Here is a 443,854-nt window from a genome sequence, read left to right on the forward strand (position 1 = left end):
CCAGCGTGGTGCTGCGCCGGGCCTTGCAGGACCACGCCGAGCTGGCCATCGCCAACCGTTTCGGCACGTTGGAATCAGAAGGCGGCGGCATGGCCGATGAGCTGCTGGCATTGATGCTGGCCGGCATTCCTTTGTTGACGGCGGTGAAGCTGCCCTACCTCGATGCGTGGCGCCAGTTCACCGGCGGCATGGCCATCGAACTGCCCGCCGAAGACGCAGCGTTGCAGGCCTGGTGGGATGCCTGCCGCAACGCGCCGGAGGCCGCTGCATGAGGCGGCGCGCCCTGCTGCAGGCATTCGCGCTGGCACCATTGCTGGTCGCCAGTGCCGAGTTGCTGGCGATGCCGACGCAGCGCGTGCTGCGGTTGGGTGCGCCCAAGGCCACGCCCAAGCGCGTGTTCGCGGCCGGTCCGCCGGCTGCGGTGCTGCTCGCCGCCGTGGCACCCGAACGCCTGCTCGGTTGGCCGATGAAGGTATCGCCCGAGGCACTGGCGCAGCTGCCGGCGTCGCTGCGCACGCTGCCGGTGGTCGGTCGCCTGGCCGGGCGCGGCAGCACGGTCAGCCTCGAGCGCCTGCTGGCGATGCAGCCGGACCTGGTGCTGGATGCCGGTGATTTCGATGCCAATTACCGCGACTCGGCCGAGCGGGTCTGGAAGCAGACCGCGATTCCGTTCGAACTGATTGCCGGCCGCCTGCCCGATCATCCGGCACAGCTGCGCCACGTGGGCCGGCTGCTGGGTGCCGCCGCACGCGGCGAGGCGCTGGCGCAGGCCGCCGAGGCACAGCTGGCACTGGTGCGCGAGGTGCTGGCGACGCGGCCTGCAGAAACGCGGCCCACGGTGTACTACGGGCGTGGCAGCGATGGCCTGGAAAGCGGCCTGTCCGGCTCGATCAACACCGAAGTCATCGAGTTCTGTGGCGGCCGCAATGTGGCCGCCAGTGCCGGTGCCGGTGGCCTCGCGCGCGTGTCATTCGAACAACTGCTGGCCTGGGATCCGGACGTGATCCTGACCCAGGATGCCGGGTTCGCCGCGCATGCGGCACAGGATCCGCGCTGGCGCGCCCTGCGTGCCGTACGCGAGCGTCGCCTGCACTGCGCACCGGTACTGCCGTTCGGATGGCTGGATGGACCGCCTGGCGTCAATCGCCTTCCCGGCCTGCCGTGGCTGCTGTCCAGGCTGCATCCGGGTGCAGTGCCCGCATTGGCGCCTGCCGCGCTGCGCGGCCGCATCGGCGCGCTGCATCAGCTGCTGTGGGGCCAACCATTGCCCGCCGCGCTGGCACGCAGCCTGGATGCGAACGTCTGAGCATGCGCACGCTTCCACGTTTGGCCTGGCATGCCGGTGGCTGGAGCCTGCTGCTGGCGATGTTGTTGCTGGCGTTCTCGGTCGGCCAGTTTCCGGTACGTCCGGCGGCGCTGCTGCATGCCATCGGCTGGCAGCTGTTCGGCATCGGCGAACCCAGCCCGCCTGCCGTGCAGGCCGCGCTCTGGCATATCCGCCTGCCACGCGTGCTGGCCGCCGTTTTGATTGGCGCTGTGTTGTCGGCGGCCGGTGCCGCCTATCAGGCCATGTTCCGCAATCCGCTGGTGTCGCCGGACATTCTGGGCGTCTCCACCGGTGCCGGCCTGGGTGCTTCGCTGGGCCTGTTCCTCGGCCTGCCGATGCTGCTGGTGCAGGGCATCGCATTTGCCGGAGGGCTCGGTGCGGTTGGCCTGGTCTGCCTGGTGGCCGCACTGGTGCGCCGGCACGACCCAGTGCTGGTACTGGTGCTGGCCGGCGTTGCCGTATCGGCACTGCTGGGCGCCGGCATCTCGCTGCTGAAGCTGCTGGCCGATCCGTACACCCAATTGCCGTCCATCACCTTCTGGCTGCTGGGCGGCTTGAACGCGGTGGTCATCGACGACCTCAAGGTCACCGCGCCACTGCTGCTGATCGGGCTGGTGCCGCTGGTGCTGCTGCGCTGGCGGGTGAACCTGCTCGGCCTGGGTGACGAGGAGGCCAGCGCGCTGGGTGTGGCGGTCACTCCGCTGCGCTGGACGTTGATTGCCGCAGCCACCCTGTGCACCGCTGCAGCGGTGTCGCTGGCCGGCATCATCGGCTGGGTCGGCCTGGTGGTTCCCCACATCGCGCGACTGCTGGTCGGCGCCGACTTCCGCCGGTTGTTGCCGGCCAGCCTGCTGCTCGGCGCCAGCTTCCTGCTTGCCGCCGATACGCTGGCGCGCACCCTGGCGCCGATCGAACTGCCACTCGGCATCCTCACCGCCTTCGTTGGCGTGCCGTGTTTCCTGCTGGTGCTGGCGCGCAGCGAGCGTCGCCCATGAGCACCGCCACACCACTACTGGAAGCACGCGGGTTGGCCATCGGCCATGCCGGCGTGGCACTGGGCGCACCGTTCGCACTGTCAGTGCAGCCCGGTGATGTGCTGTGCCTGCTTGGCCCGAACGGTTGTGGCAAGACCACCCTGTTCCGCACCCTGCTCGGCCTGCTGCCTGCGGTACGAGGCGAAGTGGACCTGCAGGGCACGCCGCTGCGCGCGCACGATCGCGCCGCCCGCGCCCGCCGTATGGGCTATGTGCCGCAGGCTGCGCCGCTGCCCTTCGCCTGGCGCGTGCGTGAGGTGGTGGCGATGGGCCGCGCCGCACACCTGGGCCTGCTCGCGGCACCCGGTCGCGCTGATGAAGCCATCGCCGATGACTGCCTGCGCGAACTGGGCCTGCAATCTTTAGCCGATCGCACCGTCACCACGCTCAGCGGTGGTGAGCGCCAGCTGGTACTGATCGCCCGTGCACTGGCCCAGCAGGCACCGCTGCTGGTGATGGACGAACCCACCGCCAGCCTCGATTTCGGCAACCAGCTGCGCATCCTCGATACCGTGCGCCGCCTGGCCGATCGTGGCATCGGCGTGCTGCTGTCCACCCATCAACCGCAGCACGCGCTGCAGGTGGCTGACCGTATCGCCCTGATGTCGGCCGGCAGCCTGCAGGCACTCGGCCCTGCCCACCAGATCGCCACGCCCGAATGCCTGGCTACGCTCTACGGCGTCGACGCCGCACGCGTGGCGGCCGCCCTGCCCGTCTTTGGAACTTCGACATGAGCACATCGCTACCGACTCCGATCGACCACGCCGCACGCTACCGCCAACAACTGCAGGCCTGTGGCTTCCAGGCAAAGCCGGCCAGTGCCTGGGATGCGCGTGCCGCACAGTCCAGCTGGAAGCGCCGCCACGATGACTACAGCGAGGCATTCCTCAACCGGCTTGATCTCAGTGGCGTGGCCACGGTGCTGGATGTTGGCTGCGGCCCCGGCCTGCTCAGCCTGCCAATCGCCACGCAGGTCGGCCACGTACACGCACTCGATTACAGCAACGGCATGCTCGACGGTCTGCGCACTGCGATCACGCGCGATGGCGTCGGCAACATTACACCGTGGGCGCTGTCGTGGACCGATGACTGGCACGACGTGCCGCGTTGCGATCTGGCGATTGCCTCCCGCTCATTGATGGTGCCGGATCTGGAGGAAGCCCTGCGCAAGCTGGATGCGCACGCGCGCCAGCGTGCCTGCATCACGTTTGCCACCGGCCCACGTGCCGGTGTCACGGAACTGGCCGAGCTGCTTGGCCGCGAGTGGGTACCGATGCCCGACCACCGCTACCCGATCAACATGCTGCTGGACATGGGCCGCGAGCCACAGGTCGACTACCTGCCCGAATCAGTGCGCGACGTCGCGCAGGATGCCGATGGCCTGGTGCGCCAGGCAGTAGAGCTGTTTGGTGCGTTGGATGCGGATGAGGAAGCACGCGTGCGTGCATGGCATGCATGCTCACCGCAGCATCGTTTCGGCATGGCGCCGACGCGACGCTGGGCGTTCATCCAGTGGGTGACGAACGGTTGAACCGGTAGAGCCGGCCGCTGGCCGGCTGCTCCGGAATCCGTGGTTGCCGGCCAGCGGCCGGCACTACCATCAGCTGTAGACAACCATCGCCCGTGCGTCCATCACGGATCAATCGCCGACGATGCGGCCGTCGACGACGCGTGCCACCTGCTGGCCGAACATGGCCACATCCTGCGGGTCGTGGCTGATCAACAGCAACGGGATGCCGGTCTTGTCCAGCACGGTCTCCAGCTCCTGGCGCAGGTGCTGGCGCAGGTCATGGTCCAGCGCGGAGAACGGCTCATCCAGCAGCAGTGCCTGCGGCTGCGTCACCAGGGCTCGTGCCAAGGCGGTACGCTGACGTTGCCCGCCGGAGACCTGCGAGGGCAGCAGATCGCCCACTGTGTCGATGCGGAATGCGTGCAACCATTGCTCCACTGCATCAAAGCGCTGCCCGGTGCGTGGATTGAGCCAGCCCTTCTGCAGACCGAACGCCACGTTCTGGCGCACGCTCAGGTTTGGGAACAACGCATAGTCCTGGAAGACATAGCCCAGCCGGCGGCGCTGCGGTGGCAGGTCCACGCCGGCCGCCGCGTCAAACAAGGTCTGCCCCTGCAGGCGCACGTGGCCCTGGCCCGGCCTCAGCAGCCCGGCCACTGCCTTCAGGGTCAGGCTCTTGCCCGCGCCCGAGGGCCCGAACAGCACCACCTGCCGCTGCGTGCACTGCAAAGCTACGTCCAGCACGAAACTCTGGCCGGCCGCCTGCAGTCGGCGCTGCACCTGCAGATCAAGCCACATCGCGCAGCTCCCGGCGACGCCCGCCCACCAGCCGTGCGGCCAGCAGCAGGATCACGATGCACACCACCGAGGTCAGGATCACCAGCGCATTGGCCTTGCCGTCCTGACCGGCCTGCACCGCTTCGTAGATGGCGATCGACAGCGTCTGCGTGCGGCCCGGAATGCTGCCGGCCACCATCAGGGTGGCGCCGAACTCGCCCATCGCACGTGCAAATGCCAGCAGCAGGCCGGCGAGGATGCCACGCCAGGCCAGCGGCAGCGTGATGCGGAAGAACACCGCCGCTTCGGACACACCGAGCGTGCGTGCGGCCTGCTCCAGCTGTCCGTCCACTTCCTCGAACGCCGCGCGTGCCGGCTTGAACACCAGCGGCAGCGAGGCCACCGCCGCAGCGATCACCGCCGCCTGCCAGGTGAACACCAGGTTGATGCCGAACCACGACTGCAGCCACGCGCCGATCGGTCCGTTACGGCCGATCAGCACCAGCAGGTAATAGCCCAACACGGTCGGTGGCAACACCATCGGCAAGGTCAACAACGAATCCAGCAGCTCGCGGCCGGGAAAGCGCCGCCGCGCCAGTAGTGCGCCCAGTGCAACGCCCGCTACAAGATTGATCGCGGTAGCCCAGCCGGCCACCTTCAGCGACAACCCCAGCGCGCTCCAGTCGAGATCCATGCCTCAGGGCTTGCCGAATCCGTGCTTGGCCAGGATCGCCTGGCCCTGCGCCGAACGCACGAAGGTGGCAAACCGCTGGGCCTCCGCCGGCTGCGCGCTGGCCTTGGTCACCGCCAGCGGATAGGCGATGCGCCCGGCCACCGGCACCGCGAAGGCACGACGCACGCGGTCGGGCATCGCCTGCGCATCGGTGGCATAGACGAAGCCGGCATCCACTTCACCGCGCGCCACGTAGTCCAGCGACTGGCGCACGTTCTGGGTGGTGATGACCCTGCCCTGCACCGACGGCCACAGGCCCGCCGCATCCAGCGCGCCCTTGGCGTAGCGGCCGACCGGCACGCTCTCCGGGTTGCCCAGTGCGATGCGCTGCACGCCGGCACCGGCCAGGTCCTTCAAGCTACGCGGCGCGACCTTGGCCTGCGGCGGCACCACCACCCACAGCGCGTTCACCGCGAACACCTCGCGGGTGCCCGCCGCCAACAGGCCCTGCTGCTGTGCCTGGTCCATCGTGGTTTCATCGGCGGAGGCGAACACGTCCACTGGCGCGCCGCGGATGATCTGCTGCAGCAGCACGCCAGAGGCGGCGAAGTTGAAATCGACCTTGGTTCCCGGGTGCGTCTTTTCGTAGGCGATGCCCAGCTCACGGAAGCTCTCGGTCAGGCTCGATGCCGCCGACACCGTCAGCTCGGCCGCCCAGGCCGGCACCGTGGCCAGCAGTCCCAGCAACAACAGTCCAGCGCGCTTCATCGTCGGCTCCCGGCCAGGTTCAGTTCGGATCGGATTCGTCGGCCACCGCCAGCGCCGCCAGGCGCTCGGGCTGCAGCAGCAGGATCTCACGCTGTTTCACCGCGATGATCCCATCATCGCTCAGGCGACGCAGCACGCGGCTGGCGGTTTCCGGCGCCATCCGCAGGTAATTGGCGATCTCGGTGCGTGCCATCGTCAGGTTGAAGCGCGTGGCAGAAAAACCACGCCGCGCGTAACGCTCGGACATGTCCAGCAGGAACGCGGCCATGCGCTCTTCGGTACGGTGGTTGGCGGCCAGCGTGGCGACCTTGCCGATCTCCGCACTGAGCAGGCTGAACAGCTTGGCCTGCAGCCCCGGCATGCGGGTGGCCAGCAGGCTCAGCTTGGGGAACGAGATGCGGCACAGGTGCACGGTGTCCAGCGCCACCGCATTGCAGGGGAAGCGCGAACCGTGGATCGCATTCAGGCCGATCACTTCGCCCGGCAGGCTGAAGCCCAGCACCTGCTCGTTGCCCTGGCTGTCATCGACGAAGGTCTTGACCATGCCAGCGCGCACCGCAGCGATCGAATCGAACGACTCACCGGCGCGGAAGATGTAGTCACCCGCATGGAACGGACCGACGTGGTCGACCAGCACGTGCAGGTCGCCCAGCGCGGTCTTGTCATAGCCCTGCGACATGCAGGCATCGGAAAATGCACAGGTGCTGCAGAAGTGCAGCGCGTCGCCGTCATCGGCGGCGGCGGGGTTCGGCGTGGCCCGGCCGAGACGGCCCTGGGAAGGCGGATTCGAAGACATCGAGGCAGGACTCAAGCGATGGCGGCCGCCGGCCGGAAGCATGCGGCCATCATACGCCACAGCAGCCGACCTTCTTCAGCCAGGCGCAGCACGCGCGCATCCCAGTGCGCCCAGCCGCGCGCCAGCAGCGGCGACAGCGCCGGCAACAGTTCAGCGAAACATTCATCGAAGGGAACATCGTTGCGCCACTCGAAAGCCGCTGCATCCAGCGCATGATCGCAGGCGATGCTCTGTGCCACCTCGGCCGCAAGCCGCTCGTCCTCGGACAGGATCAGGCCCGCGGCCACGCCCATGTGACCGGACTGCAGGCGCGTCCGCCATTCACCCAGCTCGTCCTCCAGCCGGTAGAACACTTCGCCAATCTGGCTGCAGGCGGACAGGCCAAGCCCGATGAAATCACTGCGATCACGGCGCGGCACGCCGGCCAGGTCGCAGTGGCGCTGGCCATCGCCGGGCCCATGCGGATTGGGCAGGTCACCACGCTGGTAGTGGTCACCGCCGATGGGTTCATAACCGGCATCGCGCAGCAGGCGCCAGGCCTGCAGCCAATGCGCTGCCGACGGACGCTGCGGTAGCGCGCACGGTGCCGGCAGCAGGATGCGCTCGGGTGCTTCTGCCAGCACCTCATGCACCCGTTCAATGAAGCCGGTGTCCTCGCTACCGGGCACCCGCAGCTGGTAGTAGCGCGCGGTGAAGCCGACCTGCCGCGCCTGTGCCAGCAGGGTCGGCCCCGGTGCATCGGCACGGTCGATCACGTTCAGGCGGGTGCAGCCCACCGCGCGCAGCTGTGCCGGCGACAGCGCACTACCCGCGTCCAGCCGCACCTCCACCTGCGGGCGCGCCACGGTGCGCAGGTGCTGCGGCACCGCATCCAGCAGCTGGCCCAGCTGGGATGGCGGCAAGGTCTCGGCCAAGCCCAGCTGCAGCACCATCGCCACTACTTCGCGGTCCTCGGCCAGGGCATCGGCCTGCAGCTGCAGGGCCAGCAGCAAGGTGTCCAGATACGCCTGTGGCGGCACATCGCGTCCGCCGCGACCGGCCTGGAAGCCGAGCGTCAAGCCACGCGGGATCAGGTGCTCATTGCTGGCGCGCACGGCGGCGCGCCAGCCGCTTTCGCCAAATCCGGTGCTGAACTGGTCCGCAGGCGGGAACAGCACATGCCGGGGCTGCCGCAGCAATGCTGCCTGCAGCGCAGTGTCCTCACTCTCATCGACGTGGAAGCTCATGGCACACATCTTCGGGCGTTCCTCTTCGCGTGGCCCTGATTGAAATCAAGCGTGGCGCATCGGTAGGTTCATGCCGGCCAGCGGCCGGCACTACCCTTTCGCCCGCTACCCGGTAGTGCCGGCCGCTGGCCGGCAACCTCGTTCACCTGCCGCGCACCGTTCCGGTAGTGCCGGCCGCTGGCCGGCAACCCCGTTCAACCGCCACGCACCCGCTCGGCGGCGGCCGCATCAATGGCTTCGGGCAGGTCGGTCTCGCGGTCGATCTGCGGGAAGTGACGGCGCTCCATGCGGCGAATAGCAAAATGCATCCACGCCAGTGCAGCCGCCACCAGCACGAACAGCAACATGAAACAGCTGCTCCAGATGCCCAGGGCATCATTCAAGGCCCCGAACACGATCGGCAGGATGAAGCCACCAAGTCCGCCGATCATGCCGACCACACCACCCACCGCACCCACGTGCTGCGGGTAATACACCGGAATGTGCTTGTACACCGCGGCCTTGCCCAGTGACATGAAGAAGCCCAGCACGAACACCAGCACGGTGAACATCACCACGCCGATGGCCAGATGGAAGTGGATCGGGCCGTGGATGCCCTTCACCACGTACTCGGTATCCGGATAGGCCAGCAGGAAAGTGCAGATAGCCGACACACCGAAGGTCCAGTACATCACCCGGCGCGCGCCCATGCGGTCCGACATCCAGCCACCCACCACGCGGAACAGGCTCGCCGGGATCGAATAGCACGCCGCCAGCATGCCGGCGTGGCCCACGTCCATGCCGTAGGCGCCCACCAGGTAGTGCGGCAGCCACAGCGCCAGCGCCACGAACCCACCGAACACGAAGAAGTAGTACAGCGAGAACCGCCAGACCTGCAGGTTCTTCAGCGGCGCCATCTGCTCGGAAAACGGCACCGGCTTGACGCCATCACGGCGGCGCTGTTCCAGCGACGGATCCTCCTTGCTGAACAGGAAGAACAGCACCGCAGTGATCGCCAGCGCGACCGCCCACACCTTGGCCACCATCATCCAGCCCGCCGCCACCATCACCATCGGTGCCAGCAGCTTGGTCACTGCCGAACCAATGTTGCCGGCGCCGAAAATGCCCAGCGCGGTGCCCTGCTTGCTGGCCGGGAAGAACTTGGACACGTAGGCCACGCCCACCGAGAAATTGCCACCGGCAATACCCACGCACAGCGCGGCAAACAGGAACTGCGGGTAGGTGTGCGCATAGGTCAGCATCCAGGTGGCCACCGCGCCACACAGCATCACCAGCGCCATCACCTTGCGGCCGCCGAACTGGTCGGACCAGATGCCAAGGAACACGCGGCTGACCGAGCCGGTCAGTACCGGCGTGGCGATCAACAGCCCGAACTGGGTGTCGCTCAATCCGAGCTGTTCGCTGATCTGGATGCCGATGATCGAGAAGATCATCCACACCGCAAAGCACACGGTGAAGGCGAACGTGCTCAGCCACAGCGCACGCTGCTGCCCGGCACTGGCGGGGGCAAGGGCCTGGTTCATGGGGTCTCCTCGTTCAATGGGGTTCAGCCGATATCCGCTTCGGCGTCGATCTCGTCCAGCCCGCGCACCGGGTAGCGCTCCTGCAGCTGCAGCAGGTAGGCCTGCACTTCGCGCTGCCGTACCTGCAGCTCCAGGTAATCACGCAGCTGTGGCAGCACCGCCTCGAACGGCTGCGGCTGGCCTTCCTCGCGGGCATCGACGCAGACCACGTGGTAGCCCCAGCGCGATTCCACCGGGAAACCGGCCAGGCCCTCGCGCAGGCGGAACACCTGGCGGTCGAACTCCGGCGTGGTCTGCCCGCGCTGCAGCCAGCCCAGGTCGCCGCCCTCGCTGCTGGACGGGCAGCGCGAATGGCGCAGGGCGAAATCGGCGAACAGGTGCGGCGACTCCTTCAGCAGTCCGACCAGTCGCTCGCCTTCGGTGCGTGCGGCGAAGCGCCCGGCCACGTCGTCGGCCGGCGCAGCCAGCAGGATATGGCGCAGGCGCACGCGGTCAGGCGAGCGGAAGCGCTCCGGGTTCTGCTCGAAGTAGCGGCGACAGTCCTCATCGGTCGGCACGCGGTCTTCGATCGCGTCTTCCAGCAGTTGCTGGATCAGCACTTCCTCGTCGCTGACCCGGCCCTCCGGTGCCTGCAGGCCCAGCCGCTGCGCTTCCAGGCGCAGCAGCTCGCGCACCACCAGTGCACGTGCCGCCTCGGCACGTGACTGTTCCGGGCGCATCGCCCGGTGGTGCTGCATCTCGCGGGCGATATCGGCCTCGCTGATCGCGGTCTCGTCCACGAACAACCGGCACGGTGCCGGCTGCCCGAGCGAGCGCGGTCCCTGCTCCGCCGCGTCGTGATGGTGCGAATGGGCCTCGGCCGGAACCGGGGCATTGGAGTCGATCACGGTGATCGGCAGGAATTTCGGCAGGCTGCCCATGGCTTACTCCCGCGGACCGTAGCGCAGCGTGGCCTGGCGGCGGCGCACCACCTGGTAGGGCCGCCACAGGTAGCTGACAGGAATGCTCCACACGTGCACCAGGCGGGTGAACGGCGCGATCAGGAACAGGGTCAGGCCCAGGAAAATGTGCATCTTGTAGACCCAGCTGACGCCCTCGATATAGTCGGCGGCACCGGCGCGGAAGGTCACGATGTGCTGCGCCCACTCGGCCAGCTGCACCATCACCCCACCGTCCAGGTGGCCGGACGAGACGCGGATGCTGTACAGGCCCAGGCACAGCTGGGCGAACAGCAGCACCAGCACCAGGGTGTCGCCAAAGCTGCCAGTGGCACGCACGCGCGCATTGAACAGGCGGCGAACCAGCAGGATGCCGATGCCGATGAAGCACAGTGCGCCGAACACACCACCAACCACCATCGCCAGCATCTGCTTCTGCGACGACGTGATGAAGTGCTCGTACACCGCGTGCGGGGTCAGCAGACCGACCAGATGGCCACCGAGGATGGCCAGGATGCCGATGTGGAAGCAGTTGCTGCCGATCCGCATGCCCTTGTCTGACAGCATCTGGCTGGAGCCGGTGCGCCAGGTGTACATGGCCTTGTCGTAGCGCGCCCAGCTGCCGATCAGCAGCACCGCCACGGCGATGTACGGGTAGTACTGGAAGGCGAATTGATGCAGGGAGTAACTCATGGCTGGACCTCTCGATGCGAAGGACGGGCCGGCGAACGCACGGGCGGCTTGCAGTCCTCGGCAGGGGCTTCGGCGCCGAAGCGCACCGCCTCCTCCTCCCACAAGCGGTCCATGGCCTCGGCGGTATCGTCGCGGACTTCCTCGCTGGCACGCTGGCGCAGCGCCTGCAGATCGGCCTTGCCGTCGCCGGCTTCGACCAGGATCTCGAACAGCACCCGGTGCGGCAGCTCACGCTCGGCGGCACGCGCCGCCAGCATCCCGGCGATATGGCCGATGTGGTGCAGCCACTCGCGGGCCTCGCTGCCAGGGCGATGGGCCAGGAACTCCAGCAGCAGCGGCAGGTAGTCCGGCAGCTCGCGCGCATCCAGTTCGAAGCCGTTGCGGCGGTAGGTCTCGACCAGATCGACCATGGCCTGGCCGCGGTCGCGCGACTCGCCATGGATGTGTTCGAACAGCAGCAGGCTCATCGAGCGGCCGCGGTCGAAACTGGCCAGCCACGCCGCCTGCGCATCCAGCGCATCGGTAGCCAGCAGCTGCTGCACGAAGCTGCGCAGCTGCTGGCGGCGGGCGGCGCCCAGCGCCGGGTCGTCGCAGGCGGCGAGGAGTTCCTCGCCGTGCTGCCATAGTTCTTCACGGGGGTAATCCAGCAACACCCCGACCAGCTTGAGCACGCTCATCACACCACCTCCTTGCGGCGATGATTGGGGCCGTTGTCCACCACGAACGTTGTGCTCTTGCGCTGGCCGAACAGATCGGCCGGGCTGTCACCGTTGCAGCCGTTGCCGAAGGTGAAGCCGCAGCCGCCGCGCTCGCCGAAGGCATCGTTGGCGTACTCGCGGTGGCCAGTGGGAATCACGAAACGGTCCTCGTAATTGGCGATGGCCAGGTAGCGATACATCTCTTCGACCTGGGCAATGCTCAGCCCGGTCTGCTCCAGCACTGCGGTGTCTTCCACGCCGTCTACGTTCTTGGCCCGGCGCCAGGCACGCATCGCCATCAGCCGCTCCAGCGCGCGCACCACCGGCGCCTCGTCACCCGCCGTCAGCAGGTTGGCCAGGTAGCGCATCGGGATGCGCAGCGAGGCCACGTCCGGCAACTCACCGCTCATGCCCACGCGGCCACGCTCGGCAGCGGACTGGATCGGAGACAGCGGCGGTACGTACCAGACCATCGGCAACGTGCGGTATTCCGGGTGCAGCGGGAGCGCCAGCTTCCAGTCGATCGCCAGCTTGTACACCGGCGACTGCTTGGCTGCATCCAGCCAGCTGTCCGGGATGCCCTCCTTGCGCGCGGCGGCGATCACCGCCGGGTCGTTCGGGTCCAGGAAGATGTCCAGGTGGGCCTGGTACAGGTCCTTCTCGGCGGCCACCGAAGCCGCCTCGGCAATGCGGTCGGCGTCGTACAGCATCACCCCCAGGTAGCGGATGCGACCCACACAGGTTTCCGAGCACACGGTTGGCTCGCCCATCTCGATGCGCGGGTAGCAGAAGATGCACTTCTCCGACTTGCCGCTCTTCCAGTTGTAGTAGATCTTCTTGTACGGGCACGCCGACACGCACATGCGCCAGCCGCGGCACTTGTCCTGATCAATCAGCACGATGCCATCTTCCTCGCGCTTGTAGATCGCGCCCGAGGGGCACGCCGACACGCACGCCGGGTTCAGGCAGTGCTCGCACAGGCGCGGCAGGTACATCATGAAGGTCTTCTCGAAGGCGCCGTAGATCTCCTTCTGCACCTGGTCGAAGTTGTAGTCGCGCGAGCGCTTGCTGAACTCCGAACCCAGGATTTCCTCCCAGTTCGGGCCCCACTCGATCTTCTGCATGCGCTCGCCACTGATCAGCGAACGCGGCCGCGCGGTGGGCTGGTGCTGGCTGTCCTTGGCGGTGTGCAGGTTCTGGTAGTCGAAATCAAACGGCTCGTAGTAGTCGTCGATCTGTGGCAGGTCCGGGTTGGCGAAGATCTTGGCCAGCATGCGCCAGCGGCCACCGGCACGCGGCACCAGCTTGCCGGCGCGGGTGCGTACCCAGCCGCCGTTCCACTTGTCCTGGTTCTCCCATTCCTTGGGGTAGCCGATGCCTGGCTTGGTTTCCACGTTGTTGAACCAGGCGTACTCGACGCCCTCGCGCGAAGTCCAGACGTTCTTGCAGGTGATCGAGCAGGTATGGCAGCCGATGCACTTGTCCAGGTTCAGCACCATCGCGATCTGTGCACGGACCTTCATCACACCACCTCCTTGGCGGCGGCCGGTACGGCCTCGCCATCTAGCCAATCCACCTTGTCCATCTTGCGCACGATCACGAACTCGTCGCGGTTGGTGCCGCAGGTGCCGTAGTAGTTGAAACCGTAGGCCAGCTGCGCGTAGCCGCCGATCATGTGGGTGGGCTTGAGCACGATGCGGGTCACCGAGTTGTGGATGCCGCCGCGGGTCCCGGAAATCTCCGAGCCCGGCACGTTGATGATGCGTTCCTGGGCGTGGTACATCATCGCCATGCCCGGCATCACGCGCTGGCTGACCACCGCACGCGCGGCGATCGCACCGTTGACGTTGAACAGCTCGATCCAGTCGTTGTCGACGATGCCGGCGCTGCGTGCGTCGTCCTCGCTGATCCACACGATCGGGCCACCGCGCGACAGCGTCTGCATGATCAGGTTGTCGCTGTAGGTGCTATGGATGCCCCACTTCTGGTGCGGGGTGATCCAGTTCAGCACGATCTCCTTGTTGCCGTTCGGGCGCTGGTTCAGCAGCGGCTCCACCGTGCGCGTATTGACCGGCGGCCGGTAGCCCATGAAGGCCTCGCCGAAGTCGATCATCCACTCATGGTCCTGGTAGAACTGCTGGCGACCGGTCACCGTGCGCCACGGAATCAGCTCGTGCACGTTGGTATAGCCGGCGTTGTAGCTGACGTTGTCGTCTTCCAGGCCCGACCAGATCGGCGAGGAGATGATCTTGCGCGGCTGCGCCTGGATGTCACGGAAGCGGATCGCCTCGTGCTCCTTGCCCACCGCCAGATGAGTGTGCTCGCGACCCGTGAAGGTGCCCAGCGATTCCCAGGCCTTCACCGCCACATGGCCGTTGGTCTCCGGTGCCAGGTGCAGGATCACCTCGGCCGCGTCGATCGCGGTCGAGATGGCCGGACGGCCCTGGCTCACGCCCTCGTCGTGCACGGTGTGGTTGAGTTTGCCGAGGAATTCGACTTCGTGCTTCGTGTCCCAGCTCATGCCCTTGCCGCCGTTGCCCAGCTTGTCCAGCAGCGGGCCCAGCGAGGTGAACTTGCGGTACAGGTTGGGGTAGTCGCGCTCCACCACCGTCATCGACGGCATGGTCTGGCCCGGAATGGCCTCGCACTCGCCCTTCTTCCAATCAGCCACGCCGAACGGCATGCCCAGCTCGTTGGGGGTGTCATGCAGGGTCGGCACCAGCACCAGGTCCTTCTCCACGCCCAGCACACCGGGCGCCATCTCGCTCACGGTGCGGGCAACCTCCTTGAAGATGTCCCAGTCGCTGCGCGATTCCCAGGCCGGATCCACCGCTTTCGACAGCGGGTGGATGAACGGGTGCATGTCCGACGTGTTGAGGTCGTCCTTCTCGTACCAGGTGGCCGTAGGCAGCACGATGTCCGAGTACAGCGCGGTGGTGCACATGCGGAAGTCCAGCGTCACCAGCAGGTCGAGCTTTCCTTCCGGCGCTTCGTCACGCCACTTCACCTCCTCCGGCTTGACCGCGCCCATCTCGCCCAGGTCCTTGCCCTGCAGGCCATGGCGCGTCCCCAGCAGGTGCCGCAGCATGTATTCGTGGCCCTTGCCCGAGGAACCGAGCAGGTTCGAGCGCCAGATGAACATCATCCGCGGATGGTTCTGCTGTGCATCGGGATCCGCAAAGGCGAAGTCCAGCGAACCGTCATTGAACTTGCCCAGCGCGTAGTCGGCCGGGGCCACGCCGGCCGCTTCGGCCTCCCGTACCAGCTGCAGCGGGTTGCGGTCCAGCTGCGGCGCACACGGCAGCCAGCCCATGCGCACCGCGCGCAGGTTCAGGTCGGCCAGGCTGCCGCTGTACTTGCTCGCATCCGCCAGCGGCGACAGCAGCTCGTCCACCTGCAGCTTCTCGTAGCGCCATTGCCCGGTGTTGAAGTAGAAGAACGAGGTGCCGTTCATGTGGCGCGGCGGGCGGCTCCAGTCCAGGCCGAAGGCCAGCGGCTGCCAGCCGGTCTGCGGGCGCAGCTTTTCCTGGCCCACGTAATGCGCCCAGCCGCCACCGGTTTGGCCCACGCAACCGCACATGATCAGCATGTTGATCAGGCCGCGGTAGTTCATATCGTTGTGGAACCAATGGTTCATCCCGGCGCCGACGATGATCATCGAACGGCCATGGGTCTTGTCGGCGGTGCGCGCGAACTCGCGGGCGATCTCGATCACCTCGGCGCGCGACACGCCGGTGATGCGCTCCTGCCACGCCGGTGTGCCCGGCACCATGTCATCGAAGCTCGATGCCACGTTGCCGCCGCCAAAGCCACGGTCCACGCCGTACTGGGCCAGCAGCAGGTCGTAGACCGTGGCCACCAGGGTCTCGCCACCGTCGGCCAGCGCCAGGCGACGCACCGGGATGTTGCGTTCCAGTACCTCGTCGGCCGGCGCGGCGGTCCAACCTTCCGACTCGATGCCACCGAAGTACGGGAAGCTGACCGCCTCGATGCCCTCATGGGCGTCGGCCAGGCTCAGGCGCAGGCGCGTATCGGCGCCATTGCTTTCCTTCTCCTCGATGTTCCACTTGCCCTTCTCGCCCCAGCGGAAACCGATCGAACCGTTGGGCACCACGATCTGGCCGCTGGTCTCGTCCAAAGCCAGGGTCTTCCAGTCCGGATTATTGGCTTCACCCAGGCCACCCAGCTCGCTCGCACGCAGGAACCGGCCCGCCACCAGACGGCCATCGTCGCGGCGCTCCAGTCGCACCAGCATCGGCATGTCCGAGTACTGTCGGCAGTAGTCCTGGAAGTACTGCGAGGGCGAATCGACGTGGAACTCGCGCAGGATCACATGGCCGAAGGCGAATGCCAGCGCCGCATCGGTGCCCTGCTTGGGGTGCAGCCAGTGATCGGTCAGCTTGGCCAGCTCGGAATAGTCCGGGCAGATCGCCACCGTCTTGGTGCCGTTGTAGCGCGCCTCGGTGAAGAAATGCGCATCGGGCGTGCGCGTCTGCGGCACGTTCGAGCCCCAGGCGATGATGTAACGGCTGTTGTACCAGTCGGCCGATTCGGGCACGTCGGTCTGCTCGCCCCAGATCTGCGGCGAGGCCGGCGGCAGGTCGCAGTACCAGTCATAGAAGGACAGGCACGCGCCGCCCAGCAGCGACAGGTAGCGCGCGCCGGCGGCGTAGGACACCATCGACATCGCCGGAATCGGCGAGAAGCCGACCACGCGGTCCGGGCCGTACTGCTTGACCGTGTACAGGTTGGAGGCGGCGATGATCTCGTTGGCCTCTTCCCACTGCAGGCGCACGAAGCCACCCATGCCACGGCGGGTCTTGTACGAACGCGCCTTCTCCTTGTCCTCCACGATGCTGGCCCAGGCATCGACCGGGCCCTTGCTCTTGCGCGCCTCGCGCCACAGGCGCAGCAAAGTGCCGCGGATCAGCGGGTACTTCAGCCGGTTGGCGCTGTACAGGTACCAGGAATAGCTGGCGCCACGCGGGCAGCCACGCGGTTCATGGTTGGGCAGGTCCGGGCGCGTGCGCGGGTAGTCGGTCTGCTGGGTTTCCCAGGTGACCAGGCCGTTCTTGACGTAGATCTTCCAGCTGCAGGAGCCGGTGCAGTTCACGCCGTGGGTGGAGCGTACGATCTTGTCGTACTGCCAGCGGGCGCGGTAGCTGTTTTCCCAGTCACGGCCTTCGCTCTTGGCGAATCCGTGGCCATCGGCAAAGGTCTGGGGGTCACGCTTGAAGAATTGCAAGCGATCGAGGAAATAACTCATCGGGGGTCTCCCTTTGCGGACATCGGCATCGTGGCTGTGTGTGTCATCTGGCTGCGGTGCGTTTTCATGTCGTCAGCAGGGTGTCTCGGCACCGCGCCGGTAGTACCACCACCAGGTCACGGCCAGGCAGGTGACGTAGAAAACAACGAATCCGTACAGCGCCATGTCGGGGCTGCCGGTCAAGGTGATGGACGAGCCGTAGCTCTTGGGAATGAAGAAACCGCCATAGGCACCGATCGCACCGGAGAAGCCGACCACCGCCGCCGATTCGATGCTGGCCTGGTGTGCGGCCGAGGCCTTGCCTTCGGCGTTGTCCTTGGCCGACCAGCGCTCATGCAGGGTGCGGAAGATCACCGGGATCATGCGGAAGGTGGTGCCGTTGCCGATGCCACTGAGCACGAACAGCGCCATGAAGCTGAGCAGGAAGCCGTAGAAGTTGCCGCCCTGGCCGTGACTGGGCAGGAAGTGCAGCACACCGAACACGGCGGCGATCATCAGCGCGAACACCCAGAAAGTCAGGCGTGCGCCGCCCCAGCGGTCCGCCATGCTGCCGCCCACCGAACGCATCAATGCACCCAGCAGCGGGCCGATGAAGGCGTAGGCCAGCGGGTTCACGTCCGGGAACTGGCTTTTCACCAGCATCGGAAAGCCGGCCGAGAAGCCGATGTAGGAACCGAAGGTGCCGATGTACAACCAGCACATCAGCCAGTTGTGCTTGCGGCGGAAGATCACCGCCTGCTCGGAGAACGACGAACGCGCACTGGTCAGGTCGTTCATGCCGAACCAGGCCGCGATGGCGCACAGCGCGATGGCCGGCACCCATATGAAGCCTGCGTTCTGCAGGAACAGTGGTGCCCCACCCTCCACCGCGGGCTGCGGTGCACCACCCAGCGCACCGAACACGCCCACGGTGATGACCAGCGGAATCACCGCCTGCGCCACCGACACGCCGACGTTGCCGAGGCCGGCGTTCAGGCCCAGCGCAAGGCCCTGCTTCTGCTTGGGGTAGAAGAAGGAGATGTTGGACATCGACGAGGAGAAGTTCGCGCCACCGAACCCACACAGGATCGCAATGGCCACGAACACCCAGTACGGCGTGGCCGGGTTCTGTACCGCAAAGCCGAGCCAGAGCGTCGGCGCCAGCAGCGAGGCCGTGGACAGCGCGGTCCAGCGGCGGCCACCGAAGATCGGAATCACGAATGAATAGAAGATGCGCAGCGTGGCGCCGGACAGACTGGGCAGCGCCACCAGCCAGAACAGCTGGTCGGTGCTGAAGTTGAAGCCGATCTTCGGCAGGCTGATCGACACCGCCGAGAACAGCACCCAGACCGAGAAGGCGAGCAGCAGCGAGGGGATCGAGATGACCAGGTTGCGGGTGGCGACCCGCTTGCCGGTGCGCTCCCAATAGCCGGGGTCCTCCGGCGTCCAGTCGCTGATGACGCGACCTGGACTGGCAGTGCTGCGGACAACAGGATCGCTACCGACGGTCATACATGGCTCCAAGGCTGTGGAATGACGTGGGTACTGCTTTCAAGTTGTGACCCGTCGTCATGCAGCCATTAGGCCGTGCAGCAACAACGACGGGGTTGATCTGGATCAATCAGGGGGCGGTTTCCACCCTGCCCCTGACAAATGTCAAACCGAAGGCGCGGTGGTGCGGCGGGTCACCCCGCGCTGGCGTACGCTGTCGCGCACGTCCACATCGAACTGCAGCTGAAGCTGGCCGCCATCTTCCAGGGCAATGTCGAACGGCAGGCCGTCACGGCAAGGCAGCCGTGCAGCCAAGGCCTCAACGGCCGGGCGCGGCAACACCAGGCGGCAGAAGGTGCCTCCGTCCAGCAACACGGGCTGCTCGCCGCCATGCAGCGATACCGCCATGCCCCAACCTTCAATACCGCCGAAGCGGGTCATGTTCTCGACCGATTCACCGGCCAGCAGGCGCGCCAGTTCGGCCTCGTCCAGGCGAAGCCGTATCGATTGGTCCTGCAACTGCACTTTCATGACGCAACATCCTCCCATTGTTCGGGGGTATTGCAGTTGACCAGCCCGGCCTCGTCAACCGGCGCCAGCGCGATCGTGTTCACGCCAAGACGACGCTGCAGCGCCTGCAGCGAGCGCGGACCGTGCGGATCGTCCAGCATCGATCCCAGCGCGCTACGACAAGCATCGTCTATCTCCAGCAGCATGGGCAGGGGGTGACCGGAAAAGATCGTGCACGGACCGCGATGGCCGTCACGCAATTGCTGCAGCAATCGTGGCGGCAGCAGTGGTATGTCCACCGGCACCACCCAGGCCGGTCCATCGGGCATGCACTTCGCCACGCTGTAGAGCCCGCCAAGCGGGCCGCAACGGGCTACCCGATCGGGGATGCCAGCGAACGCTGGATAGTTGCCGCTCACCCACACCCGTTGGGCGCCGGCCTGCAGCAGCAGGCCGCGCATGTGTTCCAGCAGGGTTCGCCCCTGCCACGGCAGCAGCGCCTTGTCGCGCCCCATCCGGCTGGACAGGCCGCCGGCCAGCACGATGCCGTCGATGGTTCCGCTCATTGCAGTAGAGCCACGCCATGCGTGGCTGCACCGGCATCAATGCGGGTGGTCGTGCACGTGGTCATGGGCATGTGCGGGTTCGTTGTCTGCATGGCACAGGCTGCAACCCTCGCTCCACTCGCTGTCGCCGTCCTCGTAATGCTCCTGCTTCCAGATCGGGCACTGGTGCTTCACCACCTCGATCAACTGCCGGCAGGCCCGGAACGCCTCGTCACGGTGCGGGCTGCCCGCAGCCACCACCACCGCCACATCGCCGATGCCCAACCGGCCCTTGGCATGGGCTACATACAGCTTCAACTTCGGCCCGAACGTGGCCTCGACCTCTGCTGCCAACCGCTTGAACTCGTTCAGCACCAGCGGCTCGAACAGGTCGTAGGTGATCCCGTTCACCGGCCGGCCGATATTCACGTCGCGCACCTTGCCGATGAACACATCGATGCCACCGAAACCCGGATCGGACACCGCAGCGATGCCCTCGGCCGGATCGATCACCGCCTGCGCGCGGTCCACCACCTTGGCGATGATCTTCTCGCTCATCGCTCAGCCCCCGCTCACCGGCGGCAGGATCGCCACCCGGCCATCGTCGGGCAGCGCCTCGTGGTCACGCAGCACGCGTTGCTGGTCGGCAAATGCCGAGTAATCCAGCAATCCGGCGCGGAAGCCCGGCCAACGCACCGGCAGCAACTCGCGCAACGCCTGTCGCAGGTCGGCCACGGTGCCTCCGGCCACCTCCACCGCGATCTCGCGGCTGGCATCCAGATCGGAAAACGCACCGAACAGCTGCAGATTCACCTGTTTCATCATGACTCCTGGCTCACCAGCTGCACCGGGTCATGGTGACCCCAGCCCTGTACCCGCACCGGCGTGCCAGCGGCGGCCAGGTCGCCCTCAGCCTCCAGCACCACCCAGGCGTTGGCCTGCAGCATGGACATCAAACGGAACGACTCCTGCCCGGACAGCACGCGCGCACTCAGGCGCCCCTGACCGTCCACTTCCACCCGCGCACGCGCGTGGAAGCGCAGGCCCGGCGGCTTGCGCACATCGGCCTGCAGCGGCAGCTGCAACACGGTTTCCGGTGCCAGCCCCAGCAGGCGCCGCAGCACCGGCTCCACGAAGAAGCGCTGGCCCACGGCGGCCGAGACCGGGTTGCCGGGCAGGCCGAAATACAGCGCGCCATTGGGCAGCACCGCAAACAGCAGCGGCTTGCCCGGGCGGATCGCCACCTTGTGGAACACGATGCGCGCACCACGGCCACGAAGTGCATCGGGAACGAAATCGTAGCGGCCGGCCGACACCGCGCCGGTGCTGATCAGCAGCTGCGCGCCTGCGGCCAGCGCTTCGTCGAGCACCGCGTTGAACGCGGCCACGTCATCACCCACCGTGCCCTGCCACACCACCTCGGCACCGGCGGCCTGCAGGCGGCCGACCAGGTACGGCCGGTTGCTGTCACGAATCTGACCGGATTCCAGCGTCTGCGCCGCCTCGGTCACCAGCTCCTTGCCGGTGGCGATCACCGCCGCCTTCGGCCGCGCCACCACCGCCACCTCGCCCACGCCGATGGCATGCAGTAGGGTGCGCGCATTGATGTCCAGCACCTGGCCGGCCTGCAGCACACGTTCGCCGTCGCTAACATCCTGGCCGCGCAGGCGCACGTTCTGGCCCGGCTTCACCGTGCTCTTCAGGGCGATGCGGGTCGGGCGTCCATCCTCGCTGGCGAGGACGTCCACGTTCTCGACCGGTACCACCGTATCCAGCCCAACCGGCATGCGCGCACCGGTCATGATTTCCCAGGCACCCTCGCCGCCTTCGGCACCGGCATCGCCGGCGGCCTGCCAGCCCTGCACCGCGAATTCGGTACCGGCTTCGAACGTCGCGCCGTTGGCGCGCAGCGCGAAGCCGTCCATTGCCGAATTGTCGAACGGCGGCAGCGACTGCCCACTGATGATGTCACTGGCCAGAGTGCGGCCAGCGGCCTCATGCAGCGGCAGGCGCTCGGCCGGCAGCGGCGTGGCCGCGTCCAGCAGGTGCTGCAAGGCCTCGCTATAGGCAATCATGCGTGGCCACCACCGTCGACCATGGCCAAGGCGTGGCCCAGCACCGGCGCCAGAATATCCAGGCACTGCGCCGCTGCCTTCGGGCTGCCCGGCAGTGCGAACACCAGCATGCCGCCCAGCTGCACTACTTCGGCGCGGCTCAGCCAGGCCATCGGCGTGTGCTGTGCACTCAGTGCCCGCACCATCTGCGCCAGGCCATGCACCGGCCGCGCGTTCAAGGAACGCAGCGCCTCCGGGGTCAGGTCACGTGGGCCCAGCCCGGTACCGCCAGTGCACAGGCACAGGCGCACACCGTCGGCGGCCAGCGCCTGCAGCCGACCCGCCAACGGCTCGATGCCATCGGGCAACACCTCGGCCGCCACAACCTCGCCGCCCAGCTTTTTCACGCCGGTCACCAGGGTCGGACCAGAAATGTCTTCATAGGTGCCGTCGCTGGCGCGATCACTCAGCGTGATCACCGCGCAGGCCGCGCCCTCCAGGCCCTTCGGCGCACGCGGCTTGAAGCGCGCGCGCTCGGCATCGTCCATGCCATCCGGGTGCAGCCACACGCCGCGCTTGCCACCTTCCTTGAACAGCAGGCGGATGCCTTCAATGCGCAGGGCCGGTTCCACCGGCTTGCTCAGGTCGTACAGGGTCAGCAGCGCCGCGTTGACGCCGGCCAGTGCCTCCATCTCCACGCCGGTGCGCGCCTCGCTGGCGCACTCGCACCACACGCGGATCGCCTGCCGTTCCGGCACCGCCGCGCAGAACACCTGCACCAGCTCCAGCGGCAGCGGGTGGCACAGCGGCATAAGCATCGAGGCCATCTTGGCACCCTGCAGGCCGGCAATCTCGGCCATCACCAGCGCATCGCCCTTGGGCAGGCGGCGCTCGACGATCAGCGGATAGGCCACCGGACCGGCATGCAGCTCGCCCACCGCCACCGCACGGCGGCGGGTGATGCGCTTGTCGCGGACATCGGCCATATGGAAGGCCGCATTCAATTCCCCACTCATCGTGTTGCTCATCCTCCGATGGAGGCCAGGTGCGGGGTCAGCCCGGTCTGGCCCTGGTGCAGTCCATGCCCGGCCGCTTTCAGGCCAAGCTGTGTGGTGATGCGTGCCAGCAGCGCGTCGTGGTCGTCGTCGCGCTGCAGCAGCGGGCGCAGCGGTACGCCGAACTCGCCGAACAGGCACAGCCGCAGGTCGCCCTTGGCGGTCACCCGCAGGCGGTTGCAGCCCTTGCAGAAGTCACGCGAATACGGGGCGATGATGCCGATGCTGCCGCGATGGTCGGGGTGGCCGAACTCACGCGCCGGGCCGGCATCGGCCGCGCGTGGACGCTCGTGCCAGCCTGCGGCAAGCAGCTGCTCGATCACCACGTCGGCACGCAGGTGGTGGCGCTGGAAATAGGCTTCGTTGTCGCCGGTGCGCATCAGCTCGATGAAGCGCACGCTGAAAGGACGGTCACGCAGGTAGTCCATCCACTGCGGCAGCTCGTCGTCATTCAAGCCGCGCAGCAGCACCGCGTTGAGCTTGATCGCCGGCAGGCCCAACGCCTGCGCCAGGGCCAGGCCCTGTTCGATCTCCGGCAGGCGGTCATGCCCGGTGATGGTCCTGAAGCGTTCGCGCTGCAGGCTGTCCATGCTCACGTTCAGCGCGGTCAGGCCGGCGCGGTGCCAGCCCGGCAGGCGACGCGGCAGCAACGTGCCATTGGTGGTGATGGCCACCTTGCGGATGCCCGGCGCCGCCGCCACGGTGGCGATGATCTCGTCCAGATCCTTGCGCAGGCTGGGCTCGCCACCGGTCAGGCGGATCTTGCTCATGCCCAGCGCGGCGAACGCGCGCACCAGGCGCGCGATTTCATCCACCTGCAGGAAGCGCGGGCGGCCATCGACCTGGTAACCGTCGGGCAGGCAGTAGCTGCAACGGAAGTTGCAGGCTTCGGTCAACGACAGGCGCAGGTACGGAAAGCTGCGTCCGAAACCGTCGGTGAGTTGGCTCATGGCTGGTCCACCTTGTTGCTCCACCGTCTTGCCTGTACCCGGAACGGCCCGGAAACCCTCGTCTGCTGGAACGATTGCCAGAGTACGCGGCAGTCAGCTCCATGGGCATGACTTAAATCAATCGTCTTCGGCCCCGCGCGGCAGGCGTTGTGGCAGCATGCGGCTTTCCGTGCAGCGGGCGTGTGACAACCCTCATGATGATGAACGATTTCCAGCAGCTGCTGCACGCCGCAGGCCAGCAGGCTGAACCGCAGCGCTTGCTGTTCGTATTCGTGCGCGCCGAGCTGCCCGAATCGCCCACCGACGACCAGCGCGACCGGCATGACCGCCGTGAGGGCGGCACCCTGTCGCCGGTGCTGTGCGTGGACAAGCTGCCAGCCGAGGTGCCCAGCTTCAAGGCGCTGGCCACCGAATCCACCACCACCGGCATCGACTGGGACCTGGTGTTCGTGGCGGCGCTGGACGGTCGCGCCGGTTTCGCTCCCAACAGCGATGAGGCCGCCCGCCCGCTGAAGCTGATGGTCAACGCCATCCATGACGGTCAGATCGGCCGCTTCGCCGCCTTCGACCGGGGCGGCGAGCCTGTTCAGTTCTATTGAGCCACCAGCTGCAGGGTCAGGAAGAAGATCACCAGCACGGTGTTCAGCCCCCAGGCCACGGTCAGCCCGCGCGCGGCCACGCCCAGGTTGGGGTTGTGCGCAGTAGGCGCCGCCCGCCACACCGCCGGGATGATCCAGCCGGTATAGAGCAGCAGTACGGCAAATACCCCCAGCAGCAGCGGGGTGCGCTGGTTGGCCAGCGCCCAGAGGGCTACCGCCCACAGAATGTTGCTGGGAATGACGCCCTGCAGCCAGAACACGCTCCAGAGCCGGGAACGACCCTGCGCGTCAGGTGCCGGGTGCAGGGAAGCAGTGGCGGTCATAAGTCTCCTTCAGTTTAGGAAACGTGCCGGACCAGCCTGCGCTTGGTGGCTGGGAACGTCAACCCGCGTCGCACGTCACGCTTTGGCGTCGGCGGGTCCCCGCCATGCTCGACTCAGGCCCCCGCGGAGCCTGTCGCCATCACCCCTTCCCACCCGCTTCCCTCCCTCGCCCAACCTCGACACCTGTCGCAGATTGCACGGTTCGGGCGGATCACCACGCCAGCCAGCGCTGGCAGTGCTTAACAGCGTGGGAGAATGCCGAAAGCGTCTCCAATCGAGCGATGTTTGCAACTCTTCTGATTGGCATTGCACAGCGCCAGGGGCTCAGATGGCGTGCCACCGGAAAAGGGTGGCCGGGCTTCGAACACCCGAGTTGATGTTGATGTATGCGCTTGCCAGCCGGCGTCACCTCAGCGTGGCGCCGGCTGGCAATCCGTCTGCCGGCTATGGCGGGCGGTGCGTGGGGGCTTCCGGGCCCGCCGGACTGACATCAACCCGGTGTTCGAACCACGTACCGCCCGCCACTTTTATGGGTGGCGGCTACCGATTGCCCTGCACGGAGCCTTGCCATGAACGAATCGGACTTCCCGCATCTGCACGCCTATCGCAGCACCGCCCACGACGACGGTTCGCCACAGGCTGTGCCCGCAGTGGACAGGAACACCTTCATTGCCAACCTCCATCGCATCGGCGTCGGTGCGGCGGCCGATGGCCAACCCTGGCCGGAGCGGCATCAGCTGCCCGGGCGCTGCCTGGCCCTGGCCGATGCCGATTGCGCGTTGAGCGGGTTGCGGGTAGTGCTGGAAATGCTGCTGGCGGCGGAGCGCACCCGGCAGAACGGCGAACCGGAGCAGTACGTGGGCGACCGGGTGATGGAGGGGTTGGTCATGGCTTGCCAGTCGTTGTGCGCGCAGGCGGAGGGGCGGTTGCAGCCCGAAGGGTGAACGCCAGGCGCAACGGCCTTCAGCGAGGAACGCTTTCAACAGACGTCAATGCTCGCTGAAAGCGCTTCTCAGATCGACGCCGATGATCGGAGAGAAGTCCACCTTGCACAGCTCCAGCTCGAAGAGTTGATCGTGATTATCCAGGCACAGGGTGACTCTCACCGGCACGCCGTCGGCATCGGCAAGCATGGCAGTGGCAATATCACTGCCGAAAAGCTGGGTCGTGCTGGACAGGAACACCACGCCCCCGAATCCGACGACCTCCACGTCCTCCACCTGGGCGAGCGCCAGATCCTTCAACAACCGTTCGGACAGTTCGGTCGTCTCAGGCAGCAGCCTGTGGATGAGAGAGACCTCGTCGGGGGTGAGGAATCTGGGCACGGGATGTCCTTCAGGGCACTGCACCCGCCATCGGCAGATGCTCGATCCGCCATGTCCTGGCGTAGATGAGAATGACGCTTCCGGTCGAGCTGGTCTCGAGACGGAAACACTTCAGGCCGGACAGCGGATAGCCGACCGCCTTCCAACGATCAAGAAGATCAGCAAGTCCCGGCTCGTTATCGTCAACCCTGGCGAACTCAATTCGCTCTTCACCCAGTAAAACTGGCAGAGCGTTCTGCGCGAGCAGACATCCTGTGCAGCATGAGCCGGATAGGAAACAGCCATGACAACGCATCGATGGAGAAGTTCTTCCAGCGACAGTAGCGGGAACATACAAAGCAGAGGATCTAAAGCAATCACGACGAGACACGCGCAAACGTCGCCCTGCACATCGAGATGTTCTAGAACCCAAGACAGCGCCACGGCTCCAGCGACGAGCCGCCCCAATAAAGTTCGAGACGCAGCAGGCACTTGGCGGCTGATGGCTACCCGGGAAACACTGGACGATTAACCTTTGGATCAGGCCCCGCCCAGCTTCTTAACATTCTTCTCCTTCACCACGTCCAGCATCGATTTGACCGCCTCAATTCCATGATTCAGGGCCACTATTAGAGAATCGCAAAGTTTCAGATCATGATCATCCAACGCCGGGACTAGTTCCTTCAGCAACTTCAGCGCTAGATCCGTCTTCCCCAATAGCGCCAATGCAGTTGCATGATTGATATGAGCGTGAGCACCTCTCAAGCCCCGCGTCTCAAGAAATGATGCAAATTCCATCAAGGTCATTGAAGACTTCGCTTCAATAACGTTTCGCAGCTCGATCGATGAAAGAATGCTCTCAACCACATCATCGTCTGCCATTTGATCCCTTCCGATAAACGGCCGATCCGCGATTCGGCTGCTGTAGGAAAGATGCGGCCCAAAGGAGTCAAACAATGGAAATACAAAATTCCATACATAGAGCCCCCTTGGGACGAACTCCAGAACAATTCCTTGTGCCACATAGTCATAGTCACTTCGGAAAAAATATCCGCTTGACCCGCCGATCAGGCCGGACCTTTTCCGCAGAAGGCTGCAAATGTATCGCTTGTTCATCTTATCAACGGCCTTCAGGCTTAAGTTCCACCACGAGAGTTCCCTCGGGGAGATTCTTGACGTACTTATTGTACTGATCCCAGGAGATGTAAGCCCAACCAGTCTTCAGATCGAAGATGGCTTGAGGTGCATCAACTGGGCCGTACACAGCGTCCGCCCGTGAGGACCCCGGGTACCCATACCTAACAACCCTACGGCCAGCGTAGCTCACCTCAGTCGCATACTGAGACGTCGGGCATGTGGTATCCACCAGGCGCTTGAACTCACTATGGATGAGCGTTCCGCGTATCCAAGGCAGTGAGCAACGCCATCCACAGGTGGCGTCAATGGTGGACGCTGCTTGGTTTGCCAGCCTCTGGAGCCGATTTCCGACCGCCTGCAACTCCGGTGAAACAGGTACGGCCTGAGGTATGTATTTTTTATCGGCCAAGCCTAGCGGATCGACACGGCCAGTGGGATCTCCGCTTCCATACGCGAACGAGTTCAGTCCACCCATCAACCCAATCGGATCGCTCTGGGTATACCGCCCCACTGCCGGGTCGTATTCCCTCCGATAGTTGTAGAACAGCCCACTCGCATCCGTCGCCTGTTGGCCCGGGAATCGCAGCGCCAACTCGAATGCCACGCCATCGCCGTCCGGGTCGGTACTCGGAATCTGGTTGCCGAACACCTCGCTCTTGTTGCTCCACTCCCAGATCGCCACATCGCGCGCCGGGTCGATCACCACGCGCGGCGTACCCAGATGGTCCGGCTGGATGTAGGCCAACTCCGGCACACCTGCGCTTGGCACGCTGATCAGCGCCACCGGGTAGTTGTCCAGCCAGATGGCCTGCTGCTGCGCCTGGCCCGTGGCCGAGTAGTTGCCCAGCCACTGCCCTGCTTCGTTATACAGGGTGATCTGTGCAGCGCCACCAGCCGGGGTGCGCAGCACGCGCTCGCCGCGATGGTTGTAGGCGTAGCTTTCCAGTACGGCGTTGCCTTGCTTCACCGCGTTCATGCGGTTGGCATCGTTGTAGATGAACGTCTTGCCGCCGATGCTGGTGGTGTTGCCCACCGCGTCATGGTTGCGCGCTTCACCATCCACCGCAGTCAGGCGATGACTGGTTGCGGGATAGGTGTAGCTGGCAGTGCCCGCCGAAGTGGTCAGCGCGGTGCGATTGCCGGTGGCGTCGTAGGCATAGGTTTCAATCGGCGTGCCGGTCGCACCGTCCTGGGTCTGGGTCAGGCGACCCAGCGCGTCGTAGGCGTACTTGGCCAGTACCGTCGAGCCAGTGCCGTTCTTCAGCTCGGTGATCGAACCGACCGGATCATAGCCGTAGCCCAGCGACAGGCCATCTGCGGCCGGGTCATGTACCGCCTGCGGGCGGTAGTCCAGATCCAGCGGACGCTGCAGCTGGCGGCCATTGCCGTAGGTCCAGCCGGTCGCCGGACCGAAGGCTGCATAGCTCACGTTGTTCACCACGATCTGGCGCGCCTGGCCGGGCCGGGTCAGGCCGATCTGGCTGATGCGGCCCTGGATATCACGCACGTAGTCGGCCACGCTGCCGTCGGGGTAGGTCAACGCAGTCAGACGGCCCGACTTGCTGTAGGCGTAGCGCAGCGTGCTGGCCACACCATTGACGGTCTGCACCTTGCGGGTGACCTGACCGAAGCGGTCATGGCAGTACTGGGTGCTGCCGTTGGCATGCAGCACCTGCCCCAGCCGCCCCTTGGCGAAGCGCTCGTCGGCGGCGCAGGCCGCTGGCGCCACGTCATAGCTGTAGCCTACGTCCAGATTGGGGTCCGGATAGGCGACTCCGATCAAACGGTTCAGCGCATCGTAGTGATAGGTGGCGGTGACGCCGCGCGCGTCGGTAGCGGCCTTGCGATTGCCTGCCGCGTCCACGGTGTAGCTGCTGGCGCCACTGTCCGGGCTGACCTGTCCGGTCAGATCACCGAAGCCGTTGTAGGCGTAGGTGGTGTGCAGGCCCTTCGGATCAGTGACCTGGGTGACCTGGTCCAGCGCGTTGTACTGGCTGCGGATCTCCGCCGCCACGCCGCCGGCATCCTGCAGGGTCTGGGCCAGGCGGTTCAGCGGGTCGTACTGCTGGCTGGTCACGCGCTGCAGGGCGTCGGTGATCGTCTGGGGGTTGCCGTTGGCATCGTAGGCAAAGCCGGTAGCATGATTGCCGGCGTCCTTCAGCGCGGTCAGCTGACCGAGCGTGTTGAACGTCCGTGCCAGGGTACGGCGCAGGGTACCGCCTGCATCGAGCGTCTCTTCCTTGAGGCGATTGCCGGCATTGTCCAGCGTGTAGTGAATCGTGTTGCCCGCGTTGTCCTCGATATCGGTCAAGCGCAGCGCCGCATCGTAGACATAGGAAACGCTGCTGCCGTCGGGCTCGGTGATCTGTTGCACCTGGCCGGTCGGCCAGTAGCTGATCTGGGTGACCCGATTCTCGGCAGTGGTCGCGCCGCGCACGGTGATGGAGGTCGGCCAGCCGCGGGGATGGTAGGTGTAATCAGTCACCACGCCGTTGGCGTCCTTGACCGACAACGGCCGCCCGAACGCGTCGTAGGCCGAGGTCTCGACCGTCTGGCCCAGCGCATTGGTCACGCTGCGCAGGTCGCCCTTGCGATAGGTGCAGGCACCTCCGGTCGCGCACCCTGCATCATCCGCCGAGTAATAGGCATAGGTAACGTCATCGGCCACATCCGTGCGCGGGCCATCCACATTCTTCAGCAGCCCCTCCACCGGGCAGCTGCCTGCCGCTGCCACATCAGCGGCTTCGCAGTACGTGTAGCTGGTGATGCGCGTCTGACCGGAAGCGGTGTCGGTCACCGTGTTGGTTGTCGGCTGACGCCGGGTATTGAAGGACGTTCGGGTTTCACGATTGCCGATGCGGGTGGTCAGTACCGCATTGGTTTCGACGTCGCGCGCGGTGGTCACCACCCGCTGTTCGGGCAGGCCGACCGCTTCGGTCACGGTATGGATGCTGACGGCACGACCGCTCACCGGGTCGGTGCCCTGCGCATAGGTGCGCTTGGTCTGGATGCCGCGACGATCAGTGTAGGTATCCAGACGCCGGCGGAAGTCGACACTCTGGTCGTAGTAGGTTCGGCTGACGGTTCCCTGCGAATCGGTCAGGCCGGTCACCTTGCGCGACGGCGCGGTGTCGCCGCCGGGTGTCAGGGTGTAGTCGGTCTGCCGCCCAAGCGCGTCAGTCACGACCGCACCGCCGTTGGGGCTGTAGGCGAGCGTCACACCATCGGCACCGCCGGCGTGCTGACTGGAAATGACGCGACCGTCGGAATCATAGGTAAAAGTGCTGTAGCGACGCCCGTCTTCCGCGGTGATACCCGTCAGGTGCTGGGGGAAATCCTGATTCTCGTAGTGATACGTGCGCACACCGCCACCCGCATAGGTCACCGTGGCAACCTGGTTCTGCGGCGTGTAGGTATAGGTGACGAGCGCAATGCCTTCGACCAGTACCGAACTGATCAGCGCCTCATAGTCGTTGGACTGGTAGACGAACTCCAGCGTGCGGCCACTGCTGTGGGTGACGGCCGCAAGGCGGTCGCTGTCATCGTAGATATAGGTCAGCGACGTGCCATCCGGGAAGCGCTTGGTGATCAGACGCCCGTCCGCGCCGAAGGTCGAGATGGAACCCGCCGAATACAGCGTCCAGTTACCGTTCTGGACGAGACGATCACCACTGTCGTCGTCCGCCTCATAGGCTTGGCCGATCTTCTTGAATGCCCGTTGGAAACCGGTGCTTTCAATGATGCCCACACTGTCAGCGCCATCCAGTGCCAGGTGGGCGCCCAGCGAATGGGTCCAGCCATAACCGAAGCCACCGGAGGACGTGGAAATGCCGGAGTGATAGAAACGCGTCAGTGCGATCCAGCCAAGATCGAAGTCCGGCGCAATCTCATACTTCTCGCCCGTTTTAACATCACATGGGTTGCCGACATTGCCGTCGCAGGTACCGCCGTTGGAGGCCGGGTCATTGTCGGGAATCGGACTCATGTTCGCCGCTGTTTCGTTGCGGGACATGGGGCAGCTACCGTTGCCGCCGTCCTCGTCGCACTTCTGCGACTTCGAGGTGATGGTCGCAACGAATTCTTCGCTGACGCAGGCGTTGTGCTTGTTGGACCACTGCGTGAAGGGGATCGGGCAGTTCAAGCGTCGCATGCGAGCAAGCCCTGTCGTTCCTGCGTCGAAGGGCACGCACGGAGACTCCGCCGAATTGCTGCCCAGCATGCCGGTGACCCGGTACTCCCTGACCTCCGAAATTCCGTCCATCCCTGGAGCAGTTGGGCCCCATTCTCCTTCCGGCACAGCAGTTTCCCCAGGACACTGGGGATTGATGTCCTGCAAGTCTGCAATGAGCGCTTCCAGCACTTCCTCTTCGGACAGGAAGCCACCATCACCCGCGCCGTAGTAGGTCCAGTCAGGGTCGGATGGCTGCGTCTTTCCCATCCAGTAGGTAATCGACGTGTTTCCGTTCAAGTCCACGACTTTCGACTTGATCTTGTCGACGTACTGCCAGCCGAACTGGAACTCCGGCGGGAAGGGGCTGGGCGCCGGCAGGTTCTTGATGGCGGCCACCGCCGCCTGCTGGGTCTTGTACTGGGTCGCATCGCCACCGGGCTGCGAAATACGCCAGGTGATCTTGCTTTCCTGCGCCTGTACAACAGCCGGCGCAATGCAGCCAACGGCAACGATCGCCAGCACGGCACACAAAATGGTCTTCAGTCGTTCCAACATCCCTGTTCTCCTTCCTGGACGAACACAGCGCCGGCGGGAACGAGAACGCGGGGGTAGAGCCCCATCACGTCATGCTTCGGATCGTCCCTGGTCCGGAATGCGGCAGTGCCACATGCCGCCTTTATCGTTGAAGACGGTGACATATTCAAGTCAAGGCCCGCGACATCCGTCACATTTCCACCCGCGCGGATTCCAGATCCAGCCGATTACCGCGACAGCTTTCGGAGCAGCCTGCGGGCAGGAAACACCTGCAACCGCCTGCATCCCTCACGCATCAGAAGATCCATGGACACCCATGGAACAGGATCATGAGGCGCATTCCCCCGCATCGCCGTACCGCACTCGGCACTCGCCGTTGGCGCAGCACTGCCATCGCCATCCTCACTCTGCTGACGCTTCCCGTGGCCACCCTCGCCTCACCCGTGGCGGATAGCACCTGTACCCTCCCCGCCCGCCCGGGCGAGCGCATCATCGACGTTCCCTTTGACGTCATCGACGGGCGCATCCATGTGCAGGTGCAGGTCAACGGCAGCGGCCCGTACCGCTTCGCCATCGATACCGGCGCCAGCGGCATGGCCCGCGCGGACAGCCGTCTGGTGCGGAAACTGGCGCTACCCGCGGACGCCAGCACCCGCCACTCCGACGGCGTGCAGACAGCGCAGGCCGACACAGTGCGCATCGACGCCCTGGCGCTCGACGGGCTGCGCCACAGCGACGTGACCGCGCTCACCCGCGACTACAACGCACGGCAATCCAAAGACGCAGTGTTCGACGGCATCCTTGCGCGCGGATTCTTCGCTGATGGCGTGCTGATCATCGACTACCCGCAACGGCGCCTGCAGTTCCGCCGCGACATCGATCTCCTGCCCGCGCAACCAGACACGCTGGCCTATGCACGCGCCTTCCGCATCCCGGTGAAGATTGGAGCAGTCAGCACGGAGGCGCAGCTGGACACCGGCGCCAACGTCGCGATGGTGCTGCCCACTGCACTCTTCCGGCAGGCCGCCGGTACCGCAGTGACCACCGGGGATCGACTGACCCTCAGTCACGGCGAGGTCGATGGCGGACGCGCACGGCTGGATGCCACCGTATTGATTGGCGGCCTGGCACTGCAGGGGCTGCACGTACGGGTGTCCGACCGCTATCCCGAAGCGGTGGTGGGCGCCCATGCGCTGCAGGAAGCGGTGGTGCTGATCGATCAGCGCAGCCAACAGGTGGCGATCTGCCCAAGCAGGCACCACCGCAACTGAGTCACTGTCGGCGTGCTGCCCGCCATGCCGGCCACGCTTCAGCGATCACGCCCACTGCCGACCTCAGGAACAACAGGGCGATCACTGCACCGACGACAATGTCCGGCCAGCCGCGCCCGGTCATAGCCACGCCACCTGCGGCCACCAGCACGCCCAGGTTCGCGGCCACGTCATTGAGCGAGCACTCGAACGTGCTCTTCATGTTGATGTTCAACCTGCGGAAACGCCATAGCAGCGCCAGGCAGGTGAGGTTCGCCACCAGGGCAATGCCACCGAACACCAGCATCAGTGTGCTGGACGGTGGCACGCCGTTGACCAGCTTTCCGGCCACTTCGAACACGATGAACACGAAGAAGGCCAGGATCAGCAGGCCCTTGGCCAGCGCCGCGCCCGCTTCCCAGCGCGCGCCCCGGTTTACCGCCCACAGGCTCAGGCCATAGACGATGGCATCGCCCAGCATGTCGACCGCATCGGCCTGCAGGGCACTGGATCGCGCGGCAAGGCCCGCGCCGAACTCGATGAAGAACATCGCCAGGTTGATCGCCAGCACCGCCACCAGCACCCGCCGCTGGGCGCTGTGCAGCGCTATCGATGCCAGCTCCTGGCGTTTGTGGCCGCAGCACTGGTCCATGGGGGCGCTCCGCCGGGCGTGCCCGGGCTTGAAATGAAAGGGAGCTGCCTTTATCAACCTTGTAGCCCCTACAAGGTCAAGCCCATGACAGCCCCACTCACCATCGGCCAGTTGGCCCGCCAGACAGGCACCAAGGCAGAGACCATCCGCTATTACGAAAAGATCGGCCTGCTGCAGCCGCCGCTGCGTTCGCAGGGCAACTACCGCTGCTACGACGCACAGGACCAACGGCGGCTGGCATTCGTGCTCCGTGCGCGCGAGCTGGGGTTCGCCATCGAGCGGATCCGCGAACTGATCGCCTTCGGCGAGCAACGCGAGCACCAGTGCAGTTCGGTGGATGACGTGGTGAAGGCACACATTGCCGACATCGCGCGCAGGATTGCCGACCTGCAAGCGCTGCAGGGTGAACTGCAGCGGATGATCGGCAACTGTCCCGGCGGGCGCGTGGCCGATTGCCGGGTGCTGGAAGCCCTGCAGCCTGCGCCGGCTACCTGAACTGGAATCGTGCGCGATTCGGCATCTCCCTCAGACGCCGGTCGCTCCCGCCGCCCGCGCCAGCTCCACCGCCAACGCATCGCCCTTGCGCTCGCTGTAACGGTCCACGAGGTAGTCGGCGCGGCCGCGGGTGAGCAGCGTGAACTTCACCAGTTCTTCGACCACATCCACCACACGATCGTAGTAGGGCGAGGGCTTCATCCGTCCGTCTTCGTCGAACTCCTGCCAGGCCTTGGCCACCGACGACTGGTTGGGAATGGTCAGCATGCGCATCCAGCGGCCCAGCACCCGCAGCGTATTGACCGTGTTGAACGACTGCGAACCGCCGCAGACCTGCATCACCGCCAGCGTCCTGCCCTGGGTCGGCCGCACGCTGCCGTCTTCCAATGGCAGCCAGTCGATCTGGTTCTTGAACACGCCGGTGACCGTGCCATGCCGCTCCGGGCTGACCCACACCTGCCCTTCCGACCACTGCGACCATTCGCGCAGCCGCTGCACTTCCGGATGCCCCTTGTCCACGCTGTCCAGCAGCGGCAAGGCATGCGGATCGAACACACGCGTTTCACAGCCCAGATGCTGCAGCAGGCGTTCGGCCTCCAGTGCCAGCTTGCGGCTGAACGATTGCGGTCGCAGTGAGCCGTACAGCAGCAGGATGCGTGGCGGTCCCTGGCGTTCGGCCGCCAACCTCTGGTGATCAGGCTGGGGAAGCGAGGCTTCCCTCAGATGGGGCAACGAAGGACTTGTGATCGGCTTATTCATTCGACTATTCTAGAAATATGGAAACATCAAATGCAATCGTCGCGCTCACCGCACTCGGCCACGCCACCCGCTTGGCAGCCTTCCGCCTGCTGGTCGAAGCCGGCCCGGCCGGTCGCATGGCGGGCGACATCGCCGCAGCCCTCCAGGTCCCACCTGCGACCCTGAGCTTCCACCTGAAGGAGCTGGTACAGGCCAGCCTGGTCGAGAGCGAGAGCCAGGGCCGCCACGTCTGCTACCGCGCCAACTTCAACGCAATAACCGGCCTGATCGAGTACCTCACGCACAACTGCTGCGCCGGTTCGCCCAGCGAACAGTGCACGCCGTCGGGCAATCCCTGCAGCTGCTGATTCGGAGACGCCATCATGTCCCGCTCCATCCTGTTTCTCTGCACCGGCAACAGCGCCCGCAGTGTGCTGGCCGAAGCCACCCTGCGCGCATGGGGCGGCGGCCGCTTCACGGCCTACAGTGCCGGCAGCCACCCGACCGGCCAGGTCAATCCGTTCGCGCTTGCACAGCTGCGCGCGGAAGGCATTCCGGTGGCGGGACTGCGCAGCAAATCCTGGGATGAGTTCGCCGACGCGGCTCCGATGGATCTGGTGATCACCGTCTGCGATGCGGCGGCAGCGGAAGCCTGCCCGGTGGTGTTCGGTGATTTCATCCGCAGCCATTGGGGTCTGCCGGACCCGGCCGCGGTAGAGGGCAGCGATGCCGACAAGGCTGCCGCCTTCGCCCACGCGCATGCCATCGTGAAGGCACGCGTGCAGGCCCTGCTGGCGCTGCCCGGGCACGTGTGGCAGGACCGCGGAATGCTGCAGCAGGCGCTGGACCAGATCGGCCATCTGCTGCCGGCAGCGCGCACGCCATGAGCACAGCGGCACCCATGGGCCTGTTCGAGCGCCACCTGACGCTCTGGGTCGCGCTGTGCATCATCGTCGGCACGCTGCTCGGGCACTTCCTGCCAGGTGCTTTCGCCTCCCTGGCGGCGGCTGAAGTGGCCAAGGTCAACCTGCCGGTGGCGGTGCTGATCTGGCTGATGATCATCCCGATGCTGCTGAGGGTGGATTTCGGTGCGATGCGCCAGCTGGGCCAGCACTGGAAAGGCATCGGGGTGACGCTGTTCATCAACTGGGCGGTGAAGCCATTCTCGATGGCGCTGCTGGGCTGGCTCTTCCTGCGCCACGTCTTTGCGGACTGGCTGCCCGCCGGCCAGATCGACAGTTACATCGCCGGCCTGATCCTGCTGGCCGCCGCGCCGTGCACGGCCATGGTGTTCGTATGGAGCAACCTGTGCCGCGGCGATGCCAACTTCACACTGAGCCAGGTGGCACTGAACGACGCGATCATGGTGGTGGCCTATGCGCCGGTGGTGGCGCTGCTGCTGGGGCTGTCGGCCATCACCGTACCGTGGGATACGTTGCTGCTGTCGGTCGGCCTGTACATCGTGGCGCCGGTGCTGGTGGCCGCGATGCTGCGGCGCTGGATCCTGTCGCGCCATGGCGAATCCGGGCTGCAGACGGCGCTGCGCCAGCTGGGGCCACTGTCACTGTCGGCGCTGCTGCTGACGCTGGTGCTGCTGTTCGGGTTCCAGGGCCGGCAGATCGTGCAGCAGCCGCTGGTGATTGCGTTGATCGCGGTCCCGATCCTGATCCAGGTCTATTTCACCTCCGGCCTGGCCTACCTGCTCAACCGGCGCTTGGGTGTGGCGCATTGTGTGGCCGGGCCGTCGGCACTGATCGGCGCCAGCAACTTCTTCGAACTGGCGGTTGCGACGGCCGTGGGCCTCTTTGGTGTGCATTCGGGGGCGGCACTCGCCACGGTCGTCGGCGTCCTGATCGAGGTGCCGGTGATGCTCTCTGTAGTGCGTATGGTGAACCGTACGGAATCCTGGTACGGAAAGCGCGACCTGCACCGATAACGCAATCTGTCCCGCAGGGCGACGTCTGCGGCAAGTGGACCCACTCGGACACTACGCGCCATGATCACCCCAATCGCTGCAGGAGCGTTGCCGCAAGCACGCACCACAGCACAACCCATACTGCAGAAATCCTGAGCGCGGCAAGCATTGCGAATCCGGCGGCGACAATCGCGAAATCGACCGGGCCACGTATGCCTTGCGTCCATACCGGATCATGCAATGCGGCCGCCAGCAGACCGACCACCGACGCCCCGATGCCAGCCATCGCACGCGCCGCCGATGGCCGCTGTGCCCACTGGTTCCAGAACGGCAGTACTGCCAGCAGCAACAGGAACCCCGGCAGGAACATGGACAGCAGCGCGAGCAGCGCAGCGGCCGCACATGGTGCGCTCACCGGCACTTCCGCCCCCAGGTACGCGGCCAGCGAGAACATCGGGCCCGGCATGGCCTGCGCGGCGCCATAGCCGGCCAGGAACCGATCCTGGCTGACCCAGCCCGGCTCAACCATTGCCTGCTGCAGCAGCGGAAGCACTACGTGGCCGCCCCCGAAAACCAGTGCCCCGGATTCATAGAATGCCGCAGCGATGCCCGGCAACGTCGGTGCACCGGACCGTGGCAGCAGCCAGCTCGTACCCAGACCAAGCGCGAACAGCACCAGCGCGATCGACGCGCCGCGCACGCCGTAACGCAGCGGGAACGTCACCGCTGGCGGCAGCTGCACGCGTTGGCCCAGGCCCAGGCCGAGCACGCTGCCGAGAGCGATCGCAGCCAGTTGTCCCCAGGCCCTGCCGGTGAGCAGGATCACGCCCAACGCACCGCAGGCAATCAACGCACGCGGCAGGTCCGGCGTCAGCTGCCGGATCATGCCCAGCAGTCCGTGCGCGACCACGGCAACTGCCACCAGCTTCAGGCCGTGCACGAGGGCGGCGCCGACACCGCCGTCCAGGCGTAGCGCGATCGCGCCAAAGCCCAGCATCAGCAGCGCCGATGGCAGCGTGAACCCGATGAATGCGGCCATTGCGCCGCGCCAGCCCGCACGGAGCAGACCCAATGCAAAACCCAGCTGGCTGCTGGCTGGACCGGGCAGGAACTGGCAGACAGCCAGCAGCTGCGCGAACTGTCGATCGTCCAACCAGTGTCGGCGCTGTACGAATTCGCTACGGAAGTAGCCCAGGTGGGCGACAGGGCCGCCGAACGAAGTCAGGCCAAGGCCAAGAAAGGCACGGAACACCTCAACGGCGCTACCTGTCAGACGGAGGCTCGATGCTGGATTGCGGTGTGGCATGGCAGTGGCTTCCGTTCAGCAGGGAATGCAGTACACGCGGCGGGCAAACTCATGACAATCACGGACCGGTGCCTCGGTGGCCAGGCTCCGCGCGGCCAGCACGCTCATGCCGCAATGGTACTGAACAGCATGCGCGCGGCGTGACAGACCCGATCCCATTGCGCGCGCCCCGCAGACCGCATGCACCGGCATCGGCCGACCCTCAGCTCTTCGCTGCCGACGGCGGTTGCCCGCCCGGGCGCGCAGCGAAGTACCGCGGCTGCCGCCAGCGCCCGAACGACAACCCCGTTTCCCGCTCGATCAAGCGCGTCAGCGTGCGTTCGCCCAATGCCAATCGCGCAGCCCACTGCCGGATGGTGCTGCGATCTCCCGGATCGGCCGCCAGCGCCTCGGCCAGCGCCTGCACCTTCGGATGACGGCTGACCGGCAGATACAGCTGTTCGGCCGGCATCTGCACAAGCTCGTCCAGCAGCACACGCGCTTGCTGCGGCGCCCAGCGTGTCACTGGCTTTCGCATCAAACCGGGATGCCGCCTACGGCCCGGCACAGCCACTGGACCGCTGGTGGCAGCTGTGACCCGCAGCTTGACGACTATGTCCGTGAGGCGTTGGCCGCCAACAGCGACCTGCGCGCCGCAGATACCAACCTCCGGCGTGCCAGCGCAGCGGTGCTTGAATACCGCGCGCGGGGTTCGGTGCAGTGAAGTGGAGGGCTCGGGCACGCTCACCCATGCCGGCGGGTACACCCAACCATCAACGCCCCCATACGTATGTGCCGGGGATCCGACTGCCCTACCCGCTCGACCTCGCAGGCGGCATCCGGCGCGGCATCGAGGCCACCCGCGCCGATGCCGAAACCGTGGCCGCTGCGAGCGATCAGGTGCGCGTGGTCGTTGTCGCAGCGGTCACCCGCGCCTACATGAGCACATGTTCAAGCAACCACCCTTGCAGCGACGCAACAGGTGCTGGCAACCCAGCGCGCAACCCTCGACGCCACCCGCCGTCTGGCCGCTGGCGGCCTCGGGACGGACTTCGATGTCAGCCTCGCGGCGGCCGCCGTCAATCGCAGCGCTGGCAGATGCCGCGTCAACGCTGGCCGCCTCGCGCGCAACGGGTTGAGCGCCAGGTCGATCTCTTCCTGTCCCTGGGCGGTGGCTGGGTGCAGAACGACAAAACAGCGCAGGCGACCCGATGAGGGCCGCCACCGCTGGCCGTGCCCGGGTGTGCCGGCTTCCATTCATGAATGCGGGCCCGGCATGCCGTATTCATTCACATGGCCTGCCCTATATTCCGGCTCACAGCGCCGCGTGCTGCGGCCGGTTGGAGACACGTCATGAAAGCCGCACGTTTACCCGTCATCGCATTGACCACGGCTGCCGCGCTGGCCGCGGCACCCGCCTTCGCCGATCCGCCGCACCATGCGCGCGGCAACGGGCCACCGCCGCACGCCGGTGGCCCGCACAACCGTGATGCACCGCCGCCGGGCTGGCAGAAGAAGGCCTGGCGTCGCGGTGAGCGCCTGCCATGGGCGGAAGTGGACCGCCGTTACTGGGTGGATGACTATGCGCGCTACCACCTGCGCGAGCCGGGCCGCGACCAGCGTTGGGTCCGGCAGTCCGATAGCGAGTACCTGCTGGTGGAGATTGCTACTGGGTTGATCATCGACGCGCTGCATCGTTGAATGAGGGGATGCGCCGGGGCGCTGATGTAACGAAATGCCCCGGCAGCATCCCCTTGTCCCCGGAAGCTGCAGATGCAGACATCAAGAGCACCACTCGCCCTCCTCGCGCTTCTGCTGTCAGCGTCGCCAGGCCATGCCGGCAACAACAGTCCAGCCCACAGTCCAGCCGATGGAAAAGCCATCGAACAGGTGGTCGAATCGTTCCGCACCTCGCTGATCAACAAGGACAAGCCGACCTACATGGGCCTGTTCTTCTCGGACAAGGCGGAAGACATCGGCTGGCAGGTCGTTTCCGAGGATGTGCGCCTGCAGGACATCCGCAAGGCCAAGCCCGATGCGATCAAGGCACGGCAGATTCCTGCCAACAACTTCATTGCGCTGATCGACGGGGCCGTTGCCTCACCGAAACCGACGGAGGAGAAATTCTCCAACACGAAGATCGAGACCGATGGCGATGTGGCCTCGGTGTCGTTTGACTACAGTTTCCACGACGATGGTGTGAAGACGAACTGGGGCAAGGAAATGTGGCAGCTGGTCCGCACCGAGCGGGGTTGGAAGATCTTCTCGGTGATCTACTCCATGCGCGATTCACGCAGCCCGGCCGGATGAGTGATCTGTCAGACTGGTGCCTGTCGTTCCTCCAGACCCGTCAGACCCGATGACCCAGATCGCCGATCTCAGCGCCGACCAGCTCGCCCACCACGCGCTCAACATCTTCATCGCCCAGGGCCGTCACGTGGAAGGCGCACGGGTGATCTACCGGGCCTTGCAACTGGATCCACACCATCCCGGCGCGCTGCGCTGCCTGAGCGATTTCCTTGCCCACGAGGGCACCGAACCGTTCGCAGCAGCCACGCTTGAGCACGCTCTGTCCGGCGCAGTTCCGCTGTCAGACGACGCGCGCCGGATGTTGGATGACCTGCGCTTCCTCGACATCTGGTCGTGGGGATTCTCCCGGCACGTCTCCGGCGAAGCCAACCTCAACGGCGATGCCTTCCAGCAGCGCGAGGACTTCGTCTTCGATGGCCCGGCCTATGCGGCCTTCCTCAACACGGTCACTGAGCCGGCCGGATCGCTGCAGGGCGCCTTCCAGGCGGCCGTCCGCATCTGCGGACTGATGTCCGGCCTGCTGCGCCATGCGGTGAAGGATAATCCGGCGTTCGATGACGTGCTGCGATCTTCCGCCTTCGTCGAGACCGAGGCGTACCCGGCATGGCTGGCCTCGCCGACTGATGAACTGGACACCCTCGACCAGGCCATCCAGGCGCAGCGCGAGGGCGGCTGAAGGAAAATCCAACGGGCGTCCGACGCTTTCCCGACGCGCGCCTGCACATGCTGCCAAGAGATCACTTCATGGCAGGACCGGCATGCAGCCACCTTCCCCCAGGAACAGCGGCAAATACCCGCATGGCAAGACCGGCCTGCGCCGCATCTTCCACACGCTGATCCATTCGCGCGACGGCTTCATCGCCACCTTCCGTGGCGAAGCGGCCTTCCGGCAGCTGTTGCTGCTGCACGCACTACTGATGACCGCGGCCTTCGTGCTGGACATCAGCACGATCGAACGGGCCGTGGTGCTGGCCGTCTGCTTCATCAGCCTGCTGGTGGAACTGCTCAACTCGGCCATCGAAGCGGTGGTCGACCGCATCTCGCTGGAGCACCACCCGCTATCCAAGAACGCCAAGGACATGGGCAGCGCCGCCCAGACCACCGCGCTGCTGATGGTCGGCACGGTGTGGGGCGTGATCCTGCTGGGCTAGCTCCCGCCCAATCCGCCGGGTATGACCCGGCGCTACCCTGCGCTGATGCGTTACTGCGTGGCCAGGGCGAAATCCAGACCCGCGCATACCGCCGCCACCTGGGCGTCGTTGCATTCCTGCGGGTTGGTGCGCGGGCTGTCAGGGTAGACCTCGGTGGTGGTGGCAAAGCGCGCGTCGGTGAAGCCGGCGCAGGCACCGATCGAGCGCGATTCGCCCCAGACCACGCCCGGCGACTGCAGCGGCAGACCGACCAGGTTGCCTTCGGCGTCGGCCGGGGCGATGTGAGTGACCGGGGCGACGGCGGTGATCAATGCCTTCTGGAACTCGGCCTGCGGATCTTCGCTGTTGCCGATCACGTAGAAACCATCCGGAATGGTGTCGCGCTCGAACGGCTTGCCGTCGCGGGCACAGCGCGCCGGATCGAACTCGTGCAGGTCGCTGTCGGTGGTCTCGTGCAGGTCCAGGTGCACCAGCAGGTTCGGCTTGCGCTCGGCCACCCAGCGCATCAACGCGGCGGCCTCTTCGATCTGGCCGCCGTCACGGAAGCTGCGGTTGGGGTCGATCGCATCCGGGTTCCAGCGCTGGATGCGCTCGTAGCCCCACGGGCTGACGCACGGCGCCACGATCAGATTCAGCCGGCCCAGGTAACGCTCGGCCTGCTGTTCCAGGAACTGCAGCGCGCCGTGCACGCCGCTGGTCTCGTAGCCATGCACGCCACCGGTGATCAGCGCGGTCGGCAGCGCCGGGTTCCAGTCGTGGTTGACCACGGCGAACAGCGGGTAATGGTCAGGTGCATAGTCCAGCTGACCGTACTGGATTACATCGAAGCTGTCGTCCAGGCGTTCAAGGGCGGCCACCACGTCGTCGTGGTAGCTGCGCTGACGCTGCTGGCGGGCCCGCCACTGTGCGCGTTCCGCGTCGCCCCAGGGCTGTCCGGGGGTGCCGATCGGGTAGAACTGCGCAACAGTCATTGGGTACTCCAAGGGTCGAACGGGATGGGTGCAGCCGGTCATTCTAAGCCTTGTCGCGCCTGCGGGTCCCCTCCCCCGGCCCCGCCTTCATCCAGCCAAGGTCATCTGGTTGTAAAATCAACGGTTTTTGGCCCCTCACCCCTTGATGGCGAAAGCAGTGCAGCCGGTCCTGGGTGGACCGGAATTCCTCCGCCTGCTCGCCCGTCTCAGCGACGGCGCGATGCCGGCCAACAGTCCCGCCCTGACCGATCGCCTCGGCCAGTGGGTGGACTGGAGCCGTGCCGTGGCCTTGTCCGGGGCCCTCGGCGGACGCCTGCCCGAGCCCGGCGAAGCCGCCGAAGCGGCCGAGGATGTGCTGGCCGACTGCGCCCAGGCCCATGCCAGCCTGCGGGCCTCGATCAGCGAGGATGCGGAGGCCGAGCGCCTGCTGGACCTGGCCGAAGCCGCTGCAGCACCCAACTTCGCCTCGCTGCGCCAACGCTACCGGGTGCTGCAGCAGGCCATCCAGACCGCCACCGGGGGCCTGCGCGGGCGCCTGCGCGATCAGCTGGTGCAGGCTTCACCCGAGCTGGCACGGCTGGCCGAGGTCGATGCGGTGATGGAACAGACCCTCACCCCGCGCGAGCACAGCCTGCTGGCCACCGCGCCGGCAGTGCTCGGCGCCCGTTTTGAACGCGTGCACGGCCAGCCCGGCTGGCGCGCGGCCTTCCGCCATGACATGCGCACCCTGCTGCTTGCCGAACTGCAGCTGCGCTTCCACCCGATCGAAGGGCTGCAAGACGCCCTGCGCTCCCACTGACCGGAACACCATGTCCAGAACTGCTTTCCATGTCGTTGTTTTCCTTGTCGGCCTGCTGGCCGTGTGCTGGATCGGCATTGGCTACGTTTCGGTGCATCCGCTGGGTGCAGCGGTGGCGGCAATCATCGCGGCCTGCTACATCGCCGGTGGCGTCGAGCTCTACCGCTACCGCCAGGCCAGCAACGGCCTGCGCAGCGCACTGAGTGACCTGTCCAGCGCCAAGGAGAGCCTGTCGCCGTGGCTGGAGCGCGTACCGGTGGGCCTGCGCAACGCCGTGCGCCTGCGCGTGGAAGGCGAGCGCACCGCCCTGCCCGCGCCGGTGCTGACCCCCTATCTGGTTGGCCTGCTGGTGCTGCTGGGCATGCTCGGCACCCTGTTGGGCATGATGGACACGCTGCGTGGCACCGGCCTGGCCCTGCAGAGCGCGACCGACATGGCCGCCATCCGCGGCTCGCTGGCGTCGCCGGTCCAAGGCCTGGCGGTGGCATTCGGTACCTCGATCGCCGGTGTGGCCAGCTCGGCCATGCTCGGCCTGCTGGCGGCGCTGCTGCGCCGTGACCGCCTGCAGGCCGTGCAGCAGCTGGACCGTGCCATTGCCGGCGACCTGCATCCGTACTCGCAGGCCTGGCAGCGCGCCGAATCGCTGCGCCTGCTGCAGGCACAGTCCGCCGCGCTGCCGGCGCTGGTCGACCGCCTGCAGGCGATGACCAGCACCTTCGAACAGCACAGTGCGGCCGCCAATGAGCGCCTGCTGGCCGGCCAGGCCGAGTTCCTGACCCAAAGCCAGGCGCTGCAGGAACGCCTGGCCGTCTCGCTGCAGCAGTCGCTGCGCGAAGGTGCCGAGGCCAGCGCCGCTGCCATCGGTGGCGCGCTGCAGCCGATGGCCGAGACCACGCTGGCCGGACTGGCCCACCATGGTGAGGCGCTGCATGCCCGTGTCGAACAGGCGGTGCAGCAGCAGTTGTCTGGCCTGAGCGAAGGATTCGAGCGCAGCCGCGTCGCCACCGAAGCCAGCTGGGCCAAGGTGGTGAGCGAGCAGACCCAGGCACAACAGACGCTGGTGAGCGATCTTCGCCAGCACCTGCAGGCCTTCAGCGATGGCCAGGGCACGCATGCCGAAGCACTGGTCGCGCGCATCGGCGAGCGCCTGCAGGCCGATGCCAGCGGCAATGCCGAGGCCTGGCGCGCCGCCGCCGAGCAGCAGCAGGCACTGAACAGCGCGCTGGTCGAACGCCAGCAGCAGGCGTTGCTGGCCGCCAGCGAGCATCTGGACGCGCGTGCACAGGCGCTGCTGCAGGCACTGGAACAGCACCACAGCACCAGCCAGGCGCTGCTGCAGGATCACGAACTGCAGCGTTCGCAGCAGTGGCAGTCCGCACAGGCCGCCGCCGCGACCGCGCACGCCGAACTGCAGGCCAGCCTGGACAGCCGCGAGCAGCAGCGCCAGGCGCGCTGGGATGCGGTCAGTGCCGAACTGCAGCAGGCCCACGCGGCACTGCAGGCCCAGCTGCAAGCCGGCGACGAACAGCGCCTGCAGCGCTGGAGCGATGCCTTGCAGCATGTTTCCACCGACCTGGCCGAGCGCCTGCAGGCCAACGGCGAACGCCTGGCCGCGCAGCAGCAGCAGGTCTGCGACACGCTGGCCGAGACCGCACAGCAGATTGGCGAGAACGGTCGCGCACAGGCCAGCGCCACGCTGGCCGAAGTGTCTACCCTGCTGCAGACCGCCGCCGCCGCGCCCAAGGCTGCTGCCGACGTCATCAACGAGCTGCGCAGCACGCTGTCCGAGAGTCTTGTGCGTGACAACGCGATGCTGGAAGAACGCGGTCGCCTGCTGGCCACCGTGCAGACCCTGCTGGATGCAATCAACCACGCCTCGCACGAACAGCGCACGGCGGTGGACGCGCTGGTCGGCGGTTCGGCCGAGCTGCTGGAACGCGTCGGCAACCGCTTCACCGACCATATCGCCGCCGAGACCGGCAAGCTGGATGGCATTGCCGCGGCGCTCAATGGCAGCGCCGGTGAAGTGGGCCAGTTGGCCGGCACCTTCGGCGACGCGGTCGCGCAGTTCGGCAATGCCTCCACCGAGCTGTCCGGCCGCCTGGAACAGATCGGCGGTGCGCTGGATGCCTCGCTGGCGCGCAGCGACGAGCAGCTGGCCTACTACGTGGCGCAGGCGCGCGAGGTGGTCGACCTCAGCCTGCTGTCGCAGAAGCAGGTGATGGAAGAACTGCAGCAGCTGGCCACGCGCCGCGGCAAGGCCGGTAGCGCATGAGCGACGAGCTGGAGGTCGATGGCGGCTCGCACGCCCCGATCTGGGCCGCCTTCGGCGACCTGATGTCGGTACTGCTGGGTGCGTTCGTGCTGATCCTGGTCGGCGTGGTTGCCGTGCAGCTGGAACTGTCGCAGCGGCTGGACCAGGAAGTGAAGCAGCGCCAGGCCGAAGCCAAGCGACTGCAGACGCTGGAACAGGCGCTGGCGGGCCCGCTGGCCGCCGGTCGCGTGACGCTGGTGGATGGCCGTATCGGCATCAGCGGCAGCGTGCTGTTCGCGCTGAACTCCGACCAGCTGCAGCCGGAAGGCCAGGAGCTGCTGCGCAGCCTGGCCGCACCGCTGGCCGCTTACCTGGGCACGCGCGAAGAGATCCTGATGGTCAGCGGCTTCACCGATGACGCGCCGGTGCGCGAAGGCAACCGCCGCTTTGCCGACAACTGGGAGCTGTCGGCGCAGCGATCGCTGACCGTGACCCGCACCCTGATCGCCGATGGCGTCCCAGCCGATGCGGTGTTTGCCGCCGCGTTTGGCAGCGAGCAGCCGGTCAGCTCCAATGCCGATGAAGCCGGCCGCGCGCGCAACCGCCGCGTGGAGATCGCACCGATCCCCAAGCCCAAGGCCGCGGATGCCAAGTAAGCCGCCCGCACTGGATGGCCTGCGCGCACTGGTGCGCGACCTCGATGCGGGGTCGCGCTCGCTGCCGCATTACCCGCAGGTGCCGATGCTGCAGCAGGTGCAGCGCGAGTGGTCGGAACTGCGCAGCGAACTGCAGGTGCGCCGTTCGCTGCGCACCGAGGCCCCGGCCGATGGCGGTCCGCTGAATTCGGCGGTGCTGGTGCAGCGCATGCTGGACACCATGCAGGCCACCAGCCCCGGTTATCTGCGCCACTTCATTGACTACGTGGATACTTTGTCCTGGCTGCAGGCGCTGCAGGATGGTGCCGCCAGCGGCGGTGATACGCCGAAGCCGAAACGCACGCGCAAGCCGCGCAACGCTGGGTAAGCATTTTGTAGCTGCCAACCTCGGTTGGCGCTCCTTCACCATGATGCTGCGCATGCCAACCAAGGTTGGCATCTACCGTGATCCTGAAGCGTTTGTAGAGCCGAGCCCATGCTCGGCTCCGGGAACAAGCAGCCGAGCATGGGCTCGGCTCTACATGCCTGCGCCTCACAACTGATGAACATGTCACCAGACAGTCATCTGTCTAGCGCACCATTTTCACGTTGATCCACGGCGCCTGCAGCGCCACCGGTCGCATCGGTTGTCCCACCTTTCGAACTCCATGAGCTCCGCGCCCGTGCGGTGGCTCGTGCCTGCCTGAGTGTCCGTAACATGACGAAGACTTTGTTGGCCGCTGCGCTGTCGATCGCGCTCGCTCCCGCGGCTTGGGCGCAGGATGCTGCCCCGACCTCCACTGGCACGTCCGCCACCGATCTCGATGCGGTTTCGGTGATCGGCAGCGGGGAAGCGCGCCAGGTGCAGCGCATCACCCGCGAGAACCTCGACATCCTTCCGCCGGGCACCAGCCTGCAGAAGACGCTGAACCTGCTTCCGGGTGTCAACGCGCAGTCGGCCGATGCGCTGGGCACCAACGAGCAGTCGATGACCCTCAGCCTGCGCGGCTTCAACTCCACCCGCCTCGGCTACACGCTCGACGGCGTGCCGCTGGGCGATGGCGCGTACAACAACTACAACGGTCTGACCATCAACCGTGCGCTGATCAGCGAGAACATGGCCGGCGCCGAACTGGCGGTGGGCATCGGCAGCCTCGGTACGCCATCCACCAGCAACCTCGGCGGCACCATTTCCTATACCTCCGACCGCCCGGCCCAGGAACTCGGTGGCCGCGTGGTGCAGACCTTCGGCAGCGATGCCAACCGCCGCACCTTCGTGCGCGTGGACAGCGGCGAGTACAACGGCTTCTCCGGCTACGTTTCCGGCATGAACGCGGTATCGGACCTCTGGAACGACCAGACCGCCTACAACAAGTCCACCACCAAGCAGTTCAATGCCAAGGGCGTGTGGAACTTCGGCCGCGGCCAGATCACCGGCTTCGTCGATACCTCGCGCACCACCCAGGCGGACTACTTCTACCTGTCCAAGGACGAGATGTCGCGCGGGCTGGGCTGGGACTGGGGCGGCTACGCGCCGGACTGGAACAAGGCGGTGGCCAAGGCCTACTGCAATACCGCCAGCCTCAACGCGAAGAAGTGCGACAACAGCGGCCCGGACAAGGACGCCGATGGCGCCTTCACTGCCGGTCAGATCCTGCGTGACGACAACCTGTACTACCTGGCCGGCGACTTCTTCCTGGCCGATGGTTTCAGCCTGCGTGCGCTGGCCTACCACCACGACGACCGTGGCGAAGGCCACAACTGGAACAGCGGCGCGTGGTCGAACAAGGGCACCGCGCAGGAGATTCCGATCATCTTCCGCAATACCATCTACACCATCGACCGCGACGGCGGCACGCTGTCGTTCGACTGGGAGCTGGGTGCACATCGCATCGAAGGCGGCGTCTGGTACGAACGCAACACCAGCAGCGCCGAACGCTACCAGACCGCCGTGGATGGGCCGCGCGACCTGAGTGGCATGAACACCCTGCCCTCCGACGTCGGCGTGTTCGCCCAGCGCACGCGCTGGAAGACCCATCAGTTCTTCCTGAAGGACACCTGGCGCCTGCTTGATGACCGCCTGACCCTGGAGTTCGGTGCCAAGAGCCCGCACGCCACCTCCGATGCACAGGCACTGCCGGGCGACGCGAAGACGCCGATCTCGCCGACCTCCAACAACCAGTTCGCCACCGGTTCGTTGAAGGCCAGCAAGAATTTCCTGCCCAGCATCGGCGCCAACTTCCGCCTGACCGAGCACCACGAAATCTTCGCCAGCTACGCCGAGAACATCGCCATGTTCCAGGGTGGGTTCAAGCTGGGCCCGCAAGCGGTCAGCCAGGCGACCTGGAACGCTCAGGGCAATCTGAAGCCGGAGGAATCGCGCTCATTCGAAGCCGGCTACCGCTTCGTCACCGATACCCTGCAGGCCTCGATTGCGGCCTACAGCGTGCGCTTCGACAACCGCCTGCTGCAGTACAACCCCTGTGATTCGCGCCAGCCGGTGGGTCCGACCTGCGGCAACCGCTTCTACAACGTAGGCGGCGTCGACAGCCGCGGCGCCGAGCTGACCGTGCTGTGGACCCCGAACAAGCACTTCAGCTGGTACACCTCGGCCTCGCTGAACCGTTCGACCTACGCCTCCAACTACGTGCAGGCCGGTGTCGAGCAGCAGATCAAGGGCAAGATCCAGACCGACACGCCCAAGCAGCTGCTGGCCACCGAGATCACCTGGCGTGACAACGGCTGGTTCGCCAGCCTGCGTGGCAAGTACACGGGCGAACGCTTCTACACCTACACCAACGACCAGGGTTTCGGCGGCTTCACCGTGTTCGATCTGGCCGGCGGCTACGACTTCGGCCAGGTCGGATTCGCCAAGGGCATGCGCCTGTCGTTCAACGTGACCAACCTGACCGACAAGCGCTACGCCAGCAACCTGGATTCGAGCGTGTTCGCACCCAGCGACCCGGCCGGCAAGCTGTACGTGTTCCATGCCTCGGCACCGCGCCAGGTGTTCGGTACGATCGACCTTCGCTTCTGATCTTCCGCCCGGAGTCCACTGATGTTCGCGACCGCCCTGCTGCTGGCCACCCTCTCCGCCAGCGGATACTCCGCTCCGCATGAGGCAACGGGTGCACCACCGCGCACCCTGCAGCTGGGCGGTCGTACCTACGTGGATAAAGGCCTGATCGCTGCCGGGCGGTTGCCCGCGGGCACGGTGGATTTCCTCGGCGACACACTGGGCTCGTTCTCGTCGCTGGCGGTGCAGCCCGGCACCTGGAAGCGCACCGCCAGCGGCTACGAAGGCGTGCTGTGGACCCTGCCCGACCGCGGTCGTAATGATCCCGAGGCCGGCCTGTTCTACGACTACGCCGGTCGCGTGGAGCGCATGCAGCTGCGCATCGACGTTGCCCCGGACAAGCCTGCGCTTGGCACGCTGAGCATGGTGCCCGACAAGGGCGTGGTACTTAAGGATTTCAACGGCCAGCCCTTCACCGGTGCCGACCCGGGCGACCACACGATCACCCAGCGCGAGGTGGTGTTGCCCTCGCCGGCCAGCGGCGCAGGCGCGGGCAAGGTCTCGCTGGATGCGGAGTCTCTGCAGTTCACCGCCGATGGCCATTTCTACATCGGCGATGAGTACACCGCCAACGTCTACTACTTCGATGCGCAGGGCCAGCTGCAGGGCGTGATCATGGCGCCGCCGGCGATCCGTCCGCAGCGCGATGGCAAGCCCGCCTTCGGTTCGCTGGCGGCGCCGCAGACTGGGCGCCGCAACAACCAGGGCGTGGAAGGCATGGGCCTGTCCCCCGACGGTACCCGCCTGTTCGTGGCCCTGCAGAGCGCGACGCTGCAGGACAGCGCAAAAGGCAACGCGGCCGGGCGCATCAACACCCGCGTGCTGGTCTATGACGTGACGGCCTCGCCGACGCCACAGCAACCTATCGGCCATTACGTGATGGCCCTACCCGCCTACGCGCACGACGGCAAGGGCAAGCTGGACCGCACTGCCGCGCAGAGCGAGCTGCGCGCACTGGACGCGCACCGTTTCCTGCTGCTGGCCCGTGATGGCAATGGCCTGGGCAAGGACGGCGACGATCCGATCGTCTACAAGTCGGTGCTGCTGGTGGATGTGGCCGATGCCAGCAATCTGGCTGGCAGCACCTACGAAACCGGCACGACCTCGGTACTGGCTGATCCCATCGGTACCACGTTGAAGGCAGGCATCGTGCCCGCACGCAGCGACGAACTGCTGAACCTGCTCGACCGCCCCCAACTTGCGCGTGCCGGGCTGGACCTGGACACGAAGCGCGGCCCACATGCCGGGTTGCTCTCGGAAAAGTGGGAGGCCATGGACGTGCTGCCAGCGCTGGACCCGCAGCATCCGAACGACGTGCTGTTGCTGATCGGCAACGACAACGACTTCATCGCCCGCCGCTGCCGCATGCAGGGCCAATCCTGCGACAGTCCGTACGACAACGACAACCGGGTGCTGGTCTACCGACTGACCCTGCCCTGACGGAGAACAGACGTCACGCTCTCTGTAGAGCCGAGCCCATGCTCGGCTGAGGCAGAAAGCAGCCGAGCATGGGCTCGGCTCTACAACCCCCGATCCATTTCATCGCAGATAGGGTGCTATCACCCGCGCAAGGTGGCGCCGCCGTCCACGTACAGGTCGCTCATCGCCACGTGCCCGGCCTGCTCGGAGAGCAGGAACATCACCGAGTGGGCGATGTCTTCCGGGGTGGCCAGCTTGCGCAGCGGGATGCCGGCCTTGTACGTCTCCAGGTTGCCGGCAATCACCCGCTCTGCGCCATGCTCGTCCTGCCACATGCCGGTCTGCATCGGGGTCAGCGTTGAACCCGGGGCGACGATATTGCAGCGGATGCCCAGCGGCGCCAGTTCCAACCCGAGGCAGCGGGTGAACATCGTGGCGGCGGCCTTGGACGCGGCATAGGCGGCCATGCCGTGCCGCGGCACGCCGGCGGCATTCGAACTGACGGCGACGATCGCGCCCTGTCGCCGTGGTGACATCACCCGCGCCAGCGCACGCCCAACATGGAACACGCCATCGGCGTTGACTGCGAACACCCGGCGCCAATCGGCATCCGCGGTCTCCGCAACAGCTCCCACATGCAGAACACCCGCCACACTGGCGGCAAGGCCAATGGCCCCGATGCTGGCTTCCACGCGATCCACCAAGGCGTCCACCGCTGCGCTGTCGGTCACATCGAGGGCAAACGCCTGCACACGTGCATCCGCGACCACGGGCGCCTCGCGATCGGTTGCCACCACCGTGCAGCCGGCCTCGGCCAACAGCCGTACCAGGGCCTCGCCGATGCCGCCGGCGGCGCCGGTCACCAGTGCCACGCGACCTTCAAAGCCGGTCAACTGCATGTTGCGATCTCCTGTTGCTCATCCCAGTGGCGCAGGCGCGCCGACAACCACGGTGCCAGCTGCGCCACCGCATCGCGTCCCGTCAGCTCGGCATGCAGGAACGGCAGTTCCAGCGCCTGCACCTTGCGCGCGTGCGTGCGCCACAGCGCCGACTGCAGCTGCGGCCGCGTCTGATGATCCCGGCCAGCGCGCACGTGCACCAGCGTGCCGTCGAACGGTTGGTGGATGTGTTCGCGGATCAAGCGATTGGTGCCGGTCACCGCACGCACCACGCCATCGAGCACTACATCCGGCAGGCTGCCGAGCGCACTACCACCGCGACGCAGGAAGGCAAGAATGCGTTCACGGCTGTCCAGCTCCGGATGCGCCTCCGGGTCATGGCCGGCAATCGCCAGCAGCGCACGCAGTGCGGCGATGGCATCCGGTTCCGGCTCGGCCCGCCAGCATTCGCTGGGATAGGCGTCGAGCAGCACCAGTTCACCGACTTCACGCCCGATTTCATGCAGGCGCACCGCCATCGCCTGGGCGAGGATGCCCCCCACCGACCAGCCCAGCAGATGCACCGGTCCCTTCGGCTGCAACGTGACCACCCGCTGCACATAGTTATTGGCCATGGCTTCGATGCTGGACGGCAACGGCTGCTTCGGATCCAGCGCGGGCGACTGCAGGCCATATACCGGGCGTGCCGGCTGCAGGGCGCGCGCCAGCGTCCGGTAGTTCCAGGCGATGCCACCGGCCGGGTGCAGCACGAACAACGGAGTGGGCCCATCAGCGTCAGTCGCAGCCAGCGAGATCACCGGGCCCAATGCGTGGTCGGCCAGCGCCGGCGGTTCGGCAATGCGCGTCGCCAATGCGGCCACGGTCGGCTGCGCGAACAAGGCACCGAGGCCGAGGTCACAGCGCCAGCGTTGTTCGATGGCCAGCAGCAGGTGCACCGCGGACAGCGAGTCGCCGCCGAGACTGAAGAAGTCCGCATCCACTGCCACCGCTGCCTCGCGGCCCAGCGCCTGTGCGAACAGCATTGCCAGTTCCTGCTCCAGCGGCGTGCGCGGCGCCAGTCCGGCAATCTCGCTCTGCGGCGGCTTCGGCAAGGCGTTGCGGTCGAGCTTGCCGTTGGCAGTCACCGGCCACTGATCCACGCCAACGAACGCCGACGGCACCATGTAGTCCGGCACGTGCGCGGCCAGGTGGCTGCGCAGCATCACGGCATCGGCAAGCGCCGCTGGCACATAGGCCACCAGCCGGGCATCACCGGGTGCATCCTGGCGCAGCAGCACCTCCACCCGCTCCATGCCCGGCAGCATACGCAGTGCCGCCTCGATCTCGCCCAGCTCGATGCGCAGGCCGCGCAGCTTCACCTGGTGGTCGCTGCGGCCCAGGTATTCGACTGCGCCGTCACTGCGCCAGCGCGCCACGTCGCCAGTGCGGTAGATGCGCTCCCCTGGCAGGAAGGGATCGGCCAGGAAGCGTTCGGCGGTCAGGTCATCGCGGCCGAGATAGCCGCGTGCCAGCTGCACGCCGCCAAGGTACAGGTCACCAGCCACGCCCACCGGCAGCGGCTGCATCCGCGCGTCCAGCACGTACAGGCGGGTGTTCCAGACCGGGAAGCCGATCGGTACCGGCCGTGAGCGGTCCTGCGCAGAGGCCGGCCAGTAGCTGACGTCCACGGCCGCTTCGGTCGGGCCATACAGGTTGTGCAGTTCGGCCTGCACGCGCCCATGGAAACGATCACGCAGCGATGCGTCCAGCGCTTCGCCACTGGTGAACACGCGGCGCAGCTGCAGGTCTTCGGAGGCCGGCGCGGCAAGGAACGCGTCGAGCATCGACGGCACGAAATGCGCGGTGGTGATGGCATGCGCACGGATCAGCCGCGCCAGCTCGGTCGGATCGCGATGCGCGTCCGGGCCCGCCACCACCAGCGCCGCTCCGCACAGCAGCGGCAGGAAGAACTCCCAGACCGAGACGTCGAACGTGGCTGGGGTCTTCTGCAGAACACGGTCATCGGAACGGATGCCGTAGTGCTCGCGCATCCACAGCAGGCGGTTGACGATGGCGCGGTGCTCGATGACCACGCCCTTCGGCTCGCCGGTCGAACCGGAGGTATAGATCACATAGGCTGCATCGCTGGGCGCCGGATCGGCCCACGGTGCTGCGAAACTCAGCGCGGTCCATTGATGGGGGGCAAGCACCGGCACGCCGTTCGTGCGCGCCGATACCTCTGCCGCAGCCAGTACGCACGCCGGCTGCGCCGAGGAGAGAATGCGCGCGAGGCGCTCATCGGGATGGGCAAGGTCCAGCGGCAGGTAGGCGGCACCCGCACGCAGCACCGCCACCAGCGCGATCACCAGTTCCAGCGAACGCGGCAGCGCCACCGCCACCACGCTGCCCGCACCGACCGCCATCGCCCGCAGCTGTGCCGCCAGCGCGAAACTGCGGGCCTCCAGCGTGGCGTGGTCCAGCGCGACGTCACCGAAAACCAGCGCAGGTGCGTGCGAATCACGGTCCATGCCCTGCTGCAGCAGTTCAACCAACGTGGTCGGTGGCAGCGCATGCGCGGTGGCATTGAAACCATGCACCACCTGCTGCGCCTCTTCGACGGTGGCCAGCGGCACGGCCTCGATCTCTTCAGCCTCCAGCGCCGCCGACACGAAATGAAGCAACCGCGCCGCGTGCGCCTCGACATCCTCGCGACTGTACAGCGCGGGATTGCCCTCGATCTCCAGATCCAGCAGGTACTGGCCGTCACCACGGAAGCCAAGCGTCAGATCATCCACCGGCCCGGTGCACAGCACCTCCAGCGTCGCCTGCACGCCGGTCAGTGCCAGTGGCTTGTAGAACGGCTGCACATTCACCAGCGGACCGTGCAGGCGCTGCTGCGCGCCGACCAGGCCCAGGTCCCGGCGCAACTGCTCACCGCGGTAACGGCCGTGCTTGCGGCCCTGGCTGAGCTGCCGGCCCAGGCCGCGGGTAAAGGCCTCGACGCTGCCCTCACCGGCCGCCACACGCAGCGGCAACACATTCATCACCATCGCCGGCACCCGCGCCGATGCTTTGCCGAGCCGCCCCATGTAGGGCACCCCCAGCACCACTTCATCGGCAGCGCTCATCCGCCGCAGGTACTCGGCCGACAACGCGGCCAGCACATCCGGCCAGGGCTGCAGCCAACGTACCGATACCTGCAGCAACTGCTCACGGAATGCCGCATCGAGCGGCTGCACCCAGCGCAGCGCGTCGTCACTGGCCGCGAGCGTACCGGCCAGGCCCGCGCCCGCCGGCGCGCCCTGCAGCTGCCCGCGCCACCACTGCCCGGCCTGCGCGCGGCGCGGATCGGCACGATAAGCGGCATCATCGGCCAGCACGCCCGCCAGCCCCGGCAGTGCCTCACCCGCACGACCGGCATACAAGGCGCACACGCGATCAGTAAACAGCGCCATGCCGTAACCATCCGCGGCCAGATGATGGACGCGCAGGTACCAGGCCCAGCGCTGCCCACCCAGATCGAACAGCACTTGCTGGCTGATCCTGTCGCGGGTTGGATCGACCGCGCTGAGCCGGTCGGCCTGCATCAGGGCACGCGCCGCCGATGCCGGGTCGGTCTCGCCGGATAGATCGCGCACCGACAGCAGCGGCACGTGCGACGGGTCATGCCACTGCAGCGGCTGGCCGTCGGCCCCCTCGGCAAAGCGCAGCGCGAAGGCCTCGGCTTCAACCGCCGCCCGGTGGGCAGCCGCCATGAACGCGACCACGTCCAGCGGACCGTCGATCCACACCGCATGTGCGGTATTGAATGACGGATTGTCCGGTGCCAGCCGCTGCGCGAACCACAGTCCGGCCTGAGCCTCGGTCAGTGCCACCGGCGTGGCCAGCACAGCGACGTTCATGCGTTCTGCGCGGCCTGCAGCTTCTGCACCACACCCCACCACTGGCGCAGCGTGGTGTGCTCGGCCAACTGCGAGAATTCCAGCGGCAGGCCGGTATTGCCCCAGGCCAGGACCAGCCCGAGCATGCGCATCGAATCCAGGTCCAGGTCGATCAGGTTGTCGTCGTCACCGATCTCGGCCGGCGTGCACTCCAGCACACGCGCCACATCGGAGCGCATCCGCTCCAGATCCAGCACTTCACTCGTGGCGGTCATCGCAGCACCTCCAGCAGCTGATCGGTGGTCATCGGCACGCCACAGGTGCGTGCGATCCAGTGCAGCGCCTGATCGTGATCGGCACGCGAGAAGTCCGCCACCGCATCAGCCGCGATGAAGGCCTCGATATCGCGCTGGAAGGCCTCGACCGCGGTCGCGGTGCAGCCGATATGCGCGTACACGCCGGTGACCAGCAGCTGGTCGCGGCCACGTACCCGCATCAGCGTCTCCAGGTTGCTGCGCTGGAACGCGCTGTAGCGGTGCTTCACCAGCACATGCTCGCCCGGCTGCGGTGCCAGCGCCTCGATGATCGGCTCATGATCGGCACTGCGGCTCATACCCGGGCCCCACAGGTCGGCCTGCAGGCCACGGTCACGGCGGTCCTGGTCGCCATGCTGGGCGGTGTAGAACACCGGAATGCCCTGTGCGCGGCAATGCGCCAGCAGGCGCACGATATTGTCCACCGCCGGCCGCAGCGGCGTACTACCGGCGTCGAATGCCGCCAGGAAGTAGCGCTGCATGTCATGCACCAGCAGCGCAATACGATCACGCTGCGGGCGCCAGGGGCCACGCGCCTGCGGCAGTTCGGCGGCGGTCGGCAAGGGGTAATCGGTGATACGGGGCAGCGCCATCAGCGCGTTCCTCCTGTCTGTTGCAGATGACGCGCACGCAGCTGCGCGCGCAGTTCGCGGCGGCTGATCTTGCCGACCGCGGTGGTATCGAAACTGTCGACGAACACGACCTGGTCCGGCACCTTGAACGCCGCCAGGCCGCGCGTACGCATCCAGGCCTTCAGTGCCGGCGCCTTGATCGGCTCCCCCTGCTGGATCACGAACGCGCAGCTGCGCTCACCGAGATACTCGTCGGGAATGGAGACCACGGCCGCGTCGAACACACCAGGGTGGGCCAGCAGGTGATCTTCAATCTCCTCGGCGGAGATTTTCTCGCCCGCCCGGTTGATGTGGTCACCGGCACGGCCCTGCACCACCAGATAGCCACCGGCCAGCTGCTGCACGCGGTCACCGGTTCGGTAGAAACCGTCGTCGGTGAACGAGCGCGCGTTGGCCACCGCATCGTTGTGATAGCCACGGATGGTGTACGGGCCGCGGGTCAGCAGATGGCCCACTTCGCCTTCGGCCACCGGCTGGTCGTGGTCATCGACCACGCGCACTTCGTCGTCCGGGCTGATCGGCCGGCCCTGGCAGGCCACGATCAGTTCCTCCGGATCATCCAGCCGGGTGTAGTTGACCAGGCCTTCGGCCATGCCAAACACCTGCTGCAGGGTGCAGCCCAGGCTGTCGATCACGCGCCGCGCAGCTTCCGGCACAAGCTTGGCGCCGCCCACCTGCAGTACCTGCAGGCTGGACAAGTCATGCTTGCTGCTGGCGGCCGCCTGTGCCCACAGCAGCGCCAGCGGCGGCACCAGGCCACAGCAGGTCACGCGCTCGCGGGCGATCAACGGGAACGCCGCATCCGGGCCGGGGCCGGGGCTGAGCACTACGCGGGCGCCTGCATACAGCGCGCCGAAGAAGCCGGGCGAGCTCATCGGGAAATTGTGCGCGGCCGGCAGCGCGACCAGATACACGCTGTCGCGGTCGATGCCGCAGATGTCATTGCTGGCGCGGAACGAATAGATGTAGTCGTCGTGGGTACGCGGAATCAGCTTGGACAACCCGGTACTGCCACCGGAGATCTGCAGGAACGCCACCGACTGCGGATCCGGATCGGCCGGCAGCTGGCTGCGGTCGCCCTGCAGCGACTCCAGCGCGGTGAACTCCGCTGCATCGCCATCGATGACCACGTGGCGCAGCGCCGGCACCTCGGCCTGCAGCGCCCGCGCCAGCCCGCGATGATCAAAGCCGTCGTGCAGGTCGGCAGTGATGTAGGCACTGGCCTCGGCCTTGTTCGCGAAGTGCACCAGCTCGGTGATGCGGTGCGCAGGCAGCGCGTACACCGGCACCAGTCCGGCCCGGAACAGGCCACAGATCGTAGTGATGAAGCCGGCGGTGTTGCCCAGCTGCACCAGCACCCGCTCACCGGGCTGCAGGCCGAGTGCCAGCAGGCCCGCGCCGATGCGTCCGGCCTCATGCCACAGCTGCGCGTAGCTCAGGCGGACATCACCGGCGACCACCGCGATGTCATCCGCATAGCGTTCCGCACGCTCATGCAGGAATGCCGGGAAGGTCTCGCCGCGCCAGTGACCGGCCTCGCGATAGCGCGCCGCCAGCGCATCGGGCCATACCTGCTTCAGTGGCAGGCGGGAGGAATCAATGGAGGTATTCATGCGGCAGGCTCAATGGCGGGCGCGGATTCATGGACACCCAGCGCGTTCAACAGGGCAGCGAACTTCGCCGCGGTTTCGGCCACCTCGGCCTCGGGTTCCGATTCGGCGACGATGCCGGCACCGGCATACAGGCGCAGCTGCGTGCCCTGCAGGCGTGCGCAGCGGATCGCCACGTACCAGTCGCCGTCACCCTGCGCATCCAGCCAGCCCACGGCGCCGGCGTAGAAGCCGCGCGGCACCGGTTCCAGTTCGCGGATGCGCTGCAGTGCCGCCAGCCGCGGCGTACCGCAGACCGCCGGCGTGGGGTGCAGCTGTGCCAGCAGTTCGGCGGCAGACGTCTGCGGATCCTTCAGGGTGGCGTGGATGCGGGTTCCCAGATGCCACATGCTGGCGGTGGCATGCAGCACCGGCCGTGGCTGTGCATCGATGTGGCTGCAGTACGGTGCCAGGCCCTCGACGATGGCGTCCACCACATGGCGATGCTCGTCATGGTCCTTGGTCGAGGCCAGCAGCGCCTGCGCGGCACGCTCGTCCTCGGCGGCATCGGCGCTGCGGCGTGCTGAACCGGCGAGCGGATGCGACAACAGTTCGGCACCGCGCTTGCGCAGCAGCAGTTCCGGGGTTGCCCCCACCAGCCACGCCGGCGCCTGGCCCAGCTCCACCGGCAACGGCACCGCGTAGGTCGCCACCGACGGATCCGCGCCCAGGCGTGCCAGCAGCACGTCCGGCGACAGCGCCTGGCGGGTGCGTGCCAACAGGCTGCGCGCCAGCACCACCTTGTGCAGGTTCTGCTCGGGCGCACGCAGGACCTGCACCGCCGCGGCAACCGCTGACGCATAGTCCTGCGGCACAGGCTCGGCCCGCAGGTCGCCGTCCAGCGGCGGTGCGGCCTGAGGTTGCAGTGCCAGCGCCGGCAGCAGGCGCTCGGGCTGGTACAACGCATCGTCCGCACGCGGTTCGAACGGCACCGCGCCAACCAACAGGCCCGGACCGCCGCGCTGCTGGGCAAAGAACTCCGAAACGCGCTCTGCCAGCGTCGCCAGTGCACCGGTCGGCAGCGCGGCGCGGCACCCGCGTGCGTGCACGTGTTGGCCCGCATGCTGCAGCAGGAACAGCGACGCGTCGTCGGTGTTCTCCTGCGGCGCAGGCGCAGCCTCCGGCCACACGCCCTGCATCAGGGAATCGTTCATGAGGTCTCCTTCATCCGATACGCGGCGGCCAGCGCGCACAGCAACAGCAGCAGCGCGCCGACCAGCAGGTAAGGCAGGCTGGGCCCACCGCGATACAACAACGTGCCAAGCATCGGTCCGGCCACCATGCCCAGCCCCTGCGCGGCAGCAACGGTGCCGGCGGCAGCGCCCTGCTCATGCGCTTCCACCGCATCGGCGGCCAGCGCCTGGAACGAGGGGAATACGAAACCCATGCCGAACGCGGCCAGCGCATACGCCGCCGGCAACTGCCAGGCCTGCTGCACGCCAGCCACCGAAGCGAAACCGATGCCGGAAATCAACGCACCCAGGATGATCCAGCGCCGCGGATGCACCTCCAGCTTCATCACCAGCGCCTGCGCCAGGATCAGGCCGACGCCAACCGCTGTGAGTGCAATGCCGGCCATGCGCGCGCCCGCAGCTGCATCCAGGCCGAGGCGGTCGATCGCGAAGAAGCCGACCGTGACCTGCGCGATGGTCACCGAGACCATGGCGATGAACGCCGCCAGCTGTGGCAGGCGCAGGCGCGGGTCGAGACGGCTCATCGGCTGGCGGCGTTGCGCAGAAGCGCTCTCCACCGGCGGTGTGGCCGGCAACCGCCACGCCAGCAATGCCAGAGCAAGCAGCGGCAACAATGCGGCCACATACAGCGCCAGCGACAGATTCGTATAGGCCAGCCAGCCAGCGGCGGCCGGGCCAAGCACCATGCCCAGTGCGTTGGCGCTGCCCAGGCGAGCGAGGAATTTCGCACGCTGCCCGGTCGGTGCCTTGTCGGCAATCAGCGCGGCAGCGGTAGGAGGCACCGCGGCGTAGAACAGGCCGATCAGGCCACGCGCACCGACCAGCACCAGCACCGATACCAACACAGGCGGCACCGCCTGCAGGGCCACGTCGATGAACACCGCCAGCGCGATGTAGACCACGGTGTAGGCACTCATCGCCAGCATCAGCACGCGCTTGCGGCCGATGCGGTCGCTGAGCTGGCCCCACGGGCGCGCGGCCAGCATCCACAACACACCGGCGGCGGTGACCGAGAGGCCGGCATGCCACTCGGACAAACCGAGCATGCGGACCACCGGGCCGATCACGGCGACGAAGGACATCATCGCCATGGTGCCGATCAGGGCAGCCAACACCAGCGCCGGCAAGCCGGGAACGACGGGACGTGCGTGCATGAAACACCAGCCGTAACAGGAAAGGATGGCCGGGCGCGTCTGTACGCCCCCGCCCGGCATCAGTCCTGCTCAGGGCCCGATGCCATCTTTAAATGATAACGGCTCGTATTTGCATTTGATACCCATTCTCTTGAATGGGCATGCAACAGTGGGTTCAGCGCATTGCACGCAGGCCCAGCAGACCACGGCGCTTGAACCACCACTCCAGCGGCAGCGTCACCAGCGGCGGGATCGCTGCCAGCAGGGCCAGGGCACTGGCCCACCACGGCCAGCGCAGCCGCACCGCCGCGAACAGGGTGACCGCCACGTAGACCAGGAAGGCCACGCCATGCAGCGGCCCGAACAGCTTCACCAGTGCAACGTTGGCCATGGGGCCGTACTTCATCCACATGCCGATGAGCAGGCCGGCCCAGGTCACGGCCTCGATGAAAGCGACCGCGGCGAACAGGCGTCCAGTCGGGTGCATGGGGGAACGTTGGGTCACAGAGTGCTCCGGCGTCGGGATATCAAATGCGAATGATACGCAGATGCGAACGTTCCGGACACCGGCGGGTAGCGCCGGGCCATGCCCGGCGAGCGCAGCGGGGCAGCGATATGGCGTGTCCACCAAGGTGGACACCTACCGGAGCACATCCGGCAGGACCTGCTCGCCGATCTCGCGCAGCACCACGTCCATCGGCCGTCCGTTGTCCACCAGATTGAACATCACATGCGCCACGCCCTGCGCATGCACGCGCCGCAGATAGTCGCGCAGCCCGTCGCGGCCGACCTTCAGGCCCAGCGGCAATGGCTCGGCTGGCGCCTGCGGATCCGTCTGCAGGTCCAGCAGCATCGACTGTACGAACGGCTTGCCCGGCCCGCCGCGCTGCACCAGCGCCTGCTGCCACAGGCCGATGCGTCCTTCCTGCGCCACCTCCTCGCGGTGATAGGTGGCCCAGCCTTCGCTTTCACGCGCGATCCATTGCAGGCTCTGCCGCGCAGTACCCACCACCAGCATCGGAATCCGCGTTGCCGGCGCCGGCAACACGTCGAAACCACCGGTCGCCTGCAGTACGGCGGTCCGTTCATCGGCCTCTGGTGACAACGCTGCGCGCAACAACTTCCAGCGCTCACGGAACGCCGCCGCCCTGCCCTCCAGATCCTCACCGAACGCGGCAAATTCTTCCGGGCGGTCACCCGAACCCAGGCCCAGCACGAAGCGCCCGCCACTGATCCGGTCCAGGCTCAAGGCCGACTTCGCCACCTGCAGCGGCTGGCGCAATGGCAGCACGATGGCTGCGCTGCCGACCACGATGCGCTCGGTCGCGGCAGCCAGCATGCCCAGCCACAGGAACGGGTCATCCAGCGCACTCGCTGTTGCATCCGGGCCCTGCGGCACCATCAATGGCACGTCGCGCGTCCATAGCGCGGCGAAGCCAAGATCATCGGCCAGCCGTGCGATGCGCCGCGCCTCGTCCGGGTCGGCCAGTCCATGCGCCGCAACCGGCGTCATCAGGCCCAGGCTCAGTCCTTGTTGAGGAAACAACGAAGCATGGGCGGGATTGAATTCACTCATGACGCCAGCTTAGCCTGCAGGTCTGCGGCAACGATGATGCGCCGCCCACTACAGGAAGAACACTGCATGCCAAGGATCCGCCCTGCCCACGCCGATGACCTGCCTGCGATCAGCGCGGTATGCCTGGCCGCGTTCAACGAGGCAGTGGCGCCGTCTCTCAGCGCGGCCGGCATCGCCACCTTCGGCAGTGTCGCTGCAGCCGATGCGTTTGGTGCACGCCTGCAGGGTGACAACCACATCCTGGTGGCCGAGCAGGATGCGCGCGTAATCGGCATGGTCGAACTGAAGGAGGGCCGGCACCTGGCAATGCTGTTCGTCGATCCCGCCTGCCAGGGCCAAGGCATCGGCCATGCCTTGTTCGAAGCCGTGCTGCCGCAGGTACGCGAGCCGGTACTGACGGTGCGCGCCTCGCTCAATGCAGTGCCTACCTACCTGCGCTATGGCTTTGTGCTGGATGGCGAGGTCGGCGAGATCAACGGGCTGGTGTACCAGCAGATGGTGCGGGCAGCGGCCTGAAGGCATCCGCCCGGCAATGCCCGGTGGGCGTCATGCCCTGCGGCACGCCTGTCATAAGCAAACTGAATCAGCAGGCTCCCCGGCGGTTCCTACAATGGCCTGTCACCCTGCCCTTCGAGATGCTGCCGATGCGCGTCGCGCTTTCCGTGTTGCTGCTGGCTTCGGCGCTGAGCGCCTGCACCCCGGCCCCGGTATCCACCGCCAACTCTGCCGAGGCACCCGCGCCGGCATCCACCATCGCCTGGCGCCAGGGCGATGTGGACGATGCCTTCGCCGAAGCCGCCGACAGCGGCAAGCCGGTGCTGCTGTACTGGGGTGCGGTCTGGTGCCCGCCGTGCAACCAGCTCAAGGCGGGCCTGTTCAAGGACCCGGCCTTCATCGCGCTGACCAGCAAATTCGTTCCGGTCTACCTGGATGGCGACGAGGAAGGTGCGCAGGCCTGGGGCGAACGCTTCGGCGTACGCGGCTATCCGACCCTGATCGTGCTGGACCCACAGCGCAACGAAATCACCCGCGTGGCCGGTGGCAATGACGCCGCCGAACTGACCCGGGCACTGACCGTCGCCGCCGGCCGCCGCAGTGCTGTTGCGGCCACCTTGGCCACCGCGCTGGCAACGCCGGACCGACTGGCCGCCGAAGACTGGCAGGTGCTGGGCGACTATGGCTGGGAAGTGGACGCCAACCGCCTGGCCGGCGAGCGCAGGAGCCAGGACGTGCTGCGCCAGTTGTCCAAGGCGGCACCCGACGCCGCCCTGCAGCGCCGTTTCGCCCTGCTGGCTCTGGCCACAGCCGAAAAGCCCGATGCCTCGCCCACCGAAGTGCGCGAGCTGCTGCAGGCCGTACTGGCACAACCGGCGGAAGTGCGCCGCAACCGTGAATTGCTCGGCTATGCAGGCGTGCAGCTGGTCAAGCAGGCCAGTGCCGGGCCGGCCACCAGCAACACGCTCGGACAGCAGCTGCTGGTCGCACTGGAGCGTGCAGACGCCGAGCGCGGTGATCGCGCCGACGACGCGTTGTCGCGTGCGCTGACCGAAGTATCGCTGGCCCGCCAGCAGCAGCCCAAGGGCGCGCTGCCCGCGGCGCTGGTCGAGCGGGTCAAGCAGCGCGTGGCCGCTGCCGATGCCGCCGCCACCGATGCGCATGCACGCCAGGCCACGATCAGCAGCGCGGTGTACGCATTGCGCGAGGTAGGTGACGACGCGGGTGCCGAGGCGCTGTTGCTGGCCGAGCTGAAGCGCAGCGAGCAGCCGTACTACTACATGCCCGAACTGGCCGAACTGGCCGAGCAGCGCGGCGACACCGCCGGTGCGCTGGAGTGGCTGAAGCGCGCCTACGATGGTGCGCAGGGCCCGGCCACCCGCGTGCAATGGGGCGTGCTGTACGTGGAAGGCCTGCTGAAGCTGGCGCCGGACGATGCACCGCGCATCGAGCAGGCGACCGCGTCGCTGATCGCCGAGCTGGAGGCACAGCCGTCGGGTTACCACCAGCGTACCCGCCAGCGTTTCGAGCGCCTGGCCGGGCAGTTGAAGGCGTGGAGCGGCAAGCACCAGGGCGCCGAAACACTGGCGCGACTGCAGCAGCGGATGCAGCAGGCGTGCGGCGAGCAGGTGGATGGCGCCTGTAAGGACTGGTTGAGCTGAGTTGATGAAAGCGCTGGCGGCTGGTTCGCCGGCCGGCGCTTTTGTTGATATCGGTTGTGGCGGGGGGAGGGGCTGGCCGGGACACGCCGTGAACCCATCCTTGGGGGCTCGATGGCGCCATCCATGGCGCCAACGGTCCCGGCCAGCCCCTCCCCCCCGCCACCGGACAGTTTCCTGCGAGCGCGGGCAGCGCATCAGCGCGCCGGTGAGGGTTCGGAAAGCGGGTTCTGGTAGTGCCGGCCGCTGGCCGGCAACCCGACCTTCGCTGAATGCCGGCCAGCGGCCGGCACTACCACGCCTCCGTCTTGACCTCTTGATCTCTTGACCTCAACCAATGTTGAGGTGCGATAACAATCTCCCCACGGCCAGCCCCTCTGGCCTTCCCCACGGAGATTGCTTCGATGTCGTACTCGCTTCCCCCGCTCCCCTATGCCTATGACGCCCTCGAGCCGCACTTCGATGCGCGCACGATGGAAATCCACCACAGCAAGCACCATCAGACCTACGTCAACAACCTCAATGCCGCGATCGAGCAGGCCGGCCTTGCCGAACAGCCGGTCGAGGCGCTGATCGCCAACCTCGATGCCGTGCCGGAGGCGCAGCGTGGCGCAGTCCGCAACAACGGCGGTGGCCACGCCAACCACAGCCTGTTCTGGACCGTACTCAGTGCCAACGGCGGTGCACCCGATGATGAACTGGCCGCCGCCATCGACCGCGACCTCGGCGGTTTCGATGCCTTCAAGGAGGCCTTCACCAAGGCTGCGCAGACCCGCTTCGGCAGTGGCTGGGCCTGGCTGACCAGCGATCGCGATGGCCGCCTGCAAGTCGAAAGCAGCGCCAACCAGGACAGCCCGCTGATGGGTGCAACGGTCGGCCTGTCCGGCAATACCCCGATCCTGGCGCTGGACGTCTGGGAACACGCCTACTACCTGCACTACCAGAACCGCCGCCCGGACTACATCGGTGCGTTCTTCAACATCATCAACTGGGCCGAGGTCGGCCGGCGCTACCGCCAGGCCCGGGCCTCATGAGCGGCGAGACACTGCCGTACGCCGGGCCGTGGGCGGGGGTCTTCCCCGCCCCGGCCCCGGTGCCGTCGGTCGAGATGCCGCCGCGTGCCCTACGGCGGCTGCTCGGCCATTTCCCCACCGGCGTGGCCATCGTCTGCGCGCGCGATGCGCAGGGCAAGCCCATCGGCCTAACCATCAATTCGTTCGTGCCAGTGTCATTGCAGCCGCCACTGGTGCTCTGGAACCTGGCGTTGCACGCGCAGAGCCTGTCCACCTTCCAGCGCGCCACCCGCTTTGCGATCAGCGTGCTGGCGGCCGACCAGGAAGCACTGGCCCGGCGCTTTGCCGATCCGCAGGTACGCAACCGCTTCGACGGCCTCGCATTGCTGGATGACGACGAGGACGCCCCGCCACGCATCGCCGGCGCGGTAGCGCATCTCACCTGTACCCGCCACGCACAGTGGCCGGTGGGCGATCACCTGTTGCTGGCCGGCCGCATCATCGAAGTGCACGAGAACGGAGGCGCGCCGCTGCTGTTCCATCGCGGCCGCTTCCAGCCCGGACCGGCCGAGCTGCTGGTGGAGGTGCGATGATGAACATCGAGGCTCTGGAATGCATGCTGGCCAGCGGCAAGGACGGCGCGCTGCTGCGCTTCGGCCTGGGCAAGGGCTGGCTGGATGCCGGCAACCCGGTGCGCGCAGCGACCCATCTGGGCCGTTGCGTGGTCCTTGATCCGCAGTATTCGGCAGCGTGGAAGCTGCTGGGCAAGGCCTGGCTGGCCAGTGGCCAGCCGCAGGCGGCGCGCGAGGCGTGGCAACGCGGTTTGAGCGTGGCCGGCAGCAAGGGCGACCAGCAGGCACGCAAGGAAATGCAGGTATTCCTGCGCCGCCTGGACCGCGAGCAGGCGGACCTGGCGAAGGCGGGCTGAGTCGATCAGCCCGCGTTGGCCGATGCCGGTGCGGACATGATGTCCGACATCGGCAGGCGGCGCGGCTTGCTCGGGAACGCGTGGCGCAGGATGCGCCAGACCACCTGGCCGAACTGGCGCGGCAGCGAGCCGTTGTTGTAGTGCTGGCCGTAGCGACGGCAGATGTCCTTCACTTCCTTGGCGATGGCCGCATAGCGGTTGGCCGGCAGGTCCGGGTAGAAGTGGTGCTCGATCTGGTGGCTGAGGTTGCCCGACAGCACGTTGATCAGGAAGCCGCCGCTGATGTTGGACGAACCGCGCAGCTGGCGCAGGTACCAATGGCCGCGCGACTCATTGCGCAGGCATTCCTTCGGGAAGGTTTCCGATTCGGCGGTGAAGTGGCCGCAGAAGATGATCACGTAGGTCCAGATGTTGCGCAGGCCGTTGGCTACCATGTTGCCCAGCATCACGGTGAGGAAGAACGGGCCGGCCAGCAGCGGAAAGAACACGTAGTCCTTCAGCACCTGACGGGCCATTTTTCGCGCCACCGGGCGGGTCTGCATCCACATCGCACGGCCACTGATGCGGCCCTTCAGCCAACGGCCCAGGCGCAGGTCCTGCGCGGCCACGCCCCACTGGAACAGCAGCGCGAAGATCGGCGCGATGATCGGCTGCAGCAGGTAGAACGGCTTCCAGCGCTGTTCCGGGAAGATGCGCAGCAGGCCGTAGCCGATGTCATCGTCCATGCCACGCACGTTGGTGTAGGTGTGGTGGCGGAAATTGTGGGTCTTGCGCCAGTTGTCGGCGGTGGCAACGATGTCCCACTCGTAGGTGTTGCCATTGAGCTTGGGGTCGCCGGTCCAGTCGAACTGGCCGTGCATGACGTTGTGGCCCAGCTCCATGTTCTCCAGGATCTTCGACAGCGCCAGCAGCAGCGTGCCGGTGATCGCGGCCGGCCACAGCAGCGGCATCCAGAACAACGGCGAGAACGCCGCCACGAACAGCAGGCCACGGCCACCCACGCCGAACCAGCGCACGGCGGCGGCCACGCGGCGGATGTAGCGGGTATCGGAAGCGCCAAGGCTGCCGATCACGCGGTCGCGGATCGCATCGAGTTCCTGGCCGAAGGCTTGCATCTCGGTGGTGCTCAGAGCACGGTCGGTAGCGCGGGTCATGGCAACGGGTCCTCAGAGATCCAGGGTCAGGTCGGTGGTCGGCGCGCTCACGCAGATCCGCACCGGCTGCGCCGATTCGGACTGCAGGTCGCCGGTGCGCAGGTGGCGGGTGGCACCACTGACGCGATCACAACTACAACTGTTACAGATACCCATGCGGCAGCCATGCTTGGGCTTGATGCCATGGGCTTCGAGGCTTTCCAGCAGTGAGCGACCACGCGGCACGCTCAATTGGCGGCCACTGCGCGCAAGCGTCAGCGACACCTCACCTTCGCTGCTGGCATCGCGCAGCGGCGCCGGCGGTGTGAAGGCTTCGGCCTGGAAACCGGCCACCTGGTGCGCCAGACGCTCGCGCGCGGCGGCAACGAATCCATCCGGGCCGCAGGCCAGCACATGGCGCTGCGCCAGAGGCGTGTCATCGCCGGGCACCAGCAGATCATGGGTATCGATACGCGCGGCCGGCGCCTCACCCTCGCGGGTGGTCAGCAGATGCACGCGCAGGTTCGGATGCGCTGCGGCCAGCGCCTGCAGTTCATCACGGAACTGCAGATGGGCAGCGGTGCGCTCCCAGTAGAACAGGTCCACGGGCGCGGCCAGCGGGCGCTGGCAGGCCTCGCGCAACAGGCTGCGCATCGGCGTGATGCCACTGCCGGCCGCCAGCAGCAGCACCGGCGCCGCGGCCGGCAACTGGAATTCGCCGAAGGCGGCATCGAGGCGGAACAGTTCGCCCGGCTGCGCATGATTGACCAGATGCTGGCTGACCCGGCCGCCGTCGATCGCCTTGACGGTGATCGCCAGCTCGCGCCGACCGAGTGCGGTGGGGCTGTAGCTGCGCTGCCACAGGCGCCCTTCAATCTCGACGCCGAGGGTGACGTGCTGGCCAGCGCGCATGCCGGCCCAGTGCCGGTTGGTGCGCAGGACCAAGGTCGCCGCGCCCTCGCCGGCCGGCTCGCGCCGGACCAGGCGGGCCACCGGCTCGCGCAGGGTCCACAGGGGATTGAGCTGGCCCGCCCAGAAATCGAACAGCGACGGCGAGACCCAGCGGTACGGAGAGAACAGGGACGGACGGACGACAGCGCTCATGAGCGAACTATACGGGCGCACATACACCTGTGTATACATGTGTATATTGAACCGGATTGGGTATGATTCAGCCTCGCCCCACCGGAACCCCCATGGCCGCCGCCACCGCCTTGTCGACGCCCGAAGATGCCAACAGCCCGGCCCGCCGTACGGTGAGCCGCGAGGATCTGCTGGCTGCTGCCCTGAAACTGATCGGGCCGCACCGCAGCCTGTCCACGCTCAGCCTGCGCGAAGTGGCGCGTGAGGCCGGCATCGCGCCGAACAGCTTCTACCGGCAGTTCCGCGACATGGACGAACTGGCCGTGGCGCTGATCGATGCGGCCGGCCGCTCGCTGCGCACCATCATCGGCGAGGCTCGCCAGCGCGCCACCTCCACCGCCACCAGCGTGGTGCGGGTCTCGGTGGAGACCTTCATGGAACAGCTGCGCGCCGACGACAAGCTGCTGCACGTGCTGCTGCGCGAGGGCGCAGTCGGCTCGGACGACTTCAAGCACGCGGTCGAACGCGAGCTGCACTATTTCGAGGAAGAGCTGCAGCACGACCTGGTGCGCCTGGCCGCACTGGATGGCGCCGTACTGCATGCCCCGGAACTGGTGGCCAAGGCCATCACCCGGCTGGTGTTCGCGATGGGTGCCACCGCCATGGACCTGCCACCGGAGAAGGATCCGGAGCTGGTTGAACAGATCTCCACAATGATCCGCATGATCATCGTGGGCGCCCGTACCCCCGCCGCGTTCCGCCGCGGCTGATCGAGGCCCCTGAGTCGGATCCCTTTCCAGAGGAAAGGGCCCTGACCCGCCCCAGCTCCATGAAGCCCGCCACGCAGCGCCACGGCGCCGATGAACCGTGGCCGCTGTCACGGATTTAGATTGCAGATGCGCAGCTTGAGCATCCTGCACGCGCCATTCACTGCGCTCTCACGCACGCTGAATTATTCAGACCACGCGCTCCATTCAGCTTGGTGAGTTATTGAACGGGGTTTGAATCCGGCAAGTGCCGCTGCAGTCGTTTCAGATTAATTGCATGGCCCAGGCAAGACCCGATCCGCACAGTGCCGCCTCCGGTCCTGCGGATGCGGGTCCACCCCAATGAGCTTCAAGGAGAAACACCCATGCGCATGATGCAGTTCACGCCGAAGTTTCCTTCCACGCTTGTCCGTTCGCGGTTGGGTCTGGCCGTAGCCAGCTCATTGATGCTCGCCGCCATGGGCACCGCAAATGCTGTCGACGTCGGCCCCGGCCAGACCGTCACCATCACCCCAGGAAGTGCTTTCGAGGGACAGAATCTCTCCGTCCATGGAGGAACCGCCAATGTTCTCGGCGCCCGCATGGGCGCACTGGACTCGTTCTCTGCAGGCGGCACACAACAGACAATCATCAACGCAGATGGTGCTGGCTTCACGTCAACCACAGGCAATTTCGTACGGAGCTCAACAGCGGTCTTCCGCAATTCGGTGCTGAGCGCCACAACCGGCCCGGCCCTTGGTTTGGCACGATCAGGCGCTGTCGATGGCAATGGACGCCCCTACCCCAGAGTGTCGTTGATCGACAGCTCACTCACTTCCACACGCATCGGACTGCAGGTGCTCGCCGGCGGCTACGCTGATGTAGACGGTTCGACCATTTCCGGCGGTACGTATGGGGTCTCTGTCGGTGCGGGCTCCGTTTCGCTGCGCAATGGCTCGACGGTCAACGGAGTCACAGCTGGAATCCTGATCCTCTCGAGCCCAACCATCGAAGAGAATCTCGCCGACTGGGGCGTGATGGTCGATGGTTCACACATCGAAGCAAGCAACGGCAGCGCCATTCTGTTCGGCGCTCATCTGCCTTCTGTATCCCGTCCGGATACGCTGTTGATACAGAATGGTGCGACTCTGGTGGGGAGCAATGGCGTCATCATCTCCACCCGCGACAACGCCCACTTCGACGTCACCGCCCGCACCTCCACACTCAAGGGCGACATCACCATTGCCGATACCGCCACCGGCACGCTGCGCTTCCTTGACGGCCTCGACCTCACCGGCCGCATCCTCGGCCCGGCCGACGTCATCGTCGACCAGGGCGGCCGCTGGACACTGTCCGGCGACAGCAACACCGGCAACCTCACCCTGGGTGCAGGCAGCAATATCTTCCTCGGTGCTGCGGGTACGGCGGCCTATCCGCAACTGACCGTCAACGGCAACTACGCCGGCAATGGCGGCACCCTGCACTTCAACACGGTGCTGGCCGGCGACGACGCAGCAAGCTCGCGCGTGCATGTCACCGGCAATACCAGCGGCACCACCCAGGTCACCGTCAACAACATTGCCGGCGCTGGTGCACAGACCGTCAACGGCATTCCGTTGATGCAGGTGGACGGTGCCAGCAATGGTCACCTCGCGCTGCAGGGCCGCGCCATCGGCGGCATGTACGAGTATTTCCTGCGCAAGGGCACTCCGGGCGCGACCAACGGCAACTGGTACCTGACCTCGGCCTACACCGGCAATCCGTGCGACATCAATCCGGCGCTGCCGGAGTGCCAGGGCACTGGTCCGGCGGATCCGGTCGATCCTGTTGACCCGGTCGATCCGGTCGATCCGGTGGACCCGGTCAATCCCGTCGATCCGGTCCCCGTGCTGCGTCCGGAGCCGGGCGCGTACCTGGCCAACCAGGCCGCGGCCGTGCAGATGTTCCAGCTGCGCCGCCACGACCGCGGCGAGCCCGGCTTCGACCGCGCCCGCATCGGCACCTGGGTGCGCGCCGGGCGTGACCAGCTGCAGGCGAACGTGGCTGGGCAGGTCGATGCCCGTACCCACATCAACACCCTGCAGCTGGGCAGCGATGTCTGGCGCTGGGGCGATGGCCGTGGCCAGGTCGGCGTGATGCTCGGCACTGGCGAGGCGACCACGCAGGCGGAGTCGACGCTGAGCGGTTATGGCACGCGTGGCAAGGTCAAGGGCAAGTCGGCCGGTGTCTACCTGGGTTGGGTGCAGGATGCACAGAGCAGTGCCGGCCTGTATGTGGACGGCTGGCTGCAGGCGGCGCGCTTCGACAACGAGGTGCAGGGCGAAGGCATCGCCCGCGAGACCTACGATTCCAGGACCCGCAGTGCGTCGCTGGAAGCCGGTTATGCGTGGGCCATTCGCAGCAGTGAGGCCAGCACGCTGTACCTGCAGCCGCAGGCGCAGCTGACCTGGACCGACTACGACGGTGACAGCCTGATCGAAAACAATGGCACCACGGTCGAGGATGGTCGCGGCGGCGGCCTCAACAGCCGCCTCGGCGTACGCCTGTTTGGCCAGGGCACGCTGCAGGGCAACCGCGTGCAGCCGTTCCTGGCGGCGAACTGGCTGCGTGGCCAGCGCGATGAGGCCATGCGTTTCAACAGTGAGTCGTTGAGCGCGAAGACGCCGGAGAACCGCTACGAAGTGCAGGCCGGTGCCCAGCTGCAGCTGGGCCAGCGCTGGAGCGCATGGGGTGACCTGCGTGTGCAGCGTGGCGACAGCGGCTATCGCAACCACGGTGCCCAGGTGGGCCTGCGCGCCGCCTGGTAAGCCCCTCGCCGCCCCGGGGCCAGACCGGGGCGGCGTTCCTCGATTTCCCTCGCACCCTGCCGGGCATGACATCCGGCAGGGTTCTGGCGTTGATTTGTAATGTTATAACACTGTCGTCCGCGATGTTCTGATCCTGCTTTCGGCTTCGTGATTGCACGGACTTATTTATATAGCCATTGCTATATCTATAACCCTCTGCTTTCATACGCGTCAGCCAGGTCGCCCTCGCCGCCTTTCCTCTCCCAAGGACGACGCCCTCATGCCCGTTTCCAGACCCCTTTCCCGCCGGCTGCCTCTGGCTGCCGCCATCGCCCTGACCCTGCCGCTGCCTGCGCTGGCAGGCACACCGAAGCCGACCGAGCTGGACCGTGTGCAGGTCAAGGTCAGCACTGCCACCCGCAGCGAACGCCTGCTGTCCGATGTCCCGATCCGCACCGAAGTGCTGCGCAAGGAAGACATCGCGCTGCGCGCGGCCACTGACTTCTCGCGTGCCGCAGAGCTGATCAACGGCCTGCGCGTGGAAAGCAACTGCCAGAACTGCAACACCAGCGAAGTGCAGCTGCTGGGCCTGCCCGGTGCCTACAACCAGCTGCTGTTCGATGGCATTCCGCTGCTGTCCACGCTGGGCAGCGTGTACGGGCTGGAACAGATTCCGGCCGGCTTCGTCGACCGCATCGAAGTGGTCAAGGGCGGCGGCTCGGCACTCTATGGGCCGGGCGCGGTGGCCGGTGTGATCAACCTGATTCCCCCGCTGCCGGCGCGCAGCGGTGGCCATGTGCAGGCCGGTGTGGACGTGCTGAAGGGCACACCGCAGAAGAATGCCGACGTGCGCCTAGACCTGGTGGCGAAGGACGCCGATGCCGGGCTGTCGGTGATTGCCCAGCGCAACTGGAACAGCGGCATCGACTACAACGGTGACGGCTACACCGAAATCACCCGCAAGAACCTCAAGGTCGGCGGACTGCAGGCCTGGTATGCGCCCACACCGGGCACACGGCTGCGCCTGGACCTGCAACTGACCGATGAAACCCGCCGCGGCGGCAACCGCCTGGACCAGCCCGAGTACCTGGCCAACATCGCCGAATCGCTGGATACGAAGTACCGCCGAGGCAGCGTGTCGTGGGATCAGGAGATCAATGCCGACGTCGATTTCCGCCTGGCCTATGCCTTCGCCGACATCGACCGTGACAGCTTCTATGGCGGCCTGGGCGACGTGGTCACCGATCCGTCTGCGCCCGGCTATGACCCGTCGCAGCTGGACCCGAACGTGGCCGGCAGCGCGGCCTCGCGTTCGTGGCGCCAGTACGGCCGCACCCACAACCCGCTGCACTACATCGACAGCCAGTTGAACTGGCGGTTGGGGGCGCACGCGCTGGCCTTCGGCGTGCAGTACAAGCACGAGGCGCTGCGCGACGACAACCGCACCGGTGACGGGCATCGCCTGGCGGTGCTGGAGGATGCCACTTTCCACAACCTGGGCGCCTTCATCCAGGACGAATGGAGCCTGCGCGACAACGTTGACCTGGTGCTGGGTGCGCGCGTGGACAAGAGCTCGGAGCTGGACAGCGCGGTGTTCTCGCCGCGCATCGCGTTGGCCTGGCAGGCCACGCCCAACCTGAAGTGGCGCGCCGGCATTGCCACCGGCTTCCGTGCCCCAGAGATCTTCGTTGAGGATGTGCATGTCGATACGCTGGGTGGCGAACAGGTGCGCGTGCGCAACACCGACGGCCTGAAGGAAGAGCGCGCGTTGACCACCCTGTTCGGCTTCGACTGGCGTTCTGACCCGGCCAATCCGGTCTGGAGCTGGGATGCCACCGCCTCGTACGCCCGTATCCGCGACACCTTCGCACTGGGCGAGATCCAGCGCGGCGATGACGGCCAGCTCAGCCAGCTGCGCTACAACGCGTCCGGCTCCAATGTGCTGGGCGCGGAAACCAACCTCGGCTGGCAGCCGTCGCCACAGTGGCGCCTGACCGCGGGTGCCTCGTGGTACCGCTCGCGCTTCCGCGAACCGCAGCGCATCTTCGACGACACCGGCGACGGCGGCGACACCGTCATTGAAAGCCGCGACTACCTGAAGACCCCACGCTGGACCGGCCTGGCCCAGCTCAGCTGGATGCCGGCCGAGCCGTGGGAGACCTTCGTCGCGCTGCGCCACACCGGCCCGATGTCGGTGCTGAACAACCGGCTAGGCGAACTGCACCGCACGCGTTCATTCCTGGTGACCGATCTGGGTGCGCGCTGGCACCGTCACCTGGGCGCGCAGGCGCAGCAGGAAGTGTCGGTGGCCGCAGGCGTCAAGAACGTATTCGACCAGCGCCAGAAGGATCTGGAAGTGGGCGCGCTGCGGGACAGCGACTATGTCTATGGGCCGCGCTTCGCGCGCTCGTGGTACGTCAACCTGCGTTATGCGTTCTAAGCCACTACGAGCGTTGTTGCTGGCCTGTGCCGTGTTGCTGGCCGCACCGGCGATGGCTGCGGACCTGCACGCGCAGGTCTCGGCCTCGCTGATGCGGCCGGAACAGCGCTCGCTGCGGCCGATGCAATGGTCATCGCCACCCAAGCTGGTGGCGCTGTACTTCGGCGCCGACTGGTGTGCACCGTGCCATGCCTTCGTACCCACGCTGCGCAGCGTGCGCGACGCATTGCGCGAAGCCGGGGCCGATACCGAAGTGGTGTACGTCAGCCTGGATGAGAGCGAGGCCGCGCTGCGCCGCTACATGCATGCGCAGGAGATGCCGTGGCCGGTGCTGGACCCGCGCCGCGCCGCGCGCATGCCGGCACTACAGGCGTTGGCTGGGCTGGCACCGCCGAATCTGGTGCTGATCGATGCAGACGGCAGGGTGCTGGCCAATGGCTGGCAAGGCCGGCGTTACGAAGGCCTGCAACCCGTGTTGAAGGAATGGACGAAACGGGCGTGCGCGCAGCAGCAGGCCCATTGTCCGCCCGATCTGTAGAGTCGAGCCACGCTCGACTCATTCCATCACCGCGCGAACAGCCGCCGGGCATGGCCCGGCGCTACCGTTACGGCGCCTCGCCCTCGGCCTTGCGCACGAACGCCTCGAACAACGCCAACGTCTGCTCGCTTACATGGTGCTCGATACCCTCGGCATCGCGCCGTGCCGTATCCGGGTCCACGCCCAGCGCCAGCAGGAAACGCTCCACGGTCTGATGACGCTGGCGGCTGGCATGGGCCAGCGCCTCGCCTTCCGGGGTCAGGAACACGCCACGATATGGACGCTGCACCACCCAACCGTCGCGGGCCAGCCGCCGCAGCATCTTCGCCACGGTGGGCTGGGCTACGCCCAGGCGGGTGGCGATGTCGACCTGGCGGGCCTCGCCGCCGTCAGCCAGCAGATCCGAGATCAGCTCGACATAGTCCTCCACCAGCTCCATCCGGTGCGCCTCGCGCACTTGCCGGAAGCTCTCGACCTGGCGCTCGGCCTCGATCAAGGGGGTGCTTTTCAGCGATGTCGAATCGTCGGTCTTGCCCACGCCTGCGCCTGTCCTTCCGGGGTGATCCGGTGTTGAACCTGAATTCTGGACCAGTAACGCGATAAAGACGATTGTTTCACATTGCTAATGACTATAGCAGGAGCTATATTCGGACCCATGAACACCCTGGCACCCCGCGACCCTTCGGCCTCCACTCCGGCCAGCCTGGGCGCGCTCAACGCCTCGGTGGCGGTGCCCGACAAGGGCCATTGGTGGTTCCGCCTGCTGGCCTTCCTCGGCCCGGGCTACATGATCTCGGTCGGCTACATGGACCCGGGCAACTGGGCCACCGACCTCGCCGGCGGTTCGCGCTTCGGTTACCTGCTGCTGTCGGTCATTCTCATCTCCAACCTGATGGCAGTGATCCTGCAGGCGCTGTCGGCGCGGCTCGGCATCGCCACCGGCATGGATCTGGCCCAGGCCTGCCGCGCGCGTTACCCGAAGCCGGTGAACCTGGCGCTGTGGGCGCTGTGCGAGGCGGCGATCATCGCCTGCGACCTGGCCGAGGTGATCGGCACCGCGATCGCGCTGAAGCTGCTGTTCGACCTGCCGTTGCTGTGGGGCGCGGTGATCACCGCCCTGGACACGCTGCTGGTGCTGCTGCTGATGAACCGCGGTTTCCGTGCGCTGGAAGCCTTCGTGATCGCATTGCTGATGGTGATCTTCGCCTGCTTCATGGTGCAGATCGCGCTGGCCGCACCGCCGGTGATGGAAGTGCTGGGCGGGTTCATTCCGCGCGCGCAGGTGGTAACTGATCCGCACGCGCTGTACATCGCCATCGGCATCATTGGTGCCACGGTGATGCCGCACAATCTCTATCTGCACTCGTCCATCGTGCAGACCCGTGCCTACCCGCGCACCGATGAAGGCCGGCGCAGCGCCCTGCGCTGGGCAGTGACCGACAGCACCCTTGCACTGACCCTGGCACTGTTCATCAACGCCAGCATCCTGATCCTGGCGGCGGCGGTGTTCCATGCCAATGGCCGATTTGATGTGGAAGACATCGAACAGGCGCACCAGCTGCTGGCACCAATGCTGGGCGTGGGCGCGGCGGCGACGCTGTTTGCGATTGCGCTGCTGGCCTCCGGCCTGAACTCGACAGTGACCGCCACGCTGGCCGGCCAGATCGTGATGGAAGGCTTCCTGCACCTGCGCCTGCCACCGTGGCTGCGTCGGCTGATCACGCGGGCGCTGGCGATCATTCCGGTGGTGGTGGTGATCATGCTGTTCGGCGACCAGGGTGCGGTAAAGCTGCTGGTGCTGAGCCAGGTGGTGCTGTCGATGCAGCTGCCGTTCGCGATCATCCCGCTGGTGCGGATCGTGACCGACAAGGTGACGATGGGCGCGCTGGTGGCCCCGCGCTGGCTGGGAGCGATCGCCTGGGTGATCGCGCTGGTGATCGTGGTGTTGAACGTGAAGCTGCTGGTGGATACCTTCGCCGGCGGGTGACGCCAATGCCGGGGTCGGATCCCTTGCCGGAGGCAAGGGCTCTGACCCAGGTAGTTCCACGCCATGCATGGATGCCCTTGTCACGGTATGGGGGTCAGAGCCCTTGCCTCCGGCAAGGGATCCGACCCCGCCATCTCTGCGTCATAGATGCAGCGCAATGGCGGCTTCAATCTGTTGCGGCGACTGGAACCCGGCCAGGCGAGTGCGTTCGTCGCCGTCACGGAACAGCAAGAGCGTCGGCGTCTGCCGCAACCCCAGCTCACGGAAGAATGCCTCCCCCAGCACTTCCAACTGCACGCGCAGCAGGGTCGTGCCCTGCCCCGCCACGCTGTTGGCCACGCGGTGCAGCGACATCTCCAGCATCCGGCACCCCGGGCACTGGTCCTTGTGGAAATCCACCAGCACCCGCGGGTGTTCGGCCAGCAGCTGCTGGAACTGCTCAGGCGTGGTGGCGTCGATGATCTGCATCGGTACTGCTCCAGTAATGGGCCAGAACCGCATCGGTCCAGGCCTCGATGGACCCGGCATGGCGTTCGCCATGCGGCATCTGTTCAATCTCCAGCGGCGGGTAGTCGCTGCGGAAGTAGCGGATCAGCCGGTGCACGGCGCCGCAGTAGTACTCCTGTCCCCACTGCGTCTCGCCGGTACCGAACACCGCCAGCTGCCGTGGCCGCTCGCCGCGCTCGGCGATGCCGGCCACCCAGGCTTTCATCTCCGACGGCGTGCGGCCGGCGTTGTCGGTCCAGCAGCCCAGCAACACCAGGTCGGCCTCATCGACGGCCAGAGGCGGTGCCTGGCGCGGGTCGTCGGCCTCCTGCCAGTGCACCGCATGGCCCGCTGCGCGGCAACGCTCCGCAATCTGCCGAGCGAGCTCGCGGGTGTTGCCGCTCAACGAGGCGACCACCAGCAGGATGCTCAGCGCTTCGCTGGGCTCAGAGGTCGTCGAAGCCGTTATCGACGTTGGTCTTCTTGTAACTTGCATTGCGCATCTCGAAGAAGTCGGTCTTGGTCTCGGTAAAGTTGTCGGCGTAGGCCTTGATCCACGGCATCACGTTGTCGGTGGTGTCGCTGTACAGGCGCTCGATGCCGAGCATGCCGGCCATCTTGTTGGCGCGATACTTCACGTAGCGCACCATCTCGTCCACGTCGATGCCGTCGATACCGTCCAGCACCTCCGACGACCACTGCGTCTCCAGCTCGATCGCATGCTCGAACGATTGGTGCACGTAGGCGGTCAGCTCGTTGGTCTGCAGCTCAGGGTTCTCGCCGATGATGGCGCGGATCAGCTCGCTGATGAACTTGGTATGCGCCAGCTCGTCACGGTTGATGAAGCTGATGATCTTGCCCGTACCGTTCATGCGGTTCTGCCGCACCATGTTGTAGAAGTACGCAAACCCGGAATAGAAGTTGATGCCTTCCAGGATCGAGGACTGGATCAGCGACTTCAGCAGCGTTTCGGCGGTCTTCTCGCGCATGAAGTCGTCGTACGCACCCATGATCGGTGCGTTGCGCTTGATGATGGTCGGGTGGGTGCGGGCGATCTCGAAAATGCGGTTCTGGTTCGGCAGGTCGGTGATCGAGGCCAGCACGTAGCTGTAGCTCTCGTTGTGGATCACTTCCTGCTGACCGATGATCGCCGCATTGGCATGCGCCGCTGGGTCGGTAATGTACTCGGCCACGTTGTAGATGAAGCGGGTCTGCGGTGAGTCGAGCGTGGCGAGCAGGCCGATGATCGAGTCGTAGGCGTTCTTTTCGCGTGCGTTGAGCTCGCCGTACTGGCGGGCGTCCAGCTTCATGTCGACCTCATCGGGAATCCAGAAGTTGGTCGACAGCTCCTTGTAGGCCCGATAGAACGACGGGTACGGGATGTCGTTCCAGTTGAGGATGCCGCTGGTGCGGCCGTTGATGATGCCGGTGCTGCGGTTGGGATGGCGCGGTTCGAGGATCTTGATGCGGTCGAGGGGGGTTGCCATGGTCTTACCTGCAGGGGTAGCGCCGGGCCATGCCCGGCGGAATATACGATTCCCGCGCGGTGCGCTCGCCGGGCATGGCCCGGCGCTACCGTGCGGTGCGCGCGCCGATCAGCTGGAGCACCACTCGCATTCGCTGATGTCGATGTCGTTGGAGCGCACGTAGTAGGTGGTCTTCAGGCCTTCGCGCCATGCGCTCAGGTGCAGTTCCAGCAGCGTGCTGGCGCGGATCGTGCTGGGCACGTACAGGTTGAAGCTGATCGACTGGTCGACGTGGCGCTGGCGGCGCGCGTTCTGGCGCACGCTGGCGAACTGGTCGACCTTGTAAGCCCCTTTCTCGTAGTACGGCCAGGTCTCCAGCGACAAACCCGGAGCGGCCACCGGACGCCGGAAATCCTTCTTTTCCTCGTAGTAGAACGCGCTGTAGATCGGGTCGATGGAGGCGGTGGAACCGGCAATCTGCGCGGTGCTCATGTTCGGCGCCACCGCCAGCAGCCAGCCGTTGCGCAGGCCGTGCGTGGCGACCTCGCGGGCCAGGCTGTCCCAGGCCGCGCCGCTGTAGTCGCGGTCACTGAAGTAGCGGCCGTTGTGCCAGTCGCTGCCGGTGAACATCGGGTAGCTGCCCTTTTCCTTCGCCAGCTGCGCGCTGGCCTGGATGGTCAGGAAGTTGATGCGCTCGTAGAGGCGGTCGGCCAGCTGTTCGGCATCCGGCGATTCCCACTGGATCGCCTGCTGCGCCAGCAGGTGGTGCCAGCCGAAGGTGCCGAGGCCGATGGCGCGGTACTTGCGGTTGGTGATCGTGGCCTGCGGTACCGGCAATGCGTTGAGGTCGATCACGTTGTCGAGCATGCGCACCTGGATCGGGATCAGGCGTTCCAGCACGTCGGTGGCCAACAGGTCATCCGGCGCACTGATCGCCCGACCGAGGTTGATCGAGGACAGGTTGCAGACCACGAAGTCACCGGCGCGGCGCGTGGTGACGATCTGGTCGCCGCTGACGATCTCCTGGATCATCCGCGTCGGGCTCATGTTCTGCAGGATCTCGGTGCACAGGTTGCTGGAATAGATCATGCCCGCGTGCTTGTTCGGGTTCCGGCGGTTGACCTCGTCGCGGTAGAACAGGAACGGGTTGCCGGTCTCCAGCTGGCTCAGCATGATCCGCTTGAACAGATCGATGGCCTTCACCGTGCGGCGGCTGATGCGCTCATCGGCCACCAGTTCGGCGTAGCGGTCACGGAAGCTGCCCGCGCCGCGCTTCTCGTCGTAGAAGTCCTGCAGGTACCAGCCCTTGGCCTGCTTCACCTCGTGCGGATCGAACAGGTACCAGTCGGCGCGACGTTCGACCGCTTCCATGAACAGGTCCGGCACGCAGACCGAAGTGAACACATCGTGCGCGCGCAGGCGCTGGTCGCCGTTGTTGAGGCGCAGGTCCATGAAGGCTTCGATATCGCGGTGCCAGATGTCCAGGTACACCGCCACCGCGCCCTTGCGCTGGCCGAGCTGATCAACCGACACCGCAGTGTTGTTGAGCTGCTTGATCCACGGCACCACGCCACCGGAGGAATTGGCCACGCCACGGATCGGCGCGCCGCTGCTGCGCACATAGCCCAGATAGGCACCAACGCCGCCGCCGTGTTTCGAAACACGGGCGATATCGGTGTTGGAGTCATAGATGCCCTGCAGGCTGTCGTCCACCGTGTCGATGAAGCAGCTCGACAGCTGCCCGCCCACCTTGCCGGCATTGGCCAGGGTCGGTGTGGCCACCGTCATGTACAGGTTGGACAGCGCCCAGTACGCCTCTCCGACCAGCTGCATGCGCCGCTCGCGCGGCTTTTCCTCCTGCATCAGGTACAGCGCGATGGTCAGCCAGCGCTCCTGCGGCAGTTCATAGACCTCACGGCTGCGGTCGCTGGCCAGGTAGCGCGTGGCCAGCAGGTACAGGCCGTTGTAGGCGAACAGGCGGTCGCGTTCCGGGTCGATCATCTCGCCGGCCTGCTGCAGCTCTTCCTTGGAATAGCAGCGCAGGATGTCGTTGCTGTAGATGCCGCGGTCGGCCAGGCTTTCCTGCAGGCCCACGTAGGAACCGTACTTCAGTCCAACGTCGTAGAAGCGGTTGCGGCTGGCGCGCTTGTACAGGCGGCGCAGGTAGATGCGCGCGGCAAACTGTTCCCACTCCGGCGCGACCAGGTCCACCCGCGACTCAGCCTCGCGGATCAGCAGATCGACCAGATCATCGGCGCTGATGCTGGGCTTACGCTCGACCATCGCCTGCACCACGCGGCGGTAGTCGCTCACATCCAGCTGCGGGAACTCGGCATGCACGGCATCGATGCTGCGCTGCAGCCGCTCGGCCTCGAACGGCAGGCGACGGTTGCCGGCCTCCTTGGTGATCCAGGTCGGCACGCGCTCGCCACCGGCGCGCAAGGCGTCGCCAGCGCCGGCCAGATCGGCCACGCGGAAGGTACTGTCGGTCATGGTGGTGAAACTCCAGGCTCGCACGCGCGTTGGCGGTCGATGCCATGGCGGCCCTGCACGCGATACCGGCGCACGGGGCGAACGGGTGGATTGCCAAGGCACGGGAACGTAGGTCGTCGGCATCTGCCTGCGCCTGCGGCCGGTATCCGGGCCGTGGGGGCGACCTGCGTCCGCACGGTGGCGGCCGCGTCGACACGGCAAGCCTTCAGGGGCGGGCCGCGGGACGTTTGCTGCATGTCCGGCGGCGGCGGCTGACCGGGAGTGACGGCCACAACATAGTGGGGATATCCGAACCCGTCAACACAAGATGCGGTAATCAACACATGTCGCGACGATCAGTCGCAGGATGCCGTGTTGCACCTGCGGCGCCTTGTCGACAACGCCTGCGTCCCCAGTTCGGTACAACATCAACTTTCCCCGGAACACCGCCCATGCGCGCTGCCCAGTACCCCTCCTTCGGCGACCCGGCCGACGTCCTTGCCATTGCCGATGCCGCCCTGCCCGAGCCCGGCCCCGGCGAGGTGCGCATCCGCACCGTGCTGGCCTCGATCCACAACCACGACCTGCTGACCGTGCGCGGTCTCTACGGCTACAAGCCGACGCTGCCGGCGATCGCTGGCAGTGAAGCACTGGGCGTGGTCGATGCAGTCGGTGACGGCGTCGAAGGCCTGCAGATCGGCCAGCGGGTTGCTGCCGCCTCGGTGCACGGCACCTGGGCTGAGGCCTTCATCGCACCGGCACGCATGGTGATTCCGATGCCAGAGGCGATCCCCGACGAAATGGCCGCACAGCTGATCGCGATGCCGCTGAGCGCGCTGATGCTGCTGGAGTTCCTGCACGTCGAGGCGGGCCAGTGGGTGGTGCAGAACACTGCCAACGGCGCGGTGGGCAAATCGCTGGCGATGCTGGCGCGGGCGCGTGGCGTGCATGTGGCCAACCTGGTGCGCAATGCCGATGCGGTCGCACAGTTGCAGGCATTGGGCATCGATCATGTGTTCGACACCTCGGTGGACGGCTGGAAGGATCGCGTGCGTGAGGCGACCGGCGAAGCGCAGGCCGCGGCCGCGGTGGATTCCATTGGCGGCGACGCCAGCGGCGATCTGGTCGACCTGCTCGGCCACCACGGCACGCTGGTGTCGTTCGGTGTGATGAGCGGCGAACCCATGCGCATTCCCGCCGGCGGCCTGATCTACAAGGAAGCCACGGTGAAGGGCTTCTGGGGCAGCAAGGTCAGCCAGGCGATGGCGGTGGAGGACAAGCGCCGGCTGGTTGGCGAACTGCTGAAGTGCGCGGCGAGCGGCGAACTGACCCTGCCGGTGGAGCAGATCTTCGCGCTGGACGACATCGCCCAGGCAGCAAAGGCCGGTGCGGGTTCGGGCCGCAACGGCAAGGTGCTGCTGCGGCCTTGATGGCCGGTCAACCGGGGTAGGATCCCTTTCCGTTGGAAAGGGATCTGACCCGCAGGAGGAGTGCGGACCAACGGTCCGCACCCACCGGAGCACAGACCGCCCCACCGAGGCCACAGACTTTCGTTAAGAACCTGTGATGTATAACTGAATGCGCTTTCGTCATTGGAAGGCGCATGTACCTGCGTGCGGTACTGACGGCTCCTCCCCGTTCGGCGTTGTCGCTTCCATGTACCGCACCACCCTGAACCTGCTTGCCGGCGCGATCGCGCTGGGCCTCACCGCCGGCGCTGCCGGCGCCGCTGAAACCGCCGACACCGGCAAGGACAGCACCACCCTCGGCACCGTGCTGGTGACCGGCTCCAACATCAAGCGCAGCGATACCGCCGGGCCCAACCCGGTGCAGATCGTCAGCCGCGAACAGATCGAACAGACCGGTCGCTCCACCCTTACCGATGTGCTGCGCAACCTGTCGGCCAATGCCGGCAACAGCTTCGACGAGCAGTACACCGGCAGCTTCGCCGCCGGTTCTGCATCAATCGGCCTGCGCGGCCTGTCGCCGAAGAACACGCTGGTGCTGGTCAACGGCTATCGGGTGTCCAACTTCGGCTTCGCACTCAATACCCAGGACACCTTCGTCGACCTCAACGCACTGCCGATCAGTGCGGTCGAGCGCATCGAAGTACTGAAGGATGGAGCCTCGGCGGTGTACGGCTCCGACGCCATCGCTGGCGTCATCAACATCATCCTGCGCAAGAACTTCCAGGGCGTGGAAGTCGGCGGCGGCTTCGGCACCGCCACCCAGGGCGGCCTGAACGAACGCAAGGCCAACCTGCTGGCCGGCTTCGGTGATCTGGAACAGCAGGGCTGGAACGTGCTGTTCGGGTTGGACCTGCTCAAGCGCGACCGCCTCGATGGCGATGATCGTGCCTATACCCGCAGCGGCGATTTCCGCGACAAGCCCGGTGGTCGCCTTGCCGGCTGGTCCACTGCCGGTGGCAACTGGCTGAGCAACCCGCGTGCGCCGCAACCGTTCGCCAACTGCCCCGACGGCAGCCAGCTGCGCCCGTACAGCGACTTCGGCAGCACCCTGCCCGGCCAGGCCTGCGCCTTCAATGCGCAGCCGTTCAAGACCCTGCAGCCCGGCGCCGAGCGCCTGCAGGCGTCGTTGAGTGCGACCTACCGCTTCAATGACAGCGTCGAGGCCTTCGCCGATGTGCTGTACAGCCACAACAAGGCCGACCAGATCTTCAGCGCGCCGCTGACCGTCGGCCCCGGCCTGCGTGCCTACAACCCGGTCACCGGCACCCTGATCGATGTGCCGGCGGTGCTGCCGGTCGGTCACCCGAACAACCCGGGTAGCACGCCGCTGCCGTTCGAGTACACCTTCTTCGATCTCGGCCCGCGCCTGAAGGACAACACCCAGGTGTTCTACCGTGCACTGGCCGGGGTGCGCGGCAGTGGCGAGCGCTGGGACTGGGAAGTGGCTGCGCTGACCTCGCAGAGTGCACAGCGCGAGTACGTCGACAACTTCGTCAACCGCTACGCCTTCGAGCAGATCCTGCACGATGGCAGCTACAACTTCCTCAACCCGTCCAGCACGCCGGGGGCGCTGGATGCACTGCGCCTGCAGACCAAGCGTCCGGGCTGGTACAAGCTGCACGCGTTGAACGTAAAGGCGTCGACCACGCTGTGGGAGCTGCCGGCCGGTGCAGTCGGCTTCGCCTGGGGCGCCGAGTTCCGCAAGGAATCACTGGATGCGCGCACCAGCGCACAGGTGCTGTCGGGTACCGAGCTGCGCCCGGCCATCAACGTGGTCAACGGCGAGCGCCAGGTCAGTGCCGCCTACGCCGAACTGAGCGTGCCGCTGCACCGCACTCTGGAGCTGCAGGTGGCCGGTCGTGGCGATCACTATGACGACTTCGGCAAGGCGTTCTCGCCGAAGGTGGCGCTGCGCTGGCAGCCGCTGGACAGCCTGCTGCTGCGCGGCTCGTTCTCGCGCGGCTTCCGTGCACCGTCGCTGCCCGAAATCGCGCCGGGCCAGACCGTCAGCTACGGCTCGGTGATCGATCCCTTCGACCCACTGCAACCGGGCGGCAGCCGCGGCGTGACCAACATCCGCACCGGCAATCCGGACCTGAAGGCCGAGCGCTCGCGCAACTTCAACGTCGGTGCAGTGTGGTCGCCGGATGGCGATACCAGCATTGGCCTGGACTGGTACCGCATCGAGCAGGACAACCTGGTCAAGCCGGACAGTGCGCAGTTCATCGTCGACAACCCGACCCTGTTCCCGGGCCGCGTACAACGCGAGAACGGACGCATCCAGTTCATCACCAACCAGTATGCCAATCAGGGCGAACTGACCACCTCGGGGCTGGACCTGGACGCCAGCCGCACCTTCCGCACCGACGGTTGGGGCAAATTCACCGTCGCCGGCAGCTGGACCCACCTGCTCAGCTTCAAGCAGCCGCTGGTGGCCGGGCAGGCGCCGTATGAGGGGGCCGGCAACAACCGCCACGGCGCACTGCCGCGCACCCGCGGCACCACTTCCTTGAACTGGGCGGTGGGCGACTGGAGCAGCACGCTGAGCCTGCAGTACGTGAGTGGCTACGACCAGCGTGTGGCGACGGCCACCAGCAATCCGGGGCTGCGCGACCGCATCAAGCCGTATCACCAGCTGGATCTTTACGTGGCCTACGAAGGTATTCCCAACACCACGCTGTCGCTGTCGGTGCTGAACCTGACCGACAGGGACCCGCCGTTCGACCCGGCCGGTGGCTCCAATGGTTTCGACATCAGCCAGTACAACCTGCGCGGGCAGTTCGTCTCGCTGGGGGCGCGCTACCGGTTCTGATGGGGCAAAGGGGTGTGCGGACCAACGGTCCGCACCCACCGAATCAGCGGCTCAGGTGCAGGAACTGCAGGTGCCGTTCGTACTGGCTGATGATGTCGTTGATGATCTGCTTGCGGCTGTAGCCGACCAGGTCGTAGTCCTGGCTGCCTTCGTACAGATGCACTTCGGCGCGGTAGTAGCGCTGGTTGCGCAGCTGCTGTGCGGCGAACGACGGGGTCAGGTAGCCACTGAGGATTACCCGGTACTGGAAATCCTGCTGCTCGCCGTGATTCACCGACAGCTCCATGTCACCGGCCTCGAAGCGCGTGGCCACATCCCAACCCTGCCCTCGCAGCTGCTCGGCTACCGCCTCCATCGCCGGCTTCACGGTGTCGTCCATGAAGCGGTAGACCTGGTCGCGCACCGGGAAGTGCATGGCCTGGCTCAGGCGCTGGCGCCAGCCCTGGTGGTGGCGGTCGTCACCGATCAGCGGCGAGGGACGGTACTGCAGCGCGCGCTTGCGGTGCGATTCGTCACTGAAGGCGCGAGTCAGGCCCCACATCATCAGCAACAACACCGCCGAGAACGGCAGCGACGCCAGCACCACTGCCGATTTCAGCGCATCGATGCTGCCGGCCAGCAGCAACCCGGCGGTCAGCACCGCGATGACCGTGCCCCAGAACACGCGCAGCCAGCGCGGACCATCATCCTCCGGCGCCCCGCCATGCGAGGACAACGTGGACAGCACCACCGCGCCGGAGTCGGCCGATGTCACGAAGAAAATGAAACTGACGAACACCGTCACCGCGATCACTGCCTTGCTCCACGGGTAGCCGTCCAGCAGCGCGTACAGCACAGTGGGCGGATCATCCACCGCCAGTTGCGCCAGTTGCTGTTGGCCATGGTGCAGCACCTGGTCCAGTGCACTGTTGCCGAAGATCGACAGCCACGCCAGGGTGAAGCCGAGCGGGATCAGCAGCACGCCGAACACGAATTCGCGGATGGTGCGGCCACGCGAGATGCGGGCGATGAACAGGCCAACGAACGGCGCCCAGCCGATCCACCAGGCCCAGTAGAACACCGTCCAGCCGCCCAGCCATTCCGGTCGGCCGCCATAGGCGTACACATCGAAACTCTTGCCGACCACGCTGCCGAGGTAGTCGCCCAGGTTCTGCATCAGCGTGCTGAGCAGATACTGGGTGGGGCCGGCGCACAGCATGAACAGCACCAGCGCGATCGCCAGCAGCATGTTGATGTTGGCCATCCAGCGCACGCCCTTCTCCACGCCTGAAACGGCCACGGCCACCGCCGCGCCCATCATGCTGACCACCAGGATGATCTGCACCAGGTTGGAGTGCGGGATGTTGAACAGGTGCGACAGGCCTGCATTGAGGTGCAGCACGCCGAAGCCCATGTCGGCGCCGATGCCGAACACGGTGGCGACAATGCCCAGCGCGTCCACGGTGTAGCCGATCGGGCCATTGATGCGCTTGCCGATCAGCGGGTACAGCGCCGAACGCAGGGCCAGCGGCAGGTTGTGGCGGTAGGCGAAGTAGGCCATCGCCATCGCCGCGAGTGCGAACACGCCCCAACCGTGCAGGCCCCAGTGCAGGAACAGCAGCTGCATGGCCTGGCGCGCGCCGGCCTCACCGGCCGCCGGATCGCCCTGTGGCGGCTGCAGGTAATGGGTCAGCGGCTCGGAGACGCAGAAGAAGAACAGGGTGATGCTGATGCCGGCGGCGAACAGCATACCGGCCCAGGAGAGATAGCTGAACTCCGGCTCGTCATGGTCGGCACCGAGCTTGATGCCACCGTACTTGGACAGCGCCACGCCAACCACGAACACCAGGTACAGAGTCATCGCCAGCAGGTAGTACCAGCCGACATTGAGGGCGGCCCAGTCCTGCGCCTTGACCAGAAGGCGGCCCGCACCGAGCGGGAACAGGCTGACGAACAGCGCGAACGCCACGACAACGATCGCCGCGAAGGCGAACACAGGTCGAAGAGTGCGCACCGGGGATTGTTGCGGCTCCAGTACTTCCATGGGGCGGCGTTCTCCGGTAGATCAAAGGGTTAGCCGACCGATTCTGGCTGAACCGCAGTGGACAGAGCATGAAGTTGCGGCCTGCGGTCACAGGCCCGGTCCACCATTCCGTGTTATCACGCGCGCGCCGAAGCGCACCTGCGAGCGCGGCCGCGCGCGGACCGCGTGCATCGCGGCCACGCGCGTACTGTCCAATCACGACATCACATGCACCGCGCACAGCTTGTTGCCATCCGGATCGCGCAGGTAGGCCAGGAACAGCTGCCGCCCGGCCATGTTGCGGATGCCGGCCGGGTCTTCGATGGCGGTGCCACCGTGGCTTACGCCTGCGTCCTGCCAGCCACGCACGGCATCGGCGCTGTCCAGGGTGAAGCCGATGGTGCCGCCATTGGCATGGCAGGCCGGCTCGCCATCGATCGGTGCGGTGACGATGAACATGCGACCGTCCTTGAAATACACCAGGCGCCCCTTGTCATCGAAGACACCCGGACGGGCGCCCAATGCGGTGAACAGGGCATCGTAGAAGCGATGGGCGACGTCCATGTCGTTGGTTCCAACGGTGATGTGGCTGAACACGCGGGCACTCCCTGCTGAAAGACCGCAGTGTCGGCGAGCCCGGCGGGCATCGCAAACGCCCTGGCCATTGCCCCCTGCGCAAGGTTTGTCGTACACCGCTCGATCGCACTATAATGGGAATCATTCTCATTAATGATCGATGCCAATGGCCGTGCCCGCCGCCTCCAGCACTGCGCTGGCGGGGTTCTACCGCGAACACCATGGCTGGCTGCTGGGCTGGCTGCGCCGCCGCACCCACAACGCCGACTGCGCCGCCGACCTGACCCAGGACACCTTCGTGCGCCTGCTCAGCCGTCGTGTCGATCCGTCCGAACTGCGCCTGCCGCGTGCCTATCTCAGCACCATCGCGCACGCGCTGCTGGTCAATCACTGGCAGCGCGCGGATCTGGAGCGCGCCTACCTGACGGCCTTGGCCGCGCAGCCGGAGCCGGTGCATCCATCGGCGGAGGAGCGCACGCAGGCGCTGCAGCTGCTGCATGCCATCGCCGACATGCTGTCCGGCCTGGCCGAACGCCCACGCCGTGCGTTCCTGCTGGCACGACTGTCTGGCCTGGGCTATGCGGAGATCGGCCAGCAACTGGGCGTGTCCGAGCGCATGGTCAAGAAGTACATGGCGCAGGCGATGCTGCATTGCCTGCGCCTGTCCGGCGACGCCACGGCATGAATGCCGCACTGGCCAGCCCGGCGCTGGAGCAGGCGGCAGAGTGGTTCGCGCTGCGCCAGCAGGGCTGGAGTGACAGCGACCAGCAGCGATGGCACGCATGGCTGCATGCCGATGCTGGCCACGCCGACGCGTGGCGCCGGGTCGAGACGGTCTGGCAGTCCTTTGCTCCACTGTCGGCACCGGCTGCTGCCACGGCACTCGATGCTGCCGGACGTCGCCGCCGTCGCGCGCTTCGCAGCCTCGGTGGCGCCCTCGGCATCGGTGCGGTCTCCCTGCTCGGCCTGCTCGGCCTGCACGGGCTGCGCGAACAACGCGGCCTGCAGACACAGCGCACCGCTGCCGGGCATACCGGGCAGTGGACGCTGACCGACGGCAGCCAGCTGTGGCTCAACGCCGACAGTGAAGTCACGATCGACATCGGCAGCGACCGCCGCGCCCTGCATCTGCTGCGTGGCGAACTGCTGCTGCAGACCGGCCACCACCCTGCATTCACCGGCCTGCCGCTGACCGTGCATGTGCCGGGCGCACGCCTGCAGCCGATCGGCACCCGCTTCGCGGTCGGTCGTGAGGCGCAGGACAGCCGGCTGGATGTATTCGAGGGCGTGGTGCGCTGCCTGCCGATGTTCGGTGCGGCGCTGGATGTGGCTGCGGGAGACGCGGTGCGGATCGGCCCGATGGGCGGACTCTCCCCGGTGGTTGCGGATCCGTTGCGCGGTGACTGGCAGGACGGACGCCTGCAGGTACAGGACACGCCTTTGATCCGCGTCATCGATGAGCTGGCCCGCCACCATCAGGGCTATCTGGGTTGTGATCCGGCGCTCGCCGCATTGAAGGTCACGGCGGTACTGCCACGCCTGGACAGCACCCAGGCGCTGCATCTGCTGGCCCGCGCCCTGCCGATCCGTGTCGAGCAGCGCTGGCCGTGGTGGACCGTCGTGCGTCCGCTTTGAAATCGCGGTTCCCTTTCTGTGCGCTCACCGGGCACTACAAGGGAACCCATTGCGGATGTTGCCGCCCCCATGAAACTGCCCTGCCCCTCCCCTCGTCCCCTGGCCATCGCGCTGTGCCTGGCCCTGGCCTCCCCGTGCCTGCTGCCGGCCGCCGCCCATGCACAGGACACTGCGGCCGCCATTCGCTGGCAGATCCCGGCTGGCCCGCTCGACCAGGCCCTGACCGCGTTCGGCCAGCAGTCGGGCCTGTCCATCGCTGCCGATGCGCGCCTGACCCGCGGCCGCCACAGCAGCGGTGTGCAGGCCACGCTCGGTACTGACGCCGCATTGGCCCAGCTGCTGGCCGGCACCGGCCTGGCCTTCCAGCGTGATGCCAGCGGCGTGGTGCTGCAGGCGGCACCCACCGCTGAAGCCGGGGTACGCCAGATCGGCACCCTGCGCGTGGCTGGCCAGGCCGGCGAAGGCGCTTCGCCGTGGGGGCTCGCCGATGCCGATGCGGTCTACCGTGACAGCGGCTCGCGCGTGCACCTGGACCGCCAGCAACTGGAACGCTTCCGCGGCCAGTCGATCGGCGACGTGCTGGCCGGTGCGGTGGGTGTGCACACCGCTGACGTTCGCAACGGCGGTGCGCTGGACGTCAACATCCGCGGCCTGCAGGGCCAGAACCGGGTGCCAGTGATCATCGATGGTGGCCAGCAGGCCATCGACGTGTACCGCGGCTATGCCGGCGTGCAGCAGCGCAGCTATCTCGACCCGGATCTGATCAGCGCGATCAGCATCGAGAAGGGACCGAGCCTGGCCGCCAACGCCGCCAGCGCGATCGGCGGCGTGGTCTACATGGAAACGCTGAACGTCGATGACATCCTCGATGATGGCCAGGCCTGGGGCCTGCGCGTGCGCGGCGGCGTGGCCGACAACAGCATCGACCGCACCCGCACCTTCAAGCAGATCGCGCGCGGCAGCGACAACCGCAACAGCCTGCGCGACCCGCGTGACTGGAATGGCAGCGTGGCCTTCGCCCAGCGCGGCGAGGACTGGCAGCTGGTCGCGGCCTATGCGCGGCGCCGCCAGGGCAACTTCTTCGCCGGCAGCAACGGTGCGCATCGCTATGACAACCAGCACCTGTCCTGCGGCGGTACGGGCATGTCCAGCCAGGCGGTCTCGGACATGTACCACCCCGGCGATGAGGTGCTCAACACGCATACCGACAACGAATCGGCATTGCTGAAATTCACCTGGACGCCCAATCCGGACCAGCGGCTGGAGCTGAGCCACCGCTACTTCAATTCCAGTTTCGGCGAGATCATGCCGTCGGCGATCGGCCGCGTGGGTGAGTCCAACGAATGGGTGACCTACGTGGACGAGGCCAACACCATGTTCCAGTTCGAGCCGGGGAAAATGCGGGTCAACGCCACCTCGCTGCGCCATCGCTACCGGCCCGAGGCGCATCCGTGGCTGGACCTGAGCAGCACGCTGTGGTTCACCACCGCCACCAGCCGCATGTTCAACAGCAACATCGCCAACACGCCGCTGTTCAAGGACGTGCCCAACGACCAGATGCCGGACACGCTGGGCGAAACCTATGGCCCGGGACTGCAGTCGGACGTGAAGACCCAGCGCTGGGGCGTGGACAGCAGCAACACCACGCGCTTCAGCAATGATCTGGGCGACTGGACGCTGCGCTATGGCGCCTCCTTCCAGCACGAGGACACCGCGCCCAACTCACCGGTGCTGCCGGTGGATTTCAACAACAACCGCTACCTGCGCTCGGGCACGCGCCGCGAAGCCAGCGTCGTCGCCTCGCTGCAGTGGCAGCCGTGGGACTGGCTGTCGCTGACTGCCGGCGGCCGCTTCACCGATTACCGCACCCGCGACCGCAACCGCGTCGCCTTCGTCAGTGAATCGCGCGACCTGCGCTACACCTTCGCGCGCCTGAGCAAGGGCGGCCAGCTGCTGCCGGGCTGGTACAAGGAGTGGTACCCGGATGCACAGGGCAACTACACCTACGACTCGCTGCGCGCCACGCCCTATGGCGACAGCACGCTGGGCCAGGCCTACGATTTCGACGGCTTCATTCCTGATCCGCGCGGTGCCAACGGTTTCTATACCAAGCAGATTCCCACCGCCTGGGGCTACAAGCCGGCGATCCGGCGCTCCGGCCACGGCTTCGCGCCGTATGCAGAGGCGCGCTTCAACCTCGACCAGGACATGTTCTTCTACGTGAAATACGCGCAGGGCTGGAAGATGCCCAGCCTGTTCGAGTCGACGCTGGGCAACAGCACCTCGGCACCGGTGGCCGACCTGAAGCCGGAGAAGAACCGCTCGTGGGACATCGGCTTCAGCCTGCTCAAGCAGGACCTGTGGCGCGACGGTGACCGCCTGGCGTTCAAGGTGGCGTGGTTCAAGAACGATATCGACAACGCCATCACCCGCCGCTTCGATTCCAGCAACTGGGCGTTCTACGTCGACAACGTCGACAACTACACGGTGTCCGGTTACGAGCTGCAGTCCGGCTATGACGCCGGCATCGCCTACCTGGACCTGTCGGCCAGCTACTACCAGCGCGCGCGCACCTGCGATGCGGCCACCGCCAAGCGCCTGCGCGAAGATCCGTATGCGAAGTGGAGCAAGCTGGACACCACCCCGGACTGCGTGGACGGCGGCTTCGGCACCTCGTTCGTCAACGCGCAGAACCCGCCGAAGTACTCGATCCACAGCACGCTCGGCTTCCGCCTGTTCGACAAGCGGCTGGATACCGGCATCCGCCGTACCTACAACAGCGGCCCCACCCATGAACTGGACAAGCCCTGGAACACCACCGGTTCGACCGGCCTGCAGAACATCTACCTGCCGACCGCGATCTATGACTTCTACGCACGCTGGCAGTTCACGCCGCGCAGCGAAGTGGAGCTGGTGGTCAGCAATCTGCGCAACACCTACTACATGGACACGCTGGCGATGAGCCTGATGCCGGGCCCGGGCCGCACCACGCGGCTGAACTTCACCGCACGCTTCTGAGTGCTTCAGAAACAGCAACGCCCCGGGGAGATCATCCCCGGGGCGCTTGCTTGCGGCGGCTCACGCTCTGGCAGGTGCCAACCTTGGTTGGCACAGCGACGCGTTACTTCGCGGTACTCAGCAACAGCACCGCAACAGTGACCAGACCGATGCCGACCCAGCCGATCGGACGCAGGCGGTTGCCGAACAACAGGCGGCCGCAGGTGGCAGTACCGATCACGCCGATCGCACCCCACATCGCATAGGCGGTGGCCAGATCCATGTAACGCACGGCCTGGCCCAGCAGGGCAAAGGCGATCCAGACCAGGACGATCGCAGCGACGCCCCAGCGCCAGCGGCGGAAACCTTCCGACTTGGCCACCATCATGTTGGCGGCGACGTCGATCAGCGCAGAACAGATCACGAAAAACAGGGCCAGGGTATTCATCAGTGCGCCTCCCCGAGGGTGACACAGACGATGCCGACCACTGCCAGCACCAGGCCGGCCAGCTGCTGCAGCGACAGGCTCTCGCCGAAGACGGTGAGGCCGACCACGGTCAGCAGGGTCAGGCCGAGCCCCTCCCACACCGCATAGGCCACGCCAACCGCGATACGGCGCACCGACTGCGCCAGGAAGAAGTAGGACAGCGCCAGCGCGCCGGCCATGATCAGGTAACCGGTCCAGCCACCATCGCGGGCGGCATGAGCCATGAACGAGGTGCCGACCACCTCGGCGACGATCGCCACGGTCAGGCAGGCCCAGGCGACCAGCGCGCCACGGGCGGGAACAGTACGGGACATGTGAAACTCCTTGCAGGGCGGGGACCGCGCCGCCTTTTCAATAGATCCACGCCGTGCGTGGAGGGTCCGGAACGCCCCGCAGACAGGGGCGACGGCGGCCAGTATCATCGTCTTTTACGGTGGGATCAAAATGGGTCCCATCGAAAGGAGCAATGGATCAATGCCCTACTCCCCTGAATCCCTGCAGGCCTTCGTGGAAGCTGCGGCGCTCGGCTCGTTCTCGGCGGCGGCGCGACGCCTGCGCAAGACCCAGTCGACGGTCAGCACCGCCATCGCCCACCTGGAGGCCGATCTGGGCGTGAGCCTGTTCGACCGCAGCGGGCGCTACCCGCAGCTGACCGAGGCCGGGCGCCAGGTGCTGGGGCACGCGCAGGAAATCCTTGCCGCCGATACCCGCCTGCAGCAGTTGAGCGTGCGCCTGGCCGCACCGGTCGAACCGCGCCTGACCGTGGCGTTCTCCGACGTCTACCAACTGGACCCGGAACAACGGGTGCTGCAACGCTTCGCCGAGGCGTTCCCGGAGATCGAGCTGGAATGGCTGGATGCCGAGGGCGAGGACGTGCTGGAACTGGTAAGCAACGGACGCGCCGCGCTGGGTCTGCTGCCACGGCAGGAGCACTATCCGGACGGACTGGTGGCACGGCCGCTGGCGCACCACAGCGAACTGTCAGTGTACGTGGCGCGCGAGCATCCGCTGGCCAGCGCTGGCCGTCGCGCCGCCGCGCAGCTGGCGCGGCACCGGCAGGTGCGCCTGAGCGCGGAAGTCGATCAATCCCGCGTGGTCACCGGCCTGGCCTGGACCGCCACCGACTACCTGATGGTGATGGAGATGGCCGAGGACGGCCTCGGCTGGGCCGAGCTGCCGCGGGCGCTGGTGCAGCGCTATGACCGTGGCCGGCTGGTGGAACTGGTGCTGCCCGGCTGGCCGCGGCGCATCCACAGCGACCTGCTGTGGCGCCGTGATACGCCGCCGGGACCGGCCGCACTCTGGTGGGCCGACGCATTGGGGTGAACCGAAAAAGGGGACGGAGGGGATTAAGTCGTTTGTGGCACAAACGACTTAATCCCCTCCGTCCCCTTTTTCAGTTGCCGGCCAGAGGCCGGCACTACCGATCAACGATGGGCGAGCGCGTAATCCAGCGCCGAGCACACGGCTGCCACCTGCGCGTCATTGCACTGCTGCGGGGTCGCCCGCGGGCTGTCTGGGTAGACCTCGGTGGTGGTGGTGTACTTTGCGCCAGTGATGCCTGCACACAACGCCAGCTTCACCAGCGGGTACTCGATCACGCCATGCGCCACCACCGCTGAACCGATGATCTCGCCCTTGTCGTCGGCCGGCGCGATGTGGGTGACCTTTTCCACCGCGGCGATCACCGCCTGCTGGAACGCCGCCTGCGGGTTCTCGCTGTCGTCCACCAGGTAGAAGCCATCGGGAATCAAGCCCGGCTCGAACGGCTTGCCGTCACGCGCGGCCAGCGCCGGGCGGAACTCGCTCTCGTCGCTGTCGGTGGTCTCGTGCAGGTCAATGTGCAGCACGAACTGGCCCTTGATTGGTGCAACCAGCTCGATCAGCGCGGTCGATTCGCGGGCCGGGCCATCGGCGCGGAAGTTGCGATTCGGGTCGATCGCATCGAAGTTCCAGCGGTTGATGCGCTCGAAGCCCCACGGATTCACGCACGGCGCCACCAGCAGGTTGGCCTTGCCGGCGTAATCGGCTGCGTGCTTTTCGAGGAACTCCAGCGCCCCCATCACGCCGCTGGTCTCGTAGCCGTGCACGCCACCGGTGACCAGGGCAGCCGGCAGTGCCGGGTTCCAGTCGCGGCTGCGCAGGGCGAACAGGGTGTAGGTCTCGCCAGCGTAGTCCAGTTGGCCATAGGCCACCTTGTTGAAGCGCGAGGCCAGTGCCTCGATGCGCGGCAGCACCTCCTCGTCATAGCGACGCAGGCGCTGCTGGCGGCCACGCCACGCCTCCCGTTCCGCCGCTCCCCACGGCTGGCCAGGGGTTCCGACGGGGTAGAAAGCGGCTTGGGACATGGCAGATCTCAGCGAGTCAGGAAGCAATCGCCCACTTTACCACCGGCCCACCGGCATGAACCGGAGACGCATTCCATTGGCGAATGGAATCAGCAATAATTCTCATTTACGCCCATCCACGACCTGCATCGATGCCCATCCACGCCCCGCAAACGGCCCGCCTGCCGCTGGCCGCCGCCCTCGCCCTGTGCCTGCTTCCGGCTGCCAACACCTTCGCCCAGGACGGTGCCACCACGCTGGACAGCATCCAGGTTTCCGGCAGCTGGCTGGGCACCGGCCTGCATGACAGCGTCAAGAGCTTCGCCGGCGCGCGCACGGTGGTCGACCGCCAGCGCATCGAGGCCAGCGGCGCGGCCAGCATCGGCGATGCCATGCGCCGCATCCCCGGCGTGCAGGTCACCGACAACTCCGGCACCGCCGGCAGCTCGGTCTCGCTGAACATCGGCGTGCGCGGCCTGACCGGGCGCTACTCGCCGCGCTCGACCGTACTGCTGGATGGTGTACCGCTGGCGGTGGCGCCGTATGGCCAGCCGCAGCTGTCGTTCGCACCGACCAGCCTGTCCAACATCGAGTCGATCGACGTGGTGCGTGGCGGCGGCGCGGTGCGCTACGGGCCGCAGAACGTGGGCGGCATCATCAACTTCAGCACCCGCGCCATTCCCACCGAGGCCGGCCTGCACAGCGAAGCGGGCGTGCGCTACACCGCCTACGACCATGGCGGCGGTGACAGCACCCAGTACAACGCCTTCCTCGGCGGCACCGGCGACAACGGCCTGGGCGCGGCCCTGCTGTACTCCGGCCAGGATGGCCGCGGCTGGCGCCAGGGCAGCGATGACCGTTTCAACGACCTCGCGCTGAAGTTCGCCTATGCCATCGACGAACAGCAGGAACTGCGCGCCAAGCTGTCCTACTACGATGTGCGCTCGCTGACGCCGGGCGGCCTGACCCGCGCCCAGTACGAGGCCGACCCGTTCCAGAACACGCGCCCCACCGATTTCTGGAAAGGCCACCGCACCGGCATCGACCTGGGTTACACCAACACGCTGTCGGCCAACAGCGAGTTCGAGGTAGTGGCCTATTACAACGAAAGCAGCCGTGCCAGCTCGCTGATCAACGCCGCCAATACCCAGCTGACCGTGCAGCCGCGCGACTACCGTGTGCTCGGCATCGAGCCGCGCTACACCCAGCGCCTGCACTGGGGCGCCAGCGTGCACGACATCACCGCCGGCTACCGCTTCCTGCGCGAGCGCGGCAACGACCGCAGCTACACCGTCACCCGCCGTACCGGTGTGGCCAGCGCCACCAACCGCTTCGACAACGCCACCGACGCACATGCCTTCTACATTGACGACCGCATCGCGATCGGCCAGTGGCGGATCACCCCGGGCGTGCGCATGGAGTGGATCGACATGGACCGCCGCCAGGCCGGAGGCGCGGCGACCTTCAGCAGCCGCAACGACAAGGCGCTGCCCTCGCTCAACATCGCCTACCTGCTGACCCCGCAGCTGACCGTGTTCGGCAACTACACCACCTCGTTCGGGCCGGTGCAGAACATCCAGCTGAATTCGCAGACCGCCAGCAACCCGCTGAATCCGGAAATCGCCAGGACCACCGAGCTGGGCGCGCGCTGGCAGGACGGCGCACTGCGCGCGGAAGTGACCGTGTTCAAGATGCGCTTCGACAACCAGATCCTGCAGGTGCCGGGGATCACCCCGCCGACCTTCCAGAACATCGGTGCCACCGACCACAAGGGCGTGGAAAGCGCGCTGGAGTACCGCTTCGCCGAGGACAGCGCACTGGCCGGGCTGGAGCTGTACGCCAACTACACCTGGACCAAGGCGATCCAGCAGTCCGGCGACAACCGTGGCCTGGACGTGCCGTTCTACTCGCGCGACACCGACAGCGTCGGCGCCCGTTACGCACTGGCCGGCTGGACCTTCAATATCTCCAGCACCCACCAGAGCGGCCAGTTCTCCGATGCCGCCAACACCTGGGCCGAGAGCGCCGATGCGCGCGTGGGCCGCGTGCCCGGCGTGCGCCTGTGGAATGCCCAGGTGGCCTGGCAGGTGCCGGGACTGGGTGACAGCGAGATCGCGCTGGGCGTGAACAACCTGGCCGACAAGCGCTGGTACACCCGCAACGTCGATGGCAACGCCGGTCGCATGGTGGCCGCGCCGCGCACCTTCTACGTGCAGGGCCGCTACCGCTTCTAAGCCGGTAACCACCCGATGCAGTGACGGCGGCGATCACGGTGGCGGCGTATCATGCCGCCACCATGTCACTGCCTGTTTTGCCATCGCGCCTGCATGCGGCCTTCCAGGGCCTGCGCCTGCGACTGCGCGGCAGTGACCTGTGGTTCATTGCGCTTGCCCTGCTGGTGGGCCTGATCGCCGGCTACCTGACCCTGCTGCAGTCCGGCATCGCGCGCTGGCTGCAGGGCACCCTGTACGGGCTGGACGAAGGCATGCGCCTGAGCTCCCTGCCCTCGCTGACCTGGACCGCGCTGTTGGTGCTGCCGCTCGGTGGCCTGCTGGTCGGGCTGGTCAGCCTGGCCGCGACCCGGCTCAAGCGGCCCCTGCTGGATGCGGTGGAAGCCAACGCCCTGCATGGCGGCCGCATGTCGATGCGCGACAACCTGATCGTGCTGACCCAGACCCTGCTGTCCAACGGCTGTGGCGCCTCGGTCGGGCTGGAGGCCTCCTATACCCAGATGGGTGCCGGCAGCGGCTCGCAGCTGGGCCGGGTGATGCGCCTGCGCCGCAATGATGTGCGCATCCTGGTCGGCGCCGGTGCCGCCGGTGCCATCGCCGCCGCCTTTGGTGCGCCGCTGGCCGGCGCGTTCTACGCCTTCGAGATCGTCATCGGCGCCTACACCCCGGCCGCACTGGCGCCGGTGGCGGTCGCCGCGCTGGCCGGTGCATTCGTGGCCGACCAGGCCGGCATCGAGGCCTATCTGCTGCCCGCTGCCTCGACGATTGATGTGCGCGCCGCCGACTACGCCATCTACGGCCTACTGGGGTGCTGCTGCGCGATGGTCGGCATCGCGGTGATGCGGCTGATTGCCTCGATCGAGGGCACGGTCAAGCGCAGTCCGTTGCCGCTGTGGGGCCGGCCGGTGGTCGGTGGCCTGCTGCTGATCCCGCTGGCGCTGGCCAGCCCACAGGTGCTGTCGTCCGGCCATGGCGCCCTGCACCTGGACCTGACCACGCACCTGCCACTGATCTGGATCGGTGGCCTGCTGACCCTGAAGTGCCTGGCCTCCGGCATCTCGCTCGGGTTTGGTTTCCGTGGCGGCCTGTTCTTCGCCTCGTTGTTCATGGGCACCCTGGTCGGCGCCCTGTTCGCCGGCCTGCTGGCGATGGCCACCGGCGTGCCGGTGATCGACGCCACCTCGGCCGCACTGGCCGGGATGGCAGCGCTGGCCGCGGCGGTGGTCGGCGCACCGATGACCATGGCCATGCTGGTACTGGAAGGCACCCACGACTTCCTGCTGACCAGCGTGGTGATGAGCGCGGTGCTGGTCTCCAGCACGCTGGTGCGGCAGTGGTTCGGTTATTCGTTCTCGACCTGGCGCATGCACCTGCGCGGCGAGACCATCAAGAGCGCGCGCGACGTGGGCTGGGTGCAGAACCTCAACGCTGGCCGGCTGATGCGCAAGGGCGTGGCCACCGCGCCGGCCGACCTCGACGCCGCCGCCTTCCGCCAGCGCTTCCCGCTGGGCTCGGGCAGCCGGGTGATCCTGATCGACAGCGAAGGCCACTACGCCGGCATCGTGCAGATTCCGCGCGTGTACGGCGACGGCGTGAAGCCGGAAACCGCCATTGGCGAACTGGCCGAGAACCGCGACGTGTCGCTGCTGCCAGGCGCGGACGTGGTTACGGTGATGCAGCGCTTTGACCAGACCCAGGCCGACGAACTGGCCGTGGTCGCCGCCGACGGCCAGGTGCTGGGCGTGGTCTCCGAAGCCTTCGTGCGCAAGCGCTACGCCGAGGAACTGGACAAGCGCCAGCGCGAACTGATGGGCGAGCGGGTCGAGGACACCGACTGACCCCGCAAAAAAGGGGACGGAGGGGATTAAGTCGTTTCTGGCCGCCTCGAAATCCACGCATGGCGTGGATCTACTGTCACCTCGACCGGGTAGACTCCGGCCATGCGCTTCATTGAAACCTTCCAGGCCGGTCCCTTCGCCGACACCGTGGTCAGCCTGCTGGCCGCCTTCGTGCTGGGCACGCTGATCGGCGCCGAGCGCCAGTACCGCCAACGCACCGCCGGCCTGCGCACCAACGTGCTGGTCGCCGTCGGCGCCGCTGCCTTCGTCGACCTGGGCATGCGCATCGCCGGCAGCGCCGAGGCGGTGCGGGTGATCTCCTACGTGGTCTCCGGCGTCGGCTTCCTCGGTGCCGGCGTGATCATGAAGGAAGGCATGAACGTGCGCGGGCTGAACACCGCCGCCACGTTGTGGTGCTCGGCCGCGGTCGGCAGCTGCACCGGCGGGGACATGTTGGCCGAAGGCGTGCTGCTGACGGTCTTGATCATCGCCGGCAACACCCTGCTGCGGCCGCTGGTGAATGCGATCAACCGCATCCCGATCAACGAGACTGCCACCGAGGCCACCTACGAGGTGCGCCTGAGTGTGGATGCCGAAGCGGTGCCACGTGTACGCGAACGCCTGGTCGATGCGCTGGAAGCGGCGCAGTATCCGGTCGGTGATGTGCAGGTGGTCGAGCATGCCGATGCGCCCACCGATGTGATCGCGGTGCTGGTCAGTACCGCCGTGAGTGCCGATGAGCTGGACGTTGTGCTGGCGCGGATGGAACACGTGCCGGGCGTGCTGCATGCCACCTGGGAAATCAGTACCCGCGATTGACGGGGCTGCGCGGGTTCACCCACCCGCCAGGCGCTGCTGGGCCCGCAACAACTTGCGGAACGAACCGCACTGGCGCGCATCCTGCGCTTCCGGGCAGGCAGCCGCGCGCTGTAGATGGCGGCGCACCCGCTGCAGCTGGGTGATCTGCTGCTGCAGCACATCGGCCTGTGCCAACAGGGCCTCCCGGTCCAGCGAGATGCACCCACGCTGTGGCGGCAGCGATGCACCGATCTGCTGCAACGACAGTCCCGCCGCCTGGCCGAGACCGATCAGCGCCAGACGCTCCAGCACCTGCTCGTCGTACTGCCGGCGCAGGCCGCGCCGCCCCAGCACCTGCAGCAGGCCCAACTGTTCGTAATAACGCAGGGTCGAGGCCGGCACGCCACTGCGCTTGACTACCTCGCCGATATCCAGTTCACGCATGAGCTTGACCTCAAGTCGCCTTCAAGCATCAACCTATGGGCAACTTCCCGGCAGGACAAGGCCATGGCCAGTACATCCCCCGTTGATCAGAATGCGCTCTGGAATGGCCCTGGCGGCCAGATCTGGGTCGCCCAGCAGGCCATCCTCGACGGTCTGTTCCAGCCGATGGCCGACCTGCTGGTGGCCGAGCTTCCGCAAACCGTCACGCAACTGCTCGATATCGGCTGTGGCACCGGCGCCAGCCTGCTGGCATCAGCCGCCGCTCGCCCGGCGGCACACAGCACCGGCCTGGACATCTCCGCGCCGATGCTGGCACTTGCCCGTCAGCGCGCCGAGGCGGCAGGACTGGACGCGGACTTGATCGTGGCAGACGCGCAACAGCACCCGTTGCCCTCGACGCACTTCGACTGGATCCAGTCGCGGCTGGGTGTGATGTTCTTCGAAGATACCGAGGCCGCCTTCGCCAACCTGCATCGTGCCGCAACGCCAGGCGCTGGGCTGCGTTTCATCGCCTGGCGCAGCGCAGAGGAGAACCCATTCATGACGACGGCCGAGCGTGCCATTGGCGATGAACTCGATCTACCCCCACGCGCGCCAGGAGCACCCGGCCAATTTGCCTTTGCCGATGGCCAGCGCGTGCAGCGTCTGTTGCAGGCCGCCGGCTGGAAGGATGTGGAGATGGTCGCGGTCGACCTGCCGTGCTCGATCGCCCGCGATGAACTGCCGACCTACGTCGGCCAGCTGGGCCCGTTGGGACTGGCGCTGCGGAACCTGCCCGAAGAACGAGCCACCTCGCTCCGGAACAAGGCTGTGGCGGCATTCACCCCGTTCATCGAGCGCAACCGTGTGCGCGTCGATGCCGCCTGCTGGCTGATCCGCGCCCGCGCCTGATACAAAAAAGGGGACGGAGGGGATTAAGTCGTTTCCGGCACAGCCGGGGCAAGAACGACTTAATCCCCTCCGTCCCCTTTTTCTTCTACAGCGCCTCGCCGGCATCGGCCAGGCGCGATTCAATCAGCGCATACCACTGCTGCAGCACGTCGATCAGCATGTCCAGCTCGGCGTCGGTGCGCTGTGCGCGCCCACTGCGCAGGCAGGCCTGGGCTTCCTGCAGCTGGGCGAGGAAGCCGGCCACGGTATCGGCCTGCAGGATCAACCCCGGCAGGCGCCGCCCGGGAATGCGCACCACGGCATGGTTGCCGAGCTGGCCGTACACACTCAGTGTGGTTTCCGTCTTCATGGAAAGAGGCAGGAATTGGGCGTTCATCGCGTGCACCATGGAAAACCTGAGCCGCCGGCAGGCGTGGACAACGGGGGAGACGTGGCCACGTCCTGCCGGCGGTCAGGGGGGACTCGGGATGCCGGGCACTTGCCCCGGCGCAGGATTCTCAGCGTGGCTGTGCCACACCCGCGATCTGCACGCGGCGGTTCGGGGCCAGGCACGCGATCAGCTCGCGACGATTGCGCTGGTCGCACTGCACGACCGGCTCCGCCGCACCACGTCCTTCGGCACTGATGCTGGCAGCCGGCACTCCACCCTGCACAAGTGCCATGCGCACCGCTTCGGCACGTCGCTGCGACAGCGTCTGGTTGTAACTGGCACTGCCGATACGGTCGGTATACCCGGTCACCCGGATTGACTGCACCCGGCTGGCCTCGCGCACCTGTGCCAGCACGCCCTGCACTGCTTGCTGCCCCTCGGCGCTGAGCACCGCGCTGTCGAAACCGAACAACGCGTCGGCGGACAGGCGCAGCGGCTGCTCCGGCAACGGCGCCGGAGCGGGCGGGGCCGGAGGCCGCGGCGGGTCCAGCACCGCCGCACATGATTCAGGCTTCCAATAGCCGCCCTGGGCGATGCCCTTGCTGTCGAATCGCACCTGGAACTGGCAGGTGAAGTACTCCGCGCCCTGCGCAGTGCGGAAGTTGAACAGGTAATTCCACTCACGTACGCCCCACATGCCTTCGTTGAAGTGCGGCGTACCCAGCAGCGTATACAGCTGGCGCTTGCTCATGCCCGGCGCGAAGCGGCGCAGGTCGGCGACGTCGGGATAGATACCTTCCTTCAGCGAGGCCTTCGAGGCCTCCGGGAAGTGCACGGCGGTGGCTTCGGCAGGACCCTCGGCGGCCGGCGCATGGCTGCGGCAGGCGGCCAGCAGGCTCATCCCCAGAATCAGGCCCAGCGTGGCGGCCAGCTGGCCGGCGCGGGCGATGCGATGCTGTTTCATGTCATTCCCCCTATGGACGTTTCCGCAATGCCGGGCCCCGGTTGCGGCCCGGCGGCGGGGATCACCACTGGATGCCGGCACCGACGGCCACACCGGCCTCGCCACGGCTGTTGGTCGAGCCGCTGAACTTGTAGATCCAGCGGCCACCTTCCGAGACACCGGAGATGCCGACCGCAACGCCGGATTCGCCGTTGTAGCTGCCGGCGGCGACCGAGGCCATGCTGCGGCCCGCTTCGCTGGGCTGCGGCAGTGCTGCGGTGGCCATTGCCGAGGCGATGCCGGCCGAGGCGCGGTTGTCGGTCTTGCGCAGGTCGCGCTCGAAGCCGCCCATGCGCTCGTCGGTGTAGGCCTTCGACCAGTCCAGGGTCTGCGCCATGCCCGACTTCAACTGGTCGACGTTGACTGCGTCGGTACCGGCGGTACCGGCGGCGACGTTGCGCACCGTGGTCGGGCCGCTGCTGGTGCTGCCCAGCGTGACACTGTTGTAGTTGGTCGCGCCGTTCACCGTAGTGTCGTAGCGGATCGTGCCCTGCTGCGAGGCCTGCAGCTGGCGCACGTTGACCGCATCGGTGGCCTGCGAGCCATCGGCCACGTTGACCACCTGGCGTTCGGCACCGCTGGCACCCACCGAAACCGTGTTGGCCCGGTTCGCCACCGAACCCGCGCCCAGTGCCACCGAGTTGTCGGCCTGTGCCTGCGAACCATTGCCGAGCGCGGTAGAGTTGGCACCGGCGGCGGTGGAGCCCGCACCACCGGCAGCCGAGTTGGCACCGCTGGCGGACGGATCGGCCAGGTTGTTGGTGTTGTTGGCGCGGAAGCTGCCGGCCACGTTGGTGATGTTCTGGATCTTCTGGTCGGTGTACTTCTTCGATTCGTCGATGGCGTAGTTCACGCCGTTCTTGAGCTGGCCGACGTTGGTTGCGTCGTACGTATCGGAACCGTCGGCGACATGGGTGATCTTGCGCTCGCTGCCGGTGCTGCCGACCGAAACCTCACCGGCCGAGTTGCTGGCGCCCGTCTGGCCGTAGGCACCGGTGTAGCCGCTCTGTGCACCAACGCTGGCCACCGAACCGGCACCCAGGGCGACGCTGTTGCCGGCACTGGCGCTGGCACCGTTGCCGACCGCTACGCTGTTGGCGCCCGCTGCACTGGCCTGCGGGCCGACCGCCACCGCTTCCGCACCCGCTGCCGTAGCGGCCGCTGCGGTCGAGTTCACTGCCAGGTAGGCGCTACCGCCGCCGTTGGTGATGCGCTGGTTGAGGACCTTCAGCGAGCCGTCCACCGCGGTGAAAGCGGCGGTGACATTGTTGTAGTCGCCGCTGGTAAAGGTGCCGTCGGTGGCGATGCTGGAGATGCTGAACTTCGGCGCGGTCCACACGTTGGTGGTGCCGTTGTACGCGGTGGTGCCACCGAAGTAGTTGGCGACGGTGCTGTTGGTGCTGAACAGCTGGTCGCCGGTGATGGCATCACTGCTGCCGGCCAGGATGCTGCCGGCGGCGACGTTGGTGATCTTCACCGCGCCGGTGCCGGTACCCGTCAGCGTCACGCTGTTGAGCACGTTGCCACTGCCATCTACGTCGTACTTCACGGCCAGCTTGTCGATCTCATCGGTCTGGTCGGCGACGTTGGCCAGCGAGTTGCTGACCGCGTCGAAGGCGGTGCCGACATCGTTGTAGCTGCCCTTGGTCACGGTGCCGTTGGCGGCGACGTTGTTGATCGAGTAGGTCGGTGCGGTCAGCACGCCGCTGGCGTTGACCGCTGCGCCACCACCGAGATGAGTGGCCACGGCCTGGTTGGCCGCAAACAGCTGGGCACCGTTGATGGCCTCGCTGCTGGTGGCACTGACCTGACCCGGGCCGAGATTACGCAGCGTGGTGGCGGTGCCGGTCTGGCCGAGCGTGGCACTGGCGTAGTTGACGCTGCCGTCGCCATTGAGGTCATAGCGCAGTGCCCCCTGTTCCGACGCCTGCAGCTGACCGACGTTGACCGCATCGGTCGCTGCGGTACCCGCGGCCAGGTTGGTGACCTGACGCTCGGCTCCGGCCGCACCGATCGACACCGAGTTGGCACGGTCGGCCAGGCTGCCGGCGCCCACCGCGATGCTGTTGGCGGCGGTGGCGCGGGCATTGGTGCCGACGGCGATCGAGTCCGTGCCACTGGCCAGGGCTTCGGTGCCGGTCGAGTTCACCCGCAGGTACTTGGTCCCGCCGTTGCGGATGTCGGTGATCTGCGTGTTGAGGTTGACCAGCGAACCATCGACCGCGGCGAAGGCATCGGTGGCGTTCTCATACAGACCCTTGGCGATCGCACCGCCGGTGGAGATGGTGCTGATCTCGAACAGTGGTGCAGTGAAGGCACCGCTGGCCGGATCGAAGGCCGCGCGACCACCGAAGAAGCCGGCGATGGCGGCGTTGGTCGTCGCCAGCTGGCCGCCATTGACCGCTTCCAGGCTACCGGCACTGACCGCACCAGCGGCCAGGTTGCCGATGGTGGTGGTGCCGGTGCCCGCACCGAGCGTTACCCGGCGATAGTTCGGATTGCCGGCGCCATCCAGGTCGTAGGTCACTGCGGCATCGGCCACGCCGTTGATCAGGCTGATCGCGCCCTTCAACTGCGCCACGTTGACCGCGTCCGTGTTGACGCTACCAGCAGCGACGTTGGTGATCTGGCGTTCGCCGCCGCCTGCGGTGCCCACCGACACTTCACCGGCAGAGACCTGCGGTGCAGTGAGGCCATAGGCGCTGTAGCTGGCCTGGGCGCCGCGCAGCGCGGCCGAGCGGTAGCCCAGGGCGACCGAGTTGGCCTGGTTCGACGTCGCCTCGGCACCGAGCAGGGTCTGCCCATTGGCGGTACCGACGGCGCTGTCGCCGACGATCACCGAATGACCCATGCGGGCGGCATAGTCCGCAGTCGGGACACCGGTCGGGTTGCTCGGATCATTGGTGCCGGCACCCGGGAAGGCGACGTTGGCATCGACCTTCGGCAGCTCGTGGCGGGCATTGGCGCCGATCACCACTTCCTTCGAACCGTTGGCAAAGGCGCCGTCACCCATCAGCACCTGGTAGTCCTGCGCGGCGTTGACGGCCCAGCAGGAGATGTCGGCCAGGGCGATGTCCAGGCACTTGGCCGCCCACGCCGGCGAATCCTTCGGCAGCAGCAGCCCGAGCAGGCCGCCCGGATTGCCGTTGTTGATGTTGTAGATGTAGCTGTCGGAGGTGACACCACCGATCAGGGTCAGGTGCGAGCTACCGCCGGTGACGGCGCCACCCAGGCCGTTGAGAGTGCTGCCGACCGGCGACAGGTTGACCACGGGCAGGCCCAGCACATTGACCGTCGAGTAGGTCTGCATCACGTTGGCGTTGCTGAGCTTGAGGTTGCCGTTGCTCAGGTAGCCGTTGCCGCCAAACAGGCTGGTGGTGGTCGGGCCAATCAGCTGCCCGACGTTGCCAACCAGGCCGCCGGTGCCGATGATCAGGCCCGCGTTCGGATCGGCCGGAGCCGGCGCCTTCGGGCTGGTCGGCGGAATCGCCGAGGGCTTGGTCAGGCCGAGGCCGCTCAGCGTGCCACCGACCAGGCCACCCACGGCACTGCCGAGATTGCCGATGGTGCCATTGAGGTTGCCGTTGAGCAGGTTGCCCACGGCACCACCGACGTTGCCCAGGGTGTTGCCCAGCAGGCCGCCGAGGCCACCGCTGCTGCCGCCGGTCGCGCCGTTGAGCACACCGCCAACGGTGCTGCCCACCGCGCCAACCGTGTTGTTGAGCGTACCGCCCACCGCGCTGCCGACGTTACCGACAGTACCGTTCAGTGCGCCGCCCACGGCACCACCGACTGCACCGACGGTGCCGACCGCTCCGTTGAGCGTGCCGCCCACCGCACTGCCAACAGTACCCACGGTGCCGTTGAGCGCACCGCCAACTGCACCACCGACGGATCCAACGGTGCCGTTCAGTGCGCCACCCACCGCACTACCCGCAGAGCCCACCACGCCGCCCACCAGGCCGCCCACACCCAACGCACTGTTCTGTGCCGCGACCGTTGCCTGGCCGGCGAGTTTCAGATTGCGGTCGGCCACCACTTCCTGCCCATCCGGCGCCTGCAGGCGCACGTTGCCGGCGACGCCGGTATCGAAAGCTGCAGTGATCGCACGGTCGTGGGTTTCGCCCGGCAGTTCTTCCTTGGCCGGAAGCGTGACCGCTGCCGTCGCTTTGACCTGGCCCTGGCCATTGATCTGGTGCCCAGCCAGCTTCAGCTGCGAATCGACCTTGCCATCGACCGAGGTCTTCAGCCCAGGCAACGAACCCGCCGAGGTACTGCTGATGCCGGCCGCCGCCGTGGCGCCGGTATCGATCGAGGCCACCTGCGCACCGGCGACGCCAACGTTGGCTTTCGCCCGCGCATCCGCAGCCACGCCGAGCGGTGCATGCGCGGACGGCGCAACCTGTGCCGCCAGCGATGCATCAACCTTCGTTGCATTGGACGCTGCATGACCCAGCCCGACGTTGGCGCGGACATCGGCGGCCAGTGCCGGAACGGCAACCTGCTTCGGTGTGGCGTTGGCGGCCAGCTTCACCTGCACGCTGGCCGGCAACACGTCGCGCACCACTGGCAGCGAGGCGGTGCTCAGCTGCAGGCCGACACGTGCGTCGGCGCTGATCGCCGGGCTGCTCTGCGCCTGGCGCGAGGCGGCGGCCAATGCCACTTCGGCATCGACCTTGACGGGCATCGGCTGCGCATACTTGGCGGCCAAAGCCTGCAGGTCGCGCAGCGATTGATTGGCTTCTGATGCTCCTGCGTGGCCGCTGGCCAGCGCACACAGCAGGGCCAGCGCCAGCACCGTGGGCATCAGCAGGACACTGCGCGGATCGCGCGCGGCACCGCCGCCGCTATCGCCGGTGGCCAGTTCCGAGGCCACAACCAGAGCATTGAGCTGGCGGTTCCATACACGCCGGTAGATGCGGTTCATGAGCATTTCCCCCGTAGGCGAACAACTGGAATGTCAGTGGACTTGCCGTTAGGCAGGTGACTGACATTTCAGCGCTTGCAACGGTGGCTGCGCACTTCATTCCGGCACGGCAATCGCGCATTCCGGCAAATCCACGGTCGGAATCGGCAGCCGGTTATGCAGAAGCGGCAACCATATCGGCAAGCGGATATGCAATTCCGGCAGAAACGACGGGGAAGCCCTTGTGCCGCTAAGGTCAGGCCGGCTGGCCGATCTGCGCCGGCGCGCGCATCAAGGTATCGCGCGGCAATTCGCCGAAGACCTTGCGGTAATTGTCGGCGAAGCGCGACAGGTCCCACAGGCCGCAGCTGAGCGCGATGGCCTTCACCGAGCGACGGCTGGAATCGGCCATCGACAGGCTGCGGCAGGCCGCGCACAGACGCAGCATCGACAGGTAGCGGTTGGGAGAGGTGCCGAACAGGTCCTCGAAGGCGTAGCGCAGGCCGCGCTCGCTGACGCCAGCGGCATCACAGATTTCATTCATGTAGATATTGCGGCGCAGGTTGAGCCGCATGAAGTTCTCCGCACGCTGCGCGATCAGATAATGCGTCCGGCGTGCGCGACTGCATCCCGGGCGGTCTGCTGCACCGGCGCCGAGCAGCGCCTGCACGTGCCCATGCAGAAGGCGTTCGGTTTCATCCGGCTGCAGGGCGATGCCCTGCCCCAGCTGCTGGTGCAGTTGCTGGTAGTGCCCCGCCAATGTCGCAGAATCACTGGCTAGATTGAACAAGGACAGCGCCTGGCCTGCGGGCGGCGTGCTGCGCAGGCTCAGTTCGGTCAGCTTGCGCTGCACGCGCGCCACCGGTACCAGCATCAGGGTCATATGGGTGCCGGGGCTCAGCGTGAACTCACTGATACCCTCGGGCATGACGATCAACGCCATTCCTGGCGTGAGTGGCACTCCGTGACACCAGCTCAGCGTTTCATCGGTGGCGTGGATATACCCCAGCATCGCCCAGTCCGGCGGCAGCATGAAGCGCCCACGGCAATGGAAACCACAGCTGATGCTGCAGAACAGGGCCTCCTCGTGCACGCGCGAAGCGAAGGCCGCCCGTGGCCCGTTGCCATCGAGCAGAAGCAATTCGACATCACACACACGAAGCACGCCGCTCAGCGTCGCCAGGTCGATCGACCGCAGGCCGCTGTCGTCGCTGTCTCCTACCCCACCATCGACCATGACAGTGTCGTCCCCCCGTTGATCCGTCATGCGATGCGGCCCCCACTGCCTGACAGGACGCACACCGTTCCAGGAACCGCTGCCGTTGCCGGGATGGGAACGATCAATGCCGCTCAGCCACCCGGGAAAACTCCATAGCTTGAATGCGAGTATGCCCGATAATATTCGCGGGTAAACCCACGGAATGGATTGAATAAAATCGATACACAGGTGAAGGGCTTGTTGTCGTGTTTGGCACGGTTTTCGCATGCGATCACTTCAAGGGATCACATTATCTGCACGTCGATGAACGATTTTGCCGGCGAACGGATTCTCGTCACAAAAACAATCTGAAAGTTTAAGGTCCGAGTGTTTTCTGCCGAATTTGCATATAGGTTCCGGTTGCAGCGGGCCGCCATTCAGGCAAAGTCGATATCACGGTGATCCGGCCCTTCAAGAGTGGCCGCATCCAGGGGGAACGCATGAACATGCACGCATCGCACGATACTTCGACCACCGGCCCGGCGCCGTGCGGTCGCAGTCGCGCGGCCGGCGTCCTTCCTGGAAACGATCACCCTGCTTGAGCACAGCGGGCCCGTCCCGCCGTGCCTCCTCCGCCAGGATGGGCGGAGGTCCACGGACGATCCCGGCGGAGCCGGGCCACCGCCCAACGCAGGTGTCCTGTTGCAGACAGGTAGAGGGAGACAAGCATCATGAACGCATCGATCCGCAGGTTCCTGAAGGAAGAAGATGGCGTTACCGCACTCGAGTACGGCCTGCTGGCTGCTGTGATTGCGGGTGTCCTGATCGCACTGGGCAGCACGCAGATCAAGGATTTCTTCGAAACGCTCTTTGAGAATCTCACCAAGCTTGCCGACAAGGCATCGGGCACCCCGCCGGCCTGAGCCGCGTCCCAGGCTGATCAGGGACAGCAACTGCTGACCGTCCACTGACGGACAATGGAGGGTGCGATGACACTGCTGGGACTGTTGGCCATCGGCGTGTGCCTGCGGATCGCGATCAGCGACCTGTACGCCCGCCGGGTACCCAACACCTGGCTGTTGTCGGCGTGCGTGATCGCGGTTGTCCTGATCGTCGCTGGCCAGTTCAGCGCGCCGCGCCTGCCGTGGGGACCCCACGTCGCCGGCGCGGCGCTGGGCCTGGTCGCGCTGCTGCCATTCCATGCACTCCGCTGGATGGGCGCTGGCGACGTCAAGTTCTTCTCGGTGCTGGGGCTGATGTTGGGCTGGCAGGCATTGCTGCCGATCTGGATCGCGGCCAGTCTCGCTGCCGGCGCCCATGCGGCGATCGTCCTGGTATCGCGTCGGCTGGGCGCATTGTTGCCGTTCGGGCTGCAGGCCCAGGTAGACCGCGCCAGTTCGCACTGGCAATCACATCCTGCACTCCGTGACATGCAAAGCGCCCGGCAGGGACGCCACGGCATTCCCTATGCAGCCTACCTGGCGATTTCCGCCATCGGCTGGATCCTCATCAGCGCCTACGGAGGTGTGTCATGAACTCCCGCAGCCCCCGCCGGCAGCGTGGCGTCGCCAGCATCGAGTTCGCGTTGATGCTGATGTTTGGACTGTTGCCGCTGCTGATGTTCACCTTTTCCGGCGTGATGATCATGGCTGCGCAGCAGACCCTGGCCACCGCCTCGGCCGAGGGTGCGCGCGCATCGTTGCGCTATGGCAATGCCAATGAGCGCCGTACAGCGGCATGCGTCGCGGCGCGCAACTCGATGCAATGGCTGTTGAAGTTTTCAGCACAGACCGTCGACTGCAGCAATGGCGGCAGCAACGCCGTCGTGGTGTCGCCGCAGGCGCCCTGCGCGGGCTTGGCCACGGCCCAGTGCATGACCGTGACAGTCAGCTACGACTACGCCAGCCATCCCTTCCTGCCCGGCACCGCCACGCTCTACAAGTGGGTGATGCAGGCCCCCATCCGCAGCGTCGCGGTCGCCCAGCTCGACCTCGGCAGCGGCAACTGACGATCGGTACAGGAGACGGTTCCATGCTCAAGTTGACCCGCATCGCCGCCGTTGCCCTGATCGGGCTGGCCGTGCTGCTGGCCCTGGTCGCCTTCATGATCGGGCGTAAGCCGAACGCACCGGCCACAGTGGCTCCGGTCGCGCAGAGCGAGGCCCAGGCGATCACGGTGGTGGAATCGGTAGCGCGCCTGCCGGCCGGCGAACCAATCACCGCCAACGGGCTGCGCCTGGCGCAGCGCACCGCGCCGGTCGCCGGTGCCGCCACCAGCATCGCTTCCGTCGTCGGCAAGGTGCCGGTGCAGGATATCGCCGAAGGCACCGCCATCAGCAGCAGCGCACTGGCGCAGGGATTCTCGCTGCAGCTGCGCCCGGGCGAGCGCGCCCTTGCGGTGCCGGTCGATGAACTGGTCGGCGCTGGCAACCGCATCCTGCCCGGCGACTTCGTCGACGTCTTCCTCAACCTGCGCAACGCCCAGCCCAACGCCAGCGGCCCGGGCGAGGCTGCACAGACGCGCCTGCTGCTGTCCCGCCTGCGCGTGCTCAGCTATGGCCAGCAGGATATCGCCCCGGCTACCAGCGACGCTGTTGCCAGCAACGAAGGCGACAACCGCAACGACCCGCGTGCCGCCGACATCACCGGAAGCGGCAGCAGCCACACCACGAGCAGCGAAACCACCCAACCGGCACGCAGTGCGGTGCTGGCGGTCCCGGTGGCCGATGCCAATCGCCTGCTGCTGGGGGCGCAGCAGGGCAAGCTGTTCCTGGCCCTGCGCAATCCGGCTGATACCGGCCTGCCCGACCTCGCCCTGTTCCCGCAGTCACGCGGGGTGATCGATCCGTTGCGCGGCCTGGATGCGGAACAGCAGCTTGCCCTGCAGCGACCGGAGAACCATGCCTTCGCCGGTATCGACGACGATGCGCTGGCTGGCCGCGGGACCTCCCCGGCACGTGCCAACCCGCAGACGCCGGCACGTGTACCTGCGGTGCGTCACAGTGCGCCGCGCGCCCCTGGCATCGAAATCATCCGCGGGGACAGCTCTGCTCCCCGTGGTTCCCTTTGACCTGCATCGAGCGCATCCATGACCGAACGTCGCCGCAGTCCACGCCTCTCCCCCCGCCAGCGCTGGCTGGCCCTGCTGCTGGTGCTGCTGGCACCGGCAACAAGCGTGGCGGCCGACGACCTGGTGCTGCAGGCACGTGAGCAGCGGCCGTGGACGCTGCCAGCCGACCTGGAGCGGGTCGCCATCGCCGACCCCGGCGTGGCCGACATCGTGATGCTGCGTGGCCAGCGCCAAGCCCTGCTGGTCGGCAAGGCACCGGGCACCACCACGCTTCTGCTCTGGCACCGCAAGCAGGCCGAACCGCAGCGCATGCAGGTGCGGGTGCAGAGTGCCGTGCAGGGTGCGGCCGACACGGGCTCGGGCGGGCTGGTGTTCACCCAGCAGGACAACCAGGGCCTGCTGCAGGGAAGCACCGACAGCGTGCTCTCGCACATGCAGGAACAACGCACCGCGGCGATGGCGTTGGGCAAGGACGGCACGCTTGCTGACACATCGACGATCAGCAGCGGCGGCGTGGTCCAGGTCGAGGTCAAGGTGGTCGAGTTCAACAAGACCGCACTGAAGCAGATCGGCATCAGCTTCCAGAACCGCAATGGCAACTTCGCCTACGGCTTCGCCCGCCCTGGCGGCCAGTTGCCGGGCAACACCGGCATCCTTCCCGGGATGAAGGAAGGCAACTCCGGCAATGAAGCCGAGTCGCCCATTTCCTCCGCATTCCGCCTGGTGTTCGGCTCGACCAAGGGCCTGTGGAACGCCGATGTCGACCTGCTGCAGAGCAACGGCATGGCGCGTGTGTTGGCCGAACCGACACTGGTCGCGCTGTCCGGCCAGAGTGCCAGCTTCCTTGCCGGTGGCGAACTGCCGATCCTGGAACCGCAGGGGCTGGGTACCACCACCATTACCTACAAGCCATTCGGCATCGGCCTGACCGTGACGCCGACGGTACTGGCGCCGAACCGCATCGCCCTGAAAGTCGCACCGGAAGCCAGCGACCTGGACTACAGCAACGCCATCGCGCTCAACGGCGTGCAGATTCCCTCAATCACTACCCGGCGCGCAGACACCACGGTCGAGCTCGGCGACGGCGAGAGCTTCGTGATCGGTGGCCTGGTCAGCTCCAACGTGGTTTCCAGCGTCGGCAAGATTCCGCTGCTGGGTGACCTGCCGATCATCGGCTCGTTCTTCCGCAACTTCGACTACAAGCGCCAGGACAAGGAACTGGTGATCATCGTCACGCCGCGGCTGGTGAAGCCGCTGGCGCGCAACACCGAACTGCCGTTGCCCGGCGACCGCGAAGCCAAGCCGCACATGCCCGAATGGGGCGCCTGGCTGCTGGGTCCGATCAGCCAGGACCCGGTGCCCGGCTTCTCGCGCTGATTCCATGATGCCTGTGATACCACGACCATGCCCTACGCCACCGCCCAGCCGCTGCATCCACAAGGACCACCGATGAACCTGGTCCTGTACGGCATGGATCGCGAACTGCTGCCCCGGCTGGCGGCCAAACTGCCGCCGACCACGACCCTGCATTGGCAGGACAGCAGCATGCCGACCTCCGCGCAGGACCTGCAGCGCGGCCCGGAAAGCCTGGTGCTTCTCGATTTCCGTCCCGAGCACGCGGCCGCCTCCAGCGTGCTTGCACAGCAACTTCAGCAGACCGAGCCGGACCTGATGCTGGTCGCGGTCGGAGCCACCAGTGCCGGCCAGGTGGAAGGCGTGGTGATGGCGCTGCGCGTGGGCCTGCGTGACGTGCTGGACCTGGACAGCGACAACACCGGCATCGAAGCCGCACTGCGCCGCGCATTGTCGCCACGACCGGCTCCCTCGGCACAGCTGGCACACAAGGCACGCCTGATCGTGCTGCTGGGGGTGCGCGCCGGCGTCGGCACCAGCACCCTTGCAGCGCATCTGTCGGTGCTGGCGCAGCAGACCCGTGCGCTGGCCCAGGGCGAGGCACTGCAGCAGGACGGCCTGCTGCTGGAACTGGCGCAACCCTCGGGCGACCTCGCGCTGTACCTCAATCTCGACAGCCGCTTCCACTACGAGGATGCGCTGCGCAATGCCAGCCGCATCGACGCTACCCTGGCCCGCACCGCGATGGCGCGTCATGAGTCCGGGCTGGTGCTGCTGGACCGTGCAGGTGGCAGCGATGCGGTGCCGCCCTCGGACCCGGGCGCGTTGCTGCAACGGCTGCGCGGCGTGTTCGCCAGCGTTCTGTGCGATGCCGGTGGCTGCCCTTTGCGTCAGCTGCCGCCGCTGCTGCTGGACCAGGCCGACCAGATCTGGCTGGTCACCGACGCCTCGATCGCCACACTGGTGTCACTGGACCAGGCACTGAAGCACCTCGCCGGCCAGCGTGAACGCGAGAAGCGCCTGCAGCTGGTGATCAATCGCCACGACGACAGCAGCGGCATGAGCCCCGAGCAGATCGCGCGCCGCTTCGAGGTGCCGCTGCTGGCTACGTTGCCCGAACGACCGCGCGTACGCCTGGCAGCCAGCCAAGGCCACCTGCTGCTGCAGGATGCACCGCGCGACCCCTACCTGCGTGCCCTCGCCCCGCTCGTCCCGCGACTGGATCCGGCCGCGTGCCCGGTCCAGGCGCAGGGCCTGCGGGAAAGACTCTCCCTTGCCCTGGGTGGATCGCAATGGAAGACAAGGTAACCCCGTTCCCGCATGCCGTTGCCCGTCCGGTGCTGCCCGAGAGCGCGGCGGGCCATCTGCCGTTCGCGCAGACCGAGCAGTACCAGAAGGTGCTGTCGGCCGCGCATGAGCACCTGCTCAACAGCATCGAGGACGAGCGCATCGACATCGATTCCTGGGCCCCGGACACCATCGCCCGCTGGGTGCAGGTGCAGACGGTGAGCTTCATCCAGGAGTGGCGCATCCCGATCAACGAAGAGGAAATGCAGGTGGTCGCCGATGGCCTGGTCAAGGAGCTGACCGGCTTCGGCCCGCTCGATGACCTGCTGCACGACCCGTCCATCGAAGACATCCTGATCAACGGTTTCAAGGATGTGCACGTCTCGCAGGGCGGCCAGCTCAAGCGCGCCACCCAGCGCTTCACCGACGATACCCACCTGCTGCGCATCCTGCGCCGCATCCTCGCTCCGCTGGGGCGCCGCCTGGATGATTCCAACCCGATGGTCGATGCGCGCCTGCCCAACGGCGGTCGCCTCAACGCGATCATCTCGCCGCTGGCGGTGGACGGACCGATGGTGTCCATCCGCAAGTTCCGCAAGGATCCGTTCACCCCCGATGAACTGCTGGCCAAGGGCACCTTTGATGCACCGATGCAGGCCTTGCTGAAGGCGATGGTGCTGGGCCGCTGCAACATCCTGGTGTCCGGCGGCACCAGCTCGGGCAAAACCTCGCTGCTGAACGCCCTGGCCAGCTACGTGCCGGCCAACGAACGCGTGATCACGGTGGAGGACACCGCCGAACTGTCACTCAACCATCCGCACGTGGTGCGCCTGGAAAGCCGCATCGGTGGCGCCGAGGGCCAGGGCGCGGTCAGCATCCGCGACCTGGTGCGCAACAGCCTTCGCATGCGCCCCGATCGCATCGTCGTCGGCGAGGTGCGTGGCGCCGAGGTGCTGGAAATGCTGCAGGCAATGAATACTGGCCACGACGGTTCGATGGCGACCATCCATGCCAACTCGCCGCGTGACTGCCTGTACCGCATCGAGATGCTGGCCGGCTTTGCCGGCTTCCAGGGCAGCGAGGACAGCCTGCGCCGGCAGATCGCCAGTGCGATCGACTTCATCGTGCAGATCTCGCGCCTTGGCAGCGGCCGCCGCGTGCTGGTCTCGATCACCGAGATCACCGGCGTCAGCGACAACCTGATCACCACCCAGGAAATGTTCCGCCACGAGCTGCAGATCGACGGCAACGGCAAGGAGATCGATCGCTGGATCGGGCTGGGCTTCCATCCGCACTCGCACAAGCTGGAGCCGTTCCGCCTGCAGCTGCGCGAATCGCTCTACGGAGACTTCTGAGCATGGGAACCGGCGCGCTGCTGGGCGTTTTGAGCGTCATCTCGGTGCTGCTGGCACTGGCGGTCTGGCTGTGGGGCACAGCCAGCAGCCGCGAGCAGCGCCAGGCGTCGATGCAGCACGCCGAACAGCGCCTGGCGCGTGGCAACGCCAGTGCCGGAGCCCCTGCAGGCGCCTCGGTCGCGGCAGCCAACGACCCGCCGCGACCGGCCAGCAGCGGGCGCCGCGTGCTGCCCCTGGACGGCCTGCTACAGCGCGCCGGCCTGCAGACGGGCTGGAAGCTTCCCATCATGCTGCTGGTGCCGGGGCTGGTGCTTTCGGTGGTGGCGATGCTGCGGCTCGGCACCGTGTGGATGTTCCCGCTGACCCTGCTGTTGTACCTGCTGGGCTGCTGGCTGTGGGTGATGCGGCGGACATCGAAGCTGCGCGCGCAGCTGCTGCATCAGTTGCCGGACTTCCTCGACAACCTGGTGCGCCTGACCGCGCTGGGCAACAGCCTGCAGGCGGCATTCCAGGTGGCATCGATGCAGACCAGCGCACCACTGCGGGGCCTGCTGGACACCACGGTGCGCTATGCGCGGAGCGGCATGGACCTGGACCGTGCACTCGCACTGGCGGCGCAACCGTATCGCATGGATGTGCTGAAGGTGCTGTCGGTAGTGATCGGGGTCAGCGTGCGCATTGGTGGCCGCTCCGACCAGATCCTGCAGCGCATGGGTGATTTCATGCGCGACCTGGAACAGGCGCAGCAGGAGCTGGCCGCGACCACATCGGAGACTCGCATGTCGGCGTGGGTGCTGGGGCTGCTGCCACCGGCCTGCGCCGTGCTGATGGCAATCTCCAGCCCCGAATTTTTCCAGCCTGTCCTGCACGATCCACTCGGCCACAAGATCCTGCTGATCGCACTGGGGCTGGAGCTGTTCGGAGCGTTCCTGCTGTATCGCCTGGCCAAATCACTATGAACCGCCGCAGGCACCCCGGAGATGCCCGATGAGCGCCAGCGCCTGGTTCGCCCTCTCCCTGCTCGTGCTGGCCGCCGGTATCGCCCTGCTCGGTATCGGCGGCTGGGTGCGCAGCCATCGCGAACACCGTACCTCGGCCACGTTGAAGACCGCCCTGCAACCGCGCGAAGAGGCGCGTGACAACGAGACCACACAACGCGATTCACTGGGCTGGCTGGAGCGATTCGGCCGCGCGCTCAGTGGCGGTCGCCTGGAAGCGGCGCTGCTGGCCAATGAGGATCGCCTGCTGCTGGACCTGGCCGGCTGGAACACGCGTCGCGGCACTGCGATCTATCTGGGCCTGCGCTTGCTGCTGGCACTGCTTGTACTGGCATTGGCACTGGCTGTCAGCGATGCCACGGGGCTGGCGAAGATCATGGTGGTGATCGGTGCGCTGGCCGCCGGCCTGCTGCTGCCCAAGTTCGTTCTATCTTCCTGGGTGAAGCGGCGCCGGCGCGCCGTCGACAAGGAGTTGCCTCTGCTGATCGACCTGCTGCGTCTGCTGCAAGGCGTGGGCTTCAGCATGGACCAGAGCCTGCAGACGCTCGGCGACAAGCTGCGTGACGCGCTGCCGGTACTCGGTGGCGAACTGCAGGAAGCCAACGTGGCCTACACCCACGGCCGCACCCGCGCACAGTCACTGCGTCGCTTGAGCGAGGTCTATGCCGACGACGACCTGAGCAGCCTGATGCAACTGATCCTGCAGGTGCATGCGCACGGCGGTGCGGTGCAGGAGCCGTTGCGGCAGTTCAGCATCCGCCTGCGCGAACAGCGCCGCAATACCTTGAAAGAAAAGGTCGGCAAGCTCTCGGTGAAGATGACCGTGGTGATGATGCTGACCCTGCTGCCAGCGCTGATGCTGGTCCTTGCCGGCCCCGCGCTGGTCGCGCTGGCCACCACCATGTCCAAGATGGGATCGCCCTGATGCCTGCCCTGCGCAACGCCTGCCTGCTGATTGCTCTCGTCGCCGTCGCCGGCGGCTGCTCATCGACCACGCCGAAGTATCTGCGTGCCCCCAGCCTGGCGGCACCAGAACCGGCACCGCAGGACAGCCGCAACGCTTACCTGGAGCTGATCGAGCGCATGCAGCAGCAAGGCGCATGGTATGCCTCGCTCGCCCACGTCGACGCCTTCCGCCAGCGCTACGGCGATCCGCCGGCGTTGCGCCTGCTGCAGGCCGATGCATTGCGCGAGACGGGACAGGCCGACGCGGCGATCGCCCTGTACCGCGAACTGTCCAGCGGTCCGCAGGCGGCTGCAGCGGCGCATGGTCTTGGCCTGATCGCCGCGCGCCGCGATGACGATGCCGGCAGCGAACAAGCGCTGGCGCAGGCCACCCAGCTGCAGCCATTGAATACCAGTTACCTGGGCGACCTTGGCTATGCACGGCTTCGCGCCGGCCGCTTCGAACAGGCGCGCGAACCGCTGGCCAAGGCCTTGGAGTTGTCACCAGGCAACGCCAAGGCCACCGCCAACCTGGCGCTGTGGGCGGTGCTGCGTGGCGATACAGCCACCGCCGAGCGTCTTGCCCAGCAGGCCAATCTCAACGAAGAAACCCGTAACAGCATCCAACAGCAGGCCGCACAGATCCGTGCCCGCCTGCAGCAACGTCATGCCGCTGCCGCTGCCGCAACGGTCGCGCCGACACCAGCCCCAGCGACGGCGACGGCCACGGCCACGGCCAGCAGCAATACAACAGGCAGCACACGCCTGGCAGCCGAGCCGCGCCGCGATGCCCGTGATGCGCGCGATCCGCAGCGCCTGCCGCCCTCGATGCTGGAACGCTTCAGCGCCTCCGACCGCCCGAACGGGAACACACCATGACCGCGACGCCCCCGACCCGACGCCTGCTGCCCGTGTTGACCTGCCTGCTGGTTGCAGGAGCCGCGCAGGCGCAGCAACAGCCGTTGACCGGGCAGATGCTCGGCGGCAGCACGCCTGCAGCGCCTGCTTCGCAGCCGCTGCAGTCCGAGCCACTGCCTACGGTCGACCTGGCAGCACCCGCCACGCCGACGCCGGTAACAGCTCCCACGGCGGTTGTCGCCGCCGACGGCATCGCTCCAGCAACGCGCCCGGTACGCAGCCAGATCGGCGATACCGCACGCAACCTGTTCCGCCTGCAGGCATCAGGGCAGCAGGCCGGCCAGCATCTTCCGATCCTCGGCGACCAGGCCACCCTGAGCTATGCCCGCTACATCAAGAGCTTTGAACACGAGATCCCGGACTTCTTTGAAACCGATGTCGCCAAGTCCAAGGGAACATCCTCATCCGGACGCTGAGGTAGGCCATGAAACGCCCACGCCAGTTCAGTTTCAGCCGCCCGCGTGGCGGCATGTCGATCACCATGATGCTGGTCATGCTGGCATTGCTGGCGATGCTGGGTCTGATCGAAATCGGCTATCTGTTCTGGGCCAAGCGTGATGCGCAGAAGGTCGCCGACCTGGCCGCACTGGCCGGCGCGCAACGACTGGAGCTGTGCACCTCGGACAACAGCGACAACAGTGCGGCGCGGCAGAGCGCGCTGACCCAGAACAAGTTTGCGGGCAGCCTGCAGATCCGCTGCGGTAACTGGAGCGCCAGCCGTGGCACGGCGAACCGATTCGTCACCACGATCGACGCCAGCAACCCCCGCAACGCGGTCCAGGTGGTTGCCGAGCGCAGCGTGCTGCCGTTCTTCGGGCAGAACACCAGCCTGCCGACCGTCAGCGTGCAGGCCGTTGCCCGCCGCTCGGAGCCCACCGCCGTATTTGCGGTCGGCTCGCAGCTGTTGCGGACCCGGGGCGACTCACTGCTGATGTCGACCCTGCGCCTGATCGGCCTGGATGTCACCAATGCTACGGTGCTTTCCTATGACGGCCTGGCGCAGGCCAACATCACTCCATCGGGCCTGTTGAAGGCGCTCAACATCCCGGTCAGCGCCAACCTGAGCGTGGCCGACTTCAACCGGCTGCTGGCGGTCAACAAGATCTCGCTGGCGCAACTGGTTGATGCCACGGCCACCGTGGTCGGCCGCAACACCACCGTCGGCGTGCAGCTGCGTGCCCTGTCGGACCTGGTCGCCACCCGGCTGGACATCACCAAGCTCAACATTGCACTGGGCAGCGAGTCCGGCGGCGGTGGGCTGTTCGCCGAGGTCATTTCTCCAGACGGTACCGCCGGCAGCGCACTCGAGTCGAAGATCAGCGTGCTCAACCTGATCAGCACAGCCATCTCCATCGCCAATGAGGGCAATGGCATCGCGGTCGAAGGCTTGAACCTGCTCGGCATCAACGTACAGGCGGGCGTGGTCGAACCGCCGTCGATCGCCATCGGCGGCGTAGGCTCACGTGCCTACAACGCGCAGGTCCGGCTGATGGTGGACGTGGACAGCAACAACCTGTTCGCGCTGGGCCCCCTGCTGCAACTGCTGGGGACGCAGCTGCACCTGCCGCTGCATGTCGATGTCGCCAACGCGATGGGCACCCTGACCGGCATCCAATGTGGCGCCAGTCCGCCCAAGGCGACCATCCAGGTCGACTCCTCGGTGCTGCGCGCCTGCGTGGGCAAGGTCGATCCTGCGCAACGCTTCTCCAAGAACAATGTCTGTGACAACACCCTGCAGAACGAGCAGCTGCTGAAGCTGCTGGGCAAGCCCCTGATCACCAACAAGATCGCCCTGCCCGCCCTGACCAGCTCACAGAACCTGACCCTGGCAGCCGGCGAGAGTGGCTCCACGCAGATCAATCCACTGGCGCTGGGCAACGCCGTTTCCGATCTGGTCAGCGAGCTGCTGCGCGTGCTGGCGGGCATGCTCAGTTCACCGCAGCAGGGCATGAGTGCGAACGACACTGCCAAGGCGCTCGCCGACCGCTACCTGCAGGCGACCTTCCCACCCAACACGCGCTATGACGTGAACAAGCTGATCCCGTTGCTGCGCGATGGCGACCCCAGCCGGCAGCTGGCCCCGCTCAACAGCTGGACCGTACCCGATGGCCTTCCCTATGCCTGTGGCCTGCTGAACCTTGCCACCTGCCACAAGGATGGCCAGGTCTGGGATGCGTTCAAGGTCACCGTCACCGGCCAGGGCCTGGGCGTGCTCGATGGCCTGCTCGGCTCGCTGGTCGGCGGCCTGCTGATCAACCGCTGCGACAGCCTGCTCGGCAACCTGCTGGACTACAACGGCTGTGTTCGCAACAACCTGGCCTCGTACATCCAGACCGCGCCGGCCGGTTTCCTCGACGGCACCGGCGGCAGCGGCGTCACCAACCCCGATGGCAGCGTCAGCTGCAGCGGCCTGCTGTGCACGCTGCTGAAGCCGATCCTGGCCGCACTGCGGCCGGTCCTCAACAGCGTCGGCTCGCTGCTGACCAACCTGCTGGCCAGCGTGCTGGGGCTGGAGCTGGGCCGTACCGACGTCAACGTGCAGTCGATCCAGTGCAGCGCGGCGCAGCTGGTCTATTGACCCGTGACGGGCGCCCTTGGCGGCGCCCGCGCCCATGCTAGACTCCCGGCGGGGAACCACCTTCATCTCAACCCACACTCATCCGTGGATGGTCTAGACATGCGAGAAACTTCAGGGGGCGCGGTCTTCGCCCGGCACGCGCGCAGCGCGGCAATGCTGGCCGTGGCCATGATGCTGGTCGCACCGGCGGCGATGGCTGCACGAGGGGACCGCGAAGCTGCCGCAGAGCCGGCCGCGCGTACTGCACCGGTGGTACGCAACACCGTTGACGAACTCAAGCAGCTGATGGATGCGCGCCAGCTGACCGAGCTGCGCACCACCTACAACGGCAACTACGGCGCCAGCCTGCTGTTCAATGCCAGTACCCTGACCTACTACGTCGCCCTGTTCCAGGAAAAGAACTTCTGGCGGGTGATCAAGACCGATGCCGTCGACAACGCCGAGCGTGTCTACCGCACCTTCGCGCAGCAGTCCGAGCAGCTGGCACAGGTCTATATCGACACCACCCGCCTGGAAGCCGGCAAGCGCTATACCGAGCGCCTGGTGGCCTACAACGAGGAACGCCTGCGCACCCTGCAGCAGGAAATGGAACAACAGCAGGCGCAGTCGGCCCAGGTCAGCGCTGCCCTGCAGCAGGCCCAGCAGCAGGCGGTCAGCCTGAGCACCGACGTGCAGAGCACCAACAGCCAGCTGGATTCCCTGCAGCGCCGCATCCAGATCCTGCAGGCCGAACAGGGCAACCCGGAGCTGAGCCTGCCCAAGCCGGACAGCGTGCCCTCGCCTGCACCGGCTGCAGCCAGCGACGGTCGCTGAGGTCCAAGCGTCCATCAGCCCACACGACGGCGCCGCAGGGCGCCGTTGTCGTTTCCGGCACTTGTTGCCAGCGTTCAACGGCAGGCGTCGTACACCGCGTCATCCAGCTGCCGGCGTTGTACGAAGTCCAGCCGTGTGCGCTTCGCCAGTGCCTTCTCGCGCTGTTGCCGTGCACGGTCGCAGGCTGCAGGGTCGCTGCGGATGGAAATCAGCGCCGCGCGCGCAGCTGATGGGCGCACCGCACGCGGCTTCGATGTGACCGGTGCCGCCTTGGCTTCCACACCCCGCGACAACGACCGCTCCACCGGAACCTCCCAGCGCCATTCCGCACGCCCCTGGCACGGCGTCTGCTGGTAGACCGGATGCGGACCGTCCACGCACTTGTAGACATTTGTCTGCGCGTGCGTCGTGGCGGCCAGCAGCAGGCACAGCATCAGGGACCATTGCGCTTTCTGCATGCTGCCGGTTTCCCGAAGAAGGAGCCGCCATCGTCGACATGCCGACCACGCTGCGCCAGAGCGATATGCGTCACAGCCCGGGCAATCCAGCACAGCCGTGCAAGCCGCCCGGCGTGCGCTGCGCTGTACTGCCGAAGGCACCGGCACACCTGCCGCTGCCTTCCCTCCCTTCCGCCAAGGAACCTGCAATGAGCAACTACGTCACCGTCGCCGATGGCACCCGCATCTTCTACAAGGACTGGGGCAGCGGCCAGCCGATCGTGTTCGCCCACGGCTGGCCGCTGTCGTCCGATGCCTGGGACCCGCAGATGCTGTTCATGGGCCAGAACGGCTACCGCGTGATCGCCCATGACCGCCGCAGCCACGGTCGTTCCAGCCAGACCTGGGACGGCAACAACATGGACACCTATGCCGATGACCTGGCGGCGGTGATCGAGACGCTGGACCTGAAGGACGCGATCCTGGTCGGCCACTCCACCGGGGGTGGCGAAGTGGCCCACTACATCGGTCGTCACGGCAGCAAGCGCGTGGCCAAGGTCGTACTGGTCGGTGCGGTACCGCCGCTGATGCTGAAGACCGACGCCAACCCGGCTGGTACCCCGTTGGAGGTCTTCGACGGCATCCGCAAGGGCACCGGTGGCGACCGTTCGCAGTTCTTCCAGGATCTGGCAACGCCGTTCTTCGGGGCAAACCGCGATGGCAACGCCGTCACCCAGGGCATGCGCGATTCGTTCTGGCTGCAGGGCATGCTCGGGGCCGTCAAGGGCCAGTACGACTGCATCCACGAATTCTCGGAGGTGGACTACACCGAGGACCTGAAGAAGATCGATGTGCCGGCGCTGGTGGTGCATGGCGACGACGACCAGATCGTGCCATTCGATGCCTCGGCCAAGCTGTCCTCGCAGATCATCAAGGACGCCGAGTTGAAGGTGTATGCCGGTGCCCCGCACGGCCTGACCGTCACCCACGCCGCCCGGTTCAATGCCGACCTGCTGGCGTTCGCGCGTAAATGATGTACCGCGGCGGCGCCATGACGGTGCCGCCGCTTCTTCGGTCGCAAAAAGGGGACGGAGGGGATTAAGTCGTTTGTGCACAAACGACTTAATCCCCTCCGTCCCCTTTTTGGGTCAGATGTCGCTGTGGTGGTGCGGGACCCCGGTCTTCGGCAGCGGGTCATGGCCGCCGACGAAATGGCGCACCACTGGTGCACGCTCACCGCGATGCAGCCCGCGCAGCACTTCCTGGATCGCCTTGTCATCGGCGGTGATGCGCTCGTGCTGGCGCAGGTGCTCCAGCCACGATGGGGTCACGAAATACTCCAGGTGGATGCCTGGACTGGCCACGTCCTCCACTACGCCCCAGACCACCGCGCCATCGCGGCGGCGGATCGTGCCCAGCGCGCGCATCTGCGCCTGGAACGCGGCCCGGTCAGCCTCGTCGATGCGGTACTCGAGGGTGACCAGTACCGGGCCACGATCATTCGATACCGGCACCGACAGTTCCGGTGCGGGCCAATGCCCGGCCGGGCTGAGGTTCAGGTCTTCCGCCCCGGCGATGCGCACGCGCCAGACCAGCAGGCCACCGATCACCGCGCCGGCAGCCGCCACCAGCAACGCGAGCTCCGGCGACGTACGCTGCGCCAGCGCGCCCCAGCTCAGGCCACCGGCAGCCATGCCCGCGGAGAACACCATGATGTACAGCGCCAGCGCCCTTGCACGCACCCACGCCGGTACCGCCGTCTGTGCCGCAATCTGCAGCGACGACAGCACCGTGATCCAGGCGAAGCCATTGATCAGCATCACCAGCGGCAGCACGTACCAGCTGCGACTCAGCGCCAGCCCGACCAGGCTCAACGCCAGCGACAGCGTGGCCAGCAGCACCAGCAGGTCACGATCCATCTGCGCACGCAGCTTCGGCAGCAACAGCGCACCGCCCACCGCGCCGATACCGATGCAGCCCAACAGAATGCCGTACTGCCCCGCCCCGCCGTGCATCTGCCCGCGTACCACCACCGGCAGCATTGCGTTCATCGCTGCAGCGAAGAAGAAGAAGCCGACCGACTTGATCAGCACCGCCTGCAGGCGCCCGGCGCGACTGGCGTAGCGCAGGCCCGCCTTCAATCCAGCACCGAAGCCTTCCGGCGGCAGGCTGGACTGCTTCGGGTCACGCTTCCAGCCCCATACCACGAACAGCATCGCGGCAAAGGTGATGGCGTTGAAACCGAAGGCCCAGACCGCACCGAGCTGGGCCACGATTACGCCACCGATGGCCGGGCCGATCGAGCGTGCGATGTTGATGCCGATCGAGTTCAGCGCCACCGCCGAGGCCAGCATCGGCTGCGGCACCAGTTCGGAAACGATCGCCGCCTGTGCCGGCATCGCCATCGCCGCACCGCAGCCCATGCAGAAGGTCAGCAGCACCAGCAGCTGCGGCGTCAGCATGTCCATCGCGGTCAGCGCCGCCATCACTGCGGCGACCAGCAGCATCCAGCCCTGGGTGGCCAGCAGGTACTTGCGGCGGTCGACGATGTCGGCCAGGGTGCCGGCGGCCAGCGCCAGCAGCACGATCGGCACCGTGGTGGCCGACTGCACCAGCGCCACCATCAATGGTGAGCCGGTGCGCTCGGCCATCACCCAGGCGGCGGCGACATCATTGACCCAGGTGCCGATGTTGCTGGCCAGGATCGCCAGCCAGATCGAGCGGAACATCCGGATCTTCAGCGGGGACCAGGCACCTGCAGCCTGTGCGGGGGGTTGCGACGCGGTTGCGTTCACCATTGCCATGCTCCAACGATCGAGGCGAACAGCGTGTCCTGGCCACCGGCCTGCTTCAGTGCAGGACCTGCGTCGACCCAGGCCAGCTGCAGCTGCCATTGCCAGTGTTCGCTGGCCTGCCAGCGGGTTTCGGATTTGTATTGATTGCCAATGCGGCGCGCGCCACCAGCGCTGCCCGGCAGTGCCACCAGGGGTGCCGGCGTGGTGTAGACCGCATCGGCGCGCCGATGCTTCCAGGCCATCTGTACGCCCAGCTCTGTCGTCAGCGTGTCACGCAGCCGCAGGGACAGCGTAGGCTGGACGTCCATCAGATTGGCTGGGGCCAGCAGGCTGGCTTCGCTGAAATAGGCCGACTTCGGGAACAGGGCATTGAACGTGCCCAGGCGGCCATCACGTACGTTGCCATCACCACTGGCGATGTCGGCCTTCAGCCCCAGGCGCGGCTGTAGCGGAAGATCCCGCCAGCGCCAACCGGTATCGGTGGCCAGCGTCCAGGCACGGATGTCGAGGTTGCCTTCGGTGGTACGCAATTCACCGCCCTGCGCCACCAGCTCATTGTTCCAGTCCAGCGCCCCGGCCTGGCCGAACCAGCGCGCGCCCAGGGTCTGCCGACGTTCGGTGCCCGAGCCCGCCGCGAACCGCGCGCCCTCGCGGCGGTAGTCCAGCAGATACAGGTCCCATTGCCCTGGGCTGCGGTCACGCGCGGTGGTCGCATATGCTCCCCACAGATGCGCGCCCGGTTCGCCGCGATCATCGAACGCCCCCGGCCGGTTCTGCACCGGTTGCAGCGCCATCAGGTCCAGCGTGCCGAGGCGGCCCTTCCATCCTGCACGTGCTCCGTCGAACGCCAAGCGGATGTTCGGCCCGTCGCGTACCGACAACAGCCGTGAGCTGCCGTATCCCGCCTCCTGCCGGCCCAGCTGCAGATGGAAGCCACGGTACTGCCAGCGCCAGTACACCTGCTGCACATCCAGCGCGCTGCGGTCAGTACGGCCCGGACCGCCGGCCTTGCCGCTCTCCCCGTGAACACCCAGCTGCAGCTTTGCCTGCCAGGTGTCTTCCACATAGGTGGCCGATGCCAAGGCGCGCAGCAGGCCATAGTCATCTTCGCTGCCGCCAATGCCGAACCGGGTCGGATCGTAGTACAGGCCACGCGCCCGCAGCGATGCATCCCATTGCAGCTGGCCGTCCCCAGCCGCGCTGCAATGACCGCCGTCGCAGGCCTGCACCAGCGACGGTGCGGCCAGCAATGCCAGGCTCAGAACGCGAAGCACGAGCATCCCATCGCGCCCCAGAACGCGGTCAGGTCGTCAGTGGGTGCAGCATGCCGGGCAGCATGGCCATGCGCGCCGTGGGTACTGCAGGCCGCACCATGATGATGGCGGTGCGCGGCCGCCAGACCGGTTGCGGCGCCGCCGACGTGGTAGCCACCGAACCGGTTGACCGGCGACCAGTCCGGCATCGCCGGCGGCAGCTGCGGCGCCAGCCCTGCATAGTCGGCATCTGCATGCACGATGCGTCCGCCGACCACGGTCAGCACGCTGGTGATGTCGGCGATCTGCGCGTCATCCACGCGGAAGAAGTCGGCCGAGAGCAGGATGAAATCAGCCAGCTGACCGGCTTTCAGCGTGCCCTTCACCGCTTCGTCGCCGGAGAACCAGGCGCTGCCCTGGGTCCACAGGCGCAGCGCCTGCTCGCGTTCGAGCAGGTTCTCATCGCCATACAGGGCCAGACCGCCCACGGTGCGCCCGGTCACCAGCCAGGACAACGCCACCCACGGGTTGTAGCTGGCCACGCGGGTGGCGTCGGTACCGGCACCGACCGGTACGCCTTCGGCCAGCATGCGCTTGACCGGCGGTGTATGCCGCGCGGCCTGCACGCCATAGCGCTCGACGAAGGCTTCGCCCTGGTAGGCCATGCGGTGCTGCACGGCAATGCCGCCACCCAGCGCACGGATGCGTTCGATGTTGCGCGGGGTGATGGTCTCGGCGTGATCGATGAACCAGTGCAGGCCATCGAACGGCACCTCGCGGTTGACCTGCTCGTACACGTCCAGGATGCGGGTGATGCTCTCGTCGTAGGTGGCATGGATGCGGAACGGCCAGCGCTTCTCGACCAGCAGCTTCACCACATCGTGCAATTCCGGCTCCAGCTCCGGCGGCAGTTCCGGACGCGGTTCGTTGAACAACTCGAAGTCGGCGGCGGAGAACACCAGCATCTCACCGGCACCATTGTGGCGCAGCAGGTCATCGCCCTGGCGTGGCTGCAGCATCTCGCTCCAGCCTCGGAAGTCGTTGACCTCGTTGCCCTTGTTCTGGGTGAACAGGTTATAGGCGATGCGCACCGTTAGCTGGTCATCGCGGTGCAGCTGCTCGATGACCTGGTAGTCCTCGGGGTAGTTCTGGAAACCACCGCCGGCGTCGATCACCGAGGTGATGCCGAGACGGTTCAACTCACGCATGAAATGACGGGTGGAGTTGGCCTGGTACTCGATCGGCAGCTTCGGGCCCTTGGCCAGGGTCGCGTACAGGATCAGCGCATTGGGCTTGGCCAGCAGCAGCCCGGTCGGATTGCCGAGCGAGTCACGCACGATCTGGCCGCCCGGCGGATCCGGGGTGTCCTTGGTATAGCCACAGGCACGCAGTGCGGCGCGGTTGAGCAGCGCACGGTCGTACAGGTGCAGCAGGAACACCGGCGTATCCGGCGCGATGTCGTTGAGCTCCTGCAGTGTCGGCAGGCGCTTCTCGTTGAACTGGGTGGCGGTGAATCCACCGACCACACGCACCCACTGCGGTGCAGGCGTGCGGTCGACCTGCGCCTTCAGCATGTCCAGCGCGTCCCCCAGCGAACGCAGGCCGTCCCAGCGCAGTTCAAGGTTGTAGTTCAACCCACCGCGGATCAGATGGGTATGGCTGTCGTTGAGGCCGGGCAACAGGCGCCGCCCCTGCGCATCGATCAGGGTCGCTTCGTTGCCCCAGCCGCGCATGATCTCCTCGTCACTGCCGACGGCGACGATGCGCCCTTCCTGCACGGCCAAGGCCTGCGCATGCGGCTGTTGCGGGTCCAACGTAGTGATGCGGGCATTGCGGATGACCAGCGTGCTCATGCGACGCTCCTTGGAAGTGGAATCGAGTGCAGCACCGGCGCGGCCGGCCAAACCAAGTGCAACGGCGGCGCCGCTGGCCAGCACCACGTTGCGGCGACCGTGGTCGAGTGGATCGTGACTCATGCGATGTCTCCCTGAAGACGATGGCCATCCAGCGCCCAGGCACCGGGGCCGGCCAGCGCGAGGGCCAGCAGTACCGTGGTCCACATCAACGGGTACTCACTGCCACCGCGCATCCAGAACCAGCCCCTGGGCAGGGCCAGAAGTACGGTGAAACCGATGAAGGCAGCCGCGGCAAGCGCCGCGACGCGAGTCTGCCAGCCCAGCAGCACAGCCAGCCCGGACAGCACCTGCAGAAGGGCCAGCAGCAGCGGCAACGGTGCTGTTGCCGGCAATCCGAAACCGCGCAGCTCGCCGGCGAAACCGGCCAGCCCAGAACCGCCAAACCAGCCGAACAGCTTGCCCAACGCGTGTGGCAGCAGGAATCCTCCCGCTGCCACACGCAGGATCAACAGGGCCAGGTCGAGGCCATGGCCAGCCAGCATGCTCAGTGCCCGCCTTCCTGCGCGCCGAACATGCGCTTGGCGTACTGGATGCCGATGCCGTAGCCGCCGGCGTGGTCGCGGGCGATGCCGGTAGTCAGGTCGTAGGTTTCGCCACGCGCCCAGTCACGCTGCAGCTCAAGCAGGTACTGCACGCTGGTCATCGGCACCGCACCGGCCTGCACCATGCGGGTGATCGCGCGCTCGTGCGCTTCTTCGCTGACATCGCCGCAGGCATCGGTAATCACGTAGACCTCGAAGCCCTGCGCCAGCGCCGACAGCGCCGGGCCGACGATGCAGACGCTGGTCCACAGGCCGGCAACAACCAGGCGACGCTTGCCGATGCGGTTGATCTCATCGATCACCGGCTGGTCTTCCCAGGTGTTCATCGAGGTGCGGTCGAACACCGGCTGGCCCGGGAAGATCTCCGGCAGTTCCGGGAACATCGGGCCGGAGAACGACGCTTCGGCAACGGTGGTCAGCAGTACCGGCACGTTGAAGCCCTTGGCACCCTTGCTGATCAGCGACACGTTGTTGCGCAGCGCAGAGATGTCGATGGTGTGGGTGGCGAATGCCATCTGCGACTGGAAGTCGATCAGCACCAGGGCATGGTCGGTGGGCGACAGCAGGGCCGGGGCGGGCGTGGCGGTGGCAAGGCTCATGGTTGGACTCCGTTGGAAACACGATCAGGGGGAAGCAACAGGGCCGCATCGCCGGCCAGATACTGGCCGGGGCTGCAGCCGGTCTCCGCGCGGAAGCTGCGGACGAAATGACTCTGGTCGAAGAAACCCAGCTGCTGCGCCAGGCAGGACATCGGCAACTGCGCGACCGGCAGCAGCTGGCGTGCACGTTCGATGCGGCGACGGCGGACGTAGCGCAACGGGCTTGCGCCGGTGCCACTGCGGAACAGGCGCACCAGATGGAAGCGGCTGACACAGGCCGCGTCGGCCAGGTCGGTCACGCGCAGCGGTTGGGACAGGTGCTCATCGACGTAGCGCAGGGCACGCTGCAATGCCGCCGCCTGGTGCGGGGCCAGCGATGCAGCGGACGAATCCGGCAGGGAAGCAGTGGCCATGGGGGGCGCCGCGAGGGGGTGGCCCATGGTGCGGGTGCGCCGGGCGATGCCCTACCCCCGTCGGTCGAGGCCAGCACCTACCCGAATGGGGGAGGCCGATGTCCAAATACACGCCGGCCAAACAGCCGTGCATCCAGTGAATAGGCACCCGGACCCAGTACCAGCAGGGCCAGCGGCAACACCACCAGCGGCCACGGCAGTGCCTGTGCATGGAGTTCCAGCATTGCCACCACCACTGCCACGGGCATCAGCACACCCAGCGCGAGCATCGCCACCGCCAACAGGCAAAGTGCCGACAGCCAGCCACCATGCCCTCCCGGCATGCACAGGGCAGCGGCAACGCACAGCCGCAGCCACAGCAGGCCGACGCCCGGACCGCGGTCGGGGAACATCAGGAACAGACGCTGCATGGCCGGGCTCCACAGGGCATGCCTGCGTGATAACCGACTGCCTCGCAGTTCGCCTACCCCGTTCGGGTCACCCTGGGCTGCCCCGCACCTGCCAGAATGCGTGCCATGCATGGCCGCCCCTTCCCGTTCCTGCGTCGCCTGCCGACGCTGCTGACGTGCCTGCTGTTGTGGACCGCCCTGCCCGCCTTCGCCGTGCAGCGGCCAGCCGTGAACAGTGGATTGACCGGCTACGAGCACACCGCGTGGCGGGTCGGCCAGGGCGCACCCGGTGACATCTGGGACATCAGCCAGGACCGCGACGGTCTGTTGTGGCTGGCTACCGGTTCGGGCCTGTACCGTTTCGATGGACGCCGCTTCGAACGGCAGGCGCCCCCCGTTGGCGGCCAGTTCCCGTCCACCAACATGGTCACGCTGGCGCATGCCGCCGACGGTGCCCTGTGGATCGGTTACTTCCAGGCAGGCATCAGCCAGTTCGCGCGCGGCCAGCTGCACAACTACGGCCGCGACCAGGGCGTGCCGGTCGGCGTGGTCCCACACTTCAGCCAGGACCGCGACGGCCGACTGTGGGCGGCCATCAATGGTGGGCTACGCTGGTTTGACGGCCAGCGCTGGCAGCGGCTGCCCACTGGCACGGGGGTGCCGGAACACCGCGTGCAATGGGCGCTGCATGACAGCCACGGCACTTTCTGGGTGCTGGCCGACCTGAAAATCTGGAAGCGTGCCGCCGGCGCCACACGCTTCGAGGACACCGGCATTGCGGTCTCGCAGATGGCGACGCTGGCCGAGAGCCCGCAGGGCGACGTCTGGCTGGCCGATCGCGTACGCGGTGCTTCGCCGCTGGCCAACGCGCAGGGCCTGCTGCCGGACAGCGAACGCGAAGCGCGACGCCTCCCAGACCTGGTCGCCGCACGCCTGCAGTTCACTGCCGACGGCGCGCTGTGGGCCACGATGAGCCCGCATGGCGGTGTGGCCCGGATCACGTTCGACGGCGATCGCGCCGTGCGCATGGAGCGTTTCGATTCGCCGCACGGGCTGACCGCCACCTCGGCGGTGCCGATCATCGTCGACCGCGAAGGCAATCTCTGGGTCGGCACCAACCTGGGCCTCAACCGCTTCCGTGCGCGCAGCGTGCACACGCTGGCGGTGGGGCCCAGTGATCCCTACCGCTCGCTGGTGCGGGCCAGCGATGGGCGTGTGTACGGCTATGGCGAGGACCTCAAGCCGTACGATCTGCGCCGGCCGTTGCTGGAAGGCAGTGCCGCACAACTGCAGGTGGCCGCGCGCCGGGCACCCACGCCAATCTGGCAGTTCGACTGGGTCAATCTTGCGCGCACGGTCGCCGGCCACACCTCGTTGATCCCGCTGCCGGCCCCGTTCACCGGGCAACCGCTGCACGCCCTGCTGTTCCCCGACGACGCGCAGGCCTGGGTATGCACGGGTGAACGCGGCGTCCTGCACTACCTGCATGGCCAATGGCAGCGCGAGGTCCGCCTGCCCGAGCAGGCCTGCTCATCGCTGGCGCTGGATGCCCATGGCCAGCTGCTGCTCGGCTATGCCGACGGCCGCCTGCGCCGGATGAGCGCGGGCCACATCGAGAGCTTCGATGCCAGCCAGGGCCTGTCGGTCGGGCCGATCACCGCAATGCTGCATCACCAGGACCTGCTGCTGGTCGCCGGCGAAGCCGGTCTGGCTGCGCGCGTTGGCAACGGTCGTTTCGTTCCGGTGCGAACCGACATGGCCGGTGTACTGGAAGGCATCACCGGCATGGTGGCCGATCCGAACGGACACCTCTGGTTCAATGGCAGCCGTGGCCTGGTCCGGCTGGGGAGCGATGAGCTGCGACGGACGCTGCGGACCGGGCTGCCGGTGACGCCACGCCTGTTCGATGCGGTGGATGGCATGCCGGGCATCGCCCTGCAGAGCGGACCGATCGCCACCGCTGCACTGGCCGATGACGGACTGCTGTGGCTGGCCACCAATCAGGGCCTGGCCTGGCTGGACACCACCCGCTCGCACGTCAACACCATGGCACCCAGCGTACGCATCGGCGAGGTGTTGTACGGCAACGCACATGAGCCCCTGCGCGATGGCATGCGCCTTCCGGCCGGCACCAGCCAGCTGCAGATCGACTACGTGGCGCTGTCGCTGGCGCGTCCGGAGCGCAACCGCTACCGCTATCGCCTGTCCGGGGTCGACGACGGGTGGCAGGATGCCGGCAGCAGCACGCGGGCGTACTACACCAACCTCGCCCCCGGAAGTTATCGCTTCGAGGTGGAGGCCGCCAACGAAGACGGCATCTGGAGCACCACGCCTGCCAGCCGCAGCTTCCGCATCGCCCCCACCTTCATGCAGACCGTGTGGTTCAAGCTGCTGTGTGCGGCCGTGATACTCGCGCTGCTGGTGATGGCGGTGCGCATCCGCAGCGGACAGCTGGCGGCCCTGTTCCGCGCGCGCTTGCAGGAACGCAACGGCGAACGCGAACGCATTGCGCGTGACCTGCACGACACCCTGCTGCAGGGCAGCCAGGGCCTGATCCTGCGCCTGCATGCGATCAGCCAGTCGCCACAGACATCCGAAACGGTGCGCGGCCAGCTGGAATCGGCGATGCAACTGGCCGAACGCAACCTGGCCGAGGGCCGCGAGCGGGTCAATGCCCTGCGTGAGGGACCGTTCGCTGGCCGCGACCTCGCATCGGCACTGGCCGATGTGCACGCCGAGTACGCCGGACACGGCACAAACCCACTGCGCCTGACCGTGGAAGGCGCGACGCCACCACTACAGGCCGACGCGGCTGAAGAAGTATTCCTGATCGGACGCGAGGCGATCCGCAATGCGTTGCGTCATGCCAACGCCAGCGCAATCGAAGTGGAGCTTTCGTACGGCACGCGGTGCTTCCTGCTGCACGTGCGCGACGATGGCGTCGGCATCGCCGACCACAATGCCGGCCATGGTCATTGGGGCCTGCAGGGCATGCGTGAGCGCGCGCAGCGCCTCGGCGCGGACCTGCAGTTGTGGACCCGCCCCGGTCTGGGCACCGAGGTGGCGTTGTCGGTTCCCGCGCGGCGCTTGTATCACCGCCGCCCATCGCGTTGGCGCTGGCCTTGGAGTAAACCAAACCATGACTGAGTCCCCTGCCCCGATCGGCGTGCTGGTGGTCGATGACCATCCACTGCTGCGTGACGGCCTGGCCGCCCTGCTGGGCGCACAACCCGATCTGCGCCTGCTCGGCGAAGCCGCCGATGGCGAGGAAGCCATCGCCTGCTACCAGCGGCTGCAGCCCGACGTGGTGCTGATGGACCTGCAGATGCCACGGCTGGATGGCGTCGAAGCGATCGTGCGGATCCGCGCGATGGACCCGCGCGCGCGCATCATCGTGCTGACCACCTACCGTGGTGACGTACGCGCGGTCCGCGCGCTGCAGGCCGGCGCCAGCGCCTATCTGCTGAAGGACATGCTGCGCCATGAGCTGGTCGATACGATCCGCATGGTCGCTGGCGGCCGCCGCGCACCGATTCCCCCGGCGGTGGCGGCCAGCATCGCCGCGCATGTGGTGGAAGACCGGTTGTCGCCGCGCGAAACCGAGGTACTGAGGCATGTAGCCGGCGGCCTGTCGAACAAGCGTATCGGCGAGCGCATGCAGATTTCCGAGCAGACGGTGAAGGCGCACATGAAGAGCCTGATGGACAAGCTGGGCGTGGGTGATCGCACGCATGCGGTGACCCAGGCGCTGCGGCGCGGGATCATCAGCCTGGACGACAGCGGTCACGATTAGGGGGTTGTTCGGCAGGGCTTGCAGCCCTGCACCTGCGGTAGTGCCGGCCGCTGGCCGGCAACCTCAACAGCAACGGCGAAAGCGGGGTTTCCGTGGGATGGCGGGGCGGTGTTGGTAGGTGTCGACCTTGGTCGACACGGTAGATCCAGGCCATGCGTGGATGAAGCTCAATCGGATCGGAATCGAACATCTGGAAGGAAGAACAGGGGTCAGCACTTTCGGCTACAGCGCCTCGGCAAGGAACTCCAGCACCGCTGGCCCTACCTCTCGGTCCGCGCGGGCATGACCTTCGGCCGTGCCCCCCACTTCAATGTACGGGCCTACATCATGGCGATGGGTGGTCGGCTGCAGAAACGGGGTGATCAGATGCCCCGCATCTGAGTAGTACAGGAAACGGTCACGGTCACCACGCCCTGCGGCTGCAAGCCGACGCTGCGCAACAGCCAGCATCGTGCCTGAGTCACCCAGCCGATCGTCACCACCTCCGATCCACAACGTGCGTGCAGCAATGTCCTCGATGGGCAGCATCGCGGTACGCAATGCCGGTTCCCACTGCGGCCCCGGTCTGCCCCAGTCAACCTCCTCGCGATACGGCAGCCACGGCAGGGGTTCGCCCTGCCAGCTCAAGGGGGAACGGTCCACCGCTCGGAAATCGGCCGGGGCCACGTCACGGGCGATGCCACGAAACGGGGCTGGACTGCCTACCCAGGACACAGCGACGCGGAGCTCAGGCAGATGCACCGCCGTGGCCATGGTCACGATGCCGCCCCAGGAGCCTCCCATCAGCCCTACCCGCTGTGGATCCACCCGGGGATGGCGCTGCAGCCAGTGCACTGCGTCGCGTACGGTTTCCAACGGAACCTCGATCAGATCCTTGGGCACGCCCGGCCCGCGATACCACGCCACCGACACCGCGACATAGCCGTTGCTGGCCAGCCAGGCGGCATAGAGGTCGCCACCGTCGAATCCGCCTTCGGCACCGCCCAGCGTCACCAATGCTGGCGCCCGTGCATCAGCCTGCTGGCCCGATGGCAGGTACAGATGTGCTTCGCGGCCACCGATTTCGACCTGTTGCACCTGCACGCCCGGCAACATCAGATGGCGCTTCAGGGTCCGCCGTGCGACCACCGATCCTGCACGCTCCACCTCCAGTTCGAAGGCCTGTGACTGGAACCCCAAGCCGTCATCGGCGCGCTGCCACTGCACGGGAAGTGCGCTGGCTCTCCCTTCCTGTGGTTGCATCGACCAGATCAGCCCGCTCGCATCGACGCCTCGATAGCTGCCCTGCTCCGAGCCGCTGCGTGCGGTGTCGACCGTCCCCTGCGGGTCCGCGCGCAGTGCAGCCTGTGACTGCCAGCGCCGGCCCCGGCTGTCCCGCATCGACAACCGTAGTTGCACCACCTCGGCCGCCGCCAGTCCCTCAACCCTAATGGCTGGAATACGATCAGCGCGCCCCTGATGGTCATCGAAAATGACCCGCACATCAGCCAACGCAGGCAGCGCCAGCACGCCCAGCAACACACCCAAGCACCACCGCATCCGCGTGCTCCACCCTGATCTGGAAAGGCGCAGGGTGCACTGGCCGCAACGACCGGATTGCGTACTTCGGCGACGATGGCACCAACCGTGCCGCTGCAGGCACCAGCCGTGTGTCAGGCGCGTGCCGCCAAGGCCGCCTCCAGCACCGGCCGGTAGCTGCGGCTCACCGGCAGCTGCACGCCATCGGCCAGTTCAAGCAGCGCATCACCGTTGTGGCGCTCGATCAGTGATCGCACCCGCAGCGGGTTGACCAGCGCCGAGCGGTGCACGCGCAACAGTCCTCCATCCGCCAGCCGTTCGGCCAGCTGCGCCAGCGGCTCACGCAGCAGGTGCAGTCGCTGCCCCACGTGCACGCATGCGTAATGACCGGCCATGTCGATGTAGTCGATCTCCGCCAGCGGTACATACTGGACACCACCACTACCAGGCACCGCCAGGGTCTGCGCACCATCCTCCGTACGCGGTGCCAGGCCTGCCAGGCGGCGCACGCGCTCGATCGCTTCACGCAACCGCTGCGCTGCCACCGGCTTGAGCAGATAGTCTGCGACGCCCAGTTCGAACGCGCGCAGCGCATGCTGCGGCAGCGCGGTCACGAAGATGGTGTGCGCGGCCAGCGCCGGCTGCTGCTGGGGCAACTCCCAGCCACGACCGTCGGGCAGGACCAGATCCAGCAGCAGCAGATCGAAACGGCGCCCCTGAAGCTGCTCGCGTGCCTGCGCGAGGGTGGCGGCTTCAGCATCGACCCTGACCTGCGGAATGCCCGCCAGCAACTGGCGCAGGCGGTCACGTGCCAGCGCCACGTCATCCACCAGCAGCACGCTCAGCGGACGCGTCACGCGATGCACTCCGGCAAGGTCACGCGTGCACGATAGCCGCCGCCCTCGCTGGCGGTCTGCAACCGGCCTCCCATCATCGCCAGGCGCCGCTGCAGTGCAGCCTGGCCAGTGCCCAGTCCATCGTTCGTGCCGGGACGCAGGCAGGGGTTGAACAGCACCACATCAAGCAGGCCGTCTTCCACTCCGGCCCATAGCTCGATCCGCAATGGCCCGTCCCCCGGCTGCCAGCCACTGTGCAACACCGCATTCTCGATCAACGGCTGCAGCAACAGACCGGGGACCGTACAGGCCAATGCAGCCGCGGTGGCCTGCAGATGCAGATGCACCTCCTGATCGTGCAGCAGCGACTGCAGCGCGACATAGTCCTGTGCTGCGCCCAGTTCATCGGCAAAGCAGCGCTGCGACGGGCATTGCAGGGTATCGCGCAGCAGCGAGGACAGCTGCGCCAGTGCGGCATCCGCCGCGCGTGGACGTTGCAGTGCCAAACCGCCGATGGCGTTGAGCGCATTGAACAGGAAGTGGTGCTGCAGATGCTGGCGCAGCGCTGTTTCACGAGCCTGCTGCAGCACCTCTGACTGCGCCCTCAACCGCTGCAGTCCGGCCAGGCCATGGCCCACGCCCGCCACCGCAATGAAGGTCGGCAACGCAAACAGCGCGGTAATACCAATCGCGCGCAACACCTGCTGCAGTGCTGGCCAGGGTTGCCCCTGCCACAGCTGCAGCAGCACATGGCCCAGGGTCCATCCCAATGCCGTCAACAGCGGAGTCAGCAGCAGGCACAGCGCCAACCATCCGGCCAGATGCCGGCGTCCAGACAGTGGCCAGCGCCGGCACGCATCCCACAACAATGGCGTCGCCAGCATCCAGGGCAGCTCGGCGCCAAGGATGAACAACGCTGCCGGAATCAGACCGCCAGGCTGTTGGCTCAGGTGCACCGCCGGCACGGCGGTGGCGATCAACACCCCCCACAGGGCCAGCATCACCCAGTGTGGGCGTGGCAGCGGAAGCGGCGCCTCATGGGCTGGCAGCAGCAAGGCAGGCGAAACAGGCATGCACGGATTCGAACGGGAAACGGGCACCATGCTAGATGCCCGCACCGAATCATTCCCGTGCCGGAAGCAAGGGGCTGTCCACTGCCACGGATCCGCATCGTGCCTGGATTCCGTTCGACGCTGGGGTCAGAGCCCTTCCCGGTCGGAAGGGATCCGACCCCGCCGATCATTGCGCCTTCGCCGCCTCGGCATTCCACGCTGCGACCCTGGCCTTGGTGTCGGCCAGCATCTTGTCCAGCGCGGCGCGGTCATACATGTTGCCGCGCAGGATCACGCTGTCGATCTTTTCGGTGGCAGCAATGTCCTGCAGTGGGTTGGCGGTCAGCAGTACCAGATCGGCGGCCTTGCCCTGTGCGACACCACCGTAGCGGTCCATCTGGCCGAACCAGGCCGGGCCGGAACGGGTTGCGGCCGACAGCGCCTGCGGTGCGCTCAGGCCTTCCTTCACGAACAGCTGCAATTCCTGGTGCAGGGCGATGCCCGGGAAGTTGAACGAGTTGAGGAAGCCCGCATCGGTGCCCGCAATGATCGTCACACCGGCTTCCTGCAGCATCGGCAGCACCGCGGCCACCTGGTGGTACTGCGCGTGGCGCGCTTCGATCTGTGCCGGCGTAGCCTTCGCCGCGCGGTCCACGCGCCACTGGTAGGTCGCGCGCAGGCCCGGGCCGATGTAGGCCAGGTACGGATCGTTGGCGTGGTCATCCTGGTCAAGGAAATCGAGGATGCGGCCACCATTGAGGGTCGGGGTCACGAACACGCCGCGCTTGGCGAAATCGCGGTAGGCGTGCATCGCCGTGTCACGATCGAAGCTGGCGTCGAGGCGGCGGTTGGCTTCGGCGCGGTCGATGCGGCCGGCACCGAAGTCGGCGGCGATCTGCGCTTCATCCTTGCTGCCGGCCTTGAATGCGTAGTCCAGATGCTCGATCGAGGCCAGGCCTGCATCGACCGCCTGTTCCACGGTCAGCGCCATCGGAATGTGACCCGAGGCCTTGAACCCGGCCTTGTGCGCAGCACTGGCCGAGTACAGGAACAGCTCCGGCTTCAGCGTGCTGTCGGTGATCTTCACGAAATCAACCTTGTCGTGCTGCAGGCGGGCGATCGCCTTGTCGGCGTCGGCCTCGCTTCCCACTTCGATCGTACCCTTCCAGACCGGCTTGATGCCTTCGATCTTCGCGCCCGAACTGAGCAGGCGCGGACCAAACAGCGTGCCCTTGGCGATCTCGCCGCGCCACTGCAGCACCTGCTCGGGCAGGTCACCGGAACAGTCGCGCACGGTGGTGATGCCGTGCGCGATATATAGCGGCAGCAGCGCCTTGTTCTCTTCGATCAGCGCCGGGCCACCACCGAAGTGCACGTGCATGTCCCACAGCCCCGGAATCAGGTACTTGCCCTTGGCATCGATCTGGCGGGCCGCGCTCCACTGGCTGCGCAGCTGCGCGTCCGGGCCGACGGCGACGATGTCCTCGCCACGGATCACCACGCTCTGTCCGGCCAGGGTGCTGGCGTGCTCGACATCGACCACGGTGGCATTGCGGATCAGCAGGTCGGCGCGCTCGGCCGCAGACGCCGACAGCGGGGCCACTGCAAGGAGGATGGCAAGGGACAACGGACGGGAACGGAACATGGACAGCATCCTGATGGGCACGCCCAGCGTGCGGGTGGAAGGGGACGGTCTTCAGCGTGCCGCGCCATGCTGGCGCAGCAGGGTCTCGATTTCGGTGTAGCCGCGCTTGCGCGCGTGCGCCAGCGGCGTCACGCCGTCGCCGTCGGCCAGCTCGGGGTCGGCGCCGGCATCCAGCAGCAGCTGCACGATCTGCACGTGGCGCGCGCCGCCGTCGCCGAGCAGGATGGCCTCCAGCAGCGCGGTCCAGTGCAGGCGGTTGACATGGTCCACTGCGACGCCGGCACGCAGCAGCGTGCGCACGGTGGCGACGTGGCCGCGCTCGGCGGCGGGAATCAAGGCGGTGCCGCCGTAGCGGTTGGTGCTGCGCAGGTCGGCGCCATGCGCCAGGGTCATCGCCAGGATCTCGTCCAGTCCACGCGCGCCGGCGTACAGGTAGGCGCTGTCCTGCATGGCGTCCTTGGCATTGACGTCGGCGCCGGCTTCGATCAGTTCACGCGCGGCGTCTACATTGTTGCCATGCGTGGCCAGCAGCAGCGCGGTACGGCCCTGGCCATCACGCGCCTCCAGCGTGGCGCCATCCTCGATCGCCTGTCGCAGCGCATCGGCATCGCCACGGCTGGCAGCATCGCGCAGGCGGCCATCGACGTCGGCTTTGGACGTTGCGGTGCAGGCCGGGGAGACCATGGCCAGCAGGAATAACAGCAGCACGCGCGCTAACGGCGCAGGCCAGCCAGGGGAACGATGGACGCGCATGACGGTGTCTCCTCATGACCGTCGCCACGGAACGCCGTGCGACGGTAGCAACAGCCGGGCATTGCCGGCCCCTGCCCTGCATGGTAGAAGTCGGCCTGGGTATCCAGAAGTGAAATGTTCAAATGCAAGACAGTGCCAAATCGAATAGAACCCTGTTCGAACTGGACCTGCTGCGTGCGCTGGTGATGGTGGCCGACTGCGGCAGCTTCACCACTGCGGCCACGCGCCTGCATTCGACCCAGTCCACCGTCAGCCAGAAGGTGCGCCGGCTGGAGGAACTGGCCGGGCATCGCCTGCTCGAACGCGGCCACCGCGACGTACACCCCACCGATGCCGGCCACACCCTGCTCGGCTACGCGCGGCGCATGCTCGACCTGAACGAGGAAATGGCACAGGCGCTGGCCGGCGCCACCGTGGAAACCGCGGTGCGCATCGGTGTCCCCGAGGACTTCGTCAACGCGCAGACCACACGCATGCTGGCCGCTTTCAGCCGCCGCCACCCGCAGGTGAAGCTGGAGATCAGCAGCGGCCTCAGCCGTGACCTCGCGCAGGGCTTCGACCACGGCGAGCTGGACCTGGTGCTGGTCAAGCAACGCCGCAACAGCCGCCAGGCGGTGCATTGCCGGCGCGAGCCGATGCACTGGATCGACAGCCTGCGCAGCAGCTGCCTGCAGCAGGACCCGCTGCCGCTGGTCACCTTCCCGCCACGCGGGCTGTACCGCGACGAGATGATCCACGCCGTGGAGGCGCTGGGCCTGCGCTGGCGCATCGCCTTCACCAGTTCTTCGCTGAGTGGCATCCAGGGCGCGGTGGCCGATGGCATCGGCATCAGCCTGCTGCCGCGCCGCGCGGTCACCCGCGATCACCGCATCATCGATGGCGAACGCGAGCTGCCGGTGATCGACAACTACGAGATCGGCCTGCTGCATCGCTCCGATGCCGATGATGCCGTGCGAGCGCTGGCCAGCGAACTGTGGCGCCAGGTGCAGCGCGAACCGGATTGACCGCGGTAGAACCACGTCATGCGTGGATGGAAACGACCGTCCGGCATCCGAAAGGGCGCTGAAGCGTCAGCGAGTACGCGCCTGTCGCAAAAGGCCCACTGATCGCGAGCCGGATTGACCACAGTAGATCCACGCCATGCGTAGATGGAAACGACCGCCCAGTATTCGAAATCGCGGTGAAGCGCCAGCAGGTACACGCTTGTCGTAAAAGGCCGACTGATGGCGTACCCAATGCCTGGGCGATAGGGTAGCGAACGCCCTTCTCCGAATTACCTCACCCATGACCAACACGTACCAGGTTACTTTGACCCCTGCTCCGAAGGACGAAGCCGACATCCGGTTCGATCCTCTGCCACCTGCGCTCATCGCCCACATGCAGCAGCAGCGTGCACAGGTTGCTGCCCTCGTCGCATCTGCGTTCCCTACCGTGCCTGTTCAATGGCCGCTGCTGCCGAGCACGCTGCAACGCGTAGTCGATGCAGAACTGATCGATCACGATGATTGTGACGGTTGGGAAGCACTGGGGGTCGCATTTGGTGATTGTCTGGCACAGCGTGTACCGGAACTTGCCTGGGCCCAGGTAACCGATGCCTGGGGCGTCGATGCGGTTCTCCGCTATGGCGACGCCAATATCATGGTCAGCGCCGGCACCCTGTTGATCAAACGCGTCGAAGAAGGCAAGACCATCGAGATCAACCATCTGCTTGAAGCTCTGGAGGAGTTCGTCATCCAGCAAGCGCGCAAGTCCGGCTGAGCCCATGAGAGAACGATTGAATCGCGCAGAATGACGTATTCGCACATTGATGCTGCGCATGCGGAAGCAATCACAGTTCGCGCACTGATCATCGATATCTGATCAGACCTGCCGCACCAAGGCACTACATCGCAGGCTACAGTCGCCCTAGTTTCCGTGCCCCACGGCGCCTCGCCATGTCCGATGAAATCCCCACCCGCTTCGATCCCCTGCCCGCTGCACTGCAGACGCATCTGCAGCACCAGCGCTTGCTGATCGCTGCGCGCGTGGCCGCCGGCTTTCCGACGTTGCCGGTGCAGTGGCCGCTGGCGGCCACCACGCTGCAGCGCGTGGTCGATGCCGAGCTGATCGACCGCGACGACTGCGATGGCTGGGAAGCACTGGGCGTGGCGTTCGGTGACACCCTGGCCCAGCGCGTGCCGGGCCTGGCCTGGATGCAGGTCACCGATGCCTGGGGCATCGACGCGGTGCTGCGCTATGCCGACAGCAGCCTGCAGATCGGCGCCAGCACGCTGCTGCTCAAGCGCGTCGAGCAGGGCGAGATCATCGACATCGCCCACCTGCTGGCGTGGCTTGAGGAATTCGTCGTCACCCGTGCCGACGATTACGTCTGAAAGGCCGCCGAGCATGGCTCGGCACTACACGGGGTTGCGCGGCGTGAATCTACAGCCAGCGGCCGTCGACCACCACGCTGCGCTCCACCGGCACTGCGGCCACAGCGGCCGGGCCGTGGTCGGCACGCACCGCCACGAATGTGGCCGGATGTCCTTCTGCAAGGCCGTACTGTGGCAGCCCGATCACCTGCGCGGCATGGGTGGTCACCATGTCCAGCGCCAGCATCAGGTCGGCATCGGTATTGAAGCCGGAGCGGTAGCCCAGCAGCATCGCCCGCTGCAGCAGGTCGCCGTTGCCATACGGCCACCAGCAGTCACGAATGTTGTCGTTGCCCGCGAACACGTGCACACCGGCATCATGCAGCGCGCGCAGCGGCGGGAATGGATGATCGCCCGGCGCGTTGCTCATGATCGCCACGCCCGCCGTCGCCAGCGCCTCGCCCACCTGCAGCGCGCGTGCCAGCGGCACCTCGCCCAGCGAATAAGCATGACTGACCGCCACCCTTCCCTGCAGGCCGGCGGCCCGGGTCCGCGCGGCGATACGCAGCAGCTGGGCCAGGCCGGTTTCGCCGGGCTCATGCAGGTGGATGTCCAGCTGCACGCCATAGCGCTCGGCCAGGCCGAACAACAGTGCCAGCTGGCCCTCGGCATCGCCATCGAGTGTGGTCGGATCGATGCCGCCCAGCACGTCCACACCCGCTGCAAGGGCCTGCTCAAGCACCGCTGCGGTACCAGCGCAGGACATCACGCCGGCCTGCGGGAACGCCACCAGCTGGATGCGCATGATGCCGGCGCAGCGCAGCGCGGCCTCGCGCACCGCTTCCAGGTGACGCAGGCCGGTGCCGCCATCGATATCGACATGGCAGCGCATTGCCACTGTGCCGAAGCCGCTGCATTGGCGGATCAGCGCCTCGGCGCGATCAACCATCGGCGCCGCAGCCTCCATCGCCGCCTTTTCCACCGCCAACCGCTCACGCAGGCTGTTCACCGGCTGATGCGGGTGCCAACGGTCGCCGACGAAGCTCTTGTCCAGGTGGATGTGGCCATCCACCAACCCCGGCAGCACCGCAAAGCCCTGCAGATCGACGCTTTCCGCCCCTTCAGCCGGGCCGGTATGGCCGTTGAGCCCGCTGATGCGGCCATCACGGATGTGGAAGTGCAGTGGTGCACCGTCGCGGTCGACACCGCCGTGGATGAACTGCAGGGTCATCGGGAATTCCCGGAAAGCCAAGACTGGCGCCATCCTGCGCCTCGATAGCGCCATCGGCCAACGAAATATCTGGATGGCACGCATTCACCAGAACGATGATTCCCCCTGCGACAACCGGTCGCAGCCACGCCGTGCACACCCCTGAACGGGTAACATGGGCGCCTGTTTCCGCTGTGATGCCGCATGGGCCCGTCCGACCGCCACGATCGTCTCCGCCGCTGGCAGGCCGCGTCCCTGCTTGCCGCCGCTCCGATCGCCAGCCTGTCCGCCACTGATGCTGCGGCCGCTGCGCCGCTGCAGTCGCCGCCGGGCCAGCAGCGGATCGCCCCGGGTGCGCTGGTCGAGCGCCTGCACCAGCGCGTGCTGTCCGGGCAGAGCGCGACCGCGACCCTGGAACACTGGTGCGCCGAACACGGCTTGGCCGAGCAGGCACGGGTGCGCGCGGTGCGCGTACGCGGCCAGGGCAAGCCGGCGCCGACCGACGTGCTGCAGGCGCTGGGCGTAAAGCCAGGCACCGACCTGCGCTATCGCCGCGTGCAGCTGGTGTGCGGCAGCCGCGTGCTGTCCGAGGCCGACAACTGGTATCTGCCGGAGCATCTCAGCCCGGCCATGAACCAGGTGCTGGACAGCACCGACGAACCGTTCGGTCGCGTGGTCGGCCCGCTCGGTTTCCAGCGCCAGACCCTGGCTGACCAGACTTTCTGGCCGCCGCGGGGCGAAGGCGATCACGGCGTGATCCTGGAAGTGCGTGCCCTGCTGCGCGACCGCCAGCAGCAGCCTTTCAGCTACGTCATCGAGTCGTACCTGCTGCAGGCGCTGCCTTGATCGAGGCAGCGCCGGCCGACGTGCGGGCGCTACCTGACCTGCAGGCCTATTGGCTGGTGATCATCGATCGGGCGGCAGGATCGGTAGAAAAAACGAACCTTCCCTCGTAGTTCCGCTGGTCGAGCTTCTTGCTCAGGCCCGAGAAACTGTAGGTGGGCGCAGCGGCGTCCAATCCGAATTTTTCAGTCCACGCCTCGTACTCTTCAGCAGAGCCGGTACGTACTGAACCAATACACAGGCTGTATCCACACGCGAACTCACCCAGGGATTCATTCTTGCCGAGGCTGCGCGCAATCGCCTGCTTGTAGTGCGCGGTCAGGTCCTGCGCTTCAGGGCGTTTTCCGGCATCGTCAGCAAACGCTTGGACTGTCTTTTCGAAAGCCTTATCCGAAACGAGGATGGCATCGCTTTGCTCCACAGACAGCGCACCGTCCTGCATCATTGCACTTTCTGCAGCCAGGTAAGGCGAATCCCCGGCGGACATGGCTCCGCCAGGAGATGACGGAATCGTTCCGCGCGCGCTCGTATCCGTTGCAGGCGTCACCTCCTGGCCACTGCCCGCGCTCCGTACGGCGGCAGATGACGACCCGGCGTTCGCCTGTGCGGCTCCACCCGCTGCCACGTCATCCTGTGCGCACCCCGCTACCAATACCGCTGCCATCGTGATCAAAAACGCACGTGCATCCATGTTCCGTTTCTCCATCATGCTCGTTGTCCGGCCCCCGTAGAGGCCGGATTCAAACGGGTACTGCCTGGCGAGCAGGCTGCAATCACTCCTCAGGCGGCGGCGTACGTATCACGCGAGTTACGCGCCCACCACAACAATCCGTCACGGTGTAGCCACCGTTGGCACTGGTCTGCACAACGCAGCTTGACGTGCAGGTATAGCGCGCGCCATTGACGGTTACCGTATCTCCCGCCGATGCCGTTCCACTGGCCATGGCGAGTCCACCCAACAGGATCGGACTTACGATGAGGCTTGCCTTCATTGATCTCTCCTTGACTCTGGCAGTTTGTATCGCTGGTTCACTCCAGCAGCCGAAAACTAGCAGCGGTTAATGCACCGGTCAATTACTTAAACGCCAATCAGCAATCACCGTGAAAATGCAAAGAGAACTCAACTTGACTCTTTCGATTTCACCAGGCCCGATATCGAAACATACTGCCGGATAATCCTTTCGATAGCTGCATTTCCAATGCGCTTCAAACGTCGTGCATGATGTCGAGCATTCGTACTTCCTCGCCCGACCAACCCAAGTGAACTGAAGATGGATCTTCCCGCCAGCCTGTTTGTTCAGATACCCAGTTATCGCGATCCGCAACTGATTCCAACGCTCGTCGATCTCGTGCGGCGCGCAGCTGCGCCAGCGGCACTTCACGTGGTGGTGTGCTGGCAACATGGTGATGAAGCAAATCTCCAGGATTTTCTGGCTGCGGGCTTCCAGCTGGAATCGAGCTGCATCGGCGATCAGCATCCGATTCATCGCCTGCGCTTGAACGGGGCCGAAGTTGAACTGATCGAGGTGGGCTTCATGCACGCCCGCGGCTGTGGGTGGGCACGAAGGCTGGCGCAGGAGCGCTATCGCGACGAGCGCTACAACCTGCAGATCGACTCTCACCACCGCTTCTCGGACGCGTGGGACGGGTTGCTGGTGGAGATGCTCGAATCCCTGCGCACACGCTCATGCAAACCGCTGCTGACCGGGTACCCGCCCGCGTTCCAGCCCGAGAGCTATCCTGAAACCCGGCAGAACCATGTCGGCCAGATGCTCGTCCGCGGCTTCAACAGCGTAGGCGTGGTCAGCTACAAAGCGGTACGCATGCCCCAGGTTCCAGTACGCAGCAAACCGATGCGCGCTCGATTCATCAGTGGCGGGTTCCTGTTCTCCGACGGCGAGTTCGTGAGGGAAGTCATGAACGATGCAGACCATTTCTTCTCGACCGAAGAAATCGTCATGGCGGTCAGGGCCTATACGCATGGTTATGACTTCTTCCACCCCCATCGACCGCTGCTGTGGCACCAGTACAACTCGGACGCAAACCGAGTGTGGGATGATCACTCCGATGAGTGCCGCTCGCGTGGTGAAATCGAAGCCAGTGCCTTCGATCGATCGCTGAAGGCGTCAGGCAAGGCAGTGAACATGCTCGCAGCAGCCGCATCAGGAGATGCGTTCGCACTTGCCAGGCACGGGCTCGGCGGCAAGCGCACGCTGCAACAGTACGAGCGCTACGCCGGGTTGAGCTTTGCTCACCGGGGCGTGCACGAGGACGCGACGCGTGCAACCGAACCTGACAATGCTCATTTCGCGACGGATGAGCAGCACTGGCTGGACAAACTGATCTGTCGACGTGTCTTTCAGGTGCAGGTCAAGCGGTTGGACGCAGAAATCGCCGCTGCCGCTGATCTCGAGTCGTTGGTCCTGACCGCCCAAGCCGGGGACGGTACCATCGTCGGCCGACGCGAGTTGTCACCGGAAGATCTCCAACAGCTGATCACCCGGGGTGAATATGTCTGCATCGACCATTTCAGCAGCTGTCCGTCGCGTCTTCCAACGTGCTACCAGATGCAGATTGGCGGCAATTCCCAGGATGATGCCAACCGGTTTCAGGTGGTTGTAAGAGAGATCGAGGAAGACCTGATGGCCTGAGCGCTGAGCTCCAGACGAAAAGCCCGGCGATGCCGGGCCCTTCGTTCGCCTGCCTGATCAGCGGAACCGGTAGTCCAACTGCACCCAGTACTGGCGGCCATACGGGTCGTAGTTGCCGACCGGATAAAACGGCCAGCCGCCACCGTTCTTGTCCGCCGGCGGGCGGCTGTCACGCAGGTTGTTGACGATCACACCCACCGACAGGTTTTCGCCGAACTGGCGGAACACGCTCGCGTTGTACGTCATGTACGGCGCGATGCGGCCACTGCCATCGGTCTTCGGCAGCGAGCCGAAGCGGTTGCCGTACAGCGTGGTGGTCCAGTCACCCTGGTTCCAGGTGATGCTGCCGTTGGCCTTGCTGCGCCACTGGTAGTCATCCAGCGAATTGCGGATGTCACGCTCCGGATCATCGGAGAACTGTCGGTATTTGTGCTCCAGCACCACGGTGTAGGCCAGGCGCGTGGTGAAGCGGCCGTAGCGGCCGGCATCGAAGCGCCAGTTGCCCTTCAGGTCCAGGCCGCGAACCGATTCGGAGGCCGCGTTGATCGGATTGATCAGCACGCGGGTCACCTGGTCTGGCTGCACGGTTGCATTGGACGGATTGCGGATCACCCGCGACAGCGCGTCCTGGCACAGAGGCGAACCGATATCGCGCGCTTCGCCACCCAGCGTGCGGCCCAGGCGGCAATCGGCCTCATCACGCAGGATGCGGCTGGTATCGAGGCTGGTCACTTCGTTGTCGATGCGGATGTCGTAGTAGTCAGCGCTGAAATCCAGGCCGGACAGTGGCGACCAGACCACGCCGAAGCCATATGACTTGGCCGATTCCGGCTGCAACTGCGCATTGGCGCGGTTGCTGTAATCAATCGACAGGCCGTTGTAGTCGCAGTTGTCGTACGACTGGCCCGCCGTGCGGCAGCGCCAGTAGTCGGTCATGCCCGGGTTGTAGCCGCGGGTTTCGGTGGCGAACACGTAGTTCATGTCCGGCGCCCGGAAACTGGTCGCCGCCGAACCACGGATCAACAGGCTCTCGATCGGGCGGAACTCGACGCCGAAACTCCAGGTAGCCTTGCCGATGTGCTCGCCACCTGCGCGGTACTGGTCATAGCGACCGGCCAGGGTGGTGGTCAGCGACTGCAGCAACGGCAGCTGCAGTTCCACGCCGGCCGCATAGCGGTCACGCTCGCCACCGGCACCGATGCCGGCGCTGGTGTTCCAGAATTCACCGCTGCCCAGCCGCGGGTCCGGGCGATTGCGGTAGCCCTGGCTGCCGGCCTCGACCACCGCCGCCAATGCAGCGTCGCCACCGGGCAGCGCGAACAGGCGGCCATTGACGCTGGCGCTGAAGGTCTGCAGCCATGCCGCGTTACGGCTTTCCTGGTAGTCGGACAGCCCCTCGTATTCGTTCGGGGTCAACGGCTGGAACAGGCGCGCCGGGTCCGGCGCATAGACCTCAACGCCGTTGCGCACGCCCAGCTTCGGGCCGAGCAGGTATTCGTTTATGCCGGCCAGCAACACCGGGCGACGGGTGCTGTTCTCGTAACGCGAGCGGCTGTAGACCGCTTCATAGTCCCAGCCGCTGTCGCCGATCTGGCCACGCGCGCCGACGTTGAACGACCACGAGTTTTCCAGGAAGCGGTTGGCGTTGCGCGGCAGGCCACCGATTTCTTCCGGCGCGAAACGGCGGTACCAGCTTTCCAGGTTGCCGGTGGTCTGGTTGTAGAAGTAGTTGCGGGCCGAGGTCCAGGTCGGCGCACGCGTGTTGTTGTAGATCCGCGCGCTGCCTACGGCGACATCGGCGAACAGGTCAGTGGTGTCGTTGACGTGGAAGGTCAGCAGGCCATAGCCATTGAGGTTGCGCTTCTGGGTCTGCACGGTCCAGTAGCTTGCCGCCGCCTCGTTGCTGCCGCAGTACCAACCCTGGCGCGGGTTGTTGGCACGGAACACGCTGCCGCCATAGATGTCAGACGCACCGTCGCAGCCATTGACGCCCGGATCGATGTTGCGGCCGGTGGCGGCATTGCGGCGATAGGCGATCGCGGTCGCCTGCGGTGCCTTGCCAGCCGGATCATCGTCCAGCGAATCCATGAAGTCGCGCTGGCGCGCGTGGATCGCCTTGCGCACATCGAACTCGAAGCCGAACAGCGCATCCCAACGCTCGCCGGAACTCCCGCCGACCACCTGCGCGCGCTGGTTGTCGCCACCGCCCTGCTGGGTGCCACCGGCGCGCACGTTCACGTCCACGCCCTGGAAGCGGTCCTTGAGGATGATGTTGACCACGCCAGCGATGGCGTCGGAGCCGTATACCGCCGATGCACCAGCGGCCAGCACCTCGATGCGCTCGATCAGCGCACTGGGAATGTTGGCCAGGTTGACCACGTTCACCGAGCCCTCGTAGGCCAGCGGGTAGTCGGCCTGGCGGCGGCCGTTGACCAGCACCAGAGTGCGGTTCGGGCCCAGCCCGCGCAGGTTGATGGTGTTGGCGGCCGGGGTGAAGGTGTTGCCGAAGTCCTCGCCCTGTACGTTGCCGGTGTTCTCGGTCAGCGCGCTCAGAGCATCGAAGGCATTGCGGTAGCCCTGCGCATCGATCTGCTCGCGGCTGATCACCGTCACCGGCGACGGGCCCTCGACACTGGCGCGTGGAATGCGCGAGCCGGTGACCTTCACTTCCTGCAATGTGGTGGGTGCGCTTTCCTGCGCGAAGGCCGGCAGCGAGACCAGCATCAGGGACGACAGTGCGAGCACCAGCGGACGCGGGCGCAGCGCCTTGTGGGAGGCGGACATGGGCTTCCTGGGGAGTTGGGCGGGTGGTGGTACGGGGGCAGCGGCCTGTGCGGCGCATAACGATCCCGTAACGAAAGTGTCCTGAATGGGTGGTTTCAACGGAAATGACCAGCCCTGATGGCCTTATGCCTGAACCGAATCAGACCCGCCCCGGACAACCACCGCGTTTTTGCAATGTTTTGAATGGTCTGGCGGTGCGGGCACGGCCATCGTTTCGGGGATGATGACCCCATACCCCGCTTCCACCCTCCCCCCGCTGCGCCCGGTGCTGCGCCGCCATCTGCTGCAACTGCAGGTGGCACCGGTCACCCTGCGCCCGTTCCAACGCACCGATCTGCCACGCTGGCGCCTGTTCGATGACCGCCGCCGGCGCGGCCGCCGCGATCCGTCCGTTATCGATGAGGAAGCGCGCTTCCTCGCCCACATGCATCGCTCACGCCTGGAACAGGACAACGACCAGCTGCTGCTGGGGGTATTCGATGACGAGCACGGCAACGTGCTGGACCAGCTGCACGTCCGCCTGCAATCACTGCACGCGCGTTGCGCAGAACTGCTGTCGCTGCAGCATTGGCACCCGCATGCCGACGCGGCGCTGCAGGCGCTGTGTCCTTTCCTGTTCGAGGACGTCGGCCTGCATCGCCTGTTCGTGATGCTGCCACCGGACTGCAGTGATCCGTTCGCCACCGCGCTGCGGGCCTTCGGCTTTGAGCAGGAAGGCCTGCTGCGCGACCATCATCTGGATCTGGAAGGCTGGCAGGATCGCCAGCTGCTGGCGCTGACCGCACCCATGTGGCGGAGCAAGCACAGGATGCTGGACTAGCGCACCCGCTCCAGCGCGTTGCCGGCACCGGTCAGCACCGAGCAGGCGTGGTCCTGCAGCTCTTCGGCGCTGGCCTCGTTGCCGGTGCCCGCGTCCACACGGGTGGCCAGCAGGATGAAGCCCGGGACGCCCTGCACGGCGTCCCGGCCCGCCACAACCAGGCTCCACTGGCCGACGTCGTCCACGCCTGCGAGGTCGTAGGCCAGCAGATTGAGCGGATTGGCGGTCAGTTCTGCGCCCGGCAGCAGGCGTGCCTGGTACTGATGGCCGCGCAGCAGCCCCGGCAGCGGTGCCCACTGGCTGCCCAGGGCGACAGCATGCGTGTCCAGCGCCTGCAGCACGTCGGCACGCAGGCAATCCACATGAATATGCAGCTGGTGCTGCGAGCGGCCGTGCGGCGAGTTCAACGCCAGGCTGGCGACGTTGCGCGGCAGCGGTTGCCGCAAGGCCTGTTCGGTGTGGCTGCGCGCCTGCCAGGCTGCAGCGAAGTAGTTCGGTGCACCACGCTGGTACAGGCTGCGGCTCTCGATGCCGCTGACCTTGTCCAGCGGCATCAGCAGGAACTGGTAATCACCGTGCGCGTCCTTGACCAGCACATCGCGCCGGTCTGCTGCCGTCTCCACCCGCAGGCAGTCGCCGCGCGGGGCTTCGGTGCCACGGCAGTCACGCTCGATCAACCGCCACAGCGCATCGGAGTGGGCCGGTGGCGGCGGAGGCACACTGGCACAGGCGGACAACAGCAACAGGGACGACAGCAGGAAGGGGCGCAAGGACACGGCAACGACTCACGGAGCAGGCGCGGCAGATGGCGCCGCGCTGCATTCTAGCCAGTGCAGTGCTGCAATCAGTAGGTGCCGAACGGCACTTCAACCACGAACGGGGCCGCGCCCTCGCCCGCCTGCAGGCTGTAGCGGTCCAACGCGCCATCGTCATCGGCGTGCGGCTGGCGCTGGAAATGCAGCGGGTAGCGGCTGTCCCCCAGGCGCACGGCGCTGCCGTCGGCCTCCAGCGCGGCACCTTCCGGAATCAGCAGACCGCCCAGGTCGCTGTAGGCGCCAGGTACATCGGCGAAGCTGTAGTCGGCCAGCTCGTCCACCCGCTGCATCGCATAGACGTGCGGCACATAGGGTCGTGCAGGGCTACGGCCATTGCTCAGATCCGTCACCCAGGCCTGTGGCAAATGGTACTCCCCGCGCAGCGCAGCTACGCCCAGCGAGGGGCTGGCCACCTGCAGGCAGCACACCGCCCGCTTGCCCTCGCGGTCGAGGATGGCGAAACGGTCGCCGCGGGTCGCGGCCTGCGGCAGCATGGCGAAGGCCAGGTTGCGCTGGGCCGGCGCGTAGCCGGATTCGGTCTGCAGGTTGCGCCAGGCGCCGAATACCGGGGATTGGACCTGCTCGGGTTCCGGATCGGCAGCGGAGGCGGCAAACGCCACGCCCAGCAACGACAACATCAGGGCCGTCATTGTCTTGTCCTTGCCGCGGAAACTGCCTGCCGTCATACCGTATCCAACACCTGCGCCGGAAAGGCCCGGCCTGCCCGCTGGCGTACTGCCAGCTATTCCTCCCACTATGCAATGACCACGCTGTGCCGGCAATGACCGGGGCGCTGACGCCTTTCGCACGCTCGGTGCTATCGTTCCTGCCATCGTCCCCTGCGCAGGAGCGCTCACATGTCTGCATTCCGTCTGTCCCTGTTGCTGCCGGCCTCCGCCCTGCTGCTGTCGGCCTGTGTCAGCACCCCTGGCCCGGAAGTCAAAGGCAGTGGCCGCTGCGACACCAGCCAGCTGGGCTGGGCGATCGGCCAGCCGGCCAACGAGCCCAACATCCGCCGCCTGTCCCGCGAGAGCGGTGCCGGTCTGGTCAACCCGATCGGCCCCAGCACCATCACCACCAAGGACATCCGCCCGGACCGCCTGCGCGTGTTCGTGGACAAGGACAACATCATCACGTCCACGCGCTGCGAGTAAGCGCCGCGGCAGGCTTTTGTAGAGTCGAGCCATGCTCGACTGGTTTTCGGATGGGTCGCGCGGAAAACCAGTCGAGCATGGCTCGACTCTACATTTCAGGGTTCGGTATACCCCGCACAATCCGGCAGCGCCTGGTCGGGGTGGAATACCCCATCCCTGAAACGGAACAGCCGCGTGTAGGTGCACGCAGGGTCCTGCTCGGTGCGCAGATCCTGCTTCTTCAACGGCCCCTTGGCCAGCGAATCCTCGAAGCGCGAAACACCGGCCGGGAACCGGGTTGCCACCGTCTGGTAGCGCAGCACCGGCATGCCCGCTGCAACCGTATCCAGCGCCAGCTTCGCCGAGAAGCCGTATTCGTCGTGGCAGGCACCTGCGCGCTGTTTCATGTCCTGCTCGCTGAAACAGGCGCGGATCATCGCATTGCCCAGCCATGGCACGGTCAGCACGTCGTCGTCCACCTGGATGTCGTCCTGCAGGTGGCGCACGCGTGCCAGTTGCAACGTGGATGCATCGGCACCGCCGCCGGAATACATGCTGCTGAACGAGACGATGCCGCCCACCAGCACGTTCTGGCGGTCGCGCTGCTGCGGGTCGGTCACCGGTTCATCGCTACCCACGCCAGGTGCCAGCCGCACGATCCACGGCCACAGCGACAGCTCGCTTTCCTGCGGCACGTCGATGCTGACGTGGTAGGTGTGTGGCGTGCCCTGGCCCGGTGCCTTCTCAAGCACTTCCAGCACGGTCGGCCGGTCACCATCTTTGGCAACCGGCTGCACGCGCACGCACCAGTTGCCGTCCCGCGTGCATTCGTAGAGCCCCACCGGCCCCGTCTCATTGGCGATCAGCACCTGCCCCAGCGGCTCCATCACGTTGCCCGCAGCGTCACGCTGCTGCGGCAGGATCGAGCCTTGGGCGAGCACCAGCAGCGGGGTCGCCAGCAGTGCAACGCACACGGTCGTGCGGGCAACGATGGAGGGCATGGGCGGCTCCTGCGGTTGGGATTCCGATGGTAACCGTTGCCCGGGCAGAGTCGAGCCATGCCCGACTTCGTCTTTGTAGAGTCGAGCCATGCTCGACTGCTGTCTGTCGGGAAGTGCAGCCGAGCATAGGCTCGGCTCTACAGTAAAGCCACGTTGTATCCGTCAATGCCCACTACAGTCGCAGCTACCCCACCCTTTTTCCTTCGAGGTCTGGCCGATACCGGGGTTGAAGGTGTTGCTCGGGTCCAGCTGCTTGTAGAACCCCGCCAGCGCCGGCTTGGCCGGATACAGGTGGCCAACGTTGTGCTCGGCCGGATACTCGGCGCCACGCTGGTCCAGCAGCGCCCACATCGCATGCTCGATCGCCATCGGGTCTTCGCCTTTGCGCGCGATGTAGTCCTGATGGAACACGTGGCACAGGAAGTGCCCGTAATACAGCTTGTGCAGCAGGCGGCCGTCGATATCCACCGGCAACTGCTCGAACCAGTCGGCATCATCGCGGCGCAGGGCGATGTCCAGCGCCACGATGTCCTGCACCTGGTCGCGATGCACCTCGCGGTAACGCACCGCCGCACCGGCCACGGCGAAGCGATGCAGGAAGGCCTTGCGCCCCTCATCGGCCGTGCAGTGGAAGTAACCGCCCTCATGGTCGGCGAAGAAGCCGCGCAGCCAGGCCTCGGTTTCCGCTGCGTCCTGCGAGGAGACCTTCAGCAGCAGATGATGCTCGTAGCGCTGGCGGAATTCGCCCATGCGCCTGGGCAGGTGCGAGGGCAGCAGGCCGGTCAGCACCTGCATCACCCAGTCGGTCACCCCGCGCAGCCCCAGCCGCTCGAACCAGCCATCAACCCGGCTCTTCAATGCGAACGCGGCCGGCACACGCGCGGTGCCCAGGCAGTCGATCAGCAGGAAACTGTCCTTGCCGTAGCGTTCGCCGATGTCATAGGCATCGCGGTGGATGTACTCGCCGGCAATCGGCAGGCGTTCGAAGCCGGTCAGCAGCTGGCGCCGGATCGCGGTGAGGCTGTCGGTGCGGTTGCTGCCGATATAGAAGACCTCGGCGGCCTCCTTCTCGAAGGTATCCAGGCGCACCGCGAATACTGCCAGCTTGCCGGCAGAGCCCGCTGCCTCGAAGTGACGGCTGGGGTCGGCATTGAAGCGTGCCGGCGTATCGGCATCCACCCGGCGCACTTCGTCGGCGTAGCGTGGATCGGAGGCGGCGCGGCCGTCGCCGTCACCTACGTCGGCAGCAGCGTAGTCGCCAGCCTGCAGCCGCTGCAGGATCTGCTCGGGTGTATCACCCAGCGCGATGCCCAGATGATTGACCAGCTGCAGCTGGCCCTGCGTATCGACCTGCGCATACAGCGCCAGCTCGGTGTAGGCCGGGCCGCGACGCACCAGCGCACCGCCGGAGTTGTTGCAGATGCCACCCAGCACAGAGGCGCCGATGCAGGACGAGCCGATCACCGAATGCGGTTCGCGCCCCAGTGGCGCCAGCGTCTGCTCCAAGCGATCCAGCGTCGCGCCGGGCAGGCACAGCACTTGGCGGCCTTCGTTCAACAGCTGGATGCCGGTCAGGCGCAGTGTGCTGATCAGCACGATCGGACGCCCATAGTCGTTGCCATCCGGGGTCGAGCCACCGGTCAGGCCGGTGTTGGCCGCCTGCAGGATGATCGCTGCCCCACCCTGCACCGCCGCCTGCAGCACACGCCACAGCTCCAGCAGCGTACCCGGGCGCACCACCGCCAACACCGGGCCGTCGCCGAAGCGATAGCCACGGCGGAAGCGGCGCGTGGCCTTGTCGCCGGTCAGTACATGGCGGTTGCCGACCGCATCGCGTAACTGCGCCAGCACGGCATCGTGGCCACTCACGGCAGGCTGACCAGCGAATCGCGGCCGATGTCGGCGATGCGGCGCGCGCCGGTCAGTGTCATCGCCACGCGCATTTCCTTGGCGATCAGGTCCAGCAGGTTGGCCACGCCGGCCTCGCCCTGCGCTGCAAGTGCATAGACGAAGGCACGGCCCAGCAGCACGGTATCGGCCCCCAGCGCCAGCATGCGCACCACGTCCAGGCCGGTGCGGATGCCCGAATCGGCGAGGATCTTCAGGTCGCCCTGTACCGCATCGGCAATCGCCGGCAATGCACGCGCGGTGGACAGCACGCCATCGAGCTGGCGGCCGCCGTGGTTGGAGACCACGATGCCATCGGCGCCGAACTTGATCGCATCACGCGCGTCATCCGGATCAAGGATGCCCTTGATCACCATCGGGCCCTTCCAGAATTCGCGGATCCACTCCAGGTCCTTCCACGAAATGGAGGGATCGAAGTTGCTGCCCAGCCAACCGATGTAATCCTCCAGCCCGGTCGGGTTGCCGCGGTAGGTGGAGATGTTGCCCAGATCATGCGGGCGACCGAACAGGCCCACGTCCCAAGCCCAGTGCGGATGGGTGATGGCCTGGCCGATACGGCGCAGCGAGGCATTCGGTCCACTCATGCCCGAGTGGGCATCGCGGTAGCGCGCACCCGGCACCGGCATGTCCACGGTGAATACCAGGGTGGTCACGCCCGCAGCCTGCGCGCGCTCCAGCGCATTGCGCATGAAGCCACGATCGCGCAGCACATACAGCTGGAACCACATCGGCCGCTGGATGGCCGGTGCCACTTCCTCGATCGGGCACACCGATACGGTGGACAGGGTGAACGGGATGCCACGGCTGTCGGCCGCGCGCGCCGCCTGTACTTCACCGCGCCGGGCATACATGCCGGTCAGGCCGACCGGCGCCAGCGCCACCGGCATTGCCAGCGTTTCGCCGAACAGCTCGGTTTCCAGGCTCAGGTCGGACATGTTGCGCAGGACGCGCTGGCGCAGCGCGATGTCGGACAGGTCGGAAACGTTGCGCTTCAGCGTGTGCTCGGCATACGCGCCGCCATCGATGTAGTGGAACAGGAACGGCGGCAGCCGGCGTTGCGCTGCGGCACGGTAATCGGTGGAGGCGGAGATGATCATGGGGTCAACCGTGTGGGGAAGGTAGACGCGAGGCCCGCGCACGCCGGGCTTCGTTGTCATCGAGGGTGCGCAGCGTGGTGTGCACGAACTCGAGGTGGGCATGCGCGGCGGCGCGCGCGCGTTCGGGGTCGCCGGCCAGCACCGCGTCCATCATCTCGCGGTGCTGGTCGGACAACGGCGAGAAGGTCCTCGCCGAGGTGTAGAGCTTTTCGCGGCTCTGCGAGATGTTGGTCTGCAGCAGTTCGAACAGCCCGCGCATCACCTGCAGCAGCACGAGGTTGTGCGAGGCCTCGGCGATGGACAGGTGGAAGGCCGCGTCGGCCTCAGCTTCGCCGGTGGGGTCATCCTTGCCGTGCGCGTCCATCATGGTCTGGAACGCTTGCGCGATGCGCGCGCGGTCCTCATCGGTGGCGCGCAGCGCAGCATGCCAGGCGGTGGCACCTTCCAGCGCGTGACGGATTTCCAGCACGTCGAAGCGATACTCCGGGTCGCCCTGGAACAGCGGCAGGTACGGCGCCAGCGGTTCATCCAGCGCCTGCCGTGCGCGTGCGGCCGGTTCGGCCACGTAGGTGCCGCCACCGACCCGTGCGGTCAGCAGGCCCTGGCTGGCCAACTGCGCGATGGCTTCACGCAGCGCGGTGCGCGAGACCCCCAGCTGCACCGCCAGGGTGCGTTCGGCCGGCAGACGGTCACCCGGCTGCAGCCGCTGTTCCTGCACCAGGCCGCGCAGCTGCGCGGCCACCTTGTCCGAAATACGTTGCGTGCTCATGGCGCCATTGTGGCCCGAAGCGCGCAGCGGGTGGTCGGCTGACGGTGCATGGCTCAGGGAATCATCCAGGTCAGCCAGTAGGCCTGGGCCAGGGTGATCAGGCCGACCATCGTGGTGAAGATCAGGCTGTGCTTGACCGTGAAACGGAACAGGTCCGATTCCTTGCCGGCCAGGCCGACCGCCGCGCAGGCAATGGCGATCGACTGCGGCGAGATCATCTTGCCGGTGACACCGCCGGTGGTGTTGGCCGCCACCAGCAGCACGTCGGACACGCCGATCTGCTGCGCGGTGGTCGCCTGCAGCGCCGAGAACAGCGCGTTGGACGAGGTGTCCGAGCCGGTCAGGAACACGCCCAGCCAGCCCAGGAACGGCGAGAAGAACGGGAACGCATCACCGGTGTGCGCCAGTGCCAGTGCCAGCGTTGCCGACAGACCCGAATAGTTGGCAATGAAGGCGAAGGCCAGCACCATGCCGATCGAGTAGATCGGCATGCGCAGCTCACGCACGGTCTCGCCGAAGGTCTGCAGCGCCGAACGGGCCGGCATGCGCAGCGCGATGATAGCGATCACTGCGGCAAGGATGATCGAGGTGCCGGTGGCCGAGAACCAGTCGAACTTGTAGATCGCCTCATAGTTGAGCGGCGCGTCCACGATCGGCGGCATCTTCTGCACCATCTGGTCCAGGCCCGGCACCGGGAGCTTCAACACCCAGCTTTCCAGCGGGCCACCCGCCGCGAACAGCGACTTGAACGGCTTGATGCTCCACAGCGTGACCATCGCAGTGAGGATCAGGAACGGCGACCACGCCTTGGCAATCTGGCCGACGTTGTAGCGCGGCGCTTCCAGTGCCTGTGCAGCTGCCTCGGCGCTGGTTTCGGTGTCGAAGCGGAAGATCCGCACTGGCTTCCAGCGGCGCAGGAACAGGGTCAGGCAGACCAGCGACGCCAGCGACGCGGTGATGTCCGGCAGTTCCGGGCCGATGAAGTTGGAGGTCAGGTACTGCGCGATGGCGAACGAGCCACCGGCCACCAGCACCGCCGGCCAGGTTTCCTTGATGCCGCGCCAGCCATCCATGATCGCCATGATCCAGAACAGCACGATGATGGTCAGGAACGGCAGCTGGCGCCCGGCCATCTGGCCGATCTCGAATGGATCCAGGCCGGTGACCTGCCCGGCCACGATGATTGGAATGCCCATTGCGCCGAACGCCACCGGCGCGGTGTTGACGATCAGGCACAGGCCGGCCGCATACAGCGGCTTGAAGCCCAGCCCGACCAGCAGTGCCGCGGTGATCGCCACCGGCGCGCCGAAACCCGCCGCACCTTCCAGGAAGGCACCGAAGGCGAAGCCGACCATCAGCATCTGCAGGCGCTGGTCCTCGGTGACCGACAGGATCGAGGCGCGGATGATGTCGAACTGACCGGTCTTGACCGAGACTTTGTAGAGGAACACCGCGCCGATGATGATCCAGGCGATCGGCCACAGGCCGTAGACGAAGCCGAAACCGGCCGCGCCCAGCGCCTGGCTCAGCGGCATGCGGTAGAACAGCAGGGCCACGCCCAGCGCGATGGCCACGGTGATCGTGCCGGCCAGCCAGCCCTTCATCCGCAGCACCGCCAGGGCGACGAAGAAGAACGCGATCGGCAGCAGCGCGATCAGGCTGGACAACCACAGGTTGCCGGCGGGGTCGTACAGGTGTTGCCAGGGCTGCATGGGGGCTCTCGACTGGGGCGGGATGTGCTCCACCGCAGGCGGTGGGTCGCCATGGCCGTCGATCATTGGTATTACCAACAATAATTTCGATCAGACCACTTGCAGCGGATTTAACCGCCGCTCCGACGAAGCACCTATTAGACCATAGGTCTAGATGCCATATTGGTCCGACCATTTAGGTCCAGTGGTAGTGCCGGCCGCTGGCCGGCAACTCGAGATTCCCTACGAAATCCGCTTCTCCAACCGCCGCATCACCGCCAGCACCAGCACGCACAGCACGCTCACCCCGATGGCAATCACGTACTTGCCGATGCCCACGGCGATGCCGATGGCCGCCGCCATGATCAGCGAACTGGCCGTGGTCAGGCCGCTGACCTGATCCTCGCGTGACCCACGCAGAATGGTGCCGGCGGCAACGAAGCCGACGCAGGCGACCACGGCTTCGATCAGGCGCACCGGGTCGACCTGCAGCAGGTCGCGGTAACGCTCCTGCTGGAAATGCTCTGCCACTGAATCGCCGAGTCCAACAATCAGCGCAGCAGCACCGGCAATCAGCATGTGGGTGCGCAGGCCCGCAGCGTGCTTGCCCATCTCGCGCTCGACACCGAGCACGCCGCCGAACAGCATTGCTGCGGCCACGCGCAGCAGGATCGAGACATCCTGGGTGAGTTCCATGGGCAGGCTCCGGGTGTTTCCCGGAGCGTTGCGCAGCAGCCGTGGCACAACGGTGAAGGCCACACCACAGCCCTTTCACCCGGTAGCGCCGGGCCATGCCCGGCGTCACCGTCGCCTGCGATCACCGCATCATTGCGCCAGATAGCCGCCATCGATGGCGTAGTACGCGCCGGTCGCGAACGAAGCATCGTCGCTGGCCAGCCAGGCAACCAGCGCCGCCACTTCCTCGGCCGTGCCCAGCCGTTTCAACGCATGGCGCCCTTCCAGCGTCGCACGCACCTTGGCATCCATCTTGTCCAGCAGCGGCGTGCTGATGAAACCCGGGCCGACCGCGTTGACACGGATGCCGCCGGCGGCATGTTCCCAGGCAGCGGTCTGGGTCAGCCCCACCACGCCGTGCTTGGCCGCCACATACGCGGTGGAACCGGCATAACCCACCTGGCCAAGGATCGACGCCATGTTGATGATGCTGCCACCGGAACCTGCCGCACGCATGGCCTGGATCTGCGCACGCTGGCACAGGAATACGCTGGTCAGGTTGACGTCGATCACGCGCTGCCATCCCTCCACGGGATAATCACCACTGCTGGCAGCCGGCCCACTGATGCCCGCATTGTTGACCGCGATATGCACACCGCCCAGTTCCTTCACCGTGCGCCGCACCGCCGCTTCGACGGCCGCATCATCGGTCACGTCCAGCGCGATGCCGATCGCCTGCACGCCGCTGCCCTGCAATTGCGCCACCGTGGCATCAACTGCCTCCTGCTTCAGGTCCCATACCGAAATACGCGCACCGGATGCGGCAAGGGTCTGCGCGACCGCCAGACCGATGCCGGACACACCGCCGGTCACGATCGCGGTCTTGCCGGTGAGCTGGTAATCAATCATCTGTGTTCTCCGTCTGTGGGGGTATTGGCGCGGCCTGTCGCGGTTAACCCCCCACGCTACGCCTCCGCCTGTGATGGCCCAGCAGACAGCGTGTCCGCAGGCGATCGTTCCATCGATAAAACCTCAACCCAAGTTGATGTATGGAATTACGTACGGATATGCAGGCAAAACGCCGCCGTATGTTCTACGGAGCATTCAACTTGGCCGTATTGATCAATGGTTTTGACCATCTCGAAATCAAATGTGGGTGAATCGCGGCGACAATGGGAAACGCTTCCAGTTTCTTTGACACATTCATTCCAATCTGGCGTTTCCCCAGCCCTTCCAGATACCGCCTCCGACGCGCCGCAGCGTGTCCACGCAGGTATCTATCGGAAATGCATCTGCATTGCAGAGCGCATGGGTCAGGTGCTGCCAGTGTCCACCTCCAATGCAAGTGCCGAGCAATGTCCCGATACTTCACCTTTGCCGATTACCGCCGCTTCGGCCACCGCCACGGCTTCGACTACCGCGCCGATCCGGAACACCTGCGTGATGACCAGTGGGCCGGCCACGGCGAGGTCAACGAACAGTTCCTGCGCGGTGGCATGAGCCTGATCGCCTCCGACGTCCATAATCGCTTCCCGTATGTGGCCACCGCCCAGCAGAGTCCCGGCCTGGCCATCCGCGTGATGCTGCAGGGCCAGGTCGATGTACGTGTTCCGCGCCGTCCCGGATTTACCCTGCGCGCCGGCACCGCGATGACCGCCCACCACCGCGAGCAGGTCGAAATGACCGGCGCGCACCCCGGCGAAACGCACATGCGTGGGGTCAGCGTGATGGTGCCGGCCAAGATCGATCCGGACGTGTTCCAGCTGCCGCAGTTGGAGACCGCGCTCAATACCCATCTGGAATGCCGTCACTGGGCGATTCCGCACACCCTGCTGCCGGTGCTGGGGCAGCTGTTCGACAGCCCCTGGCAGGACGGCATCGATGCGTTGTGGCGCGAAGGCGTGGCCCTGCAGCTGCTGGCCGTTGGCCTGCAAGCCGAAGATCTGCAGACCGACCAGGTGCGCGCATTGCGCGCGGGCCAACGCGAGCGGCTGGAACGCGTACGCGCCTACCTGCATGACGATCCGAGCCACACCCACAGCCTTGTCGAACTGGCCCAGCTGGCCTGCATGAGCCCGAGCTCGCTGCGCCGTCACTTTGCCCAGCAATACGGCTGCTCGGTATTCGACTACCTGCACGAGCAGCGCATGCGCCATGCCGAACAGGGCCTGCGCGAGGATGGCTGGACGGTTGAACAGGCCGCCGCCGCCAGCGGCTACCGGCACCCCAGCAACTTCGCCGCCGCGTTCCGCAAGCGTTTCGGCCTGGTGCCCAGCCGCTGGCGTACCGGTCCCTCGAAAGTGGGATGAGCCGCCAGGAGCGACGCCGGGCATTGCCGCACGGCGTCGCGGCGGCTAACGGCCTCCGCGGTCCTGCAATGCCTGCATCACCGCGTCCGGCAGTCGGCAAGGCTGCTTTGGGTCGCTGTCCACGCGCCAGCCCCGGCCCAGCAGCACGCCCTTTCCATCGCCCTGCGCACCCTCCTGCGGCCTGCAGTGCACCGCACTGGCGACTACATGGCCGTCCCGATCCAGCCACTGCTGCAGTCGATAGGTATGGCCTTCAACATTGGCGTGCTCGAAGCTGACTTCAACGATGCCGGGAACACCCTCGCCTCCGTCTCCCGCAGGCACCCGGCTTACCCCGCCGGATTCGAAGAGGCGCTGCGCAAGCACGTTCTGGCTGCCATCGATCAGCGCGCCCCGGGTCTTCCACGCGCCATCGTGCCCGACATCCTGCCGTACCCAGATGCGCTCGGCCGACAACGGAAGGATCTGGGCGTGGATCGGCGGCAGCACTTCGCGGCCGTCGGCCCGCATCATTCCGTAGCGGCCATCGCGCAGGAAGATCAGGTGATCGGCTGCAAGCACCTCGACGGATCCGAAGGCAGGCGCCACCACGCTGCCCAGTGCGGTGTTGTAGAGGTGCGAGTTGCCTTCCACATCATCCAGTACCAATAGCGGCGGCGCGATGTGGTCTTCCCGAAGCCGCAGGCCAGGCGGCATCAGGTGTGGTGTCAGACCGGCGTCCAGCCATAGGCGCGGGTCCTGCTCACCTGCCAGCGTTCCCATCACACCGGCCGCAGCCGCCCGGTAGCTGGCCACATCGGCCTGTTCGAACAGCACCTTGCCATCACAATCGAGGACGGCTGCGCCGACGCCGGCATAGGCGTTGCGCAGTCGCCATGGAAGCACCGGGTGGACATTGAAACTCAACGACCGTGCCTGCCCGACCACACGGCCCTGCACGTCAACGATCACCTCGTCCTCGCCCTCGTCCTTGCTGCGCAGCAACCAGCGTCCCGGACAGTAGTCCACGATCATGCCGCTGGCGGACGCGGGCAGCAGCACAAAGCGCCCGTCCTGCAGCAGCCAGCCACGTTCGGGCGTATCGCTGTCGAGGCCGTTGGCATACCGCCTGACCTCCAGCGGAGCACCTGCGTCGTCGTCGGCGCCGGCGCCGGCGCTGTTGCGATGGTGTGGCCACAGTGCGGCGCCCTGGTACAGCGCCTGGTCGACGCGCGCACCCGCTGCATCGACCCGCATCCAGGTATCCAGCCGGCGCAGCCACCAGCCGTTGCCACCTGCGGGCCGCGCCTCGTCGAAGTCGCCGCTCAGCACTACGGTGCCGGATTCATCCTGCACGCGGCAGGTTGCCGTCTCACGGTCAGCGCAGATCACATAGGCCTGCCGACCCGGGAACGGTCCTCCCACCCATATCGCCGGCGCGTCGATGCGCAGCACCTCGCGACCGTCCAGGCTGAAGAATTGCGTGCTGCCGTTGCGGCCCTGCCAGACGATTCGATCACGCGACAGCCGCCGCCAGTCGCCGGCCTCGCCCGTCGGTGCGAAATGCACCCTGCCCTGGGCATCGGCCAGGCCGGTACCCAGGTAGCGCTCCTGCGCATCACTGATGTCGACGCGCCAGAGCGTATCGCTCCCCTGCAGGCGATCGTCATAGCGGATGCGGCCGGCGAACTCATGCAGCAGGCGGCCTTCATCATCGAACCACTGCGAGCGCGGTGACCGACCGTGGCCTGACTGCTTGTACCAGTCGCTGCGATACCAGCGGTCCGGCCCCAGCAGCATGAGGCTTGTACCGTCAGGCGCTACCAGCAGGCGGCCTTCGGCACTGACCAACGCCTCCCCCTGGAACCCGCCAGCCCGAACGGCGAAGGCACCTGTGGCTGCCATCGCCGGCCCCGTCACCAGCATCGCGCAGCAGAGCAACATCCTTTTCATCGTGCATACCATCCAAAGCAGGGATGCACGCTATGCGATGACGATGGTCGATGCAATGCGACTGCGGCCCGCGCACACGGCGGGCCGCATGTCGTCGCCCTTACCTCAGTACACCGGCAGATCGATGTAGCTGGCCTGCGCCGCGCTGTGCCAGACCCGCTGCGTGGCCTTCTGGTAATCGCCCGGTTTGGCCAGGTAGATGTTCGGCACGTAGGTCTGCGGGTTGCGGTCGTATAGCGGGAACAGGCTGGACTGCACCTGCACCATCACCCGGTGCCCCTTCTGGAAGGTGTGGTTGGCGTTGGGCAGGTCGAAGCGGTACGGCAGCACTTCGTTGGCGGCCAGCGGCTTCGGATCGCTGAAGCTCTCGCGATAGCGGCCGCGGAAGATCGCCAGCGACACCGGCAGCTCGTAACCACCCATCTCCGGCGTCGACGCTTCCTGGTCCGGATACACGTCGATCAGCTTCACCACCCAGTCGCTGTCGGTACCACTGGTCGAGGCTTGCAGATGCACCACCGGCGCGCCGCCGATGCGCAGCGGCGCGGTCAGCGGTTCGGTGATGAAGGTCAGCACGTCCGGGCGGCCATCAACGAAGCGCTGATCCTTGACCAGCCAGGTGGTCCACATGTCACGGTCACCGAAACGCACCGGACGCGGCACGAACGGCACCGGCTTGGCCGGGTCGGACACGTATTCCTCGAAGTCACCCTCGCCCGCCGCCGGCGCCTGGAACGCCAGCTTGCCGCCGGCGCGCAGGTACAGCGGCTTGCTGCTGGCGGTGCAACCCTTGTCGCAGCTGCGCGGCCAACCCTTCAAGCGGTCCCAGTGGTTCTCGCCAGTGTTGTAGATCAGCACCGGCGGCGTATCGGCCTTTGGCGCGCCGTCCACCAGGTACTGGTCGAAGAACGGCTTGAGCACATCGCGGCGGAACTGCAGCGCGGTATCGCCATCGAACTTCAGCGCGCCCAGCTCGCTGCCACTGTAGTTCACCTGACTGTGCCGCCACGGCCCCATCACCAGGTAGTTGCGGTTGTTGCCGCTGTCGCGCCCTTCCATTGCCTGGTAGGCGTGGTTGGCACCCCACATGTCCTCCTGGTCCCACAGGCCCTGCAGCCACATGGTCGGCACCTTCAACGGTGTCTTCGCCATCACCGCGTCCAGCGCCTGGCCCTGCCAGAAGCCGTCATAGGCCGGGTGCTCGACCAGCTTCTTCCACCAGGTCAGCTGGTCCACGCCGGTGAAACGCGCGTAGTCGCCGGCCGAACCGATGCGCAGGAAGGTGCTGTAGTCGTCGTAGCCGAGGCTGGGCAACGGCGTGCCCTTGCCGCGCTTCTCGGTCTGCATTGCGAAATAGTTGAAATTGACCTGGCGGAACGCACCGTAGTTGAGCCAGTCGTCACCCATCCAGCCATCGACCATCGGGCTCTGCGGCGCGGCCACCTTCAGCGCCGGGTGCGGGTCGGTCAGCGCCATCACCACGGTGAAGCCCTCGTACGACGAGCCGAGCATGCCGACCTTGCCGTTGCTCTCCGGCACGTTCTTCACCAGCCAGTCGATGGTGTCCCAGGCGTCGGTGGAGTGGTCCACCTTGGTGTTGTTCAACGGCCCGCGCAGCGGTCGGGTCATCACGTAATCGCCTTCGGATCCGTACTTGCCACGGATGTCCTGGAACACGCGGATGTAACCGCCGTCGACAAACACTTCGTCACCCTGCGGCAGCAGGTCGCGCATGCGCGGCGAATCACTGCGGCTGGCGCGACCGGCAGCGTCGTAGGGCGTGCGGGTGAGCAGGATCGGCGCATTGCGCGCACCCTTGGGCACCACGATCACCGTATACAGCTTGGTGCCATCACGCATCGGCACCATCACCACGCGCTTGTCGTAGTCACGACCGACATCGGGGGCAACGAAGGGCTTGCCGCTGATGTCCGGGGTCATCGGCGGGGTTTCGGCGGCCAGCACGGTGCTGGACAGGCAAAGGGCAATGGCTACAGCGACGGCACGCACACGCATGGACAACCCCTCCCGGCAGGAAAGCATCAAGCCTACTCCTGCCTTGAGCCGTGAAGTGTGGGCGGGCTTTGCATTCTGCGGCGGATGCAGGCAGGACTGATGGCACATGTGCACCTCACTGCCGCTGCGCTCGCCGGGCATGGCCCGGCGCCACCGGTCGCGCAGGTCATAGGGTAGCGCCGGGCCATGCCCGGCGGATCCATCAACCCGCTTGAACCTCATGCAGCGCCAGCCAGCGCCAGCGCCCTGCTTCCTGCCGCAGCACCGCCAGCGATTCCCGCCATGCAGGCTCGCCGCCATCGATCGAATGCCCCTCGCGATAGCGCAGCACGGCCAGCGGTGAAGGCGCTTCCACCGCCTGCACGGCTTCGATGGAAATCTGCAGCCCTGGACGCGCGCCATGGACGCCCGCGAACAGAGCCTGCACGGCCTTCCGATCCAGCCTTTGGCCCGAGATACCGACCATGCTGAAATCGGCGCAGAAATGCGCCGTCAGATCGTCCAGCGCGTCGGCGCCCATCTCGGCGCGGAACCAGGCCTGCAGCTTGTCGTGCAGGAGGTGGACTTCATGTTCTGCGGTGGTATCCATCAAGTGTTCTCCGGTTGTGAAAGGGTGAGCAACTGCGGCCGGCGCAGCAGCGCCATCGGCAACAGTGTCAGTACGGCGGCCAGACCCAGCGCCGCGCCGGTGGCGCGGGCAGGCAGCCACTGCATGGCCAAGGCCAGCAGTAACGCAATGGCGGCGGTACCCAGGCAGAAACTGAGCTGGCGGTTGAGGTTCCAGAGTGCGCTGGCATCGCCCAATGCTTCGCCCTCGACCCCATGGAAGGCCAGCGTCTGCGCGGTGCTGCTGCACAGGCTGCCGCCGGCGCCCATCAAGGCAAACAGCCATGCTGCAATGGCAAAGACCGGGTGTGGCAGCAGCGCCATCAACAGCAGGCCGCCGGCTTGCAGCAGCATGCCGGCGCGCAACACCGTGGCCGGGCCGAAGCGAGCCAGCAGGCGCTTGCTGGCCGTGATCGCCATGGCCGAGGCCAGCGCCCACGGCAGCATCAACGCGCCGATGCGCGCCGCGCTGTAACCGGCCTGGTACAACTGCAGGGTACTGACCAGCTGACTGCCGATGAACACACCGGGTACGGCCAGATAGATCAGCATCGCCAGGCGCAGCCCGCGATGGGACAGCAGCGACCAGCGCAGCAGTGGCTGCTCCTGCTGCCGTGCATGCCGCAGGTGGGCCGCCGCCAGCAGCATTGCGATCAACAGCAGTACGGCACCGGCGGTCCGATGGCCGGGTTCGCCCACCCAGGTCAACGCCAGCAGCAGCGCGCCCAGCGCCAGCATCGCGGTGGACAGCGCATAGGCCTGCAGGCGCGGCGCACTGCGCGCGCCGTCGGCCGGCATCCACGCCAGCACCAGTCCAATCGCCACCACTGCCAGCGGCAGGCTGGCCCAGAGCACACCGCGCCAGGACAACCACTGCACCAGCAGCCCACCGAGCGCAGGCGCCAGTGCCGGCACCAGCAGCGCCACCAGCAGGATGCGGCGGGTCAGCGCGCCACGCTGGTCGGGCGTGCACTGTCGGTACGCTGCCGCCTGTGCCACCGGAATCAGCAGGCCACCAGCAAGCCCCTGAAGCAGCCGCCAACCCAGCAGCCAGCCGATACCTGGTGCCGCACCGGCCAGCACAGCGGCAACCGCGAACAGCAGCAACGCCACCAGCAGCAGGCGACGCTCACCACAGCGCGCGGCCAGCCAGGGCGCCAGCGGAATCACCACGCTCAGGCCCAGCATGTAGGCGGTGCCGACCCAGGCCAAGGTAGCGACGTCGGCATGCAGTTCCGCCGCCAATGCCGGATAGGCCACCGTGGCGATGAACATGTTGACCAGATCCAGGGCGAACACCAGCAGGAAGATCGCCTCATGGCGCAGGCGGGGGGACGGCATCGGCGGCGCTCCAGCGGGGAAGCGGCCAGCATGCCGCCCGGATCTTGTTGGAAAAACACGACGGCAGCTGCAACACTGTCAAACCTGTTTTGACAATGGATCATCATGGTCAGCCTCGATCGCTTCGATATCTTCCGCGCCGTGGTCGAGGCCGGCAGCCTGACCGCCGCCGCCGATCGCCTGGGCCTGAGCCGCGCGGTGGTCAGCTTCAACCTGAAGCGGCTGGAACAGGAGCTGGGCGTGACCCTGCTGCTGCGCAGTACCCGCCACCTGGCCCTGACCGGCGCCGGCGAGCAGTTCCTGCAGCACTGCGTGCAAGCGCTGGATGCAGCGCAGGCGGCGATCGATGCCGCCCGCCGCGACCAGCAACACCTGCAGGGCGTGCTGCGCCTGACCACCACCCCGGAGTACGCACAGCTGCGCCTGATTCCTGCATTGGAGGCGTTCCGTGCGCGGCATCTGGCCCTGCAGCTGCACCTGTCGACGTCACCCGCGCCGGCGGACCTGATTCCCGAACGTTTCGACCTGGCGATCCGCCTCGGCCGCCTGCCAGACTCGGGCCTGCACGCCAATGAACTGGAGCGCCACCCGCTGTGCGCGGTGGCGGCTCCGTCCCTGCTGGCACGCCTGCCCTCTGCCGATGCTGCCGACGACCCCGTGCAGCTGGGCACCCTGCCCCGCCTGGGCTACCCGCGCCTTGCCGATGTGCCGGTGATTGCGCCTGATGGCAGCGACGCCCTGTTTGCCACCAACCCGGGCAATGCAGTGGTGCGCGTGGATGGTGCCAGCAGCCTGCGCGCCTTCGCCGTGGCCGGCGCCGGGGTCACCGTGCTGCCACGCTGGCTGATCGAGGACGACCTGGCCCAGGACCGGCTGCGCCCGGTGCTGCGCCAGCACCGGTTCCCGCAGCAGAGCGTGTACGCGGTCTACCCGCACAGCACGCAGCCCTCACCGAAGGTGCGGCAGCTGATTGATTTCCTGCGCGGGTGGTTTGTCACCTGAAAAGGGGACGGAGGGGATTAAGTCGTTTATGCATAAACGACTTAATCCCCTCCGTCCCTTTTTTTGCATGGCCCCTTGCGGGGCCATGCCTTCAAGCCTCAGCGCAGCACCTGCTCCACCAGCTGCACGTCCACGCTCTGCAGCGGCTCGGCCGCGTTGCGCGACAGCTGCACCTGGTAGGTGCCGCCATCGATCTTCCACTGACGGGCCTGCGCATCGTAGTGGGCCAGGGTCTTCGGCTCGGCTTCGATGCGGATGCGGCGCTGTTCGCCCGGCTGCAGGGTCACCTTGTCGTAGCCGATCAGGCGGATCGGCGTGGTGCTGCCGGCCGGCAGCTTCAGGTACAGCTGGGCCACATCGGCACCGGCGCGCTTGCCGGTGTTGCGGATGTCGACGCTGGCGACCAGGCGCGATCCTTCCACGCTCACCTTCAGGTTTTCATAGGCGAACGTGGTGTACGACAGGCCATGGCCGAAGGCGAAGGTCGGGGTCAGGCCCTTGGCCGCCATCCACTTGTAGCCGACGTTGGCGCCTTCGATATCGAAATCGAACACATCGCCGAACGGCTTGGCCGGCTTGAAGCCGAGGCCGTCGATGTGCGGGCGCGGCAGCTGCGATTCATCCACTACCCAGGTCACCGGCAGGCGCCCGGACGGATTGACCTGGCCGGTCAGCAGTGCGGCAATGCCTTCGCCACCGCGGATGCCCGGGTACCAGGCCTGCAGCATCGCCGGCACCTGCGCCAGCCACGGCGTGCGCACCGGGCCGTTGGTTTCCAGCACCAGCACGGTCTTCGGGTTGGCCTTGGCCACCGCCGAGATCAGTGCGTCCTGCTTGTCCGGCAGCTGCATGTCCGGCAGGTCCACCGATTCGGCGGCCCACTGGGTGGCGAACACGATGGCCACATCGGCCTGCGCGGCGGCCTTGGCCGCAGCGGCGGCATTGGTGCCGTCCACATACTCGATGGTCGCATCCGGACGCGCCGCACGCAGCGACTCCAGCGGCGAGGACGGGTGGAAGATCACCGGGCCCGGCCAGGTGGTGGGCAGCACGCCCGGCACCGCGTTGGTGCCCTTGGCGGTCACGCCCACCATCGACGAACCACCGCCACCGATCACGCCCTTGTCGGCGTGGCCGCCGATGATGACGATGCGCTTCACGCTGTCGGCCAGCGGCAGCAGGTTGCCTTCATTGCGCAGCAGCACGCTGCCTTCTTCCACCGTGCGCTGGGCGACGGCGAAGCCAGCCTCGGCGTCCACCTTCTGGTGCTGCGGCGGGTTGTCGAAATTGCCGTGCAGGAACATCGTGCGCAGGATGCGCGCCACCATGTCGTTCAGGCGCACCTGCGGCACCACGCCGCCGTGCACGGCCAGGCGCAGCGGCTCATCGAAGAACACGGCCGCGTCGAACACTTCACCGGCCGACTGCTGGTCCAGGCCGGCCAGCGCCGCCTTCGAACCGCTGTGTACGCCGCCCCAGTCGGACATCACGAAACCGGGGAACTTCCATTCCTGCTTCAGCACCTGGTTCATCAGGTAGCCGTTCTCGCAGCCGTAGGTGCCGTTGATCTTGTTGTACGAGCACATCGCCACGCCCGGTCGCCCGGCGTCCAGCGCGATCTCGAAGGCCAGCAGGTCCGACTCGTGCATGGCTTGTTCGCCGATGCGCACGTCGTGGAAGTTGCGGCGGGTCTCCATGTCGTTCAGCGCGAAATGCTTCATCGAGGAGATCACGTGCTGGCTCTGCACGCCCTGGATCAGCGCGCCGACCATCGAACCGGCCAGCAGCGGATCTTCACCGGCATATTCGAAGTTACGGCCGTTGCGAGGGTCGCGCTGCAGGTTGACGCTGCCGGACAGCAGGATGTTGAAGCGCTGCTGCCACGCTTCGCGGCCCATGGTCGCGCCGCCGGCAAAGGCGACCGCACGGTTCCAGGTGGAGGCGGTGGACGGGCCCGACGGCATTGCCGTGGCGAAATCACCCGGGCGGATGCCACCCGGATTGGTCACGCCGACGCCGGCATCGGCCGACTGCTGCGACGGAATGCCCAGGCGCGCGACTTCCGGCACGAAGCCGGCCGAACCCACCGCACCTTCCGGCAGCTTGCCGCCATCCTTGCCCAGCCCGAAGTAGCTGTGCAGCATCTGGAACTTCTCGTCTTCGGTCATCGCCTTCAGCAGCAGCGCAGCGCGCGCGTCGGCGGTGAGCGTGGTGTCCATCCATGGCCGTTCACCACCCTTGTCGGCGGCATAGGCCAGGGTCAGCAGGGTTGCCCGCAGGCTGCTGCCTTCTACCTTGAACGGCGCGCTGCTGGCGGCCTGGAAACCATCGCTGAAGTAGCTGGCATCGGCTTCCAGGGCAACGCGTGCCGGGTCGAAGCCGGCCGCTTTGGCCGATTCACCGGCCACCGCGCCAAGCAGTACCGCCGGCGCGCCCAGTCGCGAACGCGACACCAGGGCCGGCAGCTGCGAGGCACCGGCACCGGCGTCGGTGTAGACGGCCACGGCATGGCGACCGTCATCCAGGCGCAGGTAGTTCAGGCCCGGCTGGTCCGGACCGGATTCGGCCGCGATCGGCAGCCGGGTCAGTACCGCCTGCCCCTGCTGGGTCTGGCCGTCATCCTTGCCGGTGGAAATGAAGCGGTACTCATAGCCCAGCCCATCGGCCAGCAGCTGCAGCGGATCGACCTGGCCGATGCCACGCTGCACCTGGCGCACGCTCACCGCATCCACCTGCAGGGTCTTCAGCTGGGCGGCCAGGGCCGGCATCGCCTCGGCGGTCGGGGCCTGTTCCAGGGTCAGCACAGTGAACGCAGCTGTGTCGGCCCAGGCCGGGGCGGCCAGTGCGGCAGACAGGGCCAGGGACAGTGCAAGCGGTTTTGTAAACGTTTTCATCGGCAGGCGTAATTCCGTTGCCAAGGCAATCGGTCCAGGGAAAGTGCCGCCGAAGGGTGCAGCGTTCATGCCGCGCAGGGGTTGCCAGGCAACGTCCCGCAGGCCGAAGGACGGGCCGGTCTGCGCCTGGGACCCTCCTCCCGGCGTGACAACCTGCCTGTCCGGGCCGCGCAGGGCGACCCAATCATGTGAAGATTGTGCGAGGGCGTTCACACCTGTCAACAGGACCTAAGTCACAGGCCGACCCCAGCCACTGGTTATCAGGCCATCACCGGCGGTCATCAGCGCGCCGCGCGAGGCTGCTGATAATGGAGATCCCTGGCCACGAATCGAGCCCATGACCGTACACCGCGACTTCGATCATCTCTGGCGCGACCGCTGTGATACCTCCAGCCAGCGCGCGCCGCGCGTGCTGATCCGGGTGTTCGTGGCCCCCGGTGAGCTGGAGCGCAGCGTGGCGTTCTACGAGCAGTTGCAGGGCGTGGTGGCCGATGCCGGGTTCCCGTTTCCGGAGGCCGGCCTGCGTCTGGCGATGGTCGGTGCGTTCCTGTTGATCGAGGGCAGCAAGGCGGCGCTGGCGCCGTTCACTTCGACCACGGGGACGCTGCTGGTCGATGACGTTCGGCCCTATCACGACAAGCTGGTGGCGGCTGGCGCTGAAATCATCTTCCCGCTGCAGGTGGTACCGACCGGGGCGGCGTTCAATGCGGTGCATCCCGATGGCACCGTGGTCGAGTACGTGCATCATCGGCCGGATCCGCACGGGCGATGAGAGTGCGCGCGGCCGGGCTGCGCCCGGCACCCGCAGAGGCAACGGCCAACGCTACAGCAGAATCAAATGCCGCATTCCGTGGGATGGCGGGGCACTGTGGGTCTGCGGGGACGGCGCAAGTACGTCCATGTAGCCTTGGTCGCCGCATCCATGCGGCTCACACCCCGCAAACCCACAGTGCCCCGCCTTCGACAGCTGGCTGGTGGCCAGTAGATCCACGCCATGCGTGGATGCTTTTCAAATCAACACGAGATATTCGATTCCGGTGGAGGTCCATCCACGCATGGCGTGGATCTACAATTCCTCCATGTCCTCTCCCGCCCTGCCCTGGAATGGCACGCTGCTGCTGGATGCTCACGTGGCCGTGCTGCAGGGCCACGCCGGTGGCAGCGATACGCACGCGCACTACGCACATCAGCTGCTGCTGAGCGACGGCGCGCTCTGGCAGGTCGAGGTCGCTGGCGTACGGCAGCAGGGCCAACGGCTGTGGCTGCCGTCATTCCAGCCGCACGCAATCCTGTCGGCGCCGGAAGCGGGCTGTACGGTGTTCCTCGAACCGGCGCATGCCGATCCCGAACAGATCCAGCAGCAGTTGCACACCCTGCCGGCCGACATCACCGCCCTGCAGGAACGGCTGCCGCAGCTGAGCCGCCCGCAACCACTGGACCGCCGCGTGCAGGCCGCGCTGTCCCGTATCGCCCAGCACCTGCCCGGGCCGGTGCCAGCCGCCGATATCGCCGAGGCGGCACATCTGTCGACCAGCCAGCTGCATCGACGCTTCCAGTCCGATCTGGCGGTGACCCTGCGCGGCTGGGTGCTGTGGCAACGGCTGCGCAGCGCACTGATGCATCATCTGCGCGGGCACAGCCTGACCGACAGCGCGCACGCGGCCGGATTCGCTGACCTGGCCCATCTGTCGCGCAGCCTGCGCCGCATGTTCGGCATCAGTGCCGCGCAGCTGCAGGGCCTGCAGCTGCACGCGGCCTGACACGCCCCATCATCCGCGCCTGCGCAGACCTTCCGGCAGCTCCGGCACCTCGCCATGCGGCAGTTCGCGGAACGGCGCCAGCAGCTGTCCGGGATAATCGCGCGGATAGTCCGGCTGGCTGCCGATGCCGAGGTCGCGTTGCTGCAGCCGATAGCCGGGCGCATCGAAGGCGGTCCCCAGCAGGTGATCCCAGACAGTCAGGAACAGGCCGAAGTTGACGTCGCCGGCGGTGCCGTAACGCATGTGGTGGAAGCGGTGCAGCGGCGCCCAGGCCATCACCCGGCCCAGCACGCCGGGACGCATGTCTACGTTGGAATGCTGCAGCAGCAGCTGGATGGCAATGGCGAACGCCAACACCGCGGCTACCGGCATCGGCAGGCCCAACAGCAGCAGCGGCAGCACGCCGCCGACTGCTTCGGCCGCCTGGTGCAACGGGTGCTTCATCAGGCCATTGAAGCCGTACATGCGGGTGACGCTGTGATGTACCGCGTGCAGCCGCCACAACCAGCCGATGCGATGGCTGGCGTAGTGCACCAGGGTGATGCCGAGATCGGCGCAGACGATGGCCATCAGCACCTGCAGCGCGAACGGCCACTGCAGCGGCCACAGCTGCCACGGAATGAGCGCTGCCAGCAGCGGAACCGCAGCGATCGACAGCAGGTTCAGGCTCTCGTTGACCAGCGCATGCAGGGTGTCACGCAGGCTGTCGCCCTGGTCGTGGTTGAACGCGGGGTCATACGGCCAGGCACGTTCGGCAGCGAACGAAACCGCGATGGCAACCGCGAGCAGGGCCAGCAACCACAACGGGTCACCGTGGCAGTGGCCGACCCAGACGATGGCGGCGGCAACGAAACCCAGCAGGAACAGCGGGGCATACAGGCGGAGCATCCAGTGCTTCATGGGCAATCCGGAAAGTAAGGGGCCTGCATGCTGGCGCCGCGTATGGGGCGCCGGCTTGAACAAACGGCGCAACCCGGCGCGCTCCCCAGTGGATGACCATCGTGGACGGCACCACGTTTCCCACATCCATGCATGGCGTGGATCTACAATGGCGCCCTCATCGCGCCCGGGACCGGCATGGATTCCTTCAACCTGATGCGCGCCTTCCGCCGCATCGTCGAACGCGGCGGGCTGGCCCGCGCCGCCGAAGACCTGGGCATGTCGCCGGCCGGGCTGAGCAAGCAGCTGCGCACCCTGGAAACGCACCTGGGCGTGGTGCTGCTGCAGCGGACCACGCGGCGCATGAGCCTGACCGAGACCGGCCACGCCTATTACCGCGAATGCTGCCGCCTGCTCGACGAGCTGGATGCATTGGAACGTGGCATCGCCGAACAGCGTGGCTACGTGGCCGGACGCCTGCGCGTGAACGCACCGCAATCATTCGCACTGAGCACGCTGTCGCCGCTGCTGCCGCGCTTCCTGCAGCAGCACCCGCAGCTGTCGCTGGACCTTGTGATGGAAGACCGCCTGCTCGATGCGGTGGGCGAAGGTTTCGATGTGTCGCTGCGGCTGCGTGCCGAGCTGGACGACTCGCGACTGGTGGCGCGCCGCCTGGCCTCGTTGCAGCAGGTGCTGTGCGCTGCCCCGTCCTACCTGCGGCAGCATCCGGCACCGCAGGCGGTGGACGATCTGCAGGCGCACAGCGTGCTGGCCTACAGCCTGTCCGACTCGCCCGGCAGCTGGCCGCTGCTCGGCCCCGACGGCCAGGTGACCATCACCCTGCCGGCGCGCGTCACCGTCAACAACAGCCTGCTGCTGCGCGACCTGCTGGTGGCCGGCATGGGCATCGGCGCCCTGCCCTCGTTCCTGGCGGCACCGGCGCTGGCCCGTGGCGAACTGCAGCAGGTGCTGCCCGACCACCGCTATCCGCCACGTTTCGTGCATGCGGTCTATCCCACCTCGCGCCACCTGCAGCCCAAGGTGCGTGCCTTCATCGATTTCCTGCACGCCGAGCTGCCCGGCTGCGCCGGCCTGGATTCGTAACCGCCAGCGAAAACTGAGCTGCCCGCGGCGTGCTGTTTCATCCACGCCGCGCTGCCTAATCTGCCGCCTCCCCTCTCACCGATGGCAGGCAGATGTCTTCCGTTCCTTCCCCCACCACCGCCGCGCCGGTGGTCGATTTCTTCCACGACGTGGTCTGCGGCTGGTGCTTCGTGCTGGCCCCGCGCCTGCAGCAGGTCTCCGCCGAAATCGGCATCCAGGTGCGTCACCGCAGCTTCGTGCTGCAGGACTCGCGCGCGCAGATGGTCGAGGTGTTCGGCTCGATGGAGCGCGCCAAGGCGATCATCCTGCGCCACTGGACCGACTGCGCCGCGCATGAAGACACCGCGCGCATCGATATCGAAGGCATGCGTGCACAGGACTTCGAGTATCCGTCCGGCTGGCTCGGTGCACTGGCCTGCCAGACCGCCGGCATGCTCGGTGGCAACGACGCCCATGGCGCGATGTTCGATGCCGTGCAGTGGGCGCACCTGCACCAGCACCGCAACATCGGCGATGCCGAAGTACTGCTGGATATCGCCGAGTCGCTGGGGCATCCACGTGGCGCCTTCGCTGACCACATGCGCAGCGACGCAGTGCGCCAGCGCGTACAGGCCGACCGTGCCGAAGCCGCGGCCCTCGGCATCCGCTCCATTCCCACCGTGATCGGCGGCAACGGCCTGCGCCTGCAGACCCTGCCGCTGCCGCAACTGCGCCAGGCCCTGGCGCACCTGGTCGCGGCCTGAGCCGCACCGTCCCCCACCTGCAAGGAGATTCCCCATGACCTCACGTACCCTGGCCACCGCGCTGGCCCTGCTGCTGGCCGGCACCGCCGCTTCCACCACCGTGTCCGCGCACGAACGCGTTCCCTCCGGCCAGCAGGTCGGCACCAGCCCCTGGGGGCCGAAGGACGAGATCGGCCGCCTCAACCTGATCACCGACGCCTCGCGTGCGGCGATCCTGTCGCGGGTCAGTGGCGGCAAGGCCTATGACCTGGCCACCGAGTACTACGTCGGCATGCCCAGCTGGCAGGATGCCGGCGACCCGCACTACCAGTTCTGGATGACCCACACCCCGCGCGGCACGGTGATGGATGATCCGATGGGCGTGGGTGAAACCATGAACCTCACCCGCAGCTACACCGGCACCGCGTTCTCGATGTACAGCCACACCGGCACCCACATCGATGCGCTGAACCATTTCGGCATCCACGGAAAGATCTGGAACGGCTTCGAGGCCGACAAGCACCTCGGCGACCGTGGCTGGAACGTCACCGGTATCGAGAAATTCCCGCCGCTGATCGCGCGTGGCGTGCTGATCGACGTGGCCGGCGCCAAGGGCGTGGACATGCTGCCGGACAGCTACCGCGTCACCCGCCAGGACCTGAAGGATGCGCTGGCACGCCAGCAGGTGAAACTGCAGCAGGGTGACATCGTGCTGATCCGCACCGGCCGCATGCGCCTGTTCGAACAGCCCAAGGCCTACATGGCCAACCCGCCGGGCATGGGCCTGGACGCGGCGCGCTTCCTGGTGGAGGACAGCGGCGCGATGATCGTCGGCGCCGACAACCTCAGCTTCGAGACCTTCCCCTCGGAGGTGTCCGACGACTACGTGCCGCTGCACACCTACCTGCTGGCCCAGCAGGGCGCGCCGATCATCGAGCTGGTGGCGCTGGACGAACTGGCCCGCGACAAGGTCTATGAGTTCGCCTTCATCGGCGGCCCGCTGAAGATCCGCGGCGGCGATGCCGCGCCGCTGCGCCCGGTGGCGCTGCCGGTCCGCCCGTAACCGGGGCCTGCGGGGTGCCGCCCCTGGTCGGCATTCCGTCCCATACCGGGTGGGTGCCGACCTTGGTCGGCACTCCTTTACCCCTTCAGCAACCTGAAACCCGACCTTCCGATTTCATTAGTAATCCTACTCACAAGGCGAGTAGCATGTCCGGTCTCAGCCCCTGATACCGGCCCGTCGATACTCGCGCCATGCCTGCCGTTTCCGCCCGTTCCTGCCGCTTCCAGCCCGATCGGCGCCTCCCTTGGAGGACCGGCTGATGGGTGCTGTCGTCGCCCTCGACCGGCTGCTGGACGGGCGCCAGCTGTGGCGCGGCCCAGCCCGCCAGGGGCCGGCCAGCGACCACCTGGCCAGTGGCCATCCGGCGCTGGACGCACGCCTGCCCGGCGGTGGCTGGCCGACCAGCGGGCTGTGCGAGGTGCTGCAGGCCGCGCCCGGCGTCGGCGAGCTGGCGCTGGTCTGGCCGGCGCTGGCGAAGCTGAGCCAGCGCGACCGCCCGATCGTGCTGGTCGCCCCGCCCTACCGCCCGCATGCCCCGGCCTGGGCGGCTGCCGGGCTGGACCTGGCCCAGCTGCAGATCATCCACGCCGCACCGAAACAGGCGCTGTGGGCCGCCGAACAGTGCCTGCGCTCTGCGGCCTGCGCGGCGGTGCTGTGTTGGCCACACCAGGCCGACGACCGCTCACTGCGCCGGCTGCAGGTGGCTGCCGACAGCGGCCAGTGCCTGGGCTTCGTGTTCCGCGAGGCGCAGGCAGCGCGCAACCCCTCCCCGGCCAGCCTGCGCCTGCAGCTCGACCACGGCCAGGTACGGGTGCTGAAGTGCCGTGGCGGCCTGCCACCGGCGCAGCCGTTGCCACTGGCCATCGCCCACTGAGGCCGCGTCATGCATTGGGCCTGCCTGTTGTTGCCGCAGCTGGCACTGGACAGCGTGCTGCGCCTGCAGCCGGACCCGCAGCGGCCACTGGTGCTGCTGCAGGGGCCGGCGCAGCGTCGCGTGCTGCGAGCGGTCAGCCCGTCGGCACGCGCAGCGGGACTGCGCCCGGGCATGCTGCTGTCGGCCGCACAGGTGCTGGTGCAGGACATGTACCTGCACGACTACGACCCGAACGCCGAACAGCACACCCGGCAGCTGCTGGCCAGTTGGGCCTACGCCTACAGCTCGCAGGTCAGCCTCGATTTTCCGCACGCGCTGGTCATGGAGATCGGCGCCAGTCGCGCCCTATTCGGTGACTGGCTGACGATCGAAAAGCGCCTGCGCGGCGAACTGCATGAGCTTGGTTTCCGCCACCGCCTGGTGGCCGCACCCACCGCGCATGCCGCGCGCGTGCTGGCCAACGTCCACGACGGCCTCGGCATCGATGCGCAGCAGCTGCCAGCGGCACTGGCGCAGCTGCCGTTGCCGCGTTGCGGCCTGCCCAGCGAAGCGGTGACCGTGCTCGGTCGTTCCGGTCTGCGCACGCTGGGTGCGGTGCTCGAACTGCCGCGCGACAGCCTGGCCCGGCGCTTCGCCCCCGAGGTGCTGCAGCAGCTGGACGCATTGCGTGGCCTGCCCACCGCGCCACTGCGTTACTACCAGCCACCGGACCGTTTCGATGCGCGCATCGAATTCGAATACGAGATCGAATCCAGCCAGGCCCTGCTGTTCCCGCTGCGTCGCCTGCTGTTGGACCTGGCTGCGTTCCTCTGTTCGCGCGATGGCGGCGTGCAGCGCTTCGACCTGCATTTCGAGCACGACCTGCTGCCAGCCAGCGTGCTGACCATCGGCCTGCTGGCACCCGAACGCGATCCCACGCTGCTGTTCGAGATCGCACGCAACCGCATGGAAGCCTTCGCCCTGCCGGCCGGCAGCCGCGCACTGCGCCTGCAGGCCGAGCAACTGCCACCGTTCGTGCCCGCAGCGCGTGACCTGTTCGATACCCGGCCGGCGCAGGCGATGCCTTGGAACCAGCTGCGCGAGCGCCTGCGCGCTCGGCTCGGCGATGACGCCGTGCAGCCGCTGGCGGTGCAGGCCGACCACCGCCCCGAGCGCGCCAGCGGCACCCAGCCTGCGGCCAAGCCACCGGCATACTGGCCACTGCGCCCCGGTTGGCTGCTGGATACCCCACAACCGCTGCGTGATCCGCGCCTGCGCATCGTCACCGGGCCGGAGCGGATCGAATCGGGCTGGTGGGACCAGGCCGATGCGCGCCGCGATTACTACGTGGTGGAAACCGCGCATGGCCAGCGCGGCTGGGCTTTCCGTGACCGCAATGATCCGCATGCGCCGTGGATGCTGCACGGCTGGTTCGGCTGAGCCGTCATGTACAACGAACTGCCCGGCTACGCCGAACTGCACTGCCTGTCGGCCTTCAGTTTCCAGCGTGGCGCCTCGATCGCCGAAGAACTGTTCGCGCGCGCCGCTGGCCAGGGCTACCGCGCGTTGGCGATCACCGACGAATGCTCGCTGGCCGGCATCGTGCGCGCCTGGCAGGCGGCGAAGACGCATGGCGTGGCGCTGATCGTCGGCGCCGAATTCCAGGTCGAGGACGGGCCGAAGCTGGCCCTGCTGTGCACCGACCAGGCCGCCTACGCCGGCTTGTGCCAGTTGATCACCACCTGCCGGCGGCGCGCGGCCAAGGGCGAATACCGCTGCCTGCGCGAGGACCTGCTCGGCCTGCCCGACGGCCTGCTGTGCCTGTGGCTGGACCGGCAACCGGCCGCCATCGATCTGGAACTGTTGCGCGCCGGCTTCGATGATCGGCTGTGGTTGGCGGTGGAACTGCACCACGAACACGACGACGCACGCCGCCTGCAACAGCTGCAGGCCTTCGGCGAACGCCACCGCCTGCCGCTGGTGGCCAGTGGTGATGTGCACATGCACGTGCGCCGCCGCCGCGCCCTGCAGGACACCCTGACCGCGATCCGCCACCGCTGCAGCGTGGCCGAGGCCGGCTGGCGCCTGTTTCCCAACGGCGAGCGCCACCTGCGCCCGCGTACCGCACTGGCCCAGCTGTATCCGTCCGAACTGCTGGCCGAGACCCTGCGCATCGCCGAGCGCTGCCACTTCACCCTGGAGCAGCTGCAGTACACCTATCCGCGCGAGCTGGTGCCCGAGGGCCACGATCCGGACAGCTGGCTGCGCGTGCTGGTCGAGCGTGGCATCCCGTGGCGTTGGAAAGGCGGCATCGAACCGGCACAACGCAAACAGATCGAGCACGAACTGGCATTGATCCGGGAAAAAAACTACGCCTCCTACTTCCTCACTGTGCAGGACATCGTGCGCTTCGCGCGCAGCCAGGACATCCTCTGCCAGGGCCGCGGCTCGGCGGCCAACTCTGCGGTGTGCTTCGTGCTGGGCGTGACCGAGATCGACCCGGCGCGCAGCAACCTGCTGTTCGAGCGCTTCATCTCCGCTGAGCGCGATGAACCACCGGATATCGACATCGACTTCGAGCACGAGCGCCGCGAGGAAGTACTGCAGTACGTGTTCAAGCGCTATGGCCGCGAACGCGCTGCGTTGACTGCGGTGGCCATCAGCTACCGTGGCCGCAGCGCGATCCGCGACGTGGCCCGTGCGCTTGGCCTGCCGATGGACCAGGTCAACGAACTGGGCGCGGCGATGGACCACTGGGGCGGCCATGTGCCGCTGCCGGAGACCCTGCGCGAGCGCGGCTTCGATCCGGAAACACCGCTGATGCGGCGGTTGCTGGCGCTGACCGCCGAGCTGATCGACTTCCCGCGCCACCTGTCGCAGCACCCGGGCGGCTTCGTGATTTCCGAGCATCCGCTGTCGACCCTGGTGCCGGTGGAGAACGCGGCGATGGCCGACCGTACCGTCATCCAGTGGGACAAGGACGATCTGGATGCCACTGGCCTGATGAAGGTCGACTGCCTGGCGCTGGGCATGCTCACCGCCATCCGCAAATGCCTGGCGATGCTGCAGCAGCATGGCCTGCACAGCGGGCGCATGGATGCGATTCCCGATGAAGACGGCCCGACCTACGACATGATCTGCGCCGCCGACACCATCGGCGTGTTCCAGATCGAGTCGCGCGCGCAGATGGCGATGCTGCCACGCCTGCAGCCACGCGAGTTCTATGACCTGGTGATCGAGGTGGCGATCGTGCGCCCCGGCCCGATCCAGGGTGACATGGTCCATCCTTACCTTGAGCGGCGGCGGCTCCTGCGCGAACAGGGACCGGACGCGTTGAACGACCCGGACAACCCGCTCTACCCGCCGCAGCTGAAGCGCGTGTTCGCGCGCACCCTGGGCGTGCCTTTGTTCCAGGAACAGGTAATGCAGCTGGCAGTGGATGCGGCCGGCTACACCCCGGGCCAGGCCGATGCCCTGCGCCGCTCGATGGCCGCATGGAAACGCCGTGGCGGGCTTGAACCGCATCGCGAGAAGCTGCTGGCCGGTATGCTGAAGAACAACTTCAGCCGCGAATACGGCGAGCACCTGTTCGAGCAGATCAAGGGATTCGGCGATTACGGTTTCCCGGAAAGCCACGCCGCCAGTTTCGCCCTGCTGACCTATGCCAGCTGCTGGCTGAAGTGCCATTATCCGGCCGCGTTCACCGCCAGCCTGATCAACAGCCAGCCATTGGGTTTCTACAGCCCCGACCAGCTGCTGCAGGATGCGCGCCGGCATGGCATCCGCGTGCTGCCGGTGGACGTGCGCCACAGCGACTGGGACTGCACGCTGGATTTCAGCAAGGGCGCGGCGGCGATCCGGCTCGGCCTGCGCCTGGTCGATGGCTGCAACGAACCCGCCGTGCAGGCCATCATGCGTGAACGTGCGCGGCGCCCGTTCGACGATGTGGGTGACCTGTGCCAGCGCACCGCACTGGACCGCCGCCAGCAGGGCCTGCTGGCCGATGCCGGGGCGCTGCGTGGGCTGAGCGGCCATCGCCATCGTGCGCGCTGGGATATCTCCGGCGTGGAAAACCGGCTGCCGCTGTTCGACCAGGCCCGCGCCACCGCCGAAGCCCGCGTGCCGCTGCCGCTGCCCAGTGCCTGGGAAGACATGCAGGCCGATTACCGCAGCACCGGCACCACGCTGGGCCGCCATCCGATCTCGTTCCTGCGCGCACAGCTACGCAGCCGCGGCTGCCTGGATGCCGCACAGCTGGCTGGCCACGGCCATGGCCGGCGCGTGCGTATCGCCGGCCTGGTGCGCATGCGCCAGCGCCCGCAGACCGCCAGTGGCGTCACCTTCCTCACCCTTGAAGACGAGACCGGCATGGTCAATGCCGTGGTCTGGCGGCACCTGGCCGATCGCCAGCACCGGGTGCTGGTCGATACCCAGCTGATGCAGATCGATGGCCGCCTGGAACGCGTTGATGGCGTGCAGCACGTCATCGTGCAGCGCATGCACTGCCTGGATGAACTGCTGCAGGGACTGCGCAGCCACAGTCGCGATTTCCACTGACGATACACAACGTCACACAACGAACTGGCCATTGCCGGTCCGCATCCGCTATCGTCGGCACATCCAAGGAAGGACGACGCCATGCCCCGCGCACTGCTGCTGACCACGCTGGTGGTCTCGACCCTCGCCCTGCTTGTTTCCGGCTGGACCGCCTGGAACCTGCATCGCAGCCAATCGCCACAGCGCATCATCGAGGCACGCGGGCTGATCATCCACGATGCAAGCGGCCAACCGCGGGTAATCCTCGGCGCACCGGTTCCCGATCCGCTCAGCCAGGGCCGCACCCAGGGGCCACGCGCCACAGCCCTGTCCGGCCTGATCCTGCTCGGCCCCGACGGCTCCGAACGCGGCGGCTACGGCACCAGCGACCGCGGCGGCGAAGCGCTGCTGACCCTGGATGATGCCACCGGCACCACCGAAGTATTCAAGGTCGTCGCCAACCCGGACCGTGGCGCCAGCCTGATGGTCAAGCACCAGAACAACACCGGCGCCATGCTCACCTCCTGGCAGGGCAAGCCGGAGCTGATGTTCGTCGATGACAGCGGCCAGTCCTACTACGTGCGCCCGGGTGCCAACGCCGCGCCCTGATCTGCTTCTGTAGCGTCGAGCCATGCTCGACTGCTTCTACACAACAGCAGCCGAGCATGGCTCGGCTCTACAAAGGCGAAGCAAAGTCGAGCAAGCTCGACTCTACAGACCACACACCGCCGCCAGGTCATCGGCCAGCTGCCGCAGCTGCGCCGGTCCCAGCGCCGCACACGTAATGCGCAGACCATGGCCCGGTGCCGCCACCGCGAACACTTCGCCTGCGCGCACATGCCATCCACGCGAAGCCAGCGCCAGCACCTGCGGATGGCTGTCTGCCAGCAACGGCAGCCACAGGTTCAATCCTTCCATCGGCTGCGGTGTCGGCATGCCACGTGCACGCAGCAGTTCCTGCAGCGACTGCAACCGCTGCTGGTAGCGCTCACCTGCCGAGGCGATCTTCGCCCGCTGCGTTGCCGACGCCAACACCGAAGTCGCCGCATCCTGCAGCAGGTGGCTGACCCAGCCGGTGCCGGACGCCAATCGCAACCGTAACCGCGACGCGGTCTCTTCATCGCAGGCCAACCACGCCAGCCGCAGATCGGGACCGAGTGGCTTGGACAACGAGCGCAGCACAGCCCAGCGACGACCATCCAGCGGCAGCACCGAGTGATAGGCCTGCTGCGAGAGCAGCGCATAGTGATCATCGATCAGCACCGCCACCTGCGGGTAGGCCGCCAGCAACTGCCGCAACGCCCGTGCCCGCTTCGCATCCAGGCTGGCCCCGGTCGGGTTGTGTGCCCGCGGCGTCAGCAGCACCGCGCGTGCGCCGGCCTCCAATGCCGCACGCAGCGAATCGACCTGCATACCATGCGCGTCCACCGCCACCGGCAACGGCGCGTGACCCACAGCGTTGAGCACATTGAGGCTGCCGAGGAAACACGGATCCTCCACCGCGATGCGATCACCCGGCAACAGCCACGCCGCCAGCAGACGTTCGATGCCATCGACCGCGCCATGGGTCAGCTCCAGCGCATAGCCCTCCGGACAGTCCGCATCCAGCGAGGCGCGCGCCAGCGCCTGCAACCTCGGGTCGACCGTGCCCACGCCATACAGCCGTGGTGCGGCCGGGGCCAGGCGCAGGTTCGGCAGCAGGCGCGGATCCGGATTGCCACCGGCCAGGTCCTGCAGCGCCAGCCCCGGCGTACTGCCCTCGCGCGCCAGCGTCGGCGGCAATCCGCGCACCACCGTGCCACGGCGGCCCGCCGTGCTGGCCAGGCCCGCCGCATCCAGGCGCTTGTAGGCAGCAGCCACGGTGTTGCGGTTCACGCCCAGCTGCTCGGCCAGTTCACGCACCGGCGGCAGCACGCTGCCGGCCGGCAGGCGGCCCTTGCCGATGCCGTCGCGGATGCTGTCGAAGATCGACTCAGCGCTATGCCCGGTGATTTTCATTTTGTCCTATGCCAAAATATCTCTTGTCCTGTGCCAGTGTATCCCACCCTGGCCATCCTGCATTGGAGGTCCCCGCATGCCCCTTGCCGCTGCCGACTGGCCCGTCGCCCAGTCCGTTGAACAGATCGCCGCCAACCTGGTCACGGTGCGCCAACGCATCGCCGATGCCTGTGCGCGCGTCGGCCGGGACCCGGCCAGCGTGCGCCTGCTGCCGGTCAGCAAGACCGTCGATGACGCCCGCATCCGCATGGCGGTGGCCGCCGGTTGCCACGAACTGGGCGAGAACAAGGTGCAGGAGGCGCAGCGCAAAGCCGAAACGATGGCCGACCTGGGCGTGCACTGGTCGGTGATCGGCCATCTGCAGACCAACAAGGCGCGCTACGTAGCGCGCTTTGCCAGCGAGTTCCAGGCGCTGGACAGCCTGCGCGTGGCCGAGGCCCTGCAGCAGCGCCTGCAACTGGAAGACCGCAGGCTGGATGTGTTCGTGCAGGTCAACACCTCGGCCGAGCCGAGCAAGTACGGACTGGAACCCGACGCGGTCGAGGCCTTCGTGCAGCAGCTGCCGGCCTTCGATCGCCTGCGCGTGCGCGGCCTGATGACCCTGGCCATCTTCACCCCCGACGTCGAGCGCGTGCGCGCCTGCTTTGTGCGCCTGCGCGAACTGCGCGACCAGCTGCAACGCATCGCCCCGCCTGGTCTCGACCTGTCGCAGCTGTCGATGGGCATGTCCGGTGATTTCGAAGTTGCCATCGAGGAAGGGGCCACCGTGGTTCGTGTCGGCCAAGCCATCTTCGGCGCCCGCGCCACCCCGGACAGCTTCTACTGGCCGAACAGCGGAGCCCCGGCATGAAGCACGCAGTCGTTCTGCAACACGTCGCCTTCGAAGACCTCGGCACCCTGCAGCCTCTGCTGTTGGCACAAGGCTGGCAGATGCAGGTGCTGCAGGCCGGTATCGATGCGCTCGATCCGGTCGAAGTGGCCGACCTGCTGGTGGTGCTGGGCGGCCCCATCAGTGCCAATGACACAGAGACCTATCCCTTCGTCACCGACAGCATCGCCCTGCTGCAGCGCCGGCTGCAGCAGCAGCGGCCAACCCTGGGCATCTGCCTGGGTGCACAACTGATGGCGCGTGCACTCGGTGCCAGTGTCGCTCCCAGCGGCGGCAAGGAAATCGGCTTTGCGCCACTGCTGCTGACCGATGAAGGCCAGCGTTCACCGCTGCAGGCACTGCAGGGCATTCCGGTACTGCATTGGCATGGCGAGACGTTCGAACTACCAGCGGGTGCACGCCGCTTGGCCAGCACGCCGGCCTGCCGCCACCAGGCCTTCGCCATCGGCAACCACGCGCTGGCCCTGCAATGCCATCCGGAACTGGACGCGCGCCAGTTCGAGCGCTGGCTGATCGGCCACACCCTGGAGCTGGCCCAGGCCGGCATCGATCCGAATGATCTGCGCGCGCAGGCACGCCGCTACGGCGCACCACTGGCCGCTGCCGCCACCGCGATGTTCGACCATTGGCTGCAGGACCTACCGGAGATGCCGCGATGAACTACCGATTGCAGATCCACCGCGATGGCGTCTATTGGGGCCACTTCGACTGCAGCGGTCCCGATGCCCTGCGGCGCATGGACAACATCGCCGCGCAGCTGCCTGCCGATCAGGGCTTCCAGTTGCAGCGGCAGAAAGGTGTCGGCGAAGAACGCATCCTGTCCAGCAATGCCGATGGCCTGCGCGTGCTGGCTTCGCAGATCCAGTACTGCGACATCTGACGATCGTCACGGTAGTGCCGGCCGCTGGCCGGCATTCGAATCTGCCGGCCAGCGGCCGGCACTACCCGATAGCATCCCGTCATGCCACTCTTCAGCGATGTTGACCCTGCAACGCGGCAGCCACCACGGGCTGCTCATCGCCCCGCGCTGGCCCTCCACCCGCATCCAGATTGAAGCGCACGTGCTGCAGCGCCTGCTCGATGCCCAAGCGCTGCTACCTGCCGAACTGCGCCTGCTGCTCACCCGCGGCTTCGAACCCAGTCACAGCCACCTCGGCGGCTTCCGCCGCCTGGTGCGGCGGTTCGGCATCACCCTCTTCCGCACCTGCTACCCGCAGCGCCACGATGAGGTCGACGCCATCTTCGGGGCCAATGGTCACGACATCGATGGCCGCCATGTCGATGTCTCACTGGTACTGCGCGGCAAGCGGCTACGACTGCTGCCACTGGGCGTATTTACTCCGCTGCGCTGGCAACACCGTCGCGTCGCCCGCCATGCCGAGGCGGTCACGCGGGTGAAGCGCAGCCTGCAGCACTGCGGATTCGTGCTGCATCACAACCCGACCGAATCGTTGCAGATCCACTGCGATTACCCACCACGGTAACCCCACGGGCGGCCGTGCGTCGTTCACCGCCCGCACTCGTTGATGCAAATGATTCTCTTTTGCTGTAAGGTGCAGCCGCTGCCCTTGCCGCCGCGGGCTGTTCCCTTTCCCAGTTGTCGCCCGCCCCGTGTCCACGCCTGTCGAACCGACGGATGTCGCGCATCTGTGCGCGGCCCATTACCGGCCGCTGCACGCCCATGTCCGCCGCAAACTCCCGCAACGCAGCGACGCCGATGACGTCGTCCAGGAAACCTGGCTGCGTGTCGTCAAGGTCGCCACCAGCGGCCTGCTGAACAATGGCCGCGCCTATCTGTACCGCGTTGCCCACAACCTGATCGCCGACCACTACCGGCAACGCCAGCGCCGTCGCGAAGAGGCGTTGGATGACGCGCAGCTGCACGCCATCGCCGATCCTGCACCGCTGCCGGAGCAACGCCTGCTCGACGCCGAACAGCTGCGCCATCTCGATGCAATCATCGCCGCACTGCCGCCGCGATCACGCCAGGTGTTCCTGCTGGCCCGGGTGGAGCAGATGGCACTGGCCGAGATCGGCCGCCAGCTCGGCGTCAGCCGGCAGACCGCGCATGGCCATCTGCTGCGTGCTCTGGTCGCCCTGCAGCAGGTACCGGGCGCATGAGCCAGGACGCGATCGCGCGCGAAGCCGCACGCTGGTGGCTGGATGGGCACGACGGTGGCCGCGACGAGAACGCATTCGAGCAGTGGTTCCAGGCCGATCCGCGCCATGCCGCGCAGTACCAGCACCTGCAGCAGCTGTGGCAGGCCGGTGCAGCGTTGCCCAGCCTGCAGCGGCAGCAGCAACGCAGGCAACGCCGCCGCCTGCGCGAGGCCGGCATTGCAGTGCTGCTGCTGTGTGCACTCGGCCTGTACAGCCGCCACGCCTCGCCGCCTGCCGCGCAGGTACTGCGCACTGCCGCCGGCGAGATCCGTGATGAAGCCCTGCCGGACGGCTCGCATGTGCTGTTGTCGCCGGGCAGCGAAGTGCATGTGCGCGTCGACGCACAGCGTCGCCAGCTGCAGCTGCAGCGAGGGCAAGCCTGGTTCAAGGTCGCCGCCGATGCCGACCGGCCATTCCAGGTACACACCCCACAGGGCACCGTCACCGCACTGGGAACCGCATTTGATCTGGCCGTGCAGGGCGACAGCAGCGTGGTCACGGTCACCGAACACAGCGTCCGCGTGGAAAGCGGCGCCAGCAGCGTGCAGGCCAGCGAGGGCCAGCAGCTTCGCTTCAATGGAAACACGCCGGCGATCGCGACAGAGGCAGACAGCAGTGTCCTGGCCTGGCGCGAACGGCGCCTGCACTGGGTGTCGGCCCCCCTGGCTGAAGTCACCAGGGGCCTGGACCGTTGGCATGGCGGGCACACGTGGGTCGTCGGCGAGCGCCTGCGCCAGCAGCCGGTCACCCTGCTCGGCAGTGCCGACGGTGCGGCCAGCAACCGCGACCAGCTGGCCACGCAGCTGCATGTGCGCGTGCTGCGTCTCGGCGCGGGCATGCAGCTGTGGTTGCCGCCACGCGGGGAACAGCACGATGCACCCTGACATCGGCCCTGCCACTGCGTCTACCCAGGATGACGACGCTCTGCGTCACCTCCTGGAGCCCCCGATGCTGTGCCACCGCCCCCTTGTCCTCGCCCTGTCGCTGGCCTGTGCCAGCGCGATTCCACTGCTGCCTGCCAGCGCCCAGGCGCAGGCTGCCAGTCGCCACTACGATCTGCCCGCACAGCCGCTGGCTGCCGCGCTGGATGCCTACAGCCGCCTGAGCGGCGTCGATCTGGTGATCGGCGCGGCGCTGCCCGCCGGCCACGCTGCCCCTGCCCTGCGTGGTGATTTCGACGACGCCCAGGCATTGTCCCATCTGCTCACAGGCAGCGGCCTGCGCCCGCGCTTCATCGATGCACGCCGCGCCACCCTGGAACCGGCGCCCGCCGAACCGGGTGATGGCAGCCGCCGCACCGGGCCGCTGCGGGTGCAGGGCGATACCGCGCACGGCCATGCACCGGGCACCGGCGCCAGCCAGTACGTACCGGCCACCCGTGATGGATTCGCGCCCACGGTCGGCAGCGAGCGTGTGGCGATGGCCGAACGCCAGGAAGGCAACAGCCTGCTGCGCTCGATGCCCGGCACCCACAGCTTCCATTCGCGCAGCCAGCCGGGCCTGCAGGTCAACATCCGCGGCATGACCGGTGCCGGCCGGGTCAACACCATGATCGATGGTGTCACCCAGACCTTCCGCAACAATGCCGGGCATGGCTCGGGCGGTCCGTTCGCCTATGTCGATCCCTTCCTGCTGGCCGGTGTGGACGTGCAGCGCGGCGCGGTCGCCGGCGGAGATGGCGCCGGCACGTTGGCCGGCAGCGCCAACTTTCGCACGCTGGATATCGACGATCTGCTCGGTGAGGGGCGCGACTGGGGCCTGCGTGCGGGCTACCGCCACGGCAACAACGGCTACGGCAGTGGCCGTACCTTCGCCGGCGCCTGGCGCCACAGCGAAGAGGGTGGGGACCGCCAGTTCGGCCTGCTGGCCGCCGCCAGCAGCAGCCGCAGCAGCGAATACGCCACCGCACGCGGGCAGAAGAACAACGCCGACCCGGGCAGCCAGCAGCCCAGCAGCTGGCTGTTGAAAGCGCGCCTGCAGCCCAGCGACCAGCATCGGCTGGACCTGAGCCACATGCGTTACGAAAACGACTTCTACCACAACTACCCGTGGCAGATTTCCGCGCGCAACCAGCGCGCCAGTTACCACTACACGCCCTATTCGCCGTGGATCGACCTGCGTGCGACCTTCGCCAGCAACAAGACCCGGCTGTTCTACCCGCCGGTGGAGGACTCCAGCTACATCGGCCGCCGCACCCACAGCAGCCTGAGCAGCTGGACCGTGGACAACACCAGCCGCTTCGACATCGGTGCACTGCAGGCGCGCTGGAACACCGGCATCAAGCACCAATCGGACATCTATGTGGCCGATACGCCCATCCTGCGCGGTGCCAACCCGCAGGGTCGCAGCCAGCTGGACAGTGTGTTCAGCACGCTGGAGCTGCAGTACGACATCTATGCCCTGACCGCAGGACTGCGCCAGGACCGCTTCGGCATCCGTGGTCACATCCCGGCGTGCTCGGATGTGCCCGGCCAGTGCGCGGAGATCAATGGCGGCGACATCGACGTGCGTCGCACAGAGCGCGCACTCGGCCCGAGCCTGGCGGTTTCACTGCAGGCCACCGACTGGCTGCAGCTGTTCGCCGAGGTCTCGCGCACGTCGCGGCCGCCGCGCGTGCAGGAAATGTTCTTCGAGAAGATCCCGCTGGAGGACGCCAGCGTCGCCGACGGCATCGGCGCCAATCCGTTCCTGCGCCGCGAGCGCTCGCGCAACCTGCAGTTCGGCGCCAACCTCAGCACCGACTCGCTGCTGGTCGACGGTGACCTGGCACAACTGCGGGTCACCCGCTTCGACAACCGCATCCGCGACTACATCAAGCCGCAGTACCTGCTGATCGTGCATCCGCCGGAAGTGGAACCGTTCGTGGTGCCGATCGACAGCGATCCGCAGCTCAATGCCTGGACCGATGTGCTGGACGCCGACGACTTCAGCGCCACCACGCGCTGGATGAACCACCCCGGCGTGGTGCGCATGCGCGGCATCGAACTGGAAGCCCATTACGCCAGCGAGCACTACCACGCCACGCTGAGCTGGACCCGCTCGCGCACCAGCGCGCCGGCCATCGAGTTCGTCAACCTGGAAGACATCACTGCCCTGCCCGACCGCTACTGGACGCTGGACGTGGGCGGCCGCTGGTGGCAGCAGCGTGTGCAGGCCGGCCTGCGCGCCGAGTACTCCGGCCCGACCGAGGAAGGCTACGACTTCTTCCAGACCCGCAAGACCGGCGGCACCGGCGTACTGCTGAACTTCTACGCCAGCTTCAAGCCGCAGGCCAACACCACGCTGTGGCTGAACATCGAAAACCTGCAGAACAAGGCCTATGACAACAATGCCTCGATCGACAGCATCTTCAGTCCGATCCTGGACCGCGGCAACGGCCGTGGCCGCACCGTCTCGATGGGCGTCAATGTGGCGTTCTAGCCGCCACTGGCTGCCGCTGTGCCTGCTCGCGCTCGCGTCGATGGCCAGCGCGCAGCCTATGCCCGGCACGGTGCTGGACCTCGCCAGCGGCCATACCCTGGACGAAGCTGCGTTCGTGAAGCGCGCAGCGAACGCCCCGCGACTGCTGCTGGGCGAACGCCACGACCTGGCCGGTGACCACGCTGCCCAGCGCTGGCTGCTGCACGCGCTGCAGCAGCAGCGTCCACAAGGCGCGCTGGTGCTGGAGATGATTGCCAGCGAACGCCAGCCGCGCCTGCAGCGGGTGCAGCGCTGGCTGGCCAAGGGCAACCCTGCCGACGGTGCGCGCCTGCAGGAGTTGCTGGGCTGGGATGCGCGCTGGCCGTGGACGGCCTATGGCGGGCTGGTACAGGACGCCACCGCTGCGGGTACGGCCCTGTTCGGTGGCAACCTGTCACGCGCCGAGGTCAACACGCTGCTGGCTTCGACCAAGGCAGTCCGGTTCCCGGTTGCCACTGCACGGCAACGCCTTTCGGCGGTGGTGCTGGCCCAGCATGCAGAGGCCGCGCCGATGCTGGACGGCATGCTGGCCGTGCAGCAGGCCCGCGACAGCCGCATGGCACAGGTGCTGACCGCAGCACCCGCACCCGCGCTGCTGGTAGCCGGTCGCTGGCATGTGCTGCGCGGCACCGGGGTGCCGGGCTACCTGTCACCGGATACGCCTGTGCTGGTGATCGCATTGGCTTCGCCGGGTGAAACCGTCGGTGCTGCTGATGCCGATCTGCTGTGGGTGCTGGACGATGAGTGAGCGCGGCCAACACTGGCAGGCGATCGCGATCACCATCGGCCTGCATCTGTTGCCCTTGCTGCTGCTGGTGCATTGGGTCGCGACGCCACCCATGCTGCCGCCACCGGAACAGGACGTGCGCATCAGCCTGCGCCTGCTGGCACCGGCCACGCCGCCGCAGCCGGTTGAGGAACGCCAGGCCGATACCCCCAGCCAGGCACAACAGGCACGCGCATCGCAAGCCACGAAATCGCCTCCGCCGCCCACGCCCACCGCTGCACGCGAGGGTGAACTGGCTGCCAGCGAGATCGGCGGCCGTGGCCGGCAACCGCTGCCGGTCGCCCCGCCTGCGGCCGCGACCGATGCAAGTCCCGCACCGGCATCGATCACGGCCGCGCCGCCCGCTCCGGACGCGCCACCGGCAGACTTCCAGGCCGGCGCCGCCAGCGACCAGTGGGAAGCCCGCCTGATGGCGCGGCTGGAGCGATACCGCTACTACCCCGCCGCCGCACGCTCGCGCCGGCAGCAGGGCACTGCCTGGGTCAGGGCCAGCATCGACCGCGAAGGTCGCCTGCTGGCGCTGCGGCTGGAGCAGTCCAGTGGCCAGCCGATGCTCGATGACGCTGCGCTGCAGACCTTCCGTCGCGCGCAGCCGCTGCCGCCCATTCCCGATGAACTGAAGGCACCGCAGGAACTGGTGGTGCCGGTGGAGTACTACCTGCGCTAGACGGTCCACGCCTCCGCTTCGATGTCGGGGATTGCGAGGCAGTCTGCGACCTCAACTCCGGTTGAGGTCAAATGGAACTGGCGCAACAGAGTAGTCCGCCATGCGCAACGATCGCGCCCATTTGTAGAGCCGAGCCCATGCTCGGCTGCCGTTCGCGTGGAGCATCCGAGCATGGGCTCGGCTCTACAGATTCGTGGTCACGTCCACGCTGGGTCTGCCGTGAAATCAATGGTCAACCAGAACGTGCTGCCCCGCGCATCCAGCCGCACCGCAATCTCGTCACGCATCGCATCGACCTCGCCCACTGAACCCAGCGGCGTGGCCGGGTCGGCCAGCACGTGGATTTCGATGAAGCGCATCCGCCCCATCTTCGCCACATGGCTGGTGAAACCGGCATAGCCACACTCGGCGACGAACGCCTGCATCACCCGCTGCACGCGCCGGTCCAGATCATCCGGTGCCACCTGCAGCACTTCGCGCATGGCCTTCCACGCGCTGCGCGCCGGCACCGGCAGCACCGCCAGGCTGATCAACGCCAGCACGATCGAATCCAGGTACGGCACCCAGTGGTGCCACTCGCCACCGTGCAGGACCAGCGCCAACACGAAGGCCAGCACCACCGCCAGGCTCATCAACCCACCCAGCAACCAGCCCCGTACATCCAGCCACAACAGCGCGGAGCGCAGATGCCGCGCCCGCTGCGCGACGAACGCCGCCATCGCCAGGTTGCTGGCACTCAGCAATGCCGCCCACCACAGCGCGGGCTCGAATTTCACTTCGTGCCCGCCCGTGGTCAAACCGATCACCGCGTTGGCCAGCGCGTACACGCAGGCCAGCGACAGGATCACCCCGCCCAGCGCCTCGACCATCGGCTCCAGGTGCCAGTAGCCGTACTGGAAGCGCGGGCTCTGTTCCCGCGCAACCAGCCGCAGCACCGACAACGACACCAGGGTCAAGGCAACGTCGACCAGGCTGTACACGCCGTCGAACAGGATGGCCTGCGATCCCACCAGCAGGCCACCACTGAAACCGACCGCGCTCACCGCCAGGGTGACCCCGATCGAGAACGTCAGGATGCGTTGCTCGCGCGCGGTATCCATCGTTCGCCGAACGGCCGACCGTTGCCGGTCAGGCCTTCAGCACCTCCACCTTGTACGAAACCGCATCACCCTCCTGCTCGATGATGAGCCCGTGCACGTCCGATTCGAAGCCCGGGAAACGGGCGTTCTGCTCGCGGGCGATGCGCAGCGACTGGATGATCGGCTCGTCGCTGTCACCGAAACGCTCGCCCGGCATGATGGTCGGGATGCCCGGCGGGTACGGCACCAGCATGGTCGCCGCAATGCGGCCACTGATCTGCTCGATGTCGACCCGCTCGATCTCGCCCTTGACCAGGTGGTTGTAGGCATCGGCCGGGGTCATCACCGGCGTCGGCAGATCCACATACATCTCACGCATCACCTTGGCCACGGCAAATTCCTGGTTGAACGCATGCAGCGCGTCGCAGAGGTCACGCAGGCCCCAACCGGCGTAGGCATTCGGATAGTCGGCAGCCAGCGTCGGCAGTGCCTGGCTCAGCGGCGCATTGCGGTCGTAGAGTTCCTTGAACGCCATCAGCTCGGTGACCAGGGTGCTCCACTTGCCCTTGGTGATGCCCATCGAGAACAGGAACAGCACCGAGTACAGATTGGTCTTTTCCACGGTGATGCCGCGGCCCCACAGGAACTTGCTAAGCACCGCTGCCGGAATGCCAAGCTTGCCCATGCTGCCGTCCATCGCCAGGCCCGGGGTCAGCAGGGTCACCTTGATCGGGTCGATCAGCACATAGTCGTCGACCAGGTTCTCGAAGCCATGCCAGTGCGCATCCGGCTGCAGGTACCACTCCTCGCGCTTGGCCACCAGCGGCGCTGGCGTATCGCCCTTGTCCAGACTGCGCTCGACCTGGGTCGGCTGCCACACGCTGAACCACCAGTCGTCGCGACCGAGGTCATCGCGCACGTGCAGCATCGCGCGGCGGAAGGCGATGGCTTCGTCATGCATTTCCTGTACGAGCGAGCGGCCGGCATCGCCTTCCATCATCTTCGACGCCACATCACAGGCCGCGATCACCCCGTAGTGCGGGCTGGTCGAGGTGTGCATCATGAACGACTCGTTGAAGCGCTCGGCATCCAGGTTGCGCTGCGCCGAATTGCGCACGTGGATCATCGACGCCTGCGAGAACGCAGCCAGCAGCTTGTGGGTGGAATGCGTGGTGAAGATGATCGCATCCTGCTCACGCGGCTTGCCCTTGGCCATGCCGTAATGGTTCTCGTAGAACGGATGGAACGCAGCATAGGCGTACCACGCTTCGTCGAAATGCAGGAAATCGACCGCGCTGCCGATCTCGTCGGCGATCTTCTCGGCGTTGTAGCACAGGCCGTCGTAGGTCGAGTTGGTGACCACCGCAATGCGCGGCTTGGAGCCGGCCTTGTGGGCCTGGCTGGCCAGCGGGTTGGCGGCGATGCGCTGCTGCAGCGACTCCGGCGTGAACTGGTCCAGGCTGATCGGGCCGATGATGCCGTGCGCGTTGCGGCTGGGGGTGAAGTACACCGGTACCGCACCGGTCATGATCAGCGCGTGCAGCAGCGACTTGTGACAGTTGCGGTCGACGAACACCACGTCGCCGCGGGCCACCGTACCGTGCCAGACGATCTTGTTGGCAGTGGAGGTGCCGTTGGTGACGAAGAAGGTATGGTCGGCACCGAAATTGCGTGCGGCCTCGTTCTCGGCGTCCTTGATCGGGCCGGTGTGATCGAGCAGCGAACCCAGCTCCGGCACCGAGATCGACAGATCGCTGCGCAGGGTGTTCTCGCCGTAGAACTGATGGAACGCGCGCCCGACCGGCGACTTGGTGAACGCCACGCCGCCGGCATGGCCTGGCGTGTGCCAGGAGTAGTTCGACTCGGCCGCATGGTGGATCAATGCCTTGAAGAACGGCGGCAGCAGGTTCTTCATGTAGTCTTCGGCCGCGCGCATCACCTGCCGCGAGATGAAGCTCTTGGTATCTTCAAACAGGAAGATGAAGCCGTGGATGTACTTGAGCAGCTTGCTCGGCACTTTCTCGATGGTGCGGCGCTCGCCGTACAGGAACACCGGCAGGTTGGCGCGGCGCGCGCTCTGCTCGCGCAGGAAGGCGGTGAGGCGCTGGAACTCGCCATCCACCTCTTCACTGCCATCGATCGAGATCAGCACCGCCGAGGCCGCCACGTAGGTGCGGGCACCGGCGCGGGCATCATCCAGGTTCAGGCCGCACAGCACGCGCTGGTCGTTGCTGCGCAGCTCCTCCACCAGCGCGCGGATCAGGATGCCGCCGATGCGCGGCGACTCGTAGTCGTTGTCGATGACAATGACCGGGTAATCCAGGGACTTGAAGTACACGTTGATTCTCCTTGACTAACTCAGGAACGCTGGGCGCCGGCGCTGATGGCCGATGCCTCGCGGGCGCGCTGCCGCTGCTGGCGGCGCTCCTCGCTGAAGAAGGGATAGAACACGGTGATGAACAGCACGAACAGGAAGGCGTACTGCACGATGGTTCCCGACGAGCCGTAGATCGCCCACAGGCAGTACACGACGGTCAGGCTGGTCAGGGTCCAGAACGCACCGGTGTGGACCAGGGTGTGCGAACGCTCGACTACGAAGTAGCAGGCCACGCACGAGTAGATGTAGGGCAGCAGGGTCAGCACCACCGCCGCCGACGTGATCACGTCGAACTGGGCCGATGCGGTTTCCGAGGTGGAGGTGACCAGCACCGCCAGGGTCATCAGCACCGCCACGATCAGCACGCCCTTGACCGGCACGTCGTCCTTGTTGGTCTTGCTGAAGATGCTCGGGAACAGGCCATCATCGGAGGCCGCCTTGGCACTCTGTGCGGTCAGCAGGATCCAGCCGCCCAGCGAACCGGCAGCGCCGATGAAGGCACACAGGCTCACCAGCGCGCCGCCCCAGCCACCGACGGCCTTGGCGGCAGCCAGTGCGAACGGAGCATCGGAGGTCTGCAGCTCGCCATTGGGCACCATGCCCATGATCACCGACGAACTGGCGATGTAGGCGATGGCAGCCAGGAACACGCCCGCCAGGGTGGCGCGGGCCACGTTCTTTTCCGGATTCTCCACCACGCCGGCAGTGACCGAGGCGGATTCGACGCCGATGAAGGCCCACAGGGTCAGTGCCGCGGCACTGGAGATCGCGCCGAAGTTGGATTCACCGGACACGTTGTAGGCGCCCTTGAAGATGTCGGCATCGAAGAAGAACCAGCCGAAGATGGCGATGCCCAGGATCGGCACCAGCGCGAAGCTGGTGGTGACCGTCTGCACGCGGCTGACGAAGGCCGGGCCGATCATGTTGGCGAAGCTCAGCGCCCACACCAGCACAAGCACCGCGATGCAGCGCACCAGCGGCTCGGACAGGATCGGGAAGAAGTAACTGAAGTAGCCCACCGCCGCGATCGGGATGGCGACGTTGCCGATCCAGTTGGCAAACCAGTAGATGGTATTGGTCTGGAAGCCCATGTACGGCCCGAACCAGTCACGCGCGTAGGCATAGGGGCCGCCCGCCTTGGGTGCCAGCTTGCCCAGCTTGGCGAACACGAAGGCCAGCAGCAGCGCACCGGCGGTGGTGATCAGCCAGCCCCAGATCGAGGCGGTGCCGATCTTGGCCAGACTGGACGGCAACAGGAACACGCCTGAGCCCATCATGTTGCCGGCGACGAGGAAGGTGGCTCCGACCACCCCGATTTTCTTTGCTTCTGCCATGACAATCTCCTGTACTGGCATGAGCCCGGTACAACCGGGCGTGGGGACGGTTACGCTGGCGTACGACCGCTGGCGCCTATTTGATGAAGTTGTATTGCAGACTGCCCTGCACCCGGACCGTGTCGCCGCGCGCGCCGCTCTGCTGTTCCAGGCGGCCGTACAGCAGCTCCATGCCCATCGTCCACGACGGTGCCGGGCTCCAGATCAGGTTGAACACGCCGTAGCGGCTCTGCCGGAATGCATCGGCCGCCAGTGCGGCATTCCGCTCCAGGGTCAGCTGGCCGAAGATCAGGTTCGAACGCCACAGCTCGGACCAGTAATGGGTGTAGCCGACGAAACCGCCGTGCAGGTCCAGCGCGTCTAGACGGCCATCGGCACTGACCACCGCGTCCAGTCCGGAGCCGGTCAGGTCGGCGGTGTAACGGCTGAGGCCGCGCCCGCCGAGGGCACCGAACAGCAGCAGGTCGCGCTCGCCTACCGAGGCCGAACCGCTGAGTTGCAGGCCACCGGCCATACGCCGGTCGCGCTCGCCATCGCCGTCATAGGCCAGGCTGCGTGCCACCGCGCCCAGCTGCAGGTGGCCCCAGTCGCGCTCCATGCGCGCGGTCACCGTCACGTCGGGCAGGCGGTTCACTGCGGCTCGCTCATCGCTGGCGCCGGCCAGTTCGGTCTTCGGATCTTCGGCGGCGACGGTCAGGGTGTTGCCCTTGCCCATCGCGAAACTGTGGTGGATGCCCGCCACCAACAGGTAGCCGGCACCACCGGGCCCTGCGAAGTCCAATGTGTCAGGCAGGCTGTCCGGATCCATGAAGCTGGAGTAGCCGTAACCGGCGTAGGTATTGCCCAGCTGGCCATAGGCATGGCGCAACCGGAATTCGTAGCCGTCACTGCTACCGAAGAAGTCATTCTCCAGGTAGAAGCGCAGGTTGCCGTGCGTGGTCGGACGACGCGCCTCGAAGCTGAAGCGGGTCTGCTTGGCATGGATGTTGAAGTTCGAGACATCACGATGACTGCCACCGACCGGCATCGACGAGGGAATGAACTGATCCTCATCCCCCGCTGCACGCGAATCGGCGATGGCATCCAGCTTGGCGTAGCCGCCGATACGGATCACCGTGTCAGTACCCGGAATGGCGAAGAAGCCCTTCAGATCCGGATCGGTCGGGCCGGCCGCACTGTCCGGTCGCGACGCGGCGGTGGACGGATCGGCCACCGATTCGCGCTGCGGCAGCACCGGCTGTGCCACGCCCGGTACCTGGGTGGGGTGCAGCAGGTTGGCAGTGCTGCCAGGCGCGACCACGGCGGCGGGTGCCTGTGCTGTAGCAGGCGCAACGGTTGCGTCGCGCTGCTCAAGGCGGTCCAAACGCTGCTGCATGCCCTCCAGCGCCTGCCGCATGGCCGCAATCTCACGACGCAGCGCCTGCGCGTCCTCCTTGTCATCCACCTGTGCATACGCCGGCGTGATCGCCAGTGCTGTCACACAGGCCAGGCTCAGTACCGCCACGCGCATTGCATCCTCCCTGAACGACCCCTGTTTGCAGCACGCAGACAGGACGCACGCATGCGCCACTCCGGCCTCACGTTGCCGTTGCTCGAAATGCGGATACCGCGTTGACGACACCAGTCAGCCTGCACATCGCAGGCCGCAGGACGATGACACTGTCCTGCCCGCACCAATGCCGACGCCAACAAGGCCGCGCTGCCAGAGAGGTGGCGACCGCAGCGGTCTGGGTAACAAGCACGGGGTGAGATTGTCGTGAATGGCTGCGCCGGCTGACCCCGATCAGGGCGTGGCGAGCGCGGCATCCATCGCGCGTTGACGCTGTATTCCATGCCTCACAGGCTAATTTGCCTGTCGTTTTTGGCCTTGATTGGAATCAAAGCGCAAGGCTTGATGTCAGTCACTATTCAGACGTGATGACGAACAAGTCATGCGCAGGCCGCAACGTCCGTTTTGATCACGAAAAGCAACAGGCCCGCATGCTGCCATGCGGGCCTGTGGGTCATTCGAGATGAGAGTCGCGACTCAGCGCGGGCCCAGCACCGTCTGCAGGTCGGCCCCCTGCGGCAGGCCCGCGCGACGCTGCACCTGGCCCTGCGCATCCTGGAACAGGATGCCCGGCGTGCCCTGGAAGCCCATTTCCAGCATCAGCACCTGGTTCGCGTCGAGCTTGCCAGCGATCTCGCGACTGATGCTCGGCAGCGGTTTGATACCGCCACGATCGAACTCATGTTCATTCTGCAGCAGCGCTGCACTCGGGTCCCGCGCAGCGAGGATGGCGGCCGCCTTGGCCGGACTGTCTTCGCGGATCACGCCGACCATGATGTGACGCAGCTGGACCTTGCCCGCATCGACCCACGGCCGCGCCGCTTCCCAGAACTTGTGGCAGTACGGGCAGTTGGCATCGCTGAAGGTGTAGACCACGCGCGGTGCATCAGCCTTGCCATCGCGCACCCATGCACTGGCCTCCAGCTTGGTCCACATCTTGGCCGACATTGGCTGCGCAACCAGCTTCTCGACGGCCTCGGCGGCCACATCGTTGCCCTCGGCATCGAACAGGCTGCCAACCAGTACGTGCTTGCCATCGGCAGTGACGTAGGCCGCGGCCGGCTGCTGGCCGCCAACCACGCCAGCAAAGCCGCGCAGGCCACCCGGTGCGTCGAATTCGGCAACAACCTCGAAGCCATGCTTCTCGATGCCCTTCAGCACAGCCGGGCGGTCGCCCTTGACGGCGGAGGCCGCAGCACTTGCTGCCGGTGCCGCGGCAGTCTTGCCCGGCGGTGTCTGTGCCTGGCTGCAGGCGGCCAACGCCAGCATGACCGGCAGCAACAGCACCGCAGGAACGGTGCGCAGGGAAGTCGACAACATGGGAACTCCGTAGTGAGATGCCCGCGCAGGCTACCGCAGCCGGCGCAGTTTGTGTTCAAGACCCGCTGCAGTCAGTTCGCCGAGGTGCAGTTCGCGCAGGCGTCCTTCGGCATCGAAGAAGAGGGTCGATGGGTAGGCCTGCACGCCGAGCACGGTGGATGCTGCAGCGTCATCGTCCAGCAACACGTTGCCGAGCATGAGGCGCTCGCCAGCGATGAAACCCTGGACCTCGCCCAGGGTTTCGCCCTGGTTGAGGAACACGAACTGCACATCCGCGTGTGCCTGCTGTGCGGCCGCCAGCACCGGCATCTCGCGCCGGCAGGGCCCGCACCAGGTCGCCCAGAGATTCAGCACCAGCGGTTTTCCCCGGAACTGCTGCAGATCAACCTTCCCGCCCTGAAGATCAGCCACCTGCAACGTCGGCAGCGGCATCTGCCGTTCCTGCCAGGCGGACAGCATCTGGCTGCCGCCCGCCCATAGCAGCACACCCATCAATGCGCCGACCAGAACAGGCGCACGCAGGGCGCGCCAACGCCGCAACCGCCACAGCCCCCACGCCAGTCCGGCAACAAGCACTACCGGCAGGTGATAGCCGCCGTCTGCGATCTGCAGAATGCTCCAGGGCGCTTCGCGATACAGGGCAAGGTTCAAGGCGACGAAACTGATGCGGCCACAAAGCAGGCCAATCAGCAACATGTCCAGCACCATGCTTGCCGCCGAGGGCAGCGGCCCCCCGTCCTTCCGGCGTGGCCATAAATGGGCCACGGCCATCGCCAGCAGCACGCACGCGAGAATCAATACCACCGGCATCGGTACCGGCCCAACACTCGACATCAGCTCACCTGCTCATTCGTCCACTGGCTGCATGGTCGAAGGGACGCGCCCACGTTGCAAGCGCGACATCTGATCAGGTGCTAAGCCGCACTGCGTCCCAACTGCAGTGCCGAGGGGACCGGCAGGCCGCGCAGGCTGCCCGCCACCGATGGCATCAACGGCCGCTCACGCCGCTTGCTGTTGACGTGGCGGCGATAATTGGCCGGCGTCATGCCAACGATGCGCAGGAACAGGCGTCGGAAAGCACTCTGATCCGCGTAGCCCACGCCCCAGGCCACTTCATCGATACCTGCCCCCTGCTGGAGCAGGGTCTGTGCCTTGGCGATGCGCAACCGCTGGCAGTATTCGATGGGGCGCAGCCCCGTGGCCCGCAGGAATCGCCGCTGCAGCGTCCGCGGCTCCAGCCCGGCGATCTCGCAGATCGCGGCGAGAGTGGCGCCGCGTGCTGCTGTGGTGTGCAGCCAGCGCTGCGCTTTCAGCACATCACGATCGCCATGGGCGAAATTGGCGCTGAAACGCTCCAGATCCTGCTGGATCGTCGCCGGCACGGTGATCCCCAACTGCTGCGCCACCGCGCTGGCCACGCCCTGCCCGTGCAACCGATACAGCAGGCGCAGCCCCAGGAAGCGCCAGGCCTGCGAACCGCCGACGGTCAGCAGATCGCCATCATCGACCAGTGCACGTTCACTCGGCACCCAGCTGGCGGCCTGTGCCTGCAGGCCGGGGTGCCGCGCCAGATCAGGTCCGCTGACGGTACGCCCGGCCAGCAATCCGGCGCGGGCCAGTACGCTGACACCATCACTGGCGGCGGCCAGCAGGCTGCCGCCGTCGTAATGAGCCCGCAACCAGTCCAGCAGGATCTCGTCGGCACGCAGGCAGGCGCCGGGGCTGATCTGGCCCGGCACCGCGATTACCGCGGGAATGGCGGCGTCGAGCATTTCCGCACCGGCAATGCGATGCACGCCGGTCTGGCTGGCTGGCACGATCCAGCGGGTAACCAGCACGCGCTTGAACGGCCGGCGCTGCTGCTGGGCCAGGCGATTGGCCACGTGCGCCATCTCGGCCAGCACCGAGGCGGCCGAGGGATCGCCTCCCGGGTACTCGACCACCGCGACCTCGACGAATCCTTCGTTCCTGAATCCTTCCACAGACCACCTCCTCGGTTCGTTGCAGGCCATCGAATGGCCGGTTCAGGCGAAGGGTAGGAACTGGTCCAACGGCAGGGCTATGAAGAAAGTTGCAAAGTGCGCTGAATACGCGTCTCGGGACGAAGTCTTGACTCTTGACCAGACTCAAGGCTTCACAATGTCCGGCAGCACCCGCAGGAATCCGCCATGAACATTGGACAACTGGCCCGCCAGGCTGGCGTGCCCATCGATACGGTCCGCTACTACGAGCGCCAGCAGCTGCTGCCCACCGCCGCACGTTCGGCCGGTGGCTACCGCATCTTCGGTGAGCAGGACCTGCGCCGGCTGCGCTTCATCCGCCGGGCCAAATCACTGGGCTTCAGCCTGGAAGAAATCGGCGAGCTGCTCGCGCTCAGTGATCGCCACCAGCAGGACATGGGCAGCGTCCGCGACACGGCCCAGGCACGCCTGCTGGATATCGCGCAGCGGATGGCCGAACTGCAGCGCATGCACAACGCGCTGTCACAACTGGTCGATGCCTGCCCGGGGCACGGCACGCTGGATCAATGCCCGATCCTGGCCGCGCTGACCGACGACACTGCATGAGCCCAGGCGAGCGACATCCACGTCGCAATCGACGTGAAGAAAAGTGCAACAAATGCTTGCCAACCCCCTGGGGCAAGGCTATTATTTCGCTCCTCAGCGACGTGGGGCCATAGCTCAGCTGGGAGAGCGCCTGCATGGCATGCAGGAGGTCAGCGGTTCGATCCCGCTTGGCTCCACCAATCTTTCGGCATTAGGCCGTCGAAAGGTCGCTAAAGAACATTGATGAGAATTGCGTCCCCATCGTCTAGAGGCCTAGGACATCACCCTTTCACGGTGGCGACCGGGGTTCGAATCCCCGTGGGGACGCCACTCATCACGAACAACGAGGACCCGGCCGATAACCGGGTCTTTTTTGTTCACCGTCCACCGGCATTCAGGTTGTGGCGTTGCGGTTCCCCTGCCCTCGTGGCTACGGTTGATCCGGAACGAAAAAAGCTTAAAAAAAAGCTTCCACAAATGTGAACACGCAGGTATGATGGGCGGCTCGGTAACACGGGGCCATAGCTCAGCTGGGAGAGCGCCTGCATGGCATGCAGGAGGTCAGCGGTTCGATCCCGCTTGGCTCCACCACTTTCGACATTAGGCCGTCGAAGGTTTTACAACTTGAAGTTTTTCGTGCGTCCCCATCGTCTAGAGGCCTAGGACATCACCCTTTCACGGTGGCGACCGGGGTTCGAATCCCCGTGGGGACGCCAGTTTCAAACGGACTCTGCTCCCAGCAGAAATTCGATGTTTCATGGGGCCATAGCTCAGCTGGGAGAGCGCCTGCATGGCATGCAGGAGGTCAGCGGTTCGATCCCGCTTGGCTCCACCACTTCGACATTAGGCCGTCGAAGAATCTACAACTTGAAGTTTTCGTGCGTCCCCATCGTCTAGAGGCCTAGGACATCACCCTTTCACGGTGGCGACCGGGGTTCGAATCCCCGTGGGGACGCCAATTCTTGAAAACCCCGGTTTCGACCGGGGTTTTTCTTTGCCTGCGATCTGCTGGCGGAACCCATCCACGCATGGCGTGGATCTACCCCGACTCTGCAGTAGATCCATGCCATGCGTGGATGGAAACGCTGGACCGCGCCTCAGAACCGCCGATACATCCCGATCGATGCCGGTGCCGTTGGTGCAAAACCGAACTGCGCGTACAGCCGATGCGCCTCGCCATCGGCCAACAGGCTTACATAGGCCGACGGCGGCAGGTTGCCCTGCATCCACTCGCTCAGGCGCCGCATCACTTCCTTGCCCAGGCCCTGCCCCTGCAGGCGCGGCAACACCGCGATATCGCAGACCTGAAGGTGGCATCCGCCATCACCAACGATCCGCCCCATCGCCACCAGCTCGTTGCCCTGGTAGGCACACACACCAAACAGGGTATTGGGCAGCGCACGCTCCGCGGCCTCCGCGGTCTTGGCACTCAGGCCGGCCAGCACGCGCAACTGGCAGTAGCCCTCGACGGTTGGTACAGCCTCGCGGAACTGGCAGGTGGCGGAATCATTCATGCGGTATCTCCCTATAGGTCGGGCTATCCTGCCGCATCCCCGTCGCACTTGCTGCGATCCATCCCGGCAGATTCCCCATGTGCTATTCCGCCCTGATCCGCGCCGACTACGCCAAGCTGGTGCGGGAGTTCGGCGCCATCCTGTCGCTGGAAGAATTCGCGGAGCTGTACGCGCACGATCCGGGCAAGAAGCGACCGAAGACACCCAAGGCGATGGATGACGGCTTCGCTGCTGCACGCACCGAGCAGGGCCGCGACATCGTGGCGAAGATCCAGCAGTGGCATGCGCAGGAGCAGCGCGAACTGGAAGCGGATCTGACCCGCCAGCGCGAGCGGCGCGATGTCGCCAACGCCACTCTGGCGACCCGCCCTACCCAGAAAGCACGCAACGACCTGCGCGTGGCCGGCAACCGCATCGAGCGCGCGCAAGCCCGGCTTGAAGACCTGCACCGGGTGCAACTGCTGCCACGCGACAACAGGATTTTCCCTGGCACCTATGCGCCGGTGATGATCAGCGAGAACGGCAAGCGGGTGATCAAGCCGATGCGCTACCAGTGCCGGCTTCCCGACAAGCCCGCACGCAACGATGTGCTCTACCCCGGTACCTACAACGCGCGGCGCGACAGCCTGGAAGGCTATTGGCGTGGTGCGTTCGGCCTGCGCCACGGCGTGGTGGTGGTGCAGGCGTTCTACGAGCACGTGCCGCGCCATGCCATCACGGGACGCACGCTCGGCGCAGACGAGAAGGAACAGGACGTGGTGCTGGAGTTCCGTCCCGATCCACCGCGCGACCTGCTGCTGGCCTGCCTGTGGGCGGAATGGGAGGGCCCGGAGGGCCGCCTGCTGTCATTCGCCACCATCACCGACACACCGCCCGGCGACGTTGCTGCGGCTGGCCATGATCGCGGCGTGGTACCTATCCGCAAGGAATTCCTCGATGCCTGGCTCAATCCCGATCCGGACGACCTGGCGCGGCAGTACCGAATTCTCGATGACCGCGAGGATATCCGCTACGTGTACGAGGAAGTCGCCTGAGCGGCGCGGCTCAGGCCTTCGCGCTGGAGCGCCCCACCGCGCGCGCCAGCGCCTGGCTCAGATCCGCCGACAGGTACGGCTTGACCAGCAGCACACCGGCCAGCATCGACTCCGGCAACTGCTCGGCCAGCATCCCTGTGGCCAGCACGAACGGTACGCCACGCGCCGACAGCGCAGCTGCGACCGGCTCGCTGGTTTCATTGCGGGCAAGGCGATAGTCCAGCAGCGCCACGTCCGGCGCCGAATCTTCCAGCAGACGCAGCGCTTCGGCCACGCCCGCCGCCAACCCGACCACAGTCGCGCCGGCATGCACCAGCTGCATCTGCAGCAAGGCAGCACTCATCTCGTCGTTCTCGACCACCAGCACCCTCAGGTCCTGCAACACTGTCATCGGCTACCGCTCCTGGAGGCATACATGCGGCCGCAGTATAGCCACCATGGGGTCGAAGCCGACAGGATGCGCCCCGATCGCCCCTCCCCCTATGAAAGCCCTGCCGACCTCGGTTACACTCGCACGCTGCCTGCCGGTGTGGCGGAATGGTATACGCAGCTGACTCAAAATCAGCCGGGGGTGACCCCATGAAGGTTCGAGTCCTTTCACCGGCACCACTGCATCAAAGGCCAGGTCCCCGACCTGGCCTTTTTGCATTTCCGGGTTTGGAACGCCGACACTGGCAACAATGCCCGCCCCTTTGCACCCCTCGCTTCCCGACACCCCGCCCACGCGCCTGCGCTCGTTGCGGCCGGATGATGCTGTCGCCTGGTCGCGCTATCTTTCGCAGCCCGGCGTAACCGAACACACCAGCTGGGGTGACGTTTCTCCAGAAGCACTACGCCACCTGATCAACAGCTATACAGCCTCGCCGGTCGACCGGCGCTGGGCACTGGTCGATGCAGACAACCTGCTGATCGGCACCGTAGGCCTGAACGGAATCGATCTTCAGCATCGCCGCGCCGAGCTCGCGTATGACCTCGATCCCCGCTGGCATGGACAGGGACTGGCCACGAACGCGGCGCGCGCCGTACTGGCCTGGGGCCGTACCACACTGGCGCTCGTCCGCATCCAGGCCACGGTACTGGACAGCAATACCCGTTCGATCGCCGTGCTGGAACGCATCGGCATGCAGCGCGAGGGACTGCTCCGCGCCTATCGCCAGGTCCGCGGCCAGACCGCTGACTACTGGATGTACGCACACATCGAGAACACCGCGTCATCGTGCTGAAACACAACGGCAACCACTGACAACGTTGCCAATGGACGCAGCGCACACTTTTCTTGCAAGCCTCACGTGCATCTGCCTATCTTGAGGGCAGCCGGACCTGGGGGCGGGGGAATGCATGACGTTGCGTGCTGCACTGTTTTTTCTGGTCACGCACGCGCTTGTCATTGTTCTGATCGGCCCTCAGGACCCGATAGGCTCCTTCCTGCTGTTGATGGCTGCCCCCCTTCTGGCGGCGCTGGCATGTGTGCGGCGTGCCCGCGACAGCCGGGCCGCCTGCAAGTGGCGGCTGCTCGGCTTCGCCGTCGGCCTGTTCTCGATCGCCCTGCTGGCCCAGCTGTACCGCATCGCGGATGGCGGCGGGCAGGCACAGATGCCACTGTCGTCGCTGATCCTCTACGTGTTCTACCGGATACCGCTGACCTACGTGGCGGCCAGCCCTGGGGGCGGCAACCGCTACGTGCGCGCCGTGGACCTGTCGATCATTGCCGTGCTCTGGCTGCTGTACTACGTGCACACGCGGGCGCTGGTGCACCTGGATGCAGCCCTGTGGATGCAGGGTCTGAACGCGATGAGCACCGTGCAGAACGGTCTCGTATTCTGCTTCGCGCTGATCCGCTTCCTGGCCGAAGACAATGCCGATCGGCGTGACTTCTTCCGTACCCTGACGACCTATGCGCTGGGTTATTTTCTACTCGCGTTCTACATCAATCACTACCAGCCCCAGGTGCCCGACGGCGGCTGGGGTGACCTGTTGATCAGTGGCCTGTTCGTACTGCTCGCAGTGATGGCAGGCAGCCCATGGCGGCCGCCCGCGGTAGCGGTATCGCGCAATCTGCGCCGTGTCGTCGATGCTGGTGTTCCATTGATGCTGCCCCTGTTGCTGATGATGGTGGCACTGCTGGTCTCACGCCTGCATCCAACACTGGCAATCGTCGGCTTCATCGGCGCCATGCTCGGCTATGCATTACGCAGCGTGCTGACCCAGGTCGAGATCCAGCGCCAGCGTGACGAACTGGAAGCACTGGCTCGACGCGATCCATTGACCGGGTTGGGCAACCGGCGCAACTTCGACGAATCACTCGGCAGCGCCCATCGCCGCGCACGCCGCCAAGGGCTGGGCCTGGCCGTGCTGATGATCGACATCGACCACTTCAAGCGGCTCAATGACACCTATGGCCACCCGGAAGGTGACCGCCGGCTGCGCGCGGTCGCCGGGATCCTTGATGGTTGCCTGCAACGCGGTGACGACCTGCTGGCCCGTTATGGCGGCGAAGAGTTCATCGCCGCTCTGCCCTCGCCCGATATCACCCATGCCCTGAGCCTGGGCGAACGGTTGCGCGCGGCAGTCGAAACCGCCGGCCTGCCGGCGGCCGAAGCCGTCGTCACCATCAGCATCGGCGTAGCCTGGCAGGCCGCCCGCGAGAATGGCGATCCGCGCGACCTGGTCGACCGCGCCGACCAGGCCCTGTACCGGGCCAAGCACGCCGGGCGCAACCGTGTGCACGGCGCCCCGGCCGCCACGGCCGGGAGCGAACGGCCCGACCGGCGCGCCTAGACCGCGCGCAGCACCGCTGCCCCGTGCAGATGCCCGGCCGCGCCCTGCACGCGGAAACCGGCCACGGTGTGCAGCAGCTGCGCCGACTGCTCCTCCATGCTGCGCGCCGCCGCCGACGCCTCCTCGACCAGCGCTGCGTTCTGCTGGGTGCCCTGATCAATCAGGTCGACCGCATGGTTCATCTGCTGGATGTCGTCGCTCTGCTGCTGCGCGGCGGTGCTGATCTCGGTCATCAGATCGCTGACCCGACGCACGTTGACCACGATCTCGTCCATGGTCCGGCCGGCACTCTCGACCTGCGCGGTACCGGCGCCGACGTTGGCGACCGACTCGTCGATCAGGTGCTTGATCTCCTTGGCCGCGCTGGCCGAACGCTGCGACAGTTCGCGGATCTCGGTGGCGACCACGGCAAAGCCACGGCCGTGTTCGCCGGCACGTGCAGCCTCCACCGCTGCATTGAGCGCCAGGATGTTGGTCTGGAAGGCGATCCCGTCGATCACGCCGATGATATCGACGATGCGCCGCGACGAGGTGTTGATCACCGCCATGGTCTCGACTACTTCATGCACCACGCTGCCGCCCTTCGCCGCGACATCGGCAGCACCACCGGCAAGCTGGCTGGCCTGCCGCGCATTGGTGGCAGTGCGCTGCACGGTCTCGGCCAGCCCCTTCATCGACACCGCGGTTTCCTCCAGCGAGGCCGCCTGCTGCTCGGTGCGCTGCGACAGGTCGCTGTTGCCCTGCGCGATCTCGGTCGCGCCCACCGCGATGGTGTCGGCGGCGAACTTGATCTGGCCGATGATGGCCGCCATCGCCTCGACCAGCGAGTTCACACCCTCGCACAGCTCAGCGATCGGGCCACGCTTGTCGGCCGTGGCCACGCGCTGGGTCAGATCGCCGCCCTTGGCTGCTGCCACCACTTCACGGGTCTGCGCCACCGCCCGCTCCATGGCCTGGTTTTCATGTACCTGCGCGGTGATGTCCGTAGCGTATTTGACGACCTTGAACGGCTTCCCGTTGAGGTCAAGGATCGGGTTGTAGGACGCCTGGATCCAGACCTCGCGCCCGCCCTTGCCGAGGCGCCGGTACTGCCCGGCATCGTATTCGCCGCGTCCGAGCTTCTGCCAGAACTGCCGGTACGCTTCACTGCTGCGGTGGTCGGGTTCGACGAACAACGAGTGGTGTTGTCCACGCACCTCGTCCAGGCTGTAACCGGTGGTGGCGAGGAAATTGTCGTTGGCCGAGAGGATGCGGCCATCCATGCTGAACTCGATCACCGCCTGCGACTTGCCGATCGCTGCCAGCTGCCCGGCCGAGTCCGCCGCCTGCAGTTTCTGCGCGGTGATGTCGGTAGCGAACTTGACCACCTTGTAGGGGCGTCCCTGGCGGTCCAGCACCGGGTTGTACGAGGCCTGGATCCAGATCTCACGCTGGCCCTTGCCGAAGCGCCGGTATTGCCCGGCGTCATACTCGCCGCGCCCCAGCCGCGCCCAGAAGTCGCGGTACTCGGTGCTGCCGGCGTGCTCTGGATCGACGAACAACGAATGATGCTTGCCCTGGATCTCTTCCAGCCGATACCCCATTGCCTGCAGGAAGTTGTCGTTGGCCTGCAGGATGGTGCCGTCGAGCCCGAACTCGATGACCGCCTGCACGCGGTGCAGCGCCGCGACCTGCGCCTCAAGCTCGGCGCGGTCGTTCGCCGCCGGCTCGGTACTGGGCCGATGCCGGGGAGCCAACGCACCCAACAGCGCGCGCCAGGGAGACCAACGGGTATGCAGCTCGGCCGGCGCCTGCGCGCCCGCCGTGAAGCCTGGAATGAGCATTGTCTGATCCTCGGTGTCCGGTAAGCGGTTGCGATCCGACGGGCGGGATGCCCGGCGGCAACATCAGTTGCCTGGGACTACAGGTGCCGGCTGGCACCCCTCGAGCGGCTGGCAAGAACGTCTGGTGCGGGCGCGATCAGCATCAGGGAGCGGCGGAACACACGGCGCGGGCCGCCCATCGGGGGCAGCCGGGGGTCCTGCAGCGGGTGACTGGAGCGGGATCCAGAGGGGATATCGGCGATGCCGTCGGCGGCTTTAACCGGATTCCGCGACGCCCGTCGCAACTCCATGCTTTGCCGCAGGAATGCGGTAGACAATTGCCGTGTACTTCACATTCTTCTCACGCGCGACGGGCATGCCGCCAAGCGATTCGACCAGGCGCCGGCTCGGCGCGTTCTGCTCCGCCACCGGGTAGCGGAAGGCCGCGCATCGCAGGTGTGCGGAGGCCCGCGACCACACCGCCGATACGGCTTCCCGGCCGTAGCCCTGCCCATGCATCGCCTCGCTGATCCAGATGCCGAGTTCGGGCTCGGCGTCTCTGCTGCGATGCAGGCCAGCCAAGCCAAGGAAGGCGCCATCGTCACGCCGGCGGATGACGAAGGTGATGTCCGTGCCCGAAGCGATGGTTGGCAACCACGCCTGCCAGACCACAGCGAAGGCCTCCTTCGACGGCGGCGGCTCGAACGCCATGTAACGGGTCAGCCCCGGCGTGATCGCTGCGAACGCCTCATCCGCATCCGCGGCCGTGAAAGGCCGAAGGCGCAACCGCGCGCTATCGATCATCCAGTTGCCGGATGTCATGTCATGCACCACCTGTCCATGGAATACAGCCTCGCCCAGCAGGCTGATGCAACGCAAGGCAAAAGGGTTTACATGACCAACGGGAGGTTCCCGGATACAGGGAAACGGCCAGCATGCAGTGACCTGCAGGACGTTCACGGACACGGAGATCAACATGCTTCCACGCTTGGCCAGCTACCTCTTCCTGGGCCTGTGCAGTACCGGCGCCCTGGCTGCCGATGCCGGCTACCGGCCAACCTTCCATCCCGACCAGCTGAAGGGCCCACCCGCCGGACGCCCGAACGAGGTGCTGGTGTTGGGCAGCCCGCATCTGTCCAGCCTGCCGAAGACCTTCGAACCGGCGATGCTGGAGCCACTGCTGAAGCGGCTGGAGGCCTGGAAGCCGACCGCGATCGCGATCGAGAACCTCTCCGGCCTGCAGTGCGATTTCATGCGCCGCAATCCGGCCCGATACGCCGAAAGTGTCGAGGGCTACTGCATCGATCCGGCGCCGGCACAGGCCGCCACCGGCCTCGACGTTCCCAGCGCCAACGTAGAGATGGAGCGCTTGCTTGCGGATTGGCCGAAGGCGCCAACCGCTGCCCAGCGACGCCGATTGGCCGCAGTGTTCCTGGCCGCGGGCGAAAGCAGTTCGGCAGTCGTCCAATGGCTGCGGCTGCCCAAGGAAGAGCGACGTGCCTCCGACAGCCTGACACCAGAGCTGGTGCAGTTCCTCGACACGCGCATGGCCCGCCGCAACGAGGCCGGCCTGGTGGCCGGCGTCCTTGCCGCACGCCTGGGGCTGGAGCGCCTGTGGTCGGTCGACGACCACACTGCGGATTCGCCAACGCCGGCAGCCCAGCAGAAGGCCTATGCAGCGGCCATCCGGGGCGCCTGGGACAATCCCATCGTCAAGGCACGCAGGGCTGCTGATGAACGACTGGAAGCCAACCTTGCCCAGCCAGACGGACTGCTCGCGATGTATCGCGCCTACAACACGCCTGAAACCGCGATGGTGGCCTACAACAGCGACTTCGGCGCGACGCTGGTCGAGCCCTCGCCGGAAGGCTTCGGCCGCAACTACGTAGGCTACTGGGAAACCCGCAACCTGCGCATGGTCGCCAACATGCGCGACGTACTCGGCCAACAGCCGGGTACCCGCATGCTGACCATCGTCGGTGCCTCGCACAAGGGCTACTACGAGGCCTATCTCAACCTGATGCACGACGTGCAGCTGGTCAGTTCGGATGAAGTGCTGCGTTGAAACCCGCGCGCGGATCGCATGGATGATGGCGACGCTCCCAGTCCCATCATCCTGCCTCCTTCCTGCCCGCCCGCCACAACACGATGCTGGCCCCGCCGATACAGGACAGCGTGAACACCAGCAGGGCGATGGCACCGCCCTGCAGGACCGGCAGCAATGCCTGCGCGTGCAGATCGTCGCGCACCTCTTCCAGACGCAGGCAGGCCGCCAGCGCCAGGCACCAGCCCACCATCGCCGGGGCGTAGGCCCGCATCGCAACCGGGTTCCAGACCTTCATGGGATCACCTGCATGAGTGGATGTGCGCGCAGTATTCGCGCGCGTCCTCTCACAGGCTGAGATCAGCCTTCGGCCGCATCCGCGTCGTCGCCGGGCAGCTCACTGGCCTCACCCTGCACCTGCACGTTGTTGCGTCCCATCGCCTTGGCCCGGTAGCACTGGGCGTCGGCGGCAGCCACCGCCTGGTCCACGCTCATGCCGCCAGCCAGCGGCGCGATGCCGATGCTGGCCCCGACATGCAGGCGGTCCTGGTCCCATGGAATCGACAGCGACGCCAGGGTATGCAGCAGTTCGCCGCCGATACGCGCGGCACGCCGCGGCGTACAGCCGGACAGGATCACCGCGAACTCGTCCCCCCCCAGCCGTGCCACCACATCCGAATCGCGCACGCCATGGCGCAGCACGCTGGCCACCGCCCACAGCACCGCATCGCCGGCCAGGTGGCCCCAGGTGTCGTTGACCGGCTTGAAGCGATCCAGGTCGATGTACATCAACGACGCGGCCTGGCCCGTGCGCTCGACACGGGTGATCGCCTGCTGCAGGTGCACCTCGAAGCCGCGGCGGTTGCTCAGCTCGGTCAACGGGTCGATTTCGGCCAGGTGTCGCGCCTCGCGCTGGCGTGCACGCTGCTGGGTATCGTCGCGCAGTACCCACACCGCGCCGCGCACCCGGCCTTCGTCATCGCGAAGCCAGGCGCGGGTGAGGTCCACCGGTATGGTCGCCGTGCCCAGCCGCAACAGCAGGTCGGCGTGCAGGTCCACTGCGTTGCTTTCCGGATCCAGCAGCACCGAGACATCCAGCACCGATCCAGGCGCGTACTCGGTGGTCAACGCCAGCACGTCCTGCACCTTGTGCCCAGCCAGCGACAGCGCGCCATCACCGGCCAAGGTACGCACCGCAGCCGCATTGGCATAGTCGATGCGGCCATCGAGGCTGACACTGAGCACCAGGTCGGCAACCGCATCAAGCGTGATACGGCTGCGCTGCTCGCTCTCGAACAGGCGCTGCTCGCTGCTGCGCTGGGCGCTGATGTCCTGGATCTGCGACACGAAATGCAGCGGTTCACCGTGCTCGGTGCGCACCAGCGACACCGACAGCCGCGCCCAGATCACCTTGCCGTCGCGATCGAGATAGCGCTTTTCCAGGTGGTAGTGGCTGCGCCGCCCGGCCAGCAGATCCTGCACCAGGGCCAGGTCGGTCTGCAGGTCATCGGGGTGGGTCAGGCGCTGGAAATCAACCTGCAGCAGTTCTTCGCGGGGGTAGCCCAGGATCCGGCACAGTGCGTCATTGACGTCCAGCCAGCGTCCTTCCAGCGACACCAGCGCCATGCCCAGCGCCGCCGACGTGAACGCACCGGCGAATTTCTCTGCCGACAGGCGTGCTTCGGCGCGCGCCTGCAGGATCTCGGTGATGTCGATGGACATGCCGACATAGCCGATCCGCGCGCCGCCGGCACCATCCATGCGGCTGATCGACAAGCGCACCTGGCGTGGCTGGCCATCCTTGCGCCGCAGTGTCCACTGCCGTGAATAGGTCTGCTCATCGGCGCGGGCGCTGAGTGCTTCAAACGCGCCCGGCAGGCTTCCGTCCGCAGCCGCCAGCGGACGCAGCCAGGCCGCCAGCTCGTCCGGATCGTGGAAATCACCCAGTCGCCGCTGGCCGACCACTTCTTCCGCGCTGTAACCCAGCAGGCGTTCCGCGCCGGTATTGAACAGGGTGATGGTGCCTTCGGTATCGGTCGCGATCACCGCCACCTCATCGGACGCGTCGACCACGGCCTGCAATCGCTGCCGGCTCTCGGCCGCATCCTGCCGCGCCTGCTGCAGCTCGGTCACGTCGGCGTGCGCACCGGCCATCCACAGCGGTCGTCCCTGCCCGTCCCATTCGAACACGCGGCCACGGTCGTGGATCCACATCCACTGGCCGTTCTTGTGGCGCATGCGCAACAGGCAGACATAGTTGTCGCTGCGGCCTTCGAAATGGTCCTCGAGCGCCGCGTCGGACAGGGCGATATCGTCGGGATGGACCAGCGTCAGGAACGTCTTCTGGCACACCGGCTCCAGTTCTTCCAGCCGATAGCCGACAATCTCCGCCCAGCGCGCATTGACCCGCATTTCGCCGGTCTGCACGTTCCATTCCCAGGTACCGGCAGCGGTGCCGTCGATGATCATGGCCAGGCGCCGGCGCTCCTCTGCCAGTTCCTGCAGGCGCCGCTCGAGCAGCCCGTTGCCGTTGTTTCCCTGGCCCGCCATCAATCCGGTCCCCGGCCCGCACAGGCGGGCAGCAGCCGCAGCACAACGCTGCAGCCCTCAACGAAGACAACGGGTCCTGCTGGCGTCATGGCCCTCCCCAGCGACAGCGGGGAGGCCAAACGCCCCCCTCAGGCGCAAGTGTGCGCAATCACGGGGAAAATCGACAAGTCCCCCGCCACGAATCAAGCGTGACGGGGGACACGGTCCTCAACTGCGCTTGGCGCGGGCGAAGGCCTCCGCCAGGGCGTTGTTGGCCGGGGGCGCGGACTGAGCGGGACGGCCGCCATTGCCCTGGCCCCGGTTTGGCCCGCGGTTCTGGCCGCCTGCGTCGCGGCGCGGCCCCTGCCCCTGGCCGCGGTCATCGCGCTGGCCCGGGCGGCTGGTGGCCTGGCCCGGGGTATCGTCCAGGCGCCGGGTCAGGGCGATGCGCTTGCGCGCCACGTCCACCTCCAGCACCTTCACCTTGACGATATCGCCGGCCTTGACCACGTCGCGCGGGTCCTTCACGAACGTATCGGAGAGCGCCGAAATGTGGATCAGGCCGTCCTGGTGCACGCCGATATCGACAAAGGCGCCGAAGGCCGCGACGTTGCTGACCACGCCTTCCAGCACCATGCCCTCGCGCAGGTCCTTGATGTCCTCGACGCCCTCGGCGAAGCGCGCCGCCTTGAACTCCGGACGCGGGTCACGGCCCGGCTTTTCCAGTTCCTTCAGGATGTCGCGCACGGTCGGCACGCCGAAGGTGTCGTCGGTGAACTGTTCTGCCTTCAGGCCGCGCAGGAAGCTGCCATCACCGATCAGCGCCTTGATCGGGCGCGCGGTGCTGGCCACGATGCGCTCGACCACCGGGTAGGCTTCGGGATGCACCGCCGAGGCGTCCAGCGGCTGGTCACCATCGGCGATACGCAGGAAGCCGGCGCACTGCTCGAAGGTCTTCTCGCCCAGGCGCGCGACCTTCAGCAGGTCCTTGCGACGCTTGAACGGGCCATTGTCGTCACGATGGCGCACGATGTTCTCGGCCACCGTGGACGACAGGCCGGACACGCGCGACAGCAGCGCGGCCGAAGCGGTGTTCACGTACACGCCCACGGCATTCACGCAGTCCTCGACCCGCGCATCCAGCGCCCGTGCCAGGCGGTACTGGTCCACGTCGTGCTGGTACTGGCCGACACCGATCGCCTTGGGTTCGATCTTGACCAGTTCGGCCAGCGGATCCTGCAGGCGGCGCGCGATGGACACCGCGCCACGCAGCGACACGTCCAGCCCCGGGAATTCCTTGGCCGCGAACTCGGACGCCGAGTACACCGACGCGCCCGCCTCGCTGACCACCACCTTCTGCAGCTTCGGGTTGGCGGCAGCCTTGATCGCTTCGCCGGCCAGCTTGTCGGTTTCGCGGCTGGCGGTGCCGTTGCCGATCGCGATCAGTTCCACGTTGTGCTTGGCGCACAGCTGCTTGATCGTCTGCAGCGACTGCTCCCACTGGCGGCGCGGCTCGTGCGGGTAGATGGTGTCGGTCGCGACCAGCTTGCCGGTTGCATCGACCACGGCAATCTTGCAGCCGGTGCGGATGCCCGGATCCAGCCCGAGTACGGTCTTCGGGCCCGCCGGCGCGGCCAGCAGCAGGTCCTTCAGGTTGTCGCCGAACACTGCGATGGCTTCGGCCTCGGCCTTTTCGCGAGCCTGGTTGAACAGGTCCAGCAGCAGATGGGTGTGCAGCTTGGCACGCCAGGTCAGGCGGCAGGCATCCAGCAGCCAGCGGTCGGCGGCGCGGCCCTGATCGGCGATGCCGGCCTTGCGCGCCACGCGTCCTTCGGCGTACTGGTGGCCGGCCTCGGCCTCGTTGCCCGGGTCCAGCTCCAGGAACAGGATCTCCTCGCGGCGCGCACGGAACAGCGCCAGCAAGCGGTGCGAGGGAATCTTCGCCAGCGCCTCGGCGTGTTCGAAATAGTCGCGGTACTTGGCGCCTTCGGTTTCCTTGCCCTCGGCCACGCGGGCACGGATCACGCCGGTCTCGCCCAGCCAGGTGCGCAGCTCACCGACCAGCGCGGCATCTTCGCCCCAGCGCTCCATCAGGATCGCGCGTGCACCTTCCAGCGCGGCCTTGGTGTCGGCCACGCCCTTGTCGGTGTCGACGAAGGAAGCCGCGAAGACCTGAGGGTCCTGCGTCGGGTCGGCCAGCAGGCCATCAGCCAGCGGTTCCAGACCGGCCTCGCGGGCGATCTGGGCGCGGGTACGGCGCTTGGGCTTGTACGGCAGGTACAGGTCTTCCAGCCGGCTCTTGGTGTCGGCGGCCAGGATGTCGTTGCGCAGTTCGTCGCTGAGCTTGCCCTGCTCGCCGATGCTGGCCAGCACCGCCGCGCGCCGGTCTTCCAGTTCGCGCAGGTAAGTCAGGCGCACTTCCAGGTTGCGCAGCTGGGTGTCGTCCAGGCCCCCGGTCACTTCCTTGCGGTAGCGCGCGATGAACGGAACGCTGGCGCCCTCGTCGAGCAGGCCGACGGCGGCACGTACCTGGGCGGACTGGGCACCGATCTCGTCGGCGATGGTCTGGGCGATCTGCTGGGCGAGCGCGCTCTGGGCGTTCTTGGCGTCGTGCATTGCTTCAGGTCTGTGCCGCGTTACGGGAAGACCCCATTCTGGCAATCCACGACGGAGCCGGACAAGGCATTGACAGGGGGCGAGGTTCAGCGGTGAGGCCGGAGTGGACGCCGGCATCCTGGCGAAAAGAGGGCTCGGACTGGCCCTGGGCTGGGATGCCGGCGCGGGCGCGCGATGGTGGGCGCGCCCTGCCGCGTGTTGCGGAGGTCAGCGGTAGTGGCGGGCGGCGCGCTGCATGACGATCTCGTCACGCATGCCTTCCAGGGCCATCAGGCGGACCTTGCCGACCCCCTGCAGTTCCATGAACCGCTCCGTGTAGAACTCCGGCCCCAGCGCGGTGTCGGCGCGGGATTTGCTGAAGCCGTAGGGCACCACGCCCTTCTCGCCATCCTTGCTACCACCGACATAAAGAACGATTGCCATGTGATGTATTCCTCCAAATTGCTACTGCGTACTGCACTCGATGAGCGATGCTGCGAGCTCATCGAGGGAGAGCTTACCGCGTCGAACCTGACTGGAACGTCACGAAGGCTAATGACGATCGGTTGCATGCAGATGACTGCGGGATCGCAGCAGAATGCTTACGGATCTTTAACTTTCGGCTAACGAATCGGGGGTTTCCAGCAAACGGCGCAGCCCCTCGTGGGTGGTTTGGGATGATCGCGGAAAGCCGGTTTCCTGTGGGCTGGCCGGGTGGGCGAGGCTGGCGGGGACGCCGTGAACCCGTCCCTGGGGGCTTGGCCGCGGCATCCATGCCGCGGATACCCCGCCAGCCCCACCCACCCGGCCGCTGACAGATTTCTGCTGCGTCTGCCACACACGGAGAAGAAAAAAGAAGATCAAAAGCAAAAGCAGCCTGGCTGGCCGCTTTTTGTAGAGCCGAGCCCACGCTCGGCTGCTTTCAGGCCAGTCCGCGAAGCCGACCGCAGGCTCGGCTCGCGAGCAAGCGCAGCGCGCGACCCGCTTCTGCTCTTCTTTTTCTTCTCCGTGGCTGGACGCGCACGGAAACTGTCAGGGGTCGGGCGGGGTGGGTTCGCGGGACCGTTGGCGCCATGGGCCCGAGGCATGCCTCGGGCGGGTTGGGCAGGACGCCCAACCCCGGTCTTGCCGTGTGCGCAGGACAGCGCACACGAGCAAGGCGCCATCGAGCCCCCAGGGACGGGTTTACGGCGTGTCCCGCGAACCCACCCCGCCCGGCCCAATCACATGAAACATATTCCGCGACCAAGCCACGAGGGGCTGCGCCGTTGGCTGGAAACTACGGCCACCAGCCACGCCCGAACCGGGCGAAATGATCGGCCGCACGCTCGAACGGGTTACGCGCACTCACCCCGCCGCACAGCAGGTACACCGGCAGGTACAGCGGCCCCAGCACCATGTACTGGTAGACGTGCGCGCGTTCGTGGTCATCCAGCCGGATCAGCGGCTCCACGCCCCATCCGGCCTGATGTGCATAGGTGCGGCAGGAGATGCCCAGGTCATGGCCGGTATGCAGGATCACGTTGCCCAGGGTGATCGCGCCGCCTGGTCCCCACGGCCAGCGATCGAACACCAGCGCACAGTCACGGCTGCTCCAACGCAGCGTCGCCCCGCCAAGCATGCCGGCCAGGCCGCCGATCACGCCGAGCAGGGAATTGGGGGACGTCCACACCGCGCCCAGCACCTGCAGCGCGCGCAGCCAGATCGGCCAGGGCGTCACGGGAGTCTTCAATCGGCCTCGTTGGGAATCAGCAGCCACAGGATCAGGTAGACCAGGATGCCGGGGAAGGCCGCCGAGCCGATCGAGACCAGCACGAACACGATCCGCACCAGCGTGGGGTTCCAGCCGAAGCGGTGGGCGATGCCGCCCATCACGCCGGCAATCATGCGGTCGTTCAATGAACGCGACAGCGTGCGCGGCGTGGTGTTCATGGCGGTTCTCCTGGGCTACGGGAAAAGCAGTCGTGCGTGGCTCGACTTTACACCGCCCCTATGTCTACGGCGTGCGGTGGCGCAGGGCCTGCAGGCGTGCGCCGAACCAGGCTGCCGCGGTCTGTTCAGGCTGCCCCGGACACTGGATACGGTAGGGCTTGCCGCTCATGCTGCTCTGGCTGGCGGCGCGCTCGATGAACTGCTCGGCGCTGTCCACCATGTTCTTTTTCAGCAGGTAATCGTACTTGCGCTGCAGGTGCGACCGCGCATCGCTGCCGTCGTGCCAACTGCCATTGCGCTGGAAACGGCATTGGGAGCCGTCCAGGCTGGAAATCAGCTGCGCGATCTCCCGTTGCGCCTGCGGGCTGGGGGCAGCGTGGGCAACAGGTGCAGCCAGCAGCAGCGTAGCAAGCAGCATCGAAATCCTTTGCGACATCATCACCCTCCATGCAGTCGAGCATGGCTCGACTCTACAAAAAAAAAAGAAACCGGCTTTACGCGTCGCGCGCTTTCAACCAGCCATCGATCGTCGCCGGCACTTCGCGTTGTGCACGCCCGGAAACATAGATACCGATGTGCCCGCCGCGGAAACTGGACTCGGTGTAATCCTCGGTGCCCAGTCGGCCACGCATCGCGCGCGAGGCGTCCGGCGGCACCAGATGGTCCTGCTCGGCGTAGATGTTCAGTACCGGCAGGGTCACCTTCGACAGATCCACCGCCTCTTCGCCGATCCGCACCGTGCCGTACATCAGCCCGTTGCCCTGGTAGAACTGCTTGATGAAGTCGCGGAACGCCTCGCCCGCCAGGTCCGGTGAATCGAAGATCCACTTCTCCATGCGCAGGAAATCCTCCAGCGCCGCCTTGTCATCAAGGATGTCGAGCAGGCCGACGTACTTCTGCACGTTCAGACGGAACGGCTTGAGCATCAGGTAACTGGCATTCATCAGCTCGGCCGGGATGTTGCCCAGCGTGTCGACCAGCAGGTCCACATCCACCTGCCGCGCCCAGTGCGAGAGCATGTTGTCGGCGGTGTGGAAATCGACCGGGGTGACCATGGTGATCAGCTTGCCCAGCTTCTGCCGGCGCAGCGCGGCGTAGCAGAGTGCGAACACGCCTCCCTGGCAGATGCCCAGCATGTCCACCGGACCACCGCTGCGCGCGCGCAGCGCATCCACCGCGCCATCGATGTAGCGCAGCAGGTAGTCCTCCAGGGTCTGGAAGCGTCCGGAACGGTCCGGGTAGCCCCAGTCCAGGACGTACACGTCCTGGCCCAGCGCCAGCAGCTTCTGCACCAGCGAACGGTCGGCCTGCAGGTCAACCATGTACGGCCGATTGACCAACGCGTAGACGATCAGCAGCGGCGTGCGCCGGGTCGGCGCCTGCTCACCGACGAAGCGGTACAGCACCACCTTGCCATCGCGCCAGACCTCCTCGCGGGCGGTCACGCCGTAATCAACATCTTCGACCTGCGGCAGCAGCTTCAGCCCTTCCATCAGCTTGCGCTGCATGGCCAGGGTTTCCTGCATCAGGTCATCGGCGTTGAAGCCCAGCGGTCCTTTCATCGGTCACGCGCCCGCGTGGAAGTACGGGGCGCTGCCTTTGGTGCAGCCTTCTTCGCGGACGACTTTTTCGCAGACGCCTTCTTTGCGGGCGCCACCTTCTTCGCGGCCTTGCGCGCGGCCGGCTTCACCTTCGCCGGCGCCGGTTGCGCCACCGGATCCACCTCGGCGGTACCGGCCAGCACCGCCACCTGTGCCTGCAGGCGGCGCAGGCTGCGCTCCAGCTCGGCGATGCGGCGGTGTGCGGCGTCCATCTCGCTCCGGGTCGGCAGGCCGATACGTTCACTCATCTGTTCCACCTCGCGCTGCAGGCCGGCGCGCAGGCGCATCTGTGCGTTGCCCAGCGAGGCGTACACCTGCTGGAACGGTTCGGACATGGCGACCTTGGCGTAGGCCTCCTCGGCCACTTCGATCCACAGGTCGAACATCGCGCGGGCGCTGGTCAGCTGGCTGCCCGGCTGCTCGTGCTCGGCCAGGCGCTGCTCGAACAGCGCAAAGGCCTCGTCCAGTGCCTGCTTGATCTGATCGACGTAGGCGCGTGAATGCTGCTGGTATTCCTCCTGCGCACGCAGCAGGGACTGCCAGCGCGCCTGGTGCTCGCGGCCGGGGCCGAACGCCGGGCTCTGCAGCCACGGGCCGGCCTGCAACTGGAACTGCTGCAGCCACGCCGCAAATTCGGGCACCGCGGCACCTGCGTGGGTACTGCCCCGGGCGCCCTGCAGCATCCACTGCAGCATGCCATCGCCCTGCCCCTGCACCGCCTCGCGCCAGGCCTGGGCCACGTCGGCGCTGCTGGCATCGCGGCCGGCGAAGCGCGCAGCCACTTCCTGCATGGTGCCGTACCAGCTGCCGGCCTGTTCGCGGAACCGGCGCACGGCATCTTCCGGCGCGCCCTGTCCCTGCTCTGGCAACAGCTGGCCCCACCAGTCGAACAGGCGCCGCCAGCTGCCGGGGTCGTCACCGGCCGGTGCACCCGGGGTGGACGCATGACGCAGGGCGTCGCCCCAGGCGCCGAAGTACTGCCGGGCCAGGGTCTCGAAATCACTGCTGCCGGGGTCGTGGGCCGAGCTGGTCATCGCAGGCCTCCGCAGGGCTGGCTCATGGCTTGGGGATGCGCAGGGTCTTGCTGATCATCAGCGACCCGGACAGGGCGAACAGCAGCACCATCGGGTGCAGCTGCCACGGCCCGATCTGCCACTGGCCGAACCAGATGTCCTGGCCGATGGCGCCGGTGCCGGCGGCGATGGCCAGCACGATCACCAGCAGCAGGCTGGTCGGGATCGGCGTGCCCTCGAAATACTTGACCTTGCCTTCGTCGCCGGCCAGTGCCTCGGCGGTGACGTTGTAGCGGGCCAGGCGGCTGACACCGCAGCAGACGAAGTAGCTCAGCACCAGCCAGTCCCAGCCGCCCTGCATACCGCAGGCATAGGCCAGCGCCGCCGGCGCCACACCGAAGGAGATCACATCGGACAGCGAGTCCAGCTCACGTCCCAGGGTGGAGCTGGACTTGCGCCAGCGCGCGATGTGCCCGTCGAGGGCATCGAAGATGAAGGCCAGCGGGATCAGCGCCATGCCGAACAGCAGATAGCCGCGCTCGCCGTCCTGCAGGAAGCGCATCGCGGCGAAGACCGCACCGGTGCCGCAGAAAGCATTGGCCAGGGTGAACCAGTCGGCCAGCTGGAATTCGCGCAGCATCGAGAAGTGACGTTTCATGGAGTCTCACGGAGCATCAAGGGCCACAGGTTACCGCGAGCACCGCTGCTGGCGACAGCGGCGGCAGCGGCCATCCTTCACCGCTCCCTCACCTGCCCTCACCGGCGGTGAATTTTTCGCCACCCATCTTGACAGCCTAGGGGGGTGGCGCCTGTCGGCGCTTATCCACAAAGTTGCCCACGCGTAATCCACACCCCCTGTGGACAACCAGATCTCACCGACTGCGACGCTGGACATTTCCTCATCACCCCGAAGCGGGGTTTCCCTACTTCCCAAGCCGCAGGGTCGGCGCTATGGTCACCGGCGGACCCGCCGCCGCCACGTCCGAAACTCTGCAACGGACGATGATGATGCTGGATGCTCCTACCCTGGCCGCACAGCTGCGGCAGCCCCATGGCGAGGCTGCGCTGGAGGTGGCCGACGCGATGAACCGCAGCAACGGCGCACTCAACCAGGCCGCGATCGGGCTGCTGGCCGCCTCCGCTGGTGAACGGATCCTGGAGATCGGCCCGGGCAACGCCGCATTCGCGCCGCAGCTGCTGCAGGCCTCCGGCAGCCACTATCTGGGCATCGAGCTGTCCACGGCCATGGTCGAGGCCGGCAACCAGCGGCTGGCCAGTGCCGGACTGGCTGAGCGTGCCGCGATGCGCCATAGCGACGCCCATGCCCTGCCGGTCGCCGACGCCTCGATGGACGCCGCGCTGGCGGTCAATACCCTGTACTTCTGGCCGCACCTGGCGCCGGTGCTCGACGAGTTGGCGCGGGTGCTGCGCCGGGGTGGCCGGCTGTGCCTGGCCTTCGGTGACGCGGCCTTCATGCGTAGCCTGCCATTTGCCAGCGACTTCCAGCTGCATGAGCTGGACGCGGTGGAACTGGCACTGCGCGTTTCCGGCTTCAGCGTTTCGGCCTGGCGCAGCCACCGGGAATCCGCGACCGGCAATGACGGGCAGGTTCGCGAGAAGCACTTCCACCTGCTGCTGGCGCAACGGCGGTAATGCCCGCCGGGCCATGCCCGGCGAGCCGCCTCACAGCCGGCTGTACGCCCAGCTCACCATGCGGCCGTCCTTGTACGGCATCACGCCGTGGAACGGGCGCGGGTCGGCGTCGAACACCAGCGGCAGGAAGTTGCGGTCACCCTCCCACATCGGCAGCTGGTCGAGCTTGTCCACATCCACCCATTCCAGGGTGCCCTCGTGGTTGCCGCCGTGCGGGGTGCCTTCGAAGCTGTCGATGACGAACACGAAGCCCAGCCAGTCCTCGCCATGCTTGCCGAAACCCGGCCAGCTGATGGTGCCGCGCAGGCGCATGTCCATGCAGTCGATCCCGGCTTCCTCGGCGATCTCGCGGCGCATGCCAGCGGCCACGTCTTCGGTCGGTTCGATTTTGCCGCCCAGGCCGTTGTACTTGCCCAGGTGGTGGTCACCGGGACGGGTATTGCGATGGATCATCAGCACCTGGCGACGATCCGGCGACAGCACGTAGCCCAGGGTGGCGACGATCGGGGTATACGGCATGGCAGCATCCAGCGGCAGGTCAGCCGTGGATTATGGCCGATCAGCGCACCAGCGACAGGCGGCGCTCGGCGGGCGTGCTGGCGCCGTCGGGATCGCGGCGCAGGGTGGCGACGCCGTGGCCACGTTCGGCCAGGTATTCCAGCCACTTGCCGAGGAAGGTGTTCATCCGCATGCGGTGGCTGATCAGCTCTGCCGGCGGCGGGTACAGGCCCATCGTGTCCTGCCAGCGGCGGCCGACATAGCAGTGGGTGGTCTCGGCCTGGCGCGCATCACGGTACAGGCGTACATAGGCCGAGGGATCCGGCTCGCCGGTGACCGGATCGGCCAGGTCGTAGGTCAGGCGCAGCTCCACCGTGTAGCGGTGGCACTCGATCACGTCCAGGCGAACATCCAGGCCGTCGCCGATCGAGGAAATGTAGCTGCCCGCCACCAGCCCGGCCGGTTCGAACAGGCGCACCAGGTGCCGGTAGTTTTCCGCGTACAGGCCCATGAGCCAGCTGAGCCGGCTCAGGCGGGGAATGCGTTCGGTGCGGGGCAAGGCTCGGGCCATGGGTCGATCCTACACGTTGGTGCTTCAACGTGGGGGCGGGATCGCCCCGACCAAAGGGGCTCGGTATCGACCAACGGTCGATACCCACCGCGGAGGAGGGGCGATGCCCGCCACGGAGGTAGGCCCCGACCACGCAGGTAGGCCACGACCGTTGGTCGTGGCGCGCGGATCAATACAGCTCGCGCTGCAACCCCAGCGTGGCCAGCACCTTGCTGGAGATCTCCTCGATCGAGGTATGGGTGGTGCTCAGGGTCGGGATGCGCTCCATCTGGAACATCACCTCGGCCGCGGCCACCTCGCGCTTGCAGGTATCCAGGTTGGCATAGCGCGAATTCGGGCGGCGCTCCTGGCGGATCTGCTGCAGGCGGTCCGGGTCGATGGTCAGGCCGAACAGCTTGCGCCGGTAGTTGCGCAGGCGCGGCGGCAGGCGGTCGCTTTCCAGATCCTCGTCGGTCAGCGGGTAATTGGCCGCACGCACCCCGTAATGCAGGGCCAGGTAGATGCAGGTGGGCGTCTTGCCGGCCCGCGACACCGCCACCAGGATCACGTCGGCGTCGTCGTAATTCACCGCGATGCCGTCGTCATGGGTCAGCGCGAAGTTCATCGCGTTGATGCGGCGGTGGTAGGTGTCGAAGTCGACCATGCCATGGGCCTGCCCCACCCGGTTCACCCGCGAGCTGGACAGTTCACGCTCCAGCGGCTCGATGAACGGCGCGAACACATCGAGCATCAGGGCCCCGCTCTCGGCCAGGATCAGGCTCAGGCTCTGGTCCACGCAGGAGTTCACCACGATCGGCCTGACCTGGTAACGCTCCCCCGCCGCCTGGATCCGGGAACAGGCTTCCCGGGCTTTTTCGGGGTCGTCTACAAACGACATCCGGTCGGTAATGAAGCTGAACCCGGAGAACTGGGTCAGCAGGCTATGCCCAATGGTTTCAGCGGTGATACCGGTTCCATCGGAAACGTAGAACACCGGACGGATGGTCGACATGCGCGCTTTTACCCCCTACGAAGCCTAAAAGGGCCGCCAACACAAGCTTGTGCCGACAGCGGTCTGCCCGGCATCATATCGGCTTCTTCCTACGGACGCGGCCACTCAGCCCGCCTCGGGCGATGGCCAAACGGAGCATCGCGCTTGAACGAGAACATCCTGTGGTTGCACGAACTGCGTCTGGCCGACCTGGCCCGCGTAGGCGGCAAGAATTCCTCGCTGGGCGAGATGATCGGCAATCTGGCCGGTCTGGGCGTCTCCGTTCCTGGAGGTTATGCGACCACGTCTGAAGCCTTCAAGGACTTCATCGCGCACAACGACCTGTCCAAGCGCATCTTCGACAAGCTGGCCACGCTGGACGTCGAAGACGTCAACGCGCTGACCGCCGCCGGCAAGGAGATCCGCAGCTGGGTGATCGACGCGCCGCTGCAGCCGCAGCTGGACCAGGACATCCGTACCGCCTACGCCAAGCTGAGCGCCGACAACGGCGGCGGCGACGTGGCCGTGGCCGTGCGTTCGTCGGCCACCGCCGAGGATCTGCCCGATGCCTCCTTCGCCGGCCAGCAGGAAACCTTCCTCAACGTCACCGGTGCCGACGACGTCGTGCACAAGGTCAAGGAAGTGTTCGCCTCGCTGTACAACGACCGTGCCATCGCCTACCGCGTGCACCACGGCTTCAAGCATGAAGACGTGTTCCTGTCCGCCGGCGTGCAGCTGATGGTGCGTTCCGGCGTCGGTTCCTCCGGCGTGCTGTTCACCCTGGACACCGAGTCCGGCTTCCGCGACGTGGTGTTCGTCACCTCCTCGTTCGGCCTCGGCGAAATGGTCGTGCAGGGCGCGGTCAACCCGGACGAGTACTACGTCTACAAGCCCACCCTGCAGGCCGGCAAGCCGGCGATCCTGCGCCGCTCGCTCGGCAGCAAGGCGATCCGCATGGTGTATTCGGATGTCCCCGGTGAGCGCGTCAGGATCGAGGACACCCCGGCCGAACTGCGCACCACCTTCTCGATCAGCGACGAGGACGTGCAGGAACTGTCCAAGCAGGCGCTGGTCATCGAAAAGCACTACGGCCGCCCGATGGACATCGAGTGGGCCAAGGACGGTGTCAGCGGCAAGCTGTTTATCGTCCAGGCGCGCCCGGAAACGGTGAAGTCGCGCAGCCATGCCACCCAGATCGAGCGCTTCGCGCTGACCGAAAAGGGCGGCAACGTGCTGGCCGAGGGCCGTGCCGTGGGTGCCAAGATCGGCGCCGGCGTGGCCCGCGTGGTGAAGACGCTGGAAGACATGAACCGCGTGCAGCCGGGCGACGTGCTGATCGCCGACATGACCGACCCCGATTGGGAGCCGGTGATGAAGCGTGCATCGGCCATCGTCACCAATCGCGGTGGCCGTACCTGCCACGCCGCGATCATCGCGCGCGAGCTGGGCGTGCCGGCCGTGGTCGGTTCGGGCAACGCCACCAAGGTCATCGAAGATGGCCAGCTGGTCACCGTCAGCTGCGCTGAAGGCGATACCGGTTTCATCTACGAAGGCAAGCTGGGCTTCGAGCGCACCACCACCGATCTGGGCAACATGCCGCCGGCACCGTTGAAGATCATGATGAACGTGGCCAACCCGGAACGTGCCTTCGACTTCGGCCAGCTGCCGAACGCCGGCATCGGCCTGGCCCGCCTGGAAATGATCATCGCCAGCCACATCGGCATCCACCCGAACGCCCTGCTGGAATACGACCGTCAGGATGCGGCGACGAAGAAGAAGATCGACGAGAAGATCGCCGGCTATTCCGATCCGGTCGGCTTCTACGTGGACCGCCTGGCCGAAGGCATCGCCACCCTCACCGCCTCGGTCGCACCGAACGCCGTGATCGTGCGCCTGTCGGACTTCAAGTCCAACGAGTACGCCAACCTGATCGGCGGCAGCAACTACGAGCCGCACGAAGAGAACCCGATGATCGGCTTCCGCGGCGCCAGCCGTTACGTCGACCCGAGCTTCTCGGCCGCCTTCGCGCTGGAGTGCAAGGCCGTGCTGCGCGTGCGCAACGAAATGGGCCTGGACAACCTGTGGGTCATGATTCCGTTCGTGCGCACCCTGGAAGAAGGCCGCAAGGTCATCGAGGTGCTGGAACAGAACGGCCTGAAGCAGGGCGAGAACGGCCTGAAGATCATCATGATGTGCGAAGTGCCGTCCAACGCACTGCTCGCCGATGAGTTCCTGGAGATCTTCGACGGCTTCTCGATCGGTTCCAACGACCTGACCCAGCTGAGCCTGGGCCTGGACCGCGACTCGTCGATCGTCGCGCACCTGTTCGACGAACGTAACCCGGCGGTGAAGAAGCTGCTGTCGATGGCGATCAAGGCAGCACGTGCCAAGGGCAAGTACGTTGGCATCTGCGGCCAGGGCCCGTCCGATCACCCGGATCTGGCCGAATGGCTGATGCAGGAAGGCATCGAGTCGGTGTCGTTGAACCCGGATACCGTGGTCGATACCTGGCTGCGCCTGGCCAAGCTGAAGGCCAAGGGCTGAGACCGTGATTGCTGAGGGCTGACGTCGCTTTCATCGGCGCCAGCCCATACTTCAGCTGCATGCAAGCCCCGCCTCTGCGGGGCTTGTTGTTTCTGGCGTCTGCGCGCGCCACCTCCCCCGCCGCAAAGGAGCCCGCATGCTCGCTACTGCCCCACCCGCCCCCGCCGCAACGCCCTGGTTCCACTCACTCGATTGGGAGCGCCTGCTGGAAACCTACGGCGTGCCGTTGCTGGCCGCCATTGTTGTGCTGCTGGTCGGCATGTGGGTGGCACGACGCCTGTCCAATGCGATGCCGCGCGCCACCGCGCGCATGGGCGTGGACCCGATGCTGGGAAGCTTCCTGCGCAACGTGGTCTATGCCACGTCGCTGGTGATCGTGGTGGTATTGGCCATTGGCACGCTGGGCGTGCAGATCACCCCGCTGCTGGCCGTGCTCGGCACCGCCGGCCTGGCGGTGGGCCTGGCGCTGAAGGATTCGCTGTCCAACATCGCCTCGGGCGTGATGCTGGTGACGCTGCGGCCGTTCCGCGTCGGTGATGTGGTGACGGTGGCTGGGCAGACCGGCACGGTGCGCGAGGTACGCATCTTCCAGACCGTCATCACCGGTGCCGACAACCAGCACACCACCATTCCAAACACGTTGATCACCGCTGCGCCGATCATCAACCTGACCGCCGAACCGACCCGCCGTGTCGAACTGGTGGTGGGCATCGGCTACGAAGACAACATCCAGCTGGCGCGCGACACCGCGCTGGCGCTGATGAAGGCCGACCCGCGCGTGCTACAGACACCGGCACCGGATGTGGTGGTGTATGAGCTGGGTGCGCACGCGATCAACCTCGGCATCCGCTGCTACGTGAAGTCCGCCGACTGGTTCGGCACCAAGGTCACGCTGCTGGAGCAGCTCAAGCTGGGCTTCGACAGGGCCGGGATCAACATTCCGTATCCGCAGCAGGACATGCACCTGTACCTGCATGGCAAGGATGGCGGCGTGGTCGAGGCCGACGCGCTGGTGCGCGACAAGCCCTGATCCCAAACAGAAATGCCGGCCAGCGGCCGGCACTACCCTGCCCCGCGCACCCTGGTAGTGCCGGCCGCTGGCCGGCAACCTCCGGGATCAGGCGGCAACGCTTTCTTCCAGCACCGGGTAATCGGTAAACCCGACCGCGCCACCGCCAAAGAACGTCGCGCGATCCGGCGGATTCAGCTCCGCACCCAGACGCAGGCGCTCCGGCAGATCCGGGTTGGCAATGAACGGGCGGCCGAAGCCGATCAGGTCGGCCCAGCCTTCGGCCAGTGCCTGCTCGGCGCGTTCGGCGGTGTACTTGCCGGCGTAGATCAGGGTGCCCGGGTAGACCATGCGCAGTGCCTGCTTGAACGCTACCGGCATCAGCGGTGCGTCGTCCCAGTCGGCCTCGGCGATGTGCAGGTAGCCCACGCCCAGCCCGCCCAGCAGGTGTGCCGCAGCGAGATAGGTGGCCTGCGGCGTGTCGTCCACCGCGCCCTGCAACGTCGTCAGCGGCGCCAGGCGCACGCCAACGCGCTCACCACCGGCCACCGCCACCACCGCCTCCACTACTTCACGCAGGAAGCGCAGCCGGTTCTGCAACGCGCCACCGTAGCCGTCGGTGCGCTGGTTGGCCTGCGAATCGATGAACTGGTTGATTAGATAACCATTGGCCCCGTGCAGCTCAACGCCATCGAAACCGGCCGCCAGCGCATTGCGGGTGGCCTGTGCGTAGTCGGCGATGATGCCGGGAATCTCGGCCTCGGCCAGCGCGCGCGGCATCGAGTGCTGGATCATCTCACCCACCCCGGCTTCGGGACCCGCGCCGGTGGGGTCGACAAACACCTTCACGCCTTCGGCCAGCAGCGCCGACGACGACACCGGTGCTGCACCGCCGGGCTGCAGCGCCACGTGCGAGACCCTGCCTACGTGCCACAACTGGGCGTAGATGCGACCGCCTGCAGCGTGCACGGCATCTGTCACCTGTCGCCAGCCCTGCACCTGTTCGGCGCTGTGGATGCCCGGCGTCCAGGCATAGCCCTGGCCCTGCGGGCTGATCTGGGTACCTTCGCTGACGATCAGGCCGGCACCGGCGCGCTGCGCGTAGTAGGCGGCCATTTCCGCAGTGGCAACGTTGCCGTCGGCGGCACGCGAGCGGGTCATCGGCGGCATCACGATACGGTTGGGCAGGGCCAACAGGCCCAGACGGTGGGGAGTGAACAACATGGCGGCGATCTCTTGCGGGGGGACTGACCGCAAGGATGGGGATGGATGCCGCAGCGCAACAGGCGGATCGTGGCAAAACAGTTGTGCCTGGCAGGCAAGGGTCAGAGCCCTTCCTGCGGAAGGGCTCTGACCCTGTGCGAGGTCGGGGTCGGATCCCTTTGCAACGCAAAGGGCTCTGACCCCGAAGCGGGTTACAACGTGGGCTCGATCAACGCCCCGCCATGCGCCACACGGTCATAGCAGGTGCGCACTACGTCTTCGCCGTACTTGCGCTCCAGCCGGCGCACGATGAAGTGGCCGCGCGCCATGTCCTGGTAGTAATCGGTGAACATCGTGTTGAGCGTCGCACCGGCAGCGGCACCCACGATTGGCACCGCCTGTGCGGCGAATTTCTCGGTGACCACCACGCCGAAGCGCGCGGCCACCTTCTCCACCATCTTCGCCAGCAGCTTGCCGGCTTCCTTCGGTGCCACGCCCAGGGTGAGGTCACGGCCGGTCACCACGCGCCCGGCCAGCTCAGCCGACAGATGGCGCATCACATCGGTGGTGAAGCCCCGGGCCAGGTAATAGCCCGTCTCGCTGGCGTCATCGCGCGGCGAGTTGCCACCCAGCGCGAACACCTCCAGGCAGGCCTGGCGGGTACTGAACTCGGACAGGTCGAAGCCTTCGCTGCGAGCCACGTCGGCCACGGCGCGCATCATGATGGTGGTCGACACCGGCAACTCGATGAACAGCGCAGCAAAACCAAAAGCGCCGCCAACCGCACCGGAGGTCGCTGCGGCCAGCTTGTGCCAACGGGTGGATGCGCCCTTGCCGGGGGTGTTGTCCATGCTCCACAGCGCGGCCTGCGCCGACTTGGTCAGCGCCGCCTGCACCGCGCCGTGGATGCGGTTGGAGACCGAGCTGGGCAGCGCCTTCACCGCGAACTCCAGCGGCGTACCGACCAGATTGGCCATGCGCGCGGTCAGGGTCGGCGCTTCCAGCAGGGTCACCGCCCGCTGCAGGTCAGACCAGTCGCGGGCGTCGTGAGCAATGTCGCGGGGGAGCAGGATGGGCTCGTTCATGGCGCCGATCTTAGCGCCAGGGAGTTGAACGGAGGGTAGTGCCGGCCGCTGGCCGGCAACCTGATACACGCCACGAAGGCCGCTGAATTGCCGGCCAGCGGCCGGCACTACCAGTTCGCGAGTCATCCGGTAGCGCCGGGCCATGCCCGGCGTCGTTGTTCAGGCCGTGGGCAACCCCGACAGCGCGCCCATGAACTGGCGATAGTGACGCAGCTCGGCAATCGAATCGTGCACATCGCTCAGCGCGGTGTGGTTGCTGTTCTTGCCGACGCCGGCGGCCACGGTCGGCGCCCAGCGCTTGGCCAGTTCCTTCACCGTGGACACGTCCAGGTTGCGGTAGTGGAAGTACTTCTCCAGGCGCGGCATCTGGCGGTGCAGGAAGCGGCGATCCTGGCAGATCGAGTTGCCGCACATCGGCGACAGGCCGGCCGGAATCCACTGCGCCAGGAAATTCACCGTCTGCGCCTCAGCCTGGGCAAGGGTCACCGTGCTGTCCACCACACGCTGCCACAGGCCCGAGCGGCGGTGCTGGTTGCGGTTCCACTCGTCCATCGCTTCCAGCGTTTCCAGCGGATGGTGGATGGCGAATTCTGGACCTTCAGCCAGCACGTTAAGCTGGGCGTCGGTGACCACGGTGGCGATCTCGATGATCGAATCGTTGTCGGTATCCAACCCGGTCATTTCCAGGTCGATCCAGATCAGTCGTTCGTTGGCCGCGCCGTTGTCCGCCATGTGTCGCCTCGTTGCTGGGCAGGCGCGCGGCCTACCGGTGATGGAAAGAGGCGCCCATCATACCCTTTAGCCCCTCAGCCCTCGCCGGCGTGGTCTTCCAGCAGCAGCGGAGGCTTGCCGCGCTTAGCGCGGAAATAGTTGGTCAGGCGCATGCTCGCTTCCTTGGCCAGCACCCCACCGTGGATCTCCACCCGGTGGTTGTGGCGACCATCGCCGAGCAGGTCGAACACACTGCCGCAGGCCCCGGTCTTGGGATCGCTGGCCCCGTAGACCAGTCGTGCAACGCGCGCGTGCACGATCGCCATCGCGCACATTGCGCACGGCTCCAGGGTCACATACAGGGTGCTGCCGAGCAGGCGATGGTTGGCGAGCAGTTTTCCACCTGAACGCATGGCCACGATTTCGGCATGCGCACTGGGGTCGTGCGAAGCAATGTTGAGGTTCCAGCCCTCACCCAGCAGCTGGCCGTCGGCACTGACCAGCACCGCACCCACCGGGATCTCGTCGAACTCGCGTTGTGCGCGCTCGGCCAGCGCCAGCGCGTGGCGCATCCAGTGTTCGTCGGTGTCGTGCACCGGCACACCCAGGGCGTCGGTCATGGCGGTTCTCGCGTTTCTGCAGGGCCAGGATGGCCGCCGGGGCCGCATTGTACGCCCGCAGCCGTGCAGGCGCCGCTAACGCGCGTCGAAGCGCTCGCGGGCCGCGTCCAGGGCCGGAAAATTATGCTCGGCCCAACGGTCCAGGGCCGCAAGCGTGTCGACCAGAGTGCGTGCGATCGTGGTCAACCGGTACTCCACGTGCAGTGGCTTGCTGCCCAGATCGCAGCGCTCGATCAGGCCGTTGCGCTCCAGCTGCCGCAGGGTCTGGGTCAGCACCTTCTGCGAGATGCCTTCGATCTTCCGCAGCAGCGCACCATTGCGTTGCGGGCCTTCGGCCAACGCCGGCAGCAGCAGCATCACCCACTTGCCGGAGATCAGTGCCAGCGCATCGCGCGCCGAGCAGTCGGCGGCATAGACATCGCCAGGATGAGCCATGGTTACCTCAAGGTGCGTAATTGCCGGGGCATGCCAGCATCGCGAGGATGGTCGCACATTCCAATACGCCCTCCCTCATGCGCGCCCTGATCCTGCTGGCCCATCCCGAACCCCGTTCCTTCAATGCCCACCTGGCCATGCAGGCCGCCGAGCAGCTGCGGCACGACCATCTGCAGGTGGACATGGTCGACCTGTATGCAGCAGGCTTCGATCCGCTGGAAGCCGCCTGGCACCATCCACGGCGCCTGCAGCCCGAGCGCTTCGATGCCCAGCGCGAACAACGCTACAGCGCCGAACACGACCAGTTGCCCGCCGATGTGCAACGTCACCTGCAACTGCTGCGGGCCGCGGACCTGGTGATCCTGCAGTTCCCGCTGTGGTGGTTCGCGGCACCGGCCATCCTCAAGGGCTGGCTGGACCGCGTGCTGGTTTACGGACCGATGTACAACAGCCGGCAGCGCCACGAACACGGCGTGATGCGCGGCAAGCGTGCGCTGCTGAGCGTCACTACCGGCTCATCGGCACGGGCGTGCGCGCTTGATGGCCGCGAGGGTGACACCCGGTTGCTGCTGTGGCCATTGATGTACAGCCTGCGCTACGTCGGCTTCGAGGTGATGGAACCGCATGTGGTGCATGGCGTGCGTTCCGGGCTTCCAGCGGAGCGTATGCAGGCCCACGACGAGGCGCTCGCCATGGCTACGCGCAACTACCTGGAACGGCTTGCTCGGTGGAGGCAGTGGCCCCTTGTGCCCTTCAACGACAGCGAGGACTTCGAGGATGGCGTGGTGCTGCGCGCCGAGGCAACGACCCACAGCCCCTTCATCCGCCACCGCAACGATGGATGAGTCCGCGCCCGCACCTGCAGCCGGAAGGCTTCATAATGCGCGCTCATCCGAAGCACCTTGGTGAACCCATGACCACCCTGCGCTGCTCGCGCGCCGACGATGGCGCCGCCCTCGTCGACCTCTGGCGTCGCGCCGTCGACGCCACCCACGACTTCCTCAGTACCGAAGACCGCCAGGCCATCGATGCCGAAGTGGCCGCTTTCCTGCCGCAGGCGCCGATGACCGTCGCCGTCGATGCACAGGACCAGCCGCAGGGATTCATGCTGATCGACGGCACCCACATGGAAGCGCTGTTCATCGATCCGGACGTGCGCGGCACCGGTATCGGTCGGCAGCTGTTGCAGCATGCACTGGCCCTGCACCCGCAGCTGAGCACCGACGTCAACGCACAGAACGCGCAGGCCGTGGGCTTCTACCTGCGCATGGGCTTTGCCGAAACCGGTCGTTCGCCGCTGGATTCGCAGGGCCGCCCGTATCCGCTGATCCATCTTCGGCACAAGGCCTGACATCCGTCGGCAGCAGCTGCGTGCTAGCGTGGCTGCTTTCGATCAAGGAATGCCGTGCATGGATGGTGCAAAAGCCCTGTTGACCCTGTTTGCACTGGGAATCAGCCTGGTCTGGATCCTGGTGCCGTTCGCCATCTTCGCCGTGCGCAACCTGCTGCGTGAGGTACTGGTCGAGCAGCGCCGCACCAATGAACTTCTCGAGCATATCGGCGGCTACCGCATTCCGAAGCCGCAACCCGAACCGACCGTCTGGCGCGCGCCCTGAACGGGCGCCCGCCGTGGCTCAGGCTGTCGCCTCGAAGGCCGGTGAGTACTGCACCTCGCCCTGAGCCAGCGGAGGCTGCAGGCAAAGCGCCTGGAAGTACTCCGCCGGCACGCCCGGCAGCACCAGGCCCGGCTCGGCACGGAACCCGAAGCGCCCGTAATAGGCCGGCTCACCCAGCAACACGCAGCCGTACGCGCCCTGCTGACGCAAGGCTTCCAGAGCCGCGTGCATCAGGGCCGCGCCAATGCCCTGCCCCTGCCATGCGGGCAGCACCGAAATCGGGCCCAGGCCGAACCAGCCGGTGCTGCCATCGCTGACCGTCACCGGCGACAGGGCAATGTGGCCGACCACCTCGCCTTGTGCTTCGGCGACCAGCGAAATACTCAGCTCCCCACGCGAACGCAGCGCATCGACGATGAACTGCTCGGTGTGGCTGCTGTGCGGGGCTTGGCGGAAGGCGGCCTCGGTGAGTGCATGGATGGCGGCGTGGTCGGCCGTGGTTTCGGTGCGGATCTGGATGTTCATGGGTAGCTCTTCGCAGTTACTGGACACCCGGGTCCCATCGATGGCCTGAGCCGCGACGGAACACCGGATTCACTTTTGTCAGCCGCATGTTAATACGCAAAATGGGTCACGGATTAGGATACCCATCGTGGCTGGCGTCAATTTTCTGCCACTCTGACCGTGGAAACGATGGAATCACAGCGTTTCTCCGGCCCATAATGGCATCGACTGTCACCACGGAAGGAGGCACGCATGGAACGCCCATCCCTTTGCAACTGCCTGCAGGACGCACTTTGCGAATGATCTTCTACCCCCTGCTCTACCTCTGCCTGGTCGCTCCTGCGGCATGCGTGGCGCATGCAGGTGCGCAGGACTCACCGGTCGTCACGCCTCCTGCGGATGACGCCCGCTACCTGCCAGCGGGGATTCGCCTGAGGTTGCTGGGCACGGACTACGGCACCCTGTACCTGGCAAGCCTGCTGGATGAGCGCTACTACCACGGCGGATTCCGCCATTGGCTCGGCAATGCGCTGGGCAATGCGTGGCAGGCTCTGTCCAGACACCACGACGGTCGCTCGCTGCCCTCGCATCGAGAAGAGTTCTCCGATGCGCCCCTCGTGACCCAACCCGCACGGAACGTCTCGCCATGACCGACCGTTCTTCCCCCCTTTCATTACTGGAGGCCGACATTGCGCCGTAAATTCATCCCGTGCCTTGCTCTGCTTCTGTTGACCGCCTGCAATCCGGAGACCGCCATGAACCAGGAACGTGCCGCTGCTGAAGCCGATGTCGCCCAGGGTGGGCGTGGCCTCGCCAAGCTCAACCCCAGCCCACGCAAGGCCTATGAGCTTGTGCTGCGCCTTAAGGACGCCCCCGGCGACTTCGCGGTGGTCGAAGGTGTCGCGCAGTACGACGTGACCAACGAAGACCAGTGCGGGCACATCGAACCGGCCACCGGTACCGCCGCACGCATCACCAGCCAGGAGCCGGTGGAGCTGCGCAAGGTCGCCGACGGCGAGTACCGCGGCACCGTGTACCTCGACCGGATGCTGGATGAGGACTACTACGGCCGTGGCGTCTGCAAGTGGGAATTCAGCGGTGCCGGCGCGATGCTGAAGGCCACTGGTGCCGAGGGTGAGACACGCTTCCTGTCATTCATTGAGGCGTCCCCCTTCGTCAAAGGCGAGACCGAGACCCGCCACTATCCTCGTGCGGACTATCCGCGCGTGAACGAAATTCCTGACTACGGCGCAAGCGGCCAGGAAGACCCGACCAAGTTCCGCCCTGAACTGCAGAATGCGCTGTTCTCCGCTTCGCTTGAAGCCGATGAGGTCCGCCAATGAGCTTCAACAGCCAAGACTATGCTGCGCTATCCGAAGATGCATACAAGGATTACGCGGTCGGTCGTCGTGCACCTGGCCAGGATGAGATCGTCCCGATCAACGGGCACAAGTACAGGATTCTCGAGCATGTCGACAATCGACTGAACGGCTATCAGGGAACGATCTATCAACGGGTCGATACCAATGAAATCGTCGTTGCACATCGCGGCACCGAGCAGATCGCTCGTGATGCAGTCCTCACCGACGGTGGCATGGTTGTCGCCCGCACCAATGTGCAGGCCCCGGACGCCATTGCATTGACCCAGCGTGCCCTCGCCTACGCCAAGAAGGAAGGCCAGGATCTCGGACAACGTCCACCTGAGGTCACCGTCACCGGCCATTCCCTCGGCGGCGCCCTGGCCCAGATCACCTCGCACCACTTCAACGTCAAGGGCGAGACCTTCAACGCCTACGGCGCGGTCAGCCTCAGCTACCGCATTCCGGAAGGCGGCAACACCATGATCAACCACGTCATGGCTTCCGATCCGGTCAGCGCCGCCTCGCCGCACTTCGGCCAGGTCCGCATCTACGCCAAGCCCGATGAGATCAAGACGCTCGCGGCAAATGGCTTCAGCAATCACGCCCTGCGTGATCTGATTCCAGACCGTCCGATCATCGCGGCCACCAGCTCATTCGGCGCGCACAAACTGGGCAACTTCCTCAACGAAGGCTCGGTGCTGAAGCACCCGGAAACGCAGAAGCTGGCGAAAGACAACGCCAAGATGATCGAGGAGTACCGCGACGACGTCGAATCGCTGCGCCGCGGCGTTACCCGTGCGGCACGTGGCATTCCGGGCGGTGCCGTCGATCTGTACGACCACATCCGTGGCCCGCTGCAACCCGGTGAGCCGGCGCGTCGCGAGGCGGAGAAGAACGGCCATCACACCAGCATGCTGCGCATGGACGATGCCACTCATCTTGGCAACCCGCTGTTCAACGACGCGATCCGTGGCGTGCATGCGCAGGACGTTCGCGTCGGCCGCGTGCCGGATGTGATGAGTACGCAGTTGGCCGGTAGCCTGGCGGCGGAGATGCACGCTGCAGGCGGCAAGCGCATCGACGAGGTGGTGATGAATGCCGACGCCTCGCGCAGCTTCGCGGTGCAGGGCCAGGGCGGCGACCCGGCGCATCTGCGCGTATCGGTGGACACCGCCGTGGCAATGAACACCCCGCTGGAGCAGAGCAGCCAGCGCATTGATCAGCAAGCCGCGGGACAGCGTCTGGCACAGGACCGCGATCAGCAACTGGAACAACAGCAGAACCAGACCCGCAGCATGCAGGCCTGATGAACAGCGCGGGAGCCGGTCATTCCGGCTCCCGCGTCACTTCGGCCCTCTGCCTCAGGGGCTGGAGGCCGCGACCGGCGCGGACGCACCGGCGGTCACGAACAGATCCGGCCCGGAATCCGGGAAGCCACCACAGGCGCGATCGCCCGGTGCTACCGGATCACAGGGCCACTGCGCCCGCGCGACCTTCTCACGCAGCTCGAAGCGATCCCCAGTCCAGACCACGAAGGCCAGGTGCTCGCGGTTCCAGTCACTGTAGGCACGCGGACCGACCTTCTGCGCCGTCTCCGGGTACTGCACGAACCAGCGCATGGCCGGGCCGTACTGCAACTTGCTGTGGTCCAGGCTGATCCGGCCGTCGCGCGACAGCTGCCGCGCACGATCGGCCTCCGTCAGTTGGGGCATGGCCGGCATGGCATCGGCGGTCACATCCCTCGGCGCGGCGTCCCCGCGAACCTGGTACACACGCTGGGCCACATAGGCCTCGCGGCAGTCACCCGCTGGCACACGTACCGGCTCCGCGCCGTACTCATCGCGGTTGGCGACCCTGTCGCTGCAGGTGAACGGTGCCGACACCAGGTAGAACGTGCTGTCGGCGTCGCGTCCTTCCAGCGAACGCACCCAGATGTCGCCCATCCGCGCGATGAAGTCCGGGCGCTGGCCGTAGCCCGGCACCGCCTTGAACCAAACCTTCTGTTGCACCTCACGCTCGCGCCAGCTGCGCGGCAGGTGGACGTCCTGCTGGGGCAGCGCGACCAGCAGCGCGGCCAGATGCGCCGGCATCGTGCCCTGGCAGGCGCCGATCAGCAGCTCGCCCTGGGCCGCCAGCCGCCCAGCCAGATCCACCGGGCAGCGGGCACCAAGCGCACGCTCGGTCGCCTGCTCGGGCGGCAACGGCGCGATGACCAAGGCGGGCGGCGCGGGAGCTACCGCCGGGACGGCTGGCTCGACGACAGCAGGCGGTGCAGCGACAGGCGCCGCCGCTGCGGGTGCAACGGGCACAGGCGTCGGGTCTGCAACCGGCGCCGGCTGCGCGTCCACCACTGGTGTCGCAGGAGGTGTCACGGCAGCCGGTACATCGGGAGCCGGCGCCGCGACAACGGCTTCGGTGGCCATGGGCGCTGCAACAGGTGCCATCCCTGCAGGCGCGTCAACGATCGCCTCGGCGGCGATGGGCGCCTCCACGACGGGCGCCGCTGTCTCCTGAGCCTGAGCCTGTGCCGACGCTGCGGCAAGTCCAAGTGACAGCAGCCAGAGCGGCGGCAGGCGGCGCGCGAATGCATCGCAGCGGGCAGCGACGTGCCGGGCATTCGAGGGAACGATTCGCATGTGGTGTCCTTCCGAGTGGGTTTCCATGTCGGCGCCACAGGGCGCCACGCGTCGTACGTAAAGCGCCGGCGGGTCCCCTGCCCGCCGGCATCAGGTGTTACAGGGATCGAGAACGCTGCTCCTGCTCGCGGGCGAGCGCGGCCGCCGGGTCCTGCTGGGCGACACTGGCAGCCAACTGCTGGCTGCTCTGCGCCAGCGGCTGCTGGGCGGCCTGCTCCCGGTCAACGGACGCACGCAGCATCGCCGGATCTCCCAGCGCGCCCTGCACCGCAAACAGCGTGCGCCCGTCGTTGCCCGCCAGCAGATGATCGATACGCGACAGGCCGGCCTTCTGCGCGCTCAACGCCAGCGCGCCGGCGGCGTTGTCCAGTTCCTGCTCACTGCGCAGTCCGCTCTGCGCCCCCATCTGCTGCAGGTGCTGGCGTGCCCCCTGGAACAGGGCGTGTCCCGGCTCGCCCGGCTGCGACATGTCGCGCAGGGTGGCCTGCTGCGCCGGCGCCCCCACTTCGCCCCGCTCCAGCCGCGCCATCACATCAGGTGTCAGCTTCTGCTGCCACACATCGAACCGCTGCTGGCGGGCCTCGATGCCGTTCAGGCCACCATTGATCGCGCGTGTCGCTTCGCGCACATCCTCGCGCGCCGCCTCCGGCACGCGCGTCTGCCACTGCCACACCGCAATACGGCCCGCATGCTCAGGCTGCGCGGCCAGCTCCGGTTGATTCACCAGATCCAGATCCAGCGCCTTGCCGGCACGCTCATAGTTTTCCTTGCCGACCAGCGGCAGATAGCCGCGGCCGTGATACTTCAATGCGTCGCCGGGCGCATCATTGCCCATGCGCCCGCCATACATCAGTTCGGCCAGGCTCTCCGGCCGCCCACGCAGCGCCTCCTGGCGGGCGCTCTCCAGCGCGGCGTTGCCATTGCGCCACGCAGCTTCCACCGGGATCTGCGAGATTCCCCGGGTGAAGTTGAAACTTTCATTGAGCCGGCTCAAGCCGCGCGACTCGTGCCCTGCCTGGGCCATGAAATTGGCCAGTTCAAGCGGGGAGTCGATGCCGGCTTTGGTCGCCTGCCGCAACAGCTGCGACTCTCTATCGGTCGACACAGTGCAACTCCTGAATCTTCATCAGCGCGGATTCCCTTCCGCCGGTTGGAGCTTGGCTCATGGAAGCGACACCTCGGCGACACTGGACGGGTCGAAGTCCTCGAACCGCACCCTGCCCAGCTCCGCCACCGAGTAATCCCGGATGTTGGTCGCTTCAGTCTCGATATCCACGACCTTGCGTCTCACCCCATCCACCCAGCAGGCCTTGTCCGCAGGCGCATAGCGGAACCGGTAGGTGCTGCTCCAGCGCTCGCGGCTACCCCCGTTGGTGATCACGCTGAAGGTGCCTTCCTCGACCATTGCATACGCAAAAGGGTCGCCGGCCAGGCCACCTCGGGTAGAACACGGCACCAGCTTGTCGTTGCGCGCGGCCAGCTGCCAGCGCCCGCGTCCGTCACCGCGCAGCAACAGCAGCACCCGGTTGGGTCCGTGCTGGCCGGGCACCAGCCCTTCCGGTGTCGGCTGATCGATGACCAGCAGCTGATACTCGATGCCATCGCCGTTGAGCTCGCCCCTGACCGCTTCCAGCAGGTTCGCACCGGACGGAACAAATGCCAGGGCATCGTCCATGTGTGCGCCAGCCCTGTCTTCCATCCCCTCCCACTCCTTCAATATCGTCTCGCCGATGCTCGCGTCGTAGGCAGGCATAGTGGCGTTGCCCAGTCGCGCCAGTCACCCTGCAGATGCGGATGATAGCTCCGGGAGCACCGTGGCAGCGACGGTGGCAAGCGTCACCCATTGAGCGGGGGGACAGGGTCCTCATGGACGGGAAAGCTCCTGCAATCGGTAGCGCCGAAGCGTCATTTTTCTGACGCCAAGAGAGCTTAGCGCGAGGAGGTCGCTTGCGTCGAAGATCGAAAGCTTGAAATGGCGCTACCAGTCACAAAATTCGGGGCTGCATCCACGAAGCAAGACGGTCGAAGGCGGCGCAACGCCCCCAAATCGCCTGTAGCCTCACGTGCAGTTGTTGAGTACCAGAGGACAGGCTTTCGCATCGGCATCGATACATTCTCCCTGCGTTTTCCTCCGCCTCGGGCAGTGTCCCGGCCGCTGCAGAATAGGTCTGCTCAACGTCATGGCGTAACTCTGACTACCTCCCGTCGAACCCGGCGGCTGACCATTCGGGCCCGGCGATGCCGGTACTGCGCTGCCGCCTATCTGCGAATATGCCATGAAGCTGCCCAATGTTCCCTGGAAGAACATCGCCGCCATTGGGCGGCGCAGTCAGGGAATCAGCGTGGTCAGGATCAGGCCCATGCCGCCTTTGCTGCAGCGCCATGCTCGACATACCTTCGCTGAAATTCTCACCCATCAGCGTACCCGTCGACGTGCTTCACCAAAAGGCGAACGCAACCTTGGACACCATCTTCATTGCGATGCCGGTCACATCAATGGACCGGAATATCAGGGCACGACATAAGCCTGCAACTTAGAACTCATCAAATATCGGTTTACTGCAGTCCGAATAGATCTCTTCGCAATATCCCGGCTGGTCATTTTTGCACATGGCTTGCGCGTTGAATTTTGCCCTTTCAGGCGTGGGACCAGATCCAATCCCAGCACGGCCTGCGCCAGAACGCCCCCTTGGAATGACCCACGAGACACACTGATTTTGATACGTGAAGCTAACCGAACAATCAGCAGCACCAGCTGATCCGCATTTTGAAATTGCCTCACGAGAAGCCTCCTCCTTGGATCGCTTACCGACAGAGGTGCCCGCGTCCTGAGTTGTTTTCGATTCAGCAATCGCCCCCCATGTCTTGGCCCATCGCCCAGTAGGAGAGTTTGCGGGCAATTCGGAAATCCCGCCACTCGATGTGCTACTCGGTGCGCCACTTGGAATGGGGGCACAACCTCGGGCGCCCTGACCTCCAATCGGATAGTACCCTGGCGGACAATTGCCTTCAGCGAACGCAACTTCGGTCAATGAGACGAGAAGAAAGAAGAAAAGAATCACCCATTGCTTTGCTCCATTCATAAAACTGTCCTCACTCCCTTCTCATTGGACCAGCTAGACGGCACCGGAACTGGCATTCCCCCTAAGACCAGAGGCTGACGGCACCGAATCGCCTCCGCCATGCAATCGTGGACTGACCACCTGCCCAGCACCATCAGTATCAGCTTGCGTCACAGAAGGCGAACTCGGTTTATAGCTCTGCCTGCCCGTCGAACCCGGCGACTGACCATTCGGGCCCGGCGATGCTCGGGAGGTGCGCGCTTGGCTGACCGTTTGGGGTACTCAGACAACGCATTGACTCGACCGGCGCGTGTACCTCTTGGTGTGCCATTGCTCTGATATTCCTTGCCGCACGCCCTTGATCAGAATTCATCAAACAAAGGCTTGGTACAGTTCGAATAGAACACTTCACACCGTCCTGCGCGATCATTGCGGCACATTGCTTCCGAAGCGACATGCGCCAACTCGGGGGTAGCCCCTGTCCCAAGTCCCGCACGTCCAGCACCGGATCGTCCGCTTGGAATGACCCAGGAAATACACTGGTTGAAATAGCTCATGCTGACCGTGCAATCTCGGGCACCTGACGCTCCGCACTTTGAAACTGCTTCGCGCTCGGCCTCATTCTTGGATCGCAACCCCGTTGAAACCCCAGCATGCTGCGTACTTTTCGACTCCGCAATTGCTCCCCAGGTCTTGGTCCATTTGCCAGTCGGAGTTGCGAGGCGGATCTCAGAGGAGCCGGTGCTTCCAGTGGCACCTCCCGGAATCGGCGCACATCCGCGCGCGCCCTGCCCGCCAATAGGGTAATACCCGGGCGGGCAGTTTCCTTCTGCCCACGCACGATCAACACCCCCCAATAGCAGCAGGCACGAGGCGAGCAACACCCAATGTGCAATCAACTTCATAGCGAACGTACCTCCACCGTCTCCAGCCAAGCGAACAAACTAGGCAATTCCTGAACTGGCGTTCCCTCTGAGGCCAGAAGACGGATGCTGAGGCTCATGTCCACCTTGCAATCTTGGCATTACCGCTTGTCCGCCACCTAACTGAGATCCCGCAGCTGAGGACGGTGCCTCTGGCTTGTAACTCTGACCACCTCCCGTCGAACCCGGCGGCTGACCATTGGGGCCCGGCGATGCTGGTACTGCACTACCGCCTATCTGCGAATATGCCATGAAGCTGCCCAATGTTCCCTGGAAGAACATCGCCGCCATTGGGGGCGCAGTCAGGATCAGCGTGGTCAGGATCAGGCCCATTCCGCCCTGCTGCAGCGCCATGCTCGACATGCCTTCGCTGAAATTCTCACCCATCAGCGTCCCAGCCAGCGTGCTACCCCAGAAGGCGAACGCAACCTTGGACACCATCTTCATCGCGATGCCGGTCATCGCTGCCAGAACCGCCATGGAGAACATCGTGCCTATGCCGTAGAGCAGCCACTTCTGGAACAGCTGCTTGGTCTGGTCAAACAGCAAGCACAGGATGAACAATGGCCCCAGGCCGATGAACAACGCCAGCGCGACCTCATACAGCAAAAGCATTGAGCCAGCCGTGACTGCCGGACCACCCGTGCCCATGCCAATGAACCACATGGCTCGGGTCTTCGCGTTGTCCAGCGTCACGTCGTTCATCACGTCCAGCGCGTCAACGCTGGATAGCGCCAGCTGCATGTAGCCCAGGTTCTCATCGATCAGATCCTCCGGTGAGTCCTTCTTCCCGGTCACGACGTAAGTGATCTCGTTCTTCACATCATTGATGAGAAAGCCATGCATCTCGCGACCGAACATACCCATGGTCGTGGCAACCGACACGATCAGCGCAGCCTTGGCCATGTTGGTCACGAGCACCATCATCGAATCGCGGCTGCGACCGGTGGCGATCCGGAAACCCTGGATCAGCACCCAGAGCGTCATGAGAGTCAGTGCAATGCCACCGACCCACGCCATCATGCGTCCAAGCAGCTTGACGCCGTACTCCGCGATTTCCTTATGCAGGTAATCGAGGATCAGCCGGAAGAACACAAAGTCACCAATTGAGGATGACGCGTGCAGATTCTGCAGCATGTGCAGGGGGCCTTGCCCCAACATGCCATCCATCAGCCCAAGATCCATAACTTCACCTAGAATGTGATTGCAGCTCGACCGGAGCAGCGTCTAATCAGTTGGAGAGCGCTGCCTTCAGTGCCGCGGCCTTCACTACGGTACCGAGAGGTGACTGACCGGTACCCTTCAATGCGCGCTGCGCAAGAATCTGCTGCATCTTGGTCAGCGCCTGAATCTGCTTGTCATACCCTTCGGTTTTCTTTTCCCAGGTCGCAAAATCCGCCTGCATATAGGCGTCAGAAACGACTGCATTCGCCGAGGCCTCTGCCATCGCACCCTCGCCGCTCCACAGATCGCGGATATCCTTGATCCTGTCCAGCACCTTGCGCATGTCGGGCATCGTCTTCTGCACAACTTCCACGGTCTCGTTGTACTTTTGATTCTCCATGACCTGGATTGCAGCGCAGATGTTGCGCTGCTGGGCAATGATGTCCCCACCTGGGCTCAAGTCCAACGCAGTGAGGATACCGCTCAGGCTCATGATATTGCCGGCGCCGCAGCGCTCGGCGACATTCCACTCAAGCGGAACCGGCTCCAGCTTCACGCCTTGAGGCATCAGTGGCGAGGCGATGATCTGATTGAACTTCGCCAGCTTCTGCGCCCAGTTCTGAGTTGTTTCCAGAAACCGTTGCGCCTGGCTACTGTACTCGAGCAAGGCTTCCCCCTGAGCGGCAAGCGTGTGGACTTCAGTCAGCGTGCTGTTGAAGGTATTCAAGCCAACCTCAACCACCGGGATGGTGTATCCCTTCACAGGGAAGCTGAGCAATGCGGCGACGGAAATCGCCATGGCGGTGGAACGGAGCCGGGAGACTGCGCTCGGCGTCTTGGCAGTACGGGCAGTGGTTTCCATGTTCTTCTCCATCGAATTCAAGGGGCTTGCTGCGTTCACGTCTGTTGCGACAGTCATGCTGCAACCTCCTTACTGTTGGATTCGGGCTTTCCGGAGCCCTTACGGCTTTTGTAGAAATCTTCCAGCCACTGCTCCGGCGTGAGCTCGTCCACGGTGATCCGATTGCGGACTGCGGCGGTCTGCAACACCCGGTGCATGATGTCGATGTTGTCAGTCGAGGCCGAGATCACCGACAGGATGTCGTCCATGCCACGCAGGTTGAGCTGGCAGACGCTGGAGGCATGGCCCTGCTTGACCAGGAAGCAGCGCGAACGCTCGTCCAAGGCGGTAACCACCTTGAACTCGGCCTCGGTCAGCTTCAGGCCATCCATGTAATCGCTCTTGCTGGCATTCGGGTTCGGCAGCAGGATCAGCGTGGCGGTCTGTTCGATCAGTGCGGCGGAAATATCGCTCTTCAGCGCATCCTCCGGGCTCTGCGTAGCGAAGATGCCAAGACCATTCTGCTTACGGATGGTCTTCTGCTTGTTCTTGGCGAACTCCTTCAGACCACCCTCGCCGTCCAGGATCTTCCAGAACTCGTCCATCACGTAGATGAGCGGACGGCCGTCGATCAACGACTCCAGGCGGTGCAGCAGGTAATTGATGACCGGCACGCGCACTTCTGGGTTGTCGATGATGTCGGTGTAATCGAAACCGATGATGTTGGCCTTGCTCAGGTCAACGGTATCGATCGGATTATCGAATACCCAGCCCAGCGAATTGCCCGAGGTCCAGCGCCGCATGCGCGCGTAGAGGCCATCGTCGCCCATATTGGGCAGACTCTTCTGGAAGTTGGTCATGCTGCGCAGGTGCATCGGCGTATCGAGCATGCTTTCCACCGCGCGGTAGATGTCCTCTTCTTCGCGGGCGCTGTATTCGCGCTTGCCGGCCAGCACCTTGATCAGGTCGGCCAGGAACTGCACGTTGGCTTCGTTGTTCTCGCACTGGAACGGGTTGAAGCCGGTCGGGGCGCCGTTCTCCAGGGCCAGATAGTTTCCTCCGCAGGCACGCACGAAGATCTCAGCACCGCGGTCCTTGTCGAAGAAGAAGATGGTCGGCGACGGCTCGTACTTCTGCACCTGGCTGAGCAGGAAGTTGATCAGCGCGGTCTTACCGGTACCGGACTTGCCGATCACCATGGTGTTGGCGATCGCCTTCTCACCCAGCGAGTTTTCCGACGGATGGGTCGCGTGGAAATTGAAGTAGTACGGCTGGCCGTTGGTGGTCTGCAGCGTGGTGACGCAGTCGCCCCAAGGGTTGTTGTGCTGCTTGCCGGTGGCAAAGTTGTGCAGCGGCGATAGGCCCAGGAAGTTCAGCGAGCTGACGTTGGCCAGTCGAGTGCGGTAGCGCCAGTTGCCCGGCAGCTGCGAATAGAAGGACGAGGTGACCGCCAGGTCTTCCTTGGTCGACACGAAACCGGCGTTGGATAGCTCGGCGCGGGTCGAGGCGACGTTCTGCGAAAGCTTGGCCTGCGTGTCGCCGTAGACCGCCATGATGAAGTGGTATTCACCCAGCACGAAGTTGCCCGACGACAGCTGATCCATGGCCTGGTCGAGCTCGACGATCTGGCTGACCGCCTTGTCGCCGGAGGAGATCATCATGCCCTTGGTGCGGTCGAGCACCTTCAGCGCATCCTGACGCCCCATCGGGCTGAACGAATGGGTGATGACGTACTCGTAGTCCAGATATTTCAGACCGTTGAGGATGCCCGGATAGGTCCCCTCGGCATACTCCTTGATGTTCAGAATGGCGCCGTAGTGATTGGCACCATTCGGGGTATTGATCGCGAAATCGCCCGTCTTAGCCGAGAACATATGGCGGCTGACCGGCAGGTAATCCTTGATCGGTGCCGAAAGCACCGGCACCGGCTCGTCGATGCGATTGATCAGGTAGCCGAACAGCTCCAGCGTTTCCGAAAACACAACGCCATTCTTGGCTTCGTACATACCCAGTCGATACGGCGCGTAGTCGCGGATCACGGCCTCGACGTTGCCGGCCAGTTCCATCAACTTCTCTACCGCCTGCTCCTGCTCGGCGCGCAGCTTGTCCACGTTCGCCGACTTTTCGACGAAGCGTTTACCCGCCACCACCGGGCGGTAGATCATGGTCAGGTACAGCTCGTTCTGCATGATGCGCTGCGAGGACAGCATGCCCATGTACTGGTCGGACACGTCCTGGTTGAAGCGCTGCTTGTAGCTGCTCTTGCCCTTCAGCGTGCGGCGGCGACGGATGTCGTGCACCCAGAAAGCGACGTTGACGAAGTCCGGTGCGCGCAGGGTCTGCAGCAGGCGGTTGAACGTGTTGTGGCGATGCTCGAGCTCCCACTCCTCTCGGCCGACGAACGGCAGCCCTTCCAGATGCCAGGTCAGCAGGTAGTCGCCGCCCGTGGTCTTGACCACGTTCGGGGCGACATGCGACGACAACGGGATGAACTCACTGATGGAGGTGTCAGGACTGAACATACGACTGCTTCCAAAGAGGTACTGCCAAGGAGTTTCAAGAGACCTGGCGAGCGCGGACGCCCGCCAGGCCGGATCCGGACCTCAATCCATTCGGGCCGGCTTGTTGCGGTAGTGATTGGGGTTGAACACCCACATGCCATCGTGTTCCGGCACGTTGCGCACCTTCAGCTTGAACATCAGTCGCAGGCCCAGCAGGCGGAAGATCATTTCGTCACGCTTGGCCATGTGCCGCATGATGAAGATCGCCACCGGAATGGTGAGCAGGAACCAGAAGTTCGTGTACACACTGAGCAGCAACAGCCCGCCTGCCACCATGAAAAATGGCAGATAAGGCACGCCCAGGAACATCGCTGGGCGCGTGCAACCGCGGAACAGGACGTTCTTATGCACTGTAGTACTGGATCGCGTTGTTGATCAGGTAGTAGGTGGTGCTGGTGCCAGCACCGCACTTGCCGTCGCTGCCTTCACCCAGCAGCATGCGCGCAATCTGGCCGGCGGCACCGATCAGCACGCCACCGATCAGGATCGGTGCGACGTCACCGATGCGCTTATGCGCAAAAGCGATCTGGTAGCCGGCGAAGATCACCGCAATGGTCACCACGGCGATCGAGGCCATGTTCAGCAGGCCGTTGATGTTGGAGAAGAAACCGCAGACCTTCTTGTCGGTGCCGCCGAAGTCGGTGTTGGTAGCGAACACCTGCGGGGCGAACAGTGCGCCAACGAAGATCGTGGCCATCAGCAGGGTCTTCAGCGTGCGCTGGGCCTGGACGAGGTCGAGATTGGATCGCTTCATGGATTGATTTCCTTGTTGATGGACTAACACAACTGAATCGACCAGCCGGGGGACTGGCCGCACCACGACTTCGTCAGAACACGAAGGCCGCATCCCCTGCGGGAATCTGCTGCAACGGCGCAGCCTGCACCGGTGCATTGAATGAATTTTCGCCACCGGCCACAGGCTGGTTGCGCTCGCTCCAGGGCCGCAGCATCACGGGCCCCTCGCTGCCGGCGCTGGCAGCGCCCGGCAACTGCTGCGGCATCGCCATTGGCATCGACTGCCCGGCACCCGGTCGCGGCAACTGCTGCGGAATTCCAGCGGCCTGTTGCTGAGAGGCTCCGCCTTGGGCCGTCTGCGCCTGGGGCTGCATCATCCTGTCCACCGAACCCAGCACCACCTTGGAAAGCGCCTGGTCGGCGATGTTCAGCAGGCTGCCCCGCGCCATTGCACCGGTGGAGGGATACACGACATACGCACGTGCCGGGTCTTCCGACGGCACGTACACCGGGCCATTGGACTGCGCAACGATCCGGGCCTGCGCCGGAGAGGCCAACTGCGGATGATGCTCGACCTTCACGCTGCGGCGTTCACCGCGACTCACCACATCGATCGGCGCAACACCATTGCTGGCAAGCTGCTGCCCGCGGCGCATCGAGTCATAGACCTTCTGCACATAGCCATGGCGGAAGCCGGTCTCGAAATTGCCCGAGTAGTAGCAACTGAATGACTTGCCCCAGTCACCACCGGAGCGCTTGTAGCACTCGGCGAGGATCCGAGAACCCGCTTGCAGGTTCGGGCATTGCTGGAAAGCCTTCTCGTAGGAATCCAGACCGTACTTGCCCAGGTTATAGCGATTGACCTGGGCCAGCCCGATGGAGAAGTTGTAGCCTTTCTCTTCCAGCATGCGCACCGTCGCCAGCGCTTCATCCAGCGCTTTGGGCTGACGCGCCAACGCCCCGCCAACCACGCCGATGGCATAGGGATTGCGCGACGATTCGACGTTGATCACGTGCTGCATCACGTCCATCGACACCGCCATCTCCGGGCACGCCATCATTTCCAGTCCTGGCAGCATCCTTCAGCCCTCCTGCCCCTGGGCACGCCCAGGATTGAAGTCGATGCCGGTGATGTAGCGTGAACCGGCATGCGCCTTGATATGTACGACGATGTCGATGGTCATCATCAACAGTCGCTTGATCACGTTGAATTCCAGGCCCGAACCTTCGGTGGAAGCCTTCACCATCAGGGCCAACTGGTCCCAGGTCTGCTCCGGACTGCCTGCATGGCAGCTGGTGATTGAACCCGGATGGCCGGACGCGCAGTTGCGGATGAAGTAGAACGCCTCGTCGCCGCGCAGCTCGGCAAGGATGATGCGTTCGGGCTTCATGCGCAGGCAGGCCTCCATGCAGCTCTTGGCGCTGACGTTGCTGGTGCTCTGCCCACCCTTGGAGTACAGCAGGTGCACCACATTGGGTTGGGTCAGAAACAGCTCGCGCGCGTCCTCGATCGTGACCAAGCGCTCGCTGTCCGGGATATGATTGACCAGCGCTTTCATGAAGGTGGTCTTGCCGCTACCGGTCGCACCGGATACCACGATGTTCTTGCGGTACATCACCGCACGCCGGAAGAACTCGGCGTACTCGCGCTGCTGACGCAGCTCCAGCAGTTCGCGATCCTGCTCGCTGATGCTGCCATCGCTTTCCAGAATCTGGTTGAAGAACCCATCTTCGTGATACTGGCTGAGCGACTTGGTGTGCTTGGAAGGCAGGCGGATGGTGATCGACACCTTCCCTGCATCGCACGCCGGCGGAATCACGAACTGCGCACGCTGGCCGGTGGGGAACGTGAGCGAGACCACTGGATCAGCATCGGTGATGCGTTGGCCGGTGTTGCTCTCGTTCACCACCGCCGTGCAGAACTGCCGGGCCCGCTCGAAGGTCAGGCTCGGCACGTCTACCCGCTGCCACCCCGCCCGGGTTTCCAGGTACAGCTCACCGGGACGGTTGATGCAGATTTCCGTCACTTCCGGGGAAGTCATGTACTCGGCGATGCCCAGCACTTCGTACTGATAGCGCAGGAAATCGCTGGAGACGAGGGCGAGGGGTGACACTTCGGCGTCCATGATCGTTCGTTGGGTTACCGGCGGGGGTGGAGCACGTTGGTGAAGTCGACGTCCTTGGCAACGTAGACGTTCACGATCGTGCCCTGATTGATGGTGACAGTCGGCGGACGACGATTGCTGCTGAGTGCCTCGTTAGCCAGGCGCTCCATCGTGCGAGCGGTAGCGCTCTCATAGGGCGACTGCACAGTCATGCCGTTGTTGGCGATGGTGGTCGTCTCCGGACCATGCTCGGCGGCTGCGTACTTGAAGGCATCGGAAATCAGGCTGATCATCAGCGCTGAGGCGATACGGCTGCCCCAGTGCGCGCTGTACTGGCCCGGATGACCGGCGCCGCCCAGCTGATCCACGCCCGGGCTGGACATCGCAACGTCGATACCATTGGGGGTGGTGATGCGATCCCAGATCACTTCCACACGCTTGCCGATCGGACCGCCGCCGTAGGCGCCATAGATCTTGGAGCCCTTGGGCAGCAGCAGGTTGCGACCATTGATCGAGTACACCGGCTCGGTCAGCAGGCACGAGGTATAGCCGGCGAGATCGGTGATGATGCGGGTTTCCAGCACGCATCGCAGGTAGGTGCCGCGCACCAGCAGGGCATCGGGGCTTTGGATGTAGGTGGCACTGGAGACGTCTTCCACGTCCGGCCCACGGCGGATCTTCTGCTGCCCCTGCTGGTTGGGCATCATGTTCGCAAGCAGCGCCTGGCGGGTCTGCTCGTCGATCGCACTGCGCTGCGGTTGCGCGCGATTGCCTGCGGCAAGCGCGGCATCATCCACGCCAGCCATCCGGCGCTCGACCAGCGTCGGCCCACGGGGTTCCATGGCTTCCGGCCGGGATGCGATGGGCACCAGCTTCGGACCTTCGTCCTGCGACATCGGCGGAAGCATCGGAATCGGTTCGGCGGCAGTCGGCGGCGCCTGCGGAGGCGGCGCAACGTCCGGCAGTGTCGGCGTGCTGGCACGTGCGACATCCGGCACCTTCTGCACGGCGTCATCACTATCCTGGCCCTTGCGGAACAGCAGGAAGCCCATTGCCATCAGCAGCAGCACGATGCCACCGAGGAACAGCAGCGCCTTGCGGTTCAACCGCTGTTCTTCGGCCGAGCGCAGCTGCGGCGCGGCCGCATCCAGATCCGGCGCAGGCTCAGCCTGGGTCGTGCCGAAGTACGGATTCGACGGCGCGTCCGGGGCACCCTGTGCGCCGTACGGGCTCTGGCTCTCGTCGCGTCCGTTGTTCGGGTCGTTTCCGGGAGTGTTCTGCTGGCTCATTTCTTCACGTTCCTTCGCAGGCCGACGACGAAGTCGCCATGGCGGATGACCAGGTACGGGTGCGTCCCGTGCACGATCAGCGTATTGCCTTCAACCGTGGTGTTGACCACGAAGTCTTCACCGTATTCCGTTTCACGGCCGAACACGGCCGGGAATATGCCGGTCTTGTATTCCGGCGAGTTCGGCAGCTTCAGATAGGTGAAGCGGCCATCGTCGTAGGCGTTGACCGGGATCAACCACCCCATCTTTTTCGCCTTGCTGGTCGAATAGGAGTAGTTGAAGTTGTACTGGCGGTCCTTGGCCAGTTCAGAGCTCAACAGCGGCTTGGCCTCTTCCTCGACCGCCTCCTGGGCGACGCCGAACACGGTGTCGTTGGGATAGACGAAGGCAATCTTGTACTGCACGCCTGCACGACGGGCCTGTTCCAGCTGGCGCCAATCAGTGGCCACCACCTTCAGCTCGAAGATGTAGGAATGAGTCTCGGTGCGCACCATCATGTTGGTGTCGACGTCGACGTTCTTCGGCTTGATGTAGAACACGTTTTCGCGACGGGTCAGTTCCCAGCCGCTGCTGAAGCCGGTGCTGTAGTCGAGGATCTTCTCGTTCGGGCTCAGTTCGATCTGGGTGGTCAGGCCCAGGCCGGTGCGAACCGGATAGATGCGGTCCTTCTCGTACTCGTAGTGGTCCACCGCCTGCGCCATCGCCGCTGCTGAAAACAACAGCGACAACATCGACAGCAGCACCAGTGCGCTTCCCCTGATATTTCGACTACTCATCGGTTGCTTGCTCCATCAGCAGTTCCGGTGGAATTGTTCTGCGCCGGCCTCATGGCCGGCTGACCGGGCATGGCCTGCCCCGGTGTTGCTTGACCCGGCACCGGCTGCGCCGGCATCGGTTGCCCCTGTACCGGCTGGCCCTGCACGGGCTGACCCGGCACCTGGCCATTGGCCGGAACGGCGACCGGCTGGCCGGTGGCCGGATCGATCATCGTGGCTGCGGCCGGATTGTTGGGATCGTAGGCCGCCTGGGCCTGCTGCGCGGCCTGTGCTGCCTGCTGCGCCTGTGCCTGCATGGCGCCGTCATCCGGCACCGGTACGCCACGCGAATAATCGTTGTCGACTCGGTACTCGGTGACCTGGAAGGCCAGCGGATTGAGGATGCGATCCTGTTCGGACAGCGCCAGGTTCTGGTTGTAGCCGAAGCGCATCGTCACCAGCTGGTTGTCCAGATAAGTGGCAACGCCGGTACGCTTGTCCAGCAGGCTGCGCTGGATACGCACCGAAGCACCGCGGAAGCTGCCATTCGGCTCAGCACCCAGCGGCGTGATGCTGAGGATCTTGACCCGGATGGCGCGCTCGCGGCCGTACATGACGAACGGGTTCTGTGGATTGTTTCCGGCATAACGCACGCGCATCGACTGCGCCACCGGATCGGTGGACATCACGAACACCAGCTCCCAATCGCGCAGGCCCATCACCGCCGAGTCGTACGACTCGCGCGCCAGCACGTACTGGGCCACATTGCTGCGATTGATCGCTTCGTTGCTGGTGATGGTCTCGCCCTGGAAGGTGCCACTCAGGCGCGCGACCGTCGCGGTACCCGTGTACGCGTCAGCCATCACCAGGAACGGCACCTTCTCCTTCAGAGGCAGCATGTAGTAGTAGCCACCGGCCAATGCCAGCGACATCAACAGCGAGCCCGTGGCGACCCACCAGGCACGACGCTCGCTGCGACGCGCCATGTCGGCCACGGTGATCTCGTAGCTGACCGCCTTGGCGACCGACTGCTCGACCTTGGGACTGTTGCCGGGATCCTTCTTGCGGAACATGGATTCTTCCGTACTGCTGAAACATCAATGGGCGTGAAGCCCCTGCGACAGGCGCGGGGAGCGGCACGTTCGATGGTTTCGAGGTGGACTCAGGTGCCGCTGTTGGAATCAGCGCCCTGCGCCGACGCGGTCGGCGTCGCGCCAGCGCTCTGCACAACGATCTGGTTGCCAACGATGGAGACGGAGATACCCTGCGTCGCATAGGCCGCGGTGAGATCGATCACGGCCTGCTGTGCATTGGTGGTGTCGATGTTCGAGACCGCGCCGTACAGCGTGAAGTCCGAGCTGAGGCGGTAGTCCAGCGTGCGCCCGGAATCCTTGGCCCAGCGCTCGAGCATGGCTTTGAGCGTGCCATCCATCGGCGAAGCCTGGTAGACGTAGCTGGAGTACAGCGGGATCTCGGTCGTCGCCGCAGCGAAACGGTTGACCGGCTTCCAGCGCCCTCCGAAATCGGGAGCGGACTTGGTGGCACACCCTGCCACCATCAGCGCCGCGACTGCGGCGACGGATATTTTCGCGATAAACGCCTGATTCATACGGGCTTCACTTTGACGTACGAAAAAGCAGTCCCGAACATTGGCTCCCTGGTCGTCCGGCGCCGCATCACGCGCACCGGAAACGGGAAGACGCGCTGGCTCGCAGCACACCTGCCCCGGTTCCCCTGCAGCCCGAAAGCTGCCAACCAGGTGACGGGGCCGTCAGTCATTGCCGACGACACACCCGCACACATCTCCAACGTCGAAACCATCCTTGTTTCCATGGCACAAACTCCTGGCCACCCTGCTCTACAACATTTGACACCCAGCACACATTTCTGGATGACGAACACAGGGTCGCACAACCGCGCGTCAATTCCATGTCAGACAAGTCTGAATTTCTATGAACAGATGATGTTTTTTTGACTCAGCTCACGAATTCACGTCAATGAATGTGAATCCACGTCACAAATTTAGCGTCGTGAATTAGACGTTAAGCATCGGAACATCCACTTTCGGCAGCAACCGCGAGGTGAAGTAGCGATCCTTGTAGTAGCGGATCTTGTCGCACTTCACAGGATGCGGTATGCCCTCGTAGAGGAACACTTCCTTGTCCGGCCCCATCGCCTTCAGCTCCTGCGGCAGCATCAGTGCGCGCCGCTCCTCGGTGAAGCTGTGGGTCTTCTCGCGGGCATGGGTGACGTTCTTCTTGCGGATGGTGGTGTAACCCAGCATGTCCGAGTAGTCGTTGGCGTCCTGCTGCTCACGCGGCGCGTACAGGATCTGCAGCGCGTGGTTGGTGATGATCGTGCGCGACACCTCCCGCCCGTAGGTGGCATCGAGCTGGGACATGCTCTGGATGATCGGCAGCAGGCGGATGTTGTAGCCGGCCATGTAGGACACCGCCGAGGCGATGATCTCGACCTTGCCGATCGAGGTGAATTCGTCCATCAGCAGCAGGCACTGGTACTTCAGGTCCGGGTTGGACTTGGGCAGTTCCTTGGTGTTGAGGTTGATCAGCTGGCTGAAGAACAGGTTGATGATCAATCGGCTCTCGGCCAGCTTGTTGGGCTGGATGCCGATGTAGATGGTCATCTTCTTCTTGCGGACATCGGTCAGCAGGAAGTCGTTGCTGCTGGTGGCCTTGTCCAGCACCGGGTTGATCCAGGCGTTGAGCGGTTCCTTGAAGGTACCCAGGATCGAGGCGAAGGTCTCATCGGCCTGGGACAGCATGTTGGCAAACGCCGAGCGCGCGTTGGAACTGAGGAACGACCGCTCCGACAAGGCTTTGAGGTACTTCTTCAGATCGCTGCCGTCACCCGATGACAACCGGTAGACAGCGCCCAGGGTGGGCGTGCCCGAGCCGCCCGGGAAGCCACTGCTGCGCTCGTCATCCCAGTTCTCGAACAGATACAGGGTGAAGGCCATGAACGCATTGCGCGCCTGGCTGACCCAGAATTTCTGGTCCTCGGCACCATCCGGATACAGCATCGCGGCGATGCTCATCAGATCCGAAACGCGGAACGCCGGGTCGTCGGAGACGTAGCTGAGCGGGTTCCAGCGATGCGTGCGGCGGTCTTCGGCGAAGGGATTGAACAGGTAGATCTCCTGGCCCTGGCTGGCACGCCAGCCGCTGGTCAGGTCGAAGTTCTCCTGCTTGATGTCCAGCACCACCAGCGATTCGCCGTACTCCAGCAGGTTCGGAATGACCACGCCCACGCCCTTGCCCGAGCGGGTCGGCGCGGCCAGGATCACGAACTGCTGGCCGTCCAGCCGCACCAGCTTGCCGCCATGGCTGCCAACCACGATGCTCTGGCCGGTCTTCTTGAACATGCCGTGCTTGGACAGGTCGGCGCTGGTGGCAAAGCGTGCGTCACCGTGCAGCGAGCGCTTGTCCTTCTTCAGAAGCAGCACCAGGCCGGTCACCAGCAGTACCAGCAGCGGCAGGCCGAAACCCAGATAGCCGGCCCACTTGATCTTGCCCACGAAGGGCGCGACCTGTGGCTGGCCGAGCGCGTTGAAGTACTGGTAGTAGGTATTCCATGTGAACAGCTTGGTGTCCAGCCCCAGCAACAGCAGGGTCAGGTAACCGGAAAACACGAAACCAAGCAGCAGGGTCGCCAGCGTGATGATGGCGATGAGCAGATACTTCTTACTGGGCAACACCCGGATCCTCCATGATGCGCACAAGGGCGCGACGGCCTAGCGGCGGCGCCAGCGCGACGCCTTCTTCCGCAGGTGGTTTTCGTTCTCCAGCCCGGGCTCCTCGCCCTCTTCACGCACCAGTGCCTGCAGGCGTTGGCGCGCTTCGGCCAGCGACATCAGGTCGGTCAGACGATCCCCATCGTCGGCTACGACCGCATGGCCGACCACATCGCCCGGAGCGTACACCGGCGCGTAGGACACCGCTACCAGCTGATAGCGGCCGCGCGTCTCCAGCACATGCCTGAATTCCTGCATCGACATCCTCCTTGTTCCAGCACTCCGCAGCCCCTGTGTTTCGCATCATGCCGACGTCCATGTCGTCATTACATGCAGGACGCCGACAACAGCGCCCCGAACCTGCCGTCGTACCGAGCCCATGCCCGGCTTGCCGCAACCCCACGGATCAAACGCTGTTTTACCGCCAGCGTGGCTGCTGCTGTTGCGGTGCAGCAGTACAATGGCGAGCTCCCCGCCCCCATCGCGCCCCCGCATGAGCCCCAACTCTTCCCTGGCTGCGCGGCTGACGCCCCGTCAGCGCACCCTGATCATCCTTGCCCTGTCACTGGGCGGCTTCGCCATCGGCACCAGTGAATTCGCCAGCATGGGCCTGATGCTGGAAATCAGCCGCGGCCTGTCGATCAGCGAAACCCAGGTCGGCCACCTGATCAGCGCCTACGCCATCGGCGTGGTGGTCGGCGCGCCGATCCTGGCCTTCGTCGGCGCCAGTTTCCCGCGCCGCAAGCTGCTGCTGGCGCTGATGGGCTTCTACGCCGTCGGCAACCTGGCCAGCGCCCTGGCCCCGAACTACGGCACGATGCTGATCGCACGTTTCGTTGCCGGCCTGCCGCATGGCGCCTACTTCGGCGTGGCGATGCTGGTGGCCGCCGCGATCAGTCCGGCCGGCCAGCGCGGCCAGGCGATGTCGCGGGTTCTGCTGGGCCTGTCGATCGCGATCCTGATCGGCAACCCGCTGACCACCTGGCTGGGCCAGCAGCTGAGCTGGCGCACCGCCTTCGCCCTGGTCAGCCTGCTGGCCATCGCCACCGTGGTGATGATCGCGCGCTTCCTTCTGCCGGACCCGGACGAGGTGCGCACCTCGCCGATGCGCGAACTACGTGCCTTCAACACCACCCAGGTGTGGCTGGCGCTGGCGATCGGCGCGGTCGGTTTCGCCGGCATGTTCTGCGTGTTCACCTACCTGGCGCCGACCCTGGTGCAGGTCACCGGCGTGGCCGAATCGTGGATGCCGCTGGCCGTGGGCGTGTTCGGCATCGGCGCGATCATCGGCAACATCGCCGGTGGCTGGCTGGTCGACAAGTTCCACTTCAAGGCCGCTGCGGTGGTGCTGCTGTGGTCGATCGTGATGCTGCTGCTGTATCCGCTGGCCGCACAGTCGGTATGGACCATCGGCCCGATGATCATCACCGTCGGCACCATGGGTGCGCTGGCTGCGGTGCTGCAGACCCGCCTGATGGACGTGGCCGGCGAAGCACAGACCCTGGCTGCCGCTTCCAACCATGCCGCCTTCAATACCGCCAACGCGCTCGGCCCGTGGCTGGGTGGCATGGCGATCAGCGCCGGCTTCAGCCCGGCCAGCACTGGCTACGTCGGTGCAGCCACCGCGATCGGCGGCCTGCTGCTGTGGTGCGTGGCGGTGATGGTGGACAAGAAGCGCAAGATCGCCGTCACAGGCAGCCACTGAACACCGCGCCGGGTCGTCAGCCGTTGCCCATGCGGCGGCGGCGATCCGGGCGCAGCATCGCCACATCGCCGGCCGCCAGCGTCGGCCGCGCCAGCTCACCACGCTTCACCCGGTCCAGCACCCGCTGCGAATTGGCCGCGCAATCGATGCCCTCCGGCCGCGCCTGGATGTCTTGGATCAGGGCCAGCAAGTGCGCACGGCTCTCTGCCAGCCGCAGCTGCAGCGCTTCGATATCGGCCACCTTCTGCTGCAGCATCGTGATCAGTGCCTCGTGCTGCCACTGGCCCATGTCCGGCGGCAACAGCGCGCGGATCTCTTCAAGGCTGAAACCGGCGCGCTGCGCACCGGTGATCAGTTCCAGCAGCAGCACCGCCTGCTCCGGATAGTCGCGGTAGCCGTTGGCCTGGCGCTGCACAACCAGCAACCCTTCGTCCTCATAGAAGCGGATGCGCGACGCGGCAAGGCCGGTGCGTCGCGCCAGCTCACCGATCTTCATCTGCCTGAATCCTCGACATTGGAACCCGTTGACCTTCAATCAAACTTGAAGGTTAGCGTAGCGCTATTCCCCTGTCCTGGAGCTGTCCGATGTCGCTGTTCTCGCCTCTGGCACTGCCTTCCGGTGCCGTCATCCGCAACCGCATCGCCAAGGCGGCGATGGAAGAAAACATGGCCGACGCCGACCACGCGCCCTCGGCCGCGCTGCTGCAGCTGTACCAGCGCTGGGCCGACGGCGGCGCCGGGCTGATCATTACCGGCAACGTAATGGTCGACCGCCGTGCCATGACCGGTCCCGGCGGCGTGGTGCTGGAAGACGATCGCCACCTCGATCGCTTCATCGCCTGGGCCGACACCGCTCGTTCGCGCGGTGCGCAGATGTGGATGCAGATCAACCACCCCGGGCGGCAGATGCCGGCCGCGCTCGGTCAACCGGCGTTGGCACCGTCAGCGGTAGCGATGGATCTGGGGGCCCTGTCCAAGCAGTTCGCACCGCCGCGGGCGATGACCGGAACCGACATCGAGGAAGTGATTGCCCGCTTCATCCGCAGCGCCGAACTGGCCGAACGTGCCGGTTTCAGCGGGGTGGAGATCCATGCCGCGCACGGCTACCTGCTCAGTCAGTTCCTGTCACCGCTGTCGAACCGGCGCGAGGACCACTGGGGCGGCAGCCTGGAAAACCGTGCGCGCCTGCTGCTGGAGATCGTGCAGGGTGTGCGTGCAGCGGTGTCGCCCGCCTTCGTGGTGGCAGTGAAGCTCAACTCCGCCGATTTCCAGCGCGGTGGCTTCTCGCCCGAGGAGGCGCGCGCAGTAGTGGAGATGCTGGCACCACTGGGCGTGGATCTGGTGGAACTGTCCGGCGGCAGTTATGAAGCGCCGGCGATGACCGGCGCCGCACGCGACGGCCGCAGCCTGGCCCGAGAAGCCTACTTCCTCGAATTCGCACGCGAGATCGCCACGGTGGCAACGATGCCGCTGATGGTCACCGGCGGCATCCGTCGCCGTGTAGTGGCCGAGCAGGTGCTGGACAGCGGTGTTGCCATGGTCGGCATCGCCACCGCGCTGGCGATCGAGCCGGACCTGCCACACCACTGGCAGCAAGGCCGCGACCAGGTGCCGAGCCTGCGCAACATCGACTGGCGCAGCAAGCCGCTGGCGGCCAGTGCACACATGGCCGCGGTGAAGTACCAGCTGGGCCGGTTGAGCCGACGCCAACCAACCGCCCCCGGCGTCTCGCCGGTGTGGGCACTGTTGCTGGCACAGGCCGCGGCCACATGCCGGACCCGCCGCTACCGACGCTGGATGGGGGAACGCGCGGCTGCGCACTGAGCCGGCAAGGCTTCTCATCGCCGGGGCAATACCCCACCATCTGCAGGATCGGCGGCACCCCGCCGCCGATCGCAACATGCAGAAGGAACCGACGTGGCAGCAGCACCGACCAAGGACCGCGAGAAACTGCTCGACGACCTGCTCTCGCTGGGGCGCAACTGGGCACTTGCCATCGCCATCGCCGGTGCCGGGGCTGCCGTGCACTACAACGAATCGGTATACGAAGCGGGACTCTGGCGCGGGCTGCTGCCCACGCTCTGCTTCCTGGTCGCGATCGTCTGGATCGTGCTCAGCATCATCCGTTTCGACCTGACCATCCAGCAGCACTTCGAGCGCAAGCTGTCGCGCTGGCTCAGCCGCCTGCTGTATGTCGTGCTGCTCGGCACCGGCATCACGGCCGTGTTCTTCGTCACCGAGCTGGCAGAGAACAACCACATCGCGCGGATGTGCGACTCGGTAGCCAACGAACCCGGCAGCCGCATCCACAGGTCGGCCGAATGCCAGCGTTTGTATCAGCACCGCGCTGCCTACCGGCAACGGCTAGAATCGGCCGAGGGTGAGTTCGACTGAGCGCCCCTGCTGCAGGCACATGGCGCACACGAAGTACACGCGGCGTGGATATGGGGTCGGGCACAGTAGCTGCGCCGCCCTTCCATGTGACCACTCTGGCCAGCATGTTCCGCCACCCTGCCCCTGCCCGCCACGATGCCGTTGCCCTGCAGGCCGGCGTGCTCGGCAGCGTGCTGGGCGTGGCCCTGTTCAAAGCGATTGCGTTGTCTGCGCTGGCGAGTGGATCACTGATGGTGATCGGCCTCTGGTTGCTGGCCTGTGCACTGCTGGGCGCCTGGGCGCTGGCGGCCTATCTGGCCTGCCTCGCATTGAGCCGGCGTGTGTTCGTGCTGATGCTGGTGCTGTGCACGGTGCTGATGATCTGCCTCGCCTGATCCGGGCAAGCGCGCGACTATCACTTAAACGTTACAAGATAACAAGTGCGATCAGTCGGATTGTGCGTGCCGGGGGTCACGGATTGGAATGCCATGGCCACCCGGCATTACCCCCGAGACCACGCCATGACCCTGCAGCCCCTGTATCGCGCCTCCCTTACCGCCATCGCCCTGGCATCGCTCAGCGCATGTGCCACCTATGACGACAGCAACATGCATCAGGCCTGCCAGGAGTCGCCGCATCTGAAGGACCTGCCGCGCGAAGTGGCGGCCCGCGAGAGCCGCTGCAACAAGAGCATGGAAGTGTGGTCGAGCGAGCGCAAGGGCAGTGACAGGCCGCTGGATCTGAGCGGAAAGAAGAAGGACCTCTGACCACAACTGGCGCAGCCCTTGCCGGCTGCGCCACCGCTTTGCTGGTCAGCCTGCGGCCATCGATCCGAACCAGCACCGCAGCGCATCGGACAGCCCGGCCCCATCACCCCCGGCATCACAGGCCCAGGCAACGATGCCATCCGGGCGCACCAGCACCGCGCCCAGGCCGAGCGTTTCATCCACCGCCTGCCTGACGAGGGCCAGACGCCGTTGGCAACCATCGATGCTTGCGCACAACGACGTGCCCGCGTCGAACACCAGCAGCACGCCCTGCCCTGCACGCAGCAGTTCACCCATGCGACGTCCATCGGCCAGCAGGAAGTCCGGCGCGCTGCGGCCGACCAGCGGATGGCCCACGCCCAGGTCCAGCTGCTGTGCAACGCCCCAGATCCGCTCGGCCAGGTAGGTCGCACCATCACGGGTGTCGGCCAGATCGGCCATCACCGCCGCCAGCGCGCGCGAGCCAGCGCCCGGCCGCATCAACGCGACCTGCGCACGCGACCAGTCCAGCACCTTCGCGCCGATCGGATAGCGCTCGGCCTGGTAGCTGTCCAGCAGCACCTCATCGGCATCGCCACGCACCACGGCGGCCAGCTTCCAACCGAGGTTCATCGCGTCGCCGATGCCAAGGTTCAGGCCTTGCCCGCCCAGCGGCGAATGCATGTGTGCTGCATCGCCGGCCAGCAGCACGCGACCCTTGCGATAGACCGTGGCCTGGCGCGCGGCATCGGTCCAGGTGGTAGCCAGATGCACCGCGGTGATGGTCGCTTCACGTCCGGATATGCGCCGTAGCATGGCCTGCGCGCGTTCCCGGTCCAGCGCCGTGCGATGACCGGCACCGCCGTCGAAATCCGCCAGTGCCAACACGCCTGGCGGATTGAAGTTGTACATTCCATCGGCGGTGTAATGACGTCCCGGTGTGAGCAGCGACGGATCTGCCAGCTCGACCAGCAGCGAGTGTCCGGTGAACTCCGGCTCGGTCCCGGCGAAGGTGAAACCTGATTGTTTACGCACAGTGCTGCGGGCGCCGTCGCAACCGATCAGCCAGCGGCCACGCGTTGTACCGAGAAGGGTCTCCACGGCGACCTGCTCACCTTCCATGCGCACCGCCTGCACCGCACTCCCGCGGTCGATGCGCACGCCAAGCGCGGTCGCCCGTTCGGCCAGCACCGCTTCCAGCGCCTGCAGTTCAATCGCCATCTGGAAGCCGACCGGCGACGGCAGGCGATACAGCCAGCGCTCGCTGGCCACGTTGTCCAGCGCAAACGGAATGCCGGCGAAGTGGCCGCCCAGTGGCCGGGGCTGCGCCAGCCAGTGGGCGGTGCCGGGCGGTGGTGCGCCCTTGTCGGGTTTCAGCACCTGGCGCGCGGCCACCGCCTGCAGCAAGTCGCGCCTGTCCAGCGCCTCCAGGGTGGGCGTGTTCAAGCCGCGCAGCCCAAAGGGCAGGCGCTTGAGGGGTGATTCCGGGGACTCGGCCTGCTCCAGCACCAACACCGAACAGCCGGCCAGGGCCAGCTCGCAGGACAGGAACAGGCCGACCGGGCCAGCCCCGGCAATGACGACGTCGTACAGCATCGGAATTCCTTGTGAGCACCGGGCCGGCACTCTGGCGAAGCGAATGTTACACTCGGTGTACGTTTTCACAAGTGAACCGCCCATGACCCCGCCTCCGGGCCGCCGCGAGCAGCGCAAGGCCGAGACCCGACAAGCGATTTCGGATGTCGCCACCGAGCTGATCATCCGACGTGGCTTCGAAGCCGTTTCCATGTCCGAGATCGCCGATGCCGCCGGGGTCTCGCGCAAGACGGTGTTCAACTACTTCGCCAGCAAGGAAGACCTGGTGTTCGACCGCGATGAGGAGGCCCGCGCGCTTCTGCGCGAGGGCATGGCCGCGCGCAGCGGCCTGACCCCACTGGCCGCGTTCCAGTCGCTGGTGCACGAACTGCTGGACAGCGGCCATCCCCTGCTGCGGGTCAACGCAGGCGCCGCCGCGTTCTGGGCCACCGTGGCCGCGAGCCCGGTGCTGGTGGCGCATGCAAGGCGACTGCAGGCGCAGCTGACCGACGACCTGACGCAGCTGATGGCGGCCTCAGCCGGGCGCCCGGACGGCGATGCCGAGGCGCGACTGGGTGCGTCGATGCTGCTGGCATCGATGGTGACCGCCTACGGCAAAGGACTGGCAAGCCAGCTGCTGGGCGAGGATCCGCGCGAAGCCATGGTGCAGTTGATCGTGCGCGGCGCCACCGGCGTACTGGTGGCCTTGGCAGGCACCCCCTATACCGACCCTGACGCGCGTCCATAGCGCATTCGGGGGATAGGTCACGAAGTGTTGCAAATGCTAATCTTTCTCATTTGCAGCCACATACCCCCTGCCCATGCCCCCTCTCCTGCTCCACAAACGCGCGCTGTACCTGGCACTGACCCTGCCCTTTGCACCCCTTGCCCTTGCCTCCGAGACCTCAACGACCACTCCCAAGGAGCTGGACAGGGTGGAAGTCCGCGGCCGTGCGCAGGCACTGTACCGGGTGGACGACGCTGCGGTTGGCACCCGCACCGATACGCCACTCGAGTTGGTTCCACAGTCGATCCAGGTGATCCCGCGCGAGCTGATCGACGATCAGGCCGCGCGTCAGGTGACCGATCTCTATCGCAGCATCAGCGGCATCAGCTATTTCAGCTATGCCGGCGTGACCCTGCGCGGCTTCCGGCAGGAAAACGTGCTGTATGACGGCCTGCGCGGCGACCCGTACGCTGGCTTCTCGGTACCACAGCTGTTCAACATCGAACGCGTGGAAGTGCTGAAGGGGCCGGCCGGCGCACTCTACGGTGGTGGCGACGCCGGCGGCGTCATCAACTACGTCACGCGCAAGCCCAGGGCGGTCGCTGAGCGCCGCATCGAAGTGCAGATGGGCAACCGGGATTTCCGCGCCGGCTCGATCGAAGGCACGGGTCCATTGAATGCCGCTGGCAGCGTGCGCTATCGCGCCGGCCTGTATGCCGACACCGAGCAGGGCGTGCGCTGGAACACCGACAGCGAAAGCGTGATCGGCGACGCCTCGCTGGCCTTCGATGTCGGCCGGACCGGCGAGCTGGTGCTGCAGTTCACCGACATCACCCAGAACCTCGGCGGCAACCGCCTGCGCGGCGTGCCGGTGAATGATGCGGGCACCTTCCTGACCGATCGCCGCTGGAACCACAACGAGGCCAGCGACTTCCTCGACATGCGCGCCAAAGTGGCGCTGGCGCAGTACCGCTTCGCACCGCGCGACAATCTGGATCTCGATTTTGCCGCTCGCTGGTTCAGCAACAACGAGCACCAGATGTACCACGAGCCGATGGGCCTGATCGATCGTGACCGCGATGGCGTGGCCGAGTGGATGACCCGCCAGCTGCGCAACCAGATCCGCGACAACGAAGCATTCACTGCCAACGGTAATGCAGTCTGGCGGGTGACCACCGGCACCGTCGAGCACAAGGTGTTGTTCGGTGCGGACGTGTATCAGCTGGATGCGGATTTCACTGCACAGACCGCCAACAGCGCCGACCTTGCACGTGGTGCGGGGCCGGTGCGCGGCATCGACCTGTTCAATCCCGTGTACGGCGCCAGTACCTGGCACGACTACAACCTGGCGGCCCTGCCCTGGCGCAGCACGTCCACCCGCAGCAAGCGCTATGGCGGCTACCTGCAGGACGAACTGGCACTGGGCACACGCTGGCATGTGCTGGCCGGGTTGCGCTGGGATGGCTTCAAGGACGACGACCGCATTGCCGGCAGCCGCGTGGATGGCAACGACCTCAGCTGGCGGCTGGGCAGCACGTTCACCGTGCGCGAGGGCCTGAATGTCTATGCCAATGTGGCCAGCGGCTTCGTACCGCAGAGTGCTACCAACCAGAACCCCGCCGCTGGCGGGCCGTTCGATGCAGAACGCAGCAAGCAGTGGGAAGTGGGCATGAAGTCCCTGCTGGCCGACCGTGTGACCTTGAACATGGCCGCCTACCGGATCGACCGCAGCAATATCGTGCAGGCAACCGGCGAAGTGATCGGTGGCGTGAACCAGTTGGCCGCGCTGGGCCTGGTGCGCAGTACGGGCATGGAACTGGACCTGCTGGCCGACGTGACCGATCGCTGGGTGCTGAACCTGACCTACGCCTACAACGATGCGCGGGTGAAGGACGCAGGCCCGAATGGCATCACCAACGCTTCCGGCGACCGATTCGCCAATGCGCCGCGCAACAAGCTGGGTCTGTGGACGCGCTACGACCTGCCGTCGATCAATTCGGCCATCGGCTTTGGTGCTGACCATGTGGGTGAGCGCGTCAGTCTGGACGGGCAGACGGTGAAGGCTTACACCGTGTTCGACATGAGCTGGAAGACCACATGGAAGCAGTGGCAGTTCCAGGCCAACGTCAAGAACCTGTTCGACAAGGTATATGCAGCCAGCGGTTTCATCGCGCGCAACGGGCATTTCCCGGGTGAGCCGCGGCGGGTGTACGTGCAGGCCGCTTACAGCTTCTGACGCAGGGCTGTGGGCTGTGATGACGGGGAGGTGGCAACCCACCTCCCCTGTTGGTGTCAGTGCGAGCAGGCCACCAGCATCGAGCGGGTGGCCATCTGGGTGGAGGTGAAGCCGTTCTTGTTGCCCACCGCGATGGCGTTGCCGTCGTCGCCATCCTTGCTGAAGACTACATAGCCGCCTGGGCACATCTGTCCGGCCTTTTCGTAGCAGCCACCCCAGGAACTGGAGCCGCTGCAGTCGATGGAGACGCCGCGCCGGCCATCAGGGGTAACGGTCATCTTCGCGGTGGTACAGCCACTCAACGCGGCCACAAGCAACAACGGAACGAACAACTTCATGGGTACTCCAGGGATTGGGGGGCAGCGAGTGGGCGCCAAGGCTGGAGTGCCTGGATTGCGCGAACCTTGCGCCGCCGCCCACCGTCCTGGGTCATCACAGCCTTGCGGGACGTCCGGAAGGCACGCCATGTTCACGCAATGTTCCTGTAATACGGTGCCGGCGCGTGCCGACCCGCCCTGCCACGCCCCTTCCTGCCCAAGCCCTGCCGATGCACATCCTGCTGATCGAAGACGAAGCCGAACTGGCCGCCACCCTGAAATCCGCCCTGCAGCGCGAGCGCTACGTGGTGGACCTGGCCAACACTCTCGCGCTGGCCCGAGAAGCAGCCCTGTACGGATCGCACGACCTGGTGTTGCTGGACCGCACCCTGCCCGACGGTGACGGGCTGGGATTGATTTCCCTGCTGCGTGAGCGCAACCCCGGAGTGCCGATCATCGTATTGAGCGCGCTGGGCCAGCTGCCAGACCGCATCGCCGGGCTGGATGAGGGCGCGGACGACTATCTGGCCAAGCCCTTCGCACTTGAGGAACTGTTCGCCCGCATCCGTGCTGCAGGGCGCCGGCCGAGCGGCATGCAGGTGGAACTGGTGAGCATTGGCCGGTTGGTGTTCGACCAGGCATCGGGTGAAGCCAGCGTGGGCGGGCAACGGCTTGAGCTGCCGCGCCGCGAGATCCGTGTGCTGACCGCGCTGGCCCGGCGCCTGGGTCGCACCGTGCTGCGCGAGTCGATTGAGATGGCTGTGTATGGATTCGATGACGGCATCCATTCCAATACGCTCGACTCTCATGTCTCGCGCCTTCGCCGCAAGCTGGCCGATGCCGATGCCCGGGTGGAGATCCACGCCATCCGCGGCGTCGGCTATCTGATGCGGGAAGCCAAGTAATGGCGCGTCGTCCATCGCTGAAGCGCCCGTTGATCGTCAAGACGCTGATCTATCAGCTGCTGGCGTTGCTGGTGGCGTTCTTCGCGCTTCTGATGGTGTTGATACGTGCCGACAGCGGTGGCTATTACAGCATCCAGACCTTCGCGCCGGTGGCCGCCGATGCAGTGCACCGCGACCGCAATGGCGACCTCTACGTGCAGAACACGCCGGAACTGGCCGAACTGCTGAAGATCGTTCCCGGCGCATGGTTCATCGCCGAGGATGAGCACGGCCACCACGTTACGTTCGGACCTGTGCCGCCGGCCTATGCCTCGCTGGTAGGCGCACTGGATGGCATCCCCTTTGGCGATCTGCGCGGGCGCGATCGCAGCGATGGCCTGGCCGTCGTGGTCCGCCAGCACAGCGGGCCGGCCGGCAAGCTGACCATCATGGCCCATGGCGAAACCGATACGCTGACCTGGCAGATGGCGCTGGCGGCACACATCATCACTCTGCCGATCTTCCTGCTGCTGGGCCTGGCCACCATCGTCCTGACACCGATCATCGTGAGGCGGGCCTTGGCCGGGGTGGAGCGCATCGCCCAGGAAGCCCGCAACATCTCCGCCAGTCGGCGCGGTGTCCGCCTGACAGAAACCGCGGTGCCGGTGGAGATCGCTCCGTTGGTGACGGCTGTGAATGAAGCACTGGAGCGGCTGGACGAGGGGCACGAGCGGCAACGCCGCTTCATCGCCGCCGCCGCGCATGAGCTGCGCACCCCCATCGCGATTCTGAGGGTAAAGGTCGATGCGGCCGACGACGCCACCTCGCGCAGCCTGGCCGTGGAAGTGGCGCGGTTGGCGACGCTGGCAGAGCAGTTGCTGGATCTGCACCGCATGGACGAAGACGGGCCGAAGGAAACCATCAACCTGGCGCGGGTAGCCAAACGGGTGGCCGCCGATCTGGCGCCGCTGTTGATCCAGTCGGACAAGACTGTAGCCGTGGCGGTGGAATCGCACTTCCCGGTGCTCGGCGAGACCGGCGCAGTGGAGCGGGTAATCTCCAACCTGGTACTGAATGCTGCCGAACATGGCGGACGCCAGATCATCGTGCGCGTTCAGGGCAGCTGCCTGGAGGTCGAGGACGACGGCCCCGGCATACCGGTCGACCAGCGCGAACGGGTTTTCGAACCCTTCCAGCGGCTGCGGCCGCGGCAGACAGGCGCAGGCCTGGGGTTGAACCTCGTGCGCCAGGTGATCGACCGCCACGGCGGCCACGTCACGATTCTGGATGCGCCTGGCGGTGGTGCATTGATCCGAGTCGAGTTTCCACTGCACCCGGGCGTAACCAGCGCACCACCGCTGGAGCACTGAACACACCGCATGCACCTGTGTAACTGGCACCTGTCCATGCGAAGCCGGTAGCGAGGACAGGCAAGGTTGCGGCAATCTTCGCTGGACAGCATCGGGGTGTGGCACCTGCCGTGCCACCGCGTTCCGATCTGACAGGAAGCCTGCATGTGACCCAGGGAGCTCCTCCACCGTCCTCTTCCACGCGCACTGTGCCACCGCGGAATTCGCCGGGCCTTACCGCTGCCGCGTGGAATCGCCGCCCGCGTAGTGCCCGCGCGCTCGGCTTGGAACATTGGCCGCTCTGGCTGCGGGAAGTTCCCGAAACCGAGCGCGCAGGTGTATTGATGCGGCTGTTCGGCGCCCTGTTCCTGCTGCTGCCCGGCATTGCACTGGTGGCTTCAACGTATCGGCACGCGAGCGCAGCGGCGGCCGCTGCCGTGCTCCTGTTCGTTGCCGTGCATGCCGCGCTGCATGGGTTGGCGGCATGGCGCGCGGCAACCTCCCGCCCGATGCCACCACTGCTGCGCGCTCTGGATGGTCATGCCGCCGGGACAATGATTGCCAGCGCGCTGCTGATCGCCATCGGTGCAGGAATGACGAAGCTGCCTGTTCCAGCGTTCTTCTGGTTGTTGGCCGGCGCGGTGAGTCAACTCTTCGCTGCGCGATTGGCAGGTCACCGGCTGCGCAATGCACTGCTGGTTCTCGGTAGCGCCCTGCAGTTCATCGCCGTAGCATTGCTCGCCCTTCTTGCCGCACGCTGACACAGCGACAGCCCCGCAAGGTTCACGCAATCCAGCGCATCGAGACTCGACGGCCAACCCCGTCTGCCACCCCAGACGTGTGTCTCTTCTGCCGCGAGGATCCGCGATGACCTGTCTCTACTGGATGCTGCGCCGATGAGCGCCGCACCACGCAAGCGCCGCCGGGCGCTCATGATTGCTACCGCCCTGCTGTGCAGCGCACTGATTCTGTTCGCATGGTTGCGGCCGACACCACCACCGCAACTGCAGGTTGCACCCGTCGTTCGAGGCAACATCGAACAGGTGGTGGAAGCCACTGGCACGCTGAAGCCCTCACGACTGGTCAGCGTGGGTGCGCAGGTCTCCGGCCGCATCGACACCCTGCATGTGAAACTGGGCGACAAAGTGAAAGCCGGCGATCCCATTGCCGATATCGATTCGCGCACGCAGCGCAATGCATTGCTGAGCGCGCAGGCCGCACAGCGCACCGCGCGCGCCAACCGCGATGCACTGGCGACCGACCTGCGCCAGTTCGAGTTGACACTGCGTCGGCAGCAGCAACTGGCTGCCGCGCAACTGGTGGCCCGCGCCGACTTCGATGCAGCCAAGGCCAAGGTCGACGCCACCCGTGAACAGATCGCCGCATTGGACGGTGAAGTTGCGCGCCGGCAGACCGACGTTGATGTCGCGCAGACCAATCTGGAGTACACCCGCATCACTGCCCCCACCGACGGCACCGTACTGGCCGTGGTCGCGCGCCAGGGGCAGACCGTGAATGCGGTGCAGAGCGCACCGACCATCGTGATGCTCGGCGATCAGGACGTGATGACGGTGTACGCCGAGATCTCCGAGGCTGACGTCGTACACACCGCTGTTGGGCAGGAGGCGTTCTTCACCATTCTTGGTGATGCCGGTCGGCGCTACAGCAGCAGGCTTCGGGATATAGCGCCAGCACCGGAATCGATCACCAACGAAGACAGTTCCAGCCTCGCCGCACCGGCGGTGTCGGGTGGCAGCCGCACGGCCATGTACTACAACGGCCAGTTCGACGTGGACAACGCTGATGGCCGCCTGCGCAGCTACATGACCGCGCAGGTTCGCATCGTGCTGGGCCGCGCCAACGACGTACTGACCATTCCCTCGGCCGCATTGGGTGCGCGCGCCGCCGATGGCAGCTACAGCGTGCAGATACGCGGTGCCGACGGTCGCGCCAGTGCGCGGCGCATCACCACCGGGCTGGATGACCAGATCCAGGTGGAAGTACGCGACGGGCTGAAGGAAGGCGAACAGGTCGTGCTGGCGCAGGCCAACGTCGAAGCCGCCAGCGCACCCGCGCAACCCAAATGAGTATGACCATGACCGAGCCACTGCTGCGCGTTCGCGGCGTACGCCGTGAATTTGCCGCGGGCGAGCAGACACTGGTGGTACTCGACGGCATCGACCTGGATATTCACGCAGGTGAACTGGTGGCCATCGTAGGCCAATCCGGTTCCGGCAAGTCCACGCTGATGAACATCCTGGGTTGCCTGGATCGCCCTTCCGCCGGCGTCTATCAGATCGCCGGGCGCGAGACCGCGCAGATGTCGCCTGATGAACTGGCCGAACTACGCCGCGAGCACTTCGGCTTCATCTTCCAGCGCTATCACCTGCTGACCGATCTGACTGCACTGAGCAATGTGGAGGTGCCTGCGATCTACGCCGGCATGCCTGCCGAAGCACGCCATGCACGGGCAGCCACCTTGCTGTCGCGGCTGGGTCTGGGCGAGCGCATGCAGCATCTCCCTGGCGAGCTCTCGGGCGGCCAGCAGCAACGCGTTTCGATTGCGCGTGCACTGATGAATGGTGGCGCGGTGATCTTCGCCGACGAACCCACAGGTGCGCTGGATACGCATTCCGGCAAAGAGGTGATGAAGATCCTCGGCGAGCTGCACGCCGACGGCCATACCGTGGTGCTGGTCACGCATGACATGGCCGTGGCCGAGCATGCGCAGCGCATCATCGAAATCCGCGATGGGCGGATCGTGGATGATCGTGCAACCGGTACTGCTCTGGCAGCAGGCGTGGCGACGCCAGCCGCGCCCCAATCCGCGGGTAGCAGCGGCTGGCAGGTCTGGCGGGACCGTTTCGCTGAAGCCTTCCGCATGGCACTGCGCGCGATGAACGCCCACCGCATAAGCACCTTCCTGACCATGCTCGGAATCATCATCGGCATTGCTTCGGTCGTGGCGGTGGTAGCACTGGGCACCGGTGCACGGCAGGCCATCCTGTCCAACATCTCCTCGTTGGGTACCAACACCATCGAGATCTATCCCGGTGCCGGTTTTGGCGACCTGCACTCGGCGCGGGTGGAAACACTCACCCCCGGCGACAGCGTGGCCCTGGCCCGGCAGCCATTCGTGGACAGCGCCACCCCGGGTGTTGCCACCAGCGGCACCGCCCTGCGCGGCAACCGCTCTGCCAGTGTGCAGGTGCAGGGCGTCAGCGAGCAGTACTTCCGCGTGCATGGCCTGAAGCTCGGCGAGGGCGCCTTCTTCGGTCCACCCGGCGTGGCCGGCTACCAGCAGGTGCTGGTGATCGACGCCAATACCCGCGCACGCTTCTTCGCCGCGACCGACAATCCGATCGGGCAGACCCTGCTGCTGGGCAATGTCCCGGTGCGCGTGGTGGGTGTGGTGAAGAAGGATGCCGGCACGACTGGTGATGCATCGTTGCTGCGGGTATGGCTGCCCTACACCACCGCAATGGCGCGCGTACTGGGGCAGAGCCACGTCTCCAGCATCACCGTGCGCGTCTCGGATGCGATCAGCATGGAAGCGGCTGAGCAGGCCATCGCGCGACTGCTGACTCGCCGCCACGGCAGCACCGATTTCTACATGAGCAACAACGCGCAGATCCGTAGATCCATTGAACAGACCACCGGCATCTTGACCATGATGATCAGCTCCATCGCTGCCATCGCACTGGTGGTGGGCGGAATCGGGGTGATGAACATCATGCTGGTCTCGGTGACCGAGCGAACCCGCGAGATCGGCGTGCGCATGGCGGTAGGCGCGCGACGCAGCGACATCCTGCAGCAGTTCCTGATCGAATCGGTGCTGGTCTGCCTGCTCGGTGGCGTGCTCGGCATCGGCGTGGCACTGGCGCTGGGCGCGGTCATGGAGCTGGCCGATGCGGGCTTCAGCCTGGTGTTCTCCGTCAACTCGATTCTGGCTGCATTCGTCTGTTCCAGCCTGATCGGCGTTGGTTTCGGCTTCCTACCGGCACGCCGTGCCGCACAGCTGGATCCGGTGGAGGCACTTGTTCGATAGCCGCTGCAATTGCTCGCCCTGACGGCAGGTTCGCGCAATGTCTGCGGGGTGTACTACGGCTACCAACGATGTCCGCACAGGAGCTGGACGATGTTTCTGAAGACAGGAAGAACCGCGCTGATTCTAGCGGTCGCTGCGCAGCTGGTGTTGATGCCGTACGCCGGCGACGCCCATGCGCAACGCGGCGACCGCTACAACCCGCAGTGGAACCAGGACTACCGGGAACGGGATCGCGAAGCGTGGGAGCGACGCGAACGCGAGCGGGAACGCGAGCGCCGGCACGACGCCAAGACCGCCGGTGTCGTGGTGGGCGTGGTAGGTGCAGCGGTGGTGGCCGGCGTGATTGCCGCTGCCGCCAAACGCGAGCGTGAGACCCGCGAGCGCGCCGACTACTGCATGAACCGCTACGGCAACTACGACCGCCGCAACGACACCTATCGCGGCTCCGACGGCTACACCTATCCCTGCCGCTGATCTGCAATTTTCAAGGAGAATCACCCATGACCAGGATCACGCTGTTGATCGCACTGTGCACTGCTCCGTTGCTGGCCCAGGCCACACCCACCGACCCGAAGCAGGCCTACATCGACGCCACATTCACCGCCATGGATGCCAACAACGACGGACGCGTCGACAAGGCCGAGTACGCGAAATTTCAGCAGGAACGTTTCAGCAAGCAGGCCGATTCAATCGGCGCCGCGTTTTCCGCGATGGACAGGAACAAAGACGGCAGAATCAGCAAGGAGGAAGCCAACGTGGTGCCGGAGATCGCGAAGTACTTTGCGGGCCTGGACACCGATGCCGACGGCTATCTGTCGCTGAAGGAAATGCAACAGGCCATGGTTGCCGCTCAGACTGCAGACGCGCCAACAAAGTAAATCCAGGGCGGGGCGCTGAAGATGGATACCCATCCGGGCGCGGTGCGGGTTGAATACACCCTCTTCCCACGTTAGCCTCCGAGGTGCCCAAGGAGGGCTATCAACGGAGTGAAGCATGAAGATTGGATTCAAGCTGTCTGTTGCTATTGCGGCCGCTGCACTGACCCTTGGAATCGGCAGTGCCTCCGCGCAGTCCCGCTGTACCCCGTGCTACACCGCCTACGACGCCTGCCTCGCAGCGGGCAATGGCGAGAAGGTGTGCTACCCGGCGTTTGCCCGCTGCCTGCGGAACAGCGGCTGCACCATCCCGTAAGTCACGCACTGCCGTGATGTGTGCCGGCCCCCATTTCGGGGGCTGGCATTGGCTGTCAGGCATTGCCCCATGCTACTGATAAGGTTCCATACGCGATGGGCGGAGTGATTTCATCCCATCCGCATCGCGCTATTTTCGCGCGCCTGCACTTCGATATCCTGCTGGTGTTGCCCGGCGGTCTGCTGCCGCTCCAGACTGGCGGCTTCCATCTGCTGCAGCGACTGCGCAACCGGCGTATGCACTGCTACATCTGTGGGCATTGAAACGCGCAGGTGGGCGGGATCGTTCATCTCGCCCTGCACCACGAACACGTTCCGCCCTGCGGGAGTGTCGGCCGTCTGGGCGCTCAGCAGCACGTGATCGGCGCGTTCAAGCTGGTTGCGGCGGGCCAAGGCCATCACGCTCGCCACAAGACGCTCGCTGTTCTCATCGTGGGGACGCCCGGCGCTGGCATCGATCGCGGCAACGCCTTCGCGCACCTGCTGCATCAGTGCGTACTCCCGATGGCCGGGGCCGATGTCCGCCAGGCGGGTCGGGGCCTGTGAGGGATCCGGCACGTCGTCCGCCGCTGCGGTCAGCGGGCTGCGGGTAATGGTCCGATACGGGTCGTCCGGGTGGAACTGCGTACGTTTTTCCTGGCGTTCCAGACGAACCTCGCGCGCATCATTGAGTTCAGCGATACGGGCGGGATCGGTGATCTCGCGCAGCGACATGTGACCGCCGCCCGCACTGACGCTGGCCCATTTCCTGTCGGCTTCGAAGTACACCGCGTAGTAGCTGTTGCCGCCGATGACGTTCGGATCGACCGCTGAGCGCCCCTCCAGTGCCTGGGTGGCTTCGAGCACGCTCAACCGGGTCAGGTACTGCCCGCCCTTCGCCCATCCCATCTGGCTGATGGCATCAACGCTGGTGTTGCCTACGCGCGGGCCTCCGGCGTAGTCGTTGTCGAGCATGTTGGTCCAGATCTGCTCCAGCTTCGCGGGGCCGCTCTTCTGCTCGGCCGCCTCCAGCAGCACGCGCGGCGTCCAGCAGTTGGGATCAAGCTCATGCCGTTCAAATGCCCGGTCGTGGGCCAGCATCACATCCTTGCCGGGAAGATTCAGTGCCAGGTCTGGGCGGCGCTCGTTCATCCACTGCTGCCGCAATTCAAGATCTCTTTCGAGCAGGGTCTGCCCAAAGGACTCCCACTGCCGCTCGGTCAACTGTGCATTTGAGAAACGCGATCCCTCATCCTGTTGGGTCTTCGCGTAGTTCTGTGCATAGGTGTTCGCTACACGTCCCGGAAGGCTGTCATTGCGTACAACACCCAGTGCCAGCGTCCCGTAGCCATCGGCTCCCGGCAGCTGCGACAGGTAGTTCCAGTAAAGCTCGCGGTTGCCGTCTCTGGCATAGCTGCCAAGGACTCTGAGATCGCGTTCGGTCAATCCATTCATACCCTGTCCCTTCTCTTCCTTGATTCACCGATCACTGGGACCGGGTGCGCGCGATGACATCCCTGACAACCTCTTCCATACGCTTCCAGTCCTTCAGAAACGCTCTCTTGTAGTCCAGGCTGACGGACAGCTTGTTGTCGATGTCCACGAAATAATGAACGCAGCCGGCTGCCACTTCTCCTGGCTCACTGATCACCTCGCTTCCCTCCAGCCGCACGCCGTCGCGTCGGAATTCCTTGCCGTCACATTTGATGAACGAGCTGATCCGGCCGTCGGCCTGGCGTGCGATGTACCAGTCTCTCTCGTAGGCGGGATTGCGGACAGGCGGCTTCCCGTACCGCGCCTCATACTTCTTCGCGTACACCACCATCTTCGCTTCGTCGATTGCATAGGGCGTCAGCCCCAAGGTCTCCGGCTGTGCAACGCGTTGATCGAGACGATCCCTGGGATCCTCCCTTTCCACAGAATCCTCTTCCGTGACGGCTTCATTTGACGACAGCCTTGAAAGCAGTGTTTCGACGGGAACGCGATCAACGTAGTTGATCCGAATGGGAATCTCCTTGCGGAAATCATTCGTACGCGGATTGGCCCGGGCACCTGGCAGTGTCGGCTTCATGTCCGGCCACTCGATGACCAGCGTCACGCCCTCGCCCGGCCACGGTGCGATCTGGCTGTCCAGGTAGTTGGCCGGAATGCGGAAGGTGTTCGGCCCCAGCTTCACGTCCACGGGGGCATCGGTATAGGTGTGACCGTTGATCGTGCGGCCGGTCTGGGTTGCGCCGGACAAGGCGGGATTCCTTTCGTGTTCGGTGGACGGCGGACGTGCACACGCGCCGGCACTCACTACGACGGCAAGCGCGAGCGTCAGGCAACGGCCGGGAGACATCACGTGCATGGGCATTCCATTGCAGGGTTCCGGCGCCACTATAGGCAACCGGGCGTCAATGGAACAGGAATTGCTTCGCAGCCCTTCACCGAGTGAGGCGGCGCTCCACATGCGCTGCCTGCAGTACTGCGGCTATTGCCGTGGTCTCCAGGACGCCGCGGGGAGCATGGGCCATGTCGACGATGCTCGGCGCTCCGCCTCGGGTCTCAGCCGTCGCCGTCCGTGCTTCTATGGCCGCGATAGGTTTCACCCCACTCGCGCATCGCCAGCAGCACCGGCACCAGCGTGCGCCCGAACTCGGAAAGCTCGTACTCCACCTTCGGCGGAACTTCCGGGTACACGTGGCGGATCACCACGCCATCGGCTTCCAGTTCACGCAGCTGGCTGGTGAGCATGGACTGGGTGACATTGGGCACCCGCCGCGTCAGCTCCATGAAACGACGCTTGCCGGTCATCAGGTGAAAGAGGATGACAGGCTTCCACACGCCCCCCATCACCGACAGCGTGACCTCCACAGCGCAACCGCTCTTGCCGTCCCAACGCTTGCTACGCATGAATACTCCGGAAAACCATAGTACCTACGGAAAATCATCGTTCTTGTTGCGATAACGGTGCGAGCCTAGCATGGGCTCATCCACTGAACGTGAGCCCCCACCATGAGTTTCAAGGCACTGCTGACCCGCAAAACGAACGACGGCGTATCCACGGAACTGGTCGATTTCGATGACGCCAACCTGATGGACGGCGACGTGCTGGTGCAGGTTGAATATTCAACGCTGAACTACAAGGACGCACTGGCCCTCACCAATACGCGCCCGGTCATCCGCACCTTCCCGTTGATTCCCGGCATCGACCTTTCCGGCGTGGTGCTGGAGTCGAGCAATGCCGATTTCCAGCCCGGTGACCGTGTCGTGTTGAATGGCTGGGACCTGAGCATGGGCCACCATGGCGGCCTGGCACAGCGTGCCCGCGTGCGTGGCGAATGGCTCAACAGGATTCCCGACAACCTGACCACCCGCGATGCCATGGCCATCGGCACCGCTGGCTATACCGCCATGCTGTGCGTACTGGCCCTGGAACAAGCCGGCGTGACGCCCGACAAGGGCGATGTGCTGGTGACCGGCGCCAACGGTGGCGTCGGCTCGATCGCGGTGGCGATCCTTTCAAAGCTGGGCTATCGCGTTGTGGCCGCCACCGGGCGGCCGGAACACGCCGAGTATCTGCACAGCCTGGGCGCCGCCGAGATCATCGATCGCGCGCAGCTTTCAGAACCGCGCGACCGTCCGGTGAGCGCCGAACGATGGGCCGGCGTCGTCGATGTGGCTGGCGGCCCTACCCTCGTCAACGCGATTGCCGAGACGAAATACCGCGGTGCCGTCGCCGCCTGTGGCCTGGCGCAGAGCGACGCGCTGCACGGCTCGGTGCTACCCTTCATTCTCCGCAACGTGATCCTTGCAGGCGTGGATTCGGTGAATGCGCCGCAGGACGTTCGCCAGCGTGCGTGGGACCGGCTTGCCACCGACCTGGATCCGCAGAAGCTTGAAAGCACGGTGCAGCTGATTGGGCTTGCCGACGTGCTTGAGGTTTACGAGCAGATCATTCCGGGCAAGGTGCGTGGGCGGATAGTGGTGGATGTGAATGCCTGAGCAAGCCTCCCCAGCGGATTCCATCCGGCAACGAATGGTGAACACGCCGTGAAACCATGCGCGCAGCAATGGCCGCTTGCCACTGCTGCTCGCATACGCTCAGGTTTCCGCCGACTGTGGACACCGCCATGTCAATGACTGCACTCGCCCTTGCGACCGCTCTTTCCGGCCTGCCCGACATTGCCTGGGAGCGCGAGCGCGGCGAAGACGCACACCAGCTGATGCTCTGCCAGATCCATCGCGATGAGCTGATGCAGGATGACGCGAAGAGCGATGCCTACCAGCGCGCCAAGGCTGTCTGCGATCTCCTGGCACGTGAGTACAGGAATAAATGGGATTTCGATGCGCAGGAGGCATTGGCGGCATCGGCAGTGGATCTGGATGAGCTGATCCGGCGGGGAGACCTGGTTGAGGTGCCTCCAACAAGGCAGGACCGCGTCTACGAGTGATTCCGTGCTGGCAGGTGCTGGCACCTGGAGCTGCCGCAGGGCAACCAGGTCCAGTGCCGATCGGCGAGGCTAGCGGATGCGACTCCGCGCCAGTGCCAGGCGCCTGATCTCGTCTGGCAGAAACACGACGCCGTCCTCCATCTCGATGCGCATCTGCGAGGCATCACCCTCGTGCCCCTGCATTGCAGCGGTCACCAGAATCTTCAGTGCATCCGTGCGGATATCGTAGCCGCCGACGGTGTGCTTCAAGGTACCCACACTGTTCCAGTCGATTTCCATGATCGGCGTCCACATCCACAGGCTTCATGCTGGCAACGGCCTTCGCCCACGTCAATGAAACCGGTCGCACGGCCGACCATGAAGCGAAAGGCCACGCGCGTGGTCAAGGCCCCTTATCATGGAGGGGTAAGGGCTCTGCAAGCCCAGTTGACGTATGCAAGGCAGTATCTGGATGTCTATGGAATGGCGCCCCTCGGGCTGGGGCCTACGTGTGACCCGCTCGCCGAACTGGTGGCTGCGACTTGACGGCGAACATGTTGAGCTTTTGATTGAAGGTCGCCAGTACCGGCAACACGTGGCTGACGACGAGCGCGTGCAGGTCATCCCTGGACTCGTCTGGGCCAAGGTCGTCCTGCAGACCCAGGGCGATGGCGTGCTGACCATGGATGGACTGTCCAACAGCCAGGCTTCCCGGCTTGCGGCAGCGCTGCAGCAGGTGCGCTTTGCGGGTACCACGCGCGGGCGCAAGGCACTGTTCGACACGATTCTGGAGCAGATCCAGTCGTGGCTGGCCGAAGCAGATGCCCTCATCGACCGGGGCAGCACCGGCCGCCGCTGGATCACGCACGAACAACAGCAGGCACTGCTGGCCGGTCGCCCCGGCCTGCCGCTCCCGCAGCGCGAGCTGGAACAATTGTTCCTGGATGAGGATGTGCACGAGGACCTGCATTCGCCCAGCCACCGTGTAGCACTGGACGCCCTGCACGACTGGCAGCTGGACTGGCCCACGGCCTGGGCCGACGCCAACGCAACCATGGCAGCGCGCGAACGGGTACTGGCCAAGGACTTCCTGGACCGCGTCGAGAGCAAGCCGCTGACCGACGAACAGGCCCGCGCCGTCATCTGCTTCGACAACCGCGTGCAGGTCGTCGCCTCCGCTGGCTCTGGCAAGACCTCCACCATGGTCGCCAAGGCCGCTTATGCCATCGATCGCGGCTTTGTCGAACCCGAACGGATCGTGATGCTCGCCTTCAACAAGGATGCCGCCAGGGAGCTTGAAGAGCGCGCGCAGCGATGCTTCGACCGGCTCGGCATGGGCGACACCGTGGTTGAAGCCCGGACCTTCCACGCCCTCGGCCTGGCCATCGTCGCCAAGGCCACCGGACGCAAGCCCGACATCGCCGAATGGACCACCGACGCCACGCTGGGCTTCAACAAGCTGGCCGAACTGGTGGACGACCTGAAGGATCGCTCGACCCACTTCCGTACCCAATGGGACATGTTCCGCTTGGTGTTCGGGCGCGACCTGCCGCCATTCGGCACGGAAATGGAGGCCGATGGCTACGACCGCGATGGCACGCCCTACATCCGTACCCTGCAGGGGGAACGGATGAAGAGCCTGGAAGAGTGCGTCATCGCCGACTGGCTCTTCTACAACGGCGTGACGTACGACTACGAGCGACGCTACGAGTTCGACACCGCGACAGACACCCATCGCCAGTATCGTCCGGACTTCTACTATCCGGACGCCCAGCTGTATCACGAGCACTTTGCGCTGGATGCCGATGGCCAGCCGCCGAAGCACTTTGCCAACTACAGCGAAGGGATGCACTGGAAGCGCCAGCAGCATGTGGCGCGCGGCACGGCCCTTGTCGAGACGACATCCTTTGGCCTGCGCAGCGGGCATGCCCTGCTGGACCTCGCAGAGAAGCTTGGCGAGTGTGACATCGAGCTCGACCCGAATCCGGACCGCGAGCTGCCCGATCAGGGTGCCAAGCCGATGCCCGATGCGGACCTGATCGGCTTGATGCGCACCTTCATTGCCCATGCCAAGAGCAACTGTCTGACGCTGGATGACATGGCCGCGCGCCTGCGGCAGATGCCCGAAGACCAGTTCAAGGAGCGGCACCGTCGCTTCCTGGAAATCGCCGGGCCGGTCTTCCAGGCCTGGGACAACGCGCTGGCTGACGAGCGTGGCATCGACTTCGAAGACATGCTCAATATGGCCGCTGGACTGCTGGAACAGGGCCGCTACGAATCGCCTTACGATCTGGTGATGGCCGATGAATTCCAGGACGCTTCGCGCGCCCGCGCACGCCTCTGCCGTGCATTGGTCAGCCAACCGGGCCGCCATCTGTTCGCGGTGGGCGATGACTGGCAGTCGATCAATCGCTTCGCCGGTGCCGACGTTTCGGTGATGACCGGATTCCGCGAGTGGATGGGCCATGGCCAGGTGCTGAAACTGGAACAGACGTTCCGCTGCCCACAGGCGCTCTGCGATGTGTCCGGCCGCTTCATCAGCCGCAATCCCGCGCAGATCACCAAGGAAGTTCGCTCTGCCGCACCGGCCATGGGCCCGGTGCTGCAGGCCTTCCAGATGAACCGGCGGGAGGAGGTGCAGGATGGCGTTCGCCAGTACCTCGCCAAGCTGCATCAGCAGTTGTTGTCCGGGACGGTGCCGCAAGGGCGTAACGGACGCGTGACGGTCTTCATCCTGGGGCGCTACCGCGCCGATCGCAGCGCGATGCCTTCGGATTGGAAGACAGCCTTCGGCAGCACGATGGACGTAGAGTTCCTCACGGTCCATCGATCGAAGGGACGCGAGGCGGATTATGTGATCCTGCCGGGCATGGTCAATCGCGGCTTCCCGAGCCTGCGCTCGGATGATCCGGTGCTTTCGCTGGCTATGCCGGATGGGGATACTTACCCAATGAGCGAAGAACGGCGGTTGTTCTATGTCGCGCTGACGCGGGCGCGACGGTCGGTGGCGATGTTCACCCTGCAGGGGAAGCGTTCGCCGTTCCTGGATGAGCTGGTGAAAGACGGGGCCGTGCAGGTGACCGGTATTTCAGGTACGGCCATTTCGGAAGAGCGCTGCCCGGTGTGCAAGGTAGGGGTGTTTGTAGACCGGAATGGACCGCATGGGGCTTTCCGGTCGTGCTCCAGTTACCCGTTGTGCCATAACAAGCCGAAGGGTTGGCAACGCGGGTAAGTGCATTCTTCTGCGCACTCGGCGCGGCGATGTTCGACCTGGCCAAACTTTCATCAAGAACTATGCCCGGGGCTTGGTCCCGCCAGGGGATCAGCCATCCACGCTGCAGCTGGACCTCGTCAACTTTCGATGAATGACCCCATGGAACAGTGGCATCTCGCGACACTGCTGGCGTTGTTCCTGCACCGGATCGAGGTGACGGGTGGCATCATGCCGCCCCTTCTCGGCCGGCCGACTCGGCTAGGGCGTCAACGCCTCAATCCAGTGCTGCCTGCTGCCTCGACATGTCCAGTATGTTCACATTCTGGTCGACGAGCCGGGCTTCAAAGGCGTCGCTGCCGAATTTTTGGATAAACAAGCGCTCCTCCTCGTAGATCGAGATGCATTGAAGCCAGTTGACCTGCAGCGGCGGAATATCAAGCTGCGGAAAATGATCTTCATTCCAGAAGAATGGTACAGCCATATAAACGTGAGGCATCCTTGGATTTTGAATGTAATCACTAAATATGTTCTCCACAACGCACCCCGGAAGTACAGATCTCTTAGTCTTTATGATGTGGAGCGCGACTGACGCAACGGCATTCACCCAGTAGCCCTCAGAGGCGAGCGCTGCGGCACATAGCTCAACTCTCGTGAAGAGCTCATCACCAGAACCTGTAATCAACGCAACCTCGGACAAACCGATCGTTCCGATCGATACAATCTCCGGGTCGACGGGGTCCAGGCATGTCAGCATGTCGATTGACGCATCCCCTGCCTCATCCAGGTATTCCCGGACCTGTGGTTTGCCACCAAATATTTTCTGTTCGTGCTTAGCTACCAATCTGCATTGAACACTTGGGACAGACATTTCTCACTCCGAACATCAGTCGATTGTACTTTTCCGTTCTCCTAGCCTCACGACAACGCGCTAGTCCTGTAGAGGCTGGAGTTGGGGTCAGACCTTCCATGTAACGCCGCCTCGCACTCAATAGCGCAGAGGCGAGGTCAATACATAGCTCGACGGCATCGCACAGCTCTAGGTCGAGGTTGGCGCCCTTATGGACACGCATGAGGTGCGGCAGTCTAGGGGAGGGAGATGGCGAGTCAATGCAACTATGCGGAATTTGATGAAAGGTGGCGACGCAATTGACACCCCCGCTTCCATATTTCCCCCGCAAGGCCATACCGTTGGGCTGTGTTGGCTGTAACCAACTTTTGAACGTAAGAGTGCGCGAAGTACAGGGTTCCAGCGGACAAGGGGTCGATAGCGTCATACTTGCGCTGTGATAGCAGAGGGGCATCCTTGTGCGGCGCATCGGCCGCTTCCAACTACAGCGAAGGGATGCGCTGAAAGCGCCAACAGCAGGTGGCGCAGAGCACCGCACTGGTCGAGACGACGTCGTTTGGACTGAGGAGCGGCTTGGTGCGTCTAAGATCGAACTCGACCCAGACCCGGAACCGAACCATTAGCTGCCCGAACAGGGTGCCAAGCCAATGCCCGATGTGGACCTGATCGACTTGCTGCGGACCTTCATTGCCCATGCCCTCAGGCGCTCTGCGATGCATCCAGTCACTTCGTCAGCAGGAACCCCGCGCAGATCGTCAAGGAGGTTCGTTCCACTACACCGGCTATGGGCCGGTGCTGCAGGCGTTCCAGATGAATCGACGCGAGGAGCTGCAGGATGGCGTTCACCAGCACCTCGCCGGCTGCATCAGCAGTTGTTGCCCCGGGCGGTGCCACAAGGACGCAACGGGCGCGTGACGGTCTTTATCCTGGGGCGCTACCGCGCAGATCGCAGCGCGATGCCTTCGGATTGGAAGACAGCCTTCGGCAGCACGATGGACGTGGAGTTCCTCACGGTCCATCGGTCGAAGGGGCGCGAAGCGGACTACGTGATCCTGCCGGGCATGATCAACCGCAGCTTCCCGAGCCTGCGCTCGGATGATCCGGTGCTTTCGCTGGCGATGCCGGAGAGCCATACCTACCCGCTGAGCGAAGAACGGCGGTTGTTCTATGTCGCGCTGACGCGGGCGCGGCGGAGCGTGGCGATGTTCACCCTGCAGGGCAAGCACTCGCCGTTCCTGGATGAGCTGGTGCCCGATAAACCGGGCCAGCGTAAAGTAGAGACTTCGCCCCGCATGGCTCCTCGTGGATCAGGAGGAATCAGGTGATGAAGAAGTCCCGTTTTACCGAGGAGCAAATCGCCTACACTAAAAACTTCATGACCCCTCTTATTACCGCGAATTCGGAATATCAACCTTCACCCGGCTTGATTATTTCTAGAATTCTTGATGGAGCTTCTGAAGGTGACTCACCCTTCAAATAGCCCGTCTGGGAGTGAGTGAAGATCGAGCGAGTAGTCTCAAGTAGAACCGCATCTTTGACCGCAGGATTATCACTCGCCTGAACGAATGCCTGAAAGGTCTTTAGCGCATGCGCCTTGTGCCGGCTCACTGCGGCTTGATGCTTGTTTGCCTTGTAGTTCCCAGCGCACCACGCCGTAACGCCGATTAGCATTGCCAGTATCACCACCTTTGAAGTGGTGTATTGAACCAACGCAATGTTGTCCAAGTTATCTGGGCGGACGAAAAAGAAGATAAACGCCGCGATAAGTGTGATAACAGCCGCCCAGCTCGAACGCGTCAACCACATACCGGCGTCCATTTCTCTTGCGGCCGCATCGTTTGCGAAGTCTTGCGTGAACTCCCCAACACCAGCTTCGGCAGAAGCTTCTCGTGTCGCTTGAATTATTCGATCAAGTTCCGTGCGCTGGCCTGTTAGATAGCCATCAAATTCACCCTTAGCTTGCTGCGCCTGTGCTACCGACGTGGTTATCTGTCCAAGCTGCGCCGGGATATCGCCTTTCAAGTAGGCAAGGAAAGGTATCCATTGGTGAGCGGTAACGTAGAGGCTTTGCTGCATTGCCGCTATGTTGTTGACGATGTTATTCCGTGTGTCAGACGGGTTTCCATCTCCCAGAGAAAACGTATTGGTCCTTTCGATCCATATCCACACTTGATCCAAGGAATTGGCGATATCCGTCACTGCATTTTGCGGAAGGCGCGAGAGTGGCAAATCACGAAAGATTGACACAATCTCATAGATCGAGTCGATATCAGATGCAGCGGCACTAAAGTCGATGCTGCCCCATTCCGTCCGTTGAATCAGCAATTGCTTATCAATTTCACCAAAACGCGCAAGCTTTGCTTCCAACTGGGTCGTATCAGACATGAAGCCCCCTGCTTCGTCATTAGTTCCCTCAAGCTTAGCGAACAGCAACGGCCACCGCAGGCTCAATGCTGCCAATTGAGCATCTAACGCCTCCCAGTGTGGACCAGAGTCTCGTCACCACATTGGCAACAGAGTGAGAAAAAAAAACAAAATACCCTTGAATTTCAAGGACTTATGTAGCCATTTGGCGGAGAGAGTGGGATCGGATCACCTCCGACCCAACCCCTTCAAACCGTTGCAGAAAGCCTGCCGGGCAGGTTTCCTTTCAATGTTTCCCCAATCATAGCCGGAGGAAACCCTGCCGATCCACTTTTGGGCACGCACATAGATGGGCTCGGGGTGGCGTTGCACTCCGACCTCCGGATCGCTCAGGCGCCCCGGGAGGCCACTGGTTGGTCAAGCTTGCGCTGGAAAGCAGTCCAGCAAGACAAGACTAAAACCCAGCAACTCTCGACGCTTAAGGCAACGCATCCAAACGGCAAATGTGTGACGCGCTGCGTCATCATCCGCTTGCGCATTTCCATCTGGGTGCTTCGATGTGAAGAACCTTCACCAGATGAATTACAAATGCCAGCAAACGTCGAACTTCGTATCGCCAGCCAGGTTCTTCAAGCCTTGTTGCCTGAAAACAACACCCGCAACGCTGCTGAGCGTGAGTTGGATGTCCAACATGCGCTGGATGTCGCAAGATTACTGTTGCGTCGATTCGCCGAATCGCAGGGAGGCCAAGGAGGTCAGCCCCTCGCCCACTCTCCTACGAGAAGCACTGTATCGCAAGCGGCGAGCGTGGACCGCAGCCAAGTGCCGATAAGCTTCCCTTCACCCGATGCTTGGCGTGCGTCTCGCGGCCTTCCGCCAGCGAAACCACTGCCGGCTCGAAAACCATCGGTGGGCAACGGCCCCTATTAAAAAGATAGCCCCGCATTCGCGGGGCCTGTTCTTTGCAGGGTCAGTGGAACGTTGGCCCTCGGGGGACCGACGGGACGGAACCCAAGACGCTTGAGGCCACCTGCTTCGGCTCAGCGAGCGTAGGAGCGACAGCCTGTGAGGGATGGGGCAACGCTCCAAGCAATGCAGCCTTGGTAAGGATCTCAGCATCGATGGCATTCAGCTCTCCCTCCGATGCCCGCTCCTGAGCCGCCTTCAGCTCGGCTGTATGTTTCTCGAGAACCGAAAGTCGCCTCCCTCGGCGCAGGGTCCACTCCGACCTCGAGTATCTGGTCGACCCGGGCGGACAATCGGCGTTGAACCGTTCCCACTCCTGCTCGGCCATGTGACGCAGCCTGGTTGCACTCTTCACGTTAAGCAGCCTGCGAGCCCGGCTGATGATGAGGGACTTAAGGGCACGAACCTGGAGCGAAGCTCTGGCGACCCACTGCCGAAGCTGGCTGGTTTCTCCTTGAGAGGAAAGCTGCCGCTGAGCCCACCTCAAGGCATCGCGAATCTTTTCCATGGCCAAGTCTGCCCTGGCCCGGGAAATCTCTTCCACGTCGCGCAGTGCATCGATAATCTTTTCGGCAAGGCTGATCGGCGCCTGCTCCTGTGTATGCCCGTGAGACGAAAGGAGCAGGTTCTGCAGCCGGACCCCGGATACGCCCCGCATCTCCAGCCCCCCAGGTAGCCCTGCGGATTCCGCATTGAGCACGCGCCCACTTCGCTTTGCGGCCTCTTGGCCAAGCACTGGGGCGGGCTTTCCTTCCAGCCCGGCTTTGCGCACGAGGAAGTCATAGTGCTCCTGATTGTTTTCGGCGGTCTGGTCATTCGTGCTTGCCTTGTCGGTCGCCACACCCTTCCCAGCTAGGGCCGCAGCATGCTTGCCTAAGTGCTGAGTCGGTTCACGGGAGAGCGCGGCTGCCGCCAAGTCGTCGCCTCGTTCCATCGCAGACCGTGCCTGTTCGGCCAGACTTCGGTGGTCGATGGTGCTGGTATGGCCGGCCGCCTCCAAATGGGCATTTGTGGTCGCCGCGACCATCTCCCGAATCCACTGCACCTGCACTTTGCCAGACGGCCCCACGTCCAGCTCCCGGGTTTTGTCCCCAAAGCCCTCAGGTCCGAGGCGGCGCGTGGTGGCCAGGATATGGGCATGGTGGTTGAGCCCATCAGGCGTCCCAGGCAAATGGATGCTGGCCTGGACAGCGAACCCATAACGATCAACCAGCGCGTCGGCGATGACAAACGCCAAATGCGCCCGCTGTTCTTCCGACAACTCGTGAGGCAAGGAGACTTCAAATTCCCTCGCTACGGTCGAGTCCTTTCGTCGCTCGGCGGCTTCTGCGACCGCCCAGAGCTCGCGAGGGTCCAAGGCCCACGCGGGAGCGTCAGCCGGGGCGAGGCAGAAGCTCTCAACGACGCCACTACGGCGGCGGTAGTCATGCTGCTGCCCAGTGAGCAGGTCCATGAGCAGCAGCCCGCCCCGGTAGGCCGCAGCAGCGACGGCCGACTGCCCGCGGCCGCGGCTGAAGGTTTTGATTGATGTGTGGAAGATAGCCATAAAAACTCCTGAAAACAGGAGTCTTTATGGATCAGCTTTTGCTTTTGGCAAGCCTCGCAGAGGCTTGGGGTCCCAGGGGCGAAGCCCTTGGCGCACGCGTTCCGCAGGAACGCCTAAGTGCGCTCTTGCCTCGCGCCCCTAGCCGCACCCAAGCGATGCCGCACGGAGATAATCAATACAATCCGACCTTTACCTCACACCCTCCAATGTCGAGAAGTCCAATCCCTCGAAGAATGATGAAAAAGCAATCCGCTGGCGCTTAGAAAAATTCAGAACATCAGGCCAAAATGGATAGTCGAAAATGCCATAAATTATGACCTCTTCATTATACCGCTCCTCTGTATCCAAGCGACCAAGACCATACTTCTCCAACAGGTCACACTCGCGAATGAAATCACCAACTTCCATGCGATGCGCCTTCCGCACATCCTCGGCGAAGATCACAGAACTGCCGTTGTGGTACTTAGCCATCCCGTCTGCCCGCGCCATTCTTTCAATCACGCTTGCTAGGAAACTGCGAACCTCTAGTGGAACGACCTCAAAGCGAGACAAGTAGTCCCTCACATTGCCCAGGAGAACATCGTGATCTTCATCGTAAAGTTCTTTCGGCCCATACAATCCGTAGAGGTTTCTAGGAAGCGTAAGCGATTCTGTTGTAGTCCAATCCCTGATCCTGCCAAGAATTAACTTATCTGGCTGCGCAAATAGGCTCTCATGCCTTCTTTTCAATTCGCGCATCCTTTCGACGGGCCATACCGACTCGTCATTAGTCTCCACATGATGGTCGTAGCACATCAGCACCAGGTTGTCGGCTGCCCTCCTCTGTTCGTTGGTCATCGCCGGGTTAAATCGCTCCCCCTTTACACCTTCTATGTGACAAATCTGGCCCACATAGTTCCCGCGCTTATCGATCAAAGAGCGCCCGCAATCAGGAAAAGCACACTGATTTCCAGAATGTGCAAACAAAAACCTCACAGCATCAGAAGTAGGCGCCAGTCTTTTTGGAATTTCCATATAAAAATTACCCTAAATAATCAAACTAACTAAAACGGCTTGGTCAGCCGACTCAGGAACCATCTTCCACTAAACCTCCCACCCAATGATTGAAACCAGATTCATACTACAAGTCGTCCCGTGCCTGCTCAGGCGAGGGCAAGTTACTTGAGAGCAAACCAACTACAGCGCTCAGAATCGGCTCAATCACTTGGCGCGATCGGAACTCGGAATATCGTCATTTAAAAGGTATCTGCTCACGCCCTGCTAGGCGCAAACCTGTAGAGCAACACCACTCCGTTGCCACGGCCAAGGGTCCCCTGAAGTGACTGAGTGGATGCTCTGCCTCGGACTTGTCGGATCTGTTTTTCTCACAATTGAGGGGCACTGGCCGGCCGGAATCGGGTGGAGAACCGCTCAAAAGACGCTCGGCAGTCCCGCGCGGACGTGTTCAATTTTGGTTGCAAACACAACTTCCGGGTCATCCAGAACTGCCCAGACAATGCCGCAAATCTCTGCAAACTCTGGGCCCCATGGCCGCCCTTCTAATGCGCATTTCAGGAACTTTGTATCCCAAAGAGCGCAGCCACTCATGCCAGCTGCGTTCGGCAGCGGGGCCAGCGCGTTGTCACTAGACCGTGGCCCAGCAGCGGGGTAGTTGACCGCCACGTGACGGATTGGGTCGAAGTTAGACGCCCTGATCTGCACATCTGGAGCAATGGCCTGGGAAAGCACCGGCTTGCCTTTGGCATCCAACTGGCCGAAGCGGGAGAGGTTTAGCTTGGCGGACTGCCTTGGGTCATTTCTTTCTACGCGATAGCCGGGGAATCCATAAAAGAAGAGCAGCTCTTCTTCAATCGGCGCATAAATTTGCGCAATGCGAGACGTGATTTTGCCAGCCTCCGGAAGGAACCGCGCATCTGGAAAGATTGGTAGCGCTGCTGCATCGACGGGCCATTTCGCCAACTCTGGCCGCCCAAATGCCGCGTTGTAGGCGCCCCCACTCTTCGGAAGATGGGCAAGGCGGCCGCCGGCCGGGACTCCGCTGATGACATGCTCGGCGGTCAATACCCACGTATCGGACCCGGACGAAATATACGTTCCCGATCCCCACGCCGTTCCAAATCCGTCTTGCTCGCTCATGACCAGCGGGACCGCGAATCGTTCAACGTATCGCGTCATGTCGTCCGTCGCGCGCGCAGTGGCCTGCTCCCATTCCTGCTGACTTACCATCGTCCCTCTCCTCGTCCTTGATGCTCATTGTCTGGAAAACTTCGCGCTTGCGGCCAGCATTCATACACGGCTACCTGTCGCTCCCCACTGAGACCAGTGAGGGAAGACTGCAACACTGAAAGGCTAATCGGCACAAAAGCTGATTTCTTGAGGGAAAACTTTGCAGTCTCTTATTTGTTGCCGAGCGTCACGCGGCAGCCTTCGGCGCTGGGGGGCTCCTGTTTGTTCGTTCTTTGCCATTCCGTCTCTCCTCACCACCAAGTGGCGGGAGGCGGAGAATACTGACATAGACACTAACATCCCCGCCTCATCATTTATCTCGCATTCACTTAAAAAGCTTTAACTGTTAGCTTATGTCCGTTAAACAGTACCAAAATGACTCCTGAGTTTTCGGAGCCATCAACTCTTAACCCATTGTTTTTACTAATGAAGGCGATGAAAACCGGCCCGGTACAAATGTGACACTTCCTTGAGTTGGCCGTGGCCTCTCGCAACACTTACGGTGTTCAGATCGATCCCGATTTTGTATTGACCATTTTGGGACCTGTTCTATTGGTACTTCCATCGTTCCGATGGAAGCCAAGCAATGCCCTCCCCCGCTTTAGAACACCTCAACCAATACCTGCTCCACCCCATGGGCACGCTCCAACTCAGGGGCGTTCAGGTGGGCAATCTTCGCATTGAGGAATTGAACATCACCGGCCGACAGGCTGCCATCCACGCTCAAGAGATGCTGGACCGGGCCGACGACCGCCAACGTCGCAGCCGCCGAGCCAATGGCTGCACCCAATATCCTGCCGCGCTGCCTGTCGCATCCGCCCCTCGTCTTCTTTCAGTGGAGATTGCGGATTACATTAGGTCCCGCGATGACCGAGGCTTGGCGAAGGACACGACCGGCTCGACCTTCCGCACGCTCACCTTGCTCAAAATGGCGTGTGGGGACATCCCCGTCTCCCGCATTGACCATGCCCATATCTATCGCCTATGGGAGTTGCTGCGATGGGCTCCGCCATTGCTTCTCTCAGACCCGAAGTATCGCGACTACACCTATGAAGAGGCAGTCGCGCTGGGCAAGGAGCTGGCCGTTCCTCCGCTGGCACCCAAGACGCTTGAGAAGCATCGCCGCTTCCTTTCCACCTTTTTCAAAGGCCTGGTCGAGGCTACTGCGATCCCAGCCTCCCCCATGGCGCCCTTCAAGAAGTTCAAGGAAGACTTGGCCGAAGACGCAGACAAGGCAGAGCGCCTGTTCGACGAATCAGACCTGCAGCGAATCTTCGCACCGGAGACCTTTGTTCCCTGGGCAAAGAGCCATCCCCATCGATGGTGGATGCCCATGATCGGACTCTACACGGGAGCACGCATCAACGAAGTCGCGCAATTGAAGGTTGCGGACATCGTTCAGGAGGCGGGCATTTGGTGGCTTCGCATTCGAGTCACGATCGATCCAGACCTGGCGCATAAGAGCCGAGACAGAAGCCGACAACGCCTGAAAGGCAGGTCCGCCATCCGGGATGTGCCCATCGCACAGAAGCTCATCGACGCTGGCTTCCTGGACTTCGTGGAGGACATTCGGGAGTGCGGCCATCCCCGGCTTTTCCCTCACCTCTCGGCGGGCGTCAACCGCAAAACGGGCGACTCAAATGCTCGCTACAGCCAAGCGGCACTCAACCAGTTCAGCACCTACATGAAGCGTCTTGGCTTCAGAAAAGGCGTAGGGTTCCATGCATTCCGCCACACCATCGCCACAGAACTTCATCACCAGGACATCCCAGAAGAGGTCATCGCACTGATCACCGGGCACTCGCCCAACAAGCGTGTCGCCGTCTTGCACGAAGCCTACTTCCACAAAAAACCGGCGCTGGCTCAAAAGAAGAAGATTCGCACCATCAAGCGTTACCAGCCTAGCGTTGAACTGCCCAAGTATGAGCGAGGTCAGTTCGCAGCTCAGCTGTCCGACCCCAGCAAGTTCTACCCGTGACCCCAAAGCTCCACATGGTGCACGGCTATGGGCGCGCACCATGCTTCATTACTGAAGGCTTGCCAGGAACCGGGAGCGAGCTTGTCGCTTCTTGTCACCCCACGGCATCACTCTCGTTGCCGGGTAGCTCAAATACAAAAGCCGCTTAGAGCGAGTGACTGCGACAAAAGCATTTCGAAGCTCCTCAGCGGCTTCCCTCGGCTGTGATGCCCTCCAGTCGGGGAATGTTCCCTCCGCCATGCCCGCAAGAAAGACAACATCGAACTCCAAGCCCTTCGCCGAGTGAACTGTCAGCAACGCAACGCCTTCCCGCACCGATTTCTGCGTGGTGCCAAGCGCCTTGCTACTCAGAAAACTACTTAGCACCTTCGGTCCGCTACTTGTCCGCAAATACTGATCCCACTCCTGCCTGAAAACCGCCACATCCTCGTAAATAGCCTGTCTCCCACCTTCATCAAGTCCATCAGCGTATTGCTCCAGCCGCTTTAGCCCAGGCATGAGATCCAAGCGCACCGGATTTGCCGTGATGAGGGCAAGCGCCTCGACAACTGCACGTGCGCCAGAATTAGGGGATGCGTTAGCCATCGATCTAATTGTCTCGACGGCATCTCCCGGAGGCGAAGGAACACCCAGAGAGCCCCATCTCTTTGCGAGTGCGGCCGCATGCAGACGGTCTTTGGGGTTGGCTAGCACGCGCAACCCAAGCTGGAAATCTTCCACCAAATCCGATTCATTCTCATGGTTGGCGGACAATCGCTTGTAGTGCGCTATCCCCCGCTCCTTAAGCTCTGCTTCGATCGCCAACAGAGCAAATCGGGTGCGACCCAAGACCGCGCATTTGGAGGGGTCGACGCCACCTTCAACATCGCGATCACCTTGCTGAAACAGCCTCTCGAGCTCATCCGCAATGAGACGCGCCTCTGCTTGCTCGTCGTCACCGACAAGGACTGTAGCCCTCCCCTCGATGGGAAGCTGCATGGCGACCATGTAGTTTGGGTCGAGCTGTTGCGCGAGCCTCACCACAGCCCTCGAAGAGCGATAGTTAGCGGTCAGCTGCACTCTCTTCGCCTCGAAGTCGCGGCCAAAACGCTCCATGTATTCGGGACCAGACGTATTGAACCCGTAGATCGATTGACGCGGATCTCCCACCATCATCAAGTTCCGGAACCCGTCCGAACACAAGGCGCAAATCACGGCATACTGTGCCTCATTCATGTCTTGAGCCTCGTCGATGCATACGAACCTATAGAGCTTCCTGTAAAGCTCAGCCAGCTTCGTGTTCTCTACCAGCAACCTGTAAACCAGCAGAAGTAGATCGTCGAAGTCATATGCATTGCTGGCCCGCATGCCAGCCTCGTAGGCATCAAAAACTCTCTTGGCAAACTCATCATCAATCACAGCACAAGTGATTGGATGGGACTTCACATAAGAAATCCAGCCTAGCCACTGATCAACCTTCTTGCCTCGCTCTTTAGAGTCAGCAAGAGTATCGATCTCCGCCTGAAGAACAGGATCTTCATCAATGGCGCGAAGCAGGACGTCCCTTCTGTCCTTTGCCTGCTCGAAGATGTTAGGCGAGTCCTCTACCCCAACAAGCTTCCCGCGCTCCGTTAGCACTTCCAAGCAGAAGCCGTGGAGAGTGCCGATGAAGGCGCGATCTCGCTCTGACCCAAGGTCCTGCAAACGCTCCTTCATCTCGTCAGCGGCCTTATTGGTGAACGTGAGCGCCAGAATCCGGAAGTGTCCTTGGACATTGATTAGTAGATTCCTGATTCGCTCCGTTAGCACACGGGTCTTGCCCGACCCAGGGCCAGCCACTACCAACAGAGGACCGTCCACATGCTCAACGATTTCGAGCTGCTCAGCTGAGAGCCGCGCCTTGAAGTGATTGTTGCTGTTCATGCCGATGGCTCCGCCTTCTTCAGTCCGTGTGCAGCACTGACAACTTCAAAGATCTTCTTGATGGTCAATGGGAAACGGCGTCCAGGATCCTTATGTGCCGTAATGACGTGACCTAAGTGCTTTGAAACGCTGGTTTTGGCGCCGGACAAAGCATCGAATGCGGCACGGTCACGCCCGCCGGGCGAGATGTAGTCACGGGGCACCCCACCTCTTGCCTTTTGGCCGTGCTTATCCTTGATGTATTCATCCAGATAGCCCTTGACGCCACTCATCGCATCGAGAGCCAGCTCAATCTCACCGAGATAGCCCTCCGCCACTAGCTGGGACTCAAAGTTCTTCCCCGGAGGATGAACTACAACGTTCGGATGCTTGGACGAGTCGACCTCACCAGCCTTCTTTAGAGCGGCTTCCAACTCTTTGACTGGCTGAGGCTCTCCATCAGCAAACACATACCAAGGGATGCCTAGCGCCTTGGCAAGCCAGATGAAGGGGAAGTAGTCGGTGCCATTTGTGCGAACGAAGCAGAATCCGAGTTCATGAATTGAAGTCCCCCAGTATTCTTGCGCCCAAATGGGTAGCGCCTGCTCTTCGGTTTGCCCTTCAAAAAGGACCACCGCCCGAGAGAACAAGATATCTCCGCGCGTATCAATCACGGTCTCCTGCAGCTTCCGGACGTCATTCGCATCCTTCAACGCAGCAACATCAATTTTAGTGACCACCGTGTCGCCACCCTTCTTGATGAATAGCCGGAGCTCTCCGAGCTGAGCCTGGCCTGCAAGATACGGAGAGTGCGTGCTTACGATCCGTTGTCCGGGGATCTGCTTGATGTGACCAAACAGAGATCTTTGCGCCTGTGGGTGGAGGTGCGACTCTGGCTCCTCCAGCCCCAGAATTGAGTGAACGCGATCTCCGCCGCTAGTGGCTTTTTTGTGCCGCCAGGATGCATACGCTCGGAAGACAAGTAGAGAGGCAAGACTCCGCGTGCCCATGCCGTGTCGCGACAAGGGGAACGACTGGGCGCCATTGGTCCCAAATGAAACATCCACACCCTTCGAAAGGTCACGGAGCTTCCGGGCGACGGGCGCAATCTCAACGCTGCCGCTGTCCGCTGAGACAACACTCTGAAGGCCAGAGAGATTGGCCTTGAGGTGCTTCAGAATCTCGCTCTTGTTGACAATTTCCTGATTGATCCCAGAAAGAGTTGCCTCCATCGCTGCGATATCGGTCGCACTCAAACCAAGGTCTTCGGTCAACCGCCGCCAGAAGGAACCTTGCCTTCTTAGATCGTCGTCCAGGTCACGCTTAGCATCCACGTAATGAAGTGCGAGAGGCTCCATCTGTGCCGCAGTGACCGGCCTTTCATGCACGGGGGTGGGAAGCCAGTCTGAGAACGCGCGCCACTCCTTTAGGAATCGCCGCTCGATGACATATTCGCCCCTCACATCGCTCCACTTTAGCGTCGTGCGGATTGGAGTGAACTCGTTGAATTCTTCATCGGTAGCAATTCCGCCAGTGCCCCAAAGGGCAGTCCAGAAGCTTCCTGCCGGATACTGGTCAAGCAGCTTGCCCTCATCGTCCACTGGTTTGAGTAGAACATCGATGACGATCTCCCTATCCTTAGGAGCGGTGGCTTCGTGTGGCTCTAGTCGCACATCATCAACGCTTAGTGTTTTGCGCCCCGCACCGACAGCGGCGAACATTGCGTCTAGAAAACTGGTCTTTCCGGCGTTGTTTGCGCCAATGAGGACTGTCAGGTCCTCGAGCTCGACTTCAATATTCGCCAGTGAACGGAAGTTGTTCACTCTTACAACGGTGGCTGCTATTCCGCTGTCTTTGCCGTAGATGGTCATCGGGTTCTTGAACGTGAGTTAGAAGGGACCAACTGCCACGCAGCAGAACATGTGCGCTTGGCAGCCATGGCTATGGCCGTTTAACTGGCGACGAGATAAACAAGGTCGACAAAGGATGTTCTTAGGGAGCTCAGTCCCATTGAGTCATTCCTTCCTTCTTCTTCGGGCTGAGTTCCCGTATTCGCTCTAGCGCCGCCCTCTGCTTTGTCGCCGGCAGCTGAGAAACCACAAGGATGATCTCAGCCAAAACGTCTGACGTGGCATGGAAATAAGCCACGGGCAGACCGAGGGCTTCCGCTAGCGCCTCCGCGGTAGCCGGATCCGGATCATGTGTTCCGGTCTCGTAGCGACTCACCCTCGTCGCTCCTGAGACGGAGTCGACCATCCCGATGCGCTCAGCAAGCTGGGCTTGCGTCCATCCCTTCGCGACCCGCGCACTGCGCAGGCGCTTGCCATAGACCGTCGCGGGCGTCTTGGGTTGCGGCATCCGGGATCTTGCACCACAGCTGAACTCCCTCCGAGTCTGACGGTTGGAACCGGATTGCACATCTGCGATTATCGTAAATGCCACCACGCCGGTGGTCTACAGGGGCTTACCCATGCAGCACGCACGACAGGGAGCCGTCGCGCTCCTCGCACTGGCCATCGCCAGCTTCTCCGCCTTGGCCCAACCACCCGCTGACACGAAGCCCGGCTTCTTCCGACAGTTGGGAAAGAGTCTGAAAGACGCCGGCCAGCAAGCACTGGGGGCTAAGCCGGCAGCCGGCTCTGCGTCGGCCACTGGTCCGCTCTACACCCCGATCAGTGGTGCTGGCCGCATCAACGGGCTGTTCAAGAACGAGAACCACCAGGCCGCCCAGCAGGGCCGGCTGGACTGGCCGCGGATTGCACTGACCTACAAAGAATGGGGCGCTTCCCTGCCCTGCTGGACCGTGGAAGCCCAGATCTGGACCAGCGCCACCGCCTCCACCACCGAGACCTTCCAAGCGTGCGCGGACGCCCCGTTGACCATTACCGACGACCTCGGGGAGCAAGCGGAGCTCAACAGCAACGCCCGAGCCAAGGCCACCACCGACCTGATGGTGGGCCTGAGGGTTCGCCCCGGGAAGCCGAACTCGGGCGACGATCGGACCACCGGGCCCACCCCACCCCGCGAGCCCTTCAACGTGCGCATGACCCGCGAGGGGGTCGCTTGGCAGGCCCGGAAGGTGGCGTTGAGCGCTGCTTGGGTCTCCGGTTTCCTGCGGGCAGACGACCTGTATCCCGGCCCCTCGGGAATGCTCACGCCCTTCCGCGACACCCGCATGTGGATCGCCGGCTTCGATCCGTCCGGCAACCGCGACAAGTAAGTCCCCAATCCTCAACCAGGAAGAGACACTCATGAACACGATCAGGAACATCGCTTTCAGCCTGACCGCTGCTTTGGCGCTGACGGCCTGCGGCAGCAAACCCTCCAACGAGCAGGCCAAGAAGGCCATCACCGCCGAGTTTGAACGGGTGCTGGGAAGCCAAGTCTGGGTGAAGGAATACCGAGACTTCAGCCTGAGCGGCTGCAAGAAATCGGAAAAAGCCGACGGGGTGATCTGCGACGTGGGCGGCTCGGTCGTCCTCGACATTGGCGGCGTCGCCCAGGCTCGGCCGTTCGTTCAGCCGGTGCGCTTCTCAAAGGCGTCTGGCGAATGGACCGCCCACAAGCTTTGAGGCCGCCATGACTACGCGTTCTTACGCTCATGTCGGTTGCGCGACGGTCCTGCTGGGAGGCGCCGGCCTGCTCTTTGTAGCCGGCGGCCTTGAGGCCCTGCAGCAGGGCGCCCCGCTGGGCTGGCTCGCCATTGGCGGAGGCTTGGCCACCTGGGCCTTGTTGGGGTTTCTCTGCTGGATCAACGCCCGGGCCTACCGACGCCAGGAAGAAACCGAGCGGCAATCGTACGCCCCTCCCTCGCCCAAGCGGGGTGGGTTCTGGACGGGCTTCTTCGTGACCTGGACGATCGTGGTGGCTGCCCATCTGGCCTCTTTTCTGGGCATGGGCTCCGCTGACCTGCTGCCACATCCTGAGCAAGCCCGGGCGATCTTCAGCCTGCTCGTCCTGGGGCTTGTGCCGGCGCACGTGGTGGTGCCTGTCTTGGGCGGGGCCGTCTATGGCCTGGTCCGGTCAACGGCATTGAGGTAGACCCTCGTCAACCTGCGCCAGCCCTTCCCCTGCTTCAGCCCTTCCCAGGACCTTTCGGATTCGCCGTCGGGCCGCTCATGGCCCGACGCGCAAGCCGGAAGGCGGCTCGGCTCTATCCGGCCGAGGCCCCTGTGGCTCAGGCGCTAGACAAAGGGTTTGCGTGGTAGCAGTGGCGGGCCCTGACGGTGCTCATCCTAATAGGCGCTGTCGGAACCTTCGCTGTCCTGAGCGGGCTGCTCATCATTCTGCTGGTGCTTTGCGCATAACTGACCCAAGCGCAAGCATCGCTGCCGAAGCAAAGAAAGTCCCAAAGCTGGGGGCTTCTAGCTGGCGCAGCCAAGACCGTAAGGGCGAGGTAGCCCACCCTCCACGATTACTGACGCACTCCTGCTGGACACAGCCACGTCCCTCGCCCCTTCGCAACCATACAGTTAAGAAGGGCCTGGCTCGGAATCCTCAGACTCAGCAGTCTCGACATCCTGAGATGGGAAAACGCCATTAGTGCCTGCGAGGGTCAGCCCCTCTATCGGCCGACTAACAAGTATGCTGCCCTCCCAGGGAGTGGAACATGACTCACATTCATGCCACGATGGTGGCCCACGCCGGACGACGCAGGTCGTTGGAACCGGCGAGACGCGATCAACATCCAAAGGATTGGGGATTCCGATGACGGGGTCGACTGCAGGGACTAGCACTGCGTTTGGCGCTGGCGACTCAGCGCTGGGATACCTCTATCAAATTCGCATGGCGCTCCTGACTGCCTTGCGCCGTATAAGTCCATCGGACGACGATGATTTCTCAGTCTTTCTAGAGACCCTAGACGACGTTGTCTTTGAAAAAACCGGGACCGCCCTAGAGCTTTTTCAGCTCAAGCACCACTCCAACGCACAAGCCAACCTCACCGATGCCTCTCCGGACATCTGGAAGTCGCTTCGCGTATGGATCGAAGGCCGGAAGTCTGGCGCGGTCGCGTCAACTGATCGATTGGTGCTCATTACCACGCAAATGGTGGGCAAGGACTCGATAGCAAGCAAGCTGCTAGCAAAAGATCGCGATGAGGATGCTGCGCTCACAGCCATGCAAAGAATTGCGCAGACGTCGGCGAATGCTGGTAACGAAGCCGCCTACACTGCGTTTCGAGCGTTGACCGCACATGAGCAAAAAGCTCTGGTGGCTTCCATCGTGATCGCCCCCAATCAACCCAACATTGAACAGGTGGGCGAGGACATTCGGCACGAGGTGCGCTTCACCGTTAGGCGGGATCATGTTGAGTCCTTCGTCAGTCGCTTGGAAGGGTGGTGGTTTACCCAGTGCTTGAAGCACTTGGTTGGAAAATCCCAAGAACCCTTGCGCTGCTCGTCCCTGCAGGCACAGATGGACGACGTTCGCCACCAACTTGTTAGCGCCCTCCCCGTCGATGACGACATATTCGAACATGAGGTAGAGATTTCCACCTACGAAAGTGCACTGTTCGTGCACCAAGCGAGGCTTGCCGGTGTCCACCACTCTCGGGTTCTCGCTGCAGTTAGGGACTACTATCGCGCTTTTGAGCAACGGTCTCGCTGGGTGCGAGAGAGCCTATTGATGGTGGGTGACTTGGAGAAATACGAGCGCACGCTACATGAGGAGTGGGAGATTGCTTTCGCGCAAGCAATGGACGACCTTGGCCCTGGAGCGGCGGAGGAAGCACAGCGCGGGATGGCGCGCGCCGTCTTTAAGTGGGTGGAGTCTGCTTGTGTTCCTATACGCAAAAATGTAGACCATCCCAGCATCTGCCGCGGGTCGTTGCACATGATGGCCAATGAGTTGCGCGTCGGCTGGCACCCGGAGTTCGAGGCTAGGCTCCGACATTTGCTAGCAATTCCAGGGGTTGCAGCATGACCATGCACCGCGAATCGGGACTATTGGAGCCGCTATGGCGCCGTCAGCCGCCGGAACAGATCCGCCTGCTCAACCCAGCCTTCCTAGGCACCTTGATCTACAGTGCCGCGAAAGGATACGAAGAGGAGAGCGATGGCAGTGGTCTCCCATACGCATTGGCATTTGTTGCTCTGCCGGTCGTTTTGCAAAAAGTGACCCGCGAGAACCTTCCACGGTCAATCAGCACTAGCTTGGCGGCGTGGCTGAGCGTCCATCCATCTGCGTTGGTTGGATTTTCTGACCGCGCCAAGTCAATCGCTCCCCTTGTCCGGCAGTCAGTCGCAGTTGCTGCCTCGAGTGGAATGATTTCTCTTGACGGGCATCGGCTGGTCCCAGAGTTAAACGTGCGCAAGATCAACAAATATGGTCGCGAGGTCGCCACACCCGAGGTGGCTGACTGCATCAAGAAGGCCCATTTTTCTGGCCGCTGGTTCGCAGCAGCCGGCGACTACTCCACCGTTATGGCCCTGTGGGGCGTGCGACCATGAGCATCCAGATCCTAGACATCGTCATCTACCATCAGGGCCGCCCTCCCCGGACGATTTCGCTGAGGCCCGGTCAGGTGAACATCATCACCGGCGAGTCCGGCACGGGAAAGTCGTCGCTTATCGCTATCGTCGACTATTGCCTGGGCAGCGGGACCTGCGAAATTCCCCACGGCATCATGGCAAAGACCATCCACTGGTATGGACTTCGGCTGACAGATGGTACGGAAGAACATTTTGTTGCACGCCGCGCCCCCGACAAGGGGAAGGCGACCACCACGGACGCCTTCTACATTACCGGCAGCGCACTCGGAGTTCTCGACTATGACGATCTGTCGGTTACAACGAATATAGACGCTGTCATGGCGCGCATCGAACTAGCAACGGGAATCGGGGCTCATCGACATGTGCCGCCAGAGGGTCAAACAAGGGTGCCGCTATCGGCCAGCATCCGGCACGCTCTGGCGTATGTTTTCCAGAAACAAACGGAGATTTCCCAGCCCGGATTTCTGCTCCATGGACAAGGTGATCACTTCGTCGCTCAGGGAATTAAGGACACGTTCTCTTACTTCATTGGCGCGATGGAGCACGACCATGTGGAGCTTTCGGCAAGGCTTCGCGCCCTGCGGCGTGAGCTTCGACTGAAAGAATCCGAGCTTTCTCGATCGTTGTCACTGACCAGCGAGGTTCGAGTCGACGGGCTGGTGGCCGAAGCCAAGTCAGCGGGACTTATTGCCCCGGACTTCTCAGGACAAAGCTACCAGGAGATGCTGGAATCTTTGCGCGGCGCGTCGACAGCACCGTTCGAGGACCAACTTGCCCTATCGGACACTGAGGTCGACCAGTTGGCACTAAGCCAGCTCACCGCTACGAGATCCGAGCTTCGTGCCAGGCTCCATCTGGTTAACGACGAGTTGCAGTCTATGTCGGGCTTGCGCATGGATGGAAGCAATTTCGCTAGGGAATCGGCAGAGCAATTGTCCCGATTGGAGAGCATCGGCCTAGTTGATGAGGATGAGCACACCTGTCCACTTTGCGCTCGTTCCCTGACGGAGGTTGTCCCATCCGCCAGGGACCTGCGCGCAGAACTTGTGTCGGTGAGAACGCAGCTCCAGAACGTCCGTCGACACACGCCAGGGCTGGACACCTTGATTGCCGAAAAGACCAACGAACTAGAGGGCATCAAGGAGTCGTTGAAGAGCAACTGGACTGCGCTTGAAGCATTGCGCGCATCTGATTCTCGACTTCAGTCGATGAGGGAGATCACCTCCCGTCGTGCCCATGTTCTGGGCAGAATCAGCCTCACCCTGGAATCGCTCCCAACCGCTAAGGACAACGAACAGCTCCGCCATGCAATCGAGGTCCTCACCGGCCAGATTAGTGAACTGGAGCTGCAACTTAGCGACGAAAATGTTCGCGATCGCATCGCTTCGGCAATGAACAGGGTGGCAACGCTGATGACCCGCTGGGCCACGTTCTTGGAGTTGGAGCACGCGGGCATCCCCTTCCGGCTTGACGCGAAAAAGCTCATTGTCGTCGCCGACACTGAAGATGGCGCTGTGCCGATGAGCCGGATGGGAAGCGGTGAAACGTGGCTCGGATGCCACCTTATCGCCTTCCTCGCCTTACATGACTTCTTCACACGGAGCGAGAGGCCTGTCCCTCGATTCCTCATTCTGGACCAGCCGTCGCAGGTTTACTTCCCGGCAGAGCAGGGTCGCGATGTCAACCAGGTCGGCGAAGAAGACGAAGACCGCCTAGCAGTTATTCGGATTTTCCGGCTCATCGTAAACGTGGTGCAGGACCTAGCTCCACGCATGCAGGTGATCATTACGGAACACGCCGATATTCAGGAGCCTTGGTATCAAGAGCTAGTTGTAGAGCGCTGGCGAAACGGAAAAGCGTTGGTGCCGATGGACTGGGATGACGATTCCATAATTGACTCGTCCGATCCTTCAAAGTGAGCTGACTTTGCGCCGAATTACCAGCTAGCGTGGACATGCTGCGCTGCTGGTCGCTAAATGGGGGACTGCCGAATGAACAGTGGCCCCCTTCCTCCTCCGACCTGTATTCAAAAGCCGGCCTGGGCGCTCATGGTCCCCGAGGAAAACCTTTCGGGCGGCACTTGGAAGCATGCTTTTTCTGAGAAACTTGGCATTCGCATTTTTTATTCAGGCCATTAAACCACCCGACTCGCGACCGGATAGTGGTTACGATTTCCCCGGACGAGGAAAAAATGTCAAGGCCGAGGCACCACAGTAGCGTGAAAGTAGCAACGCGCAACGCCTGCCCGGGCTATTGACAACAGACGAATGCGCCCTAGGCTGCATCCGACCCGACCGGACGGATGAAACATGGCTAATCGCATTTTTTACAGGACTTCACTTTATACAAGCGCGGTAGGTACGGCACTGCTTTTTCTATGGCTAGGACTGATACATACGCCGGAGAAGCCAAATCCAATTACGCAACCAACGACGGAAAAATCTCAGAAAAAGCCATAATTAGAGTCCCTATGATCAGAAGAATAGTTCCGGAAAATGCACTCTTCGATGACTCTATGAACATACTGGCCAAGTTCTTTTGAGAGATCACCCCTATGCTCTGCCTCCCACTACTCGTCCGCCTAACGAATTTGGCATAGCGATTTTTCAATGACTGGATCGCAACCACATTCATCCCAGTCTTTGCGACTGTTTTCTCCACATCACCGAGAACTTGCAAAACCAAGCGATACTGATCTACATGACGCACAAAAATTGTTCTGGATCGCCTCTCTTGCTCAAGGACGCTGACAAGGTATTTCTGCTTGGAAATTCCCAAGTAAACACCGGCACAAATCTGCACACCACCCACCACCACAAACATGTATTTCATAAAAATAATGGCTACCCGCGTATCGCCCCATAAAGCGAAGGCGACCAAAATCAGGAAAGCGACGAAAACAAAAAGCGAGGACCACTTTACGATGATGCGAAAAATAGAATCGACGTATTCAACACTCGCTCCTTCAACTTCGCCACCCATCTCTTCATAGTCAGTGGGAATGTCCAACAGATCTTTACGCGCCCTTTTCATCGTTAACTTCCTTTTAATATTTTCGGCGAATTATGCGCAAGACCTTAAGCAATCAAGCGAAACTTTATTTGTCTGCTCGCTCAATATTCAGAATGACTGATAGCCACACTTAAAGCACGCAAGCCAGGCGAGTGGGACCCCAAGCCCTCAAGCTTTTCCAGTGCAGTGAAGTCCCTGCTGTAAGTAGAATGATGCTCATCATCCAACTCATGCCCGACAATCTGGGCTCTCAGTTCCGACACGACCCCAGCACCCTGAAGTTCCTGGATAAACGTCTTCCTGAGCGAGTGGAACCCCCGCTTCGCCGGCTCCCAGCCCTCGCTCACCTCGGCCAGATGCCGACTAAACGCCTTGGTGATCCAGTTGCCCTGCCCGTTCACGGCGGTCGCCTTGGCAGCCGGGAACAGCCTCGTTTCACCAGCGCTGCGCTTCCCATCGACCCACTCCAGGAAGCCCATTTCGAGCAGTTCGGGATGGAGGGGGACCGTTCGAAGGCTGACCTCGGTTTTCACTTTCTGGTGCTCGCCTTCGTCGGAGATACGGAGGCACGGAATGCCGTCCTCCTCGAACACGTCTCGGACCAGCAACTGGCCGACCTCTGACGCCCTCGCCCCCGTATAGAGCCCAAGAAGGGAGGCCCAGCGGGCCGACTCGGACAGCTTGGCAAGCGCCTCGGGCGCAAACAGGGCCTGGATCTGGACTCTGTCGTAGGCCTTAAACCCCAGCTTCTTCCGCGCCCGCTTCTCGCGCTGGGAGTAGCTGACGTGGCCGCTGGCCGGATTGTCGCCACGGGGATAGTGTCCCGAGGCCATGGCCCACTCGAAGAAGCCACCTTTGCCACCGATGTAGCTCTGCTTGTTCGTGAGCGTTGGCGTGGAAGCGCCTTTCTCACGCATGTCCTGATACCACCGCGCCAGATCGGACCTGGTGATGGCATGAACCTTTGCCTTCGGGCCCAGGAAGGCCACCAACGCTTCGATGGCCGTCTTCTTGATCGTATAGGTCTTGGGCAGAGTCGAACCCTTGAGCGTCGCCAAGAATGCATCCCGAGCCTTGCCCAGCGTCATCGTCTCAATGGCAGGCGTGGAGGCCTGACTTTTGTGGCTGCCGGCGTCTGCAGAGCCAAACAGGGACGGCACGGTTACTGCGAGGGATTGAGAGATCCCTCCCGCGGTTGCTTCAAGCTCCATCAACTGCCGATACAGCTTGAGGTCCTTGGGACTGTCGATTTGCCACCGCTCCGTCACCGTCCCATCCGGTTGACGCGTGCGGTCCAACGTCAGTTCACGGAGGTTCTCGGCGCTCGTCAGGCGAGCGATGAGCAGATCGGCTTCCTGCTTGCTGAGCTTGTCCACGCGTTGATCCTTCAACTGTGCGAAGAGCCGAGCATAGCCCGCCCCAAGCACGACTGCACGCACGTGCGCCTGGGCGAGATCGCGAGTCTTGAGGGTGCGCTTGATGAGCCGGCAATCGAGCACGGCTTGCAAATCAGTAGGGACGCGCTGTACGAACGACCAGCGGCCGGTGGATGACCGGCTCAAATGATGAGGGATGCGCATGCGAGTGTTTCCTCTGCATGCTTCCTGCTTTCCAATCCGACCGCATCGATGATTTCAATTGAAAATCAACGAGTTAGGGTCTTTTGGCGGAGAGAGTGGGACTTCCTTGAGAAGTGCCCTCACCCCTTGGACGGCTTGGGTTTCACGAATCTGGGAGGTGCCCTTGAATGTGCCCACGATGAGCATACCCCTTGCGGTGCAACGGATCCAGCCGTTTTTGCCGCCCTTGGGATCGCCAATCTCGATCTTCTCCAAACCGGCGCGATCAGGGCAGATGACCCGTTCGCCCCCACTCTCCGCCGAAAAGGGAAGCAATCCGGTGGACCGCTTCCTCATGTGTGCCTCAGGGCAATTGGGGCCATGGGACAGGACGCCTCAGCAAACGGTTCTGGACGGAGTCCTTTCAACGGCGGCCTTACGCCATAGCTCCATGGCCGGCTCACCGTCGCCCACGACACACTGCAAAGCACGGATTCGCACGCCCAGTCCGGCGCCAGCTCGGAATCGACGCTCCAGGCCCAACGGGGTGCTTTCGGTGCGTCAGACACTGACTCGGCCTTGGCAATCACTGTTTGCAGCGATCGGCGGGGGGCAGATCCGCCACGAATGGCTACCAGGCACTCGCTGCGCATCTCGACGTGGGGCATGTCCTTGAAGCTCTTCCAAGCCCCGCCCCACCTCAATCCCGCCTGCTGGGCGAGCTCACCGAAGCGTTGGTAGCCCTGCCGCACCTGCTCGTCCTTCAGGTCCCAAGAAGGGCGCCCGCGCTTGTAGATGACCATGTCCGCGGCCCAACCGTGGTTGTGGCAGCTGCTGCCTGGCCCCACCTGGGTCACGCCCTTTTGGCTGGCGAGCAGCTCGGCCTGGCGCTGTTTAGAACGGTAGCCCTCCATCAGCCGCAGGTCGTAGCCCTCGTCCTTCATCTGCAAGGCGATGCGTTCCAGCGCTGAGCGAAGCTCGGGCTGGACACCGTCCCACTGCGGGGCGTCTTTGTGGCGGTGGAACAGGCGTTTGAAAAACCCAGGCTTCTTCCCGTGGACCTCAACGGAATCGGTGGCTGGCGCGTGCGCGTGGACCAAGACGGGTGCGCTGGCCAGTGCGAGCGCGAGCAACAAGCGTTGAAACATGAGTAGGCCTCCTTACTCACATGAGCGATACACCCATGCAAGCGGAGAATCGAAAACGCGCAAGGGGGCTTGCGGAATTTTTTCCCTGTCGTAGAAGAACAGGGGTGGGGAAAAGTCGGCCCCACCGCTTCCTGGCGCACCGGCCCCTCCTGCCGTTGCGCCGGGAAGTTTCGTTGGGGGGGGGCTTGCGCATTCCAGGATCTGATCTATTCGTGAGTGCACACGCTCACTCATTTCAGACCCAGGAGGCCACCCCATGAAACGCTCCCTCATCCACTGCGCTTTGCTGGCAGGCCTTGTTGCTGGCACGGCGCAAGCCCAGGTTCAAGTGGGCAACGGTGCCGTTGCCACCAAACCCGAGACCACTGCGGTAGGCGACCGCGCCCAATCGTTGACCGTTGGGGCCACGACCATCGGGGCGGACGCCCTCGCCGACGGCGGGATAATGGTGGATGAAAATGGCGTTCCGGGTGAGTGCCTGGGGGCCACTGCGGTGGGCAATCGCGCCACCGCTCGCGGATGCCATACAACCGCTCTGGGGTTCTCGAGCGAAGCGCAGGGCTCAAATGCGCTCGCCATTGGCTCTCGCGCACAGGCATTTGCGGTTTACGCCGTCGCCGTCGGACCCCAAGCCCAAGCCACCGGCGATTCCGCGGTGGCCATTGGCGGGCACAGCCTGGCCAGCGGGATCACCGGTGTGGCCATCGGCTCTAGTGCCCGCGCGCTCGGGGATGGCGGGACCGCTGTAGGCTCAACCGCAAGAGCCGATGGAAACGGCGCGGCGGCTTTCGGGGCCGGGGCGAATGCTCAAGGCGATCGCAACCTCGCGTTGGGCGCCGCATCCCAGACCGAGGGCGAAGGTGCATCCGCCGTGGGGCCCGGTGCCAACGCAACCGCCGACTTTGCCGGCGCCTACGGTTACAGCGCTGGCGTTGCCGGCGAGGCCGGCACCGCCGTGGGTCCATGGGCACAGGCGTTTGCGCCCTACTCTGCCGCCTTCGGCGCGTCTGCCACGGCCAACGCCACAGAAAGTGTGGCATTGGGGCCCCGTGCCGTGGCCAACGCATGGGGATGCGTGGCCGTGGGCGCCAACACCACGTGCGATGAAGAAGACACTGCAGCCTTTGGCAACCGCCGCTTGACCCAAGTTGCCTTGGGCAAAGCGGACGACGACGCCGTGGCCGTCAGCCAACTGCGGACCGCCGTGGAAACCTTGGGCGCTGGCGCCTCCATGGTGAACGGCTTGATCGTGGCGCCGAACTACCAGCTGAGCAGCGGTAACAACTACACCACCGTGGCCGGTGCCATCTACGATCTCGATGGGCGCGTTCACCAGCTGGAACAAAACCCTGGCGGCGGTGGTGGCACCCCCGGTCCACAGGGCCCCACCGGTCCGCAAGGCCCAGCAGGCAAGGACGGTAAGGACGGAGGAAGCAGCACCACGGTGGCCGGGGCCAACATCGAGGTCACTGACAACGGGGACGGCACCCAAACCGTTGGCTTGAAAGACAACGTTGGACTGTCCGAAAAGGGCTCGGTCCAGGTGGCCAAGGCCATCCACAACAGCGACGGCTTCACTGTCCAGGGCGGTCCATCGGTCACCAGATCCGGGATCAACGCCGGCAACCAGCGGGTAACCGGGGTGGCAGCGGGGGCGATCGCCGCAGGGTCCACGGACGCGATCAACGGTGGCCAATTGTGGGATTACCAGCGGCAGCAAGACGACCGCTGGAACCTGACGGACCGCCGTTTCCGCCAGCTCGACAAGCGGGTGAGCGGTATCTGCGCCATGGCCCAAGCCAACGCCCAGATGGCCACCTCGACGTCGGCCATCCATGGGGAGAACCGCAACCGCTTGGCCGTAGGCGTAGGTGGCTGCAGCGGCCAAGCCGCCATTTCCATCGGCTACACCCGCGACGTGACCACCCCACGCGGATCCCCATCGGCCTTCTCGATCGGGGTTTCCCGCAGCGGGCAGGACACGGCCATGGGCGCAGCCTGGGCCATCGGCTGGTAACGAATGTCAGCAGCGAAAAGGAGGTGATCGTGTCTCGGCAAGGGCCCTTCGGGGCCCTTGTTCGTTGCCAAGTGCTTACATGAATGCCTATAGGCGTCTCGAACCCTTCGCAGCAGGCTTGCCAACTCAAGATTCTGATCTATTCGTGAGTGGGTCGTTTTACTCACGGAGAGACCATGCCCCACCGCCACAACCTCGGACGCAGCGAGAAGTATCACGCACTGCCCCGCACCCTTTACGCCCTGCTGTTCGACGACGGGGGCTGCTACATCGGCCAAAGCTCGAACCCGCAGCAGCGGGAGAAGCAGCACCGCTCCCCCAAAGGCGGCTGGCACCGTCCCTTCCGGTTCCATGCGCTGGAGGTGGTGACCGCCACCAGGGCGGAAGCCGAAGCGTATGAGCAGGCGTGGCGGGTGAAGGCCTCCCGGGAGGGGTGGCGCATCTACGCTAAGCCGCCAGGGATTGTGGTCAACCCCCACCGTCGGGCAACGCCCCACGTGCGATGGCTGGCCCATCAGCGGCGGTGGCAGCTGGGAACACCGGTGAAAGCCCCTTCCGAATGCGTGGGGTGGTGGCCGTGGGTAGTGGCGGGGACCAGTGTCTTATTGCTGGCCCGCTGCATCACTGGGTAAACGTAGACGCCATTCCCCCGTTGACAAGTTGAACGACTCTTGCCTCAGAATGGGCTTTCAAACAAAGCACCTAAAAAAATGAAGACCACCCCCAACGTTTACATCATCGAATCCCTTTATCCGAATGATGAGGGCAATGGCCGGTTTGAGGGTGTCTTCTTAGCTCAGATTCTTCGTCTCCACGGGAAGGAGACCAAGTATTCGTATGTCCGCACTCGAAAGGAGTTCAAGGCAGCAGTTCGAGATTTCAGGGCCTCAGGATACAGATACCTGCACATCTCTGCTCATGGGGACAAGAACGGCATCGACACGACCAATCAAGAAGGAGTCACCTATCAGCGACTGGCTGAACTTCTGTCTGGCATCCCAAAGAACTGCCGCCTATTCATGTCCTCATGCGAAGTAGTTCATGAAGAATCCGCTGAGGCATTGGTTACCGAGGGCAGATTCCGCTCGCTTCTTGGCCCGCGAAATCGTATCAAGTTTCACGACAGCGCAGCGACATGGGCCGCCATCTACCACCTCATCTTCAAAGCGAAATCAACATCCATGGCGGACTCAAGGATTTCTACCATCATGAAATCCATCATTGAACTCTATGCGGTCAATTTCGCTTTCTTCACAGAGACTGATGACGGGGAAATCGAAGACCGACTGGCAATGGACTAACCATTCAATGGTTGTGCACTGCGCCCCGATGCTTTTCTACCGGCACCTGGGTTTGCGATTTCAATCCTGCCAACAACTCTTCCACGTCCTGGACCAGGTTATGCACCGGGACGGCCTGCCTCTTGGACAGTCCGACGCTCAGCGCCATTTCTTTGTGCCGTTCGGTTCCCAGCCGTTCGGCCAAGCGATCCATCACGTTGTCCGTCGTATACATGCGGTAGCTGCCTTTGGTGAGGCGGGTGAACGCCACCAAGGCAGACTGCTGGTCGAGCATGCCCATGTTCGTGGCCAGGTGGTAAACCTCGGATTTCCCCTGCCCCTGCGCCTTGTGAACGGTCATGGCATACCGGTGGGCCAAGGCGTTGTGCTCGCTGGTGTTGAACTTCAGGATGCGCCCGTCCTCTTTCGGGTTCGAAGAGTCGATGCGCACCACCAGGTCGTAGCCACCGGATTTGTCCTTCCGAATGCTCTCCACCGTGCCCTCGGTGCCGTTGATGACGCCCAAGTCGTTGTTGGTCGCCGTGAACATCACACGGTCGCGGCGTGAGAGCGTCAGGTCCTCCCACTGCCCTTTCACGATCGAGCGGAAGGTGAATTCCTCCTTGTCCAGCACGCCTTGTTCCTGGAGCCCCTTTCGGATTCCTGTGGTGAGCGCCTTGACTTCAGAGCGCGTGTGGGCCAAGACCAGCTTCTCGTCCATGGGCGTCTTGTCTTTCAAGTAATCGTCCACCAACGCTTTGATGGCCTGCTTGTCCGTGCCGAAGTCGTCGATGCAGTCGCGTTGCTTGAGGTTGTTCAGGATTTCTTCGCCCATATGGAATGTGCCTTGGCGGCTGCGGTGCCCGCGTCGCATGTTCTTGACCTTTCCCTCGGCGTCCCGCTCGTAGAAGCTGTTGGCGGTGGTCAGGTCATCAGCGTTCTTCTGCCGGCGGATTTCGGTCAGTTTCTTGTCCCCCAAGGCCATCTTCGCGAGCTCAAAGCCGTTGCCCGCAGCGATGGGCTGAAGCTGGTCACTGTCTCCCTGCATGACAAGCTTGGCGCCCACCCCCTGGCAGTAGGTCATGAGTTTCAAGGTGTCATCGGTGGCCACCATGCCGGCTTCATCGAGCACCACCACGTCCTTCTTCGTCAGAGCAACCTTGCCCTGCCGGATCTGGGAAAAGAACTTTGCAACAGACATGCAGGGCATCCCGGACTCTTCTTCCAGCTTGGCCGCGGCTTTACCCGACACGGCCAAGCCCATCAACTGCTTTCCTTCGGCTTCGAAGCACTGCTTGTAGACCTCGGCCACGGTGGTCTTGCCGGTGCCGGCCAACCCCGACATGACCCCCACACCGGCCGTGCCGTAAGTGAGGTGACCGATGGCGGCTTTCTGCTCCTCTGTGAGGGTGAACCCCTTTCGCTTTTCGTAAGCGGCGATCTCCCGATCCACGGTGGAGCGGAAAAGCTTCAGGTCCGTCTCGCTCTCTCGCTCCTTCGAGCGGCGGATGATCTCGGCCTCCAATTCGACCATCCAGGTGGCGGAAAAACGGTCCTCACTGTGCCTTCGTGCCAGCCTAGCGCCACGGTCCTCTTTGTGGAGGTATTCGGGTTTCACGCGCACCAGATCGTCCTGCTCGGTGAACTCTTTCACCATTTGGAGAACCTCTTCCGAGTTCTTTTGCCCGGCGAACTCCATCCCCAACTCCCGGACCAGGTTATGCTCGCAGAACATCGCCTCGTTCTCGTGCATGCGCTTCAAAACCTCGTCAAACGTATGCGGGTCCAGGTGCTGGCCTTTCGTCTGCTTGAGCGACTGGGTGGTGGGAACCAGCTCCGGGTGCTCTTTAGCGATGTTGGACAAGGTTTGCTGCCAGTCCTTGACCACCTGCTCGAAGGGCGGTTCTTCCTTCTTCTTGCGGGTGGCCTTGCAGGCCTCGTCGTGGCTGGCGTTGGGGTGTTCTTTGACGTAGTCCAGGATTTCCTGGCGGCGGGTCTTCATCTTAAGCACCAGCTCCCGGTCGATTCCGGCAATCGTGGTGAGAATCTGGCCCGTCTCGTGCCCCATCACGTCCACCTCCCGTTCCCGCTGGATCCCATAGCCCAACGCTTTCATTGCGTTGTAGAGCTCGGCCTTGTAGAGGTGATCCGCAGCGCGGGTGTGACGATAGATCTCAATTGCGTCGTAGGTGCCCCACCGACCGTCCTCGCCCCTCGAAACCCCGAACACAAGATGATGGGTGTGCAGGTCGGATTCCACGTTCCGGTTGCTGACGTGGTCGGCGGCTGCCCAAACCAATCCCGCCGTGCCTATAACGTCTACGCCCGCTTCTCCGCGCCGGGTCTCTACCTTGCTCTCGATGTAGCGCATCGCGACGGCGCAGGCCTGGCGGTGGGCCTCCAGGATGGCCAGCTTCTCGCGATCATCCGCCAGCGCGAACGCCACGCTCACGTCCCCGGGGGCGGAAATGGTCAGATCGAACCCCACCCGATGGCCCCCCTCCCACTTCTCCATCGGCTTGCCGTCGTCGTCCAACCGCACGTTTCCCCAGCGATCCGTTTTGATAACCAATTGGGGCTCCTTGCCCGCGTTTTTGCACAACGGCCTTCCGGTGGGAGAAAAGCCCTTGCCAAGCTTTTCCATCACCTCACGGGTGACCGGCTGCCCTTCCAGGCCGAGTTCGGCGGCGAGCTTGCCGCCCCAGTTGAGCGTCTGCCGCGGATCGGGACCGCTGCCGGCGTAATAGGCCACGGCGCTGTCGATGGTCAGGCGCTCGGTGGCCAGCATGTAGTCGAACATGTTGCCACTGTGCGAGTTTTGGCCCTTGGCATTGATGGGCGTGCGATTGATCATGGGGCTCCCCTAAAGAACGTTGACTGTTCCAAGGTCCCAGAAAACGGAGAGTTGGCAAGGCCGCTCACCGCTGGAAAAGCGCGTCGATTTCCTCCGGTGTCATGGTCAATACCCGCTGCACCGCATCGATGCCTTCGGCGGTGGTTGGGAAGGCGGACGCGCCAGCGCTTGCAGGGGACGCGGCCGGTGATGGCCCTTCACCCTCGACCACCGGGCCAGCTGGCTTGGTGGTCCACGCAGCGGCCACCTGCCCCTCGCGAACCGTTGGGTGGCTCTTCCCGGGCCATGTCAGCAACAGCACGTCCCCACCCATCTGCACGATCGCCTCGATGCCCCACGTCTCGGGACCGTAGCGCTTGCCTTTTCGGAAACCCAGCCGATCGGTGAGCTCACCGCTGGAAACCAACGCGCGGCTTTCTTCGTGGACTTGGGCTTTGTCCTCGTGCCCACGCCAGGCGATTTTTCGCTTGCCGAGCTGGCTGGCCAGCTTGTCCCGGGTCGCCCCCATTTGCACTTGGCACACCACGTGGGTCCCCACCAGCGACGAGAAGGCCTGGGCGGTCTTGTCCCCATAGACCAACTCAATCTGGGAGTGATCCTGGACCGCCATGATGGCCACCACTCCTTTGCTGCGTCCCAACGCCAGCAAGGGATCGATGTTCAAGCGCCCGGCGCTGGTCAGCTCGTCGAACACGAAGTAGAGCCCACGCCCGCCCTCGTTGTCCGGCAAGCCTGGCCCAATGAGATCCGGCACGGCCACGTTGATCATGGCGGCGATGTAGGCCTTCGTCAGGGTTGGGTCCGGTCCGGATTGAACGATGACCTGCTTGCGCCCGTTGTAGTCGTCCCGTATCCACTCGGTCATCGAGAAACGGCGCTTGCCAACCTTGGGCCATGCGATGGCCAGATCGTCGATAAGGCGGGTGAAGCCCCCCAAGGAAGACAGCACGCTGGACGTGGTCTGGCTTTCCGGGTCACGCACCAGTGCGGCGCCGCGGGGGTAATGCGGGCGCATGCCTGCGGCCATCTCCGCGGCCGGACGGCGCACCACGGCCGCCAGATCGCGCCACCCCCACTGGCCAGGCCGGGTGTTTTGGAGCTCGCGCACGCACCCAATTAACAAGTCCTGGGCGGCCATGCTCCAGAACTTTGCGTTGCCGTCGCCCTCCGGGATGATCGAGGCAGCGAACGCCGCCGCTTGGGTCGGGGTCCGCACGTCGGCGGCGACGTCCCACACGTGGGAGCGCGCATCGAAGGGCGACACGATGATGGGCCTTTTGAAAATCGACGTGAAATCACCCTTGATGTCGTAAAGGAACAGCTTTGCGTCCCTCTTTCGCGTCAGTTGTTCCAGGATGTGCTTGAGGATGACGCTCTTGCCCGAACCCACCGAGCCGGTGATCAGGACGTGGCGCGCCCAATGCTTTTTAGACAGCAACAGATCGGGGTGGAGGGACAGGGCGAAGGGATCCGCCTCGGCTTCCTTGGGTGTCATCAAGCGGTGCCGGGCTTCGTCCACGGCCTCTTTTCCTTCCAGCAACCGCGGTCCGGACAGGTGCCAGGTGTTGCTCACCGGCTCGGTCGCCTTGAGGAACACCCGCAGACCGAGGCCCGCCGCCAGCAGAAGCGACACCCCGATCCGGGACCATGTCGCCACTGGGTGGTGGTAGGACACCAGTTCGATGAACTCCCGTGCCGGAGCACGTGCCGAGATGCCAGCGGTCAGGAAGTGAAAAGCGGTCACCAGACCACCTTTCAAAGCATCGGCGAAGCGGATGAGCGAGCCATCGGGATTCGGCAAGAGCCAGGCAACGCCCATGCTCCCCACGTAGGCCAAGCCAAAAACGAATGCACCGGCAAGAACGGCGCGGTGCCAGTATCGGACCGGCTGGGAAGGCGCAACGCTGCCGGGCACGTCACCCAGCGCGTCAAAGGGCTTGGGTTTGCTCATGTCGGTGCATGCGCGTTGGGGTCCGCCCTCGCCACCCTGGCTGCTCAGGATTGGCGCCGTGGGCCATCAAGTGGAGGCAGGCCCGGGCGTGCTTGTGAAGGGCGGCAAGGTGGAGCGGTGCCCACCCGTGGCCGTTGAGGGCCGCCACATCAGCGCCGGCTTGGACCAGCGGGGTGACCAGCAAGGCGCGACCAAACCGGGCCGCATGATGCAGTGGCGTGTTGCCGCTGGCATCGGGCAGCCGGGCGTCCGCGCCCATGCCGATGCAGGCCAGCAGTGCTGCTTCGTGGCCCGCCCGGGACGCCCCCACGAGCCAGCCCTGCCATGGTGCGTTCTCCCGCAACCGGTTTGCATCGGACTGCCGTGCCCGCGCTTCCTCCACCGCCATCGCCATGCCTTGGAAGAGCGAGACGTGCTCTGCCATGGACAACCCAGCCACCCTCTCTGCCAAGGTGCTGTAAACCATCGGCTCGTCACGGTCTGCCAAGCGCCTCTCGTAAGCACGCACCAGGTTCTGGGTGGACGCCCGCGTGGGCGCGTCGAACCCAAGCCTATGCAAGCCCCAGCGCAGGTCCACTTGGGGCACATCATCGTGCTTCCGCTGGCGGACCTGCCAGACCAGATCGCCCAACCGACCCTCGACAGGGGCAACGCTCAGGGCGTGGGCACGCGCCAACACTTGCGAATCGTGAAGGCCTTTGGACGCATCGGCTTCGCGCGCGAGCGCGCCCGTCAAGGCCTCCGCTCGCTGGAGGCCCAGGGGACGCAAGAGGCGCAACAGGGATTCTTGGGTGTCCATCCCCATGGTTGTAGCGTTGAATCGCTGGCCGTCAAGCCAACACGCAGAAATGGTGGGTCAGGCAGGACTTGAACCTGCAGGGGAGTGAACCAGCAGTTTTACAGACTGCCCCGGCTTCGTTACCGGACTACTGACCCGAACGCTAAACGCTGTCGGGTGGGCCAAAGACGATCCAACCCAACATGTAGAAAATCAGCGCGGGGTAGAACCAGAAATCAAACCCATCCCAGTCAAACCGGCGCCAACGCTTCCTGCACCTTGCACGCAGCTTGAGCCAGCGCCGGCTGCTCACCGGAAGGAAGTCTGGACCACTACCCCGATGGTCACAAAGCCCGCCACCGCCATGGCCACCACTTTGAGCAGAACCGGAACGGCCGGGGGGTAGACGAGAACAGCCGCTGCGAAGGCCGCGGTCAGCAGGAACAAGCTGGTCAGCAGTGGAACCGCGTTTTCGAAAGCGAAGTCTTTGAGGGCATTGAACAACGTGGACATGGTGGCTCTCCTTTTGGCTTTATGAGTAGGTCTACCTACTCTTTACAAAACCAGTAAAGCACCATCAAACTGGACGTCAAGACGCAAAAATGCCCGATTCTGCGCAGAACCGGGCAGATTTGAACATCGATGAAAAATTACTGTCGGAAGACGTTCGGTTGGGCCTGCTTCTGGTGCTTCTCCCAATCGTAATTGGCAGCGTAGTCCTTCATGAAAGCCGCCTCCTTCAACGAACTGCGGGCGTAATCGGCGTATCCCAGGCGCCCAGGTCCGTTCTCCATCCGCTGCTCACGGGTCAACATGGGAGGGGTCTCCTCCCGCTGGGCCCCGCGTTGCTGCCGCCACTGCGCAACGGTCGCATGAACCACCTGCTCGTGCTTGTCGTCCGGCTTTGCATCACGAACGGCTTTGTCGGCCTCCTGGATCTTTGCCTGGAGCGCGGCGATCTGATCGGGCGAGGCCTTCTCTGCCCAATCCAGAACGCGCTGTCGGCGTTGCTCGATGGCGTCTTGGTCTTGGGCCACGTTCTGCTCGAAGTCGGCCCGGGCCGCGCTGTCCTTCTGGGGCGGTGGGCGATCGACCAGAAGCCGCTCGTTGCGCTGCGCCTGGAGTGCTCGCAGCTCGGTCATTTCTTCGATGGGTTGGGAGAGGGTGTTGCTCATGTTTGTTTCCTCCGCTGGGGTGAATAGGCTCATCGTTGATCAATCCGCAGGTTTGGCAAGGGGGCAAACCCCCTCGCCTATCCGCATCAATCCGCGTCGGGCAGCAGCTCCGCCAGGTCGAAGCGCTTGATGCCGGCACGGCTCAGCGCCACGATGGCGTGACCGCGGGGCTCAAGAAGAGCGGAGTATTCTTCCTGCAGGAAGAGCGGCTGCACCTCGCGCTTGCCCCCGGTGGGCATGTCGATGTCGCGCGCGATCTCGTCTTGGCCCAGCGTGTCCTCCGATCCAATCCGCCAGCGGCGACCCGTCACGGCGTCGATGCGCGAAGCCGTCAACCGCCCGGCCCCTTCCATTCGCATCTTGTCGTAGGCGGACGCGTAGGCATGATCCGGGTCGTTGAGCACGGAGTGGCGCCAATTGTTCATGCCGCCTTGGTAGTCGATGCCCCGGGTGCGCTGTTTGAACGTGGTCAACGTTGCCTGTCCGAACCGCTTTTCCAGGTATTCGTGGGTGTTGTGCGAGCACTTCAGCGCGATCACCGATTGCATCGTGTTGGCCATCAGCTCCGCCTCGTTGACTGATCCAAAGGCGTTGACCAAGCTTTCAAACCCTTGCGTTGCAAGCACGGGCATCAACCCCAGCGAGCGCGAAACGGAGAACAGGTTGATGTCATCGGCCGTCAACAACAGGTGGGCCTCGTCCATCATCAACATCACCTCGGTTTGCCCAGGCAACGCTTCGCGCCACTTGTCGCCGAATGCACCACGCGCCTTGATTCCGTTCATGACCCGCTGTTTGAGCAGGCGCATCATCATTTCACCCGCTTCACCGAATTGGGTGGGGGGCAAGAAGAGGCCTACCATGGCTCCATAGAGTGCGTCGGACACGTCCACCTCGCCCGTCTCAATCGAATGCCAAGGCATGTCCGTCTTGCTGTCCCGCAGCTTTTCGCCCCGCAAGAGCTTCTCCAGCAGCCCTCGTGAGTTGAGCGTGAACGATTGTCTCTGTTCCGGATGCATCGCGGGAATCTCCTGGAACGCCCATTCCAGCGAGCTCTGCAGCTGAGACATGGGACGGAAGAGGTCTGGATGGATGGTTTCGGGAGCGTTGTCCTGACGAAGGCGGTGCTGCTGCAGGTAAGCCGCATAGGCCAGCCGCCCCTCTTCTTCATGGCTCGTGTCCGCCTCTTCCAGGCCCAAGTATTTCACCACCTCCATCAGCTTTGCATTGGCACGAGGCGCGGGGCTGGCGGGAATCACGCGTTCCACAATGGACAACAACTTGATGTGGTGGAATGGCGTGTAATGCCATTGCCTGTCGTCGCTCACCGGGATTCGATGGATGGCGATCTGCTCGGCGATCCGCTCGATCAACGCCTCAGTCTCGGCCACGTCCTCGCCCAGCTTTCGCTGTTTGACCAGCTCAAGCTCCGCGTTCATCTGTGCACGCTCCAACCCTTCCAGCTTGGCCGAGCACCAGGACCTGTAAGCCATCTCGTGATCCACGAGCGCACGAAGGATGATGCCCGTGTGGTAGAGAAACGCATCGCCACCATCCGTCCAAAGCTTGGATTTCTCGTCCACGCGCCCACCGGATGCGCCGCGCAATGCCCGCACGATCTGATCCGGCGCCAACCCTTCATAGGGCCCCACGCGCATTCCTGGCTTGACGACGATGTCGAACAATCCTTCCAGATCCGCGATGATTGCTCCGTCTTTACCGTCGGCAATGAGAGCACCGCCGGCCAGCTTCTGCCGCGTCAAACGCTCCCTTACATCGCCTTGTTCCGACGCCACACACGCCATTGCCAAGGCGGCTTTACGGAACCGACGAGCGATGGGTCGCAACGCGGCATAGGATTTGCCCGAACCGATGGCCCCGAACACGAGCAGGCCCTGCTGGCAATCGCGCCATGAGAACATCATCACGGTGCCCAAGTCGGGCGAGTAGCCATAACCTTTGTCGGACAGATGCCCCGTGGCGCGCCCGATGGTGATCAGCGGGGTCTTGTCCCGCAGGGCCGCCTCGGCTTGCTGTTCACGTGCCTTGACGTGTGAGTTGATCAACGCCCCTTGGGTGGCCAGGTTGTTGTCGTTGTTCTGCAGGTAGAGCCGGGCGGCGTTTTGGACAAAGTTGCCTTCGGCGTATTGCATCGCATACATGCAGGCCAACACGTAAGGTGCCGCCTCGCCCAAGCCAAACGGCAGGACCTTGGCGACAACCAAGGCGGCAAAGATGAGGCCCACCCACTGCATCGCTTGAATGAAGCGCGCGGCTGTCCCGCCAATGACGCCCCGGTGCGGGTGCGAGGCCGCCGCCACAAAGCAAACCACAAACAGGACGCCGACCAAGCCAAAGGCCCACCACAGGTAGGTCTTGGCCATCTGGGCATACACAGCCATGCCGCCGGCTTGCATTGCCACCTCGGTGCCGCCCTTGCTGTCGCCGACCATGAACTGAAGCGCCATCGGAACCCATTGCAGCAGCACCAGGGCTTTCAGGGCCTCCTTCATGCCCTCGCCTTGCTTGAGGGCGATGAAGTATGGAATGGTCAGCAGCAGAGCGGCCCAGCCGGCCCAACCGATGAGGCTCACCAGGAAGGTTGCCAGAACGCCGATCACGGGGAAGGCCAGATACATCAAGGGAGTGGCCAGGCTGTCGCCGCCCTGCCCCATGTCGTTGCCCTGCAAGAAGCCCTCGGCACGCCGCCCACGCTTCGTCGTGATGATCCGCGATTGGGTGTCACGCAAATCCTCCGGAACCTTCGGCCACCACTCCTGGAACTCGTCCTCGCTGCGTCCTTCGGGCACCTTGAACACCTGGGCGTTCTCGTCCCAGACCGCGCCGCATTCCTTCGCGAAATCCCGATCAGCCTCCGGCACATCGAGCTCTCGGCTGCGAACGCGATCGGTCACGTCAAAGCGACCCACGAGGTTTTCATACTCCTCGTGGGACTGGACGATGATTTCTTCTTTCACGCCCGAAGGCTCGCCGCTCTTCCGTCGGAACTTGCGGCCCAAGCCACTCGTCCAGTCAAGCACGTTGAACAAACTGATTGCTTCCATCTCTGTTTCCCTCCCCTGTCAAATCAACGAAGCCAATGCGCCAAGACGGCAAGCACCAAGCAAAGCGGCGCGCACGCCAGGAAGCCCGCCTTGGCCACCCAGCGCTCTGCGACCTGCTCAACCTTGCTCGCGTAGAGCCGATCCTTGGTCCACGCCTCATACGCGGCGTCGTCTCTGACCGGAGGCCTGCGATCGGCGCGCAAGTAGTAGAAAGTGCGGCGGACGCCTTCGCTCAGGTGGCCCATGCCAAACGATTCAGGGCTGCCGAGGAACAAGCGCCCGTGCAGGTTCAGCCACTTTGAGCCGAAGTGAAGTTTTCCGGGTTCCCGGTATTGCGTGAACAGCCACTTGAACATGTCGCCCCCTTATTCGTGAGTAGGTCACTTCTTTCTAGATCGAATCCGCGGATGCGCAAGGGGGATCAGTCGATCCCCGACTTCTTCGCCCAAGCGTCCAGGTCTGCGTTGGCTTTTTGCTGCCAGTCATTCCTTGGCTCGGCGGCGGGTGCGGGGGCCGTCCTCGGCAATGGGGCGGTCGCACGTTTCGGCGAAGGCTTGGGCTGGGACGCAATCAGCGCTGTCGTCGTTACCGGGGGAGCGTCGACCGGCTCTGGCTTCTCGATCGCAGGTTCTGGCTCGGCCTGCTCTGGAAGCACTGCTGGAACGGGCGGGACCACGGGGTCCTCCACCACCTTGGGCAGCTGCTCGGGAACGGCTGGAGTGGCAACCGGCATCAAGGGAGGCGGTGTGCTCGGAGGCACCTGGTTGTTCTTCCCAAGCAAGAAGTAGATCGCCCCCGCGGCCAATACCACCGCCACCACACCGGCCAAGACCCAAGGCAAACGAGAGCGGGGGCTGGGTTGGATTGGAGTTACTGGCTGCTCTGGTGACGCGGCCTCCGGGGGCCGGTTGGACCCTTCAAGCACCGCGGGAACGGACAGGACTTCCACTGCGTCCTGCTGAGACAGATTGACCAAGGCTGCCGTATCTTCATTGCTCAACGCCTTGGCGTCCACCGATGGGCCACCCAATCCATCTGCAACCTGTGCGCCAGGCTCTCCAAATTCATCAACCAGTTCCCAAACGGTGCACATTCCCTTATCACCCGCTCCTACGAGAACCGGTGCAGCTGCATCGGACGTCAGTTGCCTGACCAACATTTCCTGCTCCACGGTGAGCGGAGCGTCTTGAGGCTTCTCTTCGACACCACGATGTTCCTGGGCTTCTCGGGTGCGCTTTGCGTCCAGTTGCGCCTTGGCTTGCTTCGCCTTCTCTGCAGCGGCAACAAAGCCCTTCTGGGTCAACTCGGCAGTGCGCTTGCTGATCACCCCGGCCCAGTGACCGGCAGCTTTCAGGTTTTCTTTCACGCCATCGGAAACCAGCCGCTCTTCCTGCGTGGGCGAAGCGGTTGGGGTTGCCTTGGCACGCTCAAGCAGTTCCTTGCGCTTGCGCTGAAGGATTCTTTGGTTCTTTTCTTCTGGGGTCATGTGGGCTCCTCGGAAGGGGGAAGGAAGCCCGAGCATCGATCGACACCCGGGCACTGAGATCACCGGACGTCAGGCACCGGGGTAACGACGATCACGGGCTCACCGCTGCCGCAGCGGTCGTCCACCGTGACCTTGGACAGCGCGCCACGCTTGGCCAGCTCAACGATGGGCACCTGGCAGGCGGCCTTGTCGGCGCCTTTGAACACCACCGTCAACCCGTTGCTGGACTTGTTCAACAGACCCGCGAACTTGTCGAGGAAGGCCCGAGTTTCGCTGTCCAACCGCTTCATGTCGGTGGGGTTGTAGTTCAAGCGCAACGAATCCAGGACGGCTTCCTGCTTGCCATCCACGGTTTCGGTCTTGGTGACCACTTCGGCCTTCATGCCAGCCGCACGGGCGGCGTCGGCGGCCTGCTCGGCGTGCTCCCGCTGCTGCTTCACGTAGGACGCCGAAGCCCCCACTGCAGCACCGGCGGCGCAAGCGCCCAGGGCCTTGTCTTTCTTGCCCGTGAGCAAGGCGATGGCTCCGCCGGCCACGCAGCCGATGCCACCGGCTTTGAACAGACGCTTCTTGTCGGCATTGGGCTTGCCATCGTCCTCCGCGGCATGGACCGCATCAGGGGCGGCTTGGGCGGAAACCTGAAGCGGCAAGAACGCCGCCAGGCAGAGAGTGAGAGGAACGGAAAAACGTTTCATGGGATGGATCTCCTGCTGTGGGGGAAAATTAGGTGCGTGGAGCAGTCATGGGTCCGGTTGCGGGCACCTTGGCCGCACCAGAACCTTTTGGAGAGGGTTGCGAGAGGGCCGCCGTCACGACCTTGCGAAGCGCTTTTTCGTAGCGCTGAATGGCGCTGTCCTGCTCCGCCTTCGTTTCGTCTCGCAACCGCCGCAGGTCTTCTTGGAGCGCACTCCGGAACAGCGCGTTCTCTTCCCGCAGATCGTCAATGAGGCGCTCCAGCTGAGCGTTGGCGTTCTCCAGCACGCTCACCACGGACGTGGCGGTGTTGTGTCGCTCCAGCGCCTCTCGCACGTAAGCGCTGAACCCACTGCCCGATTCACGGGCAAGCCGCTGAGCAAGTTTCAGCTGCCCACGGTCGAGGTTTACGTTTTGACGAACGAACGCCATTGGTCGAGTAACTCCGTTTCGGGATTACTCCACCGATACCGCGAATCTCGGAGTTGGCAAGGCCCCACGTCAGGAGCCTGAAAAACATGGGCCAAACGAGCTAACAAGCACTGACACTGTCTCCATTCGGTGGTGACATGGCCAGGCCTTGATTGCATTGAGGTTTCGGCAGGCGTTACAGCGATTCTTGGGCGAAAAACGCACTCCCACTTCAGTGCGTCATGTGTATGACGACTCTGGGGAACCGTCCGGGCTCCTGCTTCTCTGCCACTGCCGACATTGCTTCCACACACGTTGGGCTCTTGCAGTTGCTTTTCGGCGGCCCCTTGCGTGTTGCCCCAGGTGCGCTATTGGTGGTCTACGCCCCTCGCCCCACAGGACCATCGCCCACACCATGCCCACGCAACGCTCCCGCTCTTCCACCCCTCACGCCCACCGATGCCCCACCCCGGGAATCCGTGCGGAGTTTCTCAGCCCACTATTTCGCATTGCCTCGAATCCCCAGGACAGGTTGCCCTCGCCCACCCGCCGCACCACCCCACGACACCCAAGCCACGTTGGTTTTAGTCAAACGTGTGCAATGCCCTTGGATACACCGACACCGTGTTTTCCGAATCGCAAGTGGGCAGCCAAAGAACCCCTGGAAGGAAAGCGCGGAGCCCTCGCCCCATTTCGTTTTAGTCAAACAAGGGTGCGCGCCATGGCCTTCATTCACCGCCATTGGCCCATCAATGATCCACCTGCTTTCGTTTCAGGAGTGCTCCCATGACCACCGCTGACCTGGACGCGTTTGCCCGTCGCGTGCTGGCCTTCCATGCCGTCCGTGCGCCTGCCACTCCCCGTTGGGCGCTGGACGTGGCCCGCCGTTCCGAACGCCCTGTGTGCGCTTTCTGCACCGCCCCCCTGGACTTGGATCGTCGCCACGCCTGGGGGCTTTCACCGCTCGTTCCGTTGAGCCAGGGCGGCCCAACGGACACCGAGAACCTGCGCATGGCTTGCAAGCGCTGCATCACCGAGCGGGGCAGCCGTGACCTGTTGGCCTGGCCCGAGTTGAGCCAGCGGCTGCCACCAGACACCTTGGACGCCTTGCTGGCCGACCGGCTGTTTGTCCTGCAGCGCTCCAACAACCACCTGGTCGAGGTGGGGCGCTTTGCCAAGCCAGCCACCGTCCTTGCCCAGCTCCAAGAGCGCTGGATGCACCCCCGGTTCCTCGTCCACGTGGAGCGGCATTCGGACAGCTGGATGTTGGGGTGGCCACTGGCCCAGCGTGCCCATCTGACGCGAAACGACTTGGCCGCGCTCTTGCGCAACGTGCACCAGGGCGAATGGCTGGAACACCCCGAGGTGGTGGCCTTCCGGTTGACCGCGGATGTTTTTCAATTGGCGGTGTGGCAACTGATTGCCCTCCACGCGTTGGTCATTCCCCTGCCTTTGGGGACTGCTCCCCCTCCCGACCGCACCTTTGAGAACCGGTGGATGGCCCGGTATCCAAGCCTGCGCCAGATCCGCCTGCGGCGACAGGGCGCGCACGAAACACTGTGGCCCAGCATGGGCAAAGACCACGTCCCGGCTTACAGCGACAAGCCCAATGCGGTTCGCATGCGGACCCAGCGTCAAGCCACACGTGAGGGGGAAACGAAAGCCCAGTGGTTGGAAGCAAGGCGGCGTTTGGCGAAGCGAGACGCGGGCGTGGCCAAAGGGACGTTGAGGGCATGGCTGCCTGGAGAGCGGGCCGCGCTGCAGGCAGACGTGGACGATCTGGCGGCGGCGTGGTTGAAAGCCCGCAAGCGCCAGTCGAAAGGGCGCCCGGACACCAGGGATCCCTTACCATTGAGGCAAGCTCAGACAATCAATTGACCGACATGGATGAAAAGGATCAGGACAAGGGAAGCGACAGTAAGGCTAACCGGACCCCGTCGAAGCCTCAGCGGCGAAAGAAGAAGTGGAAGGAGCAATTCAACAAGCCCTTCAGCAGCCTGTTCACCATCCGCGCTGACGAAGATGGAAACCCGCCGGAGCTGGAGGAATACCTGGTTCGTCAACACCTGCAAAAGGGGCTGAGCCACCTTCGGATGAGCAGCCGGGATATTAGGTCCGCGCTGAAGGTATACAGCCTTACCGAGCTGAACCAACTCTGGAACATGCGCGAAAAGAAGCTCAAGTATGTGGAGGACGCCGCACTTCTGTTGGCGCACATCCGGCACCGGTCCGGGATTGACCTTCAGCTGCGCCCGGCATCCGAGCTTTTCAGTCACGACGTGATCCAAGCCCTCCAAGGCGTGCTTGAGGAAAGCGGGCGATTAAGGGTGGAAAAGCCATTGCCCCCCGCTCCTGACGCTGTCGCAGCAGAGGGAAAGCGAATGGAGCAGGTCCTCCGTGTGATCCGAGAGGGCCAAGCCGAGTTTCGCAAACGCCTGGTCGATCACTACGGAGCGGTGTGCATGGTCACCGGCACCGCCCTGGCAAGCGTCATCGACGCGGCCCACATCGTCCCCTACAACGGGGCATCTACCAACGCCTTGAGCAACGGGCTACTGCTACGGAAGGACATCCACGCGTTGTTCGATGCGGGCCTGTTGACCATCGGGCCGGACCTGGTCGTTTACGTCACTGCTGGGGTGGATGATCCCTACTACCGTTCGTTGGACGGGAAGGATCTTACGTTAACCGCCCCACCGAAGATGTCCAAGGAAGCTTTAAGAAAGAGGCTGGTGGGGCACGGGTCGTCCGAGTTAAACAGCACCGCCCTACCGGGATAGCCGGTGCTTGGCCCCCGTATTCCCCACGGATTCGTCAAACTTCCAAGATTCCTAACCCACTCCCCCCGCTCTCCCTCCTACGCTGACCGCTCACCCAACCTCCTGAAAGGAGAACACAATGAGCAACAGCAAGAAGAAGCCAATGACGCAGACGGCCCAGCGACGCATCCAAAGCGCGGTGGATCGGCAACCCAGCCCCTCTCCTCAGCAACGGGCGTTCAAGGCCAAAGCAGCCTCAGTGGTTGCGAAGCGGAACGGCAAGTGAGCCATGGCGGCTTCGCCTCGAAGTGAGGGGAGCCGCTTCATCATTTGCTCTGCGAGAACTGGGACCAGTAGGGTTGGACCCATGGGGTTTTGACCCGCCCCTGGTTGCACAGAGCATTCCACCATTGGTTGTAGCGCTCACCGGCCAGCATTACCGCCTCCACACCCTGCTCTTCCACCCTCCCCCACGCTTGGGCTGCAGCATAGAGACGGCGCATCGTCCATGACACGTCTTTCCCCGAAACGTGTCCGACGTGCGCGATCACCGATAGCACATCCTCTTCTCGAAGCGCTTTGGTTCCATTGCGCCAACGCACCACCCAGGACTGGCCTCCGGATTCAGGCGGGCCGCCCATGAGCGCGTCCTCGATCTCCCTGACCTTCGGCAAACTCTCTGGCAGGTCACGCCCGCGTGCGGCAAGCGCCAAGGCGAAGTAGATGTCCAAAAGTCGGTGCTGAACCCGCTTCCTCGCCCCACTTCCGGGCGAATCAATCAAAAGTGCCACCAAGCTGTTGATCTCACCCGCGTTAGCCATCAGGGGAGTGGTGAGGTCGTGATCCATCTGAGCCAATAGCAGGAGCAACCCGTCCAAGCCTGGATCGAGCCGGCTGTCCGGCTGCATAGCTCCCGCGGGTAGCCCAATTACCTCTGCTGCCGCTTTGACCACCGCCACGGAAAGGCCATCCCTGGATAGCCGCCCGTGCACAACATCTGCGGAAACCTCATCTAAGGCAACTGCTAGTGCTTCCAAGCGGTCTCCACCCGCGATGCCAACTGTCTGGTGGAAAAAACTGCATGGAGGAAGCGTTGGATATTCGGCCAGCGCGCGTGCGGCTCGCTCCATTGCACGGGCTTGGCGCTCCGCACACTCCGGCATCAGTTCAGTGTGGCTTTGCTGGACGTAAGCAACCAGACCATCGCAGACCTGCTGCCGCTTCTTAGGCCTGCGTGGAATCCCGATCTCCCACGTCTTGGCGGAGACCTTAAAAATCTTGAGCACCCGATCAGAAAGCGTGCGCTTGTCTGCCCAGATTCCCATCGAGTGAAGCAGCCAACCCGTCAGCGGCTGTGCCGTCATGCCTGGGATACGCCAGGTTTTGGCCCAGATCGCGTCCTCTTGATCAGCATTCAGAGGGGCAAGTGCCACGCTCAGTAGATCTTACCGTTCTTGCTCATCCCCAGATTCCGCACCGCCACCCTGGCGGCCTTGCGGACCTCCGCGTGCTCGTCCACCGGCGAGCTCACGATTAGCAGCGTGTTGTCCTGGATGAGCGACGCGGCCGCGTAGTCTGCCAGCGCCACCATGGCGGTGGTCAACGCGACTTCACTACCGGCGTCCTCCGAATCGTCAAAGCCGAACAGCTTGGCGATGTTCTCGCGGAGCTTTGGCGGGATAGTCACCATGGCCCGGTGGTGGCGCAGCCCATCCTCCCGACGGCGGTAGTCGTGCAGCGTGACCGATCGGGGCATGACCATGTGAACCCGCTTGCCTCCCACGCTTCCTGCCTTCTGGCTGTCGTCGTAGTCAAAGTAGGACTTGCGCTGCGGGTAGTCGCCCGGCCCCAGCAACAGGTGCTCCGGGATGCGGGCGACAGTCGAAGTGTCCGCTTTGCTGGCCCGGCGGGGTTTGGCATGGGTCACGTCCTTGACGTCATCCAAGGTGCGCTTGACGGCCTTCTTCGTGGCAGCCTTCTTGGCAGGAGCTTTGCGAGTGGCCATGGGTAGGTCTGGGAGGGAAACCAAGGGAAGCTCCATCATGCCGCAGCCCTCCGGCCTGCACCAGCGACAAGGATGTCGTGCACCCGGACAGCCAGGGCGTGGATCTCCTCCTGGGCCACCCGGGCCCAGCGACCGTTGGCGTCGAACACGGTCTTTCCCTCCTCGTAGCAGTCCGCAAACAACGCTCGATCGCGCACCAGGATCGCTCCCGACATCTTGGGGTGCTCCAGGCGGCGGCGATGGGCTGCCCGCTTCTCGTTGGCCCTATTGGCGATCGGCAGATAACGCTTCCCCTTTTTCTCCAGCACATCCACGGTTCGCAGGAAAATGACAAAACTCGCCACATCGAGCAACGTGGGCACCAGGTAAAGATCGGCATCCGGGAGTGCTTCGTTATCAGGCATGTCGTTACGCATGTCCATGATCTCGATATCGAAGCCGGGGGAGCGTGAGCGGGATACGGTAAAAGGTGTTTCGTCCGACAGCCCGGAGAATGCCAGGCATGAACTCTGCCTGTCCCGGTCGTTGACCAACACACGCAGGTTGGGGTCACGGGCATAGCACCCGGCAAGATTCAGGGCCAGCGTCGTGCGGCCGACGCCACCCTTGAGTGAGAAGTTGCACAGGCGCATACGGCATCCTTTCGTGAGTAGATAGGGGTTCCTACCGAATCTACCCCGACGCCACCGTTGCGCAAGTGCATGTTTTTGCAACCCTTTCGGGCCGTTCAGGCCTTGGATTCTTTTCTATTCTTCCCGCGAGGCGACTGGACGACGGCAGTCCCACCGCAGCGTGTGGGCGACGCTTGAAGGCGAGCAATGCAAATCGAACGGCTGGGAGGCCATCCATGCTTTGACAGACGGTGGTGCTGCGCCATGCAGTGCTTCAATGATCGTCCAGCGTTGCTTTGCCGGACCAAACTCCGCGAACACGTCCGCCCCGGCTTCGGCCAGGATTCCGGCCATCTTGTCGTAGCACTGCCGTTTGTGTGGGTGGTCCTGGTTTACGTGCCACGCCATGCAAGCGACGTGGAAAGCGGTTATTCCGTTGGGCCCCACCGGGTGGTCCAAGGACGGGAAAGCCGTTAGGCCCCTCCAAGCCTCCAGGCGCGCCTCGCGGACAGCAGCGATGGCTTCTCTCAGCGCCCAAGGGTTGCAGTGCTCAATGGCCTGTAACAGTCGTTCTGCAAGCCGGTGGACGGTCATTTCCATTTCAGCTCCTTCCGCAGTTGGCGCTCGAAGTGGCGTTGTTGGCGGGCCAGCCGGGCTTGCCGGCGAAGCTTGCCTTCGGGCAGGAACGCGGGAGCCGTGGGTGGGATGTGCGCGAAGGGAAGGCCAGCAATGGGGCGGGCCGAGCGGGTGGGGCTTTCAATCATGGCGGCGGTCTCTTGGGTTATTTAAATCGGTCTTCGTGAGTAGGTCGCCCCACTCCCCTAACTCCATGCAACCAGACCACCGAGCAATGTCAAGATGGAAAATCCAACTTTTTTTGACTAGAAACAGGGGCTTGCGGAATCCAAGGTGCATCGCATGCTGAATGCATGACGCACACGATCCGCCCCCGCTGTTCGCCCACCCTCACCCGCCTTTCCAAGGGCGTGCGCAGCGCGCTGGGCTTCACCCTCACCGAGACCTTGCTGGCGCTGGGCGTTGTGACCGCCGCCACAGGCGCGATGTTCCTGTTCTTCGGGCAGGTCGATGCAAAGGCCAAGCTGGCCAGCGAAACGCGCAACCTGCGCGAGCTGTCCCGACGCATCGAGAGCAGTTTTGGGATGGTGGGGACGTTTCGCGGGGTGAGCACCACGGCCGTGGTGGTCGATGGCTTGGCCCCTGAATCCCAACTCGGCGCCGGGGAAAGCGTCTTGACCAACGCGTGGGGCGGCGCGGTGAACGTCCAGCCCTACACCGTCGAACGCTTCGGGGATTCGTTCTCCGTCAGCTACGCCGGCCTTGATCGTCAAGCGTGCGTGGCCCTGGTCGCGGCCAACGCGGGCGGGGTGTGGGACGCGCAGGTGTCGGACGTGTCGGTGATTCGAAACACCGGCGGCCAGCTCGACGTCGGATTGCTGAGCCGCACGTGTGCGGACAAATCGCGCGTGGTCTTCGTCTACCACAGCGGGTTGTTGGGGGGCGAATGGACCGGATCACCGCTGGTGTTGCCAGCTGCAACGCCCCCGGTCACCCCACCCGCTTCTCCGCCCGTGGGATCCCCGGTGGGGCCCGTAGGTCCGGTGCCACCTTCCACGGGGGTGTCGCCCCCAACCGCCCCGCCACCAAGCGTTCCTCCCACGACACCCCCACCGGTCACGCCGCCCGCCCCCCCGGTGAGCGTGACGCCTCCGGCCCCACCGAGTTCACCCCCGGCCACACCGCCACCGACAAGCACGGTGCCGTCTTGCCAGGAGTGGAGCGAGAACCGAACGATCAATTGCCCATCGGGCCAGGTCGGCCAGGTGTTCCAGAACCGCCGTCACCACTGCGGACCCGACCCGAGCGTTTACGAGGCGTGGGCTGGGTCCACGACGGCCGGCAGTTGGACCACGACCAGCAGCGCCTGCGCGCCGTGCCCTGCTCCCGAGACGCGCAACGTGGGATGCCCTGCAGGTCAGTTTGGCGCGATTGGGCAGCAGCGGACCTTCGCGTGCACGGGCACCGGTTCGTGGAACGCGTGGACCCAGACCAACACCACCTGCGCGGCTTGCCCAGCGCCTTTCCCACAAGCCGAAACCCAGTGGGTCGCCGCGAGTGCCGCTTGCCCGGCAGGCCAGAGTGGATCGCACACGTGGCAGGCCGAGCAGCGGCGGACGAGGACCGGGTCATACAACTGCCCAGCCACCACGTGGTCGCTGCCCAGCCCGACGTTCACCACTTGGACAAATTGGGCGGAGACTGGGTTTCGTCGCAACGAGGCCAATACATGCACCCCCAACGCACCACCTCCGACGTTTCCCGAATACACCGGGCGATCTTGGCATTCGTGGGGAGACGGAGGGCACTACGGCTGGGCGATCTTCTGCAACGCTCCCCGGACCCTGGCCGAGCTTCAAGCCACCTCGTTGGCATGCACTTGGCAATACGAAACGAACGACACCCCCACGTTTACGCCAGAGCCACCTGGCGTGACCCGCCCAACACCGGCTTTGGAAGCCTGTGTCTACGCGCTGCGCGCCAACTTGACTCCGATGCCAGGTTACGGCTTCGTCAACCACCCAGGCACCGCGGTTTGGCCGGCGGCTTGCTCGTGCAGCGTCGTGGGTCCAGGCGCGCGGTTCTACTGGCAAGACCTGGGAGCGAGCGACTGGGTGGGCTTTGAATTCAAGTGCCCTTGACGGCAAAGAAGGCGGGGGCATCCCTCACGTTGGAAGTGGCAAAGCTTCGGATTTCCAAAACCGACCGGAGGCGATGCCCTCGCACCAAGCGTGCTTTCCAGAAGGCAGGTGGCTTGGCCACCTGCGGCGGCTTCTGGGCTCTTCGCTGTTGTGCTTCGAAGTCAAAGCCCAGCCAAGGTTTTCCACATCGCCTTGCCCTGGGCTTCGTGAACCGACGCGTATTGCTGCGGATCCCAACGGGTTCCGGTCAAGAGCAGCCCCAGCTCTGCCACGATGGCCTGACAGCGATCGCCAAAAGCCAAGACCTCATTGAAGGTCAACCCAAGCGTGTTGATGTCAAACGCGCCAGGCTCCTCGTCCAGCTTGCGCATTTCCAGGTGGGCATGGTGCTTGTCCCGGAGGGTCTTGATTTTCGCTGCCACGGGATCAGCCGAAAGGATCACCATTTCATTGGAGACCCTTTCCCAGCCACTATCGAAGCGCGAGTAGTTCTCGTCCCGATCGTTCTGTCTGAACTTCTCCTGGAAAACAGCCGAGCTTTCGGGCGGCAGGTCACTGATCGGTTCGTCGTGGAAGTGATCGAAGATGCGACCGTAGCGCTCCCGGTAGTGCTCCCTGATCGCGGGATCTGCTTGAAGCTTTCGCCAGAGGTTGGTCAGGCTACCGGACCGCGAATCGTTATCCAGAAAAAGCCGTGACTGATCGCGCACCAGGTCTTGTCCAAGAAGCGGCGCCAAGTGGTTCCAGGCATTGGCCCCCGGCGTCTTGTCCAGCTTGGCTTTCAGCCCTGCCTGAATCTCGGGGTCTTGAATGAGTGGGGACAGAATGTGCCGGCGCTCGTCGAGGATGTGGCACTCCTGCGTGAGCACCCGAACGAATCCATCGATTTGGCGAATACGTTGTTCCAGTTCCTCAGGCTTCATTCTTGCTCCGCCTCCAGCGGCACCTGCTGGAACCGCACCTGCAGCCGCTTGATGAGCGCACGGGTTTCCGCGTTCGGAGCGCGCGTGGACACCAGCACCGCCTCCCCGTTGGGCACGTGGCGGATGGCCTTCTGCTCGGCCCGGAGAACGGCGCGGTATTTCACCGCTTGATAGACGCCTCGCTGGAGTTCGTCCTCCGAGCACTTGCTGGTTTTAACTTCCACCGCCAGGCGATGTCTTCCGTTATCGAAATGCGCGTCCAGTCGGTCACCCGAGCTCAACAACTTCTCGTTGCTCCCCATGGGGAAGCACCCAAAGTCCTCGAACTCTTCGGGATGGCTGGCCATCCACGCCTTCAACGCTTTGTGCTCGTCGCTCTCTGGCCGCCCCCCCTCCTGGACTTTAGGAAGGGGAAGAGGCGCATCCGCTGCCACCTCTTCAACCGCCCCGGCGGACGGGGTCAGCATGGTGGCTCCCAGAGCGCGGGCGACCCGGTCCCAATTGGGATAGGTGAAAACGTCTTCCATCGCCTCTCGCAAGTGCGCACGGCGCTCTTCCTCGGTGTCCAGCTTCTTCCCCGCGAAGTAAGCTGGCGAGATGGTGATCGCCCCCTCGCCAGGGTGTTTCGTGTTCTTGTTGACGACGATTGCGTGGAGGGGCGGGATGGGTTCCTTCCACTGCTCGCTGAGCCACTGCAGGGCCTGGGCCACTCCCCCGGCGACGGTGCCGTAGAGGTCTTTGCGGGGTTTGATCTCGTGTCCGAAGGTGTCGTGCAGCTCTTGGGCCAGGTCGCTGTAGGAATGAGCTTCGCCCTCCTGCGCCCACCGGATGAGGATGGGCAGCGCGTCCGGGATAACCCGGCTCCGCCAGGGTGTGCGTGCAAACTCCACCTTCGACCAATCGAACTTTTCCATCCCCTACTCCTCCCTTGTCGTCCCGCCATGGTAGCTGCGGGACCAGCACGGGAAAACGATGAGGGCCGGTGTCCTGCCCCCTCCCTTCTCAATCCTCGTTGGGCAGCATGATGCTGACCACCGGTTCCAAGGCGTCCCCGGGCCCGCACAGCGCTTTCAAGGTGATCTGGCGATGGGTCGACCGCGTCAGGCCCGACCCGGTCGCCGGGTGGGCTTCGTTCGACAACCAGTCGCCGGCGTCGGGCAGAGCCACGTGGAGCTGGTAGTGGATCTCCGAACCGTTGCCCTGCTGCCGCTTGATGGCCACGTGGAGCATGAAAAGCACGTCCCAGAGCCGGCCGTCCACCGACTGGCCGCGCAGTTCCAACCCTATGGGCACTTCCACGTAGCGAGACCACGCAGCGCGGGTGATGGTCACGGGAAGCTTGAAGCCGGCTTCTTTGGCCACATCGGACACGTCCACCAGGACGCCGTCCTCGATTGCCTGGGCGCGGGTGTAAGAATGGATGAGGTCGGAAGGCTCGAACATGTTGTTCCTCGCTTGGTAAGTGATGGCCCGCCCAGGGCATCCGGTCGGGATGTCCTGGAATGGGAAACCCACCGCCCCACCGCTCGGCGCGGTCAAGGGAGGAAATGGAAGGGCTGGCGCGGCCCGCAGCGCAGCGAGGACACGGGCCCTGGAATGGCCCTTGACCGGAGGAGCCGGGAGATGGGGCCGCGCGGAGCGCAAGGGGCTTGAATGGCGTGCCGCGATCGGCACACCGACTGGCCCTCAATCGGCCCGCCTGAATCCTCCAAGGAGGCGCTGCCACCAGGACCGGGGAACCGCTTCCGCGTTCTCTGGCAATGGAAACGCCCTGTCCCAGTCCAACTCGATCGGATCGCCGCCACTGGTGCGCACGAAGCCATGGGCCTTCAATGCCTCAATGGCGACGCTGGACGTCGCGTAGCACCGTGCGAAGACCCTGCCTTCCCCCGATGAACTGGCCAACGCGTGGCGCACCAATGCCTTGAAGCAACCACGCCGGGTGAATTCTGGTCGCGTGCCGGCGAGATGGAGCTCGTAGCCTTCGCGATCATGCATGCAGATCAGAAACGCCGCCGGCTGACCCTCCCAGGTCGCAACCCTCACGTCGCCGTCCACCCTGCAAACCTCCGGTCGATTGTGTCGCAGCTTCATCATCGTCAAGAAGCCGACATGAAGCAGCCCTTCCACCAAGGGAACCGCTTGGGCGCTGAGGGTTTCCCGGAAATGCCCTTGCCGTGCTCCGTCGCGAAGCAGAGCAGCTATCCATGCGGCATCTTCTGCAACAGCGGAACGAATGGAAATGGTCATACGTATGAGCAAACCTGGGGAACGTTGTTCATCCAACCACTCTGCGCCGCGGACGCTTCAGCGGTGAGCGGGCCCAAACCGCGGATGAAGCGAAGAGACGCCAGTTGGACGTCGTCCTGGGGCCAATACGGGCCATCCGGCGAAAACACGAAGTGGTCCCCTTGAAGGGCCCCGCAGGTGGTGCAATGGTGGGCCAAGTAGGTTTGCCCGGACGTCCGGGTGGCGTCGAAGCGAAGCCAAGGGGCGTGGCCGGCAACGAACGCAGCGGCCTCCTCGTTCAAGCGCTCGATGTAGCGCAACAAAGCACCCTCCCCCTGATCCACCAACCCTTCGTCGTCGTGCTCCTCGAACGAGGGCACCCAGACCGCGGCGGTGGGAGTGGGGGCATGGCAGAAATGGCACTCGGTCTGAGCGAGCAGCAGGCCGTAGGCCGGGGCGTGGAGGATGGATGCAGGGGCTTCATGGGTCATGGAGCCATTTTGCCCGGCCCGTGTATCAACCGGTGAGACGAGCTTGCGTTGAATCATGGGTGTTGCGGAGCGTGCCACGCTGCGAACCCAGCCACGCCATCTGCTTGTATTCGTCTCTACTGAGCAACTTGGACACCCCCAACCACTGCACCAGATGGTAGTGCGCAATCGTTCGTGGGTAGCGCTGAATCCCCTCGTGCAACAGTTTTGGCAGGAAACACACAGAACCATCCTGTCGCTCGTAAGCGTAGTAGCGATGGCGGGAGGCACGCGTGGTCATGGCATTTCTCTCAGTGCGCCCAGAGGGCGCGGTCGATACAGCGTTCAAGGCGCTGGGCCAACCAAACGCTGAATGGAAGGGCGATGGGGGCGGCAATGGCGAGAAGGGAAAGGGTCATGTCGGCGGTTCCAGTCGGTTGAAAGAGCGGTGCGTTCTTCCTGATCCCAAGGTAGATCGCCCTGGAAATTTGTCCACGGTTGCAGTGGACAAAATCTTGACTAAAAGTGAAAACTGCGGAGCTAAGGCCGCAGTTATTCCTAACATCACTTCTCTCGCCGAAGGCGTCACCTGCTCTTTTCCACCGACGCTTCTACAGAGTCCGGCGCGCAGCGGCCGGTGGCGGCGTTGCGCCGTTGGCTCTACAGCCTTGCCCGCTTTGCACTGACACTTCCCCGGGCTGCCCATGCCTGCTCCAGGTGGACCGCGCGTTGTTCGGCTTCCACCGTGGCCACCACGTGCGGCATCGCCGTCTTCAGCGATGGCGTGTTCCAAAATGGGCTGCCCCGGTGAGGGTTGCCACCCAGCCGCAGCAGCAGCAAAGCCGTCTGCTCAAGACGATTGCGCTCGTCGGCGTCGTCGCTCAACTGGTAGTCCGCCGCCAGCTTTTCGAGCGGGCGCTCGCACCAGTGGTTCCTCTCTTGAGGGTGCGCACCAGCTTGCAGGAGGGCTTCGACGATGCGGGGCCAGGGAAGTGCGGAATGGAGCGCAGGACCTTCGTTGAGGCGCCACGCGTTGGGGTTGGCGCCCTGCCGCAGCGCCTGTAGAACGCCGAAAAGGCTTCCTTCGACGCACGCGTGAATCAGCTCGGCGCTCGGAGTTCCTGGCAGTGGTGGGCGGTGGTCAGCCATGGCGGCTGCCCCGAACCTGGTTCCCGAGGAGATCTCCTTGGACGTAGTCTCGGATGATCTGGCGCACCGCTTCTGCGGTGGAAATCCCCGCGTTCACCGCGCCCTGCTCCACCGCCTCCAAGACGCTGCGCTGCAGCGGAAGGTAGGCCAGGCGCACGTCCCTCTCCCCACCCAGCCGACGCTTGCTCAGTGCGTAAGGGTGGGCGGCATACATGGCGAGCACTTGGCGCACGGCTTCGTTTCGGGTGACCTGCGCGCGCGCGGCGGCCGCCTGCAAGCGCTCCAAATCACGGGAGTAGCCCCGGGAGGACGGAAGGGTGACAAGTTTTGGGGAAGGGACAGGTTGAAGCACGTCGCGCTCCGGCTTAGGACGCCGCGTCCAACGGCTTGGCGGCCGCCTCTCGGACCACCGCGATGGCACGCCAACGGTTGATCGCAGCGCCGGCGAAATACAGGGCGTCCACCAGTTCTTGCGCGGCCCCCTTCTCAAGCAGGGCCCGGTTGCAGGAGGCGAACCCTGCAAGGATTCCGTAGCGGTCCGCGTCGTCTTTGGCTTTGTTCATGGCTTCCGCAATTTGAACGTTCATGTCGAATCTCCTGATTTTTGCTGGTGGGTGATCGGCGGTTACAGACGCACGCGCTGACGAGGAGCTTCCAGGACAGCCGCCGGAGCTTCGCTGTGCGCCTCTTGCCGTGGGTTCCAGACCTGCCCACCGATGACCATGCTCGGGCCGCCTGCAGCAGGAAGGACCTGCGAAAGCCTGGCTTGCTTCGCTGCGGCGTTGATCGCACGCACGGTGCCCTCTTCCATGCCTTTGGCTTCGTAGATCACCTGCCCCTCCAGGTGATCCCCCGCTTCATCCACAAGGGCGGCAAGGGTTCGACCGAACTTCGACTTTGGTCCTTGGTTGCGAGCATCGGCGTCCCAACGCTCGATCACTTCGAACGTCTTCTCATGACGATGGCCAGACTTGTTGAGTTCTTGGAGCACCGCTTCGGCGTCTTTCACGTTGAAGCGAATGGCGGAGAGCTTCACCGGGTGCGCGTAGCCACCGCCACTCGAAGCCGATTGCGTGATGGCGACCGCTTGGTTGCCGTCGCTGACGAGGTGATGAATTTTCATGTCGATTTCCTTGATGGTTCCCGGAAGGCGCGATTGCCTATCCACAAACTCAAGGTAGATCGCCCCATGATTTTGTCCACTGCTTGAGTGGACAAAACTTTGACTAAAAGCAAAAACTGCGGAACTAAGGCCGCAGTTATTCCTAACATCACTTCTCGCGCCGAAGGCGTCATCCGCGCTTCTTCCATCGCCGCTTTCCAGAAACCTGCGCGAAGCGACCGGCGGTTGGTTTTTTGCACAAAAAAGGCCCCTCGCGGGGCCTCAAAGGACATGAATTGTTCTTACGCGATCAGTTTTTGTCAGCACGCCTTACTCCGCGCACTCCACGCCGATCCATTCTTCATCGAACCATTCGTCCAGCGTCGCCAGGTCCTTGACCTTGCAATTGGTGCCGTAATCCGACCCTTCCATGTCGAACACCACCTCATAAAGGAGCTGCCCGTCCTCTTGGCGCTCCACGTTGACGGAGACGGTTTGGTCAGCCAACAGCTCGTCGTCTTCGCATCCCAGCTCTGCCGAATTGCGGTTCAGCAGGAAAGCCAGCAGCGCGTCTTCAACGGAAGGCTGGAACGCGGGATAGAGATAGCCCGCCGCGCCGGTCGAAAAGGTATACCCAGACAACTGGTCAAACAAAGTGCTGGCAGCGGCATGCGCAGCTTCGTGAGCTTCCTTGATGGTGATGGTGTCGTTTGTGATGAGCATCGCGTGGTTCATGGCGAGATCCTTGTTTGTCGGTTGGCACGATTGCCTTCCCATGTATCCAAGGTAGATCACCATAAAAATTTGTCCACGGTTTCGGTGGACAAAATCTTGACTAAAAGCAAAAACTGCGGAGCTAAGGCCGCAGTTATTCCTAACATCACTTCTCGCGCCGAAGGCGTCATCTGCTCTTTTCCCACCACCGCTTTTACAGAAGCCGGCGCGAAGCGACCGGCGGTGGCTCTGGGCTTTGTTCTTTGAAAAAAAAAAGGCCCCCTCGCGGGGGCCCCAAAGGACATGGACTGATCTTACAGGCTGGTGGAGCGCCAGAGCTTGCCTGCGATGCCACCCACGATCAGCGCCACGGGCATGAGCGCCGTCAGAGCCATCGGGGGCACGGAGGTGAAGAAGTTTCGCTCGCCCTCTTCCAGGCCCGGGTAGAGCAGGCCCACGGCAACGCTGACCAGCTGCAGGGCAACGACGAAGAGCAAGCCCACCAGGGCGCCCTTTCCAAAGCCACCTTTGCGCGGCGAAACCGGGAGCCCGCAGGCCCTTGCCGCGCGCACGCGGGCCGCGCGCCAGTTCAACACGTAGAGCAGGAGCAGCAAGAGCAGCACGGCTGCCCCACCAGCGGCCGCCAGGCCGGCCTCCCAGCCGTAGCCCATGTTCTCGCCGATCTCTTGGGCTCCGGCAAGAAACAGCAGGCCTGCACCACCGAGGATGACGGTGCCCGGTGCCAGCAAGCCCCACTGCATGTGACCGCCGGGGGTGTGGTGAGCGTTGTAAGACATGGGACCTCCTTGAAGTGGTGTTCCCTCAATGCATAGCGCGATTCCGCGCCTTGGCAAGGTCAGCCCTTCTTCTGGGCTCCGACCGGCACCCAGCCTGTGGGTTGCTTCTCAAAGATGAAGTCGTAAGCCGACGGCACGGGAACGGGATCGGGCTTCAACTGCTGCCCGCCCTGGAACCCGACCACGTCCAGCGTTCCACCGGTCACGCACGTGGCCCGCTGGGGACCACTGGAGGTGCAATCCGCGGTGAGGTCTTTCCAACCCCAAACCTCGATTCGTTGGCCCATTTCGCTGGAAAGGTTGGCGTTGGCATGCGCCTCGTAAGCGTGGGCGACTTGTTCGATGGTGGGCAAATCCGCCTTGCTGCTGCAGGCGGCCAAGCCTGCGGTGATCAGGGCGAGGGAAACGTGGGTTGCTTTCATGCCGGTGCTCCTTGCGTATGGGTTAAATCAACGTCGATGGTTTCGTCGCGGTATCCGAGCCGAACCCTCTCTATCGTCACGTCCATCTTCGGCACCGTGCCCTCCACCCAGACCCGGTTGACGGAGAACACCACCAGATCGTCTCGGTAGCTGCGACCTTGTCGCGCCAAGTTGGCGGCCTCTTGGGCGCCCACTCGGATGAGCAGGTGGAAGCGGCCGGCGTTGGGTGGGCTGGACACCCCCGTGGAGGTGCGGTGAACCCACGGCACAAAGCCCTTGCCGGTGACGCTTTGTCCCGCCGCGGACACCTGAGACATCGGGATGAATCCTTCCAGCACGCCACGGTCGGCCCGATAGGCGACATCGCCCAGGGCTTGGAACGTGGGACGAACGGCAAACCGTCGGATGGCCTTGAAGCGCTGCAGGCGCGCGTCGAAAGCCGGGCCATAACGGCGCTCGATGGCAGCCGGATCATCGCCTGAGATGCCGTTGGCGCCCTGGGCCTTCGTGTCCATCAGCCACCATTGCCTCAGGCACCATTGGCGCTTGTCGGCGTCGATGCGATAGGACGAATGGGCCATGGCGAGCAGCTGCATGTCGCAAGTGTCCACGCCGCCACCACCCACAGCCGTCACCCCGGCCCGCAGGTGCTGAGCCCCTTCCAAGACGTCCTGATCCAGGTCCCAGTAGGTCCCGGTCGGCTCGACGTAAGGGCTCCTTGCCCTATCACTGACCACCTTGGGCGTGCCTTGGATGGCTCGGCCGATCTGGCGAAGCAGATCCGATTCGGCCCGGGCCTGCTCAGCGGTGCACCAAAAGATTGCAACAGCCCCCGCTACGCACAGCATCTTCTTCATGCTCCTACCCCTGTCGGATGCACGTTCCTATTTGCCATTTTGGCAAATGCAAGCGATGCTTGGAAGCATCACACTGGCGGGCCGATCCATGCGTTCAGCTTCGACCGATGCCAGCCCCGCTTCCTGTGTCCACTACCTACGGCCGCCGCCTCCGTGAGGCTCGCCTGGCCCGAGGGCTGAGCCAGGCGGATCTCGGGGCGGTTTTGGGATTGGAAGACCAGAACTCTGCGGCACCGCGCATTTCTCGCTATGAGAGAGGGGAGCGCATGCCCGACGAAGCAACCATGGAACGCTTGGCCGAAGAACTGGGACTGCCAGTGGCCTATTTCCACGCCGCGTCCGACGTGCTGGCGGAAGTGATCTTGGTGGTCTCCCGGCTCCCACCCGAACGCCAGCGTGAATTGCTGGCGCGGGTGAGAACCTACGCGGAATCTTTAGAGCTTTCGGAACGGGAAACCAAGTCGTAGTCCTGTCCCCGCCAGGGGTCGATCAGGGCTGTTGGACGACTGCCCTTTACTTCTTACCGTAGATTTCCCAGAGTTCCTCGCCGACCTTCAGAGTGCCCTTTGCCCAATCTGGCAACAGGTCACCCAAAGCCTCACGGAAGCTTCCAGAAATTGAGTGCGTGGCGTCGCCCGCTCGCTTCCCTGGCCCAATCCACCGGCGAATCCATTCTTTCCTGCGGTTAGTCTCGCTAGGCGGAGAGGAGCCAACAGCTCTGAGAGCATGGCGCTGCAACGCGATAACAGCGTCTACCTCTGCATAAAGCGCCCTAGCGAGCTCTGGAGCATCTCGTCTGCCCTCCAGTGCAGTCACCATGGCGCGAATGAAGTTATCGGAAAGAAGTGCAATCTCGGTTGCCTCCACCCACACGTGCCCATAGCGCTGAACGTCGTCCGACCTAAGGTTCAGCCCAAGCCGCGACAACTGCACCCCGTTTCGAAAAAGTTCCTCAAGCTTTTCCTCCCAGCTCATTTCCTCAAGCGGTGTTGTGCTTGCTTCTTCGCTCATGACCGTCCTTTCCTTGGGTGGTGGATCGTTATACCAATCGGCCGGAGGCACGGGTAGCTTGAGCATCCCATCGCGTTAGGGCCGCTGCTTAAAGCGGAAGCCACGTCTCCACGCCGCAGCTAGCTCTCATGGCGGCGCTGAAGCGGCTAATTCTGCGACGTCCTTGGGTGTCAACGGCCAACAGCGCAATAATCGGTCCTATTGACACCGATTTTTACAAACCTCAAAATCGGTCCCGTTAAGACCATTTTCCGAGATGAGGCCATGCAGACAACAGTCACCACGTCGCGCGCAGCGGCAATCATAGGCATTGGATATGAGGGACTTCGGAGCTACCTAAAGCGAGGACTGCTGGGTAAAAGTGGACTGATGCCCCCATTGGTTTCGAAGGATTCGCCTGCCCCAGACCAGAGTGCGGTTCGCGCCTCTTGGAAGCGCTTTGGATTCACAGACCTCTGCCTCATGCGTTTGGCAAAACAGCTGGTGGACATGGGACTGAGCTTTGATCAGGCCAACTCCATCGTTTCGAACGAAGAAATGCGTGCGCTTTTCAGCGAAGGCAGTGCCACCACAGACGCCGTGGTCATGTGCTGGCCACCTTTTCAGGAATACATGGTCTTCGTGGGTGAGGAACGACGATACCTAGCCGATCACTTGGCACAGGCAAACGGAACTGCTCTTGTGATCGAACTGAAGGCTATTGCCCAGACCGTCACGTCGAAGCTCAAGGAAATCCGGAATGAGGGGGTTTCGGCTCTTTAAGGCGTATGGCCTGCGCTCTCCACCTGTTGTCCGTCAACGATTGTGACAGCAGCACGCGAACGAGTTCGCTGACGTGCATTCCCTCCCGGTCAGCCACCTGCTCCAACAGGTCTTTCAGCTCCTGTGGCACGCGAACGGCCATCTGCACGTAAGGTGGCCGGCTCACGTGGACAGCCTCGCCAGGGTGAGCACCCACGCCAGCACTAGCCCAGCCAGGATTTGGGCACGCAAGCGGTAACGCACACGAAGCGCCCCGCTGGCGTGCCGTGCATTGACCCAGAAGATGCCAGCCAGGCCCAACACGGTGGCCAGGAACGCTGCAGCCAGGACGGCGGCCAACACCGCGCCCACGGTGGTCATGCCAGCGCCCCTGCCATGGTGGCCAGGACGAACCACTGTCCAGCGATGAGGCCGTAGCCGATGAGCAATCCCTCCAAGCCCGCCCAGCGTTGGCCGGGGGTGCGCAGCAGCGCCGCGCTGTCGTTGAGCAAGGACCACCCGGAGAGGATGGACAGCCACTCAAAATCAATGGTCATAGCGGTCATAGATCGAGCCCTCCCCTCCAGCGGAATTGATGGTGGAGGGCAACATGACCTCCTCGTTTTTCACGCGTCCGAACACGCTGGCAAACACGTCCATCAGCGAGGTGCTTTGGGCCGCGTCCCGTTCGGCCTGGCGCGCATACTCGTCCAACCCAGACGGGACAACCTGGCGTGCGCCGTTGACGGCGCCGCGCAACCCGCTGGCGTTGGGCATGCTCGCCCCAAAGGTGCGGTTCCACGTGTCGGAAAACCGGTCCAAGCCGTCCATGCCCATAAACAGCAATCGCGCCAGCACCAGGACAACCACGGCGTTGACGACAAGCCGCGTCGTCAGTCTGAATCCAATGAACATCTTCCCCCCTTTCGTTTCGTTGGTCGGTGTCAGACGCACGCATCGCGAACGCCATACGTTTGGGATACACCGGCACGCGAAACCCACAAGGGGGTTATTTTGACTAAAGCTAAAAATTGGGAGAAAAGCCCAATCACGCTGCAGGCGCGGCTGCACTTGCCCGTCAGCCGGCGCTCGACTGGGGCATTGCGTTGAACGGTCCGAGTGACCAAATTGGCAGGGCTAAATCGGGCCCAAGTCTTTGACCACCGCCTGGCCAGGCTTCAAAAAGCCCAATAGCAACCGTCCGCCGGCGACGGTCCGCCCCATGCTGGCGTTGAGGTATCGAGCCTGGAGCTGCGCTGCCACCAGCAGGTCCTGGGTGGCCATGCTGGCGATCGCCGGGCTCACGGCCTGCTGCTGTACAGTTCAGACGCAGATGCATGGTTGTTCGATCAAGGCTTGCAAGCCAGTGGAGCTGGGGCTGAAGTTCATGGAAAGCTTGCCGATAAACCTGTAACAAGGTAAATGAGGCGAGAAGCCAAGCGAAGCGATGGCGCGTTTCAGATCGGGGGTTGCTTTGAGCGTTCGAGAAAATCGGCTTCGCTACGTCTTGACCGTAATAGGAGCCACGGCGGCGTGCGTCTTGGCGATGCTCGCGGTCGCCCAAGCCATCCTCTACGTGCGTGACAAGGAAGGGGCGGAGGCAGTGGCGGAAGCCGCGGTGACGCGCTCGGAGGCTTTATCCCTTGCAAGGCGCGTCGCGGCCGAACAAGCCTCTCGCATTGGACAGCCGCCTTGCTCCGCCACCGACATTGACTCACTGAAAGAGATCGCGTTCCGCTCCAGCTACATGAACGACATCGGTCGCATCCGAGACGGACGCCTTGTCTGCAGCGCTCTCTGGGGGCGCTCGCGCCCCTACACCCTCCCCGCCCCACGCTTCTCCAGCGGCGCTGTCCGGCTTTGGCACGCATCGGATCTCGTTGGCTCCCCCTACACCGGGTCCAATCTGATCGCCCAAGGCGACACATTCACCGTGTCCTCCCCGTCTGCCTTCGAGAGCTTGGACCCTGCGCGCAGCAGCTCCATCAGCATCGAAACGAAGGACCGATCGTTTACATTCCGCACCTTGTCCCCGACCAGCCGCGTCGGCACCCCGTCTCTCGTCCAAGCTCAACATTGCAGCCGGGTGGCCGACGTTTGCGCGTTCGTTACCAGCCCTAGGCACGTGGTGTCCGAACTGCCCTCGGCGTTGCTCACCACCATCCTGTCAGCGGGTGCCTCGGTAGGGCTTTTGCTCGCGTTCTTGCTGATCAAACACCAAATCACGGCTCGGCAAACCATCCAGCAACGGTTGGTGCTTGCACTGAAGCGCAGCGAGATCGAACTGGCCTACCAGCCACTGCGTCGAATTGGCACGCGGGAGCTCGTGGGATTTGAAGCGCTCAGCCGCTGGCGCCCGCCGGGAGACGATGAAATCCCGCCGGCCATCTTCGTGCCCATCGCCCACCGATTCGGCCTGAGTCCTGATCTTTTTCGATACGTGCTGGCCCGTGCCATGAATGATCTCGCCCCCGCGCTGAGGGAGCATAGGAACCTCTACGTAAGCATCAATGCCGAGCCCGTGGACATGGCCCAAGAGTGCGTCGTTCGCTACATCGGCAGCGTCACCAACGATTTTGGCGTGTTGCCAGAGCAAATTCGCATCGAGATCACCGAGCGGGAAGAACTCGTGTCCGCTGCCGCAAAGAGCAACATGCAGGCCCTCTCAGTTCTGGGATACCGGTTCTTGATCGACGACTTCGGGACCGGCAGCGCCAACTTCTCCCGCCTCGCCCAATCGCCGTTTCGAGGAATCAAGATCGATCGCATGTTCGTGGCCGCTATCAACGAGGACTCCCCCCTGCGGCCCGTTTTGCCAGGGATGTATCGCATCGCACGTGAGCTTGGGCTGGATGTCATCGCAGAAGGCGTCGAATCAGAGGCGCAAGATTTGCTGCTCTACCGGATTGCTCCAGAGGCTATTGGCCAAGGGTGGCACTATGGCTGCCCTCTCTCAACCAAAGACGCGCTTGCCGCCATCCAAGTTGGGTAGCCCTCGCGCACGGGTCGACCCGAGCGCGTTCACTGGCGCTTGACGTTCGCCCTAGCAAGATGTCCGTGCGTCCGATGGACGCGACAATCGTGAAAATCTCCGCTATGGCGCTGACCCCAGTTGGCGCCGCCGAACCCAACGGGGTGACTCCCCCTCCCCTAGGTGACGCCCCGGCAGTTCAGGGCATCGTCGTGATCGGCCCCCCTAGCAGGCGGCCTCTTTAGGGCAACGCGCGACACACACCCTCAGCAGTGGTCCGCAACCGACTGGCCGCCGGTCTGGCCTTTTGCTGGTTAACGAACTGGCTCAGCGCTTTCCAACAGCGCCGCTCGGTTACTTCCCTGTGCCTAAGGCTGTCGCCGTGCAGCCCGCCTCTTTATCATGCTCCTGCGACGGCAATAGAGGGATCGGACAGCGGTATCTGGCGTGCGGACTGCGCGGACGACCCCGTAGATGAATTCTTCAGAATCCAATTGTCTCATCTGGTTCCGGTGGGGTTGTCGCGGTGCATCATATGCATTCCGCTCTGTTCAGCTTTTTGTTCATCTTCATGCCCAACATTGGACGTTTCTTCATCGATCAGGTTGAGGGTGTGCGGCGGGCCGACGGCTCGCTCTTGCAGGTCACGCGGATCAGTTGCGCTTGTCTGGAATGCGGCCGCCAACTGCGATTGGTTCCAGGGCATGGCCTGCTGGACTTGGACGGCGCCGCCGTGCTCACTTGCCCGCTCTGTGACAACCGCTAGGCGGTGGCACGCGCGAGGTTGGAAAAGCTTTGCCCCCAACCTAACCACCCGCGCATGGCGAGTCTTGATTGAAGAGTGGACCGCTGTGTGCTGGCCCGAAAGGGCCGATTGACGGTGCAGTCAAGCGGAACGCTCACCGGTTTCCAACGCTTGAGCTTGGGGCCACCCTGCTGCCAGACCGCGATTCGGTGGCCAGCCAATGGAGGAGGGGTATGCACAAGGCTGAGACGGAGGCGTTGGTCAAGTTGGAGCTCCGCCTGAGCGAGTGCGAGAGGCGCCTGCCCAACGCTGAGGGCGAAACCAATGCCTTGGAGTATGCGGTCAGGGCTTTGGTGGCCAGTTCTGCCAATCCCACCGCGGTGCGCCTTGCATGGGCCCACCTGATGCCCATGATCGTCGACATCCATGTGCCTCCCCAGCCAACGCTCCAATGCGGACTTTCTGCTTGGCTTGCGTCATGGACTGAGGTCCGTGGCCGAGCAAATCGACGCTTTGCCCTGCCCCCTAGAGACCTCCCAGATCGAGAACGGTTGCTTGGCCCTTTGAGAGAATTGCTGCCAACAGACGACCGCCCGCTAATGGCCGCTCGCTGTCGCCGTTGAGGTAAGCGGCTTGCAAGCGTCCTGCTGCCATCAACTCCGCCCGTCCCATGCCTGCTGGCTGATTCCGCAAGGGCTCTCCTGGCGACGCCAAGCCTCCCACCAGCGCTTGGACCACGGCGGGACGGCCATCTTCGGACTTTGCATAAGCGGTGGCAACCATGCGCTGGGCGTGCGCCGACCAGCCGCCCAAAACCAACTCGGTGTGCATAGCGCTGATGGGTATGCCAGCGGCTGCCGCCGCGCTCACGTAGTTTGGCCAGAGGCGATCAATCACGCCGCCAAGCTCGCCGGACAGCCGCTCTATCGTGAAGTCTGCTCGAAAACTGGCTTGGAGACAGAGCTCGTAGATTCTTAGGAAGAACTGGGCCGACCCACGCGTGGCCAAGACGGCGTTGTGCTGAGGCAGCAGAAGCAACTTGGCGCCCTCTGAGTGCGCCCCGGTTTGAGCATCTTGCGCAAGGGTATCGACGGTCACAGCCAAGTGATCGGCACTCAGCAACACGTTCAAAATGCTCATCTGCCGTCCTTGGGATCCATTCCGTCGATTGAACCTTCCAACGCCAATTCAGCCATAGGGGTTGTTGAGAATCTCAGACGCAATCCGCTCTCCCGCGTCCAACGCATGGAGGCACGACGACGCTTTGATGCTCAAATCCGAGCGCCCTCCCACGCCGTGGACCTCGACAGCGAGAAGAACCCAACGGCTTTCACTGAGCCGCCAGATCTCGGAGGTGTAAACGTGCTCTCCCACCGACAAGGTGACCCGTTCTAAATCTTTGCCCGGCTTGGAAGTACCCATGGCCCTCGAACCCTGACTGTTCAAAAGCAGTGTGCACGCGAACGCCGCTGGCCTCAACTGATCGCCTTCCTGCGACGCGGGGAGTCACACTCAAGCGAAATGCCCCCCGATGGATCAGACCCAGTCCTCATTGGATGCCGGCGATGTGACCGTGACCTGCCCAACCTGGGGTGGCCGTCATGGCGTTGAAAGGGCGGGACATAGTGAGGGGGCCGCGCCCACCGCGTTCGGGGCATCTCCGGCCGACTCCACCGCTGAAATGGGCCCGATCTGCAGCAGAGCCAAGGCCGCCAAGCACGCCTGCCGACTGGCGAACGTCTCCCGGGGAGCCATCAAAACATGCCCGCGTGGCGCCACCAGCCGCCAGCGCCAACCTTCCGCCCCGGTGATCCCGGCCCAAAATCCCACCCGGTGGTATACCTCAACGTACATAGCTGCCTTGCGTGATCAATCTGCGATGCTAGCGCGATCGAACCGAGCTCGGCCTATCTTCCGGCCGGGCGTTTAACTCGTCTTTTGAACAACGCGCTCAGGCGTGCGTCGCTAGAGCCTGCTCCGGCCCCGGGACGCCCCGGCTCACAGGCTCATCCAGCAGGTTTGAGCCCCCAGGACGTCCGGGAAGAGACCGCAACAATTGACTCACCCTGTGGACGCTTCCTCCCCTACCCCCCTCCGCACCCAGCACGTAGAGAACCCGCCCCTCAAACTGGGCGGATACCAGCTCAAGCCCCTCCACGTCTGCCAACTTCTTCGTCAGAAGAGCTCGCCACGACGCGGGCGGTTCGGATTCAAATTCGACGATCACCGCGGTATCACCGCACTCCAGCGGCATGATTTCGACGCGAAGGGCGTGGGGCGACGCTGCCGGCAAATCGGGGGCGGATCGGGCCATAGTGGGAGTGTCCAGGCGGGAGGGGTGGGGATTGAGTATCCAGCCCTCGCGGCAAAACCGCGTCAAGGCGCGACGGCGCCCTCGCCTTCCCGTGATTGCCGTCATCACAGGGATGCACCAGCGCTTTACTCCCAGTCCTGCATGATTCCTCGAATTTTTGATCAACCAGGTTTGCTATGACTGCCTCTCGTACCCTCGCATCCTTCTTGTAGAGCACGACGTCGCCATCCGCGAATCGATGCAGGACGTTCTCAAAGACAGCGGCTATGACATCACTGCGGTCGGAGACGCTGAAGCGGCTGTGGAGCGCTTGGCGCAGCAACCCGCCTTCGATCTCCTCATCTCCGACGTGGGCCTGCCGGGGATGAACGGGCACGATCTCGCCAAGCACGCCATGGCACGCCACCCTTCCGTGACGGTCCTGCTGGTCACCGGTCACGGGGGCGTTCCCGGCGCAGACCCACACTTCCTCGAAAACGACGTTATGCTGCTCAAGGAGCTTTCACGCTGCTGGAGTTGCTGGGAACGGTTCGTTCGACGCTTTGACGGCTTCCAGCAACAACTCGGTCACTCTTCTTTCCAACTCCCCCGCGGCGAACGGCTTGGTGAGTATCTCCATGCCAGACTCAAGCTGGCCGGCTCCTACCGCGACGCTTGCTGCATAGCCGGTGATGAATAACACCGGCGTGTCGGACGGCGCTGCCGGCCCGCGTCCGCCACCTGCCGCCCATTGAGCGAGCCCGTCAGGCCCACGTCCGTAATCAGCAAATCAAAGTGCTTTTCGCTGGCATGCACAGTGAGGGCGTCGCTGCCGTTTGCAGCCGCCTTCACGCGGTGGCCCAAACTGCTCAGCACCTCTTTCACCAGCGTGCGCATGGCGGTCTCGTCTTCTACCAGAAGGACCGAGCGACCAGGCGACGTGGCTGGGGGAAGCGCGGGCGTTTCCTGGATTCGGTCATCGGTATCAGCCGTGCTTTGCGGCAAATAAAGGTGCATCGTGGTTCCCACCCCAGGGATGGAGTCAACCGCCACCTGACCGCCGGATTGGCGCGTGAATACGTAGATCGGCAAGCCCCACCCCGTGCCCTACCCGATCGGCTTGGTCGTGAAGAAGGGCTCGAACACCTTTTCAACAACGCTCGCGTCCATGCCGGTTCCCGTGTCTCGGACCGACAAGCGAACATAGGGTCCAGGCGTCAGCACCAAACGCTCCGCCAGTCCGCCATCGACGTGTGAGAGCTCGGCCTCAATCGAGATGCGCCCTCCATCCGGCGTCGCATCGCGCTCGTTGATGCAAAGGTTGAGAAGGGCGTTTTCCAGCTGCGGAGCATCCACCCGCACGACGTCCTCCACTTGATCCGACCGCGTCTCGATCTCAATGGAGGGCCCGATGGAGCGGGCCAGGATGTGGAGCGTCCTGTTCACCATGGCCGACACGTGGATGGCCGACGGTGCCAACGTCTGCCGGCGAAAGAACGCCAACAGTCGTTGGGTTAACGCTGCAGCTCGGTCGGCCCCCGTTCGAGCCATCTCCACGTAGCGACCCAGGTCCTCCAAACGGCCTTGGCCAACGCGCATCTCCAACAGCTCCAAGCCCATGGAGACCCCGGTGAGCATGTTGTTGAAGTCGTGGGCAATGCCGCTGGCCAGTTGGCCGGGGGACTCCATCTTCTGGCCCTGTCTCAGCCGTTCCTCCATCGCCATCAGTTCGTCAGTGCCGGCCTGCACCCGCTCTTCAAGCGTTGCGGTCAACTGCTGCAAACGCTCTTGAGCCACGCGGCGATCGGTGATGCCGGAGGCTGCACCGAACCACTCGCTCACGTTGCCTTCGCTGTCCATCAACGGGACTGCCCGCAACTGTATCCAGCGGACGGAGCCGTCTGGCAACAAGGCGCGGTGTTCTACCTCCAACGGCGACGCCAACTCCGCGGCATGAGCAATGGCCAATTCCACCGCGGGCCTGTCCTCGGGGTGGATCAGCTGTTGACGCCAGTTGCCCCCAGTGGCCTTGAGCTCGGCCATGTCCCCTTGGCGATAAATCTGCTCCTGCTGCCAATCGGGGGAGATTGAGTAACGCGACTGGGTGGCCGCGGCCACAAATGCCCCCAGGGGCCGCTCGCTTGCGCCTAGGATTGGCACAATTGGCGCAATGGAAGCGTGCTGGCCTTGCGTTGAGCCTTTCCATCAACCTCTCCGCTCGGAATGTCGCGCGGCAAGGAATGGCCGATGAACTCGTGGCCAAAATCCACGCGCAGGGGTTGGATTGCCAGGACGTGGAGGTCGAGATCACCGAGGGAGAATGGCTGCGGGTCAACTCGCTGCCGGGCGAGCAACTCAAGCGGATGGCCTCGTCAGGCATTCGGCTCGGGGTGGATGACTTCGGCAGCGGCTACAGCAATTTCGGGTACCTGACCGAGTTGCCCATTCACACGCTCAAGCTCGACAAGTCGCTGATAGACGATATTTCCGAAGACCAACGCGCATTGCTCAAGGTCCAAGCGATCGTCGGTCTGGCCCATGATCTGGGCTACTCGACCGTCGCTGAAGGAGCCGAGACGAACGGTCAGGTCGCCAAGCTCCAAGGCCTTGGGTGTGACGAAATTCAAGGTTTCGCGCTTTCCAGACCCATCAGCGCCATTGAGTTGGCCGAGCTCCTTGCGCCCTGACCCGAGGGAGTTTGATACTCGGTCTTCCAGCCGACGAACCGTCCCGGATGGAAGCACGCGGAAGGATCCTGCAGCGTGCGTATCGCTTTCAGGAAGTCTGCGAGATCGCTGAGGCCGCTGACTGCCTCTGGCCTATTTCAGGACCCTACCCGTGGCTAATACCGGCTTTTATTTTGCTTCGCTTTGTCAATGGAGAACTGACCTCCGACGGCGCTCTGGCGCGTCTGCATGCTGTTGAGGCCACTTGTAGCAGCTGTGGTCTCACCTCGCTGCTAGCACCGGGCGAGGGCCTGACGGACTTGGAAGGCGCCGGTGTGATGGTGTGCCCACACTGCCAGAACCACCAAGCGGTGAGCCGGATGAGGTTGGAAGAGTTCATGAAGCGAATGGCCGGCACGAACGCTACAGCCACCGCTAACCCATCGTCTTCGGACGACGGGCAGGTCTTGTCAGAGTGAGGCCCTTGGCCTGCCAATCTGAACGCCTCGGATTTCTTAGGGCATGAATTGCCACGGTGGACACATTAAGGGCATGATGCGATCGCCCTTTGGTCTTTGCCCACAGAAACCATGACCGTTCCCCTGCCTTATGATCCATTTCTGCAGGCCTCATCAGAGCCATTGCTGGAGCTGGTGATTGTGCGTGTGGGCTGCGATTTGTTCGGTGTGGATGTCGAGTCGGCCGTGGAAATACGCGGACCAGAGACGCTGACCCGAACCCGGGACCGCCAGTTTGTAGTCTCGATCAGAGGGCAAGACGTCCCTGTGGTTGATCTGGGCTTGATCACCGGAGGCGATGCAGTCGGGACGGGTTGTCCAGCAATGCTGTTGGTTCAATCCGCGGTTCAGCTGTTCGCCCTTGCAGTGGACGAAGTCTTGGTCATCGAGAGCCTGTCTGCCTGGCGTGCCGAGCCTGCCGCTCACAGCGACCGATTCGCTGAGCTCTGCCCGCAGGGCGTGCAGCTGGGAAACGGCAAACGCGTCGCCGTCATTGACCCTGGTCGTGCCCTATCCATTCAGCAACGGCTGGAGATCGATTCAGGTTGATTGCCCAATGCTGCACGGTGCTGCCGCTTTCAGTTGCAACCGATTCGCGCGCGTTCCAAGTTCCACGCTTTGCGGTAATCTCTGGCTGACACCGCGATTCCGTGCATGAGGCGCTCGATGGAGAAATTCGACGGAGCAACGTGGTTCCCACTGGACAGGTTTGAAGTCGGCATTGACGCCGAAACAGCAGTGGTTGCACTCGGGCTTTACCAAGTTCGCAACGCGGCCGGTGACTCGACCATGTGCGGCTCGACGATGACTCCGACGCAAGCGGAGCGAACTGGCAATGCCCTTTTGATCGCCGCCAACCGTGCTCGCCTGACGATCCCGGGCTCAAGCAGCAGCCACTGATCCTCTTCTGTGTTGATGTGCCTGCTCGCGGAGGGCTTGGTGAACGACGAGGTCAGGGACGCATTTTTGCGTCTTCAAGAAGCAATGAATCGCATGCATATACGTGTTGCGGCGCTGGAAGCGGCCACAGTGCTCCTGCTTCGCACGAACGCCGGCAACGCCAACGTCGCAGACGAGTTTGAGCGCAGCATTCGGCACTACCTCCAAGGGATGGACCAGCACCGGGACCATGTCTTCGCGTTCGAGGAGATCGTCGAGCCATGGCTGGGCATCCTGAGGGAACCATTGGCTGGCATTCCCCCGTCTCCGAGCCGCTGAACTGCCAAAGCGGAGCGGCCATCGGGCGGCCGTAACCTCGGCCAATGCCATTGCCGCCTCGCCGCCTCACGGCGCAAGGCGCCGAGCTTTCGGCGCGCTTGCGGGTCTGAGGCCGCCATCCAGGCGGCCTCACCCACGGTGACTTCAGCGGCAACTTCGGTCAACCATGCCCTGCGAGCGACCATGCGTTCGCACTGGCCTTGGAAGGGCGGTTAGAACTCCTGCCAGTGCGCTGCGTCCGCAGATACCTGCCGTGCGGGACGAGCTGGCAATGCCTTCGGCGGGGTTGGCTTGCCCGCGTAGGCGGTTTGAGAAAGGCGGGAGCCGTCCACAGCACCTGGCTTGGTCAAGCTTGCACTGGCCGTGGCTGGCGTCTTTCCCTGCGCGCGTTCATTCACCTTGAAGACCGCGACGGCGGTTGCCAGCTGTACCGACTGGTCTTCCATGGATCGGGCAGCGGCGGTCGCTTCTTCCACCAACGCGGCGTTCTGCTGGGTCGTTTCGTCCATCTGAGAAACAGCCTGGTTCACTTGCTCGATGCCCGACGCCTGCTCCTGAGAGGCGGCAGATATCTCACCAATGACGTTGGACACGCGCTCAACCGAGCTGACAATCTCAGACATCGTCTGGCCAGCCTGGTCAACCAGCGCCGATCCTTGAGCGACCTTGGCCACAGAGTCCTCGATTAGCCCCTTGATCTCCTTGGCTGCAGAGGCAGAGCACTGTGCCAACGTGCGCACCTCGGAGGCCACCACGGCGAACCCTCGACCCTGGTCCCCGGCTCGAGCCGCCTCCACGGCCGCATTGAGTGCGAGGATGTTGGTCTGGAAAGCAATGCCATCGATCACGGAGATGATGTCCCCGATGCGGCGCGACGAGGCTTCGATACCCCCCATCGTCTCCACTACTTTCCCGACCACTCCACCGCCCTGCCCGGCCACGCGCGAGGCCCCACTCTGGCCAACTCGCTGGCCTGGCGTGCATGCTCGGCGTTTTGGCGCACGGTGGAGGTAAGCTCCTCCATGGACGCCGCCGTCTCTTCCAAGTTGGCCGCTTGTTGTTCGGTGCGTCGCGACAAGTCGCCATTGCCCGCGGCAATTTCCGTCGACGCGGTATTGATTGCCGTGGATGCCTGCTGGATGCGGGAGACGATATCGGTCAGCTGAGCCACGGTCGCGTTAGCGTCTTCGCTCATCGTCGCAAAGACGCCGCGGAAGTCGCCTTCCATGCGGTGGGTCAAGTCGCCAGAGGCAATGGCCTGAAGCAAGGTGGAGACGGCGCTGAGGCTGTGGTCAGCTGTCTCCATCAGACGGTTGAGGTCCGAAACCATCAATTCAAAGTCGTGCTGGAACGCAGACGTGTTACCGCGGGCGGAGAAGTCGCCGTCGGCAGCCGACACTGCCAACCGCTTGATCTCCGTGTTGATCGCCAGCAGACTTGCTTTGGCAGCGTCCATCGATTCGTGGAGCACGCCCGGGAGCCGGGCAGGCGTCGCGCGTCACGCCGCAGGTCACCGGCCGCATACTCGTTGAGCACTTGGATGGCATCCAGGATGGCCTCAAGGTGCTCGAACACCATTGTGTTCATGCCCTTGGCCAGCTCGCCGTAGACACCGGGCAGGTCCTCCGGAATCCGGTGCGAGATGTCTTCGGCCTCGTGAAGCTTGACCATGACCTTGGTGTCGTTCGAAAAACGCTCCAAGGTGGCAACCATTTGACGGAGGGAGAGCAGCATCTGGCGCGCCTCATCGCGGCTCTGGTAGTCGGTTCGCACGTTGAGGTCGCCATTGGCCACGCTGCGGATAGCGGGCAACGCCTCACCAATGGGCCGGGTGACCGAACGGCTGATCGCCCACCCCAGCACGCTTGCGACCAAGTACAGCACCGCCAAGACCAAGCCTGTGATCGACATCAGGTTGTTGAGGCTTGCTGCGTTGGTTGCGAGTTCAGCCTTCATGCCGCGAAGGTTGTATTCGCTGACTTTCTCCATGGCGTCGAACAGCGCCACGCGCTTTGCCCTGGATTCTGTCACCGAGATCGTCTGCGCGGCCTCGGCATCGCCAGCGAGGAGCGCAGCGTGAAGCTGATCGTGGATGACAAAGTAATCGCTCAACGCAGCGCTGACCGGCTTGAACAACGCGGCATCTTCGCCATCGGCGAAGGACCGCAGGTATTGCTTCACCAGCTCGTTGATCTTGGCCTTGCCCGCCACGATCCGCTGTTCGTATTGCTTGACGGCCTCAGCGGAAGTGGCTTCGCTGACCTGGGAGGTTTCGTAGATGCGGAGATCGCCGAACTGCGCACGCATCTCTCCGATGGCATAGCTGCCAGGCGCCCAGACGGACTCAATCCTGGACAACTCCTGCTTCGAATGTGACGCGCGGACAATAGTGAAGATGCCCAACGCCAAGGTCATGCTGGTCGTTATGGCGAATGCCAGCATCAGTTTTTTGGAGATGCTTCCGACGTGGCTTCTTCGGCGCACAGGAAGAACACGGCGTCGCCGTGGCTTGAAGCACTCAACGCGCTATGAATGGAGATAAGCGCGGCGAAAGGAGACCTGACGAAGGCCTCCTGGTAACTGTGGCCTTTGATCTCGCTCGCCGTGGCCAACAGCGCGCTTGGCCTGCTCCGCTCGATCAGAAAGCGGCCGATTGCTGGAGTCGGGAAATCCAATGGCGAACGACGTATTCAGGAGCCAGTTCTTGAACGCTGTCTGCAGGACAACGATCTGGTCGCCGTCTTGAAAGTGACGGTGCTGAACGACAGTGCTTCTGATGATGCAAGTAGCGCGCATTGATGGGCAGCAGCGACGTTCGCTTCCAGCGTATCCACTGTAAAGAGGAAGGCTTGCGGTCCAATGCACTCCAAAGGGCGGATGCATGTTGCCAGTCAGCTAGCGCACGTGCGCGCCTGCCGGTTCGCCTCTGCAATCTTTGCCAAGCGCCTCGATCCAGGAAGCGATCTGTTTGACGCCGTAGGGCTTGGACAAAACACCCCGATCCCGGTGCCGGCTGATCACATCGTTCGGATGAAGCGTGGAGGTAAAGAAGACAGCGATGCCATCGCGCCGAAGTTCGTCTGCCAACTTGTATGCACTGCGCCGGGCGTCAGGGCTGGCGGGCACATCCAGAATGACGACGTCGACGTGCCCCGCTTGCGCTGCGCGCAAGGCTCCTGAGCTGAATTCCAAGCATTCGACGTCATAGCCGAGCTCTCTTAGTTCGACTCCAACCACCTCACAGATGGAGGTTTCAATGTCCACGAAGAGAACGTTCATGTGGATTGCCGTTCCACAAGGTCGGGTCAAATTTTCCACACGGTCAGCAGCTGGTTCAAGCTAGTTGGGACGACTTCTGCTTTCGGCAGACGGAATCTGCTCAGCTTTGCCAACGCTTCATCGGGAGCGCGAGAGGAGCTCCCAGCATCCTTCCGCCGGGTGACAGACCAGTCGCCACGATGTTCATTTCGCCTCCCCTTCGCTGAGTGGTTTCGAGAGGGGCCCCACGTAGACTGAGGCAGACGGCCCTCCCGTGAAGCGCACAAGGAGATCCATCGCCGTTGCATTCATTGCGTCCGCATCGCCCCGCTGAGAGAAGCTGGCCCAGTCTGCCATCGCGATGCTCTGCAGCTGGCCCTCCTTGGCCAAAAACAGCCGCATAGGCCACCGCGGCAGCCGACGTTGCGAGACACGCCCGCGTGCCAACTCGATGAAGTTCAGGTGGCTGCGCGCTTCGGATGCCCTGGCGTAGGCAACGCGAAGGCCATCCGGTGGACCCTCCAGGTAGGACAGGAACCGGGCCCCGTCGTACAAGGTCACCCCGGTCACGCCGGCCTGTCTGTTGAACCGCTCCGCGTCGGCTATCAACTCAACCAGCCGCCCAAGGCTAAGGTAGGGGCTGGCCTCACTCACAAAAACCACCGCACGGTTTGGCATGACACGCTCCTAAGATTGCTTCAGACCCAACAACCTGACGGGTCGGGAAGAGCAACAAGTGCTACACGGCAACCTTTGATTTTGCCTTCCAGGCGCCTGTTTCCAGATCCTTCCGCAGCACCCAGTCCTTCGCCGGAATCTTTGCCCCACGGGCGGTCAGGTAGTCCGGCATGAATAGCATGATCTCCCCCCCTTGAATCAGACAGCTGGTCGAGAGGACCACGCCGTCACTGAGCTCGACCAAGCAGGTGGCTCTCTCGCCCAGTTCAGCCTGCTCGCCTGTCAGGGACGCGGTGGCCCCTGGGTAGATGTGGCTGTGAGTAAATTCCAACCGCATGGCATGCCCCTGTCGAATGCCTCAAATTCATGACTCCCCTGCTTCCACTGTGCAACGTGAATCGGGCGGCCTACAGAGGAAATCCGTTACCCATCACTGCGGAACGTCATCGAGACGATTGCCGACCAATGCGGCAAGCCGCTCCATCCCCGTTTCTGGGATGAATTTCCCTCCGAAGCGTTGGGAGAAATTCACCCAGTTCGACCTCATCAGTGCTTTGAGCTCGGCTTCTGAAATCCGCAGGAAGAGCAATGCATGCGCAGGGAACCGCAACTGCTGGATGGATCCCCGCGCCAGCTCAACGATTTCGGTATGCAGGGTGAAGGACTGGGTGTAAACGGAGCTCGCAGCCACCGCACTCGCTGTGCCTTCCAAATATGTTAAAAACCTGCTGCCGTCGAAGCATACAACTGCACGCGAGCCGCACTTGGCATTGAACTCTCGGCCTGCACGCATGACTTCGGGCAAGCGCTCCTCACCGATCTCTTCCACAGCCGCGCTTACGAACACCACCGCACACTTAGACATTACGGGCTACCTTTCACTCGGCACCAGTGCAAGCCGGCCAACGTGGATCAGCTGTGTACAAAACGCAGGCCAGCTTGAATTTCAGTTTTCAGTTGCGCTATTCCTGAACCTTTAAGAGTGCACCATGGCTAGCCCCGTCCCCGACTCAAGTTGGCTGCAAGAGCGATGACCTCGCTAGGGATCACGGCCCCGAGGTGCGCGAGAACCGCGGCTTGGACGACCTCTGTGTTGCAGAGGAAGAATATCCCGTCTCGCGGCCCAGCCGACGTCAGAGACCGGTTGACACTGATCACCGAAGCTGGCACATCGCTCACGAACACTTCGTGAAACTTCGACCCCGCAAAGCGCGCTTCGAGGGCTCTCCGACTTGCTTTCGTGTCCTGCCGTAGCGCCACACCGTATTTTCCAGACAATCCGATGCCACTGGCGGTAAATACGTAATGATCTTTAAACGAGGTCAACCACACCAGAATCGGTCCGCCCTCGGCGAGAACGCGTCTGTGAGCAAGCTTGCTACGTATCATCGGGCTGCTCGTTGTTGGCCTGATTGATCGATTCGCCCCTCTTGTGGCTCCGTGGGCGGCGCGAATTGCGAGCTACGAACGATGGACAGGATCAGTATCCGACAGCGGCAGAGGTGAGGGCAACGCCTGCGCGCCGCCCTTCATTTCGGCCGTCCGGGTAGATGGGCTCACCGCACCACAAACGGCCGATCTGTAAGCGAAACAAACCGAGCGGGCTGTGTAGGGCTTAAATCCTTTGGCGGCCCGCCAGGCTCAGCCGAAGCGCTCATTGCTCCGCCGATTCATCCCCCCCCGGTGCACGCGAGACAAACGCCATCCACGTGCGACCTGAAATAGCCGGTGTCGCCCGTCAACGAATAGCGGACTCCGGCCCAAATCGATGTCGCTGTGGGGCTGTGCCAAGCGCGAGTCCTCTGGCAGGCGTGGCGAAACGAACGTATCATTTCGCTCTCCTGCGGCGCAACCATTCCCGGCAGGACAGCGCCTTGAAGAGCGCGATTACAAGTTGGAGCAGCGCCAGACCAGTTGCGCAGGCCAAGATAACCATAGCAAGAGGCAAAAGTAGCTCCATGATGGGATCCTACAGGCCCGCGGGTTGGCAGCAAGTCAAGGCGCCCGGGCCATTGGCGCTCAGCAATCTCCTGTTCGCTTGGGGTGAGATCACCACAACCGCGTGACAGTGGCGTGAAAGTCGTGTGGCGATCGCAAGTAGCTGGCGCATAGCGAGCTGCCGTCCGAACGCAGGTTGGCTCCCGTGTGCGCCGCCATGACGGCAGCCCCCAACAGGTGCACCTGGGTGCGCCCGTTGTCCTGCCACCCTTTGGGCAGCGATTCAATGGCCGCCAAGGCTTCTTGCCCTGACAGGCATTGGATGCAGGTCAGGTAGGACCATTGAAGGCCCACTTCCTCGCGCAAGCGCCTGCCGGCGGCCTTCTCGTCCAATCGGCCCTCGGCACTGTCCAGCAGCACGTGGGCGGCCGCAATGGCTTTGCCTTGGGGCGAGAGCCGGCTCTTCTTCTTGGGGAACAGGCCGCGCATGATCAGGCCTTCTTGCTGGCCTTCTTGGCGACGGCATTCTTCGCAAGTTTCTTGACGGCCTTCTGGGCGGCCTTCTTCACCGGCTTGCCCGTCTTCTTGGCCACCCTGGCGGGAGCTTTCTTCACCGTCCCATCAGCCGACGGGAACTTCGCTCCGGGGTTGGCCTGAGCCCACGCCTTGCCCTCGGTGGACTTGGCCCACGCGGTGAAGACCTTGGGGGCCAAACCCCGACCGGCCCACGTCTCACCGGTTGGGAGGCGATACTTCGGCGCCACCTTGCCAAGCTTGCGGCCCTTTCGGGGTCCCGGGGCAGCCTTGGCGGCACGCGCCGGCTTGGCGTCGATCGTTTCCCCGATGAGCTTGGCCACCTGCCGCCGCTGGGCCGGACTGAGGACCTTCGCATACTTCTGCAGGACCGCCAGGGCTTTGGGCACCTCGCCGTCGCGCTTCTCCACCAGCTTCTTCTGGGCTTCGAGCTGTTTGATTTCGGCGTTAAGGGATTTCAGGGTAGTCAGGGCCAAAGGAGCACTCCGGTCGGGAATCCAACGGTTATAGCCCATCGCTCCGGGCATGGCCACCCGAATGGGCCCCATCTTGACACCCACCAGCCTGGGGCGCGATAACTCCCTTGCCGCGAGGGGAAATGCCCCCGGCGTATTGCCTGCTTAGCTCAAGGCAACAGGTCCCGATTCGATCGCACAAGCGACGACGGGATGGTTTTTCCTGTCTTTTGAGATCTAAGCATGCCCAACCTCCAACGGTTGAGAACCGAGGCTTTCCTCGCCCAGAAGGGCCGGTGCTGCTATTGCAGCGTGCCGATGTGGAACGCCTCTCCCGATGAACTAAAGCCGTTCGGCCTGCGCGCCAAAACGGCCACGCCGCTTCGCTGCACCGCCGAGCACCTGGTGGCCCAGCAAGAGGGCGGAAAGGACGTGGCCGGCAACATTGCTGCCGCCTGCTGGCTCTGCAACACACGCCGGCACAAACGCAAATCGCCGCCCTCCCCCGAGGCTTACCGCGCCTTCGTGCAGAATCGCCTGGCGAAGGGGAAGTGGCACCCGCCGAGCGTGGCCAAGTTGCGCCTCAGAACGTGTGGAACGCAACCACCCGACGGATGAGTTCCGCCACGCTCACATGCTGCCGCTGCGCCTCGTGGCGGGCGCGGTCGGCCAGGTCTCGGGAAGCCCGGATAGGCGGCAAGCGGTCGTCCCTGCGGCCGGCAACGGGAGAGCGCAGCAGCGGGGGGCGCGCAAGGTAGGCGGTGAGCCATTGGCGCACGGCTTCGCTCTCGCTCACCCCGGCTGCTCTAGCGCGTGCGGCCAATGCCTGGCGCAAGGTTGAAGAAAGGGACACTTTCGGCAGCACGGCCGTCAAGGGAGGCTTGGACGTCAGCGTCACAGCCTCTGCCTCAGTCGGCCCACGGGGGCTGGGCGGAAGAAGCGCTCCAATCGTTTGGTCTCCAGCAACGCTTCCATGAAGGCCCCCATGGCGTGGGTATAAGCGTCCTCGCTGGCCGCCAACCGCAAGCTCAGCGCAAGCCGTTCCCACTTTCCGTTCGGTGCGCATGCGATGGCGAACAACCAGTGGTGCGTCCAGTCATCCTCCAACCGATCGGATGCAACGAAGAGCACCCGGTGATCACGCTGGAACGGCAGGGACGACAGCGCCTGGTCAACCGCATGGCGGTGGGCAGCCTGTAGCCGTGCCCTCTCCTCGCCGTCGGTATCCAGCAGCGCGGCGAACCCTTTTGGCAGGCGCAACGAAACGCGGTAGCCCGCCGCCCGGGCGTGGTGGCCCTCGCCTTCCCACAACCGCGGCTGCCCATCGAAATCCTGGCCCATAGCGAAGCGCCGCATGGCCTCCTCGGTCACTGGCCCACCGGGCTTCAACTGGGTCAACCACGCACCACCCCAGCGCAACGCGGCCAAGGGCGCCTCCAGCAGTTCTGCGAAGGCGAACCCATCGGCGAACACGTCCTCCCGGCAGAGGCAGGTGAGTTGCAGGTTCATGGGATCACCCTCATAACCGTGCCCTACTATTCGGAACGGCTTTCGTTGCGCCAGGGAGAGTCGCATCCAAACGCAGGGCCTCTTGTTCCGTTTCCCATCTCCATAGGCGATCGCGTATTTGCGGACGTTGCTGTTCGAGCCACGCATCGGGACGTGGCTCTGCATTGACAAACTGCAACCAAGCCTTCGAACGCGGATTGGCCCCTGCCTGCAACAACAGGTCGAGCAGCTCCACGTTGCCCGCCAGATAGGCGAAATAGATTGGTGACCGCCTTATCTCGCCACAGTCGTAATCCGCGTCCGGATCTGCGCCAGCTTCGAGCAGCACGCGACAAACCTCGAGCCACCTTCGCCCATTTTCTTCCCATGGACTGTCCTGCATAACAGCAAAAATAAGTGGCGTTTTTCCATCTTTTCGCTCCCGAGCGTTCACATCAGCGCCATCTGCAATCAACTGCTCAAGCTCCCTCAGCTGGAACCCTCCTTCGCGCTCGAATAGCTGAAAGATGGGTGGCATCCGGCGATGTCTCCTCCATTTACCCATGCGTTTCTCAATGACATAGCGGGGGATCAGGATTGGAGACAGCAGCGTCAATACAAGGAACTCCACGCGAACCTTCCAGATCGGCTCTTGAAATAGATTTGGTGGGTCACGCAAATTCTTTAACCATCCCCGCACACCCTTTTTGATACTTGCCACGAAATTCATGTCAGCCCCCATGGAATACATTTGTATCCCTTCAGATCCATGCAAGCAGAAAGGGACATTCTGTCCAGAGGGCTTTACTGACTAAAGCGAAAAAATGCTGGGGTTGCACGACAGTTTGCCAAACTGTCACCCTCCCCTTGCGCGTTTCCGCTACAGCGGAAAATCAGTGGGTCAGGAGGACGCATGGCCAACACCGACTTACTCGCTGCAATTCGACAGCGCAACCCCGCCCAGGTGGACCTGGCGATCGGGCGCGGGGCCCAACCCAACGCGCACGACGCCCGTGGCTACTCGCCGTTCCACGTCGCCCTGCTGACCGCTGACGCACCAACGGTTCGGGCGTTGCTGGACAGCGGAGCTGATCGGTTGGTGAGCACGAAGTTGGCCCAGGCCCGGAACATGGGCGCCAAGACCTTGGTCGCGTATCGTCACGTGCAAGCGCGGCCGCGGGAGGCTGCGTGGTAGCAGGAAGCTGGACTAAGATGAGTCCATGCCCGTATCACCCGACAAAGCCTATCGGCTATTGAAAGCCTTCGGAATGCTTGAGTTCCAGCTTAAGCAGACTAGCGAATTCTTTCAGACCAAGACCCCAAAACCGCCCATCTGGAAGGTGTTCAAGATCGGCTCATTCGAGATCGATGTGCGTCTCAGCGCCTTGCCAGCACCTGCCCCCGTTCCCGTGGTAGACGTGGACTGGAACAAGGTGGATCGAGCGGTGGCGCGCTTGGGGCAAGCATTCGTCGCACTCGTTCCCCTTCCCACTCAGAGAAAGCTGCTTGCTCCACCACGCAATCGGCCGAAAAGGGAGCGCATTGAGTTTGACCAGACGGGCCGACCACGGGCGACCTACCAGCCCGTCAACCTGCCCCATAACGACGCCGAAGCCTTGGTCGTTGCGATGCGACGCGTTAGAAACAACCTTTTCCATGGCGGCAAGGAAGACCCGCTGGAGGAGACGTATTTCGGAGAAGACAACGATTGGGCGGTGGCCGCCGCAGATGTTGCGGATGCTCTGTTGGATCTTCTCGACCGCCAGTTGCTCCGACCCGTTCAAGCGCCCTGACCCACTTCAGTCTTCCTTGGTCGGTGGGCAACGTGGGAACCTGCTACAGGAGTGGAACACCTCCTTGGTCGCACGATTGACGCGCTCCACCAGCACGCCCTGACCACACACCGGGCAGGCTTCCGCAGGCTCCCCTTCCGTCCTTACGATTTCCACGCCGTGATCTGCCTGGAGCTCCACCAGGAACTGGGAAGGTTGGTGCTGGGTGGTGTAAACCACTACCGAACGCTTCGCACGGGTGAGGGCCACGTAGAACAGTCGTCGCTCTTCGCCGAACTCGAACATCTCCGGCTCGGGCATGGCCAGTTGGAGAATGGGATCGTCCTGGACCTGGCTGGGGAAGCCCAGGGTGTCTTGCACCACGTTGAGCAATGCCACGAAATCGGCTTCCAGCCCCTTGGCCCGGTGGATGGTTAGGAACCGGAGGTCGATCTTGTCCCCGAACCGCTGACGCCACGCTTCCAGCTCCTTGGGTTTGTCGTTTCTGTAGCGCCCCAGAACGAGCATGGAGCGCAGCGGCTTCCCGTCGGTAGGCTCCGGCAGTTTGTCGTAGAGAGACTGGATGTTGGACTTCAAACGTCCGGGGATGTCTTCCACAGTTGGCAGCGCAACCACGCTCACCCGGGGGCCCTTCAATGGGTTTCTGGTGAAGACCTTCTTGACCAACTGCATCGGGTTCCTGGACACGAACTCCGACGTGAGATCGCACAACGACTGCGGGCACCGAAACGTCTGGGAAAGGTGTCGGATGGCGGCATGGGGGTGGGACATCTGGAACCCCGACATGATCGCCAAGTCGGCGCCGGCGAACCGATAGATGCTCTGCCAGTCATCGCCTACTGCCGTGAACTGCGCACCGCTGGCGTCAACGATCGCCTGGAGCAGCCTCATTCGTGCGCGGGAAGTGTCCTGGAACTCGTCGGCCAAGACCATTTTGACGCCGCAGGGAAAACGGCCAGCAACGATGTGGTCGGCGGACTGGTTGAGCATGTCGTCGAAGTCCACCAGCCCCTCCGCGGCCAAACGGTCTTCCCAGCGCAGGGCAACGGCCTCGTAGAGGTCGAGGAACAACTCCATGCGCGGCACGAAGGCGCCCGGCAATGTGCCGATGCGTTCACGGGCCTGCTCGACCGTCTGCCGCGAGCCCTTCATGTGCTGCTGGAACACGCGCATGACTTTCGCGATGGCTTGTGGCGACACCGGGTCATTGTCCGGAGGGACGCGGTCAGGATCGAACACCAGGTCGATGCCCCTGGACTTGAACAGGTCCTTGAGCGCGGCCAGGGCGGCCCCGGTGCGCAGACCATGGGCGGTGGTTTCGAACAGCCGGGTGCCCTGGTCGCGGTGGAGTTGCCGCTTCCAATGCACGCCCTCCAGGTAATCCTTGAAGGCTGGAGGCGCCTCGCCCTTGGCGTTGAGCGCGAAGTGTTCGTGGAAGACGTCGATGTCGGGGTAGTAGAAGTCGGGGCGGTATTGCCGCTTGGTGGCCGTGCGGGTGTCGTGGGGATACGGTTCTTCGTAGCGGTAGTTCACGCCGTGGAGGAACAACCAGTCCGCGATCAGGCGCTCCGATTTGCTCTTGACGATCTCCCCGCGCAGCGTGCGAAAGCCACGCTTTCGCTGGCTCTCCGGGTCGTAGTCCTCCGGCTCTTCTCGCGCGTCCCACCGCCCCACGTCCTTGAAGTAGAGCAATCGGAAGAGATCCCACTGCGCCGCGAACGTCGGATTCTCGGCACAAAGTTCATCGACCAAGTGGCCGATGAAAGCCTCGTCCTTGCCATTGCTCAACCAAGGCGCCGGGGTGGGCATTTTCCCCGTCGCCGCGCCGATGACTTCCAGTCCGAACGCATGGAAGGTCTTGGCAGCGATGCGATCAGCCCCATCGAGGTGGCCCAACCGCTTGGCGATGCGCTGACGCAACTCCTCTGCCGCGTCGGCGTTGAACGCCAACAGCAGGATGTCTTCCGGCGCGCACAATCCCTGTTCCAGCGCGTAGCCAGCCTTGGCCACGATGGTGGAGGACTTGCCCGAGCCCGCGGCGGCCACGACCAGCAGCTCGTCGTCCATGCAGACCACTGCCTTGGCCTGCTCCTCGGTCAGGGGGTTGGACTCCACCCGCTCGAAGAACGAGCGTTTGGCCTCCATCTGGTGCGCCTCAAAAGCGGCGTTGTGCGCCGCTACTGAGGCTTCAAGCCATGCTTCCGCGGACGGCTGATATTCGGGCGGGGCAACATCTCGCCATGCGCGAGCCGGCCACTGGGGAACCATGCTCCCCTTCAACATCGCTGCCGCCGTTCGACGGCCGATCCAGCCTCGGCTCTCCAACTGATTTCTCAACGCGCTTGACCAGCGCTGGAGCGCCCTATCGAAGACTTGGCGATTGTGCCGCTCTACCGTTTGGTCCACGTAGGACGATGGCGTGATTCCCAGCAAGGGAAAGCTTGAGTTGAATCGCTCCCTCGCTGGACTCAACTGGGGGTGGTTGAACAGCGCCCCCCATGTCGGGAGTCCAGCAATGATGGGGGAAGGAATGCTGTCCCTAACCTTCTCTACGGTGGCCGGCTCAATAAAGCCATCCGTCTCCAGGCGCCGATTAAGTCCGCGCTGCCATTCGTTGAGTGCCTTCTGTCCCCTTAGGGCGTGCGCGGCGATGCTCTCTGGAACATGCTGGTCGAGAAAGCGTTTTAGCTCCTCCGCTTGGTCCGGCTTTAAGCCGCCGAGCAGTTGATCTCTTCGCTCCCCTGAAATGACGAACTTACACTCCCCCGTGGCGGGAAATGCATTCTTCCGGCGGTAGGCGAACGCCTGTAAGAGAACAAGTGACCCCTTGAAAGGGACGTGCCCGCGGGCAGAGAGGGTAAATGTTTCTCCATCCGACGAGAACAACCAGTCGTCCCCCTTGAACAGGGCACTTCGCAATCGCGATGGCTTCCATGTCGGCATGCTTACCCTTACTAGCTGAATTCACCCATGAAGCGGGCACTCAGCGGCGCTGCTTCCGCCACTCCCAAGGCGGAACAAAGTCATCTCGCCACATTCCTGCCCGCGTGGCCTCTGCATGTTGCTCGGCCGCCACGTAATCCGCGGAATATTGCCTGTAGGCCAACGCCCACCCGTTGCTCACCAACCATGCCTGCAAGTCGTCATTACCGACGAAACAACGGGCCAAGACCCGTTGGTATCGATCCGCGCCCTTTGGATGACAGGTCACTGGACGACCTGCAATCCAATCGCTAAGGGCCATGGCCGCTTCTTGGCCACAGGCCCAATCTTGCGATTCCGACCCACACCGTTGGTTGGCCTCGGGAGCATCAACGCCTTCCAAGCGGATCCGCGTGCCATGAATTTCCAACGTGTCAGCGTCAATAACCGAGCTGCGGCCCACCAGGATATTGGCTGCTGCCGGCAGAGAAGCGGGAGGCGCTGTATCCGATATTTCCGCGACCTCCGGAGGCGCCCGCCACCACTGCGATGCTTTCTTTAGGCCGGTAAGGGTGGCCGCAGCAAGAATCGCCACGGCAATCACTTGGACGAACCGTTTGGCATTGGAGTGAACAACGACCTTGCGGGTCATGGTTCAGCGCGAGAAGAGCACGAAAAAGACGACTGCAATGACGACCAATCCCACGATCCAGACGGTGTTGTTGTTCTTCGTCACCTTGATCCGCGTTTCACCGCTGGCGGTCTTGTAAGAATTTTCCATCGTGAAATCCGAGCCGATAGCATTCAAATCCTTGGCAGTTTGGACATCTCGTTGCATTTCCACGGACGACGCGTTGAATCGGCGCACCGCATCGGCATCAGACTTATCCAGATCCAACTGCTCCTGCCCGGCCTTTAAGGCCAGCTCCTTGCGCTGCTCGGGTGTCAGCTGGTTGATCAAGTCCTGGCGGAATCGCCCACTCTCGGTGCTCAATCCCGTGCCGCTCTGCTTTTTCGTCAAATCGTTGCTCATTGTCATCCCAACCAATTCGTGAACTTCTTCCACATCGACACTTTCGGAATGGCGATGTGCACCTGGATGCTTCCCTGGGGCAATTCGATGGCGTGGGTCACCGCCGTCTGGTATTCGCCGAGCTGGGCGATGATCGCGTCCAGCCGCTGAAACTCCACTTTCAGATAGGCCAGCCGGCTCAACGATTCTTCGCGAATGGCCTCGGACATCAACGCCTCGGCTGCGGCAACGTCCCCGTTGGCCAACCATGAAACCCGGCCTTTCAAGCGATCGGAAAGGCTGGCGGTTTCCCCGTGCGCGACCACCTCTTCGATCGCGGGTCGCAAATCCTCCCTCCACCGCTCCTGGGTGGTGCGAACATGACGGGTCATGGGCCGGAAGTTCGCATTCCGAAGCTTCTTGACCAGATCGTAGCGCACCGAATACGGCAGCCGCGGTGGAAGCAGGTTGAGCAACCGCTCGGCCACCTCGCCGCTCATTCGGACCGCTCCCGATTGCCAGTTCGGGTAGGTCTTTCGGGCGTAAGCACCGGCCGACCCGCCGTAGTGGCTGGCGTATGCCTGGAACAACAATTCGAGCGAATAAGGATCCAGCGCCAGGAACAGGCGCTCCACATCCCGGTCGATGCCACCGAACGCCGTGGTCAGCTCCCTGCGCTGGGAGACGACATAGTTGCCGTAGCTGCTGTAGTGCCGCCTCCCGCGGCCCTTACGCCTTGCCATAGATTCCCCGATTTACCCCGCCGAAGGAGCATACCCGAGGCGGTCCAGTCCTGCGCGTGGAACCGCCCGCGACCGGCGCCACATCGGTTTCACGCCTTGCCCCACCCTCGCAGTGACAAGGGGTTGGGCCCGTTCAGCGAAATACTAAATGACGAGGGTCTGGAGGCGGAGCTAGCCTGTCTCCCCGGTGCGTCTCACCGGGTGATTCTGACTTGTAGAGACTTCCGCCATGCTCGACACCACGCTTCCGCCCGGTTACCTGGGCCCCGCCAACCTCCACGCGACTCCCCTGCCGCTGCTCCTGCTGCCGGTGCGGGCCACGTGTGGCTTCCCCTCGCCTGCTGAAGACTTCTACGGCTCGCAGGACGTGCTGGACATCAACCAGCGGGTCGTTCGAAACCCGGTGGCCACGTTCTACGTTGAAGCGGACACGGGCACGTCTATGGTCGAGTTCGGGATCTTCCCGGGCGACACCCTGGTGGTGGATCGCTCCCTGACCGCCCGCCATGGGGACATCGTCATGGTGTGTTGGGAAGGCGGCTTCACGGTCAAGCAATTGCGGCTGCGCGCCGGGCGCTACGAGCTCCATTCGGGCAATCCTGCCAACGCCCCCATCGTCGTCCCGGAGGACGTGGAGCTCGACGTGTGGGGCGTGGTGACCTGGTCTTTCCGCAAGCAATGGAGGCGCTGACATGGACGATGCAAGCCGCTGGAGCCAGCTCAAACCGATGGAAGGGCCCCGCTGGCCGATCCGGTGTGGCCATGCCTTCACCGCCGACGATCTGGCGCGCCTGCGCGAGGGCCTCTGGCCGCGCGACATGGACGACCGGTGGGCGGTGTGGCTGGACGGGGAAACGCTGCGCTGCTGGCGCTCCTGGACCGGCACCTGCATCTACGAAAGTCAGGTGACCCTGGCCGAGGACGGCACCGGCGTGGCGGTTGTCGTGGACGTGCTCGACGACGGGGACACCTACCGGCGGGCCGCCACCGATGAGGGCGAACTGGAACGGTTCGAGGGGGTGCTCTCCCAGGTGCGGCGCCGCGAAAACGACGGCGACGCACTGGCTGGGGTGTCGATCGTCCAAGAGGCGTGATGCGCCATTGGCACTCCATGGATCAGAGGGAACGTTGACGTGTTCGGCTTGGTGGACGGGAACAACTTCTACGCGTCTTGCGAGCGGGTTTTCAACCCGTCGTTGCGCGGCCAGCCGGTGTGCATCTTGTCTAACAACGACGGCTGCGCGATCGCCCGCAGCCAAGAGTGCAAGGATCTGGGCGTGAAGATGGGCCAGCCCATCCACGAGGTGCCGCCCCACATCCGGCGGCAGCTGCGAATCTTCTCGGCCAACTTCGGTCTCTACGGTGATCTGTCAGGTCGCGTGGTGTCGGTGCTGCGGGAGTGGTTCCCGCGCGTGGAGGTCTACTCCATTGACGAATCGTTCGTGACGTTCGACGGTGTGCCGGCGGAACAACGTGAGGCGATGGCCCGGCAAGCGCGTGCCCAGATCCTCCAATGGGTGGGCATTCCGTGTTGCGTGGGCATCGGTCCTACGAAGACGTTGGCAAAGCTCGCCAACAAGCTGGCCAAGAAGACGTCGCACGGGGTGGTCACCGCCCTCCCCGGTTCGCCCGAGCTGGAAACTTATCCGGTGGAAGACGTGTGGGGCGTGGGGCGCAAGCTCACGGCCAAGCTGGGCGCCGAAGGCATCCTCACCGCGGCCGACCTGGCCCGCGCCGATCCCGACACCCTGCGGGCCCGTTACGGGGTCACGCTGGCCCGAACCCAGCGGGAGCTGCAGGGGGTGGTGTGCAGCGACCTGGAGGAAGTGGAACCGGAGCGGCAGCAGATCGTTGTGTCGCGCTCTTTCGGCCAAGAGGTCACTTCGCTGGATGACCTCCAGCAAGCCGTGTCCACGTTCGCCCAGCGGGCGTGTGAAAAGCTGCGGTCGCGCTCGCTCCAGGCGAGTGGGGTGTGGGTGTGGCTCAACACCAACCCCTTCAAGCCCGGCGCGGCGCAGTATCACCCCAGCAAGGCCTTCAACTTCATCGGGCCGACGAGTGACACCCGCGAAGTGCTGTTGGTGGCGCAAGGGTTAGCCAACGCCATGTGGAAGGACGGCTACCGCTACAAGAAAGCCGGCGTGGGATTGCTCGACCTCACGCACGGCGACGTCCATCAGGGCGACCTGTTCGCCGGCATCGACCCCCGCTCGCAAGCGCTCATGAAGGTCATGGACCAGGCCAACGCGAAGTTCGGCCGGGGCACCATGGGCATGGCGTCCTCGGCTTGGCGATCGAAGGGGCCAGCGCTGGCCAAGCCCGTGTGGGCGATGAACCAGAAAAACTTGTCGCCGGCTTACACCACTCGCTGGGATCAACTTGTGCGGGTGCGGTAGCAACTCGCCAGACGACTAAAACGGGATCTCCAAGTCCTCGGCAGCAGCCGCTTCTTCTTGCTGCCGTGCGAGCTTCCACTTCTCCTCGCAGGCCTTGATGAAGCGCACCGTGCTGGCGACGTTGCTGGCGATCAGAAGTGCCTCGTCGTATGCCAGCACCGGATTGTCATGGGCCATCGTGTGGTTGTTCCGCACGTAGTCGTATTGACCGAAGATCGTGGTCGCGCCTTTCAGGATGTGCTCTGCCATCTGGGAAGTCAGAAGACCTTCTTCCTTGACGCGCTTCACGTAGGCGCCCATAAGGCCACCCAATGGCACCGACCGGTCCCTGGGGATGCCGTGCTCCTCGCAAAGCTTGCGAAGGAACTTGACCAGGAACGTATGTAGCCGATCCAAGCCTTGCTCTGGCTCGTTACGCTCGAAGCACTCCCTGGCGGCTTTAGCCACCTTCTGGAAGTCTTCTGTGTCGCCATCGATGGCCTCGATGTCCTCCACCGGCTTGGCTTGCGCCAGTCGCGCTGCAATGGCTTCGCAATCCCTGAAGAGTGCCTGCCGCTCCAATGCCGAATGCCCGGTGTCCCGGCAGTGCTCTAGCAGTCCGTGGATGACCCGCCCCACCAACGAGTCATCTTCTCTGGTCCAGAAGCTGCGCAGGTGGTTGGCTTTGGACGAGCCATTGCCACTGTATGCCCCGCCATAGATGTCTCGATTAACCTCCTCTTCGAAGAACCGAGCAAAAGAATTGTTCGAAAAATCGAGGACGTAACCACTGCTCATGCCGAACAGATCTTCAAGTTTCCGTTTCTCGCGAGGACTCAAACTGGACATGGGTGGCTTCGCAAGGCTCTAGGAAAGGTCCCGACGATTCGGCGAATGATCACCATGGGATATCGTCCTCCTCAACCGCCGACTCCGCATCAGCACCCTCTGCGGGGCTCATCATTTCAATAAGGCGCTCGCCTTGAGCCAGCAGATGGTCGTAGGTCATTACAGAGATGCCGTGGAGACGGCGATTGAGCCCATGAAGTGCACGCTGCTGTTCGTCGGTCCATCCGTGCGATCGGCCAATCACAATCGTGGCGCGGGGGTGATAGGCCACCACCTCTTTGTGGTCTAGAAGCCCATCTTTCGCAGCTTGGTGGAGGATGTCCAGATACCGGTGGCATTGGCCGATGGCCCGGGAAACGTCTGCCGAAAAGTAATAATTCTTGTGAGCGGCGTCGTAGAGCAGAACCTCTTTGTCCGGCCGTTTCAACTCAACGATGTCCCGATAGCCGGCGATCACGTTCGGCAACAACAGGTCAAGGTTGTCTCCAGTCGAAATGGCCCTGACTTCGTCACGGACCACATAGGCATTTCCGAACGCCCAACAGTGCTTCTCACACCAGGCCTGATAGGTCTGCTCCCCTGCCTCACCGCTTCCCAGATTGGAGCGCAGTTCGGCCACGGCTGATCGCATCTCGCTCAGACGGATTGACCCACGCAGCGCCGTGCTCAACTCATGCGTGAGTTCAGTGCTGGACAAATGGCCCAGCAACTCCGACTGCGACAGGACCTTTGTCAGGGCACCCACCAGTTCTTGAGGATCGTGGCCCGTCAGGTTGGCCTCGCCGTTGGCCACCCGAATTAAGATGAACTCACCTGTTTCCGACTGAGCGGCAAGGGGCAGATGTGTCTGTAGGTATTTGAGCAGCTGGAGGGACGAAGTTTCCGACAACGTGAGGGTCTTGGCCTTGTCCTCGATCCAAGGCTGATCCTTCGCCTTCACGAAACCTTCGAGCTTCAGCGAAAATGTGGTTCGACCATCGCTATGTGGAATGAACCAAGCCAGGGCGTGCAGCTTGCTCTTGCTGGTCTCATTGAGCACAACTGGTGGTGCGTAGTCCACCTTGCCACTGCTGGCCGTCTTCCTGACGACCTTCTGGACTTGTCCTGGCTTTTCCATATCGCCTCCCCGCTTAAGCCCCGATTGCCGCCTTCAACTGCTCGGTGACGCTGTTGCCCTTCTCGTCCTTCAGCTGGGCCATTAGGTAGATCCCCTTGCCCTTGCTCTTGGTCGCCCAGAGCTCGCCCACCATCCGCTTTTCCTTCTCGGTGTCGGATGAGTAACGGTCCCCGCCCTTGTATTCCACAACCAATAGGCGCCCGTCCTTGAGACGAGCGACGAAGTCCGGATAGGTGCGTTGCTTGGCCGTGGGCATCCAGAACTGGCTGCGATCCACCAAGTTGCGCACCCAGAACTCCACCTCGTCCAGCTGGTCGATGGCCTGGGCGCAGAGGAACTCCTCGCCCACCTTACCGCCAGCGGTCTTCCACTGAAGGTCGCCCACGAAGGGGTAGTAGTGCTTGCGGAACCGGTAGGTGCCGCCCTGGTAGTAGGAGTGCGCCGGATACAGGGTCATGTCCGCCGGGTAGGTGAACATCGCGTCGGGCTCGTCGCTGACCACGACCTCGGCGGCATCGCCGAACAGGGCCTGCTGGAAGCCGTCCTTCAGTGCCTCGACCTTGGCGAGCTGGAGCTGCTCACTCAGCTTGCGCCGGAGGACGAACTGGCCATTGAGCAGTTGCGATAGGGAGAAGCCCCGGTCCTGGGACAGACCGCTGATGGCCCGGCGCACCCACTCCCGCAACACGGGTTGCTTCACGGCTGGGTCGCGGATCTTCTGGTCCAACCACCCCACCAGGTCCGCCTCGGTCCGGTCCTTGGCAAAGCCCGGAAGGTAGGTGTTCACGTCGTCGTCGATCTTGGTGTAGGTGACCTTTTCATCCACCAGATCGACTTCGAAGGTCTGGCTGTCGGCGTTGAACTTGAGGCTGGACAGATCCGGCGGGTAAGCCAGCAGATCCCACATGAACCCGGGCGGCACCGCGCCGCTTTCGATGAACTCCAGTTCGCCCTGCTCCATGACGCAAAGGCGGGGAACACTGAAAACGGCCCCGTTCTGGCTGGGAGCCTTGACGGCCTTGGAAGCGATCTGGTGACGCTCGATGGTGGCCGCAACTTCCTCGCGTTCCTTTGCAGGGGCGGCCAGAGTGATCGCCTCCACCGTGGAATCATCCACCTCCCCCGTGATCTCGACCGTTCCGCCCTTGCCTTCCCCGTAGGGCACGAACACCACGTTGCCTTGGTCGCGCTCGGGCACGTTGGTCAGGTCCGGTGGCTTGCTGACCGCCACGGTCGTCTTGGGCGGTGTGGGGACAGGATTCGCTCCGCCTTGCAGGCCCAAGCCAGGCCCAGGTGTCGGTTCACGCTGGACGGCGCCCACGGCTTCCAACGGATTGAAGCCAATGTCAATGAGCGACTTGGTCAGCTCTGCCGCCGCCACGTTGAAGTGGGTGGTGGTGACGTGGGCGTAGGCCTTGTTCATGGCCTCCTGCTTGCGCCGGGTGGCATACGGCATCCGCAGCACACGGCCCAACAGCTGCTGGATGTCCTTGTCGCTCTTGACCTGGGCCACCGAGCAGAAGACGTAGGCGAACGAACAGTCCCAGCCCTCCTTGAGGGCCTGCTTGGTGATGATGACCTCGATGGGGCAGTCCTTGGCGAACAGGTCGACGCCGTCGATTTCCCGTTGGTCGCCGGTGGCGATGGCGATGGCATTCTCTGGGACTTTCTCGATATCGATGAGGTGCCGATTGACCTCTTCCACAGTGGCCGTTCCTTTGGCGTTCTCAGCCTGGATCAGCAGGATGGGGCGGATGTAGTCCGGCTGCTCATTAAGCGCGGTCTTGCCCAGCTCGTTGCGACGGGCTACAGCGCTGCCTACCGCCGCTTCCCATTGCCCCACATGCTCCTTGAGCACGACTGGGAACTTGATCATGTTGGCCACCTTCAGCTCGAAGGCACTGACGCTGACCAGCACGTTGCTCTTGCTAGCTTCCGGCGTGGCGGTCAACTCCACCACTAGCTTTGCACCCAGACGTTGGTAGACCTCGTAGGACAGCGGGGTGTTGGCGTTGTGCGCCTCGTCGGTGATGACCAACGGACCGTGAAGCTTAAGCAGGTTGGCGAACGAGGCGATGGCCTTGCCCGCTGCGTTCTGCTCCAGATAAGGCAGATCGGACACGCTTCCGGCGAAGTGTGTCTCCAAGTCCTCGTGATGCTCGTAGACCTTGCGGCCGTCCTGGTTCTCCACGCGAAGGGCAGCCATCGTGGAAATCACCACGCAAACCTTCGTGCCCAGATCGGCGGGGCGAATGTGAGTGAAGTCTTCGACATCGAACACCGCCACCTTGCCACCGAAAGCCTCATCAAGCTCCTGGCGGTAGGGGTGACGGGGATCCTTGAACGCTTCCAGCGTCTGGGTCTTGATCTGGGTGGTGGGCACCATCCACATGACCAGCGGATACGTCCGTTCCAGGTAAGTATCCCCTGCCGCTTGAATGATGTGCGCACCCATCACGGTCTTTCCACCACCCGTGGGTATGCGCAGGCACACGTAAGGGGTGGCTTCCATTCCCGGCATGGGCTTGTAGTTCGTGACCAGACCCGGATCCACGTTCCTCTCGAACGCAGATTCGGGACCACTCAACCGTGCGTCTTCCAAGAACTGAGCAAGGCTGGACAGGGCCCGCTGCTGATACACCTTCAGGGAGAGAGCCATCGTCAACGCGCCTTTATGTCATAGGGAGTCTGTTTGAAGGTGATCTGGAGCTCTTCCAGCTGCTCCTTCGGCAAGTCGCAGGACTCACCGTAAATCACCTTGGGTCCGTCGAACGGCTCCAGTCCTCGCAACACCCTTTTGGTCAGCACGTTGCCACCGGCCTTGCTTTCGTCGCCAAGGATTCCGTTGAACAGCAGGTAGTAGCCCACACCATGGTGCTCGCCCAGGAATGCCGTCTTGGGCGCACGGGTGGAGCGCGCGGCGCCGGTCTCAGCAAACCACACGTGTGCGGCCAAGTGTTCGAAGCGGATGCCCTCTCGGATGTGACCACTCTCATCGAACACGGGAACCCCCAACTTGTAGAAGCGGAAACCACCTCCCCCGTCCCAGCTGAGTTCTTTCGATACTCCGCCTTGTTCGCCGTCCACCACCTTCAAAAGCCTCGGCTGGCAGTGCGTGCGTGCGTGCTCACCCATCTCAATGCCGATCCACTGCCGGCCCATCTTGTGGGCCACTGCCGCCGTGGTGCCTGAACCTAAAAAACTATCCAGGACTAGATCGCCGGGCTTCGTCGCTATTTCCATAACACGCCGAATTAGCGCTTCTGGCTTGGGCGTTGAAAAGTGATCATCGCCAAATAGCGCAACCACTTCTTTTTTCGCGTCCTGCGTGTGACCGACCTCAGCATAAGGCCAAATAGTTTGCGGAACGCGCCCTTGCTTTACCTCAGACAGAAACCTTTTGATTGCCGGGACATTATTCCCACCCTTTCCCCACCAGATCCGGTTATCTGCATCCATCTCAGCCAGCTTGGCTTGCGAAACTCGCCAATACATACCATTCGGCGGACCCGGGATCACTCGACCCGATGGAGTGGTAATGGGATAGGTGCCAGCACCATAGAAATTACGTGCCGAAAGATCACCTGCCTTCCACGGCCCCCTAGGATCACCATCTTTATTAGTGTATGCCTTATCCTGCTTTTCCGTCCTCGGCATAGGATTCGGAAACCACTTTTCTGCATTCTTTGCGTAAATGAACACGTGGTCATGATCTACCGAGAAATGGCGTGCCGAGTTCTTCGGGGAATATATTTTGTTCCAAATTACATTCGCAATGAAGTTTTTCCGCTGAAATACTTCGTCAGCTATGACCTTGAAGTAGTGGGCTTCGTTGTCGTCCAGTGTGATCCAAATGGAGCCCTCTTCGGCCAAGAGATCCTTCAACAGTTCAAGGCGGGGATACATCATCGACAACCATTGAGAGTGTTCAATGTTATCGTCGTAGTGATCGCTGACCGCCGACTGGGTGTTGTAGGGCGGATCGATAAAGATGCATTTCACCTGACCTGCATAGTAAGGAAGCAGAGCCTTGAGCGCATCGAGGTTGTCCCCCTCGATGAGCATGTTCGGGGAATCTTCGTCCCCATAGGAAAGCTTGGCGACCGGCTCCAGCAACCGGTAAGGCGTCAAGGCGGCGCGAGTAAGGTCCGCATCGCGATTGAACCAAGAAAGCAGTGGCATCCAATGATCCCCTTAGACAGGCCCACAGTATCGTTCAGCCAAAGGATGCAGGGCCAGTGTCGCAAGGCCTGAGACAGCTCAAACCTTTGTTTTCCAAGGGTTGGAGGATCACTGGCAGGCCAGCGACACCACCGTTTGCGCAGAGCCAAGGTCTGCCGGCAACCGGGCCCTGCAGACCCCCGCCACCTCGACCACCTGCCCCGGCTCCGGGTGCTCCAGGTAGAGCACCCCGTCGAACCCCACCTGGGTGGTCTCGGTCGCCGTCTTGGCCACCGTGCCCGCTTCGATGGCCGGGCCAGTGAGGCGGAAGGTTCGTGCAGTCTCGGTCAGGACTGGGAAGGTGAGGTGCATGCCGGCTTGGCGGCCAGCGGTGGCGGTTTGCTCGATCTCGGCCAACTGGGTGCCCAGTGGCAGCGCCCGATCGTCTACGCGGACCTCGGTGGGCACCATTGGGGTCACCTCGCCCACCACCAGGCGGCCCTGGGCGTTGGTCTTCCCTACCAATCTGCCGCCCACCCTCACCGGCACCCCGGCTTGGCCGGGCACGTCCACCACGGCGAAGGATTCGGCCGGACCCAGGAACGTCACGCCTTGGCGGTCAAGGTGGACGGCACCGGCCATCGAACCGGAAGCCCAGATGCCACTGGGCCCGTGCTCGGCGTTGACTTGGGCCCACCCTGCCCGGGTGGTCCAGTTGGCGTTGGCCCTGGCCGTCTGGCCAGCCGCTCCCTCGTCCACCGAAGCGGACAAGCCCACCGGGGTTCCCAACACCATGGGGCGGGCGCGTCCTTGAACGGCCCAGGCGGTGGCATCGGGGGCTTGCCGGGCCCTAACGCTCACGCCCTTGCCCCGGCCGAAATCGTAGCTGTAGCCCACCTCCACCCGGGTTTCCTTGCGCTCCAGATCGCGCAAAGCGGAGACGGCCACGGTGTGCCCGTTGCCACGCCAGGTCAGCCCGGCGTCGGCGTAAGCGGTGCGAAAGCGCGGTGTGCGCACGTCGGAGAACCCTGCTCGGAGAGACCACTGGGGAGTGGGCCGCCAGAAGACCGAGCCCCGGGTGCGCTGCTCCACCTCCACCGCACCGGGGGCGCGCAGGCGCCAATAGTCCTGCTGGCGCTCGTGCTCCAGGCGCACGCCAAACCTCGGGCCGCGGTAGTCGTAGGCCACGGCCTGCCGTTGGCCGCCTCGCGTGGAAGTGCCCAATTCCAGATCCAACGTGCCGTAAGTGCCAAGAGCCGTCGTGGCCCCCAACGCCACGTTGGCCTTCCCGTCCGTTGAGGTTTGGGCGGTGCCGCGCAGGGTCCACCGGTCGTTGAGGCCCCGAGCCACCGACCCGGTCGCGCCCAACGTCCCGTAATCGCTCTCTCCTTGGCGCACCCGGCCGGCCGCGACCTCCCAAGTGGTGAGCCCTTGGCGAAGCAACGTGGGGGCGACGTAGAAACGCTGATCGCTCACCACCGTTTCGCGGCCGTAAGGGTCTCGCACCACCACTTGGGTTTGCTGCGCACCGGTGCCCAAGGCGCTGCCATCGGCGGTGAACGGGCCTTTCCCCACCCGGCCTTGCAGCACGCGGGCGCGGTTGGCCAGGACTTCGACCGTCGCCGGATCGAGCGCCACGCCGCCGAGCACCGGGACCGGATACGTGGGCGTCAACGGGTCCAACGCCCGCGGGTCCTTGGCCACGCGCACCCCGCCCAAGTTGACCAGCGAGGACGACGGACCAGCGAACACATCGCCTGCCTGGTAAGTCACCAAGCGGTTGGGATCATCTTTCTGCCAGCGCGTCACGCCGCGAACGTAGCCGGTGCCGGCCGTGTCGGTGTTGACCTGCCCGCTGGTGCTGATCACGCCCCAACGCCCCGCCTTGCGGACCTCGTGGCCCAGCGAGAGCGCCTGCTGTTGCTCGGACACCATGCCTGCCACGCTGTAGTTCACCAGCACCCCGGGAGCGGGCGGCGCGATGGGCCCGCGCTCGGTGCGATCACGGGCCACGCGTTGGGCCTTGAGCCGATCGGCCGGCAGATCCAGGGCGACCGTCGCGGTGGCCTCGTCCACAACAAAGCCCACGCCCAACGCTTGGGCACTCATCGGCTCCGTTTGACCCGGGGGAAGTTGGAGCCCGACCTCGCGCCACGTGGCCGGCTCGGCGAACCACTGACCGCCTTGCTGCCAGAACGTGAGCGGATCCGCCTTGGCCTTGCCGCCGATGACCGGCACCAGGAACGCGGGTGCCACGCCGTCGGGCACCGCTGCGCTGGCCGACGATGCAGCCAGCAACAACAACGCCAAGGCTTGGCCACGCATCGATCACCGCCCCACGGGGACCGTGACGGGCTGGCCGTTGACGGTGATCGAAAGCACTTCGGCACGCTGGCCAGGCTGGGTCTCGTAAGTCATCGAGGCCCCCGGTAGCGTCCAACCCAATGCACCGTCGCGCCACGGCTTCCCACCGGCCGGGCCAATGGACGACACGCGGGCCGCGGTCTGCCCGTGATTCGTCAAGCGGTATCCATTGGGCACCGCTTGGACGGTCACCTGGGGGACGGGCGCGTTGGCGGCTTCAAAGGCCACGGGCAAGTCCTGGTTGACCAGCAACTGGACGCCCTGGGCGTTGGGGTCTTTGAGCTGCATCAGCAGCACGCGGTAGTAGCGCCGCTCGCCCAGCGCGCCCACCCGCATCAACCGGGCGGTGCGCTTGGATTGGGGCGGGACGTCCACGAAGGTAGGCGCCCCCACGATCTCAGTGGTGGGTGAAAACACGTTCTGCCCCGTGGCCTGATTCCACCCCACGGCTTTCACCTGGTAACGCACCGAGGTGTCCCCGCTGTTGTGCAGCGTCACGGCGACGTGCTTGGCCGAGGTATCGGCCATCAGGGTGGTGGGGCCAACGGAGATGGAACCGGCGGACGCCGAAAAGGACAGCAAGGACGCGGCGGCCACGGCCAAAAAACGTTGGGAATGGGTCATGGGGTCTCCTTTGGGGGTGTCTCCATTCAAGCTAGATCGGAATACCATTCCGTCAACCCATACCTACTCATCTTTGCAGCAACAAAAAGCCCCCGGGGCAAGCCGGGGGCGTCGGGACAACCGATGGGAATCAGTTGTAAGTAGCGGTGACGGTGACCGTGTCGGTGTAGTTGCCGCCCACGGCCTGCTTGAGGGCCAGGAAGCGCACCGCGTAGTTGTAACTTTGGACGGTGCCGTCGCCAACGCCGGTGAACGCGTCGGTGTCATCCCCCCAGACTTGGCTTCCCTGCGGGTCCTTGAAGAAGCCGTAGGGGATGTAAGCCCCGGCGCCGTTGGTCACAGCCCGGTAGGTCTCATACCCGGACAGCAGGCCGAAGTTCTGCCCCTGGCCCGGCGAAATGGAGTAAGTCGTGCCCGCGTTGCACACGATGCTCAGCCCGGAGGTGCGGGCGGCAGCTTCAGAGATGCCCGACCAGTCCATGCCTTCGATGGAGGTCACGGACAGCTGGCAGGTGTTGGTCAAGGTGCCCTGAATCGTCAGATCCGCGGTGGTGTCGGCGGCGAACGCGGGCACTGCCAGCGAAGCCAGGGCGATGGGCAGAAGGGCGCGAAGGAAGGTCTTGCGTGTCATGGGTATCGTCTCCTTGAGAGGGATTGAGTGGGGATGAGTAGCCCCAGAAAGGGCCATCCCCTTACCGATACCTCGAATCTGAAAACGCGCAAGGGGGGGGGGGCATTGAGCCAGCCGTCAGAGCCTGGGACGTTTGCCACCTGCGGTGGCTGACTGTTCCCATACCCGATCCAGCTCACGCGCCCGGTGCTGAGCCATTGCCTCCTGAATCATGCGCTGAAGGACGAACGCAAAAGCGCCAGTAACAAAAACGCCCACGCCGATCCCGCAATCATCCGGCAGGCTCGAAATCTCTCTTATCGATGGCTGGTAAATGACCTCGTCGAGCTCAGGGGGCAACGGATCAACGCACGTCTCAATATACGCGTTCACCTCGATTTCGGCTGCCTTGCAGAGCTCGGCGTCAGCGAGCAGCGCCCGCAAGTCGGCAAGCGTGGGAAGCCACACCGTATTGAACAGCGGGCCACCCACCGAGGGACTGATGAAATGGATGCCATGAAGCACGGTCGCCCTCTCACTCTTTCCGAGCTCTCCGTCTCCCCAATGTCCGTTCATCCGGAGGGACCCATTACCCATCCCGGTGGCCGCGTCCCCGCCAATCACTCTAAATATCCCAACGAGCGATATTTTTCCGCCCTTGCTGCTCTCCATTGAGCAATTTCGTTTCGCCTCCGCTGCTCTTCTTGCCAGCACTTGAGCAAATGCTTGTAACTAGGCTTGGCTCGCGTGACTTGGAAGGATCGGCCATTGACGTGGATCTTCCCGCCGTTGTGCAGCTTCACGGCATGAACTGCGCTCCACGTGGTCGCCCATCCGAGGCTGCCTTCTTCTTCAAAGCTCACGGGCTCCAGTGAAACCTCTGCATAGTCTTCCAACAAATCTGGGTTCATCCCTAGTTGGATCATCGTGAATTCGTTGGATGCGACGGTCGTGCTCATGTGACACCTCTTGTTTTGGTCGGCGGCATTGCCTACCCATGACTTCAAGGTAGATCGACATATGATTTTGTCCACTGGTGGCGTGGACAAATCTTTGACTAAAAGCAAAAAGTGCGAAGCGAAGGCCGCAATTTTTCACCTCACCCCTTTGCGCGCCAAAGGCGATTTTGCTTTCCATCCACGCTCCTGCTCTTTTGGATGCCGGCGCGCAGCGGTCGGCGGCGGCTTCCGCCGCAGGTCTTTGCTTTAAAGGGGGTGGTCACACCCACCCTCGTGAAGCCATCGACACGTGCGAGGTGCCCGCGATCACAAGGTGATCCAGCACTCGAATGTCGAAAAGGGCAAGGGCCTGCTTGAGGCGGTCGGTGATGGCGCGGTCGGCAACGCTGGGCTCGGGGTTTCCGCTGGGGTGGTTGTGAAAGAAGATGACCGCGGCGGCGTTGTGGTCCAACGCCTTCTTGGCGACGATGCGGGGATGGACTTCGCACCCATCGATGGTGCCTTGAAAGAGGTGCTCGGTGGCAAGGATGCGGTGGCGGGCGTCCAGGAACACCGTGCCAAACACTTCGTGATCCAGGTGCGCGCAGCGGGCAGTGAGGTAGTTGCTGGCACTGGAGGGGTCGGTGATGGCCTCGTGGCGCTGCAGGCGACGCTCCAAGATGTGCGAGGCGGCCAAGAGGATGCCCTCATCGTCCATGGCCAGCTGGTATTGGGCCCGAATGTCGTTGGCTCGCTTCACTTGCTTTCTCCACCGGCGCGGGATTAGCCACGGGCGGGCGTGGTGTCTGCGGCGGAGGCGGTCAGTGGGAGCAGGCCGACAAGGGCCAGAGAAAGAACCAAGACGCGCATGAGGCCTCCTTTCATGAATGGGTTGCACTACCCATAACAAAAGGTTTGGTTTGCGCAACGGGATCTAGAAAAGAAAAAGGCGGCTTTCGCCGCCTTTCCCTTGGGCTTAGAAGCGCGCTCGCAAGCGAGGGGCTTCCTGGGTTTGGCTGTCCTGCCCGTGGGCCTTCATGGCCGCACCAACCTGGCGTTTGGCATCGGCCCCAAACCCGCCTTCCGGTGGCTTCCAAGCGTTGGCGGGCGGGAGCAGGCTGACCAGGAGCTTGGCCCTCTCTTGAGCCCGCAAGTCGTTGAAAAATGGCTTGCCGCTGTTGATCGGCGCTTCGCCCTTTTGGTTTTGGATGTGGGGATCTGCGCCCGCCTCAATCAGCGCACTCCAGACAGTGGCATCGCGGCCCGCATGAAGAGAGGTATTCCCGTTGTTGTCTTGGGCGTTCATATCCGCCCCTGCCTTGGCGAGCGCTTCAATCGTCTCTGGAAAAATCGCACGGTGGATCGGCGCCTGGCCGTCCATTCGCCGTGCAATGACGTCTGCGCCTGCACGGGTGAGCAAGGCCACCGCCTCGGGGTCCCTGGCTATATGCAGCGGTTGATTCCCCTGGTCATCGCTCGCCGCGGGATCAAGGCCTGCTTTCAGAAGTTCCTTAAGCGCGCCCGTGTTCGCCTCGAAGAGAGGGGTTCGCCCTCGGTTATCCCGGGCTAGGATGTCTGCCCCGGCCGCAATCAAGGCGCGGGCCTCCGTCTGCCCGGTTGCTCGGAAGAGAGGGGTTTGCCCTTCATTATTCCTCGCGCTGACATCCGCTCCCGCCTTCAGCAACGCTTTGAGACTGTCGTTGTGTGCGCCAAACAACGGGGTGTTCCCTTGGGTGTCGCGAGCGTTGATGTCAGCGCCAGCCTTCACGAGCTCCCTTAAAGCCCCTTCGCTCGCTCCGAAAAGGGGCGTTTTCCCTCGGTTATCGCGCGCATGAATGTCTGCCCCGGCCGCAATCAACGCCCTGGCATCCCCTTGCCCTCTCGCGTTAAAAAGCGGTGTTTCCCCTTGGTTATTCTGCGCATTGATGTCTGCCCCGGCCTTGATCAGTTCAATCACGGCTCCCTCGCTTGTCACAGAATGAAGCGGCGTATTTCCAAGGCCATCCCTCGCTTCGATGTCAGCCCCAGCATCCAACAGCCTCCGAACTTCGCGCGGGTGATGCGCATCATGAAGTGGCGTTTGATCCAGCCAATCTTCATCCCTTGCGTTCACATCAGCGGGGATTTTGGTAAGCCCGATTTGCTTCAGAAGAACGTCTTTGAGATTCGAAATATTCAACCCACACCTCCACAATAGTATTTTGACCTCCCACCATTAGCAGAAAATCAGAACCTCGCAAGGGAATTAAATAGAAGAAGACGGCTCTTGCCGCCTTTCTTTTTCCATGTCAAAACCGTTGTCGGATTCGAGGCTTCTGGCTTCCCTTTCCTCACCCTGGGCTTTCATGGCCGCACCGACTTGACGTTTGGCGTCGGCCCCAAATCCGCCTTCCGGTGGCTTCCAAGCATTGGCAGCGGGAAGGAGCTCGTCAAAAAGCTTGGATCGGTTGTGGGCACGAATGACCTGATCGGATTGATCATTACCTGGCCGCCCCAGAAGATCCGTGGGCGTTGTTCCTTCTAAATCGGGATCCTGAGGCGTGCGTCCAGCCTTGAGCAGGTCACCGGCCCATTCTGCATCGCCGCATGCAACAGCGAAGTGGAGCGGATACTCGGTCGCGGCCGTCAGGAAGGCCTCGTAGTCTTGCCGCTGTCGATGCGGGCGTCCTCCTTCCACTCATCTTAATTTGTCTCGTCGTCCCAATGCTCGTCAAAAGCGGCCTGGCGGAGCTCGTCGGGTAATCCCCCCATTTTTAGCAGCGGCCAAAAGTAGAAATAGGGATGGTCTGATCAATTCACACTGAGTCGTGGGTTTTCAGCGCCGGAGTCATCCTGGGCCTTCAGACGCGGCGGACTGCCATGTTTTCCGCTCTCGAAGTGCCCTTGCGGGCACCTCAAGACGGAGTTACCCCTGTGCCGCCAACAGCTTCCGGCGCACCATCCACAGGTTGGACAGCGCGAACAGGGTGAGCACCTGTGCCGTGTTCTTGATCAAGCCGAGATAGCGCACCTTGGTGTAGCCGAACTGCCGCTTGATCACCCGGAACGGATGCTCGACCTTCGCGCGCAGACTAGCCTTGCAGCGCTCCCAGCGCTCAACCTGTTCGAGCTCACGCGCGTTGCCAATGGGGAATTCAACCGGAGGATTGAAGAACGGGCTTGAAGGCTTGAGGATGAGCTACCTGGACCCGCAAACCGTCACGAGACCCCGATGGACTACCCTGACCTTGCCCCCCTGGAGGAAATCTCCGGTCCGTTCGCCCTTCTTTCGAAGGGCCCAAAATTCATCGCCGCCTGGCTTGCCAAGCGCACTGAGGAGCGCTACCGGGAGTTCACCCGTGCCGCGCTTGAGGGTCAGGTGTTCCCCGAGAACGCGGAGGCCATGACCTCGGAAGATTTTCTGGCCATGCTGCGGGCATTGGAGATGGACATCGAGGCCGAGAAGGCCACCGTCTATGGCCGCCTTGCCTGTTCAATCGCTACCGGCAAAACCGCAGGCCATCTCAAGCGCCACTTCATTAAGGCGCTGAGCGACCTGTCGTTTGGCCAGGTCGATCTTCTGCGACGCGCTTTAATCACCGAGCGTCACCACGTGTTTCCTGGCACCGGCGGGGGTAACCTGGACCCAAAAGAATTCCTTGGACTGCAGTCGAAAAGCAGCATCAATCGCCAGACCTTTGAACGCTGGGGCCTGATCGAAGAGAAAGGACTGAGCCTCGCAGGCCGACGGTTCGTGGAGGCTTGTTTTACCAGCGATGAGTTGGCGCCCTCCTCAGTGGGCTTTCAGGAATGGGCCAAGGGTCGCATCCACATCGTTTGCAACGAGATGGGCGCGCCGAGCTGCCACAGCGTCCTGGTCCAACTGACCGAAGATGGGCACCGCCGGGCCATCCATGTCCACAACAGCGCAGCACTTCGGGGACGCTCCAACCGCCTGCTGACACCCGGCCCCGTCATGGTGGTCCTTCTCACCGATAAACCCCAGCGTCTCGCCGACGAATGGACCACGGTGGAAGACACCATCCGAGGAAGAGTCCTGGCCGTGGTGGCCACGACCGATCCGAATGCGCCGTTGCCCGTCGCCATGACGGGCTTGGAACGCATAGATGCGTCACCGGACCGTGCCGCAGAAGCCGTGACGGCGATACTGGAGCGCTTTGAAGCAAAAGGGTTACGGGGCACCTGAGACCGCGATGTTAAACCCGATTCGACCGGTCATTGGAAGTGGCCGCCAACTTTATGGCGGCCAACGAGCACTACTTACAGACCAAACGAGGCTTCACGGACAGCGACTTGCATGCCGGACAGAAGAGCCCCAAGTTGATCTTCCGCTGAAAGTGATGACTGCACTTCTCGCAAACAAAAAGGTAAGGCGCCCCTGGAACGAAGCCGGGCATCACTTTCCTTCCTTGCGCTTGAAAATGACCTTTCCGCCAGCCTCGTATTCCACATCGTAGCCTTTGTAGATTGCGAGGATCAAAGAGAGACCAAGGCTTGCGGCGGTGATGATGCCGATGATCTCGACTCCAGTGACTGTCGCGACCGCCCCCAGGCTGAGCGTGCTGAGCCCAGCCGTTACTGGAGCGAGCCCAACTGCAGCAACGATTGCTGCAACACCGACGGCACCAAGCTTGGCGAACTTGCGCGTCTTCTTCAGGTCGTCTGCCAACTTGCCCACAACCACAATCTGCTGCGCCTTTGCATTCTTGGCCGCTTCCAGCTCATCCCGCGTCCTTACTGTCACGCTTGCCATAACGCCCCCTGTTGTTAGCAATACCAGTGATGGATACCCTGGGCAGGATAGCCGAAGGGAACACCGTGTTCCTAGCAGCAATGATGGTGCCCAACTGTCTCTCCAGCTGAGACACGAACTCAACGCATCCGCTGCCACGGGTCGTCCTTGGGAGCCTCCACCGTAACCTCGGCAACGTCGTCTTCAGCGCGCCATGCCTTCCCTTCGAGCACCATGGTGGGACCCCTGGAACGTGCGATGGCGGCCTCTTTGGCGGTCGGCGGGTTCCATGACCGATGCTCCTCTAGGTAGCGCTCCGTGGACGGCCTCAACGGCAGGCCACCGCTCGGCAATGGCAACGTCCGATCATGGCGTTCGTCTTGCTGACGGGCATAGGCGACTTGCTCGGGCTCCCCAAACGCCTCCCGGTGGGCATCCAGCAAGCGATCGACAGCGTCCACGTCCCCGCGGGCATGGAGCGATTCGGTGTAAAGCGCTTGAAGCAACGGGTCACGCTCTTCGTGAATCTCTTCGCCTGTGTCTTCGCCTTGGAACAGCCCATCGTGGCGTGGGCGGGCGTCGACGGGGTCTGGGCGCAACCGACCGTGACTCGTTCTCATGCCCGCCTCCGCGCCAGCCCGCTGCCGTGAAGCAGCCCGCATGCGATCGAATAAACGACAAGAGCCAGCGTGGATGACAGGTATAGGTTGGAAGGATCCAACCAGACTTGGCTCACCACGTGCTGTAGCTGGTAAGCCAGCAGTGCCAAGCACGCGTAGAACACGGCCAAATGCCACATCAACGCAACCACGGATGGGGCGTCCTCTTGGCCGGCTTGGAACGCCTCCCAGCCCCTGCGTGCGCTGCGGGCTTTGGACGCGCACAGCCACGCGATTCCGAAGGTGATCGCAAACATGGCGAGCTCAAACAGCACGACCACCAGAATAACGGTCATGGGATCCTCCTCTGGGTTGGGAGCAGGCCATGGGCCTGCAGGTAAGCGTGGACTGCCTGTCGGGTCACGCCCAGGCGCTTGGCAATTGCAGGGCCGTTGTTCCCCTGCTCCAGGAGGCGCACCACCAGAGCGTGTTGGTCAGCCAGTGGGCGCCGGGGCTTTTGACGCAACCCCAGGTGGGCCAGATCGGCGCTCACCACGGGCGATGGAACGCCCAGGGCTTGGGCGATGGCGGCGCGGCCGTGTCCCTCTCGGACCATCCGGGCGACTTCGGAGCGGCGGTGGGCAACGGATGGCCGCTTCATGAGCTCAACCAGAAGCCCGCAAGCCGTGCCTTCGCAATACACGCCTCCACCAACGTGTTCGCTTTTGTGCATCCTTACGGCCCCACGCGCACGCGAGCGCTGTTGTTGTCCGACCGGGCATTGATGCCAATGGCACAAGGGCTTCCGCACGAATAATCGCCAATGCGCACCGGCGAAGCATCAAGCGGCACCACCCGGGTCTTCTTACCCTTCCCCACCAAGAAGACCCGATCACCTTCGCGCACATCCACATCGGCGTCTTGGACCACCGCGAGGACGCGCTGGCGGCGATCGGACAGATCGCGCACGTAGATCTCCACCGCACGCCGGCCGCTGAGGCCCTTTTGAACCGCGGTTCCGGCAGCCGCACCGATGACGCCACCGGTCACCCGGGCTGCATTGCGGTATTCCCGGTTCTTGACCTGGTTAGCAGCCCCATAACCAACGGCCGCCCCGATGGCGGAGCCGGCGTTCAGACGCTGGTCGGACGTCAGTTGAACCGTGCGAACCATCAGGACCTCGCCCAGTCGGGCGTCCTGGACGGATAGGGCCTCGGACGAACCGTAACGGCGAGCGGAGGTGGAATCGGCGGCAAAGGCGGCCGGAGCAGACAACGCCAATGCAAGGGCCAGAACGATGGGTTTCAAGGTGCACCTCCATTTCGTGAGTAGGTTCACCTATGCATAGATCGATTCTGGGAATGCGCAAGGGGGGGGGCTTCGGAGCGCGGTTACACAGACTGCAGTCCGCGTCATTAAATTGACGGAAAAGCGACAAAATGAAGCATATGGACAGAGATTGATGCTCAGGCGATGATTCTGCCCACAACTCAAAACCAACAGGGAAATGTATGGCAAGGAAGAAGAGTTCATCGGCCGCAGGTGCCGCGATTTCGACCGGCGGCGGAGCCGTCGCTGGCGCAACTTCTGCGATCCTCGGCGTAACCAGTGGTGCAGCGGCCGGGACCGCCGGTGCAGCCGCCGTGACCTCCGGCTTGGCAACCGTCGGGAGCGTTGTGGGCGGTGGCATGCTTGCTGGACTGGGGGTGGTCGCGGCTGCACCAATTGCGGGTGGTGCGGCGATGTTCGGCGTCTACAAGCTCTACCAGCGCATGGCATCCAAGAAGTAACCGCTCTGCCTGGCCCACTGCCACAAGCGGTTTCCCTCTACGTCGCGCAGGCTTCGTCAATGTCTGCAAGTGGCCATCCAAGCTAGCAACCTTGGTGGCCGCTCTTACCAACTTGTGGCTCAAGCCCTTGGACCAAAAGGCCACGTTGACCTCAATGCCCCGCTGGCGCAGCCAGAGTGCGGCGTGACGCTCAAACCCGAGCGCACTGAGGCCGTTCATGCAGGGCTAGCAGCCGGCGGAGTGCGGTGCAGTCCGCGCCTACACGTTGGGATGCACGATGGGTTCGCGCATGCTCGATAGCACACGGATCGGAATTTCTGTTACTGCACGTAGATCAGACTGGCCATTTCTTCCCCTTTCTCTCTCGCCCCTCCGCGTCTGGCAAGGAATCTGAAACCGGCAAGCTCTCCTGTCGTGCAATGTTCCTGATCGACATTCAACCTGTGATGATGTGGGAACGCTCTCCCTCAACCTGCCAAACCGTCTACGGAACTGGCAAAATTGCAGGATCACTCACAGGGGGAAATTGGATGTCCGACACAACCTACAGCCACCGCATCCTCAAGACTTATGGCCTGCTGGTGGACTTCGAAGGTAAACCACGCCTCAAGAACGTTCCGTCGCCTCTAACCGGTCAAAAGAAGGCAAAGGAGACGATGGAAAAGTGGACGCAGCGAGTGCTGGGGGATGAGGTCAGCAAGGTCCGCGTCTACCGACCGGCACGCGTTAAAAGTGACACACTCATTGCCAGCCTTACAGACACGCACGACGCCAAGCTGGTGCGTGACATTGTTCGCGGCGCCGTTCGCAAGAAGAGCAAATCAGCGAAAGCAAAGATTGAAGAGATCAAGGTGGAGCACGCCGCCGAGCTTAGAAAGCGCGGAGCCACCGCGAGAGAACTTCGGAAGGCACACGAAGAAGACCTGTCGGGAAAGCTCGATGATATCTTGGCTGCGACGGCCTATCTGCCGTTAGACGACCTTCAGGACTTGGTGGTGGAACTGGGAGAGGACTTGAGCCCATCGGTCCGCAACTGGGCACTTGCCCTGGCTCCGGCCAAGGATGCTGACGAGGTTTCCGTCATCGACGTTCTCAAGCAGATGCTCCTGCGCATGGACGTGCTGTCGAAGAATAAATAACCAGAATTTGTCAGCCACTGTCGCGCACCCTGCTGCCTCCCGACAGGCGGGTGCGCGTTCAGTCGCTTGTTCACGAATCAAACTGCCAAGTTCAGGCGCGCCCCTCTTGCCTTGAAGCGCGATCGAGACCGGTCGTTGGCGGCATGTTTTTCGATCTCATGCAGATTGGCCGCCACGGACTGCCGCTGCTGCTCAACCTTCTGGAGCGGCTCTCGAACCAACTCGGGCACCTTCAGGAACTCCACCACCCGCTCGGCCGCCGCCGCGGCTCGGAAGAGCTCCCGGGGATCGTCCCGGAGGATTTGGATCCACGACTTCACGTAAGCCGCGTGCTGGGTGGGATCGTGGCCAATGCCCAGGCGTTCGCCCATCAGCATGGATGACACCTCCGCGACCAGTTCTTCCTTGGCGTAGTCGATGCTCCCAAAAGCCCCTTTCTGATCGCGGTTGAGGCGGGTGGGAAAGCCGGTCCAGTGGCCCAGTTCGTGCAACGCGGTGGCGTAGTAGCCGCTGGCCGAGTGAAAGGTGTTGCGCTGGGGCAAGTGGATGCTGTCGGTCATCGGACGGTAGAACGCTTGGTTGCCCCCGTCGTGGTGGATCTCGGCTCCGCTGTCTCTCAGCACCGCTTCGCAGGCCTGGTGAATGTCGGGCTCTGGGCGCGCGGCTGGCAGGACCAGTGCCGGCAACCCATCGATCTGCATCGCGTTGAACACGCGTGGGAAGAAGACCTTGGGGTGGGCCTTGGCGATGAGGTCGGGGTCCCCGCTCTTCTTGGCCTCCTCCACCCGCGACCAATCCCAATACTCAATCACGCTGGCCTTCTCGCCCTTGCGCACCTGAGCGCCCACGGCCGCGGCTTGCTTGTAAGTCATCCACCGGTTGTCCTGGGTGTCCCAGGCGCTCTGAAGGGCCCACAGGTGGAGCAGGTTTCCGCCCCGGTAGCTCTTGCCAGTCGTGGGGTTCATGGGCAACCCGAGGTCCACGCGGGCGTCCCAGGGTTTGAGAAAGGGACCGGTGCCCTCCTCCATCTGGCGGATCAAGCGCTCGACGACGTCGCGGGAATGACGCTGAAGGAAGCTTTCGTTGGGGGTGGCATCGGACACGGGCAGGCTCTCCTGGAAGGCAAGGAAAGGCGCCTGTCGGCAACGCCAAGGGGGTTAGGCTGGAAACTTCAATCGTGAATGGTGACGGCGCGTCCCTGCTCCAACAGGTTCTCCAGCAAAGCCAAGGCCCGTTCGATGGTCAAAGCGGTGCCGGGGCCCCCGTCGCCCTCCTGGAGCTGCACGCGGATGCCCTCGGGGGTTCGTTGCACGGTGAAACGGGGGGACGCCGCCAGGGAGTCCTGGCGGTCCATGCTGTCGTCTACAAAGGCATCGGAAGGGGTCATGGTTTCAGCATGCGACAGGATACGGATTTGGCAAGTCCGGGCTGGACCGTTAGCGTCACCGACCAATCCATTGGCTAGAGCTGATACGGAAGATGGGAACACGGATTTGGCCCCGCCTTTACGACCGCCGTTGGCGCGCATCCCCATCTCCCACCTTTCCGCCACCTTGGGTTTCGCTGCTTTCTCGGCCCGCCAACGGCTCACCGAACAGCGCACGAATCTCCAGTTCATTGATACGTTCCTGCAGCTGGAGTTGGATTGCCTTGGCTCTGGTGCGCCCTGCCTCCTCCCTCAACGCATCGGCATGGAGAGCTCCCATCTCAGCCGCCTGCTGCTGAGCGCTCAAGCGGTCGAATCGACGCTCCATCTCTTCCTGCCGAGCCCCTTGCTGTTCGAGGGTGGGCGTCACATCGGTTTCCCAAGGCTCCAAAGACTGAGAGCGCTCCTGCGCCACGCGCAGTGCTGTCACGGTCGCCGATGATCTCAACGGCAGATCGCCACAGGCCTCGCCGACGGTGGCTGCTCCGTTGATTCGCAGGCGCACGCATTCTTCCTGTTTGCCATTGATGCGACGGTTCGAGCGGGCGCCGTCGTCCAGGCCCATCTCTTTCAAGCCTCGCCAGAACTGGCGACCGGTGAGGAGATCGATGTCCGCCAGCCCTTGTCGGTAGCCCCAGTTTTTGTAGTTCTCGTAGACCTGCCGCATGGAAAGCGTGCACTCATCCGTCTCAATGCGCACCACGCGCTCGGCTTGAGCCCAAGCCATGACCTGGTCGCTGCCATGGCGGGCGGCCAGCTTCGCTGCGCGCACGGCTTCGGGCATGTCGGCGTCGGTGTCGGACAACGCCCTACCACGGGCCACGATGCGTCGGGCGCCTTCGAGCATCCAGTCCAGCACAAGCTGGCCTTCCTCTGCCAGGATGTTCTTGACCAGATCAGGGTCGTGCTGGTTGACCGGTACCGCCTTCTTCCAGTGCACGACGGTGAGGCGGCGCCACACCCCGTTGCTCTTGTCGCGGATGAAGGGGGCCGAATTGGACGTGATGATCCACTTGGCCGTGGAATGGTAGCTCGCCAGCTGCTTCTGGTTCTTCCGGTCGATGCCAATGCCATTGCCAGAGACCATCGTCTTGAACCGACCTTCGGCCCACTTCTCGCACTCCACTTCGTCCACCAGGATCAGGCTGGCGCCAATCATGGGTTCCAGGCTGAAGCGGTCGCCCAAAGTTTCAAGGTTGCAGCGGGCCACCTGACGGTGCATCGCTTCCACGATTTCCGCCAGGGTGGATTTGCCAGAACCTGCGACGCCGTGCCACCAGGCGGCCTGGCTGTAGACACCCGGCAACAGGGTCATGCCGCACTGCTCCTGGAGCAGGTCGATGACGCGCGGGTCGTCGTGGGCTTGGCGGAGGAACTTGGCGAATCGCGAGTCAGCCGGCAAAGGCTGGGGCTTGTATGCATGGCCCTGCCTGCCACCACAGGCCACCCTGACCGCGTGGGTCATGCCCAAGGCGGGATCAGGAGCGAGCACATGGAAACCGCCGGGAAGGATTTCCACGTAGCCGTCTGCCACCGGCACGATGGCCCGCTTGGCTTGGGCTGGCATGGGGTTTTTCTGGCGCAGCCGAAGGGAAGCCATGTCCCAGCAGTCCTTGGCGAGCTTGGGGCTGCCCGCGAAATCGGCGTTGCGGTCGATCCAATCGGATGCCACACCCACACCTTCCGCGTCGCTGATCGCTTGCCAGTAGGTACCGTTCCAATGGTGTACGATCTCGCCGGTGCCGCTGGTGGCTTGGCACGCCCACAAGCGATCGACGCATTCGGTGGTGCGGCGGGCAAACAGGATGGGGAGCGACGGTGGCTTGCGCTGGCCCTCTCGATCAACCGAGTGGCGGTAGAGCTGCTTGTGCTCCTCTGCCTCCAGGTTGACCTTGCGGGCGGAGGCTTCCGCACCCAGGAAACGCGACGCTTCGAATGGCACGATGTTGCTTGGCTCTTCCGTCGTCGGGTTGACAGCCTTCCCTTTTGGGGACACATTGGTTGTAGACATTGTTGTTGGCTCCTCTCAAACCCTCGCCCTGGCCGGTGGGGGTTTGTCGTTGTGGGGGGACAGGCTTGCTCAGGCAGCGCGCGGGAGAGCGGTTTCCAAGGCGCGGCGAATGAACTCGCTCTCTGTCATCTCGTTTTCGGCCGCGGCGAGACGAAGGCGTTCGGCCAAGGGGCGTTTGATCCGAACGTGCTTTTTCACGCTGGCGCGGATGCTGTAAGTCGGCGGCGACGAGGGATGGGTGGCGGCGTTCACGGTGGCAACTCCGAAGGTGAAAGGTTTGGTGTGTCCCACATGGGGGACACTTCCACTCAACCACTCCAGGAGCTTTCCGCAACCCACGGTTTTTGACTAAACACGAAAACTGCGGAATCTCTCGCACTTTTTCCGGAAGCCCTGTTCTGCTGGCTTTCCCTTCCCTGCTGGTCTTCCATTAGCCAGCAGAAAGAGAAGACCAGCAGGAAGACCAGCAGCTACAAACCCTTGATTCCAAAAGCTTTGCATTCATAGAAAACCGTTCCGCTGGTCTGCTGGGTCAAAAAAGAATCGGTTTTGAAATTTGAGATACCAACACTTTCCATGCGATTTGGACGCATTTGCACAGGGGAGTTGAATCGAAAGCCAGCAAGCCAGCAGCGCACTTTTAGTCGCAGAAATCCCTTGGGATTCAACGACCTTGCACTACTGGTCTTCCTGCTGGCCTTCGATCGCTGCTGGCTAGTGGAAGACCAGCAGCCGGAAGTTCCTACTCATTTTCGGCCAAACACTCCAGTTGCTCGCGCTTGCGATCGGTCAAGAACGGATGCTGAAACTCCCTCCCGCTTTCCACCTCCGTCACCACCACGTGTTCTTCAATCGTAAGGGCGCCATGGTGCCAATCGATGGCATCCAACTCCGCCAAGGACAGTCGCGCGAATGCCTCCATTGCCTCGGACTGGGTCTGGGCAAAGACCTCAATCACCTTGCTCACCAAGTAGTCACCCCGGACGACGAATTCGTAAGTTCCCATCGGCTCCTCCTAATAGTTGAGGTGGTGGCGCATGGTTGGACAAGGCCAGTTGAGATCTTCGCGTTCGGAACCATCGGGGCTGATGACCTCCACAAAGCCGTAGATCTCCTCCAACTCGGTACGCCAGCCACCGGCATGAATGTCAGCCACTCCCATCGAGTTCAGAATCTCCAAGGCTGCCGCCTCTGAGTCCGCGTCGATTCGGATTTCCAATTCGGCCGTCGCGCGGCCCAAGACAACAACGTTCCAGCGATCAGCCATTGGAGCTCTCCTGGTTCGCCGTGGCCACCTGCCCTACCCGCTGGATGGCAAAGAACTTCCCGTGCAACGCACCGCTCGCCTGCGCTTGCTGAAGGTGATCGGCGGCGCGCTTGCCGTAAGTCACCACCAACGATCCCGACGGCGCTGCCGTGCCGGTGGTTCCGTCGGGACGCACAAACCTCAGCCTCCCACGGGTGAACAGGATCGCCGTCGCGTTGGGGTGGGAAAGCACGCAGTCGTGCATCCATCCCGTCTCCATGTTGACCGGCACCAGGGCGATACCGCCGCCGGGGTGGTTGGCCAGCTTGCTCAACCACTTCTCAATCCCTTTTCCGTAAGGCGGATTCATCCACACGAATGCCTGCTTGGGCCACGGCGTAGCCAAGCCGTCCTGGCTCGGCGGGATCATCCGGCTGGCCGTGGGTGCGGGCAGCCGCGACGGGTCTTCGGGCGTGCAAGGATCGAGGTCAAAGCCGCGCCTTCCCCCCAGCGCCCTGACGATGGCAGGCGGGGTATACCAATCGACGCTCGTGTGGGCCTTGTCGCTTGCCTTGTAGCAAACGGAGGTGAGCCGGGTGGGTTTAGCCGCTACGAGGCGCTTGGAGCGGGTTGCTGCGTTGAACGGCAGAACGTTGGACTTGGGCTGCATGAGGATTCTCCAGGCAAGGCTCCGTCAGCACGGCTGCGTTGCCGCGTTGAAGAATGGGTTTTGGGAGTTGGGCTTGAACCAGCCCGAGAGGCGCTGCTGGCGGCGGGTTACCACCAAGAGTTGTAGAACACGTCCCAACCGTCGTTGATCAATGCGCGGGCCTGCGCAATGAAGTCCAGATCTTCTTCAGCTCGATCGGGATCCGATTCACCGAAGAAGAAGCCTTGGGTATAAGGCAAATCATCGTTCAGCACAGCCTGTTCCAACGCATCAAGATCGTCCAATCCAAGGAATACGGGAACTTGGTTGAAATCGAAGGGATCAACCTGCCCCGTCCTAGCACTGTGCAACTTGAACATCCAACCATGAAGGTTCGGATGCTTTCGCCAGTAGAAAAATAGTTCTTGAGTGCGATCTCGCACATCAGTGCGGGTCTTGACCGCATACATATCGAGGCCCATCGGCTTGCTCCATCGCCCCGACCACCGAGGCGTTGGAGTAATCATCCGAACTGAGAGCCTCCATCGATACGGATATTGGAGGCCTCCAATATCCGTTAGCAGCCGTTACATTCGCCCATTGCGCTTGTCGGGCATCTTTGGAGGCGCCGGCTGCAGGCGTTCGTGCAGCGCTTGTTCGATCACCCCAGCTCGCGAGGCGTCGAGCTGCTGAGCCAGGTCCCGCAGACGGCTGGCCTGGGCTTGGGCTGCGTTGTTGAATGCGTCCACCCACTGGCGCTTGACGTCAGGGTTTTGCCAAGGCTGGGCGAAGGCCTCGGTCAGCGTGCAGACCCGAATCCCAAGCCCTATTTGCACGCCCAATGCTTGGAGCTGGCGAATTAACGCATCGCTGATGGGTTGGTCAGTCAGTGGCTCCAGGAAGAACTGCTTAGCCTTGGACCCTTTGGCCACCAGAAACGGCAGTTCTGCAGTTAGGAGGGTGTCGATCGCAACGCCCCGTTCGCTCAACGGCTTCCACAGGCCCTTAGCCTTGAGCTCGGCTGCCCAGGCCATCAACGGAACAAGGGTGGTCGAGCGCTTGCGAGTTCCCTTCACCGTGAACAGCGTCCCTTTTGGGGAGTGTTCCTTCAAGAGGTGTTGCAATTGGGCCGTGCTGATCGCCAACACCCCAGCGGCCTCATTGAAGCTCAACGCCACGTCCACCTTGGGCCGCTGTTTCGCTAGGCGCAAATGGTCTGCGATCTTCTTCTCCATCTGGCCCACGTTTTCGGTGCCAGAGAGCTTGCCGAGAAAGCGATCGATGGCGCGGCGGTAAGCATCAGCAGCAGTAAGGGCCATTAGTTCGGCTCGCTCCCCTTACGGCCGACCTTTGAAGAGCGCGCGGCAGCATTGCTGCTTCGCCGCCCGACCTTGCGCGCCGGCAGGGTGCGCAGCGCCTCCAGGTCGATTCCGTAATCTAGGACACCCAAAGCTGGCGTTCCTCCGGCACCGTTGAGCTTCTCACTCACCGTAAAGGGCCTGCTGTAAGTCGCGTGGTGTTCGTCGTCCAATTCGTGGCCGACGATTTGGGCTCGCATCTCAGAGGCCACACCGCTGCCCTGCATCTCCTGAATCACGGTCTTTCGGAGACTATGGAAACCACGTTTCGCTTTCGACCACCCACCACTGTGCTTTTGGAGGTAGTAGCTGAACGCCTTCGATATCCAGTTCCCCGCACCATTCTTCGCCTTACTGTCAGCCTGCGGAAACAATCGCCAGTCCCCGCTCTCCCTTCGTTCGGCGACGTAGTCCAAGAAACCAAGCTTGATCAGGTCGGGATGCAACGGGACGACCCGATTGGAAACATCGGTCTTCAATCGCTGATCCTCCCCCTCATCGGTAAACCGTATGCACGGGATTCCCTCCTCTTCCTTGACGTCCAGGGTAAACAGCTGCCCCACCTCACCTGCCCGGGCGCCCGTATACAGGCCCAACAAAGCCGCCCAGCGCGCTCCCGTTGAAAGCTGCTTGAAGCTATCAGGCGCGAAGAGTTGATGAACCTGATCCAAGGTAAAGGCCTGGAAGCCAAATTTTCTGCGCTTGCGCTTCTCCGCCATCGAAACGCTGACGTGACCTGCGGCGACATTGTCTCCCTTGAGCACGTAGCCTGAAGCCATTGCCCAAGTGAAGAATCCTCTCTTTCCTGCGAGGTAGCTCTGGCGATTGTTGAGCGTAGAACGCGTTAACCCGCGCTTGGCCAAATGGTCGTAGAAGCGGGCCATCTCAGGCCGCGTGATGGTGTGCAGCTCGCGCTCGGCGCCCAAGAACTCGATCAGCTCTGTCACGGGAAGCAGTTTGATGCCGACCGTTTTGACCTCGATGTCCTCGGCGGCGACTTTATCCTGCCAGATTCGCTTCGCATCGATCAGGCTGATGGTCTCAGATGGCAGGGGCTGCGCCGCCGCTGATTCCAACGGGTTTGGCCCAGCCGCCGCCGGAACTGCACCCGTATCACGGAAGTGGAACTTGCCGATTTCTTCCAGCGCCTCCATTGCTCGAGCATGGTCGGCCGCATCCGTGGTCCGAAGACGGAAGCCCGGCAAGTCAATTTCATAACGCCGGGAGCCGTTCTCCGCGACGCTGCGCAGAACATCCTCAACCGTGAGTCCCTTCTTGGTCATGCACCCATCCCTGATGGCATCGAATGCTTGAGCATAACGCTGCGCGATGGCCAAGGCAGCCACTCTTGCGCTATGCAGTTGGATGCCCAAGGGATGCTTGACGAAAGGTTTGCCGACGATACCGCGCATGTCCGTCGGAACGCGCATGCGAAACTGGTAACGACCTGTGGAAGAGCGAGTGAGATAGCTTGGTAATCGCATCGGAGTTGTGCCCCGATTTGTGCCCCAAGCCGCCCTTCAAGACCTTAAAAAATGTCGTTTAAAAACAAACACTTACTAAGGATTGGCGGAGAGAGTGGGATTCGAACCCACGGAAGGTTTAACCCTTCGCCGGTTTTCAAGACCGGTGCCTTAAACCGCTCGGCCATCTCTCCAATCGGGTCCCGGTCGCCCGGGCAGCGGCGTATTCTCGCACGTGAAGGGCATTTGCCCAAGACCACCCTTGCCCCCGCCCTTCGCATCCGGCACGGTGGGGCCTTCACCGCAATCGGACTCCCCATGGCCCACCTCGATCTGGCCAACCTGCGCACCGCCCTGCTGGACGACACCCAGCTGGCCGCAGTGGCCCTGCACCGCACGTTCGCCGGGCACCTGCCGGTCAGCAGTGGGCATGTGGTGGTCTGCGATCCGCTGGTCCAGGCCGAGGCGCCGGCGCTGGCCGACTACACTGCCCCGCTGGGCCGGCATCCGGTCGAGATCATCGTGCACAGCGGCCGCCCGGCACTGGCCGTGGTCTGGTTCAAGCCCCGCGAAGCCCTCACTGCGTCTGCCCTGCACTGGCAGATGGCACGCTGGACCACGCAGGACCTCACTGGACTGGATGAGGACAGCTTCATTGGCTATCCGGTCGACGCCGGCATCGGCTGCTTCATGGACACCGACACCCAGCAGGCGCTGCTGGCCTTGATTGAACAGGCCGGTGGCGACGAAGACAACGCGTGGTCGGATGCGCTGATCGACCATGACGGCCTGGATGACGGCGCCGAATACCGCCCCTGGGGCGAGGACTCACCACACGGCCTGGTCGTGTTCACCAGCGGCTGGGGCGACGGCGTCTATCCGAGCTATTGGGCGCTGGATACGTCCGGCATTCCGGTCGCTCTGGTCACCGATTTCCTGTGCATCCAGGGCGGTGATGGGCGCGACGATCGCGAGATCGCCGACCAGGCCTATCGCGACGGTCTTCCGCCCAAAGAAGCCGAAGCACTGGCACGACTCGTTGCCGCCGTGGACCGCGACGACCCGGATGCGCTGCGAGAGCTGTTGAAGGATGCGCCGCAGCGCGCCAACCAGATCGAGCCGGGTTGCGGCGGCACCGCCCTGTTCGAGGCGATCCGCCTGGACCGCCCACAGGCACTGCAGGTGCTGCTGCAGGGCGGCGCGTTGCCCGCAATGCCCGAGCGCCTGCACATGAGCAAGGTGACAAGCTATCTGGATTACGCGCGCTTCCTGAAGAAGCCACGCAGCGCGGAACTGACGGCGGTGCTGGAGGCGCCAGTCATTGCCGAACCCAGACCAGCCGCACCGCCGCGGCGCAGCTTCTGGGACCGGCTGTTCGGCCGGAACTGACCGGGGCCGGAAAGCAGCAACGCCGGGCATGGCCCGGCGCTACCGTTTCACAGATTGGCGGTGCGGTTGCGGCCAGGTGCCTCAGCCCGCGTCCACCGCCAGCGCGCCCAGCGCACTGGCCTTGATCCGCTCCTTGGCCTTTTCACAGGCGCCACCGCAATCCAGGCGCGAGGCCTCCAGCTGCGGCGGCAGGTGCTCGGCCAGGAAGTCGATGAACACGCGCACCGCCGGCAGCAGGCCGCGGCGCGAGGCGAACACGGCATGGCACACGCCCTGCGGCAGCGACCAGTCCGGCAGCACCACTTCCAGTTCGCCGTTGCGCACCGCATCGGCGCACACGGTTTCCGGCAGCATGGTGATGCCGAAACCGTCCTTCACCATGCTCTGCAGCAGCGGGAAGTCGAAACCGGCCACCCGCGGCTGCAGGTCGACCCGGCGCACTTCGCCTTCCGGGCCGTGCAGCTCCCAGCGCTGGCGGGCTTCGTCTTCGCTGATGCTGAGGGTGACGTGCTGGGTCAGCTCTTCAGGATCCTTCGGCCGGCCAGCGCGATCCAGGTACTTCGGGCTGGCCACCAGCAGTTCCTGCACTTGGCCGAAGCTGCGCATCACCAGGCTGCCATCGTCGTCCAGGCGCGAACGCACGCGCAGGGCCACGTCGTAGCCTTCATTGATGATGTCCACGCGGCGGTTGCTGATGTTCAGCTGCAGCCGCACCTTCGGGTACTGCTCAAGGAACTTGGGCAGCAGCTTGGGCAGCTGCATCTGCGCCAGCGATACCGGCACGCTGGCACGCACCAGGCCGCGCGGTTCCGCACTGAGGCGGTCCACCACTTCGCGTGCGGCCTGCGCCTCGGCCAGCATCGTCTGCGCGTGACGATGCACGCTGGTGCCGACGTCGGTCACCGCGAAACGACGCGTGGAGCGCTGCAGCAGGCGCACGCCCAGGTCGGTTTCCAGCTGGCTGATGCGGCGGCTCAGGCGCGACTTGGGGATACCCAGAGCGCGCTCGGCGGCAGCGAATCCACCGTGGTCGACCACCATCGCAAAGTAGTACAGGTCATTCAGGTCATGCATGCCCGAGTTCCATATCTAGAACAATACGTGGCATTCAACCACCTTTATCCCGCCTTTGCAACAACCTATCGTTCTCTCCGTCGGCGGGGCCACCCGCCCTTCCCTCCAGAACATAGGTGACTGCCATGAAGCTTCTGCATCTCGACGCCAGCGTGCTTGGCGAGAACTCCGTCTCCCGCCACCTGACCGCCGCCGTGGTGGCCCGGTTCAAGCAGCAGGTTGAAGGCCTGCAGGTTGATTATCGCGATCTTGACGCCAATCCGGTACCGCATCTGCGCAGTGGTTCGCTGGCCAAGACCGACGCGGCCGAAGCTGCCGAGGCTGAACAGGTGCTCGAGCAGTTCCTGGCGGCTGACATCGTGGTGATCGGTGCGCCGATGTACAACTTCAGCATCCCCTCCACCCTGAAGGCCTGGATCGACCGCGTCGCCGTGGCCGGCCGCACGTTCAAGTACACCGAGAACGGCCCGGTGGGCCTGGCCGGTGGCAAGCGGGTGATCGTGGTCAGCAGCCGTGGCGGCATCTATACCGATTCGCCGGCCGACTTCCAGGAACCCTTCCTGCGCCAGACGTTCGCCTTCTGGGGCATCAACGACATCGAGTTCGTGCGTGCGGAGGGCATTGCCTACTCGCCGCAGCACCGCGAAGACGCCATTGCCGGCGCACTGGCCGCGCTGCCGTCTCACGAAGCGGCTGAAGCCGCCGCGGCGTAACGCGTTCCAGCGTTCGGCGCCGCTCTCTCTCCTCGTCGAGGCGCTGAACGCGGGCCGGGATCCCCTCCCCCATCCCGGCCCACCCTGGCGGCCCCGCTTAGCGGGGCCGTTTTTTTGCGTGCCGATTCTTGTCCGCCGGGCATGGCCCGGCGCAACCCGTGCAGGTGCCGGCATGGTCCGGCCGGCTCCGGTAGCGCCGGGCCATGCCCGGCGGAAGCGGTACAGTGGTTCATGAACTACATCGTGACCACTGCACATCGCAGCGAATTTCCGCACCCGATCACACTGCGCCGAGGCCAGGCACTGGTGGTGGGCGAACGTTATGAAGGCCCCGAGGGCTGGGAAGACTGGTTCCTGTGCGAAGCCGAGGGCCAGCAGCCCGGATTCGTGCCGGCGCCGGTGATCGGCCGCGATGCGCAGGGTGGCGCATTTGCCACGGAAGACTACTGCGCGCGGGAACTGGATGTGGATCCCGGGCAGCTGCTGCGCGGGCAACGCACGCTCAATGGCTGGGCGTGGTGCGCGCCGGAGACGGGCGAACCCGGATGGGTGCCGTTGGAGAAGCTGCGGGCTGCAGAAACCCCGTAGCGCCCGAGCCTGCGCTCGGGCGGCAGCACAAAGCGCAGGCTATCAGCCGATGGTTTCCAGGCCACCCATGTACGGGCGCAGGGCCTCCGGCACGGTGATGCTGCCGTCGGCGTTCTGGTAGTTCTCCATCACCGCGATCATCGCGCGGCCGACGGCCACGCCCGAGCCGTTCAGCGTGTGCGCCAGTTCCGGCTTGCCCGTGGCCGGGTTGCGCCAGCGGGCCTGCATGCGGCGGGCCTGGAAGTCACCACAGTTCGAGCACGAGGAGATCTCGCGGTAGGTCTCCTGCGACGGCAGCCAGACTTCCAGGTCGTAGGTCTTCACCGCCGAGAAGCCCATGTCGCCGGTGCACAGCAGCACCTTGCGGTACGGCAGGCCCAGCTTCTCCAGCACCACTTCGGCGCAGCGGGTCATGCGCTGGTGTTCGGCGTCGCTGTCTTCCGGGCGGCTGATCGAGACCAGCTCGACCTTCTCGAACTGATGCTGGCGGATCATGCCGCGCACATCGCGACCACCGCTGCCGGCCTCGGCACGGAAGCACATCGAGTGAGCGGTCATGCGCAGCGGCAGGCGTTCGGCATCGACGATCTCGTCGCGCACGATGTTGGTCAGCGGCACTTCCGAGGTCGGGATCAGGTAGCGCGTAGAGTCACCCACGGCAGTCTTGAACAGGTCGTCCTCGAACTTCGGCAGCTGGCTGGTGCCGCGCAGCGAATCGGCATTGACCAGCAGCGGCACGTTGGTTTCCTCGTAGCCGTGCTCACCGGTGTGCAGGTCGACCATGAACTGGGCCAGCGCACGGTGCAGGCGCGCGATCGGGCCGCGCAGCACGGTGAAGCGCGAACCCGACAGCTTTGCAGCGGTTTCGCCGTCCAGCCAACCGTTGCGTGCGCCCAGCTCAACGTGGTCCAGCACCTTGAAGTCGAACTGGCGCGCAGTGCCCCAGCGCGCCTGCTCGACGTTGTCGTTCTCGTCGGCACCGGCCGGCACGTCATCGGCCGGAAGGTTCGGGATACCCATCGAAATGGCGTCGATCTTCTCGCGCAGCTCGTCCAACGCCACTTCCGAGGCCTTCAGCTCGTCGGCGAAGGCGGCGACCTCGGCCATGATGGCCGAGACGTCCTCGCCCTTGGCCTTGGCCTGGCCGATGGCCTTGGAACGGCTGTTACGCAGGCTCTGCAGCTCCTGTGTCCGCACCTGGATGCGCTTGCGATCGGCCTCCAGGGACTCCAGGGCAGACACGTCGAGCTCGAAGCCGCGGCTGGTGCGCAGGCGTTCGGCGAGGTCGGCGGGCTGGTGGCGGAGCAGGGCTGGATCAAGCATGGCAGGTGTCGTGGTGGGTATCAGGAACGGGATTATCGCTTGTTATACGGATTTCTGCCGCCCGGTTCATTCCCGCCGTGGCAGAATCGGGCTATTCCGTACTGGTCCGGTCCATGTCTGCACCCCGCTCGTCGTCCGCCAAGTCGTTCACTGTGCATATCCCGCGCAACGCCCTGAAGATCGCCGGCATCGCCTTCGGCGTGGGCGTGCTGCTGTTCGTGCTGGTCTGGCTGACCGGCCGTGACAAGGAGTTCTTCCGCGCCGACCCGGCAGCACAGACCCCGCAGGAAACCGCCCAGGTGGAGCCCCTGCCGGAACCGTTGGCCGCTGCGGCCGGTTCCAGCGACATGCCAGACGCCAAGCCGGCACCGGTGGAGGAAGAAGCGCCGAAGCTGGTCGAAACCGCTCCGCCGCCGCCCGCCCCGATCGCCGAGCCGTCCCCGGCCGCCCCAAGCGCGGCACCGGCCGCCACCGGCAACAGCCAGCCGATGCCGATTGCCGGCCAGTCGCCGCCGCCGTCCTATCCCGCCGCGGCACTGCGCGCCGGTGAAACCGGTACGGTGGTGGTACGCGTGGATGTGGATGCCACCGGCTACCCGAACAACACCACGCTGATCCAGCGCAGTGGTTCACGCGAGCTCGACCGTGCCGCCACCGACGCCGTGCGGCGCTGGCGCTTCACTCCGGCACAGAGCAACGGCCAGGCCGTGCCCGGCAGCATTGAAGTGCCGTTCGACTTCAAGACGCAGTAACTGAACGCTTTCCGGCAGGCAAACTGAACCCTGCCGGTGGCGTTGACGCAACGCTGACACTCCTCGTCCGTGGCTCGGGCAACACTTCCCACGTCGTCAAGTGACGGAAGGAGTTTGCGATGACTGCCACCACCCACGAGAACCTCCACTCGCCGCATCTGCCGCAGGATTCCAGCGCGCAGCACACGCCCACGTCGCCTTGGATGTGGATCGCGCTGATCGTGGCGATGTTTGCTGCCGCCCTGCTCTGGTTGCGTTACTCCAACCAGGAAGATGTGGCGCCGGCACCGGTCGGTGAGCGCATGTTGCCGGCCCCTGAGCAGGCTGCGGCGATCGATGCAGCGGCACCTGCAACGCGCCGGGCCGCCCCGGCCTCAAGCCAGCGCGAGGCTGCGCCAGTGGTGCGTAATCGTGAAGCACGCCCGCTGGCCAGCAACCGCATGCCCACCTACCCCGCTGCCGCACTGCGCAGTGGCGTACAGGGCAGCGTGATCGCCAGCCTGAATGTCGACACCCGCGGCAATGTCGCCAACGCTGCGATCGTTTCGCGCAGCGGCGAGCGCAGCCGTGACCTGGATCGTGCGGTACTCAACACCGTGCAGAACTGGAAGTTCCAGCCGGCAATGCATGAAGGCCGTGCAGTAGCAAGCGTGGTGCGGGTTCCGGTGGATTTCCGTACCGAGCAGCGTTGATCGCGGACGAGGGGTTCGTGATGTTTCGACGGAGGCTTCGGCCTCCGTCCTTTTATGCGGAGAAGCGTGCCGACCAAGGTCGGCACCTACCGGGCGATGGAAGCATGCCGACCAAGGTCGGCAGCTACCAGGGCGCGCCATCCGCCGGGCATGGCCCGGCGCTACCCATGCGTTGTCCCGGTAGCGCCGGGCCATGCCCGGCGGATTCGGTGCCGCTCAGCCCAGATTGAACCCGGCGCCGCGCGCCAGACCATCGAAATCCGGGAAGGAAGTGGCGACGTTGGCGATGTCGTTGATGCGCACTTCGCCGTCACTTATCTGGCCGGCGATGGCGAAGGCCATGGCGATGCGATGGTCGCCGTGGCTTTCGATGGTGCCGCTGCCCAGGCGCACACCGCCGTGCAGGGTGGCGCCGTCTTCGGTTTCGTCCACCTGCATGCCCAGCGCACGCAGGCCGGTCGCCATCGCGGCAAGACGGTCCGATTCCTTCACTCGCAGTTCGGCGGCACCACTCACCACGGTCTGCCCTTCGGCGGCCGCAGCGGCCACGAACAGCGCAGGGAACTCGTCGATCATGTCCGGCACCAATTCCTCCGGAATGCGCGCGCCCTTCAGCGGCGCGTAGCGCACCACCAGGTCCGCCACCGGTTCACCGCCCTGCTCGGCCGGGTTCTCTTCGCTGATGTCCGCACCCATCAGGCGCAGCGCGTGCAGCAAACCGGTGCGACGCGGATTCAGGCCGACCTGCTTCAGGCGCAGTTCGGAGCCGGGAATGATGCTGGCAGCCACCAGATAGAACGCGGCCGAGGAGAAATCGGCGGGCACCACGATGTCGGTGGCACGCAGGCGCTGGCCGCCACGCAGCCGAGCCTTGCCCGGCGAGAATTCGATCTCCACCCCGAATGCAGAGAGCATGCGCTCGGTGTAGTCGCGGGTCGGGTGGGGTTCCACCACGCTGGTTTCGCCCTGCGCATACAGGCCGGCCAGCAGCACCGCCGACTTGATCTGCGCGCTGGCCACCGGCGAGGCGAAGTCGATACCGTGCAGCGACTGGCCGCCATGCACGTGCAACGGCGGCGTGCCATCGCTTTCGGTGTCGATCTTCGCACCCATCTGCGACAGCGGGCCAGTGACGCGGCGCATCGGGCGACCTGACAGCGACTCATCGCCGATCAGCGTGCAGTCGAACGCCTGGCCCGCCAGCAGGCCGGCCAACAGGCGCATGCCGGTACCGGCGTTGCCGCAGTCCAGCGGCGCATCCGGCGCCTTCAGGCCGTCGATGCCGACGCCGTGCACGATGCGCTGCGACGGGCTGGGGGTTTCGATGCGCACGCCCAGCTGGCCGAAGATGCGCGCAGTCGCGCGGGTGTCCTCGCCTTCCAGGAAGCCTTCGATATGCGAGGTGCCATCGGCCAGCGCGGCGAACATCACCGAGCGGTGCGAGACCGACTTGTCGCCGGGAATGGTCAGGCTGCCCTGCAGCGGCTGGCCCTTGCGGGCAATCCAGTGTTGCGCGTTGCTCATCGTTCGATCATTCCGTAAACGCCGGCAGCACCGGCGATGCATCAGGGGGCGGCAGCCGCAGCCACCGCAGCAGCAATCAGGGCACGGCCACCGGATAGGAGCCGAGCACCTTGATCTGCGCCGAGTGCGCTTCCAGTTCGGCCAGCGCGGCCTGCATCGGCGCGTCGTCGATGTGGCCGGCCAGGTCGATGAAGAAGCCGTATTCCCACTTGCCGTGGTGCGACGGACGCGACTCGATGCGGTTCATGCTGATGCCGTGGCGGGCGAACGGGCTGAGCACGTCGAACAGCGCACCGGGCTTGTCATGGATGAACACCAGCACCGAGGTGCGGTCATGGCCGGAGGTCGGGAAGATGTTGCGACCCACCACCAGGAAGCGGGTGGTGTTGTCGGCGTCGTTCTGGATCGGCTTGGTGACCACCTTCTTCAGGCCGTACACATGGCCGGCACTCTCGCCACCGATGGCCGCTGCGTCGTCGGCGTTGCGCGCACGGCGCGCGCCTTCGGCATTGCTCGACACCGGAATCTTCTCGGCCTTCGGCAGGTTGGCGCGCATCCACGCCGAGGTCTGCATGAACGACTGCGGGTGCCCGTAGACACGCTCGATGTCCTCCAGCCGGCCGCTGCGCGACATCAGGTACTGCTGCACGCGCAGTTCCACTTCGCCGCAGATCTTCAGGTTCGAGGTCAGGAACATGTCCAGGGTGATCTGGATGGTGCCCTGGCCCGAGTTTTCCACCGGGACCACGCCGAAATCGGCATTGCCCGCTTCCACTTCCTGGAACACTTCTTCGATGCTGGCCATCGGCAGGCCCAGCGCCGAGCGGCCGAAGTGCTTGAGCACGGCCTGCTGGCTGAAGGTGCCTTCCGGGCCGAGGTAGCCGATCTTCAGTGGCTCCTGCTGGGCCAAGCAGGCCGACATGATCTCGCGGTAGACGTGCACCAGCAGCTCGTCGCTGAGCGGGCCTTCGTTGCGGTCCACCACCATGCGCAGCACCTGCGCTTCGCGCTCGGGCCGGTAGTAGTCGACGGCGGCGGCGAGCTTGCCCTTGGCCTTGCCGACCTGATGGGCAAAGCGTGCGCGCTCGGCGATCAGGTTCTGGATGTCGCGGTCGATCTGGTCGATCTTCGAGCGCACATCGGCCAGCGCCAGCGGCGCCAGGGTGGGCGCCGGATTCGAGGCGGCCTTGGCCTTGCTCTTCGCCTTGGTGGACGCGCTGTCCTTGGCCGGTTCGGCCTTCTTCGGCGCCTTCTTGCTGGATTTGCTGCTTGCCATCGGAGTTCCTTGTTACGGGGCCCGCACCCAACGGTGCGCGCCGTTCATTGCTCAGCCGTGACGCTGCTGGAAATCGGCCATGAAGGCGACCAGCGCCTCGGCCCCGGCCAGCGGCATGGCGTTGTACAGCGAGGCGCGGATGCCGCCGACCACCTTGTGCCCCTTCAGCGCCAGCAGGCCAGCGGCCTTGGCTTCGGCGACGAAGCGTGCATCGAGCTCGGCATCAGGCAGGAAGAACGGGATGTTCATCCGCGAACGTGCCGCATGCGCGACCTCGTTGCGATAGAAGCCACCGGAACCGTCGATGGCGCCGTACACCAGCGCAGCCTTGGCGGCATTGCGCTTGGCGAACTCGGCCACGCCGCCTTCGGCCAGCATCCACTTGAACACCAGGCCGGCCAGATACCAGTTCCAGGTGGGCGGGGTGTTGAGCATCGAATCGCGGGCAACGTGCGAGCGGTAATCGAAGATGTCCGCCCGCGGCTGGCCGCTGCGCTCGAGCAGGTCGAGGCGGATGATCATCACCGCGATGCCGACCGGGCCGAGGTTCTTCTGCGCGCCGGCGTAGATCACGCCATAGCGGCGTACGTCCAGCGGTTCGCTGGCGATGGACGAACTGAAGTCGGCGATCAGCGGGACGTTTCCGGTATCGGGCACATCACGGAACTCGACACCGTGGATGGTCTCGTTGGCGGTGAGGTGCACGTAGGCGGCATCGGGCGACAGCTGCCAATCGGCACGCGCCGGCAGCTCGCGGTAGCCGTTGGCCTCGCTGCTGGCGGCGATGTTGACGTCGACGTAGACGCCTGCCTGCTTGACCGCGGTCTTGCCCCAGTGGCCACTGACCACGTAATCGGCACGCTGGCCCGGGGCGGCGAAGTTCAGCGGGATCAGCGCCTGCTGGGTGGTGGCGCCACCTGACAGGAACAGCACCGCATAGTCTTCGGGGATGTCGAGCAGGCGCCTCAGGTCGGCCTCGGCTTCGGCAGCCACGGACATGAATTCCGCGCCGCGATGGCTCATTTCGACGATGGAGGCACCGCTACCGTGCCAGTCCAGCATTTCCGCCTGCGCCTGGCGCAGGACCGATTCCGGCAAGGTTGCAGGGCCGGCACTGAAGTTGAACGCGCGCGTCATGTCACACCTGTGGGGCAAGACCCCTAGTATGCCGCAGTGCACCAGCCTTGCGGCCTTGTGCAGCAAGGGAAATTTGGTTTCATTGGAATCCATTGGCGACGCGACCGGGTAGTGCCGGCCGCTGGCCGGCAACCCCAGGGATACGGGGCGGCGGCGGCCGGCCAGCGGCCGGCACTACCGTCACCGCGCGATCGTCAGCGCGCGCCGAACCAGAGCAGCAGGCTGAGCACCGCCGCCAGCAGCAGCGCACTGACCAGCAGCCACGGCCAGCGGCGGACCTTGCGCGGGGCCGCCGGCAGCACCGGTGCCTGCTCGATGTCCTGGCTGGATTCGTCTTCGTCCGGCAGCGGGCGCCGCCGCGGGTCGTGCGGCACTTCCAGCACGAAGCGGTGCTGGCCATCGAACACTACCTGGTCACCGGCCTGCAGCCAGCAGTGGCGCACGGCCACGCCGTTCACCCGGGTGCCATCGGCACTGCCCAGGTCACGCAGCAGCACGCGCTCGCCATGCACTTCCACGCGGGCGTGCTGTTCGGCAAAGGCCGGTTCATTGATCTCGATGTCGGCGTCACTGCCGCGCCCGACCAGACGGGTTCGCGACAGCGTGAAGCTGCGGCCATGGTGCAGGCCGCCGACGCCGCGCAGCAGGCGCTGCTGCTCGTTGTTGCCATCATCGCTGCTGGGCGCGGGCGCCTGCAGCAGGCTCTCGACCTCACCCTGCAGGACCATCTCCACGCCATCCACGTACACCGCATCGCCTGCACGCAACAGGGCCATGCGCCGCACCGGGCGACCGTTCACATGGATGCCGCGGATGCCGTTGCCGACCTGCAGCCAGAGACCGCGATCGTCCATGCAGAACTGGGCCAGCAGCAGGGCACCGTTGCCGGCATCGCCCAGCCGCACGCTGCCGTTTGCCTGGCGCACGATGCGTTGCACCCCGGGCCGCAGCGGCTGGTCGGGCTGTTGTTGTTGGCTGAAGTGAACAAGCAGGTTCTGCACGCGGCGCAGCCTAGCAGGTTGGTCGCCCACGAAGAAGAACCCACGATGAGCGCTTGGCGCGAAGGCCCTCGATGCGCACAATGCTCGCCCTCATTGATCATCCCCGCTTTGCGCCAGGAGCCTGCATGTCCAACATCGATGTCCGCCACGCCCACGCCCTGCCCGACGCACAGGCGCGCGCTGCGATCGAACAGGTTGCCGCCAAACTGTCCGAGCGCTTCGGCCTGAAGTCGTCCTGGTCCGCCGACGTACTGAACTTTTCCGGCAGCGGTGTGGACGGCGCGATCGAACTGCAGCCGGGCGCCGTGCGCGTGACCGCCAAGCTGGGCTTCCTGCTGTCGGCGATGAAAGGCATGGTCGAAGGCGAGATCCAGCGCGTGCTGAAGGAAAAGCTGGGCTGAACCCCGGCGGTGACCGTCACGACCGTGCAACGCCGTCACGCGCTACTCTCGGGTCAGGCCCAACTCCCACGGGAAGTGCGATGAACCGCTACGAAAATGACGACCGCCGCGACGACGACGCCTCTTTCGGTGACCAGGCTGAGCGCTTCTCGCGCAAGCTGAGCGACTCGGCACAACAGGTATGGCTGGCCGGCCTGGGTGCCCTGGGCCGCGCCCAGGCCGAAGGCGGCCGATTCTTCGATGGCCTGGTCAAGGAAGGCGAAGCCTGGGAGGCCCGCCGCCGTGAACGCAATGGTGAACAGCCCCCCGGTTGGCGTGACAACGTTGAATCGTCGCTGGACGAGGCCCGCGAAAAGGCCTCCGGCACCTGGACCAAGGTCGAGAAGGCCTTCGATGACCAGGTACAGGGCGTGCTCAAGCGCCTGCATGTCCCCACCGCCGATGAAGTGACCGCGCTGGAGGCCCGCATCGACGCGTTGCAGGCACGCTTGGCCAAGCTGGAAAACCGCGCCGCCTCCGACATCGACGCACCGGCACCGGGCAGCCATCAATCCCCTGGCAGCGTGCCCTGACGGCAATTGTTGCAATGCAATAAAATTTGATCGACAATCGCGAGCAACCCGCCAATCGCTTCGGCTGCCGTTTGTTCCCTCCCCTCACGGCTTCAGGATTGGCGGGTTTTTCGTGCCTGCTCTACACCGATCTGCGCGTTCCATCACGCTTCCTGTCAGGATCCTCCTGACCCAGCGGCACGGTGCGACCTTTACACTGTCGTTCTCCGCATTCGCCCCTTCCGCGCACCTCCTGCATGCTCCCTTGGATCCTGGCCCTGCTGTCGGCCCTGCTTACCTGTTCCCTGGCCGTTGTCTATCTGTGGTGGATCAAGCGGCGGCAAAAGGAGATGCAACTGGGCCTGCAGGCCCTGGCCGGCATGCATTGGCGCGAGTTCTCCGTACTGGTCAAGCGGATGCTGCGCGAGCAGCGCGGCCTGCGCGAGCTGAACGACCCCACCGAGGAGTCACGCGAACCCAGCAGTGATTTCCTGCTGAGCGACGGCCCCAACAGTTGGCTGGTCTCGTGCAAGCATGGCTTGGCCTATCGCATCGGCACCGCCGCAGTGAACGAACTGGGTGCGGCCGCGCGCCTGGCCGGCGCCCGCGGCGGCGTGCTGCTGACTGAAGGCCGGATGGAACGCGACGGCCGCAGCGCCGCCGAAAAGCAGGCGGTCGAAGTGCTGGATGGCCCACGCCTGTGGCCGCTGCTGCAGCCCTATCTGCCGGTTGATATCGAAGCCCGTGTGCGTGCCAGTGCCCGTCATGAGGCTCTGCGTCGCATTGCCATTGCCGCATTGGGTTCGGTGACGCTCGGCCTGCTGGTGGGACTGAGCCTGCAGGGCCTGCATGTGCAGGAAACCACGGCCGCTGCGCAGGTTCCCGCGGTGCCAGCACCGGTTGCGTCTGCACCAATGATTGAACCAGCCCCCGAACCGGCCGCGAACGCCGCGCCGCCAGCGGGTGCCTCCTCGCCGGCGGCACCCGCAGCCGACGCTCGCAGCAACCCCAACCCGGACGCGGCCACACTGGATCGTTTCCAGGTTGAGTTGGCCCGAGCCCTCGCCGGCAAGCCCGGTATCGCCAGCGGTGTCTGGCTGACCCGGCAGACCCTGGCGATCAACCGCACCGGCGAGCTGGAAGCGGTGTGGCCGCGGGTCTGCGAGGAAGTGCTGCACTACCCGGCCCTGCGCAACGTGCGCATCCAGCTCAACGCCCGCCCCGGCGTGGATGAGCCGGTGCGCTGGCGTCAATGCGCCACGTATTGATTGGGGTGTCCGTAGATCAACGCCATGCATGGATGCCCTTGTAGCGTCGAGCCATGCTCCACTCATCGCGCATCGCGCAAAAAGCAGCCGAGCATGGGCTCGGCTCTACATCGAGCCTGCTCAGCCCAATGCTGCGAGATGGCGAGCGGGGTCGACCCTAGCGCGCCCCAGGCGCGAAGCGCGCAACCAGGTCCCAGGCATCCCCGAGGAACACCTGGCGCACGCGGGTAATGGGCTGCTCACCGCGCCAGGTCAGGCGCTCGATCACCAGACAGGCGGTGCCGGGCTTCACATCGAGCAGCTTGGCAGTGGCAGTATCCGCGCCCCAGGCGCTGATGCGGTGCTGGGCGCGGGTCCACGACACGTTCTGCAGCAGCCAGCTGCCCGGTGCGGTGGTGTTGAAATCGACGTCCAGCACCTCGGGCACGCCCACCGGGCTGATCAGGCGATGTTCCAGTGCCAGCGGGCGGCCGTCGGCCAGATGCAGGCAGCGCATCGCCAGCAGCTGTTCGCTGCCGGCCAGCTCCACTTCGCCAACATTGCCGGCATCGGCCAGGCGCAGCTCGCGCTGCAGCAGGTGGTAGCCGTACTGGTGGCCACGCGAACCGACTTCCATCGCGATATCCGGAATCTCAAGCGCCACCTGCTCCAGGTGCGGCGGCTGCCGCGCCACGAACGAACCGGCGCGGCGGCGGCGCTCGATCATGCCGCTCTCGGCCAGCGCGGTCAGCACCTTGTTCACCGTCATCCGCGAGCAGCCGTACTGCTCCATCAGCTCGTGCTCGTACGGAATACGAAAGCCCGGCGCCCACTCTCCGCTGAGGATGCGGCTTTCCAGATCGCTGCGGATACGCTGGTTGAGCGTGGCGGACTTGCTGGCCTTCACGTAATGGGGTCTCGGTGGCGGGAGGCGATCAGCCCAGCACGCCACGCAGGGCGGCAGCGAAGGCGGTGGTGATCGCCTCGCGCTGCAGGTGGCGGCCCTCGGCCACGCATTGGCGGCCATGACGCCAGACCGATCGCAGCGCGCCATTACGTGCGGCGAACACCCAGCTGTCAAGCCATGCGTCATCCTGTCGCGCCTGCAGCGCGGGGTGTGCGGCATCCAGTTCGACCAGATCGGCGCTGGCGCCAACCTGCAGCCCGGCGGCCACGCCCAACGCCTGTGCACCGCCCTGCAATGCACCTTCGAACAGGAAGCGGCCGCTGCTGCGGGTGGCATCCGGCGCCAGTACGTTGCGCCCGCGCAGGGTCAGGCGCTGACCGTACTCAAGCAGGCGCAGTTCTTCAGCCGCGTCGATCAGCACATTGGAATCGGAACCGACACCGAACCGACCGCCCTCCCGCGCGAACGCCTGCATCGGGAACAGGCCGTCGCCCAGGTTGGCCTCGGTGATCGGGCACAGGCCGGCCACGGCCTGGCTGGCCACAATGGACGCGCGCTCGTCATCGGTGATGTGGGTGGCATGCACCAGGCACCAGCGCGCATCCACCGGCGCATGGTCGTACAGCCACTGCACCGGGCGCTGGCCGCTCCAGGCCAGGCAGGCCTCGACTTCACGTACCTGCTCGGCGATATGGATGTGCACCGGGCCGTCAGTCAGCGGCAGCAGGGCGCTCAGCTCCTCCCCCGTGACCGCACGCAGGCTGTGCGGCGCGATACCGAGCACGGCGTCGGGCAGCGCGGTCAGTGCCGGCTTCGCGGCGTCCAGCAGCTGCGCAAATCCCTCTACGTCGTGGATCAGGCGTCGCTGCGCGGGGTTCGGTGCCGCCCCGCCGAAATCGGCATGCGCATAGAACACCGGCAGCAGGGTGAGGCCGATGCCGGTCTGGTCGGCCGCCGCCGCAATCCGCGCGCTCATCTCGGCACGGTTGGCATACGGCCGGCCGTCAGCATCGTGGTGCAGGTAGTGGAATTCGCCGACGCGGGTGAAGCCGCTTTCCAGCATTTCCATGTAGGCCTGGGCGGCGATGGCCTGCACCGCGTCCGGGCGCAGATGGGCCAGGAAGCGATACATCAGCTCGCGCCAGCTCCAGAAACTGTCACCGTCGCCGCCGCCGATCTCGGTCAGCCCGGCCATCCCGCGCTGGAAGGCGTGGCTGTGCAGGTTGGGCAGGCCCGGCACCAGGATGCCGACGCGGGTGTCACCGTCCTGCGCGCCCTGCCCCGTGTGGATCGCCGTGATGCGGCCGTCCTGCACCTGCAGGCGGACATCGCGGGCCCAGCCGTCGGCCAGCAGGGCGTGGGCGGCATGGAAACTGTGCGGGGAACGCGAATCGGACATGGCTGGACAACCCGAAATGGACGCCTATATTGTATAGACATATAAGCACAGCCGCGTTGTGGATGCCATGCACGTCGATACCCTCTGGTCCAACGTTCACCTGATCACCCTCGATGGCGAGGGGCTGGGTGTCATCCGCGATGGCGTACTGGCCTGCGCCGACGGCCGCATCGTCCATGTCGGCCCGGCCGGCAGCGATGCCAACCTGCGGCCGACTACCCGCATCGATGGCGAAGGCCGCTGGATGTCGCCCGGCCTGATCGACTGCCATACCCACCTGGTCTACGCCGGCAACCGCGCCAACGAATTCGAGCAGCGCCTGCAGGGCATCAGCTATGCCGAGATCGCCCGTGCCGGCGGCGGCATCGTCTCCACCGTGCGCGCCACCCGCGCCGCCACGCCGGAACAGCTGGCCAGCGAAAGCCGGCCGCGCCTGCTGGCGATGCGCGCCGAGGGCGTGACCACCCTCGAGATCAAGTCCGGCTACGGCCTGACCCTGCCCGACGAGCGCAAGCAACTGCAGGTGGCGCGTGCGCTGGGCGAGGGATGCAGGGTCAACGTGGTGACCACCTTCCTCGGCGCACATGCGATTCCGCCCGGCCGCGAAGCACAGGAGTACACCGACGAAGTGTGCAATGTGATGATTCCGGCCATCGCTGCCGAAGGCCTGGCCGAAGCGGTGGATGTGTTCTGCGAGAACATCGCGTTCTCACCCGCGCAGGCACGGCAGGTTTTCGAAGCCGCGCGCGCGCACGGACTGGCGATCAAGATCCACGCCGAGCAGCTGAGCAACCAGCATGGCGCCGAACTGGCCGCCAGCTTCGGTGCACTCTCGGCCGACCATATCGAACATCTGGACGACGCCGGCATCGCCGCGATGGCCGCGGCCGGCACTGTCGCCGTGCTGCTGCCGGGCGCCTTCTATTTCACCCGCGATACCACCCTGCCGCCGATTGCCGCGCTGCGCGCGGCCGGCGTGCCACTGGCGCTGGCCACCGACAGCAACCCCGGCACATCACCACTGACCAGCCCGCTGCTGGCCATGAACATGGGCGCGACCCTGTTCCGCCTGACCGTGGACGAGTGCATCGCCGGCTTCACCCGTGAAGCAGCGCGCGCACTGGGCCGTGGCGATCGCATCGGTCGCCTCGCCATCGGCATGGACTGCGACCTGGCGATCTGGGACATCGACGCCCCCGCCGACCTGGTCTATCGCATTGGATTCAACCCGCTGCACGCGCGCGTGGTGCGCGGACAGCCCGACCTGCCTGCCTCCTGGAGCAACACATGAGCAACACCCTGGTTCTTCGCCCCGGCCATGTCACCCTCGCCCAGTGGCGGCAGGCCTATCGCGGTGCACCGCTTGCACTGGACCCGGCCGCGCTGCCGGCCGTGCGTGCCAGTGCCGCGACCGTGGCCGCCATCGTCGCCAAGGGCGCACCGGTGTATGGCATCAACACCGGCTTCGGCAAGCTGGCCAGCGTGCGCATCGAGCGCGAAGACCTGGCCACCCTGCAGCGGAACATCGTGCTCTCGCACGCTGCCGGTGTTGGCGAGCCGATGCCCGCCAGCGTGGTGCGCCTGATGATGGCGCTGAAGCTGGTCAGCCTGGCGCAGGGTGCTTCGGGCATCCGCGAGGAAACCCTGCTGCTGCTGGAAGCAATGCTGGTCAAGGGCGTGCTGCCGGTGGTGCCCGCACAGGGCTCGGTGGGTGCCTCGGGTGACCTGGCGCCGCTCTCGCACCTGGCCAGCGTGATGCTGGGCGTGGGCGAAGCCTTCATCGGAGACGAACGCCTGCCGGCGATCGATGCACTGTCACGTGCTGGCCTGCAGCCCATCGAGCTGGGTGCGAAGGAAGGCCTGGCGCTGCTCAACGGCACCCAGTTCTCCACCGCCTATGCGCTGGCCGGTCTGTTCGAGATCGAGACCGTGTTCCAGGCCGCACTGGTCACCGGTGCGCTGTCGGTGGAAGCCGCGAAGGGCTCGGATACGCCGTTCGATCCGCGCATCCATGCCCTGCGTGGGCAGCGCGGTCAGATCGCAACCGCTGCCACCCTGCGCAGCTTGATGCAGGACTCGGGCATCCGCGAATCGCACCGCGACAACGACGTGCGCGTGCAGGATCCGTACTGCCTGCGCTGCCAGCCACAGGTGATGGGTGCGGCGCTGGACATCCTGCGCCAGGCCGCGACCACGCTGGAAATCGAAGCCAACGGCGTCTCCGACAATCCGCTGGTATTCACCGAGACCGGTGAAGCGCTGTCCGGTGGCAATTTCCACGCCGAGCCGGTGGCCTTCGCCGCCGACATGCTGGCGATGGCGGTGTGCGAGATCGGTTCGATCAGCGAGCGCCGCCTGGCGATGCTGGTGGACCCGACGCTGTCCGGCCTGCCTGCGTTCCTGACCCCGCGCCCAGGCCTGAATTCCGGCTTCATGATCCCGCAGGTGACGGCGGCCGCGCTGGTCTCGGAAAACAAGCAGCGCGCCTACCCGGCCAGCGTTGATTCGATCCCGACCTCGGCCAACCAGGAAGACCATGTGTCGATGGCCGCGCATGGCGCACGCCGCCTGATGCAGATGGCCGAGAACGCCGCCAACGTGATCGGCATCGAGCTGCTGGCCGCCGCGCAGGGCTGCGACTTCCACGCGCCGCTGCGCTCCAGTGCCGCGCTGGAATCCGTGCGCGCCACCCTGCGTGCGCAGGTGCCGACGCTGGAAGAAGACCGCTACTTCCACCCGGACATGGTGACCGCCACGAACCTGGTGCGCAGCGGCGCGCTGGCACAGGGCTTGGCGGAGCTGCTGCCGACCGTGGAACCGCAGGCATGAGTGCCCATCCCGAATGGCTGACGGTGCACGAAGGCGATGCCCCGCTGATCGTCAGCTTCCCGCATACCGGCAGCGAGCTGCCGCACGACCTGATCGGCGACTTCCACTCGCCGTGGCTGGCCCGCCGCGACGCAGACTGGTGGGTGCACGAACTGTACGACTTCGTGCGCGGCATGGGCGCAACCACGGTGCGCTCGGCGATCTCACGTTCGGTGATCGACCTCAACCGCGATCCCAGCGGCGTGTCGCTGTACCCGGGCCAGAACACCACCGGCCTGTGCCCGCTCACCACCTTCGACAACCAGCCGCTGTACCACGCCGGCCGCGAACCGGATGACGCGGAAATCGCCCGTCGCCGCGACACGTATTTCCTGCCCTACCACGATGCGCTGGCTTCGCAGATCACACGCCTGCGTGCGAGGTTCGGCACTGTCGTGGTGTATGACGCACACTCGATCCGCTCACACATCCCGCATCTGTTCGACGGTGAGCTGCCGCAGTTCAACCTCGGCACCGCCGGCCCGTCCGGCGCACCGGACACCTCCTGCGACAACGCCCTGAGCGACGTGGTGGAAAACCTGCTCAAGATCAGTGGCATGAGCCAGGTGCGCAACGGCCGCTTCAAGGGCGGCTGGATCACCCGCCACTACAGCAACATCGCCGGCGGCGTGCACAGCCTGCAGATGGAACTGGCCTGCCGCGGCTACATGCACGAACCCCTGCCGGACCAGGTGGACGAACACAGCTGGCCCACCCCGCTCGACCCCGATCACGCCGCACCGCTGCGCCACACCTTGGCGCAGGTGCTCAACGCCTGCCTTGAATTCGCTACGAACCGGAGCGCCGCATGACCCGCAACGACCCGTCCCGCACCATCGCCGCGCCGACCGGCACCACGCTGAACGCCAAGAGCTGGCAGACCGAAGCGCCGCTGCGCATGCTGATGAACAACCTGCACCCGGACGTGGCCGAGCGCCCGCAGGAACTGGTGGTGTACGGCGGCATCGGCCGCGCCGCGCGCGACTGGGAGAGCTTCGATGCCATCGTTGAAACGCTCAAGCGCCTGGACGACGACCAGACCCTGCTGGTGCAGTCGGGCAAGCCGGTGGGCGTGTTCCGCACCCACGTCGATGCGCCGCGCGTGCTCATCGCCAATTCCAACCTGGTGCCGCGCTGGGCCAACTGGGACCACTTCAACGAGCTGGATAAGAAGGGCCTGGCCATGTACGGCCAGATGACCGCCGGCAGCTGGATCTACATCGGCGCGCAGGGCATCGTGCAGGGCACCTACGAGACCTTCGTGGAGATGGGCCGCCAGCATTTCGGTGGCGACCTGACCGGCAAGTGGCTGTTCACCGGCGGCCTCGGCGGCATGGGCGGCGCGCAGCCGCTGGCTGCAGTGATGGCCGGCGCCTCCTGCCTGGCCGTCGAGTGCCGCAAGAGCAGCATCGACATGCGCCTGCGCACCGGCTACCTCGACACCTGGACCGACAACCTGGACGAAGCACTGCGCCTGATCGATGAATCGTGCAAGGCCGGTACGCCGAAGTCGGTGGGCCTGCTCGGCAACGTCGCCGATGTGTTGGCTGAACTGCTCAAGCGCGGCGTGAAGCCGGACCTGCTGACCGACCAGACCTCCGCGCACGACCCGGTGAACGGCTACCTGCCGCAGGGCTGGACCGTCGAGCAGTGGGATGAGAAGCGCGTGAGTGCGCCGAAGGAAGTGGAGAAAGCCGCGCGCGCGTCGATGGCCAACCACATCCGCGCCATGCTCGGCTTCCACGCGCTGGGCGTGCCGACCGTGGACTACGGCAACAACCTGCGACAGATGGCGCTGGAAGAAGGCGTGGAGAACGCGTTCGACTTCCCCGGTTTCGTGCCGGCCTATATCCGTCCGCTGTTCTGCCGTGGTATCGGCCCGTTCCGCTGGGCCGCGCTGAGCGGCGACCCGGAAGACATCGCCAAGACCGATGCCAAGGTGAAGGAGTTGATTCCGGACAACCCGCACCTGCACCGCTGGCTGGACATGGCCGCCGAAAAGATCAAGTTCCAGGGCCTGCCGGCACGCATCTGCTGGGTAGGCCTGGGCGACCGCGATCGTCTCGGCCTGGCGTTCAATGAGATGGTCGCCAACGGCGAACTGAAGGCGCCGGTGGTGATCGGCCGTGACCATCTGGACAGCGGCAGCGTGGCGTCGCCGAACCGCGAAACCGAAGCGATGGCCGACGGCTCCGATGCGGTGTCCGACTGGCCGCTGCTGAACGCCCTGCTCAACACCGCCAGCGGCGCGACCTGGGTATCGCTGCACCACGGCGGCGGCGTCGGCATGGGCTTCTCGCAGCACGCCGGCATGGTGATCGTCTGCGACGGCACCGAAGCGGCGGCGAAGCGGATTGGTCGCGTGCTGTGGAACGACCCGGCCACAGGCGTGATGCGCCATGCCGATGCGGGATATGAGATCGCGATCGACTGCGCGAAGGAAAAGGCGCTGGATCTGCCGGGAATCCTCGGCTGATCGCGGGGGTGCCGGCCAGCGGCCGGCACTACCGGAAGCGTAGGGTAGTGCCGGCCGCTGGCCGGCTCTCCCTGATGCGGGAATCGGTGCCCTTGACCCGCTCCCCCGCCGCTGACCAACATGCGCCATCACCGCTGACGGATCACCGCGATGTACCGCACCCTTGCTGCTGCATTGCTCTGCGCCCTGTTCGCTGCTCCGCCCGCTTCCGCGCGTGACCTCCGCGTCGGCCTCTCTTCACAGCTCGACGCCCAACTGCAGAGCAACCGCGAGCGCTACGGCATTGCCGGCCAGGCGGTACTGGTCGCCCACAACGGCCAGGTGCTGTACCAGGGCGCCAGCGGTGAACGTGATCCCGCTACCCATGCACCGGCCACCGTCGATACCATCTTCGCCGCGCAATCGATGGCCAAGCTGCTGACCAGCACGCTGGTGATGCAGCTGGTCGACCAGGGCAAGGTGGATCTGGACGCGCCGGCCAGCCGTTATGTTCCGGACCTACCGACGGCATGGCAGGCGATTCACGTACGCGATTTCCTCAACCACAGCTCCGGCATCGGCGAGTACTACGATCGCGTGGACAACCGCTGGGTCAGCAAGGGCTACGCCGGAGTGGCGCCCAATCTTGCCGCTGCACTGAAGGTGGCCGGCGCGGCACCGATGCAGTTCGCCACCGGCAGCCGCGTGCAGTACACCCAGGCCAACTACCTGGTGCTGACCGCCTTGCTGGAAGCGCATTACCGCAAGCCCTACCCGGCCATCGCGCGCGAACGCATCCTGCAGCCGCTGAAGATGACCGGCACTTCATGGGGAGCAGCCAGCGTGCCGGCCCAGCGCGCAGCGGTACCGTACATCGGCAAGGACGGCCAGCTGCAGCCAGCGAACGAAGCCCCCTGGCCGGACTACGGTTGGGGCCACGCCGACCTGCAGACCACCGTGGGCGACATGAATCGATTCCTGCAGGCGCTGGCGACCGGCAAGCTGCTGCGCACGTCCACGCTGGAAACGCTCTGGCAGCCGCAGAAGCTGAGCGGCGGCGGCAGCAATTTCTTCTCCACCGGTTGGGACACCACCCGCAGCGACGGCTACACCCAGGTCGGCCACGATGGTGGCACCCGCGTGCGGGCACGGCTGGCCTACAAGGGCACCCTGGCCAGCGGCTACTGGGTGTTCGTGTACCTGACCAACGGCAGCGCCCGCAATGTCTGGTCGAGCACGCTGGTGGAGAGCACCATGGCGGTGGCCGCGCCGCAGGAGTTTTCGCATACGGTGTTGTCCGAGCGACTGATCGCGTATGCGCTGGACGACAGCGCCGATGCGACACAGCTGATGCGTAACTGGCTGCACGGCAATAATGGGATTTCCGCCGGCGAGCTGGAACGTGCGATCAATGCCGATGGGTATGCGATCCGCGAAAGCCTCGGTGCACGCAAGGCGGTGAAGGTATTTGCTCTCAACACCGAGCTGTATCCCGATTCAGCCAATACGTGGGACAGCCTGGCCGAATGCCATGCGGCGCTGGGCGAGAAGGAAACGGCCGATGGGCTGTATGCAAAGGCCAAAGCGCTGGCCAAGCCCTCGCCGTAACCTTCTGTAGAGCCGAGCCCATGCTCGGCTGCTCTTCGTTTCGAGCGAAGGAGACCCGCGCTGCGCGCGATAGCCGAGCATGGGCTCGGCTCTACATGGACGCTGCAGACCGCCCCATACGCGGCGGATGGGTGACGTGACGCCGCTGACCTGTTAACTTTCGCGCCACTCTCATGGTTTACAGCATTCCCGCATGTCGCTCTCGCCGCACCGCCTCACCCCGTCGCTGTTGTTCCTGGCCGTTTCCCTCGTCCTCGCCTCCACTACCGCCGCTGCCCCGCAGGCCACCACGCTGGATGCCGTGCAGGTCACCGCTGCCGCCGATGCCAGCGCCCAGGCGCACGAGGCGCTGAAGCGCGTACCCGGCGCCAGCAACGTCATCGACGTGGCCAAGGCCGACAGTCGGCTGTCCAGCAGTGCCGATGTGCTGGCCTACCAGCCGGGCATCAGCGCGCAGTCGCCGGGCAACGAGGGCACCAAGATCTCGATCCGTGGCTCGGGCATCAACCGTGGCCCGGGCGCGCACGCTTCGGGCATCGCCGTGTCGATCGACGGTCTGCCACTGACCGGCCCGGGTGGCACGCCCTACGAGCTGCTGGAACCGCTGTGGCTGTCGCGCGTGGAAGTACTGCGCGGCGCCAACGGCTTCGAGCGCGGCGCGTTGGCGCTGGGCGGTGCCATCGACTACGTCAGCCGCAGCGGCCGCGATTCGGCGGGCGTGCAGCTGCACTACGAAGCCGGCAGCCGCGGTTACCAGAAGCGTGGTGTCAGCTGGGGTGGCGTCAGTGGTGACGTCGATTATTTCCTGGCCTACACCGATACCGAATTCGACGGCTACCAGCGCCATGCACGCGGCGATGGCAAAGGCGCGATGGCCAACATCGGCTGGCAGATCACCCCGGGGCTGCAGACGCGCTTCTTCGTGCGCTACCGCGAGACCAACCACGAAACGCCCGGACGCCTGACCCGCGATCAGATCCGCAACGACCCACGTGCCGCGAATGCGGCCAACCTGGCCATCGATGCGCGTCGCCCGCAGCCCGGCAGCACGTGGGTGGGCAACGTCACCACGCTGCAGATCGATGAGGATTCCTCGCTGCAGGCCGGGCTGGTCTATCACAAGTACCCGATGGACTTGAACGAGAGCCTGTACCGCCAGCAGCTGGACTACGCCAACCTCAACGCCACGTTGGACTACCGCCACCGCCACCGGCTGTTCGGCCTGGACAGCGAAACCACGGTCGGCCTGCGCGTCACCCACGATCTGGACGCCGATGTGCGCGAGTCGCTGCGCTTTGCCAGCAACGGCTATGCCGCCGGCACGCGCACGCGTGATTTCCGCCACCACGGCACCGACAGCACGCTGCACGTCAGCAGCACCCTGGCCTTCAACGACCGCCTGCGCATGCAGACCGGGCTGGCGCTGATCAACACCCGTCGCGATGTGCAGGTGACCTGGCCGAGCAGCGGCGGCCGCCTGCGCGACCACGACTGGGACTATGCGCCACGACTGGGCTTCACCTGGCAGCACAGCGCCCAGACCCAGTGGTTCGGCAACCTCAGCCGCTCGGTGGAAGCACCGCACCCGTGGTCGATGATCTGGGGCTCGAACCAGTACTTCGGGCCGGGCAATGGCCCGTCCACCGGCCGCCAGCGCGCGCCGGTGCCGATGCAGAACCAGACCGCCACCACGCTGGAACTGGGCGCGCGCGGTGACGCGGGGCTGGGTCGCTGGGAACTGACCGGCTACTACGCACACGTGAACCACGAACTGCTGAGCGTCGAGCTGCAACCGGTGCCGAACCTGTTCATCGCCGAGAACAACGCCAGCCCCACCGTTCACCGCGGCATCGAAGCCGGGTTGGACAGCACCCTGTGGCAGGCTGCACCGGGCCGCCTGTCGCTGCGCCAGGCGTACACCTTCAGCGATTTCCGCTATCGCCACGACGCGCGTTTCGGCAGCAACCGCCTGCCCGGCCTGCCAATGCACAGCTACCAGGCCGAGCTGCGCTTCGATCACGCGTCCGGCCTGTACGCTGCGCTCAATTCCGAATACGCCTCGCGCATCGCCGTGGACTACGCCAACAGCTACTGGGCCGACAGCCATGTGATCTTCGGCAGCCGCATCGGCTACGACGCACCCGGTGGCCGCTGGCAGGCCTGGGCGGAGATGCGCAACATCGGCAACCGCCACTATGCCGCCACGGTTACGCCGGGCTACGACGACGCCGGCAAGGATGTCGCGCGCTCAACACCGGGCGAAGGCCGTGGCATCTACGCTGGTGTGCGTTTGCGCTTTGACTGATGACCGCAGGCGGCGCCGGGCGTGATCCAGCGCCGCCGTTTCAATGTCAGCTGATGCGCCACGCGGGCAGGCGCTCGCTGCGCTTCCAGATGGAAGGCGCGAAGCCGATCAGCACCACCGACGCCAGCCACTTCGGTGAGGTATTGAGCAGTGTCGAGGTGAGCGAACCATCGACGGGGGCGGCCATTTCCTGCCACGGGTTGTAGCCCAGGTAGACGATGCTGCCAGCCCACCACAGCAACGCTAGGCCGATGCCCACCAGCAGCAGGGCCAGCGTGCGGCAGGTCCATCGTTGCGAGGTGGTGCCCCATTCGCGGGATACTGCCACCAGAAGGCCCACCACCAGCAGCGAAATCAGGGCCACCAGGCCGATATCGACCTTGTGCCCGATGCGCTCATAAGTGCAGGCGCGGCAGTCTGTCTCTTCAGCTGCGACGGCAGCTTCGGTGCTATCTGCCTGCCCAGCCGCTGCGGGTGCCGACTGCGCCAGCGCTGCAAACGGCATCAACACCGCCAGCAGCACCATCATGGTCCAACGAAACAACGTCCTGTTGCTGTGTGTAGCGACATCCATGCGCTCTTCCTCGTCAGTGGTGGTTGAAGCCGGACCACATTCCGTGGCCTCGGCGCGGATCATAGCGCAGGGTCGGCCAGGAACGAAAAACTGGGCTCGGCCATCCACATGGGCCGCTACAGCGCCCGAAATGCCTGGGCCAGACTGACTGCACCTGGTGCCAGCTCCTGTGCGAGCCATCCAACAACGGTGAAAAACACCAGCAACCCGAGCAACGGCCAGATCGTATGCGACACGCATACCCGCCACCAGCCTTGCTGCTGCATGCCCTGCATGCGCCGGTACAGGCCACCGGCAATGGCTGCATCCACCAGCAGCTCGGCCATCAGCACCGGTGCCGACCACACCACCCACACGCTGGCCAGCAGAACGGTCGCCGCCAGTGCGACGATGCCGAGAATCGCCAGCAACGGCAGGCCGGCTTCGTCTTCGGCCAACCCGGTCAACGGCAGCTCTCCGGCATCACCAGCGCTCACCGGCGCCGACTCATTCCACGAGGCCGACGCACCACCGCCGCCGGAACGGCCACCGACGCCGCTCCACGGTGATTCCACGGCACTTCCACGAGGCGATGGGCTACCACTGCCCACATCCGGCGACAGGCCATCCAGCACGTTGTCCCAGCGCCAGCGGATCCAGATCCACATCAGCAGCAGGAATACGCCATAGGCCAGCAGCACGGCCATCGGGTAGCGCAGCAGCATCGCGTCGATACCGGCCAGTCGCAGCAGGTGCGAGGCAAGGAAACCGGCCGCACCGGTCAGGGCCACGATCAGCGCCATCTGCAGGCGCGGCCAGCCGTGTTGCTGCAGATCCTGCCGCGCGCGCACGACTTCACTGCCGCGGTTCAGCGGCAATTTCAGTGGGCTGCGGGAAAAGTGGCCAGAGCGCTTCATGCCGCCGCCAGTGGGCGGGAGACATCGCGGTCAGGGAACTCGGGAACCTTATGTTGCATGCGGACATCCTTGCCGAGCACGCGTAGGTGGTGATGGGCGGATTCTAGCGCGATAGGGCCGCGGATCCATCACCCACGGGCCGGACTGGTGCCTGCCTTGTACCCGCGCGCCAGCGGCTGGATTATGATTTTCCACCAGAAAAAGTATCCGCCGCGGCATGCACGCCTCCCAGTTCACCCGCTCCACCGCCCTCGTGATGTTCGTTCCAATGATTGGCCTCGCCGGTTGGGGTTCGTGGTTTGGTAGCCACTGCTTCAGCGATGGCTGCCTCGGCGTCCTGGTGGCATGGCTTGCCGCCGTGGTTACCTTTGCGGTGCAGGCGTTGCTGGTACTCCCGGTGCATGCCTGGGTCATCAAGCGGCAGGGAGCGCCCGCCTCCCGCAGCTACCTTCGTTGGTTGGGCGCGTCGGCCATCGCTGCCCTCCTGCCGATCTTGCTCGGCTGGGGCTACATGATGATCTTCAGATGACCAGCTACGCGTTTCCCACACACGGATAGCCGGATCAAGGCCGCGCGGCGGCCTTCAGCAACTGCGCGGCCACCTGGTCGAACGGGGCGATGTCCTGCAGTGCGCGGCACATCGCCACCGCACCTTCCACACTGGCAATCACCAGACTGGCCAGCCCACCCGCGGCGGCCGGATCGTGTCCGTCGGCGACGAACGCTGCGGCCAGATGGCCGTGCCAGCGCATGAACACCTCGGCAGCTGCCGCGCGCGGTTGGCTGTGCACCGCGTCAACCGGCTCCTCCACCGCAGCAGCCAACACCGGGCAGCCGGCGCGGAAATCGGTGCGCAGCAGGCGCTCGCGCCACATCGTCAGGAACTGCTGCAGGCCCTGCACTGCCCCGCCCTTCAGCAGCTCCACCAGCAACGCTTCGACCTTTTCGCCGGCCATATGGGTGGCACGCGCCAACAGCTCCTGCTTGCCGCCGGGAAAGTGGTGATAGGTGGAGCCCAGCGGTGCCTCGGCCAGCTTGGTGACCTCACGGATGCTGGTGGCATTGAGACCCACGCGCGCCAGCATCTGTGCCGCAGCATCAATCACGCGTTGTGGCGCATCAGAGGGACGCGGGCTCACGGCAGGCTCCTTGCCAGGACAGTCGTCATAGATTAGCGTACCGGCGATTCTATAACAGTCGTCATAACCATGAATCTCTGGTTCCGCCTGCTCCACCTGCTGCTGTGCAGCCTGTTCCGGCCCAAGCTGGAGGCCCCGTTCGGGGTCTCGCGCCTGCAGTTCCGGGTACTGCCCAATGATCTGGACAGCAACCTGCACATGACCAACGGCCGCTACTGGAACATCTTCGACCTGGGCCGGCTGGACCTGATCCTGCGCATGGGCCTGGGCCGGGTGGCGCTGCGCGAGAAGTGGGCACCGATCGTCGGCGCAGGCACCATCCAGTTCCGCCGCGAGCTGAAGCCGTTCCAGCGCTTCACCCTGGAAACGCGGCTGGTCGGCTGGGTCGGTTCGCGGGGCATCATGGAGCAGCGCGTGCTGATCGGTACCGAGCAGAAGATCGCCACCCGCGCGCTGCTGGTCACCGGCATCTACGACCGTCGCGCGCGGCAGTTCCTGGGCATGCCGAAGATGATGGAAGCAATCGGCGTGGTCGCCCCGCCGTCGCCGCCGCTCAGTGCAGCCGCCGAGGCGCTGCTGGCTGCCGATGCGGCGTTGAAACAGGACGACGCCTGAGGCGCATCAGCCTACCTTCGGCATGTTCTTGGTCACGCAATGGATGCCGCCACCGCCACCCGCGATGGCATCGATATCCACCTGCTCGATCACGCGGCCGGGATACATGTCTTCCAGTAGTTCGCGGCAGAATCCATCGGCTTCGTCGTCACCGAACTGCGGCGCGACCACCGCGCCATTGATCGGCAGGTAGTTGATGTAGCCCATCGCCAGATCATTGTTGTCGCGGGTATGCACGTTGTCGCGCCCGTCCAGCGGCGGCGGCAGCGTATGCACCTGCAGGCGACGGCCATCGGCATCGGTGGCCCCGCGCAGAATCCGCAGATGCTCGCGGGTCAGATCGTAATCGTAGGACTCCGGATCGTTGTCCAGATTGGCGATCACCACGCCCGGGCGTACGAAGCGCGCATAGAAATCCACGTGCGCATCGGTGATGTCCTTGCCGGCGATACCGGGCAGCCAGATCACCTTGCGCACACCCAGGTGATGTTTCAGCTCGCCCTCGATATCCGCGCGCGACCAGTCCGGATTGCGGTTGCGGTTGACCCAGCAGCTTTCGGTGAGGATGGCCGTGCCGTGGCCGTCGACTTCGATGCCTCCGCCCTCGCCCACCAGATCGCTTTCCAGCAGCGTCGCACCGGTCACCTGCGCCAGCCACGGCGCCAGCGCGCCATCGTTGCGCGCGCTCTGCTTGCCACCCCAGCCGTTGAAGTTGAAGTCGACCAGGCCCAGGCCGCCCTTGTCATTGGTGACGAAGCAACCACCGTAATCGCGCACCCAGATGTCATCCAAGGGCACGTCCAGGAACTCGATGTTGTCACGGCCACAGCGATCCTGCGCCTGCTTCAACTGCGCCGGACGGCACAGCACGCTGATCGGCTGGTGGCGCGCGATGGTACGGGCCAACCGCGCCACGGCGGTGTTCACCGCATCGGCTTGCGCGCCCCACACCCGCGGCTGCGCGGCGAAGGCAAGGAACACGCGTTCCTGTGGGCCGTGCTCGTCCGGCATGCGCCAAGTCCCCGCACCTGGCCCTGCTGCAGCCACGCGACCCGGCAGCCCGGCCAGGCCCAGAGCAGCCAGGCCGCCAAGGCCGGCGGCGCCCGCCAGCTGGGTGAGGAAGTGACGACGGTTGCTCATGACAGGCTCCATGGCCGGTGTGGGATGGGCGCTATGCTGCGCTTGCCGACACATAAGAACAAACGATAGATTCAGGCATCAATTGAACAGTTTTACTTATTTGAAATGCTCAAGCACTGGCCACCACTGAACGCCCTGCGGGGTTTCGAGGCCGCCGCCCGGCTCGGCAGTTTCCACCGTGCGGCAGAGGAACTGCACCTGACCCAGTCGGCCATCAGCCAGCAGATCCGGGGACTGGAGGCGTCGCTGCAGCAGCCGCTGTTCTTCCGGCAGGGCCGCAGTGTCACCCTCACCGACGCCGGCATCGACCTGCTGGAAACAACGCAGGCGCTGCTGCGGCAGCTGGCCAGCGGCATCCGCCGGCTCGATCAGTACCGCAAGCCCAATCAACTGATCGTCAACACCAGCCCGGCCTTCGCCCGACACTGGCTGGTGCCACGCCTGGCCGGGTTCCACCGCCTGCACCCCGACGCCGATCTGTGGTTGCTGACCAGCGAGGAAGCGCCGGACATGACCACGCAGACGCTGGACGTAGCGGTACGTGATGACCTCGACTCACAGGCGCAGTGCCAGCATCGCGTGCTGCTGCAGGATCGTCTCTATCCAGCCTGCCATCCGGCCCTGCTCGCCACACCGGCGCACGAACGCCTCACCCTGCATGGCGAGCGCGAGATGGACTGGAGCCAATGGCAGGTACAGGGTGGCGCCGATGTCGGCCAGCGCCGCGAGGGAATGAATTTCTCCGAGCCTGGGCAACTATTGGATGCCGCGTGCCAAGGGCTGGGTATCGCCTTGGTCAGCGAGCTGCTGGCAGCCCGAGCCTGCGAACAAGGCCTGCTGCAACCATTGGATGATGCACGCGTGCGCGGCCCACGCTGGAGTTGGCTGGTACATGAGGAGAGTGCAGCCGATCCGCTGGTGATCAGTTTCTGCGAGTGGTTGTTGGCAAGCCTGCCCGGCGGAGCTACTTCTGCTGCAGCGCGCGCTTGACCGCCGCCTCGGCCAACGGCGCCATCACCGCATAGCCCTTCGCCGTAGGATGCACGCCGTCCTCCGCCAACTGCGGGTCCAGTCCGCCGATCGCATTGGCCATCGGCGTGTAGTAGTCCAGATAGACCAGCTGCTGTGCATCGGCATAGCGCTTCAATGCCGTGTTCAATGCACGCACCTTGGGCGCAGGTGCTGTGCCCGGCAGCCACGGGTAATCGCTGACCGGCAGCACCGATGCCAGCACCACACGAATGCCATGTGCACGGGCGAGATCCACCATCGCGTGCAGGTTGTCTTCGATCATCGCCTGCGTGGACGGGCCGGTGTTGCCGGCGATGTCGTTGGTGCCGGCCAGGATCACCACCACCTGTGGCTTCAGTGCCAGCACGTCCTGCGGGAAACGCACCAGCATCTGCGCCGTGGTCTGGCCGCTGATGCCGCGATTGAGCCAGCCCTTGCCGGGGAAGAAACCGGCACTGCCTTCCCTGCCCCAGCCTTCGGTGATGGAGTCACCGAAGAACGCGACGCGTGGCTGGCCCGGCACTGCCGCAGGCAGTTGCGCGTTGGCATCACGATAGCGTTGCAGCTCCGGCCAATCGGCCAGGCGCTGCTGCATGAAACGAACTTCGTCGGGGCGTAGCTGGTCGATGGGCGTCTGCAGCAGCGGATTGACTGCGACGGCTTCAGCGGCGCCCAGCGGAGAGGCCAACGCGAGGCCCAACGTCACGACGGTGGCAGTGGCAAGCTCAACAGGTCCACGCATGCGGGCACTCCTGAAACGATCTCCAGCAGTCTAACGCTCCGCCCCGCGCTCAGCGTGCAGCCGTACGCGCCGCCACACCCGTCACCTTCGCCGGCATCCACATGCCCGGCGTCCAGCCGCTGGCGTCCAGGATCGCCTTCGGGTTGTCCTGCTGGATCAGCGCGCGCACCGCGCCCCGCTTGTCCTTGGCCTGCAGGTAATAGGCCTTGGCGATGCGGTAGCCCACCCAGTAACCCAGGTCATAGGGCTCCTGCGAGCCCGGCTTGTAGTTGTACAGCCACGGCGACAGATCGGTGCTGTCCAGATCCAGCGCGAACGCGCTTTCGATATGTACTTCCCGACCACGGGTCCAGGCCGCATGGCGCCCGTTGCCGACGTTGCCGGAAATCAGTTCGGTGATGAACTCGGCGATGCCTTCGCCCAGCGACACGCGCAGCACGGTCGCGCGCGGATCTCCCGGTTCGAAGTCGCTCAGGCCGGTCTGCTGGATGTGCACGTACTCGTGTGCGATCACGTGCACGAAGCGGTCCTGCACATTGGGATTCATGAAGTCGGCCGCGCACAGCGCTTCCAGGCCGATGATCACCCCACTCTTCGAGGTCAGCCCCACAGGCCGGCCACGGCCCACTGCGATGGTCACCGGCGGGAACCGGGTCTGCGGGTAGATCGCCTGCAGGTTGGCGAACACCTGTACCAGGCGCTGCTTGACCGCCGGCAGCTCGGCCAGGCAGCTTCGCCCCTGCGCATACAGCTCGGGCTGGCTGGCAATGGACTCGGCCATCCGTTCGGGAGTGACCCGACGCGCCTTGGCCAGCTCGGCCAGGCCCGTCGAACCTTCGGCCATGTATCCACGCAGCTGCGCAATGCTGGGCTTACCGCCGGCACTATCGTAAAGCGCATAGAAACGACTGACATCCTCGGTGAGGATCTGCGGCCCCGCCGGAACTGCCGCCGTGGCCACGCCCATCGCCCCGGCACAGGCCAGGGCCAACAGGCCGCGCAGTATCATGGACATCGCTCCGTCCTTGGTGGAGTGCATGCGAAGCGCGCAATCTATCACTCCGCACGGCCAACCGCAGCAGGCGGATGCGGGCACCCCGGCGCTGTGCCAGACTCGCTTTGGCACCTGCCACGGAAGATGGAGCACCGCACGATGATGATCGTTCCCGCGTACTGGGCCGAAGCCCGCCTGCAGGCTCGTTTCCGCGGCCGGCCGGTGGTCGTGCGCCGCTTCGGCTGGTCCGATGAGGGCCCTGCCGAGGCCCAGGGACATGCCGACCGCCGCGCCAATGAAGCCCTCAATGCCATCCTCGCCGGGCAGGTGCTGCCGCGTCGCGAAGTGCGCAGCAACTACGGCGTGGAGGGCGTGCCGATCCGCGAGCAGATCGTGCTGCGCGACGGCGACGTCATCATCACCCGCAACAGCTATGGCGCACTGTGCCTCAACAGCCCGGACGTACTGTTCGCCGACATCGACCATGCGCAGCCGCCAGCCGGCTGCGTGATGCCGGCCATCGTTGCGGCGGTCGTGCTGCTTGCCGGCGCCGTCACCGGCACGCTGCTGTGGCATTGGCTGGTGGGACTGGTGCTGGGCGTGGCCGCGGTGGTTCTGGTCAATGCGGCATTGCTGATGCGCCGCAGGCAGCGCCTGGCCGCTGCCGGCGGTGCTGAAGGGCTTGCGCTGAAGCGCGTGAAAGCCTTCAGCGAACAACACCCCGACTGGCATCTGCGCGCCTACCGGACGCCTGCGGGACTGCGCGTACTGGCGATGCATGCCACGTTCTCCCCGGAGGACGAGCAGCTGCAGGCATTCTTCAAGGCACTGGGCACCGATACCCTGTACGCGCGCATGTGCCGGCTGCAGCATTGCTTCCGTGCGCGACTGACACCGAAGCCGTGGCGCGTCGGCCTGAAGTACCGCATCCGCCCGCCAGTGGCCGCGTGGTCATCCGAACAGGCCAACAATCCGGATCGACTGGCCTGGATTGCCGAGTACGAAAAAAAGAGCGCCGGCTTCGCAGCCTGCGCTTATCTACGCAGTTTCGGCGATACCACCCGGGTGCATGCCAAGGCCGAGCACGTGCGCGACCTGCATGACCGGATGTCGCACGCGCAGGACCGCCTACCGCTGGCGTGAGGGCGGGTGCTCAGTCAGCGCTCTGCACGAACGGCTGCCCTGCCAAGGTAGTGCCCAGCCGCACCGTGATCTGTTGACCGTCCTTTTCGAAGGTCGTCGCACACTGCTTTCCGTCCTTCTGGCATCCGACTTCCGGAAAGCCCTCCAGCGACTCCGGCGCGCCCTGCGCGGGCTTCGCCTGCCAGCCTGCGGCGTCCAGCAGGCGCTTGGCCTTGGCATAGGGCATGCCGGCGACGATGCCCAATTGCGTCAGCTCAGCAGGAAACGACTGAGCATATGCCGTTGAAACCAGGGCCAACGACAACGTTGCAGCAAGGAGAATGGCTTTCATTGCACCGACCTGGAACGAGCGATCAGGTTCAGCCTAGACCATTTGCGTGGCGTGCGAATGTGCCGGTAACACGTCGTTACCGAGTCTCCACAGTTGATTGCAAAGCACGTGCATCTGTTTACATGCGAACAGCAGCCGAGCATGGGCTCGGCTCTACATGATGCAGGAAGGCCGCCCTGAGGCGGCCCTCTGCAACGCAGTCGCGCAAGCTCGACTCTACTTTGCGTTCTTCACGTAAGTGTCGAACCAGTTGAGCATTTCCGCCACCAGCTGTTCGTTCGATTCCAGCGCGGTATACCAGTGCGGTTCGTTCGGCAGCATCACCAGGCGGGTGGTGCCGCCGTTGCCGCGGATCGCCTGGTACAGCTTGCGCGACTGGAATGGCTCGGTGCCCGGGTTGGCATCGTCCTCACCGTGAACCAGCAGCAGCGGCAGCTTGATCTTGTCGGCATAGAAGAACGGCGAGGCCTTCAGGTACACGTCCTGCGCCTGCCATACCGAGCGACGCTCGTTCTGGAAGCCGAACGGGGTAAAGGTCTTGTTGTACGAACCGCTGGTCGCCACCCCGGCCTTGAACAGGTTGGTGTGGGCGATCAGGTTGGCGGTCATCAGGCCACCGTGGCTGTGACCGGTCACGCCGATGCGGTTGCGGTCGACCACGCCCATGTCCACGGCCTTGTCCACCGCCGCCTTGGCGTCGGCTTCCAGCTGCTCCAGGTAGGTGTCGTAGGCGTTCTTCGGGTCACCCACGATCGGGAACGAGGCATTGTCGATGATCGCGTAGCCGGCCAGCAGCATCAGACGGTACGGCTGCAGCCGGGTGAAGGTCTGCTGCGAACCGGACACCTGGCCGGCCTGCGCGGCATTGGCGAAGTCGGCCGGGTACGCGTACAGGATCGCCGGCACGCGCTGGCCCTCCTTGTAGCCCGGCGGCGTGTACAGAGTGAACGACAGGTCCACGCCGTCGGCGCGCTTATAGGTCACCAGCTGCTTCTTGATCTGGCGCACTTCCGGGGTCGGGTCGACCAGTTTGGTCAGCGCGGTCGTGGTGGAGGCGAACTGCGCCTCGCCGGCCTTCGCATCGGCCACTGCCTCACCCTGCTGGCGGATGAAGGCGTTCGGCGGATCGATCACCGACTGGTGCCAGGTCAGGTAGCGCCCCGGCGTGTTGCTGAAGCCGAGGAACTGCTCGTAGGCATCGGCACTGCTGCGGAACAGGCGCTCGCTCTTCAGCGTGCCCAGGTCCAGGCGGTCGAGGAACGGGCGGTCACCCTGCGGTGAGGCGCCACGGCCGCTGAGGAACACGTGGTTGCCATCCTGGCGTACGACCTGCGCGCCATTCGGCAGGCGGGTGAAGACCAGGTTGCCGGGATTGCCGTACAGCTCATCGCTGGACATGTCCCACAGCAGCCGGCCTTCCTTCTTCGGCTGGTCCACATCGACGATGCGGGTCTGCATCCAGTGACGGTTCTCGTCGTTCTCGTACTGGAAGGCTACGGCCGGATCGGCGGTCCACGCAAAGCCCTCGAATCGCTGCGCGGTACGGGTGATCTCGGTCGGCTTGCCGTTGAACGGGGCCTTCAGCATCAGCACGCGGTCACGGTGCGGCACGCTGACTTTCCAGTCGCCCTTGTCCAGCGCTTCGGCATAGACCAGGGTGGCCGGATCGGTGGCACGCCAGTCGAAACCGCGCGGGCCTTCCGGTACGCCGTGCACCGGCACGCGATCCGCCAGCGGCAGGCTGGCGATCGGCGTGCTGCGGCCATTGCTCACGTCCAGTACGGCCACGTCATTGGCGAAGCGCTGGTAGGTCACCGCATGCGAGTACGGTGCCTTGATCGATTCGGTCAGCACGTGCACGCCATCGGGCGCGGCGCTGACCTCGTTGAACAGTGCAGGCTGCCCGACCGGGCGCACGCTGTTGGCGGCGGTATCGACCACGGCCAGCTGCGACGCGCCGTAATAGGCGAACAGTTTCTCGTCATGCACGCTGGTCAGCGTGTCGCGGGCTTCGTAGGTGCTGCTCTCGCCACTGCTGCCCAGCGACTCCTGCGCATCCGGACCGGTCGGCACGCCACCGTTGGACGGCGCCGGACCCTGATTGGCCGGTACCAGCTTCACCAGCAGATTCTGGCTGCCGCCCAGCCATTGCACGGTGTAGCCGAAGATCGGGTTCAGCTGCACGTTCGGCACCTGCTTCACCTGGCCGGTGGCCGCATCGCCGACCCACAGCTGCACGCTGGTATCGACCGCATTCTGGAAGGCGAAATGGCTGCCGTCGGCCGACCACAGCGCGCCGGTGGCGCAGCCCTGTGGCAGGTTGACCTTGGTTTCCTTGCCGCTGCCGATGTCGACCATGGTGAAGTCGGCCACGCAGGCCGGAATACCGTAGCCGCCGGGAGTGTCATGGCGACTGCGGTTCTTCGGCTCCAGGCGTACACCGGCCAGCTTCAGGTACGGCTGGGCCACGCGGCTGATCGACGGGTAGGTCTGCGCGGTGGTCAGCAGCAGGCGCTGGCCGCCCGGGGCCACGTTCGGTGCCGGCGGCGGCGGTGCCTTCAGCACCTTGAGCAGGTGCTCCGGCGGCTTCGCGTAATCGGCAAGCGCCGGGCCAGCGGCCAGCAGGCCGACGGTGGCAACGGCAACGGCCGCTGCCAGAGAGGTTCGACGGATCAGCATCCTTATCCCCTGGGGTGTGAATGGGTACCCGGAATCGGGCATGGCCCCGAATCTAGCACCGCAGGGGTTGTCGTGAATGGGCCGGAAGGGCTAGTGGCCGGATGGGGCAAAGTGCAGCTCCGGCAGGTGCCGGGGAGCTGCCGGCACCTGCCAGGCATGGCCTGGCACTACTGCTGGGCGTGCAGGTCCCAGGCGGTGAGATAGTCCGGGTCGACCACGATCATGCCGCTGTTGCTCATCCGGTACTCTCCCGGCTGGGCCGGCAGGTACTGGTCGAGCATCGGCGGCAGATAACGCTCGTGGCCATCGTTCTCGTCGGCCAGCACCACGCCTTCATCGGCACTGATGCGCAGCACCGTTCCCGCGTACTGCTCCAGTCCCTGCACCTGGCCGTCGCCGCCGTAGCGGGTCACCCCGACCAGCACCAGTTTTCCGATCATTTCCTCGACCTTGGCATCGTCCAGGGCCGGCAGCATTCGTTCGTATTGGTCGCTCATCGGTGCACCTCCAAAGCCTGCAGGATCATCATGGACAAGCCAGCCTCCGCGCTGCGAAGGCCATCGGGCAACGCAGGGGACAATCTGGCGGGCGTATGCCTGTATTGCAGGGCCGGCAAGAGCATGCCGGGACCGCATCGGGTGAACAGTGGCAGATGCTGTGGGTGGCGGCCATCCGTGCCGGCAAAGTGGCCGTATCAGACCAGGGTCAACACCACGCGTTGCATTGCATGCAGGGTAAAGCGTGACAGCTGCGCAGTTGTTGCATGACGGCCTCCTGTTGAAGGTCACACGCGAAGTTGATGCTCCATGGACCCGATGCTGACATCGCGCGCGGAATGGTCAAGTGAAGAATGCGCACCCGTTCACCTTTTGTAACGCATTCGGGTGCCTCGATTACGCTTAACCTCTGCTTCATCCGGCTGGCCCTAGGGTCAGCCTTCAATCTGCAAGGAACGCACATGCCCCGGTACGCATTCATACGGCCGTGGACGCTCGCACTTTCAGCGGCCACGCTCTGCGCCTGCGCACATGCCGCCGACCGCACGCCGACTTCTCAAGGAACCGACACCATGGCCCCCGCCGTATCCGAGACCACTTCGCCCTCCCCGCTCAATGCCGAGCAGTTGCTGCTGCGCCTGTTGGACCTGATCAAGGCCACGACCTCCACCCGCGAGCTCACCGCCGAGCGCCTGTCCGCGGCAATGCAGGCGCCGGCGCAGGTCTTCGGCCCCGGCCACTTCGGCTATGGCGGCACGCTGACACCGGAATGGGGCTATGGACTGGAAGTGCAGCGGGCCGGCACTGCCGACGCGCGGCTGGACCTGAACTTCATGGACACCAGCAGCGATCGCAAGGCCTCGGCTGCGGCGATCTGCCAGGTCGACTTCAACCACTTCGCTTCGGCACTGGATGCCGCCGGCTTCAAGCGCGAGACGGTGCGCGGCGAACACGGCCGGGTGATCTACGACCGCTTCGATCGACTGCAGCTGAGCATCAAGGTCGACACCATGCCGGAGAACCCCCACGCCCTCGGCGACGCCACGCATGCTTGCGTGCGTCTTGTCACCGTGCAGTAAGGGGAGCCATCAATGACAATCCTTTCCGCAGAAACGGAACGCCTGCTGGGCGAATTCGCCGGCAAGACCGACGTCACCAGCGACCAGGTCGACAATCTGCGCAGCGTCATCGCGGGCTCGCCCGTACTGGCAAAGCAGGTGGACGCCGCCATCGCGGCAGGCTATCTGGAACGCTTCGAACTGTTGCCCGCCACAAGCAATGCGGGTGGTACCTACGAGACCGGCACGAAATCCATCAACCTGCCCGCCAGCAGCTTGTCGACCCCGGCTGCGCCGGACAGGTTCGACGCGGCCGAGGTTGCCTTTGTGCTCGGTCACGAGATCCAGCACGGCTTCAACGATGCTGATGTCGAGCGCGCCTACGTGCAGTTCGAAGCCGACGTGGAGCAGGTCGCGGGCCGTACAACGAGCCATGATTACACCGAGGCCATCGGCACCCTGCTCGCGGCCAACCGCCGCGATGAGGCTTCTTCGAACATCGCAGGCTGGAATGCGCTGGTCAGCCAGGTACGTGCCAGCAACCCGGACGCCACCCTGCGCGACCTGTATGAAGCCAGCACCCGCTCGACAGATGTCATCCAGTCACGACCCGGCCCGCCGATCACCTATGCCCCGCACCCGGAGCTGACCCTCAATGCGGACCTGACCATCTCCCCCACCGCAGCCAACATCGAGGGAATGGCCAGGCACTATTACGATCAGGGCGTCAGCACCGGCCTGGGCCATCATGGGAATTCGGACTACCAGAATTTCTACGGTGTCCAGGCGATCGAACTGGCCAGCGGATACGAGGCCGCGAATCCAGCGCCCGACGGCGTCAGCCGGATGGAAGTGAACATGAAGAAGCTGGGCCTGGACGAGCGCCTGCTGGAGCAGAACGGGCTCAACCTCGGTGAGGGTTCGCCCCCGCGCCAGCCTTACTTCGATACCAGTACCTCGCCGTCGACGCTGCATTACTTCGACCACACTGAGGGCACGCATACGCATGTGCCGATCACCACACAGCATGCGGTGGAGGGCGATGGCGTACCGGCGCTGCTTGCGGAAGGGCGTGACCGCTCCCTGCACGAACAGATCCGCGGCAAGGTAGCGGAGCTGGATGCTGCCAACGGGCGTAGCTTCGATGCGTCCAGCGAGCGCCTGAGCGCCAGCCTGCTGGTGCTGGCCCGCGAGAACGGGCTGGACCGGGTGGACCACGTGGTATTGAGCAGGCAGGGCGGCGATGCGGGCGCAGCGCAGAACATCTTCGTGGTGAAGGGGCCGCTGGATGATCCGGCCTCGCTGCGCGCCTCCTCGCCCACTGCCGAGGCCGCACAACGCCCCGTGCAGGAAAGCCTGGACACGCTGGCCGTGGTCAACCGGCAGGCCGATCAGGCATCGCAGGAACAGGCTCGCGTGCAGGAGCAGCAGCGCGGCGCGCTGACGCACTGACGGGGAACGGCATGGAGCCGCCGGGACGCACCCGGCGCTCCCCACGCTAGAATGCGCACATGCGCACCGTACATGCCCTCCGCTACATCACCCCCTTGCGGGAAGGTGGCTCCCTGCCGGCCGTGGTCGAGACCGACGACGACGGCATGGCCGTGCTGAAGTTCCGAGGCGCCGGCCAGGGCCCGAAGGCACTGATCGCCGAGCTGATCGCTGGTGAAATGGCGCGCACGCTGGGCTTGCCGATTCCGGAAATCCTGTTCGTGGAGCTGGACCGCGAGTTCGCCCGCACCGAGCCGGACCCGGAGATCCAGGAACTGATCCGCGCCAGCGAAGGTTTGAACCTGGGCCTGGACTACCTGCCCGGTGCGATCAACTACGACCCGGCGGCGATGCCGGTGGATGCCGACCTGGCCTCGCGCATCGTCTGGTTCGATGCGTTCACCAGCAATGTCGATCGCACCACGCGCAATCCCAACCTGATGGTGTGGCATCGAAAGCTGTACCTGATCGACCACGGTGCGGCCATGTACTTCCATCACGACTGGGCCAATGCTGGCGATGCCTGCGAAAAGCCGTTCGTGCTGATCCGCGACCACGTACTGCTGTCGTTCGCCAACCGCATCGCCGAGGTGGACGCCGAACTGGCCGCACGCCTGACCGATGCCGAGATCGAGCGCATCGTCGGCCTGGTGCCGGACAGCTGGCTGGTGAATGAGCCCGCGTTCGACAGCCCGCAGGCGTACCGCCAGGGCTACATCAGTTATCTCAAGCACCGCCTGAAAGTGCGTGCGGTGTTCGTGCAGGAGGCCATCCGTGCCCACGCTGCACACGTATGACTACGCCGTCATCCGCGTGGTACCGCGGGTGGAGCGCGAGGAATTCATCAACGTCGGGGTGATCGTCTCCTGTCCAGGCGCGCGTCATCTGGAGGCGGCCATCGAGATCGATCCGGCACGCCTGCACGTGTTCGCCCCAGCGCTGGACCAGGAGGCGCTGCAGCCGTGGCTGGATGCGATAGTGGCCATCTGCCGCGGCGATGCCAGCGCCGGGCCGATTGCACAGCTGCCAGCGCGTGCGCGCTTCCATTTCCTCACCGCCAAGCGCAGCTCGGTGGTGCAGATGTCGAGCACGCATGTGGGCCGCACGGCCGACCCGGCGGGTGTAGTGGAACATCTGATGACGAAGATGGTGCGGGTGCCGGAATGACCGGCACCTGCCGCGGTCACAGCGGCACTCTACGCGCGATGTAGTTGACCACGTTGCCGATCGCATCCGGATCGACATTGGCCAGGCCAACGATCACATAGCCCTGTGCGGGCAGCACCACGATGGCGCTGTTGGAGCCGGGCGCACCGCCTTCGTGGCCGTACTGATGTTCCCTGCCCTCGCCCTGCACCACAAAGCCATAGCCATACCAGCCCTTGTGATTCTGCGCCGTGGTGGCATGCTGCAGCAATGCAGGTGAGACCAGCCTTCCACTGCGCAATGCCTCGGCGAATTTCACCATGTCGGCCACCGTGCTGTAACCACCACCGGCCGACATGCCACGCCAGGGCAACGACTTCGTTTCACGGATCCATTGCCCATTCTTCTTCGTGTAGGCGACGGCACGCTGCGGGACGTTCACTGTTTCCGGCTCGAAGCCGGTGCCGGTCATGCCTGCCGGGCGCAGGATGTGTTGCTCCACATAGGCGTAGTACGACTGCCCGGAGACGGCCTCGATGATCCGCCCAAGCACGATAAAGCCATAGTTCGAGTAGCTGTCCTGGCTGCCTGGCGTGAACTGCGGCGAATCCTTGGCAAAGCGCTGCACGTAGTCGTCCAGCGTCCTCAGCGAAGCCGAGTAGCTTTCAAAATCATCGCCGAAGAAATCACCGAGGCCGCTGGTGTGGGTCAGCAGCTGGCGCACGGTCACGGTGCCGGCAACGGCCTTGTTCGGATAGTCCGGCAGATGCTTGCCGATGGTGTCGTCCAGCCCAAGCCTGCCATCCTGCACCAACTGCAGGATGGCCACCGAGGTGAACATCTTGTTGGAGGAGGCTAGGCGGAACTGCGTATCCACGCCCACTGGAATGCCCGCGGCGCGATCGGCATCGCCACCGCGCCAGTCCAGCAGCACATTGCCGTTCTGTGCCACCTGCAACGCACCCGACAGCGCGTCCTGGGCCCGCAGCGCCTCCAGTTTGGCTGTGGCATCGGCCATCAACGCAGGCAAAGCAACCCTCTCCGGCTTGAACTTGTCCGGCGTTTCAGTGCCTTCGATCTGGAACTGCTTCACATGCGCCGGGCTGGTCGCATCCATGACGGCCGTCACCCACATCGCGCGTTCGCTCAGCTGGCCCATTACCAGCAGCTTCGCCTGGCTGGGCGCGCTCTCGAGTGTTTCCAGCACGCGTAGTGGGCCGGTGCTCTCGCGGAACTCGAGATAGTCCCTGGGAGTGCTTCCCTCCCGCTTCGCATATCTGTCGGCGAATGCCTGCAACGCCTCGAGGCTGCCCGCATTGAAGGCCGCCAGCCAGTCGTCGATGGCATCCTGCGCACGTGGATGCGCATGCTCGGCAGATGTTGCGCCAACTGCCGGAAACGCCAAGGCGATCACCAGGACCCCGCAGGCCAGCGCATTGCAGAGAAACAGGCGTCCAACAGCCCTCATGGCAGTTCCTTTGCGGGGATCCCTGGACGCATCCTAGACGAAGGAACTACCCGCCGCATCCACGCTAGGGGCTCTGCCGCAACACCTCGACGGTGACGTTGAATGCCTCGATGCGATGCCATTCGCTCCGCTCGTGCGGCAGCGATTCCGCACCCATGCTGATCTGGTATCTCACCGAATCCGGACCTTCGCGCCAATAATAAGGTGCGCCGTTGCTCCAACCACAACAGACGTAGTGCAATGCAGGCAGGCCGAAGGTTGCATGCAGGAAGGCTTCGACCTTCGCTGCGTGGGCACCCGCAACGCGGTAGTGGGCTTCGATCGGCTTGATGTAGGAGGCATCGTCCTGGCTGCAACCCACGTATTCCAGGCCTTCTGTTTTCCGGCCCATTACCTGCAGAAAGTCCTGGCAGACCGTGTCAGGTCGGGCCAGGCCATCGGCACGACCGTGCGCTTCCCACTCCGCCAGCGCCTGCGCTGGAAGTTCGGCAGCCTGCAATCCGGAGCTGAACAGCAATGCAGGCAGCACCTGCAGCAGGAAGCGCGCGACACGTTGCGGCCATGGAAGCGACATGAGGATGCGATCCTTCGCAGTTGATGGGGACCATGCTAACCGACAGCCTCGCTATCGCCACGCCATGCTCTGTTCGTTGAAACGCGCCAGACAGAAGTCCAGGAAGCTGCGCAGCTTGGGGGTCAGCTGGCGGTCGCGCGGGTACACCAGGTTGATCCAGGTCGACACCGGCACATGGTCCGGCAGCACTTCCACCAGCTCACCACGCGCCAGCGCGGCGGCAAGCATTTCGTAGGGCTGCAGGATCAATCCCAGTCCGCCCACGGCCGCAGTCAGCAGCGGCTCGGCCTGGTTGACCATGAAACGGCTGGACACCGGTACGGTCAGCACGCTGCCGTCGGCATCGCGGAAGCTCCAGCGGGTACGGATGATCGAATGCGCGAAACCCAGGCACTCATGACGGCTCAGATCGGATGGGTGCGCGATGGCCGGACGCGATGCCAGGTAAGCCGGCGATGCGCACAGCACCAGCGGGTACGGCCCCAGCCGTCGCGCCACCAGCCCGCTGTCGGCCAGATCACCTGTACGGAACACCAGGTCGTAACCGTCTTCGACGATGTCCACCAGGCTGTTGGACAGGTTCAGATCGACCTGCACGTCCGGGTACTGCTGCATGTAGGCGACCACCGCCGGACCCAGTGCGTGCACACCGAAGGTGACCGGCGCGCTGATGCGCAGGCGCCCCATCGGCCGCCCGCGCGCCACCTCAGCCAACTGCTCGGCGCCCTCCACTTCTTCCAGGATCACCCGCGCCCGCGCCAGATAGGCCTGGCCGAAGTCGGTCAGGCTCTGCTTGCGCGTGGTGCGGTTGAGCAGGCGCACGCCCAGGTGCTGCTCCAGCGCCTGGATGTGCTTGCCGACCAGCTGCGGCGACAGGTCCAGTGCCTCGGCAGCGGCGGCGAAGGAGCCGACCTCGGCCACCTTGGCGAAGGTCCGCAGGGGAACGATCAGGTCCATTGCAAACAATTGTTTTTCAATGAAACGCCAGATTACCCCTTATTCTGGATGCAGACTACGCGCACAGTAGCGCTCACCCTTTCGCCGGCGCCCTCGCCGGCCCTTCCTCGGAGCCCCCCATGAGCCAGGTTGTCCGCATCCACGAATATGGCACTGCCGATGTACTGCGCATCGACGATATCGACGTTCCCGCCCCCGCCCCTGACGAAGTCCAGATCCGGGTGAAGGCGATCGGCCTGAACCGCGCCGAGGTGATGTTCCGTAACGGCGCCTACCTGCAGGAAGCGCAGTTCCCCAGCCGCCTGGGCTACGAAGCGGCCGGCGTGGTTGAAGCCGTCGGCAGTGCAGTGAGCGGATTCACTGCGGGCGATGCGGTCAGCGTAGTGCCGCCGCTGGATATCGCGCGCTGGGGCACCTACGGCGAACTGGCCAACGTGCCGGCACGACTGGTAGTCAAGCATCCGCAGGCACTGGACTTTGAAACGGCCGCCGCGGTGTGGATGCAGTACGTCACCGCCTGGGGGGCGCTGTTGGAGCAGGCGCACTTGTCCGCCGGGGATTTCGTCATCATCACCGCCGCCAGCAGCAGCGTCGGCCTGGCCGCCATCCAGATCGCCAATGCAGTCGGCGCCACGCCGATCGCTGTGACCCGTGGCCCGGGCAAGCGCCAGGCCCTGCTCGACGCCGGTGCCGCCCATGTCATCGCCACCCAGGAACAGGATCTGGTGGCCGAAGTGGCGCGCATCACCGGCGGCGCAGGTGCCCGCGTGGTGTTCGATCCGATCGGTGGTCCGCAGTTCGTACCGCTGACCGAAGCCATGGCGCGTGGCGGCATCCTGCTGGAATACGGCGCGCTGAGCAGTGAACCCACCCCGTTCCCGTTGTTCAACGTGCTGGGCAAGTCACTGACGCTGAAGGGTTACCTGTACTCGGAAATCGTCTCCGACGATGCCGCGCTGGCACGTGCCAAGGCCTTCATCGTCAACGGCCTGGACCAGGGCACGCTGGCGCCAAAGATCGCCAAGGTATTCCCGTTCACGCAGATCCAGGACGCACACCGTTACCTGGAATCGAACGAGCAGATCGGCAAGGTGGTAGTGACGGTGTGATCCAGCGTCATGCAACGGGGGCGGCCCACCGCCCCCCTTGCGGTTACCTCGGCAACGCAAACGCCATCACGTAATCGCCGTTCGGGGTTTCCATGAAAGGGTGGCCGCCGGCCATGATCACCACGTACTGGCGCCCGCCCTGCTCGTACACCATCGGGTTCGCCTGGCCACCGGCAGGCAGCTTGGCGTGCCACAGTTCCTTGCCGGTCTTCAGGTCGATGGCACGCAGCAGATCATCGGTGGCGGCGGCGATGAAGATCAAGCCGCTGGCGGTCACCACCGAGCCGCCATTGTTCGGCGTGCCGATCTCGATCGGCAGGCCGGAGCGGATGCCGAAGGGTCCATTGCCACGTGCACTGCCGAACGGGCGGTCCCACAGCAGTTTGCCGGTGCGCAGGTCGATGGCACGGATGCCACCATAGGGCGGCTGCTTGCACAGCAGACCGGTGAACGGCAGGCGCCAACCGGCATTGACCTGGATGGCATAGGGCGTGCCCACCTGTGGGTCGCCCGCGCCCTCAGCGCCGCCCTTGTCGAACCGGATCTTTTCGCGCGGCAGCCAACCCAGGCGATCGGCCTCGGCACGCGGCACCAGCCGGTTGTAGTTGGGCATGTCGTTGTAGTTGGCCACGATCACGCCACGACGCGTATCGATGGACACGCTGCCCCAGTCCGAGCCGCCGTTGTAGCCGGGGTACTCGATGGAATGGCGGTCACTGCTCGGCGGCGTGTAGAAACCTTCGTAGTAGGCCTTGCGGAACTGGATGCGGCAGACCAGCTGGTCGATCGGGGTGATGCCCCACATGTCGCGCTCGGTCAGCTCATGCTCGCGGCGCAACGTGTGATACAGCGAGAACAGTTGCGTGGGCGAGCGCTGCTCGGGCTCAACACCACCGATGGGCACCTTGCGCTCTTCGGCCGCGGTCAGAAGCTGGCCGTTGCGGCGGTCGAGGATGTAGATGTCGCCCTGCTTGGTCGGCAACAGGATCGCCGGCACTTTGCCGGCAGCGGTCGGGTAATCGATCAGGCTGGCCTGCGAACCCAGGTCGTAATCCCACACGTCCTTGCGCACCGCCTGGAAATGCCAGGCCGGCTTGCCGGTGGCCACGTCGATCGCCACCAGCGAGGTCGAATAGCGGTTCTGGTTTTCGCTGCGTGAGCCACTCCAGTAGTCGCCCGCCGAGTTGCCCAGTGGCAGGTAGACCAGGCCCAGCGCCTCATCGCCGGTCGCGGTGGTCCACATGTTCGGCGTGCCGCGCGTGTAAGTCTGCTCGCGCGGCGGCAGGCCGTTGCGCTCGGGCTGGTCCATGTCCCACGCCCAGCGCAGTTTGCCGGTGATCGCGTCGTAGGCCTGGATCACGCCCGAGGGCGCGTCGCGGCGCTGCCCATCCAACACCTGGTGACCGGTCACGATCACGCCTCGCACGATTGCCGGTGGCGAGTTGATCGACACGTAGCCAGGGGGCACTTCGCCCATGCCAAGGGTGATGTCGACCTGGCCGTTGTTGCCGAAGTTGGCGCACGGACGGCCGCTGTCCGCGTCCACCGCGATGATGCGGCCGTCCAGGGTGCCTTCGATGATGCGGGCCCAGCACGCGGGATGACTGCCCGGCGTAGCGCTGCGGGTGACGCTGGGCGGTGGTTCGGGCAGCGCCAGATCGGCCGCGACATCGGCCAGCGCCGCATCGGCCATCGTAGGCGCGCTCGGCTGCTCGTAGTAGCTCACGCCACGGCAGGCGGCGGTGTACGGGATCGAGGCGTCCTTCACCTTCGGATCGAACCGCCACAGTTCCTTGCCACTGGCAGCATCAAGCGCGATCAGACGGTTGCGCGCGGTGCACAGGTACAGGCGGTCGCCGACCTTCAGCGGCGTGGTTTCCGCGCCCCAGCGCTTCTTCGGCAGGTCACCGGTGCGAAACTGCCAGGCCGGCTGCAGCGTGGCCACATTGGCCGGGGTGATCTGCTGCAGCGGCGAATAGCGGGTGCCCGCATTGCTGCGGCCCCACGCGGGCCAGTCGCCCTCGGCGGGCTGGTCAGCCGGCTGCAGACCGGTGGTGTCGCGCGTAGGTTCCAGCCCGGCGCTGCCTGCGCCTTCCGGGAACGGCAGGTGCCCGTCCACTTCACCATGCGGGGCGAAAGCCAGGCCAAACGCAGCCACGAACACCAGCATCAGCACACCGGCGACACTGCGCGACAGACGTTTTGAAACCGGCTCGCGCAGCGTCGGCGCCAGCAGCGCCAGCACGATGCCCAGCGCGGTCACCAGGCCCAGCCGTGGCACCCAGCGCCAGTAGTCGCTGCCCGATTCCCACCAGGTCCACAGCAACGTGCCCACGAACACCAGTGCGTACAGCAGTGCGCCACTGCGGCGGTTGCCGAACAGCAGGATGCCACTGACCAGCAGCCCCAGGCCGGCGATGGCGTAGTACGCCGAGCCACCGAGGCTGAGCAGCCACGCACCGAGCCCGCCGATGACCAGGCCGAGCACGACCAGCAGCAGCGACAGCACGGTGACCAGAGGATGGCGGGGCGGAGGCGCGGAAGCAGACTGCGGCGTGGCGGACATCGTCGATCTCCGGGGCAGCATGCGCCGTTATCCCACCGCCGATGTGAAGCGCGCGCGTATGTGCAGGCATCGGATACGACGACGCCGGCACAGGGCCGGCGTCGTCGGGTACCTCAAGCGCGCGGCAGGATCACTCCTGTGCGGCGTCCTCGCCGCTGGCAGCAGCCGGGGCGCCGTCGGTCGCGGCCGGGGCGGCGACAGCCACCTCGTCCTCGTCCTCGTCGATCGAGGCATCCATGCGCTCCACCGCCTGCAGCTTCTCGTCCTTGGACAGGCGGATCAGGGTCACGCCCTGGGTGTTGCGGCCGACGCGGCTGATTTCCGAGCCACGCGTACGCACCAGGGTGCCACCATCGGAGATCAGCAGGACCTCGTCGCCCGAGCCCATCAGTACCGCGGCGACCAGCTTGCCGTTGCGCTCGGTGGTCTGGATGCCGATCACGCCCTGCGTGCCGCGGCCCTTGCGCGGGTAGTCCGGCAGCGGGGTGCGCTTGCCATAGCCGTTTTCAGTGGCGGTAAGGATGTACTGCACGCTGGCGTCATCGGCACCGTCGATCACCGCATCGCCATTGGCTGCGGTTTCCTCGACACCGTTGTCGTCCTCGTTCTCGTCCTCGCTGCCACCGGCACTTTCGGCCACGATCAGGCTGACCACTTCTTCGCCGGCCGGCATCTTGATGCCGCGCACACCGGTAGCGGTACGGCCCATCGAACGGACCTTGTCCTCACCGAAGCGCACGGTCTTGCCGTTGGAGGCGAACAGCAGGATGTCGCGCTCGCCGTCGGTCAGGCCGACGCCGACCAGGGCATCGCCCTCGTCGAGGTTGATCGCGATCTTGCCGCGCGCCAGACGGAAGGCGAACTCGCCCAGCGGGGTCTTCTTGACCGTACCGTTCTTCGTGGCGAAGAACACGAACTGGCCATCAGCGTACTCACGCACCGGCAGTACGGCCTGCACGCGCTCACCCGGTTCCAGCGGAATCCAGTTGATGATCGGACGGCCGCGGGCATTCGAACCGGCTTCGGGCAGCTGGTAGACCGGCAACCAGAACACCTTGCCCGAACTGGTGAAGGTCAGCAGCGTGTCGTGCGTGTTGACCAGCCACAGCTGTTCGATGAAATCCTCTTCCTTGGTGGACGCTGCACTGCGGCCACGACCACCCCGGCGCTGCGCGCGGTACACGCTCACCGGCTGGCGCTTGACGTAGCCGGCGTGGGAGACGGTGACCACCACGTCTTCCGGCGCGATCAGGTCGAGGATGTCCAGGTCTTCTTCGCTGTGGCGGATTTCGGTACGACGCTCGTCGCCGAACTCGGCCTTGACGCTGATCAGCTCTTCGCGGATCACCTGCAGCAGGCGATCGGGATCTTCCAGGATGTGGATCAGCCCGGCGATCACTTCCAGCAGTTGCTTGTATTCCTCGGTCAGGCGGTCCTGCTCCAGCCCGGTCAGGCGGTGCAGGCGCATTTCCAGGATCTGGGTGGCCTGGATCTCGGTCAGCTGGTAGCCGCCTTCGATCAGGCCCACACCCTTGGGCAGGTCATCCGGACGCGAGGCTTCGGCACCGGCAGCGCCCAGCATCGAACCGACCAGGCCCGGCTCCCACAGGCGCGCGAGCATGCGCTCACGGGCTTCGGCGGGGTTCGGCGAGGTCTTGATCAGTTCGATCATCTCGTCGATGTTGGCCAGCGCGACGGTCAGGCCTTCCAGCACGTGGGCACGGGCGCGCGCCTTGCGCAGCTCGAACACGGTGCGGCGGGTGACCACTTCGCGACGGTGGCGGACGAACGCCTCCAGCATCTGCTTGAGGTTCATCAACTGCGGGCGGCCATCGACCAGCGCCACCATGTTGATGCCGAACACCGATTCCATCTGGGTCTGCTGGTACAGGTTGTTCAGCACAA

427 protein-coding genes, 9 tRNA genes and 6 pseudogenes (2 of these 442 only partly in view) are annotated in these 443,854 nt (G+C 64.8%); 185 read left to right on the forward strand and 257 right to left on the reverse strand.

The features are described 5' to 3' along the window. The 5 genes in view from AC0Z6F_RS00230 to AC0Z6F_RS00250 are tightly spaced (at most 2 nt apart) and all read left to right on the forward strand, a layout consistent with a single transcriptional unit that may run on beyond the window. Positions 1–272 carry the 3' portion of a DUF2478 domain-containing protein gene (locus AC0Z6F_RS00230; protein WP_485616535.1) on the forward strand. 271 nt of this gene lie to the left of the window's left edge, so only the last 272 of its 543 coding nucleotides appear in the window; its start codon lies off the left edge, out of view; its stop codon occupies positions 270–272. Then, positions 269–1,306: an ABC transporter substrate-binding protein gene (locus AC0Z6F_RS00235; RefSeq protein ID WP_485616533.1), complete on the forward strand. Its 1,038-nt coding sequence runs from the start codon at positions 269–271 to the stop codon at positions 1,304–1,306. The genes AC0Z6F_RS00230 and AC0Z6F_RS00235 overlap by 4 nt, the downstream gene beginning before the upstream one ends. 2 nt (positions 1,307–1,308) lie before the next feature. Continuing rightward, on the forward strand, positions 1,309–2,322 hold the full coding sequence (locus tag AC0Z6F_RS00240; RefSeq protein ID WP_065723450.1) for a FecCD family ABC transporter permease: 1,014 nt from the start codon (positions 1,309–1,311) through the stop codon (positions 2,320–2,322). Next, a complete protein-coding gene (locus tag AC0Z6F_RS00245; protein WP_485616532.1) occupies positions 2,319–3,095 on the forward strand; it encodes an ABC transporter ATP-binding protein in 777 nt (258 codons plus the stop codon). The genes AC0Z6F_RS00240 and AC0Z6F_RS00245 overlap by 4 nt, the downstream gene beginning before the upstream one ends. Then, positions 3,092–3,892 carry a class I SAM-dependent methyltransferase gene (locus AC0Z6F_RS00250; protein WP_065723452.1) on the forward strand — a complete coding sequence of 267 codons (801 nt, stop codon included), beginning with the start codon at positions 3,092–3,094 and terminating at the stop codon, positions 3,890–3,892. Before AC0Z6F_RS00245 ends, AC0Z6F_RS00250 begins: the two co-directional genes overlap by 4 nt. A gap of 108 nt (positions 3,893–4,000) precedes the next feature. Here the strand turns inward: AC0Z6F_RS00250 and AC0Z6F_RS00255 are convergent, their stop codons facing one another. The 19 genes from AC0Z6F_RS00255 to moaA all read right to left on the reverse strand — a co-directional run bounded on the left by AC0Z6F_RS00255 (position 4,001) and on the right by moaA (position 23,813). Next, positions 4,001–4,669: an ATP-binding cassette domain-containing protein gene (locus tag AC0Z6F_RS00255; protein ID WP_485616531.1), complete on the reverse strand. Its 669-nt coding sequence runs from the start codon at positions 4,667–4,669 to the stop codon at positions 4,001–4,003. Further along, positions 4,659–5,342, reverse strand: coding sequence for a molybdate ABC transporter permease subunit (gene modB, locus AC0Z6F_RS00260; RefSeq protein ID WP_012511266.1), 684 nt, complete (start codon positions 5,340–5,342; stop codon positions 4,659–4,661). Before modB ends, AC0Z6F_RS00255 begins: the two co-directional genes overlap by 11 nt. A 3-nt stretch (positions 5,343–5,345) precedes the next feature. Beyond that, positions 5,346–6,089 carry a molybdate ABC transporter substrate-binding protein gene (gene modA / locus AC0Z6F_RS00265; RefSeq protein WP_485616530.1) on the reverse strand — a complete coding sequence of 248 codons (744 nt, stop codon included), beginning with the start codon at positions 6,087–6,089 and terminating at the stop codon, positions 5,346–5,348. 19 nt (positions 6,090–6,108) lie between these two features. Then, positions 6,109–6,885, reverse strand: coding sequence for a helix-turn-helix domain-containing protein (locus AC0Z6F_RS00270; protein ID WP_014037435.1), 777 nt, complete (start codon positions 6,883–6,885; stop codon positions 6,109–6,111). 11 nt (positions 6,886–6,896) lie between these two features. Beyond that, the gene (locus AC0Z6F_RS00275) at positions 6,897–8,111 is read right to left on the reverse strand and encodes an oxygen-independent coproporphyrinogen III oxidase (RefSeq protein WP_485616529.1); all 1,215 of its coding nucleotides are present in this window, start codon (positions 8,109–8,111) and stop codon (positions 6,897–6,899) included. Between the two features lie 194 nt (positions 8,112–8,305). Then, positions 8,306–9,634, reverse strand: coding sequence for an MFS transporter (locus AC0Z6F_RS00280; protein WP_485616528.1), 1,329 nt, complete (start codon positions 9,632–9,634; stop codon positions 8,306–8,308). 23 nt (positions 9,635–9,657) lie between these two features. Beyond that, the gene (locus tag AC0Z6F_RS00285; RefSeq protein WP_485616527.1) at positions 9,658–10,554 is read right to left on the reverse strand and encodes a peptidylprolyl isomerase; all 897 of its coding nucleotides are present in this window, start codon (positions 10,552–10,554) and stop codon (positions 9,658–9,660) included. A gap of 3 nt (positions 10,555–10,557) precedes the next feature. After that, on the reverse strand, positions 10,558–11,265 hold the full coding sequence (gene narI, locus AC0Z6F_RS00290; RefSeq protein WP_485616526.1) for a respiratory nitrate reductase subunit gamma: 708 nt from the start codon (positions 11,263–11,265) through the stop codon (positions 10,558–10,560). Then, the gene (narJ, locus tag AC0Z6F_RS00295) at positions 11,262–11,942 is read right to left on the reverse strand and encodes a nitrate reductase molybdenum cofactor assembly chaperone (protein ID WP_065723459.1); all 681 of its coding nucleotides are present in this window, start codon (positions 11,940–11,942) and stop codon (positions 11,262–11,264) included. The genes narI and narJ overlap by 4 nt, the downstream gene beginning before the upstream one ends. Continuing rightward, positions 11,942–13,486, reverse strand: a complete 1,545-nt coding sequence (narH, locus tag AC0Z6F_RS00300; RefSeq protein WP_065723460.1) for a nitrate reductase subunit beta — start codon at positions 13,484–13,486, stop codon at positions 11,942–11,944. The genes narJ and narH overlap by 1 nt, the downstream gene beginning before the upstream one ends. Beyond that, the gene (locus AC0Z6F_RS00305) at positions 13,486–17,229 is read right to left on the reverse strand and encodes a nitrate reductase subunit alpha (RefSeq protein ID WP_485616524.1); all 3,744 of its coding nucleotides are present in this window, start codon (positions 17,227–17,229) and stop codon (positions 13,486–13,488) included. The genes narH and AC0Z6F_RS00305 overlap by 1 nt, the downstream gene beginning before the upstream one ends. A 72-nt stretch (positions 17,230–17,301) precedes the next feature. Next, positions 17,302–18,720 (reverse strand): NarK family nitrate/nitrite MFS transporter, encoded by a 1,419-nt coding sequence (locus AC0Z6F_RS00310; RefSeq protein ID WP_485616523.1) that lies wholly within the window; start codon positions 18,718–18,720, stop codon positions 17,302–17,304. A gap of 144 nt (positions 18,721–18,864) precedes the next feature. After that, positions 18,865–19,230, reverse strand: a complete 366-nt coding sequence (locus tag AC0Z6F_RS00315; protein WP_485616522.1) for a DUF7009 family protein — start codon at positions 19,228–19,230, stop codon at positions 18,865–18,867. Next, positions 19,227–19,775, reverse strand: a complete 549-nt coding sequence (gene mobA / locus AC0Z6F_RS00320) for a molybdenum cofactor guanylyltransferase (RefSeq protein ID WP_485616521.1) — start codon at positions 19,773–19,775, stop codon at positions 19,227–19,229. The genes AC0Z6F_RS00315 and mobA overlap by 4 nt, the downstream gene beginning before the upstream one ends. Positions 19,776–19,811: 36 nt before the next feature. Next, positions 19,812–20,312, reverse strand: a complete 501-nt coding sequence (locus AC0Z6F_RS00325; protein WP_485616520.1) for a molybdenum cofactor biosynthesis protein MoaE — start codon at positions 20,310–20,312, stop codon at positions 19,812–19,814. A 3-nt stretch (positions 20,313–20,315) separates the two neighbouring features. Further along, a complete protein-coding gene (locus AC0Z6F_RS00330) occupies positions 20,316–20,576 on the reverse strand; it encodes a MoaD/ThiS family protein (RefSeq protein ID WP_049401279.1) in 261 nt (86 codons plus the stop codon). Then, positions 20,576–21,829: a molybdopterin molybdotransferase MoeA gene (locus tag AC0Z6F_RS00335; protein ID WP_485616519.1), complete on the reverse strand. Its 1,254-nt coding sequence runs from the start codon at positions 21,827–21,829 to the stop codon at positions 20,576–20,578. The genes AC0Z6F_RS00330 and AC0Z6F_RS00335 overlap by 1 nt, the downstream gene beginning before the upstream one ends. Continuing rightward, positions 21,826–22,824 (reverse strand): bifunctional molybdenum cofactor biosynthesis protein MoaC/MoaB, encoded by a 999-nt coding sequence (moaCB, locus tag AC0Z6F_RS00340; protein ID WP_485616517.1) that lies wholly within the window; start codon positions 22,822–22,824, stop codon positions 21,826–21,828. The genes AC0Z6F_RS00335 and moaCB overlap by 4 nt, the downstream gene beginning before the upstream one ends. Before the next feature lie 8 nt (positions 22,825–22,832). Then, positions 22,833–23,813 carry a GTP 3',8-cyclase MoaA gene (moaA, locus tag AC0Z6F_RS00345; protein ID WP_012511281.1) on the reverse strand — a complete coding sequence of 327 codons (981 nt, stop codon included), beginning with the start codon at positions 23,811–23,813 and terminating at the stop codon, positions 22,833–22,835. Between the two features lie 194 nt (positions 23,814–24,007). On the opposite strand from moaA, the gene AC0Z6F_RS00350 reads away from it, so the two are divergent. Beyond that, positions 24,008–24,412, forward strand: a complete 405-nt coding sequence (locus tag AC0Z6F_RS00350; RefSeq protein ID WP_012511282.1) for a hypothetical protein — start codon at positions 24,008–24,010, stop codon at positions 24,410–24,412. On the opposite strand, the gene AC0Z6F_RS00355 is transcribed toward AC0Z6F_RS00350, so the two are convergent. Next, positions 24,406–24,735 carry a hypothetical protein gene (locus AC0Z6F_RS00355; RefSeq protein WP_006371559.1) on the reverse strand — a complete coding sequence of 110 codons (330 nt, stop codon included), beginning with the start codon at positions 24,733–24,735 and terminating at the stop codon, positions 24,406–24,408. The genes AC0Z6F_RS00350 and AC0Z6F_RS00355 overlap by 7 nt on opposite strands. Positions 24,736–25,304: 569 nt before the next feature. On the opposite strand from AC0Z6F_RS00355, the gene AC0Z6F_RS00360 reads away from it, so the two are divergent. Then, on the forward strand, positions 25,305–25,679 hold the full coding sequence (locus AC0Z6F_RS00360) for a hypothetical protein (protein ID WP_012511283.1): 375 nt from the start codon (positions 25,305–25,307) through the stop codon (positions 25,677–25,679). A gap of 45 nt (positions 25,680–25,724) precedes the next feature. On the opposite strand, the gene AC0Z6F_RS00365 is transcribed toward AC0Z6F_RS00360, so the two are convergent. Next, positions 25,725–26,060: a DUF6984 family protein gene (locus AC0Z6F_RS00365; protein WP_006371662.1), complete on the reverse strand. Its 336-nt coding sequence runs from the start codon at positions 26,058–26,060 to the stop codon at positions 25,725–25,727. 220 nt (positions 26,061–26,280) lie between these two features. On the opposite strand from AC0Z6F_RS00365, the pseudogene AC0Z6F_RS00370 reads away from it, so the two are divergent. Further along, positions 26,281–26,542 (forward strand): annotated as a pseudogene (locus AC0Z6F_RS00370) (IS3 family transposase); the annotation flags it as partial. A 37-nt stretch (positions 26,543–26,579) separates the two neighbouring features. On the opposite strand, the gene AC0Z6F_RS00375 reads toward AC0Z6F_RS00370, so the two are convergent. Together AC0Z6F_RS00375 and AC0Z6F_RS00380 are read right to left on the reverse strand one after the other, a co-directional pair. Further along, positions 26,580–27,155 (reverse strand): hypothetical protein, encoded by a 576-nt coding sequence (locus tag AC0Z6F_RS00375; protein WP_232273975.1) that lies wholly within the window; start codon positions 27,153–27,155, stop codon positions 26,580–26,582. A 4-nt stretch (positions 27,156–27,159) separates the two neighbouring features. Continuing rightward, the gene (locus AC0Z6F_RS00380) at positions 27,160–31,902 is read right to left on the reverse strand and encodes an RHS repeat-associated core domain-containing protein (RefSeq protein WP_485616516.1); all 4,743 of its coding nucleotides are present in this window, start codon (positions 31,900–31,902) and stop codon (positions 27,160–27,162) included. 308 nt (positions 31,903–32,210) lie between these two features. On the opposite strand from AC0Z6F_RS00380, the gene AC0Z6F_RS00385 reads away from it, so the two are divergent. Further along, a complete protein-coding gene (locus AC0Z6F_RS00385) occupies positions 32,211–33,152 on the forward strand; it encodes an aspartyl protease family protein (protein WP_485616515.1) in 942 nt (313 codons plus the stop codon). A gap of 1 nt (position 33,153) precedes the next feature. Here the strand turns inward: AC0Z6F_RS00385 and AC0Z6F_RS00390 are convergent, their stop codons facing one another. Next, the gene (locus tag AC0Z6F_RS00390; RefSeq protein WP_197615458.1) at positions 33,154–33,783 is read right to left on the reverse strand and encodes a cation efflux transmembrane domain-containing protein; all 630 of its coding nucleotides are present in this window, start codon (positions 33,781–33,783) and stop codon (positions 33,154–33,156) included. An 84-nt stretch (positions 33,784–33,867) separates the two neighbouring features. Here AC0Z6F_RS00390 and AC0Z6F_RS00395 point away from each other — a divergent pair, with 84 nt between their 5' ends. Next, entirely contained in the window at positions 33,868–34,278 is a 411-nt protein-coding gene (locus AC0Z6F_RS00395) for a MerR family transcriptional regulator (protein ID WP_485616514.1), read from the forward strand. 30 nt (positions 34,279–34,308) lie between these two features. On the opposite strand, the gene arsH is transcribed toward AC0Z6F_RS00395, so the two are convergent. Then, positions 34,309–35,037: an arsenical resistance protein ArsH gene (gene arsH / locus AC0Z6F_RS00400; RefSeq protein WP_006371763.1), complete on the reverse strand. Its 729-nt coding sequence runs from the start codon at positions 35,035–35,037 to the stop codon at positions 34,309–34,311. A 17-nt stretch (positions 35,038–35,054) separates the two neighbouring features. Between arsH and AC0Z6F_RS00405 the strand changes: the two genes are divergently transcribed. From AC0Z6F_RS00405 to arsB, 3 genes are read left to right on the forward strand one after another with little or no spacing between them, the layout of a single operon-like run. Then, on the forward strand, positions 35,055–35,384 hold the full coding sequence (locus AC0Z6F_RS00405) for an ArsR/SmtB family transcription factor (RefSeq protein WP_485616512.1): 330 nt from the start codon (positions 35,055–35,057) through the stop codon (positions 35,382–35,384). Between the two features lie 15 nt (positions 35,385–35,399). Further along, on the forward strand, positions 35,400–35,903 hold the full coding sequence (locus tag AC0Z6F_RS00410; RefSeq protein ID WP_197615455.1) for an arsenate reductase ArsC: 504 nt from the start codon (positions 35,400–35,402) through the stop codon (positions 35,901–35,903). A 14-nt stretch (positions 35,904–35,917) separates the two neighbouring features. After that, entirely contained in the window at positions 35,918–36,952 is a 1,035-nt protein-coding gene (arsB, locus tag AC0Z6F_RS00415; protein ID WP_485616564.1) for an ACR3 family arsenite efflux transporter, read from the forward strand. A gap of 64 nt (positions 36,953–37,016) precedes the next feature. Here the strand turns inward: arsB and chrA are convergent, their stop codons facing one another. Together chrA and AC0Z6F_RS00425 are read right to left on the reverse strand one after the other, a co-directional pair. Beyond that, on the reverse strand, positions 37,017–38,183 hold the full coding sequence (gene chrA / locus AC0Z6F_RS00420; protein ID WP_485616511.1) for a chromate efflux transporter: 1,167 nt from the start codon (positions 38,181–38,183) through the stop codon (positions 37,017–37,019). Between the two features lie 256 nt (positions 38,184–38,439). Continuing rightward, positions 38,440–38,754: a hypothetical protein gene (locus AC0Z6F_RS00425; RefSeq protein WP_485616510.1), complete on the reverse strand. Its 315-nt coding sequence runs from the start codon at positions 38,752–38,754 to the stop codon at positions 38,440–38,442. On the opposite strand from AC0Z6F_RS00425, the pseudogene AC0Z6F_RS00430 reads away from it, so the two are divergent. From AC0Z6F_RS00430 to AC0Z6F_RS00450, 5 genes and pseudogenes are all read left to right on the forward strand, one after another. Continuing rightward, positions 38,709–39,309 (forward strand): annotated as a pseudogene (locus AC0Z6F_RS00430) (TolC family protein); the annotation flags it as partial. The gene AC0Z6F_RS00425 and the pseudogene AC0Z6F_RS00430 overlap by 46 nt on opposite strands. 260 nt (positions 39,310–39,569) lie before the next feature. Beyond that, entirely contained in the window at positions 39,570–39,917 is a 348-nt protein-coding gene (locus AC0Z6F_RS00435; RefSeq protein WP_485616509.1) for an RcnB family protein, read from the forward strand. A gap of 72 nt (positions 39,918–39,989) precedes the next feature. Continuing rightward, complete coding sequence (locus AC0Z6F_RS00440) at positions 39,990–40,526, forward strand: Cif family virulence factor (RefSeq protein ID WP_485616507.1); 537 nt, start codon at positions 39,990–39,992, stop codon at positions 40,524–40,526. Positions 40,527–40,575: 49 nt separating this feature from the next. Further along, positions 40,576–41,202, forward strand: a complete 627-nt coding sequence (locus AC0Z6F_RS00445) for a hypothetical protein (protein WP_485616506.1) — start codon at positions 40,576–40,578, stop codon at positions 41,200–41,202. An 82-nt stretch (positions 41,203–41,284) separates the two neighbouring features. Continuing rightward, on the forward strand, positions 41,285–41,677 hold the full coding sequence (locus AC0Z6F_RS00450; protein WP_448123111.1) for a diacylglycerol kinase: 393 nt from the start codon (positions 41,285–41,287) through the stop codon (positions 41,675–41,677). 50 nt (positions 41,678–41,727) lie between these two features. On the opposite strand, the gene AC0Z6F_RS00455 is transcribed toward AC0Z6F_RS00450, so the two are convergent. After that, on the reverse strand, positions 41,728–42,648 hold the full coding sequence (locus AC0Z6F_RS00455; RefSeq protein ID WP_006371858.1) for a M14 family metallopeptidase: 921 nt from the start codon (positions 42,646–42,648) through the stop codon (positions 41,728–41,730). A 145-nt stretch (positions 42,649–42,793) separates the two neighbouring features. On the opposite strand from AC0Z6F_RS00455, the gene AC0Z6F_RS00460 reads away from it, so the two are divergent. The 6 genes from AC0Z6F_RS00460 to AC0Z6F_RS00485 all read left to right on the forward strand — a co-directional run bounded on the left by AC0Z6F_RS00460 (position 42,794) and on the right by AC0Z6F_RS00485 (position 50,852). After that, positions 42,794–43,447 (forward strand): DUF3348 family protein, encoded by a 654-nt coding sequence (locus AC0Z6F_RS00460; protein ID WP_485616505.1) that lies wholly within the window; start codon positions 42,794–42,796, stop codon positions 43,445–43,447. Positions 43,448–43,457: 10 nt separating this feature from the next. After that, positions 43,458–45,722, forward strand: a complete 2,265-nt coding sequence (locus AC0Z6F_RS00465) for a DUF802 domain-containing protein (RefSeq protein WP_032970766.1) — start codon at positions 43,458–43,460, stop codon at positions 45,720–45,722. Then, positions 45,719–46,357: an OmpA family protein gene (locus AC0Z6F_RS00470; protein WP_012511299.1), complete on the forward strand. Its 639-nt coding sequence runs from the start codon at positions 45,719–45,721 to the stop codon at positions 46,355–46,357. Before AC0Z6F_RS00465 ends, AC0Z6F_RS00470 begins: the two co-directional genes overlap by 4 nt. Then, positions 46,281–46,724 (forward strand): DUF2894 domain-containing protein, encoded by a 444-nt coding sequence (locus AC0Z6F_RS00475; protein WP_485619012.1) that lies wholly within the window; start codon positions 46,281–46,283, stop codon positions 46,722–46,724. Before AC0Z6F_RS00470 ends, AC0Z6F_RS00475 begins: the two co-directional genes overlap by 77 nt. A gap of 330 nt (positions 46,725–47,054) precedes the next feature. Then, positions 47,055–49,373, forward strand: coding sequence for a TonB-dependent receptor (locus AC0Z6F_RS00480; protein WP_485616503.1), 2,319 nt, complete (start codon positions 47,055–47,057; stop codon positions 49,371–49,373). A gap of 21 nt (positions 49,374–49,394) precedes the next feature. Continuing rightward, complete coding sequence (locus AC0Z6F_RS00485) at positions 49,395–50,852, forward strand: esterase-like activity of phytase family protein (RefSeq protein WP_485616502.1); 1,458 nt, start codon at positions 49,395–49,397, stop codon at positions 50,850–50,852. 119 nt (positions 50,853–50,971) lie between these two features. On the opposite strand, the gene AC0Z6F_RS00490 is transcribed toward AC0Z6F_RS00485, so the two are convergent. The 9 genes from AC0Z6F_RS00490 to AC0Z6F_RS00530 form a co-directional block, all read right to left on the reverse strand. Then, positions 50,972–51,730: a 2,3-dihydro-2,3-dihydroxybenzoate dehydrogenase gene (locus AC0Z6F_RS00490; RefSeq protein ID WP_448123118.1), complete on the reverse strand. Its 759-nt coding sequence runs from the start codon at positions 51,728–51,730 to the stop codon at positions 50,972–50,974. After that, entirely contained in the window at positions 51,721–55,611 is a 3,891-nt protein-coding gene (locus tag AC0Z6F_RS00495) for an amino acid adenylation domain-containing protein (protein WP_485616500.1), read from the reverse strand. The genes AC0Z6F_RS00490 and AC0Z6F_RS00495 overlap by 10 nt, the downstream gene beginning before the upstream one ends. Continuing rightward, entirely contained in the window at positions 55,608–55,865 is a 258-nt protein-coding gene (locus tag AC0Z6F_RS00500) for a phosphopantetheine-binding protein (protein WP_006372122.1), read from the reverse strand. Before AC0Z6F_RS00500 ends, AC0Z6F_RS00495 begins: the two co-directional genes overlap by 4 nt. Beyond that, positions 55,862–56,497 carry an isochorismatase family protein gene (locus tag AC0Z6F_RS00505; protein ID WP_485616499.1) on the reverse strand — a complete coding sequence of 212 codons (636 nt, stop codon included), beginning with the start codon at positions 56,495–56,497 and terminating at the stop codon, positions 55,862–55,864. Before AC0Z6F_RS00505 ends, AC0Z6F_RS00500 begins: the two co-directional genes overlap by 4 nt. Beyond that, entirely contained in the window at positions 56,497–58,149 is a 1,653-nt protein-coding gene (locus AC0Z6F_RS00510) for a (2,3-dihydroxybenzoyl)adenylate synthase (protein ID WP_485616497.1), read from the reverse strand. The genes AC0Z6F_RS00505 and AC0Z6F_RS00510 overlap by 1 nt, the downstream gene beginning before the upstream one ends. Next, on the reverse strand, positions 58,146–59,339 hold the full coding sequence (locus AC0Z6F_RS00515; protein ID WP_485616496.1) for an isochorismate synthase: 1,194 nt from the start codon (positions 59,337–59,339) through the stop codon (positions 58,146–58,148). Before AC0Z6F_RS00515 ends, AC0Z6F_RS00510 begins: the two co-directional genes overlap by 4 nt. Continuing rightward, positions 59,336–60,532, reverse strand: a complete 1,197-nt coding sequence (locus AC0Z6F_RS00520) for an MFS transporter (RefSeq protein WP_485616495.1) — start codon at positions 60,530–60,532, stop codon at positions 59,336–59,338. Before AC0Z6F_RS00520 ends, AC0Z6F_RS00515 begins: the two co-directional genes overlap by 4 nt. Before the next feature lie 154 nt (positions 60,533–60,686). Further along, positions 60,687–60,998 carry a DUF3817 domain-containing protein gene (locus tag AC0Z6F_RS00525; protein ID WP_032129991.1) on the reverse strand — a complete coding sequence of 104 codons (312 nt, stop codon included), beginning with the start codon at positions 60,996–60,998 and terminating at the stop codon, positions 60,687–60,689. A gap of 153 nt (positions 60,999–61,151) precedes the next feature. Continuing rightward, positions 61,152–62,087 carry a TIGR03571 family LLM class oxidoreductase gene (locus AC0Z6F_RS00530; RefSeq protein ID WP_485616493.1) on the reverse strand — a complete coding sequence of 312 codons (936 nt, stop codon included), beginning with the start codon at positions 62,085–62,087 and terminating at the stop codon, positions 61,152–61,154. A 66-nt stretch (positions 62,088–62,153) separates the two neighbouring features. Between AC0Z6F_RS00530 and AC0Z6F_RS00535 the strand changes: the two genes are divergently transcribed. The 5 genes from AC0Z6F_RS00535 to AC0Z6F_RS00555 all read left to right on the forward strand — a co-directional run bounded on the left by AC0Z6F_RS00535 (position 62,154) and on the right by AC0Z6F_RS00555 (position 66,181). Next, complete coding sequence (locus AC0Z6F_RS00535) at positions 62,154–62,603, forward strand: GNAT family N-acetyltransferase (RefSeq protein ID WP_485616492.1); 450 nt, start codon at positions 62,154–62,156, stop codon at positions 62,601–62,603. A 119-nt stretch (positions 62,604–62,722) separates the two neighbouring features. Then, positions 62,723–64,243 carry a thioredoxin family protein gene (locus tag AC0Z6F_RS00540; protein ID WP_485616491.1) on the forward strand — a complete coding sequence of 507 codons (1,521 nt, stop codon included), beginning with the start codon at positions 62,723–62,725 and terminating at the stop codon, positions 64,241–64,243. A 401-nt stretch (positions 64,244–64,644) separates the two neighbouring features. Then, a complete protein-coding gene (locus AC0Z6F_RS00545; RefSeq protein ID WP_197585033.1) occupies positions 64,645–65,274 on the forward strand; it encodes a superoxide dismutase in 630 nt (209 codons plus the stop codon). After that, the gene (locus AC0Z6F_RS00550; RefSeq protein ID WP_033833194.1) at positions 65,271–65,846 is read left to right on the forward strand and encodes a flavin reductase family protein; all 576 of its coding nucleotides are present in this window, start codon (positions 65,271–65,273) and stop codon (positions 65,844–65,846) included. The genes AC0Z6F_RS00545 and AC0Z6F_RS00550 overlap by 4 nt, the downstream gene beginning before the upstream one ends. Then, complete coding sequence (locus AC0Z6F_RS00555) at positions 65,846–66,181, forward strand: tetratricopeptide repeat protein (RefSeq protein ID WP_032129997.1); 336 nt, start codon at positions 65,846–65,848, stop codon at positions 66,179–66,181. The genes AC0Z6F_RS00550 and AC0Z6F_RS00555 overlap by 1 nt, the downstream gene beginning before the upstream one ends. Positions 66,182–66,186: 5 nt before the next feature. Here the strand turns inward: AC0Z6F_RS00555 and AC0Z6F_RS00560 are convergent, their stop codons facing one another. Together AC0Z6F_RS00560 and AC0Z6F_RS00565 are read right to left on the reverse strand one after the other, a co-directional pair. After that, complete coding sequence (locus tag AC0Z6F_RS00560; protein WP_006372458.1) at positions 66,187–67,335, reverse strand: fatty acid desaturase family protein; 1,149 nt, start codon at positions 67,333–67,335, stop codon at positions 66,187–66,189. Positions 67,336–67,347: 12 nt separating this feature from the next. Further along, the gene (locus AC0Z6F_RS00565; protein WP_050559890.1) at positions 67,348–68,418 is read right to left on the reverse strand and encodes a ferredoxin reductase; all 1,071 of its coding nucleotides are present in this window, start codon (positions 68,416–68,418) and stop codon (positions 67,348–67,350) included. 92 nt (positions 68,419–68,510) lie between these two features. Between AC0Z6F_RS00565 and fabR the strand changes: the two genes are divergently transcribed. The 4 genes from fabR (at position 68,511) to AC0Z6F_RS00585 (ending at position 74,907) form a co-directional block, all read left to right on the forward strand. Continuing rightward, positions 68,511–69,167 (forward strand): HTH-type transcriptional repressor FabR, encoded by a 657-nt coding sequence (gene fabR, locus AC0Z6F_RS00570; RefSeq protein WP_005409961.1) that lies wholly within the window; start codon positions 68,511–68,513, stop codon positions 69,165–69,167. Positions 69,168–69,952: 785 nt separating this feature from the next. After that, entirely contained in the window at positions 69,953–71,950 is a 1,998-nt protein-coding gene (locus AC0Z6F_RS00575) for an autotransporter family protein (protein ID WP_448123124.1), read from the forward strand. A gap of 259 nt (positions 71,951–72,209) precedes the next feature. Next, a complete protein-coding gene (locus AC0Z6F_RS00580; protein WP_485616488.1) occupies positions 72,210–74,369 on the forward strand; it encodes a TonB-dependent receptor plug domain-containing protein in 2,160 nt (719 codons plus the stop codon). Beyond that, a complete protein-coding gene (locus AC0Z6F_RS00585; protein ID WP_448123126.1) occupies positions 74,359–74,907 on the forward strand; it encodes a thioredoxin-like domain-containing protein in 549 nt (182 codons plus the stop codon). Before AC0Z6F_RS00580 ends, AC0Z6F_RS00585 begins: the two co-directional genes overlap by 11 nt. A 67-nt stretch (positions 74,908–74,974) precedes the next feature. Here AC0Z6F_RS00585 and mntR read toward each other — a convergent pair whose 3' ends face one another. Beyond that, positions 74,975–75,445, reverse strand: coding sequence for a manganese-binding transcriptional regulator MntR (gene mntR, locus AC0Z6F_RS00590; RefSeq protein ID WP_006372477.1), 471 nt, complete (start codon positions 75,443–75,445; stop codon positions 74,975–74,977). Between the two features lie 117 nt (positions 75,446–75,562). On the opposite strand from mntR, the gene AC0Z6F_RS00595 reads away from it, so the two are divergent. Further along, positions 75,563–76,894: an Nramp family divalent metal transporter gene (locus AC0Z6F_RS00595; RefSeq protein ID WP_485616487.1), complete on the forward strand. Its 1,332-nt coding sequence runs from the start codon at positions 75,563–75,565 to the stop codon at positions 76,892–76,894. A gap of 141 nt (positions 76,895–77,035) precedes the next feature. Here the strand turns inward: AC0Z6F_RS00595 and AC0Z6F_RS00600 are convergent, their stop codons facing one another. The 4 genes from AC0Z6F_RS00600 to AC0Z6F_RS00615 all read right to left on the reverse strand — a co-directional run bounded on the left by AC0Z6F_RS00600 (position 77,036) and on the right by AC0Z6F_RS00615 (position 81,339). After that, a complete protein-coding gene (locus AC0Z6F_RS00600; RefSeq protein WP_012511318.1) occupies positions 77,036–77,362 on the reverse strand; it encodes a thioredoxin family protein in 327 nt (108 codons plus the stop codon). Then, positions 77,334–77,801, reverse strand: coding sequence for a flavodoxin (locus tag AC0Z6F_RS00605; RefSeq protein WP_485616563.1), 468 nt, complete (start codon positions 77,799–77,801; stop codon positions 77,334–77,336). The genes AC0Z6F_RS00600 and AC0Z6F_RS00605 overlap by 29 nt, the downstream gene beginning before the upstream one ends. A gap of 25 nt (positions 77,802–77,826) precedes the next feature. Next, complete coding sequence (locus AC0Z6F_RS00610) at positions 77,827–78,867, reverse strand: ribonucleotide-diphosphate reductase subunit beta (protein ID WP_024957408.1); 1,041 nt, start codon at positions 78,865–78,867, stop codon at positions 77,827–77,829. Between the two features lie 108 nt (positions 78,868–78,975). After that, a complete protein-coding gene (locus AC0Z6F_RS00615; RefSeq protein WP_100434828.1) occupies positions 78,976–81,339 on the reverse strand; it encodes a ribonucleoside-diphosphate reductase subunit alpha in 2,364 nt (787 codons plus the stop codon). Between the two features lie 431 nt (positions 81,340–81,770). Here AC0Z6F_RS00615 and AC0Z6F_RS00620 point away from each other — a divergent pair, with 431 nt between their 5' ends. Beyond that, positions 81,771–82,748, forward strand: a complete 978-nt coding sequence (locus tag AC0Z6F_RS00620; protein WP_485616484.1) for a zinc-binding dehydrogenase — start codon at positions 81,771–81,773, stop codon at positions 82,746–82,748. A gap of 226 nt (positions 82,749–82,974) precedes the next feature. Beyond that, entirely contained in the window at positions 82,975–85,599 is a 2,625-nt protein-coding gene (locus AC0Z6F_RS00625) for a TonB-dependent receptor (protein ID WP_485616483.1), read from the forward strand. Positions 85,600–85,642: 43 nt separating this feature from the next. Here AC0Z6F_RS00625 and betT read toward each other — a convergent pair whose 3' ends face one another. Continuing rightward, positions 85,643–87,622 carry a choline BCCT transporter BetT gene (gene betT, locus AC0Z6F_RS00630; protein WP_448123129.1) on the reverse strand — a complete coding sequence of 660 codons (1,980 nt, stop codon included), beginning with the start codon at positions 87,620–87,622 and terminating at the stop codon, positions 85,643–85,645. A 195-nt stretch (positions 87,623–87,817) separates the two neighbouring features. Then, positions 87,818–88,198 (reverse strand): VOC family protein, encoded by a 381-nt coding sequence (locus AC0Z6F_RS00635; protein ID WP_006372781.1) that lies wholly within the window; start codon positions 88,196–88,198, stop codon positions 87,818–87,820. 145 nt (positions 88,199–88,343) lie between these two features. Between AC0Z6F_RS00635 and AC0Z6F_RS00640 the strand changes: the two genes are divergently transcribed. The 3 genes from AC0Z6F_RS00640 to AC0Z6F_RS00650 all read left to right on the forward strand — a co-directional run bounded on the left by AC0Z6F_RS00640 (position 88,344) and on the right by AC0Z6F_RS00650 (position 92,830). Further along, complete coding sequence (locus AC0Z6F_RS00640; RefSeq protein WP_032970849.1) at positions 88,344–88,862, forward strand: sigma-70 family RNA polymerase sigma factor; 519 nt, start codon at positions 88,344–88,346, stop codon at positions 88,860–88,862. Next, positions 88,859–89,812 (forward strand): FecR family protein, encoded by a 954-nt coding sequence (locus AC0Z6F_RS00645; protein WP_485616481.1) that lies wholly within the window; start codon positions 88,859–88,861, stop codon positions 89,810–89,812. The genes AC0Z6F_RS00640 and AC0Z6F_RS00645 overlap by 4 nt, the downstream gene beginning before the upstream one ends. A 69-nt stretch (positions 89,813–89,881) precedes the next feature. Next, the gene (locus tag AC0Z6F_RS00650) at positions 89,882–92,830 is read left to right on the forward strand and encodes a TonB-dependent receptor (RefSeq protein WP_485616480.1); all 2,949 of its coding nucleotides are present in this window, start codon (positions 89,882–89,884) and stop codon (positions 92,828–92,830) included. A gap of 103 nt (positions 92,831–92,933) precedes the next feature. Here the strand turns inward: AC0Z6F_RS00650 and AC0Z6F_RS00655 are convergent, their stop codons facing one another. Then, positions 92,934–93,257: a DMT family transporter gene (locus AC0Z6F_RS00655; protein ID WP_012511327.1), complete on the reverse strand. Its 324-nt coding sequence runs from the start codon at positions 93,255–93,257 to the stop codon at positions 92,934–92,936. Beyond that, entirely contained in the window at positions 93,257–93,610 is a 354-nt protein-coding gene (locus AC0Z6F_RS00660) for an SMR family transporter (RefSeq protein ID WP_010485170.1), read from the reverse strand. Before AC0Z6F_RS00660 ends, AC0Z6F_RS00655 begins: the two co-directional genes overlap by 1 nt. 160 nt (positions 93,611–93,770) lie before the next feature. On the opposite strand from AC0Z6F_RS00660, the gene AC0Z6F_RS00665 reads away from it, so the two are divergent. Continuing rightward, a complete protein-coding gene (locus AC0Z6F_RS00665; RefSeq protein ID WP_012511328.1) occupies positions 93,771–94,622 on the forward strand; it encodes a LysR family transcriptional regulator in 852 nt (283 codons plus the stop codon). A 101-nt stretch (positions 94,623–94,723) separates the two neighbouring features. Here the strand turns inward: AC0Z6F_RS00665 and AC0Z6F_RS00670 are convergent, their stop codons facing one another. Beyond that, a complete protein-coding gene (locus AC0Z6F_RS00670) occupies positions 94,724–95,644 on the reverse strand; it encodes a M14 family metallopeptidase (protein WP_012511329.1) in 921 nt (306 codons plus the stop codon). A 131-nt stretch (positions 95,645–95,775) separates the two neighbouring features. On the opposite strand from AC0Z6F_RS00670, the gene AC0Z6F_RS00675 reads away from it, so the two are divergent. From AC0Z6F_RS00675 to AC0Z6F_RS00685, 3 genes are all read left to right on the forward strand, one after another. Then, positions 95,776–97,857 carry a TonB-dependent receptor family protein gene (locus AC0Z6F_RS00675; protein ID WP_485616477.1) on the forward strand — a complete coding sequence of 694 codons (2,082 nt, stop codon included), beginning with the start codon at positions 95,776–95,778 and terminating at the stop codon, positions 97,855–97,857. A gap of 62 nt (positions 97,858–97,919) precedes the next feature. Then, entirely contained in the window at positions 97,920–99,692 is a 1,773-nt protein-coding gene (locus tag AC0Z6F_RS00680; RefSeq protein ID WP_448123134.1) for a chloride channel protein, read from the forward strand. A gap of 102 nt (positions 99,693–99,794) precedes the next feature. Further along, positions 99,795–100,511, forward strand: coding sequence for an MgtC/SapB family protein (locus AC0Z6F_RS00685; RefSeq protein ID WP_448123135.1), 717 nt, complete (start codon positions 99,795–99,797; stop codon positions 100,509–100,511). Positions 100,512–100,526: 15 nt separating this feature from the next. Here the strand turns inward: AC0Z6F_RS00685 and AC0Z6F_RS00690 are convergent, their stop codons facing one another. Continuing rightward, positions 100,527–100,934, reverse strand: coding sequence for a MerR family transcriptional regulator (locus tag AC0Z6F_RS00690; protein ID WP_012511333.1), 408 nt, complete (start codon positions 100,932–100,934; stop codon positions 100,527–100,529). A gap of 63 nt (positions 100,935–100,997) precedes the next feature. Here AC0Z6F_RS00690 and AC0Z6F_RS00695 point away from each other — a divergent pair, with 63 nt between their 5' ends. Beyond that, a complete protein-coding gene (locus AC0Z6F_RS00695) occupies positions 100,998–101,825 on the forward strand; it encodes a class I SAM-dependent methyltransferase (protein WP_180889433.1) in 828 nt (275 codons plus the stop codon). An 85-nt stretch (positions 101,826–101,910) separates the two neighbouring features. On the opposite strand, the gene AC0Z6F_RS00700 is transcribed toward AC0Z6F_RS00695, so the two are convergent. From AC0Z6F_RS00700 to AC0Z6F_RS00715, 4 genes are all read right to left on the reverse strand, one after another. Next, a complete protein-coding gene (locus tag AC0Z6F_RS00700; RefSeq protein WP_019659952.1) occupies positions 101,911–102,201 on the reverse strand; it encodes a DUF6959 family protein in 291 nt (96 codons plus the stop codon). 121 nt (positions 102,202–102,322) lie between these two features. After that, the gene (locus AC0Z6F_RS00705) at positions 102,323–103,159 is read right to left on the reverse strand and encodes an outer membrane protein assembly factor BamE (RefSeq protein WP_478056722.1); all 837 of its coding nucleotides are present in this window, start codon (positions 103,157–103,159) and stop codon (positions 102,323–102,325) included. 61 nt (positions 103,160–103,220) lie between these two features. Further along, positions 103,221–108,125 (reverse strand): YadA-like family protein, encoded by a 4,905-nt coding sequence (locus tag AC0Z6F_RS00710; RefSeq protein WP_485616476.1) that lies wholly within the window; start codon positions 108,123–108,125, stop codon positions 103,221–103,223. Positions 108,126–108,360: 235 nt separating this feature from the next. Then, a complete protein-coding gene (locus AC0Z6F_RS00715) occupies positions 108,361–109,341 on the reverse strand; it encodes an AraC family transcriptional regulator (RefSeq protein ID WP_485616562.1) in 981 nt (326 codons plus the stop codon). Between the two features lie 692 nt (positions 109,342–110,033). On the opposite strand from AC0Z6F_RS00715, the gene AC0Z6F_RS00720 reads away from it, so the two are divergent. The 13 genes from AC0Z6F_RS00720 to AC0Z6F_RS00780 all read left to right on the forward strand — a co-directional run bounded on the left by AC0Z6F_RS00720 (position 110,034) and on the right by AC0Z6F_RS00780 (position 122,618). Beyond that, positions 110,034–110,225, forward strand: a complete 192-nt coding sequence (locus AC0Z6F_RS00720; RefSeq protein WP_012511338.1) for a Flp family type IVb pilin — start codon at positions 110,034–110,036, stop codon at positions 110,223–110,225. Positions 110,226–110,291: 66 nt separating this feature from the next. Beyond that, positions 110,292–110,837 (forward strand): A24 family peptidase, encoded by a 546-nt coding sequence (locus tag AC0Z6F_RS00725; RefSeq protein ID WP_012511339.1) that lies wholly within the window; start codon positions 110,292–110,294, stop codon positions 110,835–110,837. Next, the gene (locus tag AC0Z6F_RS00730) at positions 110,834–111,310 is read left to right on the forward strand and encodes a TadE/TadG family type IV pilus assembly protein (RefSeq protein ID WP_012511340.1); all 477 of its coding nucleotides are present in this window, start codon (positions 110,834–110,836) and stop codon (positions 111,308–111,310) included. Before AC0Z6F_RS00725 ends, AC0Z6F_RS00730 begins: the two co-directional genes overlap by 4 nt. Before the next feature lie 23 nt (positions 111,311–111,333). Next, positions 111,334–112,371: a Flp pilus assembly protein CpaB gene (gene cpaB / locus AC0Z6F_RS00735; RefSeq protein ID WP_012511341.1), complete on the forward strand. Its 1,038-nt coding sequence runs from the start codon at positions 111,334–111,336 to the stop codon at positions 112,369–112,371. Positions 112,372–112,389: 18 nt separating this feature from the next. Beyond that, entirely contained in the window at positions 112,390–113,748 is a 1,359-nt protein-coding gene (locus tag AC0Z6F_RS00740; protein WP_012511342.1) for a type II and III secretion system protein family protein, read from the forward strand. A gap of 27 nt (positions 113,749–113,775) precedes the next feature. Further along, the gene (locus tag AC0Z6F_RS00745) at positions 113,776–115,032 is read left to right on the forward strand and encodes a CpaE/TadZ family protein (RefSeq protein WP_485616473.1); all 1,257 of its coding nucleotides are present in this window, start codon (positions 113,776–113,778) and stop codon (positions 115,030–115,032) included. Next, positions 115,017–116,366, forward strand: a complete 1,350-nt coding sequence (locus AC0Z6F_RS00750) for a TadA family conjugal transfer-associated ATPase (protein ID WP_012511344.1) — start codon at positions 115,017–115,019, stop codon at positions 116,364–116,366. Before AC0Z6F_RS00745 ends, AC0Z6F_RS00750 begins: the two co-directional genes overlap by 16 nt. A gap of 2 nt (positions 116,367–116,368) precedes the next feature. Beyond that, positions 116,369–117,325, forward strand: a complete 957-nt coding sequence (locus tag AC0Z6F_RS00755; protein ID WP_012511345.1) for a type II secretion system F family protein — start codon at positions 116,369–116,371, stop codon at positions 117,323–117,325. Positions 117,326–117,353: 28 nt separating this feature from the next. After that, positions 117,354–118,289 carry a type II secretion system F family protein gene (locus AC0Z6F_RS00760; RefSeq protein ID WP_012511346.1) on the forward strand — a complete coding sequence of 312 codons (936 nt, stop codon included), beginning with the start codon at positions 117,354–117,356 and terminating at the stop codon, positions 118,287–118,289. Continuing rightward, a complete protein-coding gene (locus AC0Z6F_RS00765; protein ID WP_485616472.1) occupies positions 118,289–119,188 on the forward strand; it encodes a tetratricopeptide repeat protein in 900 nt (299 codons plus the stop codon). The genes AC0Z6F_RS00760 and AC0Z6F_RS00765 overlap by 1 nt, the downstream gene beginning before the upstream one ends. Next, the gene (locus AC0Z6F_RS00770; protein ID WP_197582746.1) at positions 119,185–119,643 is read left to right on the forward strand and encodes a DUF3613 domain-containing protein; all 459 of its coding nucleotides are present in this window, start codon (positions 119,185–119,187) and stop codon (positions 119,641–119,643) included. The genes AC0Z6F_RS00765 and AC0Z6F_RS00770 overlap by 4 nt, the downstream gene beginning before the upstream one ends. Positions 119,644–119,651: 8 nt before the next feature. Next, positions 119,652–121,805, forward strand: coding sequence for a TadG family pilus assembly protein (locus tag AC0Z6F_RS00775; RefSeq protein ID WP_100434845.1), 2,154 nt, complete (start codon positions 119,652–119,654; stop codon positions 121,803–121,805). A 99-nt stretch (positions 121,806–121,904) separates the two neighbouring features. Then, a complete protein-coding gene (locus AC0Z6F_RS00780; protein WP_012511350.1) occupies positions 121,905–122,618 on the forward strand; it encodes a DUF2968 domain-containing protein in 714 nt (237 codons plus the stop codon). Between the two features lie 74 nt (positions 122,619–122,692). On the opposite strand, the gene AC0Z6F_RS00785 is transcribed toward AC0Z6F_RS00780, so the two are convergent. Next, positions 122,693–123,076: a hypothetical protein gene (locus AC0Z6F_RS00785; protein ID WP_485616471.1), complete on the reverse strand. Its 384-nt coding sequence runs from the start codon at positions 123,074–123,076 to the stop codon at positions 122,693–122,695. A 188-nt stretch (positions 123,077–123,264) separates the two neighbouring features. On the opposite strand from AC0Z6F_RS00785, the gene AC0Z6F_RS00790 reads away from it, so the two are divergent. Further along, the gene (locus AC0Z6F_RS00790; RefSeq protein ID WP_012511352.1) at positions 123,265–124,089 is read left to right on the forward strand and encodes an alpha/beta fold hydrolase; all 825 of its coding nucleotides are present in this window, start codon (positions 123,265–123,267) and stop codon (positions 124,087–124,089) included. 114 nt (positions 124,090–124,203) lie between these two features. On the opposite strand, the gene AC0Z6F_RS00795 is transcribed toward AC0Z6F_RS00790, so the two are convergent. The 7 genes from AC0Z6F_RS00795 to AC0Z6F_RS00825 form a co-directional block, all read right to left on the reverse strand. Continuing rightward, positions 124,204–125,853, reverse strand: a complete 1,650-nt coding sequence (locus AC0Z6F_RS00795) for an MFS transporter (protein ID WP_100434848.1) — start codon at positions 125,851–125,853, stop codon at positions 124,204–124,206. Further along, positions 125,847–127,130 carry an alginate export family protein gene (locus AC0Z6F_RS00800; protein WP_012511354.1) on the reverse strand — a complete coding sequence of 428 codons (1,284 nt, stop codon included), beginning with the start codon at positions 127,128–127,130 and terminating at the stop codon, positions 125,847–125,849. The genes AC0Z6F_RS00795 and AC0Z6F_RS00800 overlap by 7 nt, the downstream gene beginning before the upstream one ends. Next, positions 127,109–128,956 (reverse strand): amidohydrolase, encoded by a 1,848-nt coding sequence (locus tag AC0Z6F_RS00805; protein WP_180889449.1) that lies wholly within the window; start codon positions 128,954–128,956, stop codon positions 127,109–127,111. Before AC0Z6F_RS00805 ends, AC0Z6F_RS00800 begins: the two co-directional genes overlap by 22 nt. Positions 128,957–129,075: 119 nt before the next feature. Then, positions 129,076–129,501, reverse strand: a complete 426-nt coding sequence (locus AC0Z6F_RS00810; protein WP_012511356.1) for a DoxX family protein — start codon at positions 129,499–129,501, stop codon at positions 129,076–129,078. Between the two features lie 2 nt (positions 129,502–129,503). Next, positions 129,504–130,160, reverse strand: a complete 657-nt coding sequence (locus AC0Z6F_RS00815; RefSeq protein WP_100434852.1) for a hydrolase — start codon at positions 130,158–130,160, stop codon at positions 129,504–129,506. After that, the gene (locus AC0Z6F_RS00820; protein WP_012511358.1) at positions 130,157–130,573 is read right to left on the reverse strand and encodes a helix-turn-helix transcriptional regulator; all 417 of its coding nucleotides are present in this window, start codon (positions 130,571–130,573) and stop codon (positions 130,157–130,159) included. The genes AC0Z6F_RS00815 and AC0Z6F_RS00820 overlap by 4 nt, the downstream gene beginning before the upstream one ends. A gap of 77 nt (positions 130,574–130,650) precedes the next feature. Next, entirely contained in the window at positions 130,651–130,983 is a 333-nt protein-coding gene (locus AC0Z6F_RS00825; protein ID WP_012511359.1) for a hypothetical protein, read from the reverse strand. A gap of 96 nt (positions 130,984–131,079) precedes the next feature. Here AC0Z6F_RS00825 and AC0Z6F_RS00830 point away from each other — a divergent pair, with 96 nt between their 5' ends. Both AC0Z6F_RS00830 and AC0Z6F_RS00835 read left to right on the forward strand, forming a co-directional pair. Then, positions 131,080–134,109 carry a sensor histidine kinase gene (locus AC0Z6F_RS00830; RefSeq protein ID WP_485616469.1) on the forward strand — a complete coding sequence of 1,010 codons (3,030 nt, stop codon included), beginning with the start codon at positions 131,080–131,082 and terminating at the stop codon, positions 134,107–134,109. After that, a complete protein-coding gene (locus tag AC0Z6F_RS00835) occupies positions 134,102–134,755 on the forward strand; it encodes a response regulator (protein ID WP_032128093.1) in 654 nt (217 codons plus the stop codon). Before AC0Z6F_RS00830 ends, AC0Z6F_RS00835 begins: the two co-directional genes overlap by 8 nt. 222 nt (positions 134,756–134,977) lie before the next feature. Here AC0Z6F_RS00835 and AC0Z6F_RS00840 read toward each other — a convergent pair whose 3' ends face one another. The 5 genes from AC0Z6F_RS00840 to AC0Z6F_RS00860 all read right to left on the reverse strand — a co-directional run bounded on the left by AC0Z6F_RS00840 (position 134,978) and on the right by AC0Z6F_RS00860 (position 140,559). Beyond that, on the reverse strand, positions 134,978–136,294 hold the full coding sequence (locus tag AC0Z6F_RS00840; RefSeq protein WP_012511361.1) for an acyl-CoA thioesterase/bile acid-CoA:amino acid N-acyltransferase family protein: 1,317 nt from the start codon (positions 136,292–136,294) through the stop codon (positions 134,978–134,980). A 113-nt stretch (positions 136,295–136,407) separates the two neighbouring features. Further along, positions 136,408–137,130: a LytR/AlgR family response regulator transcription factor gene (locus tag AC0Z6F_RS00845; protein ID WP_012511362.1), complete on the reverse strand. Its 723-nt coding sequence runs from the start codon at positions 137,128–137,130 to the stop codon at positions 136,408–136,410. Next, positions 137,127–138,182: a sensor histidine kinase gene (locus AC0Z6F_RS00850; protein WP_232273982.1), complete on the reverse strand. Its 1,056-nt coding sequence runs from the start codon at positions 138,180–138,182 to the stop codon at positions 137,127–137,129. The genes AC0Z6F_RS00845 and AC0Z6F_RS00850 overlap by 4 nt, the downstream gene beginning before the upstream one ends. Before the next feature lie 166 nt (positions 138,183–138,348). Then, on the reverse strand, positions 138,349–139,806 hold the full coding sequence (locus AC0Z6F_RS00855) for an amidohydrolase family protein (protein WP_485616467.1): 1,458 nt from the start codon (positions 139,804–139,806) through the stop codon (positions 138,349–138,351). A gap of 51 nt (positions 139,807–139,857) precedes the next feature. Then, the gene (locus AC0Z6F_RS00860; protein ID WP_100468819.1) at positions 139,858–140,559 is read right to left on the reverse strand and encodes an ankyrin repeat domain-containing protein; all 702 of its coding nucleotides are present in this window, start codon (positions 140,557–140,559) and stop codon (positions 139,858–139,860) included. 122 nt (positions 140,560–140,681) lie between these two features. Between AC0Z6F_RS00860 and AC0Z6F_RS00865 the strand changes: the two genes are divergently transcribed. From AC0Z6F_RS00865 to AC0Z6F_RS00875, 3 genes are all read left to right on the forward strand, one after another. Then, positions 140,682–141,563: a LysR substrate-binding domain-containing protein gene (locus AC0Z6F_RS00865; protein ID WP_485616466.1), complete on the forward strand. Its 882-nt coding sequence runs from the start codon at positions 140,682–140,684 to the stop codon at positions 141,561–141,563. A 280-nt stretch (positions 141,564–141,843) separates the two neighbouring features. Next, positions 141,844–142,317, forward strand: a complete 474-nt coding sequence (locus AC0Z6F_RS00870) for a DUF3806 domain-containing protein (protein ID WP_050509791.1) — start codon at positions 141,844–141,846, stop codon at positions 142,315–142,317. Positions 142,318–142,493: 176 nt separating this feature from the next. Beyond that, entirely contained in the window at positions 142,494–142,931 is a 438-nt protein-coding gene (locus AC0Z6F_RS00875) for a DUF3806 domain-containing protein (RefSeq protein WP_485616465.1), read from the forward strand. A gap of 49 nt (positions 142,932–142,980) precedes the next feature. Here the strand turns inward: AC0Z6F_RS00875 and AC0Z6F_RS00880 are convergent, their stop codons facing one another. After that, on the reverse strand, positions 142,981–144,141 hold the full coding sequence (locus AC0Z6F_RS00880; RefSeq protein WP_485616463.1) for an amidohydrolase family protein: 1,161 nt from the start codon (positions 144,139–144,141) through the stop codon (positions 142,981–142,983). Between the two features lie 183 nt (positions 144,142–144,324). On the opposite strand from AC0Z6F_RS00880, the gene AC0Z6F_RS00885 reads away from it, so the two are divergent. After that, complete coding sequence (locus AC0Z6F_RS00885) at positions 144,325–144,966, forward strand: hypothetical protein (RefSeq protein WP_485616462.1); 642 nt, start codon at positions 144,325–144,327, stop codon at positions 144,964–144,966. Positions 144,967–145,012: 46 nt separating this feature from the next. Here the strand turns inward: AC0Z6F_RS00885 and AC0Z6F_RS00890 are convergent, their stop codons facing one another. Then, complete coding sequence (locus tag AC0Z6F_RS00890) at positions 145,013–145,654, reverse strand: hypothetical protein (protein ID WP_065724600.1); 642 nt, start codon at positions 145,652–145,654, stop codon at positions 145,013–145,015. Positions 145,655–146,234: 580 nt separating this feature from the next. Here AC0Z6F_RS00890 and AC0Z6F_RS00895 point away from each other — a divergent pair. Continuing rightward, the gene (locus AC0Z6F_RS00895; protein ID WP_100434862.1) at positions 146,235–147,614 is read left to right on the forward strand and encodes a GlcNAc-transferase family protein; all 1,380 of its coding nucleotides are present in this window, start codon (positions 146,235–146,237) and stop codon (positions 147,612–147,614) included. Between the two features lie 57 nt (positions 147,615–147,671). Here AC0Z6F_RS00895 and AC0Z6F_RS00900 read toward each other — a convergent pair whose 3' ends face one another. Then, positions 147,672–150,398 carry a TonB-dependent receptor plug domain-containing protein gene (locus AC0Z6F_RS00900; protein WP_485616461.1) on the reverse strand — a complete coding sequence of 909 codons (2,727 nt, stop codon included), beginning with the start codon at positions 150,396–150,398 and terminating at the stop codon, positions 147,672–147,674. A gap of 220 nt (positions 150,399–150,618) precedes the next feature. Here AC0Z6F_RS00900 and AC0Z6F_RS00905 point away from each other — a divergent pair, with 220 nt between their 5' ends. Next, entirely contained in the window at positions 150,619–151,218 is a 600-nt protein-coding gene (locus tag AC0Z6F_RS00905) for a GNAT family N-acetyltransferase (RefSeq protein WP_485616460.1), read from the forward strand. Here AC0Z6F_RS00905 and AC0Z6F_RS00910 read toward each other — a convergent pair. After that, the gene (locus AC0Z6F_RS00910; protein ID WP_485616459.1) at positions 151,215–151,994 is read right to left on the reverse strand and encodes a CDP-diacylglycerol diphosphatase; all 780 of its coding nucleotides are present in this window, start codon (positions 151,992–151,994) and stop codon (positions 151,215–151,217) included. The two genes, AC0Z6F_RS00905 and AC0Z6F_RS00910, sit on opposite strands and share 4 nt — an antisense overlap. Before the next feature lie 68 nt (positions 151,995–152,062). Next, the gene (locus AC0Z6F_RS00915; protein WP_100468825.1) at positions 152,063–152,719 is read right to left on the reverse strand and encodes a decarboxylase; all 657 of its coding nucleotides are present in this window, start codon (positions 152,717–152,719) and stop codon (positions 152,063–152,065) included. 171 nt (positions 152,720–152,890) lie between these two features. Here AC0Z6F_RS00915 and AC0Z6F_RS00920 point away from each other — a divergent pair, with 171 nt between their 5' ends. Continuing rightward, on the forward strand, positions 152,891–153,187 hold the full coding sequence (locus tag AC0Z6F_RS00920; RefSeq protein ID WP_485616458.1) for a hypothetical protein: 297 nt from the start codon (positions 152,891–152,893) through the stop codon (positions 153,185–153,187). Between the two features lie 95 nt (positions 153,188–153,282). Here the strand turns inward: AC0Z6F_RS00920 and AC0Z6F_RS00925 are convergent, their stop codons facing one another. From AC0Z6F_RS00925 to AC0Z6F_RS00955, 7 genes are all read right to left on the reverse strand, one after another. Then, complete coding sequence (locus AC0Z6F_RS00925; protein WP_197582850.1) at positions 153,283–154,167, reverse strand: hypothetical protein; 885 nt, start codon at positions 154,165–154,167, stop codon at positions 153,283–153,285. Between the two features lie 162 nt (positions 154,168–154,329). After that, positions 154,330–156,036 (reverse strand): D-lactate dehydrogenase, encoded by a 1,707-nt coding sequence (gene dld / locus AC0Z6F_RS00930; protein ID WP_485616456.1) that lies wholly within the window; start codon positions 156,034–156,036, stop codon positions 154,330–154,332. Continuing rightward, the gene (lldD, locus tag AC0Z6F_RS00935; RefSeq protein ID WP_485616455.1) at positions 156,033–157,172 is read right to left on the reverse strand and encodes an FMN-dependent L-lactate dehydrogenase LldD; all 1,140 of its coding nucleotides are present in this window, start codon (positions 157,170–157,172) and stop codon (positions 156,033–156,035) included. Before lldD ends, dld begins: the two co-directional genes overlap by 4 nt. A 4-nt stretch (positions 157,173–157,176) precedes the next feature. Continuing rightward, positions 157,177–157,941: a transcriptional regulator LldR gene (lldR, locus tag AC0Z6F_RS00940; RefSeq protein ID WP_012511377.1), complete on the reverse strand. Its 765-nt coding sequence runs from the start codon at positions 157,939–157,941 to the stop codon at positions 157,177–157,179. A gap of 53 nt (positions 157,942–157,994) precedes the next feature. Beyond that, complete coding sequence (gene lldP, locus AC0Z6F_RS00945; RefSeq protein WP_006373138.1) at positions 157,995–159,653, reverse strand: L-lactate permease; 1,659 nt, start codon at positions 159,651–159,653, stop codon at positions 157,995–157,997. A gap of 222 nt (positions 159,654–159,875) precedes the next feature. Then, positions 159,876–160,328 carry an MgtC/SapB family protein gene (locus tag AC0Z6F_RS00950; protein WP_005410036.1) on the reverse strand — a complete coding sequence of 151 codons (453 nt, stop codon included), beginning with the start codon at positions 160,326–160,328 and terminating at the stop codon, positions 159,876–159,878. Between the two features lie 129 nt (positions 160,329–160,457). Next, on the reverse strand, positions 160,458–161,216 hold the full coding sequence (locus AC0Z6F_RS00955; RefSeq protein WP_485616453.1) for an SDR family NAD(P)-dependent oxidoreductase: 759 nt from the start codon (positions 161,214–161,216) through the stop codon (positions 160,458–160,460). A gap of 446 nt (positions 161,217–161,662) precedes the next feature. Between AC0Z6F_RS00955 and AC0Z6F_RS00960 the strand changes: the two genes are divergently transcribed. Further along, complete coding sequence (locus AC0Z6F_RS00960) at positions 161,663–162,616, forward strand: helix-turn-helix transcriptional regulator (RefSeq protein WP_012511379.1); 954 nt, start codon at positions 161,663–161,665, stop codon at positions 162,614–162,616. A 45-nt stretch (positions 162,617–162,661) separates the two neighbouring features. Here AC0Z6F_RS00960 and AC0Z6F_RS00965 read toward each other — a convergent pair whose 3' ends face one another. The 4 genes from AC0Z6F_RS00965 to AC0Z6F_RS00980 all read right to left on the reverse strand — a co-directional run bounded on the left by AC0Z6F_RS00965 (position 162,662) and on the right by AC0Z6F_RS00980 (position 168,511). Continuing rightward, positions 162,662–164,548, reverse strand: coding sequence for a hypothetical protein (locus AC0Z6F_RS00965; RefSeq protein WP_485616452.1), 1,887 nt, complete (start codon positions 164,546–164,548; stop codon positions 162,662–162,664). Positions 164,549–164,653: 105 nt separating this feature from the next. Continuing rightward, entirely contained in the window at positions 164,654–166,564 is a 1,911-nt protein-coding gene (locus AC0Z6F_RS00970; protein ID WP_006373273.1) for a CocE/NonD family hydrolase, read from the reverse strand. 202 nt (positions 166,565–166,766) lie between these two features. Beyond that, positions 166,767–167,153, reverse strand: coding sequence for a DUF4440 domain-containing protein (locus AC0Z6F_RS00975; RefSeq protein ID WP_012511382.1), 387 nt, complete (start codon positions 167,151–167,153; stop codon positions 166,767–166,769). Further along, the gene (locus tag AC0Z6F_RS00980) at positions 167,153–168,511 is read right to left on the reverse strand and encodes an MFS transporter (RefSeq protein WP_012511383.1); all 1,359 of its coding nucleotides are present in this window, start codon (positions 168,509–168,511) and stop codon (positions 167,153–167,155) included. Before AC0Z6F_RS00980 ends, AC0Z6F_RS00975 begins: the two co-directional genes overlap by 1 nt. Positions 168,512–168,616: 105 nt before the next feature. Here AC0Z6F_RS00980 and AC0Z6F_RS00985 point away from each other — a divergent pair, with 105 nt between their 5' ends. Further along, on the forward strand, positions 168,617–169,513 hold the full coding sequence (locus tag AC0Z6F_RS00985) for a LysR family transcriptional regulator (RefSeq protein WP_485616451.1): 897 nt from the start codon (positions 168,617–168,619) through the stop codon (positions 169,511–169,513). 98 nt (positions 169,514–169,611) lie between these two features. Here the strand turns inward: AC0Z6F_RS00985 and AC0Z6F_RS00990 are convergent, their stop codons facing one another. Continuing rightward, a complete protein-coding gene (locus tag AC0Z6F_RS00990) occupies positions 169,612–172,407 on the reverse strand; it encodes a beta-glucosidase (protein ID WP_485616450.1) in 2,796 nt (931 codons plus the stop codon). Between the two features lie 337 nt (positions 172,408–172,744). Here AC0Z6F_RS00990 and AC0Z6F_RS00995 point away from each other — a divergent pair, with 337 nt between their 5' ends. Further along, the gene (locus AC0Z6F_RS00995) at positions 172,745–173,179 is read left to right on the forward strand and encodes a VOC family protein (RefSeq protein ID WP_032129608.1); all 435 of its coding nucleotides are present in this window, start codon (positions 172,745–172,747) and stop codon (positions 173,177–173,179) included. Positions 173,180–173,462: 283 nt separating this feature from the next. Then, positions 173,463–174,167 carry a helix-turn-helix domain-containing protein gene (locus AC0Z6F_RS01000; RefSeq protein WP_485616449.1) on the forward strand — a complete coding sequence of 235 codons (705 nt, stop codon included), beginning with the start codon at positions 173,463–173,465 and terminating at the stop codon, positions 174,165–174,167. Between the two features lie 9 nt (positions 174,168–174,176). On the opposite strand, the gene AC0Z6F_RS01005 is transcribed toward AC0Z6F_RS01000, so the two are convergent. After that, a complete protein-coding gene (locus AC0Z6F_RS01005) occupies positions 174,177–175,067 on the reverse strand; it encodes a sterol desaturase family protein (RefSeq protein ID WP_485616448.1) in 891 nt (296 codons plus the stop codon). Between the two features lie 132 nt (positions 175,068–175,199). Between AC0Z6F_RS01005 and AC0Z6F_RS01010 the strand changes: the two genes are divergently transcribed. The 7 genes from AC0Z6F_RS01010 to AC0Z6F_RS01040 all read left to right on the forward strand — a co-directional run bounded on the left by AC0Z6F_RS01010 (position 175,200) and on the right by AC0Z6F_RS01040 (position 183,933). Continuing rightward, on the forward strand, positions 175,200–176,150 hold the full coding sequence (locus tag AC0Z6F_RS01010; protein ID WP_485616447.1) for a LysR family transcriptional regulator: 951 nt from the start codon (positions 175,200–175,202) through the stop codon (positions 176,148–176,150). Between the two features lie 92 nt (positions 176,151–176,242). Further along, entirely contained in the window at positions 176,243–176,893 is a 651-nt protein-coding gene (locus AC0Z6F_RS01015; protein ID WP_485616446.1) for a DsbA family oxidoreductase, read from the forward strand. Positions 176,894–176,927: 34 nt separating this feature from the next. Beyond that, complete coding sequence (locus AC0Z6F_RS01020) at positions 176,928–177,935, forward strand: cyclase family protein (protein ID WP_485616445.1); 1,008 nt, start codon at positions 176,928–176,930, stop codon at positions 177,933–177,935. A 259-nt stretch (positions 177,936–178,194) separates the two neighbouring features. Continuing rightward, complete coding sequence (gene imuA / locus AC0Z6F_RS01025; protein WP_478470672.1) at positions 178,195–178,809, forward strand: translesion DNA synthesis-associated protein ImuA; 615 nt, start codon at positions 178,195–178,197, stop codon at positions 178,807–178,809. 9 nt (positions 178,810–178,818) lie between these two features. Continuing rightward, positions 178,819–180,228, forward strand: a complete 1,410-nt coding sequence (locus tag AC0Z6F_RS01030) for a Y-family DNA polymerase (protein ID WP_100434879.1) — start codon at positions 178,819–178,821, stop codon at positions 180,226–180,228. A 6-nt stretch (positions 180,229–180,234) separates the two neighbouring features. Then, positions 180,235–183,345, forward strand: coding sequence for an error-prone DNA polymerase (locus tag AC0Z6F_RS01035; RefSeq protein ID WP_485616444.1), 3,111 nt, complete (start codon positions 180,235–180,237; stop codon positions 183,343–183,345). Between the two features lie 81 nt (positions 183,346–183,426). Next, a complete protein-coding gene (locus AC0Z6F_RS01040) occupies positions 183,427–183,933 on the forward strand; it encodes a hypothetical protein (RefSeq protein WP_046984666.1) in 507 nt (168 codons plus the stop codon). A 102-nt stretch (positions 183,934–184,035) separates the two neighbouring features. On the opposite strand, the gene ptsJ is transcribed toward AC0Z6F_RS01040, so the two are convergent. Further along, positions 184,036–185,322 carry a MocR-like B6 salvage transcription factor PtsJ gene (ptsJ, locus tag AC0Z6F_RS01045; protein WP_485616443.1) on the reverse strand — a complete coding sequence of 429 codons (1,287 nt, stop codon included), beginning with the start codon at positions 185,320–185,322 and terminating at the stop codon, positions 184,036–184,038. A 76-nt stretch (positions 185,323–185,398) separates the two neighbouring features. Here ptsJ and AC0Z6F_RS01050 point away from each other — a divergent pair, with 76 nt between their 5' ends. The 9 genes from AC0Z6F_RS01050 (at position 185,399) to AC0Z6F_RS01090 (ending at position 193,284) form a co-directional block, all read left to right on the forward strand. Continuing rightward, positions 185,399–186,172 carry a YggS family pyridoxal phosphate-dependent enzyme gene (locus tag AC0Z6F_RS01050; RefSeq protein ID WP_485616442.1) on the forward strand — a complete coding sequence of 258 codons (774 nt, stop codon included), beginning with the start codon at positions 185,399–185,401 and terminating at the stop codon, positions 186,170–186,172. Continuing rightward, positions 186,169–186,870: a glutamine amidotransferase gene (locus AC0Z6F_RS01055; protein ID WP_485616441.1), complete on the forward strand. Its 702-nt coding sequence runs from the start codon at positions 186,169–186,171 to the stop codon at positions 186,868–186,870. Before AC0Z6F_RS01050 ends, AC0Z6F_RS01055 begins: the two co-directional genes overlap by 4 nt. Continuing rightward, positions 186,867–187,091 (forward strand): hypothetical protein, encoded by a 225-nt coding sequence (locus tag AC0Z6F_RS01060; RefSeq protein ID WP_012511398.1) that lies wholly within the window; start codon positions 186,867–186,869, stop codon positions 187,089–187,091. The genes AC0Z6F_RS01055 and AC0Z6F_RS01060 overlap by 4 nt, the downstream gene beginning before the upstream one ends. A gap of 97 nt (positions 187,092–187,188) precedes the next feature. After that, positions 187,189–187,695: a hypothetical protein gene (locus tag AC0Z6F_RS01065; RefSeq protein WP_065724540.1), complete on the forward strand. Its 507-nt coding sequence runs from the start codon at positions 187,189–187,191 to the stop codon at positions 187,693–187,695. Positions 187,696–187,822: 127 nt separating this feature from the next. Continuing rightward, positions 187,823–188,332 (forward strand): RNA polymerase sigma factor, encoded by a 510-nt coding sequence (locus AC0Z6F_RS01070; RefSeq protein WP_485616440.1) that lies wholly within the window; start codon positions 187,823–187,825, stop codon positions 188,330–188,332. Continuing rightward, a complete protein-coding gene (locus AC0Z6F_RS01075; protein ID WP_006373652.1) occupies positions 188,329–189,255 on the forward strand; it encodes a FecR family protein in 927 nt (308 codons plus the stop codon). Before AC0Z6F_RS01070 ends, AC0Z6F_RS01075 begins: the two co-directional genes overlap by 4 nt. A gap of 64 nt (positions 189,256–189,319) precedes the next feature. Further along, the gene (locus AC0Z6F_RS01080; RefSeq protein ID WP_485616438.1) at positions 189,320–191,791 is read left to right on the forward strand and encodes a TonB-dependent receptor; all 2,472 of its coding nucleotides are present in this window, start codon (positions 189,320–189,322) and stop codon (positions 191,789–191,791) included. Then, positions 191,778–192,578 (forward strand): ChaN family lipoprotein, encoded by an 801-nt coding sequence (locus tag AC0Z6F_RS01085; protein ID WP_485616437.1) that lies wholly within the window; start codon positions 191,778–191,780, stop codon positions 192,576–192,578. The genes AC0Z6F_RS01080 and AC0Z6F_RS01085 overlap by 14 nt, the downstream gene beginning before the upstream one ends. Continuing rightward, on the forward strand, positions 192,571–193,284 hold the full coding sequence (locus AC0Z6F_RS01090) for an energy transducer TonB family protein (protein WP_012511404.1): 714 nt from the start codon (positions 192,571–192,573) through the stop codon (positions 193,282–193,284). The genes AC0Z6F_RS01085 and AC0Z6F_RS01090 overlap by 8 nt, the downstream gene beginning before the upstream one ends. Positions 193,285–193,481: 197 nt before the next feature. Here AC0Z6F_RS01090 and AC0Z6F_RS01095 read toward each other — a convergent pair whose 3' ends face one another. The 7 genes from AC0Z6F_RS01095 to AC0Z6F_RS01125 form a co-directional block, all read right to left on the reverse strand. Further along, complete coding sequence (locus tag AC0Z6F_RS01095; RefSeq protein WP_485616436.1) at positions 193,482–194,384, reverse strand: cation diffusion facilitator family transporter; 903 nt, start codon at positions 194,382–194,384, stop codon at positions 193,482–193,484. 28 nt (positions 194,385–194,412) lie between these two features. After that, on the reverse strand, positions 194,413–196,701 hold the full coding sequence (locus AC0Z6F_RS01100; protein ID WP_197584951.1) for an Orn/Lys/Arg family decarboxylase: 2,289 nt from the start codon (positions 196,699–196,701) through the stop codon (positions 194,413–194,415). Positions 196,702–196,721: 20 nt separating this feature from the next. After that, a complete protein-coding gene (gene adiC, locus AC0Z6F_RS01105; RefSeq protein ID WP_006461445.1) occupies positions 196,722–198,074 on the reverse strand; it encodes an arginine/agmatine antiporter in 1,353 nt (450 codons plus the stop codon). Between the two features lie 76 nt (positions 198,075–198,150). Further along, complete coding sequence (locus tag AC0Z6F_RS01110; RefSeq protein WP_485616433.1) at positions 198,151–199,584, reverse strand: DcaP family trimeric outer membrane transporter; 1,434 nt, start codon at positions 199,582–199,584, stop codon at positions 198,151–198,153. Positions 199,585–200,100: 516 nt separating this feature from the next. Then, positions 200,101–200,943: a thiol:disulfide interchange protein DsbG gene (gene dsbG / locus AC0Z6F_RS01115; RefSeq protein WP_006373779.1), complete on the reverse strand. Its 843-nt coding sequence runs from the start codon at positions 200,941–200,943 to the stop codon at positions 200,101–200,103. 30 nt (positions 200,944–200,973) lie between these two features. Further along, positions 200,974–201,777, reverse strand: a complete 804-nt coding sequence (locus tag AC0Z6F_RS01120) for a TlpA disulfide reductase family protein (RefSeq protein ID WP_006373780.1) — start codon at positions 201,775–201,777, stop codon at positions 200,974–200,976. 80 nt (positions 201,778–201,857) lie between these two features. Next, a complete protein-coding gene (locus AC0Z6F_RS01125; RefSeq protein ID WP_006373781.1) occupies positions 201,858–202,925 on the reverse strand; it encodes a GlxA family transcriptional regulator in 1,068 nt (355 codons plus the stop codon). Positions 202,926–203,111: 186 nt separating this feature from the next. On the opposite strand from AC0Z6F_RS01125, the gene AC0Z6F_RS01130 reads away from it, so the two are divergent. The 7 genes from AC0Z6F_RS01130 (at position 203,112) to AC0Z6F_RS01160 (ending at position 204,447) form a co-directional block, all read left to right on the forward strand. After that, positions 203,112–203,510, forward strand: coding sequence for a heavy metal-responsive transcriptional regulator (locus AC0Z6F_RS01130; RefSeq protein WP_006373782.1), 399 nt, complete (start codon positions 203,112–203,114; stop codon positions 203,508–203,510). A 103-nt stretch (positions 203,511–203,613) separates the two neighbouring features. After that, positions 203,614–203,689: transfer RNA gene (locus AC0Z6F_RS01135), tRNA-Ala, on the forward strand. A gap of 54 nt (positions 203,690–203,743) precedes the next feature. Next, positions 203,744–203,819, forward strand: a tRNA-Glu gene (locus AC0Z6F_RS01140). A 185-nt stretch (positions 203,820–204,004) separates the two neighbouring features. After that, positions 204,005–204,080 (forward strand) — tRNA-Ala (locus AC0Z6F_RS01145). 49 nt (positions 204,081–204,129) lie between these two features. Then, positions 204,130–204,205: transfer RNA gene (locus tag AC0Z6F_RS01150), tRNA-Glu, on the forward strand. Between the two features lie 43 nt (positions 204,206–204,248). After that, positions 204,249–204,324 (forward strand) — tRNA-Ala (locus AC0Z6F_RS01155). A gap of 47 nt (positions 204,325–204,371) precedes the next feature. Continuing rightward, positions 204,372–204,447: transfer RNA gene (locus AC0Z6F_RS01160), tRNA-Glu, on the forward strand. Positions 204,448–204,586: 139 nt separating this feature from the next. On the opposite strand, the gene AC0Z6F_RS01165 is transcribed toward AC0Z6F_RS01160, so the two are convergent. Continuing rightward, entirely contained in the window at positions 204,587–205,003 is a 417-nt protein-coding gene (locus AC0Z6F_RS01165) for a GNAT family N-acetyltransferase (RefSeq protein ID WP_006373806.1), read from the reverse strand. A gap of 77 nt (positions 205,004–205,080) precedes the next feature. Between AC0Z6F_RS01165 and AC0Z6F_RS01170 the strand changes: the two genes are divergently transcribed. Next, the gene (locus AC0Z6F_RS01170) at positions 205,081–206,037 is read left to right on the forward strand and encodes an SOS response-associated peptidase family protein (protein ID WP_485616432.1); all 957 of its coding nucleotides are present in this window, start codon (positions 205,081–205,083) and stop codon (positions 206,035–206,037) included. Positions 206,038–206,047: 10 nt separating this feature from the next. Here AC0Z6F_RS01170 and AC0Z6F_RS01175 read toward each other — a convergent pair whose 3' ends face one another. Further along, positions 206,048–206,428, reverse strand: coding sequence for a response regulator (locus AC0Z6F_RS01175; protein WP_006373810.1), 381 nt, complete (start codon positions 206,426–206,428; stop codon positions 206,048–206,050). Positions 206,429–206,560: 132 nt separating this feature from the next. On the opposite strand from AC0Z6F_RS01175, the gene AC0Z6F_RS01180 reads away from it, so the two are divergent. The 3 genes from AC0Z6F_RS01180 to AC0Z6F_RS01190 all read left to right on the forward strand — a co-directional run bounded on the left by AC0Z6F_RS01180 (position 206,561) and on the right by AC0Z6F_RS01190 (position 208,815). Continuing rightward, a tRNA-Leu gene (locus tag AC0Z6F_RS01180) sits at positions 206,561–206,646 on the forward strand. 71 nt (positions 206,647–206,717) lie between these two features. Next, entirely contained in the window at positions 206,718–207,260 is a 543-nt protein-coding gene (locus tag AC0Z6F_RS01185) for a GNAT family N-acetyltransferase (RefSeq protein ID WP_485616430.1), read from the forward strand. A 115-nt stretch (positions 207,261–207,375) separates the two neighbouring features. After that, positions 207,376–208,815 (forward strand): GGDEF domain-containing protein, encoded by a 1,440-nt coding sequence (locus AC0Z6F_RS01190; protein ID WP_485616428.1) that lies wholly within the window; start codon positions 207,376–207,378, stop codon positions 208,813–208,815. Here AC0Z6F_RS01190 and AC0Z6F_RS01195 read toward each other — a convergent pair. Together AC0Z6F_RS01195 and AC0Z6F_RS01200 are read right to left on the reverse strand one after the other, a co-directional pair. Then, positions 208,812–210,638 (reverse strand): methyl-accepting chemotaxis protein, encoded by a 1,827-nt coding sequence (locus tag AC0Z6F_RS01195; protein ID WP_485616426.1) that lies wholly within the window; start codon positions 210,636–210,638, stop codon positions 208,812–208,814. The genes AC0Z6F_RS01190 and AC0Z6F_RS01195 overlap by 4 nt on opposite strands. A 255-nt stretch (positions 210,639–210,893) precedes the next feature. Continuing rightward, positions 210,894–211,595, reverse strand: a complete 702-nt coding sequence (locus AC0Z6F_RS01200) for a GNAT family N-acetyltransferase (RefSeq protein ID WP_485616424.1) — start codon at positions 211,593–211,595, stop codon at positions 210,894–210,896. Between AC0Z6F_RS01200 and AC0Z6F_RS01205 the strand changes: the two genes are divergently transcribed. Further along, positions 211,594–212,682 (forward strand): DUF5694 domain-containing protein, encoded by a 1,089-nt coding sequence (locus AC0Z6F_RS01205; protein WP_100468854.1) that lies wholly within the window; start codon positions 211,594–211,596, stop codon positions 212,680–212,682. The genes AC0Z6F_RS01200 and AC0Z6F_RS01205 overlap by 2 nt on opposite strands. A gap of 46 nt (positions 212,683–212,728) precedes the next feature. On the opposite strand, the gene AC0Z6F_RS01210 is transcribed toward AC0Z6F_RS01205, so the two are convergent. The 10 genes from AC0Z6F_RS01210 to AC0Z6F_RS01255 all read right to left on the reverse strand — a co-directional run bounded on the left by AC0Z6F_RS01210 (position 212,729) and on the right by AC0Z6F_RS01255 (position 222,989). After that, positions 212,729–212,959: a hypothetical protein gene (locus AC0Z6F_RS01210; RefSeq protein ID WP_006373937.1), complete on the reverse strand. Its 231-nt coding sequence runs from the start codon at positions 212,957–212,959 to the stop codon at positions 212,729–212,731. A gap of 62 nt (positions 212,960–213,021) precedes the next feature. After that, complete coding sequence (locus AC0Z6F_RS01215; RefSeq protein WP_485616421.1) at positions 213,022–215,211, reverse strand: PAS domain S-box protein; 2,190 nt, start codon at positions 215,209–215,211, stop codon at positions 213,022–213,024. Between the two features lie 207 nt (positions 215,212–215,418). Next, entirely contained in the window at positions 215,419–217,806 is a 2,388-nt protein-coding gene (locus tag AC0Z6F_RS01220) for a Tex family protein (RefSeq protein WP_485616419.1), read from the reverse strand. Positions 217,807–218,013: 207 nt separating this feature from the next. Continuing rightward, the gene (locus AC0Z6F_RS01225) at positions 218,014–218,229 is read right to left on the reverse strand and encodes a hypothetical protein (protein ID WP_005410085.1); all 216 of its coding nucleotides are present in this window, start codon (positions 218,227–218,229) and stop codon (positions 218,014–218,016) included. A gap of 835 nt (positions 218,230–219,064) precedes the next feature. Further along, positions 219,065–219,517 (reverse strand): hypothetical protein, encoded by a 453-nt coding sequence (locus AC0Z6F_RS01230; protein ID WP_006374015.1) that lies wholly within the window; start codon positions 219,515–219,517, stop codon positions 219,065–219,067. Continuing rightward, positions 219,514–219,717 (reverse strand): PspC domain-containing protein, encoded by a 204-nt coding sequence (locus AC0Z6F_RS01235; protein WP_006374017.1) that lies wholly within the window; start codon positions 219,715–219,717, stop codon positions 219,514–219,516. The genes AC0Z6F_RS01230 and AC0Z6F_RS01235 overlap by 4 nt, the downstream gene beginning before the upstream one ends. 64 nt (positions 219,718–219,781) lie before the next feature. Next, entirely contained in the window at positions 219,782–220,153 is a 372-nt protein-coding gene (locus AC0Z6F_RS01240) for a YfeK family protein (RefSeq protein ID WP_006374019.1), read from the reverse strand. Positions 220,154–220,211: 58 nt separating this feature from the next. After that, positions 220,212–221,279, reverse strand: coding sequence for a class III poly(R)-hydroxyalkanoic acid synthase subunit PhaC (phaC, locus tag AC0Z6F_RS01245; protein WP_485616412.1), 1,068 nt, complete (start codon positions 221,277–221,279; stop codon positions 220,212–220,214). Then, entirely contained in the window at positions 221,276–222,352 is a 1,077-nt protein-coding gene (gene phaE / locus AC0Z6F_RS01250; RefSeq protein WP_006374021.1) for a class III poly(R)-hydroxyalkanoic acid synthase subunit PhaE, read from the reverse strand. Before phaE ends, phaC begins: the two co-directional genes overlap by 4 nt. 22 nt (positions 222,353–222,374) lie before the next feature. After that, positions 222,375–222,989 carry a CDP-alcohol phosphatidyltransferase family protein gene (locus AC0Z6F_RS01255; protein ID WP_012511419.1) on the reverse strand — a complete coding sequence of 205 codons (615 nt, stop codon included), beginning with the start codon at positions 222,987–222,989 and terminating at the stop codon, positions 222,375–222,377. 344 nt (positions 222,990–223,333) lie between these two features. Between AC0Z6F_RS01255 and AC0Z6F_RS01260 the strand changes: the two genes are divergently transcribed. Then, positions 223,334–223,984 (forward strand): class I SAM-dependent methyltransferase, encoded by a 651-nt coding sequence (locus AC0Z6F_RS01260; protein ID WP_485616409.1) that lies wholly within the window; start codon positions 223,334–223,336, stop codon positions 223,982–223,984. Between the two features lie 30 nt (positions 223,985–224,014). On the opposite strand, the gene AC0Z6F_RS01265 is transcribed toward AC0Z6F_RS01260, so the two are convergent. The 3 genes from AC0Z6F_RS01265 to ppsR form a co-directional block, all read right to left on the reverse strand. Continuing rightward, positions 224,015–224,503 (reverse strand): NUDIX hydrolase, encoded by a 489-nt coding sequence (locus tag AC0Z6F_RS01265; RefSeq protein ID WP_012511421.1) that lies wholly within the window; start codon positions 224,501–224,503, stop codon positions 224,015–224,017. Between the two features lie 40 nt (positions 224,504–224,543). Continuing rightward, positions 224,544–225,053 carry a DUF1249 domain-containing protein gene (locus AC0Z6F_RS01270; RefSeq protein WP_006374079.1) on the reverse strand — a complete coding sequence of 170 codons (510 nt, stop codon included), beginning with the start codon at positions 225,051–225,053 and terminating at the stop codon, positions 224,544–224,546. A 169-nt stretch (positions 225,054–225,222) separates the two neighbouring features. Further along, positions 225,223–226,044, reverse strand: a complete 822-nt coding sequence (gene ppsR, locus AC0Z6F_RS01275) for a posphoenolpyruvate synthetase regulatory kinase/phosphorylase PpsR (RefSeq protein ID WP_012511422.1) — start codon at positions 226,042–226,044, stop codon at positions 225,223–225,225. A gap of 144 nt (positions 226,045–226,188) precedes the next feature. Between ppsR and ppsA the strand changes: the two genes are divergently transcribed. Then, positions 226,189–228,567 (forward strand): phosphoenolpyruvate synthase, encoded by a 2,379-nt coding sequence (ppsA, locus tag AC0Z6F_RS01280; protein ID WP_485616405.1) that lies wholly within the window; start codon positions 226,189–226,191, stop codon positions 228,565–228,567. A gap of 136 nt (positions 228,568–228,703) precedes the next feature. Beyond that, complete coding sequence (locus tag AC0Z6F_RS01285) at positions 228,704–229,597, forward strand: mechanosensitive ion channel family protein (RefSeq protein ID WP_006374142.1); 894 nt, start codon at positions 228,704–228,706, stop codon at positions 229,595–229,597. An 87-nt stretch (positions 229,598–229,684) separates the two neighbouring features. Here AC0Z6F_RS01285 and AC0Z6F_RS01290 read toward each other — a convergent pair whose 3' ends face one another. The 5 genes from AC0Z6F_RS01290 to AC0Z6F_RS01310 all read right to left on the reverse strand — a co-directional run bounded on the left by AC0Z6F_RS01290 (position 229,685) and on the right by AC0Z6F_RS01310 (position 233,630). Continuing rightward, positions 229,685–230,800, reverse strand: a complete 1,116-nt coding sequence (locus AC0Z6F_RS01290) for an alkene reductase (protein WP_485616403.1) — start codon at positions 230,798–230,800, stop codon at positions 229,685–229,687. 191 nt (positions 230,801–230,991) lie between these two features. Then, on the reverse strand, positions 230,992–231,864 hold the full coding sequence (locus tag AC0Z6F_RS01295; RefSeq protein ID WP_012511425.1) for an EcsC family protein: 873 nt from the start codon (positions 231,862–231,864) through the stop codon (positions 230,992–230,994). A 159-nt stretch (positions 231,865–232,023) separates the two neighbouring features. After that, complete coding sequence (gene orn / locus AC0Z6F_RS01300) at positions 232,024–232,596, reverse strand: oligoribonuclease (protein WP_012511426.1); 573 nt, start codon at positions 232,594–232,596, stop codon at positions 232,024–232,026. A 74-nt stretch (positions 232,597–232,670) separates the two neighbouring features. Further along, complete coding sequence (tadA, locus tag AC0Z6F_RS01305) at positions 232,671–233,195, reverse strand: tRNA adenosine(34) deaminase TadA (RefSeq protein WP_032971011.1); 525 nt, start codon at positions 233,193–233,195, stop codon at positions 232,671–232,673. Positions 233,196–233,270: 75 nt separating this feature from the next. Continuing rightward, positions 233,271–233,630, reverse strand: coding sequence for a winged helix-turn-helix transcriptional regulator (locus AC0Z6F_RS01310; protein WP_006374229.1), 360 nt, complete (start codon positions 233,628–233,630; stop codon positions 233,271–233,273). A gap of 77 nt (positions 233,631–233,707) precedes the next feature. Between AC0Z6F_RS01310 and AC0Z6F_RS01315 the strand changes: the two genes are divergently transcribed. The 3 genes from AC0Z6F_RS01315 (at position 233,708) to AC0Z6F_RS01325 (ending at position 235,246) form a co-directional block, all read left to right on the forward strand. Next, complete coding sequence (locus tag AC0Z6F_RS01315) at positions 233,708–234,475, forward strand: NAD(P)H-dependent oxidoreductase (RefSeq protein WP_012511429.1); 768 nt, start codon at positions 233,708–233,710, stop codon at positions 234,473–234,475. Positions 234,476–234,543: 68 nt separating this feature from the next. Beyond that, positions 234,544–234,981 (forward strand): acetyltransferase, encoded by a 438-nt coding sequence (locus tag AC0Z6F_RS01320; protein ID WP_006374231.1) that lies wholly within the window; start codon positions 234,544–234,546, stop codon positions 234,979–234,981. Between the two features lie 58 nt (positions 234,982–235,039). Continuing rightward, positions 235,040–235,246, forward strand: coding sequence for a hypothetical protein (locus AC0Z6F_RS01325; protein ID WP_005410107.1), 207 nt, complete (start codon positions 235,040–235,042; stop codon positions 235,244–235,246). Between the two features lie 18 nt (positions 235,247–235,264). On the opposite strand, the gene AC0Z6F_RS01330 is transcribed toward AC0Z6F_RS01325, so the two are convergent. Continuing rightward, positions 235,265–235,771 (reverse strand): GNAT family N-acetyltransferase, encoded by a 507-nt coding sequence (locus tag AC0Z6F_RS01330; protein WP_012511430.1) that lies wholly within the window; start codon positions 235,769–235,771, stop codon positions 235,265–235,267. Positions 235,772–236,049: 278 nt separating this feature from the next. On the opposite strand from AC0Z6F_RS01330, the gene AC0Z6F_RS01335 reads away from it, so the two are divergent. Genes AC0Z6F_RS01335 through AC0Z6F_RS01345 form a run of 3 tightly spaced genes read left to right on the forward strand, consistent with a single transcriptional unit; the run spans position 236,050 to position 238,418 of the window. After that, the gene (locus tag AC0Z6F_RS01335) at positions 236,050–236,400 is read left to right on the forward strand and encodes a hypothetical protein (RefSeq protein ID WP_006374288.1); all 351 of its coding nucleotides are present in this window, start codon (positions 236,050–236,052) and stop codon (positions 236,398–236,400) included. 39 nt (positions 236,401–236,439) lie between these two features. Next, positions 236,440–237,093: a hypothetical protein gene (locus tag AC0Z6F_RS01340; RefSeq protein WP_006374290.1), complete on the forward strand. Its 654-nt coding sequence runs from the start codon at positions 236,440–236,442 to the stop codon at positions 237,091–237,093. Continuing rightward, on the forward strand, positions 237,090–238,418 hold the full coding sequence (locus tag AC0Z6F_RS01345; protein ID WP_012511431.1) for an XVIPCD domain-containing protein: 1,329 nt from the start codon (positions 237,090–237,092) through the stop codon (positions 238,416–238,418). Before AC0Z6F_RS01340 ends, AC0Z6F_RS01345 begins: the two co-directional genes overlap by 4 nt. Positions 238,419–238,472: 54 nt before the next feature. On the opposite strand, the gene AC0Z6F_RS01350 is transcribed toward AC0Z6F_RS01345, so the two are convergent. From AC0Z6F_RS01350 to AC0Z6F_RS01360, 3 genes are all read right to left on the reverse strand, one after another. After that, a complete protein-coding gene (locus AC0Z6F_RS01350; protein ID WP_448123168.1) occupies positions 238,473–239,747 on the reverse strand; it encodes a hypothetical protein in 1,275 nt (424 codons plus the stop codon). A 97-nt stretch (positions 239,748–239,844) separates the two neighbouring features. Next, positions 239,845–240,852 carry an XVIPCD domain-containing protein gene (locus AC0Z6F_RS01355; RefSeq protein ID WP_012511433.1) on the reverse strand — a complete coding sequence of 336 codons (1,008 nt, stop codon included), beginning with the start codon at positions 240,850–240,852 and terminating at the stop codon, positions 239,845–239,847. 57 nt (positions 240,853–240,909) lie between these two features. After that, a complete protein-coding gene (locus AC0Z6F_RS01360; protein WP_197581508.1) occupies positions 240,910–241,446 on the reverse strand; it encodes a hypothetical protein in 537 nt (178 codons plus the stop codon). Positions 241,447–242,023: 577 nt separating this feature from the next. Here AC0Z6F_RS01360 and AC0Z6F_RS01365 point away from each other — a divergent pair. Then, a complete protein-coding gene (locus AC0Z6F_RS01365; RefSeq protein WP_197581506.1) occupies positions 242,024–242,272 on the forward strand; it encodes a hypothetical protein in 249 nt (82 codons plus the stop codon). Positions 242,273–242,281: 9 nt separating this feature from the next. Here the strand turns inward: AC0Z6F_RS01365 and AC0Z6F_RS01370 are convergent, their stop codons facing one another. The 15 genes from AC0Z6F_RS01370 to AC0Z6F_RS01440 form a co-directional block, all read right to left on the reverse strand. Continuing rightward, a complete protein-coding gene (locus AC0Z6F_RS01370) occupies positions 242,282–242,830 on the reverse strand; it encodes a DUF4189 domain-containing protein (RefSeq protein WP_448123169.1) in 549 nt (182 codons plus the stop codon). A 341-nt stretch (positions 242,831–243,171) separates the two neighbouring features. Continuing rightward, entirely contained in the window at positions 243,172–243,714 is a 543-nt protein-coding gene (locus AC0Z6F_RS01375; RefSeq protein ID WP_197581504.1) for a DUF4189 domain-containing protein, read from the reverse strand. Between the two features lie 39 nt (positions 243,715–243,753). Beyond that, a complete protein-coding gene (locus tag AC0Z6F_RS01380; protein WP_197581502.1) occupies positions 243,754–244,902 on the reverse strand; it encodes a TrbL/VirB6 family protein in 1,149 nt (382 codons plus the stop codon). A gap of 61 nt (positions 244,903–244,963) precedes the next feature. Further along, a complete protein-coding gene (locus AC0Z6F_RS01385) occupies positions 244,964–245,815 on the reverse strand; it encodes a hypothetical protein (protein WP_197581500.1) in 852 nt (283 codons plus the stop codon). After that, positions 245,812–248,259, reverse strand: a complete 2,448-nt coding sequence (locus tag AC0Z6F_RS01390) for a VirB4 family type IV secretion/conjugal transfer ATPase (protein WP_448123170.1) — start codon at positions 248,257–248,259, stop codon at positions 245,812–245,814. The genes AC0Z6F_RS01385 and AC0Z6F_RS01390 overlap by 4 nt, the downstream gene beginning before the upstream one ends. An 81-nt stretch (positions 248,260–248,340) precedes the next feature. Then, positions 248,341–248,649: a VirB3 family type IV secretion system protein gene (locus tag AC0Z6F_RS01395; RefSeq protein ID WP_080347493.1), complete on the reverse strand. Its 309-nt coding sequence runs from the start codon at positions 248,647–248,649 to the stop codon at positions 248,341–248,343. Then, positions 248,642–249,052, reverse strand: coding sequence for a TrbC/VirB2 family protein (locus AC0Z6F_RS01400; protein ID WP_014037648.1), 411 nt, complete (start codon positions 249,050–249,052; stop codon positions 248,642–248,644). The genes AC0Z6F_RS01395 and AC0Z6F_RS01400 overlap by 8 nt, the downstream gene beginning before the upstream one ends. Before the next feature lie 73 nt (positions 249,053–249,125). Beyond that, positions 249,126–250,112 carry a lytic transglycosylase domain-containing protein gene (locus AC0Z6F_RS01405; RefSeq protein WP_197581496.1) on the reverse strand — a complete coding sequence of 329 codons (987 nt, stop codon included), beginning with the start codon at positions 250,110–250,112 and terminating at the stop codon, positions 249,126–249,128. Positions 250,113–250,115: 3 nt separating this feature from the next. Next, on the reverse strand, positions 250,116–251,159 hold the full coding sequence (gene virB11 / locus AC0Z6F_RS01410; protein WP_154352848.1) for a P-type DNA transfer ATPase VirB11: 1,044 nt from the start codon (positions 251,157–251,159) through the stop codon (positions 250,116–250,118). A 14-nt stretch (positions 251,160–251,173) separates the two neighbouring features. Then, the gene (locus AC0Z6F_RS01415; protein ID WP_012511440.1) at positions 251,174–252,427 is read right to left on the reverse strand and encodes a TrbI/VirB10 family protein; all 1,254 of its coding nucleotides are present in this window, start codon (positions 252,425–252,427) and stop codon (positions 251,174–251,176) included. Next, positions 252,424–253,203: a TrbG/VirB9 family P-type conjugative transfer protein gene (locus AC0Z6F_RS01420; RefSeq protein ID WP_012511441.1), complete on the reverse strand. Its 780-nt coding sequence runs from the start codon at positions 253,201–253,203 to the stop codon at positions 252,424–252,426. Before AC0Z6F_RS01420 ends, AC0Z6F_RS01415 begins: the two co-directional genes overlap by 4 nt. Continuing rightward, entirely contained in the window at positions 253,200–254,255 is a 1,056-nt protein-coding gene (locus AC0Z6F_RS01425) for a VirB8 family type IV secretion system protein (protein ID WP_012511442.1), read from the reverse strand. Before AC0Z6F_RS01425 ends, AC0Z6F_RS01420 begins: the two co-directional genes overlap by 4 nt. An 89-nt stretch (positions 254,256–254,344) precedes the next feature. Beyond that, on the reverse strand, positions 254,345–254,791 hold the full coding sequence (locus AC0Z6F_RS01430; RefSeq protein WP_006374753.1) for a hypothetical protein: 447 nt from the start codon (positions 254,789–254,791) through the stop codon (positions 254,345–254,347). A gap of 426 nt (positions 254,792–255,217) precedes the next feature. Further along, entirely contained in the window at positions 255,218–256,897 is a 1,680-nt protein-coding gene (locus tag AC0Z6F_RS01435; protein ID WP_012511444.1) for a type IV secretory system conjugative DNA transfer family protein, read from the reverse strand. Between the two features lie 36 nt (positions 256,898–256,933). Continuing rightward, positions 256,934–257,191: a hypothetical protein gene (locus tag AC0Z6F_RS01440; protein ID WP_006374755.1), complete on the reverse strand. Its 258-nt coding sequence runs from the start codon at positions 257,189–257,191 to the stop codon at positions 256,934–256,936. Between the two features lie 235 nt (positions 257,192–257,426). Between AC0Z6F_RS01440 and AC0Z6F_RS01445 the strand changes: the two genes are divergently transcribed. Further along, positions 257,427–258,638, forward strand: a complete 1,212-nt coding sequence (locus tag AC0Z6F_RS01445; protein ID WP_478450865.1) for an MFS transporter — start codon at positions 257,427–257,429, stop codon at positions 258,636–258,638. Positions 258,639–258,654: 16 nt separating this feature from the next. Here the strand turns inward: AC0Z6F_RS01445 and AC0Z6F_RS01450 are convergent, their stop codons facing one another. After that, the gene (locus AC0Z6F_RS01450) at positions 258,655–259,134 is read right to left on the reverse strand and encodes a MerR family transcriptional regulator (protein ID WP_478450866.1); all 480 of its coding nucleotides are present in this window, start codon (positions 259,132–259,134) and stop codon (positions 258,655–258,657) included. Between the two features lie 89 nt (positions 259,135–259,223). Between AC0Z6F_RS01450 and AC0Z6F_RS01455 the strand changes: the two genes are divergently transcribed. The 4 genes from AC0Z6F_RS01455 to AC0Z6F_RS01470 all read left to right on the forward strand — a co-directional run bounded on the left by AC0Z6F_RS01455 (position 259,224) and on the right by AC0Z6F_RS01470 (position 261,778). Continuing rightward, positions 259,224–260,462, forward strand: a complete 1,239-nt coding sequence (locus AC0Z6F_RS01455) for an NADH:flavin oxidoreductase/NADH oxidase family protein (protein ID WP_006374758.1) — start codon at positions 259,224–259,226, stop codon at positions 260,460–260,462. Between the two features lie 93 nt (positions 260,463–260,555). Beyond that, positions 260,556–261,032, forward strand: a complete 477-nt coding sequence (locus AC0Z6F_RS01460) for a hypothetical protein (RefSeq protein WP_478450867.1) — start codon at positions 260,556–260,558, stop codon at positions 261,030–261,032. A gap of 104 nt (positions 261,033–261,136) precedes the next feature. After that, positions 261,137–261,406: a hypothetical protein gene (locus AC0Z6F_RS01465; RefSeq protein ID WP_032971045.1), complete on the forward strand. Its 270-nt coding sequence runs from the start codon at positions 261,137–261,139 to the stop codon at positions 261,404–261,406. A 126-nt stretch (positions 261,407–261,532) separates the two neighbouring features. Then, positions 261,533–261,778 carry a hypothetical protein gene (locus AC0Z6F_RS01470; protein ID WP_012511449.1) on the forward strand — a complete coding sequence of 82 codons (246 nt, stop codon included), beginning with the start codon at positions 261,533–261,535 and terminating at the stop codon, positions 261,776–261,778. Between the two features lie 45 nt (positions 261,779–261,823). On the opposite strand, the gene AC0Z6F_RS01475 is transcribed toward AC0Z6F_RS01470, so the two are convergent. Beyond that, the gene (locus AC0Z6F_RS01475) at positions 261,824–263,353 is read right to left on the reverse strand and encodes an FAD-dependent monooxygenase (RefSeq protein ID WP_478450868.1); all 1,530 of its coding nucleotides are present in this window, start codon (positions 263,351–263,353) and stop codon (positions 261,824–261,826) included. Between the two features lie 82 nt (positions 263,354–263,435). Here AC0Z6F_RS01475 and AC0Z6F_RS01480 point away from each other — a divergent pair, with 82 nt between their 5' ends. Further along, on the forward strand, positions 263,436–264,080 hold the full coding sequence (locus AC0Z6F_RS01480) for a TetR/AcrR family transcriptional regulator (RefSeq protein WP_006375107.1): 645 nt from the start codon (positions 263,436–263,438) through the stop codon (positions 264,078–264,080). A 73-nt stretch (positions 264,081–264,153) separates the two neighbouring features. Beyond that, on the forward strand, positions 264,154–266,295 hold the full coding sequence (locus AC0Z6F_RS01485) for a TonB-dependent siderophore receptor (RefSeq protein ID WP_478450869.1): 2,142 nt from the start codon (positions 264,154–264,156) through the stop codon (positions 266,293–266,295). A 56-nt stretch (positions 266,296–266,351) separates the two neighbouring features. Here the strand turns inward: AC0Z6F_RS01485 and AC0Z6F_RS01490 are convergent, their stop codons facing one another. Continuing rightward, a complete protein-coding gene (locus AC0Z6F_RS01490) occupies positions 266,352–266,633 on the reverse strand; it encodes a hypothetical protein (RefSeq protein ID WP_485616391.1) in 282 nt (93 codons plus the stop codon). Positions 266,634–266,842: 209 nt separating this feature from the next. Here AC0Z6F_RS01490 and AC0Z6F_RS01495 point away from each other — a divergent pair, with 209 nt between their 5' ends. From AC0Z6F_RS01495 to AC0Z6F_RS01530, 8 genes are all read left to right on the forward strand, one after another. Then, a complete protein-coding gene (locus AC0Z6F_RS01495; protein ID WP_100468871.1) occupies positions 266,843–267,517 on the forward strand; it encodes a response regulator transcription factor in 675 nt (224 codons plus the stop codon). After that, positions 267,517–268,866, forward strand: coding sequence for a sensor histidine kinase (locus AC0Z6F_RS01500; RefSeq protein ID WP_006375112.1), 1,350 nt, complete (start codon positions 267,517–267,519; stop codon positions 268,864–268,866). Before AC0Z6F_RS01495 ends, AC0Z6F_RS01500 begins: the two co-directional genes overlap by 1 nt. A 323-nt stretch (positions 268,867–269,189) precedes the next feature. Beyond that, the gene (locus tag AC0Z6F_RS01505; protein ID WP_478450870.1) at positions 269,190–269,606 is read left to right on the forward strand and encodes a hypothetical protein; all 417 of its coding nucleotides are present in this window, start codon (positions 269,190–269,192) and stop codon (positions 269,604–269,606) included. A gap of 135 nt (positions 269,607–269,741) precedes the next feature. After that, a complete protein-coding gene (locus AC0Z6F_RS01510; protein WP_100468875.1) occupies positions 269,742–270,932 on the forward strand; it encodes an efflux RND transporter periplasmic adaptor subunit in 1,191 nt (396 codons plus the stop codon). A 2-nt stretch (positions 270,933–270,934) separates the two neighbouring features. Beyond that, the gene (locus AC0Z6F_RS01515) at positions 270,935–272,893 is read left to right on the forward strand and encodes a MacB family efflux pump subunit (protein WP_485616560.1); all 1,959 of its coding nucleotides are present in this window, start codon (positions 270,935–270,937) and stop codon (positions 272,891–272,893) included. 90 nt (positions 272,894–272,983) lie between these two features. After that, on the forward strand, positions 272,984–273,367 hold the full coding sequence (locus AC0Z6F_RS01520; RefSeq protein WP_485616390.1) for a hypothetical protein: 384 nt from the start codon (positions 272,984–272,986) through the stop codon (positions 273,365–273,367). A gap of 26 nt (positions 273,368–273,393) precedes the next feature. Continuing rightward, positions 273,394–273,771 (forward strand): EF-hand domain-containing protein, encoded by a 378-nt coding sequence (locus tag AC0Z6F_RS01525; protein WP_485616389.1) that lies wholly within the window; start codon positions 273,394–273,396, stop codon positions 273,769–273,771. Positions 273,772–273,886: 115 nt separating this feature from the next. Next, positions 273,887–274,084: a hypothetical protein gene (locus AC0Z6F_RS01530; protein ID WP_005410142.1), complete on the forward strand. Its 198-nt coding sequence runs from the start codon at positions 273,887–273,889 to the stop codon at positions 274,082–274,084. A 110-nt stretch (positions 274,085–274,194) separates the two neighbouring features. On the opposite strand, the gene AC0Z6F_RS01535 is transcribed toward AC0Z6F_RS01530, so the two are convergent. From AC0Z6F_RS01535 to AC0Z6F_RS01545, 3 genes are all read right to left on the reverse strand, one after another. Continuing rightward, positions 274,195–275,517, reverse strand: coding sequence for a Smlt3024 family type IV secretion system effector (locus AC0Z6F_RS01535; protein ID WP_485616387.1), 1,323 nt, complete (start codon positions 275,515–275,517; stop codon positions 274,195–274,197). A gap of 31 nt (positions 275,518–275,548) precedes the next feature. Beyond that, positions 275,549–276,412 carry a Smlt3025 familytype IV secretion system inhibitor gene (locus AC0Z6F_RS01540; RefSeq protein ID WP_485616386.1) on the reverse strand — a complete coding sequence of 288 codons (864 nt, stop codon included), beginning with the start codon at positions 276,410–276,412 and terminating at the stop codon, positions 275,549–275,551. A 197-nt stretch (positions 276,413–276,609) separates the two neighbouring features. Beyond that, on the reverse strand, positions 276,610–276,957 hold the full coding sequence (locus AC0Z6F_RS01545; RefSeq protein ID WP_006375128.1) for a winged helix-turn-helix transcriptional regulator: 348 nt from the start codon (positions 276,955–276,957) through the stop codon (positions 276,610–276,612). Positions 276,958–277,059: 102 nt separating this feature from the next. Here AC0Z6F_RS01545 and acuI point away from each other — a divergent pair, with 102 nt between their 5' ends. After that, positions 277,060–278,049, forward strand: coding sequence for an acrylyl-CoA reductase (NADPH) (gene acuI / locus AC0Z6F_RS01550; protein ID WP_100434917.1), 990 nt, complete (start codon positions 277,060–277,062; stop codon positions 278,047–278,049). 128 nt (positions 278,050–278,177) lie between these two features. Beyond that, positions 278,178–278,498, forward strand: coding sequence for a hypothetical protein (locus tag AC0Z6F_RS01555; RefSeq protein ID WP_049463018.1), 321 nt, complete (start codon positions 278,178–278,180; stop codon positions 278,496–278,498). Between the two features lie 69 nt (positions 278,499–278,567). Here the strand turns inward: AC0Z6F_RS01555 and AC0Z6F_RS01560 are convergent, their stop codons facing one another. After that, positions 278,568–278,792: a hypothetical protein gene (locus AC0Z6F_RS01560; RefSeq protein ID WP_049463017.1), complete on the reverse strand. Its 225-nt coding sequence runs from the start codon at positions 278,790–278,792 to the stop codon at positions 278,568–278,570. Positions 278,793–278,955: 163 nt separating this feature from the next. Between AC0Z6F_RS01560 and AC0Z6F_RS01565 the strand changes: the two genes are divergently transcribed. After that, on the forward strand, positions 278,956–281,709 hold the full coding sequence (locus AC0Z6F_RS01565; protein ID WP_485616559.1) for a UvrD-helicase domain-containing protein: 2,754 nt from the start codon (positions 278,956–278,958) through the stop codon (positions 281,707–281,709). 256 nt (positions 281,710–281,965) lie between these two features. Here AC0Z6F_RS01565 and AC0Z6F_RS01570 read toward each other — a convergent pair whose 3' ends face one another. Beyond that, on the reverse strand, positions 281,966–282,559 hold the full coding sequence (locus tag AC0Z6F_RS01570; protein WP_485616384.1) for a suppressor of fused domain protein: 594 nt from the start codon (positions 282,557–282,559) through the stop codon (positions 281,966–281,968). A gap of 673 nt (positions 282,560–283,232) precedes the next feature. On the opposite strand from AC0Z6F_RS01570, the pseudogene AC0Z6F_RS01575 reads away from it, so the two are divergent. Continuing rightward, positions 283,233–283,794, forward strand: a pseudogene (locus tag AC0Z6F_RS01575) (3'-5' exonuclease); the annotation flags it as partial. A 151-nt stretch (positions 283,795–283,945) separates the two neighbouring features. Here the strand turns inward: AC0Z6F_RS01575 and AC0Z6F_RS01580 are convergent. Beyond that, positions 283,946–284,923, reverse strand: a complete 978-nt coding sequence (locus AC0Z6F_RS01580) for a hypothetical protein (RefSeq protein WP_485616382.1) — start codon at positions 284,921–284,923, stop codon at positions 283,946–283,948. A gap of 402 nt (positions 284,924–285,325) precedes the next feature. On the opposite strand from AC0Z6F_RS01580, the gene AC0Z6F_RS01585 reads away from it, so the two are divergent. Continuing rightward, complete coding sequence (locus tag AC0Z6F_RS01585) at positions 285,326–285,832, forward strand: hypothetical protein (protein ID WP_485616381.1); 507 nt, start codon at positions 285,326–285,328, stop codon at positions 285,830–285,832. Positions 285,833–285,872: 40 nt separating this feature from the next. Here AC0Z6F_RS01585 and mobQ read toward each other — a convergent pair whose 3' ends face one another. The 3 genes from mobQ to AC0Z6F_RS01600 all read right to left on the reverse strand — a co-directional run bounded on the left by mobQ (position 285,873) and on the right by AC0Z6F_RS01600 (position 289,550). Continuing rightward, positions 285,873–287,414 (reverse strand): MobQ family relaxase, encoded by a 1,542-nt coding sequence (mobQ, locus tag AC0Z6F_RS01590; RefSeq protein WP_485616380.1) that lies wholly within the window; start codon positions 287,412–287,414, stop codon positions 285,873–285,875. Between the two features lie 189 nt (positions 287,415–287,603). Continuing rightward, on the reverse strand, positions 287,604–288,251 hold the full coding sequence (locus AC0Z6F_RS01595; protein WP_485616379.1) for a hypothetical protein: 648 nt from the start codon (positions 288,249–288,251) through the stop codon (positions 287,604–287,606). 573 nt (positions 288,252–288,824) lie between these two features. Beyond that, complete coding sequence (locus AC0Z6F_RS01600; RefSeq protein ID WP_485616378.1) at positions 288,825–289,550, reverse strand: hypothetical protein; 726 nt, start codon at positions 289,548–289,550, stop codon at positions 288,825–288,827. Positions 289,551–290,226: 676 nt separating this feature from the next. Here AC0Z6F_RS01600 and AC0Z6F_RS01605 point away from each other — a divergent pair. Then, the gene (locus AC0Z6F_RS01605; protein ID WP_485616377.1) at positions 290,227–291,618 is read left to right on the forward strand and encodes a site-specific integrase; all 1,392 of its coding nucleotides are present in this window, start codon (positions 290,227–290,229) and stop codon (positions 291,616–291,618) included. 48 nt (positions 291,619–291,666) lie between these two features. Here AC0Z6F_RS01605 and AC0Z6F_RS01610 read toward each other — a convergent pair whose 3' ends face one another. The 3 genes from AC0Z6F_RS01610 to AC0Z6F_RS01620 form a co-directional block, all read right to left on the reverse strand. After that, entirely contained in the window at positions 291,667–293,520 is a 1,854-nt protein-coding gene (locus AC0Z6F_RS01610) for an ATP-dependent helicase (protein ID WP_485616376.1), read from the reverse strand. Beyond that, positions 293,517–295,370 carry an ATP-dependent nuclease gene (locus AC0Z6F_RS01615; RefSeq protein ID WP_485616375.1) on the reverse strand — a complete coding sequence of 618 codons (1,854 nt, stop codon included), beginning with the start codon at positions 295,368–295,370 and terminating at the stop codon, positions 293,517–293,519. The genes AC0Z6F_RS01610 and AC0Z6F_RS01615 overlap by 4 nt, the downstream gene beginning before the upstream one ends. Positions 295,371–295,500: 130 nt before the next feature. After that, on the reverse strand, positions 295,501–295,857 hold the full coding sequence (locus AC0Z6F_RS01620) for a helix-turn-helix domain-containing protein (protein WP_313281668.1): 357 nt from the start codon (positions 295,855–295,857) through the stop codon (positions 295,501–295,503). Between the two features lie 112 nt (positions 295,858–295,969). Between AC0Z6F_RS01620 and AC0Z6F_RS01625 the strand changes: the two genes are divergently transcribed. The 7 genes and pseudogenes from AC0Z6F_RS01625 (at position 295,970) to AC0Z6F_RS01655 (ending at position 301,909) form a co-directional block, all read left to right on the forward strand. Next, positions 295,970–296,719 carry a hypothetical protein gene (locus AC0Z6F_RS01625; protein ID WP_485616374.1) on the forward strand — a complete coding sequence of 250 codons (750 nt, stop codon included), beginning with the start codon at positions 295,970–295,972 and terminating at the stop codon, positions 296,717–296,719. A gap of 31 nt (positions 296,720–296,750) precedes the next feature. Continuing rightward, positions 296,751–297,071: a hypothetical protein gene (locus tag AC0Z6F_RS01630; protein WP_485616373.1), complete on the forward strand. Its 321-nt coding sequence runs from the start codon at positions 296,751–296,753 to the stop codon at positions 297,069–297,071. 7 nt (positions 297,072–297,078) lie between these two features. Then, positions 297,079–297,540: a hypothetical protein gene (locus AC0Z6F_RS01635; protein ID WP_485616372.1), complete on the forward strand. Its 462-nt coding sequence runs from the start codon at positions 297,079–297,081 to the stop codon at positions 297,538–297,540. Beyond that, positions 297,531–297,806: pseudogene (locus AC0Z6F_RS01640) on the forward strand (hypothetical protein). Before AC0Z6F_RS01635 ends, AC0Z6F_RS01640 begins: the two are co-directional and overlap by 10 nt. Before the next feature lie 478 nt (positions 297,807–298,284). Then, positions 298,285–299,421: an ABC-three component system protein gene (locus AC0Z6F_RS01645; RefSeq protein WP_485616371.1), complete on the forward strand. Its 1,137-nt coding sequence runs from the start codon at positions 298,285–298,287 to the stop codon at positions 299,419–299,421. Then, complete coding sequence (locus tag AC0Z6F_RS01650) at positions 299,418–299,948, forward strand: three component ABC system middle component (protein WP_485616370.1); 531 nt, start codon at positions 299,418–299,420, stop codon at positions 299,946–299,948. Before AC0Z6F_RS01645 ends, AC0Z6F_RS01650 begins: the two co-directional genes overlap by 4 nt. After that, positions 299,945–301,909: a DUF3732 domain-containing protein gene (locus tag AC0Z6F_RS01655; RefSeq protein ID WP_485616369.1), complete on the forward strand. Its 1,965-nt coding sequence runs from the start codon at positions 299,945–299,947 to the stop codon at positions 301,907–301,909. The genes AC0Z6F_RS01650 and AC0Z6F_RS01655 overlap by 4 nt, the downstream gene beginning before the upstream one ends. A 499-nt stretch (positions 301,910–302,408) precedes the next feature. Here the strand turns inward: AC0Z6F_RS01655 and AC0Z6F_RS01660 are convergent, their stop codons facing one another. The 4 genes from AC0Z6F_RS01660 to AC0Z6F_RS01675 form a co-directional block, all read right to left on the reverse strand. Continuing rightward, positions 302,409–303,023 carry a hypothetical protein gene (locus AC0Z6F_RS01660; RefSeq protein ID WP_485616368.1) on the reverse strand — a complete coding sequence of 205 codons (615 nt, stop codon included), beginning with the start codon at positions 303,021–303,023 and terminating at the stop codon, positions 302,409–302,411. An 80-nt stretch (positions 303,024–303,103) separates the two neighbouring features. After that, the gene (locus AC0Z6F_RS01665; RefSeq protein ID WP_485616367.1) at positions 303,104–304,582 is read right to left on the reverse strand and encodes a DUF6538 domain-containing protein; all 1,479 of its coding nucleotides are present in this window, start codon (positions 304,580–304,582) and stop codon (positions 303,104–303,106) included. A 54-nt stretch (positions 304,583–304,636) separates the two neighbouring features. Continuing rightward, positions 304,637–304,918 (reverse strand): hypothetical protein, encoded by a 282-nt coding sequence (locus AC0Z6F_RS01670; protein WP_485616365.1) that lies wholly within the window; start codon positions 304,916–304,918, stop codon positions 304,637–304,639. Further along, positions 304,915–305,709, reverse strand: a complete 795-nt coding sequence (locus AC0Z6F_RS01675; RefSeq protein ID WP_006375262.1) for a M15 family metallopeptidase — start codon at positions 305,707–305,709, stop codon at positions 304,915–304,917. Before AC0Z6F_RS01675 ends, AC0Z6F_RS01670 begins: the two co-directional genes overlap by 4 nt. A gap of 256 nt (positions 305,710–305,965) precedes the next feature. Between AC0Z6F_RS01675 and AC0Z6F_RS01680 the strand changes: the two genes are divergently transcribed. From AC0Z6F_RS01680 to AC0Z6F_RS01690, 3 genes are all read left to right on the forward strand, one after another. Further along, positions 305,966–307,726, forward strand: a complete 1,761-nt coding sequence (locus AC0Z6F_RS01680) for an adhesin (RefSeq protein ID WP_049398256.1) — start codon at positions 305,966–305,968, stop codon at positions 307,724–307,726. Between the two features lie 176 nt (positions 307,727–307,902). Continuing rightward, a complete protein-coding gene (locus AC0Z6F_RS01685; RefSeq protein WP_006375340.1) occupies positions 307,903–308,358 on the forward strand; it encodes a GIY-YIG nuclease family protein in 456 nt (151 codons plus the stop codon). Between the two features lie 78 nt (positions 308,359–308,436). Beyond that, positions 308,437–309,027, forward strand: coding sequence for a hypothetical protein (locus AC0Z6F_RS01690; RefSeq protein WP_032971082.1), 591 nt, complete (start codon positions 308,437–308,439; stop codon positions 309,025–309,027). Between the two features lie 4 nt (positions 309,028–309,031). Here AC0Z6F_RS01690 and mobF read toward each other — a convergent pair whose 3' ends face one another. The 11 genes from mobF to AC0Z6F_RS01745 all read right to left on the reverse strand — a co-directional run bounded on the left by mobF (position 309,032) and on the right by AC0Z6F_RS01745 (position 321,440). Continuing rightward, positions 309,032–311,860, reverse strand: a complete 2,829-nt coding sequence (gene mobF / locus AC0Z6F_RS01695) for a MobF family relaxase (RefSeq protein ID WP_006375342.1) — start codon at positions 311,858–311,860, stop codon at positions 309,032–309,034. A gap of 64 nt (positions 311,861–311,924) precedes the next feature. Further along, on the reverse strand, positions 311,925–313,811 hold the full coding sequence (locus tag AC0Z6F_RS01700; protein ID WP_006375344.1) for a helicase HerA-like domain-containing protein: 1,887 nt from the start codon (positions 313,809–313,811) through the stop codon (positions 311,925–311,927). Beyond that, complete coding sequence (locus tag AC0Z6F_RS01705) at positions 313,789–314,610, reverse strand: ankyrin repeat domain-containing protein (RefSeq protein ID WP_224481860.1); 822 nt, start codon at positions 314,608–314,610, stop codon at positions 313,789–313,791. Before AC0Z6F_RS01705 ends, AC0Z6F_RS01700 begins: the two co-directional genes overlap by 23 nt. Before the next feature lie 50 nt (positions 314,611–314,660). Then, positions 314,661–314,747: transfer RNA gene (locus AC0Z6F_RS01710), tRNA-Tyr, on the reverse strand. A 151-nt stretch (positions 314,748–314,898) separates the two neighbouring features. Beyond that, positions 314,899–315,102 carry a hypothetical protein gene (locus AC0Z6F_RS01715; protein WP_032971083.1) on the reverse strand — a complete coding sequence of 68 codons (204 nt, stop codon included), beginning with the start codon at positions 315,100–315,102 and terminating at the stop codon, positions 314,899–314,901. Between the two features lie 137 nt (positions 315,103–315,239). Continuing rightward, a complete protein-coding gene (locus tag AC0Z6F_RS01720; RefSeq protein WP_006375347.1) occupies positions 315,240–315,764 on the reverse strand; it encodes a hypothetical protein in 525 nt (174 codons plus the stop codon). Between the two features lie 86 nt (positions 315,765–315,850). After that, positions 315,851–318,829, reverse strand: coding sequence for a TraM recognition domain-containing protein (locus tag AC0Z6F_RS01725; RefSeq protein WP_006375350.1), 2,979 nt, complete (start codon positions 318,827–318,829; stop codon positions 315,851–315,853). 23 nt (positions 318,830–318,852) lie between these two features. Beyond that, the gene (locus tag AC0Z6F_RS01730; protein WP_006375352.1) at positions 318,853–319,185 is read right to left on the reverse strand and encodes a hypothetical protein; all 333 of its coding nucleotides are present in this window, start codon (positions 319,183–319,185) and stop codon (positions 318,853–318,855) included. Positions 319,186–319,250: 65 nt separating this feature from the next. Beyond that, complete coding sequence (locus AC0Z6F_RS01735; protein ID WP_224481862.1) at positions 319,251–320,315, reverse strand: hypothetical protein; 1,065 nt, start codon at positions 320,313–320,315, stop codon at positions 319,251–319,253. 59 nt (positions 320,316–320,374) lie between these two features. Next, entirely contained in the window at positions 320,375–321,010 is a 636-nt protein-coding gene (locus AC0Z6F_RS01740) for a hypothetical protein (protein WP_006375355.1), read from the reverse strand. 28 nt (positions 321,011–321,038) lie between these two features. Beyond that, positions 321,039–321,440, reverse strand: coding sequence for a hypothetical protein (locus tag AC0Z6F_RS01745; RefSeq protein ID WP_006375357.1), 402 nt, complete (start codon positions 321,438–321,440; stop codon positions 321,039–321,041). Between the two features lie 765 nt (positions 321,441–322,205). Between AC0Z6F_RS01745 and AC0Z6F_RS01750 the strand changes: the two genes are divergently transcribed. From AC0Z6F_RS01750 to AC0Z6F_RS01760, 3 genes are all read left to right on the forward strand, one after another. Then, positions 322,206–323,297: an HNH endonuclease family protein gene (locus AC0Z6F_RS01750; protein ID WP_006375359.1), complete on the forward strand. Its 1,092-nt coding sequence runs from the start codon at positions 322,206–322,208 to the stop codon at positions 323,295–323,297. A 5-nt stretch (positions 323,298–323,302) separates the two neighbouring features. Continuing rightward, a complete protein-coding gene (locus AC0Z6F_RS01755; RefSeq protein ID WP_032971086.1) occupies positions 323,303–324,199 on the forward strand; it encodes an HNH endonuclease in 897 nt (298 codons plus the stop codon). A 118-nt stretch (positions 324,200–324,317) separates the two neighbouring features. Then, positions 324,318–324,464 (forward strand): hypothetical protein, encoded by a 147-nt coding sequence (locus tag AC0Z6F_RS01760; protein WP_154354769.1) that lies wholly within the window; start codon positions 324,318–324,320, stop codon positions 324,462–324,464. Positions 324,465–324,504: 40 nt separating this feature from the next. Here the strand turns inward: AC0Z6F_RS01760 and AC0Z6F_RS01765 are convergent, their stop codons facing one another. From AC0Z6F_RS01765 to AC0Z6F_RS01785, 5 genes are all read right to left on the reverse strand, one after another. Continuing rightward, positions 324,505–325,611, reverse strand: a complete 1,107-nt coding sequence (locus AC0Z6F_RS01765) for a hypothetical protein (RefSeq protein ID WP_224481863.1) — start codon at positions 325,609–325,611, stop codon at positions 324,505–324,507. 2 nt (positions 325,612–325,613) lie between these two features. Further along, the gene (locus AC0Z6F_RS01770) at positions 325,614–326,222 is read right to left on the reverse strand and encodes a hypothetical protein (protein ID WP_006375365.1); all 609 of its coding nucleotides are present in this window, start codon (positions 326,220–326,222) and stop codon (positions 325,614–325,616) included. Continuing rightward, entirely contained in the window at positions 326,219–326,815 is a 597-nt protein-coding gene (locus AC0Z6F_RS01775) for a ParA family protein (protein WP_006375366.1), read from the reverse strand. The genes AC0Z6F_RS01770 and AC0Z6F_RS01775 overlap by 4 nt, the downstream gene beginning before the upstream one ends. Before the next feature lie 114 nt (positions 326,816–326,929). Further along, positions 326,930–327,394, reverse strand: coding sequence for a hypothetical protein (locus AC0Z6F_RS01780; RefSeq protein WP_006375367.1), 465 nt, complete (start codon positions 327,392–327,394; stop codon positions 326,930–326,932). Next, the gene (locus AC0Z6F_RS01785) at positions 327,385–327,558 is read right to left on the reverse strand and encodes a hypothetical protein (RefSeq protein WP_006375368.1); all 174 of its coding nucleotides are present in this window, start codon (positions 327,556–327,558) and stop codon (positions 327,385–327,387) included. The genes AC0Z6F_RS01780 and AC0Z6F_RS01785 overlap by 10 nt, the downstream gene beginning before the upstream one ends. 165 nt (positions 327,559–327,723) lie before the next feature. Between AC0Z6F_RS01785 and AC0Z6F_RS01790 the strand changes: the two genes are divergently transcribed. After that, positions 327,724–329,511: a type II secretion system protein gene (locus tag AC0Z6F_RS01790; RefSeq protein WP_080355149.1), complete on the forward strand. Its 1,788-nt coding sequence runs from the start codon at positions 327,724–327,726 to the stop codon at positions 329,509–329,511. Between the two features lie 161 nt (positions 329,512–329,672). Here the strand turns inward: AC0Z6F_RS01790 and AC0Z6F_RS01795 are convergent, their stop codons facing one another. The 15 genes from AC0Z6F_RS01795 to AC0Z6F_RS01865 form a co-directional block, all read right to left on the reverse strand. Further along, positions 329,673–330,434, reverse strand: coding sequence for an AbiU2 domain-containing protein (locus AC0Z6F_RS01795; protein ID WP_006375415.1), 762 nt, complete (start codon positions 330,432–330,434; stop codon positions 329,673–329,675). After that, entirely contained in the window at positions 330,431–331,348 is a 918-nt protein-coding gene (locus tag AC0Z6F_RS01800; RefSeq protein ID WP_049400418.1) for a hypothetical protein, read from the reverse strand. The genes AC0Z6F_RS01795 and AC0Z6F_RS01800 overlap by 4 nt, the downstream gene beginning before the upstream one ends. An 88-nt stretch (positions 331,349–331,436) precedes the next feature. After that, positions 331,437–331,877, reverse strand: a complete 441-nt coding sequence (locus AC0Z6F_RS01805; RefSeq protein ID WP_049400419.1) for a DUF6573 family protein — start codon at positions 331,875–331,877, stop codon at positions 331,437–331,439. A gap of 243 nt (positions 331,878–332,120) precedes the next feature. Next, complete coding sequence (locus AC0Z6F_RS01810; protein WP_049400420.1) at positions 332,121–332,684, reverse strand: GNAT family N-acetyltransferase; 564 nt, start codon at positions 332,682–332,684, stop codon at positions 332,121–332,123. Next, positions 332,681–333,211: a hypothetical protein gene (locus AC0Z6F_RS01815; RefSeq protein WP_224481865.1), complete on the reverse strand. Its 531-nt coding sequence runs from the start codon at positions 333,209–333,211 to the stop codon at positions 332,681–332,683. Before AC0Z6F_RS01815 ends, AC0Z6F_RS01810 begins: the two co-directional genes overlap by 4 nt. After that, complete coding sequence (locus AC0Z6F_RS01820) at positions 333,180–333,434, reverse strand: hypothetical protein (RefSeq protein WP_049400422.1); 255 nt, start codon at positions 333,432–333,434, stop codon at positions 333,180–333,182. The genes AC0Z6F_RS01815 and AC0Z6F_RS01820 overlap by 32 nt, the downstream gene beginning before the upstream one ends. Positions 333,435–333,793: 359 nt before the next feature. Next, positions 333,794–334,282 (reverse strand): ankyrin repeat domain-containing protein, encoded by a 489-nt coding sequence (locus AC0Z6F_RS01825; protein ID WP_049400423.1) that lies wholly within the window; start codon positions 334,280–334,282, stop codon positions 333,794–333,796. After that, on the reverse strand, positions 334,275–334,634 hold the full coding sequence (locus AC0Z6F_RS01830; protein ID WP_152906877.1) for a hypothetical protein: 360 nt from the start codon (positions 334,632–334,634) through the stop codon (positions 334,275–334,277). Before AC0Z6F_RS01830 ends, AC0Z6F_RS01825 begins: the two co-directional genes overlap by 8 nt. A gap of 13 nt (positions 334,635–334,647) precedes the next feature. Next, positions 334,648–334,869 carry a hypothetical protein gene (locus AC0Z6F_RS01835; protein ID WP_024956690.1) on the reverse strand — a complete coding sequence of 74 codons (222 nt, stop codon included), beginning with the start codon at positions 334,867–334,869 and terminating at the stop codon, positions 334,648–334,650. 38 nt (positions 334,870–334,907) lie between these two features. Continuing rightward, complete coding sequence (locus AC0Z6F_RS01840; RefSeq protein WP_049400425.1) at positions 334,908–335,405, reverse strand: hypothetical protein; 498 nt, start codon at positions 335,403–335,405, stop codon at positions 334,908–334,910. Beyond that, the gene (locus AC0Z6F_RS01845) at positions 335,402–335,677 is read right to left on the reverse strand and encodes a hypothetical protein (RefSeq protein ID WP_141098915.1); all 276 of its coding nucleotides are present in this window, start codon (positions 335,675–335,677) and stop codon (positions 335,402–335,404) included. Before AC0Z6F_RS01845 ends, AC0Z6F_RS01840 begins: the two co-directional genes overlap by 4 nt. Positions 335,678–335,714: 37 nt before the next feature. Continuing rightward, entirely contained in the window at positions 335,715–336,119 is a 405-nt protein-coding gene (locus tag AC0Z6F_RS01850; RefSeq protein WP_088475618.1) for a hypothetical protein, read from the reverse strand. Positions 336,120–336,412: 293 nt separating this feature from the next. Continuing rightward, on the reverse strand, positions 336,413–336,895 hold the full coding sequence (locus tag AC0Z6F_RS01855; RefSeq protein ID WP_049400428.1) for a hypothetical protein: 483 nt from the start codon (positions 336,893–336,895) through the stop codon (positions 336,413–336,415). A gap of 59 nt (positions 336,896–336,954) precedes the next feature. Next, a complete protein-coding gene (locus AC0Z6F_RS01860) occupies positions 336,955–337,317 on the reverse strand; it encodes a hypothetical protein (RefSeq protein ID WP_046272117.1) in 363 nt (120 codons plus the stop codon). Beyond that, positions 337,314–338,174 (reverse strand): hypothetical protein, encoded by an 861-nt coding sequence (locus AC0Z6F_RS01865; protein WP_046272118.1) that lies wholly within the window; start codon positions 338,172–338,174, stop codon positions 337,314–337,316. The genes AC0Z6F_RS01860 and AC0Z6F_RS01865 overlap by 4 nt, the downstream gene beginning before the upstream one ends. A 107-nt stretch (positions 338,175–338,281) precedes the next feature. Between AC0Z6F_RS01865 and AC0Z6F_RS01870 the strand changes: the two genes are divergently transcribed. Further along, the gene (locus tag AC0Z6F_RS01870) at positions 338,282–338,641 is read left to right on the forward strand and encodes a helix-turn-helix domain-containing protein (protein WP_046272119.1); all 360 of its coding nucleotides are present in this window, start codon (positions 338,282–338,284) and stop codon (positions 338,639–338,641) included. Positions 338,642–338,687: 46 nt separating this feature from the next. Here AC0Z6F_RS01870 and AC0Z6F_RS01875 read toward each other — a convergent pair whose 3' ends face one another. Beyond that, a complete protein-coding gene (locus AC0Z6F_RS01875; RefSeq protein ID WP_046272120.1) occupies positions 338,688–339,185 on the reverse strand; it encodes a hypothetical protein in 498 nt (165 codons plus the stop codon). Between the two features lie 264 nt (positions 339,186–339,449). Between AC0Z6F_RS01875 and AC0Z6F_RS01880 the strand changes: the two genes are divergently transcribed. Then, positions 339,450–339,947 carry a hypothetical protein gene (locus tag AC0Z6F_RS01880; protein WP_141098879.1) on the forward strand — a complete coding sequence of 166 codons (498 nt, stop codon included), beginning with the start codon at positions 339,450–339,452 and terminating at the stop codon, positions 339,945–339,947. Between the two features lie 162 nt (positions 339,948–340,109). Here the strand turns inward: AC0Z6F_RS01880 and AC0Z6F_RS01885 are convergent, their stop codons facing one another. The 4 genes from AC0Z6F_RS01885 to AC0Z6F_RS01900 all read right to left on the reverse strand — a co-directional run bounded on the left by AC0Z6F_RS01885 (position 340,110) and on the right by AC0Z6F_RS01900 (position 341,231). Further along, entirely contained in the window at positions 340,110–340,307 is a 198-nt protein-coding gene (locus tag AC0Z6F_RS01885; protein ID WP_046272122.1) for a hypothetical protein, read from the reverse strand. After that, positions 340,304–340,483, reverse strand: coding sequence for a hypothetical protein (locus AC0Z6F_RS01890; protein WP_046272123.1), 180 nt, complete (start codon positions 340,481–340,483; stop codon positions 340,304–340,306). Before AC0Z6F_RS01890 ends, AC0Z6F_RS01885 begins: the two co-directional genes overlap by 4 nt. Beyond that, the gene (locus tag AC0Z6F_RS01895; RefSeq protein WP_046272124.1) at positions 340,473–340,841 is read right to left on the reverse strand and encodes a hypothetical protein; all 369 of its coding nucleotides are present in this window, start codon (positions 340,839–340,841) and stop codon (positions 340,473–340,475) included. The genes AC0Z6F_RS01890 and AC0Z6F_RS01895 overlap by 11 nt, the downstream gene beginning before the upstream one ends. A 222-nt stretch (positions 340,842–341,063) precedes the next feature. Then, positions 341,064–341,231, reverse strand: a complete 168-nt coding sequence (locus AC0Z6F_RS01900; protein WP_153643641.1) for a hypothetical protein — start codon at positions 341,229–341,231, stop codon at positions 341,064–341,066. A 241-nt stretch (positions 341,232–341,472) separates the two neighbouring features. Here AC0Z6F_RS01900 and AC0Z6F_RS01905 point away from each other — a divergent pair, with 241 nt between their 5' ends. Further along, positions 341,473–342,918, forward strand: a complete 1,446-nt coding sequence (locus AC0Z6F_RS01905; RefSeq protein ID WP_046272226.1) for an EAL domain-containing protein — start codon at positions 341,473–341,475, stop codon at positions 342,916–342,918. A 478-nt stretch (positions 342,919–343,396) separates the two neighbouring features. Here AC0Z6F_RS01905 and AC0Z6F_RS01910 read toward each other — a convergent pair whose 3' ends face one another. The 3 genes from AC0Z6F_RS01910 to AC0Z6F_RS01920 form a co-directional block, all read right to left on the reverse strand. Next, positions 343,397–343,603 (reverse strand): hypothetical protein, encoded by a 207-nt coding sequence (locus AC0Z6F_RS01910; RefSeq protein WP_153643642.1) that lies wholly within the window; start codon positions 343,601–343,603, stop codon positions 343,397–343,399. 564 nt (positions 343,604–344,167) lie between these two features. Beyond that, positions 344,168–344,782: a hypothetical protein gene (locus AC0Z6F_RS01915; RefSeq protein ID WP_032971128.1), complete on the reverse strand. Its 615-nt coding sequence runs from the start codon at positions 344,780–344,782 to the stop codon at positions 344,168–344,170. A 48-nt stretch (positions 344,783–344,830) separates the two neighbouring features. After that, the gene (locus AC0Z6F_RS01920) at positions 344,831–345,064 is read right to left on the reverse strand and encodes a hypothetical protein (RefSeq protein WP_106468504.1); all 234 of its coding nucleotides are present in this window, start codon (positions 345,062–345,064) and stop codon (positions 344,831–344,833) included. Between the two features lie 1,049 nt (positions 345,065–346,113). Here AC0Z6F_RS01920 and AC0Z6F_RS01925 point away from each other — a divergent pair. Then, on the forward strand, positions 346,114–346,635 hold the full coding sequence (locus AC0Z6F_RS01925; protein WP_050559897.1) for a response regulator: 522 nt from the start codon (positions 346,114–346,116) through the stop codon (positions 346,633–346,635). Here the strand turns inward: AC0Z6F_RS01925 and AC0Z6F_RS01930 are convergent. Both AC0Z6F_RS01930 and AC0Z6F_RS01935 read right to left on the reverse strand, forming a co-directional pair. Beyond that, a complete protein-coding gene (locus tag AC0Z6F_RS01930; RefSeq protein WP_065427813.1) occupies positions 346,599–347,027 on the reverse strand; it encodes a response regulator in 429 nt (142 codons plus the stop codon). The genes AC0Z6F_RS01925 and AC0Z6F_RS01930 overlap by 37 nt on opposite strands. A 15-nt stretch (positions 347,028–347,042) precedes the next feature. Continuing rightward, entirely contained in the window at positions 347,043–347,978 is a 936-nt protein-coding gene (locus tag AC0Z6F_RS01935) for a sensor histidine kinase (protein ID WP_139338728.1), read from the reverse strand. A gap of 119 nt (positions 347,979–348,097) precedes the next feature. Between AC0Z6F_RS01935 and AC0Z6F_RS01940 the strand changes: the two genes are divergently transcribed. The 4 genes from AC0Z6F_RS01940 (at position 348,098) to AC0Z6F_RS01955 (ending at position 350,337) form a co-directional block, all read left to right on the forward strand. Further along, a complete protein-coding gene (locus AC0Z6F_RS01940; protein ID WP_032971133.1) occupies positions 348,098–348,622 on the forward strand; it encodes an EAL domain-containing protein in 525 nt (174 codons plus the stop codon). Positions 348,623–349,191: 569 nt separating this feature from the next. Further along, positions 349,192–349,668 (forward strand): chemotaxis protein CheW, encoded by a 477-nt coding sequence (locus AC0Z6F_RS01945; protein WP_046272126.1) that lies wholly within the window; start codon positions 349,192–349,194, stop codon positions 349,666–349,668. 117 nt (positions 349,669–349,785) lie between these two features. Further along, positions 349,786–350,019 (forward strand): hypothetical protein, encoded by a 234-nt coding sequence (locus tag AC0Z6F_RS01950; protein WP_032971135.1) that lies wholly within the window; start codon positions 349,786–349,788, stop codon positions 350,017–350,019. Between the two features lie 39 nt (positions 350,020–350,058). Then, complete coding sequence (locus AC0Z6F_RS01955) at positions 350,059–350,337, forward strand: hypothetical protein (protein WP_125892001.1); 279 nt, start codon at positions 350,059–350,061, stop codon at positions 350,335–350,337. A 212-nt stretch (positions 350,338–350,549) separates the two neighbouring features. Here AC0Z6F_RS01955 and AC0Z6F_RS01960 read toward each other — a convergent pair. Then, positions 350,550–352,779: pseudogene (locus AC0Z6F_RS01960) on the reverse strand (methyl-accepting chemotaxis protein). Between the two features lie 147 nt (positions 352,780–352,926). Between AC0Z6F_RS01960 and AC0Z6F_RS01965 the strand changes: the two are divergent. Then, a complete protein-coding gene (locus AC0Z6F_RS01965; protein ID WP_139338727.1) occupies positions 352,927–353,136 on the forward strand; it encodes a hypothetical protein in 210 nt (69 codons plus the stop codon). A gap of 96 nt (positions 353,137–353,232) precedes the next feature. Here AC0Z6F_RS01965 and AC0Z6F_RS01970 read toward each other — a convergent pair whose 3' ends face one another. The 6 genes from AC0Z6F_RS01970 to AC0Z6F_RS01995 all read right to left on the reverse strand — a co-directional run bounded on the left by AC0Z6F_RS01970 (position 353,233) and on the right by AC0Z6F_RS01995 (position 357,221). Then, a complete protein-coding gene (locus tag AC0Z6F_RS01970) occupies positions 353,233–353,616 on the reverse strand; it encodes a response regulator (RefSeq protein ID WP_032971140.1) in 384 nt (127 codons plus the stop codon). A 183-nt stretch (positions 353,617–353,799) separates the two neighbouring features. After that, positions 353,800–354,273, reverse strand: a complete 474-nt coding sequence (locus AC0Z6F_RS01975; protein WP_006375647.1) for a BLUF domain-containing protein — start codon at positions 354,271–354,273, stop codon at positions 353,800–353,802. A gap of 61 nt (positions 354,274–354,334) precedes the next feature. After that, a complete protein-coding gene (locus AC0Z6F_RS01980) occupies positions 354,335–354,610 on the reverse strand; it encodes a hypothetical protein (protein ID WP_032971143.1) in 276 nt (91 codons plus the stop codon). Positions 354,611–354,703: 93 nt separating this feature from the next. Continuing rightward, entirely contained in the window at positions 354,704–355,138 is a 435-nt protein-coding gene (locus AC0Z6F_RS01985; protein WP_006375649.1) for a BLUF domain-containing protein, read from the reverse strand. A gap of 1,184 nt (positions 355,139–356,322) precedes the next feature. Then, on the reverse strand, positions 356,323–356,700 hold the full coding sequence (locus AC0Z6F_RS01990; protein ID WP_006375651.1) for a hypothetical protein: 378 nt from the start codon (positions 356,698–356,700) through the stop codon (positions 356,323–356,325). A 2-nt stretch (positions 356,701–356,702) separates the two neighbouring features. Next, the gene (locus AC0Z6F_RS01995) at positions 356,703–357,221 is read right to left on the reverse strand and encodes an H-NS family nucleoid-associated regulatory protein (RefSeq protein WP_032971149.1); all 519 of its coding nucleotides are present in this window, start codon (positions 357,219–357,221) and stop codon (positions 356,703–356,705) included. A gap of 222 nt (positions 357,222–357,443) precedes the next feature. Between AC0Z6F_RS01995 and AC0Z6F_RS02000 the strand changes: the two genes are divergently transcribed. Beyond that, positions 357,444–357,818 (forward strand): HNH endonuclease, encoded by a 375-nt coding sequence (locus AC0Z6F_RS02000; protein WP_076739360.1) that lies wholly within the window; start codon positions 357,444–357,446, stop codon positions 357,816–357,818. Positions 357,819–358,094: 276 nt separating this feature from the next. On the opposite strand, the gene AC0Z6F_RS02005 is transcribed toward AC0Z6F_RS02000, so the two are convergent. Both AC0Z6F_RS02005 and AC0Z6F_RS02010 read right to left on the reverse strand, forming a co-directional pair. After that, positions 358,095–358,709, reverse strand: a complete 615-nt coding sequence (locus tag AC0Z6F_RS02005) for a relaxase domain-containing protein (protein ID WP_006375655.1) — start codon at positions 358,707–358,709, stop codon at positions 358,095–358,097. Between the two features lie 10 nt (positions 358,710–358,719). After that, positions 358,720–359,418 carry an ankyrin repeat domain-containing protein gene (locus AC0Z6F_RS02010; RefSeq protein ID WP_158229329.1) on the reverse strand — a complete coding sequence of 233 codons (699 nt, stop codon included), beginning with the start codon at positions 359,416–359,418 and terminating at the stop codon, positions 358,720–358,722. Between the two features lie 183 nt (positions 359,419–359,601). Between AC0Z6F_RS02010 and AC0Z6F_RS02015 the strand changes: the two genes are divergently transcribed. Both AC0Z6F_RS02015 and AC0Z6F_RS02020 read left to right on the forward strand, forming a co-directional pair. Further along, positions 359,602–359,883 carry an ankyrin repeat domain-containing protein gene (locus AC0Z6F_RS02015; RefSeq protein ID WP_032971158.1) on the forward strand — a complete coding sequence of 94 codons (282 nt, stop codon included), beginning with the start codon at positions 359,602–359,604 and terminating at the stop codon, positions 359,881–359,883. Positions 359,884–359,908: 25 nt separating this feature from the next. Continuing rightward, positions 359,909–360,481: a hypothetical protein gene (locus AC0Z6F_RS02020; RefSeq protein WP_006375657.1), complete on the forward strand. Its 573-nt coding sequence runs from the start codon at positions 359,909–359,911 to the stop codon at positions 360,479–360,481. A 6-nt stretch (positions 360,482–360,487) separates the two neighbouring features. Here the strand turns inward: AC0Z6F_RS02020 and AC0Z6F_RS02025 are convergent, their stop codons facing one another. The 4 genes from AC0Z6F_RS02025 to AC0Z6F_RS02040 all read right to left on the reverse strand — a co-directional run bounded on the left by AC0Z6F_RS02025 (position 360,488) and on the right by AC0Z6F_RS02040 (position 365,158). Next, positions 360,488–363,400, reverse strand: coding sequence for a UvrD-helicase domain-containing protein (locus AC0Z6F_RS02025; protein WP_049400616.1), 2,913 nt, complete (start codon positions 363,398–363,400; stop codon positions 360,488–360,490). A 64-nt stretch (positions 363,401–363,464) separates the two neighbouring features. After that, positions 363,465–364,055 carry a thermonuclease family protein gene (locus AC0Z6F_RS02030; protein WP_080103076.1) on the reverse strand — a complete coding sequence of 197 codons (591 nt, stop codon included), beginning with the start codon at positions 364,053–364,055 and terminating at the stop codon, positions 363,465–363,467. 3 nt (positions 364,056–364,058) lie between these two features. Beyond that, positions 364,059–364,436 (reverse strand): hypothetical protein, encoded by a 378-nt coding sequence (locus tag AC0Z6F_RS02035; RefSeq protein WP_032971159.1) that lies wholly within the window; start codon positions 364,434–364,436, stop codon positions 364,059–364,061. 2 nt (positions 364,437–364,438) lie between these two features. Continuing rightward, positions 364,439–365,158 (reverse strand): hypothetical protein, encoded by a 720-nt coding sequence (locus AC0Z6F_RS02040; protein ID WP_049400617.1) that lies wholly within the window; start codon positions 365,156–365,158, stop codon positions 364,439–364,441. Between the two features lie 229 nt (positions 365,159–365,387). Here AC0Z6F_RS02040 and AC0Z6F_RS02045 point away from each other — a divergent pair, with 229 nt between their 5' ends. From AC0Z6F_RS02045 to AC0Z6F_RS02055, 3 genes are read left to right on the forward strand one after another with little or no spacing between them, the layout of a single operon-like run. After that, positions 365,388–365,849, forward strand: a complete 462-nt coding sequence (locus AC0Z6F_RS02045) for a LexA family protein (RefSeq protein ID WP_006375705.1) — start codon at positions 365,388–365,390, stop codon at positions 365,847–365,849. Position 365,850: 1 nt separating this feature from the next. After that, a complete protein-coding gene (locus AC0Z6F_RS02050; protein WP_006375707.1) occupies positions 365,851–366,252 on the forward strand; it encodes a hypothetical protein in 402 nt (133 codons plus the stop codon). 39 nt (positions 366,253–366,291) lie between these two features. Then, complete coding sequence (locus AC0Z6F_RS02055; protein WP_049400618.1) at positions 366,292–367,554, forward strand: Y-family DNA polymerase; 1,263 nt, start codon at positions 366,292–366,294, stop codon at positions 367,552–367,554. 15 nt (positions 367,555–367,569) lie between these two features. Here AC0Z6F_RS02055 and AC0Z6F_RS02060 read toward each other — a convergent pair whose 3' ends face one another. The 13 genes and pseudogenes from AC0Z6F_RS02060 to AC0Z6F_RS02120 all read right to left on the reverse strand — a co-directional run. Next, positions 367,570–368,382 (reverse strand): abortive infection family protein, encoded by an 813-nt coding sequence (locus tag AC0Z6F_RS02060; protein WP_006375711.1) that lies wholly within the window; start codon positions 368,380–368,382, stop codon positions 367,570–367,572. A gap of 49 nt (positions 368,383–368,431) precedes the next feature. Beyond that, positions 368,432–369,499 (reverse strand): Shedu anti-phage system protein SduA domain-containing protein, encoded by a 1,068-nt coding sequence (locus tag AC0Z6F_RS02065; protein ID WP_006375713.1) that lies wholly within the window; start codon positions 369,497–369,499, stop codon positions 368,432–368,434. Positions 369,500–369,512: 13 nt separating this feature from the next. Continuing rightward, positions 369,513–372,158 carry a DEAD/DEAH box helicase gene (locus AC0Z6F_RS02070; protein WP_006375715.1) on the reverse strand — a complete coding sequence of 882 codons (2,646 nt, stop codon included), beginning with the start codon at positions 372,156–372,158 and terminating at the stop codon, positions 369,513–369,515. A 2-nt stretch (positions 372,159–372,160) separates the two neighbouring features. Then, positions 372,161–373,681 (reverse strand): site-specific DNA-methyltransferase, encoded by a 1,521-nt coding sequence (locus AC0Z6F_RS02075; RefSeq protein WP_006375717.1) that lies wholly within the window; start codon positions 373,679–373,681, stop codon positions 372,161–372,163. Positions 373,682–373,789: 108 nt separating this feature from the next. Beyond that, entirely contained in the window at positions 373,790–375,985 is a 2,196-nt protein-coding gene (locus AC0Z6F_RS02080; RefSeq protein WP_006375719.1) for a fimbria/pilus outer membrane usher protein, read from the reverse strand. Between the two features lie 3 nt (positions 375,986–375,988). Further along, positions 375,989–376,648, reverse strand: a complete 660-nt coding sequence (locus AC0Z6F_RS02085) for a fimbrial biogenesis chaperone (protein WP_006375721.1) — start codon at positions 376,646–376,648, stop codon at positions 375,989–375,991. A gap of 130 nt (positions 376,649–376,778) precedes the next feature. Beyond that, positions 376,779–377,279: a Csu type fimbrial protein gene (locus AC0Z6F_RS02090; RefSeq protein ID WP_006375771.1), complete on the reverse strand. Its 501-nt coding sequence runs from the start codon at positions 377,277–377,279 to the stop codon at positions 376,779–376,781. A gap of 117 nt (positions 377,280–377,396) precedes the next feature. After that, positions 377,397–377,930: a hypothetical protein gene (locus AC0Z6F_RS02095; RefSeq protein WP_032971186.1), complete on the reverse strand. Its 534-nt coding sequence runs from the start codon at positions 377,928–377,930 to the stop codon at positions 377,397–377,399. Then, the gene (locus tag AC0Z6F_RS02100; protein ID WP_141651028.1) at positions 377,879–378,217 is read right to left on the reverse strand and encodes a hypothetical protein; all 339 of its coding nucleotides are present in this window, start codon (positions 378,215–378,217) and stop codon (positions 377,879–377,881) included. The genes AC0Z6F_RS02095 and AC0Z6F_RS02100 overlap by 52 nt, the downstream gene beginning before the upstream one ends. Before the next feature lie 259 nt (positions 378,218–378,476). Beyond that, complete coding sequence (locus AC0Z6F_RS02105) at positions 378,477–378,956, reverse strand: JAB domain-containing protein (RefSeq protein WP_006375809.1); 480 nt, start codon at positions 378,954–378,956, stop codon at positions 378,477–378,479. 216 nt (positions 378,957–379,172) lie between these two features. Continuing rightward, positions 379,173–380,375: an ankyrin repeat domain-containing protein gene (locus tag AC0Z6F_RS02110; RefSeq protein ID WP_075677511.1), complete on the reverse strand. Its 1,203-nt coding sequence runs from the start codon at positions 380,373–380,375 to the stop codon at positions 379,173–379,175. A gap of 66 nt (positions 380,376–380,441) precedes the next feature. Next, the gene (locus AC0Z6F_RS02115) at positions 380,442–380,873 is read right to left on the reverse strand and encodes a hypothetical protein (protein ID WP_125892011.1); all 432 of its coding nucleotides are present in this window, start codon (positions 380,871–380,873) and stop codon (positions 380,442–380,444) included. 228 nt (positions 380,874–381,101) lie between these two features. Next, a pseudogene (locus AC0Z6F_RS02120) lies at positions 381,102–381,323 on the reverse strand (transposase); the annotation flags it as partial. Between the two features lie 84 nt (positions 381,324–381,407). On the opposite strand from AC0Z6F_RS02120, the gene AC0Z6F_RS02125 reads away from it, so the two are divergent. Then, entirely contained in the window at positions 381,408–382,382 is a 975-nt protein-coding gene (locus tag AC0Z6F_RS02125; protein WP_006375894.1) for a hypothetical protein, read from the forward strand. 210 nt (positions 382,383–382,592) lie between these two features. Here AC0Z6F_RS02125 and AC0Z6F_RS02130 read toward each other — a convergent pair whose 3' ends face one another. The 4 genes from AC0Z6F_RS02130 to AC0Z6F_RS02145 all read right to left on the reverse strand — a co-directional run bounded on the left by AC0Z6F_RS02130 (position 382,593) and on the right by AC0Z6F_RS02145 (position 384,835). Continuing rightward, positions 382,593–382,949: a hypothetical protein gene (locus AC0Z6F_RS02130; RefSeq protein ID WP_006375896.1), complete on the reverse strand. Its 357-nt coding sequence runs from the start codon at positions 382,947–382,949 to the stop codon at positions 382,593–382,595. A gap of 119 nt (positions 382,950–383,068) precedes the next feature. After that, positions 383,069–383,548 (reverse strand): hypothetical protein, encoded by a 480-nt coding sequence (locus AC0Z6F_RS02135; RefSeq protein ID WP_049459047.1) that lies wholly within the window; start codon positions 383,546–383,548, stop codon positions 383,069–383,071. Next, a complete protein-coding gene (locus AC0Z6F_RS02140; protein WP_032971199.1) occupies positions 383,545–383,883 on the reverse strand; it encodes a hypothetical protein in 339 nt (112 codons plus the stop codon). The genes AC0Z6F_RS02135 and AC0Z6F_RS02140 overlap by 4 nt, the downstream gene beginning before the upstream one ends. 379 nt (positions 383,884–384,262) lie before the next feature. Further along, the gene (locus AC0Z6F_RS02145) at positions 384,263–384,835 is read right to left on the reverse strand and encodes an outer membrane lipoprotein (RefSeq protein ID WP_006375897.1); all 573 of its coding nucleotides are present in this window, start codon (positions 384,833–384,835) and stop codon (positions 384,263–384,265) included. Positions 384,836–385,038: 203 nt separating this feature from the next. Between AC0Z6F_RS02145 and AC0Z6F_RS02150 the strand changes: the two genes are divergently transcribed. Further along, the gene (locus AC0Z6F_RS02150; protein WP_006375898.1) at positions 385,039–385,317 is read left to right on the forward strand and encodes a hypothetical protein; all 279 of its coding nucleotides are present in this window, start codon (positions 385,039–385,041) and stop codon (positions 385,315–385,317) included. Positions 385,318–385,736: 419 nt separating this feature from the next. Next, positions 385,737–386,456, forward strand: coding sequence for a hypothetical protein (locus tag AC0Z6F_RS02155; RefSeq protein WP_024956731.1), 720 nt, complete (start codon positions 385,737–385,739; stop codon positions 386,454–386,456). Between the two features lie 77 nt (positions 386,457–386,533). Here the strand turns inward: AC0Z6F_RS02155 and AC0Z6F_RS02160 are convergent, their stop codons facing one another. The 11 genes from AC0Z6F_RS02160 to AC0Z6F_RS02210 all read right to left on the reverse strand — a co-directional run bounded on the left by AC0Z6F_RS02160 (position 386,534) and on the right by AC0Z6F_RS02210 (position 394,803). Next, a complete protein-coding gene (locus AC0Z6F_RS02160) occupies positions 386,534–387,559 on the reverse strand; it encodes an ArdC family protein (RefSeq protein ID WP_006375900.1) in 1,026 nt (341 codons plus the stop codon). Between the two features lie 68 nt (positions 387,560–387,627). Further along, positions 387,628–387,843, reverse strand: coding sequence for a hypothetical protein (locus AC0Z6F_RS02165; RefSeq protein ID WP_024956732.1), 216 nt, complete (start codon positions 387,841–387,843; stop codon positions 387,628–387,630). Positions 387,844–387,961: 118 nt separating this feature from the next. Beyond that, positions 387,962–389,893 carry a DNA primase family protein gene (locus AC0Z6F_RS02170; RefSeq protein ID WP_006375901.1) on the reverse strand — a complete coding sequence of 644 codons (1,932 nt, stop codon included), beginning with the start codon at positions 389,891–389,893 and terminating at the stop codon, positions 387,962–387,964. Between the two features lie 69 nt (positions 389,894–389,962). Continuing rightward, on the reverse strand, positions 389,963–390,145 hold the full coding sequence (locus AC0Z6F_RS02175) for a ribbon-helix-helix protein, CopG family (protein ID WP_141098938.1): 183 nt from the start codon (positions 390,143–390,145) through the stop codon (positions 389,963–389,965). A 490-nt stretch (positions 390,146–390,635) separates the two neighbouring features. Further along, on the reverse strand, positions 390,636–390,899 hold the full coding sequence (locus tag AC0Z6F_RS02180) for a hypothetical protein (RefSeq protein WP_006375902.1): 264 nt from the start codon (positions 390,897–390,899) through the stop codon (positions 390,636–390,638). Between the two features lie 9 nt (positions 390,900–390,908). Continuing rightward, entirely contained in the window at positions 390,909–391,160 is a 252-nt protein-coding gene (locus tag AC0Z6F_RS02185) for a hypothetical protein (RefSeq protein ID WP_006375905.1), read from the reverse strand. Further along, a complete protein-coding gene (locus AC0Z6F_RS02190) occupies positions 391,153–391,809 on the reverse strand; it encodes a DNA N-6-adenine-methyltransferase (protein ID WP_049400621.1) in 657 nt (218 codons plus the stop codon). Before AC0Z6F_RS02190 ends, AC0Z6F_RS02185 begins: the two co-directional genes overlap by 8 nt. A 107-nt stretch (positions 391,810–391,916) precedes the next feature. Continuing rightward, positions 391,917–392,270: a hypothetical protein gene (locus AC0Z6F_RS02195; protein WP_012480712.1), complete on the reverse strand. Its 354-nt coding sequence runs from the start codon at positions 392,268–392,270 to the stop codon at positions 391,917–391,919. Positions 392,271–392,375: 105 nt separating this feature from the next. Beyond that, positions 392,376–393,107 (reverse strand): hypothetical protein, encoded by a 732-nt coding sequence (locus AC0Z6F_RS02200; protein ID WP_006375976.1) that lies wholly within the window; start codon positions 393,105–393,107, stop codon positions 392,376–392,378. Continuing rightward, on the reverse strand, positions 393,107–394,630 hold the full coding sequence (locus AC0Z6F_RS02205; RefSeq protein ID WP_032971218.1) for a site-specific integrase: 1,524 nt from the start codon (positions 394,628–394,630) through the stop codon (positions 393,107–393,109). Before AC0Z6F_RS02205 ends, AC0Z6F_RS02200 begins: the two co-directional genes overlap by 1 nt. Positions 394,631–394,713: 83 nt before the next feature. After that, positions 394,714–394,803 (reverse strand) — tRNA-Ser (locus AC0Z6F_RS02210). Between the two features lie 124 nt (positions 394,804–394,927). Here AC0Z6F_RS02210 and AC0Z6F_RS02215 point away from each other — a divergent pair. Further along, complete coding sequence (locus tag AC0Z6F_RS02215; RefSeq protein WP_485616360.1) at positions 394,928–395,998, forward strand: DUF4241 domain-containing protein; 1,071 nt, start codon at positions 394,928–394,930, stop codon at positions 395,996–395,998. 81 nt (positions 395,999–396,079) lie between these two features. Here the strand turns inward: AC0Z6F_RS02215 and AC0Z6F_RS02220 are convergent, their stop codons facing one another. Next, a complete protein-coding gene (locus AC0Z6F_RS02220; RefSeq protein WP_006375981.1) occupies positions 396,080–397,072 on the reverse strand; it encodes a LysR family transcriptional regulator in 993 nt (330 codons plus the stop codon). A 125-nt stretch (positions 397,073–397,197) separates the two neighbouring features. Between AC0Z6F_RS02220 and AC0Z6F_RS02225 the strand changes: the two genes are divergently transcribed. After that, the gene (locus tag AC0Z6F_RS02225) at positions 397,198–397,785 is read left to right on the forward strand and encodes an FMN-dependent NADH-azoreductase (protein ID WP_006375983.1); all 588 of its coding nucleotides are present in this window, start codon (positions 397,198–397,200) and stop codon (positions 397,783–397,785) included. 231 nt (positions 397,786–398,016) lie between these two features. Beyond that, on the forward strand, positions 398,017–398,373 hold the full coding sequence (locus AC0Z6F_RS02230) for an SH3 domain-containing protein (protein WP_012511513.1): 357 nt from the start codon (positions 398,017–398,019) through the stop codon (positions 398,371–398,373). Between the two features lie 42 nt (positions 398,374–398,415). Here AC0Z6F_RS02230 and serS read toward each other — a convergent pair whose 3' ends face one another. After that, positions 398,416–399,696 carry a serine--tRNA ligase gene (gene serS, locus AC0Z6F_RS02235; RefSeq protein ID WP_006376047.1) on the reverse strand — a complete coding sequence of 427 codons (1,281 nt, stop codon included), beginning with the start codon at positions 399,694–399,696 and terminating at the stop codon, positions 398,416–398,418. Between the two features lie 113 nt (positions 399,697–399,809). Between serS and AC0Z6F_RS02240 the strand changes: the two genes are divergently transcribed. Further along, the gene (locus tag AC0Z6F_RS02240) at positions 399,810–400,448 is read left to right on the forward strand and encodes an energy transducer TonB (RefSeq protein ID WP_006376049.1); all 639 of its coding nucleotides are present in this window, start codon (positions 399,810–399,812) and stop codon (positions 400,446–400,448) included. A gap of 119 nt (positions 400,449–400,567) precedes the next feature. Further along, the gene (locus tag AC0Z6F_RS02245; protein ID WP_100434925.1) at positions 400,568–401,140 is read left to right on the forward strand and encodes an energy transducer TonB; all 573 of its coding nucleotides are present in this window, start codon (positions 400,568–400,570) and stop codon (positions 401,138–401,140) included. A gap of 216 nt (positions 401,141–401,356) precedes the next feature. Here the strand turns inward: AC0Z6F_RS02245 and aroA are convergent, their stop codons facing one another. From aroA to AC0Z6F_RS02265, 4 genes are all read right to left on the reverse strand, one after another. Next, entirely contained in the window at positions 401,357–402,664 is a 1,308-nt protein-coding gene (aroA, locus tag AC0Z6F_RS02250; protein WP_012511515.1) for a 3-phosphoshikimate 1-carboxyvinyltransferase, read from the reverse strand. A 76-nt stretch (positions 402,665–402,740) separates the two neighbouring features. Further along, positions 402,741–403,940: a prephenate dehydratase gene (gene pheA / locus AC0Z6F_RS02255; RefSeq protein ID WP_448123178.1), complete on the reverse strand. Its 1,200-nt coding sequence runs from the start codon at positions 403,938–403,940 to the stop codon at positions 402,741–402,743. A 51-nt stretch (positions 403,941–403,991) separates the two neighbouring features. Beyond that, a complete protein-coding gene (gene serC / locus AC0Z6F_RS02260) occupies positions 403,992–405,077 on the reverse strand; it encodes a 3-phosphoserine/phosphohydroxythreonine transaminase (protein WP_012511516.1) in 1,086 nt (361 codons plus the stop codon). A 194-nt stretch (positions 405,078–405,271) separates the two neighbouring features. Next, positions 405,272–406,078 carry an FHA domain-containing protein gene (locus tag AC0Z6F_RS02265; protein ID WP_153675912.1) on the reverse strand — a complete coding sequence of 269 codons (807 nt, stop codon included), beginning with the start codon at positions 406,076–406,078 and terminating at the stop codon, positions 405,272–405,274. A 125-nt stretch (positions 406,079–406,203) separates the two neighbouring features. On the opposite strand from AC0Z6F_RS02265, the gene AC0Z6F_RS02270 reads away from it, so the two are divergent. The 3 genes from AC0Z6F_RS02270 (at position 406,204) to AC0Z6F_RS02280 (ending at position 408,298) form a co-directional block, all read left to right on the forward strand. Further along, entirely contained in the window at positions 406,204–406,479 is a 276-nt protein-coding gene (locus AC0Z6F_RS02270) for a polyhydroxyalkanoic acid system family protein (RefSeq protein WP_006376114.1), read from the forward strand. A gap of 80 nt (positions 406,480–406,559) precedes the next feature. Further along, on the forward strand, positions 406,560–407,051 hold the full coding sequence (locus AC0Z6F_RS02275) for a phasin family protein (RefSeq protein WP_046987520.1): 492 nt from the start codon (positions 406,560–406,562) through the stop codon (positions 407,049–407,051). Positions 407,052–407,287: 236 nt separating this feature from the next. Beyond that, entirely contained in the window at positions 407,288–408,298 is a 1,011-nt protein-coding gene (locus tag AC0Z6F_RS02280) for a restriction endonuclease (protein ID WP_012511518.1), read from the forward strand. Between the two features lie 157 nt (positions 408,299–408,455). Here the strand turns inward: AC0Z6F_RS02280 and hutC are convergent, their stop codons facing one another. Beyond that, on the reverse strand, positions 408,456–409,184 hold the full coding sequence (gene hutC, locus AC0Z6F_RS02285; RefSeq protein WP_012511521.1) for a histidine utilization transcriptional repressor HutC: 729 nt from the start codon (positions 409,182–409,184) through the stop codon (positions 408,456–408,458). 28 nt (positions 409,185–409,212) lie between these two features. After that, entirely contained in the window at positions 409,213–410,583 is a 1,371-nt protein-coding gene (locus tag AC0Z6F_RS02290; protein ID WP_100434926.1) for a formimidoylglutamate deiminase, read from the reverse strand. A gap of 67 nt (positions 410,584–410,650) precedes the next feature. Here AC0Z6F_RS02290 and hutI point away from each other — a divergent pair, with 67 nt between their 5' ends. The 6 genes from hutI (at position 410,651) to AC0Z6F_RS02320 (ending at position 419,819) form a co-directional block, all read left to right on the forward strand. After that, positions 410,651–411,874 (forward strand): imidazolonepropionase, encoded by a 1,224-nt coding sequence (gene hutI, locus AC0Z6F_RS02295; RefSeq protein WP_012511522.1) that lies wholly within the window; start codon positions 410,651–410,653, stop codon positions 411,872–411,874. Next, a complete protein-coding gene (gene hutH / locus AC0Z6F_RS02300; protein ID WP_485616359.1) occupies positions 411,871–413,412 on the forward strand; it encodes a histidine ammonia-lyase in 1,542 nt (513 codons plus the stop codon). The genes hutI and hutH overlap by 4 nt, the downstream gene beginning before the upstream one ends. Further along, on the forward strand, positions 413,409–414,263 hold the full coding sequence (hutG, locus tag AC0Z6F_RS02305) for an N-formylglutamate deformylase (RefSeq protein ID WP_485616358.1): 855 nt from the start codon (positions 413,409–413,411) through the stop codon (positions 414,261–414,263). The genes hutH and hutG overlap by 4 nt, the downstream gene beginning before the upstream one ends. Beyond that, a complete protein-coding gene (gene hutU, locus AC0Z6F_RS02310) occupies positions 414,260–415,927 on the forward strand; it encodes a urocanate hydratase (RefSeq protein ID WP_485616356.1) in 1,668 nt (555 codons plus the stop codon). The genes hutG and hutU overlap by 4 nt, the downstream gene beginning before the upstream one ends. A gap of 150 nt (positions 415,928–416,077) precedes the next feature. Then, positions 416,078–417,514, forward strand: coding sequence for a serine hydrolase domain-containing protein (locus tag AC0Z6F_RS02315; protein WP_448123182.1), 1,437 nt, complete (start codon positions 416,078–416,080; stop codon positions 417,512–417,514). Between the two features lie 193 nt (positions 417,515–417,707). Continuing rightward, the gene (locus AC0Z6F_RS02320) at positions 417,708–419,819 is read left to right on the forward strand and encodes a TonB-dependent receptor family protein (RefSeq protein WP_485616355.1); all 2,112 of its coding nucleotides are present in this window, start codon (positions 417,708–417,710) and stop codon (positions 419,817–419,819) included. Between the two features lie 46 nt (positions 419,820–419,865). On the opposite strand, the gene AC0Z6F_RS02325 is transcribed toward AC0Z6F_RS02320, so the two are convergent. Continuing rightward, positions 419,866–420,393, reverse strand: coding sequence for a hypothetical protein (locus AC0Z6F_RS02325; protein WP_006376195.1), 528 nt, complete (start codon positions 420,391–420,393; stop codon positions 419,866–419,868). Between the two features lie 116 nt (positions 420,394–420,509). After that, complete coding sequence (locus AC0Z6F_RS02330) at positions 420,510–421,289, reverse strand: hypothetical protein (RefSeq protein ID WP_065724468.1); 780 nt, start codon at positions 421,287–421,289, stop codon at positions 420,510–420,512. 217 nt (positions 421,290–421,506) lie between these two features. Between AC0Z6F_RS02330 and AC0Z6F_RS02335 the strand changes: the two genes are divergently transcribed. Further along, positions 421,507–421,818: a hypothetical protein gene (locus tag AC0Z6F_RS02335; protein ID WP_238378274.1), complete on the forward strand. Its 312-nt coding sequence runs from the start codon at positions 421,507–421,509 to the stop codon at positions 421,816–421,818. 34 nt (positions 421,819–421,852) lie between these two features. Here the strand turns inward: AC0Z6F_RS02335 and AC0Z6F_RS02340 are convergent, their stop codons facing one another. Next, positions 421,853–422,428 (reverse strand): TetR/AcrR family transcriptional regulator, encoded by a 576-nt coding sequence (locus tag AC0Z6F_RS02340; RefSeq protein WP_485616354.1) that lies wholly within the window; start codon positions 422,426–422,428, stop codon positions 421,853–421,855. A 69-nt stretch (positions 422,429–422,497) separates the two neighbouring features. Here AC0Z6F_RS02340 and AC0Z6F_RS02345 point away from each other — a divergent pair, with 69 nt between their 5' ends. After that, positions 422,498–423,043, forward strand: a complete 546-nt coding sequence (locus AC0Z6F_RS02345) for a thioesterase family protein (RefSeq protein ID WP_032127705.1) — start codon at positions 422,498–422,500, stop codon at positions 423,041–423,043. A gap of 6 nt (positions 423,044–423,049) precedes the next feature. Here the strand turns inward: AC0Z6F_RS02345 and AC0Z6F_RS02350 are convergent, their stop codons facing one another. Continuing rightward, on the reverse strand, positions 423,050–424,183 hold the full coding sequence (locus tag AC0Z6F_RS02350; RefSeq protein WP_485616352.1) for an agmatine deiminase family protein: 1,134 nt from the start codon (positions 424,181–424,183) through the stop codon (positions 423,050–423,052). Positions 424,184–424,288: 105 nt separating this feature from the next. Here AC0Z6F_RS02350 and AC0Z6F_RS02355 point away from each other — a divergent pair, with 105 nt between their 5' ends. Beyond that, positions 424,289–425,173, forward strand: coding sequence for a LysR family transcriptional regulator (locus tag AC0Z6F_RS02355; RefSeq protein WP_006376243.1), 885 nt, complete (start codon positions 424,289–424,291; stop codon positions 425,171–425,173). Here AC0Z6F_RS02355 and AC0Z6F_RS02360 read toward each other — a convergent pair. Both AC0Z6F_RS02360 and AC0Z6F_RS02365 read right to left on the reverse strand, forming a co-directional pair. Next, entirely contained in the window at positions 425,148–425,936 is a 789-nt protein-coding gene (locus AC0Z6F_RS02360; protein ID WP_006376244.1) for an SGNH/GDSL hydrolase family protein, read from the reverse strand. The two genes, AC0Z6F_RS02355 and AC0Z6F_RS02360, sit on opposite strands and share 26 nt — an antisense overlap. A 49-nt stretch (positions 425,937–425,985) precedes the next feature. Beyond that, on the reverse strand, positions 425,986–426,951 hold the full coding sequence (locus AC0Z6F_RS02365; protein WP_448123186.1) for a DUF2268 domain-containing putative Zn-dependent protease: 966 nt from the start codon (positions 426,949–426,951) through the stop codon (positions 425,986–425,988). Positions 426,952–427,089: 138 nt separating this feature from the next. Here AC0Z6F_RS02365 and AC0Z6F_RS02370 point away from each other — a divergent pair, with 138 nt between their 5' ends. Then, on the forward strand, positions 427,090–428,073 hold the full coding sequence (locus AC0Z6F_RS02370; RefSeq protein WP_012511535.1) for a hypothetical protein: 984 nt from the start codon (positions 427,090–427,092) through the stop codon (positions 428,071–428,073). A gap of 10 nt (positions 428,074–428,083) precedes the next feature. On the opposite strand, the gene AC0Z6F_RS02375 is transcribed toward AC0Z6F_RS02370, so the two are convergent. From AC0Z6F_RS02375 to AC0Z6F_RS02385, 3 genes are all read right to left on the reverse strand, one after another. Next, positions 428,084–428,404: a hypothetical protein gene (locus tag AC0Z6F_RS02375; protein ID WP_012511536.1), complete on the reverse strand. Its 321-nt coding sequence runs from the start codon at positions 428,402–428,404 to the stop codon at positions 428,084–428,086. Positions 428,405–428,620: 216 nt separating this feature from the next. Beyond that, on the reverse strand, positions 428,621–431,083 hold the full coding sequence (locus tag AC0Z6F_RS02380) for a S9 family peptidase (protein WP_012511537.1): 2,463 nt from the start codon (positions 431,081–431,083) through the stop codon (positions 428,621–428,623). Positions 431,084–431,250: 167 nt separating this feature from the next. Further along, a complete protein-coding gene (locus AC0Z6F_RS02385; protein WP_006376346.1) occupies positions 431,251–431,580 on the reverse strand; it encodes a hypothetical protein in 330 nt (109 codons plus the stop codon). A 572-nt stretch (positions 431,581–432,152) separates the two neighbouring features. On the opposite strand from AC0Z6F_RS02385, the gene AC0Z6F_RS02390 reads away from it, so the two are divergent. From AC0Z6F_RS02390 to AC0Z6F_RS02405, 4 genes are read left to right on the forward strand one after another with little or no spacing between them, the layout of a single operon-like run. Then, positions 432,153–432,659: a hypothetical protein gene (locus tag AC0Z6F_RS02390; protein WP_232273991.1), complete on the forward strand. Its 507-nt coding sequence runs from the start codon at positions 432,153–432,155 to the stop codon at positions 432,657–432,659. Positions 432,660–432,671: 12 nt separating this feature from the next. Continuing rightward, positions 432,672–434,090 carry an XVIPCD domain-containing protein gene (locus tag AC0Z6F_RS02395; RefSeq protein WP_485616350.1) on the forward strand — a complete coding sequence of 473 codons (1,419 nt, stop codon included), beginning with the start codon at positions 432,672–432,674 and terminating at the stop codon, positions 434,088–434,090. Positions 434,091–434,149: 59 nt separating this feature from the next. After that, complete coding sequence (locus tag AC0Z6F_RS02400) at positions 434,150–434,926, forward strand: HipA family kinase (RefSeq protein WP_006376352.1); 777 nt, start codon at positions 434,150–434,152, stop codon at positions 434,924–434,926. Further along, positions 434,904–435,296 carry a DUF3037 domain-containing protein gene (locus tag AC0Z6F_RS02405; protein ID WP_012511540.1) on the forward strand — a complete coding sequence of 131 codons (393 nt, stop codon included), beginning with the start codon at positions 434,904–434,906 and terminating at the stop codon, positions 435,294–435,296. Before AC0Z6F_RS02400 ends, AC0Z6F_RS02405 begins: the two co-directional genes overlap by 23 nt. A 16-nt stretch (positions 435,297–435,312) precedes the next feature. Here AC0Z6F_RS02405 and AC0Z6F_RS02410 read toward each other — a convergent pair whose 3' ends face one another. The 3 genes from AC0Z6F_RS02410 to AC0Z6F_RS02420 all read right to left on the reverse strand — a co-directional run bounded on the left by AC0Z6F_RS02410 (position 435,313) and on the right by AC0Z6F_RS02420 (position 438,274). After that, positions 435,313–436,743, reverse strand: a complete 1,431-nt coding sequence (locus tag AC0Z6F_RS02410) for a serine hydrolase domain-containing protein (RefSeq protein WP_012511541.1) — start codon at positions 436,741–436,743, stop codon at positions 435,313–435,315. Between the two features lie 64 nt (positions 436,744–436,807). Then, entirely contained in the window at positions 436,808–437,317 is a 510-nt protein-coding gene (locus tag AC0Z6F_RS02415) for a DUF4952 domain-containing protein (protein WP_012511542.1), read from the reverse strand. A gap of 51 nt (positions 437,318–437,368) precedes the next feature. Then, entirely contained in the window at positions 437,369–438,274 is a 906-nt protein-coding gene (locus AC0Z6F_RS02420; RefSeq protein WP_012511543.1) for a LysR family transcriptional regulator, read from the reverse strand. A 119-nt stretch (positions 438,275–438,393) separates the two neighbouring features. Here AC0Z6F_RS02420 and AC0Z6F_RS02425 point away from each other — a divergent pair, with 119 nt between their 5' ends. Beyond that, positions 438,394–439,383 carry a zinc-dependent alcohol dehydrogenase family protein gene (locus tag AC0Z6F_RS02425; protein ID WP_012511544.1) on the forward strand — a complete coding sequence of 330 codons (990 nt, stop codon included), beginning with the start codon at positions 438,394–438,396 and terminating at the stop codon, positions 439,381–439,383. Positions 439,384–439,426: 43 nt separating this feature from the next. On the opposite strand, the gene AC0Z6F_RS02430 is transcribed toward AC0Z6F_RS02425, so the two are convergent. Both AC0Z6F_RS02430 and gyrA read right to left on the reverse strand, forming a co-directional pair. Next, positions 439,427–441,949: a membrane-bound PQQ-dependent dehydrogenase, glucose/quinate/shikimate family gene (locus AC0Z6F_RS02430; protein WP_485616349.1), complete on the reverse strand. Its 2,523-nt coding sequence runs from the start codon at positions 441,947–441,949 to the stop codon at positions 439,427–439,429. Positions 441,950–442,079: 130 nt separating this feature from the next. Beyond that, on the reverse strand, positions 442,080–443,854 hold the 3' portion of the coding sequence (gyrA, locus tag AC0Z6F_RS02435) for a DNA gyrase subunit A (protein ID WP_153675940.1). It continues 940 nt past the right edge of the window; 1,775 of the gene's 2,715 nt are visible here — the last part of the coding sequence; its start codon lies beyond the right edge, outside the window; it ends in the stop codon at positions 442,080–442,082.

Source organism: Stenotrophomonas sp. 1L-E-5-B-C3 (genome assembly GCF_057292075.1).

Excerpts from the sequence above, each read along its gene's own strand:
- AC0Z6F_RS00235 (WP_485616533.1), top strand. The coding sequence starts at position 269 with ATGAGGCGGCGCGCCCTGCTGCAGGCATTCGCGCTGGCACCATTGCTG.
- AC0Z6F_RS00240 (WP_065723450.1), top strand. The coding sequence starts at position 1,309 with ATGCGCACGCTTCCACGTTTGGCCTGGCATGCCGGTGGCTGGAGCCTG.
- AC0Z6F_RS00245 (WP_485616532.1), top strand. The coding sequence starts at position 2,319 with ATGAGCACCGCCACACCACTACTGGAAGCACGCGGGTTGGCCATCGGC.
- AC0Z6F_RS00250 (WP_065723452.1), top strand. The coding sequence starts at position 3,092 with ATGAGCACATCGCTACCGACTCCGATCGACCACGCCGCACGCTACCGC.
- AC0Z6F_RS00255 (WP_485616531.1), bottom strand. The coding sequence starts at position 4,669 with ATGTGGCTTGATCTGCAGGTGCAGCGCCGACTGCAGGCGGCCGGCCAG.
- modB (WP_012511266.1), bottom strand. The coding sequence starts at position 5,342 with ATGGATCTCGACTGGAGCGCGCTGGGGTTGTCGCTGAAGGTGGCCGGC.
- modA (WP_485616530.1), bottom strand. The coding sequence starts at position 6,089 with ATGAAGCGCGCTGGACTGTTGTTGCTGGGACTGCTGGCCACGGTGCCG.
- AC0Z6F_RS00270 (WP_014037435.1), bottom strand. The coding sequence starts at position 6,885 with ATGTCTTCGAATCCGCCTTCCCAGGGCCGTCTCGGCCGGGCCACGCCG.
- AC0Z6F_RS00275 (WP_485616529.1), bottom strand. The coding sequence starts at position 8,111 with ATGAGCTTCCACGTCGATGAGAGTGAGGACACTGCGCTGCAGGCAGCA.
- AC0Z6F_RS00280 (WP_485616528.1), bottom strand. The coding sequence starts at position 9,634 with ATGAACCAGGCCCTTGCCCCCGCCAGTGCCGGGCAGCAGCGTGCGCTG.
- AC0Z6F_RS00285 (WP_485616527.1), bottom strand. The coding sequence starts at position 10,554 with ATGGGCAGCCTGCCGAAATTCCTGCCGATCACCGTGATCGACTCCAAT.
- narI (WP_485616526.1), bottom strand. The coding sequence starts at position 11,265 with ATGAGTTACTCCCTGCATCAATTCGCCTTCCAGTACTACCCGTACATC.
- narJ (WP_065723459.1), bottom strand. The coding sequence starts at position 11,942 with ATGAGCGTGCTCAAGCTGGTCGGGGTGTTGCTGGATTACCCCCGTGAA.
- narH (WP_065723460.1), bottom strand. The coding sequence starts at position 13,486 with ATGAAGGTCCGTGCACAGATCGCGATGGTGCTGAACCTGGACAAGTGC.
- AC0Z6F_RS00305 (WP_485616524.1), bottom strand. The coding sequence starts at position 17,229 with ATGAGTTATTTCCTCGATCGCTTGCAATTCTTCAAGCGTGACCCCCAG.
- AC0Z6F_RS00310 (WP_485616523.1), bottom strand. The coding sequence starts at position 18,720 with ATGACCGTCGGTAGCGATCCTGTTGTCCGCAGCACTGCCAGTCCAGGT.
- AC0Z6F_RS00315 (WP_485616522.1), bottom strand. The coding sequence starts at position 19,230 with ATGAAAGTGCAGTTGCAGGACCAATCGATACGGCTTCGCCTGGACGAG.
- mobA (WP_485616521.1), bottom strand. The coding sequence starts at position 19,775 with ATGAGCGGAACCATCGACGGCATCGTGCTGGCCGGCGGCCTGTCCAGC.
- AC0Z6F_RS00325 (WP_485616520.1), bottom strand. The coding sequence starts at position 20,312 with ATGAGCGAGAAGATCATCGCCAAGGTGGTGGACCGCGCGCAGGCGGTG.
- AC0Z6F_RS00330 (WP_049401279.1), bottom strand. The coding sequence starts at position 20,576 with ATGAAACAGGTGAATCTGCAGCTGTTCGGTGCGTTTTCCGATCTGGAT.
- AC0Z6F_RS00335 (WP_485616519.1), bottom strand. The coding sequence starts at position 21,829 with ATGATTGCCTATAGCGAGGCCTTGCAGCACCTGCTGGACGCGGCCACG.
- moaCB (WP_485616517.1), bottom strand. The coding sequence starts at position 22,824 with ATGAGTGGGGAATTGAATGCGGCCTTCCATATGGCCGATGTCCGCGAC.
- moaA (WP_012511281.1), bottom strand. The coding sequence starts at position 23,813 with ATGAGCCAACTCACCGACGGTTTCGGACGCAGCTTTCCGTACCTGCGC.
- AC0Z6F_RS00350 (WP_012511282.1), top strand. The coding sequence starts at position 24,008 with ATGATGATGAACGATTTCCAGCAGCTGCTGCACGCCGCAGGCCAGCAG.
- AC0Z6F_RS00355 (WP_006371559.1), bottom strand. The coding sequence starts at position 24,735 with ATGACCGCCACTGCTTCCCTGCACCCGGCACCTGACGCGCAGGGTCGT.
- AC0Z6F_RS00360 (WP_012511283.1), top strand. The coding sequence starts at position 25,305 with ATGAACGAATCGGACTTCCCGCATCTGCACGCCTATCGCAGCACCGCC.
- AC0Z6F_RS00375 (WP_232273975.1), bottom strand. The coding sequence starts at position 27,155 with ATGAACAAGCGATACATTTGCAGCCTTCTGCGGAAAAGGTCCGGCCTG.
- AC0Z6F_RS00380 (WP_485616516.1), bottom strand. The coding sequence starts at position 31,902 with ATGTTGGAACGACTGAAGACCATTTTGTGTGCCGTGCTGGCGATCGTT.
- AC0Z6F_RS00385 (WP_485616515.1), top strand. The coding sequence starts at position 32,211 with ATGAGGCGCATTCCCCCGCATCGCCGTACCGCACTCGGCACTCGCCGT.
- AC0Z6F_RS00390 (WP_197615458.1), bottom strand. The coding sequence starts at position 33,783 with ATGGACCAGTGCTGCGGCCACAAACGCCAGGAGCTGGCATCGATAGCG.
- AC0Z6F_RS00395 (WP_485616514.1), top strand. The coding sequence starts at position 33,868 with ATGACAGCCCCACTCACCATCGGCCAGTTGGCCCGCCAGACAGGCACC.
- arsH (WP_006371763.1), bottom strand. The coding sequence starts at position 35,037 with ATGAATAAGCCGATCACAAGTCCTTCGTTGCCCCATCTGAGGGAAGCC.
- AC0Z6F_RS00405 (WP_485616512.1), top strand. The coding sequence starts at position 35,055 with ATGGAAACATCAAATGCAATCGTCGCGCTCACCGCACTCGGCCACGCC.
- AC0Z6F_RS00410 (WP_197615455.1), top strand. The coding sequence starts at position 35,400 with ATGTCCCGCTCCATCCTGTTTCTCTGCACCGGCAACAGCGCCCGCAGT.
- arsB (WP_485616564.1), top strand. The coding sequence starts at position 35,918 with ATGGGCCTGTTCGAGCGCCACCTGACGCTCTGGGTCGCGCTGTGCATC.
- AC0Z6F_RS00425 (WP_485616510.1), bottom strand. The coding sequence starts at position 38,754 with ATGCGAAAGCCAGTGACACGCTGGGCGCCGCAGCAAGCGCGTGTGCTG.
- AC0Z6F_RS00435 (WP_485616509.1), top strand. The coding sequence starts at position 39,570 with ATGAAAGCCGCACGTTTACCCGTCATCGCATTGACCACGGCTGCCGCG.
- AC0Z6F_RS00440 (WP_485616507.1), top strand. The coding sequence starts at position 39,990 with ATGCAGACATCAAGAGCACCACTCGCCCTCCTCGCGCTTCTGCTGTCA.
- AC0Z6F_RS00445 (WP_485616506.1), top strand. The coding sequence starts at position 40,576 with ATGACCCAGATCGCCGATCTCAGCGCCGACCAGCTCGCCCACCACGCG.
- AC0Z6F_RS00450 (WP_448123111.1), top strand. The coding sequence starts at position 41,285 with ATGCAGCCACCTTCCCCCAGGAACAGCGGCAAATACCCGCATGGCAAG.
- AC0Z6F_RS00455 (WP_006371858.1), bottom strand. The coding sequence starts at position 42,648 with ATGACTGTTGCGCAGTTCTACCCGATCGGCACCCCCGGACAGCCCTGG.
- AC0Z6F_RS00460 (WP_485616505.1), top strand. The coding sequence starts at position 42,794 with ATGGCGAAAGCAGTGCAGCCGGTCCTGGGTGGACCGGAATTCCTCCGC.
- AC0Z6F_RS00465 (WP_032970766.1), top strand. The coding sequence starts at position 43,458 with ATGTCCAGAACTGCTTTCCATGTCGTTGTTTTCCTTGTCGGCCTGCTG.
- AC0Z6F_RS00470 (WP_012511299.1), top strand. The coding sequence starts at position 45,719 with ATGAGCGACGAGCTGGAGGTCGATGGCGGCTCGCACGCCCCGATCTGG.
- AC0Z6F_RS00475 (WP_485619012.1), top strand. The coding sequence starts at position 46,281 with ATGAAGCCGGCCGCGCGCGCAACCGCCGCGTGGAGATCGCACCGATCC.
- AC0Z6F_RS00480 (WP_485616503.1), top strand. The coding sequence starts at position 47,055 with ATGACGAAGACTTTGTTGGCCGCTGCGCTGTCGATCGCGCTCGCTCCC.
- AC0Z6F_RS00485 (WP_485616502.1), top strand. The coding sequence starts at position 49,395 with ATGTTCGCGACCGCCCTGCTGCTGGCCACCCTCTCCGCCAGCGGATAC.
- AC0Z6F_RS00490 (WP_448123118.1), bottom strand. The coding sequence starts at position 51,730 with ATGCAGTTGACCGGCTTTGAAGGTCGCGTGGCACTGGTGACCGGCGCC.
- AC0Z6F_RS00495 (WP_485616500.1), bottom strand. The coding sequence starts at position 55,611 with ATGAACGTCGCTGTGCTGGCCACGCCGGTGGCACTGACCGAGGCTCAG.
- AC0Z6F_RS00500 (WP_006372122.1), bottom strand. The coding sequence starts at position 55,865 with ATGACCGCCACGAGTGAAGTGCTGGATCTGGAGCGGATGCGCTCCGAT.
- AC0Z6F_RS00505 (WP_485616499.1), bottom strand. The coding sequence starts at position 56,497 with ATGGCGCTGCCCCGTATCACCGATTACCCCTTGCCGACCGCCGCCGAA.
- AC0Z6F_RS00510 (WP_485616497.1), bottom strand. The coding sequence starts at position 58,149 with ATGAATACCTCCATTGATTCCTCCCGCCTGCCACTGAAGCAGGTATGG.
- AC0Z6F_RS00515 (WP_485616496.1), bottom strand. The coding sequence starts at position 59,339 with ATGAACGATTCCCTGATGCAGGGCGTGTGGCCGGAGGCTGCGCCTGCG.
- AC0Z6F_RS00520 (WP_485616495.1), bottom strand. The coding sequence starts at position 60,532 with ATGCACGCACGTCCCGTCGTTCCCGGCTTGCCGGCGCTGGTGTTGGCT.
- AC0Z6F_RS00525 (WP_032129991.1), bottom strand. The coding sequence starts at position 60,998 with ATGCACCCGACTGGACGCCTGTTCGCCGCGGTCGCTTTCATCGAGGCC.
- AC0Z6F_RS00530 (WP_485616493.1), bottom strand. The coding sequence starts at position 62,087 with ATGAGTGAATTCAATCCCGCCCATGCTTCGTTGTTTCCTCAACAAGGA.
- AC0Z6F_RS00535 (WP_485616492.1), top strand. The coding sequence starts at position 62,154 with ATGCCAAGGATCCGCCCTGCCCACGCCGATGACCTGCCTGCGATCAGC.
- AC0Z6F_RS00540 (WP_485616491.1), top strand. The coding sequence starts at position 62,723 with ATGCTGCCGATGCGCGTCGCGCTTTCCGTGTTGCTGCTGGCTTCGGCG.
- AC0Z6F_RS00545 (WP_197585033.1), top strand. The coding sequence starts at position 64,645 with ATGTCGTACTCGCTTCCCCCGCTCCCCTATGCCTATGACGCCCTCGAG.
- AC0Z6F_RS00550 (WP_033833194.1), top strand. The coding sequence starts at position 65,271 with ATGAGCGGCGAGACACTGCCGTACGCCGGGCCGTGGGCGGGGGTCTTC.
- AC0Z6F_RS00555 (WP_032129997.1), top strand. The coding sequence starts at position 65,846 with ATGAACATCGAGGCTCTGGAATGCATGCTGGCCAGCGGCAAGGACGGC.
- AC0Z6F_RS00560 (WP_006372458.1), bottom strand. The coding sequence starts at position 67,335 with ATGACCCGCGCTACCGACCGTGCTCTGAGCACCACCGAGATGCAAGCC.
- AC0Z6F_RS00565 (WP_050559890.1), bottom strand. The coding sequence starts at position 68,418 with ATGAGCGCTGTCGTCCGTCCGTCCCTGTTCTCTCCGTACCGCTGGGTC.
- fabR (WP_005409961.1), top strand. The coding sequence starts at position 68,511 with ATGGCCGCCGCCACCGCCTTGTCGACGCCCGAAGATGCCAACAGCCCG.
- AC0Z6F_RS00580 (WP_485616488.1), top strand. The coding sequence starts at position 72,210 with ATGCCCGTTTCCAGACCCCTTTCCCGCCGGCTGCCTCTGGCTGCCGCC.
- AC0Z6F_RS00585 (WP_448123126.1), top strand. The coding sequence starts at position 74,359 with ATGCGTTCTAAGCCACTACGAGCGTTGTTGCTGGCCTGTGCCGTGTTG.
- AC0Z6F_RS00595 (WP_485616487.1), top strand. The coding sequence starts at position 75,563 with ATGAACACCCTGGCACCCCGCGACCCTTCGGCCTCCACTCCGGCCAGC.
- AC0Z6F_RS00600 (WP_012511318.1), bottom strand. The coding sequence starts at position 77,362 with ATGCAGATCATCGACGCCACCACGCCTGAGCAGTTCCAGCAGCTGCTG.
- AC0Z6F_RS00610 (WP_024957408.1), bottom strand. The coding sequence starts at position 78,867 with ATGGCAACCCCCCTCGACCGCATCAAGATCCTCGAACCGCGCCATCCC.
- AC0Z6F_RS00615 (WP_100434828.1), bottom strand. The coding sequence starts at position 81,339 with ATGACCGACAGTACCTTCCGCGTGGCCGATCTGGCCGGCGCTGGCGAC.
- AC0Z6F_RS00620 (WP_485616484.1), top strand. The coding sequence starts at position 81,771 with ATGCGCGCTGCCCAGTACCCCTCCTTCGGCGACCCGGCCGACGTCCTT.
- AC0Z6F_RS00625 (WP_485616483.1), top strand. The coding sequence starts at position 82,975 with ATGTACCGCACCACCCTGAACCTGCTTGCCGGCGCGATCGCGCTGGGC.
- betT (WP_448123129.1), bottom strand. The coding sequence starts at position 87,622 with ATGGAAGTACTGGAGCCGCAACAATCCCCGGTGCGCACTCTTCGACCT.
- AC0Z6F_RS00640 (WP_032970849.1), top strand. The coding sequence starts at position 88,344 with ATGGCCGTGCCCGCCGCCTCCAGCACTGCGCTGGCGGGGTTCTACCGC.
- AC0Z6F_RS00645 (WP_485616481.1), top strand. The coding sequence starts at position 88,859 with ATGAATGCCGCACTGGCCAGCCCGGCGCTGGAGCAGGCGGCAGAGTGG.
- AC0Z6F_RS00650 (WP_485616480.1), top strand. The coding sequence starts at position 89,882 with ATGAAACTGCCCTGCCCCTCCCCTCGTCCCCTGGCCATCGCGCTGTGC.
- AC0Z6F_RS00655 (WP_012511327.1), bottom strand. The coding sequence starts at position 93,257 with ATGAATACCCTGGCCCTGTTTTTCGTGATCTGTTCTGCGCTGATCGAC.
- AC0Z6F_RS00660 (WP_010485170.1), bottom strand. The coding sequence starts at position 93,610 with ATGTCCCGTACTGTTCCCGCCCGTGGCGCGCTGGTCGCCTGGGCCTGC.
- AC0Z6F_RS00665 (WP_012511328.1), top strand. The coding sequence starts at position 93,771 with ATGCCCTACTCCCCTGAATCCCTGCAGGCCTTCGTGGAAGCTGCGGCG.
- AC0Z6F_RS00670 (WP_012511329.1), bottom strand. The coding sequence starts at position 95,644 with ATGTCCCAAGCCGCTTTCTACCCCGTCGGAACCCCTGGCCAGCCGTGG.
- AC0Z6F_RS00675 (WP_485616477.1), top strand. The coding sequence starts at position 95,776 with ATGCCCATCCACGCCCCGCAAACGGCCCGCCTGCCGCTGGCCGCCGCC.
- AC0Z6F_RS00680 (WP_448123134.1), top strand. The coding sequence starts at position 97,920 with ATGTCACTGCCTGTTTTGCCATCGCGCCTGCATGCGGCCTTCCAGGGC.
- AC0Z6F_RS00685 (WP_448123135.1), top strand. The coding sequence starts at position 99,795 with ATGCGCTTCATTGAAACCTTCCAGGCCGGTCCCTTCGCCGACACCGTG.
- AC0Z6F_RS00690 (WP_012511333.1), bottom strand. The coding sequence starts at position 100,934 with ATGCGTGAACTGGATATCGGCGAGGTAGTCAAGCGCAGTGGCGTGCCG.
- AC0Z6F_RS00695 (WP_180889433.1), top strand. The coding sequence starts at position 100,998 with ATGGCCAGTACATCCCCCGTTGATCAGAATGCGCTCTGGAATGGCCCT.
- AC0Z6F_RS00700 (WP_019659952.1), bottom strand. The coding sequence starts at position 102,201 with ATGAACGCCCAATTCCTGCCTCTTTCCATGAAGACGGAAACCACACTG.
- AC0Z6F_RS00705 (WP_478056722.1), bottom strand. The coding sequence starts at position 103,159 with ATGAAACAGCATCGCATCGCCCGCGCCGGCCAGCTGGCCGCCACGCTG.
- AC0Z6F_RS00710 (WP_485616476.1), bottom strand. The coding sequence starts at position 108,125 with ATGAACCGCATCTACCGGCGTGTATGGAACCGCCAGCTCAATGCTCTG.
- AC0Z6F_RS00715 (WP_485616562.1), bottom strand. The coding sequence starts at position 109,341 with ATGGTCGATGGTGGGGTAGGAGACAGCGACGACAGCGGCCTGCGGTCG.
- AC0Z6F_RS00720 (WP_012511338.1), top strand. The coding sequence starts at position 110,034 with ATGAACGCATCGATCCGCAGGTTCCTGAAGGAAGAAGATGGCGTTACC.
- AC0Z6F_RS00725 (WP_012511339.1), top strand. The coding sequence starts at position 110,292 with ATGACACTGCTGGGACTGTTGGCCATCGGCGTGTGCCTGCGGATCGCG.
- AC0Z6F_RS00730 (WP_012511340.1), top strand. The coding sequence starts at position 110,834 with ATGAACTCCCGCAGCCCCCGCCGGCAGCGTGGCGTCGCCAGCATCGAG.
- cpaB (WP_012511341.1), top strand. The coding sequence starts at position 111,334 with ATGCTCAAGTTGACCCGCATCGCCGCCGTTGCCCTGATCGGGCTGGCC.
- AC0Z6F_RS00740 (WP_012511342.1), top strand. The coding sequence starts at position 112,390 with ATGACCGAACGTCGCCGCAGTCCACGCCTCTCCCCCCGCCAGCGCTGG.
- AC0Z6F_RS00745 (WP_485616473.1), top strand. The coding sequence starts at position 113,776 with ATGCCCTACGCCACCGCCCAGCCGCTGCATCCACAAGGACCACCGATG.
- AC0Z6F_RS00750 (WP_012511344.1), top strand. The coding sequence starts at position 115,017 with ATGGAAGACAAGGTAACCCCGTTCCCGCATGCCGTTGCCCGTCCGGTG.
- AC0Z6F_RS00755 (WP_012511345.1), top strand. The coding sequence starts at position 116,369 with ATGGGAACCGGCGCGCTGCTGGGCGTTTTGAGCGTCATCTCGGTGCTG.
- AC0Z6F_RS00760 (WP_012511346.1), top strand. The coding sequence starts at position 117,354 with ATGAGCGCCAGCGCCTGGTTCGCCCTCTCCCTGCTCGTGCTGGCCGCC.
- AC0Z6F_RS00765 (WP_485616472.1), top strand. The coding sequence starts at position 118,289 with ATGCCTGCCCTGCGCAACGCCTGCCTGCTGATTGCTCTCGTCGCCGTC.
- AC0Z6F_RS00770 (WP_197582746.1), top strand. The coding sequence starts at position 119,185 with ATGACCGCGACGCCCCCGACCCGACGCCTGCTGCCCGTGTTGACCTGC.
- AC0Z6F_RS00775 (WP_100434845.1), top strand. The coding sequence starts at position 119,652 with ATGAAACGCCCACGCCAGTTCAGTTTCAGCCGCCCGCGTGGCGGCATG.
- AC0Z6F_RS00780 (WP_012511350.1), top strand. The coding sequence starts at position 121,905 with ATGCGAGAAACTTCAGGGGGCGCGGTCTTCGCCCGGCACGCGCGCAGC.
- AC0Z6F_RS00785 (WP_485616471.1), bottom strand. The coding sequence starts at position 123,076 with ATGCAGAAAGCGCAATGGTCCCTGATGCTGTGCCTGCTGCTGGCCGCC.
- AC0Z6F_RS00790 (WP_012511352.1), top strand. The coding sequence starts at position 123,265 with ATGAGCAACTACGTCACCGTCGCCGATGGCACCCGCATCTTCTACAAG.
- AC0Z6F_RS00795 (WP_100434848.1), bottom strand. The coding sequence starts at position 125,853 with ATGGTGAACGCAACCGCGTCGCAACCCCCCGCACAGGCTGCAGGTGCC.
- AC0Z6F_RS00800 (WP_012511354.1), bottom strand. The coding sequence starts at position 127,130 with ATGCTCGTGCTTCGCGTTCTGAGCCTGGCATTGCTGGCCGCACCGTCG.
- AC0Z6F_RS00805 (WP_180889449.1), bottom strand. The coding sequence starts at position 128,956 with ATGAGCACGCTGGTCATCCGCAATGCCCGCATCACTACGTTGGACCCG.
- AC0Z6F_RS00810 (WP_012511356.1), bottom strand. The coding sequence starts at position 129,501 with ATGCTGGCTGGCCATGGCCTCGACCTGGCCCTGTTGATCCTGCGTGTG.
- AC0Z6F_RS00815 (WP_100434852.1), bottom strand. The coding sequence starts at position 130,160 with ATGAGCCTTGCCACCGCCACGCCCGCCCCGGCCCTGCTGTCGCCCACC.
- AC0Z6F_RS00820 (WP_012511358.1), bottom strand. The coding sequence starts at position 130,573 with ATGGCCACTGCTTCCCTGCCGGATTCGTCCGCTGCATCGCTGGCCCCG.
- AC0Z6F_RS00825 (WP_012511359.1), bottom strand. The coding sequence starts at position 130,983 with ATGCAGCGTCTGTTCCTGATGTTCCCCGACCGCGGTCCGGGCGTCGGC.
- AC0Z6F_RS00830 (WP_485616469.1), top strand. The coding sequence starts at position 131,080 with ATGCGTGCCATGCATGGCCGCCCCTTCCCGTTCCTGCGTCGCCTGCCG.
- AC0Z6F_RS00835 (WP_032128093.1), top strand. The coding sequence starts at position 134,102 with ATGACTGAGTCCCCTGCCCCGATCGGCGTGCTGGTGGTCGATGACCAT.
- AC0Z6F_RS00840 (WP_012511361.1), bottom strand. The coding sequence starts at position 136,294 with ATGCGGTGGTGCTTGGGTGTGTTGCTGGGCGTGCTGGCGCTGCCTGCG.
- AC0Z6F_RS00850 (WP_232273982.1), bottom strand. The coding sequence starts at position 138,182 with ATGCCTGTTTCGCCTGCCTTGCTGCTGCCAGCCCATGAGGCGCCGCTT.
- AC0Z6F_RS00855 (WP_485616467.1), bottom strand. The coding sequence starts at position 139,806 with ATGTTCCGTTCCCGTCCGTTGTCCCTTGCCATCCTCCTTGCAGTGGCC.
- AC0Z6F_RS00860 (WP_100468819.1), bottom strand. The coding sequence starts at position 140,559 with ATGCGCGTCCATCGTTCCCCTGGCTGGCCTGCGCCGTTAGCGCGCGTG.
- AC0Z6F_RS00865 (WP_485616466.1), top strand. The coding sequence starts at position 140,682 with ATGCAAGACAGTGCCAAATCGAATAGAACCCTGTTCGAACTGGACCTG.
- AC0Z6F_RS00870 (WP_050509791.1), top strand. The coding sequence starts at position 141,844 with ATGACCAACACGTACCAGGTTACTTTGACCCCTGCTCCGAAGGACGAA.
- AC0Z6F_RS00875 (WP_485616465.1), top strand. The coding sequence starts at position 142,494 with ATGTCCGATGAAATCCCCACCCGCTTCGATCCCCTGCCCGCTGCACTG.
- AC0Z6F_RS00880 (WP_485616463.1), bottom strand. The coding sequence starts at position 144,141 with ATGACCCTGCAGTTCATCCACGGCGGTGTCGACCGCGACGGTGCACCA.
- AC0Z6F_RS00885 (WP_485616462.1), top strand. The coding sequence starts at position 144,325 with ATGGGCCCGTCCGACCGCCACGATCGTCTCCGCCGCTGGCAGGCCGCG.
- AC0Z6F_RS00890 (WP_065724600.1), bottom strand. The coding sequence starts at position 145,654 with ATGGATGCACGTGCGTTTTTGATCACGATGGCAGCGGTATTGGTAGCG.
- AC0Z6F_RS00895 (WP_100434862.1), top strand. The coding sequence starts at position 146,235 with ATGGATCTTCCCGCCAGCCTGTTTGTTCAGATACCCAGTTATCGCGAT.
- AC0Z6F_RS00900 (WP_485616461.1), bottom strand. The coding sequence starts at position 150,398 with ATGTCCGCCTCCCACAAGGCGCTGCGCCCGCGTCCGCTGGTGCTCGCA.
- AC0Z6F_RS00905 (WP_485616460.1), top strand. The coding sequence starts at position 150,619 with ATGATGACCCCATACCCCGCTTCCACCCTCCCCCCGCTGCGCCCGGTG.
- AC0Z6F_RS00915 (WP_100468825.1), bottom strand. The coding sequence starts at position 152,719 with ATGACGGCAGGCAGTTTCCGCGGCAAGGACAAGACAATGACGGCCCTG.
- AC0Z6F_RS00920 (WP_485616458.1), top strand. The coding sequence starts at position 152,891 with ATGTCTGCATTCCGTCTGTCCCTGTTGCTGCCGGCCTCCGCCCTGCTG.
- AC0Z6F_RS00925 (WP_197582850.1), bottom strand. The coding sequence starts at position 154,167 with ATGCCCTCCATCGTTGCCCGCACGACCGTGTGCGTTGCACTGCTGGCG.
- lldD (WP_485616455.1), bottom strand. The coding sequence starts at position 157,172 with ATGATCATCTCCGCCTCCACCGATTACCGTGCCGCAGCGCAACGCCGG.
- lldR (WP_012511377.1), bottom strand. The coding sequence starts at position 157,941 with ATGAGCACGCAACGTATTTCGGACAAGGTGGCCGCGCAGCTGCGCGGC.
- lldP (WP_006373138.1), bottom strand. The coding sequence starts at position 159,653 with ATGCAGCCCTGGCAACACCTGTACGACCCCGCCGGCAACCTGTGGTTG.
- AC0Z6F_RS00950 (WP_005410036.1), bottom strand. The coding sequence starts at position 160,328 with ATGGAACTCACCCAGGATGTCTCGATCCTGCTGCGCGTGGCCGCAGCA.
- AC0Z6F_RS00955 (WP_485616453.1), bottom strand. The coding sequence starts at position 161,216 with ATGATTGATTACCAGCTCACCGGCAAGACCGCGATCGTGACCGGCGGT.
- AC0Z6F_RS00960 (WP_012511379.1), top strand. The coding sequence starts at position 161,663 with ATGTCCCGATACTTCACCTTTGCCGATTACCGCCGCTTCGGCCACCGC.
- AC0Z6F_RS00965 (WP_485616452.1), bottom strand. The coding sequence starts at position 164,548 with ATGAAAAGGATGTTGCTCTGCTGCGCGATGCTGGTGACGGGGCCGGCG.
- AC0Z6F_RS00970 (WP_006373273.1), bottom strand. The coding sequence starts at position 166,564 with ATGCGTGTGCGTGCCGTCGCTGTAGCCATTGCCCTTTGCCTGTCCAGC.
- AC0Z6F_RS00975 (WP_012511382.1), bottom strand. The coding sequence starts at position 167,153 with ATGGATACCACCGCAGAACATGAAGTCCACCTCCTGCACGACAAGCTG.
- AC0Z6F_RS00980 (WP_012511383.1), bottom strand. The coding sequence starts at position 168,511 with ATGCCGTCCCCCCGCCTGCGCCATGAGGCGATCTTCCTGCTGGTGTTC.
- AC0Z6F_RS00985 (WP_485616451.1), top strand. The coding sequence starts at position 168,617 with ATGGTCAGCCTCGATCGCTTCGATATCTTCCGCGCCGTGGTCGAGGCC.
- AC0Z6F_RS00990 (WP_485616450.1), bottom strand. The coding sequence starts at position 172,407 with ATGAAAACGTTTACAAAACCGCTTGCACTGTCCCTGGCCCTGTCTGCC.
- AC0Z6F_RS00995 (WP_032129608.1), top strand. The coding sequence starts at position 172,745 with ATGACCGTACACCGCGACTTCGATCATCTCTGGCGCGACCGCTGTGAT.
- AC0Z6F_RS01000 (WP_485616449.1), top strand. The coding sequence starts at position 173,463 with ATGGCGTGGATCTACAATTCCTCCATGTCCTCTCCCGCCCTGCCCTGG.
- AC0Z6F_RS01005 (WP_485616448.1), bottom strand. The coding sequence starts at position 175,067 with ATGAAGCACTGGATGCTCCGCCTGTATGCCCCGCTGTTCCTGCTGGGT.
- AC0Z6F_RS01010 (WP_485616447.1), top strand. The coding sequence starts at position 175,200 with ATGGCGTGGATCTACAATGGCGCCCTCATCGCGCCCGGGACCGGCATG.
- AC0Z6F_RS01015 (WP_485616446.1), top strand. The coding sequence starts at position 176,243 with ATGTCTTCCGTTCCTTCCCCCACCACCGCCGCGCCGGTGGTCGATTTC.
- AC0Z6F_RS01020 (WP_485616445.1), top strand. The coding sequence starts at position 176,928 with ATGACCTCACGTACCCTGGCCACCGCGCTGGCCCTGCTGCTGGCCGGC.
- imuA (WP_478470672.1), top strand. The coding sequence starts at position 178,195 with ATGGGTGCTGTCGTCGCCCTCGACCGGCTGCTGGACGGGCGCCAGCTG.
- AC0Z6F_RS01030 (WP_100434879.1), top strand. The coding sequence starts at position 178,819 with ATGCATTGGGCCTGCCTGTTGTTGCCGCAGCTGGCACTGGACAGCGTG.
- AC0Z6F_RS01035 (WP_485616444.1), top strand. The coding sequence starts at position 180,235 with ATGTACAACGAACTGCCCGGCTACGCCGAACTGCACTGCCTGTCGGCC.
- AC0Z6F_RS01040 (WP_046984666.1), top strand. The coding sequence starts at position 183,427 with ATGCCCCGCGCACTGCTGCTGACCACGCTGGTGGTCTCGACCCTCGCC.
- ptsJ (WP_485616443.1), bottom strand. The coding sequence starts at position 185,322 with ATGAAAATCACCGGGCATAGCGCTGAGTCGATCTTCGACAGCATCCGC.
- AC0Z6F_RS01050 (WP_485616442.1), top strand. The coding sequence starts at position 185,399 with ATGCCCCTTGCCGCTGCCGACTGGCCCGTCGCCCAGTCCGTTGAACAG.
- AC0Z6F_RS01055 (WP_485616441.1), top strand. The coding sequence starts at position 186,169 with ATGAAGCACGCAGTCGTTCTGCAACACGTCGCCTTCGAAGACCTCGGC.
- AC0Z6F_RS01060 (WP_012511398.1), top strand. The coding sequence starts at position 186,867 with ATGAACTACCGATTGCAGATCCACCGCGATGGCGTCTATTGGGGCCAC.
- AC0Z6F_RS01065 (WP_065724540.1), top strand. The coding sequence starts at position 187,189 with ATGTTGACCCTGCAACGCGGCAGCCACCACGGGCTGCTCATCGCCCCG.
- AC0Z6F_RS01075 (WP_006373652.1), top strand. The coding sequence starts at position 188,329 with ATGAGCCAGGACGCGATCGCGCGCGAAGCCGCACGCTGGTGGCTGGAT.
- AC0Z6F_RS01080 (WP_485616438.1), top strand. The coding sequence starts at position 189,320 with ATGCTGTGCCACCGCCCCCTTGTCCTCGCCCTGTCGCTGGCCTGTGCC.
- AC0Z6F_RS01085 (WP_485616437.1), top strand. The coding sequence starts at position 191,778 with ATGTGGCGTTCTAGCCGCCACTGGCTGCCGCTGTGCCTGCTCGCGCTC.
- AC0Z6F_RS01090 (WP_012511404.1), top strand. The coding sequence starts at position 192,571 with ATGAGTGAGCGCGGCCAACACTGGCAGGCGATCGCGATCACCATCGGC.
- AC0Z6F_RS01095 (WP_485616436.1), bottom strand. The coding sequence starts at position 194,384 with ATGGATACCGCGCGCGAGCAACGCATCCTGACGTTCTCGATCGGGGTC.
- adiC (WP_006461445.1), bottom strand. The coding sequence starts at position 198,074 with ATGGCAGAAGCAAAGAAAATCGGGGTGGTCGGAGCCACCTTCCTCGTC.
- AC0Z6F_RS01110 (WP_485616433.1), bottom strand. The coding sequence starts at position 199,584 with ATGCGCGTGGCGGTACTGAGCCTGGCCTGTGTGACAGCACTGGCGATC.
- dsbG (WP_006373779.1), bottom strand. The coding sequence starts at position 200,943 with ATGTTGTCGACTTCCCTGCGCACCGTTCCTGCGGTGCTGTTGCTGCCG.
- AC0Z6F_RS01120 (WP_006373780.1), bottom strand. The coding sequence starts at position 201,777 with ATGTCGAGTGTTGGGCCGGTACCGATGCCGGTGGTATTGATTCTCGCG.
- AC0Z6F_RS01130 (WP_006373782.1), top strand. The coding sequence starts at position 203,112 with ATGAACATTGGACAACTGGCCCGCCAGGCTGGCGTGCCCATCGATACG.
- AC0Z6F_RS01165 (WP_006373806.1), bottom strand. The coding sequence starts at position 205,003 with ATGAATGATTCCGCCACCTGCCAGTTCCGCGAGGCTGTACCAACCGTC.
- AC0Z6F_RS01170 (WP_485616432.1), top strand. The coding sequence starts at position 205,081 with ATGTGCTATTCCGCCCTGATCCGCGCCGACTACGCCAAGCTGGTGCGG.
- AC0Z6F_RS01175 (WP_006373810.1), bottom strand. The coding sequence starts at position 206,428 with ATGACAGTGTTGCAGGACCTGAGGGTGCTGGTGGTCGAGAACGACGAG.
- AC0Z6F_RS01185 (WP_485616430.1), top strand. The coding sequence starts at position 206,718 with ATGCCCGCCCCTTTGCACCCCTCGCTTCCCGACACCCCGCCCACGCGC.
- AC0Z6F_RS01190 (WP_485616428.1), top strand. The coding sequence starts at position 207,376 with ATGACGTTGCGTGCTGCACTGTTTTTTCTGGTCACGCACGCGCTTGTC.
- AC0Z6F_RS01195 (WP_485616426.1), bottom strand. The coding sequence starts at position 210,638 with ATGCTCATTCCAGGCTTCACGGCGGGCGCGCAGGCGCCGGCCGAGCTG.
- AC0Z6F_RS01205 (WP_100468854.1), top strand. The coding sequence starts at position 211,594 with ATGCTTCCACGCTTGGCCAGCTACCTCTTCCTGGGCCTGTGCAGTACC.
- AC0Z6F_RS01200 (WP_485616424.1), bottom strand. The coding sequence starts at position 211,595 with ATGTTGATCTCCGTGTCCGTGAACGTCCTGCAGGTCACTGCATGCTGG.
- AC0Z6F_RS01210 (WP_006373937.1), bottom strand. The coding sequence starts at position 212,959 with ATGAAGGTCTGGAACCCGGTTGCGATGCGGGCCTACGCCCCGGCGATG.
- AC0Z6F_RS01215 (WP_485616421.1), bottom strand. The coding sequence starts at position 215,211 with ATGGCGGGCCAGGGAAACAACGGCAACGGGCTGCTCGAGCGGCGCCTG.
- AC0Z6F_RS01220 (WP_485616419.1), bottom strand. The coding sequence starts at position 217,806 with ATGCACGACGCCAAGAACGCCCAGAGCGCGCTCGCCCAGCAGATCGCC.
- AC0Z6F_RS01225 (WP_005410085.1), bottom strand. The coding sequence starts at position 218,229 with ATGGCAATCGTTCTTTATGTCGGTGGTAGCAAGGATGGCGAGAAGGGC.
- AC0Z6F_RS01235 (WP_006374017.1), bottom strand. The coding sequence starts at position 219,717 with ATGAACACCACGCCGCGCACGCTGTCGCGTTCATTGAACGACCGCATG.
- AC0Z6F_RS01240 (WP_006374019.1), bottom strand. The coding sequence starts at position 220,153 with ATGTCGCAAAGGATTTCGATGCTGCTTGCTACGCTGCTGCTGGCTGCA.
- phaC (WP_485616412.1), bottom strand. The coding sequence starts at position 221,279 with ATGAAAGGACCGCTGGGCTTCAACGCCGATGACCTGATGCAGGAAACC.
- phaE (WP_006374021.1), bottom strand. The coding sequence starts at position 222,352 with ATGACCAGCTCGGCCCACGACCCCGGCAGCAGTGATTTCGAGACCCTG.
- AC0Z6F_RS01255 (WP_012511419.1), bottom strand. The coding sequence starts at position 222,989 with ATGAAACGTCACTTCTCGATGCTGCGCGAATTCCAGCTGGCCGACTGG.
- AC0Z6F_RS01260 (WP_485616409.1), top strand. The coding sequence starts at position 223,334 with ATGATGATGCTGGATGCTCCTACCCTGGCCGCACAGCTGCGGCAGCCC.
- AC0Z6F_RS01265 (WP_012511421.1), bottom strand. The coding sequence starts at position 224,503 with ATGCCGTATACCCCGATCGTCGCCACCCTGGGCTACGTGCTGTCGCCG.
- AC0Z6F_RS01270 (WP_006374079.1), bottom strand. The coding sequence starts at position 225,053 with ATGGCCCGAGCCTTGCCCCGCACCGAACGCATTCCCCGCCTGAGCCGG.
- ppsR (WP_012511422.1), bottom strand. The coding sequence starts at position 226,044 with ATGTCGACCATCCGTCCGGTGTTCTACGTTTCCGATGGAACCGGTATC.
- AC0Z6F_RS01285 (WP_006374142.1), top strand. The coding sequence starts at position 228,704 with ATGCTCGCTACTGCCCCACCCGCCCCCGCCGCAACGCCCTGGTTCCAC.
- AC0Z6F_RS01290 (WP_485616403.1), bottom strand. The coding sequence starts at position 230,800 with ATGTTGTTCACTCCCCACCGTCTGGGCCTGTTGGCCCTGCCCAACCGT.
- AC0Z6F_RS01295 (WP_012511425.1), bottom strand. The coding sequence starts at position 231,864 with ATGAACGAGCCCATCCTGCTCCCCCGCGACATTGCTCACGACGCCCGC.
- orn (WP_012511426.1), bottom strand. The coding sequence starts at position 232,596 with ATGGCGGACAACGGCGCGGCCAACGAACGACTGATCTGGATCGACCTG.
- tadA (WP_032971011.1), bottom strand. The coding sequence starts at position 233,195 with ATGACCGACGCCCTGGGTGTGCCGGTGCACGACACCGACGAACACTGG.
- AC0Z6F_RS01310 (WP_006374229.1), bottom strand. The coding sequence starts at position 233,630 with ATGGCTCATCCTGGCGATGTCTATGCCGCCGACTGCTCGGCGCGCGAT.
- AC0Z6F_RS01315 (WP_012511429.1), top strand. The coding sequence starts at position 233,708 with ATGCGCGCCCTGATCCTGCTGGCCCATCCCGAACCCCGTTCCTTCAAT.
- AC0Z6F_RS01320 (WP_006374231.1), top strand. The coding sequence starts at position 234,544 with ATGACCACCCTGCGCTGCTCGCGCGCCGACGATGGCGCCGCCCTCGTC.
- AC0Z6F_RS01325 (WP_005410107.1), top strand. The coding sequence starts at position 235,040 with ATGGATGGTGCAAAAGCCCTGTTGACCCTGTTTGCACTGGGAATCAGC.
- AC0Z6F_RS01330 (WP_012511430.1), bottom strand. The coding sequence starts at position 235,771 with ATGAACATCCAGATCCGCACCGAAACCACGGCCGACCACGCCGCCATC.
- AC0Z6F_RS01335 (WP_006374288.1), top strand. The coding sequence starts at position 236,050 with ATGATCTTCTACCCCCTGCTCTACCTCTGCCTGGTCGCTCCTGCGGCA.
- AC0Z6F_RS01345 (WP_012511431.1), top strand. The coding sequence starts at position 237,090 with ATGAGCTTCAACAGCCAAGACTATGCTGCGCTATCCGAAGATGCATAC.
- AC0Z6F_RS01350 (WP_448123168.1), bottom strand. The coding sequence starts at position 239,747 with ATGCGAATCGTTCCCTCGAATGCCCGGCACGTCGCTGCCCGCTGCGAT.
- AC0Z6F_RS01360 (WP_197581508.1), bottom strand. The coding sequence starts at position 241,446 with ATGGAAGACAGGGCTGGCGCACACATGGACGATGCCCTGGCATTTGTT.
- AC0Z6F_RS01365 (WP_197581506.1), top strand. The coding sequence starts at position 242,024 with ATGAAGCTGCCCAATGTTCCCTGGAAGAACATCGCCGCCATTGGGCGG.
- AC0Z6F_RS01370 (WP_448123169.1), bottom strand. The coding sequence starts at position 242,830 with ATGAATGGAGCAAAGCAATGGGTGATTCTTTTCTTCTTTCTTCTCGTC.
- AC0Z6F_RS01375 (WP_197581504.1), bottom strand. The coding sequence starts at position 243,714 with ATGAAGTTGATTGCACATTGGGTGTTGCTCGCCTCGTGCCTGCTGCTA.
- AC0Z6F_RS01380 (WP_197581502.1), bottom strand. The coding sequence starts at position 244,902 with ATGGATGGCATGTTGGGGCAAGGCCCCCTGCACATGCTGCAGAATCTG.
- AC0Z6F_RS01385 (WP_197581500.1), bottom strand. The coding sequence starts at position 245,815 with ATGACTGTCGCAACAGACGTGAACGCAGCAAGCCCCTTGAATTCGATG.
- AC0Z6F_RS01390 (WP_448123170.1), bottom strand. The coding sequence starts at position 248,259 with ATGTTCAGTCCTGACACCTCCATCAGTGAGTTCATCCCGTTGTCGTCG.
- AC0Z6F_RS01400 (WP_014037648.1), bottom strand. The coding sequence starts at position 249,052 with ATGAAGCGATCCAATCTCGACCTCGTCCAGGCCCAGCGCACGCTGAAG.
- AC0Z6F_RS01405 (WP_197581496.1), bottom strand. The coding sequence starts at position 250,112 with ATGCTGCCAGGACTGGAAATGATGGCGTGCCCGGAGATGGCGGTGTCG.
- virB11 (WP_154352848.1), bottom strand. The coding sequence starts at position 251,159 with ATGGACGCCGAAGTGTCACCCCTCGCCCTCGTCTCCAGCGATTTCCTG.
- AC0Z6F_RS01415 (WP_012511440.1), bottom strand. The coding sequence starts at position 252,427 with ATGAGCCAGCAGAACACTCCCGGAAACGACCCGAACAACGGACGCGAC.
- AC0Z6F_RS01420 (WP_012511441.1), bottom strand. The coding sequence starts at position 253,203 with ATGAGTAGTCGAAATATCAGGGGAAGCGCACTGGTGCTGCTGTCGATG.
- AC0Z6F_RS01425 (WP_012511442.1), bottom strand. The coding sequence starts at position 254,255 with ATGTTCCGCAAGAAGGATCCCGGCAACAGTCCCAAGGTCGAGCAGTCG.
- AC0Z6F_RS01430 (WP_006374753.1), bottom strand. The coding sequence starts at position 254,791 with ATGAATCAGGCGTTTATCGCGAAAATATCCGTCGCCGCAGTCGCGGCG.
- AC0Z6F_RS01440 (WP_006374755.1), bottom strand. The coding sequence starts at position 257,191 with ATGCAGGAATTCAGGCATGTGCTGGAGACGCGCGGCCGCTATCAGCTG.
- AC0Z6F_RS01445 (WP_478450865.1), top strand. The coding sequence starts at position 257,427 with ATGAGCCCCAACTCTTCCCTGGCTGCGCGGCTGACGCCCCGTCAGCGC.
- AC0Z6F_RS01450 (WP_478450866.1), bottom strand. The coding sequence starts at position 259,134 with ATGAAGATCGGTGAGCTGGCGCGACGCACCGGCCTTGCCGCGTCGCGC.
- AC0Z6F_RS01455 (WP_006374758.1), top strand. The coding sequence starts at position 259,224 with ATGTCGCTGTTCTCGCCTCTGGCACTGCCTTCCGGTGCCGTCATCCGC.
- AC0Z6F_RS01465 (WP_032971045.1), top strand. The coding sequence starts at position 261,137 with ATGTTCCGCCACCCTGCCCCTGCCCGCCACGATGCCGTTGCCCTGCAG.
- AC0Z6F_RS01470 (WP_012511449.1), top strand. The coding sequence starts at position 261,533 with ATGACCCTGCAGCCCCTGTATCGCGCCTCCCTTACCGCCATCGCCCTG.
- AC0Z6F_RS01475 (WP_478450868.1), bottom strand. The coding sequence starts at position 263,353 with ATGCTGTACGACGTCGTCATTGCCGGGGCTGGCCCGGTCGGCCTGTTC.
- AC0Z6F_RS01480 (WP_006375107.1), top strand. The coding sequence starts at position 263,436 with ATGACCCCGCCTCCGGGCCGCCGCGAGCAGCGCAAGGCCGAGACCCGA.
- AC0Z6F_RS01485 (WP_478450869.1), top strand. The coding sequence starts at position 264,154 with ATGCCCCCTCTCCTGCTCCACAAACGCGCGCTGTACCTGGCACTGACC.
- AC0Z6F_RS01490 (WP_485616391.1), bottom strand. The coding sequence starts at position 266,633 with ATGAAGTTGTTCGTTCCGTTGTTGCTTGTGGCCGCGTTGAGTGGCTGT.
- AC0Z6F_RS01495 (WP_100468871.1), top strand. The coding sequence starts at position 266,843 with ATGCACATCCTGCTGATCGAAGACGAAGCCGAACTGGCCGCCACCCTG.
- AC0Z6F_RS01500 (WP_006375112.1), top strand. The coding sequence starts at position 267,517 with ATGGCGCGTCGTCCATCGCTGAAGCGCCCGTTGATCGTCAAGACGCTG.
- AC0Z6F_RS01505 (WP_478450870.1), top strand. The coding sequence starts at position 269,190 with ATGCGGCTGTTCGGCGCCCTGTTCCTGCTGCTGCCCGGCATTGCACTG.
- AC0Z6F_RS01510 (WP_100468875.1), top strand. The coding sequence starts at position 269,742 with ATGAGCGCCGCACCACGCAAGCGCCGCCGGGCGCTCATGATTGCTACC.
- AC0Z6F_RS01515 (WP_485616560.1), top strand. The coding sequence starts at position 270,935 with ATGACCATGACCGAGCCACTGCTGCGCGTTCGCGGCGTACGCCGTGAA.
- AC0Z6F_RS01520 (WP_485616390.1), top strand. The coding sequence starts at position 272,984 with ATGTTTCTGAAGACAGGAAGAACCGCGCTGATTCTAGCGGTCGCTGCG.
- AC0Z6F_RS01525 (WP_485616389.1), top strand. The coding sequence starts at position 273,394 with ATGACCAGGATCACGCTGTTGATCGCACTGTGCACTGCTCCGTTGCTG.
- AC0Z6F_RS01530 (WP_005410142.1), top strand. The coding sequence starts at position 273,887 with ATGAAGATTGGATTCAAGCTGTCTGTTGCTATTGCGGCCGCTGCACTG.
- AC0Z6F_RS01535 (WP_485616387.1), bottom strand. The coding sequence starts at position 275,517 with ATGAATGGATTGACCGAACGCGATCTCAGAGTCCTTGGCAGCTATGCC.
- AC0Z6F_RS01540 (WP_485616386.1), bottom strand. The coding sequence starts at position 276,412 with ATGCACGTGATGTCTCCCGGCCGTTGCCTGACGCTCGCGCTTGCCGTC.
- AC0Z6F_RS01545 (WP_006375128.1), bottom strand. The coding sequence starts at position 276,957 with ATGCGTAGCAAGCGTTGGGACGGCAAGAGCGGTTGCGCTGTGGAGGTC.
- acuI (WP_100434917.1), top strand. The coding sequence starts at position 277,060 with ATGAGTTTCAAGGCACTGCTGACCCGCAAAACGAACGACGGCGTATCC.
- AC0Z6F_RS01555 (WP_049463018.1), top strand. The coding sequence starts at position 278,178 with ATGTCAATGACTGCACTCGCCCTTGCGACCGCTCTTTCCGGCCTGCCC.
- AC0Z6F_RS01560 (WP_049463017.1), bottom strand. The coding sequence starts at position 278,792 with ATGTGGACGCCGATCATGGAAATCGACTGGAACAGTGTGGGTACCTTG.
- AC0Z6F_RS01565 (WP_485616559.1), top strand. The coding sequence starts at position 278,956 with ATGGAATGGCGCCCCTCGGGCTGGGGCCTACGTGTGACCCGCTCGCCG.
- AC0Z6F_RS01570 (WP_485616384.1), bottom strand. The coding sequence starts at position 282,559 with ATGTCTGTCCCAAGTGTTCAATGCAGATTGGTAGCTAAGCACGAACAG.
- AC0Z6F_RS01580 (WP_485616382.1), bottom strand. The coding sequence starts at position 284,923 with ATGTCTGATACGACCCAGTTGGAAGCAAAGCTTGCGCGTTTTGGTGAA.
- mobQ (WP_485616380.1), bottom strand. The coding sequence starts at position 287,414 with ATGGCTATCTTCCACACATCAATCAAAACCTTCAGCCGCGGCCGCGGG.
- AC0Z6F_RS01595 (WP_485616379.1), bottom strand. The coding sequence starts at position 288,251 with ATGACCAACGAACAGAGGAGGGCAGCCGACAACCTGGTGCTGATGTGC.
- AC0Z6F_RS01600 (WP_485616378.1), bottom strand. The coding sequence starts at position 289,550 with ATGAGCGAGCAAGACGGATTTGGAACGGCGTGGGGATCGGGAACGTAT.
- AC0Z6F_RS01605 (WP_485616377.1), top strand. The coding sequence starts at position 290,227 with ATGCCCTCCCCCGCTTTAGAACACCTCAACCAATACCTGCTCCACCCC.
- AC0Z6F_RS01610 (WP_485616376.1), bottom strand. The coding sequence starts at position 293,520 with ATGAACAGCAACAATCACTTCAAGGCGCGGCTCTCAGCTGAGCAGCTC.
- AC0Z6F_RS01615 (WP_485616375.1), bottom strand. The coding sequence starts at position 295,370 with ATGACCATCTACGGCAAAGACAGCGGAATAGCAGCCACCGTTGTAAGA.
- AC0Z6F_RS01620 (WP_313281668.1), bottom strand. The coding sequence starts at position 295,857 with ATGCCGCAACCCAAGACGCCCGCGACGGTCTATGGCAAGCGCCTGCGC.
- AC0Z6F_RS01625 (WP_485616374.1), top strand. The coding sequence starts at position 295,970 with ATGCAGCACGCACGACAGGGAGCCGTCGCGCTCCTCGCACTGGCCATC.
- AC0Z6F_RS01630 (WP_485616373.1), top strand. The coding sequence starts at position 296,751 with ATGAACACGATCAGGAACATCGCTTTCAGCCTGACCGCTGCTTTGGCG.
- AC0Z6F_RS01635 (WP_485616372.1), top strand. The coding sequence starts at position 297,079 with ATGACTACGCGTTCTTACGCTCATGTCGGTTGCGCGACGGTCCTGCTG.
- AC0Z6F_RS01645 (WP_485616371.1), top strand. The coding sequence starts at position 298,285 with ATGGCGCTCCTGACTGCCTTGCGCCGTATAAGTCCATCGGACGACGAT.
- AC0Z6F_RS01650 (WP_485616370.1), top strand. The coding sequence starts at position 299,418 with ATGACCATGCACCGCGAATCGGGACTATTGGAGCCGCTATGGCGCCGT.
- AC0Z6F_RS01655 (WP_485616369.1), top strand. The coding sequence starts at position 299,945 with ATGAGCATCCAGATCCTAGACATCGTCATCTACCATCAGGGCCGCCCT.
- AC0Z6F_RS01660 (WP_485616368.1), bottom strand. The coding sequence starts at position 303,023 with ATGAAAAGGGCGCGTAAAGATCTGTTGGACATTCCCACTGACTATGAA.
- AC0Z6F_RS01665 (WP_485616367.1), bottom strand. The coding sequence starts at position 304,582 with ATGCGCATCCCTCATCATTTGAGCCGGTCATCCACCGGCCGCTGGTCG.
- AC0Z6F_RS01670 (WP_485616365.1), bottom strand. The coding sequence starts at position 304,918 with ATGAGGAAGCGGTCCACCGGATTGCTTCCCTTTTCGGCGGAGAGTGGG.
- AC0Z6F_RS01675 (WP_006375262.1), bottom strand. The coding sequence starts at position 305,709 with ATGTTTCAACGCTTGTTGCTCGCGCTCGCACTGGCCAGCGCACCCGTC.
- AC0Z6F_RS01680 (WP_049398256.1), top strand. The coding sequence starts at position 305,966 with ATGAAACGCTCCCTCATCCACTGCGCTTTGCTGGCAGGCCTTGTTGCT.
- AC0Z6F_RS01685 (WP_006375340.1), top strand. The coding sequence starts at position 307,903 with ATGCCCCACCGCCACAACCTCGGACGCAGCGAGAAGTATCACGCACTG.
- AC0Z6F_RS01690 (WP_032971082.1), top strand. The coding sequence starts at position 308,437 with ATGAAGACCACCCCCAACGTTTACATCATCGAATCCCTTTATCCGAAT.
- mobF (WP_006375342.1), bottom strand. The coding sequence starts at position 311,860 with ATGATCAATCGCACGCCCATCAATGCCAAGGGCCAAAACTCGCACAGT.
- AC0Z6F_RS01700 (WP_006375344.1), bottom strand. The coding sequence starts at position 313,811 with ATGAGCAAACCCAAGCCCTTTGACGCGCTGGGTGACGTGCCCGGCAGC.
- AC0Z6F_RS01705 (WP_224481860.1), bottom strand. The coding sequence starts at position 314,610 with ATGGACACCCAAGAATCCCTGTTGCGCCTCTTGCGTCCCCTGGGCCTC.
- AC0Z6F_RS01715 (WP_032971083.1), bottom strand. The coding sequence starts at position 315,102 with ATGTCCACGTTGTTCAATGCCCTCAAAGACTTCGCTTTCGAAAACGCG.
- AC0Z6F_RS01720 (WP_006375347.1), bottom strand. The coding sequence starts at position 315,764 with ATGAGCAACACCCTCTCCCAACCCATCGAAGAAATGACCGAGCTGCGA.
- AC0Z6F_RS01725 (WP_006375350.1), bottom strand. The coding sequence starts at position 318,829 with ATGGAAGCAATCAGTTTGTTCAACGTGCTTGACTGGACGAGTGGCTTG.
- AC0Z6F_RS01730 (WP_006375352.1), bottom strand. The coding sequence starts at position 319,185 with ATGTTCAAGTGGCTGTTCACGCAATACCGGGAACCCGGAAAACTTCAC.
- AC0Z6F_RS01735 (WP_224481862.1), bottom strand. The coding sequence starts at position 320,315 with ATGACCCCAGAAGAAAAGAACCAAAGAATCCTTCAGCGCAAGCGCAAG.
- AC0Z6F_RS01740 (WP_006375355.1), bottom strand. The coding sequence starts at position 321,010 with ATGAAACGTTTTTCCGTTCCTCTCACTCTCTGCCTGGCGGCGTTCTTG.
- AC0Z6F_RS01745 (WP_006375357.1), bottom strand. The coding sequence starts at position 321,440 with ATGGCGTTCGTTCGTCAAAACGTAAACCTCGACCGTGGGCAGCTGAAA.
- AC0Z6F_RS01750 (WP_006375359.1), top strand. The coding sequence starts at position 322,206 with ATGACCACCGCTGACCTGGACGCGTTTGCCCGTCGCGTGCTGGCCTTC.
- AC0Z6F_RS01755 (WP_032971086.1), top strand. The coding sequence starts at position 323,303 with ATGGATGAAAAGGATCAGGACAAGGGAAGCGACAGTAAGGCTAACCGG.
- AC0Z6F_RS01760 (WP_154354769.1), top strand. The coding sequence starts at position 324,318 with ATGAGCAACAGCAAGAAGAAGCCAATGACGCAGACGGCCCAGCGACGC.
- AC0Z6F_RS01770 (WP_006375365.1), bottom strand. The coding sequence starts at position 326,222 with ATGATGGAGCTTCCCTTGGTTTCCCTCCCAGACCTACCCATGGCCACT.
- AC0Z6F_RS01775 (WP_006375366.1), bottom strand. The coding sequence starts at position 326,815 with ATGCGCCTGTGCAACTTCTCACTCAAGGGTGGCGTCGGCCGCACGACG.
- AC0Z6F_RS01780 (WP_006375367.1), bottom strand. The coding sequence starts at position 327,394 with ATGGAAATGACCGTCCACCGGCTTGCAGAACGACTGTTACAGGCCATT.
- AC0Z6F_RS01785 (WP_006375368.1), bottom strand. The coding sequence starts at position 327,558 with ATGATTGAAAGCCCCACCCGCTCGGCCCGCCCCATTGCTGGCCTTCCC.
- AC0Z6F_RS01790 (WP_080355149.1), top strand. The coding sequence starts at position 327,724 with ATGACGCACACGATCCGCCCCCGCTGTTCGCCCACCCTCACCCGCCTT.
- AC0Z6F_RS01795 (WP_006375415.1), bottom strand. The coding sequence starts at position 330,434 with ATGAAGCCTGAGGAACTGGAACAACGTATTCGCCAAATCGATGGATTC.
- AC0Z6F_RS01800 (WP_049400418.1), bottom strand. The coding sequence starts at position 331,348 with ATGGAAAAGTTCGATTGGTCGAAGGTGGAGTTTGCACGCACACCCTGG.
- AC0Z6F_RS01805 (WP_049400419.1), bottom strand. The coding sequence starts at position 331,877 with ATGTTCGAGCCTTCCGACCTCATCCATTCTTACACCCGCGCCCAGGCA.
- AC0Z6F_RS01810 (WP_049400420.1), bottom strand. The coding sequence starts at position 332,684 with ATGACCATTTCCATTCGTTCCGCTGTTGCAGAAGATGCCGCATGGATA.
- AC0Z6F_RS01815 (WP_224481865.1), bottom strand. The coding sequence starts at position 333,211 with ATGATTCAACGCAAGCTCGTCTCACCGGTTGATACACGGGCCGGGCAA.
- AC0Z6F_RS01820 (WP_049400422.1), bottom strand. The coding sequence starts at position 333,434 with ATGACCACGCGTGCCTCCCGCCATCGCTACTACGCTTACGAGCGACAG.
- AC0Z6F_RS01825 (WP_049400423.1), bottom strand. The coding sequence starts at position 334,282 with ATGGCTGACCACCGCCCACCACTGCCAGGAACTCCGAGCGCCGAGCTG.
- AC0Z6F_RS01835 (WP_024956690.1), bottom strand. The coding sequence starts at position 334,869 with ATGAACGTTCAAATTGCGGAAGCCATGAACAAAGCCAAAGACGACGCG.
- AC0Z6F_RS01840 (WP_049400425.1), bottom strand. The coding sequence starts at position 335,405 with ATGAAAATTCATCACCTCGTCAGCGACGGCAACCAAGCGGTCGCCATC.
- AC0Z6F_RS01845 (WP_141098915.1), bottom strand. The coding sequence starts at position 335,677 with ATGTCCTTTGAGGCCCCGCGAGGGGCCTTTTTTGTGCAAAAAACCAAC.
- AC0Z6F_RS01850 (WP_088475618.1), bottom strand. The coding sequence starts at position 336,119 with ATGAACCACGCGATGCTCATCACAAACGACACCATCACCATCAAGGAA.
- AC0Z6F_RS01855 (WP_049400428.1), bottom strand. The coding sequence starts at position 336,895 with ATGTCTTACAACGCTCACCACACCCCCGGCGGTCACATGCAGTGGGGC.
- AC0Z6F_RS01860 (WP_046272117.1), bottom strand. The coding sequence starts at position 337,317 with ATGAAAGCAACCCACGTTTCCCTCGCCCTGATCACCGCAGGCTTGGCC.
- AC0Z6F_RS01865 (WP_046272118.1), bottom strand. The coding sequence starts at position 338,174 with ATGAAGAAGATGCTGTGCGTAGCGGGGGCTGTTGCAATCTTTTGGTGC.
- AC0Z6F_RS01870 (WP_046272119.1), top strand. The coding sequence starts at position 338,282 with ATGCCAGCCCCGCTTCCTGTGTCCACTACCTACGGCCGCCGCCTCCGT.
- AC0Z6F_RS01875 (WP_046272120.1), bottom strand. The coding sequence starts at position 339,185 with ATGAGCGAAGAAGCAAGCACAACACCGCTTGAGGAAATGAGCTGGGAG.
- AC0Z6F_RS01880 (WP_141098879.1), top strand. The coding sequence starts at position 339,450 with ATGCAGACAACAGTCACCACGTCGCGCGCAGCGGCAATCATAGGCATT.
- AC0Z6F_RS01885 (WP_046272122.1), bottom strand. The coding sequence starts at position 340,307 with ATGACCACCGTGGGCGCGGTGTTGGCCGCCGTCCTGGCTGCAGCGTTC.
- AC0Z6F_RS01890 (WP_046272123.1), bottom strand. The coding sequence starts at position 340,483 with ATGACCATTGATTTTGAGTGGCTGTCCATCCTCTCCGGGTGGTCCTTG.
- AC0Z6F_RS01895 (WP_046272124.1), bottom strand. The coding sequence starts at position 340,841 with ATGTTCATTGGATTCAGACTGACGACGCGGCTTGTCGTCAACGCCGTG.
- AC0Z6F_RS01905 (WP_046272226.1), top strand. The coding sequence starts at position 341,473 with ATGCTCGCGGTCGCCCAAGCCATCCTCTACGTGCGTGACAAGGAAGGG.
- AC0Z6F_RS01910 (WP_153643642.1), bottom strand. The coding sequence starts at position 343,603 with ATGCCCTGGAACCAATCGCAGTTGGCGGCCGCATTCCAGACAAGCGCA.
- AC0Z6F_RS01915 (WP_032971128.1), bottom strand. The coding sequence starts at position 344,782 with ATGAGCATTTTGAACGTGTTGCTGAGTGCCGATCACTTGGCTGTGACC.
- AC0Z6F_RS01920 (WP_106468504.1), bottom strand. The coding sequence starts at position 345,064 with ATGGGTACTTCCAAGCCGGGCAAAGATTTAGAACGGGTCACCTTGTCG.
- AC0Z6F_RS01935 (WP_139338728.1), bottom strand. The coding sequence starts at position 347,978 with ATGGCCGAGCTCAAGGCCACTGGGGGCAACTGGCGTCAACAGCTGATC.
- AC0Z6F_RS01945 (WP_046272126.1), top strand. The coding sequence starts at position 349,192 with ATGACCGTTCCCCTGCCTTATGATCCATTTCTGCAGGCCTCATCAGAG.
- AC0Z6F_RS01950 (WP_032971135.1), top strand. The coding sequence starts at position 349,786 with ATGGAGAAATTCGACGGAGCAACGTGGTTCCCACTGGACAGGTTTGAA.
- AC0Z6F_RS01970 (WP_032971140.1), bottom strand. The coding sequence starts at position 353,616 with ATGAACGTTCTCTTCGTGGACATTGAAACCTCCATCTGTGAGGTGGTT.
- AC0Z6F_RS01975 (WP_006375647.1), bottom strand. The coding sequence starts at position 354,273 with ATGCCAAACCGTGCGGTGGTTTTTGTGAGTGAGGCCAGCCCCTACCTT.
- AC0Z6F_RS01980 (WP_032971143.1), bottom strand. The coding sequence starts at position 354,610 with ATGCGGTTGGAATTTACTCACAGCCACATCTACCCAGGGGCCACCGCG.
- AC0Z6F_RS01985 (WP_006375649.1), bottom strand. The coding sequence starts at position 355,138 with ATGTCTAAGTGTGCGGTGGTGTTCGTAAGCGCGGCTGTGGAAGAGATC.
- AC0Z6F_RS01990 (WP_006375651.1), bottom strand. The coding sequence starts at position 356,700 with ATGCGCGGCCTGTTCCCCAAGAAGAAGAGCCGGCTCTCGCCCCAAGGC.
- AC0Z6F_RS02000 (WP_076739360.1), top strand. The coding sequence starts at position 357,444 with ATGCCCAACCTCCAACGGTTGAGAACCGAGGCTTTCCTCGCCCAGAAG.
- AC0Z6F_RS02005 (WP_006375655.1), bottom strand. The coding sequence starts at position 358,709 with ATGAACCTGCAACTCACCTGCCTCTGCCGGGAGGACGTGTTCGCCGAT.
- AC0Z6F_RS02010 (WP_158229329.1), bottom strand. The coding sequence starts at position 359,418 with ATGAATTTCGTGGCAAGTATCAAAAAGGGTGTGCGGGGATGGTTAAAG.
- AC0Z6F_RS02015 (WP_032971158.1), top strand. The coding sequence starts at position 359,602 with ATGGCCAACACCGACTTACTCGCTGCAATTCGACAGCGCAACCCCGCC.
- AC0Z6F_RS02020 (WP_006375657.1), top strand. The coding sequence starts at position 359,909 with ATGCCCGTATCACCCGACAAAGCCTATCGGCTATTGAAAGCCTTCGGA.
- AC0Z6F_RS02030 (WP_080103076.1), bottom strand. The coding sequence starts at position 364,055 with ATGACCCGCAAGGTCGTTGTTCACTCCAATGCCAAACGGTTCGTCCAA.
- AC0Z6F_RS02035 (WP_032971159.1), bottom strand. The coding sequence starts at position 364,436 with ATGAGCAACGATTTGACGAAAAAGCAGAGCGGCACGGGATTGAGCACC.
- AC0Z6F_RS02040 (WP_049400617.1), bottom strand. The coding sequence starts at position 365,158 with ATGGCAAGGCGTAAGGGCCGCGGGAGGCGGCACTACAGCAGCTACGGC.
- AC0Z6F_RS02045 (WP_006375705.1), top strand. The coding sequence starts at position 365,388 with ATGCTCGACACCACGCTTCCGCCCGGTTACCTGGGCCCCGCCAACCTC.
- AC0Z6F_RS02050 (WP_006375707.1), top strand. The coding sequence starts at position 365,851 with ATGGACGATGCAAGCCGCTGGAGCCAGCTCAAACCGATGGAAGGGCCC.
- AC0Z6F_RS02060 (WP_006375711.1), bottom strand. The coding sequence starts at position 368,382 with ATGTCCAGTTTGAGTCCTCGCGAGAAACGGAAACTTGAAGATCTGTTC.
- AC0Z6F_RS02065 (WP_006375713.1), bottom strand. The coding sequence starts at position 369,499 with ATGGAAAAGCCAGGACAAGTCCAGAAGGTCGTCAGGAAGACGGCCAGC.
- AC0Z6F_RS02070 (WP_006375715.1), bottom strand. The coding sequence starts at position 372,158 with ATGGCTCTCTCCCTGAAGGTGTATCAGCAGCGGGCCCTGTCCAGCCTT.
- AC0Z6F_RS02075 (WP_006375717.1), bottom strand. The coding sequence starts at position 373,681 with ATGCCACTGCTTTCTTGGTTCAATCGCGATGCGGACCTTACTCGCGCC.
- AC0Z6F_RS02080 (WP_006375719.1), bottom strand. The coding sequence starts at position 375,985 with ATGCGTGGCCAAGCCTTGGCGTTGTTGTTGCTGGCTGCATCGTCGGCC.
- AC0Z6F_RS02085 (WP_006375721.1), bottom strand. The coding sequence starts at position 376,648 with ATGACCCATTCCCAACGTTTTTTGGCCGTGGCCGCCGCGTCCTTGCTG.
- AC0Z6F_RS02090 (WP_006375771.1), bottom strand. The coding sequence starts at position 377,279 with ATGACACGCAAGACCTTCCTTCGCGCCCTTCTGCCCATCGCCCTGGCT.
- AC0Z6F_RS02095 (WP_032971186.1), bottom strand. The coding sequence starts at position 377,930 with ATGGAGAGCAGCAAGGGCGGAAAAATATCGCTCGTTGGGATATTTAGA.
- AC0Z6F_RS02100 (WP_141651028.1), bottom strand. The coding sequence starts at position 378,217 with ATGAGCACGACCGTCGCATCCAACGAATTCACGATGATCCAACTAGGG.
- AC0Z6F_RS02125 (WP_006375894.1), top strand. The coding sequence starts at position 381,408 with ATGGACTACCCTGACCTTGCCCCCCTGGAGGAAATCTCCGGTCCGTTC.
- AC0Z6F_RS02130 (WP_006375896.1), bottom strand. The coding sequence starts at position 382,949 with ATGGCAAGCGTGACAGTAAGGACGCGGGATGAGCTGGAAGCGGCCAAG.
- AC0Z6F_RS02135 (WP_049459047.1), bottom strand. The coding sequence starts at position 383,548 with ATGAGAACGAGTCACGGTCGGTTGCGCCCAGACCCCGTCGACGCCCGC.
- AC0Z6F_RS02140 (WP_032971199.1), bottom strand. The coding sequence starts at position 383,883 with ATGACCGTTATTCTGGTGGTCGTGCTGTTTGAGCTCGCCATGTTTGCG.
- AC0Z6F_RS02150 (WP_006375898.1), top strand. The coding sequence starts at position 385,039 with ATGGCAAGGAAGAAGAGTTCATCGGCCGCAGGTGCCGCGATTTCGACC.
- AC0Z6F_RS02155 (WP_024956731.1), top strand. The coding sequence starts at position 385,737 with ATGTTCCTGATCGACATTCAACCTGTGATGATGTGGGAACGCTCTCCC.
- AC0Z6F_RS02165 (WP_024956732.1), bottom strand. The coding sequence starts at position 387,843 with ATGACCCCTTCCGATGCCTTTGTAGACGACAGCATGGACCGCCAGGAC.
- AC0Z6F_RS02170 (WP_006375901.1), bottom strand. The coding sequence starts at position 389,893 with ATGTCTACAACCAATGTGTCCCCAAAAGGGAAGGCTGTCAACCCGACG.
- AC0Z6F_RS02180 (WP_006375902.1), bottom strand. The coding sequence starts at position 390,899 with ATGGGAACTTACGAATTCGTCGTCCGGGGTGACTACTTGGTGAGCAAG.
- AC0Z6F_RS02185 (WP_006375905.1), bottom strand. The coding sequence starts at position 391,160 with ATGGCTGATCGCTGGAACGTTGTTGTCTTGGGCCGCGCGACGGCCGAA.
- AC0Z6F_RS02190 (WP_049400621.1), bottom strand. The coding sequence starts at position 391,809 with ATGCAGCCCAAGTCCAACGTTCTGCCGTTCAACGCAGCAACCCGCTCC.
- AC0Z6F_RS02195 (WP_012480712.1), bottom strand. The coding sequence starts at position 392,270 with ATGGGCCTCGATATGTATGCGGTCAAGACCCGCACTGATGTGCGAGAT.
- AC0Z6F_RS02200 (WP_006375976.1), bottom strand. The coding sequence starts at position 393,107 with ATGGCCCTTACTGCTGCTGATGCTTACCGCCGCGCCATCGATCGCTTT.
- AC0Z6F_RS02205 (WP_032971218.1), bottom strand. The coding sequence starts at position 394,630 with ATGCGATTACCAAGCTATCTCACTCGCTCTTCCACAGGTCGTTACCAG.
- AC0Z6F_RS02215 (WP_485616360.1), top strand. The coding sequence starts at position 394,928 with ATGGCCCACCTCGATCTGGCCAACCTGCGCACCGCCCTGCTGGACGAC.
- AC0Z6F_RS02220 (WP_006375981.1), bottom strand. The coding sequence starts at position 397,072 with ATGCATGACCTGAATGACCTGTACTACTTTGCGATGGTGGTCGACCAC.
- AC0Z6F_RS02225 (WP_006375983.1), top strand. The coding sequence starts at position 397,198 with ATGAAGCTTCTGCATCTCGACGCCAGCGTGCTTGGCGAGAACTCCGTC.
- AC0Z6F_RS02230 (WP_012511513.1), top strand. The coding sequence starts at position 398,017 with ATGAACTACATCGTGACCACTGCACATCGCAGCGAATTTCCGCACCCG.
- serS (WP_006376047.1), bottom strand. The coding sequence starts at position 399,696 with ATGCTTGATCCAGCCCTGCTCCGCCACCAGCCCGCCGACCTCGCCGAA.
- AC0Z6F_RS02240 (WP_006376049.1), top strand. The coding sequence starts at position 399,810 with ATGTCTGCACCCCGCTCGTCGTCCGCCAAGTCGTTCACTGTGCATATC.
- AC0Z6F_RS02245 (WP_100434925.1), top strand. The coding sequence starts at position 400,568 with ATGACTGCCACCACCCACGAGAACCTCCACTCGCCGCATCTGCCGCAG.
- aroA (WP_012511515.1), bottom strand. The coding sequence starts at position 402,664 with ATGAGCAACGCGCAACACTGGATTGCCCGCAAGGGCCAGCCGCTGCAG.
- pheA (WP_448123178.1), bottom strand. The coding sequence starts at position 403,940 with ATGGCAAGCAGCAAATCCAGCAAGAAGGCGCCGAAGAAGGCCGAACCG.
- serC (WP_012511516.1), bottom strand. The coding sequence starts at position 405,077 with ATGACGCGCGCGTTCAACTTCAGTGCCGGCCCTGCAACCTTGCCGGAA.
- AC0Z6F_RS02270 (WP_006376114.1), top strand. The coding sequence starts at position 406,204 with ATGTCCAACATCGATGTCCGCCACGCCCACGCCCTGCCCGACGCACAG.
- AC0Z6F_RS02275 (WP_046987520.1), top strand. The coding sequence starts at position 406,560 with ATGAACCGCTACGAAAATGACGACCGCCGCGACGACGACGCCTCTTTC.
- AC0Z6F_RS02280 (WP_012511518.1), top strand. The coding sequence starts at position 407,288 with ATGCTCCCTTGGATCCTGGCCCTGCTGTCGGCCCTGCTTACCTGTTCC.
- AC0Z6F_RS02290 (WP_100434926.1), bottom strand. The coding sequence starts at position 410,583 with ATGTCCGATTCGCGTTCCCCGCACAGTTTCCATGCCGCCCACGCCCTG.
- hutI (WP_012511522.1), top strand. The coding sequence starts at position 410,651 with ATGCACGTCGATACCCTCTGGTCCAACGTTCACCTGATCACCCTCGAT.
- hutH (WP_485616359.1), top strand. The coding sequence starts at position 411,871 with ATGAGCAACACCCTGGTTCTTCGCCCCGGCCATGTCACCCTCGCCCAG.
- hutG (WP_485616358.1), top strand. The coding sequence starts at position 413,409 with ATGAGTGCCCATCCCGAATGGCTGACGGTGCACGAAGGCGATGCCCCG.
- hutU (WP_485616356.1), top strand. The coding sequence starts at position 414,260 with ATGACCCGCAACGACCCGTCCCGCACCATCGCCGCGCCGACCGGCACC.
- AC0Z6F_RS02315 (WP_448123182.1), top strand. The coding sequence starts at position 416,078 with ATGTACCGCACCCTTGCTGCTGCATTGCTCTGCGCCCTGTTCGCTGCT.
- AC0Z6F_RS02320 (WP_485616355.1), top strand. The coding sequence starts at position 417,708 with ATGTCGCTCTCGCCGCACCGCCTCACCCCGTCGCTGTTGTTCCTGGCC.
- AC0Z6F_RS02325 (WP_006376195.1), bottom strand. The coding sequence starts at position 420,393 with ATGGATGTCGCTACACACAGCAACAGGACGTTGTTTCGTTGGACCATG.
- AC0Z6F_RS02330 (WP_065724468.1), bottom strand. The coding sequence starts at position 421,289 with ATGAAGCGCTCTGGCCACTTTTCCCGCAGCCCACTGAAATTGCCGCTG.
- AC0Z6F_RS02335 (WP_238378274.1), top strand. The coding sequence starts at position 421,507 with ATGCACGCCTCCCAGTTCACCCGCTCCACCGCCCTCGTGATGTTCGTT.
- AC0Z6F_RS02345 (WP_032127705.1), top strand. The coding sequence starts at position 422,498 with ATGAATCTCTGGTTCCGCCTGCTCCACCTGCTGCTGTGCAGCCTGTTC.
- AC0Z6F_RS02350 (WP_485616352.1), bottom strand. The coding sequence starts at position 424,183 with ATGAGCAACCGTCGTCACTTCCTCACCCAGCTGGCGGGCGCCGCCGGC.
- AC0Z6F_RS02355 (WP_006376243.1), top strand. The coding sequence starts at position 424,289 with ATGCTCAAGCACTGGCCACCACTGAACGCCCTGCGGGGTTTCGAGGCC.
- AC0Z6F_RS02360 (WP_006376244.1), bottom strand. The coding sequence starts at position 425,936 with ATGCGTGGACCTGTTGAGCTTGCCACTGCCACCGTCGTGACGTTGGGC.
- AC0Z6F_RS02365 (WP_448123186.1), bottom strand. The coding sequence starts at position 426,951 with ATGTCCATGATACTGCGCGGCCTGTTGGCCCTGGCCTGTGCCGGGGCG.
- AC0Z6F_RS02370 (WP_012511535.1), top strand. The coding sequence starts at position 427,090 with ATGATGATCGTTCCCGCGTACTGGGCCGAAGCCCGCCTGCAGGCTCGT.
- AC0Z6F_RS02375 (WP_012511536.1), bottom strand. The coding sequence starts at position 428,404 with ATGAAAGCCATTCTCCTTGCTGCAACGTTGTCGTTGGCCCTGGTTTCA.
- AC0Z6F_RS02380 (WP_012511537.1), bottom strand. The coding sequence starts at position 431,083 with ATGCTGATCCGTCGAACCTCTCTGGCAGCGGCCGTTGCCGTTGCCACC.
- AC0Z6F_RS02385 (WP_006376346.1), bottom strand. The coding sequence starts at position 431,580 with ATGAGCGACCAATACGAACGAATGCTGCCGGCCCTGGACGATGCCAAG.
- AC0Z6F_RS02390 (WP_232273991.1), top strand. The coding sequence starts at position 432,153 with ATGGCCCCCGCCGTATCCGAGACCACTTCGCCCTCCCCGCTCAATGCC.
- AC0Z6F_RS02395 (WP_485616350.1), top strand. The coding sequence starts at position 432,672 with ATGACAATCCTTTCCGCAGAAACGGAACGCCTGCTGGGCGAATTCGCC.
- AC0Z6F_RS02400 (WP_006376352.1), top strand. The coding sequence starts at position 434,150 with ATGCGCACCGTACATGCCCTCCGCTACATCACCCCCTTGCGGGAAGGT.
- AC0Z6F_RS02410 (WP_012511541.1), bottom strand. The coding sequence starts at position 436,743 with ATGAGGGCTGTTGGACGCCTGTTTCTCTGCAATGCGCTGGCCTGCGGG.
- AC0Z6F_RS02415 (WP_012511542.1), bottom strand. The coding sequence starts at position 437,317 with ATGTCGCTTCCATGGCCGCAACGTGTCGCGCGCTTCCTGCTGCAGGTG.
- AC0Z6F_RS02420 (WP_012511543.1), bottom strand. The coding sequence starts at position 438,274 with ATGGACCTGATCGTTCCCCTGCGGACCTTCGCCAAGGTGGCCGAGGTC.
- AC0Z6F_RS02425 (WP_012511544.1), top strand. The coding sequence starts at position 438,394 with ATGAGCCAGGTTGTCCGCATCCACGAATATGGCACTGCCGATGTACTG.
- AC0Z6F_RS02430 (WP_485616349.1), bottom strand. The coding sequence starts at position 441,949 with ATGTCCGCCACGCCGCAGTCTGCTTCCGCGCCTCCGCCCCGCCATCCT.